Here is a 461,373-nt window from a genome sequence, read left to right on the forward strand (position 1 = left end):
TGCAAGGTTAAGGTGAAGAGCTGAAGCCGCAGCGAAAGCGAGTCTGAATAGGGCGAATGAGTACGTGGACGTAGACCCGAAACCGGGTGATCTACCCCTGTCCAGGGTGAAGGTGCGGTAACACGCACTGGAGGCCCGAACCCACGCATGTTGAAAAATGCGGGGATGAGGTGGGGGTAGCGGAGAAATTCCAATCGAACCCGGAGATAGCTGGTTCTCCCCGAAATAGCTTTAGGGCTAGCCTCGGAAAACAGAATCGTGGAGGTAGAGCACTGATTGGGTGCGGGGCCCGCAAGGGTTACCAAGCTCAGTCAAACTCCGAATGCCATAGATTTAGTTCCGGGAGTCAGACAGTGAGTGCTAAGATCCATTGTCGAAAGGGAAACAGCCCAGACCATCAGCTAAGGTCCCCAAGTGTGTGTTAAGTGGGAAAGGATGTGGAGTTGCACAGACAACCAGGATGTTGGCTTAGAAGCAGCCACCATTGAAAGAGTGCGTAATAGCTCACTGGTCGAGTGACTCTGCGCCGAAAATGTAACGGGGCTAAACACACCACCGAAGCTATGGCTTGATGCTTGCATCAGGGGTAGGGGAGCGTTGAATGCGGGTTGAAGGTGTACCGTAAGGAGCGCTGGACTGCATTCAAGTGAGAATGCCGGTATGAGTAACGAAAAGATCTGTGAGAATCAGATCCGCCGAAAGCCTAAGGGTTCCTGAGGAAGGTTCGTCCGCTCAGGGTAAGTCGGGACCTAAGGCGAGGCCGATAGGCGTAGTCGAAGGACAACAGGTCGAAATTCCTGTACCACCGTAATCCGTTATGAGCGATGGGGTGACGCAGTAGGGTAGTGACGCGGACTGATGGATGTCCGTCTAAGCAGTGAGGCTGATGTGTAGGCAAATCCGCACATCGTTAAGGCTGGGCTGTGATGGGGAGCGAAAATTGTAGTAGCGAAGGTCATGATCTCAGACTGCCAAGAAAAGCCTCTAGCCAGGAGAAGGTGCCCGTACCGCAAACCGACACAGGTAGGCGAGAAGAGAATTCTAAGGCGCGCGGAAGAACTCTCGTTAAGGAACTCGGCAAAATGACCCCGTAACTTCGGGAGAAGGGGTGCCTCGGTAGGGTGAATAGCCCGAGGGGGCCGCAGTGAAAAGGCCCAAGCGACTGTTTAGCAAAAACACAGGTCTGTGCGAAGCCGCAAGGCGAAGTATACGGGCTGACGCCTGCCCGGTGCTGGAAGGTTAAGGGGAGTGGTAAGCCTTCGGGCGAAGCTATGAACCGAAGCCCCAGTAAACGGCGGCCGTAACTATAACGGTCCTAAGGTAGCGAAATTCCTTGTCAGGTAAATTCTGACCCGCACGAATGGCGTAACGACTTGGGCGCTGTCTCAACGAGAGATCCGGTGAAATTTTAATACCTGTGAAGATGCAGGTTACCCGCGACAAGACGGAAAGACCCCATGGAGCTTTACTGCAGCTTGATATTGAATTTGGGTACGATCTGTACAGGATAGGTGGGAGCCGTAGAATCTTGAGCGCCAGCTTGAGAGGAGGCATCCTTGGGATACCACCCTGATCGTATCTAGGTTCTAACTTGGTACCGTGATCCGGTGCGAGGACAGTGTCAGGTGGGCAGTTTGACTGGGGCGGTCGCCTCCTAAAGAGTAACGGAGGCGCCCCAAGGTTCCCTCAGAATGGTTGGAAATCATTCGAAGAGTGCAAAGGCAGAAGGGAGCTTGACTGCGAGACCTACAAGTCGAGCAGGGACGAAAGTCGGGCTTAGTGATCCGGTGGTACCGCATGGAAGGGCCATCGCTCAACGGATAAAAGCTACCCTGGGGATAACAGGCTTATCTCCCCCAAGAGTCCACATCGACGGGGAGGTTTGGCACCTCGATGTCGGCTCATCGCATCCTGGGGCTGAAGTAGGTCCCAAGGGTTGGGCTGTTCGCCCATTAAAGCGGTACGCGAGCTGGGTTCAGAACGTCGTGAGACAGTTCGGTCCCTATCTGTCGTGGGCGTAGGAAATTTGAGAGGAGCTGTCCTTAGTACGAGAGGACCGGGATGGACGTACCGCTGGTGTACCAGTTGTTCCGCCAGGAGCACCGCTGGGTAGCTATGTACGGAAGGGATAAGCGCTGAAAGCATCTAAGCGTGAAGCCCCCCTCAAGATGAGATTTCCCAGTATGTAAGACCCCTTGAAGACGACGAGGTAGATAGGTTGGGGGTGGAAGTGCAGTAATGCATGGAGCTGACCAATACTAATCGGTCGAGGGCTTATCCTAAAAATAAAACGTAAATGAGTTTCGGATCCAGTTTTCAGGGTGTAACCTTGAATGTATGTAGAAATACATACAACAAGCGCATGGCTATTCATTCACACGATAAGTGATGAACTGAATAACCGTACGGTAGAATTTACGATGTAAATTCATGTTTGGTGGCGATAGCGGAGGGGTTCCACACGTACCCATCCCGAACACGACCGTTAAGCCCTCCAGCGCCGATGGTACTTGGACCGCAGGGTCCTGGGAGAGTAGGACGTCGCCAAGCAACCCCATAATGGGGATTTTTTTTCGCCTATCAGGCTATTGATTATACATACAAAATTGATTTTTTAGATGGGGCTATAGCTCAGCTGGGAGAGCGCCTGCCTTGCACGCAGGAGGTCAGGGGTTCGATCCCCCTTGGCTCCACCAATATTCCCTGATAGCTCAGTTGGTAGAGCACTCGACTGTTAATCGAGTTGTCACAGGTTCGAGTCCTGTTCGGGGAGCCATATGGAGAGGTGTCCGAGTTGGCCGAAGGAGCACGATTGGAAATCGTGTAGGCGCCAAAAGCGTCTCGAGGGTTCGAATCCCTCTCTCTCCGCCAGCTCTTAATAATAGATATATGGCCCGTTGGTCAAGGGGTTAAGACACCTCCCTTTCACGGAGGTAACAGGGGTTCGAATCCCCTACGGGTCATAGTAATTCGGAGGCTTAGCTCAGCTGGGAGAGCATCTGCCTTACAAGCAGAGGGTCGGGGGTTCGAGCCCCTCAGCCTCCACCATTTGAAAAATAAATATTTATTACTGTCGCGGGGTGGAGCAGTTCGGTAGCTCGTCGGGCTCATAACCCGAAGGTCGCAGGTTCAAATCCTGCCTCCGCAATTACTTTCAACTAAGAGAGTTGCCTCTGGAACCGTGGTGTAGAGGCCCAACATGCCTGCCTGTCACGCAGGAGATCGCGGGTTCGAATCCCGTCGGTTCCGCCATTTAACTTAATATGCCGGTGTAGCTCAACTGGTAGAGCAACTGACTTGTAATCAGTAGGTTGGGGGTTCAAGTCCTCTCGCCGGCACCATTTTGGAGGATTAGCGAAGTGGCCAAACGCATCAGACTGTAAATCTGCTCCCTTACGGGTTCGGTGGTTCGAATCCATCATCCTCCACCAGTTTTACGAGCCATTAGCTCAGTTGGTAGAGCACCTGACTTTTAATCAGGGTGTCGAAGGTTCGAGTCCTTCATGGCTCACCATTGTATTACATGCGCGTGTGGCGGAATTGGCAGACGCACTAGACTTAGGATCTAGCGTCTTTGACGTGGGGGTTCAAGTCCCTCCACGCGCATCTTGTTTTTTGCGGACGTGGCTCAGCGGTAGAGCATCGCCTTGCCAAGGCGAGGGTCGCGGGTTCGATTCCCGTCGTCCGCTCCATTTATTAGTCCCCTTAGCTCAGCTGGATAGAGCGTTTGACTACGAATCAAAAGGTCGGGAGTTCGAATCTCTCAGGGGACGCCATTAACTTCATAAGCCGGTGTGGCGGAATTGGCAGACGCGCGCGACTCAAAATCGTGAGGGAAACCGTGGAGGTTCGAGTCCTCTCACCGGCATCTATTTCGGATGTAGCTCAATGGTAAAACTCAGCCTTCTAAGCTGGTAGCGTGGGTCCGATTCCCATTACCCGCTTTATATATATGAAAAAGGAGAGATGGCTTATTTTTATGCCATCTCTCCTTTTTTACTTTTAAACTGTTTTTATCGACATCACAAGCAGTAGAAACTCCAAGCCAATCTCCTCCATATACTTAAGTTTCAGCTCGTAGTTCAATTCTTGAAGGCAATATCAGCATGCAGACAGAAAATTTCATCGGAAATTACCCCGCCTCCAGCACCCCGCAACCTAACTCTGGTATCGGCGAGAGAAGCAACCGCACCAGATCTAAAACTTCAATCTGCTTACCGTTCAATAGGCTTTGAGCGAAGCGCTGACCGGAGTCTTCTTCGTCTGAGAAGCAACTGGACATGGTGACCATGGATATCACGATGCCAGATATGACAGGTGCACACGAGGCTTTCTATGGATAGGGCGTACAACTAACGAGGAACGATAGTTAAATAACACACAATGTTGAGCAGGCGCTTCAAGTCTGCTCTCTTTTTATTAAACTAAAGGGCAGGATAGTTATAAATATGTTAAAATAAGGGAGAATAAAATCAGAGGTGAGCTAATGTTCAATCCGAAGATCTTCTTCTATTAGTTGTGTCTAAGGTCATGGCTTCAAATGCCAAAATCTAACCCGGCACAACGGGGATGAAGATGTTTACACGGGAAGAGATTCAATTCTGGGAAGATGAGAAACAGCAAAGTCTGGAGATCAATAATAAGCCCAAAGATTCAAGAAAAGAGAAGCTTAAGGATTTCCGTAAAGGAATCAAGAGTGTTCATTACAACAAAGAATGTAAGATAGCAAGAAAAGATGATTATCGTCTGTATAGAACAAAAATGAAACGACTGATGCGTAGTGAAGAATACGAGCTCCTACACAGTTACAAACGAACGAGTGGTTGGATTACTTGGTAAATGAGGTAGCCTTTGAATGAACTCATCCTATTGTTGAAGTGAGTAGCAGTAGGGCAGTTCATGAGGGGCTGCTTTTTTTCATTGAGCTAACGGGCAGTTTAGTTGAACAAGATAAGTGGAGGTTTTATGTCGCATTTGACGCAAACTGTGAAGGAGGAAGCTGGGAAAATGATAGCTAAGTGTAAAGTGTTGAGTTAACTATCCAGCTTGTTTGTTGATGTCTTTAATGTTTGTGCAGCCTCATCGAGATAGATATCTAAATAAGTACCATCAGTAAATTTAATAACCACAGCATTAGTAGTGATGGCGACATCTTCAATCGTCCTACCTTTAAGTTTTTCAGGTATAACTTTGAAATTAGTCGATTCCACATTCATCAAATCCTTTCATTGATTACACATCTTAGTAATCGGTAATAAGTATATAAAACCTATATTAGTCTAACACTTCTCATAATAAAAGTAAAAGATGAATGATAGAAATACTGAACAGTACGAAGATATTGTGTAATAAAAGAAAGCGTGCTTATTCAACTAACGAGGAACGTTAGTTAAATAAAGAACAGCGGTAGTCTAGGACTTTCTCCTTTTTCAGTCCAAGGATGCCGCTATTACTATATTCAATTCAGTCTAATACTATATTTTTATCAGACACCGGCTTTCAGAACGGCATCAGAGGTGGGGAACTCCAATAAGGTTTTCAACGACACCGCAGAATGAAGATCTCCGATAAACACCCTTGTATTCAGGAGACATCTGATCCAATGCGGCTTGGAACTGCAGTTTAATTTGAATATATAGACCGGTAAACGCGTCATGCTGTCGCGATAAGTTTCGGAGATTCAAGCAACTGAACGCCCCTTGTTTTATAATGATCAAAGTCTTCTTTGTAGAAATAGAATCATCTTCGGTTGATTACTCCTCGGGTAAGAGTTATGAACGGTTGACCTTGGCTTCAAAACGCTTTTCCAACTCGTCCCAGTTGGGTGTAGGGACCCGGGTCTGTTCCTTCCAAAGGTGAAACACGCAGCTCAAAGCTACGATTTCCCCTACGGATCCGTTAACCAGTCGGCTGATCGGCATCCTATGATAAATTTTCATAAAAAAGGCGCATTAACGCCGGTCGTTTGCGGATTAGTGAAGCTTGCGCGGCCGGCGTTAGCGGATATTGTAAGGCCTCTAACCACGCGAAAGCCTTCGTCCATAGCCGCGATCATCTGCCGCAACAACTTGTCGTCGCCGGCGTTTTTTTTCATTTGACGCTCGTGTATAACCGTTACAAAGTTTAGCGCAATTACAGGCACGATATAATTCTTCAACCGTGCATCTATATTTTCATGATAGATAGGTATCGTACTTATTTGGTTTACATATGCGGGTACGCCCCCTTCCATGCAGAGGGTCTTTCCCAAACAAACATGGACTAACGGCCACCATCATGAATGCAAATGTCTTGGCTTGTGAATCTGAACCTCCTTAATGGAGTACAGGGCACAGGCCGAGAGTTTTTTGTTAGGACATACTCTGAGTCCTTAATTTCCCGACCTCGAGGAACCATAGGCAACATCGTATTATCTCGCTGGTCGAATATTTAAAGCGGTGTTTGTGAATACCAGTCTATGTGAACACTATTTAACAAACTAACAAATTCGCCATTCAAATCTTCTCTTGAGTCAATTTTGGTATACTATGTGGTAGATAAAAGAATTAATTTGAAGTCTGGCTATAAGTGTGTTTCTACAACAACTTGAGGAATGAATTTGATTTTGGTGAAATGCGGAAGCTGTTAGGGCGTAAAGAGAGAAGAGGAGGAATGAAAATGTCGTATCTCGTTGATTTTAAAGATGTATCTACGGTTGGTTTAGAGTCATCACCTGTAGCAGAAGCGCTTGCTGGTTTACGTGCTAATGAGGCCCGTTATTTTATGAACAAATACAAGCATGAGTTTACGGTTGTACCAGCTAGCGAAAGCCAGGAGAGCCTTGAATATGTGAACCGAATTTTGAGAGAAGAACGTGATATTGCGTTTGCGGCTAAACCTTTAGAAACGTCGCGTTTTCAAGTGGAAAATATCCAATTTACCTACGTTTTTTATGAGGATGGTCTTGCAATCAATGTCATGTATACGGTGGATGACCCTAAAAAGCGGGCTGTTGGTTTTAAGCTTTCTGAGGGGATGGAGGTACCAAAGGAGCTAGAAGGGAAGTTTAAGTTTGCTAGGCAGAAGTCTAAACTAGCTGGAACAATTCGGGGTTCGTTTTTTGTAATTAAAGGACAATATTAAAGTAAGCAAAAAGCGCAAATGGAGGAAACCAGCCCCTTATTCTCTTTGCAAAAAAGTGAAATTAAAGCAAGGGCTATCCCGCAAAAGGATGGCCCTTTTTTGAAAGAATGATGAAAAGCTACCGCTTATCGTATGATTATCAAACAGGAAGATCGTGGGTAGTCTCTGATAAGGAGACTATTTTTTTGAGAACTTGCCCCTTCAGCCAACGCGGTGAACCATACCATAAGTGAAGATGAAAAATTTCCTTGTGGGAAGTGACCTAACAATACGATTAGCCAGAATAGTTTGCTGCAAATGAAGGTAACAACATTTAGTGTGGTATGCACTCGTGTTGATCTTGTTTTAATATCCAAACTTCTATTTCATACATGTTGTTGTTAGTCCATGTCTTGCTTCGCTTTTCTCAAGTGCTTTATTAAGCGGCCCATGAACTATTCTCGATCTCGTCTCCAATCAGTTGTTGAAGTAGTGAGACTGTTCGAGGTCGTGGATCAGTGCAGGTTGCACAGGCCGCCATCCCAGAAGTTCCTGAGTTGCAACGCTTGATCTCGGGATATCGAGCGCTGCAAGTGTGCTGAGGAGGCCGAAGTGGGTGTCCGCTTCTTCACGTGAAATGCTGACTACAGGCACGTTCAGGTGTTTACCGATAACACTTGCGATGTCGCGAAATGGCACGCCTTCATCTGCGACCCCATTTAGTCGTGAACCGGCGGGTGCCTTTTCTAACGCAAGGCGGTATAGATGTGCGGCGTCAAGGCGGTGCACAGCCGGCCAGCGGTTGCTCCCCTCTTCCACATAGGCTGAGAAGCCCTTCGTTTTGGCAATGTTGATCAGTCTCGGCACAAATCCTGTGTCACCCTCACCGTGTACCGAAGGACAAAGCTCTACGATCGATGTCCGCACTCCGCGCTCAGCCAGCAATAACATTACGTTTTCTGCTGCCACTCCATTAGCGTGCGTGGTGATCACGAACGGCTTCCCGGACCCTTCCAGCGCCGCCCCCATCGCTTCGACGGCGTGCAGATCTGCTGTGAGTGCCCTGGCGAAGTTCGAGAAGTCGTGATTGAATGCCAGATGAATAATGCCATCCGCAGCAGCCGCGCCACTACGAAGGCTGTCGAGATCGTCAATGTCACCGCGGTGCACTTCGGCCCCGGCCTCTTTTAGTTTCGCAGCGCTATTGTCTGAGCGCACAAGACCGACGACCTGATGACCCGCATCAATGAGTTCACGGACGACAGCGGAACCGATGTAACCTGTTGCTCCTGTTACGAAAACACGCATCATGAAATCCCCCTTAGGCTACTAACCATTGTTGTATAAATTATAATTACCACGCGATGGGTCCATCCTCATCTGAGAACGTTCCTGTTGGACCGTCCGCACCAATCATCGCAAGCCGGACCGCTTCACGCGCCCCTTGTTCAACACTACGAGTGCCAGCAAAATTATTGAGCGCAGTCGATGTAAAACCTGGACAGGCCGCATTGACCTTGATGTTTGTCGATTCAAGCGCAAAGGCAAAGGCAAGTGTCACCGCATGAACAGCCGATTTTGATGCCGAATAGGCCCCAAACATCGCACGATGTGAGTTTTCCGGAATGAAATTCCAGCTAAGGGAGCCGCCGGTGCTGCCCATGTTGACGATGCGTGCTGCCGGAGCCTCACGTAAAAGTGGCAACATGGCCTGGGTGACTGCAATGACACCAAAAACATTAGTTTCATAAACCGAACGAATGTCTTCGAGCGAAGCTACGGTCAAAAGACCGCTCGTCGCGCCACTGCTCGGAAACGGATCGTCCGGTTTACCTGCGTGTGATATGCCCGCATTGTTCACAAGTACATCGAGACGACCAAATTCGTTCCGAATACGCTCTGCTGCAGCAACAATGGAGTCCTGATCGGTAACGTCGAGCTGGAGAGCGTGCGCATCCGAACTGATGCTTTTGGAGGCAGTTTCTCCATTCTCGAGGCTGCGTGATCCAACGAGCACGGTGAAGCCGTGTTCCGCTAGATTCTTCCCAATCTGTAAATCTATTCCTTTATTGGCACCGGTGATCAAGGCTACGGGTTTGTCCTGCATGGTCGTAATCTCCTTTTTGGTATAGGGTACCATCTATATATTTCCCGTTCGATGTGGGATAATGATATTAAATCACACAAAACGAAACTTTAAAGTTCCGGAACTAATGAGTTTCTTAATATATATTTTAAAAGGAGCTAAGTTTATGAGTAAAATAAAAAAGGAAATGTCTGAGAGGGGCGAATTATCTGAGGTTGTGGCAGAAAAGCCTGCGCAAACATTGGGACGCAAGAGAGATCACACGCGGGATGATAAAATCCTCGAGGCGGCAATCGCCATCCTCGCCGATACGAGTTTCGATGGTATGACAATGGACATGGTCGCGGCTCGAGCAAAGGCTGGGAAGGCGACGGTTTACCGCCGCTGGTCTTCCAAGGCGGAGTTAGTCCGAGACGCCTTGGCATGGATGAATCGAAATCATCTTGAGCTCGAAAGCTTGCCTGATACAGGAACCTTGCGCGAAGATCTCCTCGTGCTTTTGAAGCCGCAATCGACCGCGGAAGAAGAACGCAAATTTCGAGTCCTAGCGGGCCTAGGCTCCTTTTTGCAGCATCCGGAATTTGCCGAAGCAGGAACAGCCGGAATTTTCGAGCCATGGGTTGTTGTAAACCGCGAGCTTATGAACCGAGCCGTCGTCCGCGGTGAAATTCCTGCTCACGCGGACATTGAGATGGCTTGCCAGGTCATTACTTCAATGGCTTCTTTTCGTGGACTCATCCAGCGCAAACCGTTCGACAAGTCTTTCTTCACAGCGCTAATCGATGGTATTCTACTGCCTGCACTCAAAAACCCGCGAACAGCTCCAAATATCATGGACCGATGATGACCAGGCGCTTACCAGAAGAATCTACAAGGTGGATCAATGATGTGAGCAGGATTGGTTTCAGGATTAGTGAGCCTAGGAGAAAAATATTACGGAGTCGAACGCTTTGTTGTATTATCACAGAAATGATTCAATTAACGGGAACGATACTTGAATTTAGAACAGGGAGCACACTGCCACTGTGAGGTACAAAAAAAGAACTAAATGTGATTTTGGTTGACGCAGAGAAGGACGATTTAAATTATGTAATTATACTGAAAGAGTGGTGTGGTTTGTGGTATAACATCACCCTACTTAACACCCAATATTCTAAAAATGGATTTTAGTCTAGAGAATAACCGGCTATTCGTCCATGCCTAAAATAAACAACTCGCGTACACTGAACCATATTTATAGGGAGGTGTCGTTGTTGAGTTGTCCGGATAAAAAAAAACGTGCAAAAAGAAAACCACAAATGTTTGCCATCCAAAAGAAAAGAAAAAAGAAACTGTTGAGTTTTCTGGATAAAAAAAAATCGTGCAAAAAGAAAACCGCAATTGTTTGCCATCCAAAAGGGAAAAAAAAGAAACGACGTCTTCTAGTTATTAAAAAAATAGTGCGGGTACCGTGTCCCCCACCTAAAGGTCAGCAATTACTTCAAGGACTTGCGGGAGCAATTGCAGAAGCTGGACCTCAAGGACTTGTAGGAGCACTTGGCCCCCAAGGATTGGCAGGGCTTGTAGGAGCGATAGGCGCACTTGGTCCCGAAGGACTTGCAGGAGCACTTGGCCCCCAAGGATTGGCAGGGCTCGCAGGAGCGATAGGCGCACTTGGTCCCGAAGGACTTGCAGGAGCACTTGGCCCCCAAGGATTGGCAGGGCTTGCAGGAGCGATAGGCGCACTTGGCCCCGAGGGACTTGCAGGAGCACTTGGCCCCCAAGGATTGGCAGGGATTGCAGGAGCACTTGGGGCGCTTGGTCCCCAAGGACTTGCAGGAGCACTTGGTCCCCAAGGACTTGCAGGGATTGCAGGAGCGATAGGCGCACTTGGCCCCGAAGGACTTGCAGGAGCACTTGGCCCACAGGGACTTGCAGGGATTGCAGGAGCAATTGGTGCAGCTGGATTGGCAGGACCAACAGGAGCAACAGGACCAGCAGGACCAGCAGGAGCAGTAGGACCAGCAGGACCAGCAGGACCAGCAGGAGCAGTAGGACCAGCGGGACCAGTAGGAGCAGCAGGAGCAACAGGTCCAGCGGGACCCGCAGGGCCGGCAGGTGGAGTATTAGGATTTGCAGATTTCTTTGCCTTGATGCCTCCTGATAATGCAGCAACTGTTGCTCCCGATACAGACGTAAGTTTTCCGCAAGATGGTCCAATCAGTGGGACTGCAATTACCCGTATAAATGCGAGCTCTTTTAACTTGGCTACAATTGGCACTTATCAGGTTTTGTTTCAGGTAGGTGTAAACGAACCGGGTCAACTCATTTTAACACTCAACGGCGCTGATCTGGCTTATACGGTGGTCGGGCGTGCAACAGGTACTTCTCAAATAGTAGGAATGGCTCTTGTGCAAACAACGGTCATTAATTCAGTACTCACGGTGCGAAATCCTGCTGGCAATGCCGCGGCACTCACGATCACTCCATTAGCTGGAGGAACAAGACCAGTTTCCGCGCACCTTGTTATTACGCAGGTTGCATAGAGGGAAAGAAATGCAGTATTTTTCGATAATAATGCCAATATCAACGATAGTTCAATAAACACGAGGAGACGGCAGACGATAAAGTGGCTGTCGTTTTCTCAACTAACGAGCAGATTAGCTTAATAAATACATTGATGCCGCAAACGAAAAAGAGGAGTAGATATCCTTAGGGCATCTACTCCATACTTTTAATTGTTGGTTCTTTTGGCGTAATCAAAACCTACGGGTGATCTTTTAAAAGATGGTTAGATATCGAGTTTACGGGTACCGATCCATTTCACCATGTCAGGATCGCGATGTGAAAAGAACAGGCTCTGTTTCGTATCTAACGTAGTAATCGACTCCATATCCTCCTGGCTTAACTTAAAGTCAAAGATATTGAAGTTTTCGATAATTCTTTCTTTACGAACAGACTTTGGAATCACAACAACTTCTCTTTGTGTCAACCAGCGTAAAACCACCTGAGCAACGGATTTATTATACTTTTCAGCTATGGATACCAATACTTCATTCTGGAACAAGTTATTTTTCCCTTCAGCAAAAGGCGCCCAGGATTCGATCTGAACATTATTCTCTTTCATGAATTTTGCATTTTCAATTTGCTGGTTGAATGGGTGCGTTTCAACCTGATTCACGGCAGGAATTACTTCATTATGAATAATCAAATCGATCAGGCGATCCTCATGGAAGTTACTAACGCCGATTGCACGGACCTTTCCTTCACGGTACAATTCCTCCATAGCGCGCCAAGAACCAAACACATCTCCATATGGCTGGTGAATTAAATACAAATCCAAATAATTCAATTGCAATCTATCCAGTGATTTTTCAAATGCCTTTTTTGTACGCTCATAACCCGTATCCTGAACCCAAAGTTTCGTAGTGATCAATAACTCCTCTCTTGTCACGCCACTACGTTTGATCGCTCTGCCAACTGCTTCTTCATTTAAATAAGAGGCAGCGGTATCTATCAGCCGATAGCCTGCCATAATAGCGTCATAAACGCTTTGTCACATTCATTTGCATCTTGGATCTGATAAACACCAAAACCGAGTACAGGCATCTCAACCCCATTGTTCAAAGTTACTTTTTGCATATAAAATCCTCCAGTATTTTTAATTATTATGTGTAAATCAACTACAATTCATATTCATAACAGACACCCACTTCACATCTTTATTATGCACCAGATGACAAAGCGATCGTTATCCCGTTCGTGCCAAATGTTTGCCTAATCCTCTCACTACCACCTATTTAACAGATAATTATGGACTATAATCGAACTTTAAAGAATGACGGCACGGGGAGGATCAAATGTCTGAAAATAATCACTAAGCAGCAAATACCCCATACCCTATCCCAGAAATTCTTTACATACGCAGACTCCAAATTCTACCTTAGGAGCGAATCTATTAAATAAATACCTTCGCATCTGGAAAACCAACGTAACGATTCCCCACTACAGCAACTCAAAATAAATTTCTCAGTTTCACGGTGTCCGTTTGTATAATCTGATCAAACCCCGATATATCTAAAAATGCCTCCCTTGCTCTCTATCTAAATTTCCTGTCTCTCCATCCTCTGTAATCTTAATTCAGATAAATCTGTCGTAGCTTGGTTGATTGCCGATCTAACGGTATCCCCCTATTAGGTTGAAATCCTATATAAATCGGTTGAAAATGTTGATTTTACCAATGGACAAGGATTTGTACAATAGAGTTGTAGCGCTTACATTTCCAAGGAGGTTACAGCGAAATGAAGAGACTTCAGGTGATTGGCAAGCAAATCAGGACCCCGAGATCCAAAAGGAGGCCGTGTTGATGAAATTTAAGGGAATATTGGCGGCATTTTTGTTTTTAACCACAGCGTCTGTGTTGTTTGGGACGCATACGGCAGAGGCCCATGAACTATCCAATGACAAGCTGACGATTCAGACAGGGGAGCATGGCGAAATTTCATCCATACGTATCAAGGGAGATGCTTTCCCGACAGAGTATGTCATGAACGCAATGGTAACACCTGAACAGAACACCGCAGATCATCAGTGGCTAGGGGAGTTGATGTTCACGTACCGATTGGATGGAGGCAGCTGGACGAAGGCATGGACGAACAAGTCCGCAGACGCACGTAAGATCACAACCAGTGGTAACCGTGTCACTGTCACGTACGAGAATTCTACTAATGCAGAAGGCATACGCAATTTTAAAGTCATCGAAACGTATTCGGCAGAGTCGAATGGTTCGGTGTTGTGGAATATACAGGTGCAGAATACAAGTGGAAAAAAACTGGAGATTGGCGATTTCGGTTTGCCTCTTCCTTTTAATGAGCAGTGGACTAACGGTGATGCGATCTACGAAACTAGAGTGGTGACGCATTCCTTTGTCGGCAATGACAGCTCCTATATTACAGCTGGGCGTCCCAGCGGCATTGGTTCTTCCCTGCTGCTGATTCCTGATTCCTCAACGGGTGCGGGCTTTGAGTATCAGGATCACTGGCGGGATGAGGAGCATCCGGGCAGCAAATGGGCCTGGAATCCGGCCAACGAAGGTAAATGGCTGGAAGGACTCAATGTATTTTATATTCATTCCAATGTCATCAAGTCCACCAATCGGGGGTATTTGCCCAATACAAGCCTGATCCTGAATCCCGGTCAAAGCAAAAACTATGGCTTCAAGTTTCTGGCGGTGAAGGACGAGCATGATGTAAAAGATACGTTGTACCAAGAAAACTTGGTGGATACAACAGTCGTACCCGGCATGATCGTGCCTACGAATCAAAAGGCGAAGGTGGACCTGCGCTCCAAGCAGGCGATCAGCAAAGTAACCTATCCAGACGGAACCGTTATTCCGCAGACAGATAGCAAGCCCGGAGGACATCACATTTATGAACTGAAATTTACTAAGCTGGGTCCAAACTTCATAACGGTAGAATACGGCAACGGTAATAAAACGGTGTTACAATTCTATGCCATCGAGCCGATTGATCTCGCGCTGCAACGGCATGCTACATTTATGGTCGACAAAACCCAATGGAATGTACCGGGTGATCTGCGCGACAAGGTATTTGACGATTGGATGATGCATACCAAATCCAAACGCAACATTTTCAACGGCTACTGGGGCTGGGGAGATGATTGGGGTCTGACCCACGGACAGTTCCTGGCTGAGAAAAACACACTGTCTCCAGTCGCCAAAGAGGTGCGGGCAGTAGACGATTATTTGGAGACAGCGATCTGGACGAATCTGATGAACGGACATCATGAGGATTATTTAATTCATGATTTCTTGATGCCAGAGCCTAACGATACACCGACCTATCGAGGGTATGCGTATCCGCACGTATACAACACGTATTTCAGCATGTACAAGATTGCCAAGGAATACCCGGATCTTGTCACTTACAAGCATCCAAAGGAAACCTATTTGCTGCGGGCTTATAACATTTTCAAAGCATTGTATGAAGGGCCAGTCGCGTACAACTGGGAAACAGGTTTGATGGGCGAACTGACCACACCGGATATTATTCAGGCACTTCATGATGAAGGCTATGATGATGAAGCGAATGATCTCAAGGAAAAAATGGATCGCAAATATAACAATTTTAAAAATACAAAGTATCCTTACGGTTCTGAATATAGCTATGACAATACAGGGGAAGAGGCTGTATATACGTTAGCCAAACAGAATATAGATACAGAGGGAGAGCAAAGCAAAGCCCTGGAAATGATGAGTAAAATTAATGCCAAAACCCGTGCGGCACGCGGTCACATGCCCGTATGGTACTACTACACCGATCCGGTGACGATTACCGGGGAGAACTGGTTTAACTTCCAGTACACGACTTCGCTTGCTGGATATGCGATGGATGACTGGATTCGCCATCATGAGGACAATCACCGTGAGGAACAACAACGGTTGTCCTATGCAGCTAAAATTGCCAATGTCGGAGCGATTAACTCCGGGCAAATCAGCTCGGACCCTGAAAACATCGGGGCGGTCGCATGGACGTATCAAGCGGAAAAAGGCAATAACGGCACGAACGGCACTGGCGGCGGTAAAAATGTTCCGCTTTTTAACGGCTGGCGCGGCATGAGCGGCGAGGCTGATCTCGGATTGTTTGGTGCGCTCAAAACGTTAAGTGCTGATATCGCAATTGATCCTATTTTCGGATTGACGGGCTACGGTGCAGAGGTGAGCAAAAGCGGCAACGTGTATACGATCAAGCCGCTGGACGGCCTGTTCAAGCGCATCAATCTGATCACGGAAAAGCTGTATATTGAGCTGGAAAAGGACCAATATACAGAAGCCAAGCTGGCAACATCAAAGGATTACGTATGGCTTCAACTGAAAAATCAAACGCCGGGCCAAGCCCATTCCACGTACGTTACATTTGACGGTTTGAAGAAAGGAACGTATTTGGTTAAAGTAGGCGGTCAATCACAAGGGAAGTTTAATGCGTATGCGCCTTCCAACAAGCTTAAATTGGAGATTGGTACAGCATCCTCCTACACGGTAGAGCTGACATCGACCACACCTGATCCGAACAAAGCACCTGTCGTGGATGCCGGCAAAGATTCGAAGGTAAAGCTGCCGGATCAGATCATTCTGAAAGGCACGGCTACGGATGATGGGCTTCCGCAAGGAAAGGTGACAAACGAGTGGAGTCTGGTTGAAGGACCACAGGACGCGAAGGTCACATTCAGTAACAAAACATCACTGCGCACAAAGGTGGACGTTTCCGAGCCGGGAACGTATGTGTTCAAGCTGACAGCCAGCGATTCTCAGTTGTCAGCGGAGGCTAAAGTAACGGTGGTAGCTGAACCGGCGGCTCCGTTACTTGAACAGCTCGCAGTTTACAAGTTTGATGAAACAAGCGGTTCTGTAGTTGCGGATTCATCAGACAGCGGCAATGATGCTGCCGTGAAGGGAACGGCTGCCTGGGCTACGGGTAAAACAGGCAATGCTGTCAGCCTGAACGGCAAGGACAGCTATGTGCAGCTTCCGGCGGGTATTGTCAGTCGGGCACAGCAATTGACCGTATCCGGCTGGGTCAAAGCGAACAGCCTGAGCGATTATGTGCGGATTTTTGACTTCGGCTCCGGGACGAATGAATATATGTTCTTGACGCCTAAAGCAGGAAATACCATGCTGTTTGCCATTACCAACCAAGGCAACGGGCAGGGACAGGAGCAGACGATTGAAGGCCCTGTACTGCCGACAGGCGTATGGAAGCATGTTGCGGTCACGCTTTCGGGCTCCACAGGTATCTTGTACGTGGATGGAAAAGAAGTGGGACGCAATACCAACTTGACCTTAAATCCTATCAGTCTGGGTCAGACCAAAAATAATTTTATCGGCAAATCTCAGTACCCTGATCCATATTTCAATGGTCTGGTGGATGAATTCCGTATCTACAGCCGTGCTTTGAATGCAACCGAGGTGGCAGGTCTGGCCTCCGGTACAGCACAGAATCTGGCGGCAACTGAGAAAATCACCGCGTTAAAAGAAGTAAATGTAACGACTCATGTCGGTGAAAAACCCGAACTGCCAAGCGTCGTGGAAGCTACGTATGGAGAAGGCTCCACTAAATGGGTGGCTGTGGAATGGGAGGATATAGCCCCTGCACAATATGCTGCTCCAGGTTCGTTTGAATTGAAGGGCAAAGTAGAGGGAACAGAATTGAAGGCAATTGCGAAGGTAACCGTGATTGAGGCAGGGGTTGCGGCTCCAGCGGTAACTCCGGTTAGCCCGAAGACTTTAGTAACCCCACCAACTACGACATCCTCGGTAACATCTGCCTTACCGCTTCGGCCTGTTAGCTCCGCTAAACCAGCGGGGGTATCCTGAATGGGAGGCAACAACGCATAGTTAAGAATAACCTTTCCCATCGTCACTTTCCTCCTGAAAAGGGGAGAGTGGCGGTGGGTATCCTTGCATTTGGAGTGCAAAGCTGCGAACAAAAATGTGAATGGGGGAAAAGTATGAGCAAGATTACATTTCTGGGTGCAGGTAGTACGGTATTTGCTAAAAATGTGCTTGGCGATTGTATGTTGACGCCTGCATTGCAGGGCTTTGAACTGGCGTTGTTTGATATTGATCCCATAAGGCTGAAAGATTCGGAAAATATTTTATCCAATTTGAAAAAAACAACAGGGAGCACCTGTGTGATTCGCTCCTACACTGATCGCAAGGAAGCACTACGTGGGGCGACCTATGTGGTAAACGCCATCCAGGTAGGCGGCTATGATCCGTGTACGATTACGGATTTTGAAATTCCCAAAAAATACGGCCTGCGCCAAACAATTGCCGATACGGTCGGTATTGGCGGTATTTTCCGCAATTTACGTACAATTCCGGTGATGCTCGATTTTGCGGCAGATGTGCGCGAGGTGTGCCCGGATGCATGGTTTCTCAACTACACGAATCCGATGGCTGTGCTGACGAATGTGATGAATGTTCATGGAGGTGTCCGTACGGTAGGGCTGTGTCATAGCGTGCAGGCGTGTATACCGGAGCTGTTTAAAAGCCTCGGGCTGGAGCAGAAAGGTGTAAAGGCAAAAATCGCAGGCATCAATCATATGGCGTGGCTGCTCGAAGTGAGCAAGGATGGTGTAGATTTGTATCCCGAGATTAAAAAACGAGCCGCCGCTAAGCAACAGGAAAAGCATCATGATATGGTGCGCTTTGAAATGATGCTAAAATTCGGCTATTACATTACGGAATCGTCCGAGCATAATGCGGAATATCATCCGTATTTTATCAAACGGGCATACCCTGAGCTGATCGAGCGCTTCAATATTCCTTTGGATGAATACCCGCGCCGCTGTGTGAGCCAGATTGCACGATGGGAAACGATGCGTGAAGAGCTTTTGGGTAATCAGGATCTGCGTCATGAACGGTCAAACGAGTATGCCTCTTATATATTTGAGGCGATCGAAACGAATCAGCCTTTTGCCATTGGCGGCAATGTGATGAACACAGGCTTAATTACCAATCTGCCGAAGGAAGCCTGTGTGGAGGTACCTTGTCTGGTGAATCGTAACGGGGTTACGCCAACCTTTGTCGGGGATTTGCCACCCCAATGCGCTGCGCTGAACCGGACGAATATTAATACCCAGCTGTTAACGATTGAAGCTGCAATCACCGGGAAAAAGGAGCACATTTATCACGCTGCTATGTTGGACCCGCACACGTCCGCAGAGCTGTCCATGGATGATATTGTTTCTCTGTGTGATGACCTGATTGCAGCCCACGGGACATGGCTCCCAGCCTATGTGTAAGGGAGGTAGCTGAATGGGAGGCCGGGGTCGTCAAAAGTTCGCCGGGATTCCTACAATCCGTGGGAAATTCATTGTACTGACGCTGGTACTTACCGTCATTCCGATGGTGGTACTGACCTTTACCTTTTACCGGATCGCGGCCCATTCCCTTGGTGAGAAGTCGGAAGCACTGGCTATGCAGTCCCGGCAAATGAGTGAAAATTACGTCAATGCGACGCTCTCCGATTTGAATGATCTGACCAATTCCATTCTCAGCAATCCTGATGTGCAGTCTACGCTGGAGACCAAGCCGGAAGATGATTATGAATATTTACGGAACGATGAAACACTCAGTATGGTTGTCCGTACGCAAACCCAGACCAAGCCGTATATCACGTCCTCTCTCATATATGCCGCCAATGGCGGGCTCAAGCATTCTCTCTATCAAGGGAATGTTTCGGTCCGTTTTGGCGGCCTTCCTACATTAGAGGAAGCACGTGTGTACTATCGCCGCCTGCTGGCCGAGCGGCCCATGATGTGGATGACTCATTCGCCGTTTGAATCAGGACGCGGGATGGCGGAGGATCGCATCTATGTGGGAAAACTGCTCCGAAAAACGACTGGAGATTATGCACCCCTCGGATTTTTGCTGCTGGAAATCGACAAGGCCAGTCTGTTTCGGGGGCTTGCTTTTCATGAAACAGATGGCAATACCCAGATGTGGGTGCTGGATCAGGAGGGCGAGCCTGTATACCGATTGCCGGAGCAGGGTGTTGCGGATCAAGCGCTATTGCGGCAGATTGCCAAATCCGCTGTGGATAGGCCCGTGCTCACGAAGGACTGGAGAACATGGAACGGCCGCCAGACGATGATCTCTTACGGCCCGTTAAATGAAGGACAATGGACGCTGCTGCAAAAAGTCGATCAGTCCGTGCTGTTCGAGGATGCGCGGAAAATCGGCGCCTGGACCATCTGGACTTTTTTGATTGCACTGATGCTGGGCTGGATGCTGTCTTATCGGCTGAGTGACACGATTCGTCGCCCCCTGCTTCAATTGAGCCGATTAATGGCGGTCGATGGGAGTGTGAGCGCTACAGGCTCAGCCCAAGCTTTCGAAGCTCCTACTTCCGTTGTTTTTAATCCTAAGGATGAGGTAGGGCAGATCGGGGAGCGTTTTCTTCATATGATGCAAAAAAATCATGAACTGTACGGTCAGGTCTACGAAGCGTTGCTGTCGCGTAAGCAGGCTGAGTTCCGCGCGCTTCAGGCGCAGATTAATCCGCATTTTTTGTACAACACGCTAGAATCACTGAAGGGAATGGCCTTGGCGAATGGGCAACGGGATATGGCAGAGGTAATCGGTGCCTTTGGTAAATGTTTTCGCATTTCGCTAAGTTATGGCCGAGAACAAATCAGTTTGGGACAGGAAGTCGAGCATGTAAGCGCCTATGTGAAGGTGCAGCAGTTCAGGTTTAGGAATTCGTTCGAGTGGATTTGTGAGGTCGAGGAGGATATTTGCGGATTTTATGTACCCAAACTAATCCTCCAGCCGCTCGTCGAAAATGCTATTTACCACGGCTTAAAAGGGCGCACCGACCGTGGCTATATCATGTTATCCGGTACAAGGGAAGGGGATATGTTGCGTTTGACGGTCAGTGATGATGGGGGCGGTATTGGAGCCGAGCGTCTGAACGATATCCGGAAGTCGCTGGATGCGGAACGGGGGAATGCTATTGGCTTTGGGTTGCGCAATGTACATGAACGTCTTCGGCATTATGGTCCGCAATATGGACTGTCCGTGACAAGCGAGCCGGGTCAGTACACCTCGGTTACTTTACTTGCACCCATTCGAACCGAATAAGAAAGGGGAGGATGGCATGTACCGGCTGCTGATTGTGGACGACGAATATCATATTCGGGAAGGACTGAAGCTGATGGTGGCGGAAAGTGGCCTGTCAGTGGAAGTCAGTGATGTGGCGGAGGACGGCACAACGGCATTACGTTTGTATACGGAGCAGCGACCGGACATGATTTTACTGGATATTAATTTACCGGATATGAGTGGACTGGACGTAGCAAAAACCATTCGGGAAAAGGATCAGCGGACCCCGTTATTATTTCTAACAGGGTACGAATCTATGACGTATATTCGTCAGGCAGTTTCGCTTCAAGCGGTCGATTATTTGCTCAAGCCGGTGACCAGCGGAGATTTTGAAGCGGCATTGAGCCGGGCTGAGGATCGCATTGCACAATGGCGAAGAAGCGAGGAGGAAGCCATTCACCGCCATCGTTCATTGGAGCCATTGTACAGGGAGCATCTACTGCTGGATTTGCTCCAGCAGCGGCGTCCTGCAGCCGAGGTCATTCGAGAGATGGACGGGCTGGGATTTTTCGGCGAGACGAGTGGGCCGCCTTATACCGTGCTGTGCTGCGAGCTGGAGGAGTCGTCGCAGCAAGAGGCAACCGCCACTAGCAAGCCACACGGTTCCATGCATAAAAGCAGCCATATATTCGCCGGACTGACGGGGGAGGCTGCGGCAGCAGCCGGGGCGAAGGCGCATGGTGCGGCGGTTTCCCGCGATCGGCGTGTTGTGCTACTGGCGACGGCATCTTGCAGGGCGGCGGAGCGGACGGCACAGCAGATTCGGCAGGCCGTGCAGGAACGATTGAGCCAGGGCGTGTCCATCGGGATTAGCCGTCCCGTTCAACGGATGGAGCAACTTCCCGAAGCGTATGAGGAAGCTGTGCAAGCGGCGGAGCATCGGGGGTGGGTGGGCTATAGCCAGATCATCCCCTATGAGAGCATTCAGACGGCCGAGCCGAACAGCAGTCAATTACTGGAGAAGGAACTACTGATGATTACGGAAATTCGAGCCGGCAATGATGCTGCCGTACATGCGATTTTACAGGAATGGTCAGGACAATTGGCGGGCTTGCCTGTCAAGCAGGTGAAAATGATCGTCACTCAGCTCGTCCTGTTCGTCATGCGGATCGTCCAGAGTGATGCATCTGTAGGACAAACGTCCATGCAGGAGCAGGACCCGTTGTTGGAGCTGTCCCGATTACGGCATGGGCCCGAGATGATTGATTATGTATCGCGTTATTTTGTTCGGGTGGGTCGTCATGTCCGAGAATCACGCGAGAAGGGCATTCCACGCAAATTCCAACGGGCCAAGGAATGGATTCGCGAGCATCTTCAGGAGGATGGCGGGCTGAACCGTCTGGCAGAGTACATGAATATGAGCCCCAAGTATTTGAGTGCCCGTTTCAAGCAAGTTACAGGTGAAAGCTTCGCCGACTACCAGACGCGTGTTCGCTTTGAGCGAGCCCGAGAACTGCTGCTGGACCCGAATCGCAAGGTGGCGGAGGTAGCGGAGGTTGTGGGATTCACAGATACCAACTATTTTAGCATTGCCTTTAAAAAGCATACCGGACTGACCCCGACGGAGTTTCGTAAAACATTTTTGTAAACGCGCTGTTAAAAAAATCATACCAAAACAAAGAGAGTCTGGAGTCGTTGGGTGGTCGGCTCTGGGCTCTCGGCGCATAATAGGCTTGTAAGGAGAAACCAGTTCAGGAAGGGGCCGGTTGATTTGCTGAAACGAAGGTTACGGACATGGATGGCTCTCGTGATGACGGCGATGTTGACAGGGCTGACGGCTTGCAGTGGTAACACTGGCGAACCGGCTAATCCCAATGCGGTCGAACTCAAGTTCATGTACTGGGGAAGCAATGACGAGAAGCAGGCGATGGAAAAAATGATTCAAAGCTTTAATGCATCCCACCCGAATATCCGGGTGAAGGGCGAGCATGTCCCTGGTGACTACACGACGAAAATTAACACGTTAATGGCTGCCAATCAGCTTCCTGATATCGCCTACCTGGGCGATTCCCTCACGATGAAATGGGCAAGTGAAGGCAGACTCCTGGATTTATCCTCCTATTATGACGAATATCCCGAATTAAAAAACAAGCTCAAATCCTCCTATCTCTACAGCGAACCTGGCAAGTCTATTGGAAATTACACCGCATTGGAAGTGATGCAGTTATTTTACAACAAGGAGTTGTTTACAGAAGCAGGGGTACCCGTCCCTCCGGCTGATCCTCAAAAAGCGTGGACATGGGATGAATTTCTGGAAATTGCCAAAAAGCTGACTAAGGATCAGAACGGCAAGCATCCGGGAGACAGTGGATTTGATCCGAAAAATATTGTGCAATACGGCTTTGCCTTCGGCAATGACCGCAGCTCCTGGGGGCCGCTTTTAGCGAGCAACGGTGGAGGTTTGACTGACAAAACAGGCAAGAAGTACACCCTGAACAGTCCTGAGTCGGTGGAGGTTTTTCAGAAGTTGCAGGATCTGGTTTTCAAGGAGCATGTTTCTCCTGATTTGATCCAGCAGCAGGACATGCCGTCCAATACGATTCGGCTTCAGACAAGAAAGGTCGCCATGGTGGTGGACGGGACATGGTCCCTGCTCGATTTTTCGAACAACAAGCAGCTGCAATGGAGTATCGGCGTTCTGCCGAAGCTAAAAGAGCCCAAAACGATGATTGTTGCGGGAGCCACGGTCATTTTCCAGAGCACCAAGCACCCGAAGGAAGCGCTCGAATTTTATTTGTACCATAACAATCCCGAAAAGGTGGATTTGTTCAAGTCCGGTCTGTGGATGCCTATCGAGGAAAAATATTATACCGATGAGCAGGCCATCCAGTCATGGACAAATAATGCCGCACATCCACCGGAATTTCAAAAGGCTGGCATTGAGTATGCCAGAGATTATGCGATCAAGCCGTCCACTTCGACCCTTCGCAACTGGCCTGATATCGGTTCCAAGCTGACCCCAGGGCTGGATCTGATTTGGACGAACAAGAAGACGCCGCAGCAGGCGCTGGATGAACTGGAGCCTATCATTCAGCCATTGCTTCAAGGGGTATACCCGGATGAATAATGCGGCGGGACAGCTGCGAAAGGAGAACAGCCCATGAAGCGACCAAAATCAGGAATGATGCGCATGGAGCGAAACTGGGGTCTGCTATTCGCGCTTCCTGCCATCCTCGGATTAATGATATTTACAATTGGACCGATCGCGGCCTCGTTCGTATTCAGCTTAACCGATTGGACGATTGGCGGACAGATGACCTTTATCGGATTGGACAATTATCGAACCATTTTGACCGAGGATGCTACCTTTTCCCAATCCATGTTCGTGACCACATATTATGCACTGGGCAGCGTACCTCTAGGCTTGGCGGCAGCTTTTATCATTGCGCTGTTATTAAATCAAAAGGTGAAGGGTTTGTCGGTGTTCCGTACGATTTATTATTTACCTACCATTGTGCCGAGTATTGCCAACACGATGCTGTGGCTGTGGATGTTCAACCCGGATTTTGGTCTGTTAAATTCGCTGCTGGAGGGCGTTGGACTGCCAGGGAGCAAATGGATTTATGACGAGAGCACTGCAATACCCTCGCTGATTATGATGAGCACCTGGGGGATCGGGAACACGGTCATTATCTTTTTGGCGGGACTTCAGTCGGTTCCCACCCATCTGTATGAAGCAGCTGAGGTAGACGGCGGCAATAGGTGGCATAAATTTTTTCACATTACCATTCCTTCGATGACACCGACCATCTTTTTCAATCTGGTCATGTCTTTAATCAGCACCTTTCAGGTATTCAATCAGGCGTATGTTATGACTAACGGGGGACCTAACAATTCAACCCTGTTCTATGTGTTCTACTTGTGGCGTACGGCCTTTACGGAGACTAAAATCGGCTACGCCTCAGCGCTGGCCTGGATCTTATTTTTCGTCATCATGGTGCTAACCGTCCTGATTTTCTCCACATCCAAAAAGTGGGTCCACTATGAAGGAGGGGAACGTTCATGAATCAGGTCACTTCTTCTGTCAATCCTTCAGAAACACCACAACATCCGTTGCCACAGCCTGAACGCTCCCGAAGTCCTGCTACCGCCACCCGTTCCAAACCATTCCCAATCAGCCGTGTTGTACTGTATATCGTTTTAATTATAGGCAGTGTTTTAATGCTGTTGCCATTCGTATGGCTCATTCGCAGCTCTCTGATGGGAACATCCCAAATTTTCGTGTTCCCACCAGAGTGGATACCCTCTCCTTTTCAATGGAGCAATTACCCGGAAGCGCTGACTTCGGTACCGTTCGGCAGGTATTTTATGAATACGTTCATGATTGAGGTGTGTGTGCTGGCAGGAGTGATGTTGACCTCGATTATATCGGCGTTTACCTTTGCTCGCCTGCGCTGGCCTGGACGTAATCTGATTTTTTCCCTGCTGATCGGGTCGATGATGCTGCCTTACGCGGTGACGCTAATACCCACTTTCGTCATGTGGCGTGAGCTGGGCGGGCTGAATACATTTCTGCCGCTGATTGTTCCAGCATGGTTCGGTGGAGGGGCGTTTAACATCTTCTTGATGCGACAATTCATGCTGACGATTCCACGCGATTTGGACGAAGCGGCTTATATGGACGGAGGTACGCCTCTGACTGTACTATGGCGCGTCATTATTCCTTTATCTTCACCTGCATTGATCGTGATCGGAATATTTACATTTATTGATGTGTGGAACGATTTTTTGGGCCCGATTATTTACTTAAGTGACGAAAAGCATTTTACGCTAGCGCTGGGGCTAGCGACCTTTCGGGGATTGAACAATACCAACTGGCCTTACCTGATGGCGGCTTCCAGCACGATTTTGGCACCGATCGTCCTGATATTTTTTATCGGACAACGCTATTTTATCGAAGGCATCACATTGACAGGGATTAAAGGCTAAAGGAAGCTGGGACGCGCTGATGTGCTTGAAAAAGAGACGGAGAATTGGGCGCAGGACTTACGGGAATGCGGCAGCGAGAAGAGCATAGATGTGTTCAAAGCAAGTGGAGAGTGTGTTCCAAGGCATATGCCCTGAAAAGAGATGTGGAATAAGGAGGCGTACGAGTGAAAGAGGAAGAGAGTCAAAAGACAAAACCGTTACAGGGTGTTCCTGGCAGACTGGCCCGGTTACGCTCGGAATTCCCGGATCTAGGGATAGATGCACTGCTTATTACACATGGGCCTAATCGAAGATATATGACCGGATTTACAGGCTCCGCTGGAATTGCGCTTGTTACGCTGAAAGAGGCTTTTTTAGTGACGGATTTCCGCTATATGATGCAGGCAACAGATCAGGCAGTGGAATATTCAGTGATTCGGCATGAGGCGCAAATCTTTCAAACCGTGGCCGATCTCACAAGTAAATTGGGTGTCTACAGACTGGGTTTGGAGAGCCGACATGTCTCACTTCAACAGTCGGGACAGCTTCAAGCGGCGCTGGGCTCGTTGGAGTACGTGCAAACGGAGGATGTCATTGAACGGCTGCGCGATGTGAAAGACGAAGAAGAGATTCGCACCATTAGCGAAGCTGCGCGTATTACCGATGCTGCCTTCACGGAGGTGCTGAATTGTATTAAGCCTGGAGTTACAGAGCGGCGGATTGCGGCGGAACTGGAATATCAGCTTCGGCTCGCAGGCGCGGAATCAGGCGGTTTTGCGTTCATTGTCGCTTCAGGTGAGCGTTCGGCGCTGCCGCACGGACTGGCTAGTGACAAGGAAATTGGTCAGAACGAGTTCGTCACAATGGATTTTGGCGCAAATGTGCGTGGTTATCTATCCGATATCACGCGTACCGTATTCGTAGGCCAGCCCTCAGAACAACATGAGAAATTGTATTCCATTGTGCTGGAGGCAAATATGAAGACGATTGCAGGGCTTCGCCCCGGCATAAGCGGTCGGGAGGGAGACAGTCTGGGGCGGGATGTGATTGCCTCTTACGGCTATGGGGAGCAGTTCGGTCACGGGCTGGGCCACGGTTTTGGTCTGGAAATTCACGAGCAGGTACGGCTGTCCCGCGAAAGTAAGTCGGTGCTCGTACCGGGTCATGTCATTACCGTGGAACCAGGCATCTATATTCCAGGCTTCGGCGGGGTTCGCATTGAGGACGATGTGCTGATCACAGATGACGGTGTCAAGGTACTGACCTCTTCGCCTAAGGAACTGCTTTTATTATAAAACGCAGTGGCGTTATAGGTAACTATCCATAGTTTGCAAGTCATTCAAAAATGAGATGGAGGGGATCAAATGAACACGCATAAAAGACACACCAAAATATGGCTGACTGCGCTGGCGGCTTCTCTCATTGTGGCTTTGACACCAGCTATTCCGGGTCAACAGGCTTATGCCGAGGCGGAGTCGGATGTAAAAGTCATCGACATCTTTAGTCGGACGGTGAACGATTATGGCATAGATCTGGTTGATTGGCAAGGATATCTGGCGAACCCGTATGTGAAGCTAAAAGTGAAGCCGCCAGCGGATGCCGCTTTTCCGTTAACGGTTACGTTAAATGCGCAGGGCACGTCCCGGCTGATGATGGATTTGCCAAGTACGTTGTCGGCGCAAGGTGCAAGCAAAACGCTGACTTTTGCCAATGCACAGGAGGAAAAAGATTTTCGGCTAGCCATCCATCCTGACCGGATTGGAGGAAACGGTGAAATAGAGAACTATACGCTGTCTATGTCCGTTGCTGGAAATGATGGTCACACGACTACTCAGTCCATTCCGATTCGCGTGCTGGATCAGGACGATAATAAAGAGCCCACCGTTCCCCTCCATTTTGACTATAGATTCGATACGATCAGGCCTTATTTCAATGATGCAGCTACCAAAAAAGCCGCAGAGCTGGCGGTAAAGGACTGGTTCTATTTCTTTGATCTGGCTCCTTTCGATGAGGTTCCTGCCAACGCGGAGGTAAACCATCTGCCAGGAGACGACTGGCAAAATGAAATACAGGTGACAAATGATAAGCCCTACAAAGGCATGTGGGTGTTTATGAGAGGGCTGAACGGGCCTTATTCTACGGGCTTTCCGGCCACGAACGGCAATTATCATACACGTAACGGTGTGACCGTCCCGGGGAATCTGAACCGTTCCTATAGTCTGATTCTGGATTTCTATGATGATGCGATTCCATTCACATCCGTGGACGATGAAGAATGGTATCAATCCGATCTGTCCAAAGTGACGGATGTGCATGGGCTGATCATGCATGAATTCGGTCATGCGATTGTATTCAGCGACACATTTCCGGGTGTCAAAGCGCTGAAGGAAGCGGCGGGCAATGACCCGGATATTATGGCTTATCAGCACAGACCAGCCGCGCTGGATAACAGCTATCATCTCTCTGGAGAGCTTGCAGAAGTCGACAGATTGAGCGGTCAAAATGGAGGCTGGCGCCATCTGTTTCCGACCCGCCGTTGGATGAACACGAAGCTTTCGCTACTGGTAGCAGAAAAAGCAGGCTGGCCGCTGCGTAAGGACCTGACTCCTTTCCTCGCGCCAGAAATCATGACGAAGGAACTGCCAGCACCCGTCAAAGGCAAAGCGTACACGGCCAAGCTGGAGGCCAAAGGAGGCGTACCGTTTTACGATTGGACGGTGACAGGCGGTCAACTGCCCGCAGGCTTCACACTGGACCGCTTTACAGGAACGATTAGCGGAACAGCAGACAGCGGAGCAGGCAACAAGACGTATACGTTCACCGTACAGCTGCGGGATTATGATGAGCTGAGTAAGCCTGTGACACAAAGCTTTACGCTTAAGCTGTAAAAAATACCTCTCAAACAGATTAAAACGGTCGAAGGGAGGGGAAGCGAATGAAACATGATGCCGCGGATCTGGTCATTGTAGGCGGTGGAATCATCGGTACAGCCATTGCTTATTATGCGGCTAAGTCCGGTATGAAGGTCGTGCTGGCTGAGCGAGGGGAGATTGCTGGAGGCACTTCGTCCCGTTGTGATGGAAATATATTGGCAATCGACAAAGAGCCCGGGTTTGACAGTCGAATGTCGTTGGTATCGCAGGAGCTGGTGGCAGAGCTGGCTAGGGAACTGGAGGATGAGTTCGAGTATCGTGCGCCTGGCAGTATTCTGGTCTGTGAAAACGATCAGGAGATGCAAGCGGCTGAGCAATGGGTAACCCGTCAGCAGCAGGAAGGACTTCCGTTTCGCATGCTGGATCAGCGGGATTTGCGAGAGGAATGGCCACATTTAGCCAAAGATTTGCCGGGCGGACTGGAGTGTGCGACAGATTCCACCGTAAATCCGGTGTTGATGACGTATGCACTAGCCGGGGCCGCGCGTCTTATGGGAGCGAGGCTAATGCCCCGCACACCGATACAATCTGTCCTTCAGGACGAAGGGGGAAACGTCCGCGGGGTAGAGACGCCCAATGGCGCTATCCATGCAGGTGCAGTGGTATTGGCGGCAGGTGTGTGGACACACAGCATCGGTCATTCACTCGGTTTGGACCTTCCGATCATGCCGCGCAAAGGACATATACTGGTGTCTGCCCGAATGCCTTCCATTGGGAACCGCAAGGTAATGGAGTTCGGCTATCTGATGAGCAAGTTTGGCGGTCAGCGGAGTGTGGATGAGCTTTATGAAAAATACGGTGTAGCGCTAGTATTCGAGCCAACTGCATCCCAAAATATTCTGATCGGCAGCAGCCGTCAGTTTGTCGGTATGGACACAAGTGTCGATCAGCAAGTGATTCGCTTAATCGCCCGCAGAGCCATTCGCTTTTTCCCTGCTTTAGCCAATATACCGCTGATGCGGGCGTATACCGGCTTGCGTCCATGGACACCTGATCATTTGCCAATTGTATCGGCAGTGGACGAAGTACCGGGGCTGTATATCGCTTCTGGTCATGAGGGGGATGGCATTAGTCTTGCGGCAGTAACGGGTAAGCTGGTGACCGAAATGGTACGGGGTGAATCCACTTGCATTCCGGTGGAGCCGTTGCGATATGACCGATTTGGCGAGGCTTTTACCAGCCACGAGGTTCACGGGGAGGTAACCGGATGAGTGTAACGGGCAGAATTACTACCATTGATACCCATACCGGAGGCAATCCGACGCGGACGGTCATTCACGGCGCGCCTAAGCTGGTAGGTCATACGATGCTGGAAAAAATGACTTATATGGCAGCACATCATGATGATTTTCGCCGTCTGCTGATGTTTGAGCCGCGAGGGCATGAGGTGATGTCTGGCTGCATTTTAACAGAACCTTGTCATCCAGGTGCAGATATGGGTGTGGTCTTTATAGAGACTGGCGGCTATTTACCGATGTGCGGTCACGATACGATTGGAGTATGTACAGCGCTGATGGAAGGCGGGCTGATTGCTGCGGATAAAAAATCGATATTGCTGGACACTCCGGCAGGCCCGGTTCAAGTGCGGCTGGAGGTGGATGCGGGCAAGGTGCGACAAGTAACGTTCACAAACATCCCTTCTTTTGTGTATCGCCGTGAGGTGAAGGTCCAGGTAGAGGGTATCGGGCAAGTCACGCTGGATATTGCGTATGGAGGCAACTTTTACGGCATTGTAGAGGCGGCTTCCATCGGTCTTGCACTGGAGCAGAGCAATGGGGCCGAAATTGTACGAACAGCGGTACAGATTCGGGAGGCAGTAAATGCTGTTGTTGAGGTAGTACATCCTGAAAATCCGGTTATTCAAGGATTGACGCATATTGAATTTTACGGGGAGCCTGTGGCTCCACAGGCCGATTGCCGCAACGTCGTCGTCATCCCACCGGGAGGGATCGATCGTTCCCCTTGTGGTACAGGAACCTCGGCCAAGGTAGCGGTGCTGCACGCCAAGGGAAAACTGGGCTTAAATGAGCCGTTTGTACATGAAAGCATCACAGGCTCCATGTTTCGGGCTGAAATCGTGGGCGAGACGCAGATAGGTCCTTATTCGGCAGTCATTCCACAAATTACAGGCTCGGCTTGGGTGACGGGACATCATCAATTTGTGTTGGACCCCGAGGACCCGCTTAAAGAAGGTTTTTTGCTGATGTGAGCATTTTGCATTATTCCCGAATGCTGAATTTGAAAATAAAGATGGGAAAGGGTGGGTAAGCATATGGCACGTTTTGAAGGTGTATATGTGGCCTTGGTTACACCGTTCACGGCAGAGCTGGAGATAGACCATAAGCGTCTGACCGAGCTATGCGAGCATCTGATTGCAAACGGCATTAGCGGACTGGTTCCTACGGGATCGCTGGGAGAATATGCGGCTTTGTCCCCGGAGGAACGGTCGCAGGTTGTGCATACCGTAATTGACGCTGCGGCAGGGCGTGTCCCGGTTGTTGTCGGCTCGGCGGCTCCGTCCACCAAACAGGCGGTGCATTGGATTCAGCATGCGAAGGATGCCGGGGCAGCGGGTGTCATGGCACTGCCGCCCATTAATTACAATCCCCTGCCTCACGAGGTAACGGCCCATTATGAAGCATTATCGGAGGTGGGCCTGCCGATCATTGCGTATAACAACCCCCATGATTACAAGGTTGACTTGACTCCAGATATTCTTGCGGACTTGTCGCGTATTGAAAATATCGTAGCAGTCAAGGAATTTTCCGGTGATGTACGGCGTATTCACGCTATTTTGGCCCAGACAGAGCTGGAGGTCATGGTCGGAGTAGATAATCTGGCGATGGAGGGAGCATTATTCGGCGCGACAGGCTGGATTTCGGGGGTACCGAATGCGCTGCCGAAGGAAGGGGTAGAACTGTTCCGACTTGCGCAGGCGGGAAATATGGCGGAAGCGTCCGCGTTGTATCGCAGGCTGCTGCCGCTGTTCCACTATGATGCAAGCCCGCAATTGGTACAGTCCATCAAATATATGATGGAGCTGGCTGGATTTCCGGTCGGTCCGACACGTCCGCCCAGACTTGCGCTGCCGCAGTCGGATTATGACCGCATTCGCGAAGCATTTGAGGTGGCGGTTCGTCCAAGCGAAGTATCATCCTGAATGGAGGTGAAGACGATGGAGAGCCGAAATTGGATCGGCGGTGAGTGGCTGAGCCCTTCCGGCGAGGAAATGGTGGTTCACAATCCTTCGGCCTTGAAGGAGGAGGTGGGAGTCGTCCATTTTTCAGAGACGGACGATATTACACAGGCCGGGGATGCGGCACGGCTGGCTCAGACGGGCTGGGCCGCGCTAAGTCCCGCAGCGCGGGGAGCTTATTTGTTCAAAGCGGCCGGGTTACTAGAGGCAGCATTACCTGAATTGGCTGAGCTGGCCAGCCGTGAGATGGGCAAGCCGATTACCGAGATGCGCGGAGAGGTCATGCGAGGTGTCCATCTGCTCCGTTACTATGCGGCAGAGGGCGTACGTTCCATCGGTACAGTCATTCCTTCGAATGAGCCGGGAGTGCTCCAATACACGAAGCGTATTCCGCTGGGGGTAACGGCTGTCATTACGCCGTGGAATTTTCCGGTAGCTATTCCGCTATGGAAAATCGCCCCTGCACTCTTGTGCGGAAACACGGTCATCTGGAAGCCTGCCGAACATGCTTCATTAACTGCAGTACGGGTCGCCGAGCTATTCGAGGCGGTGCAGCTTCCGCCCGGTGTACTGAACTTAGTCATTGGGCAAGGTAACCGCATTGGCGATGCCTTACTGGAGCATCCGGTACTGGATGCGGTCAGCTTCACGGGTTCTACTGCTACAGGTTTGGGCATTGCGGGACGGTGCGCACGCCGTAATATCAAGTACCAGACCGAAATGGGCGGTAAAAATGCCGCCATTGTGCTGAAGGACGCGGATGTAGCACAGGCGGTGGCGATGATTGCCAGCGGAGCTTTCCGTTCAGCCGGGCAAAAATGCACGGCCACCAGCCGGGTAATTGTGGAACAGTCTGTCTATGAGACGTTCACAGAAGCCTTACGCCAAGCGGTGGAAAAAATCCAGATCGCCCCTGCACTGGACCCCAGTGCGTATCTTGGACCTCTGGCATCCGCAGGTCAGTATGAGAAGGTCATGTCCTATATATCACTCGCCCGCCGGGAAGCCGACATTTTGGCTGAAGGCGGAGCCACCGCCGGGACGGAGAACGGGTATTATGTGCGTCCACTGGTCGCGACTGGACTGAATTCGTCCCATCCTTTGATTCAGGAGGAGATTTTTGGGCCTGTGATGGGGGTCGTGCAGGCGGACGACTTCGAGGATGCGATTCGACTGTGCAATGATTCTATTTATGGATTAAGCGCCTCTCTATTCACCCGCGATTTACGGCTGGCTCACCGGTTTCTGGATGAGGCGAACGCCGGTATGGTCCGGGTTAATCAGGAGACGGCTGGTGTTGAATACCAGGCTCCGTTCGGCGGTCTGAAGCAATCCAGCTCACATACCCGGGAACAGGGCCAGGCGGCGCTGGATTTTTATTCAGCGATTAAAACCTGTGCGATCAGCTATGAGTAAACGGGCGACGGGACGAAGTGAGACGATTGGGAGTGCATCAGGTCATTTGCTCGTATGTCGCTGCGAAGAAGTGAGTATCGCACAGATGGAGCAGGCCTGCCGCATGGGCGCGGACACCGTGCGTCAGCTTAAAATGGCTACACGGGTGACGATGGGGGCATGTCAGGGTAGGGTATGCCGACAATTGGTGGAGTCATGGTTTTACAATCAGGTTCCTGCCGCCCGCCGGGAGGCGGAACTGTTATCCCAAAGGCCTCCCGTGCGTCCTGTAACGTTCGGGCAGCTGGCAGAGGGAGGTTCTTTATGAGCCGCATGCGTATTGTAAATCATCCTATTTTGGGACCAAAGACGGAACGGCGGCAGGTATCTTTCATTTTTGACGGTCGTCCCATGCAGGGATTGGCTGGAGAGCCATTGGCAGCAGCACTACTGGCCAGCGGTGTCCGTTTGCTGAGAAGGCATGAGGAATCCGGTACGGCCAGAGGTGTATACTGCGCCATTGGGCATTGTAACGAATGCCGCCTGATGGTTCATCCGTTCGGTACCGTCCGTTCCTGCCTGACCAAGCTGGAGGAAGGTATGGTGGTGGAAACCGGACGGCAGCTTTCGAATGAAATCACAGGGAGAATTGTGACATGAATGAAATGGCGCATCTCATCGTCATTGGGGCGGGTCCCGCCGGATTGTCCGCAGCGGTATCGGCTGCTGAGCAAGGATTGCCAGTCACGGTACTGGATGAATTTACAGAGCCGGGTGGACGTATGCCCGGGCAATATCATGAGGAAGGCAGTCAAGGCTGGTGGGTTGGAAAACACGTTTCGGATGAGTTGATTACCCGTTGCGTGGAGCTTGGGGTGGATATTCGCTGCAGCGTTTCCGTACATGGTATGGAATATACAACAACGTGGGAAATTTCCACTTCCTGTGGTTTGTTCACTGCGGATTACGTATTGCTGGCGACTGGAGCTGCCGAAATTCCCGTTCCGCTGGATGGCTGGACGCTACCGGGCGTAATGTCTATCGGGGCCGCGCAGGTGATGACCAACGTTCATTACGTTAAGCCGGGAGAACGCGGCATCATAGTAGGCATGAACGTATTGTCGATGGCGATTGCCCGCGAGCTGTCCGTCGCCGGAGTGAAGGTGGCGGCGATTACACTTCCGTGCGCTAATCCGCTGGCTGGTGCGGCGGCAGATCCGACAGCCTCCGCGAAGCTGCTGCTTCAGCTGTCGGGGCTGGCCCCTGCCGCCTGGATGCGTGCAGGCGGCAGGCTGGCAGCTGCGATGCGGATGGAGAAACTCATCGCGTGCTGCTATCCCCACAGAGGCTTCCGTCTGTGGGATATCCCGATCCGTTTGCGGACGGCGGTGCTGTCCGTCAACGGACAGGACCGGGTCGAATCCGTGACCCTGGTACACGTTAAACCGGACGGCTCGCCTATTCCCGGCAGCGAGCGCGTCGAACCCGCCGACTTCGTGGCGCTGAGCGGCGGCTTGTACCCGCTCGCCGAGCTGGCGGCGGTAGCCGGATGCAAATTCGTGTACAGCCCTGAGCTAGGCGGGCATGTTCCACTGCATGGTGAGCGAATGGAAACCTCGCTCAAAGGGCTGTACGTTGCCGGCAATATTACCGGCATCGAAAGCGGGCTGGTCGCGATGGCCCAAGGTCGATTAGCCGCCGCTTCCATGCTCCATGCCGCTGGACTCGGCGGAGCAGGCGGGGAACAGCGGGTACAGGAGGCGATCCGTGAGGTCCATTTTGCACGGAAGCATGCGCTGATTCAGTTTCATCCCGGCATTACAGAGGCGAGAACGCAGCTGTACCAGCAGTGGGGGCAAACCTCTGGCAGTGGCGCGTAACGGCTCGTTGTGTCTGATATGCGTTTTTATCCTAAATTCGCCTTAAAGGAGGAACGGAAAGTGACTCTTAAAGCAAAAGCCCATATGAAAGCAAGGCCGTTCGCACTGAACGAGGTGGTATTGGCTGAAGGTCCCTTCAAACAGGCGATGGAGCTGAACCGATCTTATCTGTTGGAGCTTCAACCAGACCGCCTGCTGGCGCGTTTTCGGGAATATGCCGGACTTACGCCCAAAGCGCCTCAATATGAAGGCTGGGAAGCGATGACTATTTCCGGTCATACACTGGGACATTATTTGTCCGCTTGCTCCATGATGTATGCTTCAACAGGCGATGAGCGTTTTAAAGAAATCGCACATTATATTACGGATGAACTGGACGTTTGTCAGGCGGCGCATGGTGACGGATATGTGGCAGGAATTCCAGGGGGAAAGGAACTTTTTGAAGAGGTGTCTGCTGGAAATATTCGTTCGAAGGGCTTTGACCTGAACGGTGCCTGGGCCCCCTTGTATACACTACACAAGTTATTCGCTGGCCTGCGGGATGCGTACCATTTGACAGGCTGTAATAAGGCATTAGATGTGGAGCGTAAGCTGGCGGACTGGCTCGAAGGAATTATGAAGCCGATGAGCGATGAGCAGATGCAGCAGATGATGTTTTGCGAATATGGAGGCATGAATGAGGTATTGGCCGATTTGTATGCGGATACCTGGGAAGAGCGCTACTTGTGGCTGGCTGAGTGCTTCTGGCACAAGCTGGTGCTGGACCCGCTTAGCTCGCAGGAAGACTGTTTGCAGGGCATTCATGCCAATACACAAATTCCGAAGCTGATCGGGCTTGCCAAGGAATATGAGCTGACCAATGATACGAAACGCCGGGCAACGGTGGAGTTTTTTTGGGAGCGGGTGGTGGATCATCATTCGTATGTCATTGGCGGGAATAGCTTTGGAGAATATTTTGGAGCGCCAGATGGCTTGAATGATCGTATCGGGCCTCATACGACGGAGACGTGCAACACCTATAACATGCTCAAGCTGACCAATCATCTATTTCAATGGAATGTTTCCGCCAAGGAAGCGGACTTTTATGAGCGAGGTCTATTCAATCATATTTTGGCTTCGCAGGACCCGGTTCACGGGGGAGTAACGTATTTTCTGTCGCTGGCGATGGGCGGGCACAAGCATTTTGAAAGCAAATTTGATGATTTTACGTGTTGTGTCGGCACAGGGATGGAAAACCATGCGAGCTACGGCAGCGGCATTTATTTTCACGATCACGATAAGTTGTATGTCAATCAGTTCATTGCTTCCACGCTGGAATGGAAGGACACAGGCGTTACGCTAAAACAAAATACTTCCTATCCAGAGACAGATCATACGACGCTGGAGATTCAATGCGATCAACCAGCTCCATTTACGCTACTCATCCGCTATCCATATTGGGCTGAACAAGGAATTACCATTCGTGTAAATGGCAAGGAACAATCGGTTGTATCGGAACCGGGCAGCTTTGTCTCCATCGCCAGAACGTGGATTGACGGTGATGTCGTAGAGGTGACGATTCCGATGTCGCTGAGGCTGGAGCAGATGCCAGATAATCCGGATCGGGCGGCTATCATGTATGGACCGCTGGTGCTGGCAGGCGACTTGGGACCTTTAGAAGATCCTAAAGCCAAGGAGTTTCTGTACACACCGGTATTCATCCCCCAAACGGAAAAGCTGGTTGCCTGGATTCAGCCCGTGGAGGGCAAGACCAATACGTTTCGTACCTTGAATGCAGGGCATCCCCGGGATGTGGAATTGTCTCCTCTGTATAAAATGTATGACCGTACGTATTCCGTATACTGGGACATTTTTACCAAGGAAGCGTGGCAGGAGGCGGAACAGGAATACACAGCGGCACGCGAAAAGCTGGCGATTCTGGAGCAGTGCACGATTGATTTTGCCCAACCCGGAGAAATGCAGCCGGAGCGAGATCATAACTTCCAGGGAGATGCTTCGACTCGCACCGGATATGTGAATAACCGACCTTACCGGAATGCGGGAATTGATGGCTGGTTTTCTTTTGATTTAAATACAGATCCATCTGCTCCGATGCTGTTGGTCATTATCTACACAGCTACGCTGGAAATGCCCAACTGCGGTTTTGATATTTTGATTAACGGTCATCTGCTTGAGCATTTTAGTGAAGGTTTTGATGAGGCTGATAAGTTTTACAACGTTAATGCCGCTATTCCGGCTGCATATCTGGAGGGGAAGGATCAAGCGACAGTGACCTTCAAGGCCAAGCCGGGACAGCGTATTCGCAGATTGTTTGGGCTGAGGATGGTCAACAAGGACGTGTATGAGCAACTCTATCAAGCTGGAAGTTCAGGTATACATGAATGATCTTTGAAATGTTTCGTGAGAGAAAAGTAACGTTTGATTTTTAGTCCGGTATGATTTATGATGTAAGAAATATTGGATGATGCTGGAATAATCTATATGGTGGTATGATCTGATATATCCATAGTTTTATTGCGCGTGAAGCACACGGGCTGTTTCTTCCTTCATAGGGGAGAGGCAGCCCTTTTTTGTTGATATTTTGCGGAAATATAACTTTTTTAAAGAGTCAGTTCTATGATTTAGGGGGAGGGATTGCTCAATAGAGTCTATTTTTTGGAATACTTTATATTAGAAGCTTTTCTTATAGATTTTGTAATAGGGAAACTCTATAATATATAAGTTGTATCCAGTATTTTCCGGAAGTGGGGATGCGATAAGTTTATGAGATTAGAGATGATATACATAGTTTAAAGTTTAAGCTGACAAAGGGGATAGAGAGATGAGTATGAAAAAATGGATGTTGAGTTTGACCGCAGTCACGTTGCTATGGGGGGCGATAAGTACGATTCCAACGACGGAGGCAGCAAGCAGCACCAAACCCATTGAAGTCTTGTTAAACGCGAAAAAAATACAGTTTCCAGATGCCAAACCTTTTCAGGATAGTAACGATTATGTGATGGTTCCGATTCGTTTTGTATCCGAGGCCTTGGGGGCTAAGGTGGGCTGGGAGAAAACAGGCGGTCAATTGGCTGTGTCGATTAAAAATGATGCACATGCCGTTAACATGACAGTGGGTCAAAACACCGCTACCGTGGATGGGCAGACCAAAACGTATGAGACAAAGATTATTTTGAAGCAAAACCGTACTTTTGTGCCGCTGCGGTTGGTAAGTGAGGGCCTGGGGCAAACGGTAGAGTGGGATAAGGTCAGCCGCTGGGTCTGGATTGGGAAGAAGGAAATTGCTGCGCTGGAGACTAAGGGCCTGCAACCAGTTAGTATTAATCCGTACAAGAAAGCAATTAACACTGTACCGAACCTCATAAACGATGTTGCAGGTAAGCCATACGACAAAGTAGTGATCTTCAAGCAATCTGACCTGCCTGTTAAGCTGCTTCGGGATATTTATTCAGTTGAACCTTACACATCTCCGAAGGGGGTTCCTTACCTGCGTATGAGGGTGAAAACGAAGTCTACTACAGCAGGGAGCCTATTTTATTTGACGAAGAACAAAGATGCACGTGTGCGCTTTCCGATGGATGACTTGATGCAAGATAACGGAGATGGTACAAAGATGGTCTATTACCCAATTTATTCGTCTGGTGATGAACTCTTTCAAGGCATTAAAAATTACAAATCCTTCAAACTGCAAGACATCGAGTATATTGCATTTGGGTTATCTTCAAGAGAATATATCCCAATGATGGTCAACCCGTGGAAAGGTAATTAACCACATGAAGAAGACACAGCGCATACTGATCGTATTGCTGGTGGGGGTACTGCTATTCTTGCAGCTCCCGCCTTTTTCATATCCCACGGACAAGGCTGCAGCTGATACAGAAATTACACCACTGTCCTATTTTGCAGATAAGAATGATCGCTACTTTGTTGGTATGATGTACTATGACATGTGGAAAAATACCGCTGGCCAGTGGGTCACAGACGGCAAAGAGCCTGACAAAAACATGCAGGGTGAAGCCAAATTTACTTACAAGTTTAATTTTCCGGGCCGTAAAATCAAGAATGTTGCAGCTAGCTTGTATACAAAAGCAGATAATTTGAGCCACCCGGAATATTTTCAGCAATCCCGTTCCGATAGCTACGATGAGTACGCCTACGCGATTAGTAGAGGCACGGATTATAAGAAGGATGTTCGTCCCTTCCAGAAACAGGGGCTTGGTTCGGATACCACCGTAATTCCGATTACTGTAAATATAAGGCTGAATGCGATGGTTCAAGCTAAAAATATAAAAGAGGAGAGTTGTCCCACCTGCGCAAAGGAAGTAGAAGCCTGGCGCATCTACCAACCCATTCTATTCAAGATCGAACTGGAGAGTGGTCTGATCGTCAAGCATTTTACCACTGATGGAAAAGCGCTTAACAACGTATTTACACCAATAGAAGATGAACTAAAAGCTGATCAACCGTATGATTTTACCCCGCCAACCAACCCGAAATATGAGTATGTGGGTTATAAGAAAAGCACGACAGGTAAACCGCCAAGCGGAGATATTTTGCCGGGAATTGTACCCGGATTTACCTATGACGGTTCTTTTGAGCAGTTTACCGCTTATTTGTATTACAAAGAAGCTCAGGGCTGTCCTAAGCCTGGAGAAAGCCAAGAGGGAGCACCCTCAGATTGCCAAGATAATGAACAGCCAACAAAAGGTGTTGTCTGCTCCCGCCCCGTTCCAGGTCTGCGCTTGGAAACTGCCGAATTGGACCCGACAGTATCTGCCGTTATTAAAGCCGATCAGCGAGGCGCGTCACGTTTTGATGTAGCCAAGGGTATTCCAACTTCTGAAAGCCTGTACGGAAACGTGCTGGCCCGGAATTACCTGTTTCAAAACACCTACCAACAGCTCAAAGGCGAGTGCACCTACAACGTCAAGCTGAAGCGCACGTATGATCTGGAATGGGAAGATATCAACGATACCCGGCACATGAAGGTTGTGGAGTATTACAAATACGAAATTGTGAAACCGTACTCCTACTGGGTGATCGACAACCTTGAGGTGTACGGTATCAAGAACGCGCAGCTACGCAACTATGCACTGCCGGGAGGTAGTATTACGATTCCACCACGGAATTACACGCCGCCGTCTGTAGAATCAGCGACCAACGGAAAATACTATCCGGCTCCTTCTCCGGGCATCGTCGATGGGGGTTCACTTTATATTTATGGCGGCAAGAGTATGCCGAAGGTGCCCAATGAACAAAGATCACTGGAGCCTGTGGCCCAGAAGGCTACACCAGACGTGGAAGTGGAAAACGATACTGTGAAATTCAACGGTCAAACGATCATGGACCACCAGCGTGTCAAGGAAAAGGGGCCGACTCCTGGCAAAATCCCTGAACCCGTAAAAATCGGGTCGGATATCCTGTACAGCCCGGGCCATATGATTGAAAAGCACAAGATCAATAAACCCAATACGCCCAGCAGCGGTGACATCACTTACGCTATTCTCAAGGGAAATATCAATGGAGGTGCGGATAAAACGTTCCCGATACAGGGAATCAATACAGTGACTGTCCACACTCCCGTAGTGAATCTGTCTAGTGTGTCGGACGATGCTGCTCATAATCAGAAAACCCAACCTACGAAGGGACGATCCGCGCTTATTTTGGAGCGCCCTTTCCGGGTGACGATCTCGACAGCAGGTCCGCATTTGGACATTCCTGGCTATAGTGATCGGGAGTATGCCAAATATGTACGAACCAAGCAGGTGCGATTTCCGTTCGATGTGTACGACAAAGGAAAGACACTATTTTATCCACGAGGTACCTGGATCGACATTCCGGTGCTGCAGCTCGACACAGACTTTTATTTGCCCGTATGGGTGGATGAAGGCAACTATACAGTAGAGTTCCGTACCATTGCCGAAAATGCACCGGACGGGTTCACCGAACAGCACCATGCCAACACGGATATCGCCCACCATGTTGCCAATGATGTGGTAAATATAGAGGTCATCGGACGGATGTACGATTTTCATATCACGGATATTGCCGATTACCATTGGGAGCGGGTATTTCGGCAGCGAAAAGGAAGTCCAACGCATAGCGGCCTGTCCTATTGGACGGGGCTTGGCAATATTGATGGGTTGACTAGAGGGAACCCGGAGCCATTCACCTTGCCCGTTCGCCCCGGCAGTCACCCATATGAAGGTTATGCAAATGTGGCGGTCAAGACAGGTTATCATTTCAAGTTTGACCTCAAGACCAAAGGCAATATGTTTAGCGCCAAGGACGGTATTCGCATCACGCCATCGTTCTATTGGGTGAGCAAAGATGGGCTACAGCGGGAAGAGGTAGATCTGTATACACATTCCGGCAGTCGAAAATTTATCCGTTTGGGATCGGCGGAGGATCGGGAAAAGCGCTATGTTATTTTGAATGAACGGCTACGCAATGTGCCGATGGAGGAAATGCAGGACGCGGCAGCCTACCAATACAAGCATGAGCTGAGTGAAGCACAGCAAAGCCAGTTGACACTGGAACGTTATGTTTCCCTGTATGCCCACCGTATTGCACGCAGCAAGACCTGGGTTGGACGCTACGACTGGCTGGTGCTGCCTGCGGCTGTGCGTACTTTAATCGGTCCAAAGACAGAACTGCCGGATGGGGTTAACGTAGATCGCGCTAATGCGTCGATTCAGCGCTGGTATGGTGAATATAGCCTGCCTGCTGATGTGTACGCAGTCACCAAAGGCACGGATTTGCGCGAGGTCAGTCGCCGTCAGGAGCTAAACGAGCATACAGATATATTCAAGAAAACGGGCTTTATCGTCGTCCGCTTTAATGTGGAGTCACTGCGTCAGGGGGACGCTGAGCATCCGCATTTACAGTATATAAATGGCCCGCTACTGAACCAGTGGCAACTGGAGGGTTACCGCCGAGAGATAAAAGACCCGTACGGGCATACCTTTCATTTACAGGACGGGGATGTCGTGTTTTATCATACAGATCAGTCCAGCCGAGACGATTTGAGTTCATTTGTCCCTCACTAATTGGGATATATACAGATTAAGGATAGCCTAAACCTTTCCTTAACGATATTGTACAAACTTACAAGCTACTGTAATAGTATTCATATATTTTTCTATTTTTTAAGCTTGCTGGTGCGGGTGCAGTGGGAGCCAATAATTGAGACCACTCTGATACTTGTAGAACCAGTAGAACCAGTAGAACCAGTAGAACCAGTAGAACCAGTAAAGTAAACCCAGGAAGGAAAGGCTTAGTGTAAAGTAGACAAAGCGAGCAAGCCTGGATAATCATTCAGGCTTGCTCGCTTCTTGCATTGATGTTATTGGGCTGGCACGGGAATCTTCATTTCGAGTTCCTTAATGTATGTTTTATTGCCGTTTTTAAATTTCCCGTCAGCTCCCTTGCCTTGACCGACAATACTCCAATTTGAGGGATCGACTGTAAATGTATACGGTTTGATCGTCACATATTGGGGTTTGCTGCCTACAGTACTGTACAGCTCATCCATATGATACTTCGTTTTAGGCTTGCTATTTGAGAAGCCGACTCTCCGTTGCTGAAGCGTTTTCCCCTGATCATCTACAATGTCATAATACATCATGGATGGAGCGTATTTTCCTGTCTGCTTGGCAGACGCAGGCACTTGACCTTCGCTATCCAGCACCAGCCGGGTTGTACGGGAGGTAATATCGAGCTGTTTGACTGTGTAACTGAATTTCCCACTCTTTTGGGTTTTATTCGGCTTGATACTCACCATATTACCGTCCTTTTTAACAGGGACTTTAAACTCAAAAGGCTTGCTGATTCCGGTAACCCCTACCTGGATCGTCATTTCAAACTCGTCTGGAAGTGCACCCAACTGATTGTATTCAGCTTCTACGGCATTCTTTTGAGATACTTTGTCTCCAAACATGGAATGGATGCTTTTCAATTTGTTCCCGTCTACCAGAACCTCGGGGGTCTTGATATAGCCCTTCTTCTGATCTTTCTCAGGAACCATGCGCTTTTTGAATTTTTCATTGGTTTCTTTGAGGTTTATTGGCATATATGGGCTCATGACTCCCTCAGGCAAATTTTTGCCTTCCCGTTCGATGGAGAAGGACAAGCGTGTGCCATCATAGAACACATCGCCAAGCTTCAGCGTAACCCCGTCCTGCGTCAGGCTCAGATTGGAAGAAGCGGCTTGCGCAGATTTTGCATCAGTAGCTGCTGCTGCAATGGGGGAGATGAATATTGGCATCGCTGCCCCTGATCCCAATATCGCGAAAGCCGACGTTGTAAGTAATACCCGTTTTAGAAATGTGGATTTTGAGTTTGTCTGTTGCACTTTAGAATATCTCCTCTCCGGAAGCCGTGATATCCAATCTATACATTGAATATCACGGCGACTTTGCCTTGTCTGATTCGTCTATATAACACTCATGGTGTTGTACAGGAGAGCCTCACTGCGTAGAGCTCTCCCGTGACTGAATTCTTTTCATGTGGAGCATCACTGTACATGAATCACTGAAGGTCTGTCTGTTCCCGCTGATCAGCACTTCGGCATGATTCTCAGGAACCTTTGTTGACTTTTTTGACAGGGACTTTGAATTCAAAAGGTTTGCTGATTCCGGTAACGCCTACCTGGACGGTCATTTCAAAGCTGTCTGGAAGTGAATCCAGCTTACTGTATATAGCTTCTATCGTATTTTTTTTGGATATTTTATCCCCAAACATGCCAAAACTTTTCAGTTTGTTCCCTTCTATCAGAACCCCAGGTATTTTGATATAGCCCTTTTTCAGGAACCATGCGCTTTTTGAGACTTTTATTAGTTATTTTGGCGTCCATTGGAATATACGGACTTAAGACCTCCTTAGGCAAATTTTTGCCTTCCCGTTCGATGGAGAAGGACAGGCTTTTGCCATCATAGGACACATCGCCGAGTTTCAGTGTAACCCCGTTTTGCGTCAGACTCATCTTGGAAGAAGCGGCTTGTACGGGTTTCGTATTACTAGCGGCTACTGCAATGGAGGACATAAATTTTGGTAATGCTGCTCCCGTTCCCAATATTGCGAAAGCCGATGCTGTAAGTAATACTTGTTTTAGAAATGTAAATTTTAAGTTTGTCTGTTGCATTGGATAATATGCTCCTTCCACGGAAGTTTGTGTTATGCGAAATTTCTGTATTTTTGAATCATTTCTAATTAGTTATTCAGGGGAATCTTCATTTCGAGTTCCTTGATGTACGTTTTATCTCCTCTTTTATGCTTGCCGTCAGATCCCATGCCTTCACCGACAATACTCCAATCAGCCGGCTTGACGGTCAAGGTGAAAGGCTTAATCGTCACGTATTTTGTATTTGGCTTAAGTGCATTATACAGCTCATCCACATGGTATTTTGTTCTAGGCTTACTGTAGAAATAACCGAATTGGCGTTGCTCAATAACGTTGCCCTGATCATCCACAATATCGTAATACATCATCGTTGGCGCATACTCTCCCGTTTGCTCCGGGGAAGCAGGCACTTCACCTGTACTGTCCAGCACTAGACGAGTCGTTGTTGAGGTGGAGTTCAGTTCCTTCACGGTATAACTGAAGCTGCCACTGGTCTTTGTCTCATTCGGCTGAACGGCAATCATGGTGTTGTCCACTTTTACCGGAACCTTAAATTCATACGACCCGTCAACACCTGTAACTGAAGTTCTGACCGTCAAATCAAACTCATCTGGCAGGGAGTCCAACTGCATGTATTCCCCTATAACTGAATTATTTTTGCGTGGATCATCCCCAAACATGAATCGCTGAGAGTCCACTTTTTTGTCATTTATCAGTACTTCTGGACGTTTAAGGTAGCCCTTAAGCTGATCCTTCTCAGGCACTTTATGTGCCTTTACCCATTCGTCATCGCTATTTTCAGTTTTGGCATCCATAGGTATATAAGGATTCATAGAGGTTTCCGGCATATTCTCGCCTTGACGCTCAATGGAGAAAGACAGGCGTGTACCGTCATACAGAACATCGCTTAATGTCAGCGTAATTCCGTCATGAGTCACACTTTCATTAGGATGACTGAGAATGCCCTTATCTACAGCAGTCTGAATTTCATCCGAGCTCAATCCATAAAAAATACTGCCAATTCCGGGAATTTGCTTGAGTGTGGCCGCCATCGTGGGTGATACAAATCCGGCGCCTACCACTCCTGTCCCTAATATGCCAACTACGGATGCCGCCAGAACAGCCCGTTTTGCAAATTTCGATTTCGTCGTCTTTCTTTGCATGGCTCTTTTTTCAATCTCCTTCATAATTTGATCACTCATACTGCCTCTGGGCATGACTGATTCATTGATCCAATTCTCCAACTGGTCCATTTCGCGCTCATAAGGTGGTGTTGGATGTTTGTCCATTAACAAGTCCTCCTTTGCTTCTCTGGTCCAGCAGCTTGCGCCGAAGCCGCTCGTATTTTTTACGGATGGTTGCTGACTTTAAACCCATAATGTTGCTAATCTCCTCAAAGCTGTATTGCTCAACAGCCTTCAGTAGCAGAATATGACGCTCTTCTGGTGTAAGATAAGTCAACAGTTCTTCAATAACACTTTTATGAAGGGATACCTGAGCGATTGACTTTTGTTCCTTGACCTGCTGAACCAGTTTGAGCCAGCGGCTGTGTTTCCTTTTGATGTTCATTAAGTGATGATAGGCCATCTTGTATAGCCATGCCGAGAAGCTGGTCTGTCTGCTGTATTGATGAAGATGCTCATAGGCTCTGATGAATATGTCCTGAACCGCGTCCTCTGTGGCTTCATGATTCTTCAAAATATAGAAGCAGTAGGTGTACATCTGCCGCTCGAATTGTCGAATAATGATTTCGTAAGCCTGCTGTTCACCAGCCTTGACGCGTTCTACGGCCAGCTCGATCTGGCTGTGTTTATCCTGTTGATCCCCGGGGATGGTTGCCTGCAAGAGCTCACCTCCTTGTATTTATGTCTATATAACAATCGCAACGGGCCGTTTTGTGACATCATTTTTGTGAAACCTTGATAGGTATGTATGTTTTGATCACAGCTCGTCCATTTTATCATCTTATGATATTCGGATATGTTCACTTCAACTAACATAGTCGGTTCAAAAATGGACCGTTAGTAGCGGGCTAATGGGGACATTTCAATTGAAACGGACAACAACACGGATTTGTGTAGAGAAATCCTCGGATATTTAAACGCGTTTGGGGGAACGGCAAAACTATAATAGTAAGGAAATTTAATTTATGTAAGCGCAATCATTTCAGGTATTAGCTTGTCATCACAATACAATTGAGGAGGACGACCTGAATGGCTCGAGGGAAAGGCGCATGGCGAAAGGGAAGCTTGACCGCCGCGTTGGCAGCGATGCTGGCGATGACGGGGACGACTGGAGGAGTGGCTGCGGAAGACTTATCCGAACCCACACTGCAGGCGGAATCAGCAATTGCAGTAGAACAGAACCGTAGCGGCAGCATTCAGCTGGAAAAGCTGGATCGCGGACTGGTAGCTGCGGTGACGCAGGAGGGGGTATTTTTAAGCTGGCGGTTATTGGCTCAAGAAGTGAACGGTTACGGTCCAACGGGACTGACAGGAGCGGACTTTAACGTATACCGTGACGGTAAGAAGATCGCGACGGTGACCGACAGCACCAACTATGTGGATAAGGAAGGAACCGGAAATGCGGTGTACAGAGTAGCTTCAGTCGTAATAGGCAAAGAAAAGGATCGTAGCACCAAAGTGAAGCCATGGCAACAGGGTTACTATGAACTTCCTCTCCAAAAGCCTGCCGATGGTGTAACACCCGCAGGTGAATCCTATACTTATTCGGCCAACGATATGAGTGTGGGGGATGTGGACGGAGACGGGCAATATGAATTTTTTGTAAAATGGGACCCGTCGAACTCCAAGGATGTATCTCAGAAGGGGTATACGGGTAATACGTATGTCGATGCATATACGGCCGAAGGTAAGCTATTGTATCGGATTGATCTGGGCGTGAATATTCGATCAGGTGCACATTATACACAAATGATGGTGTACGATTTTGACGGCGATGGTAAAGCCGAGCTGATGTTCAAAACGGCTCCAGGGACCAAAACGATTTCTTTTGATAAGAAGGGCAAGCCGAAAAAAGAAAAGTATATTACTCTGCCACGTGAGGATCGCAAAGCAGGGATTACACATGAGGACGATTACCGTTTGAGTCGCTCGGATTATTATGAGCATGTGGTGAACATGTTCATGAACTGGACGAAGCATGAAGAAGTGGTCAAGGGACAATGGCCTGCTACGCTGGAGGAATGCTTTGGCATCGCTCCGAAGTACAGTTATCCGTTATCCCGAAAGGATGCGGAAAGCCTGACAGACTACTTTATGGATGTATATGCACCATCACGGAGCGACAAAAACAAGCTGAGAGAGTTCGAGGGCTTTATTGTCGATGGACCGGAGTATTTAACGATTTTCAAGGGGAAAACGGGTGCTGAGCTGGATACCATCCGCTATGAGCCGGAGCGTCATGACGATGGCCTCATGTGGGGCGACTACGCTATGACCCGAATTGAACCCGCCAACCGTGTAGACCGCTTCCTGGCAGGTGTGGCTTACCTGGACGGACGCAAGCCGTACGCCGTATTTGCACGCGGCTATTATACGCGTTCCACCTTGGCCACCTACACATGGGATGGCCGCCATCTCCAAAAACATTGGATGGTGGACAGTGGCTGGACACCAATGACCAATCCATTTAACGATGGTCCGCATGGGCGTGATGGAACGGACCCGAAATTTGGCACCTTGACCACACAGGGAGCGCATTCTTTGAGCGTGGTGGATGTGGACGGTGACGGCAAGGACGAAATCGTATACGGTTCCGCCACGATTGACCATGATGGCAGCCTGTTGTACAGCTCATTTGATGTCATGCCTCCTGAAAGCGCAACTCCGGGTCAAACCGCCAGATTGGGACATGGCGATGCGCTGCATGTAACCGATATTGACCCGGATCGCCCCGGCAAAGAAATCTTTATGGTACATGAAGGTGGCACTTACGCTCCATATGGCTATTCTTTGCGGGATGCCAAAACAGGTGAAATCATTTACGGCGCATATTCCGGCAAGGATACAGGTCGGGGAATGGTCGGTGACATCGACCCGGATCAGCGAGGTCTGGAGACGTGGGCCATAGGCCTGTGGACCGCAGCGGGTAAACAGCTGGATACGAAGATACCCGGTACCAATATGAGTATCAAATGGGCAGCTGATATGACCACACAAATCGTAAACGGCGCAATTGATGTAACCCCAACCATTGAGGATTGGAAACGAGGTACATTGTTGACCGCCACTGGAACCAAAACGAACAACTATACGAAAGGAACGCCATCGCTGGTAGCCGACATTTTCGGTGATTGGCGCGAGGAAATGCTCGTCCGTACAGCGGATAGCTCAGCAATCCGTATCTATCTGAGCACAGAACCTACGACGCATAAATTGTACACGTTGATGCATGATTCGCAGTATCGCACGGATGTGGCACGTCAAAATACCGGGTATAACCAGCCGTCCTACACGAGCTTTTATTTTGCATCCGATATGGATTGGGCGAATGTGCCGATTCCCAAGCTCTACACGCCAAAAGCCTTAATGGAGGAAGAGAGCAGTGACGAAGCGGATGAAGTAGAGGCAGCAGAGGTGGATGAGGCAAAGGCAGCAGAGGTAGATGAAAAAGAAGTCGATGGAACGAAAGTCGATGGGACGGAAATAGATGTGAAGGAATGATAAGCGGAGACTATTTCCCAAAATATATAATGAAATTTCTTGTCTCAAAAGGAGAGCCGTATTTACGGACTCTCTTTTTTTACGTCTTGATGTTATTGAGAATATGAAATGTAACCGCACACATGTAAAGTGTACGATATATTACTTGACGTAAAATTTGACACATATGTGAATTGAGGATAAATGTCAGGGATTTCATGGAGAAGCGAATTGACTGTATTTGTCCCTGTCTCTAAGATGTAATTATATTCCAGACAAAAACAGAGAATTGTGTAAGGGAATATAACGTAGAGAGGAGGGAATGAATGGACTCTTTAGCTGATCTCTCGGAAACCCCCTTAGCATTGGACACCCTTAGACGACATCCCTGTTATAACGAAGAGGCACATCGCTATTTTGCGCGCATTCATCTTCCAGTAGCCCCGGCATGCAATATTCAGTGCCATTATTGCAACCGCAAATTCGATTGCGTCAATGAAAGCCGTCCCGGCGTTGTTAGTGAACTGCTCACGCCGGAGCAGGCGGCGAACAAGACCTATGGCGTAGCGGCACAGCTGATGCAACTGTCCGTTGTCGGCATTGCGGGACCTGGAGATCCGCTGGCCAATGCGGAGGCAACCTTCGATACCTTCCGCCGGGTCCGTGAGACAGTTAAGGATGTCATATTCTGTCTCAGCACGAATGGCCTTACCTTGATCAGGCATATCGACAGGATTGTAGAGTTGGGTATTTCGCATGTCACGATCACGATCAATGCTGTAGATCCAGTGGTGGGGAGCCGCATTTATGGATGGGTCTACGATGAAGGAAAACGCTATGCAGGAGAGGAGGCCGCGCGGCTGTTGATTGACCGCCAGCTGGCAGGCTTGAAGATGCTGGCTTCGAGAGGCGTATTGTGCAAGGTAAACTCGGTGCTGATTCCCGAAGTCAATGATGCCCATCTGCCAGAGGTAGCCAGGGTGGTCAAGGAGCACGGCGCGGTACTGCACAACATTATGCCGCTCATCATCGCACCCGGCAGTCGGTATGAGCATGAAGGGATGCGGGCCCCCCGTCCCCGTCTGGTCCGGCAGCTGCAGGAGCAATGTGCTGAGGCGGGAGCTGTCATTATGCGCCATTGCCGTCAGTGCAGGGCGGATGCGATTGGACTGCTGGGCGAGGATCGCAATCAGGATTTTACATGGGAGAACATTGGGGCTGCTCCTCCCATGGATGAAGAGGCAAGGGCACAATTTCAGAAAGAACTGGATGAGAAGGTGAGAGTGAGAATGGAACGCAAGGAGGGACAATCGCACCACAAAAAAACGTCAACCGGGGTTGGATGTAGCTGCCCGTTATCGGAGGATAAGCCTGAAGCAAGCTTTACCTCAAAGCCAGTCCTAATCGCTGTGGCCAGTCGTGGCGGAGGGAAGGTGAATCAGCATTTCGGTCGTGCCAAGGAATTCATGATCTATGAAAGCGACGGGACTATCGTAAATTTCATAGGCATTCGTAAGGTGCAATCCTACTGCCATGGGAAAGCCGATTGCAATGGAGACAAGGTCGAGACGATGAAGGAGATCCTTTCCATGGTGCATGACTGTGCATTGCTGCTGTCGTCCGGCATAGGCGAAGCCCCCAAAGAGGCATTGCAGGATGCTGGCGTGCTGCCTATTGTATGCGGCGGGGATATTGAGGAATCCGTTCTGGAATATGTAAAATTTCTGCGTTATATGTATCCTGTGCAGAGCAATAAGGGAAGTAAGCGCAATAAGGGAGTTAAGGGCAATCATTCGGATTTACCCATTGAACATTTTGGAGGCTGAGAAAATATGAGACAAATTGCGTTTTACGGTAAAGGCGGTATCGGCAAATCGACAACCTCGCAGAATACACTGGCTCAGCTCGCGACCAAATTCAAACAAAAAATTATGATCGTAGGCTGTGATCCCAAGGCAGACTCCACCCGTCTTATTCTGAATACGAAGGCCCAACAGACAGTGCTACATCTGGCTGCTGAAAGGGGCACGGTAGAGGATTTGGAGCTGGAGGATGTTGTCCAAAAGGGCTTCGGTGACATTCTGAACGTGGAATGCGGCGGGCCAGAGCCTGGTGTCGGCTGTGCAGGACGCGGCATCATCACAGCCATTAATTTTCTGGAGGAAGAGGGGGCCTACGAAGGGCTGGATTTTGTTTCCTACGATGTACTGGGGGACGTTGTATGCGGGGGCTTCGCCATGCCGATCCGGGAGAAGAAGGCTCAGGAAATCTACATTGTATGCTCAGGCGAGATGATGGCTATGTACGCTGCCAACAATATTGCGCGCGGGATATTGAAGTATGCCAACAGCGGCGGGGTGCGTTTGGGCGGCTTAATCTGCAACAGCCGGAATACGGACCTGGAAGCGGAATTGATTACAGAGCTTGCAAGAAGACTGAACACGCAGATGATCCACTTTTTGCCGCGTGACAATGTCGTGCAGCACGCTGAGCTGCGCCGTATGACCGTTACCCAATATAACCCGGAACATAAGCAGGCTGCGGAGTATGAAGAGCTGGCAGGTAAGATTTTGAATAACGATATGCTAACGGTTCCGACTCCCATTTCCATGGAAGATCTGGAGGATCTGTTGATGGAATTCGGCATTATTGAGGATGAAGAAACCGCAATTAACAAAGCTGAGGCGTCCGGGCAGTAGGCTCCAGCTAGAAGGCTTAATGACGGAACCAACGTGTGATGATGGGGGGAGCTGAACGCGTAGCTCGCAGGAGGGAGGAATAGGCCAAATGAGCAGTATTGTGGATAAGGGAAAGCAGATCGTAGAGGAGATACTGGAGGTATATCCCAAGAAGGCCAAGAAGGACCGGACCAAGCATTTTGAGATCGCGGATGAGGAGCTTGTGAACTGCGGAACCTGTTCCATTAAGTCCAACATGAAATCACGGCCCGGCGTTATGACAGCAAGGGGCTGTGCTTATGCAGGCTCCAAGGGTGTGGTATGGGGCCCGATTAAAGACATGGTGCACATTAGCCATGGTCCCATCGGCTGCGGGCAATACAGTTGGGGTACCCGACGCAATTATGCGAATGGGGTATTGGGCATCGATAATTTTACCGCCATGCAGATTACAAGCAATTTTCAGGAAAAGGATATCGTGTTCGGCGGAGATAAGAAGTTGGAGGTGATCTGCCGGGAAATTAAGGAGATGTTCCCGCTGGCTAAGGGCATCTCCGTACAATCTGAATGTCCGGTCGGACTGATTGGTGATGATATCGGGGCCGTGGCTAAGAAGATGACAGAGGAGCTGGGCATTCCGGTCATTCCTGTACGCTGTGAAGGCTTTCGTGGGGTGAGTCAGTCTCTGGGCCATCACATTGCCAATGATGCTATCCGCGATTTTCTGATGGGGCGCCGCGAGCTGAAGGAGTCTGGGCCTTATGATGTCTCCATTATCGGGGACTACAATATCGGCGGTGATGCCTGGGCCTCACGCATTTTGCTGGAGGAAATGGGACTGCGGGTCATAGCGCAGTGGTCGGGTGATGGTACGATCAATGAGCTGGGGATTGCCCATAAATCCAAGCTCAATCTGATCCATTGTCATCGTTCCATGAATTATATGTGCACAACGATGGAGCAGGAATACGGAATTCCCTGGATGGAATATAACTTCTTTGGCCCGACGAAGACGATGGAGAGCCTCAGAGCGATTGCTGCCCGCTTTGACGAGACGATTCAGGAAAAATGTGAGCAGGTCATCGCCCAATATATGCCGCAGATGGAGGCGGTCATCCGTAAATACCGCCCACGTCTGGAAGGCAAAAAGGTGATGCTTCTGATTGGCGGACTGCGGGCAAGGCATACCATTGGTGCCTATGAGGATCTGGGTATGGAAATTGTGGCTACAGGCTATGAATTTGCCCATAAGGATGATTACGAAAAGACGTTTCCCGATGTAAAGGAAGGCACTGTTTTGTACGATGATCCAACGGCATATGAACTGGAAGAATTGGCCCAGCGGCTGAATATTGACTTAATGGGCGCCGGAGTCAAGGAGAAATACGTGTATCACAAAATGGGCATTCCCTTCCGTCAAATGCACTCTTGGGATTACAGCGGGCCTTATCATGGTTTTGACGGCTTTAAGATTTTTGCGCGTGATATGGATATGACCATAAACAGTCCAGTATGGAGCCTGCTGCCGTCCCGGCAGACTGCGGAGGTGCCGGTATGAGCGAGCGTCTGAACATTGTCGATCACAATCAGCTGTTTCGGCAGGATAAATATGTGCGCCAGCGTGAGGAGAAACGGGCCTTCGAGGCCCCTTGCTCGCCAGAGGAGGTTACCGCCACCCTAGAGTACACCAAGACCAAGGAATACAAGGATAAGAATTTCGCTCGTACATCTGTAGTCGTGAACCCGGCCAAGGCTTGTCAGCCGCTGGGAGCGGTTATGGCTGCGCTGGGCTTCGAAAAAACGCTCCCGTTCATTCATGGCTCACAGGGCTGTACGGCTTATTTCCGCAGCCATCTTGCCCGCCACTTCAAAGAGCCAGTTCCTGCCGTCTCCACCTCGATGACCGAGGATGCCGCCGTATTCGGCGGCATGCGCAACCTCATTGACGGTATAGAGAACTGCATTGCCTTGTATCAGCCGGAGATGATTGCGGTATGCACGACCTGTATGGCAGAGGTGATCGGGGATGATCTGTCTGCCTTCCTGGCCAATGCCCGTCAGGAGGGAGCCCTTCCCGAGGATGTGCCGGTTCCTTTTGCCAATACCCCCAGCTTCTCCGGTTCACATATTACAGGCTATGACGCCATGCTGCGCTCTGTGCTGGAGACGCTGTATAACAAGTCAGGCCGGACGCCGCAGTCTGGTCATGAATTGAAGCTGAATGTACTGCTCGGGTTTGACGGGTATACAGGCAATTTTGCGGAAATGCGGCGCATGCTGGGGATGTTCGGCGCTACGTATACCATTCTGGGTGACCACAGTAGTAATTTTGATTCAGGGGCTACTGGAGAGTACAGCTACTATTACGGGGGAACGCCGCTTGAGGATGTGCCCAAGGCCGCAGATGCTGCAGGCACGTTGGCGATCCAGCAGTACTCTCTTCGTAAAACATTAGGTTATATGAAGCAAACCTGGGGGCAGCAGGTGTCCTCCATCTCCACACCGCTGGGCATCCGGGCTACAGATCGGTTGCTTGAGGAGATTAGCCGCCTGTCTGGAAGAGAAATTCCCGAGGCATTGAAGCAGGAGCGCGCCCGAATTGTGGATGCCATGATGGATTCGCATGCTTATCTGCACGGCAAACGGGTGGCTATGGCGGGAGACCCGGATATGCTCATCGGCCTGATTGGCTTTTGTCTGGAGCTGGGCATGGAGCCGGTGCATATTGTTTGCTCCAATGGGGACCGGAAATTTGAGAAGGAAGCAGAGCTTCTGCTAAAGTCCAGCCCTTACGGTGCAGAAGCCACGGTTCATTCCGGTCAGGATTTGTGGCATATGCGTTCGCTGCTGTTCCAGGACCCAGTAGACCTGGCTATTGGCAGCTCCCATCTGAAGTTCGCGGCCAAAGAGGCGAAAATTCCTTTGCTCCGTGTGGGCTTTCCGATCTTCGACAGGCATCATCTGCATCGTTATCCGATTATCGGCTACCAGGGTGCGCTCAATCTGCTTACCCAATTCGTGAATACCGTACTGGATGTCATGGAGGAGCAGGCTCCGGATCATAGCTTTGATCTGGTGCGCTAATTGCTGTATCGCGTAGATGGAAGTTGACAGCTTGGCTTGTGATTTCAATGGATTCTATCTGAAATAAGGGGGTTGTGCGGATGGAGCCGGCTGTGTCTAACGGAAGGCTGGAGGTATCCTGCGGCAACAAAATTCCCAAAAGCACGCCCTGTCCCCGGCCTGTGCCGGGGGAGGCTTCGGGTGGCTGCTCCTTTGACGGGGCCCAGATTACACTGATCCCCATTGCAGATGCGGCTCATCTAGTGCACGGGCCGATTGCGTGTCTCGGCAATAGCTGGGAGAGCAGAGGCAGCCTGTCCAGCGGCCCGGAGCTGTCGGCGTATGGCTTCACTACTGATCTTGGAGAACAGGACATCATTTTTGGTAGTGAACAAAAGCTGCATGAATCGATCCGCTACATTGTCAGCCGCTTTGCTCCTCCCGCTGTATTTGTCTATACCACATGCGTCACAGCCCTCACCGGTGAAGATATCGAGGGAGTTTGCAAGGCTGAATCGGAGCAGCTGGGAACGCCGATCATTCCGGTGAACAGCCCGGGATTTGTGGGCAGCAAGAATCTCGGGACCCGGCTGGCCGGAGACGTGCTGTTCCAGCATATTATCGGCAGCACCGAGCCGGAACAGACAACCTCCCATGATATTAATCTTATTGGGGAATACAATATTGCCGGCGAGATGTGGCATATCGAGCGGCTGATGCAGCAGGCGGGAATGAGTATCCTGTCCCGAATTACCGGAGACGGTCGGTTCCGTGAGGTGGGATGGGCGCATCGTGCCAAGGCCAATATGGTCGTATGCAGCCGGGCTTTGCTGGGTCTGGCAGTCCAAATGGAGCGTAAATACGGCATTCCTTATTTTGAAGGTTCATTTTATGGAGCAAAGGAGACGAGTTATTCCTTGCGACAGATGGCTTACCTGACCGGAGATCGTGATGTGGAGCGACGGGTGGATAAGCTGGCTGCACGGGAGGAAATGAGGCTATCGCTGGAGCTGGAGCCCTACCGCAAGCAGCTGAAAGGAAAGCGGGCAGTGCTCTATACCGGGGGTGTAAAGAGCTGGTCTGTCATTACGGCTTTGCAGGAGCTGGGCATTAAGGTGGTTGGTGTAGGCACGAACAAAAGCACTGCCGAGGATGTATCCCGGATTGCTGACCGTATCGGAGATGATGCGGAATACATCCCGGAAGGCGGCGCCCGGCAGATTCTCAAGACCGTACGGAGCCGCAAGGCAGACATGGTCATTGCCGGGGGCCGGAACATGTATATGGCGCTTAAGGAACAAATTCCTTTTGTGGACATCAATCAAGAACGGCACAAAGCCTATGCGGGCTATGACGGGCTGTTATCTCTGGCGAAACAGCTTGTGCATACGCTACAGCATCCGGTATGGGAACTGACCGCCAAATTGGCTCCATGGGAGGAGGAGACGGAATTTGCCGATTAAATCCGCCACGAAGCCTGTCAGTGTCAACCCGCTCAAGGTAGGACAGCCTTTGGGCGGCGTGCTGGCTCTGCAGGGGATGTATCGCTCAATGCCTTTGCTGCACGGCGCTCAGGGCTGCTCGGCCTTCTCCAAGGCGCTGCTGACTCGCCATTTTCGAGAGCCGATTGCCGTTCAGACCTCTGCGCTGCAAGAGATGGACGTTATATTTGATGGAGACCGGAATCTGGAGGAGGCGCTGGATCATATCTGGTCCAAACACCATCCAGATGCCATCGGCGTTATCAGCACGGCCCTCACTGAGGTGGCAGGCGTTGATTTTCAGTCTAGAGTAAAGGCGTTCAAGCGAGAACGGGCCTTGAAGGACAGTCTGCTGTTTTCTGTATCGCTGCCTGATTTTCACGGCTCTCTGGAGACGGGCTACAGCAGTACAGTAGAGTCGCTAATGGATGCCGTACTCGGGTTAGCCGGAGGCAAGTCCCCCAAAAAACAGCGCCGGACGCAGGTCAATCTGCTGCCGGCTTCTTATCTGACTGCCGGAGATGTCATGGAAATCAAGGATATTATTGCTTCCTTCGGCCTAGAGGTTATTACACTCCCCGATATCTCCACTTCCTTGTCCGGTCACCTGCTGACAGGTTTTTCCCCTTTGACGAGAGGGGGGACTCCGCTGGATTCAGCCTGCCAGATGCTGGAGTCTTCCTGCACCATTGCCATTGGCGCGAGCATGGAGCGTCCGGCGCGCAGGCTGACTCATGCCGCAGGCATTCCCTACCACTTGTTCACGGGTCTGTCTGGCTTGGCCGCGAGCGATGCATTCATACATTTTCTGCAGAAAATCAGCCGCGAGCCAGCCCCTGTTCGCTTCCGCTGGCAGCGTGAAAATCTGTTGGACAGCATGCTGGATGCCCATTTCTATTATTCCGGCGCTTCCGCTGTAGTGGCGCTAGAACCGGATCATATGCTGTCGACCGCAGCCTGGCTGGAGGAGATGGGAGTGGAACTGAAACGGCTAATTACACCCTGCAGCACGCCTGCGCTGCAAAAGACAGAACGGGAAGTCTGGATCGGTGATCTGGATGATGCAGAGGAGAGCGCGCAGGGCGTTGATTTGTGGATCAGCAATTCGCATGGAAGAAAGGGAGCGGCACGGGCTGGCGCCTCATTCGTGCCGGCAGGCTTGCCGGTGTATGACGAGCTGGGCGCCCACACATCCGTAAGCGTCGGATACCGTGGAACCATGGAGTGGGTGAACAAAGTAGGCAATGTATTGCTTGCCGAGAGGGGGAGGGGAGGATGAAGGTTGCATTTGCGACAGAAGACGGTGTGCTTGTGAATGCTCATTTTGGGCAGAGTCCTATGTTCACTGTATTCGAAATCCGGCACTCAGGCGTCCAGTTCCTGGAGCATCGGCGGATAGCCCAGGGAAGCGATGAGAACGAAGCGGGTAAGATCGCCAGCCGAATTGGCCTGATTGAGGATTGTGCCTTGATCTTTCTGGTACAAATCGGCGCTTCGGCCGCCGCACAGGTTACCAAACGGACCATTATGCCTGTGAAGGTGGCCTTCGGCAGCACCATTGAGGAGCAGGTCCAGCGTCTCCAGAATATGCTGGCTCGCAATCCGCCCATGTGGCTTGCCAAAATCCTGCATGCTGAGGAGGGCAGCGGCAAAGCCGGACCATGAGTCTTCAGTAAGGAAGAATAACCGAAGAACAACCAGATATGGTGTCAAGATCCTGCGGACCGAATATCTTAAAGGCGGGAGCCGCACATGGAGGGGTGGACGAATGGTACAGCTGCTGGAAGACAGTAGATACGGACGCCAGTTGAAGCTGCTGGGAGTGGAAGGTCAGAACAAGCTAAAGCAAGCTACTGTTATGGTCGCAGGCATCGGAGGATTGGGAGGAACAGCGGCCATGTACCTAGCCGCTGCCGGAGTGGGGAAGCTGATATTGGCCCATGAGGGCTTAATCCATCTACCTGATATGAACCGGCAGGTGCTGATGGACAGCGGACGAATCGGGGAGGAACGGATGGAGACGGCATTGCAGCATTTGCATCGTATTAACCCAGAGACCCAACTTGAGGGCCACGCCCACAGAATCACGGAAGAATCCTCTGGACCATGGGTAGAAGCGGCGGATATCGTGATTGATGCACGGTATGACTTTCCGGAAAGATATGCGCTGAACAGACTATGTGTTCGACATGGCAGACCGATGATAGAAGCGGCCATGTACGCCTATGAAGTATCATTGATGACCATTGATTCCGGTAGGACGGCATGCCTGGAATGTCTCTACCCGGAAGGCGGACAGCCTTGGGAGCCTCTGGGATTCCCGGTTCTGGGAGCCACCTCGGGTTTGATTGGCTGTATGGCTGCATTGGAAGCGGTCAAATGGATTACAGATGCGGGCAATTTGTTCACTGACCGTATGTACCGTATGAATGTGCTGGATATGAGTAGCTGCACTATAGCAGTCAAACGCAACCCGTGTTGCCCTTGCTGCGGAACGGGAGGGGATATAGATGAGTCAGTTGCATATTTGTGATACGACACTTCGTGACGGAGAACAGGCTCCGGGCGTTGCCTTTTCGGCCGAGGAGAAAACTGAAATTGCCATCATGCTGGACTCGGCGGGGGTGGAGCAGGCTGAGATCGGAATTCCGGCAATGGGAAAGGCGGAGTGCAGGTCTATTGCCAGGATTGCTGCTCTCGGACTTCAGATGAAGCTAATGACCTGGAATCGCGCGGTGTTCACGGATATTGATGCAGCTGAATCGACAGGCGTCGGCTGGGCCCATATTTCGGTTCCCGTGTCGACGGTGCAGATGAAGTCCAAGCTGGGTATGAATCCTGAGCAGGTGACAGAGCTGATCCGCAAGTCTGTCGATTACGGTCAGTGTAAAGGATTGACTGTTTCCGTAGGCTTTGAGGATGCTTCAAGGGCAGATGACCTGTTCCTTGAGCAGTTGGCGAATCAGCTCTACAGGGATGGCATCCGGCGCTTCAGATATGCCGATACGCTGTCTGTTCACCATCCCGCTGCGATAGCTGCCCGTATAGACAGGCTTATATCGCGCGTGCCGCAGGATGTGGAGCTTGAGATTCACTGTCATAATGATTATGGCCTAGCGCTTGCCAATACCCTGGCAGCTTTGCAGGCGGGAGCTGTCTGGGCCAGTACCACAGTGTCGGGCCTTGGGGAAAGGGCAGGTAATACGGCGCTGGAGGAGGTGGTGATGTCGTGGAGGGACCTATATCAAGGAACCTGCAGCGTCCGTCCCGAACTGCTGAACCCGCTGGCTGCACTGGTGTCTAAAGCCTCCAACCGAATCGTTCCCGAAGGCAAGCCAATTGTGGGAGACTTGGTATTCGCCCATGAATCCGGCATACATATCAACGGTCTGCTAAAGGAGCGCGCCGCCTATCAGGCCCTTGATCCAACCGAGCTGGGCACTGACCATTCGTTCGTACTCGGCAAGCATTCGGGCAGAAGTGCAGTTCAATATATGCTGGAGCAGGAAGGAATCGAGGCGGGCTCCGGTGAAATCAAGTTTGTGCTAGAGCGACTTCGCCTAGTCGGTGAAGATCCCAAGCGTGTCATCCATAGCGCGGATTTAAGGCGCTGGCTGCAGTATTATCCGGCAGAGCTGCCGAAATAACCGAAAAGGCGTTCCCGTCCGGTAAGTGTGACCGTGACTGGAACGCTTTCTTGTATATCTTTTAATTTCACAACCCGAGTCTCCAAATTTGCTGGTTAAACGAAGCCGTTCAGAAGGGTATAATAAAATATAGTGCTGTATAAAGTGCGTATATATGGTTTTACAGCAGACAGGTTCGAATCTTATAACCATTACACGCTGATCTGGAAGGACGGCTATGGGCAATTGGAGGAATGCTTGTGGGAATGATGTTTTCTTTTCTAAAAAAATATCGAGTTCCAGCCATCGCAGCGCTCGTGATGATGTTGCTGGAATTGACGGTAGAGCTATCGCAGCCATATTTGATCTCTAAAATCATTGACGAGGGCATCCGACAGCAGGATTTGTCCGTCGTCTGGTTATGGGGCAGTGTACTGGTGGGGAGTGCCGTTATCGCTTTTATGGCGGGGATATCCAGCTCTTTTTTTGCTTCACATGCAAGTCAGGGCTTCGGCTATGATTTGCGGGAAAAGTTGTACCGTAAAGTGCAATCTTTTTCGTATCCTGTGTTTAAACGTTTTGCTACTTCGTCGCTGATTACGCGCCTGACCGGGGATGTCACGCAAGTACAGGATACGGTGTTTATGAGCCTGCGGTTTATGACACGGGTTCCGCTTGTAGTCATCGGCAGTATTGTGATGGCACTGGTTGTACATTTCAGGCTTGGGCTGCTATTGGCCGTTATGGCCCCGGTGCTGTTCGTGTTTGTGCTGGTGATGATGCGGCGAACGGTCACTTTATTTAAGGGTGTCCAGCGTCGCCTGGATGACGTTAACGGAGTGATTCAGGAGAATCTGACAGGCATCCGACTCATCCGGGTTTTTGTGCGGATGCGGCATGAAATCGAACGTTTTGCCCATTACGGAGGCGAATTGATGAAAGGGACGGTGTCCGCTTTGCGCTGGACAGAAACGACGATGCCGTTCATTTTGTTTACGATGAATGCAGGGATTATTGCAGTACTTTGGTTCGGACGCGGCCAAATTTCCACTGGGGATGCCAGTGTAGGACAGGTGGTTGCAGTCGTCAATTATTCACTGCGGACGATTGGAGCCTTGTCTGCCTTATCAGGTATCGTTGTTGTATTTTCCCGGGCAACTGCATCTACCGGGCGGATTCGAGAGGTATTGGAAACATCTAATGAAGATAGGCAAGAGCTGGAGCTTGTTTCAACGCATCATACACGGATTGAGGGACAGGTGGAAATGGACCGGGTGAGCTTTCATTATCCGGGCAGTGATTTAGCTGTACTAAAGGATATATCTTTTAAGGCGCGATCAGGCGAGCGGATAGCTATTATGGGGGCCACTGGCTCGGGCAAATCCTCACTTGTTCAGTTGATTACACGTCTGTATGAAGAAGATGAAGGTCATGTGCGCTTTGACGGAAAGGACGCTCGTGAACTGGACGCGTCCATATTACGAGAGGCGATTGGCTATGTCCCTCAGGAGGTACTGCTATTCACCGGCTCGATTCGGGATAATATTGCTTGGGGGCTGGAGAATGCCAGCCTGGAGCAAATTAAGGAAGCCGCACGCATGGCGCAAATTCATAATATGATTGAACGCTTGCCGCAAGGCTATGACACGATGCTCGGGCAACGTGGCGTCAATCTGTCTGGGGGACAGAAACAGCGGCTTTCGATTGCCCGCGCACTGGTGCGCCAGCCGGCAGTGCTGATTTTGGACGACAGCACAAGTGCGCTGGATGTAGGGACAGAAGCAGCACTACTGAATGCACTCGATGGTCTGTCCTGCACGACATTTCTCATTACGCAGAAGATCAGCTCGACCGCATCGGCAAATCAGATTTTACTGCTGGATGAGGGTCGCCTGATGGCAAGTGGAAGCCATGAGCATCTCATGGATAGTTCGGATCTGTATCGGCGTATCTATGAATCACAATATGGAAAGGAGGAGTCGCATGTTTAAGGAACTCATTGAACCGTTCCGTCAGCCTACACCGCCGTCCGGTGTGCTGCGAAATCCGGCGGGAGCTGAAGGACGCCGCAAGGCCAAAGCGAAGAATTGGTCTGGCACATTAGGACGGATATGGGCTTATCTGGCCCGCCGTAAGGCCAAACTGATGCTGGTACTGTTCATGGTACTACTCAGCTCCGGGCTGGCTCTGCTGGGTCCATATCTGGTCGGCGTAGCGGTAGATGATTTTCTCGAAGGTCCGGGTGGACGCACGTGGATTTATTTTCTCATCGGATTAGGAGCTGTATATCTGCTCAACTCGCTGACCTCCTGGCTGCAAAATATCTGGATGATCGAGATTGCCCAAGAGACGGTGTACCGCATGCGTTTCGATCTGTTTTCACATTTGCATCGACTACCGATTCCTTTCTACGGCAAACGTCAGCAGGGAGAGATTATGAGCCGTCTGACCAATGATATTGAAAATGTCAGTTCTACGCTGAACAGTTCCGCCATTCAGATTTTTTCAAGCATATTGACGCTAATCGGTACACTCACGGTGATGCTGTGGTTAAGCCCGCTGATGACCCTGCTGACCTTTATCGTGGTGCCGCTAATGGCTGCCGGGATGCGCTGGATTACACGTCGCACCGGGCCCTTATATAAGGAACGCCAGAAGAATTTGGGCGAACTGAACGGATACATCGAAGAAACACTGTCTGGGCAGCAAATTATTAAAGCATTTTCGCAGGAAAAGAGAGTCGTCCGTGGTTTTGGCGAGCGTAATGACCGTATTCGGCTATCGGGTTTCTGGGCACAAACGATTTCAGGCTTTATACCGAAGCTGATGAACGGACTGAATAATCTCAGCTTTGCTATTGTAGCGGGGATCGGTGGGATTTTGGCCATTCGCGGCTCCATCACTATAGGTACAATTATTGTATTCGTAGAATATGCCCGCCAGTTCACCAGACCGCTGAATGATTTGGCTAACCAGTGGAACACCCTGCTGTCCGCCATTGCCGGAGCTGAGCGTGTATTTGAAATATTGGATGAAGATGAAGAGTCCAAGGATGAACGCAGCGCAGTGGAGGTAGCGCATGTGGAGGGGGCGGTGCGGTTTACGGATGTTTCCTTCGGTTATGATGAGGGAAGCGCTACGCTGGAAGGTATCTCTTTTGAAGTCAAACCTGGTGAAATGATCGCACTAGTCGGCCCGACCGGGGCAGGAAAAACGACACTGATCCAGCTCCTTTCCAGATTTTATAGCCCCGACAAGGGAACGATTACGGTGGACGGACGCGATATCACCACCATACAGCGTGAAAGCTTGCGCTCTCGCATGGCATTTGTGCTACAGGACTCCTTCCTGTTTCAGGGGACGATTCGTGAAAATATCCGCTTCGGCAGACTGGACGCCACCGATGAGGAGGTTGAACAAGCATCGAAACTGGCCAACGCCCATTCCTTTATCATGCGGATGAAGGACGGATACGACAAGGTGCTGGAAGCGAACGGCAGTGGCATCAGTCAAGGGCAAAAACAACTGTTGGCTATTGCCCGTGCTATTTTGGCCAACCCTTCCATCCTTGTACTTGACGAGGCAACCAGCAGCATCGACACCATTACCGAGATGAAGATACAAGAAGGACTGGAGCGGCTCATGCAGGGTCGAACAAGTTTCGTCATCGCGCATCGGCTGAATACCATTCGTCAGGCTGACCGGATTCTGGTCTTGAAGGATGGCCGTCTGGAGGAGCAGGGTTCTCATGATGAACTGCTGGCTCACAAAGGCTTTTACAGTGATTTATATTATGGTCAGTTGAGAAAGCAAAGCTCTTAAGCGGCTCGCGATTAACAGCTTTGCAGGTATACTTAAAAAGGGCTACCCCGGGGTGGTCCTTTTTAAGTATACCTTTTTACAGGTACCTACTATTAAAGTTTTATTACATCATCAAATATACCCATACCCCGTATATGTATGTTAGTATGGGTATGCAAGAATAAAATTCCACTTCAAAGGAGAGATCATCATGAAAATCGCAATCATGCTTTTCGATGGAATTACGGCATTAGATGCAATGGGTCCATACGATGTATTTGCTGCTACACTGAAATGTGAAGTGAAGTTTGTCGCTAAGAAAAAAGGGTTAATCAAGCTGGACTCAAATATGGGTTATTTGCATGCCGATTACAGCTTTTCTGAAGTTAGTTCAGCTGATATTCTTGTTGTTCCTGGATGCAGTCCGCCAAATTATAAAACCCCAATGAATGACGAAGAAACGTTAAATTGGATTCGCCAAATACATGAAACTACAAAATGGACCACGTCGGTTTGTAACGGCTCTTTGATTTTGAGCGCAGCAGGCTTGTTAAATGGAACCGTAGCCACCAGTCATTGGGGTTCCTTAGACCTGCTCCAATCTCTTGGAGCCATTCCAACAGATGAGAGAGTGGTTCGTCAGGGCAAAATGGTTACAGCAGCCGGTGTCTCCTCTGGTATTGATATGGCACTCCAGTTAATAGCTTGGGAATTGGGAGAAGACATGAGTAAAGGAGTCCAGCTGATTTTGGAATACGATCCTCAGCCTCCGTTTGACACGGGTTCACCCAAGAAAGCTCCTGCTAAATTGGTAGAACAAATAAGAGGCATGTTACAGGAGTTTGCAAAACAGGAGCCCAATAGCTAGGCTCAATAGGTCTGTATTTTTTTTACAATAGCCCTATTTCAACTAGTATAGTTTACACATAGTAAAGGGTTACATAGTGTAAATGGTTGAAGGGGGTTACAAACATGAGCAGCTTACCTAAGTCTGCTACATTTCCACTTTTCATTCTGATGTGAATTTGTTTATTGCATCATTACGGTTGGTGCAATTATAGGCATCGTTGTGCAGATATGGCTGCTCGATTATCTCATCAAGAGACTTGGAGAGATGAGGCTAATACGTCTCTCTTTGATCATGACAGCCATCGCTTTATTGTTAATGTTAAGGATGTATGCAACGTGGCTGGTGTAAGCCGGGTCACATTCTATAAGCACTTTCAGTCCATGAACGAACTGATCTTTGAGGTTCAGATGGAAATCCTGGGGAGCATGACCGAATTTGTTAGAAGGGCGCCTTCAGCCGAAATGAGCGGGAAGAAGATGCTTACTTCGATGCTTGATGCATGGATTGATTACGCTTGGCAACATCCGGAATACATCAAGTTTATTCTTTTATTCGATCTGCATTACGAAGCTTATGATTCAAATCAAGAACTCAAAGAACAGTACAAAAATTTTGTTAGCAGGGGAAAGGAACGACATTTCCTGATGGATGCTCTGGAAGCTGGATTCCAAGATGGATCATTGAAGTCTGATACGGAACCCTTAAAGACCGCTCATTTTATCTTCACGTCTATGATGGGTATACTCCAGAAAATGAGTCTGACGTCCAAGGACGATTGGAATAACGAACTTGCGGATATACAAATTGCTAACCGATTTGTGGGAATGTTGATTCAGTATTTAAGTCCAGAAAGTGATAAATCCCCAACCTTTTAGGCAGGAGTCGCCTGCCGTATTCCAAAGGATTTCAGATCGTCCGATGGAGTGAAATAGAAGTACATGGCTCAGTCTGTTAAACTGTGAAAATAGAGCGGTTGCAGATACGTTGTCGTGTTAGCCTTATCTATTTTGTGGAGGTGCGGGGATGAACGGAAGTCTGTTTGAGCCACGGCTACGTGACGGGGATTATATTCCCCGTTTTTTTGCTTACTATTACAAGCAATGGCATGACTATACCATGTCTTACCACGATCATCATTCTACCGAAATTATGTACATGATTTCCGGCTTTTGCAGGGTAGATGTACAAACGGGAGAGAATGTGGAAGAAAGCATCACGCTGCGTAAAGGCGAGTTTATTATGCTGGACGCAGGTGTACCGCATCGGCTGGTGGTGGAAGGAGAACAACCGTGCCGGATGCTAAATGTAGAGTTTGGTTTTAAGGAGGGAGTGAGAGTAGGGCCGTCCATCCGACAAATGGCAGCAGAGGAGCAGGAGGTCACGACTCTCATGTCACGTCCGTTCCCGTATTTGGTACTATCGGACCCGGAAGAGTTATATTATGCGCTGAAAAGTCTCGTGCTGGAGCTGGACCAACGAAAAGAACAGCCGGGTGCAATGGCCGAGATGCTTTTTATGCAATTGCTAGTACGAATTGCACGTCTACGGGAAGAGGCAGAGCGCAGCAACACGCAGCAAACGGATATGTACATCAAACGATGCATTGAATTTCTCCATCTGAACTATGACCGAGATATTGTGGTTAAGGACATGGCAGCAGCCGTGAATCTGCATCCAGGTTATTTGCACCGCATTTTCAAAAAACATACTGGACAAACGCTTACCGCGTATTTAACGATGCTGCGAATGGACAAGGCCCGTATGCTACTTCAGCAAACGGACATTCCCATTCAAGAAATTGCCGATTATGTAGGCGTGGCCAGCAGGCAATATTTTCATATGTTGTTCAAAAAGCACACAGGCCAAACCCCTGTAGAATACCGCTCAGCTGTGGAGCGCAATGTGAGGAACTATGCGGAGGAGGTTGGGAACTGATAATAAGAAGCCTCTGAACCATTGCCGATTTAGGTCGGTATGACTCAGAGGGCGTGGTTAAAGTTGGGTCATTTCCCAAGCCACATATTTTCCATCTGTTCAAGTGATCTCCCCTTGGTTTCGGGAACCTTGCGCCATATAAAGACTACGACGAACAACGAGATGGCTCCGAATAACCAGAAGGTATTGGACGGGCCGGCTGAACTCAGCAGAGGAGGGAAGGCCTGCGATACTAGATAATCGCCGGCCCACAATGCCATCGAAGCGATGGCTACCGCTTTGCCGCGAATGCGGTTCGGAAAGATCTCCGAGATCATAACCCATACGATCGGTCCAAGCGATATAGCATAGGAGGCCACGTAGATCAATATTAGGATGAGTACGAGCGGTCCGGTGGTCAAACCCATTTTGAATGCGGCTCCAATAATGACCAAACAGCAGGTCATCAACGAGGTGCCGATGATCAGCAGGACTTTTCGTCCCGCTTTGTCGATCAGCCATACGGATACGATGGTGAACAACACATTGATCAACCCGATCCAAATGGTCTGGGTCAAAGAAGCGTCCGTACCGAGTCCCATTCCTTTAAAGATAACCGGCGCGTAATACAAAATGGCATTGATACCGGTAATATGCTGCATAATGGCGAGCATGACACCGATAAAGAGAGCGACCCGAATACCGGGAGCAAACAATTGCTTCAATGAGTTGTTCTCATTTTTGAATGATTCCTTGATATCAAGCACTTCCTGCTTAGCGGCTTCTTCACCGTGAATTTTCAGCAAAATCGGCAGCGCTTCATAAGGCCGATTCTGTTTAATAAGCCATCGCGGGCTTTCGGGTATGAAGAGCATCAAGAGCATAAAGATCAGTCCGGGAACGGCTCCCACTCCGAACATCCAGCGCCAGGCTGTTGAGACACCCCAGGCTTCATCCCCCATGCTGACGATCCACGAATTCTGAAAATAAACCAGGAAAATCCCTGTTACGATCGCCAACTGATTTAAAGCAACCAAACGACCTCGGTATTTTGCGGGAGCAATTTCCGCGTTGTACACCGGACAAACGGTGGAAGTGATTCCTATGCCAATGCCGCCGATCATGCGAAAGATAACATACCCGGTGAACGTGTCTTGAAGCGCAGAGCAGATCGAGCCGACGACGAATAAAAATCCGGCGGCCAGTAATACCTTTTTTCTGCCGATCTTTTCACTCATGTAGCCGGAGAGAGCCGCTCCGGTGACACTCCCGACAATCAGACTTGACACCGCCCAACCAACCTGAAATTCGCTCAGCGAAAAACGTTGCTGTAGGAATTCGACTGCTCCCGAAACAACCGCGATATCAAAACCGAACAGGATACCTCCGAGCGCAGCTACGATGGATACCAACGTCACAAAAAGCATATTAGGTTTTTCTGATTGAAGCGCTTTCCGTTGAGCGCTTTCATTATTGATGATTACTGCCATATGATCATCTCCCCTCCAGATCTCTGGAACCTCATTCCGTTCTTCGAGGAGAAGTATAACATGCGCTTATAAAAGAAAGGCCGGTTATCGTCTTCAATAAACGGACCTTTTCATGCACGATTTTGGCTTCGGTTCCCGAATCGGAGATAGAGGGGCTGAACCTAGCATTACCTTGTCATTCGAGCTTAAAAAAATCCATGCTGATAGTCGGCATGGATGAATCTCACTATTTTTGGCCTTTAAACTCAGTGGGAGGAACGCCCGTTATCTTTTTAAAGACGCGGCTAAAATAGTTCGGGTCCTTATAACCCACTTCAAAGCTGATTTCCTTAAGAGTAAGGTTGCCAGCCTTAATCAGAGAGATGGCTTTATCAATCCGCAGCCGGGTTACAAAGTCGATAAATGTTTCTCCGTATTCCTGTTTGAAAATTTTGCTGAAGTAGTGAGGATTCAAATGGACAAAATCAGCCACTTCTTCCAGCGAAAGATCATCGTTGAACCGTTCCTCGATATACATTTTCGCCCTACCCAGCATAGTCAGTGTTTGAACCTCTCGCTGTTCGCGTATCCGTTGCAGTGCTGACATGACGTACGTCTGCTGAAGCATTCCATTCTCCGCTTTGATGGCAAGCAAAGAAGCGTTTCCAGCCTCTGATGACTTTAGTTCGTCAAAGTGGCAGTAACCTCCATCCCGTTTACGTAGGGTGGAGGCAAAAACAGCTTCAAAATAGGATTTGCGAAGTCCTTCCTCGCCGTTATGCAGCGATCCGATTCCAATGGCTGTCTTTATACCAAGTTGCTGCTGGGCAAGCTCGGAAAGCTGCTGAACAAGGTGTTTAACCAACTGGCGCCAGTCGTTTTCGCTAGTGGCAGGCGGCTTGCGTAAAAAAGTGGCTACATGATGGTCGATCAAAGAGCTTACAATGGCATTCGGGCCATGCGTTTTTACATAGCTTCGGAAATGATCGTAAATTTTCTTTTTATCCTGCTCGTCCGTATATCCGTCAAAGGCGGCAATGATGGCGCTTCCCTGATCAAGAGGAAAGTCCAGCCATTCTGATAGCTGGGAAGCGCTCGAATCCACGGTCTGGTCGACCATAAGCATTAAAGCTAGCTCATTTTCTGCGAGCGGCATTAACTGTGAGATTTTATGCCTAAGCTCCAATTCTTCCGTACGTGCCCGCTTCTCGCACTCAATTTCTTCAATCAGTCGTTTCAATGTGCCGATGATGAGTTCTCGCTTCGCCGGCTTCAGAATATATTCTTTTACGCCCAAAGAGAGCGCCTCCCGGGCATAGGCAAAATAATCGTAGGCAGTGACGAGCACGAATCGGGTATCGGGAAGCCGCTCCTTTAATTCACGAAGCGCCGCAAGCCCGTCAATTCCGGGCATATTGATATCCAGAATGGCAATATGGGGACGGTGCTCTTCCGCGCATTCAATCGCCATGCGGCCGTTGCCGGCATGAATAAACCGGAATATCCCCGGCATCGCCCGTTCCACTGTCAATTCCAGTCCTTCCCTCTCCAAAGCCTCGTCATCCGCGATCAACAACCGATACATCAGTCCGCTCACTCTCCTTCTTGACTGGAATTCGTATGGTTATGGTAGTACCTCGTCCGAGATTGCTATTGATTTCAACCATTTCTTCTTCCTTTCCGTAGAACAACTGCAGCCGCCTAAACACATTTTGCATTCCAAGTCCTGTTGAACTGCCGCTTTCGGCTTCGCCTTTAAGACGGAGTACGGACAGTCGGGTTTCCTCCGTCATACCCTTTCCGTTGTCCGAGATTTCAATTTGTACATCCTCGTTCGCTCGCGACAATGTCAACGTGATAATGGCTCCGTCTTCCATATCTGCCACACCATGAAGAAAAGCGTTTTCAATAAATGGCTGGATCGTCAAGGCCGGAATTTGCTGCTGAAGTACGGAAGCGTCAAAGTGAAGAATAAAGAGAATTCTGTCCCGAAAGCGTGCCTGCTGGATGGTTACGTATTCGCGAATATGATCTAGTTCCTCTTGGAGTGTTACGGGTTTGTCCAGCTTTTGCAGGCTGTACCGTAGCAGATTGGACAGCGAAACGATCAGGTCGCTGGTTTTCTCCGCCCCTTCCAGGATCGCCAGCTTGGAGAGCACATTTAAGGTATTGAATAAAAAGTGCGGATTAATTTGATTTTGCAGAGCCAGAAGCTCCAGTTCCTTCACAAGCCGCCGCATTTCCAGACTCTGTTTATCCTTCTCAATGAGGATACTCAAATCGGCGGACATTTGCGAAATGGCGTCCGACAGTACGCCTAGCTCGTCATCCCGTCGCGGTTGGGGCTTGATGTTCAGATCACCTGTGGCGATTCGCTTCGCCAGTCCGACAAGTCTGCCGACAGGGCCAGTAATGCTGCGCGAGATCCAGATTGCAAGCAAAACCCCCATCAGCGCGTTCATGCCGAACAACGCGACTCCCCATCCGTTCATTCGCTCATTCTTGTTCCGGATGTTCTCAATGATTGGTCGGTAATAAGCTAGTTCAGCATCGATCAGTTGCTGACCCTCCTCATGAATATAGCTGACGGTTTTCTCAGCTTCAATATAATGTTCAAAAGCCGATTGAGGATCTTGTGCCTTTGCATCCAGAACTGCGGCTTGTTTCTGTTCAAGAAATGTGGCCAACAGATTCATGTAGTCCTCTTCGGCGAAAGAAGGGTCGGTCGAGTCGGAGACTTCCTGAATTCTGGCTTTCAACTGCATTAATTGGTGTTCTGTCGGACCCTGCACAACCTTATCGCCTCTTGGATTAAGTAGATAGGCATATAGGAGCTTTAAGTTGCTCTCCGCCGATTCGGAGGTTTGCTCAATGAGGAGAATTCGGCCAAGCATTTCATCGTAGCTCTGTTGTACGACCTTTCCGCTTTGGAATACAAAATAAGCGATGATATTGGCGAACACAACTAGAAGAGGGATGAACAGAAGCAGCTTCGTTCTGATCGTCATCGTCTGTCATCTCCGGACATGTTGTCGGGAGTGTCCGCATGCACTTCATATACCCTGGTGTATGTTAATTGCTGGGGATCATTCCCCTTTAGATAATCATTCAGCAATTTTATGGCCTTAGCCCCCATTTCTTCTGGCTGTTGAACAATGGTCAGTTCGATTTTGCGATCTTTGATCGCTTCCAACGTCTCGGCCATATCGTCAAAAGCGAAAATTTGCAAGTTCTGCGCTCCGCGCCGTTCCGAGGCTTCCAGAATGCCAAGGCCGTCCAGCGCACTGAATCCGACCATGTAGCGGATCTGCGGATACCGGGTGAGCATGTTCTGAGCTTGCTGTGCTGCCTGAAGCCGTGAAATATTTGAGGAGCGAATCTCCACAATGCGGAGCTTGGGATAGCGACCGATCACGGAACGAAATCCAGCAAGCCTGAGTCTCTGATTCTCAACACGCTCGCTACTGATCATAACTCCGATGTCGCCACGCTCTCCAGAGGCTTTCGCTAACAGCGCGCCCATCCGTTTTCCTGCTCCTTCGTTATCCGTTCCCACGTAAGCTAGTCTACGGGAGCCTGGTTCATCCGTATCGATCGTGATGACGGGGATGCCAAGTCCGGCTGCTTTGTCGATTAGTCGGCGATACTCTGGATCATTTATCCCTTGAACCAGAATTGCATCCGCCTTACTGGCGATCGCTTTATCCAGCAGTTTGACCTGCTCGGACGGATTAATGCGGTCCGGCCCGATATAATCGAGCCGCATACCGTACTGTTTCGCTTCCTTTCGGGCTCCTTGTTCGATTGACCGCCAGTAATAATTATCCAACTCCTGTGATATCAGTACGACTTTTGTATCGGAAACCCCGTCTTTTGGAGAAACCGTCTTCAATAACTCTGCAAATTGGTGAATTTGAAAAGAAGACAGAGTGAACTGAAAGAGCAGCCAGGCAAATAGCAGGAAGACGGGGATAAGGATAAATGTCCATTTACGGTTTGACATGTCTTGCTCCTTTGTCAATATTTAGAGACTTAATTCATTATACAGCAACAAAAGAAGCGTAGGCAGCTATCGTCAACGGCAAGCAGTATTTATTGATGCGAAAGTTAGGATTTTTGACACCTAAATACGAAACTGGTCATGATTTTGATAACGCTTTCCACGGGCCTATTGCTACAATGACGCTATATACCCATTCTAATTACCGGAGGTTGAATGCCGTGTCATTTAAAGTAGCGTTTATTGGAGCAGGAAGCATCGGTTTTACCCGTGGAATTTTACGAGATCTGTTATCGGTGCCGGAATTTAATGATATTGAAGTGGCTTTTACGGACATCAGTCAGCACAATTTGGATATGGTCACTGAGCTGTGCCAGCGGGATATTCGGGAGAACGGTTTATCGATACAAATACAGTCCTCTACGGACCGAAAGATAGCTTTAAAGGATGCCAAATACGTCATTTGTACGATCCGGGTTGGCGGTCTTGAAGCCTTTGCGACCGATGTGGATATTCCGCTGAAATATGGCGTGGATCAATGCGTGGGCGATACCCTGTGTGCAGGAGGCATCATGTATGGTCAGCGCGGCATTGCTGAAATGCTGGAAATTTGCAAGGATATCCGCGAGCTAAGTGCACCGGATGTATTGCTGCTGAACTACTCGAACCCCATGGCGATGATGACGTGGGCCTGCAATAAATACAGCGGTGTGCGTACAATCGGTCTATGTCACGGCGTCCAGCATGGGCATCATCAAATTGCCGAGGTGTATGGTCTGGAGAAGCAGGATGTGGACATTGTGTGTGCCGGAATCAATCACCAGACGTGGTACATTCAGGCGTCACATGAAGGCAAGGATCTGACAGCCGGACTGCTGGAGGCTTTTGAAAAACATCCCGAATATAGCCGCACCGAAAAGGTACGCATCGACATGCTTCGTCGTTTTGGCTATTACAGCACAGAGTCGAATGGTCATCTAAGTGAATATGTACCTTGGTACCGGAAGCGTCCGAATGAAATTCTGGACTGGATTGATCTAGGCAGCTGGATCAACGGAGAAACAGGCGGTTATCTGCGTGTATGTACAGAAGGACGTAATTGGTTTGAAACAGATTTCCCTAACTGGATGAAAGAAGATCCATTGGAGTACAAGGCGGAAAATCGCGGCGAAGAGCATGGTTCATACATTATCGAAGGTTTGGAAACCGGACGTGTATACCGGGGGCATTTTAATGTCGTAAATAACGGTGTGATTTCCAATTTGCCAGACGACGCGATTATTGAAGCACCTGGATATGTGGATCGGAATGGTATCTCCATGCCACATGTAGGAGACCTTCCGCTCGGTCTTGCTGCCGTCTGTAATGTAAGTATTTCCGTCCAGCGTTTGGCTGTTGAAGCGGCTGTACACGGAGATGATAAGCTGCTGCGACAAGCATTTATGATGGATCCGCTAGTAGGCGCGGTGTGTAATCCGAAAGAAATTTGGCAGATGGTTGATGAAATGCTGGTGGCGCAGGAAGCATGGCTGCCGCAATATGGAGCAGCGATTGCCGAGGCGCGTCAACGTCTGGCTGCAGGCGATCTGATTCCAACCCGACCCTATGAGGGAGCAGCACGACTTAAGGTGAAGACGGTTGAAGAAATGCAGCTGGATCGGGATGCCGCCAATAAAAATGCAGGGCAATCCGACAAAGGCAAGGATCGCGAAAAAGTGTAGAACAACAAGAGCAAAGATTGTCTTCACAACAATTAAAGGGTGTTTTCATGGTCATGAGGGCCTGAAAACACCCTTTTGCTGTCGATAGATATAACGATTTGGCATAGTTGGCGTTCTGGAGTTTATCATTGTCGATTTAGGCTGACGGAAATTAAAGAATACGGTCTTACTTTTTATGAATTTGCTCTTTTGCCGTCGATCCTAAATCTCCCGAAAGCTTGTCATAGCAGGGAAGTTCAACAAATGAAGGAACCGGTTTCAGAAAAAGAGGGGCCGCGATGAACCACTAGGGTGGCAATTCATATGCCTAATTAATAATGTAGTCCTTAATTTATTCAATTTACAGCAGATTTCCAGTTCACTATAATCTAACATAGGAGGTGACAAAAAGGGGAAAATGTGAGCGCATGGACAAATAGAAAGCGCTTACCTTTCGCAACTATGAACGCCGCTTTTTTTTGGAGAGAGTAGGCGTAACTCGCATTTAATCATGTAACAATCAGGTGCCGACATAGGAAGATTCAACAAAATCCACGGAAAGATAGGTGAAGCAATTGAAAACAAAGCAAGTGCTTCGTAAAAGCATGAAGTATGCTTTTGCGCTATCACTCGTCGCAAGCAGCTTTCTACCAGGTGCAGGATTTACGGATAAAATACATGCAGAATCCCATGTGGACAATCCTTACCAAGGGGCGACAAAATATATTAGCCCTGATTATGCGGCTAGTGTCGACACATCGATTGCCAAAATTACGGATGCCAATCTGAAAGCAAAAATGCAAACGGTCAAAACATTCCCGACAGCCGTATGGCTTGATCGTATCGCTGCTATTAACGGCGGTGGAGGCAAGCTTGGCCTGGAAGCGCATTTGGACCAAGTATTAGCGCAAAAGAAAGGCAGCACACCGATTACGGCGGAATTTATTGTGTATGATCTGCCCGGACGGGATTGTCACGCCTTGGCTTCCAATGGTGAATTGCCGCTGACCCAGGCAGGTCTGGAAACCTATAAAAAGGATTATATTGACAAAATAGCTGCTATTTTTGCAAATCCCAAATATAAGGATATTCGTATCGTAGCGATCATTGAACCAGACAGTTTGCCAAATCTGGTAACTAATCTGGATGATCCGAAATGTGCACAAGCCAAGTCTACAGGAATCTATGAAGCTGGCGTGAAGTACACAATGAATAAGCTGAACGAGATTCCGAATGTGTACAAATACGTAGATATCGGTCACTCTGGTTGGTTAGGTTGGGATAACAACCGTTCAGCAACGGTATCCCTGTTTACAACTATTTTCAAAGACACTAGCAAAGGTCTGGCCAGTGTAGATGGCTTTATCACGAATACAGCCAACACTTCACCGCTGACAGAACCTAATTTGCCTGATCCAAATCTGAATATCGGCGGACAACAAATCAAATCGTCCAAGTACTATGAATGGAATCCTAATTTCGATGAATCGGATTTCGCAGAGTCATTGCATAGAGATTTTGTCAGCGCAGGCTGGCCGAGCTCACTCGGTATGTTAATTGATACAGGCCGTAACGGATGGGGCGGACCTAACCGTCCGACTTCCGCAGTCGGCAATGATATTAACTCCTATGTAAACTCAGGCCGTGTTGACAAACGCTCGCACCGTGGTAACTGGTGTAATAACAGCGGAGCAGGTATGGGAACGCCGCCACAAACGGCTCCAGCTGGTCATATCGATGCCTATGTCTGGGCGAAACCTCCGGGTGATTCCGATGGTTCCAGCTCACTCATTCCGAACGATGAGGGTAAAGGCTTTGACCGTATGTGTGATCCTACCTATACAACCAAGGATGGCACATTAACAGATGCTCTACCGAATGCACCTATTTCAGGAGCATGGTTCCATGATCAGTTTGTGATGCTGGTACAAAATGCGTACCCTGCTATCGTGCCTTCCACTGGTGGTGTGGACCCAGCGCCTACAGCTCCAGCTGTACCGTCTGGCTTAAAGGCCGTAGCTGGTAATGCTCAAGTAACGCTGACTTGGAATGCGTCTACTGGTGCCGATAGCTACACGGTCAAACGTGCCACTAGCGAAGCAGGTCCTTTTACAGCCGTTGCGCCTCTTGTAACGGAAAGAGAGTACACGGATAAGGGACTGACGAACGGAACAACTTACTTCTATGTTGTAAGTGCTACGAATGCGAAAGGAACAAGTAAGGATTCCGCAACGGTAAGCGCTGAACCTAAAGGTACACCGACTGATCCGACGGACCCTACAGAACCAGCGGGAGATCTGGTTGTAATGTATCGGGCTGGGGACACTGATCCAGCGAATAACGCAGTCAAGCCTTTCTTTAACTTGAAAAATAAAGGAACAACACCTGTGAAGCTGAGTGAGCTGAAAATTCGTTACTATTTCACGAAAGATGGCAGCCAGGAGCTGCAATCTGCAGTAGACTATGCGCAAGTAGGTAATGATAACGTGCTGCGTACCTTTACTGACAACTATATTGAAATTGGTTTCAGTCCTGCTGCCGGTACGCTTGCTGCCGGAGCGCAAACAGGTGATATTCAGATCCGCATCAACAAAAGCGACTGGTCTAATCTGGACGAATCCAATGACTACTCCTTCGATCCAACCAAAACCTCTTATGCAGAATGGAACAAAGCAACGTTGTTCCACAATGATAAGCTGGTGTGGGGAATCGAGCCTTAGGATTTGGTCAGAACATGTGCCCTTGAATGATTGAAAAGTATTAAAAGAAGGTTACGGCATAACTGTCGTAGCCTTTTTTACGTCTTCGAATAAAGAATTTGATGACCAAGGGAATAAGCATTGAAATTGTGTATAATGAAAAAAAGAATGCTGTTCTACTGTGGAGGGTCATCATGAGCAAAAAGTTAATCTTAGATGTAGATACTGGCATTGACGACGCGCTTGCTATTGCGTACGCGGTCCATTCGCCGGAATTGGAGCTACTCGGTATTACAACCACCTTTGGTAATATCTCGGTGGAGGAGGCAACACGTAACTCACTGATTCTGCTGGAAAAACTGGGGGAAGAGGCTCCGGTCGTGTCTGGCGCTCACAAGCCGTATACTCGTGAGCTGTTCAAACCTTATTCCCGGCATATTCACGGCGAAGACGGTATTGGCAATCAGTTGAAAGGAGCACCCTCCCGTCAGGCTGCGTCTGGGGATGCCGCTGATTTTATAATCGGACAGGCTCGCCGCTATGAAGGCAAACTTACCCTGGTAGCTGTGGGACCGCTGACCAATCTTGCGATTGCATTGGATCGCTGTCCCGAATTGCCCCAATTGCTTGACCGCCTGATCATCATGGGCGGTGCGGTCACAGTGAAAGGGAATGTAACTCCGACGGCTGAAGCGAATATTTACGCCGATCCAGAAGCCGCAGCCTATGTGCTGGGAGCGGGTTTTCCGCTTACGCTCGTCGGGCTGGACGTCACGATGCAAACCCTGCTTCCACAGCAGGATGTGGACAAATGGCGTGAGCAAGGGACCGAGCTGGGCGCGTTTATGGCAGATATGACGGACTTTTATATGGAAGCTTATCGCAATTTCAGACCTGGTATTGCAGGCTGTGCTTTGCATGATCCTTTAGCCGTAGGGTTGGCTATTGATTCTAGTTTTGTGGAGACACGTCCAATGCACATTGCCGTTGAGGTGGGCGATTCCGCCGAGGTTGGTCGCACCCGTGAGGTGCAAAATGAGAACGAAGCTCAAGCACTGACTACGGTTGACGTGGCACTTAAAGTCGATGCGGAGCGATTTTTGCGTCATTTTCTTAGCCGGGTGGTATAAATTAGCCGGGTGGTATAAAAAAATAATTCAAAGATTGCCGATGAATCTGCATCGGCAATCTTTTGTGCATACATGTTTTAAGGGCTTTCATCTAGAGGTGGACTCACCGCTATAAAAATCCCACATCATGTTATAATGTGTACAATTGGATAAAACTGCCAGACTACAAAGGAGGAGATTGATTGTGTTTTCTGCTGCTCGACGACTACCTTTGCTGGAACATATGTATAATCATGCCCCGACAGGAATCGTGATTTTGTCGAGGGAAGGGAAGTGCCTGTACGTCAATCCCGCCTTTTGCAAAATGGTCGGATATGAGCAGGAGGAATTACTCGATATCCGATATTACCATCTCTTGTATAAAGAGGCTCAGGATCAGCGAGGGTTGAGGGAGGCTTATGCAGGTTGGCTACAGGCTACGGATCAAGTCTATAAGACAGAGCTGCGTTTGAAACATAAAAGGGGAACATCCGTCTGGCTAGCGCTGGAATTAACCATATTTGATGATGAGGCTACCGAACAATCTTATTTGATTGCGTATGCAATGAACATCACGGAGAAAAAGGACATGGAGCAGGTGCTTTCGGACAATGAGGATCTGTACATGCTGATTACGGAAAATACGCCGGATGTCATCTCTTACAGCACCGCAGACGGCATACTTCAATATATTTCTCCATCGGTGGAAAAACTCCTAGGCTATACAAAGCAGGAAATGCTCGGCAAAAAGCGGCTCCAATTCTACCATATTGAAGATGCCGATTATATGCGTGTACATGGACTTTTCAAGGAAACAGGCATCATGAAGCGGCGTGTTCGTCATAAGGACGGGCACTATTTGTGGCTGGAAGTATCGTACCGCATTATTCGGGATGAACAGGGCAAAATCAAGCGGGTTCTGTCCATTGGTCGGAATATCACTGAGCGCCAGAAGAGCGAGGAGAATTTGGCAAAAGCTCAGCGGTTGGCGATGTTCGGCTCCTGGGACTGGGATCTGGTCAACAATGTTATGCATTTTTCTAAGGAATTTCGCAGCATTTTTGGCTATCTCGTCAAGCCGGTTGAAACAAGTATTGACGCCTTCATGAAGGTGGTTCATCCCGAAGATACAGAACGGATGAAACAGATTATCAACAACGTTATTTTAAAGGGAATTCACGAAGAAACATTTTACCGGATTGTATTGCCCAATGGGGAACAGAAGGTACTGCGTTCGATTTGGGAAGCTGAGATGGACGAGCAGGCAGGGAAGCCTGTTCAAATAGTCGGGATGATACAGGATGTTACAGAGCACCGGGAAATGGAGCAGCGCCTGCGTGAAAGTGAAAACCGCTATAAGTCACTATTTCAACATAATCCACTCGGGATATGCGCCATGAATATGGAAGGTCATATCTTGAGCGTGAATCCGAGCTTGGAAGAGCTTACGGGTTATACGAAGGATGAGTTGCTTGGGGCTGACATACTTATCATGGCTTCCTCTGAGGAACAGGACAAAATCAAGCGTCATATGGAGCTGGCCAAGCAGGGTGAGACGCAAACCTATGAATCGGAATTTATACATAAGGAGGGGGAGCGTCTATTCATCAAGATGACGAATATCCCGATTTTCGTGCAAGAGGAAATTGTAGGCTGCTACGGGATTATAGAAAATGTGACCCCTCTTAAAAACTACATTGCTCAAATTGAAAAGCTCAGCAACGAGCATTCGCTTATTTTGAATGCCGTATCCGAAGGAATTGTGGGTTTAAGTAACGAAGGACATGTCCGCTTTATGAACCCGGCAGCTATCGAGATGTTCGGCGTAGGATCGGCTAATCCGCTGAACGGCGCATGCATAGATATCATTCGCCATGCAGACCAGATTGGCAGCCATTTTCCGGACGAACAGTCCTCTATTCTTCAAGCGATTCGAAGCGGAGCTTCTTATCAGGCAGAGGAAGCAGTATTTTGGAAAAAAGGCGGGTCCAGCTTTCTGGCCTCCTATCGAATCAGTCCTTTGATGGATAATGGCGAGCGAAAAGGGGCTGTGATGGTTTTTGTAGACAGGACGAATGAAAAGGAGATCATTCGGGCCAAGGAGTCTGCCGAACGCGCCGATCGGGCCAAGTCAGAGTTTCTCTCTGTGATGAGTCATGAGCTCCGTACACCGATGAACGGCATTATAGGCATGGCAGGGTTACTGGCAGATACTGAATTGGATGAGGAGCAGCGTAGCTATATAGACATTATTACCAGCAGCAGCGGTGCTTTAATGCAGATATTGAACGAGATACTGGATTTGAGCAAAATCGAAGCTGGCAAAATGTCTTTGTTGCACGAGCCCTTTGTGCTAGATGATGTGGTCGGCAGTGTGGCTGACCTATTCATGACGCAGGCTATGGAAAAAGGCATTGAGCTGGAATGGCATGTGGATCAGGAAATGCCGGGAATGCTGGTCGGTGATCATGTGCGTATTCGACAGGTGCTGGTGAATTTGGTGAGCAATGCGATCAAATTTACGGAGCGAGGGCGTGTAAATATCTTTGTGGAGAGAAAGGCTTACAGCCGTCGTAAAAATAGATGCCTGATTGAGTTCAGTGTAACGGATACTGGAATCGGTATTCCAGCAGACCGCCAGCATCTATTGTTTCAGCCTTTTTCCCAGCTTCATCCGGCACTGAACCGAAAATATGGAGGGACAGGACTGGGATTGTCCATCTGTAAAAACTTGGTTAAGCTGATGGGTGGTTCCATTGGTGTGGATAGCGATGAGGCCAGAGGAGCGACGTTCCGGTTCCAGCTGGATCTTAAGCTGCCGGAAGGTTCAACGCTTGCGAATATAAGCCGTGATGAACCTTATGAGTCAAGGGAAGGCTAAAAAGCGATAACCGTGATGCATGATGCATCACGGTTATTTTTGTAAGGAATACCCAAAGAAAAGATTGACAAACTGTTCTAACTGTACTATTAATGATAGTACAGTTAGAACAGTTCAGTATATACAAGTGAATCAGAATAAGTCTTGAAAGGAGGAAGTCCATGTTCGAGCTGGATATCCGCAGCCGCAAGCCGATCTACGAACAGCTTATGGACAGGGTAAAGGAAATGATCGTGTACGGATCACTTCAGCCGGATGAGCAATTGCCTTCCGTACGGACATTGTCCGCTCAGCTAACGGTGAATCCGAATACGATTCAGAAGGCGTATCGAGAGTTGGAACGAGAAGGATACATTTATTCCGTTCAAGGTAAAGGCAGCTTTGTCACGCCTACCCAGCAGCAGCCGCAACAAATCAAGCGAGATGAGATTCGGGCGGCGTTGTTAAAACAGATGATTGTAGCCGTCCATTTCGGTTTTACACAGCAGGAAGTGGACGACATATACGTGGAAGCTATGCAAACAAAGGAAAGGGGGATGTCCCTTGATTGAATTAAGGGAAGTCACAAAGACATTTACAGAAGAAAAAGCTGTTGATCAGCTAGCCCTTACGGTAAAGAAGGGCTCCATTTTTGGACTGCTGGGCTCGAACGGAGCTGGGAAAACGACCTTGCTCAAAATTATTGCTGGGATTTACCGACCCGATGCTGGTAAGGTGTTAATCGGTGGACAGCCGGTATATGAGCAGCCTGAAGTCAAGCAGCACATTCTGTTTTTGCCGGATGCCCCCTATTTCTTCCCACAAGCGACAATTCGTCAGATGGCCCGGTTTTACCGCTCTATTTATCCAAGTTGGAGTGAAGAACGCTACACACAGCTTACAGGTATTTTTAAGCTGGACCCGAAGCGCAAACTTCACCGATTTTCCAAAGGGATGAAGCGTCAAGCCGCTTTTTTGCTTGCCTTGAGCTGTATGCCTGAACTGCTGGTTTTGGATGAACCCATTGATGGTCTGGACCCCGTGATGCGTAGAATGATCAAAAATCTCTTGTTCCAAGAAACCGCTGCACGTGAGATGACCGTCGTAATTTCATCTCATAATTTGCGTGAGATTGAAGACATGTGTGATCATGTGGGCATTATGCACCAAGGACGGATGCTGTTGGAAAAAGAGGTCGACGACCTCAAATCTGATACGCATAAGGTGCAGGTTGCTTTTCGGGACAGCATGCATGAGGAAGCTGTCTGTGGCCAACTTTCGGTCGTACATAAGGAGCGGAGGGGCAGTGTTCTGCTGCTTATTATCCGGGGTGAGCGAGAGCGGATTGCAGAGACAATTGAAGCGTATGAGCCGCATGTATTCGATTTGTTGCCGCTGACGCTTGAGGAAATTTTCATTTATGAAATGGAGGACGCAGGTTATGACATCCAACCGATTCTTCTGTAGCGGCGGCGTAATTCGCCAATGCTTGAGACAGCATGGCTGGATCGGTCTATTGTACTTGGCGGGATTGCTGTTTACAGTACCGCTGCCATTGTTTATGAGCATTGGTGATGAACAACCGCGAGTGGTTTTAAAAAGCTTGTTCGATAGCACAAACTCGGGTAATGAATTGCAAAAATTAATTTTAATGACCGTACCGGTGCTGGCAGGCGTGATGCTGCTTCGTTTTGTTCAGCGACAGGGGCCATCCGATTTGTATCATAGCCTACCTTTGCGTAGAGAGCATCTATTAACGGCACATTTCATTAGCGGTCTTATTCTTTTACTTGTACCTGTGTGGCTGACGGCGGGAGTAACTGCTTGGGTTAACACGTCAGTCGAACTGCCTTATATTTTCCATATCCATGATATTGGATCGTGGGCTCTGGTCGTATCCGTCCTTACGATTTTCCTGTTTACCTTTACCGTGTTTGTAGGGACTTGTGTGGGACAATCGTTGCTACAGACCGTAGTAGTGTATGTTTTGCTGCTATTGCCTCAGTTTCTATTCATGATGATGGGGCGTTTTCTGGAACGTAATTTATACGGTTATGTGCGGGTGCGAGAAACCGTTGTCCAATATATTAACGGTTCGGAGTTTCGTAGCAATAATAATGTTTGGGAAAACTTATCGCCGTTTGTACGCATTATGGAGAACTTGCCGCAGCGCGCCTTTTCCTACATAGAGCTACTTGCCTATTTAGGTATCTCTCTGCTGTTTGTCGCCTTGAGTTATGGTTTGTATCGTATACGCTTGGTCGAAAAGGCGACTCAGGCCATAGCATTTCCTTTCTTACAGCCTTTGTTCAAGGCAGGGGTTATACTATGCGCCATGCTAGTACTAGGTGATTATTTTTATAATGCAGGTACAAGAGGAGTAAATTGGTCGATTTTTGGGTATACACTTGGAGCTATTTTAGGCTACATCGTTGTAGAGATGGTCATCCGCAAGACGTGGCAAATTGTGCGTGTTCGTGCTTTGGTGGAAATGGTTGTTTACGGTGTGATCATGGGGCTGGTACTATATATCCCGATTTCAGGTTGGTTGGGTTATGAGGGACGGATTCCAACAGCTCACTCCGTAGAAAAGGTTTATGTGGGGCAAGAGGAGCCTCTAGGGGGAGATGCACAAACAGAAGCTTATTACTCCCAAGACAGGGCTTATATCGCCTCTGTGCTAAATTTACATCGTGAACTTGTACGTGCACATGCAGCTGGCGAGAAAACGTTGTCCAAAAACCTGGCCGTCGAATCGGCAGTCATAGTCTACCGTTTGGATGATGGTTCCACCATGACTCGCCGCTATACATTCCCGGAGAAGCCCTTCCGGACAGAACTGACTAAAGTGATGGAAGCAGAGCCTTACAAAATGGTGAGGTACAAGTTGGATAAGCTGCAAGGAAAAGCAGAGACGATTAATATCCAATCCGTAGATGATAATGAAAGACGAGTGGTTTTAACCAATCCCAAAGAAGCACGTGAATTTGAAGATATACTCAGAGAAGAAGTATTAAATATGAGTTATAGCGAAATGCAATCACATCGATATCCCCTAGGGAGTGTTTCTATTACAAACAAAGAGTCATCCTTTACCAATAACGAACCGAGCTGGACTCGTGAATTTTCATTTGATTGGCCGGCTTCATATCACAAGCTTACAGGTTGGCTAGAGCAAAAGGGGTATGCGGATAAGGTGATCATTGATGCCAAGGATATTTTTTCGATACGGGCTGTTCCTATTATTACTGAAGAGCTTGAACCTTATCAACCCAATCAGTATATTGAAGACTATAAACTATTTAGAAGTATTCAACAGAAACACAAAGCAACAACTATTACAGATCCGAAGCTTTGGAGTACTGTACTGGAAAAGCGCAGACCTTATAACCTTACTCCAAATATAGAGAAAGGCACTTATATGTTTCAAGTTAAGATTAAGCCTTTATACAGTTCAGATGCCCACACAGGCTATTACTTATTAACTCCGAAAGATATGACACCGGAGCTTGCAAAGGCTTTACCAGCAATTCCTTAAGCTCTTACGAAGGACAGTATCTGGTTTGGATAGCATATGGACGGAGGTAGATGAACATGGGATGGTTCGGACACGACATATAACAACCTTATCGACGGGTAAGAGCTCCTCCACATTAGGGCTGACATAATAAAGGCACAGAGAGATACAACGTAGAACATACAGAGAGAAGAGTTCAATTATGTCCAGTCCAATAGTGGAGGAGCAAAATAATATGAAATATACAGAAGATCGTGAATTTCTACAGTTGTTGGAGCATCATAGGCAGCCATTTTCCGGATGGGATTTTTCATTCATTTTGGATACAGGACGAGTGGCGAGCGAGCCTTTGGACTGGTCTTATGCCAGCAAGGCTTTGGCATTGATCCATTCCTCCAAAGCGATGCTGGATATGGGAACAGGTGGGGGAGAGCTATTGTCGCGGTTACGTCCTTTTCCAGAGATCGTTTGTGCGACAGAGGCATATGCACCGAACGTTCCTATCGCCAAGGCAAGATTGGAATCGCTGGGTGTGCGCGTGATGGCTATACATGATGACGATTCCCTTCCGTTTGGCGATGCCGGGTTCGATCTTGTGCTGAACAAGCATGAGTCATTTTCGCCAGCGGAAGTGCGCCGTATTATGCGTCCAGGAGGTACGTTTTTGACTCAACAGGTGGGAGGCCTGGATTGTGCAGGCCTTAACGCCCGCTTGGGAGCACCTGATTACGAGTATGCGGACTGGACCCTTTCTCAAGCACTTGCAGGTTTGAAAAGCAATGGCTTCGAAATTGTAGAGCAGCAGGAGCAGTTTCCAATACAGCGGTTTTACGATATTGGAGCACTTGTCTACTATTTAAAAGCCATTGAATGGCAGATTGCAGACTTTCAGCCAGAGAAATATATAGAACAGCTGTACGGTCTGTATTTGGATATCCAACGTGATGGGTACTGGGGCGTGAAGCAGCACCGTTTTTTGATCCATGCCAGAGCGATATAAAGAAGATTCGATACCAAAAAGGTCCTTCCCGTGGGGGAGGCCTTTTTTGCCATAAGCATTAGGGTAAGAACAATATCAGAAGCCACATGGCGGTTGGCAGTGAAATACCAACGGCTATCGCTATATAGGGCAAGGGAGTTCGGAAGTAGTTTTTACAGTCCGCCTCCTTGTCCTTTTTCTCGTGATAGAACGCTACCTGGGTTGCAAAGCTGTGAAGTAGCTTGAGTGCTTCATCGCTTGGAATGTGCTGTAAGGAATGCCATAGATCATCATGTGCTTTTCGGAGCAAGGTTACATCAGATGTATGATTCGGGTGATCGGTTAAAGACATTTTTATCCTCCTCTCGTATACTAATCTTTACCATAATTGTACAATGAAGAAGCAATGGCTTACAGTCTCATTTCATTCATTAGATATAGGGGGATGTACATGTCTGATCCAAAGGGAGTTATAACCAAGCCGGAAAAGGACGAGTCTGTGCGGATAGCATGGTTCTGGCCATGGCTGGGCGGTACGTTTATGTTTGGATTGTTTTCAGTCATGTTTAATGTAGTTTGGAGTATGGTTGTGGCACCCCAAGTGCAGCTTCTGCTGAGGCATGAAGGTGTGACAGATACAACTGTGTTTGTAATACTGCTTCTATATGCATGGATTATCGGTCTCATTTTTGCAGCTTATGGTGCCTTGAGTGCGCGTATGTCTAGCATGGGCAAGCTTTCGCTGATGCTGACCGGGCTATTATCATTATTATGCGGGCTGTGGTTGTGGATTGTAGGAATACAAGGGTCTGGTGGCCAACCTGCTGAAGTGGGAGGGGCGTGGGAGCTCTTTTCACTCTATCACACATGGGCGGAGCCTGTGTTGGAGGTATTGGGGCCATATACACAGCATGGTGAAGTTTGGTTTCTACTGGCAGCACTGTTGCCGATAGCTGGCATGGTAGTAGGAGTTGGGGTGAATCGTTATCCAGCGCTAACCGACAAGAATGGTAAGGTGGATCATAGATGGCAATGGATTGTTGCCGCGATATCTGCTGCGCTCGTCATTGTGCTAACGATTACACTGATGCTTCCTCAACGCCCGTACATTGCAGAGAGGGATTTTCCGGTAGTTGACGGGGCAACGGCGGCCATTCCGTTTGCGCAGGATATGCTGCATGAACTGACTGGAATGAGCAAGGCGCGAGCGGCGCACGAGCTGAGATTCAACACGACCCATCAGGCATATGTCAATTTGATCGAAAAGAAGGCGGATCTGATCCTGGTGGCCGGTCCTTCCGATGAGGAACTGCGTCTGGCAAAAAGCCGGGGAATTCAAATGAAGCTCACACCCATTGGGTGGGATGCATTTATTTTTCTCGTACATCAAGACAATCCGGTTAAGGGACTTTCTTCGGAGCAGGTTCGTCGCATATATGAAGGGGCTATCCACAATTGGAATGAAGTAGGGGGCAGGGATCAGCCGATCATTGCTTATCAGCGAGAAGAAAATTCAGGCAGTCAGACATACATGCAAAAGAAAGTGATGGCAGGCCATGAGATGGCTGACCCGCCACGTGAACTACAAATTGGCATTATGGGTGGTATGATTAATGCGGTCGCAGATTTTAACAAGGATCACAACGCGCTCGGCTATTCATTTTATTATTTTGCAAATGTGATGCATAATCGTCAAGAGGTCAAATTTTTGTCTATTGATGGAGTGAAGCCGAACAAAGAGCACATTCGCTCGAAACAATATCCATTCACAGCTCAACTGTTCGTGGTCACACGGGAAGGCGAGAAACCAAGCCCTTCGATGCAACGATTACTCGAATGGCTGCAAAGTGAAGAAGGAACTCGGGCCATCGAAAAAGGCGGCTTTGTTCCTGTAAACTCGTAATCCTGTAACACTGGTTTGCATTCAGTCCATTCCTTATATTCACCTTAAGAGTGAAACGAAGACAGCAGGGTAATTTATAGAATATACATGGCTGTGAATACAATACCCGCACAGCCATGTATATCACCAACATAAGGGGATGAACGAAAATGAAGAAAAAAACATCGGTCTGGGTGCTTTTGCTCGCCGTAGCCATAGTGACAGCGGGGTGTGAAACAGGCTCACAAACAAGTTCGCAAACAGGACAAACGGGTCAAAATGAGCAAAAGGGTGTCACCTCGGCACAAGCGAATGGTTCAGGAACCACTGTAGATACACCGAAAACAGGAGGACAAGCAACCACAGACACTACGATAGCGAAGGTCCGCATGGACAATATTACCGCGCTGCGTTTGATTGACGGCCAATCCGGCTGGATCGGCGGAAATGGCTGGATTGCCCGAACGGACGCGGTTGCATCCGGTTCAGTCGGATCGACGTGGAATGTGCAATATCAGGGTCAAGGTACGGTTCAGCAGATTTTTGCCTTGAACGGGCAGCAGGCTTGGGCTGTTATGGCAGATAGCGGATCGCTGCTGGCCACTCGCGATGGCGGCAAACGCTGGGAGGTTGTCGGGACTGTGCCTGAGCAAGGGCAAGCGGGCTTTTTACACTTTGTATCATCCAAGGAAGGGTTCAGTGGCAACCAATATACGAAGGATGGTGGGCAAAGCTGGTCTTCGCTCCCCGTGCCTGGTCACACGGTAGGACAGCCATATTACCATGATCAGCAAAACGGCTGGGCAGTTACGCAGGACACAGACCGTTCGTTTCAGATTTTACACACGGTTAACGGGGGCCAAAAGTGGACTACTGTCATGTCACGGACAACGGAGGCGCCTCTAAATGGAGCCATTATTCGTTCGGTAGAACGTGGCAACGCATGGATCGAGCTGGTTGGCGATACGGGGATGAATCAGACGTCGTATTCGCTTTGGCATACTGCCGATAGTGGACAAAGCTGGCGTGCTGTGCTGGCGAATGCCACTGCTGGCGGCGGTCCGGCACCAGGTATTAGCCAGCAAGACAACCAGGTTCCCAAAAATGAAGGGGCTGCACCAGGTATGCTCTATGCGGTTAATAGCAGTACCGCATGGATGGGTGGTTACTGCGCACCGTGTGACAAGCCCAATACCATCGGCTGGACGACTGACGGCGGCAAGACGTGGAACAATGGCAAGCAAGGCTTTGACGGTTATGGTGGTCAGCAAATCGGGATGGCAAATGCCAAGGAAGGCTGGGCTATTTTCTCGGATTCAGAGCAGGCCCCAGTCATGTATACCACCTCGGATGGTGGACAGCATTGGACGCAGAGCCATGTATTTGACAAGCCTGTGGCATCAGGCTCCTAAGGAGAGAATGCATATGAGCCAACATAAGAAAAGTGTGATTACCTGGACTGACGGTCGTGAAGTGCCGCTAATCGGGCAGGGCACGTGGCATATGGGTGAAAAAGCATCACTCCGCCAGGAAGAAGTGCGCGCGCTTCAACTTGGCTTGGAGCTGGGCATGACGCTGGTGGACACGGCTGAAATGTATGCGGAGGGCGGCGCAGAAGAGATCGTCGGAGAGGCCATTCGGGGTCGCCGGGATGATGTCTATCTTGTTAGCAAGGCTTATCCTCATCATGCGGACCGCCAAGGACTGGCTCAAGCGTGCGAAGCAAGCCTAACCCGAATGGGAACGGAGTACATGGACATGTATCTGTTGCATTGGCGCGGGAATATTCCGCTGGAAGAGACGATACAAGGCATGGAAAAACTGCGTGAGCAGGGCAAAATTCGTAGCTGGGGAGTGTCCAATCTGGACAAGTCCGACATGGAGGAGCTATGGAGCCTAAGTGGAGGCGAAGCCTGCGCTGTCAACCAAGTGCTGTATCACGCAGCTTCGCGGGGCATCGAATATGATCTGCTACCTTGGAGTCGTACGCATGGGGTGCCTGTGATGGCCTATTGCCCGATTGCCCAAGGTGGCCGCCTGCGACGGGGGCTGTTGGAGCATCCTGTTATGGTAGACATTGCTGCCAGCCACGGGGTAACTCCATCCCAAATTGCGCTCGCTTGGGTCATACGGGACGGTGATGTCTGGGCAATTCCGAAGGCGGTGCAGGAATCGCATGTACGAGAAAATGCAGCGGCAGCAAGTATTCGGCTCACTCCTGAACAACTTCAACAAATAGACGAAGTTTTTCCTCCGCCAACGCGGAAGCAGCCACTGGATATGGTTTGAGGAAGGAGGAGCCCATGACAGAGCGAGAGACAGAACTGCATGAGGTAGATGATCATCTGGATTATGGATTATCCGTTGTATTCATCGGCTTTAATCCCAGCTTGAAATCAGGTGAGGTAGGACATCATTATGCGAATCCGCGCAACCGATTTTGGCGCATACTGGAGGGAGCAGGCTTGACACCTCGCTTGTACGATCCATCGGAAGATCGGGAGCTGCTGAAGCTGGGCTTCGGCTTTACGAACATTGTTTCCCGTCCCACGAGGGGAGTAGAGGATATTTCACGCGAGGAATACGCCGAAGGACGTCTGAAGCTATACGAGAAGCTAAAGGAATACCGCCCGAAGGTTGCTTGCTTTGTCGGCAAAGGCGTGTACACCGAATACAGTAAAAAATCCAAAGTAAATTGGGGATTTCAGCCTGAACCGCTCATTCCCGAGATGCATGAATTTGTGGCACCTTCGTCTAGCGGACTGGTGCGCATGTCGTTGGAAGAAATCACAGATATTTATCGCCATCTCCAAACGTTCCTTTCGTCAGAGATCGTCTGAAATGCAGTAAGTACGGTGGATACAGCTAGCACAAAAAGAACCACACGCTTCAGTCCCTGCTGGGAAGAGCGTGTGGTTCTTTGAGCTTATTGTAAGGCTTTTGCCTGCCATGCCTGTTCTACGGGAACATAAGGATATCCCAGATCACGTGCGACCGCTTCATAGGTAATATGTCCGTTCAGGACATTGGTGCCGCTAAGCAGTGGCTTGCTTCTGCGAAGCGCCTCCTGCACACCCAAATCTGCGAGCTGGAGAGCAAAGGGGAGCGTTGCGTTCGTCAGAGCGAGCGTCGAGGTTTGCGGTACCGCGCCCGGCATGTTTGCTACCGCATAGTGAATGACGCCATGCTTCACATAGGTAGGCTGATCGTGTGTCGTGATGTGGTCAATCGTCTCGACTATGCCGCCCTGGTCGATGGCCACATCCACAATCACAGAGCCGGGCTGCATCGTCTGTACCATGGCTTCCGTTACGAGCCGCGGAGCTTTGGCACCAGTGATCAGGACAGCACCGATCAGCAAATCACTTTGCGCCACGGCTTCAGCAATGTTGGACGGGGTGGACACCAGCGTATGGAGCTGATTGCCAAAAATATCGTCCAGTTGGCGCAGTCTTTGCAGGCTCAGGTCGATCAGTGTCACATCTGCCCCAAGACCGATGGCGACCTTGGCAGCATTGGTGCCGACCACCCCTCCGCCAATAATGGTCACTTTACCGCGTTTCACCCCCGGCACACCTGCCAGCAGAATGCCTTTGCCACCCTTTGGTTTTTCCAGCAGTTGTGCTCCAATTTGTACAGCCATTCGACCGGCAACCTCACTCATCGGAGTAAGCAGCGGGAGGCTACCTTCAACATCTAGCGTCTCATAGGAAATGGCGGTTACGCCGTTGTCTGTTAAAGCGCGGGCCAGTGCTGGCTCGGCAGCCAAATGTAGATAGGTGAATAAAATCAATCCTGGTCGAAAATATACGTATTCAGAGGAGAGCGGCTCTTTTACCTTGATAATCAGATCCGCCTGGGACCACACGTCCGCAGCTTGCTGCACAAGAGTCGCACCCGCAGTGGCATAATCTCCATCCGTAAAGCCGCTTTCAACACCTGCACGGCTTTCCACAAATACGTGATGTCCGTGTTGAATCATTTGAGCTGCACCTGCTGGCGTTAGAGCGACACGATTTTCATTGTTTTTAATCTCTTTCGGAACCCCAATTTTCATTTCATTCACCTCTCCTAAAAATAATTGTTAAGAAAATTACACTATCATTTTTGCGCAGCCCTGCCGATTAGTTACATGGACTCAAGCCGATAAATGCAATTCATGTTAGATTAGGTACAGTTTACAAGGGGTGAAGCTCCTTGACATCATACATTTTGTCGGATTATCTGACTTAAAGGCTCGACTTTTTGATGAATATATGTCATATAAAATGACATAAAGACATATACATAAGGAGAATGCCGATGAACGGTAAAAAAACATTTACCATTGCGGATGTGCTGGAACGTCCCGTTTTCCGGCGGGCGAAGCTGGCGGCGGGGGAACAGGGCGTACATCGCCTTGTGGGTTGGGTCCATGTGCTAGAAATCACAAATGTTTCTCCGTTTGTGAGCCGTCATGACTTGATTTTGACGACCGGCCTGTGGCTCACCCGAAAGGGGGAAGAGCGTGCCGAGTATATGGAGCAACTGATCCGCTCGGAAGCCGCAGGATTGTGTGTGGAGCTGGGCACGAGCATTCATGAAATCCCCTCTGAAATTCTGGAGTTGGCGGAACGACATCACTTCCCGGTCATCGTATTTGAGCAGCCAGTACGTTTTGTTGAAATTACACAAGATATTCATTCCCTACTTATTAACCGACATCATGAACTTCTAAAAGATCTGGAGCGATTTTCACGTCAGCTTCAGCAGGAAACCCTGCGCAGCACTGATATGAACGCCCTCTTGCGTGTGCTTCATGACTATGCAGCCCGGCAGGTCATCTACATGTCTTCCATTGAAACCAATCGATTCGTACCTTCCGTCCAGCCGGATCTAGCGGACCGTATTGCAGATTTTTATGCCAATGAAGTGGAATCTAGTATGACCGCCGATCGGGAGGGGCATCTGCTGTTTCACCTGAATGAATCCACTGCCGTCTTGTTCCAGCCCGTTGTATGCTTCGGTCAGGTGTTTTCCGCAGTAGGTTTGGTACTGCATAGTGAAATGCCGACGGAAGAAATGTCGCTGCTACTCGATTACACTGCCAAGGCAGCCGCTACATTGGTGCTGAGAACACAGTTTCTTGAAGACCGATTGCTGCGTAATCAAAATGAATTGATTCAGGATGTGCTGAGCGGACAGCTTCCCAGTGAAGAACAGGCTCAGACCCGGATGGGCCTGCGATTGTTATCGAAGGGGCAGTATTTATTTTGGGCAGGGGTCATTGAGGTAGAACATCAGGACAAGGATGCCAGTCAGGTACGCAAGGAATCCATCAATCAGGATGTGCTAGTGCTGCTTCGTTCATTGTTGAAAAAAGAAACGTTGCACAACCTGCTGATGATGAAGGGAAGTCAATGCTACATCCTTTGTGCCAAGGAGGAATTAACACTGCGTTCCGCAGCGCAAATGAAAAAAGTGCTTGCCCATACTGTTCAATATATTCAGAATTATGCCGCAGGACAGCTTGATAAGGTGCGCATTCATGCAGGCTTTGGTAAGGTAAGGCATCGCATGACGGGGACGGATCGCAGTTTTGAAGAGGCATATGAGGTCATTGAAGTGGCACGAAGCGTCCCAGTCATGAAGGATCGGTTATTTTACGACAGCATCGGAATCTATCAGTTGTTGAAGGCGGTGCCCCGCATTCCATTTCTACAAGAGTTCGTAGAGGACCATTTAGGCGAGCTGATTGCGCATGATCGTGAGCACCATATGCAGCTTTTGGATACACTGGATGCCTATTTTCAATCCCATGGCTCCAAGCGTGATACCGCCGGAATTTTGTACATTCACAGACAGACCCTTTATAATCGGCTGGATAAAATTAATGAAATCATAGAGGGAAATCTGTCAGACCCTGACAAACGTCGTTGCCTGGAAATGGCACTACTGGCTTACCGGATGCTTCAGGCTGAAAATTGATTCTAAATAACTAGTTCTATTTTCCATTCTACTCATTTACAATGCGTGTTAACACTGAGATAATAGAAGAGATTACGGAAATATCTTGAAAGGGGATTAATATGAATATAAAAAAATGGATCGCCGTCCCTCTTATTCTGTTAATGGTAGCTTTGACAGGTTGCCAGGCAGTAGGTGGATTTGATGTAAGTAAAAATTTATTGGGAACACTTGATGTGAAATCCCAGCAGACAACGGAGAAAATCTCTCTTAAATTGACTCCAAAAGAAGGAATCACGCAAGGAGATAAGGAAATCGTAGATTTGATTAATTCGATTTCCGTCACTGTGGATGAAGCCAAAGTACAATCGGAGGAACTTGCTTCTGCCAAAGGTACATTGCACATCGATAAGTATAATTTGCCGTTTGAACTTGCTTTAGACCGCCAAGGTTTGGCTATTCAACTGGAAGGTGCCAAAAAACCTTATTACATATCTTTGAACTCGCAAGAGAGTTTGAGCGGTCTGCCTGCTGGATTTGATCCATATGTATATTCCAAAGACGTGAGAGAACTGACGAAAACAGCCGCTGCACTTATGCTCAAGCATGCGCCTAACCCTTCTACCATTTCTGCAACGTCTGTAACCGAGGAAGTATACGGTGAAAAGGACAAAGTGAAACTGACCCATCTGCATGCTGAACTTCGTGGTGATGAGCTGGTAACATTGGTAAAACCGTTCTTGGCGAATCTGGCGAAGGACGAAGCAGGCTTGAAAGAGCTGATCGGGCAAGCCATTGATATGACTAAAACGATTGCTTCCGGCATGAATATTGAAGGTAGTGATAAAGTAACAGCGGAACTGAGTGCTAACAAAGAAAAAATGGTCAATGAGGCTTATACCGAAGTTAAAAAGTATTTGGATCTGGCCGTTGATCAGTATGATGTAGGCGTTAGCACCATGTATGCACAGTCCCCTGAAATCAAAACGGTTCTGAGTGCTAACACGGTTCTGAAAAGCGACATGTATTTTGATGAAAAAGGAAATGTTCGCAAAGCAGCGACAGACTTGACAGTTGCTCTGCCAGATGTGGACGGTCTTCCGGTGAAGTCCTTCACAATTCTGACCGAAACTCAATCCTGGAACGTCAATGGTAGTGTGACGGCTGATAAAGTGGATATTTCTAACGGTGTTATTGACTTGAATAAACAAGCTGAATTAACTCCGGGAGCAACGCTGCGCAATTTTGAAGCGAATTCTCCGATCTACAACATTTTAAAAAATGATTTGGAAATTACAAAAGTAGAAACAACTTTCGATCCTAAAGACGATTACTACGTCTTGGAGAATCGTGGTGGTACTGCCTTTATTCCATTGCGTGAACTGACGAGCGAACTGAACTCCGAGTTAAAATGGGATGCAGCTGCCAAACAGACTACTGTAATTGATGATATTACAGGTAAGACGATTAAGCTGAAAAGTGGCTCCAAACAGGCTGTATTGGAAGGAAGCACATTGACGCTGCCACAAGCTCCATATACGGATGAATATGGTACATTGTATGTTCCTTTCAAATCAGTTGCCGAGGCGCTTGGCGCCACAGTAACTCGTAATAATGATGGGGAATATGTACTGAAACGCGACTAAAAAGAAATTCAAGGAACCGGCCCAATTAGGGGCTGGTTCTTTTTTTGTTATATTGGTAAAATGCTCAGTAAAGCGATTAAAATAAGCGCTTACAAATTTTAAAAGTGCCATACTTTTATACAGGGAAAATTGAGATAATGATAGTATCATTCCAGCATAGGAAAACACATGCAATTAGGGGGATATACGATGAAAGATATGGAACTATTGAATTCCAGAGAGGGACAAATGGTGCTTGCCCGAATGTACGGTCAACAGCAAATCTCTGAGCAAACGACTCGATATGAATCACTTATACAGGCGTATCGGGAGCATTTTGGTGTAGGGGATATTGAACTGTTTAGTGCTCCGGGACGCTGCGAAATTGGTGGAAATCATACAGACCACAACCACGGGAAGGTGCTGGCAGGCAGTATTACACTCGATACCATCGCTGCAGCTTCTAAAGTGGAGGAGTCTATAATTACATTCTTTTCTGAAGGCTACAAGACGAAGTACGTCATCGATTTAACCGACTTGTCGCCAAAGCCGGAGGATGACAGTACGATGCTGCTGATCCGTGGCATTGCCGCTGGTCTACTTGAATTCGGATACCGTATCGGGGGATTCCAAGCTTATATATCAAGCAATGTGTTCTCTGCTTCAGGTTTAAGCTCTTCCGCTTCTTTTGAAATGTTGATATGTACGATATTAAATCATTTTTATAACGAGGGAGCGTTAGATGCTGTTGCCAAATCCAAAATTGGTCAGTATGCGGAAAATGGCTATTGGAACAAGCCGTCGGGGCTGCTCGATCAGATGGCTTGTGCATATGGCGGCTTGATTTCCATTGACTTCGAAAATCCCAAGGAACCGATCATAAATCCTGTTCATTGGAATTTTGAACAAAACGGATATTCCCTCGTTATTGTAAATACAGGTGGAAATCATGCTGATTTAACGGACGATTATGCGGCGGTGCCCAACGAAATGTTTGCAGTGGCTCAGTCTTTAGACGCTTCGGTTTGCCGTGACTTATTGCCGGAGGATCTATATGCCAACCTTAAAATGGTCAGGGAAAAAGCAGGAGACCGTGCAGTACTGCGGGCATTGCATTTTTTTGAAGAAAATAGACGCGTGGATGAACAGGTGAAATCACTGGAGGAGGGGCGCTTTACTGATTTCCTGAGGCTCGTTACCGAATCTGGTAATTCCTCATGGAAATGGCTCCAAAACGTATATAGAAGTGGGATTGCGCGGGAACAAGACGTATCGGTTGCACTGGCTTTAACAGAAATGTATTTAAAGTCAATAGATAACAGCGCATGCAGAGTACATGGTGGTGGCTTTGCTGGTGTCATCTTGACGATTCTTCCAAATGATCATGTGGATGATTATAAGGAGTGGATCAGCGGCATGCTAGAAACTCCGGTACTTGTTGTCAACGTCCGTGAGGACGGTGCTGTTAATGTTAGTGATTTGATACATGTTGAACGGACACATTGCGAGTCTACAAACTAGTCAGTCAGTAGAAGACTTTAACCCATGGGTTAAAGTCTTCGTCCTTTTTATCGCCGATACAGCTTAGGTTTGCGTTATAATAAAGAGATGATAGTTTTAATGAAGGAGGGCCTGTCATGGCTGTATACCCGTCCTGGTCCTATTCGCAATCGAGGGCTCAAACGTTCGATGAATGCTTACGCAAATACTATTATCATTATTACGGCTCGCATAATGGCTGGAATTCGGCACAGGGCACTGAAGAGCAAGTTACGTTGTATCGGCTCAAGCAACTGAGCAACTTATATATTTTATTCGGGAATATCACGCATCAAATGTGTGAATCAGTCATACGTGGATGGATGGAAAAAGGGGCTATCCCGCGCACAGCATACCTCGAGACAGCTATGAAGAACATGTTGAATAACAGCTACAAGGAATCGCTACACCGTGAGCTATGGCTACAAGATCCGAAAAATCGCGTCATGCTGGCGGAGGTTTATTACGACGACGAGGTGCTTCCGGAACGGATCACCCTTATTAAGGAGCGGCAGCATGCGGTGATACACAATTTATACCGTACTGCGGTTTGGCGTGAACTGCAACAGGGAAAGGCCCGAATTGTTGAAGTGGAGAAGTGGGATACGATGCTCCTTCATGAGACGAAAGTGTATGTCAAAATGGATTTGCTCTACCGTAGAGACAATGGAGACTTGGTCATCGTGGATTGGAAAACAGGCAAGGAAGGCGATTTTTCCGACCAACTTTTTTTGTATGCTTCCTATGTGCAGGAGCACTATCAGCTTCCATTGGAGAAGATCGAGGTACGTGTGGAGTATCTGATGACAGGAGAGCATGAGGTGTATCGTCCCGCGCAAGAGGATATCGACAAAGTGGTTGGTAATGTCGGACGATACATCGAGGAAATGAAGTCCTGTCTCGATGACGATTACTATAATCGCCCCAAGCCTGAATCTTTCTTCACTCCGATGCCTTCACGCAGAGCGTGCGGAGGCTGTAATTTTCGTGAGGTGTGTAAGTACCGAGCGGTGTGAGGGGAATAGAGTAAAAGAAAGACACTCCTTTTAATTAAAATGGGTGTCTTTCTTTTACTCTATTGAGTTAATGTCCAATTTATATTAAAAATCCTGCATATATTACAAATAGAATTAGTAGTCTTTTAAGACTGGAATTTAACTGTAATATTTGAATATAGGAGGTTTCATTTAAATGGCCATTCTGTCAACTGGACCTATTAATAATAGTGCTGTCAGTGGTATAAGACCCACTCAAGAGGTGACGATCAAAATCGAAAACCAGGATTCTGTCAATTTTTCGACTCTAATGATAGAAGGCTATATATTAAACGGATCGAGAACGTCATATGTACTTGAGTCTTTCTCAGTCGCTCCGAATCAAGTCATTACTAAAAATTATTTTGCAAATTTTGATGCATATTCATTCGTTTTTACAACGGGAGGTGTTGCCGCAAGTCAGACTGAAATTTCCGTTTGGGGAAAAAATGCAGCTGGAGAGTTGGTTACGGCTCATCGGCTTGTATCGTCTGAGCTGTTAGGGGCTGGGGCAGAGTCCGGCCCCCTATCAATCAATCGCATTTTTGTAGCCAATTTTGATAGTAATGATGTTTCTGTGATTGATGGATCGACCAATGAGGTGATCGTGTCCATTCCTGTTGGCATTAATCCCGCGGGAGTAGGAGTTAATCCATTAACCAACCGAATCTATGTAGGAAATTTGAACAGTGATGACGTTTCCGTAATTGACGGATTAACTGATACGGTGATTGCTACCGTTCCTACTGGAGATGGAGCAAGCTCAATTGGGGTCAATACTGCAACCAATGCTATATATGTAGCAAATTTTAATGATAGCACAGTTTCCGTAATTAACGGTTTGACCAATACAGTGATTGCTACCATTATTCCTGTCGGAGGTCTGTCTCTTCCAACGGGGATAGGTGTCAATTCATTAACCAATCGCATCTATGTAGCAAATTTTAATTTTGATGTCGTTACGGTCATCGATGGAGCAACAAATACTGTGATTACCCAGATTCCAGTTGGGGTGAATCCATTTAGAATAGGTGTCAATTTACAAACTAATCGTATTTATGTGTCAAATTTCACGGGTAACAGCGTTTCTGTAATTGATGGAGTAACGAATACGGTGATTGCTACCGTACCAGTTGGGACGACTCCAGGTGAAGTGGGAATTAATCTCTCTACAAATGCTATATATGTAGCAAATCGCGATACGGATAATGTTTCCATAATTAGTGGGTTGACGAATACAGTGCTTGCTACGATCCCGGTCGGGAATAATCCGAATGGAGTAGGTGTCAATCCAATAACTAATCGTATCTATGTAACAAATCAGGATGATAACAACGTTTCCGTAATTGATGGAGTCACCCAAACTACGATTACTACCATTCCGGTGGGAGCTCGTCCATTCGCAGTAGGAGTAAATCCTTGAATTGGAAAGGGGTCTTGGGAAGAACTCAACCTAGGAGCCGAAGAAGGAGTATTAGTGATAGCCCGTGTGACGACGGGCTTTTTACTTGCGACTACAGATAGCAAGGTGAACAGAAATGTATATCATAATGCAAATCTGTAATTCTTCTATATTTTGAAACCGCTTTATAATTTAGAAGATGCGAGGTATGATAAGGGTATTATTGGAAAATGCGAAGGAGGAAGTTAGGAAGATGACGAGTACAGAACATGCACGTATTCTTTTTCAGGGAGATTCTATAACAGACGGAGGAAGGGGACGAAATGAGGATGCGAACCATTGGCTGGGTCAGAGCTATGTGTATCTGATCGCAGGTGCATTGGGGAGCCGTTTGACTACCACGCAGCCAGAATTTGTGAACCGGGGAATTTCGGGGGATCGAGTTTCGGATTTGTATGCACGCTGGAATGAGGACATGTTTAGCCTGAAGCCGGACCTGCTCAGTATTCTAATCGGAGTGAACGATGCCTGGCGGATCGTCGAGCAGGAGCCGTCCGGGGTGACGGACCGATTTGAACGAGCCTATCGCCACCTTCTGGAAGAAACGCGTGAAGTGATGCCTGATCTGGGACTCGTGCTGTGCGAGCCGTTTATTTTGAAAACGGGAGCTACCGAGGCGCGATGGGACATTTGGCAAGAAAAAATAACGGGATACCAGCGTATTGTACGTCGGCTTGCGGACGAATTTGGGGCCGTATTTGTGCCGCTCCAGAGCATGTTGAACGAAGCCGCTACCAAGGCGGACGCCTCCTATTGGCTGCATGACGGGGTTCATCCGACAGCGGTTGGGCACCAGTTGATAGCTGATCAATGGATAGATATCGTGCAAAAGAGTCCGCTGGCGATTCGCTAACAGGGTCATACATAGTCTACTCCTTGTCATTTTTGGGTAATACACGATTATGGACATCATTACTTATGTTATGGTTCCATCCAAAAATAAATGTCAAAGGGGGTGCTTCTTGCTTCGTCATGAACGGAGCAAGAGAGGGCTATGGAAATGATAAATATCATTCTGGTTATTTTACTTATCGCATTAACTGCATTTTTTGTGGCCTCGGAGTATTCCATTATTCGTGTGCGGGTATCTCGCATCAATCAATTGGCCTCTGAAGGCAACAAAAATGCGAAAGCCGTTAAAAACATTTTGTCTCGGCTGGACGAGTATTTATCTGCTTGTCAGCTCGGAACCACATTAACCTCAATGGCGCTAGGCTGGCTAGGGGAATCTACTGTTGAACATCTGCTACACCCCCTGTTTGTATTGGCTCATATTCCGGCAGGCTTGACGGGAGTGCTCTCCTTTTTGCTGGCTTTTTTGATCTTGACCTATTTCGAGGTGGTCATTGGGGAGCTGGTACCGAAAACATTCGCCATACAGATTGCTGAACCCATGGCATTGTTTTTTGCCCGTCCGATCACGATATTTTATAAAATGACCTATCCCCTGAATTGGGTGCTCAGTCGTTCATCGCGTGTCATTACGGGTCTCTTCGGGCTCAAAAAGGTATCTGAAGAAGATGCAGCACTCAGTGAAGCTGAGCTTCGTTTGGCGTTATCTGAAGGGTTTCGTAGTGGTGAAATTACACCGACAGAATATCGATATCTGAACAATGTATTTGATTTTGACGACCGTGCAGCGCAGGAAATTATGGTACCGCGCATCCACATCCGTTCTATCTCCCATCAGGCAACAGTGGCCGAGTTTATGGAGCTGATCGAGGACAAAGTTTATAATTTTCTACCTGTAGCTGAACATGGAGACCGGGATCGTATTATCGGAATGATTCGCGTCAAGGAAGCCCTGCATGATTTGGCACGTGGGCACAGCACAGGGAATACGACGCTGGCTTCTTATATTCACCCGGTGCTTCAGGTTATCGAGACGGTTCAAGCTCGGGATCTGCTGATTCAGATGCAAAAACGACGCATTCCAGTAGCGGTGCTGGTGGACGAATATGGTGGAACATCTGGACTTGTCACACTGGAGGATATTATGGAAGAAATTGTTGGAGATATTCCTTCCTATACCGACACCGAAACCCCCGCAGCGTTAACTCCACTCATTACAAAAACAGATGATCATCGTTACATACTCAAATCACAGGCGCTCATTCATGAGGTCAATCGGCGCTTGGAGACGGATATTGAGGCCGGGGACGTATATACGATTGGCGGATGGATGCTTTCAGAGCGTTTTGATATCCAGCAAGGAGAAAAGCTGACCATTGGTGTATGGGAGTTTACCGTACTGAAAAAAAACAGTCACCAAATAGACACAATTGAAGCGATTAAGAAAGCAGTCGTTGAACAGAAAAATGACAATGATTTTTAATAATGGAAATTGACTTTGTCGGTAACAGCTCGCTTAAGATGTGACGAATGGCCTGTAAAGCTTGTGACAGCGCGATTCGTCCATTTTAAGATGCAAGCTGCTACCTGGTAACATATTGTTTTTTTGTAATTAGGATAGGGGACTTAAGGCTCTGTATCTTTATGCTCATAAATATATCTGTCTGTGAAAAATTCTACTAGAAATGTAGCAATTTTATGGTAAAATGGAATCAAATTTGAGTTTTTTGGGGTGGGCTACAGTACATGAAGATGTCACTAGGTACGAAAATGGTTACTGCATTTGTCTCAATTTCTGCAATAACCTATGGAACAAGCGCTTTTTTTATTTTTGTACTCAAGGACTGGCTTGCTCAAGGTACACAAGAATGGGTGTACACTTCGATCATTCTGTTATTGGGTGTTCTGTGGAGTGGCATTTTGGGCTGGTTGATCTCAAAATTACTCACACGGCCAATTGTTAGGTTGGCAAAGGCGGCAGAGGAAGCTTCGGCGGGGAATCTGTCTGTTGTAATTCCTGAACGTCGTTCGGAGGATGAAATCAAAGTTCTGTATGATGCATTTCGGCATATGATGCTGAACATTAAAGATATGTTCAATGAGATCTCGTACAGCACCAGAACAACTTCGCAAAGTGCGGAAAATCTGAGCTTGGCTATTGTGCAGGCTACCACACAAATTGAGTCCATGTCTTCGGTGGTAGAAGATATTTTGAATGGTGTGGAGCAGCAAAAGCAAGCATCTGCCCAATCTATTAAAACAGCAGACCGAATGCTGGGCGATTTTAAAATGATGCGTAGCAAATCGGGGCATATGCTGGAACTGTCAGGCCATATGGAGCATTCAGTAGATTCGACGCAGACTGTATTTTCATCCCTGATGGATGGAATGGGAGAACTGACAGCATCACATGGTCGTTCGCAGCAGGTAATTGCACGACTGGAAAAAGAAGCTTCCCAAATTGAAGCGATTACAAGCACCGTGAAGGATATTGCCGAACAGACCCATCTGCTGGCGTTGAATGCTTCCATAGAAGCGGCGCGTGCGGGAGAAGAAGGGAACGGGTTTGCGGTAGTGGCTCACCAAATTCGCGCACTTGCCGCCCAAAGTACGGAGTCTGTGCAGCAAATAAATGCCATCGTTAGCCGTGTCCAGTCACAAATCGTAGAGACAGTGCAGTTGATGCATCAGCAAACGTCATTGGTCAGTGCTGAGGCAGAACGGACAAGCTCTGTGGATCAGACGTTGAACCGTCTGAACGCTATTGTACGTGAATTTGTCGAGAGCATCCGATTAATGGAAGAAGCCGTGACGGAGCAGACGAATCGGGTAGATCAAACCTTTGAGCAGATCCATCGTATTCAGCAAATGTCAGGGGCCTTCTCTGAAGGAGCTCATAAAATTTATAAGGCTGCTCATGAGGAGACAGCAATTATGCAGGAAATTTCGTCTTCTTCCGAGGATTTGAAAGTGCTTACGAATAAACTCATGATGAAAACACGTGGAATGCAACTATAACAGAAACCATCATGTGAGGCATGATATATACAAACAAAATATAGCCGCTATACACCGGAAAACGCAGCAAAATGGTTCCCCGGTGTGTAGTGGCTATTTTTTAATTTCAAAAAACTCACATTGTTTTCTGGGGTGGTAAGCCAGATCACTGACGCTGGATTGCACGACAATGGTTTGATCGTCGAAACGGATGATGATTCCGCCAGAGCCAATCAATTGGTCATCCTGAAATACCCGGACACGCAGATGACGTTCCAGTGCCTCGCTGAAATCCTGATCTGTAATTAATCGGCGATTAATGGCCATGAGGGTTCTCCTTTGAATATAATATCTTTTATCATAAAGGTAAGGTATGGAACAAGCAAGAAACACGGCTAGAACATAATCGGCTATTGGGTATAGAATAGAATGCAACGAAGAGAGAAAGAGATCAAAGGGGGCTAGCTATGGATAGGTCGTGGTCAGGGCCTTGGTTCGATGCCAACGCGCCAGAAAGGTTCGAGGCTTTTACTTCGTCACATGGGTTGGCTATATTGGGACTTATTGTATGCGCTTTGATACTGTGGCTGACTCGGGGGTGGATTCGGTCGAACAAGCCTATAAGCGAGGGAATTCGCTGGTTGTTAATTACAGTCCTCATTCTGTCAGAGGTGACTCTGAATATTTGGTATGTGATGCAGCATATTTGGGATGTCCAGACCTCACTGCCATTAGAACTGTGCAGTGTGACACTGCTGCTGTCTATCCTGATGCTCATTTTTCGAAGCCGCTGGTTATATCCGATCATCCTTTTGGCCGGAATTGGAGGGGCGCTTCAAGCCGTACTCACGCCTAATTTGGCATACGCATTTCCGCATTATCGTTTTATCCATTTTTTCATAGCTCATAGTGCTATTATTCTGGCAGCCTTGTATATGACCTGGATAGAAGGACTCCGACCGACGTGGAAGAGTGTGGGAGGAGTGATGCTTTTTCTGAATGGCTTGGCGCTGATGGTGTGGATCGTAGACGATGCTCTCGGAGCTAACTACATGTTTCTGGCCGGAAAGCCGTCAACACCGTCGATATTAGATTTTTTAGGGCCATATCCTCTGTATATTGTGGCTGAAGAAGTCATTGCACTGCTGTTCTTTTCTCTTCTGATGCTGTTGTTCGAGGTGCTTCCGGGAGGCAGGCTGTATATCCGCTCGCGTAAAGGAACTGTGCATAGTGCTGACAGGTCGTCATAGTGAGGTTGTAGAGGCGTTGTAAAGCCATATAAAAGCAGCCTATTCCACAAGTATATGACTAGGGATAAGGCTGCTTAGAAGCCTAAACAGTTGTACGAATGGGTATAACGTTCCCCATTCTAATACTTAACGCAGTAGTGATTCTGCTCCGTCTACATAAATTTCCGTACCCGATACATGAGATGACTCGTCTGAGGCGAGAAACAGGACCAGATTGGCAACCTGCTCTGGCTCACCAGGGGCATCCTCTAGCGGATGCTCTCCGCCCTTCGGAAATTCGACTGGAATTTGTACCTTCTTCAAGTCTTCCGAAGGGTACGTGTTATCGTCAATTTGCGTGTCGATAGCTCCCGGGCATATCGCGTTGACCCGAATTTTGTAACGTGCCAGCTCCAGCGCTGCCATTTTCATAAAAGCAACCTGAGCTGCCTTGGTGGAGGCGTAGGCTGAGAATCCAATACCCGAAAAGGTTCGATTACCGTTGATGGAGTGCCACCGCGTTCTTTCAGGTAAGGGACGGCATATTTAACGGTAGCAAAGGTGCCGCGAAGATTAATGTTCATCGTGCGGTCCCATTCCTCCAGTTCCAGTGTCTCGATAGGGGCCATGGTGCCGTTAATGCCTGCGTTGGCGAACACAATATCCAGCTTTCCGTACGTTTCCACGACTTTAGCGAACCCCTGCTGAATCATATCCGGCTTGGATATATCACATTCCAGTACAAGCGCCTCGCCGCCAGCCTGCTCGATGGTTGCTTTGGTCTCCTCTGCATGCTTGGGTGTCCGATCCAGCATGACCACCTTGGCGCCTTGTTCTGCAAAACGGATCGCGGTCGCCTTGCCAATTCCTGAACCTCCACCACTGACCACTGCTATCTTTCCTTGCAATCTCTGCTCTGCCATTGACTATTCCTCCCATTCCGTTCATAAACTAAACCTGACTCGTTATTCCATACCTCTGGACGTTGAGGGTGAAACAGTCACAGCTGGATTTTATCCCATTTGCGAAATATGGTAACATAGGCGAACCAGCAGGAACTTGTAGCAAAAATATATAGCAGGAACAAGTATGGAGAAGACCGAGTGACGGAGGTGGATCGAATTGAGCTATAACGCAAATAACCGACCCGAATCGACAGACGCTATAGCACTGACCGGAAAAATGAAACCGTGGGCACTAAGCGGCCCCAGTATTCAAATCGATCCGTTGTTTCCCTATTACGCCAACCGTTCGCGGGACAGTATAGCAGATGAGATCGCCCTTGCGGGCTACCAGACCGTTCATTATTTTGTCGTGCGTGAAAATGAAGTGGATGGAGCGCTTGTTGCTGCTTTTCAACGCAGAGGCATAGCGGTGTGGGCAATGGTGCTAGGCAACGGCTCTTTTGGCGTGTCCCAGCTACCGCCGGAGTGGAAAGAATGGCGCATGGAGCTGCTGCGCGAACCGAACGACGGATTTCAGCGGCTTTCGCATTTTGCTCAGGAGTATGTGGAATGGAAAAAGAAAGCCGCTGCCCGGCTCGTCACCGACATTCCGTTCGACGGGTTCGAGGTGGCGGAGCCTTATTTCCCCGAATGGAACGGGCTGCGCAGTGGAGTGTACGGGGATGTTGGGCCGCATGCACAGCGTGCCTTTCGCGAGCGTAGCGGTGAGGACATTCCTGATTTCCGCGACAGGCATGCGCGGAATTATTACCGGAAGGTTCCGAAGCTGTACGCACAGTGGGTTGATCTGCGTGTGGACGCCGTGAACGGCCTGATCAGCGAGCTGGTGAACGGCGCGGGCGGTGTACGTGATGTCCGGCCGGACATCTGCGTGGCGACATGGTCGCTTGCTGTGAGCGGACGCGGCGATGTCCCAGGCCAGCTACGGGAATGGCAGGGTCTGGACGCGGTAGCTATGATCGGGTGCGTCGCCCCGGATATGCACGTACTCCAGACCCATTGGCCGGACTGGATGCGCCGCCGTCTGCCGCCACAGTATATTCGCGGCTACGCCCGCATCGCGCAGTCGATTCGCGCCGCTTATCCGGGCCTGCCCCTCGGGGTGCAGGCGGATATCGGTTCGCTCGCGCGGATGGTTCGAGATCGCGAGTGGACGCGGCGGTTCGGGGCTACCGCCCTCGAGGGCGACTACGACGCCTGGACCGCCTATGAATACCATGTGGGTGGTTACATGTACGATGAGCCGCCCAAACCGCTTAGGGCGGAACGTTCAGCCGAAGATGAGGTAGTTATTTCTTTCAGCAAGCGGATTGCCACACCGTCTGTAGATGAGCTGCGTATTTGGAGCCGGGAGGACAGAGCAGGTACAACACGCGAGCTGAGCAGCCACCTAAGAAACGATTCACTAACGTTGCTGGAGCTTGTGGATGCCGTAGCAGACGGAAACCGTCTATTGCTGCGTGTACGCAATTTACCAGTGGGGGCGTTCAGCTTGCGCCTTGATGGTGTGCAGGATACACCGGAGCTATGGCTGCTCAAGGGAAGGAAGGCGCATCGCAATCTGCCAGAGGATGAAGTGAGGGTTCCTTAAAATTTGGGTAATAACAAAATAACAGCTGTATAAATGCTCATTTGCTGTAGTATTTTTAAATTGTATACTTTGAGGCAACATCTTTCAAAACATAAACTTTAGTGGAGTGAAAAAAGTATGTGGGATTGGGATTACCTGATTCGGGTCATGTTTGCAGGATTATGCGGCGCGTTAATCGGCTATGAGCGCAAAAGTCGGATGAAGGAGGCGGGCATTCGCACGCATTTCATTGTCGGTATTGGCGCAGCGCTCATGATGGTGGTATCCAAATATGGTTTTCAGGATCAAGCCGTCTGGTCTAACCTGTCGCTGGACCCCTCCAGAATAGCAGCACAGGTTATAAGTGGAGTGGGCTTTATCGGTGCAGGGATGATTTTCACACAAAAAAATAGAATTAAAGGACTGACCACTGCCGCAGGCATCTGGACTACCGCCGGAATCGGTATTGCCGTAGGTGCAGGGATGTATGGGCTTGGTGCAGGTGTAACGTTGTTTATTTTAGCGGCTCAGTCCTTGCTCCATAGTCGTTTTTATCAGATGGCTACCCCGTCAACGCAACAAGTAGTTGTTCAGGTCAACAATGAGCCGGGCGTACTGAATCGGATCAAAGAACTGCTGAAGCACAAGAAGCTGACGATTCACAGCTTTCACGTCGAGCGCATCAATAACGGTGAGCAGTTGGTTATTCATATGCTTTTAAAGCTGTCCCGGTCAGAGGGAGTGGAGGAACTGCTGTCACTGCTTCAAGAGATGGAAGGTATTCGTTCAGTCGAGACCAAGTCCAATTAGACGAATTTACTGCTCACACAGTAGCTTTTTTGTCGAACGCTGGCGGCTTTTATAACGGAAAAAAACTTTAAAAATAATGATTGAAAACGCTTCCTTTTGTGTATATACTCTTACTACATCACAGAGGCAGCAGCTTAGGAAGCATCAAGGGATAAGCAAAAACGACCTCATGCGTATGCACAAGGTCGTTGCTGGTGTCCCGTTTTGAAAGACTGATTTGAATGTCTTACTTTACTTTGACTGGAGCTGGATATTTTTTACCCAGCGTATCCACAGTGACTTTTTTCATCGTAGCCGGTTGGATCGGTTTGTCATTGCTATCCCGTTTGGAATTGACGATAGTATCGACCACATCCAACCCGGACGTTACTTTACCGAAAGCGGCATATTGACCGTCGAGGTAGTCTGCATCGGCAACCATGATGAAAAATTGCGATCCGGCCGAATCCAGATCCGCTGAGCGGGCCATGGATAATACGCCACGTGTATGTTTGAGTGTATTGTTAACACCATTGCTCTTGAATTCGCCTTTGATACTGTAGCCGGGGCCACCTGTACCGTTACCTTGCGGATCACCACCCTGAATCATAAAGCCTGGGATAACACGGTGGAAAATGGTACCGTTATAGGCTCCCTTTTGCACCAAAGAAATGAAATTGTTAACCGTGTTCGGTGCTACTTCCGGATACAGCTCAAGCTTAATTTTCTTGCCATCATTCATGACAATCGTGACAATCGGATGGGAAACAGCCTTGTTCTTCTCTTTAGTCGCAGCAGGAGTTGTAGTGCTTGTCCGGCTGGCAGCTTCCACATCGGCCGCTTTTGTACCGCATCCAGCAACCAGCACGAGCATGATGGCCAGTAGGCACAGCGTGTACCATGGGCGTATCGTTTTTCGGTTCATTGATATTCCTCCTGAAAGATTGGATGGTGTAACATCCTAATTTTAAAGTTTGGGGGCAGCGCAGAACACTTTTCCATTTTCTATCATACCTTTTTTGCTGGGGATAAGGAAATACGGGTTTGAAAGCCGTATTCTTGACCCATACTGCTGCTATTCCCAAGGAAAGGGGCAGGATCATGATGGAGGTAGACAAAAAGCTGGCGAAAGGTCTCATATGGGGTATGGCGTTCAGTCTGCCGGTTTGGGTAGGGGTGCTGTACTCAGTACAACATATTCGTGACTGGCTATAACATAAAGCGTAAAGATAGGCCAAAACCGTTGTGGTTTTGGCTTATTTATATTTGTGCCAGTCCAAATTGCTGTTATTCAGTAGATGCTCGAAGTTGTTATCCAGCTTCTTCTGTTCAGCTTTTTTTGCTTCGACGGCACGCTGCCGTTCGTCTTCTTTACGCTTGTCCTGTTCTGCTTGGGCTTCATTGGCTTGAGCCTTAAGTTTATTCAGCACATCCTGACTCAACAGATCCTTTAACGTAGCAGGTTTGTCCTGAGCCGCAGGAGCAGGGGAAGACGAATTTCTCTTCTTAGCCATGTCATCAACTCCATTCCATTCGATTATATCAGCTTCTTCACGGTTGTTCCACGATTGAAGGATGAGGGGACGGTAGACTTTTCTAATTTAGAGGGTAATAATGGAATGAGCAGAAGGGACGTGTGGCATCATGCATCTATATTGGAAGCGAAATCTGGTCATTTTGTGGATTGGAGTATTGTTTTGCAGCATGGCCTATTCCGTGTCTATTCCGTTTTTACCTATATTTCTGAATACGGAAATGGGTGTAAATGATCATCTGGAACTGTGGTCGGGGATTGCCTTTGGAGTCACTTTTTTAGCCAGCGCGCTGATTGCCCCATTTTGGGGTTCGCTTGCGGATAAGTATGGACGTAAGCCGATGCTAATTCGTTCAGGCTTTAGCCTGGCGGTGTTGTACCTGATATGTGCTTTGGTGACAGATCCATATGTGTTCGTAGGAGTACGGTTGTTTCAAGGCCTACTATCCGGGTTTATTCCTGCTGCGATTGCGCTGGTCGGAACAGGTTCGCCTGAGGAGAAAACCGGCTATGCACTCGGTATTATGGCGACCGCTGGGGCAACAGGCAGCATTATAGGTCCGTTAATTGGCGGTGTGGTGAGCCATTATTATGGCAATCGGAATGCCTTTTTTTTCTCTGCGGCTCTTGTACTGGTATCTGCGTTAATTGCGACCTTTGGCGCTAGAGAGGACAGCTTCAAGGGAACCAGTACCCGCTCGCATGTTCGTGATGATATCAAGGAGGCTATTGCTAATCGGCCTTTGTGCTTTTTGCTTATTCTGGCGGGATTAAGTACTTTTTCCGTCATGATCTTGGAACCGTTAATTACGGTGTATGTGCTTGAAATGGGAGTTGACCGTAGTCAGGCGTCTTTAAGTTCCGGGATTGTATTCTCAGCCGTAGGCATCGCGGCGGTGCTGATGGCTCCCCGATGGGGACGGATTGGAGGACGGACCGGATTTGCACACGTGCTGCTGATTGGGCTGATCGGTTCGGGAATCGGGAATATCTTACAATTTTTTATAACCAACTTTGTTGGTTTTGGTGCGCTTCGGTTTGGATATGGATTGTTTTATGCGTCCGTCATGCCTGCTATCAACGCGATGACTGTGGAGGTCACCAAGCCGGAGTTTCGCGGACGAGCCTTTAGCTTGAGCCAATCAGCCACTCAACTCGCGACAATGGCAGGGCCGTTGATTGGCGGCATGCTTGGCAGCTGGATGCCGATCCGCTGGATCTTTGTGTTAAACGGTGGCATACTGCTGCTTGCAGCGTTGTTGCTGGGGGTGAAGGGGAAAAACGTGTTCCCGGTTTCAGCCAAGAAGAGCGTCACGGATCAGGATATTCATTCTGCCGGATAAGCGAATCACACAGGATTGTCGAAGAGGACAACCTTAGAGCTTATAGAGCAGGTCTTTTTTTGTGTTATTAGATAATTATCCCAAACCTTTACTTTTAGTATACTTATTCATAACCCTCTACACTGATAATATGACAAGGAGGGATATATTATGATAAGAGACGACATTTTGTGTCAACAGCTTGAGAAAGCTCGTCAAAAGCTGTATATTTTGCAAGCAAAACATGGTTTTAATCATGCCAGTGTGCTCAGACAGTCTGTAATTATGGATAACCTCATCAATCAATATAACCACCTTTTTTATATAAAAGAAAAAAAGCCAACTGCATAAATGGAACCGATGGGCGAGAAACTTTTGGTCAGGTCACTCGCCCTTATATTGTAGCGCTGATACTTATAACAACGATGCTTGTCTTAACTTTTATAACTAGTGTGCAATCTTTCATTTTAGGTACGGTTTGTTTGATGTGCACTCAGTAAAACACCGATAATAACGACCAAACCGCCAATGATTTGGCGCCATGTAATCGTTTCTTGCAAAAGCAACACAGAAAATAAGACTCCAAATATCGGAACCAAATTCATCAGAGAAACGGAACTACTCGGTGACAGCTTGATTAATCCGTAATTGTAGAGCAAAAATGCGATAACGGAGCAGAATACACCCAGATATACTAACAACATAAACGATCCGGTTGTCGGAACCTGCCAACGATCCTTTTCTAATAGAGCCAACGGTATGAAAAAGATACTCCCTGCAACGGTTTGATAAAAAGATAACGTCACAGGCGGATATTTGTCCACAACCTTGCGCGTCATGAAAGTGTAAAACGCCCACGCAAAACCCGTCCCGATTAATATTAAATTTCCGATTAGTTGATTCTTACTATCCGAACTTTCGCCAACTGAAGTCAAGAAATATACCCCGATCATGGCCAGTGCTATGCCGCAAATTTTATATTTGGATATTTTCACTTTATACAAAATAAGTTCAAGCAGCGACGTAATTGCGGGATAAGATGCAACAATTAATGCTGCATTGGAAGCGGTAGTCAGGCTAACCCCTATATTCTCCATTGAAAAGTAGAGAGTGATCCCCAAAACACCACTAAACGAAATCGTAGCCAAATCTTTTGGCTTTACTTTGATATGTTCTTTTTTAATCAGCAAAACGATACCTAGCACAACGGAAGCTATAATAAATCTGGAAAGACCCAAGGTAAGAGGGGGGAACGTCGTGTAGGCTGCTTTGGTGGCAATAAACGATGTACTCCAGATCAATAGGGCCAGAATCGTAGAACCGTAGTAAATCCGGTTGCTTTCGCTGTGATGAGCTATGACTTTGTTCAAGTTAAATCCTCCCTGAAGTAATTCCCTGTGAAATATAATAGTTGCTACTATAGTGACTACTATAAAAACGTTACTAAAAAGATAGTGTGTATATCAGTTTTTGTCAAGGGGAAGTGATATAGTAAGGATGAACACGAATTGAGGAGAAGACGTCATGAAACCAAAACCAAATATATTAGAAATTCTACGAGATTTGAATTTTAGTGAATATGAAGCCAAGGCTTATGTGACCTTATTGGAAAGCTCTCCACTTTCGGGATACGCCGTTTCATTGAATTCCGGGGTACCGAGGTCCAAAATTTACGAGGTTTTGTCTGGAATGGTTAACCGTGGGGATATCATGGTCAGTCAAGAAAATACGCCTCTGTATGTGCCGCTTCCGCCGCATGAATTGATTGCCCAGAGAAAACGCAAAGCAGAGCAGATTTTCAATGTGGCGCAAGAGAGTTTGGAGCAGTACACAGCATCATTTCAAAACAGAGAGAATATTTGGAATATCTCGGGGTATGAAGCCATTATCAATCGTATAAATGAAGGGGTAAAGGGAGCAAAACACCGAATTTTATTGGAAATTTGGAAAGAGGATGCCGAGGTGTTCCGAGATGCCTTAGAGCAAGTCGCTCAACAAGGAATTGAAGTGATCATTGTAGCGTATGGGGAGCTTAACTTTGATTTCGCTACTGTTTACCGCCATGATATGAGTGAGGAGATTACGTCTGAAATTGGTGGTCGGTGGATTGTACTTAGCGTAGACGACCGGGAGGTCGTAGCTGGCATACTTTCACTTGGTGATGACAGCCGCGCTGCATGGACGTTGCATCCGGGGCTGGTGATGCCGATTACTGAAGTGATTATTCATGATATTTATATCATGGAAATCCTATATGAGTTCCGCGAACAATTAGAGGAGAAATTCGGCCCTAATCTAATTCATCTTCGCAATAAATTTGCTATGGGCCCGAATGGCAAAGGATATTATGTTCCTTTGACTGAAAAAAGCATTAAACGTGTATAGAGATTGTCCGAGGTTCGATGTGCAAAAATAAACAGGCCCATGGAGTGTTATTCCATGAGCCTAATTTTATTGATGTTGTGTTCTATTATTTTACGGTTATAATCACACGTTGATAATGCTTTAAAGGATGTTTACCATTGTCCTGTACCTCTGCAATGATATGAATCGTATTTCCAGACTTAGCATCTGCTGGAAGTGTGAAACTTGCTGTATTTGTGTCACTTCCTTGCAAGTCAATTGTGTTTACTTTCTCGCCTTTAGCTACTTCTCGGTGAAGCCCAAGCTGCATTTCCCCCAGCAATTCAGGTTTAACTTGTGCGGGTTTTACTTTGGAATCTTCATACGTGTCGGCTTCAAAATATCTCCACCATTTGTAAGTCAATTGATCACCGTCTGGATCTGCACCTTCTGCATGCAGGGTTATTTTCTCCCCTGGACTAGCCGTTAGGTCTATTCCTTCTTTAATGGTCAATGTTGGATTATGGTTGGCATCTTTGTAGTCGGATGCAATAGCCCAATCTGCACGAGCAGCAAAGTCATTTTGAATATCATCAAACCAACGCATCAAAGAATATTCTGCTTCGAATTTTTTCGTATGCACATCATAATCTAACACAGTATTTCTAAACAATTTATCGTTAACGACACCGAAACGACCTCCCCAGCCACCATAGGTTGGGTTTTCCATACTCCGCAATCCGTTATCAATTAAATAGAAGAAGGATGGAGAATCACCTTCAGAAATAAAGTCATACTTGTCGTATTGTGGATTTTTCTTTAAGTAGGCTTCACTGCCTCTTTGTTCTTCATCCAACTCGCCTTTGATGATATTGCCATCGCCCATCAAGGCATACATATTGAGCAACTTGCCATGACCCTCTTTAATATTTTTGAAATTCCATTCCCCGTGCAACTTGCTGTTTACTTCTTCTGTGTGCATTTTCCAAGCATAAGCGAAATGCCAGAAGTTAGATTGATCATTAATAATTCTGATGTCAGGCCAATTTTTAGCGATGTAATTATTGTAGCTATCGTCCTGGTCCAGAATGATGTACAGTACGAGTTTATCACTTACTTTTTTTCGAATCGTTTCCCATTGATCTGTATTTTTATATTCGTCTTCAATGGACTTTAGAGCTCTGGCTGTGGTATTGGTTCCACCCCAAGTTTGAACGTATAAATCTCTTTTGTCATCGTCCAGGAAAAGCGTTTTAAGGAAATTAGAGCCTTCCGTTTCTTTGTCCATTTCACCTTTATTTGAAATGTTACCTATTTTGGTAACGCTCTTGATATATTCAGGCTTTGGATATCCCTCGGCATGTTTAATTAAGTTGGGATAAATCTCTCCGTAGGCATCAATCATGTCCGTTACCCATTGGGTTCCGGTCCATCTAAATGGCTTGATGCCAGCTTTTTCATCACCTGCATAATGATACACAGAGCTAGTCAGTACAATCCCGGACAAATCCATTTCATTGGAGTAAAGAAGGAAGCGAATGACAGAGTTCATATCATCTACTTCTCCATCAGTAGTGATCACCGTTCTGGCTTTGGTAGTTTTATTTTCTACTTTATTTTCCGTTTGTTTTTCTGTTGGAGCAGCGCTTTCATCTTTCACAATGGCGGGCGCCTTACCACTGCAACCACTGATGATCAGAATACATATCATGGCTAATAGAAGAATGCTTAACCCTTTTCTTTCTCTCATTTCTGTTCCCCTCTCTGAACGTTCCTATGATGTTTTTTTAGGATTATAACCATGTAGGTATTCTTTTTATTCAAGAATTAGGCATAAAAAAAACCTAAACATATATATGTCTCAACAAAAGTCGAGCATATATACATTTAGGTTTTGCCTGCATGATCAGTCACAATCCTAATCCAATTCTACATCATTATCCGAGGAAATGAAAGCGGTTTATGAATGCCGGCATAAAATTAGTTTTACGCTTTGAATAAACCGGATTCTTTGACTTCAGACAGGAAGTTGTGGAACTCAGGAATGTTCAGCTGTTGCTGAGCATCGGACAAAGCGACTGCTGGGTTCGGGTGAACTTCCACCATGATACCGTCAGCACCAGCAGCCAGGGCTGCTTTGGCACAAGGGGCCAGGATGTCCTTACGTCCTGTAGAGTGAGTCACATCCACCAATACAGGCAGATGGCTTTCCTTTTTCAAAATCGGAACAGCGGAAATATCCAGCGTGTTACGCGTCCATTTTTCGTACGTACGAATACCGCGTTCAATCAGCATGACTTGCGTGTTACCACGGGAAACGATGTATTCAGCAGCATGAAGGAACTCTTCCATTGTGGCAGCCAGTCCGCGCTTGAGCAGAACCGGAGTTCTGGTTTCACCCGCAGCTTTGAGCAATTCAAAGTTGTGCATGTTGCGCGCACCAATTTGGATAATATCGATGTATTGGATCGCTTCCTCCAAATGTCTTGGATCGACAATTTCACTGATTGTAGCCAGCCCGAACTCGTCGCCTACACGTTTAAGAATTTGCAATCCTTCTACGCCCAGTCCTTGGAAATCATACGGGGACGTACGTGGTTTGAACGCACCACCACGTAGAATCGGCACACCGGCTTCCTTGAGAGCCGCACCTACTTCGCGAGTTTGCTGGTAGCTTTCCACCGAGCAGGGACCTGCGACCATAATGGAGGCTTTGCCGCCCACCAGCGTATCTTTAACCTTGATAACTGTGCTATCCGGTTGATTTTTGCGGCTGACGATCAGATGTTTTTTGTGTTCTTCTTTTTGATAGTTCAAAGAAGCCTTGAAAATATTTTTGAACAGCTGGCGAATCGTAGCATCGTCAAATGGTCCACGGTTAGCCGCGATCAGCTTGTCCAGCATTTGTTGCTCGCGTACCGGATCAAAGTCAGGTACCCCTTGAGCTTCCTTCAATTTTCCAAGTTGTCCCGCCAGTTCAGCGCGTTGGGACAGCAACTCCAGCAATTGCAAATTTGTAGCATCGAGCTGTTCACGCAGCAGCTCCAAAGAATTTTCATTTGTAGACATACAGTACACCCTTCCCGAATTTAAATTTGTTTTTTCTGTTAGCCCATGGACTTTTTTTTGCAGAAAATAACACAAAAAGGCACTCGTCGCAAGGGACGAATGCCGTGGTACCACCCTAATTACAGAAGTATACATACGAATCATCAACGTCGTTCAGTCGACGGCAGTAACTTCTGAGCTTGATGCCCGTAACGGGGGCTTCCGGAAACCTCTACTGCGGACAAAGGAATGAATCCTTCTGTCGGTTCAAGGCTCGACTCGGGAGTGAATTTCAACGCGGGATTGCGGTACGCTCTCAGCAATTCGTACCTTTCTGTGGGAATCCGTTAGACGTTTACTTGTCTCCGTCACTGTCTTTGTTCATGGTATTCAAAAGATTTGACCTTATTTTAAACAAAGTAGGTGCAGAAGGCAAGCCCTGATTATCAGGTTCAGTTTTCGCACCGTTTTGAATCGGTTATAATGTGAACAGCAACGGGCCCCCCTTGCAATCTAAAAGACGTGATGTCCGAGGAGGAATTATGAGCAAAATCAGAGTATCGGCGGTTCAATATCATCTGCATACGATTGACTCATTCGAGCAATTTGCCCTGCAATCGGAACATTATATCAAAACAGCGGAGGAATTTGGTGCGGAATTTGTTCTGTTTCCCGAGTTTTTTACGACCCAGCTTATGTCGATTGGTGATAGTGAAGGCAAAGCTCTGACGATCAACTACCTGCCGGATTTTACGGACCGGTACCTTGAATTATTCACTTCGTTCGCACGTCGAACCGGGATGCATATTATCGGTGGCACTCATGTAGTTAGGAGAAACGAACGTTTATATAATACGGCACATTTGTTTTACCCGGACGGGCGTGTGGCCACTCAGGACAAAATTCACATTACACCGACAGAGGTGCATGAATGGAATATGGCTCCCGGTGAGGGGCTGAATGTGTTTGAGACGTCCAAGGGCACCATAGCGATGCTGACCTGCTATGATATTGAATTTCCCGAAATCGTTCGCATGGCGAAGGCCAAGGGAGCAGATATTATTTTCTGTCCTTCCTGTACGGACGATCGTCACGGATTTTACCGGGTACGATATACAAGCCACGCCAGAGCGGTTGAAAATCAGGTGTATGTCATTTTAACGGGAACTGTCGGCGCTTTGCCTACGGTTGATTTTATGCGTGCCAATTATGGACAAGCCGCAGTCATTACACCCAATGACATTCCTTTTCCGCCACGCGGCATTATGGTGGAGGGTGAACTGAACAACGATATGATTGTGACAGCAGATCTCGATTTGCAGCTGTTGTACGATGTGCGTGAGCGGGGCTCGGTTACAACCTGGCGTGACCGTAGAACAGATTTATACACAGACTGGAGCTAATGAAAGGAAATAAGCCATGTATCGCAAAGAATGGTTCATCTTTGACGGCGATCGGCCGCTACGGGCGGTGATTCGTAATTATTCTACAGCTGATTATGAGGGATTGCTGCGTATTCAGCAGGAGAGCTTCCCCCCACCTTATCCGCAGGAGCTGTTATGGAGCCGGGAGCAGATTGCCAGCCAGACAGAGCATTTTGCAGATGGAGCGCTGTGTGTGGAAATTGAGGGGGAACTGGCGGGTTCGGTAACCAGCCTACTGATGCATTATAACCCCGAACATCCCCAGCATACATGGGAGGAAGTAGCAGATGACGGTTATATTCGTACGCACTGTGAGGACGGCAAGGCGCTGTATGTGATTGATTTGGCGGTACGTCCTGCTTACCGCAGATTGGGTCTGGGCAAATGGCTGATTTTTTCCTTATATCATCTTGTGATTGAACGGAGACTGGATCGTTTGCTGGGCGCGGGGCGTATGCCTAGTTATCAGCATCATGCCGACCAATTGAGCGCAGAAGCGTATGTGGATGCCGTAGTGTCTGGTGAGCTGAAGGACCCGGTATTAACTTTTCTGCTTCGTTGCGGACGGGTGCCTGTTTGTATCCTGCCGAATTATTTGGATGATGAACAATCGCGTAATTATGCTGCCCTCATGGAATGGCGAAATCCGTTTCATACCCATCACTAATTGTAGAGGAGCGTGTCCTATCCTATGGAATATCATCGCATTACTCATATTGAAGACCCCTTGTTTGCGAGCATGCATCAGCTAATGCAGGAAGTATTTCCACCAGAGGAAGTGCTGGAGTACAGTCTGTGGAAGGAACCGCTGGAAGACCCGGGTATTCGTGTCTTTGTTGCGGTACAGGATGATAAGGTAGTTGGTGCAACAGAGTATCGTTATTATGAGGACTTTAATGTAGCTATGACAGATTTTACGATCATCGGACAACCGGGACTGGGCATTGGCCGTTTTCTTTGGACACGACGCCAGAATGACTTGCACGCGCTTGCTCAGGCCAGCGGACAGCAGTTACAGGGGATGTTTGCTGAAATCTATGACCCTTACCGTGGCAACGAGCATCCCTTTGGTGGTGTCAAGCCAATGGACCCGTACGTGCGACGTGAGGTGCTATCTCATCTGGGCTATAAGCGTTTGGATCTGGACTACGTACATCCGTCCTGGAATAACGATGGTGTAGCAGTAGAAGGGCTGAATTTAGGCTTTATGCCTGAGGATGATAGCGTGGAAGAAGTGAGCGCCAAATTGGTGGCAGCTTTTATACGTCGGTACTATACAGTATTGCCGAACAAGCCTGCTGTCTGGAACGAAATGGTAGATGGATTGGAAGCTAAATCGACAGTAGCATTGCTGCCATTGTAAACATATGAAGTACAAAAAGGGTGCACTCAAGCCATGTATCATCTGCGTGGCTTAGGTTGCACCCTTTTTGCATTCCCCTATCTGTCCTTTCATTTTCCTCGAACCCTGGGAACAGGTTTGGGTGATGCGACTCCTCGTGGGTTGTCTTCGCCCGCCAGACTTTGCGAGATATCGTCCGTAATTGTCTTGTCCGCGGTCCTACGTTCATCTGCTTCCACAGGATTCAAGGTTTTGTAGCGCTTATACTCCATATCGGCCTGAGACATCGGATCTTTATACATAGGAGATCAGTCAACTCCTTTCGGTTATACACTTCATTACCCGCATAGCAGAATGGGTAACCGTTTTCTTTCACCCGATAAAATGAAGTGGTTAATCCAGTATATCGTCGCTGTCCAGTTGCTCTTCTTCATCCCCATCGGTACCATTCAACAAATCGGTACCATGCAGGAATTCGGCAGGAGCAGAAGGATCAACAGGACTGTTCGGTGTCAGTTCATCGGCATCTGGGACGTCTTCCAGAGGAGTATCCGGACCCTCGGTTAGATTCTCCCAGTTGGTTTCTGCATTTTGCAGAGAAGGCTCAAAATCATTGTCATGTAGCTCATTAACTCGATCATCACGATTGGCCATGTTGCTCAGCTCCTTTGCTTTTTGGTGCTTATTCCGACCTTACCCAAACAGTAGAACGGCTAAACCTTGAGTTAGTGTGTCTGTAGGAAGTTAAAATCATGCGAATAGGGATATGCCCATTCTCAATTAGCGTTTTTTTGGTAACTGCTGTGATATGATAAAGAGTATAGGGAGGGATATGAATTGGAATGGTACATGTTTGGTCCGATGATTAGTCGTATCCGAGTAGGTCAAAAGGCATCTACCCCGGGATTTTCCCGTACCCTCATTCGGCGCCCGGAAGGCTTATACTGGACAGATGGCGGACAGGCCGGAAAAATAGTAGAAATACGCGATTATTTATTTTCCGATATTTGGACGATCTATGAGGATGAAGATTGTGAACCATGGTTGGGGCTTAGAGAGCAGAAGGAGCGGCGCGAACAGGAAATGATCATTAATCAATATGAAGATTTTACAAAAAATGAGTAAAAAGAACATGATACCCTTCTTATGAAGAAGGTATGCACATCATCGTATAGAATAATATAATTTCAGGACGTAAAAAATGTTAAAACGTATACAAACTTGTAAATCCTACTATGTAACTTTGAGGTGCTTAACATGAGGCATGTGCCCAAAGCTGTCGCCGCCCTGCTAGCGGTCATTGTGTTGTTGTTGTCGCTGGGCTACTCCGCCTATGCGGCTAAAATGACCCCGGAAAGGGATTATAAGATACCCTCCTGGGATATGAGATGGGGAGCGGTAAACGAGGATGGCTCTTTAGATGAGGTAAAGGATCCCAGCAAAGCCTGGATGCATATTGAAGATGATACACAACTGCTTAGGCAGCCCGGTAATATAGGATCTGCTTGGATTCGTATGAAGTTACCTTCGCTAAATGATGAAACGCCAGCGGTGCTTTTTGAAAATATTTATGGCAGGCATATTACGCTGTATAAAGATGGGACCAATTTTTACGAATCCTACCGTGGGTACAATTATGAGAATAATCGTATTCTGATTCCGCTGAAGCCGGAAGACAGCGGTAAAACATTATACATATGGACGGAAAGCAGTAAGAATAGACTGGGCATTATCGGCAATGTGATGACCGGTGATTATCGTGATTTGTTGGGGACCTTGGTCAGAATGGATGTTTTAGATATTGTACTGGGCAGTACGTTTATCTTTATCGCCCTGGTACTACTGATCTGCTCATTTTTCCTGTTCCGTCCGAGTATGGCCATGTGGCTGTCCCTAAGTGCGATAGTATTGTCTATTGGTCTGATGATCGTAACGTATTCACCATTCTTGTATACATTCTATCGCGGCTATGGCAAGCTGTACTTACAACTTTTTGATGTGGCACTATTTATTCTGCTGCCTTCATTAGCCTTCTTTTTTGAACAAAATATCAATTCAATTATACTGATTCGCAAATTCAGAAAGTTGTTAACCGCATACTCTTTGTTCTGCTTTACCATGATGATTGTGAATTTAGGAGCACAGGAGCGATTGAACGATATATATTATTTTTTTAGTGTAGTCATCTTGGGTATATTACTCGTCGCCTTATTGATACTGCTGGTATTTGCTTCGGTTCGCATGGCACTTAAGGGTGATCACGAAGCGATCATTTTATCGACAGGCTTTGCATTTTTTGCAGTCATCTCTATCGGGGAACTGAGCTGGTTCTTCATTCTGGACGGACACTACAATATGTTTTTGTGGAAATGGGGCGTGTTCGGTTTTGTACTGGCGTTGATCGCGATTTTGGGCAGAAGGCTGGCAGAAAAGCACAAGCAGGTGGTTCGGTATTCCAGAGAACTGGAGATGTTCAATAATGAGCTTCAACGCTCGGAGAAAATGGAGATTATTAGCGATCTGGCTGCATCTGTAGCTCATGAGGTACGTAATCCCCTTCAAGTTACACGTGGATTTCTTCAGTTGATGAGCAAGCAGGAGGATGGTAAGAACAAAGACTATCTACATATCGCTCTGGAGGAGCTGGATCGAGCTTCCGCGATTATTACTGATTTTCTGACCTTTGCCAAGCCAGAATTTGACCAAACCAAAACGTTGACCATATTGGACGAATTCAAGCATATTGAAGGAATCATCAGTCCAATGGCTAATTTGCAAGGTGGAAAAATTTCGCTGGATATTCCCCAGGAAATCAAAGTACGCGGGAATTCCTCCAAGTTCAAGCAGGCGTTCATCAATATCATCAAAAACAGTATTGAAGCGCTGCGAGACCAGGGGCTTATTCATATATGGGCTTATGTGGATAACGGAGAAGCTGTCATTCATATTCGGGATAATGGTGAAGGGATGGATGCTCAGACTTTATCCAGACTAGGTGAGCCTTATTTTTCGAATAAGACAAAAGGCACGGGTTTAGGAATGATGGTGACTTTTCGGATTATTGAAACGATGAATGGAAAAATAACTTTTACAAGTGCAAAAGGGGTGGGAACAGAAGCGACCATCCGCTTCCCCGTAGCCGGATAATATCCGGCTTTTTTGCGTTCGGAGAAAACGGAGGGAAGCTTGCTGAGCCCACCCCTATGAGGTTAAGGAATCTAGATTAAATAAGCATTAACAATCATTCTACCACATTGAGCGAGGTTTCTGGGATGCAGCGAGCACGCCGGAGGGGTCTGGAGGAATTACCAGAAAAAACTGATCAGGCGTTTCTTCTAATGTTTTGATTTGGATATGATCGGGGATCACGACTCCTAACACATCACGAATTGCAGATTTGGGATCAGTCATCAGTTTCTCTCTGAAACTGGCATCCTCCCAAGCTTTTTGAATGACTTGTGTTTGAAGAACTTCAGTAGCCATCAAAAATCACCCTCTCATTCAATTGGTTATATTTACCTAGTCAGTATACCACGAAGGGCTCAGAAAAATCTAGCATTATTTCATATTTTTGGAGAGCCAGTAGTCAAGTCCGCCTCTTCTCAAATGCGAGCGTCCGCCTTCAATTTCTGCCGCCACTTCGCCCAGCTCAGCTGCGATAGAATGTGCAAAGCTATGTAGGCCGTGGATAGAAGGCTCCAGGGTCTCTAACTGTTGGACTGCTTGATCGGCAATGTTCACATAGCTGGCAAGCGCACCGCGTACATAAATCGCTTCCTGAATCTGTTTGGGTCCCAATCCTTCACAGTAAGCCGTCTTTTGCTCGGCACTGATATGGGACAAAAGACAGTTATAGCTATGTTCGACCAAATCTTCTGACCAATCCGCCCAATCATCCGACATTTGAAGCACGAGTAGCGCCAAGTCCGTCATATTTGTAATGTTTTGAATCAGATCAGCACGGCCTGCGAGCAGCAAAGCACCCGTTCCGGCCATTTTTAATGGACTTGCTTTCAGCGCGACCTTATTTTTTTCTCCTTGAAAATAGTCCTCTGTTCCTTCGGATATCACACTAACGGCCCATTCATCAACATACGTTCGGGCATATGACCAAAAAGGAGAGGTTGCCGGAAAAAGGTCCCGATATACGCTTAGACACTCGGTATAGAATAGTTGACTTAAAGCGAGTTGCGTTTTACGGTTGTCTGCTGCTGTGTCCATCACATCGTCTTGAATTAAATAGTGAGCCATGACGAACACGTTGCCAAGTGACAGCCTGCGGCATGTTTCGGGGGGCAGTCCTGTGAGTTCTTGCAGCCAAAATGGAAGCAAATAGCATATGTAATTACGCGTGCTGTCTTCCCGCAACGGATTAAAACGCGCCAGATAGTCCAAACCCTCTTGCTGAAAGGGAGCTGGAAACGTGGACGTCCGTTCCTCCGCTTGACGAAATACTTTTTCCAATTCGTCTTTGTATGCAAAATACCATTCCATCGCCATCACCTGCATCTCTTATGAATATTTTTATAGCGACTTCTAGTTGTTACCCGCCATTATACAACAGATTGCAATTTTCAAGATTTTGTTATTTTTACATTGAGAATGTTGTAAAAAGGATATCGACAAAAATCCCGGTTGGGAAGATCCCGCCGGGATTTTGTTTTTTTTAAATTAGATGATCTCTAAATAGTCAATATAAGCATCCCATGTCCCATTATCGGCTGTTACAACAAGCTCAATCTCTTGATTTCCGGTTCCATGGCTGACATTGTTTAAAGTATAGACCGCAGGACTGCTCCCGCCGTAGTAGAAGGTACCCTTCGTTTGTCCACCAATTTTCAAGTCAACTTTGGCCATGTTGGAATTATTTGAAGCACCACGGAGTGAAAAACTATGGGTGCCGCTGGTAAAATTCTGTGTGAATTTCACTGAATCATTGTTGGAGTATAAAGCCACTCCGTTGAACGGCGAGCTGATATTTGAAGTATACTGACCGCCTTTGGTCATATTCTCTGCTTCCACTTTTGTGCCTTTGTTTGGCGGCGTTTCGCCGTTTCCGCCATCAGGCGCTACCGCCCGGCCATTGCTTGGTGAGATCATACCAGAGCAAAGGTTACGATTTTTGAGGTTCTGTGCAATTTGTGGAATAGCTTGGAGTGTAGTCTGGTACTGATCATGCATCAGGATCACATCGCCGTTTTTAAGTTTGCCCGCAGCAGCTACGATCTGTGCGGTGGAGGCGCCGTTCCAGTCTTGGGAGTCAACGTTCCACAATACTTCGGTAAGACCGTTTTGGGTCTCAATGGATTTGAGGGTTGCGTTGGTCTCGCCATACGGAGGACGGAACAACTTTGGTGCCGTGCCAGTAATGGACTGTATCGTTTGCTGCGTGCGTGTAATTTCCGATGACATCTGCGATGTGCTCAGTTGTGTCATATGCGGATGTGACCATGAATGATTACCGATCCACATGCCTGCTGCTTGCTGGTCACGTACAAGCGAAGGATTATTCTGCGCGTTTTGTCCAAGATTAAAGAGCGTCGCGCGTAAACCGTTTTGCTTCAGAGCACTAAGAAGCGCTTTGGTGTTAGAGGGATTGGGACCATCGTCGAAGGTTAACGCTACATAACCGCTCGAGCAATCAGCCGCAAGCGCCTGGTTGCTCGAGATCACCAGCGAGCCTGTGAATAAAGACAAGGTGATTGACATAATCGCCGTCCATTTTCCTGCTTTAGCTATAAACATGGGTCTACCTCCTAGCTATTTTAATATAGTATGGATGTTCCGATACTCCGAACCGATTCAACTCTTTACTAGATTTGAAATTTTAGTTGATCTCCAAATAATCAACATAAGCATTCCATGTTCCGTCATCGGCTATTACAACGAGCTCGATCTCTTGGTTTCTGGTGCCATTATTGCCGCCAATCGTAATTGTATTACTAGTTACATTGGCACTCCGACTGCTTTGGTATCCCTCTACAGTAAGTGAATCTTCATACATCTTGTCCATGTATTCCCACTTTTTGAAGTGCTCGCTGACCGATATGGTTTTGCTCGTGCGTTTGGATGTCCACAAAAATAACCTTATTTTTTTGTTTCATTGGACTTTTCTCCTGTAGCCTCACTATGATGCAGTGCATTCTGTAGTAGCTTGATGCAACATGTCTTTCCAAAAATCGAATTGTAAACGTTTACAATTCGATTTTATCATATTTTCTTTAATATATAACTTGAAATTTTTCAAGTTATATTGTAGAAAGTATAGTTATTCATTCTTGCTCACTCTACAGGATAGGGTTCCCAAGGAGCGCGTGTAGATCGAAGGTTGGGTGTAATTGTGATAGCAATGTTCATAATTTCTTTTTTCCCGTCTTATGGTTACTTAACAGGCGAAAATATGAATAAAAATAGCGGGAAAAGAAAATATTATTTTAAAAAGGATGAAAGAAGGGTCTGCAACATGAAAAAACAATGGAAACTGACCGCTGCTATCCTGTATGGAGGAGTGATGATGTATGGCACTGCGGGTGCAGCTGGAGCTTCCGGGACGGAACCGGGTAATTCGTTGCAAGCAATCACCTCCAACGCCTCTATCCAAGGGGCAGCCCGCCAATGGAATGCTGAACCACAGGACGAACACGGGCATGTTCACAGACATAGGCACGGCAAAAGGCCTGGCGGCTTGAATCACCATCTCAACGAGAAAGTAGCCAAGCTGCTGGGCATCACTCCTGTCCAGTTAGAGAAAGAGCTGGGACAAGGGAAGTCGTTGGCCGAGGTTGCTAAAAGCAAAGGCATCCAAGAAGATCAGCTTATTGATAAGTTGAAGAATGAAATGACCGTGGACTTGAAACGGCTTGTGAACCGTAAAGGCCCGATTACATTCGATCGTAAGTCCGGCGCTTCGAATGAAGCTCAATTGAAGCGTTAGCCGGGGATACCGTGGTATATCTGCTCTTGAATAAGTCGAGGAGTAGATCGTTTGACAATAAAAAAAGGATGGGGGAAACCCATCCTTAAATTTCCACTTCCTTATCTTGTGCTATGTCATATTTAGTTACTTTACTGGTGTATTTATCTACATAATAGAATCCATAAGTTGCAATGTGATCAGGGAAATCTTCGTAAACTCTTATACAATATTTAGTTCCTTCCAAACCTTCAACCATTAAGTTTAAATTATATTTAACAGCATCCTTTTTTATTTTATCAGAAAGAATATGGAGTGCTTGATTTTCTGTAATCATCTTTTGCTGTTTACCTAAATACAGTTTATTATCAATGAGGCTGATTTGTCTGCTTTCTGCAATCCCAATATCTTTAACAGAGATATACGTGTTTCCGTTGTAAATCAAGCCATCGGCAGTGTTCTTTTTTGTCCCCTCTAAAAATACATCAAACTTTTTCACAACAGCATTTACGCTTGTTCCAGATGCAGCCATTGCGGTTGCACCAGTAATCATCATACCAATGGTTAAGCCCACTAATAGCCCCTTTAATTTGTCATTCATTTTGATTACCCCTCTTATGTATGCTAATTCCCTCACTATAGTATCCTAAATATCACCATACATAAAGTGATTGTTGTGGGAGAGCAGAAGAGTCAATTATCTTTAAAGAGCTTAAAAAAATCAATGGTTTCTTTTAAATCTTCATCATCAGTATAAATGTTCATCACCTTGCCTATTTCAATTGCAAAGTCCACATACTGATTTGGTTTAGCCGTAATGATATTCTTGTGTATCTCCAGACCCGTTGGATGATTCACAGGATTTTTATAGGAGACACCTGCTATCTCCAGTAGTTCAGTGGCAGAACAAATGGTCGCTATCACTTTATGATCATTATTTAGTGTACTGATTAGAGCTAGAAGTTGCTTGTTCGTCTTTAATAGAGTGTTATCTCCACCAGGTATAATTAGGAGTTGAATATCCTCAGCAGACACTTCATCAAGGGCTACCGAAGGCGTAACTTTAAAATCCTCATAGGAAATTACAGGGTCTTTGGTTACTCCAATCGTAACAATGTCCCCTTTGGTTTTCATAAAATAGGTTGCTAGCATAATCTCAAAACTCACATAACCATCATAAATTAAAACGTGTGATTTCATTTATACACCTACTTCAACATTAGTTTTTAGCTTTGAGTCAATATACCACTTTGATAGGTTTAATTCCATAATTTACAGCAAATATAGGCTTAGAAGTTTAAATAACCAGTCGCACGAAATCAACCAGCGACTGGTTATTTAGCTTTGCTAGAATATGAGTTGAGCGATACCTATAATAGCTTTTTAAGCTGGGAAATACGGCCTTGGGATACGCCGAGCCGTTCAGCGTATTCGCCTTGCTTGGCGTTTGGATGCTCGTGCATGAGTCTTCTTAGCTTCTCAACCAAATGTTGTGAAGACAACCGATGTACACTTTTTTCTTTGCACGCAGGTTCCTTAATAACAGGTACAGGTATTTGACTCACACCTATGTTTCCCTTCAGATCGTTTATGCATTTTTTACATAAAAATGAACCCCTGAAATAGCTTAAATCCCGAACCGAATAGCATAAATGACAGCAGACTCCTATATACTTTCGCATGCTCAATAATCCTGTTTCAACATCCAAATAAAATTCTAAAGACTCACCAGCTTGAATCCCCATAGAGGTTCGCATCTCCTTAGGAATAACAATCCGGCCTAACGTATCCAAGGGACGTGTCATACCTGTATTTTTCAAGTGATCTTCTCCTTCCATTGTCCAACATCCAATGATCTCCTAAAAAAAATATAAAAATCAATAAAGTAAAAGCATTTATGTTTGTTCCAAAAGATGGTATTATCGTGAAAGAAAATCAATAATTATACCATTAGTTTCCAAACTACATTGTTTATTGAAATTGAAATTGAAATTCTATGAAAATGCTGAAAGGGTGGTTTATCCATGGAAATCACACCTACGATACAGGCAGAAATTCAAACTTATCTGAAACGAAAAGGCTTAACGATGACCAAGTTTGGTCACACGATTGATTTGAATGTAGGTACAGTTAGTAGCATTGTGACTGGTAACCGATCTATTTCTGTTCATCAACTGGATAGTATTACTGCGGGAATGAATTTACCACCGGATTATTTTTACGAACGTTATATTGAAGAATGCATTGAAGAATCTCCGCTAAACTGGAAAAAAATAAGCCCTTTCTTATACCGATGCATTGAACTAGGACGACTCGACTGCTTGCAGCGAGTTGTAATTTTGCTATTGGATAACCCTAATTATCCGCCATCGCTCTTTGAAGTTGCCGAAAATGTATACAAAGACGGTTACAACGAAGCAGCGGCATACCTTTACAAAAAGGTGGCTGAAAGTGAGAAGCAGCAGCATTCAGAGCGATTGGCGGTCTGCCAGTATCGTTTGTTCCAAATCAATATTGGACAAGATAGAGCTGTAAATCTTCAAGCTGCCATTGAATTTGCTCCTTTTGTGGATCGTTTAGACGAGATAGAGCAATTAGATGCATTAAAAGATTTGGCTAACGTCTACAGGTCATTAAGCATGTGGGACAAGGTGTATGAATTTGCCCATCAGATGGGTCAATTAGGACAGATCCAATATAATTTGGTTCATAACTCCAAGCGAAAAGGAACAGATTCGAAAAAAAAGCCAATTAGACCGTTTTTCACCTACATAGCCTATTCTGATCTAATGTGTGCTAGTGCTTGCGATGCAAGAGGGGATCATGAACAAGCATTAGAACACATTCATTGTTATGCGGATCTAAGTTGGGTGAAGGAACAAGATTCTGAGTCTCTCTATTGGAAGAAGCAATATCTGCAATGGGCGAAAATTAATACGTACGTCAATAGACTTATGTCCGGGGACATCAGTGTTCTGCCAGATTACGTAGAACATATGGCTGCCGAAAAGGAGATTTTTGCCGAGCTACTGAACGTCCTTGAAGTAGCTAATCGATATAATGTAGATGTAGATCATATCCTTCGACGCTTTGAGTCCCAAATTGCAGCGTATCAGGAACCATCATCTTCTGATACGTATACTCAACAAGTTTTATCGGAAGAATACGTACGCTTCTGGTACAAAATGGCCAAGTACAGCCTAAATAAAGGCAGATATCCATATGGTTTCAATTGTTTAATAAACGCTTTTGAAAAAGCTGTTACAATTAACCACGTACTACTTATTGCCAACTGTTTTGGATTATTTTATCATTTCAAATTACATGCGGCTCCTAAAACACAGGCTCGGTTTCAATCCATTTATGAGGAGGTGTGGGAGAAAAATGATCAAAAGGATGGCTTTCTGCTTAGCGGTAACTAGCTTTTTACTGGTATTCACAGTACCATATCAAACTGCAAACCTAAGCCATGGCACAATCCAAACACAAGGACACGTTGGTGGAATGTGATCCAAGTAATCATCATCTTCAAATTCATTACTATTGACCAGCTTATAGCTGGTCTATTTTTGTATTATTTTGTAATTTTTAGGTTCAAAAAAGATCATGACGTATTTGTACATCCCTCCTTAAAATAAGATTCAATAGGAGGTATGCAGGATGAACAGGGATAAAACGGAAACGTTAATTCAACAAATGGAACACGCCAGACAACACTTGCATGATCTTTACGCAGAGTATGGCTTCGGACATGCTTGTGTACTTGAACAGTCTATGCTTTTGGATGAACTGATTAATCAGTACAACCGTATGTATCAGACCAGAAAGCAGCCTCACCATGTTTTGGATCAGATCATTAACAACGACGATGTTATGTTCAGTCCATCCTCCCCTTTCTCTTTATGCAAAACTGTGACTTCTCCCACGTAATGTTTATTATTATTCTATATAATGACTTATTTTAAAATAAAATACATATTCATGTCATAAAATGTTAATCATTTTTTTGGGGACAGCATACTAAGGCAACAAAAAAGCAGAGCTCCATAAGAGAGCCCTGCCAAAGTCCATTGGATTTATAACCCCATGCTGAAACACAGACGCACAAGTTTAGCCAAGCTCCTGCGTGCTTTTGGAAGCGCGCTTAGAGGAAAGGAACTGGAAACGAAACGAATGCCAGTTCAACCGCTGTCTGCCTTTGGAGCCAACAATCCAGTTGCCGCCGGGCAGATGGGCAAAGAGCCAGCTGATGCCCAGAGAAACACTTGCCACGACGACAAACGTAATGAGCGTAGCTGTAAAATGATGATCACCCAGTGCAAGCGGGCGGGTGTAGTAGGATATGAAGGACAGCACGAGCGCATGGGCCAGATATCCTCCGAAGGAATAGCGTCCGATCCAGTTCAGCATACGGCGAAACGGCTCGGATCGCGTATCTTTTTGCAAATGAAGCAGCAGTCCATACAACAAAAGCAACTGCGAGACAATCAGCACGAAGGTGCTTGGTTTCAAATAAGTAGAAATATTGAGATTGATCGTATCACCCGACTGGATCAGCATTGTGTGACCCATAAGCATGAATAGACCAATAAAGACAAATACATTCCACGGTAACGTCTGTTGGGCCAATCCCCGCCAGGTGTCCGTCATATAGGCGCACACTGCGCCCAGCATAAAATAGAAAAAATACATAACAAAGTTATAAGTGCGGTAATCTAACAGAGTCTGCCAAAAGGACGGCAACCCAGTGCTCCATGCAGACATGTCATAGTAGGACCATTGTAACAACAAAGCGTAAGCCGCAGCGGCAATCAGCATAACAGCCAAAACAAGCTGTTTGCGTCTTTTCGTGCTGTAACGGCGTAGAAACGCTTGAACCTGCCCGGCTGCTTTTGAAAATAAAGGAAACAAAATATAAAACTGAAAGATCATCACTACAAACCATAGATGATATCCGCTGACGGGGATGATCATTTCCTCGAACATACCTTTGTAAAAATAAATATTTCCCCACTGCGCCGTTGACCAGTTTTGAGTACATACCCAATAAATAACCGTCCAGCAGAGGAAAGGAACATAAATATCTCGAAACCGCCTGCCAATATAGCGAGGGTAGCCAATCGGTTTGTTACCATTATAAAAAAGCAGCGCCGCAGACAGGAAAACGAACGTCGGTGTGCCAAAACGTGTCAAATGATACAGCATCGCGAGCATCACAGAATCTGGCTGTTGGATGTCGCTGCGATAAATATATTCGCCAATGCAATGCTGAAGCACGACAGCGAGGTAGGCAAGGCCCCGTAGTTCTGTCCACTCCGCGATACGCGGCTTGCTCATCCATATCACTCCTTTTCCTCAAGATACGCACATGTTTTTCCTAGCACAATTGTAGGTATTGTAACGTAGAAACATTAGTGCAGGATTAACGCCACCTGAAAGTAAGAAGAGTGAAGTAGTTCCAATTTAATATGATTGCGTTTACAATCTAAGTAAAACCAGAATAAATTAAAGTGAATTTATAATTTAAGGATACACACAGGAAGAGGAGAGGAAGGATGAAAAAAACGCTGCTGGTATATATGTTGTTGATTGCGGCCTTTGCTCTCTATGTGTTCAGGTATGAACAAACGGGCCCGTTGAATGGCACTTGGGAGGATAAGGGGCTACGAGGCAGCATTGGAGAAACCTATATGATGATTACGTTCCAGTCTGGTTTGGAGTATTGGAAAAGCGGGCTTAAGGGCTTCGAGGATGCCGGGGATGCGCTGGGGGTGACTGTGGAGTATCGGGGAGCTACCCGTTATGATGCGCAGGAGCAGACAACCGTTATTGAGCAAGCAATTGCTCGTAAACCCGCAGGGATTGCGATTTCCGCGATTGATCCTCACTCTTTGATTCCGGTGATTAATAAGGCGCTGGATGCGGGCATTCCTGTGGTATTGTTTGATGCCGAAGCGCCGGGGAGCCGGGCGTATTCCTTTTTGGGCACGGATAATTATAAGGCTGGCGTGACCGCTGCGGATAAAATGGCAGAGCTGTTGGGACGAGAAGGTCAGGTCGCTGTTCTGACGCTGCCTGGACAGCAAAATCATGAGGAACGCTCGCGTGGCTTTCGCGATACCATTAGGCGGCAGTATCCTGCGATGAAGGTGGTGGAAGTCGCAGATGGCCGCGCAGATGCGATGGTCTCCCGGGATGAGTCGCAAAGGCTGATGAAAGCTTATCCGAAACTGGCGGGCATTTTTGTGACCGATGCAACGGGAGGGGCAGGTGTGGGTGAAGCGGTACTGAGCCAAAAAAACAGCCATCCGCTGAAAATCATTTCTTTTGATACGAATAAAGCGACATTGGATATGATTCGTGGTGGGACGATTTCGGCAACGATTGCCCAGGGAACATGGAATATGGGGTATTGGTCGCTTCAATATTTGTTCCATCTGCATCATCATTTGACGATTCCTGCACCTTCTTCCACTGGAGACAACACTCCGTTGCCCGTGCGGGTAGATACTGGGATTTCCGTGGTCACCCGGGCGAATGTAGATGATTATTATGCGAAATAAATTTTGGGAGCGTATCCAATTAGGGGTGCGCCAAATGATGCCGCGGTTACGCTTGCGCAATATGCCTTTACGTTATCAGCTCATGCTGCTGTTCCTGCTGTTTGGCATTGTGCCTTCGCTGGGATTAGGTCTGCTGGTCAATTGGACGGTGGAACGGATTATTGAACGGCAGGTGGAAAACCATACAATGCAGTTGATTGGCAAGGTGAACGAAGCGCTGGACACCAAAATGGAAAATTTGCAAAACATGACGTATCTGATCGCTTTTAACCCCGATATCGGGGAGTTCTGGAAAGGGAAGACGCTGGCTGACGGCCACGCGGGTCATACGAATGTAATAACACCGGAAAAACAGGGGGAGCAGACTCAGAACTCGGCGCAAAATCAGGCTCTCAGCTCCAAGCAGGCATTAAGTTCTGTACAGGAGCAGGATACGCTGTATAAAATGAAGCAATTTTTGCAGGGCTATACTACGTTATATCCTGAAATTGCAGGGATTCTGATCGTGAACGAAAAAGGCGACTACATCAGCAACGAAATGTATGCTCGAAGCACGCGTAGCCTGACGGAAGAAGATTGGTACCAACAGGCGGCGCAGCATGCAGGCATATTCACTGTGCTAGGACAGCCGAGCCACCGTAATGTGACCACTCATGTCCGGTACAAGGATAGTGAAATTGTCTCCGTCGTTCGTTCGGTTACGGATTCGGAAACCGGACACGTGCTAGGCGTGATTATGATTGACCTCAAGCTGCGGGCTGTGTCGCAGGCCGCCAGGGATGTAACCTTGGGCAAAAGCGGGTATTTAATGGTGACAGATGCTGAGGGGCGCAGCGTGTACAGGCCGGATATGCCTTTGATTGAGCGTATTCCGCCGCAATGGTTCGGGGCAGGTGACAGCGGGATGTTTACCCGTGAAGCTGGGGGCAGGGAATTGCTGTTCATGTTCAGGGCTTCCGAATTCACGGGCTGGAGAACAGTGGGGGTATTCCCGGCACGCGAATCTACACTGGAAGTGCGGCAAATTCAGTTCTATGTCGTCTGTTTTGTTTTCATTGTATGTCTATTTGGCTTAACGGCATCCTTGCGATTGTCGAGTTCCATTGCGCAGCCAATTTTTCGGCTGATGTCCTATATGCGGACGGCAGAGACAGGGGATCTTACAGTTCGCCAATGGAGTGACCGTGGGGATGAAGTCGGAATGCTGGGGCGGAGCTTTAACCGGATGCTGGAGCAAATTCGCCGTCTCATGTCACTTAGCGAACTGAGAGAACGGCAAAAACGGGATGCCGAGCTGCGCAGCCTTCAGGAGCATATTAAGCCCCATTTTCTATACAATACGCTAGATACGATTCATTGGATGGCCCGAAAAAATGGAGCAGACGACGTGTCCGATATGGTGGGAGCGCTATCGAGATTGTTCCGTCTCGGGCTGAGCAAGGGGGATGACTTTATTCCACTGCGCTCCGAGATTGAGCATATATCTAGCTATATGCAAATCCAGCAAACCCGCTATCGTGACCGACTTCGCTGGGAATTGAATCTACCTGACGAGCTAAAGGATCTGTTCGTGTTGAAGTTAATGCTTCAGCCTGTAGTGGAAAACGCGATTTATCACGGCATCAAGGCCAGACGTGGTCCAGGCACGATTTGGATAGAAGCTAAAGCTGAGGACGACAAGCTGCTGCTGACGGTACGTGACGATGGCGCAGGGATGACGGCGGACCGTCTGCGTGAATTGCGTGAATGGCTAGAAATACCCCTGGAGGCGATGGAAGTAAAGCAGAAGCAAAAGGGAGTTAGTACCCATGGCAGAAGCTATGGCATGCTGAATGTACAAGCGCGTATCCGGTTGTCTTTTGGCGAGGAATATGGAATTGTACTGAAGAGCAAAGAAGGGACAGGTACCTGCGTGACGATTACTCATCCGTTGCTGCTGGATATGGCGCAACTGAAGAAGCCTTATGAAAAAGGAGAGGGTCAGGATGACGAAATCAAAGGCCACACACAACTCGACAACGGCGAGTCTGATTGACCAGGCCATACCAGAAGTGACCATAGGAACGGCAAAACGTTACCAAGTATTGATCGCAGATGATGAGCCGATCATTCGTGAGGGGATACGAGATTGCATAGATTGGGCGGCACTGGGCATGGAGGTGGCAGCAGAGGCGGAGGACGGAGAAGAAGCGCTGGAGCTGGTGGGTCAGCTTCATATCGACATCGTGCTGGTCGATATGAATATGCCGTTCATGGACGGGATTGAACTGATTCGGCGTCTGCGGGAAGATCGTCCGGAATGCCGCTGTCTGATCATTTCCGGGCATGATGAATTTGCTTATGCGCAGGAGGCTGTCCGACTTGGCGTAGAGGATTATATTTTGAAGCCGGTAAATGCGGATCAGCTTCATGCTGCGTTGTTGCGGCTTCGTCAGCGAATGGACGAAGAGCACAAGCGTGCCGCCTATGTAGAACAAGCCGCCGGACAGATTGAACGGAATATTCCGCTGCTGCGCCAGCGTTTTTGCCTGGAATGGATGGAAGGGCAACACACGGGAAAAGACATCATGGAACAGTTGGCGTTTTTACGGCTTCCATCGCTACCGCCTGCTCAGATCGGTGTGGTACGGTGGCCTGCGGCAGAGGCACGGCAGACGATTATGCGTGAGAATGACCGTCAGTTGTTTCTTTTTGCCGCTGAAAATATTATTGGCGAACTGCTGGAGGACTGCCCGCATGTGTTGTTCCGCGATGCGAACGGACTGATCGGCATATGCCTATGGCAGGAGGCACCCGAGACGATAGGCGCTTCCATGGAGCAGGCGATTGGACGCTACCTGAATATAGCGGTTCATACGCATGTGGAGTCCAACGCGGGTGGGCTGGAAGGCGCAATTGACGCGTACCGGGTGAGTCGGGATCGAGTGTATGGCGAATCGCAGATGTCTCCCATCGTACGCCGGGCTCGGCAGCTTATTCAGGAAGGTTACGCCGATCGGGAATTAACGCTGGAAGCCCTTGCTTCGCGGCTACAAGTATCCGCCGTATATCTCAGCCGTGTGCTCAAAAAGGAGCTCAACGACAGTTTCGTGACCCTCGTCACGCGTGCCCGTATCCGTAAAGCAGTGCAGCTGCTGGATTCCACGACGTTGTCTATCTATGATATAGCAGAACGTACGGGATACGACAGTCAGCACTATTTTAGCACCGCTTTTAAAAAGACTATGGGTGTGTCCCCTGTGCAGTACCGTAAAGGCGGTGGAATTCAAGAAAGCACGGTAGAGTAGGAAGGATTGGAATGGGAGATGAGTCCCACACTATTTCATCATGAACTGTAAGAAAAAGTGTGTGTGTAATCACACCTACGCATTCAGGGGTTTGTTACGCTGGGGATAACGAACAAATATCTATCAATATTTGGAGGAAAACGATATGTTTTGTTATCAGTGTGAACAAACGCCGAGTGGCGGGTGTAAAGTAGTTGGGGTATGCGGGAAAGATGAGACGATAGCGAGCTTGCAGGATACGATGATTTTTGCATTAAAAGGGATTGCTGCCTATGCGACACATGCTCGCCAGTTGGGCTATACCGATCCTGAGGTAGATCGCATCACGCATGAAGCGTTATATATGACCTTAACCAATTCTAACTTTAATGTACAAGAGCATTTGGAAATGGCGATGAAGGTCGGAAATGCGGCTGTACGGATTATGGATGTGCTGGATCGTGCGCATACGGATCGTTTTGGCATTCCGCAGCCGATTACGGTCAGTCAGAATAAAATCGAAGGCCAATGTATCGTCGTGACTGGACATAATCTGTATGCGCTGGAGGAATTACTGCGCCAGACGGAGGGTAAGGGCATCAACATCTATACCCACTCAGAAATGCTGCCTGCTCACGGTTATCCAGCATTGAAGAAATACGCACATCTCAAGGGGAATATCGGTAAGGCCTGGTACGATCAACGCAGACTGTTCGAAGAGTTCCCGGGCGCCATTCTGGCTACGACGAACTGTGTTATGCCGATTAAAGGCACGTATGCAGACCGCTTCTTCTCTTATGAAGTAGCCGGGCTGGAGGGAGTAGCCAAGATCATGGACGACGACTTTTCACCATTGATCGAGCGTGCGTTAGCCCTGCCAGCCGCAGATGTAGATTCGGAGCAGGTGCTTACAACGGGATATCATCATGAGACGGTTATCGGGCTGGCTCCTGAGATTATTCAGGCCGTTAAAGACGGACATATCCGTCGTTTCTTTGTCATTGCAGGCTGCGACGCACCGGGCAAAGGCGGCAACTATTACCGCGAGCTAGCTACATCCTTGCCGAATGATACGGTCATTCTGACCACGTCCTGTGGTAAATTCCGCTTTAATGACGTGGATTATGGCACCGTTGGAGATACCGGCATTCCGCGTTATATTGATTTGGGGCAATGCAACAATTCGGGTTCTACTGTGAAAATCGCTCTGGCATTAGCGGATGCTTTCGGTTGTACGGTGAACGAGCTACCTGTCAGCATTGTACTGTCCTGGTTTGAGCAAAAAGCGGTCGCCATCCTGCTAGGCTTGTTCAGCCTTGGCATCCAGGATATTCGCATTGGACCGAAACCGCCTGAGTTTATTTCTTCTGGCGTACTGGATGTACTGGTGGAGATGTTTGGCTTGAAGCTAATTACTACCGCAGAGGAAGATATGAAAGCGATGTTGGCGTTGTCGTAAGAGGTTGGTGGGGAACTGCAAAGCGCAGTTCCTTTTTTGTTTCATCGTTCATCGATTCTAATAAAGATGTCCGTAAGAATCTTTAATGCCAGCTCAGTATCTTTGGATTCACGAGTTCTTAGGAGAGTCAAAATGGTTTTTATACTCGAATCTTCTTCGGTAAGCTCATCATTGTCCTTCACATATGTAAGCAACTGATAGACGCCCACGTTCAATGCCTTCGCTATTTTCTCCAGATTTTTCAAAGATATATTTCTCTCCGCACGCTCAATGAAACCAATATAACTCGAATTGAATCCTGCTTTTTCGGCTAAAGCTTCTTGGGAAAGCCCTTTAGACTTTCGAATATCTCGAATACGCGTACCGACTAATTCTAAAAGTTCTGACATGATTACACCTCTCTATAGTAAGAATTTCACAAAATTCGATTCCAATCGCTCCGAAATGTAATATATAGACGAACGAGATCATCTCGATCTATATATTATTAATTGGAAGTCGCTTATTGGATTTTGCAAAATCCTCTAGTTAGAAGTGTAGAGAAAGAGTTACATCTAATTAATAAGTGTTAGTAAGTAAATTGAATTAAAAACTACTATATAGTAATATTTATTATGAAGCTTGTCCGGTAGCTAGAAAATTATACATCTTGATGGTTACATAATTGTGCTATGTTGCTCACATTGTTTCAGGATTTTGCAAAACCCTTATTTATGAAATTTTAATTCAGGAGTTGATTCCCCATGAAACATTACTCCTTAAGTCCCCAACTACATAGTGATTCTGATTTCAAATTGCCTAAGTACAGCGACACCTACATATTCAATTGCATGATGGATTTTCAAAAGCTTGCCGAATACCAGATCAAGCTTGCACAGATGATGCGCGACCATCATCAGTTTCAAAACTGCCTCATTCTTTGTGATCGAGCGATGTTTTCTATGGCTAAGGCCATGTATGTTCATCGAAACCAAATCATTCCATCGTACATTCGATCCATGACTGACCTATTCCCTTTAATTCACACAGATGCTGAGCCCAATTTAGATATGGTGCTGTTTATCGGTACGGTACATTATCTGGTTTCGGGAGAGGATGAAGCATCCGAGGAAACGATGAGACAGGAGGAAGTAGACAAGTTGCTTTATAAAACGGACTCTATTCTAGAGTCTCTGTCACAGCGGATCGTAGCTGATCCGTCTAAGCGGTATCCGTCTATTTATAAAGAAAATTCGTTCAATGATTCGGTAGATCTTTTATCAATAATACCCGGTTCTTTTTGAGATAATGATATAATGAAGAAAAGGAAGATGTTGGATGAAGGTTACGCTTCCACATATCAGAAAGGGTGTTATTTCATATGCCTACATACAACAAACTGGTGCGGGATCGGATTCCGCAACTCATTATGTCTCAGGGCATGGAATGTCGGACACGCATTTTGGACCCAGAGGAATATAAGCAGGAGCTGCGAGCGAAGCTTCGTGAAGAAGCCGGGGAATATTTTGAAGCGGAAAAAGATCAGGATGCGCTGGAAGAGCTGGCAGATATGCTGGAAGTCATCCGAGCACTAGCAGAAGTACATGGGGCGAATGCAGCAGAGCTGGACAAGCTCCGGGCAGACAAAGCCGAGGCACGGGGCGGATTCCAGGAGCGGGTGTTCTTAATTGATGTGGATGAAGCTTAACGTCAAGTGGTACACATGGAATAAACCTATTTTCTTATATATTATGTATAGTTAACGTTTGATGATTCTTACGTACATGTCATTGATGGGATGCCCATGTGAATCAATTATTCAAAAAAGTTTCTGTTGTGAAGACAGGGATTTTTTGTTTTTAACTATAGTTAGCAGTTGTGATATTCTTCCATTTGATGATACAATATAAACATGATTCAAAAGAACTATTTCAAATACGATGGATTCGTTTAATTTATTATTTTCCTTGTTTTCATGAAGTTCGTAAATAAGACGTTAACTGAAATCCCCGATAAACATAATTCTATATTTAGGAGTTGATAAATTTTGTTGAGGAAAATAGAAATTAAAGAGTTATTCGGTAGGTTCAATTACGAAATCTTACTTAAAAAAGATGGAGTAACCATTATAACAGGCCCGAATGGCTACGGGAAATCCACTATTCTCAAGTGTTTTGAAGTAATTAGTGAGGGAAACAACCTGTCTTTCCTGTCATTTTTTATTAAACTTGATTTTTCTGAGATTAAATTCTTATTTAATAATGCAAGCAGTGCATTTTTGATTTCAAAAAAAGAAGGCGGATTAAGTATCAATGGATTGAAAATGCCAGAAGAGTTAATAGCTGAATTAAGTTTAGAGAGTAGAACCCCCTCTTACATAATTAAAGTTAATAATGACACTTGGATAGATAGAAGGACAGGAGAGGTTTTCGATCCTGTTGATTTTAATATTAAAAGAGCCTTTAATAACTTTGAAAGACACAATTTTGAAAGACACAATAATTTAATTGATATAGATCATAATTTTTCCGAAAACTTAGCTATTCTGCTTAGTCAAGCTAAAGATAGCATAGGACCTATATACTATATAAAAGAACAAAGACTAATAATGGAGAAAAGAAATAAAAGAGCTGAACAAGAAATAATAAATGTAATTGAAGAATTACCCAATAAGTTTAAAGATTTAATAAGAGATATTTCAAATAATTATTCAGCCACGGCGAATAAATTAGATGGATCATATCCATACAGGCTATTTAAAACAGAAAAAGGTATCTCTGAAGAAGAGTATGAAATTAAAATGGAAGTAATGAATGAAAAATTTGAGAAACTAAGAAAATACGACATTTCTGAAATGCAACATTTTGTAAACGTAGTATTTAAAATAGAACATGCCAAAGCATTAGAGATCTATTTTGATGACTTCAATGAGAAATATAAGGTTTACGAGGATTTTATAAATAAATTAGATTTATTTACTGATATAGTAAACAGTAGGTTGTCTTTTAAAGAAATAAAAATTTCAAGAGAAAACGGTATCATTGTAGTGGATAAGGAGTATAAAGACAAAAAACTTACCCTAAATCAACTATCATCTGGAGAGAAACAAGAGATAGTTCTATTTTATGAGTTAATATTTGAAACAACAAATGATGTTTTACTTCTAATAGATGAACCAGAAATATCACTTCACATTACTTGGCAAAAAATGTTTATGAATGATTTACTGAGAATAGTTAAATATAAAGGATTTAATGTTATTGTCGCGACACATTCGCCGCAGATTATTAATAATCATTGGGATAAACAGATTGATTTGGGGGAATTATTCGGTGAGCAACTCAGTCAGAGATAACATGTCCAAAGAGGATATTGTTTCAGAAATCAAGTTATCAATTGGGGCAGATATAAAAAAAGAGTATACTTATTTACTAGTAGAAGGCTCTGATGATATTAAATTCTGGAGAGGTATTACAAGCGAAAAGGTATTAATATTTGAATCTTTTTCAGGTAAAAATGGTATTAAGGAAATTGTAGAAGAGTTTTTTGATACTAATCCTCAAGTAATTGGAATTAGGGATAAAGATTATGAATCTAAAGTGATTCATAACAGAATTTATTATTATGATTATTGCTGTATGGAAATGATGTTTATTTGCAGTACTGACGCTTTTAATAGTATTTATACCGAGTATTATGATGGAGAAATTCCAGTTAATGAATTGAAGGAAAAAATATTGCATCAATTAAAAATTTTAAGTCACATTAGGAAGTTAAATGAGACAAAAGACTGGGGAATAAAAATTAATGGGATTTCTATAAACAGTGCATTTAATAGAGAAACCAAAGAATTAGTGATCGATACTATAATAACTAAGCTTAATGAAATGAATCGGAATTTTTTCATTCATAAACCAGAGGAAAGACAGTGTTTAGATGATTTGCTCATGAACGAATCCACCACTAATGAGCTTTTAAATATAACACAAGGCCATGATTTTCTAAAGTTATTTTCAACATATTGTATGAAAGACCAGGGAAATTCAATTAGTGATATTAATATTTCTGCGAGTTTAAGATGTTCATATAGAAAGTCTGATTTCGAGAAATCATTATTATATTTTAAGTTAGTAGAGCATGAAGAGAGATATAAACTGAAGATTGTTTCATAAAGTTAGAGTACGTTTCAGCTCGCTAGCTTAAGTCTCTGTAAAACCTATTGTTTTTGTCTTCGTGTTAGTTTTCGTTGTGAATTAATTCAATAGATGATAGATTAGTCGCGGGTGAATGGAGATGAAAATTATCATTCATAATCGCGACTTTTTTTGTTAAACAAATTAAGGGATTATTTGTTTAACAAATAAAAAGAATTATGGATAAAATTACAGACACTAAGTAAAGAATATGTATCTTTTAAAGACTTATTTATAACCCATGGGGAGTAATTCAGGAGGCCAGAGACATCAGTTAACAATATACTTCGCTGTAGAGCTGACGCTCTTTGGTCCAGACGAAGTTGAGAGGCATGGAAGTAGAATCAGCCGGACAACCCTGCGAGCCTAACCTCAGTTGCGGCTGCCCCATTGGGGCTTAAGGTTCTCGGGTCGTTGAATACAGAAACGTTATACGACAGAATCAAAAGAAAAAAGAGCCAATAGGCTCTCAATCTAAAGATAAATTTAATTCGTTATGTAGATGAAGAGCATCTTTAAAACCTTGCAAATAGATTTCACGCTCTAAAATAGCTTGAACAGGAAGGTCTGCGTCATCAAAAAGGAATAGAGTCTTTGTATATCCTCTGATAGTAGTTCATGTAACTGCTTGAAGTAAAGATTCCGTTCGGATGAGAATTGGTTGTAGCTGGAGTTGTTTTTGATAAAGAAAATATACTTTCATATAATTAAAGAAAATTCACTTCATGTGTGAAAGGAATACCAGATGATTAGTTACAAACCTATTCAAAAATTATTGATCGACAGGGAAATTAAGAAGCAGTACTTACTTAAAATGACAGGGATTTCGTCTGCTACAATGGCGAAGCTCAATACGAATGAATATGTGTCATTAGAAGTAATTGATAAATTATGTACGGCTTTAGGTTGTCAACCAGGAGATTTATTGGAACACATAGCAGAGCAATGACAGATCAAGATCAAGGAAGAATTTTGGTTGATCGAAGAAGTGATTCCGTCGTATAACCTAAATATTCAAGCTGTGGCTCCGTTGGAGCCTGGGTCTGTGTGAACTCTTTAGATAGCCGATTTAATGATTCAACAAATTGAGACTTTGCCAATCGTAAAAAAGGCTAAAGTCTTTTTGCGTTTTCAAGGTATATGAGCGATCTTCGACGATCTTTATTCCAAGTCCAATTACTTTCTCCACACAAAGGTTAAAATTTTATAAAAAAAGTTCAAAACCAGCAAAGACCTTTCCTGGCCTGGAATGATACCATGTGTTTGCACATAAAAAAAGGAGAGGTACTCATTGCCTCACTTATGTAAGCGCTATCTAATTTCAATTCTAATCAGCACTTACCTTCAAATTGACCCGCATCACATGAGGAAAGGGGAACTTCATATGAAAAAAGGAGCTGTTGTCGTATGGCTTCTGGTTTTGGCCCTGATGCTTTCGGCCTGTAATTTGGCGGAGAGTGGAACGGGCAGCAAGGAAAAAGGCTATGTGGGCATTTCCATGCCGACCAAATCGTCCGAGCGTTGGGTAGGGGACGGGGAGAATATGGTCCGGTTGTTTCAGGAGCAAGGCTATAAAACGGATTTACAGTACGCCGAGGACGTAATAGAAAACCAAATCTCCCAAATCGAAAATATGATCACCAAGGGCGTCAATGTTATGGTGATCGCTTCGGTCGACGGAAACACGCTGACGGATGTGATTCAGAAGGCACACGACCGAGGCATTCAGGTCATTTCTTACGACCGTCTGATTCGCAACACACCGTATCTGACGTATTATGCGACCTTCGATAACTTCAAGGTGGGCGTGCTACAGGCAGCATATATTGAGAAAAAGTTGGGACTCAAGGAAGGCAAAGGCCCGTTCAATATCGAACTGTTCGGTGGTTCACCGGACGATAATAACGCTTATTTCTTCTTTAATGGTGCGATGTCTGTACTTAAACCGTACGTGGATTCCGGCAAACTGGTCGTGCGCAGCAAGCAGATGACGATGGCGCAGATCGCTACACTGCGATGGGATGGAGCATTAGCGCAGTCGCGGATGGATAATCTGCTGAGTGCCTACTATTCAGGGGCCAATCTGGACGCGGTACTATCCCCGTATGACGGCATTAGCATCGGTATCATTTCATCCCTGAAAGGGGTCGGATATGGATCAGCGAACAAGCCGCTGCCGATCATTACGGGGCAGGATGCGGAGCTGGCTTCGATCAAGTCCATTGTGGCCGGGGAGCAGACGCAAACTATATTTAAGGATACCCGCAAGCTGGCTGAGCAAACGGTCGTGATGGCCAACAGCATTTTACAGGGCAAACAAGCGGAAGTGAATGACACCGAATCCTATAACAACGGTAAAAAAGTCATTCCTGCTTACTTGCTTGATCCGATCTCGGTAGATCGAACGAATGTGGAGAAGGATATTGTCGGCAGTCACTATTACACCAAAGAGCAAATCGGACTGAAATAAGTGTAAGAATCCAACCGAAAGGAGCGTATCCCATGACTGGAATCATTTTGGAAATGAAGGGAATTACCAAAACCTTTCCCGGCGTGAAGGCATTGGAAAATGTAAATCTAAAGGTCAAGGAAGGCGAAATCCATTCCTTGTGCGGTGAGAATGGTGCGGGCAAGTCGACGCTGATGAAGGTACTAAGCGGTGTATATCCGCATGGAACCTATGAAGGGGATATTGTTTTCCAGGGCAAAACGTGTGAGTTCAAGGATATCAAGCAGAGCGAGGAACTAGGCATTGTCATTATCCATCAGGAGCTGGCGCTGATCCCGTATCTCTCGATTGCGGAAAATATTTATCTGGGCAACGAACGTGCCAGCGGCGGCGTGATTGATTGGAAAGAGACTTTTGTGGGTACACGCGATCTGCTGTCCAAGGTCGGTTTGAGTGAGAATCCTAATACATTAGTTACGAACATCGGGGTCGGGAAGCAACAACTGGTCGAAATTGCGAAAGCGCTCTCCAAAAAGGTAAAGCTGCTTATTCTCGATGAACCGACAGCGGCGTTGAATGAGGATGATAGTGAAAATCTGCTTAATTTGATGCTGGAATTTAAAAGACAGGGCATTTCCTGCATTCTCATCTCCCATAAGCTGAATGAGGTCGCGAAGGTGTCAGATTCGATCACGATTTTGCGTGACGGGAAGACGATTGAGACACTGGATATGAAAAAGGATGAGGTTACGGAGGATCGGATCATTAGCGGGATGGTTGGACGTGATCTGACCAGCCGTTATCCAGAGCGTCATGCCAAGATTGGCAAAGTCGTTCTGGAAGTGAAGGATTGGACGGTGTATCACGAGCATCATGCAGACCGTAAGGTGCTGGATCAGGTGAATTTGAACATCCGTCGCGGTGAAATTGTCGGGATTGCCGGACTGATGGGAGCGGGACGGACCGAGCTGGCGATGAGCATTTTTGGCAAGTCGTATGGACGTAACATCTCTGGTCAGCTGATTAAAGACGGCAAGCCGATCCAGAACAACACGGTTACGGACGCGATCAACAACGGCTTTGCCTATGTAACAGAGGATCGCAAGGAGTATGGCCTCATCCTAATGGATGATATCAAGCGTAATATTTCGCTGACTGGCCTGAACAAGCTGACGAAGGGCGCTGTCGTCAATGAGCAGGAGGAAGTCGTCATTGCAGAGGAAATGAAAAAAAGCATGAACATCAAAGCGCCGAGCATTTTACAGAAAACAGGTAATCTGAGTGGCGGCAATCAGCAGAAGGTGGTGCTGAGCAAATGGATTTTCGCCGGACCGGATATTCTGATTCTGGATGAGCCGACACGCGGCATTGATGTGGGCGCCAAATATGAAATTTACACGATTATTCATCGACTTGCCGCTGAAGGCAAGGGAGTGCTGGTCATTTCGTCCGAGCTGCCAGAGGTACTAGGCTTGTGTGACCGGATTTATGTCATGAATGCTGGGCGGATCACTGGAGAGGTTAGCCGTGAGGACGCGTCGCAGGAAACGTTGATGAGATATATGACCAAGTCAGGAGGCGTGAAGCATGGAAACCATAACTAAACTATTTAAAAATAACATCCGCCAATATGGCATGATGATTGCGCTGGTCGTCATTATGATTTTGTTCGAGGTACTGACGGGCGGTCTGCTGTTGAAGCCGATTAATATTACCAATCTGATTCTGCAAAACAGCTATATTCTCGTGCTGGCCATCGGGATGGTGCTGGTCATCATCACTGGACATATTGATTTGTCCGTCGGCTCCATAGCCGCTTTTGTCGGTGCGGTTGCCGCCATCATGATGGTCGACTGGCAGCTTCCAGCATGGATCGCTGTCATTGCATCTTTGCTGGTCGGGGCGTTAATCGGCGCTTGGCAAGGATTCTGGGTCGCTTATGTACGGATTCCGGCGTTTATCGTAACTTTGGCAGGAATGCTGCTCTTCCGCGGATTGACCATGATCGTGCTGGAAGGCCAATCGATCTCTCCTTTTCCAGGGGGCTTCCAGAAAATCAGTTCAGGCTTCCTGCCGGATTTTTCATCTACCGGTTATAACCTGGTATCCATCATTGTCGGCATTGCGCTCACGGTATGGTTTATCGTGAACGAAATTCGCGAACGTCGTTCTCAGCTTAAATATGGATTTGAGGTTCCGTCACAGACATTATTTGTACTCAAGCTGATTGTGGTAGCTGCGGTCATCAATCTGTTCACCTTTATGCTTGCGAGCTATGCGGGGATTCCTAACATTCTCGTGCTGCTGTTCATACTGATCGTTGTGTACTCCTTCGTCATGAACCGCACGATTATGGGTCGTCATGTGTATGCGTTGGGTGGAAATGAAAAGGCAGCGGGTCTGTCCGGTGTCAAAACGAAAAAAGTAACGTTCTGGGTATTCGTCAATATGGGTGTGCTGGCGGCCATTTCCGGTCTGATCTTTGCTGCACGTCTGAACGCGGCTACGCCGAGAGCGGGTACGAACTTCGAGCTAGATGCCATCGCAGCCTGCTTTATCGGTGGAGCTTCGGCGTCCGGCGGGATCGGAACCGTTTTTGGAGCCATTATCGGTGGTTTGGTCATGGGCGTACTGAATAACGGTATGTCTCTGATCGGTCTGGGTATTGACTGGCAGCAAGGAATCAAGGGCTTGGTGCTGCTGCTGGCGGTTGCCTTCGATATTTACAACAAAAACAAAAGATCTGCTTAAGCTCAGATTCGGTATCGTAAAACAAGAAAACCTCCAGTTCCACTAGAAATGTGGATGCTGGAGGTTTTCTTGCTTGTTGGGTCTTGTGGCTATCAGCCAACGAAACTAAGTGGTGACCATTTGGCCGCCGTTTATATGCAGCGTTTGGCCTGTAATGTAGGAACCGTCATCTGAAGCCAGCAGCACATAGGCAGGAGCCAATTCATAAGGCTGCCCGGCACGTTTCATTGGTGTATTGCTGCCGAAGGTGCGAATGACTTCAGGCGACTGTGTGGCCGGATTCAGCGGAGTCCAGATCGGACCGGGAGCAATCGCATTCACGCGAATACCCTGATCGACCAGATTATTAGCCAAAGCGCGGGTGAAGCTGACGATAGCTCCTTTGGTAGCTGAATAATCAATCATATTCTTTTGACCCACATAGGCTGTCACCGATGCCGTATTGACGATGCTGGCCCCAGCCCGCATATACGGCAATGCTTCTGTAGTCATATGGAAGAAGGAAATAATATTCGTATCAAACGTATCACGAAGCTGCTGCTCACTGATATCCAGATACGATTCGCGCACAAACTGAATACCTAGGTTGTTAATCAGGATGTCAATCCGACCAAAGGTTTCCATCGTTTGTTGAACAACCAGACAGCAGTTGCCTTTTAGCCTTAGATCCCCCGGAATTAACAAACAACGTCGGCCAAGCCTGTGAATGACATCACGGGTTTCCATAGCATCTCGATGCTCATCGAGATAGGCAATGACCACATCGGCCCCTTCCTTGGCAAATGCCACTGCAACCGCGCGACCAATACCACTGTCCCCACCGCTAATAATAGCCACCCGATCCTGAAGCTTTCCAGTGCCGATATACTTTGGATTATCATAAATAGGGCGTGGAACCATTAGGTATTCCAACCCCGGCTGTCTATATTGATGCTGGGGAGGAAAAGTAATCGGAACTTCTTTACATTGGGTTTCTGTACCGTAATTAGGATATTGCCAATTCATCGATAATCCCTTCTTTATACGTTTTGAAATCCAATATATTCAAAATAGGCGCAAACGGTGACTCAGGACGATTGCCTTACTCCGAAACCGTCGCTCCATCTGCCGGAATATGGACGCGCCCCTTTAAACCTTCACGGTTGATATGTTCCATAAGCTCTGAGCGAGTTAGTAGACAATGATTGATTGCTTCCATGTGGACAGCCACGATTTGTGTATAAGGGGCATGTTGTGCTACCGCCGTTACATCTTGGGCAGTCATAATAATGGGATCACCTACCGTAAACCGTGCTCCTCCAGCGTTCACAATTGTCCAGTCAGGACGGTATTTATCCAGTGTTTCCGCGACTTCACTGCACCAGATCGTATCCCCGGCCAAATAGACGACAGGTTCACCTGGTGCCTGAAAAACAAAGCCGGATACGGGTCCCATCTGCTCCCCGATTTCTCCGGTGCCGTGATGCCCGGTTGTACGGATAATCTCAATTTCTCCCACAGAACCAGCCAACGGAATCGGGGTAACCTGTGTAAAACCATCAGCAGTGATTTGTTCTTCATTTCCGGGCTGGCAGAAGACAGGAATTTGTTTGTCCAACCAGCGTACTGCTGCCGGGTCCCAATGATCGGGATGTAAATGTGTGACGATGACAACGTCAGGCTGTCCGAGTGCCTGCCATTGTGGCGGCAAGGGAACCAGCGGATTACGGCGGGCATTTTCCGTATTGGGGACCGGCGGATTTGCGCCAGCATCGCTCAACATCGGATCGATCAGAAATTTTATTCCAGCGTATTCCAGCCATAAGGTTGCGTTACGGATTAGTGTGATTTTCATATATGAAAGCTCCTTTGTGATGAATGTTATTTTTGACCAAGTGTATTTTCGGTAGTTCATTGTTTCTGTTACAATCATATCTGACGCAAGGAGCTACAGGCTACGGTTTGCTGAAAGGAAAATCAGCATTATCGTTTCATCATGAAAGGAAAAATAACTATGGAACTATTCGCACCTGATGACACCGATTTGCGCATTCTTCATCATTTAATTGAAGACAGCTCTTTATCGCACAAGGAGATCGGCCAGCTTGTTCATTTGACAGGCCAAGCCGTAGGGGCGCGTGTTCGAAGAATGCAGGATGCGGGCATTATCGAAGGCTATACGCTGCGCTGGAACCCTGAAAAAATTGGACAGACGATTCATGCCTTTATTACGGTTTTTTTGAATTCAGGAACGACTCACAGTGCTTTCCAGGCTTTTGCACGGGAGCATCCCTATATTGTTGAAATCCACCGGGTGAGTGGGGAGGGCTGTTATTGGATGCGGGTGCGCATGTCCTCACAGACAGAGTTAAATACCATGCTGGATGAGCTTACGAAGTTTGGTAATTACAAATTGAGTTTTTCAATTGGTGAGATTTAACGATAAAAGCTTTCGGCGTTGGTGCCGAAAGCTTTTCTATTTGGGCGAGGGCTATCGAGGTCAACTTATAGTGTGTGTTCAAAAAAACGGCTTTTCAGGACCGAGAAGGTTGGATGAAGCTAGGGACAGAGTAGCGGAGCGTAGACAGATCTACGTGAGCAACGGAAGGCCCGGCTGAATTCAAGATTCGACGTCGAATCCGCTTCTTGAATAGCTTCGTTATGGAAAGACGACTTTTTGAACAACCTCTTATAGGCTCATTTTAAAAATATGCTGCAAGCCGTGTTGACCCATTTTAGTGTCACCTTCATCTATAAAGCCGCATTTGCGATACAGACTTTGGGCAGACAGATTACGGGCATTGACGCCCAGTACAATCTCGCGAATATGTGGGAAGTGTCTGGCGATGAACTGTGGTAGTAGAAGCAGCCCTTTTTTGGCGAATCCTTGTCCCTGATCTGCGTAATGAATAGAGAACGCGCGTAGCAGCAGTGCCTCAGAAGTATTCGTATAGTCCGCTAATTCATCCCCATTGTATAAAATGAAAAATCCAACGGGTCTTCTAGTAGCCGTAATCACGACAGGATGGCGGTGCGGATCTTCCTTGGCCAGTATGAGCATTTCATCCGGCATTCCAGTAAACTGCTTCTGCTCCTCAGGTAAGTAGAAGGTATGTAAAATGGCATCATGCCCACAATGGTAAGGGACAAGCTCTACATTATTCATCATTACACTCCGATCTGTATGGATTTTTAACTTTCTTTATCATCTAGTTTGCTAAAAAAAGAAACCTGAACTCGCCTTGCTTACGTATTACCCATACATAAACTAGCATAGTCAAAAGGAGACGTCTACGCTTATGAAGCAGCTTACAGAATATCGGGAAAGCCAGGACGTATTGCGTCATGAGTTGAAGAATATTGAAAAATGGGAGAAGGAACAGAAGGACATTTTTTTCTGGGAAAAAATCGGCAGATGGCCTTTTATGTTGCTGGATCGGCTGACGCCCAAAATCATTAAAGACAAGCTGGAGCAACTCCTTAACGAGTTGGGTAGCTTCATTCAGAACGGCGGCAAATATTTGGTGAAGGAAGAAACGGTTCTGAACAGGCTGAAAAAGACGGCCCATGAACATGTCATTCAGCAAAATGGTGCAGATTCCGCTTCGGATACGCAGGACCTGCCTCGTGCCGGGGAAAACGTTGATTCAGAACATAGTGTCGAACCTATGTGGGAGTTGAAGCAGGCGGCTGAGCTCCCGCTAACCATCATGGATCGGACTGCCGACGATATGACATCGGCTCGCATTACCTTTGCCACCGCTCAGGGAGCAACAACGGGGATTGGTGGTGTGTTTACGATTGCGGCGGATATTCCTCTTTTGCTCGGCTTGTCGCTCAAAGTGCTTCAGGAAATAGCCTTGTGCTATGGCTTTAATCCCCATGATAAGCAGGAACGCATTTTTATTATTAAATGTATGCAATTTGCTTCATCCGATATTGTGGGGAAGAAGGCCGTATTAGAGGAGCTGGCTTTGTTCGATGATCCTTCACGTCAGGCACAGGTTTTTTCCCAGATGCAGGGATGGAGAGAGGTCATTAACACCTATCGTGATCAGTTTGGATGGAAAAAGCTGCTTCAAATGGTCCCGATTGCGGGCATTTTGTTCGGGTCTATCGCGAATCGAAGTGCTATTAGTGATGTAGCTGAAGCAGGGAAAATACTGTATCGGAAGCGTCGGATTGTGATGCGTTTGGCAGAAGTAGAGAGTGAGGAATCACGTTAGTTGGCTATAAAGGTGTGCAGCGGCCAGGATGGCCGCCACACGTTAGCCTGTTACACTTCGGCTCCATTTTCTTCCGCCCAGCGGTTCAGGGTTTTATCTGTAGGAAGCAGGAAGGTTAAGATGCCGAGCAGTGGCAAAAAGCCGCATAGGAACATGATGTGGGTGATGCCTACTTTGTCGATCCAGTTGCCGAGTACGAGTGCGCCCACACCACCAAGGCCAAAAGCCAGGCCCGTAATGAGACCAGACACGGTCCCGATTTTACCAGGCACAAGCATTTGTGCATATACGACTGTGACCGAAAAGCTAGACAGCATAATAAATCCGATAATTGCCAGCAGGATCGCCGTCCAGAATTGGTTAGCATAAGGTAGTGCCAGCGCGAGTGGTGCAGCTAATACCATGGACAGAAATATCATATTGCGTTTACCAAAACGGTCCGCCAGCGGACCGCCAAAGAAGGTGCCCAGCGCTCCAGCTCCGAGGAACAGGAAAATGTAAAGCTGTGCATCAGCCAATGGCATTTTAAATACTTCCATCAGGTAAAACGAATAGTAGCTTCCGACCGAGGTCGAGTACCACGAACGGACGAATACCAGTAGAATGAGGACAATCATGGCAAACATAACGCGGTTACGCACTTCGGGCTTCATGCGGCGTGCCACCGCTTTTTTGCGTGCAATGCCTTCTGTACGTAGGACGTTACCGTACCAGCGTGCGATGAACGATTGCACCACAATTCCCGCTGCCGCAATACCTGTGAACCAGATCGCACCAAATTGTCCCAACGGGATAAAAATCCAGCTCGTGAGCATCGGCGCCAGCGATTGGCCCGCATTACCGCCAACTTGAAAAATGGATTGTGCCAATCCCCGACGCGGCCCGGCCGCCATATGGGATACGCGCGAGCCTTCAGGGTGAAAGGCAGCCGAGCCCAGACCCACAAAGATGACTGCGATCAGCACCGCTTTATAATCGGCAGCATAGGCGAGCAACAGCATGCCAGTCAGCGTAAAGCCCATGCCGATGGGAAGGATAGCGGGCGTAGGCCGTTTGTCTGAAAACAAGCCAATCACAGGCTGCATGATCGAAGCTGTAAAATTGATCGCGAATGAAATCCAGCCGATCTGCGTGTAGTTCAGGCTCATAGATTCCTTTAAGATCGGAAAGATCGCTGGAATGACCGATTGAATCGAGTCATTGAACAGATGGACGAAACTGATCGCAATCAGAATCGCAAAAACGGTGCCTTTCACTTGCGGCCCTGGGAGGGGGAGCGATTGGCCCGTTTCATTTTTTGTAGCGGATTTACTAGTCATGGCAACCTCCGAATATGTATGTATATTTTAAGATATAGGAAGCGATCCGTTTGCAGCAAATGGCTGAAAGTGGGATGAAGGCCACCTTTACTCATTACTGCTTGCCCATCCTGCTGGATACTCTTCATTGCTCCATTTAGTTAGAATTTCTAAAATGGCATATCGAAATTCAAACATTTACCATCCTCAAAACCGATATATATGTGAGTATTTTGTATCAATCCCAAAAAGGCTTTCAAATCAGTAATATAGAGATCGAAGCGATCTAGTTCGTTTATATATTGTATTTTTGAGCGTTGGGAATGGAATTATGCAAGTTACTGATATGGAAATAGAGATAGAAAAGGGGAATCACGATGAGAAAAGCAGGGATGATTTTGCTGGCAGTATCCGTGGTATGTGGAGCGGTGGTGGGAACTACGTTAAACACTGGAGAAACAGCAGTAGCGGCAAATGTAACGACGAACAACACTTGGAAAAATGCTAAAATTATAGACGTGATCGACCGGAATAACTACATACTGGATGATGGTTCTTTATGGAGAAAGAGTATAGATGGCCCGGCTATTGAGAAATTGAATTTGAAGGGCATTACAGGCAGCAAAGACAAGAGTCAAGGTTATTATGGCTGGACTGAGGACGGGAAGGTAGCCATCTGGGATGATAACTCCGACCCAAAAGTGACGGCCCAATCTTCAGGAGTAAAGGAGATTACCGGAGAGGGTCTGGCTATTAAAACCGATGGGACGATCTCCTGGGGAAGAGAACAGGTCGAGGGAATATCGGATGCTATAGACGGTGATAAGGTAAGTACCTACTTTACGGTTCTTACTCGATCCGGTGATGTATGGTATTCCACAGGGTACGCAGAATCTAAGCCCCGCAAGATAGGTCATGTAGATGGTGCGCTTGATATCAAAATGAGTACGGCGTATGCTGCAATACTTAAGGAAGATGGTCATGTCACGATGCTGGATATGCTGACCAATGAACCGCCACGTGAAGTGGGAAGTGATATTACTTCGATATTGTGGAAAAAAGGTACACATGTCTTGATTACTGTACATCGCGACGGGACGGTATGGAGCTATGATCGGCTGAAAAAATATCCTGCGGTGCAACTTAGCGGGTTATCTAATGTTGCAAGGTTGGTTGATTCGCCTGACGAACTTTTTGCACAATTAAAGGATGGCTCTTGGGTCGGCTATAAGGACGGAACCACGACTGCGCTAAGTTTGCCTACATTAACGGGTATGTCCTTGTTGACGACCTCCAAAGAGGCTGCCATCGGCGATACGATTCAATTAAATGTACAAGAGACGTATTCGAACGGTTATCGACTAACACGTCATCCCGAAGCTAGTGAGATTGAAGTGGAGAAACCGCAGGTTGCTGAGCTACAGCAGAATGGTTCCGGTACACTCAAAGTAAGGGGCATTGGCAGCACAGCCGTATCTCTGCGGAACGAAGGTATACCCTCTTCTTTTACACTAAAGGTATCGTCTGACCAAACCTTGACTGGGGCGGCTATACTAAACGGCAGTGTGTATTTGCCTGTGCAGTCTGTGTTCAAGACGCTGGGTGGATCTGTTACCGTGGCAAACCAGGCATTTACGATCAAGCTGGGTAAAAACAATATCGTACTCCAAAAAGGGAGTTCCACCGCGATAGTGAATGGTAAACCTGTTGCACTGAAGGGCAAGGTTCAAACGGTTAACGGACAGGTTGTATTCCCGGGAACATTACTGACCGATCTGAAGTTGGGCGGATTCAAATGGAATCGTGACCGTCAGCAAGGCGAATTATCTGTGGGCGCTACCAAGCTGGTCATTGAGACGCCGGAAACGGCTAAAATTATCAAAGCCATTGATCTGGGTAGTCTGTCCAAATTAATTGGCAAAACCTATTGGGTCAATAACTTCTATAACGCTGGAGAGCGATTTGGCAAGGTAACAGTTAAAGACATCGAAGTCAGCACAGACCCGAACGGTGTTAAATCCTACGAAGTTATTTTCCAGGGGGCTAATGGCGAAACTTATGACACATTTTCCATTATCGGAGCTTCACGCATTCCACAAATGCTGTCTGATTCCGATCAATTTCTAACTTACGATCCGTACAAGAAATACCAATGGTCGCAAGCCATCTGGAACAAGATTAAAAATAACGAGGTAAGCTTGGGCATGAATACGACGCAGGTGCAGTTCGCATGGGGAAGCCCAACAGTCAGAGAAAAGGGGGCTGCTTCAAACGGAACTCAAGTCGAAGCCTGGGTATACGGCAATCGTAGTCTTTATTTCAAGGCAGTAGCCTTCGTAAATGGCAAAGTCATAGAAGTATGGCTGTAGGGTAGCTGATTTTCTATAACGGTTTGAAAGAGGTATCTCCAGATTCGTATATACGAATCTTGAGATGCCTTTTTTTCATTTAACAAAACTAAGCTCTTAATTTAACAAACTTAAGATATGATTCTTTATGTCATATATCTTGTTATATAGATAATAGCTCCGTAGAGAAAGTATGAAGAGCACAAGAGAAGAGAGGATCTGATTTGAGAATGAAATCGCTAAGGAAACCATTATCAGTTGCATTACTATCTTTACCCTTACTTCTAGGTTCCCTGGGTGGAAGTTATGCGAGTGCAGCAACCCTACCAACAGCGGTAACTCCAACAGAACCGTCGTGGGGATATTTCGTAGATCATTATAAAAATAATAGTTCTGCAAATAAGACGGAAAGCTCTAATCCGACCCTCGGGTTGCTCTCCGAATTTAATAAGCTTTGGACTCCCGGCGCTACCTGGGATACAGGTACCAAGCTAAACAGCAGCGTGCTGGACGCCAATATTCAAAAAGTGATTGATATCGCTGCCCGTCGCACTTCCAGTGAGGCCAATGCGGCTTATTTGGATGATCGCAGAAACCAGAGCTACAGTGTGATCGACGGGCTGGGTTCGCTCACTGATGTATATCGTAAGAATGCAGGTGCCACGACAACAATCAACGACATTCCGGCAGATGCCCTGACTAAGAAATACGAAGATGAGGGAACGAATGCTGGGAGTACAAGCTCCAATCTCGGCAACATCGTAAATCTGGTAAATACCTTGCGTGGAGAATACTCTACGACGAACCCGGCTAAGTCTTATTTTAGCTATCCTCGCCCGTTTCGCTGGAGCGATAACTCTGTAGTTGTTCCGAGCCTTATTCCCGCTCTCAAAGCTGATGCTACTAGCGATGGCGGCTTTCCTAGCGGTCATACCAATGCTGCGTATCTCAGTTCTATTGCTATGGCCTACGCCGTGCCGGAGCGTTATCAAGAACTGCTGACGCGAGCTTCGGAGCTGGGCAATAACCGTGTTGTTGCCGGTATGCATTCCCCGCTTGATGTTATGGGAGGGCGTGTCATGGCAACAGCGATGGCTGCTGCTATCCTGTCTGATCCAGCCAATAGCAGTTTGAAGAAAGCGGCTTATCAGGATGCTCGTAAACAACTGCTGTCTCAAAAAGGTACAGCTCCAGATCGGTTCAGCAATTATGCCACAAACAAAAAAAATTATAATCAACGATTAACATACGGATTCAGTCAGGTTAATCCAACCGCGACGCCTATGATAGTGCCTAAGGGAGCTGAGGTACTATTGGAGACACGCTTGCCTTACCTGGATAGCACACAACGTCGTTGGGTTTTGGCTACCACGGGAATTCCTTCCGGATATCCTGTACTTGATAATGCTGAGGGATGGGGACGATTGAACTTGTTTTCCGCTGCGGATGGCTACGGTGCTTTCGCCAATAATGTGACGGTGAATATGGACGCTTCCAAAGGTGGTTTCAATGCATTGGATCGCTGGCGCAATAATATATCTGGTGTTGGAAAGCTGACTAAAAAGGGAACAGGTACGTTGAAACTAATGGGCAACAATACGTATTCCGGCGGTACACAGATCGACCAAGGTACTTTGGAGGGAACTTCGGACACGGCTTTCGGAAGTGGCGGAATTACGAATTACGGGGGAACTCTTCTTAAAAATGCTTCTGGGAAGCTGATTATTGGCGGAAATTACAGACAATCTGCCAAGGGAACACTTGAGCTTAACCTACGCACTAAAAATGATGTGCTCAAAATAAAGGGAACAGCCATACTCAACGGAAAATTACGCCTGAACTTTTCTAACAAATATGTGCCGGCTAATGGTGCTACGATCTTAACTTATGCTAAACGAAATGGAGCATTTTCTTCCATTGAAACGGTAGGTTTACCAAGCAATTATAAAGTGAAGGTTATCTATACAGCTGACAGTGCTCAGTTGAAATTCACTAAGTAAAACGTAAGTAACTCTCTATACAACAATTGAAGTGCACCTTTAAAATACATGGGAATAAACCAGAAGGTTATTCCATTGTGTATTCTAGGGTGCACTTTATTGTTTCATCAGGCACCAGTTGCTAGTATGCATTTATAATTAAGGATATAAAAAGGTCAAAATTTGACCTTAATGTAGTAAAATAATCCCGCTGTTTGAAAGCGCAGTCATGATATTCTTAAGAAGCATATTTGATCAAAAGTTTTAAATGATTCAGACTAACTAAGAGGAACAGAGGAAAGGAAGAGACTGATGAGTCTTGAAAAAGAATACGTTAAAATAGCCCAAGATGTCATTAAAGGGCTTGGCGGAGAAGACAATATTATTTCCATGGCACATTGTGCCACACGGCTGAGGCTGATTGTAAAAGATAGAGAAATTATTGATGATGAATTTATTGAAAATATTGATAAGGCCAAGGGCGTTTTCTTTACCTCTGGGCAATATCAAATTATTTTTGGAACCGGTACTGTAAATAAAGTATACGATGCCATGGTTGGCCAAAGCATATCTGCTACATCAAAGGCTGATTTGAAAGAGATGGCCTCCACTCAAGGTGATAATCGCTTCAAAAGAATGATCCGTGTTTTCGGGGATGTATTTGTTCCGATTATGCCTGCATTGGTAGCTACAGGATTATTCATGGGAGTTAGAGGCTTAGTAACTCAGCCTGCACTGCTCCAGTTATTTGGACTTACACCTGATCATATTTCTGCGAATTTCATATTGTTTACGCAAATATTGACCGATACGGCTTTTGCATTTTTACCCGTGTTGGTATGTTGGTCGGCCTTCCGGGTGTTTGGTGGATCACCACTATTGGGGATATTGATTGGATTAATGTTAGTAAGTCCTTCGTTGCCTACATCTTGGGATGTCGCTCAAAAAGTTCAGGAACCACTAGTGTTTTTCGGATTCATTAAAATTGCAGGCTATCAGGGCTCGGTTCTGCCTGCTTTCATAATAGGTGTCGTGGGGGCGATGCTGGAGAAGAAAATCAGAAAATCAGTCCCGGATGCATTGGACTTAATTCTGACACCGTTTCTGACATTATTAATAACACTGGTATTAGGATTGTTCGTGATTGGTCCCATTTTTCACGAGGTGGAAACTTTAATATTAATGGGTGTTACCGCCATTTTAAAATTACCATACGGCATCGGCGGATTTATTTACGGTGGCATCAATCAGATTATTGTAGTTACCGGACTGCACCATGCCTTAAACCTGATTGAAATACAGATGTTAGTAGGCAATGGTTGGAATATGGTGAACCCGATCAGTTCAGCGTCGATTTGCGCACAAGCGGGTGCTGCATTGGCTGTTGGTCTAAAATCTAAAAATGTAAAAACCAAATCCATTGCGTATCCTTCTACCTTGTCTGCGTTATTGGGTATTACAGAACCCGCTATCTTTGGGGTGAACATTCGATATGGCAAACCGTTCTTGATGGGCTTGATTGGCGGAGCGGTTGGCGGTTTCTTCGCACGTATATTTAATGTTCAAGCAACGGGCATGTCAATCACAGCCCTACCGGGAATGTTATTGTACCTGAACAATCAGATATTCATATATATCTTAGTTTGTGTAATCGGCTTTGCTGTGGCATTTGCACTAACGTGGATCTTTGGGTTTAAAGAAAAAACAGATCACAAATAAAATGATGTGGGGAGAATCATGGACAACAACACACTGCTTAAGAAATTGGACAGCCTTTCAATAGAAGAGAAAATAGGCCAGCTCATCCAACTGACCGGTGATTTTTTTGAAGGGGATATAGACACTGTTGTGACGGGTCCTTTAAAAAAATTAGGGTTAAACGCCGGCTACAATATATATAACACAGGCTCCATATTGAACATCACTAATCCAGAAAAAATTATCCAACTGCAAACGGATTATTTGGAAAAATCGATTCATAAAATTCCGCTGCTGTTCATGGCAGATATTATCTATGGGTATCGAACCATCTTCCCGATTCCGATTGCACAAGCATGTAGTTGGAATTATGAGAGTATAGAACATGCAGGTTCGATTGCTGCCCAGGAATGTTATGACGAAGGTGTTCACGTGACCTTTTCCCCCATGGTAGATATCGTTAGAGATCCTCGTTGGGGGCGGGTGATGGAATCGCCTGGAGAGGATACTTTGCTAGCGAAGAAATATGCTGAAAGCATGGTTCAGGGGATCCAAGGGAGAAACTCGGAGGATATCATACCAGCCAATAAAATTGCCGCTTGCGTCAAACATTTTGCCGCTTATGGGGCACCTGTCGCTGGACGTGAGTATAACGCCGTGGATATGTCGGAGCACACGCTGCGAGAATATTATTTGCCAGGGTATCAAGCTGCAATCGAGGCGGGGGCAAAGCTTGTTATGACGGCCTTTAATACCTTGAATGGCGTTCCTGCAACAGGAAACGAGTGGCTTAACCGCGACGTGCTAAGACGAGAGATGAATTTTAATGGTGTGTTGATCTCGGATTACGCCGCTATAGAAGAACTGATCATGCACGGTTATGCCGAAGATGAGGCTTCCGCTGCAAGGCTGGCATTGTTGGCTAGTGTTGATGTGGATATGAAGACAGCAGTATACGCCAATCAATTGGAGAAAGTAGTATCTGATAACGAGCATATGTTGGAGCTTTTGAATGAAGCGGTATACCGTATTTTAAAGCTGAAAAATGATTTGGGGCTGTTTGAGGACCCGTTCCGCGGATTACAGGAAACCGTTCAGCGGTCGAGAAACAGCATTCTGTCAGATGAACATAAAAAAGCCGCGCTGTCCTTGGCTGAAGAATCCGTAGTCTTGCTGAAAAATGAAAATCAACTGCTGCCATTGTCTAAACATACCAAAGTAGCTTTAATCGGTCCTTACGCAGATGAAAACTCCACCCTGGGTATGTGGGCCATTAAGGGGGATGAGGCGGATACCGTCAATTTGAAAATGGGATTATTAAAGCATGTTGATCCCGACAATCTCTCGGTTTGCAAAGGGGCGCACATGCTTCCTGCTAATGCAAGAGAAGCCCTTGGCAAATATGCGGACAAGCTGGCTGCTGAAACAGTCGATGAGGAGGCCCTGCTGCGCGAAGCAATCCGAAATGCTAACGAAGCGGATGTCATTGTCCTCGCCTTGGGAGAAAGTATTTATCAGAGCGGAGAAGGGGGATCGCGAACGAACCCGACGCTTCCTAAGCCGCAAATGAAACTACTCCATGAATTAAGTTTACAGGGCAAAAAGATGGTTCTGATCGTTTATAGCGGAAGACCTTTGATTCTTACCGAAGTAGCCGGAAAAGTGGACGCTATTGTTCAAGCCTGGTATCCAGGAACGATGGGCGGAGAAGCACTGGCTAATATACTGTATGGGGAAGTCAATCCATCGGGGAAATTAGCCATGACCTTTCCACGGAGCGTGGGACAAATTCCGATATCCTACAATGAGTTGAATACAGGCAGACCGAATTTAAAGGAAAATGGCTCTTATCGGTTTGCATCCCGATATATAGATGAAGTGAATGAACCCTTGTATCCATTTGGCTATGGTAAATCTTATACCTCATTTGAATACAGCCTATTAACAATTAGCCAAAAAGAAATGAAGAAAAATGAGTCAGTTGATATCCGTATTTCTGTTACCAACACTGGAATTTATGATGGAAAGGAAACGATCCAATTATACATTCGCGATAAATTTGCAAGTATTGCAAGGCCAGTGAAAGAATTAAAAGACTTTAAAAAAGTTTTTTTGCAAAGTGGCGAGACCCAAAATGTTGAATTTTCAATTCATGAAGAGATGCTTAAATTTTATGATCGTGAAATGCAATACAAAAGTGAACCCGGTGAATTTGATGTTTATATCGGGTCAAGCTCGCAGGAAATTTTGCTGAGTTTTAGTTTTGTTTTTTTACCGGAGGATGAGCATGAATAAAAGCGACGCGTATAACCTGAAATATCATATTACCCCTCCTTACGGTTTGCTCAATGATCCTAATGGACTTGCTTATTTCAATCATCAATATCATGTGTTTTATCAGTGGAATCCAAAAGGAACTGAGCATAAAAATAAATGCTGGGGCCATGTTGTTTCCAGCGATCTGGTGCACTGGCAAAGGAAAAGTGTCGCGCTGGAGCCTTCGGAATGGTATGACAAGGATGGCATTTATTCGGGCGGGGGCATTGTTCATAATGAAAAGCTGTATCTGTTTTACACAGGAAATGTAATCCGAGATGATGGAGTAAAAGAAAGCTATCAATGCGCCGCGATTTCGGAGGATGGAGAGTATTTTCAAAAAATCGGTCCTTTGTTTGAGCATCCACAAGGTTATACCAGGCATGTTCGAGATCCGAAAGTATGGAGAGACCAACACGGGAACTGGTGGTTGATTGTTGGTGCTCAGAGAGAAGATTTGACTGGAGATACACTTATCTACAAATCTAAAAATTTGTCCGATTGGGAATGCCAAGGATCATTTGTTGATCATGACCACCGATTTGGATATATGTGGGAATGTCCGGACGTACTTCATTTTGCCGAAAATGATGTTTTTGTTTTCTCTCCTCAGGGTTTACCGGAGAGAGGCGAATATTATAAAAATCCTAATCAATCGGGATATATGGTTGGCAAATTATCGAATACAGGCAAATTCAACGGGGACCTTTCCGATTTTAAAGAGCTTGATCGAGGATTTGATTTTTACGCTCCACAATCATTCAAAGTTAATGACAGAACCATTATGTTCGGATGGATGAGCGCCATGAATGAGGAAGCGGAGAGGGCTGTCCCGACCATTCAGGAGGGCTGGATTCATGCATTAACACTTCCTAGAGAAGTTGTGCTGATGAACGGTGTGTTGTACCAGAAACCATTGCCGGAATTACAATTGTTAAGACTGGATGGCATGCATTACAAAGGGGAAATTCAAAGTAGTAGTGAGTGGGTGCTGCCTTCTACACAAGCGGAGCTAATTGTTGATTTTTCCTTACTGACAGAAAATTTTAAAATGATCATAAGGGATGCTGTGCAAATTGACTATGATCAGGAACAAAACAGTCTGACCGTTTGGAGAACAAACTGGTTGACTGGCGAGAGAGAGTACAGAAGAGCAACATTAAATAATAAGCTTGCAGAAATGCAAATATTCATTGAAAGCTCAAGCCTGGAGATCTTTGTGAATGAGGGTGAAGAAGTGTTTTCCCTGCGTTATTTCATAGAAGATGCAGACCAAAGCAATGTATTACTTGAGGCAGGAGACAATGTAGGAGAAGTTAGAATGTATCAGTTGCAGGAATGTGTAGGGTAACATTTTTTTGCTTGCCGGGTTGCAAGCAGGTTAAGGAAGGCTGTTCATTATCCCGTTTGCGGGAAGAACTGCCTTCTTTTTTATTTTTGGTCCGTTGAATAGATTCTGCTTGTCCGGGCATTTTACTATCGGTATAGTATGAGTATTAGTATAAGAGTTTATGCCTTAATATAGAATACAGATGAATTACTCATGGCTGGCTGATGAGGTGTGGTGATGAAAAAAATATATGAACATATCGAAATAGACAGAAAAAAAATGATTAACCTTTTTATGTTCCAATCCAGAGATACAGAAAGAGTCATTCCTATGCATTTTCACAGCAATATGGAGTTGATCTACTGTACAAGTGGAAGTCTAAAGGTGTGGCATGAAGGAAAAATAACTATTTTGATGGAAAAGGATGCGCTATTCATTAACAGCAATGTTCCGCATTCCACGCAGAGCATTACGGAGAACCAGGTCATAGTGCTGCAATTTCCAGACACTTTCTTTGCCAATGAACAAGTAATCATCCATTTAAACACGCAAGAGAAACAAGTTGAAGAACCTATAATCTCTAAATTAAGAGGATTGTTTATGGATATATATGATCTACATATTTCCAAAAGCAAATACGACTACATTTTAGAGCAAAGCCGAATTATTGAACTGAAATATTTGCTTGTCAATCATTTTAGTCAGACGACAGACATTCCACCGGAAGTATTCAGTGAAAAGCAACAAAAGATAAAGACAATCATGGACTTTATTAAAGAGCGTTATACTGAAAATATTAGCTTGGCCAAAACGGCCCGTATCTGCGGTTATTCGGAGGCTTATTTGTCGCGAATGTTTCATAAATATACAGGCCAGACGTTTACCGAATACAAGCAAATTCTTTGTTTGGAGAAGGCGATCGATTTACTGGATTCAACTAATAAGTCACTTACAGAAATTTCTTACGAGGTCGGGTTTCCAAACGAGAAATCTTTCAGAAAAGCTTTTAGAGAAGTTATGGGTAAAACACCGTATGAATATAAAAAATCAAGATTTGATCTGGATGTGTAATGCCACAAGCGTGCACAGTCTCCTTTCAGTAAAACGAAGGGGTTGTCCCTGAGTCATTTGATGACTTTAGGACAACCCCTTGATATTTACGCTATGTCAGAAGAGTTATTAGCTTAACGGTTATCGATCTTTTCTGGGTACATATCATGATTCATCATGCGGTGCTCCGCTATCTGTTCATACTTTGTTCCTGGCTTGCCGTAGTTGGTGTACGGGTCGATAGAGATGCCGCCGCGTGGCGTGAATTTGCCCCATACTTCAATGTAGCGAGGGTCCATCAGCTTAATTAAGTCATTCATGATGATGTTGACGCAGTCTTCATGGAAATCGCCGTGGTTACGGAAGCTGAACAGGTACAGCTTAAGGGATTTGCTTTCTACCATTTTAATATCGGGAATGTAGCTGATGTAGATGGTTGCAAAATCAGGTTGTCCTGTAATCGGACACAGGCTGGTGAACTCCGGGCAATTGAACTTTACAAAATAATCCCGATAGGGATGTTTATTATCAAAGCTTTCGAGAATGGCGGGATCATAGGCAAAAGTGTATTGTGTGCCTTGATTGCCAAGCAGGGTAACATCGGTCATTTCTTCGGGTGTTCTTCCGGTCATATGGATAAGGCTCCTTAAAGTAAGTTGGTTTGGTAAAAGAGAGAGGGAGTTATGGTGGTGGGAGGTCGCTCCGCGAATGATTTGAGTCTCCGCTTCGCTGCCGACCGCCGTCATCACCATAAAGTCCTACTCGTTTACGTGTAGGTTGGGATAGAAGTGAGTAATGCTCTCCTTTGTGTATCACATACAGCGCATACGGAATATATTACATATAAGTGTTATACGCCGCGTTTGTTGCCCCATACGAGGGTGTGGAGCTGCGGGAGTACTCTTACATGGTTTAGTAGGGAATCGTCCATGACACGGTCGATAAGCCATTCATAACGATGGAGTAGAGACTCCGCTATCTGTCCGGTATTCTCCGTGTTTACATCTGGATTACCCGTCTGAAGGAACAGCGGTACGTGTGGATAGCGCTCGTGAACAGTGCGGGCATAGGCAAGATCGGTGTCATCGAAGATGACGACCTTCAAGCTGCAAGCTCCGGTATAGAGCCGCGCAGATTCATTAGCGGGTTCCTTCAAGTCTGTTGCGATTGCGACGTGGGACGTCGCTCGGGACTCATAAGCCATTTTCCGGTTCGACAGACGGGCGATAATATCATCCAGCACGTCCCAGTTGGTCGTCATACCAGAGCTGGGCGGTTTCGGGGATAGGGTTACCTCATCGATATCGTACAGCCATTCCTGCCAACGGGAGCCTTGTGTTTCGACAGCGGTGGCAATGCCTTGACTGCGCAGCAGGGTGATTAGCTCCCCAAGCTGCGGTAGCAGGGCAGGATTGCCTCCAGAAAGAGTCACATGCGAAAACCGTTCGCCACCGATGGCCTTCAGCTCCTGCCAAATGTCTGTGGCACTCAGACGACGGATCTGATCCTTGGCGCTGCCGTCCCAGGTAAAGGCGGAGTCGCACCATGAGCAATGGTAATCGCAGCCTGCGGTGCGTACAAACATCGTTTTACGACCAATGACCATACCTTCGCCCTGAACAGTGGGACCAAACACCTCCAGTACGGGAATAGGGGCTATTTGGGTGCCTTGGGAGGCTGTCATGGGTTGGTGAGAAGTCACGGTATTACTCATCGAGCATCCACTCCCGTCGGAACTCGGCGTAGCTGGTAGGTGTCTCGAACAACCGTACAAACTCGGTACGTCCACCTTCGACACGGTTGCAGTATGCCTCCGAGGTCAAGGCTGACTCCATTTGTTCAAAGATCCAGACGACCATATTTTCCGCCGTTGTATTCATTGGAGGAAGCGTCTCATTCAAGTAACGGTGGTCCAGAAAAGGCTCAATCCGCTCTTTCCAGATCGTTTTGATGTCACCAAAATCCAGCGTTAGACCCGTTTCGCCCGGTATGCCGCTTATGCCAAATACGACGATATAGGTATGTCCATGCAGATTTTTGCATTTGCCTTCGTAGCAGTGTAAATGATGTGCTGCATCGAATGTAAATTGTTTGCTGACGAGTACACGTTTGCGGTGATAACGCAGCTGAGAGCGCTCAATGTCTGTCCCGAACTGCTGGAGCTTATCGACAATACGAAAGGTACCGGGTTCACGCATGACCTTCAACTCCTTGGGAGGAAGCTCCGCGCACCGCGAGATATTGCTCCAGTCCAGCACGGCGAAGTTTGCAAGCAGGGCATTCGCCACAGCCATCGCCAATGACGCCGTTATAGCACGTTAGTGTACGTGTTCTTACAAATTCAAAAGCTTTCAGCTCATCGGCCATGTGCCAAGTTTCGGCCTTGTTCAACCACATGAGCGGGGTATGAATCACAAAGGGATAGTCCATCGAAAGGTTTAGTGTGACGTTCAGCGATTTGATAAAGGAATCCCGGCAATCGGGATAGCCGCTGAAATCCGTCTCACATACGCCTGTAATAATGTGGCGCGCTCCTTTTTGCTTGGCGAGAACTCCCGCGAAGCTCAGAAACAGTAGGTTGCGACCGTCTACAAAGGTGCTAGGCAGTTCGCCTTCCTGTTGAGTAATGTCAATGTCGGTGCGTGTGAGGGCATTAGGGGCTAGTTGATTAAGCAGGCTCATATCCAGTACCGTTTGCGGAACACCCAGTTCGCGGGCGATTCCAGCGGCTACTTCGATTTCCTGCTTGTGGCGTTGACCGTAATCGAATGTCACGGTTTCTACTTCAGCAAAATGTTTTTTTGCCCAAAATAAACAGGTTGTGCTGTCTTGGCCGCCGCTGAATACGACGACTGCTTTTTCGTTTGCAAACATAAAAAAACCTCTCGATCTTCTTGGAATGGTGCAAGACACAAGTCTTGGCACTTGGAAGAAGGAGAGTTCTTGAACCGACTTCAACAAAAAACAGGCCTTGCCCCGCGAAATCATTTTTCTTGCGGAGGACAAAGCATCGTTAGTTTTTTATAGAGGGAGTTCGCGAACCTCTCCCATGCATGACGCATGGATTTTCTTCATTAGTATCTGCCACGAGGACAGACGGCTTTAGCATTGTCATTATAGCATGGCAGGGCTATTTGATAAACACTCCACCAAATGGAATGACTTCCCTTAAAAATCGCTTGATCACGCCATCGTCGTTCATATCCTGTTGGAGCCGCCGATGATGCTCCCCGGCATGGAATAGTACGGTACCCTGTCCGGTCATTTTAAAATGATAGTTCATATGCTGGCTGGCCAGATGGTTGCCGTACACGGTCAACTCTAGATGGGCGTTTTCGGGATAGGCAATGACGCTGCTCGCATCCACATAGATCGGTTCTGTCGGATGAAGCTGTTCCTGACATACCAATCCCTGCGTCAAAAGACCGATTTGACCCACACCATCAAATTTCATTTTTATAACATCACGGCTAAATAACATGTTTTTCATGCTTAGCAGCTTAGTACGCATTTGGATACCGGAGCTGTACCAGAACAGGTTGCGAAAATCGTATAACAGATCATCGCTTCCTTCAAGCTTAATCATTTTTAGACTAAAGCCAGGTGGAAGTGCGGCAATTAGGCGACAAGCTCCTGTGAAATCGGCCTGAATCAGTTTGTGTTTGCGATACATGCCCTTAATATTCATCAGTTTATCACTGCGGCCTGAGCTGGGTCCGCGGTATGCGATGATTTGCTGCGGATGCAGAACGTGCAGCTTTTCTCCTTCCGCCAGATCGAGCGTTACGACCGAACCGACGCTTTCATCATGGTGTTGTCCTGCTTGTATGTCCATTCAGACCTTTCATCCTTTCAGACAGTTAGTATCTTCCCGAACGTCGACGCATCCCGTAACGCAACAGTCGGATACCGATAAAATAACCGGCCAGCAGAGTTATAGCTGTGATGATGAGCATTTTATTTCGATGTGAAGCCTGATCGCGCTGGGTTTGAAGATTTTTTAATTCTGTGACTGTGTCAGTCAGCTTGCGGTTTTGCTCCAGCAATTGGGCGTTTTGCTCTTGATAGGCTTCTAAGCTGTTACGGGCCTTTTCCAGATCCTCCTGTGTTTGTCGATAGCTTTCCTTGAGCTGATATACATCACCAGGTAACCGCGAAAATTGCTCGAAGCCCTGATATACATCATCCCAATAAGCAGCATGTACTTCGGGTACACGAGTTATCCCAAAAATAAACAAAAGTGCTATAGCAGCGCAGACAATGCGGCGATACAAAGCAAAGCGACAAGTTGGTCGTGCCAAGAGATGTTCCCCCTTTTGATAAACCAAGATGTTAGATGATATAGATCATTACCCATATGACATGGTTACGTATAATATAACGATACGGATGCAGATTTTTGAAGAAACGGACGATAAATACGGAGAAAATGATCTCAAAAAAAGTCGATATATGAGTTTAAGTGTACCTTAAAACGGGTATATCAAGGAAGCGGCAACATTCCGGCATTTTTTCTAGCATACGAGTAAAGAACGATCCGCACCTGATCAGGTCTTAAATATGAATATATGAACTGAAATATATTAAAAATTAATATAGAAGGAGATTTTGCAAGATGAATGAGAAAGAACAAAACTATAAAACTTTAAAAATCACTGTAAATGGAAAGCCGTTATCAAAGGATCTCGTCGTAGATAGTACTACTTTTGCCCCTATATCTGATATTTGCACAAAAACGAATGTTTCTTTAACAGAAACTACAATCTCATAAGTTTAAGTATAGAAGTAGACTATAAAATAGCCCGGCATACGCCGGGCTATTTTTGCGCGTTCATGTAATTCAAATGGTTTAAAATGTTATTTACCAAACTAGGTCCCCCTTCATAAAGATTCCCATGTATAATTTTCACAATCAAACATACGTTCCCTGACAATATAGTGTCAGATAACACTGTTAATTTAGAGTTACATGTTCTTTTAGGGGGAATTTACCAGTGGTGAAGTCAATGCTCAATGTAACGTACACATGGGACAAAGAGTCTATATCTGCGAATGGGTCCAAACAAGTAAATCTACTGATAGAATGGGGCTATGGAGCTAAACGTAAAAGAAAAGGAAATCTAATACCGAAAGCAGCGGGATGTGACCTTCAACTCCAGTTCATTCCAGAAAACGGGGTAAGTCTATTAAAAGCTGAAGGGGTAAGGCTCGGTTTTAAACGCTCGGAAAACGGAGATAGCATGTTTGTTCACTGTGGTGATGTACGGCGGGGAAAATATAGACAGGCTATTTTGACGTTTTCTATACCGGCTCACTCGTCCGGAAGACATACGATTGGAATGATGGAGTGGAGCTGGCGCAAGCCATCGCAGGAAAAGCGAACGATGATCCGGACAGACCAGCTCTACATCCATTTTACGCATCATCTTGGTCTGCTGAGCATTCCATCCAACCCGAAGGTGGAAAAATACATAAAGCTGAATGAGACGTCCCCTATTGTAAAAAAGGCATTGCGTATGTACGAGAAAGGGGAATATGAGCAAGGGGCGTTCATCCTTACCAGACAAGCAGATGAATTACTTATACGTGCAGCAAGAAGCGATGATATGGACTACCTGCAGGAAGCCGAGTTGCTTCTGGCTATACGTAATAAATGGAGTGGTACTTTTGTATCATTTACAGCGTATAGTTCTAAAGTCTTTTTCAATAAGGCAATATCGCTAGAAGATGTTCATTTTACTGAAAATGATACTTTGAGATAGGCAATTATGCTAGTTTATTTGTGTAATATAGTGAGTCTAATTTACTATCTTTTTGTAAAGGAGAGACTTCCTTGACTGATCGGTTGATACGTTTAATGCGGATTATTACTATTGTTCAGGCAAATCCAGGGATATTGGCAAGAGAGCTTGCCGAACGTTGTGAAACATCAGAACGTACCATATACCGAGATATGGAGGCGCTAAGTGCTATGCATATACCGATTGCGAATATGGGGCATGGCAAGGGGTACATTTTTATTAGCAATTTCGCTTTGTATCCTCTGAATTGGACGGAAGAAGAGGCAGAGGCTTTTACTAAGCTGGGAGAGATTATGGAAACGGTAAAGCCTCTTTTACCGCCAGCTTTTGAAAGTGCTTATGAGAAAGTGATGGCCTCTAGTCAGAAAAAAAAGATGGACCAGACGAGCTTCGCGCAGGAAATGAAAAATATTGTCCGGCTCGGCTCGACACTTGATCGGGAAAACCAGCCCTATCTGCTCAGGCTGATTGTTTTAGCGAGTCTTACGCAGCAGACTATTGAAGCGGAATACAGCTCACCTCAAAATGAAGATGTATCACTAGTTCAGGTGGATCCTTATTGTTTGGTCCCGCAGGATCGGCGATTCTATATGCTTGGTTTTTGTCACAAGCAATCCGCTATGAGAACCTTTCGGATCAGTCGATTTCGGAACATGAGAATTTTGCCGTATACGTTTCAAAAAAATACAACTGAGATGGAAATGTTTTTTAAAGGGACCTGGTCAGTGACCAAAGGAAATCAGAATATCCGGTTTGTGGTACGTTTTTCTGCTGAGTCTGTATATCGGGTCAAAGAAGAAGAGCTGTTCATCAAGCCTTTTCTTAAGGATTTGCCGGATGGAAGTTTGTTGTTTGAGGTGACGGTCAATCATGACCGTGAATTTTTGGATTGGCTCACTTCCTATGGAGCTGAGGCCGAGATCCTGGAGCCTTTACGGTACCGCAAACGAATGCAAGAAATGCTGCGGACCTGGGGGGCATTCTATTTCGATAAAAAGGCAGGAAATCAAGAATAACAGGGGGAGATCCCCCGGAACGGGCCGGGGAGCTATCCGCTTAACGGTCCTTAAACAGGTTGGCGAGATTGCCAAAAGGACTGTACTGCTCCTGTTCTTCTTCTGGTGAGGAGTAGACGAGCTTCGATCCACGGCTTTCCTCATCGTCAGCAGCATTATGAACTAATGTAATACGATCAAAATGGTACATGAAAACCTGAGCGGTGTTCACGGCATCATCCAGTGCCCGGTGTTGTTGACCGTCAAAGTCAATGTTGCACAATTCCAGCGCCTGAGACAAGCTCAACTGACGGTACTTTCCATTGGAACCAAACAGACGGGAAATCTGCTTCTGTATATCATTTGTATTATGAATCCATCCGAGATCTATATGATGGGTACGACAATGGGATACCAGCTTCTGACGGTCATCCGGGCCCCATGCGCATAAATAATAAGGGGAATCCGTACCGAGCCAGGCTATGAATTCCTTCACAGCTTCAGGAAATAGTGGAGCGGCATCAATATCTCGTTGAGTAATACCTGTGAACTGAACGGTATCTGTAGAGAGTACAGGCCGATTCGAGGGTCTTACAAAACTGTGAAACGTATCCGCAACGTATAGGCCATCGTCTCCCTGAACAACTTTGACGGCACCGATATCAATGATTTCGGAGGAATATCTGGCGTTACGACTAACGGTAAATTCAAGATCGTAAATAATGTATTGCATTTCTGGACTCCTTTCACACATATAACTGATCCCGATGGGTATCGGCACGAATGTTCTCTGCCCGAATGACTCTTCTCCATCATACCTCTCGGTTCACAACTTGTCAGCGGTTAAAAGGTTTGCTTTTAAAAAAATATGCGATGTCCAAATAAGCTTGGACTATCGCATATCTAAAAACGCCTGACATACAGCAGCATCCGAAACCACTAGGATTCCGGACGCTGCTTTTGCTTAGCTATTGAATTAGGCCGGGAGGTCTAACTTTTGTCCCGGATAAATGCGGTGAGGATTCTTCAACTTATTCAACTGCTGAAGCTGTTGCCAGGTGGTACCATGTTTGCGGGAAATGTCATACAGCGTATCCCCGGATTTCACAACATATATATGGTTATTTGTAACTTGTGCAGAATTTGATGTCTGCTGTGGCTTGGCTGTTTGAGACTTTGCCGGCGCCGGTTTTGCGGGTGCTGGTTTCGCAGCCGATGTAGGAACGGGTTGCGGCTTTTCCTGCACAGGTGCAGGTGTTGCGGTTGAGGCAGACGGCCCAGTTTGTGTGGCAGGGACAGAAGTTTTACCGTCAGCCTTGGCTTCTTGAATGCGACCGTCCGCTTGTACTTGCAGGCTAGCGGAGCCGACCTTTTGCATATAGCGAATTAACGCCTCATCAAGCGAGCCGAACATACCTGCTTGTGGATATTTAGCGAACATCGTATATTGGTCACCACCTACGGCAGTAAAATCATTGGTGGCCAGTGTGTATGTTGCCTCAGGATCAAGTGATTTTCCGCCGATCAGGATGGAATGAACACGGCTGCCTTTGGCTGCTGATGTGTCTATTTTGAACGTGATACCTGATACCTGTGGGAAACCTCCGCTTGGCTCTGGATAGGAGGCTGTACCATTTTCCAGTGCGGCCTGAATGTCAGAGCCCTTCACTTTCAGGGTAACGATCTGGTTGCCGAAGGGCAGTACAGTGATGATGTCTCCCTTGGTTACCGTCCCCGTCTTGATGGAAGCCCGGATGCCGCCACCATTCGTTAAAGCCACGTCTGCTCCCGAAACGTCACGCATAGCATCGGTGAGCAAGTCACCGAGATTGGTTTCACTTGCACGTACCTTTTCGCGTGCTCCTTCCAAATCCACACTCGTTTGCGTTACAACCTCTTTAAGAATAGGTTCCTGGTCCTTTTGAATGGAGGCGATCAATGCAGCAATCTCAGCGTTGGGCTGAACATCGACTGCTTGAGTCGAATCAATCAGCTTCGCTTGCTTTTGCGTAACCTTACCGCCGTCGACCCATAAGTCCACAACACCCAAATACTTGGTGTATTCACCTGCGCTAGCGATCAATGTACCATTGTCACTGATCAAGCCCTTTTCCAGTACGGTATGGCTGTGTCCATCGATGAAAATATCAATGCCAGGCACTTCCTTAACAACCTTGAGGCTGGTGTCCTTGCTAGACGCATCCTGCCCCAGGTGACCAAGAACAACAACGACATCTACTTTGCTGCGGATTTCATCAACAGCCGCTTTAGCCTCAGCCGCAGGATCGGTGAATTGAATACCCTCAACATTTTTGGGATTCGTCTTATATGCCGTTTCTGGCGTAGTCAGACCGATAATACCGATTTTAACGCCGTCCACTTCTTTAATAACATAGGGTTTGAACAAACGTGTTCCGTCTGTTTGTTTAATATTGGCGCTGAGCACAGGGAACTGAATATCCTTACCTAGCTCCACAAGATGCTTCCAACCATAATTAAACTCGTGGTTACCCGGAACCATAGCATCATAGCGCAGCTTGTTAATCACTTTCACAATGCTCTCGCCGTTAACCAAAGTAGCGAAGGTCGTTCCATGAACGGTATCCCCGTCATCTAGCAGCAGTGTATTGGGATTGGAAGCCCGGTACTGATCAATGATACCCGCCAGCTTGGCGAATCCCATTTCCTTGTCGTTCGCGACCACGTGGGCATGGGTATCGTTCGTATGTAGGATGGTGATGTGTTTACCGCTGACTGGAGCCGTTGCCGTTCCCGCTGTTCCCACATTGGTTGCTGGGTCTGCTGCTGCTGTACCGAGACACCCAAGTAAAAGCGCGGCAGTCGTCAGGATCGACGAGAGTTTTTTCCATGAGTTCATGTTGTTCCTTCAACCTCCCATAAAATGAATGAATTAGAGAAACCGCTTACGACCACATTTTATCAGATGATTGTAAAAATAACTTCTATTTTATATCAAAGCATTAAAATTTTTTGATATATCGGTTGTTAAATCCATCGTCTAGTTACCTATATTATAGAGGAAGTAATCAACAGCAGCTCATAGAATAGGAACTAACGTTCTGATTTATGGTTAAAAAAAAGGGCAGTCTCTTTGGGCAGCCCGATCCGGGGTAAATAGTGATCCAACGTTTCGTCAGCTAGTGGCGGTTTTCCTTCACTCAGCAAAAGCACGGCAAACCGATTGGCCTGCTGTTCAAATTTTCCTGGGGAAAAGTAGGAGTGCTCCTCCATAAAAAAGCGGCTAATGCCTTTATGCAGTCGATCATGTCCCAATTCATGCGCACAGACGAACCGTTCCCATTCGGGTGTGAGGCCATTGTGGATAACGATAAATCTTCTACGCAACTTGTGGTAATACAGCCCTTTGGTTGTGGGGCCTAGATCGCAGTATCGAATATGGATACCCAGGGCTTTCGCAATATCGAAGGGGCAGTTGGTACGGTATTTTCGGACAAGTTTGTGAATGAGTTCGTTCATACGCTCACCTACTATCCCTGATCTTTGCCCGTTCGGGGCTCTTTGGGCTTTTTATGTTTGTTCATCTGCTTGGCTTCCCAGAACAGACCTGTCAGCACGTCTTTGATCCGTTGACGATCTTTTTCATCCAGCGGAATGCCATCGAACATTAATTCGTCGTCTTCCTCCAGCATTTTTTTAAAATCCCGGCGATCTTTGGAGGTTGCCCATTCTGGCACAGTAGAACGATAAAGTTCATGTGGACTTTGCTCCATTGAATCATCGTCTCCCCAATATCCGGCGGCCTTCATCATTTCGGTATAGGATACGCTAAGCGCGTCCGCTATTTTGCGGAGAGTGGAGGGTTTGGGGATTCCGCGCAGACCATTTTCAATGCGGGAAATTTGTGAATTGCTAATACCTGCAGCATCTGCCAACTGGTTGATGCTCCATTGTTTGTGCTCACGCTGCTGCTTTAAGTAAGTTCCGAATGCTGGCTGTTCCACAATGGGGGCTCCTTTCTGCAAGAGAATCATAGATATTAGTTTTATTATACCATTAGGTAAATAGTAAAAGCACGTAATATGCCAAAAGGCATAGGAAAATGAAGTGAATATCCTGTTTTTGGAGCTATACTGCTTTTTTTGACGATGGATACCTATCCTAAATAATGTTATGTTATACTCAAGATACGAACAAAAGGGGAACAAATTGTAAACACGAGCGTTTTTCTATTTCAGGATTTTGCAAAATTCGATTCCAGTCGCTTCGAAGTGCAAAATCCTCATTTAAAAATACATCATTGTCAAAAGGCATAAGATAAGGAGTGTTGCTTTACATGAGAAATAACTTACCCGAATTGGACCGTCGCAAAACGCAGAATGCATTGGAGGGTGTGTTTGAGAAATACCGAATTTATAAAACGATTACTTTTATGGATCGGGAGAGCTTTATTACTGCTGGCTATACGGATCGCCCGAACGGACCAACGAATGTGACAAGCGATCCAACGGCTCGGACAGCCGTATATAATGTAGATGCTCCTGCCGCCCGCTTGGCCTACTGCGAAATGGTGGATGCGGTAGTGAGTCGCTTGAATGAACGCGAACAGCTGCTCATCCGTGAACGTTATTTAAAGGATGACGATGTGTTTGATTACAAGGTTTACAATTATGTGTTAGACCCGCCAGTCAGCAAGGATACGTATACGAAGCTTCGTACGCGTGCTTTTTACAAAATGGCGCTTGCACTGGCGGACCAAGGCGTTTTGAATCTGGCAGGCTTGCAGAAGGGTGCGGATCGAAAACTGGGTTAATGTAATAATTATCCACTTGTTCTCATTTCTATTTTAAAATCGTTCCCTAAAAGGCTTTGATTTCCTGTAATAACAGGGATCAAGGCCTTTTTTCATGATGGGAACACATGTTCTCAAAAAACCTCCCAACTTCATCCCTAGTCTCTGCTTTTATCGTCCATTTCCCCGGCAACGCATTCGTTATTAGGGTGTAAGATTATATCATCGGGAATCAAGACAAGAGGACATACCGAAGACACACACAGTCAAACGTTAGCCGGCCATTAGGGCCGGTTTTTTCATGCGGTGATCGTCTCTGTCGGTTCCCGGGAATTCGTTAAATAGAAAGGAGGAGTCGTGTTGCCTAAGCAAGGGATGCTGCAATGCATGAGTACGAGGTTACGCCGGCTGAGAACACGGAAGTGGAAAAAAGCCTGGCTGAACAGCCACAACATGCGAACGCAGGGTACGCAAAGGTGGCATGCCGCAGGATGAGACAAGCCTTTAAGCAAAAGCTCATTGAAATTATTCCAGCGCTGCAAGGGCGTGTATACGATGTTCAGCCACCGTCGCAGACGGCAGAGGAGCCGTATGCTGTTATGGCGCTGGGCGAGGAAATCTGGAAGTCTTCCTGGGCCGGCTATCGGCAGGTTGTTCGCATCAAGCTGTACGCAGGACAAGCCGGACTGGCGCAGGCTGATGTATGGGCGAATGCCCTGATTGCCGGGCTGCACCGGGAACCAGTGACAGGTGCAGGTGAGGACACATCGGCTTTTACCGCGCACTATTTGGGCGTGCGAGATGCAGAAAAGCTGGACACTGTTACGGGGAAGGCCTATAGAACGCTGCGTTTTGGCGTGTATGTGCCTGAAACGGAAAGTGGTTCAGCCGCTCCAGCAAACAGTGCTACACAGCCGGAAGAGTGGCTGGCCGCGCTGGTCCGCTGGACGCAGAAGCAACTGGGCGAAACGTGGTCGGTATACGCCGACGCTTGGCCCGCACAGCCGGGACGGCACGCGGTACTGTGGCGGATGAGCGGCTGCGAAACTAGGATGGCGGGAGCCTCCATGTATGAGCTGCGCAAACGGTTCATCGGGCATATTACCGCCCCAGACACCACTGAAGAAAACCGCGCAGCTTCCGCACTGATCGAGGGCTTTGCCGCTCAAATCCAGCTTCCTCTGGATCAGGACAAAGGCCGTTATATGTCTACAGCTGAAGCTTCAGCCGATTTGCAGGCGGATGCCATTTTAGATGGTCAGCTTCGGCTGATGCTGGTACAGCGGCGTATGCGCCCAGCTGAGGAAGCAGCGTTGATTCGCAGAGTGGAAATTCATCCTATTTTGAAATGAGGTGGTCCGAGTGACCTTGGAAAACCATGAGAAGGCCCCGGTATATGCCGGGCAGGAAGCAAGTGGCCCCCGCTATACGCTGGAGGAGCTAAAGGAGCACGCAGAACAATTGTTTTCCGTGAAAGAAGAAGTGCTGGCAGGCGCATTTTTTGGCACACAGGACAAGCTGTTTACGGTAGCAGAAGCACACACTAAAATCGAACAATTTATGAAAGCGAAGGTGGACTAATTATGGCAGGCGGAACATGGGAAAACACGAATAAACCGGTATTACCGGGTTTGTATATGAATTTTCAGGCAGCAGCAGCTTCAGCAATTCAAGGTGGGTCGCGTGGTACGGTCGTTGTACCCGTTAAGGCGAATTGGGGCCCTGTACGTGAGTTTGTAGAGATCGGCAGTGAAACGGCAATCAGCCAAATCTTTTCCGGTGACAGTCTGGACGGTGCGACCGCGTATTCGACGCTGTATCTGGCTTTGCTGGGGGGTCCGAAAAAGCTTCTAGCCTACCGTTTGGCAGATGATACAGCTGCTGAAGCATCTGTGACGCTGAAAAGCGGCGGTGCGACCCCGGCGGATGTGCTGCGCCTGAAGGCTTTGTACACAGGTAGCCGCGGTAATGGTTTTGCTGTAACTGTACAGCCAACTTTGGGTGATGACCAAGCTCGTGAGGTGCGCCTCTATGAAGGAACCAAGCTACTCGGCACGTACAAAGGCAGTGACGGTACAGCAGCCTCTATTGCCAAGGCCATGAACGAGAACAGCGAAAACGTATGGGTGAAGGCTGAGGTTGTCGGCGACGGCGGCATTCCGGTGGATGTCAGCGGCGTACACCTCACTGGCGGCAACAGCGGCAATAGCAAGCTGGTTAATGCCGATTACATCGCGATGCAGGAGGCACTTGAAGGACAGGAATTTAATGTCTTGGCTCTGGATTATGCAGCTGATCTGGCATTGCTGCAAAGCTTCGCTGCCTGGATCAAGCGTGTCCGCAATGAAGGTAAAGGCGTTATCGCTGTATTCGGCGGTTCTGCGGCAGATGATGTGTCCAAAACAGCCGTCAGCTTGGCCTCTGCACGTTCCCTGGCACTGAACCATGAAGGCATCGTGAACGTCGGTACAGGCGTACGTCTGGCAGGTACGGACTACAGTTCTGCCCAAACGGCTGCTTATGTAGCCGGACTGATCGCAGGCCAACGTCTGAATCAATCGGCAACATATGCGGTTACGCCATTTGAGGATGTAACCCGCCGCTGGACACGTTCCGAGCAGGAGCAGGCTGTCCGTAATGGTGTCTTCCTGCTGTTCTTCGACGGCCGTCAGGTCAAAGCGCTGCGTGGGATTAACAGCTTGGTGAACCCGTCTGCCGGACAAAATAACGCATGGAAGAAAATCCGTTCCATCCGAGTTATGGACGCTATTAACGCTGACTTGCAGCGTGCAGCCGAAGAGACATACATTGGCAAAATCAACAACACGGTGGAAGGTCGTCTGGCGCTTATCGGTGCAATCAAAGAATACCTGGCACAGCTGTCGCTGAGCAACGTCATCGAAGCAGATGGCTACGATGTCATTCTCGACCCGGCTTACTACGGCGATGCGCCAGTCATCAAACCGGAGCCGGATCAAGTGTTCCTGCAATGGAACGTGAAGCTCACCGATGTGATGGAGCAGCTGTTCGGCACATTTTACGTACAATAAATAAGCATTTTACGTGTACAAGCATTTCGCAGGCAATCAGCAGAAATGGTGTAGCTTGTTAACAACGAGGATTTTGTGAAATCCCGAACTATATTATGGATCATTTTGAGGAGGAAAAAGAAATGTTGGATGCTTCAAGAGTCATTTTAGGTACGTATGGTCAGGCGCATGTGGACGGGGTGTGGCAGACGAATATCAACAAGCTGGAAGCCAGCGTGGAAATGGAAAAACGCGAGCTGAATCTCGTGGGCAATGAGTGGAAGGTGCACAAGCGCGGTATCAAAAAGGGAACGGGAACAATGAGTGGCTACAAGGTCACATCCGATATGATTCGTCGCGGTTTTAACCGTTTTGAGATTATTACAAAATTGGATGATCCAGAAGCCTTCGGACATGAAAGTATTCGTCTCATTCGTTGCACTGCTGACAAAATCCAACTGGCCAACTGGACAGCAGGAGAAGAAGTACAGGAAGAAACGACCTTCACCTTTGAAGGTTATGAGCTGCTTGATCCGATTGTAGCAAACTAAATTGGAAGACGGGGGATGGGATGCTGTCAAGCGTTCCGTTCCCCAAATACAAATGAACAATAAGGGAGAATGACTTATGAGCTTGAATGAGAATATGACAGAAGAACAAATTTTGGACAGCCTGTTTGAAGCTGCTGAAAAACTACCTGAGGAAACGGTCCGCATCAAGCGCCTCGACATGAAAATTGTGCTGCACGGCCTGACCTCCAGTAAGGTGGATAGCATTCGTGAACGCTGCACGATTCGCCGAACCGTGAAGGGTGCAGTGGATGAGAAGGTAGATACTGAAACGTTCAACGCCTTGTTGATTTCGGAAGCTACCGGCAAGCTGGAAGTGAAAGGCTTGTCCCTTAACGGTTGGGGCGATCCCCGGATTACAAGCCGCTTGAAGCTGTCCGGTGGTGAACAGTCCGTCCGCCGTATGCTGCTGGCAGGTGAACTGGATGCAGTGGGGGATAAGGTGCTGGAACTGTCTGGCTTTGGCGTTGAGATTGCTGACCTAAAAAACTAATCGGCTCCGGGGGAATGACGACGATGCTGTACCACTTGTGGGTCCGGCACCACCTCCGCCCCGGAGACTTTTGGCGGCTTCCTCGCGGTGAGCGCATGCTGCTGCTGGCGTTTGCCGAACAGGAAATGGATAGCATAGCAGCTTCAAAAGCATAAACAAGGAGGTGAACATGATAGATGGCAGAAGCATTAAATTACCGCATGAACCTTGTGATTGATCCTAAAAACGTCATTAAGGCGAACAGAGAATTGCGCGCAATGGAACGCTATTTTGAGCGGATTCAAGGACGTGTGTTGAAAATTGGACGTACCCGCATGGCCCCGGAAATTGTACTGAACGATATGGCCTCCAAAGGGCTTGATAATCTGTTGAATAAGATTAACCGGGTCAAATCCCAGATTATTAACGCTTCGGGTAATGTAAATGTGAAGGTAAACTCCCAATCTGGCTCAGGCTCCCCGAAGACTGATAACAATCCAAGTATCGTTTTGCTAAGCACTGCGGTGCAATTGAATACTGTAGCTGTAAATGCCAATACAGCAGCTATTGTTGATTTAGGTACTAAGTTGGGATCTGTGACACCAGCTGCAGAGAAAAAAGAAGAGCCTAAGGATGCATTAACTCAGGTAAAGGATTTTCTTGGTAATGTAAAAAAAGTTGGTGAAGGGGTAAAAAGCATATCTGAAGCTCCTGAAGCATTTAAAAAATTTAAAACTGATTTTGGTATTTTAAAGGGACCGCTCCAGGGAGCTAACCGAAGAGAGAAGTTTAAAGATTTTGCTAGTAAAGCATTTAATGTAGGGAAATCTGGGGGTGAGTTTTTAGAAAAATTTGGAGGGTCTTCAGATTTAATTGAAGGTGGACAGGGATTGTTTGATCAGGCTAAAAGCTTGGGGATGATAAATCCGAGTGAAGCCGCTGGTGTGGTGCCTAGCGCTGCAAGTTCGAGTGCTGCGGCAGATGCAGCCTCAAGTATTATCAGACCAAGTAGTGTTGCAGGTGCAGCTGAGGAAGCCGGATCAGGCTTATTCAAAAACCTTCTAAAAGGTGGAGCGAAAAAACTGTTGGGACCTTTAAGCTATGGAATGGATATTGTGAACATCGCGAAGGCTACCTCTGGTAAAGAACGTGCAGAAGCTATCGGTTCCACAGTTGGTGGGACTGCTGGTTCCGCATTAGGCGGAGCTATAGGTTCATTTTTGCTTCCGGGTATTGGTACTGTAGTTGGTTCTACACTTGGGGGTATGGCGGGAGACTTTGTCGGTGGGAAAATTGGTGGATTAGTCTCAGATTATGGTCCAGCCATGATGGACAAAGCGAAGTCCGCTGGTAAATTCCTTGGAGAAAAAGCTTCCCAGGTTACAGGCTGGCTTTCGGATAAGGCTGGAGACTTCGGTAAAGGCTTTTCTGATTTCTTTTCTTTTGGTAAAAAAGATGAACCTAAGAAAGAGCCAGCTAAGCCGCCTGAAGTACCTAAACCAGCAACCTCTAAACCAGCAATCCCACCTCATTCGAATTTAGGTAAGTCATTTGAGCCCTTAACGCCTATGGCTATAAATTATAGTGCTAGTGCAGTTGCAAACGTACCTCCGCAACCAGGTGCAAAAGGCGTCCCTAATCCTTACGGACCGATGGCTATAGCTAACCAGGGAGTCAATCCAAACCCACTACTGAATACTGCGGCTCATGCGAATAATGGAGCCAAAGCTAAAGGCAAAGGTAATGGTAATCCGACACCTCAAGTAGTACAGATCAGTCCTGAACAAATGGGAACACTGTCTGGCTTTTTGAAGGATTTTAAAACGGAAACCACCAACCAATTCAATCTTCCTGCGGGGGCTGTACAGGTCACTGTACATGAGAACAAGCTGGATGTGGATGGGCTTATTACGCAAATTGGCTACCGTCTCAAAGCTGAAATTTTGCGTGCAACGCAGAACACCAAGCCAGCGGGCGCTGGAGCTATGTAATGTAGTAGAGATGGTAGCAATGGGGAAGGAGGAAAGAGATGGAATTTAGTTTGACGGATGGTAAAGGAAAAAAGTTTCAGTTTCCAGTAAATCCTGAGGAAGTGACGATCTCACGGCAAAAAGGATTCGATACAACGACGATTTTATCCTATGGGGAGTTTGACTTCCCACAAGGGGAGAAGGTGAAGGAAATCTCCTTCTCTTCTTTTTTTCCGAAAGAATACAATCCAGCGTATTGCACATATGAAGATATCCCTGATCCGCAGGAGGCCATGAACACGTTGAATGGCTTTTTGTTATCCAAGAACCCGCTACGTTTTATTATTACGGAGACAGCCGTGAATGTGCCAGTAATTGTGGCATCTCATAATTCCACCTTTCGCGGCGGCGAGTATGGGGATGTGAATTTTGATCTGTCACTGCGGACCTGGAGTGATATGAAAGTTGCCAAAAAAGCTGGCGTCACGGGAAGTAAGGCGGCTGCGGTCAACAAAAAACCTCGCACAGATATGAAAGAAAAGAAAAAAACATATACGGTTAAGTCGGGGGATTCCTTGTCCAAAATTGCCAAGCTGGAGTTGGGGGACAGCTCGCAATGGAGTCGTATTTATCAGCTTAATAAAAAGGTCATTGGACAAAATCCGAATGCAATTAAACCGGGGCAAAAGCTGGTGCTGTCATGAGTTACAAAGTCATTTTACAGGATAAATATGATTTATCTCCTCTCGTGGAGAACATTAATTTGAGGGATTCGCTGGAGCAAATCGCCTATCAGGGCACGGTCAATCTGGTCGTTACTCCGGATATGCCCGCCATTTCCCCTGGGATGTCCATTCGGGTTAGCGGAATTCCTTATGGCAAAAAGGATTATGTCCCCTTGCTGTCTCCAGCAGTGATCTGGGAAGTAGAAACCTCTAACAACGGGCTCAAACGTATGACGTTGACGTTATATGACCGTACAGTGTATTTAGACAAGTCCGAGGATGAATATTTACTCCCTGCTAAGCAGACGGCTACTCAGCGTTTTCAGAAGTATGCTAGGGACTGGAAGCTGAAAATCGCTTCATTGCCAGATACGAAAAAAACGCTGGGACGCGCCGTATACCGCACACAATCCATCTATTCTATGATGCTGGGAGATCTGCGCGAAACGGCAAAGGCGGGGGGGAAGCTGTATCATCCACGGATGATTTCTTCCGGGCTGGAGCTGTACGAGCTGGGAACGAACAAAGATGTGTATGTTTTGGAGAGAGTGACTGATACGACACAGTCCCGTACGCTGGAAGGTGCGGCCACAAGAGTGAAGGTACTGGCTACGGCTGCTAGTGAATCAGGCAATGAGGTACCATCCAAGGTGATGGCGCTTGAGGAGAAGGACATTGCCAAATATGGGACACTTCAGGTGATCGTGCAGGATGACGAAGTCAAGTCTGGTTCAGCAGCACGTGAGTTGGCCAAAAGTAAGCTGAGAGGCATACAGCAAACGATATCGGTAAATGCACCGGATATGAACACGATTCGAGCAGGAGACGCGGTAATGTTAGGTTCCATAAAGCTGTTGGTCATTTCAGTGAGCAGGGAATTGGGCAACCCTGGCAGTATGTCGCTGGAACTGGGGACGTATGACGATGTAAAAAGGAGGTTTTACCTTGAATAAGGACCCCTACGGGCATTTGGCTACTGCGCTGCAATCTTCATTTCATAAGCATACCAAGCAAGCGCTGAGTGGAGTAGGCGCGGTACTAGGCACGATCACCTCCACGGGACTCAAGCTGGACGATTTTAAACATGAGCTTCAGAATTATCTGGTCGCGGAGCTGCCGGGACTGCTATCTATACCACGTCATATGTATAAAGGCACCTCAACCGCAGTGGAATCGGAAAATTGGGAAGGCAAAGAGCTGAAAACTTCCTTTTATATCGGGGAAGACGAGCTGGAGGATGTGAATCTCAGCTTGAACGAAGGACTCAAGCCCGGAGATCGTGTACTTGCGGTTCGGGTGAATAGCGGTAACGATGTAGTTGTTGTGTGCAAGGTGGTGAGTGGACGTGGCTAATTTATTTCCCGAAACAGATGATATGATCTGGACAGACATGGATATGACCGACCCGGATGTACTGGAGGATAACCGCGCAGTATTTGGGCGAAGCTGGCGGTTTGATTTTGAAGCTGGAGAGTTTGTTATGAGCCCTAGCCGTAAAATCGTGACTACAGGTGAGAAAGAAGCCTGGGTACAGTGGTGTGAAAAAGCGATTCGCACTCCTCGCTACCGGCATGTGATCTATTCACCTGACTATGGAAGTGAGCTTGAAGAGCTGATTGGCAGCAGCTATGGGCACGGTGTGCAGGAAAGTGAAATTAAACGCATGGTCACAGAGGCGTTATTAGCAGATGCACGTACGGCTAGTGTGGACCAGTTCACGTTTCGCTGGGAAGGTGAGGCGTGCCATTTTAGCTGCCAGATTACGAACGTGCGAGATGAAACGGAAATTGTGGAAAGTGTGGTGATCTAATGGCAGACTTGCCGGAATATTTGGTAGACCAGACGGAAGAGGAAATTTTAAATCGGATGCTGGAAAAAGTGCCTTCGGACATGGATAAGTCCGAGGGCTCTTTTATTTGGGATGCACAGGCGCCGGTAGCGTTTATGCTATCCGAAGCGGCAATCTGGGCGCAGGAGCTACTACGACGTGGCTTTGCCAGCACAGCAGCCAGCGACAACCCGGATTTTCGCTCGCCGGAGCTGGATTTGCGGACAGCAGAGCATGGGGTGACACGGCGAGAAGCGGTTGCTGCCTCAGGTATGGTCACGTTCACGGGCACAGCGGGAACGATCGTCCCGGCGGGAACCTTGGTGGCGACCCCGGCAGATGATGTATCCGGGGAGGCTTCTATTGAATATGCGACCACGGCATCGGTTACGCTGGATGAACAAGGTGCCGGGGAAGCGACTATTCGGGCGGTCAATCCCGGGCGCAGCGGTAATGTGCCTGCGGGTGTCATCCAAGTGATGGCAACCCCGGTTAGCGGGGTCGCCTCTGTGATCAATACCGAGGAAACCAAAAGCGGCACAGACGTTGAGAACGACCAGCTGTTGCTGGAGCGTTTTTATGCCAAGGTGCGGAACCAAGGCACAAGCGGCAACAAGGCGCAGTATACCCAGTGGGCGAATGAGATCGCTGGAGTGGGTGGCGTGGAAGTTGTTCCGCTCTGGAAAGGGCCGGGAACAGTAGGGTTATATGTACTGGATACGGACAAACGAGCAGCCAGCCCGGATATCGTGGCTGCGGTGCAAAAGTATATTGATCCGACGCAGGATGGGCAAGGAGAAGGGCTGGCACCAGCGGGTCCTGTGGTGACGATCATGCCAGCGGCAGAAGTGGAGATTAACATCTCAGTCAAGGTACAGCGTACCAAAGAGAAGCCGTCCACATTGGATGAAATCAAAAAGCTGATCGAAAGCGGTGTGCGGACGTATTTGAAGCAGCTTGCTTTTTACAAGGAAGACCCGTTGGTACGGTACACCCGGATTTCTGCTGTGCTGCTGGACATTCCGATCATTATTGATTTCTCTGAACTGAAAATCAATGGACAGAGCAATCAGAATATTGAGATTGGATCAGGTCAGGTGGCAGTGCTGGGGACGGTGAGCGTCAGTGAGTAACAATGGAACGAACAGCTTTGAAGATTTATTGAATAACCCAGACCAGGGAAAACGTGCAAACCGTAGTGACACTTTTGTTAATCGGGTAACGATAGCGGGAGATACATTGGGCCAAATGAGCAGCGAGCGGGGACGCGAGCTGCTTTCCTATTTGCCTGCCTATTATGAAACCTCACGTGTGATGCGTTCCGATATGGATGCTAAAGGAAGCGAATTGGACGCCTTGTATCTTGCAATGGATGCAACAGTGGGACAGTTTTTCGTACGTACCGCCACTTGGGGGTTGGAACGCTGGGAAATGGAGCTGGGTATCGAAACCGACCTAGCGAAGCCATTGGACCAACGGCGTGCGGTGGTGGAATCGAAGCTGCGAGGGGCAGGAACCTTTTCCGGCCGGCTTGTCAAAAATGTAGCGGAGGCGTATGACGGAGGCACTGTAGATGTCACTTTTCAACCCGCCGAATGGGGATTTACGGTCAAATTTATCGATACCATTGGGATTCCGCCCAACGTGGAAGACCTTAAAGCAGCCATCGAGGAGATCAAGCCCGCTCACATGGCGGTGGAGTACAAATTACGCTACTTGACCATTGCCGAGGTCGAGTCTATGACCTTCTATGAAAACGAACATACAACACAGGATAGATATTTAGGAGGTGGCGCATAACATGGCAAGCGAAAAAACACCAAACCTTGGCTTAAATCAAATTGACCGCACATCGCCCAAAACCACGTATTTTGATCTGGAGAAGTATTTGGACCAAAACTGGCGCGCTGTAGACGATTTCGCAGGTGATGTGAATGATGGTGTGAATGCGATCAAGAAACGTCTGGATACGACGGAGCGTAAGGCGGTGACTCTCGAACCCGGGGTGCAAATTGTTCATGCGGAAAAGGCATCGCCGTTTTCGCTGACGGGGATGAGCGGGCGTACGTTGGTGAATTTGTTGGGAAGATGGGGGAATTTGAGTAGCTTAAGGGGGATAACGCCGTATCAATCCGTTATAGCGCTAGATACTTTGAATAAGGGAATAATGCCTAATTCGTTAAAAGTAACGATTAAATCGGGATATACAGTTGGAGTGGGGTTTTATAGTAATTTTAAATTTTTAGCTGGGAAATACTATGTTGCAATTGTAAGAGCTAAAGTAGGTAACGCTATAGATGCAGGAATCTCGGCTCCGAATGCTCTGGTAGAATCGAAAGTTGTAGTTACGGATAAGACTAACTTTGCTACGGCTTGGTTTAGGCTGGCACCTACCAGCGATATTATTACTAACATAGATTTGGTAACACAGGGTACTGTAGGACAGTATTCTTATTTTGAGGCTGCGCGTATCTATGAGATTTCTGCAGCAGAATATGCAGCATTAGCAACGATGACCGACGATCAAATTGACAACAAATATCCTTATGTAGATAGTGTAATGCCTGTGCGTAATCCATATGCAATTCGGCATGGGGCGAATTTGGCCCCACACTCTTTTTATTCTTGGGACGCTACGGTCGGAACACCTCTTATTAAAGATAATCGAAATGTTGTTGTTTCTTCTTCGAATATAATGATATCTTCCATCTACCCATTAGTTCCGGGTCAGGCTTACACGGTTTCCGCTCAGTCGAGTGGAGCAACGGGTAGAATACATGTAAATATGCAAAACGAGACTGCGGTTATCGGTAATGTAACAGGTAGTGGAATTATATCTTATACATTCACAGTTCCGGCAGGTACTAAAGGTGTAGTGATCCGCTTGTTGGGCACATCCACTGCCGAAGTAACGATTTCAGACTTTATGTTCAACATCGGCAGTATTGCCAAACCATTCAAGCAGCATGAAGACTCCATGCTGGCACTGCAAACAGACCTGTACGCCGATCCAGTTACAGGGGCTAATGCTGATACAGTGTTTGAACGTGATGGGCAATATTATAAAAGCAAACGTTGGCACAGTATGACGCTTGACGGCTCGCTACCCTGGGGTTACTTCGATTCAGCCGCAGGCTACAAAGTTGTGCGGATACCTGCCACTAATGGAATGGTTGACAGTGAGAGGATAACAAAGTTTGACGGTAAGTTGGTTCAGCATGTTTTCCCGTTAAGCGGGCCGGATCAATCCCACCTTAGCCCAGAATCTGGTGTTGTGGGTCTGTCCATTTCTAGCGCAGACAGTGGATGGGGAGATAACTACACACCTACAACAGACGAAATAAAGGCGTATTTTATGGGCTGGAAGATGTATTTGGCTGGTCAAGGAGACGTTAGTAAGCCGTTTAACAATGAGGCAGTAGGGAAGGCGTGGTGTCCGCTTGATTCTATCTACGATTCGAACGGGGCCGCAGCAACGCTGTACGTAACTACTTTGCCGACAACAGCGATAACATCCTTGTCGTACGTAAGATATGGAAATTGGTCGGCATACCAACTCGTATACAAACTCGCAACGCCTACAGCAGAGCCTATCATATCCGAAGGGCAACTAACGTTCGTTGCGGGAGACAATCAGGTTGAAGTAGGTACGGGAATTGTGTTGCGCGAGCCTGCCGACGTATTTATGGAGACAGGAACTATGTTCGGCAACAGGATGAACATAAATAACGCCAGCTTTAGCGCGCGCTTGCTCAGGAACAGGTCTATACAACCGTTGACGGTATACAAAGATGGGGTCTTAGACACAAGATGGACTAAGGGCGTCGGATGGATCACGAGTGCAGGTACGTTATCGCAACTTTTGAATGCATCGGATAGCGACAGAGTATCGGCCTACAGTGTCACGTACTTTATGGTTGGTCTCTCACCCGTTGTGCCGTTCACAGGAATCTACGCAGCCAACGAAAAGACACTGCTGTTGGATTTGATAGACTGCGTGCAACAAGCAAATTTGCGCCTGTCTGTGGTGGAGAACAAAAAGGCGGACAAGGATAGCCCTTCCTGGATTACACCCACGTTGCTTAATGGCGTTACAGCAGAAACATCCTCAGTGGATATGTGGCCTCAGTACCTTAAAATGTCAGATAATCTTATTAAGATGCACGGGTCAATAAAGGTACCGACTTCTAATGCAACCGTTACATGTTTTAGGTTGCCGGAAGGATACAGGCCAAAAATACTAACGGTATTAACCTGCGCAGCATCTGATGCGGTGTCCGCTGACAAAACTGCCGTAATTGCAATATCCTCTGACGGACGTGTTGAAGTAGTAGGCAGAGGGGGCTATGGTTGGATACGTTTAGATGCCGTTCAATTTATAGCAGAAGTTTAAGGAGGATAATATATGAAAGCAGTACCTAAAGTAAATACAGATGGCCTCTATCTGGAGGACAAGCTAGTGGACGATGCCTTTTCGGGTATCGTCCCTTTTTATGCTCCATCTTCACTCATACTATCTGACACAGACCAGCAACAAGACATCTATGTGCGTACTACCAATAAATCGAGTGCCATTGATGAAGAGAATACAGAAACCAGCCCTGCTGGCTATACGGTTGGTATTCCAGTTCCACCGGGCTTATATCATCCTCTGTTTGATATTCAAGGCTGGTTGGCCTATGAAGCAGAATATAACGAAACTCTGATTGAGGCACAAAAGAAGTACGAGAAAATTAGTAAGGAATCGCAAGCTTCATTTCAGAAGTTGCATGTTGAATGGCAAAACAAGCTGGGAAACGAACGTGGAGACGAACCTATATATTCTGCTCCGGCTTTTTCGACTCCAGAACGAAGAGACCCAACGACGTTCTGGAGTGAAGGATTGAGTGAGGAAGCAATTAAGGAACTGACACAAAAAGCAGAGCAACAGCCAAGTGAGACAGATCAATTGAAGCAGCGTATTGCAGATCTCGAAGTAACGCTGACCCAGCTCATGCTTGGTAACACAGGAAAATAACCATGTACTGACTCCTGTTTAGCCGCAAAATTCTTATTTAAAAAGAGGTGAAGTCATAACTATGACTGCTTTAACAGAGACTCAATTACGTATTTGTGCTTATGCTTGTATTACCCGCTATGATCGGGGAGAAGGTAATATAGCAGCTATCATTGGAAGCTACGCTTTAGATGAAAAACAACGTAAACAAGTGAAGGAAATGATTTTATCCCATCGTTCTGATCTGGTATTGGATAACGTAGAGGAATCGTCATCTATGGAGGTTTCCAGTGCACAGCGAGAACCGGTTAAATGGTATAGCTCTATTTTTCGTAAAAAAACGGTATAGAGCAGAGAGCAAAAATGTCTGTGCTCAAAGGAGGAGCGAGCATGTATGAAAGAATGGATCTGATTATAATGGGTTTCTCCAAGCTGAAAATGAACAGACAAAGCAATCCTTTTATAACGATTCAATTTGATCAGGGGGTAGAACTGGGGATGGTGAGTATGGATGGATATTGACGAAAAAAAAGAATCTGTTATCCAAGATGTAACGGATGATTTTAGTAAACGAATGTTCAGTTCGCGGGGACCGGAGCTATTTTCCTATCTTCCTGCCTATTACGAAGCATCCCGTGTTATGCACGTCGATATGGATGCAAAGGGTAGCGAACTAGATGCTCTATACCTTGCGCTAGATGATACGTTAGCCCAGTTTTTTGTTCGCACCGCCACTTGGGGGCTTGAACGCTGGGAAATGGAGTTGAGTATCCCGATCTATTTGGAAAAGCCACTGGAACAGAGGCGATCCGTTGTGGAGTCAAAACTTCGTGGGAGTGGCAAATTTTCAGGGGATTTAATACGGAAAATCATGAGCTCATTTGGTGTCGATGGGGAAGTAGATTTTTATCCGGCTGAGTACAAGTTTGGTATAAGCTTTGAAAATAGAATCCCTGAAAATATGATTGATTTCAAAAAGATCATCGAGGATATTAAGCCTGCTCATCTTGCTTTTTATATGAATAACAAAACTAGGCTTGAATTTCTTCATGAGAATGAAATGGTTTCTCGTATTCGATTACGTTCAAGAGTTCGCTTTTTTGGTGGGAAGCCATGGTATTTAGATGGTGTCGAATTACTGAACGGAATAGCTTCTTTGTCCGGGTGGACAGAGGAACCTATGCGCTATTTAAACCGTACAAAAATGGTCATCAAGCATCGAATGGATCATCATCAGGAAGGCAGAATGATAATTCGAGACCATTATTGGAAGTTAGATGGATGTATGAAGCTGGACGGTAGTCAGATGTTAAGCTCAACCGAGAAAGTCATTTCAATCTAAACCAATATAACTTTTATTTTTAAGATAGAAAGGATGGTAAGTATGGTAGAACAAGTTTTGACAGTTACGACTGCATATGCAAGGGAACAAATGGCTCGTGCCCGTGCCGAGGGAGGAACGCTGACAAAAGTAGTAAAAATGGCGTTTGGTAGCGGCGGTGTGGATCAAGCAGGGAAGCCACTGCCTTTGGATGGAACAGAACAGGTGTTGAAAAAGGAACTGGTTCAAAAGGATATTACGAGCTTTGAATTTATTGCTCCTGCAACAATTCGTTATACTTGCTCACTGGCAGAAAATGAATTGGTGGGTGAGACGATTAATGAGCTGGCTTTGGTAGATTCAGCGGAGAAGCTGACGGCCATCCGTACAATGAGCAACAAGATCAAAGATAGTGATATGGAGTTTGTTTTTGAAATTGAAGACATCTATTAAGGAGGATGAAGAAGTATGAGCATACAACAGCCACGCAGATTTGTTACTACCGACCAAGGACATGCGGACGTCCTGAATGGACCGATTGATACCCTTTATGCTAACGATCAGGAATTGGCCGCACAGGTTGAAAATATCAAAAAGGACCCGGCTGGAAACGGGGTTGCTTCTAAGGAAGCGTTAGACAATCATGCCAGCAATACAGATTTCCACGTTACGGCAGCTAAGCAAGCGGCATGGAGTGCAGCAGAGGGGAATGCCAAGAAGTATACAGATCAGTACGCTGCTTCTAAGCAACATAGTCATCTAGCATCGGATTTGCCTTCAGCATCAACACAGGCGAGGGGGATTGTGCAGCTTAATACATCTACTGGAAGCACATCCATAGATCAGGCAGCTACTCCGAGCGCGGTAAAGGCAGCTAATGATCGAGCGAATGAAGCTTACAGTCGGGCAGACCAGGCTTTTACACAAGCCAGTGATCTTAAATCAAAGGTCGCTAACGCTATCACTGGCAAAGGCGGCAGCGCCAACTCTGGTATGACCGGAGATCAGTTAGCGGAAGCAATAAGTGGATTATCTACCAAAAAATCTGCAAGCGGGAATTTTAATGGTCAGGTATCCGCAACATCTACGAATCCCTTGTTATCGTTAGCAGTCTCAGGATTGTCGTTTACACCTAGCATCGTATTGGTTAACATATCAATTTCCAGTAGTACTAGTGATTATAACGGTTATATTAGCAATCTTGCAGGTATTCGCACTTATAGAGGTGCAGATGCTTCTGTTTCTTATTCAGGAGTACCGGGTGGGTTTAATCTTAATATCAGTGCAACCGTTTATATATCTAACAATGTTAAAATACAAGCTTATCAATGGTATGCTTTCGAATAAGGACAGAGCTAAGTAACAACTAAATGATGCCACACAGAGCGTGTTTTTATATGCCCTTGGATCAGTCCAAGGGCATTCATTTTACACCTTGGTTCAGAAGGGGGAACAAACATGCATGAAAAGATCGATCAGATTTGGCTGGGGTTTTCCACGGGGACCTTGATCGGTTATTTTTTTGGGGGGTGGACCACAATGTTGACGTTGCTGTGGTGGATGGTCGTGATCGACTTTTTCACCGGATGGGCAGCGGCCTGGATTAATGGGGAGCTAAAAAGCCGCCAGGGGTATTACGGTATTTTCCGCAAGGTTACCGTGTTTTTGCTCATTACGGTAGCTCATCTAATCGACGGTATTCTCGGGGATGCACATTACTTCCGGGATGCCGTCGTTTTCTTTTATTTAGCGAACGAGCTGTTGTCCATTATTGAAAATGTGGGCAGAATGGGAGTGCCGATGCCGGATATTTTGCGGAATGCGGTAGCTATTTTTGAGTCCAAGTCGAGTGGAGAAAAAATAAAGCCAACCGACCCTTCCGACAAAGAAAATAAAGCTTCATAAAGTGCCACCGATGGCCACTACAAAATAGGCAGATTACCTTTTTGCCCTTTTTTCGGTGTAAAAGTGGAAAAGCCCAGACCGTATGGATGGTCCAAGCATATGGATAACAGAGACAGAGTGAGCTACAACATTATGAATGATAAGGAGGGAACGCCTTATGCAGAATCGCAGCCCTAACGCTGCCGAAGGCATTGACGTGTCCCGATATCAGGGAACAATTGATTGGAAGCGTGTACGAGCCGATGGTATATCGTTTGCCTTTATTAAAGCGAGTCAAGGACAGCGTTACGTCGATCCGACATTTATCACGAATGCAAAAGGGATCAAGACAGCCGGGATTCTCCTGGGAGCTTACCATTTTGTAGATGCAACTAGTGTAAATGCAGCAAAAGCGGAAGCCAGGCATTTCGCCGAGGTGCTGGATCAGGTGGGTGGTGCGAAAGCGCTGGACTTGCCAGCGGTAATGGATTACGAAAATAATCCGGGAGGGCTTAGCTCGGCCGTGATTCATGAGGTTGCGTTGGCATTTTTAACAGAATTTGAACGGGTAAGCGGCCGTAAGCCGATGGTATATACAGGGAATGCTTTTGCTGCCCATTTCAAAGCGCCATTGGGTAGTTATAAGCTGTGGATTGCACGTTATAGTACACGGGTGCCCGGCGACACCACAGCATGGAAGCGCTGGGACTTTTGGCAATACAGCGATAGTGGACGGGTTGATGGAATTCAAGGGCCGGTTGACCTGAATGTATACGCCGGAACAGAGGCCGAGCTACGCCAAGCATTTGCAGGAGAAAAGGGGGATGAGCCAATGACAGCAGAGGAAAAAGCGGCATTTAAGGCCCTGCAGCAGCAGGTCGCCGCCCTTGAAAACAGCAAAGATGTGCTCAAACAAACATTGAATGAACAAAGCGCTTATATTAAAAAAGTGGACCAGCGGGTAGCTGAACTGGAGGCGCGTCAGGCTATGCCTGTACCGGCCTGGGCGAAGGAAGCGATGGCTGCCGCTGTTGCAGTTAATCCGGCAAGCCCGATTGTGGATGCGAAACTGCCAAGCAGTTACGATTTTTATCGCTTACTGGTCGTACTGAACCGTCTGGATGTGTTTAAAAAAAATAAATGACCTTTTGCAAATCATATGCCCGGAAAGGATTATTTTCATGTGAACCAAGCCATACACCTGAAACGTAAATTGACAGGCGGTTCAAAGGCAACCGCCTGCACTTATTGTAAAGTAATGTTCTTCATGATTTCTACATAAGCTGAACTCGAACGCTTTAAAAGTGTGAATCATTGGGTGAAAATGCAGCATGTCTACCAGCCCGATCGAGCTGTAAAGGCCCCTGTCTGTTTGTTTATTTCAGAACATACCTGGGAATTAGGATATAAAGGATGGGAATTGTATTGTAAGGGGGAAATGTTCACGCATAAAGTGCCTGGCGACCATTTCTCTATTGTAAAAGGAGCCCAAGCCGTGACTGTAGGTTTGGTGCTGAATACATTTTTGAGGTAAGATCATGCTCCTGATTGGAGGTTGAAGACTCCAAGCAGGAGTATTTATTTGATATGATTGTGTAAATTGGTTTGTAATATTAATTGACATGATGTATAAAAACATATGGTAATGTATGAAAAACCCCCTTGTCTGCTTCCAGATTTTATAGTAAAGTATCCAATAATCAACTTTGTTTGAGCATAATATTCACTGTTTGTGAGTATATATCACACTTTCACCACGACCTGACATACTCCTCTTTCTATTTATTACATCACATCTATTCATTACCCTATATCCTCTCTTACACCACTAGATTATGAACACTTCTGTCCTACTACACCTATTTGATGAACTCGGAATTTGGGACCACAGCTTGAGGACAAGCTTGTCATGTCAATCTAAAGGAATTGGCATTCATCCGGTATCAACGAATTAACAATATATAAGGTGTGAAAGGGGTTTGCTGCATGAGCAAAAAGTATGCGAAACACAAAATCTGGACCGTTCTGCTGGTGCTTGCGCTAGGAGCTGTTTTGGCGCTTTCCGGTTGTGGGGGATCAGGTGAAGGAGCAAAGCCAGAGGCAGGGAAAACACCAAGCGGAGCAGGAGAGGGCGTGCAGGACACGCTCATTTATGGACGCGGCGGAGATTCCGTGGCGCTAGATCCTGCCATTGTGACTGAAAGCGAGTCGCTAAAAATCGGATTGCAAGTGTTCGACACACTGCTGGAATATAAGGAAAATACAACGGAGATCCAACCGGGGCTTGCAGAGAGCTGGGAAGTATCACCGGATGGACTGGTCTATACGTTCAAGCTGCGTCAGGGTGTGAAATTCCATGACGGAAGTGACTTTAACGCAGAAGCGGTTGTGTTTAACTTTGACCGCTGGGCTGATCCGAAAAGTCCATACAAATTTGAAGGTGACTCGTTTGACTATTATGATTCTATGTTCGGTCCTGAAGGAAGTAGGGTGATTAAGGAGGTTAAAGCGGTAGATGCGAACAGTGTCCAATTTACACTAAACAAGCCGCAGGCGCCGTTTTTACAAAATATCGCTATGCCATCCTTTAGTATTTCAAGTCCCAAGGCTATTCAGGAGAAAAAGGCTGCTTTCAAGAGTAATCCGGTCGGCACGGGGCCTTTTGTATTTAAGGAATGGAAACGGAACGATACCATCACGCTGGAGAAAAATCCAAACTATTGGAAAGAGGGGCAGCCGAAGCTGGCTAAGATCATTGTTCGTTCCATACCCGACAATACCGCACGATTTAATGCTCTGCAAAACGGGGAAATTGATCTGATGGAGGATTTGAACCCGGATGATGCAAAGCAGTTAGACGGCAATAGCGAATTGGTGAAAATTGAACGTCCCTCCTTTAATGTGGCGTACATTGGCTTTAATTTAAAGAAAAAAACATTCAATAATCCCAAGGTGCGGCAGGCACTGAATCACGCAGTGAACAAGCAGGCTATTATTGATGCATTGTTTGCAGGGCAGGCTAAGCCTGCGGTCAATCCGATGCCACCTACGTTATGGGGGTACAACGATAGTATTCAGGACTACGCCTATGATCTGGATAAGGCTAAATCTTTGCTGGCGGAAGCGGGCTTTCCTAACGGGCTTCCCGAGCCTTTAACCTTCTATGCAATGCCCGTATCTCGTCCTTATATGCCTGACGGCAAAAAGGTGGCAGAGGCCATTCAAGCCGATTTTGAAAAAATAGGCGTCAAAGTAAACATCCAATCCCCGGAATGGGCTACGTATCTGGATGATGTTAAGGCGGGGAAAAAGGATGATCTGTATATGCTGGGATGGAACGGGGATAATGGTGACCCGGATAATTTCCTTTATACATTGCTGGACAAGGATACGATCCCAGGCAATAACCGTAGTTTTTATGTGAATGAGGAACTCCACAAAATATTGGTGAAGGCGCAGGTTGAGGTCGATCAGGACAAGCGTGCGGAACTGTATAAACAAGCACAAGTGATTATTAAACAGGATGCCCCGTGGATTCCATTGGTTCACAGCACACCGCTGATGGCAGGTAAAGCGAACCTCAAGGGTTTTGTACCTTCTCCGGCAGGTATGGAAGCGTACGGAAATATTTATTTTGAATAGCCCAAACGCAAGTAGGCGGTGAATAGGATATGAACTCATATATTGTGAAAAGACTGGCTATATTGATTCCTGTATTACTGGGCATGACGCTCATCGTATTTTCGATTATTCATGCCATTCCGGGAGATCCAGCGGAAACCATACTAGGAGACAAGGCTACAGAACAGTCCAAGCAGGCGCTACGCGAGCAATTGGGGCTGAATAAGCCGTGGTTACAGCAATATGGGACCTATTTAGGTGAGTTGGCACAAGGGGACTTGGGCGATTCCATTCGCACCAAGCAGCCGATTGCCCGGGAAATGGTCCCTTATCTGGCGGCTACGCTGGAGTTGACAGTAGCAAGCATGTTTTTTGCCGTTGTAGTCGGAATGAATGCCGGCATCGTGAGTGCCTGGAAGCGAAATTCCTGGTTTGACTATGTGAGCATGGTCATTGCACTGGTCGGAGTATCGATGCCGATTTTTTGGCTGGGCTTGATGGAGCAGTGGATCTTTGCGAATAAACTGCATTGGCTTCCTTCCATCGGACGCATGAATTCCCGTGATCCGGTGGAAGCTGTGACACATTTAGCCGTGATTGATGCGTTCATAGGTGGGCGTATGGATCAGGTGTGGACCGTCATCAAGCATTTGATCCTGCCCAGTATCGCACTTGGAACGATTCCAATGGCGGTCATTGCGCGCATTACCCGTTCCAGCATGCTGGAGGTTATGGATGCGGACTATATCCGTACGGCTCGGGCGAAGGGGCTGGCATCTTTTCAAGTCGTGTACAAACATGCGCTTAAAAATGCTGCGATCCCCGTACTTACTGTCATCGGTCTTCAGACTGGATCACTACTGGGAGGCGCGGTACTGACAGAAACCATTTTTGCCTGGCCTGGCATCGGACGGTACATTTTTGAAGCGATCAGCTCGCGTGACTATCCGGTTATCCAAAGCGGAATTCTGATCATAGCGTTCCTGTTCGTCATCATTAATCTGATTGTCGATTTGCTGTACGCGGTGCTCGACCGGCGTATCCGTTATCAGTAATCAAGTCGTCAATTGTTCAAGGGGGAGCTTGTCCGATGTCACAATTTTCAATGGAACCCAACAACATACCGACGACACGCAGCACATTGGCGCATTTGCCTGTCGTGACTGGCCCTTGGAGAGACGCATGGAGGGCTTTCCGTCACAATAAAATGGCGTTCGTCGGCCTGAGCATTATTATCTTCTTTGTCATCATTGCTTTGATCGCGCCGTGGATTGCTCCTTTTGACTATAAAGAGCAAAACTTGGTGAGCCGTTTGCAGCCTCCTTCTGCGGAGCATTGGTTCGGTACGGATGATCTCGGTCGAGATTTACTGACTCGCACGCTGTATGGAGCCAGAATCTCGTTGTGGGTCGGTTTCTTGTCTGTTATTGGTTCAATGATTGTAGGAACAGCCTTAGGTTTAATCGCAGGATTTTACGGAAAATGGGCAGATATGGCCATTTCGCGGCTATTCGACATTTTACTGGCATTTCCGGGGATTTTGCTGGCCATTGCTATTGTGGCCATTTTAGGGCCTTCATTGGAAAATGCGTTGTACGCCATTGCCATTGTCAATGTGCCAACGTATGGACGGTTAGTTCGCTCTAAGGTGCTGAGTGTCAAAACGGAGGAGTATATCACTTCTGCTAGAGCGCTTGGAGCCAATAATACACGAATCATCCTCCGCTATATTTTGCCTAACAGCCTGACACCAATCATCGTACAGGGAACGTTGGGGATCGGAACGGCCATCATTGAAGCGGCAGCGCTTGGATTTCTGGGCTTGGGTGCACAACCTCCTGAGCCAGAGTGGGGTAAAATGTTGTCCGATTCGCGGCAATATATCCAGAACGCGCCGTGGACAGTTATTTTTCCGGGGGTATCTATCATGCTGACCGTATTGGGATTTAACCTGATGGGAGACGGCCTGCGGGATGTATTGGACCCGAGGGCAAAGCGTTAGAGCAAAAGTGGTGAGGTATATAAAGTTGAGTAAGAGGTGTTCTCTGGCCTGAAGCAAATGGCTGGGAGAACACCTTTTTTATATGACTTTTTTTGTATTGGAGTAGAAAGCACCATCCGACTGCGTAGTGGCGCTAAAAGTAACTTTTACAGCTGAAAGTCATGTGAGCTTTCCTGAGGCGCGAAAAAAATGTATAATCACTCCAATTGAGTACGTAGGGAGTGGGCTTTATGACATGGCAGGACAAGAGAGAGCATCGGCAATTTGCGGAACAGACACGAAGCGACGCTTCACGGGCCGCATATGAACGGGACTACTCCCGTTTGATCCATTCACCGACTTTCCGGCGGTTGCAGGGTAAATCACAGGTGTTTGGCGCAGGCACGGGCGATTATTACCGCACACGACTGACGCATTCTTTGGAGGTAGCGCAAATTGCGCGTGAAGCATCACGAAGCTTGCTGCGCCGCCATCCCGAAGTAGAGCTGGAACAGGCAGATAACGCAGGACTGATCATTGACCCTGAGGTGGTAGAATGTGCTTCCATTGCACATGACTTTGGGCATCCACCGTTCGGACACAAGGGAGAAGAGGTGCTGGACGGGATTTTGGATCAACTGATTGAAACAAAGGTAGAAAAGATATCCTCCGCCGGAGGCTTCACACCGGAGTCCAAGCGTGGACAGGAGGCCTATGCGCGTGAGCGACAAATTTATGAGCATTTTGAAGGGAACGCGCACAATTTCCGACTGATTATGTTTTTGGAGAAGCGTGAGAACGTGGATGGTTTGAATTTGTCGGACGCTGTGTTACTGGGGATCAACAAATACCCATACCCGGGGATTCTGAACAAAAAAGGGTTGTACCTGCATGAGTGGGAATACATACGTTCTATCCGCGAGGATTGGGGTATCCCTGATGGTAAAAAGACGCTAGAAGCCCAGCTTATGGACCTGTGCGACGATATCGCTTATTCTGCGCATGATCTGGAGGATGGGATTAAAGCTGGGAAAATCGAGGTGCACGAGCATTTCTTGTATGATCCGTATTTAATTCGTCTGATTACGGAGAAAATCACCACGTTGGAGGATAGCTTCTGGCAAGGCTGGCAACTGGCTCAGATTGAGCAGAAGGTAGCGGCTGTGCTGAGCGAATTTTTGAAGGTGTGGAATGGCAAGATGCCGATGTGTGAACACGATTATTCCCGTACCCGCCGTGAAGTGAAGGCATACTGGGTCAGCCTGTTTGTCAGCAGCTTGGGTGTAATTGATGATGGAAATTGGAAAAAGGTGACCTTCGTACGGGATGGAAGCGAAGATTTGGATATGCTGCGCACTGTAAGTGTGTTGAAAAGCTTTGCTTGGGTTACGATGATCCGCGATCTGCGCGTACAGCGACTGCAAAAACGGAGTGAGTGGATGCTCAGACGGCTGTGGCTGGCTTTTCTGGACCCAGAAACGTCCAAATCTATTATTCCAAGCGACTGGCTCCAGCGCTATGAGCGCGACCAAGCCAAGGCGAAACCGATCTGGACATGGGAGCATATGGTCATAGACTATATTGCAGGCATGACCGATGCTTTTGCTGAAAAAATCTATAATGAGTTATACGGCCTGAAGGTGGGTTCCATTTATGATCTGGACTGACCTTTAATTTACCCCTATATAGTAGAAGGAACTGGTTTGTAATGGATAGCAGGAGGGAGGAATGTGCCTATGCAATCTCGGCCTTTATCTATAAAAAGGTTGAATCTCGGTGTGCTCGATATGGTACCGTTGCTGCCCGGTAACCGCCCGGAGCAGGCGGTTCGACGAGCTGGTGAACTAGCGAGACAGGCAGAAGCATGGGGATATACACGCTACTGGACCTCGGAGCACCATGATATGGAGGGGCTGGCTTCCTCCAGCCCGGAAGTGCTACTGTCTCATATCGGGGCGGTGACGAAGACAATCAAACTGGGTGCGGGTGCTATTTTGCTTCCGCATTATAGTCCAGTCAAGGTCGCGGAATGGTTTCATCTGCTGGCCGCTCTATATCCTGGCAGAGTGGAATTGGGCCTGGGGAGAGCACCTGGTGGGGGACCTCATGCTTCGATGGCACTGAGCGGTAATTTTCTTCAACATGTGGCGGAGCTGCCACAGACGATGGAAGCTCTATTGGCTTTGCTGGAAGGTACTTACGAATATGAACAGGTGCCTGTGTTTGCCCGGCCGATGCCTGAACAGCCGCCAGCAGTGTGGATGCTAGGTACAAACCGAAAAAGTGCCGAATATGCCGCCCAGTATTCAACAGGCTATGTATTCGGTCAGTTTATGAGTGAACAGCAAACGGAAGAAATGCTAAGCATTTACCGCTCCAGCTTTCAGCCATCCAACCGGATGGACAAGCCACGTACCATGGTGGCTGTAGGAGCAGTATGTGCCTTGACGAATGAACTGGCGCAGCAATGGGCTGCTCAGATTTCATTGGGCGACCCGGCAATGCGAGCCAGCTGGCTAGTGGGAACGCCGTCGGATATTGCCGAACGGTTACGCGGCTTGCAGATTAAATATGATAATGATGAGTTTCTGTTGGTCACACCGATTCCCGATTATGAGCAGCGGCTTCACTCCTACCGTCTAATAGCGGAGGCTGTAAATTCTAGCCTTGATTCCAAATGAAAAGAGATATGACATGAATAAACAGAAAACGAATATCGAAGAAATGAAACCAAGCTACATATATACCTATGCGTGTCATGAAACAGAGCGTGAGTTGTGTCTTATGGAATTGAAATGCTTGTTCGGTCAGCCGCCCGTACAGGATTCCATCCTGTTGTCCCATCGGCGGCTGGAGCCGGGTACCAGCCCGTTTATTCATCTTCGGCTGGATGTAATGACAGATGCGGGAACACTGGAAGAGCTATGCGAAGCAGCCTCTATGTTACAACTTGAGGAAGGAAAGACTTTCAAGGTGTTGTGCCTTAAAGAAGGTGACCATGAGGCCGACTACGACGAGCGGCGCGGGATCGAACGGCGAATGGGTGCACGCATTCATGGCCAGGCGCAAATGAAGACACCGGATATCACCCTTGGTGTTATTCGGATAGGAGAACGGTGGCTACTGGGCACGTGTCAGTATAGCGACAGATCGTGGCAGGAGCGTCGTCAGAAGCCGCAAAATTATTCTACTGGACTACCCGTTCTGGTAGCTAGGGCACTTGTGAATTTGGCAGCAACTGATCTAACAGCCGCAAAGGGAGAGTCAGGCTCATTGAAACTGCTAGACCCGTGTTGTGGTATGGGCAATGTAATGATTGAGGCATTGAACATGGGGAAGGATATTCGCGGTTGTGACATCAACCCGTTGGCGGTGCGTGGGGCACGAGTGAATTTGCGTCATTTTGGATATGAAGAAGATCTAGTGAAGCTCGGGGATATGAATATGCTCGAAGGCACATACGATGCGGCCATATTGGATATGCCCTATAACCTGTGCTCCGTGCTCCCGGCTGATGAACAAAAGAAGATGCTGCGCAGTCTGAGACGCTTGGCCGCGCGGGCAGTGGTCGTGAGCACGGAGCCGATGGAAACATTGTTATCCGAGTCAGGCTGGACCCTTACGGAGCAATGCCGCATACATAAGACAGGTATGAGTCGGGAAATCTGGATCTGTAAGTAGTGTATTAATACTGAGTTTTGTAGTTAACCAAATTCAGCGGTAACTCCTGATCAGCGGCATAGGCATTCAAATTAGTAAGAAAAATATCCACCGCCCGTTCGGCATATCGGTCCGTATCGCCTGCACTATGCGGTGTGATCAAGACATGGTCCAGACTCCATAGCGGATGTGAAGCAGGTAGCGGTTCTTCCTCGAATACATCCAGTCCGGCAAAGGCAATATGCTTTTGTTCCAAAGAGCGTACAAGCGCATCCGTATGAACGGTGCCACCGCGACCTACATTAATGAAGAAGGCACCCTTACGCATAGCTGCAAATGCTTTTTCGTCAAAGAAGTGATGGGTTTCCTCGGTGAATGGCAATATATTTACCACGATATCCGCTGCTCCCAATGCTTCGTGTAGTTGTTCGTTAGTATACATGTGCTCTACATGGGGAGCTTCCTTGCCAGAACGGCGGACTCCGATCACCCGCATGCCAAAGGCTTCTGCAATCCGCGCTGTTTCCCGGCCAATTTCGCCAACGCCTGTAATCAGCAGCGTTTTACCACGTAATTCCGTCAGTTGGCCTTTCGGTGGCTGCCATGTTTTCTGACGTTGCAAGAGAGCTGCTTGCTGTAAATAACGTGTATGCGATAGCAGCATTCCAAAGATCTGCTCTGTAATTGGAATTGCATGCACCCCACTCGTATTCGTGAGTAAAATGTTACGCTTTTCCAATTCGGTAAGCGGGAGTTTATCAATCCCAGCCGACCAGGTTTGTATCCACTTCAGCTTGCTGTCTGGATGTAAGGCCTCCTCGGCAATATGCTTGGACCAGCCTAGAATAACCTCGGCCTCACGGATTTGTTTAGACTCCAATTCCTGAGCTTTGCCAATAATCAACTCGTAGCCCGGAACCGTTGCACGAACTTGTTTTTTTTGCTCTTCCGTAAGTTGATGTAAGCTTAAAATGTTTCCCATAGTTCATAGCCTCCTCGATTTTTGATTCCTTGGAGTTTCCAATATATTCTGGCGAACCATCCTTTCAAGAATAACAGATTGCCGAAAAAATTGCATAAGGAGGGTAAAAACGAGCTCGCAGTGTCACTATATATAACAACAAATGGCTTTACCCTGATCAGGGACAATCCAAACAGCTACTTTTTGAGATATCCACAAATATCAATTAGGAAAGGAGGTATAGGTTGATGAAAAATGAATCGCAAAGACTTTTTACAGCTATTGCTCTCCCGAATGAGCATAAGAAGAAGTTACATTATTGGGTGGAGCAGGATTTAAAAGACCTGACTTTTCGCAAATGGAGTGATTTCAGAGATTACCACGTGACACTTCAGTTTTTGGGTGATGTGGAGACCTCGGTTATACCGAAACTTGAGCAGGTTTTAGTTCAAGCTGCAGCTGAGCATGACCCGTTCACACTCGGCATTGGAGAAGCAGGTTTTTTTGGCCGTAAAGAATTTCCGCGTGTACTGTGGAGGGGAGTGACCGGGCAGCGTGATTCACTGGATCAACTGTACCAGTCCATACTCCAGGCTACCGAACCGCTGGGTTTTAAACCCGAGGAGCGACCTTATCGACCTCATATCACCCTAGCACGTTCGTACACAGGAGAACAGCCTATTCCACCGTCTATTTGGCAGCCAAATGACCGATGCAGCGAGCCATGGGAAGTGGGAGAATTTGTTTTATATGCAACCCGAATGGGTCAAAAACCAATGTACCAAATAATTCAAACATTCCCATTAATGAGGTGAAAGCCTTGATCTATCAGCGAATTTAGTGATATAGTGTTTCAGCGTTATTCAAAAAGCGCATTTTAGGTTACATATCTGAGGAATGTGCTTATAGTTAACGGGAGGAACATTATGGAAATTGTTAAAGAACATCGTTGGTTTGCACCTCTATTGAGTGTGCTGCTTGTTTGTATATTGGGGATAGGCCTCTACGCTGAGGTTCAGCAAACACAGAAAAATCATAAAAATACACCTATGCAATCTCTGAGCTGGTCAGGGAACTCTTCGTCTCCTACATATGGCGACAGGATGGGGACCCATAACGGGTCAAACAGGACAAGCCCCATCTTTGTCGCTACTCATGGGCAGTCAAGCTGGAAAGAAATCATGCCGACTCCGTTACCCGCTTCCCAGATGAAGCAGGCGGAACAAGCTCGGAATAACGTTGCTACAGGCAAGAAAAATCCTGAGGTCCAGCATAGCAAGTCCGCAATCCTAACCCCTCCTACAACCATCTACTTTACGAAGACAAAAATGCTCACGCAGGATGACAAGGCGTTGTCTACCTGGAGCTATCCTGTCTCCGCTAAAGAACTGCTCCTGCTGCAAAAAATAGTGATGGCAGAAGCAGAAGGCGAACCGTACGAAGGCAAAGTGGCAGTTGCCAACGTTGTCTTAAACCGGCTGCGGTCAGCCCCATTTCCCGATACGATTCAGGCAGTGATTTATCAAAAAGCGCAATTTAGTCCGGTCGCGAACGGGCGTCTTCGTCGTGTTCAGCCCAACCAGGACAGCATCCGTGCGGTTACTGCTGCTTTGAACGGCCATAAAGCCGTGCCTGATAACACCTGTTTTTTCCTGTCGCTTACGTTGGCCCAGGACCTTACGGTTCATCATTCGCGTACGAAGGTGAAAACTATCGGTCATCATACTTTCTACAAATAACAGCCCTTTCTAAACAATAGGGTTCAGCTTTGTGAACGAATTTTAGGGTACAGGTGAAGCCAGTATGCAAAAGAGGTATAATAGGTAAAGGAAAGTAACCAAAATAATGAAAGTGACAAAGGAGGCGTAGATGATATGAAAATCACATATTATGGACATTCAGTTGTACTGGTAGAGGCAGAGGGGAAACGGATTATTATTGATCCTTTTTTGACGGGAAATCCTAAAGCAACCGTACAGGCGGAGGATATTCAGGTGGATGCCGTGTTGTTGACACACGGTCATGCCGATCATTTTGGAGATGCTGTTGAAATTGCCAAGCGCAATGATTGTCCAGTAATCGCGGTCGCGGAACTGGCCGAATATTGTTCATCCTTGGGGGCCAAAGCTCATGGTATGAATCTGGGTGGAGGTCACCACTTTGACGGTTTCCATGTGAAATTCACGCTTGCATTCCACAGCTCATCTTTGACGGTGGACGGGCAAACCATTTACATGGGAGAGCCGGCAGGGATCTTATTGACCATGGGAGGCCAAACCTTTTTCCATGCAGGGGATACTGGCCTGTTTGGCGATATGCGTCTCATTGGCGAAACTAACTCCATCGATGCTGCGGTATTGCCTATCGGAGATGGTTATACGATGGGACCGGAGGATGCACTGCTGGCAGCAAAGTGGCTGCGTGCAAGCCGCGTAATACCGGTGCATTACAATACGTTCCCGGGTATTGAGCAGGACGGAGACGGCTTCTGTGATCGTCTGCACAAAGAAGGTATTGAAGGGAAAGCATTGAAGCCCGGCGAAAGTCTCGAATTTTAATACGGATATCTAATTTACGGGAATATACTTGATGGTCTATAAACTCATCAAATCTCCTTTGTCAGCCTTTTCTGTTCCTTAGAGGAATAGGAAAGGCTGTTTTTTAAAAGTGAATATTTATACATAAAAATGAGATATTTTTGCATTGATACGTTGAAGCTGTAATGTAAAAGATTTATTATCACAATCATAAAAACTTTGAATTGCTAACATGATAGGTCAATGATAAAATGATAGAACTAATTAGATTCATCAGTGGAATCGACGTATTTTTCAAGTCAAGCCATTGCATAATTATTGAAAAACATACGCATTCGGCGGACCGTACCGCCTTGAATACGTCACATGTTTTGTCCCCCATTCCTCGTAGTTGTTCTTTGAGTTACCTCTTGTCGCCACTGTCTTCTATTCGGCCGCCTGTATTTCAGGCCAGCATGACTTTATAACAGAAAGGTTGCGTTCCATGAGACAGACAGGTTTACCACCCAAACAGGGACTATATGATCCCCAATTCGAAAAAGACGCCTGCGGCATGGGCTTTGTTGCCCACATCAAGGGAAAACCATCGCACGATATTGTAAGTCAGGCTTTGACCATGCTCGTGAATATGGAGCATCGGGGCGGTCAGGGAAGTGAACCAAACTCCGGTGACGGAGCAGGGATTATGATTCAGGTCCCTCATCTGTTTTTTCAAGAGGAAGCGGAGCGATTGGGCTTTAAATTGCCAAAGGCCGGACATTATGGCGTGGGTATGCTTTTTGTATCCAATGATCCAAAAGTTCGTGAAGTGCATGAGCAGAAGCTAAGAGATATCATCGTGGACGAAGGTCAAAATTGTTTGGGTTTTCGCGATGTTCCAACTTATGACGAAATGCTGGGTAAATCGGCAAAAGCAGCTAAACCAGGCGTGCGTCAGGTATTCATCGGTCGCAGTAGCGATTTGAAGGAAGAGCTGGACTTCGAACGGAAACTGTATGTCATTCGCAAACGTGCAGAGCTTGCTATTCGCTATAACCAAGAGGATGAGAACGGTGAGTCGTTCTATATTCCAAGTTTGTCATGTCGCAAGGTTGTATACAAAGGAATGCTCACAACCGAGCAGGTAGGCAAATTTTATCTGGATTTGCAGGATGAGCGGGTGACATCGGCGATCGCGCTGGTCCATTCCCGTTTTAGCACGAATACGTTCCCGAGCTGGGACCGTGCGCATCCTTATCGTTTTATGATTCACAACGGCGAAATTAATACTATGCGCGGCAACGTGAACTGGATGCATGCTCGCCAGGCGCAGTTTGAAAGCGAAGCGTTTGGCGGAGATATCAAGAAGGTAAAACCAGTCATTAACCCAGATGGCTCAGATACAGCCATGTTTGATAATACGCTGGAGTTTCTGTATCTGAGCGGACGATCCCTTCCTCATGTAGCCATGATGATGGTGCCGGAGCCTTGGAATAAGCATGAAACCATGGACCCGAAGAAGCGGGCATTTTATGAATATCACAGCACCATGATGGAGCCGTGGGACGGACCTGCTGCGATGGCGTTTACAGATGGTATCCAAATCGGGGCGATTCTCGACCGTAACGGTCTGCGTCCTGCACGTTACTATGTGACCAAGGACGATCTGATCGCACTGTCTTCAGAGGCGGGCGTATTGGATATTGCTCCTGAAAATGTGCTCTATAAGGATCGTCTCCGTCCGGGTCGTATGCTGCTGGTTGATACTCAAGAAGGCCGTATCGTTTCTGACGAAGAGTTAAAGGAACGTATTGCTTCCGAGGAACCTTATCAGCAATGGCTGGATGAGCACTTGGTTGATCTGGATGAGCTGCCGGAAGCACTGGAACAGCCGGAGCCTAAACATGAAAATGTAAATCAGCTTCAGCTCGCTTTTGGATATACGTTTGAAGAACTGCGCAAAATTCTAGAGCCGATGGCACTTACAGGTGCAGAACCGATTGGCTCAATGGGGTACGATGCACCATTGGCGGTGCTGTCTGACCGTCCGCAACGTTTGTACAATTACTTTAAACAAATGTTTGCCCAAGTCACGAACCCACCGATTGACGCCATTCGTGAGGAGATTGTAACGTCAACCGCAACTACGATTGGGCCAGAGCGCAATTTACTGCATCCAGAACCGGAAAGCTGTCGTCAGATTCGTTTGGATTCGCCGGTGCTGTCGAATGAGGAGTTTGCTAAAATTCGCCACGTACACCGTCCTGGCTTCAAATCGATGACAATTCCGATCTTCTTTGAAGCGAAGGAAGGCGCTGAGGGCTTACGCAAGGCGCTGGAAGGATTGTTTGAGGCGGCTGACCGTGTCATTGACAAAGGTCATAACATCCTGATTTTGTCCGACCGTGGAGTGGATGCGGAAAATGCGGCCATTCCGGCGTTGCTAGCTGTTTCCAGCCTGCATCACCATCTGATTAAGCAGGGTACACGCACACGTGTGAGCATTTTGCTGGAGTCCGGGGAGCCAAGGGATATTCACCATTATGCGGTGCTGCTTGGCTACGGTGTGAGCGCGGTTAATCCGTATCTGGCTTTTGAAACGCTGGATGTCATGATTCAGCAGGGCTTGTTGCGCGGCATCTCGCACGAAAAGGCAGTTAAAAATTATATTAAAGCGGCAACGAAGGGTGTCGTTAAAATATTGTCCAAAATGGGTATTTCCACGATTCAGTCGTACCGTGGAGCACAAATTTTTGAGGCTGTAGGTCTGAAGCAGGATTTTGTTGACCGTTATTTCACCTGGACACCTTCCCGCATTGGCGGTATTGGTCTGGAGGAAGTGACTACGGAAGCGCTGGTTCATCATAACCGTGCTTTCACTGACAAGGACGGCAACGACAAAGTGCTGGATTCGGGCGGCGACTATCAATGGCGTAACGATGGGGAAGAGCATTTGTTTAACCCGCAAACGGTGCATTTGCTCCAGCAGTCGGTACGCTCGGGAGACTACGAGCTTTACAAGAAGTACGCCAAGCTGGTACAGGGTGAATCTGAACAGTATTTGACGATTCGCTCCATGCTTCAATTGAAGCCTGCTGGTGAGCCTGTGCCGCTGGATGAAGTGGAATCCGCTGCATCCATTATGCGTCGCTTCAAGACAGGAGCCATGTCCTTTGGTTCGATCAGTCAGGAAGCGCATGAAGATATGGCGATTGCGATGAATCGGATCGGGGGCAAGAGCAATACGGGTGAAGGTGGGGAGAACCCTGCACGTTTCATACCGGATGCCAATGGCGATTCTCGTCGCAGTTCGATTAAGCAGGTAGCGTCGGGCCGATTCGGTGTAACATCGAATTACTTGGTGAATGCCGACGAAATTCAGATCAAAATGGCGCAAGGCGCTAAGCCGGGCGAAGGTGGACAACTGCCAGGACGTAAGGTATACCCTTGGGTCGCTGAGGTACGTGGTTCTACGCCTGGAGTAGGTTTGATTTCACCACCGCCGCATCACGATATTTATTCTATCGAGGATTTGGCAGAGCTCATCTATGATCTCAAAAACGCTAATCCGCGTGCTGACATTAACGTGAAACTGGTGTCAGAAGTAGGCGTAGGCACGATTGCTACAGGGGTAGCAAAAGGCCGTGCTGACATTATTCTGGTCAGCGGTTACGACGGTGGTACAGGCGCTTCCCCGCAAGGCTCCATCCGCCATGCGGGTATGCCCTGGGAGCTGGGCCTGGCGGAGACGCATCAGACGCTGATGCTAAACAACCTGCGCGACCGCGTAGTATTGGAGACAGACGGCAAGATGCTGTCTGGCCGCGATTTGGTAGTAGCTGCCCTGTTGGGCGCGGAAGAATACGGCTTCTCTACAGCGCCGCTCGTAGCGTTGGGCTGTATTATGATGCGGGTATGCCAAATGGATACATGTCCGGTTGGTGTGGCTACGCAGAATCCGGAGCTACGCAAAAATTATATGGGCGATCCTGCCCATGTGGTGAATTTTATGCGTTTCATCGCAGAAGATGTCCGTGAAATTATGGCGGAATTGGGCTTCCGTACGATTCAGGAAATGATTGGACGTACGGATTGTCTGGATACCGTGAACGCCGATTCGCACTGGAAGAAGAAGGGCGTAGACCTGAGCTTGCTGTTGCATGTTCCTGAGTTGGAAGAAGGTAGTGTACGTTACCGCGTACAACGCCAAAATCACGGTCTGGAAGAAACACTCGACATGCAACAGCTCGTACCGATGGCTGCGGAAGCGCTGGAGAACGGAACGCCTGTTGAGGGTACCTTACCTATTACAAACGTGAATCGGGCGGTAGGAACGATTCTGGGCAGCGAGGTCACCCGTAAGTATGGAGCGGCGGGTCTGCCTGAGGATACGATTCGCTTTAACTTTATTGGATCGGCAGGTCAGAGCTTCGGGGCATTTATTCCGAAAGGCATCACGCTGAGCGTGGAAGGCGATAGCAATGACTATGTCGGTAAAGGGCTATCTGGCGGTAAGGTTATTGTGAAAAAGTCTCACAAAGCGACCTTTAAGGCAGAAGAAAACATTATTATCGGAAATACAGCCTTGTATGGAGCGACCAGCGGTGAAGCTTACATTAGCGGAATCGCAGGCGAGCGCTTTGCCGTTCGGAACTCCGGCGCACGTATTGTAGTTGAGGGCGTTGGTGATCATGGTTGCGAATATATGACGGGCGGACGTGTAGCTGTATTGGGTGGAACCGGACGGAATTTTGGAGCCGGAATGTCCGGTGGTATTGCCTATGTCTATGACCCTGAGGGGACGTTCCTGAGCCGTTGTAATCTGGAAATGGTGTTGCTGGAAGGTGTGGAAGATCCTGCAGAAGCAGCGGATTTGCGCGGCTTGATTCAACGTCATGTCACTTACACGGGTAGTGAAGCGGGACAACGTATTTTGGATGATTGGCAGACTGCGATTCAGCAGTTTGTACGAGTGATTCCAAAGGATTACAAGCGTATGGTTGAACAGATCCAAAAAGAAGAGGCAACTGGTTTGAGCGGAGATGAAGCTCTGTTGGCAGCATTTGAAGCCAATATGCGTGAATTGGCGCGTGCCGGGGGTTAAAATGTAGACTACCAAATTTACTAAAAAAGGACTCGCTGAATACCGCTGTTATAATCACGGTGGTACCAGCAAGTCTTTTTTAGGTTACTAAAATGTGATTTATTTCCTTGACAAACGTCATAAATTCTGACATTACCCCCAAAATGTTTTCCTGAAACGGTAAATATGTTATAAAAAGTACCAAATTTTTTGGAATGTAACCGTTTACGTAAGAGTTTATGTCTTGTTATTTATTTTTGGATTGGTTATGATTTTTTTAGAGTACACAAACAAACCTAATATGCCCATCGTCCCTTCAAAACACAGAATAGGGTGACAGGATGAAGTTGAAGAAGTCAGCAGAAGACAAAATGATTTTTTTATACCGTTATGTATCACTATCTTTAACGTCACTTGTTTTTCTGTTCGAATCATCGAGATTAATCGTGTGGCAGAAGCTATTACTGATTGGCTTTCTATTTTTATCCGTTACAGCATTTACTTGGATTTACCGCAAGTACAGACTTCATGATATGGTATTGAAATGCAGCATTGCGCTTGAAACCGCAGGGATCATCTTGTTGTTATTACCGACCGGAGGAATGGATAGCCCGTTCAAATGGTATGTGATTACCCCCATGTTGGTGGCTTGTGCTCATCTATCTATGAGGTACAGTTGGACGCTCCTCCTTTCTTATATCGGCTTGGTGCTTACAATTTGTTATATCTTTTTTACACCAGGTCAATATTTTTTGTGGGATCTTATATTGCAGAACATCAATTTGTTTCTGGTACTGATCGTAACTATGATGGCAATGCAGGTTATCGGCGTCATGAAGGACGAACTGAGGGTGGCTAAAGAGCAAGCCAATGAGACGATGGATCATATCAAGTCGATTTACCACATCATGGAGACGACCAGCCACAATGAGGCCTTAAATCTCGGTCAGGTCATCTCGGACTATACGGTCAAGCTAACAAAGCAGAGCCGTGCATTTTTCTGGCTGGATAGTCAGGAGGAGGATGCACCGGAAAGTAGCCAGACAGGCTGGACGGTAGAGGAGGAGGAACAGCTATTCGAGGAGCTGGGGAATTATCGGGAGGAATTCAGGGAAGAGCGTGAACCATTTTTCAGACATCTGCCAGAATGGGGCGATTTCCTCATGATTACAGTACCGATGACGACCCGTTTTGTAGCGACGATTGGCCTCAAGCTGGGCCCGGATCAAAGTCTGACAGGAAGACGCTGGCTCGTGCAACAACTGATATTCTTGGCTGAGCTGAGCGCTGTGTTCTTGGAGCGCTATGAGCTGGAGCGTATTGAAAATCAGCTGATTGTGACGAATGAGCAGAACCGGATTGCAAATGAAATGCATGACAATGTTTCTCAAAGTCTTTTTGGTATTGTGTACGCGACGCATTCTCTCCGGCAAACTTGGTGTCATCAGCCAAAGGAGCAGGTGGAGGAGCAAATTGATCTAATTCAGCAATCTGCCAACCAAGCGGTTAGAGAGCTGAAAGGGGCGATTCATAGTTTAAGTTCGAAAAAAAGCGGAGGCTCAACTTGGTTAGGGACGGTGAAAAGTCATCTGCATACACTCTCCAAGCTGAACCATGTACAAATTGATTTTGACATTCATGGTGATCATTATTCACTTCCGTATTTGTACCAAAAGGCTTTGTTCCGCATCATTTCCGAAGCGGCGGGGAACGCAATCCGTCATGGATTGGCCAAGCGAATTGATGTGAAGTTAAAATTGACGCCCCAAGTGATTAGACTGTCTATTCATGACGACGGAGTAGGGTTTGAGACGGCGAGAATGGTAGCAGGAGGTGAGGCGGTCAGTGCAGGCGGGGGCCTGGGCATGATGAATATGGAATATTTAGCTCAATCGATGGGAGGCGAATTTGATATTTCAAGTCGAATCGGAGAGGGAACACAGATCCGATTGTCCATTCCGGTAAATGCTTATGAATGAGGATTTTGCAAAATCCTCGAATAAAATGTGTGAACATTCTGCAATACAAAATCTGCGGTAACAATCGGATACATAGGGATTATGCAAATCCTGAACTGTAGACAGGAGGCCGAATCATGAAAATTGTCATTGTCGATGATCATCCTTTAGTACGGAAAGGACTCGCTGCGGTTATATCCATGCAGCCCAATGTTCAGTTTGCGGGAGAGGCCCAGAATCAACAGGAAGCACTTGTGGTGATCGAGGAAACAGATCCGGATCTGGTGCTGCTGGATTTGAAACTAGCTGATGAATCGGGGCTGGATATTATCAAGATAGCGCGCGGACGCGGTTTCAGAAGCAAATTTATTTTGCTGACTTCTTCCGCAACACGTGAAGATTTTCTAAAAGCAGAGGAAGCTTCCGTGGACGGTTATGTGCTTAAGGAAGCATTGCCTGAGGAACTAATTTACGCGATTCATCTTGTCAACAAAGGACGCAAATATTATGATCCGGCTATTCTCGAAAACAAGCTGCGTGAAGATGCGGGCAATCTGACCGACGACCTGACGCCCAAGGAAAAGGAAGTGCTGGTCGAGCTGGGACAAGGAGCTTGCAATCGTGAAATTGCATCCCGGTTATTTATCAGTGAGTTCACAGTCAAAAAGCATGTCAGTCAGATCTTGGCCAAGCTGCGGCTAGCGGATCGTACGCAGGCAGCATTGTATGCCAATGCCATCGGTCTGGCGAAGTACGAGCCAACAATGATGCGCTGACTCTATAAGCTGCGCTGCACTTTCATATGCGAGTAGAAAGAAAAGCCTCAAAATCACCAAGCTTTGTGATTTTGAGGCTTTTTTCGATTTCTTTTTCCATAATCGACAAAGCATGGTACAAAAGTATACCATGCCGTATCCGAAAGTATACATTCCCCTCCCCCCGTAGTGAGGGAGAAAGTGCCATTCGGTTCCATGTCGTTCACACAACGGATTGTTACAATTAGATCATACTTAAAATAAGAAGAGAAAATGTATAGGAGGGAGGATTTTTGTGGAGAAAACCATTTTGGATTATCTAGTCCTGATCAAAAGAAGATTGTGGCTGATCGCAATTTTTGTCATTCTCTCATGTGTAACAACATACTTTGTGAGCGACAATGTTGTGAAGCCAGTCTATTCCGCTTCAAGCCAACTGCTGGTTAATCATATTTCCGCCAAGCAGGGGAGTAACAATCTGAACGACGTCAACACAAGTCTTAATTTGGTGGAAAGCTACAAGCAAATTCTCACTTCACCTAAAATTATGGACGCTGTTGTAGCGGCTCATCCCGAGTTCGGTTTGACGCAGCAGAAGTTGGCAGAGAAGCTGCAGATTAAATCCTCGGATAAAAGTCAGGTTATCGGTTTGACGTTTGAGGCAGGGAGCTATCCACAGGCCGCAGCGGTTGTAAACGCGGTAACCCAGAAATTCGTACAGACAGTTCCGGGATTGATGGAATTGAATAATGTGAAAATTTTAAATGAAGCGGACCCTCAGGCCAATCCTGACCCGATTAATGGGAACCCGCTCATGAATATTGCGATTAGTTTTCTCGTATCGCTGATGATTGCATTGGGCACGATTGTGTTCCTGGAAAGCATTAACGGTACGTTGCGCTCGGAGAAAGAAGCGGACGCGGACATCGGTATTCCGGTAATTGCATCGATTCCAGTCATTCGCAAGAAGGACGTCGATGGAGCAGCCGGAAATTCCAAAGAACGGGTAGGGGAGCGTAAATATGCTGCGATTGAATGACATGTTGATTACAGAAAGTAATCCATCATCGTATATCTCGGAATCATTTCGATCCCTCCGTACATACATCCGGCAACAGGTGATTGGGCAAAAGGACCGTGGCACGGTTCTATTGTTGACCTCGCCGGAAAGCGGAGCGGGTAAAACAACACTGCTCGCCAACATCGGAGTTTCCTTTGCGCAAGAAGGCAAGAAGGTAGCTCTGGTGGATTGCAATCTGCATAAACCAGCGCTGCACGAGATATTCGGAATGGAGAATACCGGAGGTCTATCGGCTTATTTGCGCGGCGGGGCTTCTTCCAAGTCTATCGTTAGGCATGGTGGGCTGGAGCTATCGGTTGTTCCCGGTGGAGACACCCTGTACAACGCAGCAGATCTGCTCGGTAGCGAACGTATGGCTGAGCTGCTGGAAGAGCTCAAACGTGAATATGACATCATCCTGCTCGATTCGGCTCCGGCGCTGAATTATACGGATGCTCGCCTGATTGCAGGCTTGACGGATGGTGTGATTCTCGTTGCTAGACATGGTCGTACCAAACGGGAAGATCTACGCAAAACAAAGCAACTCATGGAGCAGGCCAGTGCGACGCTGGTTGGAATTGTGATGAATCAGGTGAAGTAAGCAACACCAAAATTCGATGAAGCAAGGAGAATGAGTGCGATGACGAAAAGAGTGAAAAAGGCCATTATTCCAGCAGCAGGGTTAGGTACGCGCTTCCTCCCTGCCACAAAAGCGATGCCTAAGGAAATGCTTCCAATTATCAATAAGCCTACGATTCAATATATCGTGGAAGAAGCGATTGCTTCTGGTATTGAGGACATTATTATCGTTACGGGTAAAGGCAAACGTGCCATTGAGGACCACTTTGACAACGCATTTGAGCTGGAATCTAAACTGCTCGAGGACGGTAAGCTGAAGCTTCTGGAGGAAGTGCAGCGTTCTTCGGGAGTGGAAATTCACTACATTCGCCAAAAAGAACCCAAAGGTCTTGGACATGCGGTATGGTGCGCAAGACGCTTTATCGGGGACGAGCCGTTTGGTGTGCTGCTGGGCGATGATATCGTAACAGGTCAGAAGCCTTGCCTGCGCCAGCTGATGGATCAGTATGAGGAAACTCAAAATTCGGTTATCGGTGTGCAGCGGGTACCGCAGGAATTTACGAACCGGTACGGCATCATTGAACCGGATCAGCAGGACGGACGCTTGTACCGAGTGAATAATTTTATAGAAAAACCGGCTCCAGGCACAGCGCCATCCGATTTGGCTATTATGGGTCGCTACGTGTTCTCACCGAAAATTTTCAAGTATCTTGATCTTCAAGAAAAAGGAGCTGGCGGCGAAATTCAGTTGACGGATGCGATCCAAAAGCTGAATCAGAGTGAGCGTGTGTACGCCTATGATTTTGAAGGCACACGTTATGACGTAGGTGAACGTCTTGGATATATTCTAACCACACTTGAATTTGCACTTGCCAGCGATGATTTGAAGTATCCGGTTATGGAGGCCATGAATGAATGGTTGAAAAAGACCGAGAAAGCAACCACGGCAGGTTGAGAGGGGGTACGTCAGCATGAGCATGGAAAATTTACCGGAGGACGGCGAGGCTGTCATGTCAGGTAAAGCGTTTTACATGCCATACGGAAATACACAAATTCAGGATAAAACGTCCTACCTGGTCACAAAACGCCTCCTTGATATGCTGCTGTCGTTCGTGGGCTTGATCGTCTTGCTTCCGCTTTTTGTAGTGGTAGGCGTTTTGATTAAGCTCGAAGACCCAAAGGGAAGCGTGTTTTTCAAGCAAACTCGGGTGGGCAAGAATGAGAAGTTATTCGATATGTATAAATTCCGTTCAATGGTGTCCAATGCTGAGGAACTGAAAAAGGACTTGATGGAGCTGAATGAAGTGAGCGGCGCCATGTTCAAAATTAAAAACGATCCTCGGATCACGAAAATTGGCAGTTTTCTGCGCAAGACGAGTATTGATGAGATTCCGCAGCTGTGGAACGTGTTGGTCGGCGACATGACTTTAGTCGGTCCGCGTCCGCCGTTGCCCAGCGAGGTCGAGCAATATTCCGATTATGATAAGCAACGCCTGATTGTAACACCGGGATGTACGGGTTACTGGCAGGTGAGCGCACGTAACAGTGTAGGCTTCGAAGAAATGGTGCAAATGGATTTGAAGTATATTCATGTTCGCAATACGTGGCTCGATTTGAAAATCATCATGAAAACAGGCGTTAAAATGCTGTTCTCCAAGGATGCTTACTGATGGATGCATTCAAGCGATGTCCCGCAGTGTCCGTCGTTATTTGCACCTATAACCGGGCGGACCTGCTGGAGAAAACGTTAATGTCCCTGCTGGAGCTGGAAGACCTAGCACTGGCTGAGATCATTGTGGTCGATAACCGATCCACCGATCATACAGCAGCGACGATCAAAAGGTTCACCGTCGCCCATGGTCAGAATATCCATCTCCGATATCATTATGAGCGCGAACAAGGACTGTCTGCTGCTCGTAATGCAGGCATTACGTTATCAAGAGCGGAAGTCATTGCTTTTCTCGATGATGATGCAATTCCGTGTGTTACATGGTTGCAAACGATTATGTCAGCATTCGGGAACAATCCTGAGCTGACGGCTATGGGTGGGAAAATTAACCCTATGTTTGAGACGGAACGACCGGGTTGGCTGACAGGCCCGCTTGAACTGCCTTACACGATTATTGATCTGGGCAAAGCCGTTCGTGAATATCCGTCGGGACTGAATCCATTTGGAGCGAATATGGCGATGCGCAAAACGGCTTTTGCCGCCGTTATGTTCCCGCTTCATCTAGGCAGAAAGGGAGATATCCTTCTATCAGGTGAAGAATCGTGGGTATTCGAGCAAATCCGTAAAAATGGTGGAACGATTATGTATCATCCACACATGTCTGTGGAACATTTTGTGCCGGCTTCACGGTTAACGAAAGAATGGATCATGAACCGCTACTATTGTCAGGGCATGTCTAACGCTGCTCAGGCCGTAGGTCTGCGCGGCAACGCGATGCTGATGGCGAAGACAGCAGCCAAAGTGTTATACATCACTGTGGATTCCCTGCTGGCGCGTAGTGAGGGCAGGAAGCTGTTGAACCGATGCAGGCTTGAAAGTATCCGTGGGACGCTGGATACACTGCGCAACCGGAAAAGCGAGTCAGCTGCGGGGTGAAAGATGGAACATGAGTAACTATCCTTGGACTACTAGAATAAACACCATACAGCATGTTTTTATTTTTCTACTGGGCGCTCTTGCTGTAGGAATTGCGGCTACCTATCAGCCGGTGGTCAGTATTGCGGCGGTATGTTTACTGCTCTTGCTGGCTGTTTCCATACATCATCCAGAGCGCATCAGCTACGCTGTTTTGCTAAGTACAGCAGTCTCAGTCGATTCTCTGTATCAGGGTGGCGTGTTCGGTATTGAGATTTTGTCATTGTACAAATTGGGCATTTTGGCTCTGCTGGTGCCGTGTATGCTCGTGTATGGCATACGTCTCAAGTTCAGCTATCCGGTCTGGGCATTGGTGATCATGCTGGGGATCACATTTGGATTTTCAGCATGGCTGCCTTTGTTAACGACCTCGATTGCCGTCAAGGCGTTCGTCGGTTTATCACTCCCTTTCTTTTTTTTACTGATCCAGTGGAAAAAGGATGTGGCAGAAAAGCATATCCGATTGATCAGTTTGTTGCCCATTATTAGTGTGGTCATTGGACTGGGTTTGCAGGTTCTAGGGCTGCATTCGTTTACGGATGTAGAATTTACGGGCGCAGTCAGAGTACAAGGAGCGAATATACCGCCGCATCTGGCAATGCTCTCCTTTCTCGGAATTGCTGTCTCTCTAATTGAGGTCAAGCGTAAACCCAAGCAAGCCGCTTTTTATTACACTGTGTTGGCACTGAACTTTCTGATTCTGATCGCCACCGGTACACGTGGACCGATTCTGGCATTGTTATTAATGTTTGCTGTGTATCTGTTTGATATTGCCCGTCAGTACCTCAAGGGGAAAGTCAATTATTTGCTACCGCTGGCCGGATCGTTTTTGGTTGCTCTGGGGGCGGTGGCCCTGCAATGGAACAATTTAAAAAAACGCTCCTTCGAACGGGAGACCGATACAGGCATTGACCTGTCGGGACGCTCGGAGGCATGGGAATATTTTTTGAACAGAGTACATGATTACCCTTGGTCAGGGAGAGGTCTTGGCGCGGTAACGGTCGCGAACGACGGGACATTATTCAATGGCTTTGTTGTACCGCATAACGAGTATATACGCTTTTATTTTGACACGGGATATATCGGTTGCGGGCTATTAATGCTTTCATTGCTGATCGTGTTCGCTCTCATTTACCGGTCGCTTGCCAAGTCTATCAAACCTTATTTTGCAAGCTTAATTGCAGGCTTTCTGATCTACTCGTTTTCAGATAATACGTTGTCGACGGTTCAGATGATTATTCCATTTTGCTGGTATTTGAACGCGTTATACCAGACATCTACTCAAACCGATTTTCGCAAAGAGAAGTGATACGATGAGCAGAGTGAACATGTTCGATGTCAACTTTGATAATTACGATTTTAATGATCTACTCGAATTTATAGATACTTCTATTGAACATCAGCGTCATTCCTACATTTTGACCTGTAATGTCGATCATGTGATCAAGCTTCGCAAGGATGATGAATTCCGCAAGGTGTATTCGGATGCCGGAGCTGTAGTGGCCGATGGGATGCCTATCATATGGGCGTCCAAGTTACTGAAAAAACCCCTCAAACAAAAGGTGTCCGGGTCAGATTTGTTCACTCGGCTGGGAGAGGCTTTTGAGGATCGAGGCTATCGTTTATTTTTTCTGGGTGCAGCTGACGGTATTCCTGAGAAGGCTATGCTCAATCTCCAGGAATCTTATCCGAACATGAATGTGGTGGGCTGTTACTCTCCTTCTTATGGCTTTGAGAAAAACGAGGAGGAGAATAGGCACATTATCCAACTGCTTCAAGAGGCTCGCCCGGACATCGTTTTTGTAGGTGTAGGCGCACCTAAACAGGAAAAATGGATCTACAGATATTATGAGACTTACCGTGCTCCGATTTCGATTGGGGTGGGAGCGACCTTTGATTTCCTGTCGGGAAATGTGAAAAGAGCACCGGAGCTGATGCAGAAGACGGGATTTGAATGGTTCTGGAGGTTGTCTCAGGAGCCTAAACGATTGTGGAAAAGATATTTGATTGAGGATTCCCAATTTCTCGTTCTGCTGTTTAAGGAGATGTTCAAGCGGAAGCGGATGAAGGGAGGTCAGGGGTGAGAAACATGAGTCGGTTGGCAGATCAGCAGATTTCCGTTTGGCTAGGAAATCGGCGTGGAATCAGCATGATCGGCATGGGATTGCTGGCTTGTATACTGCCACTCGCCATCGGATTTGTCAGCGCCAAGATGAATCCCACCATGAGCCAGCAGGGAGCCATATTGCTGGCGCTCGTTTTTCCGGCCTTCCTGCTGGCGATCCTGCAATCGCGGCTACTGATTCCTTACACACTGGCAGTTTGGGCAGTAGGCCCGGAAATCCGCCGCATTGCGGATTGGATGGAGGGAACATATCACTCGGTTTCCTTGTTGAGCGTGGCACCGCTGCTGGTAAGCAGTATGTTGATTATTCCTGTGTTGCGAGGCATTCATCAGGCGGAAAAACCCTTGACCCGAATTGCTGTATTTTTCGGCATAGAATTGGCCTACGGAAGTGTGGTCGGGTTATTCAAAAATGGTATTGTTTTTGCTTATGATTTAGCCAATTATGTGGTTCCTTTGATCCTGTTGCCTTATCTTGCGATTAAGCCCATGAAGGCGAAGGAGCTTGACCGACTGCTGTATTCATATGCCAACATTGCTGTTCTTGTGGCAATTTACGGCATTATCCAGTACTTGACGGTGCCTCCGTGGGATGCATTTTGGATGAATCATGTAGAAATGAATTCCATTGGTGTTCCAGAACCACTTCAAATCAGAGTATTTTCTTCCATGAACTCGCCCGGTCCCTGCGCTATTTTCCTGGCGATGGCACTTGTACCCATGCTAATGGAAAAACGTTGGCGTGGCACTTTGGGATGGATCGGAATCCTGCTGACGGTCGTTTGTCTCTTAATCACGCTGGTACGTTCAGCCTGGCTAATTGCCTTCGTCATGTTACTGGCTTACATTCTCAGTTCATCTTCCAAGGGAAAGTGGAAAACCTTGTTTCAACTAGCTATAGTTGGCCTTCTTCTCTACATCATTGTTCCAAAACTTCCAGGGGCAGAAGGTTTGGTGGCTCGCATGCAGACGCTGACGGATATTCAGCAGGATCATTCGTACAATGAACGTTTGGATTTACTGCATACGATGCTTCCGGCGATTGCTGGCAATCCGGTCGGGCAGGGGATCGGGAGTGTAGGAATCGGAACCAAGCTTGATAACGGCGGCGATCTCGGCGAACTTGGGATTATGGATAATGGATATATCGCCATTTTCCTCACCTTCGGTATTTTCGGGGCATTCTTTTTCTTCGGTGGTCTGTTCGTTATCATCAAGCGCCTTCTCGCCCGTATTGCCGAACGAGATGCCAGTCAGCCTTATATCAGACTGGCGTTGGCTACGTGGGCCGGAGCTGTAGCCAGTCTCATATCAGATAATGGTTTCCCCGGTATGCGCGGCTATCTGATCTGGATGATGATCGGAATAGGACTATGGGCAAAAGATGTCATCGCGGAAAGAAGGTAAAGGCTGTGCAAAACTTACAAGCATTATCCGCACCTGTCCGGACACTATGGTCCACAGTGATTCGGTTTGCCAAAAGCAAGGATAACAGCTCTGCAGCAGTAAAAACGATGATATTCAGTATGCTGATTCTCGTCGTGAATATGCTGACTGGTGTGCTAACGGCACGATTCCTGGGTCCTACTGGACGCGGGGAACAGACAGCGATGGTGAACTGGTCCCAATTTCTCGCCTTCTGCATGAGCTTCGGTGTCCCGTCTGCATTGATTTACAATGCAAAAAGGAAACCGGAGGAAACGGGCAAGCTGTATGGTCTGGCCTTGCTGCTGGCTACCATGTTCGGGGGCTTGGCGACACTCGTCGGAGTTTTTCTAATTCCTTATTGGCTGCGCTCTTTTTCTTCATCGGTCATACTTTTCGCGCAGTGCTCCATGATGATGTGTCCGCTCATAGCGATTTCACAGATCAATAATGCATTGCTTCAAGTTCGCTCGGAATATAAGCAGTACAATTTATTCCGGTATCTGGTACCGCTGAGTACACTGCTGGGTCTGGCGATTCTGATCCTAACCGGAAATATGAATCCGTACACCTCGGCATTGGCCTATCTACTGCCAGGCTTGCCGATTTATATCGGTGTCACGATACGAATGATTCGGCTGTACAAACCAAAGGTAAAGAACAGCTGGACGCAATTTAAAAATCTCTTTACCTACGGTATGGGTTCATACGGAAATGATCTCATGGGGCAGGTTTCCACTTATATTGATCAGATTTTGATTGCGGGTCTGCTCAGACCCGCTGATCTCGGTTTATATGCAGTAGCGGTCAGCTTGGCCAGGATGGTGAATGTATTTTCTACCTCGATCATTGTCGTGCTGTTTCCCAAAGCCTCCGGTCTGAATAAGGAAGAGGCGGTGGCCATAACATTTCGGGCATTTCGAGTGACATCAACGGCAACCTTTCTGGCTGCGGTGATGCTGATGCTGATTGCTCCGTTCGTATTTACATTGTTATATGGTCAAGAGTTTAAACAAGCACTCACGGTATTCCGGTTCTTGGTGCTTGAGGTTGCTATCAGTGGAGGGACCATGGTGCTGGCACAACAATTTATGGCGTTGGGTAAGCCCAAACTGGTTACCATTCTACAGGGTGTCGGATTGGCGCTCGTCATTCCATTGCTGTCCATACTCGTGCCGAGATATGGATTGACGGGTGCAGGGATAGCAATGCTGTCTTCGGGGATTCTACGGTTCATTTTCATTTTATGTAATGTTAAATTCGTTCTAAAAATGAAAATTCCAAGACTGCTTATTTCCAAACAAGATTTTCAATGGCTCCGATCAACGATGTCGCACTACATCCGGAAAAAGCCAGTTAACGGTTAGATAAAGAAGGAGGCACCCGCTAATGAACCACATGTCTAGCGTTCCCGCGGACAACCGGATATCCGTAGTTATTATCGCTCAGGATGATGGCACTCGAATCACAGCCGCCATTAAATCCTGCAAGCCCTTTGCGGACGATATCGTCGTCATTGACGGAGGGAGCAAGGACAATACGATTCAGGTAGCTGAATCCTTGGGCTGTCGGGTGTTTTCTAACCCGTGGCCCGGTTATGCCAAGCAGCGCATGTTTGGTGTTGAAAAAGCGGAATTTGATTGGATATTCCTGATTGATACGGACGAAGTAGTGGATGCAGAGTTGCTTGGAGACTTGTTGAAAGTAAAGGAAACGCTCCACGATCCGGCCAAAGCATATTCCGTATTCCGGATTGGAGATTTTCTCGGCAAATGGATGAACAAAGGCGAATACCTGGTTCGTTTGTACAATCGGCGTATTTATGGCATTACGAATAGTCTTGTTCATGAAATGCCGGATGTAGCCTCTTCCCAGATTGTCAATCTGGAGGGCGTGTTATGGCACTACGGCTTCCGCAGCATCAGTGATCATATGACCCGTTTTAACAAATATACAGATCTGGAAGCAGAGACGGCATTTAACAAAGGAAGATCCTTTCGGATTACCAGACTGTTGTGGCGGCCTCCTGCCCGCTTTGTGCAGAAGTATTTTGTCCAAGGCTTATACCGCAAGGGATTGGCGGGTTTTGCCGTAGCAGTATTCTGGGTGATGTATGAGTTTCTCGTCTGCTTCAAGCATTATGAGCTAACCAAGCGGAGAAAAAAGATAGAAATCGTGGATGACGGACATACCGAGCAGAAAGGAGAAACCAGCTATGTCGTACAATAACGGATTTCGTATTGCGGCAACGGGGCTGAGCTGGCCGTCCTTGCAGCCAGGAGGCCTCAACACATATTTTAAATCGATCTGTGAGCAGCTTACGTTAGAGCGCAATACGTTGGATGCTCTAATCTGTAGTGACGAGCAGCCGCAAGCGCCCGAACGTATTCGGATTCATACGATTGGCAGCAAGCAGCAATCCATCTGGAAGCGCCGGGAGCTAATGCAAAAATATGCAGCAGAGCTGTTCGACAAGCAACCGATGGATATATTGTATTCCCATTTTGCTCCCTATAGTGTCGGGCCAGCGCTGGAGGCGAAAAAAAGAGGAATCCCGGTAGTTACCACCTTTCACGGACCGTGGACGGAGGAAATGAAGATTGAAGGACAGGGCATCAAGCATTTTCTAAAAACGACGTTGGCTAAATCCATTGAAATGAAGGCCTACGGTCTGTCGGATAAATTTATAGTGCTAAGCGAGACTTTTCGGGATATTTTGCATGAGCACTATAAGGTTCCACTCAGCAAAATTCATATTATTCCTGGTGCTGCGAATGTAGAAAGGTTCCACCCGGCAGAGGATCAAGAAGCGGTGCGGAAGCGCCTGAATTTGCCGCAAAATGCGACGATTGTGCTAACCGTTCGTCGTCTTGTTAATCGAATGGGACTACTACAGCTACTGGAAGCATGGCGACGAGTAACCGAGCGTCATCCTGATCATGTGTTGCTGATTGGAGGGAAGGGCCCCTTGATGGAGGAATTGGCTTCCAAGGTGGCGGAATACAATCTTCATAACCATGTAAGGCTGCTCGGTTATGTGTCGGATGAGGAGCTTCCACTGTACCACCAAGCATCGAATTTGTTCGTTGTACCCACACAGGCACTGGAAGGTTTCGGGCTGATCACAGTGGAGGCGATGGCCTCGGGACTGCCAGTGCTGGCGACTCCTGTGGGTGGCAACAAGGAGATTTTAAGAGGATTCCGTCCCGAGCTTTTGTTCAAGGGAACGGATAGTGAAGCCATTGCTGAAGGGTTGCTGCGTGTGCTGGATCATCGTGAACTTCTACCGAATGCAAGGGAATGCCGGGACCATGTCCTGAGCAGATATACATGGGGACATGTAGCGGAACAGGTGGAAGAGGTGTTCCGACAGGTCCTTGATAGAAAGGCGGCGGTGAAATGATGAGAGTAGCTTATATTGACCATACGGCAAGATGGAGCGGCGGCGAAGTCGCTTTGTACAACATACTGACGAATATCGGGGAACATATCGACCCGCTCGTTATTTTGGCAGAGGAGGGCGATTTAGCAGATCGGCTTCGGCAGCGTGATATTGATGTGCGCATCGTTCCATTGGACGATTCAATTCGCAATCGGGGGCGGAATGCCGTGAATCTAGGTGCGCCTGCAGCAGCTTTTCGTTTGCTGGCTTACGGTAGAAAACTTGCGCCCTTGCTGCGTGAGGAAAAGGTCGTGTGCGTTCACACGAACTCGCTCAAGTCTGCACTGTATGGTACAGTAGCCGCCAAATCGGCGAAGCTGCCCTTGATCTGGCATATCCGTGACCACATCGGTCCGCCGTATCTGAAGCCGATTGTGGCCAAAGGGATTCGGCTGATGTCCCGCTTTTTGCCCAATGGAGTGATTGCTAATTCCAAGTCCACGCTGAGTGCGTTGGAGTTACCCCCGGACAAAAAGACGCTTGTCGTTTATTCCGCTTTTGCCAAAGCAATTACAGCACGTGACACGGCTGCCCATGTACGTGGTGATGACTCGTTTAACGTCGTATTGGTCGGCAGATTGGCGGAATGGAAGGGACAGCATATTTTACTGGAAGCAGCACGCTCCTTTTTACCAGATCAGCGCGTGAAATTCTGGCTGGCTGGAGATGCATTGTTCGGAGAAGAGGAATACAAGCAACGATTAGAGTCCACGATGCGCGAATACGGGTTGGCTAACGTCAATCTGCTGGGACACGTCGATGACATTCAAGGCCTGATGCAGCGTTGTGATTTGCTGATTCATACCTCTATTACACCAGAACCATTCGGTCAGGTCATTATTGAAGGCATGGCTGCGGGTCTCCCCGTGATTGCTTCCAATGAGGGGGGACCCAAGGAAACGGTGGTACCCCATGAAACCGGGCTGCTTATTGAACCGGGTGATCCGGCTAAGCTGGAAGAAGCCATCCGCTGGATGTTGGAGCATCCACAAGAACGTCAGCAGATGGGTGAGAGAGGGATGGAACGGGTCAAGAAGCATTTTGTCATCGAGAACACAGTTAAGGATATAGTTCATTACTATAAGGGTTTGTTGGCAGGAGTCTGACCGACATTCGCGTTAAAGGATGATTCAGATGAAAATAGCGATAGCACACGATTACTTAATCCAAATGGGCGGAGCGGAAAGGGTAGTAGAGGTATTCCACGATATGTATCCGGATGCTCCTATCTTCACAACGGTGTTCAGCGACGACCGCCTGTCGCGTAACTTGAAGGATGCGGATATTAGAGCCACTTGGCTACAAAAAGTCCCAGGAGTGAAGGACAACTTCAAAGGAGTGCTGCCGCTGTATCCCATTGCTATCCGTGATTTTGATTTTAGGGATTTCGACATTGTTTTAAGCTCCAGCAGTGCATTTATGAAAAGCATCCAGGTACCCAAACATACGTTTCACATTTGTTATTGTCACACACCGATGCGGTTTGCCTGGGATTACGATACATATATGGCCCGGCAGTCCAAATCCAACCTGCTCAAAAACATGCTCAAGCTGTACATGAACCGGTTGAAAACATGGGATGCCAAAACTTCTCGCAACGTAGACCAGTTTGTCGCCAACTCTTCGGTTGTTAAACGAAGAATTTTGCACTATTACCAAAGGGATTCGGATGTGATTTTCCCACCTATTAATACATCCCGTTTTAAACGCGCTACAAACATCGGTGACTATTACCTGATCGTATCCCGATTGGTGTCCTACAAGCGCATCGATCTCGCGATCGAAGCATTCAAACGTAACGGTCTCAAGCTGCGCATTGTGGGTGAAGGACCGGACCGTAAACGACTCGAAGGTATGGCTGCCCCGAACATTGAGTTCCTCGGCAGGCTTGAGGATGAAGAGGTTAACAAGCTGATGGCAGAATGCCGAGCGCTCGTTTTTCCGGGTGAAGAGGACTTCGGTATTACGCCTTTGGAGGCAAATGCGGCCGGACGGCCTGTCATCGCTTTTCAGGGTGGGGGAGCGCTGGATACGATTGTTCCTCATGTGAACGGCGTATTTTTCCGCAAGCATCAAGTAGAGGATGTGCTGGAGGCCGTCGAAAAGGTTGAGCAACATGCATGGAATGTGGACGATATCATTACCCATGCCCGCAAATTTGATGAAGAAAACTTCAAGGATCAATTAAAAAAGTATGTAGAACAAGCCTATGTGAACTTTCTAAAAGGAGGATGAACGGAATGAAGCTGGCTGTAATCGGTACTGGATACGTTGGGCTCGTCTCGGGTGTATGTTTTGCGCAAAAAGGTAATGAGGTGATTTGTGTCGATCTGGAGCAGCACAAAATCGACATGTTGAACCGGGCAGAATCTCCGATTTATGAACCGGGTATTGAGGAATTGATCGCGTTGAATCTGGAAGCGGGCCGGTTGGAGTTCACCTCGGATTTGGCCGATGCAGTACGCCGCTCGGATATCGTAATTTTGGCGGTAGGTACGCCTTCTCTGGCTAACGGCGAGGCGAATTTGTCATACATTGAACAGGCGGCCGCTGATGTTGGGAAAGCCATGAACGGGTATAAGATTATTATGACCAAGAGTACTGTACCTGTCGGAACGAACGAAAAGATTAAGGACGTGTTGGCTCGTCACACGAGTTTGTCTTTCGATATCGTCTCAGCGCCGGAGTTCCTGAGAGAAGGCTCAGCCATCAATGATACGCTTTATCCGGATCGCATCATTATTGGTTTGGACAATACAGGATTGCGTGAAACTATGGTCACTCTGCATCAGGTGTTCACGGATAAAATCTATGTAACGGATATCCGTAGTGCTGAAATGATCAAATACGCGTCCAATGCGTTTCTGGCAACTAAAATTTCGTTCATTAACGAGATCGCTAATATTTGCGAAAAGGTTGGCGCCGATGTAACCTGTGTGGCTGACGGTATGGGTATGGACAAACGGATTGGCTCCTCTTTCCTACAAGCAGGGATCGGGTATGGTGGCTCTTGCTTTCCAAAAGACACAAATGCGCTTATCCAAATTGCAGGTAATGTAGACTATGAATTTAAGTTATTGAAATCGGTGGTCGAGGTGAATACCGATCAGCGCTTTATGATTGTATCCAAGCTGCGCGAATCGCTGGGTCAACTGAACGGTGTGTCCATTGGCATTTGGGGCCTCGCCTTCAAGCCAAATACAGATGACATCCGCGAAGCTCCAGCACTAGAAATCGTAGAAACGCTCATTCAGGCAGGCGCTATTGTCAAACTGTATGATCCCATTGCGATGGATAAATTCAAGGAGCGCGTGGATCACCCGAATATTATGTGGTGCTCATCCCCACAGCAAGCCGCTGAAGGTAGCGACGCTGTGTGCCTGTTGACCGATTGGGAAGAGTTCAAAAAAGTCGATCTCGTACAACTGGCCTCCATTTTGCGCAAGCCGGTTCTCATTGACGGTCGTAACGTATTCGGTGAGGAACAGATCCAAGGCTCCGGGCTGGAATACTATTCCGTGGGTCGTCCGCGGATGAGTGGGTGGAATCGGGATAAAGTGGAAGTTTAAAAGTGACAGATTAAAAAGTGACTGTGGCGGTGTTGGAGGCGCTGCGCGTGCAGATTGTTCTTCCGATTGCTGTTACCCCCGGATTTTCTGGATTATATAAAACATTCAAAGGTTAAAATCCAGGGATAAAGGCAAACGCTGACGCTTCTTCAGAACAATTCTGCCCGCTCCGCTGCTTTTAGCCGTGGAGTCACAATTTTTAAACTCCCACCTTATGGGGGGAGTAGAAGGGCAGATCAGAAGGAGCGGCGCGGTTGATGCCGCTCCTTCCGATCAAAGCTCCATGCGGCTGTACCGCGGCGCCGCTCCTGTGAAGCAAGGCAGGTAAACGCCAAGCGTGAGATTTTACAGGCTGACCGGACTTAATAATGTCCGGTCGTGCCTTTTGCAATAAACGGTATGATCGGCATGATGCATTTTTGAGTAGCGCAGGGATGGATTTGAATCTGGAGAAGCGGAGCGTTCGCCTTTGACGTGGTATTCTTACATTTAAATGTCTTATACAATCCAAAGAATCCCACGGCAACAGCGATCATAAGATTAAATTCATACCGTAGCGGGTAGTCAACAACTCATCATCAGAACGATCATCCAACCAATATAGAGAGGAAGTGGAGAGTTATGAAGCTCGTACTTTTGTCTGGTGGTTCCGGTAAAAGATTATGGCCTTTGTCCAACGATTCCCGTTCCAAACAATTTTTGAAGGTACTGGAGAGCCCGGAGGGGATTTCGGAATCCATGGTACAGCGGGTATGGAGACAATTGGGAGACAATGGATTATCAGAATCCTCGTTTATTGCGACAGGGAGAGCACAGGTCGAAATGATCCAGAGTCAGGTCGGGCCGAATACGCGCATCATTGTTGAGCCGGAACGCAGAGACACCTTTCCTGCGATTGCGCTGACAGCGACTTATCTATATTCCATTGCTGGTGTTTCCCCTGATGAAATTATAGCTATTTTGCCTGTAGATCCTTATGTTGAGGATGCTTTCTTCGCTTCCGTAGCCCAGCTGGAACATACACTCCAGGAGAGTGAAGGCAAGCTTGCTTTAATCGGGGTTGTCCCTTCCTATCCTTCAGAGAAATATGGTTACATTATTCCGAAAAACGATGCCACCCAAGGTAGCACTGGCTACCGCGAAGTGAGCCATTTTCAAGAGAAACCCGACCGGGAGCAGGCGGAGCGTCTGATTGAACGCAATGCTCTATGGAACTGCGGGGTTTTTGCATTCAAATTAAGTTATTTGCTGGATATCTTGGCATCCAAGGGGTTGCCGCTTAATTATGAAGAAATGCAAAAGCAATACGCATCTCTGGAAAAAATCAGCTTTGACTATGAAGTAGTCGAGAAGGAAAAGGATATCGTAGTTCTTCCGTATGATGGTTTTTGGAAGGATTTGGGTACCTGGAATACACTCACAGAAGAAATGTCTAATCAACAAGTGGGCAGAGGTGTAGTAACGGAGGATTGCGTCAATACGAGTCTTATTAACGAGTTAGACATTCCTGTGGCGATCATTGGAACGAATGATCTGATTGTAGCCGCTAGCCCGGATGGTATTCTTGTGACCAATAAGGCTGAAAGTCCTCGCATTAAGGAAGTGCTCAAGGCTCATGATCAGCGTCCAATGTATGAAGAACGTCGTTGGGGGCAGTATCGGGTTGTGGATTATGTTAAGTATGACGAGGGTAACGAGGTATTGACCAAACGAATCCGCGTACGGAAAGGCAAAAATATCAGCTATCAGCTTCATTTCAAACGGAGTGAAATTTGGACCATTATTAGCGGTGAAGCGGAAATTATTTTGAATGAGAAGCTGCACAAAGTAAAAGCTGGTGATGTAGTTCGCATTCCTGAAGGAACGAAGCATAGCATTTTGGCTGTGACCGATGTGGATTTTATTGAGGTGCAGACTGGTTCTGAATTGGTTGAAGAGGATATTGTCCGCTTTTGTATGGATTGGAATGAAATTTCCCGTCACCAATTTATCTCATAATTGTTTTCGTAAAAACGAAAAAAAGACGAATCTATGAAAATTCATAGCTCAAACTGTCGAAATTGGGCGAAAACCTGTAAATTCATGAACATGACCTATTAAATTTTGGTAAAAGAAAGTCGATACTTAGGGTAAGAAGGAATCCAAACTCCTTCCAACGATAAACGCAGCCCTGTCGAAAGGCAGGTACGCAAAGCTAAAGGGCCTTCCGTAGGGATGGCAGCCTGGCTACCGAAAGGAAGAGCAAAAAGTGAGATTCAATTTTATTCCTCTGTATCGACTGATACGTCATGCACTCCCCGTAGTTATGCTTTTTTCTTTGTTGCCCGTCGGTTTTGGTGAATCTCTGTCTGTGGCGAATGCCGCTGCATTACAACCTGTTAATTCGGACGCTTCTACTCAGGCCCGTGAACTATACAGCTATTTACTCAGCATCTCGGGGAAAAAAATAATCACCGGTCAGCATGATTATTTGGAGAGTCCGGATGAATTAAGTAACAAGGTCCAAAAAATCAGTCAGGCGTATGTGGGTGTGCACGGCTATGAGATGGGAGCCATCTCAGGTCAATCTGCCGCTTCGGAAGCAGCACAACGTAAAAATGTTGTCGATAGCGCGATCCGCTGGAGCAGATCCGGAGGCATTGTGACGATGACTTTTCATGAAGCGCTGCCGGGTAGACCACTGACTTGGGCCAATGTGCAGGCGAAAGTAAGTCAGACGGAGTTCAATAAATACGTGACGCCAGGCACTGCGCAGTATAACCTCCTCATTGCCGATCTGGATAAGGTCGCTGTATCGCTAAAGCAGCTTCGTGATGCGGGTGTTCCGGTTTTATGGAGACCTTATCACGAAATGAATGGTGACTGGTTCTGGTGGGGAAACAAAAATAATTTCAATCAGCTATGGAATATCATGTATGACCGTTTTGTAAACACACATCAACTAGACAATCTGCTGTGGGTATGGAGCCCGAATGCTCCTAATTCGTATACCTTCCCGTATACCCCTAAATATCCGGGGGATGACAAAGTAGACATTTTGGCTGTAGACATTTACAACAATGATTTTGAACAAAGTCATTATGAAGGTCTGCTCGGGTTGGCAGGGGATAAGCCGATTGCCATTGGGGAACACGGTGAGATGCCCAGCTCCGAGGTATTACAGGCTCAGCCCAAATGGGTGTATTCCATGACTTGGGGAAAGATGCTGACCGAGAATAACACAACGGATCAAATTCAGGATTATATGAATGATTCGAGGAGCTTGACGCGAGATGATGTGAAAAATGGATTGGCAGCAGTTCAACAACCCGGGACAGATGTACCAACCCTACCGGACGAGGGGCAAAGCGAGCCTATCCCGGCTCCTCCTTCTGTTCCGGATATGGTTTATGCGAACGGGCTGCGGGGTGAATATTTTAACAACATGAATCTGGATGGTAGTGCTGCTTTGACCCGTACAGATAGCAAGCTGGACTATAACTGGCGTGCTGCCACAGCTGATGCAAGGGTGAACGCTGATCGGTTCTCCGTTCGCTGGACAGGTAAAATGAAGCCACAATATAGTGAGACCTATACGTTTACAACGATATCTGATGATGGAATCCGGGTATGGGTAGACGGCAAGCTGATTATTGATAGCTGGTTTAAGCAAAGCTGGACAGAGCGCAAGGGCAGTATCACCTTGCAAGCAGGTAAAATGGTAGATTTAAAAGTTGAATACTATGATGAATATGGTGACGCAATGGCACGTCTGATGTGGGAAAGTCAGCATGAAGCGAAAGCGGTGATTCCCGGTAACGCTTTGTTTCTTCCTTAATAGATTCTCTTTCCCGGTCAAAAATTTTGAGGAGAGAGGGTGGATCATATGATGAAAAAATGGTTGACCCACAGGTATACGCCAGTATTATCCGGGCTGCTGGGGGTCGTAGCTATAGCGCTGATCGCTTGGTTGATTTACACGCCTTCAAGGAGCGTAGAACTGCCGACGGATAAAGTAGCGGCAGCCAGTCCAGTATGGAAGCTGGGACAGAGGGATGATTCTTCAGCGGAATTTAGAGGAGTGATTGGTAGAGACAATATCAACATTCCTACAGCCTCTGCTTCTACCGAATCGTCGGCTAAAGGAATATCGTCTGCAACGTCCATAGCAGAGAATACAGCGGCCCCGGTATTGCTCAGCAGTGGAGATATTCCTCCCGGCTTGAATGCGTCCACGAATCCTGAACTGTCGCTCCAGTATAAGCTGGATCAAGTTCCTCCCAATGGAGTGATATTCCGTGTACGGATTTTGGATGCGGGCAAAGCTGTTCCGCAAATGGCTGTATTTTCAAATTATCAGCTGTCCGGTATCATTCAAATCGCTGGGGTTTCCGGTACGGGCAGTGCATATAATTACAAAAGCAACTACGAGTTATATATCCCCAAAGAGCAATTGCAAAGCGGTGTTAACGTACTCAAGCTAAAGACAGCGCGCTGCCTATACTGCTCCTCTGCAGAAGATAAAAATGTGTGGTGGACCTGGGATGACTTGAGCTTGGAGACGTTAGCTTCACCTGCGACCGAACCGGTACACGGTAAATATATACTGACCGGAACAAATGTGAACAATAAAGAATTTTATTATGATCAGGGTGCAGTTAAGCATTTACCATACGTTCTCAAATGGCTGGGCATTGCTTATAGTGGCAACGTCATGAGGGTCACCTGTGCCAGTAATGTGGGCAAGGCATGTACAGACGTGGATGATTACTATCAAACGTTAAAGCAGTATAATATGCAATCGTCTGCTTTGTATTTATATACAGGTGATATTAAGCTGCAAAAAGATGGTTCTCTGCCAGAGACGGCCAAGCAAAAGTTGCGCGATTATGTAAAAAAATACGGTTCTTATCTTCAATATTATGAAGTAGATAACGAACCTGGATTATTTAATCGCTCCAAGGCGGTAAACCTGGCTGTGGCCAAGTGGTTGAATACAGAAGGCAAGCAATTGGCACCGCATCTCAAAACCGTAGCACCGGGCTGGGCCTACTGGCCAACGTACTCTACCAAGGCGTGCAAAAATCAAACCAGTGGTACGCAAAAATGCGGTGACCCAGATGGATGGGAACGGGATCCAGAGCAGCGTAAACAGCTGGAGGAAGTCACCGACCTGACCAATGGACACGCCTATGGTGAATCGTATAATGAAGAGGGCGGGGGTAGCTTCGTCCAAAATTTGAAAACCTTCGGCGGTTCGAGCAATGGACTGGCGAAGAAGATGCTGAACACAGAGTTCGGTACCAATGATACGCATCGAGACAATCCAGATTACGGGGCTAGTCAGCCACAAGCAGCTGCATTCGACCGGATTATGCGTTCGCAAATTGGGTTTGCCGATATGTTTATCCAGCACGCTGCTTTTTATAAAGATTATACGCTGTTTAAAACAGGCTTCGATCTGCAAAGTCATAACCCGGCCAACACAGAAATTTATCCGTTCGGGCAAGGACAGGACACCCGCGTTAAGATCATGAGACGCTTGAGCTTAGCCTATGCCACCCATGGAAAACCTCTGACTTATACAGTGCTGAATCCAGAGGATACCAAGGATAAGATGGTGTATGTTCGTGCGGTGGATACGTCCAAGCTTAAACCGCTGGCAGGTAGCGGCGCTACCTCAGACAAATTGCTGGTGAATCTAGTGAATTTCGAAGCTACCCCGCAGACCGTTCGTGTACGGGTAACGATGCCGAAAGCCGGTTTGTACACAGGTGAACGTTTTGGAGCGGGTTCTACTTACAGTCAGGCACAGCGTTCCATATCAGGGCTCAAGGCTTCTCCTGCCCTTGATTTTGAAGAAAAGCTGGGTCCTGGCGAAGCGGTACAATATATTTTGGAATTAAAAAATACAGATCAGACCGCAGCCTCAGCCCCAACAGGGGTGAAGGCTGCCTCTGTTCAGGATGGGGCGGTAAAGATTAATTGGCTTCAGGCAGAAGGCGTATCTTCCTATGATGTGCTGCGTGCTGACGGGACCGACGGGGCCTATCAGGTGATTGCCTCGCAAGTAGCGGGAAACACGTATACAGACCGCACAGTAAAAGCTGGAGGCCACTATGTCTACAAAGTCCGGGCGACCGGAGGCACTCAGGTTTCCCAGGCAGCCGAGGTCGCTTAATAACAGATCGGAATGTATATAGGACCTGAGTTAACGAATACCTAACATCATTTCGAAATAAAACAAAAAAGAACCTATCAGGAGAAAATAGGACCTGACAGGTTCTTTTTTGTTGGAAAATCGTTCTGATTTGCCAATACTTTACGTATAATGAAGAAAAAAATAAGAAAATCCTTTTATATTCTCGTCATAAGACGACAACATTGCAGGTATGTATTCATATATAATAGTTTTGTTCATGACTATACATACATGGTTTTGTGGGAAATCTCTTTCCGATGACCAAGAATAATAAAGCGAGGTTAATGCTGAATGAACAAGGAGACAGAATTAGGGGTGAACAACCCTCTTTTTCAAAACAACGTACGGAAAGTAGACAAAGCCGCTATCGACTTGGACATCCGGGACATTTTGCTCCAATGTGGGTTCACGATGCCAGAATGGCTAGAAAGCGACGCTGATGGAACCACATACCGGAAGGACAAGCGCGTGTAAATTCCAACGGTTGGTCTTACTTGAGCGAGACGTGAAGCAATCGGCCGCTTTCTTTATTCCATCATTCGTTCCATTCGGACAAATGCAATAAAACGTTTGGCTTCTTCCTCAGACAAGGTGCGTCCGTCAATGGTCAGGTTGAAACGTTGCAGAATATCCTCGTCGGACAGTTCAAGCTGGTCCACAAATTCCCTCACATCTGAATCCAATATTGCCGCCGGATGGCTCGTACGTCCCACCAAGTAGTCAATCGTTACCCCGAAAATATCAGCGAGCTTGGTCAGGATCTCAAAATCTGGCTTGCGCCTATTTTTTTCATAGTGAGAAAGAGCTGCCCGCGTAATTCCGAGGGATTGCGCTAGTTCCTCTTGTTTTAATCCCTTATGTTCTCGTAATTCAGCGATGCGGGTGCCATAATTCATCTGTTTTTCCTCCTGAAGGCAAGGTTAAGAAAGGTAAAAAAGCAATTTTACGCTTGACAAGATACGTTTTGTATCATAAATTAGTTATGTAAGTTACATAACGTATCTTTATTTCATAGTTTTCACTTATATCTTCGTTTATATACCCTAAGAGGCCACCGATTATTGAGCATTTTGTGCTTATTCGCTGGCTAGACCTTCTATGCGCTATTATACAACATTTTACTATAGATTAGAGGGTCATGCATCGTTCTTTTCCCCGTTATGCAGAGGATCAGTACAAGCGTTATTGCATCGAAAACAAGTCAATCAGGGAGGACTGGTCTTGTGCAGTTGAAAGAGTACATCCGTTTGATCCGTAAAAGAATGTGGTTGATTGGTAGCATCGTACTGCTGGTATGTACTGTAGTGGGCATAAAAAATGTATATTTTACCCCGCAGATTTATGAAGCTACCGCAAAGCTCATTATCAACCAGACGCCACGACCGGATCGTGCAGGTGTCGTTGATTACAGTGTAGTTCAAACGAATATAGCCTTAACGAACTCATATAAGCAAATTATGATCTCCTCGGCGATTATGGATCAGGTGGTCGCCAGCTTCCCCGACCTTAAGGTCACTCCGTCAGCTTTGGCGCAAAAATTAAGAGTGAACACCGCAGGTGATTCACAGGTCATGGATGTAACAATCCGCGATTTATCGTATACAAAGGCTGTCAAAACCGTCAATGCGGTAGCCAAAGTATTCAAACGGCAAATTCCCTCTATCATGAAAATGGACAATGTCACCATCCTAAGCGAAGCCAGTCTGAATGATCCAGCAGTTCCCGTGAACAGTAATCCCGCTATACAGATATTTATTGCTTTTGTCACCTCTTTATTGTTGGGAATCGGCTTGGCATTTTTGCTGGAGGTACTGGATGATACATTTAAGAATGAAGAGGATATTGAAAAAGAACTCGGTCTGCCTACCTTATCCCTGATTACGAAAATGAAAAAAGAAGATAAACGCTCTGACAGCTCCACTACAACTCCTAAACAGGTAGGTGAAGGGCAATATGCCGCGATTAATCAATAATCAGCTCGTTACATCCCTACATGCTCAGTCTTCCGTTTCGGAGGAGTACCGCATGCTTCGCACTAACATCCAGTTTTCTTCTATAGACGAGCCGATTGAGGTTATGATGGTGGCGTCCGCTCAGGCGGGTGAAGGCAGAACGGTCACGATTAGCAATTTGGCTGTAACCTATGCGCAAGAGGGGAAAAAGGTGCTGATTATGGATATGGATCTGCGTCGTTCCTCTTTGCACCATATGTTTGGTTTGCGTAACCATACAGGGCTGACACGGGTGCTTGCCAATCAACAGGCATGGCAGGATGTGGTTCAGGAAACCGGGATTGACCATCTGCATGCAATTACAGCCGGACCGAACCCGCCCAATCCGTCCGAGATGCTCAGTTCCCGTAGAATGAATGCTCTGCTGGTTGAGCTAAAAGAACATTATGACGTGATCTTAATGGATACGCCGCCGTTGCTGTCCTTTCCGGATGGCTTAATTATAAGCGCTATGTGTGACGGAGTCATTCTGGTGGTGCAGGCAGGGAAGGTCAAAAAGGATGTCGTCAAGAAAGCAAAAGCGAATTTGGAAAGAGTAAAGGCGCGCATTCTGGGTGTCGTACTTAATAATGTGAAGCGTTCGAATACCCGCGCCGAGCGGGGTATGGAGGAACGCAATCTGACATGAATGAAAAGGAGGAAAATGAGAGTATATAAAATTCTTTTAACAATGTATAAATAATAATTATCAATAAGGAGCGAGGTGATGAGACGTGTCTTCTTCCCGCTCGAACGAGGCCGAAGTGCTGGGCGCGTCAGTGGATGTATATTCGGTCGCTCATGGGCTTGAACGGCGGCAAGGATGGAACGTATACCCGTTCGTGAAGCGAAGCATGGATATTATATTGTCTTTCATTGGAATCATCGTGCTATGCCCGGTATTTCTGCTTGTCATTCTGCTGATTAAGCTGGAGGACCCAAAAGGCAGTGCGTTATTTTATCAAGTACGTATTGGGAAAAATGAGCGTCCGTTTCGCATGATCAAATTTCGTTCCATGGTGTCTGATGCCGAGGCGAGATTGTCTGCATTGCTGGTGGAAAATGAAATTGAGGGTGCGATGTTCAAAATGCGGGACGATCCCCGAATTACCCGTGTGGGTCGCTTTCTTCGCAGAACGAGCATCGACGAGCTGCCACAACTGTTCAATGTACTGCGTGGGCAGATGAGTCTGGTAGGACCCAGACCCCCGTTGCCAAGAGAAGTCCATAATTACACAGTGAGGGATAAGCTGCGTCTGACGGTTACACCAGGCTGCACCGGTCTATGGCAGATCAGCGGTCGTAATCATCTAAGCTTTAACCAGATGGTAGAACTGGATTTGGAGTACATATCCAGACGCAGTTTCCGCACAGATATGATCATTATGCTGAAAACATTTCGTGTGCTGCTAGGCTCCAAGGATGCGTATTAAAGTCTTTCATTTTCACGAAGAAAGTAGGGGATAAGTATGGATCTTCATTCCAACATATATGTAGCAGGGCATAACGGGCTGGTGGGTTCCGCTATTGTCCGAGCGCTTCAGAATACGGGTTACCGTCATATTATTACTCGCACAAGCCGTGAGCTGGATCTACGCAATAAAGAGGCAGTAGATCATTTTTTTGAAACAGAGCCTGTGGATTATGTATTTCTGGCAGCGGCCAAGGTTGGTGGGATTTTGGCGAATAACGAATATCCGGCTGATTTTATCCGTGACAATCTGCTTATACAAACGAATGTGATTGATGCGGCGTACCGGGCGAATGTAGGCAAGCTGTTATTCCTCGGCTCTACCTGTATCTATCCTAAATTTGCTCCGCAGCCGTTGCGAGAAGAATATCTGCTTACGGGTGAACTGGAGCCTACTAATGAGGCCTATGCGATTGCTAAAATTGCCGGGATTAAAATGTGTCAGTCTTACAACCGTCAGTATGGAACTCGGTTTATTTCTGTGATGCCGACGAATTTATACGGTCCGGGCGACAATTTTGATCTCCAGACCTCTCATGTGCTACCTGCGCTCATCCGCAAGTTTCATGAAGCCAAGCTGAATCAATCTCCGACTGTAGAAGTATGGGGATCTGGTACGCCGCGCCGAGAATTTCTTCATTCTGATGATCTGGCTGAAGCCTGTCTGTTCCTGATGAACAATTATGAGGGAAATGAAATTGTAAATATCGGCGTAGGTGAGGATATCTCCATTCGTGAGCTGGCTGAACGAGTGAAGAATGTAGTTGGCTATGAGGGAGAAATTACCTTTAACACCTCCGCTCCTGATGGAACGCCGCGTAAGTTGGTAGATGTATCCCGAATTTCCGGGCTGGGCTGGTCGGCGCGTATTTCACTAGAAGAGGGATTAAGGTCTGTGTATCAGGCATTTCAAGGCCTGAATCTGGTTGAACAATAAAAAAAACGGTGGGGGAATTGGAATGAAAAAAGCGCTGATCACAGGGATTACCGGACAAGACGGGTCCTATCTGGCTGAGTTGCTGCTGTCCAAGGATTATGAGGTGTACGGGGTGCGCAGACGAACCAGCACACCGAACTTTGAAAATGTAGCGCATATCCAGAATGACATCCAATGGCTTTCCGGTGATATGACCGATCTGGCTTCATTGATCGAAGCCGTCCGTCAGTCCGACCCAGATGAGGTCTACAACTTGGCTGCTCAATCCTTTGTAGCGGCCTCGTGGCCGCAGCCGTTGGCTACAGGGCAGATTACAGCGCTATCTGTCACCAATATGCTGGAGGCGGTTCGAATTGCCAAACCGGAAGCGCGCTTTTATCAGGCGTCAAGCAGCGAGATGTTCGGTAAGGTGCTGGAGACACCCCAGACAGAAACGACTCCGTTTTACCCACGTAGTCCCTACGGTGTAGCCAAAGTGTACGGCCATTGGATTACAGTGAACTATCGCGAAAGCTTTGATATGTTTGCTTGCTCTGGCATTCTGTTCAATCACGAATCGCCACGCCGAGGACTGGAATTTGTAACGCGTAAAGTGTCGGATGCGGTAGCTCGTATCAAGCTAGGGTTGCAGCAGGAGCTGCGCATGGGAAATTTGGATTCACTGCGAGACTGGGGTTTTGCAGGCGATTATGTAAAGGCGATGTGGCTGATGCTTCAGCAGGAACAACCGGATGATTACGTCATTTCCACAGGAGAAATGCATTCTGTACGTGAACTGCTGCAAATTGCCTTTTCCCATGTAGGTTTAAATTATGAGGATTACGTCGTGATCGATCCTCAATTTGTCCGTCCGGCAGAGGTAGATTTATTGCTCGGCGATTGTGCCAAGGCGAAAGAAAAGCTGGGTTGGCGATTGGAAGTAGGCTTCGAGCAGCTCATTCATATGATGGTGGATACAGACTTGGAGCGGGTAAAAAGGCAGGCTGCAGTTGAAGCTTCTGTCGTCGTGTAAGAGATGGAGAGGCCACCCGCCTGGGCGGGGGGGCTCTTCGCTGTACATGATTGCAGCTGTATTGACAGAACAGCAGGTTATAAGGCTGTGCGCAAGGTCATTTTTTAAGATGGAGTAAAACCTATGACATTAGTCAAAAAACGCGCCAAACCGCGCAGAAGTTTGCTGGTGAATACATCCTGGCTGTTCGGTGACAAAATGATTCGCATGGTGTTTGGCCTGGCAGTCAGCATCATCATGGCGAGAGTGTTGGGACCAGAGGAGCTGGGAAAGTGGAATTATGCGGAATCCTTTTTCGGGATGTTTCTGATTTTCACGACCCTTGGCTTTGATTCTATATTAGTACGCGATCTTGTCAAAGACCCCAAGGATGAGCATGAGCTATTGGGGACGGCGGTTCTGCTGAAATTGGTAGGTACTCTGATAGCCATTGTACTGTCCTATTCCTTCATTTCACTGCTCAGACCGGAAGATAGTTCAGTGCGGTTGATCAATCTGATCCTGGCTACGGCCTCGATATTTCAATTGTTTGATATCATCGACTACTGGTTTCGTGCGCAGATGCTGTCCAAATACACGGTCGTTGCCAAGAATACCGCTTTTGTTCTCGGCTCCACCATCAAAATCATTCTTTTGTTGTCCGGTGTCCCGATATGGTTGGTAGCGTTGTGTGCTCATGGAGAGTTTCTGTTGGGAAGCCTGCTGCTGCTGTATTTCTTCCATAAGGAAGGACGACGTGTGAACCGATGGACGTTCCGCTTAACCACAGCTCGGCGAATCATGAATCACAGTTGGCCGCTTATATTGTCATCCTCCGCTGTATATGTACAGGCACGGATCGATCAAGTCATTATCGGTGAACTGCTGGGGAATGCTGCGGTCGGGCAATACTCCGTTGCACTCCGACTCATCGAAGTGCTGGGCTTCATTCCGGTCGTTCTGACGACGGCTTATGCTCCGGTGGTGACGCGTTCAAAGCAGAAAGGAAGCGACGAATACAGACAGACATTGTCCAAGGTGTATCGGCTGATGTTTATATGCTTTCTTGTGACCTCGGTACCTTTATTTTTTCTGTCCCAATGGGTAGTGGTTGTGCTGTATGGGAGGGAATTTACCGAAGCAGGTTCGCTGCTGTCTCTGTTTGCGATTCGTCTGTTTTTCACCAACTTCAGTGTTGCTAAAAGCTTGTTTATTACCAATGAAAATTTGTTTAGATACACGCTGCTGACCTCGGTGGTAGGGGCGGTTACGAATATCGCTTTCAATTACGCGCTAATCCCTTTGCTTGGTGTCCGAGGGTCGTTAGTGGCGACGATCTTGTCCTTTACGATATCTGTATTTCTATTAGATTTGCTGTTTAAGGAAGTTAAATCTAATTTGGGTTGGATGATGAAGTCCATCCTGACCTTTTGGCGTGTTCAAATTACAGTACCGAAAGTTGGAGAGAACAATCATGATACCCATTAAACCGTTTGTTCGGCATGAGGAACAGTGCCCGCATTGTGGAGGTAAGGTACGTGGTGGAGAGGTGCTGTGGCAGGGAATCCATGTATGTGTCAGTACTGCGTGTGAGGGGTGCGGACGCGAATATCTCGAGGACATGAGGGTCGGTCATGCCACGTATTCACCTTATCGTGTAGAAATGCCTGACTATATTCTGACCGGTGATGCGAAGTCGAGAAAATGGCTCGGAGAGCCTTTGCGACAATCGTTGATGAATCCTTCCTATGACTTAGCAGTCGGCATGACCGTGCATAAAATGAAAGCTTCTACACGTGTAATTATCGTCAACACTATGGATTATTTGTATGGCCATGCGTTGCTCAAGCTGCTCAATGTGCAACGCGAATACGAGCAATCCCCGGACCTGGGAATTATCGTCATTGTGCAAAAGTCGCTGGAGTGGATGGTGCCAGCATATGTGTCTGAAATTTGGACGGTTGATGTGCCATTCAGCAGGGCACGTAACTTTTATCCTGTACTACATCATCGGATGATTGAGGAACTGATGCGTTTTGATGAGGTGTATGTCAGCCCGGCATATTCACATCCCAATCAGTTTGATATTGAGCAGTTTACAGGTGTCTCCCGCTATGACGAGGGGCGTGAGTCGGAGCCGCGCATTACCTTCGTATGGAGGGAAGATCGCTTGTGGAGCGGCAGCCATCATATCGCAAGAGCGGTACAGAAATTTCCGCAGCTCAAACGTGGGCTAAAACCGCTAATTTATCATCAGCGCAGTAAAATCATACGGCTGTTCCGCAGGCTAAAAGAAAGCTTCCCAGATCATCGTTTTACAGTCGCTGGACTTGGGCGTACCGGGAGCTTCCCGGCATGGATTTCTGATGAGCGTGTCACACGCTTCGACCGAGAAAGTGAGCTGCGGGTCTGCGAGGTATACGCAGCCAGCCAATTAGTAATCGGTATCCACGGCTCTAATATGCTGCTGCCGTCTGCGCATGCCAGCATGACCATTGATTTGATGCCCAAGGACCGATGGGGGAATTACGCTCAGGATATTTTATTTCACGAAACGGATCATCGGCTTACAGCCTACAAATACCGCTTTGTGCCGATGGAATCGAGTGTGACTCTAGTGGCAGATATGGCAGCTGCCCAGCTCAAAGGAGCAGATCATTTTAATATGCAGATGACGGAGGAAAGGCAGCGTGAACATTCAAGTTGGAGGGGAAAGGCCGCTTCGGGGCGGGTTTGATCTTCCGATCGCTGTTGACGAGGGATTCCCTGGATTGAATAGGCCCTGTAAGAAGGCGGAATCCCTCGTCAAAGGCGACCGCTTCGCTTCTTCAGATTCAAACCCTTACCATCCGCTACCTACCGCCGCCAAAAAGAATTTCCCCCAGCCTATTGGGTGGGGGAGGTAAGAGCCGTCTAGCGATAGCTTAGCCCTATCGCCGCGAACTTCTCGCCGGGCATGCATGCCGGCGAAATTAATGCTCTGTACCGTTCTCTGTCAGGGTGACAGCGTTTGGTGGATAGCAATCTTTTAGCAGGCGACAATCTAGTCATCGTTAAGGTCTTGTGTCAGCCCAGTGGTAGTAGCTCTATGCTGTTCAATCGTTTATCGCTATGGTGACCGGTATACAAGGTAGCGCGCAGTCAACGCCTGCGTGCATTCGCTCGCGTATATCCGCGCAGCGGGGGGCACTTCATGCCCAGCATTCCCTTTTTTGAAATGGGGTGACTTTATGGACCCGGCGGCCAGTAGCGGAGCGGTCCATTTGAATCTGAAGAAGCGTTAGCGTTCGCCTTTGCAGTGGGATTCTTACCTCGGAATGTTTTATATATCCAGGAATCCTACTGCAACAGCGATCGGAAGATCAAATGGAACGCGCAGCGTTCTCTGAACCCTCCGTGCTCCATAACTCACCCAATATGAAATGGCAGGAGCCCTGATGATGATTCAAAAAATATTGTATCTCCGCAATTTTGCCAGCAAAGTGAACGGGGACTCATACAATTTACAGGAAGTCGGTTTGGGCAAAGCACTCGTTCGAAAAGGCTATGATTGCGATATTGTTTACTACAACGATCGTAAAGAAACCCATCTGGAACAGGTCTACCGTCACGAAGGATGCACCTTGCGTATTATCTGGCTCCACGGGTTTAAGTTCTTAAGCAACAGCATCTACAGAGATGTTCTCAAAGATTCTTTTCTGGATGCTTATGGTCTGGTCATTACTACAGAATACAACCAGATCATGACCTATCTGCTTTCCCGCAAATGTCCTGATAAGCTGGCGTTGTATCACGGCCCATACCGAGATAACACGCACGCGCTGATCCGCAAACTGTACGATATTATGCTGCTGCCGAAGGTAGCAAAATCTCTACGCCGTACCTATGTCAAATCCGATCTCGCCAAGCGCTATTTGGAGAATAAAGGTTTTGACAACGTGGTTACGATTGGAGTCGGACTGGATCGCAATAAAGTAGAGAGAGCATTCGATAGTGACACCAGTAACAACAGTGAAGACATAAGCGGAGACCGTGAGGAAAACCGTGAGGTCGCGAATGAGCTGCGTCGAATCGGTGATCGTCCGGTGCTACTGTATGTTGGTGTACTGGAGGAACGGAGAAATATACATTTTATGCTGACTACGTTCAAAAGGGTACTCCAAAAGCATCCTAGCTGCCTTTTGTTAATGGTCGGGGATGGACGGAAGACGGACACAGACCGCTATTGGACATATGCTCATGAACTGGGAATAACGGACAGTATTATACATTTTTCAAGAGTGGAGCAACGTCATCTGTGGCAGGTTTACGGAGCGGCGGATGTGATGCTGTTTCCGACCCAATACGATATTTTTGGCATGGTGCTGCTGGAAAGCATGCTGTTTCGCGTCCCGATTATCTCTTCGGTAAACGGGGGCTCGGTTACCTTGATTGAGGACGGGGTAAGCGGAGTGATGCTGAGAAGCTTTTCAGAAGAGGAATGGTCTGGTCGAATAGGCGATTTGCTGGATAATGCTGAGCTGAGACGAAGTATGGCGGAGAAGGCCTTCCTTACGGTCGAGCGTATGTCGTGGGATCGCATTGCGGATGAGATAGTAAGCCATCAAGGGATCAAGCCCAGAAGTTCTAACCACGCTATGCAATCAACGCAGGAAAGAGGGGCAGCCACGTGAGCCAACAGGTCAGCAGACAGATGAACCCTCCTGTAAGCAAGGTGCTGATCATCCATAACTTTTATCAGCAAGCCGGGGGGGAAGACAAGGTTGTCGAGCAAGAATCAGCTATGCTGCGTTCCAGAGGAATAGAGACAGAGCATTACTATGTGCACAACGACAGCATTCAAAGCAGAGGGCTAGCGAACATGGCAAAGCTGGCGGTAGAGGCGGCATGGTCCCTGCCGGAATTCAAAAGAATCAAGAAGCTGCTTTTACAGGTGAAGCCAGATGTGGTACATGTGCATAATTTTTTCCCGGTTATATCCCCTTCGGTCTATCATGCTTGTGAACGGCTGGGGATTCCGGTTGTCCAGACACTTCATAATTACAGGCTGATTTGTCCGGCGGCAACCTTTATGCGAGGGAATAAGGTTTGTGAAAAATGCCTGCACGGCACGCTGCTGCATTCCATCCGTCATGGATGCTATCGAGGTTCACAGCTTCAGACGATTCCGGTAGCGGCGATGATTAAGTTCAACGATCTGATCGGCACATGGCAGCACAAGGTAAGTCGCTATATTGCGCTGACAGAGTTTGCACGGGACAAATTTGCCGAAAGCGGTATTCCGCTGGATCGTATCGCGGTAAAGCCGAATTTTGTCCATCATAAAACAGTGAAAACCCAGTATGACCCGAATGATCGTTATTTATTGTTCGTGGGACGGATTTCAGCTGAAAAAGGGGTTCGCAATCTGTTGCAAGCTTGGTCACAGTTGGAAGATCGGGGGGGATTGAGACTGGTCATCATTGGGGATGGTCCGGAAAAGGCTGAATTGACCGCTGCTTATCCGCAGGAAGACGTTCGGTTTCTCGGTAAGCAGGATGGAGACACGGTACTGGATTGCATGAGCCGGGCCATGTATGTCATGGTGCCTTCCATTTGGTATGAAGGATTTCCCATGACCATTGTAGAGTCTTTTTCTGTTGGAACTCCGGTATTATGCAGCCGGCTCGGTGCACTGGAGGAAGTCGTGGAGGACGGGGTGACGGGTTTCCATTTTCAACATGATGATTTGGAAAATATAAAGACTGTGATTCGCTGTGCAGTAGCCTATGAAAACTATGCAGCTATGAGACAGAAGGTGTCGGAAAACTACGCTGCACGCTATACGGAAGAAGTGAATGTGAAGCAGCTGATGGCGATATATAGCGAGGCGATGGAGGAGCGTGATTATGAAGCAGCTGCCCCAATATAGAGTCGGAAGGATTGCGGATGCAGATATTGCAGCACTTACGTTTCAGGAGACGGTACACATGCTGGAACAATGGGCAGTCGGACGAAAGGACGGCTATGTTTGTATTTGCAACACGCATTCCATTGTCACAGCCGGGAATCATTCCGAGTTCCACGAAGCGCTCACTCAAGCCGATTTGTGTACTCCGGACGGTATGCCGTTGGTATGGGCGCTCAAGCTGTACGGATTTGAGCGTCAGGATCGGGTAGATGGTCCCAGTCTGATGCTCAAGTTGTGCGAACGTGCGCCACAGACGAAGGTAAGTATATATTTTTACGGCAGTACGCCGGATACGCTGGATAGCTTAAAAGAAAGAGTAGAACAGGATTACCCCGGAATCCGCATCGCGGGCAGCTTTTCGCCGCCATTTCGTGAGCTTCACCCAGATGAGGAGGAGCGGATCATTGATGAAATCAATGCGTCTGGCGCGCATATCATATTCGTCAGCTTAGGCTGCCCGAAGCAGGAAATATGGATGCATCGAAACAAAGACCGCATTCATGGCGTGATGATTGGAGTAGGGGCGGCCTTTGACTATATCACTGGAAAGGTTCGTAGACCGCCACTAGCGATACAAAAGCTGGGGCTGGAGTGGCTGTACCGTCTGATCTGTGAACCGAAGCGATTATGGAAGAGGTATGCCTATAACAATCCGATGTATGTATACCGTTTTCTAAAATCTTATCGACAAAACAAACGGCTTACGCTTTATCATAATCGGCTTGCAGGAAGAGATATAGAGAAGTGAAGTCGGTAAAAGCAGGATGCAATGAGACAGCATGTAAAAGGGGGAGTTGCTTTGAAGCTATGTGTAATTGGTGCAGGGTATGTCGGGCTGGTGTCGGGGGTCTGTTTTGCCGCACTCGGGAATACCGTCGTCTGTGTAGATCAAAATGAGGACAAAATTCATCAGCTGCGTGCAGGTGGGGTGCCGATTTATGAACCGGGACTAAAGGCTCTAATTAAAGATAATGTAGAACAAGGCCGACTAAGCTTTACAACAGATACGGCTGCTTCGGTGGAGGCAGCCGAAATTGTTATTTTGGCGGTCGGCACGCCTTCACTGCCAGGCGGAGAAGCGAACCTGTCCTATATTGAAGAAGCCGCCTGCGAGGTGGCAGACGCCATGAATGGCTACAAAGTAATTGTCACCAAAAGCACGGTGCCTGTCGGAACGAACGAACGTATTCAAAATTGGATTGCGAGCCGCACAAACTATTCGTTTGGTGTGGCTTCGGTTCCTGAATTTTTACGCGAAGGCTCAGCAGTCATAGACACCCTACAGCCAGATCGAATCATCATCGGAGCTTCCGATCCGCATGTGTCCGCTGTGCTGACTACACTGCACGAGCCGTTGACGACAAATATCGTAACCACGGATATCCGTTCGGCGGAGATGATCAAGTACGCGTCGAATGCTTTTTTGGCGACCAAAATTTCGTTTATTAATGAGATTGCAAATATTTGCGAAAAGGTGGGCGCAGACGTTACACGCGTGGCACACGGTATGGGACTGGATCAGCGGATCGGTTCCTCCTTTTTGTCTGCTGGTATCGGCTATGGGGGTTCCTGTTTTCCCAAGGATACACAAGCTCTGATCCAAATTGCAGGTAACGTGGACTATGAATTCAAGCTGCTGAAATCTGTGGTGGAAGTGAATCAGGGGCAACGTTTTAACGTGATTCGTAAACTGAAAGAGGCGCTGGGTGATCTGGAGGGAGCTACGATTGGTATATGGGGACTGGCCTTTAAACCGAATACAGATGACGTAAGAGATGCCCCGGCGCTGGATATCATGCAGTCGCTGCTGGAGGCAGGGGCGCAAATTCGTGCGTATGACCCGATCGCTACGGCTAACTTCCGCAGACTGCTGGACAGCTCGGAAGTAACGTGGGCAGATAGCGCACGAGAAGCGGCAGAGGGATGTGACGCACTGTGTCTATTGACGGAATGGGAAGAGTTTGGTGATATCGGGTTGGGTGAGCTGAATGAGCTTATGAAGTATCCAATTATGATTGACGGACGCAATGTGTACAGCGAAGAGCAAATCAGACAATCCGCCTTTGCATACTATTCTGTCGGCAGGCCACAGATGAACAATCTGGATGTAGATCGTCATCCGTCTGTAGTGAATCCGTAAAGGGGAGGCTGCGTATGAAACGATGGCTGAAGATGACATTGGGGGCTGCGGCATTATTGGTCGTAGGAGCTGCTGCCTACACCGCTTATGTGTATCATTCCTTTAAAACGGCGGCGAATGCGATGTATCATCCGCGCAGCATCGTGCAGCCTGGGGCGGTTTCTACCCTTGCAACGGGCGGAGCAGGGCGATCTGTAGGTACAGACACTGGATCAAGTACACCCAATCCGGCAGCCATCTCCCAGTTCAAGCCGTTCACCGTGCTGGTGCTGGGCGTAGATCGGCGGCCTCACGATCCAGGACGATCGGATACGATGATCGTCTTGTCTGTTAACCCTGCCGAAGGCTCTATGTTGATGTTCAACATTCCGCGTGATACGCGAACAGAGCTGATCGGCAGGGGGCGTGAGGACAAAATCAATCACGCTTTTGCTTTTGGGGGCGTGGATATGTCGATTCGTACGGTTGAGCATTTTTTGAACCATCCGATAGATTACTATGTGCAGATGAACATGGAAGGGTTTGCGAAAATGGTGGACCTTATGGGGGGAGTGGAGGTTCATAATCCACTTGATTTTCAATATGAGGGCCATCATTTTGCGCAGGGTAATTTGAACTTGAACGGGGCTGAGGCGTTGGCCTACGCTCGTATGCGATTCGATGATCCACGTGGAGATCTCGGAAGAAATGCCCGCCAGCGGGAGCTCCTCAAGCAAATTCTGGCCCAGTCTATCAGCAAGGAAGGGCTGTTGAGGGTAAAGCCGATATTGGAAGCAGCGGGGGAGCAGATTCGCACAGACATTACCTTTGACGATATGACCACTTTCCTGACCCGGATCGGTCCGTCCCTCAAGCAGACGGATACCGTTGAACTGAAGGGACATGGGCGTAAAATTAACGGTGTATATTATTACATTGTGGATGAGCAGGAACGCCAGCGTCTCCATGGAGTGCTGGAGAAGCACATGCTTACCACGGCCATATCGCCTTAGGTAAGCCTTATGTAGACGGGTGCCCTATTTGGGAGGTCACCCGTTATTTTCTTCTAAAGACTTCTAAACAAGGCTTGTCCCACATACATCTGTAGAGAATTCGGTATAGTCGAACAGAGGGAGGGGCAGTGTGTGCTGTTTAGAAGGAGAGCGGCTTCGGCGTTCGTCCGTAAGCTATTATATTTTGCCATCATATGTGGATTGTTATGGCTGCTGTGGCTGGGTCTGCGTGGGGTGATGTCTACAGGCGAGGGCGATCAAGCGGTCGAAGCACTGAACGAGTTCTACACTATGGAGCAATCGGGAAATTTCGGAGGATCATGGGAGTTTTTTCATTCGCAAATGAAAAAGAAATTCGAGAAATCTACGTATGTACAGCAGCGTGCGCACGTTTTTATGCAGGATATGGGGACGGATACGTTTACGTTTGAACTGGGGGAGCCGCAGGCTGAATATGACATTCGTACCGATCCGAATGGAGAAGAATTAGGGAAGGTTTACCGTATTACGGTCACTCAGCATTACAAGACCCGATTCGGTAATTTTGATATCGTACAGCCTTGTTATGTGACACAGGAAGATGAGAAATGGCGGGTGCTTTGGATATACAAGGACAAGGAATAGAGGTTGCGTGGTGTTTCTAAAAGGTTAAATATGGTACAATACTTCCAAAACCGGAAATGTACAGTAAAATGGATCACAGCTTCACTCCGGATGGAAGGAGTTTCATAGCATGCAGCAAGCGACAGGACAGGTTCCCGTCATACGTATGGAGGGTGTGAGTAAAATCATTTCCTCAAAAGCGATCGTGGATGATCTGACGCTGGAGGTTCCGGCGGGACAGGTATTTGGTTTCCTCGGACCCAATGGTGCGGGAAAAACGACTACCATCCGTATGATGGTTGGCCTGATTTCGATCAGCAAGGGCGATATTCATATTTGTGGAGACAGCATTAATACCGATTTTGAGAAGGCCGTTTCCCATGTCGGCGCGATTGTTGAGAACCCGGAGATGTACAAGTTTTTGACAGGCTATCAAAATTTGCAGCATTTTGCGCGAATGTCTCCTGGGGTGACCCAAGAGCGCGTGGATGAAGCGATTCGTTTGGTGGGACTCGGAAACCGAATTCATGATAAAGTAAAAACCTACTCGCTCGGGATGCGGCAGCGACTTGGGGTAGCTCAGGCTATTTTGCATCGACCGAAGCTGCTCGTGCTGGACGAGCCGACCAACGGCTTGGACCCGCAGGGTATTCGAGAACTGCGGGATTATTTGCGTCAATTGACCCGTACGGAAGGAATTACCGTGTTCGTATCAAGCCATTTGTTGTCTGAGATGGAGCTGATGTGCGACCGTGTAGCCATTATTCAGAGCGGACGGCTGGTTGATATCAAGCAGCTGAAGAATACAGGGGAGGAAGTGCAGACGGCAGAAATTGCTTTTGAGGTAAATGATGCCGAGCAAGCTTATGCGCTTGCTGGAGCAGGGCGCGTCGAAGGCAATCAACTGCTGCTTCACTTGGAGCGGGAACAGATCGCAGAGATGAACAGCCTGCTGGCTGCAAACGGAGTTAAAGTATATGCGATTCGCCCGATTGCCCGTACGCTGGAAGATCAATTTTTGGAAGTGACGGGAGGCGGGTTCATTGGCTGATTTTTTCAAGTTGGTACATAACGAAAATCTGAAAATTTACCTGCGTGTGCGCACATGGATTATGCTGGGTCTGCTGGCGGTCATCACTGCTGCGATTCCGATGCTGATTTCCCTGGTATCTGATCAGGTCAGTGTGTGGGATGGGATTGCGTTGACGACGTTGTTTACATTTTTCCTCAATACGACGTTTACGGTCATTGTAGCCGCTGATTCGGTGGCTGGTGAATTTACTTGGGGAACGATTAAGCTGCTGCTCATCCGACCTTGGACTCGAAGCAAAATATTGTTGTCCAAGTATATATCCGTGATTTTGTTCAGTTTGCTCGGAACGATCATTTTGATCTTGATGGTTACGCTGTCCTCATGGCTGATGTTATCCAAGGATGCACCAGCGGGTTCTGTTCCGCTGTTCAGTGATCCGATATCTTATGTAACGCTGAACTTCTTGTATAGCTATATCGCCTTATTCGTGACGATGGCCTTTGCATTTATGCTATCCGCAGTTTTCCGTTCCAGTGCCTTGGCGATTGGGCTGTCGCTGTTCATGATGTTCACCAAAACAGTCTATAACTCTATTGGCTTGTTCAGCACAGATCGTTTTGAATGGACCAAATACGTACTATTTACGCATATGGATCTGAAAAAATATCTAGATATGCCACCGGGTACGGTAAGTTCCAGTCTAACCTTTTCGCTCACCGTGCTGGCCGCCTATTATGTGATTTTTATCGCCATTGCCTGGGTGGTTTTCGTAAAACGGGATGTTTCGACCTAAATGGAAGTGCCATAGAGTAACACAAAAGGACGTTCAAATGCCTAGCATTTGGACGTCCTTTTGTTATTTCAGGATGTTGCAAAATCCTCATTTAAGACTATTTTATCCTGTATCTATGTCATTTTTTACTACACATTCTGCGTGAAGGGGTATATTGTAAACTATTTTCAGCAACAATCAATCAATAGGGTCATTTTGCGTTTAAAGAGGTAGAGAGAAACAGAACAGAGGGGGGCCGCATGATATGCTGCAAAATAATCGTTTTTTTCGTCTGACTACTGGTATTGTCATGCTATTACTCATCATTTACTTGGGCACCAAAGTAAGCTTTATATTCAGTCCTCTCGTATCTTTGGTCAGCTTGCTGGTTGTACCGTTGATGCTATCTTTTTTCCTCTATTATTTATTGAGGCCGATTGTAGATGTAATGGAACGTAGAAAAATCAAACGATCTATCTCCATCTTGCTGATTTATTTGGTCATTGGAGTGTTATTGTTTGTTTTCTCATGGGGTGTGTGGCCTACGCTACGTGATCAGGTAACCAATTTATTTGAAAATGCGCCGAAGCTCATTAAAAGTCTGGTTGATCAATTGAGCCAATGGCGGCATAATCAATCCTTGAGACAAGTGCTGCCTCCGGGTGAAGACCCGCTGTCACAACTGTCAGATACGTTGAACGAAGCTTTTTCGACACTGTCTGATTATTCGGTAAAGCTGGTATCGTTCGTGTCCTACTTTTTTATCGTATTGGCTACTTTTCCTATATTGCTCTATTACATGCTGAAGGAAGGGAACAAGTTTGGCCCTAAAATGCTAAACTTCTTTCCTAAAAAATATCACAAAGATGCGTTGGAGGTCATGGAAGATATCGATAGCGCGCTCAGCAGCTTTATCGTCAGTCGGGTGCTGATCAATATCGCGTTGGGTGTGATGATGTTCCTTGGATTTTTAATTATTGGTTTGCCTTATGCCTTGCTGCTCGCCGTTATTTCGATTTTTCTTAATTTTATTCCCTATGTGGGGGCAGTGGCTGCTTCTATACCTGTAGTTATTATTGGATTTCTCGAATCACCTTCGATGGCGCTCTGGTCGCTGGTCGTGGTGATTGCTGCACAGCAAATTCAGGATAATTGGCTGTCACCTATAGTTTTTGGCAAGCAGCTGGATATTCATCCATTGACTGTCGTTATTTTACTGTTGGTTGGTGGCGACCTGCTCGGGATTCTGGGTATCATTTTGGTGATTCCATTGTATATGTGCGGAAAAATTGTCATACGTAAGGTGTACCAATTATTTTTGGAACGCAGAGTGGAGGATATTATGGAATGAATGGAGTATATACTGATTTTACCCTGCTTCGGATTGCAGATCGGCTTGGCTGTCCTCCCTGTTTTTGCTGAAACTAGATTGGGTTTCGTCGTTTGACTCATCCGTAGAAATTGACAACTCTACATCCTTTGTTCGGTTCATTTGACTTGTGCCGTCCAGTACACCGCCTTCAGATATGACCAATGCAGCGGTCGCCGTATTTCCGTACAGTTCACCTGTCGGCGTAATGGTCAGTCGTCCTTCTGTAGTAATGCTGCCGAACACCTTACCGGCAAGAATGACGTCTTGTGCGATGATGTCCGAACGTACTACAGCAGATTCTCCAATGACGACAGTACGAGTGCTGCGGATATCGCCCTGAAAATGACCATCAATCCGAATATTGGCCTCTGCCTCAACTGTACCTTCAAAGCTGGTGCCATTAGCGAGCAGTGTATCCATAGCTGGGGCGGAGAGCTTTTTTTTGGATTCCTTGAACATGATGATTTTCCCCCAATCTTTTATTGTAAGGATTTTGAAAAGTCCTCATTGTACATACAGTAATGGATCGACAGGTTGGTTATGCTTGACGATCTGAAAATGAAGATGAGGTCCCGTGCTTCTCCCGGTACTTCCTAACAGACCGATGGTCTGTCCTTTGTGGACACGATCTCCCGGAGCCACCTGCATGCCGCTCAGGTGCATATACCAGCTCTGGAGTCCGTCAGGATGCTGGATGATGATGCACTTGCCGCGGGCTCCGCTAGAAGCAGCCTCCAAGACGGTGCCTGCTCCTGCTGCATAGACAGGATCACCGGTTTGTCCGGCAATGTCCACGCCTGAATGAAAGGCAGATCTACCCGTAAAAGGGTCGCTGCGATAGCCGAAACTGGAGGTCATTCGCCGTGAACCTGCAGGCCAAACGGAGGGATTCCCTTGTTCGGCAAGAGCCAGCCTACGGGTCTGGAGTAGCTGTGCGGCTTGTTTGCGCTCCAAATTCTGCTGTACGGCATTTGCTTGCTGAATAGAGCGGGGAACCGTACGTTCCACCGTGTCCAACAGAGATTCGATCTCCTGAAAATCATCCATTGCCTGGCGAGTTAGGAGGGCAGTATTTTCATGCACTGCGATCAGTTCACCTCCAATATGGCCGGAAGCATCCCAGGAGAGCGGCGTCATGGTCTTTTTATGGTTACTTGTGGCAGATGAGTTTCCATGTTTACGAATGAATTGCTGCATTTGTTGTTCCAGCTCTGTTACGCGCTGAAGGCGTTCACGAATATTGGTGGCTTGATTCGTCAGCTCCATGACTTCCTGCCGTAGTCGCCCAATGGCTGCATCCTTGTCCGCTACCGTGACCTCCATCTGCAAACTCTGGACAGCAAGATTCGTTTCCATTTGGGAGATAATATGGGAAGAACGGATTTGCAGCCCGATCACGAGTGTAGAGATAGAGGCGATCACAAGAGTCGGGACGAGAATGACAGCGGCAGTAGAGCATTGTAGCTGCTTGGGCGGTTGCTGTGCATCCCGAATAACAAGCAGGGTCATCCGGCGATTTAGGCTTCCTTTTTTCATAATCGCTCCTTTCCGGACATCGCTCCTATAGTGCTTGGTTACTATCTATTCAGCTTAAGAGGCAAACATGTCAAAAAAATTGGAGCTTAGTATAAAACGTAGATGAGGATTTTGCAAAATCCTAAGATATATAAGGAGGCTTAGACATGCTGTGGTTGCTGTTGGTTTTAATTGTTTTTATTTTTCAGACCGGGACGATCCTGCTCTTTGAATTTCGCAAGCCGTCCAAAGCGGTAGCCTGGCTCTTTATTTTGTTTTGCTTCCCGCTCATTGGCTTTGTCGTGTACTACTTTGTTGCACAGGATTATCAGAAGCGCAAAATGGTTCGAAAAGGGGGATCGCAGCTGTTTCGTGAATTTCGCGAGCGTCTGTGGGCGCAATCCAAAGTGATTGAACATGTGGAGCAAATGCATAATCCTCATTTCAAGCATCAGGAGCGTCTGTTTAACCAGTTAATTCGTATGTCGGAAAACCCGTTGACTGGATGTAATCGCACACGTGTGCTGACGAACGGTGAAGAAACCTTCGAGGCTATGCTGACAGCGATGGAAAATGCGCAACATCATATCCATGTGGAGTTTTACATATTTCGGGCTGACGAAATTGGAAGAAAGTTTCAAGAGATCATGATCCGCAAGGCACGTGAGGGAGTAAAGGTACGATTCGTTGTGGATGGTGTAGGAAGCTACAATTTGCCCTATTCCTTTATTCGTACCTGTAGTGAGGCGGGAGTAGAATTTCATTATTTTCTACCTCCGTTTTTCGCCACGCTGGACCGCCGGATTAACTATCGCAATCACAGGAAAATCGTGGTGGTGGACGGCATGATCGGATTTGTAGGAGGGATTAATGTAGGCGACGATTATCTCGGAAAATACCCCAAAGTGGGATTTTGGAGGGATACACACTTGCAGATTGAAGGAGATAGCGTCTATTTTCTGCAAAATGCATTTCTTAGCGACTGGAAGCTGGCCTCGGGGGAGAGATTGATGGATGTGAATTTATTTCCTCCACATACCTGCACCGGGGATGAGGAAGTACAGATTTTGAGCAGCGGTCCCGATCAGGTTTGGGATACGATTCAGGAAATGTGTTTTGGAGCGCTCACGGTTGCCAAAAAGCGGATTTGGATTACGACGCCGTATTTTATTCCCGATCTGGGGATTTATGAGGCGCTCAAGCTGGCAGCAGTCAGTGGCGTAGATGTGAAGATTATTATTCCCTACCAATCCGATTCGAAGCTGGTTCATCTGGCGTCTTTATCCTATGTGCAAGAATTGCTGGAGGCAGGGGTGGAGTTCTACCAATATCGAAAAGGATTTATTCACGCCAAAGTGGTGATTGTTGATGATTTACTCGGTTCGGTCGGGACCGCCAATATGGACATGCGCAGCTTTTTCTATAATTTTGAGTTGACCGCTATAGTTTTTGCTAATTCAGCGCTGGAACGGCTTTCGGCAGATTTTGTAGAGGACATTTCCAACTCCTCACGCATAGATTTGAACGTGTTCCGCAGACGGCCTCGATCTCAGAAAATAGCTGAAATTCTAACTCGCATGCTCTCTCCACTCCTTTAAAGGCGGTTTTCGCCGTTTTTATCGATATAATCCCTCTTTATTGTGATTTATGTGCTCTTTGCTAACTTTTTTGCGCAAAATCGCAGTTTTATGGTATACTATTCATATAACACAAGCGCGGTAAAGGAGAGGGGACTGCGGATAGCAGCCCCTTTTTCGGTCCAATATACCATACTGTAACGGGGGGATTTATATATGAGTGTAGTGAGCAAGGAAGTCCAAAATCTGTCTGAGATCACAGATGTGACCGGAGAGTTGACCAAGATCAGCAAAATTCCAGCTAATCCGAAGAACAAAGTAAAACGCCTGTTTCAGCGTGCAGCCATGATTGTGGTTGGTGCAGCTCTGATGGCAGTGGGATTGGAAATATTTCTGGTTCCTAACGGCGTTATTGACGGAGGCGTTACAGGTATTTCCATCATGGCCTCCAAGATTACTGGCTATCCGCTCGGTATTTTCCTGACCCTGTTGAACCTTCCATTTTTAGTTATCGGCTACAAACAAATCGGTAAAACCTTCGCTTTATCCACATTATTCGGTATCGTCGTTATGTCCATCGGAACCGCGTTACTTCACAATGTAAGTGCATTGACTCCTGGCGAACCGCTGCTCGGCGCTATTTTTGGGGGCGTCATTCTCGGTGTTGGGGTGGGTCTTGTGATTCGGTCCGGCGGCTCGCTGGATGGGACAGAGATCGTAGCTATTCTCGTCAGTGAAAAAACTCCTTTTTCGGTCGGTGAGATCGTACTGTTCGTTAATATCTTCATTCTGGGAAGTGCAGGTTTTGTGTTCGGTTGGCCAAATGCCCTGTATTCCATGATTGCTTATTATATCGCCATGAAAATGATTGATATTACGATTGAAGGTCTGGATCAGTCCAAATCGGTCTGGATTATTAGTGAAAAATACCGTGATATCGGGGATGCCCTGACAGACCGTCTTGGACGGGGCGTCACTTATCTGGAAGGTGAAGGCGGCTTTACGGGCGAAAGCAAGAAAGTGATTTTCGTCGTCATTACCCGACTGGAGGAAGCGAAGCTGAAGAGCATCGTTGAAGATTGGGACCCGCACGCTTTCGTGGCGATCGGTAACATTCACGATGTGAAGGGCGGACGTTTTAAGAAAAAAGGAATACACTAGCGCAAGGGGACAATTTCTCAGCCTAATGGCTGCGGGGTTCGTCCCCTTTTTTGTTCTTCCAAGCATGGATCAGGTTCGGTGTGCCTTGGTGCGCATATGCTTGAGGACGTCTTCTACGGGCTGGGGAGGAACCTTGTCGATCAAGTCGCCTACCTGGTTTAGTCGTTCCTCAATATTCAACAAATGGTAGTCAAGTGGTGATACATCTTGCCGTACCTCTTCCCATGTTAGCGGAGTGGAGACCGTAGCGCCGGGGCGTGCCCGCGGGGTATAAGGAGCGGCCAGAGTTTTCCCCTGATAATGCTGCAAGTAATCAAAATAGATGGCTGTTCCACGATCCTTCTTTAACCGTTCGAGTGTGAACAGATGCGGGTGCTTTTCTGTCACAAACTGTCCGACTAATAGCCCGATGCTGCGAAGTTCGTCGAAGGTTATGCCTGTACGGATCGGAACGATAATTTGTACACCTGTGGCCCCGGATGTTTTGGGGACGGAATCCAAACCAAGCGAAGCCAGTACTTCACCGACAATAGAGGCGGCCTCCATAATACGTGGCTCCACCTCTCTGGATGGATCAAGGTCTATCATCCATTCACAGGGCAGCTTGCTTCCCGTTTCATGCAGAGAGGGGTGGAATTCCAACGCAGCTTGATTACCAAGCCAGAGAAGCTGTGGCAATTTGCCGAGCACGATATATTCAATACCATCATGCAGAGCGGTTTCAATATAGTCTGGCCGAGGACGTGGGGCATTTTTCTGATAAAAAAAATCACCATGAATCCCATGTGGCCAGCGGATGACGGTCAGCAGACGATGATGACAATATTTGAGCAGGAAGGGAGCCAATACCGCGAGCTTGCGAAGATATAGCGCCTTAGTCACGCCTGCTTCAGGCCACAGCAGTTTATCTGGGTTTGTGATAGGAATTTCCTGACCTTCAATGGTAATTGTACCTTTAACAGCTTGTCCCATAGTGCTATCCTCCTTTGGCTAATATGCAGCAAAATCTTTATTTACAGGCTGATTGTTGAGCTTATAGATCTACATATGGTTTAACATGAACGTGAAGTGCTGAATTTATCCATCAAAGGGATTGACAAGATACAATATGTATCATAAATTTATAATAAAAAATACGATATGTATCTATTAAAGTGTCTTGAGCAGAGGTAGAGGAGGAGTTTGCTTGATTGAAAAGCAAGGCGGAGGGCTGGTATTCCTGTTAAGTGTCCCTCGGAGTGGAAGCTCGCTGCTTACCGCCATTTTGCAAAACCATTCCCGCCTATTTGCCACGCAGGAAATGTGGTTTCTGCTCAGTTTATATGATCTTCCTCAGTCACATGCACGGCCATATGGAGGAACAGGGATAATTCGGCAATTTTTCGAAGGTATGGTCCCCCCCGACGTATTGGAGCAGGCCTCCCGTTCGTATGCACTTGAAATATATAATGGTCTGCTTCAAGGAACAACAGCAGATATGCTTATCGACAAATCCCCGCGTTACTATACGGTGCTGGAATTTATAGACCGTTTATTCCCAGATGCCCGCAGGCTGTGGCTTATCCGGAATCCTTTGGCCATTGTGGCCTCATTCAAAAAGGTTAATCAGCTACGGAATGGACGTTTTCAACTGCTGGAAGAACTGGGGAGCCCGCATTTTAATATGAAAATGACGGATATTACGGTTGGTTTATTCCGTTATGCTCATTATTTTGCTACACCTCATCCACTTGCATACCCGCTTAGGTATGAACAGCTCGTATCCAATCCAACGATGGAGATCGAGAAGCTGTGCGGTTTTCTGGGGATCAAGTATGAGCCGGGGATGGAAAAGTACGGAGACTTTGTGGATACGCCCAAATCCAGTCTTTTTTATAGTATGGGAGCGGGCGATCCCTTCGTAGGAGAGCATGAGCAGGCGCATCAGGATTCGGTACATAGCTGGCAACATTTGTTGAGTAAAACGGAAATTGAGCTGTATTGCAGAAGCATTGGGTCCCGCATGTTTAGGCAGCTTGGTTACGCGGAAGCGCTGGAGCAGGCTGAACAGATGACTGGAGTCCGCTTTGAAGATGAGCCGGATATAGAGCTGCTGAGTCGACGTACACAACAATTCCTCCAGCAAAGCGGCTTTGAATGGAAGGCGGCTTATCGGATGCTGGAAGAACAGGATGCAGATAACAGAGAACTCGTGATAAATGCAACCCGTCATGCAGCATCTCAAGATCCGGCAAGGATGCATGTGGACCAGATCGTGAACGATCGGCGGATTCAATCACTGGAAAACAGGTTGGCACATAGCTATGAGGAGCGGAACCGTCTTATCGCTCAGCTCCAAAGCTATCAACGCCCACATCAAGGTCTCCGATATCGCAGCCTCTTTGCCCGTAAGCTCGGGCGCTTGGCGTCTGTAGTGTTATCAAGTATAGGAAAAGAAAAAGGGGGAAGAACGTGAGTGCGATTGCCGGAATCTATAGCTTTGGGCATGAGTCCGTATGCACCGAAGAAGGCGGGAAAATGATGCAAGCTCTGCGAAAATATCCCGCTGACCGCGTATGCGCTTGGTGTGAAGGCTCTATTTTTTTGGGCTGTCATGCCCAGCATGTGACCCCGGAATCTGTTCATGAGCGTCTTCCCTTCTATGATGAGCTAAGAGATTTGGCAATCACGGCGGATGCAATTATTGACAATCGTTCCGAGCTGTTTGAACGGCTGGGAGTTGAGCAGGAACGGCGGCAAGATATGACGGACAGCGAGCTGATTTTGCTGGCATATGACAAATGGAGAGTGGATGCAGCCGCTTATCTGATAGGTGATTTTGCCTTTGTCATTTGGGATGCCAAGGAACATCGATTATATGGTGCTCGAGATATGACAGGCAATCGTACGTTGTACATCTACCAGCATGACCGAGGATTCGCGTTTAGCACGGTAGTCGCTCCGCTTTTGGCCCTGTCCTCTCTGCGAAAAGAATTGTATGAGCCATGGCTGGCCGAATTTTTGTCCATCCGCGCCATGCAGGAATCCGTCGATATCGGAACGACCGCATACAAGCATATCAACCAGCTTCCTCCTGCACATTGGTTCACTATGGAGGAGGGAAAGCGTACCCTTCATAAATATGCATGTCTGGATGAGGTAGAGCCACTGCGGCTCAAAACAGGGGGCGAGTACATAGAAGCTTTCCGCGAGGTGTTCACACAAGCGGTCACTGCCCGACTACGGACGCATCGCGCTGTAGGGGCTGCCTTAAGCGGAGGGCTGGATTCTGGAGCGGTTGCCAGCTTTGCCGCGCCATCGCTGCACTTGCAACAAAAGCCGCTGCATGCCTACAGCTATGTGCCTGTTCAAGATTTTACAGACTGGACACCGCCTACATTGCTGGCGAACGAACGAAGCTATATTCAGTCTACGGCTCGCTATGTGGGCAACATTCACGAGAATTATATGGATTTTGAGGGGAAAAGTCCGTTTTCAGAAATTGATATTTGGCTGGAACTCATGGAAGCACCCTACAAATATTTTGAAAACTCCTTCTGGATCAGAGGTTTTTACGAAAAAGCACAGGAGCACAATGTCGGTGTACTGTTGACCGGGGCACGAGGCAACTTTACCGTATCGTGGGGCCCTGCACTAGACTATTATGCCCGGCAGTTTCGTCGTTTGCACTGGTTGCAATCCTTTCAGGGATTGTGGCGGTACAGCAAGCTTACGGGCAGGCGCATGTCACATCTACTCCCCGTAATGTTGAAAAAAGCGACTTCACTTGAATCTCATTCATGGTTGCGGCGTAGCAATCGAAGTCCTGTTCCTTCCCTGATTCACCCGGAGTTTGCCAAACGGATGCATGTAGAAGATATTCCTGTATTGAGCGGAACAGGTTGGATAAAAAATGCCGATCAGACGAGAAAAGAGAAGTTCTCAAATTTGGCGATTGCCAACAAAAATGGTGTGGTTGCGACCAAACTTTCACTACGTTATGGCCTATGGGAACGTGATCCGACCGGGGACAGCCGGGTAATTCGTTTTTGCTTATCGGTGCCTTTTGAACAGTATGTGCAAAACGGTCGGGACCGTGCCCTCATTCGTAAAGCCATGCGTGATCATCTACCTGATGATGTTCGGTTGAACCAGCGGGTACGCGGCGTGCAGCCTGCCGATTGGCTACATCGTATGCTTCCTTGCTGGGATACGTTTATGGGGGAGCTTCAACTGATGTGTCATGATTTACGAGCGGCTGAATATCTCAATATTGAGTTAATAAAGACGGCTATGGCGAAACTTCGCCATCCCCGCCCTGAACAGGCGTCTGATCCAAATATACGACTACTAATGCATAGCCTGATCGTGTACCGTTTTCTCTGTGGATTGAACTGATTCAGATTGATCCGGGCGGACAGTTCGTCATTCGTTGGAGGGGAGGTGATGAAATGAGTAAAAAAGAATGGCAGGAACCGACGATAGAGGTGTTGGATATTAGCCAGACCATGGCGGGGAAAGGCTGGAGACAGATTGATTGGGTGTCCGACCACGATGCCGATATTTATAATCCAAGCTAATAGATGGTTATACATGTTATACATGCAGCCAATGTTGGACTGGAAGCCAGACAACTGGGCCGATAACGATTGAATGAACGAAAATAGCATGATCCATTGGACTCGTATTCAATACACAGCCGTCTTTATTTCTTTCGGGTTAGAGGTGTTGCCCAAGAAATAAAGACGGGATTTTTAAAGACAGAGGAGTGAGTCCTACGTGCATGACAGGGGTGCAAATGTCAGTTGGACGAAATATACAGCCTTTGGACTCAGGATTGCGAGTGAGCTGGATCTGCCTGAGCTGATGCTGGCAGCACCAGGAGTGGTAGAGGATGTAGTCATTCGACAGGCTGATTTGACTGCATGGAGTGGTCAGCTGGAGCAGGCCAATTTTGTGATGCTGGATGAGCGATTTATGTTCCGAATACCGGGCACGGCCATTTATGCCGTCAGGGAAGGCAAGGAGATCGAGGTAAGTATATTCTCCGGGGCTGATCCTGACACCGTGCGGCTGTTTGTGCTGGGTACATGCATGGGTGTTCTGCTGATGCAAAGACGAATATTACCTATTCACGGAAGTGCGGTCGTCATTGGGGGGAGGGCCTACGCATTTGTGGGTGAATCGGGTACGGGGAAATCGACACTGGCGGCTACTTTTAGGCAGGCAGGTTATCAGATGGTTAGTGATGACGTGATTGCTGTAAAAGCTACGGGTTCCTCTGCCATTGTGTATCCAGCTTATCCGCAGCAAAAGCTGGGGCTTGAAAGCTTGCTCCAACTGGAGGCTTTACGGGAGAACAAGCATGCACGCACAATAAATCACATACGGTCCCTAACGGATGGCAATTCTGTAATGCCACATTACAGAGATCTGCGTATGCTTGCAGGTGAGCTGAATAAATATGCCGTACCCGCCGTAGATGATTTTTATAACGATCCGCTGCCCTTAGGGGGCGTATTCGAGCTGGTGGCAGATTCTCCAACCCGTGCGTTGATGCGCGAAGGGGAGTTAGTGGCAGTTACGGAACAGCCCTTGAACGTTCTGGAGTGCTTGCATACATTACTACAACATACATATCGTAGGGTGATTATTCCGCGAATGGGTTTGAGTGAATGGTCGTTTGATACAGCGGCTAGGATGGCTCGGAAAGTGGAGGGCTGGCGCTTGCTGAGGGATAGTTCCGTCTTTACTGCGTCCGAGGTTGTACAACGGGTACTTGAACTCATTCGTAAGGAGGAAAAGAGTTATGGCAGCCACTAATCCAGCTAAGGATCATTATCGCGTCATTTACAATGAAGAGGTCTACGTCAGTGATATGGACGGGGAAAAAGTGATGATGAGTATTAACACTGGTAAATATTACAACTTAGGCTTCACAGGAGGACGAATCTGGGAACTGGCAGAATCCGGTCCTTCACTTGGCGATATCGTAACAATCCTGACGAACGAATATGAGGTGGACGAGGAACAGTGCAGACAGCAGGTACATACCTTTGTGGCTGAGTTGGAGCGGGAAGGACTGTTAAAGCTTCTACGGGAGTCGGTATAATATGCGGATACAACGGCTTCTTCTCCTGTCTCCAGAGGTCAGGAGATTGTTGCCGGAAGCTTGGCTGGAGCTGGGATGGGCGAGGCTACGCCAGCGTCGTTCTTTTGGGGACTACTCAAGGATTTGGGGCATATGTATGGAAGAAACTCCATGGCAGTGTGATGTCGGGCAGGAGAAGTCCATTCAGCAGATTTCACACGCTGTGGAGCTGGCAAGCCGTTATACTCCTTGGCGCAGTAGTTGTCTTGTACAAGCCGCTGCGGCAATGACATTGCTGGGACGTAGAAAACTGGACTGCACGCTGTATCTGGGCACAGCCAAAAATGCCGCTGGCCGCTTGGCCGCACATGCATGGGTACGGAGCGGACCGATTTATGTCACGGGGAAACGGGAGATGGAAGCATTTACGGTGGTGGGGATATTCGGGAGACGTGCTGTGACGGATACAAATACAAAGATGGCAGATAAAGGTAGTTCTTTACTTTAACGCGATGAGACAAAAGAAGTCCAAAGAATCGAAGGAGAAGAATGCATGCCCACCAAGTCTGTTTTGGAACTTGCGAATTGGAATGAGGATCAGGAATTAACGTTGTTACTCTCTCTATTGGGGAAAGACTTTTCTCATTGGCAGGATAAGACTGCTGCTACCCAGCTGCGTGAGATGGATTGGGTCCGCTTTTTACGTCTGACCGAGCACCATCGAGTGGTACCTACGGTGTATCTCCAACTGAAAACATTGAATCATCCGTTCATTCCCGCAGAATTGTTGCGAAACCTTCAAGCGCAATATCATCGAAACACGCTTCGCATGCTCCATCTTCAAGCAGAAGCCGGACGTCTGACCAGGCTGCTCATAACTCATGGAATCCGTGTGCTTATGCTGAAGGGTCCTGCTCTGGCGCAGCAATTGTACGGGGATGTTTCTCTGCGTACCTCCAAGGACATCGATTTACTCATTGCCCCTGACGATATGGATGAGGCTGAGCATTGGATGAAGGAAGCCGGATATGCGCCCAAGAGCGGAGAAGTGCGTGTCCTTGGCAGTTGGAAATGGAAGGACCATCATGCATCCTACCTCCATCCGCAAAAACGGGTAGAGATAGAGTTGCATTGGCGTCTTCACCCGGATGGGGGTGGGGAACCCTCTTTTGACGAGCTGTGGAGCTGTCGGCAAATGGGTAAAGCTACAGGAGCCAGTCGGATGGTACCGTTGGCACCTGCCGACAACAGGAATGCGATGACGTCATGTATGTATACGCTTGGCAGCGAGCATCAATTTCTGTACTTGAGTGCGCATGGTGCGCGTCACGGCTGGTTCAGGCTGCGCTGGCTGGTTGACATCGACAGGCTTGCGGTATGTGCTGTCGATTGGGAGGCGCTACTGCCGATGATGCGCCGCTACGGGGGCCTGCCTGCTGGCGGGCAGGCCTGGGCGCTCGCCGCTGCGCTGTTGGGTACGCCGATACCAGAGCCGATGCGTCCGGTATCGGCTACCCGGCAGGCGCACAGGCTCGCGCTGAGCGCGCTGGCCTTCATACAGGCCAGCGTTCCCGCACCATACCCGATTGCCCACGGGTCGGGTACAGGTAGGCTTGCTCCATCAGAGCTGCTGCACAGCAGAGCTTTGGCGGAGCAAGCGGAGGCCGCCCCTCCGGATGGCGGTCCTTCATTGTGCGGTAGCTCTGGCGAAGCAGCCATGCGTACCACCCGTGGCGTTACTAGCATCACGGAAGATGCCAATAACGACGATCATAGCCCGATGAGCACCGCTAGCAGTTGTGCCCCCATTACTCCAGCTGTCGCCTCCAGCCAAGTCATGACCAGAAATAAGGCGGCTGCCCATCAGCCGGTCAGCCGCACTTACTTGCTTTCCTTAAAAGAGCCAAGACACAGACTAAGGTACCTCATCAGCCGTTTGTTTCCTTCTACGGGGGATTCGGCCGTTTTTCCACTGCCTCGCCAGCTGCATTTTTTGTATATCCCTTTACGTCCATTTCTTTGGCTGAAGCGGCGATTTTCAAAGCACTGACTCGATAGAGGATTTTGTAAAAATCCAATAAGCGGCTTTCAATGAACAATATATAGATCGAAATGGTCTAGTTCGTCTATATATTGCACTTTATGAGCGACTGGAATCGAATTTTGCAAAATCCTCGATAAGGAGTGTGCATTATGGTTCACCTGCGATTATATATGACAAAGCTGTATAGCGTGAACGGAGGTGCGTTATTTCTCAATATTGGATGTATGATCATTGTTAGCCTACTGGAGGGTTTTGGCATTTATATGCTTGTTCCTATGCTGGCGGCCATCGGCGTATTTGTCGGTCATTCAGGGATGCCATTTCTGTCTGATGGATTGGATCATTTTTTGCCGTTCGTTCCTAAAAGCTGGCTGTTGCCGGGGATGTTGATGGTTTTTGTAGTGCTGCTCACAGGGCAGGCTTTGCTTCAGCGTTACCAGTCCATCCTGAATTCGCGGATTCAGCAGCGTTTTATGCGTTCTCTTCGAATAGACGTGTACACTTCCTTTATGAAGGCGCAGTGGGCCTTTTATTTGCGTCAGCGTAAATCTGATTTTAGCCATGTGATGACGACCGAGCTGGCGCGTGTCAGTCAGGGAACGAATTTGCTTCTTCAACTGACTACAGCCGTCATGTTTACGCTGATCCAGATTGCGCTGGCTTTTTGGTTATCCCCCTCTTTAACCGGACTGGTATTTCTGAGTGGATTGGGGCTGTTTGTCGTGTTCCGCCGCTCCATTCGAAATGCCAAACAATTAGGTGATCGTACGACTGAGCTGTCGCAGGTTTATTTTGCTGGAATTACGGATCACATGAACGGCATGAAAGATATTAAAAGCAATCTGTTGGAAGCGGCGAATATCCATTGGTTTCGCTCCCTGACACAACGAATGGAGGATAATACGACCCAATTTGTCCGGCAAAATGCGTCCACACAGTTTTTTCATCGTACAGCGGCAGCTGTTTTTGTCGCTTGTGTCATATTTATATCGTTGCAGTGGCTGCATGTTACATCTGAAAAACTGATTGTGTTGATTCTTATATTTTCCCGCTTATGGCCCCGATTTGCTCTTATTCAAGCGAGTCTGGAATACATCATGTCTATGATCTCCGCTTTTGAAAGTGTCACCAAGGTGCAACAGGAGTGCGAAGCTTTCTCCGATCCATCGGTATTCAATCTATCATCTGCAGCTGTACGGCAACCCCTGTCCCTTCGTCATGGAATTGAATGCAGCCATCTGGGTTATCGCTACGATGGTGCAGCAGAGCCTGCGCTGCATCGTATCAATTTGTTCATACCCGCCCGGGGAATGACAGCCATTGTAGGGAAATCGGGAGCAGGTAAAAGTACAATGGTCGATGTCCTGATGGGTTTTTTACGTCCAACTGGGGGGCAGATTACAATAGACGGGCTTGTTCTGGACGACGAATTGTTGCCCCAGTGGCGGCAGTCGTTTGGCTACGTGTCACAAGACCCATTTTTATTTCATGCGACTGTCCGCGAAAATTTGATGCTGGCAGATAAGGATGCTAGTGAGCAGCAACTATGGGAGGCGTTACATTTTGCAGCCGCAGACAGCTTTGTATCCAGACTGCCCGAAGGGCTGGACACGGTCATTGGAGATCGCGGGATTCGTCTGTCTGGAGGAGAACGTCAACGGCTAGTATTAGCACGGGCTGTCTTGCATCATCCTCCGGTACTTATACTAGATGAAGCGACAAGTGCGCTGGATGGTGAGCATGAAGCCGCAATTCAGGCAGCACTGGAACGGATGAAAGGTCAAATGACGTTGATCGTCATCGCTCACCGCCTGTCAACCATCAGACATGCGGATCAAATTGTCGTACTGGATCAAGGCGAGGTCATACAGCAGGGGAACTACCGCCAACTGGAACAAGAGGAGCGGGGGGCGTTCAGTCAGCTACTATCGTATCAAAGCAGTCTCACCGCCACCCCTTAGCCAGACTTTTCTGTAACTCAGCTTAAGTTTCTTTACGTTTGGCAGTGCTTCTTTTCTTTTTGACTGGAGTCGGAGAGATGTTCTCGCCTGCAACAGCCTGCTGTGCTGTTGGGGCTGCTGGTTTACGCGCAGGGCGTTTTTTCGCAGAAGGGCCGGGATCGGTAACGACAGGTTGCACTGCCTCGATGCTGGCCTGAAGGGCGGCCATTAAATCTACTACGTTGGTCTGAGGCTGTGTTGGGGCGATTCGCACCTCTTCACCAGCCACTTTATGCTGAATGAGATCCAGCAGACGCTCGCGGTACTGATCCGTATACTTCGCTGCATCAAAAGGTGTAGATAGCTGCTCGATCAGCATTTTTGCCATGGTCAGCTCCTTCTCTTTAACCTCCTCCTGCCCCGGTAAGTTAGGAACTTGAGCAATGGGGCGAATTTCATCGGGGTAAAACATCGTCTCCACAGCCAAACATTCATCCAACACCCGAATAGCCGCCAGGCTGCTTTTAGAGCGGATGGAGATTTGGGCAATCCCGATTTTCCCGGTATCCTTCATAGCATTCATGAGCAACTTATACGCATTGGAGCCAGCTTGATCCGGGGACAGATAATATGTTTTCTGAAAGTAAATCGGATCAATTTCCTGCAAATCCACAAAATCCAAAATGACAATATTTTTATCCGCTTGTCCGCTAACTTGCTCCAGTTCCTCCTTGTCGAACATGACAAATTTTCCTTTTTCATATTCGTAGCCTTTTCCAATTTCCTCCCACTCAACCTCCTTGTCACAAACTGGACACTTTCGTACATAGCTAAGTGGGCTTCCACACTCCTTGTGAATATAACGCATGGAAATGTCCTTATCCTCCGTAGCTGAAAACATTTTAACGGGCACATGAACCAGCCCGAAGCTGATCGCGCCTTTCCAGACCGTATGCATACCGCCAGTCCCCCTTTTCTTAAATCCGCATTTTGCATCCTTCGTTTCCGGTCAACCCGTGATATGAGCAATATGATTTTTCACTTAGTATGCTTCGTACAAGTGATTGTATGAGGTGCAAATGAAGCCTGCAAATTACTTCCGTTTGCGCATGATTACAGCAATTTTGGTGCATAGTAAGGCATATCCTATTCAAAAGGAGGTACACAATTTATGTCCGAAAAATCCTATCCTCGGCAAATCAGGCATCGTGTGGGCCAAAGCCATATCGCCTTTCGGGGACCCGCCGGAGGCGAACAGGATGCATTGCCGCCCGAGTTTGCCCTTTCCCATGGAATCCAGCCGCCTTTTCCCGTAGCTGTGGCTCATGTGGATTTGGAGGCTGTAGTTTCAACCTCTCCTTCTCACAGCTTTCCATCATTAGACGTTGAACGGATTATAGATGAAGACTAGTGACCTATATTTCTGAAAGAATGCACACAACAACAATCAGGAGGGGAAGAATAGCATGAACGTGGACCGAGCAAAAGCCATTTATGATTCATCCGAAAATATTGCCGTACAATTGGATGGTAAACCGATCTGGATTGAGCATGTAGACGAAGCGAACGGTATGGCAACGGTACAGATAGGTAGCAGACCCGGCAATACCCAAACCGTCCGTGTGGATCGTCTGGAGGAGCGGTAGGAGGGGGCACCAAACAGATTTTTTCCCATAGTATGGAGTGTATGGTCGCTCAAGGTTTAGCGGAATTCTTTTCGAAGGCATCCTCTTTAGAAAGATCTTGCACAGCTGTAGGCTTTCATCGCAGAATGCTACTTGAAAGGTCCCACTCCAACAAAAAAAGGCTCGCAATTGCTCAATGAGCAATTAGCGAACCTTATTTGTAATAATAAATGCAGTCGTAGGGACGAGTTAAATGCCAGACAAGTTAATTTGAAGGTGCAGCTGGTTCCTTTCTATGAACTTTAAACTGCTATGGCCCTCAAATGTGGTGAAACTATCAGTTTAGCCTCTGTTGCTAATTGAACGTCTTCCACCGTCAAACCCGGAGCAATTTCTTTCAGCATCAGCCCTTTACCCGGAATAACATCGATGACAGCCTTTTCGGTTACTATGGTCTTTACAACATTTACAGCAGTCAAGGGCAGCTTGCATTGTTCCAGTATTTTCGGCGCCCCATTTTTGTTCACATGCTCCATGGCTACAATCACTCTCTTGGCTCCAACTACCAAATCCATGGCTCCTCCCATACCTGGCACCTTTTTCCCAGGGATCATCCAGCTTGCAAGGTTGCCTTTCTCGTCGACCTCCAGGGCGCCCAGCACGGTGATATCCACATGCCCTCCGCGGATGATGGAAAATGAAAGTGTACTGTCAAAAAAGCATGCTCCTTCCATGGTTGTAACGTAGTTTCCGCCTGAATCGATACAATCGAGCCTTTCTTTTCCCTGAGCCGCTTTGGGGCCTACACCGAGGATTCCGTTCTCAGCCTGCAGCATAATATGAATGTCATCGGGGATATAGTCCACTACCATTGTAGGCAATCCGACACCAAGGTTGACAACTTCACCACTTTTGAATTCCTGGGCTATTCTTCGAGCAATGAATTCTCTGTTATTCATGCGTTTTCACCCACCTTTACAATTGCGTCGACAAATATTCCGGGAACGTTGACATGATTGGGGTCAATTTCACCCGTCTTTACGTATTCGTCTACCTGAGCAACTACATACTCTGCCGCTGTAGCCATAACCATATTGAAGTTACGTGAAGAGCCGTTGATGACAAGATTACCTGCTTCATCAGCCTTATGGGCTCTGATTAGCGCCACATCCGCTTTGAGCGGGAGTTCGAGCAAATATTCCCTTTCATCAATTTCTATTTTCTTTTTTCCTTCCTCTACAACGGTGCCTACACCTACAGGTGTTAAAACCCCGCCCAAACCGGCTCCTCCTGCGCGTATTTTTTCAGCGAGCGTGCCTTGCGGGAAGAGTTGGACCTCAGCTTCTTTCGTCATCAGGAGCCTTCCCGTTTCCGGATTGGAGCCGATATAGGATGCAAAAATTCGCTTTACTCTGCCACTTTTTACAAGCTTATAGATAGATAATTCCGGTGTGCCTGTGTCATTGGAAACAATCGTAAGATTGCTGGCGGGATTGGTGTCGACAAGCGCACGAACCAGCTCCTCCGGAAAGCCTCCTGCCAGAAAACCTCCGACCATCACCGTGTCTCCGTCTTTGACCTTCTTAACTGCTTCTTCAGCGGAGATTACTTTGTTATTCATGGTTCCTTCTCCTTATATATATTTTTTAGGAAAGCAAACTTTATTGAAGATAATCGTAGAGGACTCTTCCATATGGAAGCGTTAAATCAGCAATAAAATGTTTCCCGCCAATATAAGATTTAACCGGCAAATCTGCCACAGGAGCGTTGACATGGGGGATCAGGCTTAACCTGGCAGGCCCTGACCAGGCTCCTTTTACAGTAATGTTCTCAAGATTATACGCTACTAACTGAGCGATTTTGGGGGTACCGTCAACATCAGGAATTAACTTTAAATTAACTTGCGTTTTTGCGATAGCTTTTGCCGTTTCCTTTTCATCAAGAATGTTATATTTGAAAGGCATAGTTCCCGTGGCCACCAGGACGTTGTTATAATGCAATGTACCCGTCAGCGTCTCCGTCTCCTCAACGATCAAGCGAGGCTTTGCCCATTTTTTTGGAAATCCCCAGACTTCACGTCCCCCCAGAATAGCAGGCGCGTTATCCAAATACATTTGGGCAACAAAATTGCAGGGTTCTCCATGAAAAGTACACGGAATGACAATACCACTTTCCTCATAGCATCCTAAACCGGAAGAATCGGGCATCTTGATCCATTCATAGGAGACCGTATTGCTTCCATCCGGCTCAAGAGGTTCTGGGACCGCCTGTCTTATCGCAGCGGGATCAGTCTCGTAGGTAATGATAAAAAATTCCCGGTTGATGAAGCGGTATGGTGGGCGCCCGTAGCTGCCGCTAGCCGCAGGCATAGATTGGAGTGAAAGTACATCTTTTTGATTCATAGCGATCTCCCTTCCTTTTAAGAGATAGTTCTAAAAGTCATCCTGAACACGCACTTTAAATGAGCGCATTTTCAACTAGCATCGCTATTCCCATTCCTGTTCCGATGCATAACGAGGCGATACCGTAGCGTGAAGATCTTCGCACCATTTCGTGAACCAACGTAGTCAATATCCTAGCACCGCTGGCACCGACAGGATGCCCGATCGCGATTGCGCCGCCATTGACATTCACTTTGTCCAGACTGACCCCTAGCTCTTTCACTACCGCTAATGCTTGTGAGGCAAATGCTTCATTAATTTCAAAAAGATCAATGGCATCGATGGATATACCTTGCTGCTTAAGAAGTGTCGAAATGGCTTTCACTGGCCCCATTCCCATATATGCAGGGTCAACGCCAACAAGTGAATAACCTTTGATATATGCCAATGGCTTTAATGCATGTTCCTTGCATTTGTCTTCCGATACTACAAGCACGGCGGCCGCGCCATCATTGATTCCTGAAGCATTTCCGGCGGTAACCGTCCCGTTCTCCTTAAACGCAGGTTTTAATTGAGAAAGTTTTTCTTGCGTTGTATTTCCTCTTATGTGTTCGTCCTCTGTGAAAGAAATAGTTTCTTTTTTGGTTTTGATCATGACCGGAACAATTTGCTCTTCAAAAAGCTTCTTGTTTTTTGCTTCTATGGCTTTTAGCTGGCTTTGATAGGCAAATTCGTCCTGTTCAAGTCTTGAAATTCCATATTTCTCGGCAACATTTTCTGCGGTAATTCCCATATGGTAATGGTTGATCGGGCACGTAAGGCCGTCGGCCACTAGGGAGTCTACCAACTCACCGTTGCCAAGTTTGTAGCCGTTTCTTGCATTCCTTAGCAGGTAAGGGGCATTCGACATGCTCTCCATGCCTCCGGCCAAGACGATGTTGCCTTGTTCAGCCAATATTGAATTGTAGGCTAAAGCAACGGCATGAAGTCCTGAACCGCAAACCGTATTTATCGTTGTTTCGGGTACATCAATAGGGATACCGGCTTTTAATGCCGCCTGTCTGGCAGGATTTTGTCCATTGCCCGCCTGAAGAACATTTCCCAAATAAATCTGATCGATCAAAGAAGGCTCTAATTTACTTTGCTGAAGGCATGCTGTCATCACAGTTGCTCCCAGTTCGGAAGCGCTTAGAGGCGCAAGGGTTTTGTTAAAAGAGCCGACCGCTGTTCTCAACGGGCTTACTAAAGCTACCTTTTTCATTAAAAACTCACATTCCTTTCGCTGTGTTCAAGACACAATACATCCATGATTGCACTTCAATTCGTAATTTCCGCTCTTAACCTACGAGACGCAGCGACTGCAAGATACATTTGCATGCGGGCATATCATGGTGCCTAAGACAGTGAGTGTGACGGTTCGATCGCCTTCTCTCATTGGAAATTAAAACCATTTTCATCATAGTTCTAATGCAGATTTTGCTCAATGTCCAAATATTTACACATATCTATGTACAGATGTTTATAGAGCCATATAGGCCACAATAATTAGGCTATTCTAATGTTTTCTGTTAATTTCTTAATTTTTCTGAAAATCATGATCATAAATTGAATTTTATGTTAAAAATGAAAATTTCAATCCATACGTGAAAAAGTTTTCTTCGCAAATATTATCTAACTCATCGCTGGGAAATAAAAAAAGCCTCCAGAATTTTCTGAAGACGGCTTTGCCTTTCAATATTCATGATCTTCGTCCTATTGTGCCAGCTTGCTTCTCGTTAAAGGTGTCACTCGAAAGGGCGGTTTTTCACATGAACTAAAAAAGAAGCCGACTTGCTTGAAAGCAATCGGCTTGGAACATTAAACTTCAACAACTCACGAAAAATGTACATCTTCCGTCGCGAGTAAACGCACAAAACGATTGCCAAGCATCCCATTATGATGAGCTACAATTTGTTCACTGCTCAGCACCTTGCTATCAAATGTACTATGTGCATCCAATACGAGTACGTTGTTCTGGTATCCCAGACTATAGGCGCTTCGGCAAGTCGTGTCGAGGCAAAACTCGGTCTGCATCCCCGCAATTACGAGTTGATCGGCCCCCAGTTCCTTCAGTACATGGCCCAATTCGGTTTGGTAGAAGCTGTCCCAGGATGATTTACGGACAATTCGTTCATGAGGAAGAGGACGCACTACGTCGGCGATAGCCCAGCCTACACTGTTTTCTCGGAAATCCTCATCCGCTTCATCGGTATGCTGTACAAAAATCACCGGTGTACCTGTAGCTCTGGCTTTGTCCAAAAGCTGCTGCAAATGCGCTACAACTTCCTGTTCACGATACAGCTTCTCATCATACATGAACATAGCCTGCTGAACATCAATCATGAGTAAAACGGTTTGCCCCATCGTTTCAATCCCTCCCTGTGTGTATCACTAACTTACAATAGCATGTCTTCATGCCTTGCGGCGACATAAGGTGAACTATATAATAAAGAACAAGTTGGAACGGTCCGATTCGGACGAAAGGTGATTAAAATATATGACAATTTCGCAGGAGCAGTTTACGTTCCGTTCTGTCTCAGAGGCACAGACCGGGTCATTGGCAGGTTTTTTGGCAGCCAAAGCGGTTCCCGGAACGGTGATTGTGCTGGATGGAGATCTGGGAGCGGGCAAAACTGCTTTTTCCAAGGCTTTTGCCGGCCATTTAGGTGTGCCGGGCATCGTAAATAGTCCAACCTTTACCCTCATTAAGGAGTACGAGGGCCGATTGCCTTTGTATCATATGGATGTGTACCGGATTTCCCAGGACGAGGCGGAGGATCTCGGGCTGGACGAATATTTTTACGGGACAGGAGTATGTCTGGTGGAATGGGGTAGTATTATACCGGATATATTGCCGGAGCAGCGGCTTCACATGTATATAGAAACAACGGATGTGGGGGAGCGCTTGATTCACCTGACCGGGTACGGCGAGCCTTATGAACAATGGTGCCGCAGTTTGCGGGAGAATGGAGTTTGAACCATGCAAAGAGAGCATACAGATGTGAATGTAAAGCCGCGTGAGCGGTTTTTGACGTTAGATACAGCGACGACCGTGATGGCGGCCGCTCTGATGAACGGAAGAAAATTGCTGGGAGAAAGCAACGTCTATGGCGAACGTAATCACTCCGTGCATGTGATTACCGAGCTGGAACGACTGCTGAATGAAGAAGGGCTGACACGAGATGATGTGGATGGTATTGCAGTTGGTGTTGGACCGGGGTCTTATACCGGTATCCGGATTGCGGTGACCGCAGCCAAAACACTCGCTTGGGCCTGGGGTATCCCGGTGACGTCCATATCCACTTTGCATGCTTTGGCGTGGGGTGGTTGGAATCGCGGCATCGAGATGAAGGGACAAGAAGATAAAAATGAGTCTGTGAATAACGGTTCGTCCGGAGTGCAGGCAGCAGACTGGATTGTGCCTGTGCTGGATGCGCGCCGTGGTCAGGTTTACACGGGGCTGTTCGCCGTGAATACAGTTGACGACGTCGAGAGTCCGCAACGGCTGGAGCCAGATGCAATTCGCTTAATGACTGCTTGGACCGATGACCTGCTGCAACGGCTGGAGGCTTTGCCCTCTGAAGAGCGTCCTCCAGTCATTTGGCTAGTCGGTGAGACGGCGGTTCACGCCGAAACAGCCGAGCGCCTGCGTGCTTGGAGCGAGCTACGTATCGTACCTTATGAGCTGGAGGGAAGATGGGTTGGCCGCCTTGGGGCGGATAAGCTGCTTCGTCAGGAACATGACGAGCTACATACGCTGGTTCCTAATTATACCCAGCTGGCGGAGGCGGAAGCCAATCTGCTTCGTCAGCGCTGAAGAGAGCGGTGAACAACATGGCAAAGAACATACAGCGGGAAGAGAAACTTGAGTTTCGCTTGATGCAACTGGATGATATTCCCGATGTGCTGGAGATTGAGCATGAAGCGTTCACGCTGCCGTGGACGGAGGAAGCATTCCGCAATGAGCTGACGATGAATCATTTCGCTAAATATATGATTATGGAACTAGACGGACGAGCCATTGGTTACGCAGGCATGTGGACGATTATGGATGAGGCCCATATTACGAATATTGCGATTCGTGAGGCTTATCGCGGACGCAAGCTTGGGGACAAGCTGTTGGATGAGTTGATGCAGACGGCATCTTATTTAGGGATGGAACGTATGACGCTGGAGGTGCGGGTAACGAACCGGATCGCTCAGGGCTTGTATGAGAAAAAAGGCTTTAAGCCCGCAGGTGTGCGCAAAGGCTATTATTCGGATAATAACGAGGATGCCGTGATCATGTGGGCGGATCTTCCCGCGCATGGGGCATCCGGTGAACAGGAAGGAAGCGTGCAGAAGCAATGACGCAAGAGGAAAAAGCAGGTACAGGCTCCGCCTCCGGCGAGCCTTGCTATATACTGGCAGTGGAAACGAGTTGTGATGAGACGGCTGTTTCCGTCGTGAAAAATGGTACAGAGGTGCTCTCAAATTTGATTTCCAGTCAGATTGAAACACACAAAGCCTTTGGTGGTGTTGTGCCAGAGGTGGCTTCACGCAAACATGTGGAGAGCATCACCTACATGCTGGACGAGGCCATGCAAACATCGGGAATTACCCCTCGTGAGATTTCGGCGGTTGCCGTGACACAAGGACCAGGACTGGTTGGCGCATTGTTGGTTGGAATTGTCGCTGCCAAGAGTGCTGCCTTGGCGTTCGGCAAGCCATTAATCGGGACGCATCATATCGCGGGACATATTTATGCCAATCAGCTGGAGCATGATATCGTATATCCGTGTATTGCTCTCGTTGTGTCAGGAGGACATACAGAGCTGGTGCTGATGGAGTCCGAAGGTCATTTTCAACTCATTGGTCGTACAAGAGATGATGCGGTTGGGGAAGCCTACGACAAAGTAGCGAGAGCGATTGGGTTTCCGTATCCGGGTGGCCCGCATGTGGATCGTGTGGCTCATGAATCGGAGGAAGTGGTTACTTTACCGCGTGCATGGTTGGAGCCGGATTCTTATGATTTTAGCTTTAGCGGTTTGAAATCTGCGGTGCTGAATGTAATTAACCAGACGAAAATGCGCGGAGAAACCGTTCATGTGGGAGCGATCGCAAGAGGCTTTCAAGAGTCGGTCGTCGAGGTGCTGGTGGAAAAGGCGATTCGTGCCATGTGTGAATACGGTGCGAAGCAGCTTCTGCTTTGTGGCGGTGTGGCTGCTAATCGCGGACTGCGTACAGCATTGCGGGAGCGCTGTGAGGGCGAAGGAATCGAGCTGCTTGTACCATCGATGAAATATTGCACAGATAATGCAGCGATGATCGGCGCTGCGGCCTACGCCAAATGGAAGCGCGGGGAATTTACCTCATTGGATATGAAGGCTGATCCAGGACTGTCTCTGGAAGAATGGTCTGTCCAAACTTAATTGAAGAAGAATGAGCAAGACACGGCACAGTTGAGTCGTGTCTTTTTTGTTCCGCTCCATAACTATCAAAAAAATATAAATTCAAGAGGATAAAATACAGGAGTTTGAGCAAATGAATGGCAGCATCTCATTCACTCGCATGATTCGTCACAATTGTTCACGATTTTTCATGATCCATCAAAAAAATCCGGAATTTTGATATTGCCCGAATAATAATGTGATTTGTCAAGTTGTGAACAAAATTATCCACATATACCGCTTCGAATGTGGATAACCGATCCCGAAGCAAGCAGGCTAAGACTTTTTGGAGATAGCAAGTTGGGGGATATGTAACACCTTTAGTTCTTGTGAAATCTGTGGATAATGTGGATAAAAGAGTGGATAAATTTGGTTTTCATTTGAAAATGGCTTTTTATCAATAAAAAAATGGCCCGAATGGCCATTTTTCAATCTTATTCATACACATAAGCTGTGGATAATCTTGTGTACAAAAATATAGAAGAGGAAAATGTGAAATTTTTAAGGCTAAGATTTTATGCAGTAGTTTTTATTCTTCTAACAGCTCTTCCCAAGAGGTATAGGTTTCAGTCAATTCCTGTTTATGGGTGTCGAGTTGTGCCTGAATATTCTGAAGCGCTGTGTAATCCTGATAAATCTCAGGCAGGGTCATTTGTTCCTCCAGCCCTAAAATTTGTTCTTCCAGCGTTTTGATCTGGTTTTCCAATGCCTCCAGCTTGCGTTGACGGCTACGTTCCTCGCTTTTGGCTTGTTTGTCTGCCGCATAGGTGGCGGCGCGTGATTTGGATGTGGTCTCGTCTGTCACGGATGCAGAGGTAGCCGATGTTTTGCCGCGTGTGGCCTGATTTGCCTCCAGAGCTTCCTGCGCAATTTCCTCTAACTCCTGCTTTTTGGCTACATAGTCATCATAATTCCCCAGGAAATGTTCTATCCCCCCAGGATGAAGCTCGATGACACGTTCCGCCATTTTGTTCAGGAAATAACGGTCATGGGAAATGAACAACAGCGTACCGTCATAGTCCATCAAAGCTGCTTCCAGCACTTCCTTGCTAAACAGATCCAGATGGTTGGTAGGCTCATCTAGAATTAACACGTTGGCTTCGCGCAGCATGAGCTTGGCCAGAGATACACGGGCTTTTTCCCCTCCGCTTAATGCAGCTACCTTTTTTAGTACATCGTCACCGCTAAACAGGAAATTACCCAGCACTGTACGAATACGTGCTTCTTCCATATGAGGGTACTCGCTCCACAACTCCTCCAGTACGGTATTGGCGGGGTTCAGGTTCGTCTGCTCCTGGTCATACAGGCCGATTTTTATTTTCGTGCCCCAGTGGATGGAGCCAGCAGCAGGTTTAAGTGATCCGGTCAGACATTTGAGCAACGTCGATTTTCCGATCCCGTTCGGACCAATCAGTGCCACGGTATCTCCACGTTTTAAGTCGAACGATGCATGCTGGAATAAAGGCTTTTTACCTTCATACCCCACAGAGAGGTCACGTACCTCCAGTACTTCCTTACCTGACATATGGGCTGTTTCAAAGGAAAAATGAGCCTTTTTCAAGTCTCCCATGGGCCGATCCATACGCTCCATTTTATCTAGCTGCTTGCGCCGACTTTGAGCGCGTTTGGTCGTGGAAGCCCGCACGATATTACGTTGTACGAATGCTTCTAAACGGGCAATTTCTCCTTGCTGCTTTTCGTAATGCTTCAGATTCGTTTCGTACTCGGCAGCCTTCAGCTCCATGTAGCGGCTGTAGTTGCCTGTATATCGAGTAGAACGATGGCGTTCAATTTCAATAATCGTCGTTACCAGTCGGTCCAAGAAATAACGGTCATGTGATACAACCAGCAGAGAACCGGAGTAGCCGCGCAAATAATCCTCCAACCAGGTCAGTGTTTGAATATCCAGATAGTTGGTAGGCTCATCGAGCATAAGGACATCTGGTGCGAGCAGTAGGATGCGCGCTAGCGCAAGCCGAGTTTTCTGTCCTCCGCTCAGAGTAGCTACGGGCGTCTCAGGTGCAAATGAACCAAAGCCCATACCGTGCAGCACGCTGCGAATACGGGTCTCCATTTCATAACCACCGTGATCCTTGAACCAGTCTGAACGACGTGCATAGCGTTCCAGCAGATCTGCGTAGCGTTTTTCGTTTTGAGCATTGGCTAGGTCAGCGATGTCCTGTTCCATTTGCCGCAGTTCCCGTTCCGCTTCAATCAGGGGAGTGAACACCAGCATCATTTCCCCCCAGATAGAACGGTCAGAATTCAAGCCGCTGTTTTGCGCCAAATAACCGATGCTGGTCTCCTTCGCCTTGAAAATTTGTCCACTGTCATAGGATATTTCACCAGCAATAATTTTGAGCAGGGTCGATTTGCCTGCACCGTTCACACCTACGAGTCCAATACGTTCACGTTCCAATATTTGAAGGTTAATCCCGTCCAGAACGGGCTCAATTCCATAAGATTTAGTAATTCCGGTTACTTGCAATAGCATAGCGTATCGTTCCTCCATTACATTTTGCACAGTTCTACCTGCTTTCTTTACAGGTACCTTCCTTCCAGTTTACATGAAATTACCCACTATTGCACTGCTTTCACCCTGTAAACCCTTGAGCCGCGTGTAGTCAATTTGTATAAACAATGATAAACTTAAACGAGAAGTGAAAAAGAATGAAAAAAACTTGCAACGTACAGCACTTACTGACAAATGGGACAATAGTAACGTTTTAAAGATTATCGACGATTGTGCGGGAGGGCGGATGTGATGGATGTCTGTAATGTGAAGAACGCGCTGCGTTTGCAGCAACGGGAAGCGCGTGACTCCATGGACCCGCTGACAAGGCAGAAGGCATCGGCTGTGGCCTGTCGGCATGCAATCGAGGCATGGGAGCAGCTTAGAATAGACAGAAACGGAGATAAGCTAACCTTATTTAGTTATCTCTCTTTTGGCAGCGAGATTTCGACGACTCCCCTCATTGAGCATTGCTGGTCACAGGGAGATCGTGTCCTAGCCCCAAGAGTGGATCCGGTAACTCGGACGATGGAGGTGAGGGAGATGGATCAGTACGGAGATATTGTACCCGGCATCTGGAACATCCCTGAGCCTGCTTTGACATGCAAGGAATGGTCGCCTGAAATGTGGACGGGAATTGACTGGGTTGTTGTGCCCGGCTTGGCCTTTGATCGTCGTGGGGGCAGGATCGGCTACGGCGGAGGCTATTATGACCGCTTTACCGTACAGGTAGAGGCAGAGAAGCATAACAACAGCCATGTAGGCCCGCTGTATGTCTCGCTGCTGTTGCCGGGACAATTGCTGACACAGGTGCCCATGGAGCCAAGGGATTTGCGAGTGGACGTGCTGTTTACTCTGGATGGACGCTTAGATTGTGATTATTGACAAATGATGAATGAAGTAAAGTTGGGTATGTGAAAGGAGCTGTGAGGGAGTCGTGGATTCCTTTACTCATTTTAACGAACAGGGACGGGCTCGGATGGTAGATATTTCGGGTAAAACGTCTACGATTCGTACAGCAGTTGCCGTGACTCAGATTACGATGAATCCGGCTACATTGACGGCTGTAAAAGAAGGAAGAATCGGCAAGGGTGATGTTCTTGCTGTGGCCCAGGTCGCAGGGATTCAAGGCGCGAAAAAAACGTCAGACTGGATACCGATGTGTCATCCACTGGCCCTGACAGGCGTGAACATTACTTTTTCCGATAATGGACATGATGTACTTCATATTGAAGTTGAAGTGAAGACCGAGGGTAAGACAGGTGTAGAAATGGAAGCTTTGACAGCGGCTTCAGCCGCAGCGTTAACCGTGTATGATATGTGCAAGGCGCTGCAAAAAGATATGATCATCGGCCCTACCATGCTGCAATCCAAAACAGGGGGCAAGCATGGGGATTTTCAAAGGGAGGACCACCGGGAACCTTGACATAGACAACATTGTCGCCGAGAGGGTACTGTGATGTGATGGAGGATGCAGCGTGGCTGTTTCTGATTTTCAGAAGAGAAAGTATTCTTTCATGATAGGAGAAGGGTGATCTTATGGTGTGGAAAACGGCGATCCTAACAGCCAGTGATAAAGGGGCAAGGGGAGAGCGTGAGGATACAAGCGCACAGGTCATCCGGGAACTCATCGAAGAAGAACTGGGCGGAGAGATTGTGGAATACCGGATCGTTCCCGATGAACCGGATGAAATTATTGCGGCTTTAATCGAAATGACCGATTATTTTCATGCAGACCTGGTACTAACTACGGGTGGAACCGAGCTGGCGATCCGTGATGTGACACCGGAGGCGACTAGGCGGGTTGTGGAACGGGAAGTGCCAGGCATGGCGGAAGCCATGAGAATGATCGTGATGCAGAAAAATCCAGCGGCTATGCTATTCCGTGGAATCGTAGGAATACGCGGACGTACACTGATCGTCAATTTGCCAGGAACGCCCAAAGGTGTGCATGAAAATTTGGCAGCGATAATGGACCAACTTCCAGAAGCGCTGCTTATGGTGACAGGCCAGTTCCGGTAGAAGGCAGCACATCGTGTGTGGTATGATACCTATAAGAATTTATAAGGCCGTATACGGACAAAGATTCTTATTTTGTCCGTCAACATAAGGAGGATTACTACACATGCCCAATATTGGAGCACCGGGTTATATTTTGTTGATCATTCTGGCGCTGCTGTTATTTGGTCCGAACAAGCTGCCTGAGTTGGGTCGAGCTGTAGGGCGTACATTCCGTGAGTTTAAAAACGGGGCACGCGATATTTTATCAGAAGATGAACGGACTGAGCGTAAAGACAGCAAAGATAGTGTGGTCAAAGCATCACAAACGACGTCTTCAGAAGTTCAACCTCAGCCTGAGGATAAACGCTTGTCATAGATTTAGTGATCGATTCTTGATCTTGTACAATAAACAAAAGCCTCTTCTTCAGTGAAGGGCTTTATTTTTTAGGAGGCGCTGCTGCGTTCCGTTCAGAAAGGAGGAGTGGACTTGACCCCATCAGAGCATGAAATGCCGCTAATGGAACATCTGGGAGAGCTTCGCCGCAGAATTATCTATGTGCTAATTGTATTTGTATTGGCACTGGCTGGTGGTCTGTTCGCGGCGGGTTCTGTCTATGACTGGCTTATTCGCTCCGGTTCGGCGCAAGCTTTTCAGTTAAACGCGTTTTCCTTTTGGGACGGGATCGGTATCTACATGAAGATCGCCATGATCATCGGGATTGCAGTGGCGCTACCGTTTGCCTGCTACCAACTGTGGAAGTTTGTCAGCCCGGGCTTAAGACCGCAAGAACGGAGTGCGACTTTGCGCTATGTGCCTTATGTGCTGCTTTTGTTCATCATTGGGACAGCTTTTGCTTATTTCATTATTTTCCCGATGGCAATTCAGTTTACATCGTCGGTCACCAAAAGTATGGGATTACAGGAAACGTACGGGATCGCACAATATTTCACCTTTATGTTTAATATTGTACTACCTGTAGCGCTGCTGTTTGAGCTCCCCCTGCTTATCATGTTTCTGACGGGGATTCATGTTTTAACACCAATGCGGCTTCGCAAGTGGCGGAAGATTTCTTATTTTCTGCTTGTGTTCGTTGCGGTTGTCATTACCCCGCCGGACTTTATTTCCGATTTTTTGGTGGCGATTCCGTTGCTGGTGCTATATGAAGTGAGTGTGTATTTGTCTTCGGTCGTGTACCGCAGGCAGCTGCGTGCACAGGAGGAACGTGAGGCCCAATTGCGTGTAGCTTCAGAATAATAAGGCAGGACCTGAATGGCTCAGTAAACAATTTATTCGGGTCCGCGCTACATGTCACTTGCAGATGATGAATGGCATTTGTATATCATGACTATTTATAGAGCATAACAGCAGCAGCTTAGCTGCCTTAAAAATAACCATTAGCCTTGAGTTAACGGTTATTTTTCAGATAGATGGATATAATCGGGAAGGGCTGTCTATAAAAATTCCCATAAAAAATACATTAGGGACTTGAAATTCAATCCCAAGTTGAGTATCATAAAGTTGGTTGTTAGCACTGACGACTGTCGAGTGCTAATACATACAACATAACAACCAAATTACAGGATAAAACACTTAATAAGGAGGCTATTTTTTCATGATCAAACCTTTGGGTGAACGCGTATTGGTGGAAGCAATTGAGCAAGAGACAACGACTTCCTTCGGGATCGTACTTCCTGACTCTGCCAAGGAAAAGCCGCAAGAAGGCAAAATTATCGCGGTTGGCGCAGGCGCATTGAAAGACGGTGCCCGTATTCCTCTGGAAGTAAAAGAAGGCGACCGTGTCATTTTCTCTAAATACGCTGGAACGGAAATCAAATATGAAGGTAAAGAATATTTGATTATGAAAGAAAGCGATATCCACGCGATCATCGGTTAACCGGAACCCGGACAAGACCTGAATATAGGAATTGAAACAAATCATTCATAATCCATAGGGAGGTTTATCACAAATGGCTAAAGATATTAAATTCAGTGAAGACGCTCGTCGCTCTATGTTGCGCGGGGTTGACGCATTGGCTAATGCTGTTAAAGTAACACTCGGACCGAAAGGCCGTAACGTTGTACTGGAGAAAAAATTCGGTAGCCCGCTCATCACCAATGACGGTGTAACGATTGCAAAAGAAATCGAGCTGGAAGACGCGTTCGAAAACATGGGCGCTCAACTGGTTAAAGAAGTAGCAACCAAAACGAACGATGTAGCTGGTGATGGTACGACTACTGCTACTGTCTTGGCTCAAGCCCTCATCACAGAAGGCCTGAAAAACGTAACTGCTGGCGCAAGCCCAATCGGTATCCGTAAAGGGATCGACAAAGCGGTTAAAGCAGCTGTTGCTGAACTGCAAGCCATCTCCAAACCAATCGAAAGCAAACAATCCATTGCTCAAGTAGCCGGTATTTCCGCTGCTGATGACGAAGTAGGCGAACTGATCGCTGAAGCTATGGAAAAAGTGGGCAAAGACGGTGTAATCACTGTTGAAGAATCCCGCGGTTTTGCAACAGAGCTGGAAGTGGTTGAAGGTATGCAATTTGACCGTGGCTACATTTCCCCGTACATGATTACAGATACGGACAAAATGGAAGCTGTACTGGACAATCCGTATATCCTGATCACAGACAAAAAAATCACAAACACTCAAGAAATCCTGCCATTGCTTGAAAAAATCGTACAACAAGGCAAGCCACTCGTTCTGATCGCTGAAGACATCGAAGGCGAAGCACTGGCTATGCTCGTTGTTAACAAACTGCGTGGTACATTCAACGCTGTAGCTGTTAAAGCTCCAGGCTTTGGTGACCGTCGTAAAGCAATGCTGCAAGATATCGCTGCCCTGACAGGCGGTCAAGTGATTACAGAAGAACTGGGTCTGGACCTGAAAACAGCTTCCGTAGACCAACTGGGTACAGCACGTCAAGTGCGTATCACTAAAGAAAATACGATTGTGGTTGACGGTGCTGGAAACAAAGCCGACATCGACGCTCGTGTTAGCCAAATCCGTACGCAACTGGAAGAAACCACTTCCGAGTTCGACAAAGAGAAACTGCAAGAGCGTCTGGCTAAATTGTCCGGCGGCGTAGCAGTCATCAAAGTCGGTGCGGCAACTGAAACAGAATTGAAAGAACGCAAACTGCGCATCGAAGATGCCCTGAACGCAACCCGTGCTGCGGTTGAAGAAGGTATCGTATCCGGTGGTGGTGTAGCGCTCCTGAACGTATACAAAGCAGTTGCAGCTGTTGAACTGCAAGGCGACGAGCAAACAGGCGTGAACATCGTGCTGCGCGCTCTGGAAGCTCCAATCCGCACCATTGCTGCTAACGCAGGTGAAGAAGGCTCTGTAATCGTTGAGCGTCTGAAACGCGAAGAAGTTGGCGTAGGCTTTAATGCAGCTACCGGCGACTGGGTAAACATGATCGAAGCTGGTATCGTGGACCCTGCGAAAGTAACTCGTTATGCATTGCAAAACGCTGCTTCCGTAGCAGCAATGTTCCTGACTACCGAAGCGGTTATCGCTGACAAGCCAGAACCAGAAAAGGCTGCAATGCCTGACATGGGCGGCATGGGTGGTATGGGCGGAATGATGTAACAAAGGGTATCAAAACCCTGTAATACCGATATTTAAAAGGCTCCCGAGAGGGAGCCTTTCTTCATTAAATCACGAAAAAATCACATTTCTTGCAAAGGGAGATGATCTTTCGTGAAATTGAAGTTCAATATATCTGCAAAGTGAATTCTTATTTTCTCATTAGCATCCTTTTTCATATGTTGAATACATAGCCGAAACAGCAGATACCATGGAAGGTGAGAAACTTTCAAAGCTGTTAAATGTTATGATAGCTGCTAATCAATATAATTTGGATGTTGATGATGTACTTTTAAGGTTTAAAAAAGAGATTGATGCCTTTACTCAACTCCCGACATCTACTGATATGTACAGCCAACAAGTAGTACCCGACTACATTGCATGGTTTGGTTACGAAATGGCCTACTATTATTTAAACAGAGAAAGGTACAGCGATGGTTTTAAACAATTGTTATTTGCAATGGTAAAGTCACATATAATTAATAATGAGACTTACTTTATAAATTGTATTGGCCTGTTTATGCGTTTCCAAGTCTATGCGACTCCTGAAATCAAAACAGAGTTCTCCAATCTAATTGAAAAGGTGTAGGACTGTTAATTGTTGCGAGTAGCTTTTTAGTTTTCATGACTGTACCTGGTATCCAAATCCTTGTGCAAGTTGGAGGTTCCTAAACGTCAGTACAGCAATCCCCGCTAACCTTAATTGGTCGGCGGGGATTTTTAGTTGAAGAACTGCTTACAGACGGATATTTCTAGGTGGAACTGGTATAAGGCCACTTTTTAAATGTTCATTGAAAATAAAAGTTTTGCCAACTACAATAAAAGAAACAACGGTAGGCGAGGACGGGGAAAATAAAGTCCTAGACTGTCGCTGTTTCATTGAACTAACGTGTCCCGTTAGCTCAATGGTTTATCTTTCCCTTGAGGGATGTTAGAAGCTCAAGTTCTCTTTTCGTTGCAGGATGAACAACTATGCTATCTGTAAGGTTTAGGGTAGATTCTTTTACCTTTCTCCCCCATTTCCTTGAAAAGGAGCGCCAATCACATACCATCTCGACGACATACTTCCTCGGCATGGGTAATACCTCTTTGGTGTCGGGATTAACAACCCAATATTCCCAATGATGCTTGTTTTTACGTTGGTGACGAAGCCATGCGTATTTCCAATTCAACTCATCTTCTAAATTCAAAGGTTTTCCAGAGTAAAATTTTTTTGCGTAAGGAAAGAATTCAGCCGGTGAAAATTTCGACCAATCATGAACAATCCCCTGAATATACAAGCCTTCCTTCCAACATTCAATTAGAACATTCAATTTGTGATTAAGGATGTATAAGAAATATTTCAAATAAGCTTTCATCATTGGATTCATATCTCCTTTCCATAATAACCTTCATTTTGCTTGAAAGGTCCCCCATGATTATTAGTGCTAATTGGCTTTCTACTTCTCCAAAAAGATAAAAAATCCCACCTCCAAGAACGAAGTCTTGGGGACGAGATCTCGTCGTGGTACCACCCCAGTTCGCTAATCTGTCTTCAGATTAGCCTCATCGAGTACGGCATGCCAACACATACTTATACTCTAGCTCTGTAACAGGAGCTCCTGTCACACCATCCCCCGAACTAGTTCAAGTTTCGATGTGATGCTCAGAGACTTGATTCAATAAGATCTCCTTTACTCCTTTTCAGCTACCAGAGTTCTCTGTTAAAGTAAACCTTATTTACTCTTCTCGTCATTGCATTTGTGTAATTTTACCAAATACCTATTGAGTTTGTAAATACAAGAATGTTGGAACTATCCTGCCCGTTAGCTTAACGTCGCCGTTCAGTCTACAACTTTTCAGCAGGCCGCCGTAATATGTTAGATCTGGAGATTAAGACAGGGAGGCGTACAGAGGACATAAAGGCGGGTTTGCTAGCCTTGGAGCAGGATAACTCTTGTGGGAAAACAAAACGGACACGCGACACATTGTAATCCTGGAGGACTGGGATAGAGATCCAAAGGTTACTACGCCGCCAACGCCCCCAGGAAGCGCTAATAGGTACTATACGGAATATTAAAACCCTGGATTGCTCCGGGGTTCATTCATTTTGTGAAACTAATTTTATCTTTGTTTTTATTCAGATAGTATTGAACTGCCCTGTTTTCGTCCGGGAACCCTTCTGTGAATTTTTCTAGATGGACGGAGAAAACTTTTCCGTTTTTGATCTCTACCGTTAACTCAGGATCGGTTTAATCAGTACCATAAGAATAATAAATTGATTCGGATGCGTTCATTTGAGTCAATGGATTGCCTAGCTTTTCCACAACTTTTTTTACTGTATCACCCACCACGACCTTGCGTTTGATACCTTTTCCCTTTTGGTAAACACTTACATATTCAAGAATTCCCTTATGGAAATGAAGGTACTGATTGTTATCAAAAAAAGCAACATTTCCACTGTATGCGATCTGATAATATTCCGTTTCTATTTTCATGTTTTTGAACTTTGGTTGTAGATCGGAAAAGGCGGAGCCTAGCGTCCAATCACCTATAGTAGTGTAATTTTCGTAAGGTTTTTGAGCATATACGCCAGGAAGAACGAATGAACAAAAAATGATTACTGTAAAAATTGCAATACATATTTTTTAAACGATATTGACATTCGATTATTCACCTCAGTTTTATTTTAAGATAGTCTATCAGTCCTAGGAATATTTTTCTATATATTCACAAAATAGACCAAATGAATTACGCTTATAACAACACATACGGAAGCACCGTTGTGCAATCCAAACCCATAGGGGCACTTTACTGACTCAAGTTGGTGGGGTGTCTTTTATTTATGAAGTCTTAAATTTATTTTCCAGAAAATTCTTGACAAATTCATCTGTGGTAAATTATAGTAAGCCTATATCTGAGAAAAGGGGACTTATTATGAAGAAAATGTTTATTTCATTATTTTTAGGAGTGCTTATAACAACTGGTTTATCTGTATCAAGCTTCTCTTCTTTTACATCAGTTGCTGATGCAAAAGCGCTTAGGTATACAGTTACTCTTCATCCGAATGAGACTTATCAATTAGGATATGGTCCAGGTTATTGGTACTACACGGGGAGTGGAAAATCAAAGGATTTTACAGTATCCTCAAGAGGGCTTATTGAAATATTTCCAAACCCAGAAAATATTTCGTATTTTGGAGCATATGCTGGTGAGATATCGGTTGTTGATAGATTTGGTGATGAAGTGGAAACAGTAACGCTTAAAATTAAATACTAATATTGTATCTAATAACTCTTATTTTCGTTTATAAACAATTTAACACGTAAGAAAACAAACAACGCTCTTCAATCTGAAAACATCGGTGACACCCTACTGGCTAAGCTAGTGGGGTGTTTTATATTCATTTTTCATTGGATATCAAAATAAACAGTTGAAAAGCCGATATCATAATTACTAACTAATGAATATTTAGGAGGATTATAGATGGTCTTTTGGATTCTTTCAGCTTTGGTCGTGGGACTCATTCTTTCAGCGATCATAGGTGCGGATATTACAGCCAGAAAAAATCGTAAACAACCGAAAATAGAACGGATAGGTGAAGTGGTTGATAAACGAGTTAATTGGACCGAAGGATCGTCTTCAAAAACATTCTACATAACCTGCGAGTTCGAAAACAATGAGCGCAAAGAAATTACAGTTAGAGACGATAAATACGGACTTTTTGTTGTAGGAGATAAAATCAAAGTAACAAGTCAAGGTACTTGGGACTGGGTAGAACGTGTAGTAACGTAAGGTCATCAGGATATTTACAGAATCACCCAACCCTTTTATACTGATAACAACACATACGGAAGCACGGTTGTGTAATCCGAAAGCATCGGTGGTACCCTGCTGGCATACGCTGGTGGGGTGTTTTTATGTTTTGGAATATAGTAAAATTCATTAATAGAATCTTAAGGAGTGAATAAAATATGCTCGAAGCTTTTCAAATCTTTCTTACCATGATCGGTTTAATATTGGTTGTTTTTGTGCCTATTATAATATCTTCAAACCGAGAACATGCGAGAAATTTAAAACAACCCAAAATTGAACGAATCGCAAAAGTAATTGATAAAAGAGTAGACTGGGTGGAAAATTCTTCAACGAAAAAATATTTTATAACATGCCAATTTGAAGGATCGGATCGGAAAGAAGTCAGAGTACAGGAAAATGAATATGGCATTTTAATCGTTGGAGATGAGGTTAAAGTAATAACCCAAGGTACTTCAGAAAAAGTCGAGCGTATTACAACATGAGGTGATCTGCATTAACCATACATATAAAGTGTTAAAGTCGGATATCGAACTATTTGCTGCTGCATTAAACCAGGTAAGAGTAATGTGGTACAGTCGCTGGGTGAGGATTTGATAGATATAGTAGACTACGGTGGCGCAGTGGAGAAGATTACACCAGAGTCAATTAGGATTAACGGATCTTATTTCTTTCGTAATCAGTTTGAATTTAGAGTAGATGTGAAAAAGGACTCCACTGGTATGTAACCAGTATGGAGTCCTCTTTATTGTTTATTTAGTTGAATACTCGCTACTTCAAACGTAAGGATTTTATTGAATATAACATAGTCTTTACGGTTGTTGAATGGACCTTTGTTGTTATTGTGTTTATCGATGGCAAAGAATGAAGGGCCTCTACCAGCATCTTTAGCGTCATACCAAGCAATGAATGCACTGAGTTCTTTTTTACTTAGATCGAATTCTTTATCAAATCCATTGTCCATTGTTACAGTCAGAATAGCACGGTCACCAGTAGGTTGTGATGGTTCGGATGGTTCAGTTGGCTCCGTAGGTTCAGAAGGATTAGGCTCAGGACTTGGTGTTGGAGTCGGCGTCGGTGTTGGTTCAGGTGTCGGTTTAGGATCTGGTGTTGGAGAAGGTTCCGGTGTCGGTACTGCATCTTTACTGTAGAAAAAGTCAAGTTCGCTTATATTTAAATCTTCAGCACTAAGTGAATAAAGAGTGATGAATCTAACACGATCTACTTTTTTTCCTTTGGAAGCTTTGTCAGTTCTCCATTACCTACGTTGGTTTCTAAAGCGTCTAACCAACCGGTGTCTTGGTCGTAAAAGATGATCCTTAAATTTTTAGAATCACTTTTAAGCTTATATGAATCAATTGTTCTATTTGTACCTAAATCAATCATAATCATATTACCTTTAGGAAGTAAATAGCTTGTTTCTTCATTGTTATCTGTAATAAGCGTTGTGTTTTTTTTGCTTGCATGCGGTCTACCTATAAAATAACTGTCAGATATCATTGCAACAACATTCTTTCCGTTGGCATACCCACCAGTGTACGCGCTCACTGATGATAATGGGAGGAAAATAGTAATAAGTAAAGTGAAGCATAAAATTAAATTGAGCTTTCTTTTCATGTATAAATCCCCTTTTTGTTTATTTGCTCAGTAATCATACAAAAACGAAAAAGGGATGTCTAAACATTAATGTATATATATTCAAATATAAGTATGATAATGTATTTAAATTTTCGAAGAGCACAGGACTCAACTTTATGGGCTATGTGCTCCGAAGGTGGAGAGGGTGCAGACATTAAATACATAAGTCCAAAGGATAACCGTGGAGCTGGATCGTGGGTAGGTCACAAGTTGGATGAATATGCAGACGGAACAAAAGTTGAATTTATCGTTAAATAGTAAATCCCCGCTAACCTTTAATTGGTCGGCAGTATTTTGTTAGACACTGAGTATGGCAACATTGAATACTTAAAGCGCCTTGGATTTATCTCCAAGGCGCTCCCCTGCTTGTAGTAACAGTTAGTTAATGTCTCCTGTGTACTGACCAGTAGTACCCCAAGCTTCGCCTTCAACGTTGTTACCGTCCGCTCTGAATTGAATTACATATTTCCCTGAAGGCATTCCATTAGGGAATGAATTAACGCTAGTCCACGTTAATGAGTCTCGTTTGCCAACAGTTTTAAAGATGTATTCTTTCCCGTTACCCTGCAAGCTCCAAGTGAGATTTGATGTTCCTGTATTCTGAACTCTAATCCTTACATGTCCATAACCTTTCTCAACGGTTAAGTCCATCGTTGGACTTGTCCCACCAAGAACCTCATGTACCTCTTGGCCAGTTCTTTGGATAACTATACCTCCATGATCCTTCGAGAATGTAATCCCCGTAACTGGTGCGGCAGAAGCAGCTACAGGAGCTACTGCCATTAGAGCCAAAGCACTTGTAAGGATAATTGCTGTGTTTTTAAACTTCATCAAAAACCGTCCTCTCGAATGGTATAATTTGTACTACTGACCAATCATACCACAGAAAAAGGAATAAAATGTACATTATTATTAACAAAATGGTAAAAAATCATTAATATTCGAAAATACATATTTCATTTGAATATTGCACGACAAATATTTCAAAACTTATTGACAGATGGTTAATTATGGACAACAATAGAATGCAATAATAAAAAGTTTTGGAATTTCTGTGTGGAAGGTGGATATGACATGAAGCATACACCTACGATTAGAGCAGAATTAGACAGATTCCTACAACAAGAAGGATTGAGTTTAACACAATTTGGTCATATTGCGGATATGAATAGGGGAGCAGTAAGTGCTATCGTGACAGGAAACAAGCCTTTGTCTGTTAACCAACTGGATCGAATTACTGAGGCTATGGGTTTACCGGAAGGTCACTTTTATGACTTATTCATAGAAAACTACATCATCGACCATCCTCCGAATATGAGGCGAATCGAGCCATTTTTATATCGCTGTGCGGAGTTGGACAAGCTGGATGCGATCCGTCGAGTGGTGGGAGCCATCATGGACAATCTACTTTATTCGCCCAAACTATTTGACATTGCAGAAGAATTGTTGTCGCAGGAACGACATGCGGCTGCATTGCTGCTCTATGAGGGGGTAGCTGAAGCGGAGAAATATCAACATTCAGAACGATTGGCAGTCTGTCAATATCGTATATTTACGATTCAAGTTGGAGACGATCAAAGCCGCAATCACAAGGCAGCTATACTATTTGAGCCTTATGTCGAGCGCCTAGATGATTTAGAACAACTTGATGCGTTAAAGGATTTGGCTAATGTGTACAGGTCTTTGCGTAAATGGGACAAGGTTGATGAAATAGCGAGGGTGATGAGAGCTAAGGCTGAAATCCAATACAATTGGAAACATCAACAGAAGAACCAAGAACGCAATGAGGCTGCTAAGAAACTAAGTCGTCCGATGTTTGTGTACATCACGTATGCCGACTTACTATGTGCGAGTGTCTGTGATGCCCGAGGCGATTACCAACAAGCTCTACAATATACATACGCCTATGCGGACTTGGATTGGGTCAGAGAGACTGATGATGATACCCTCTATTGGGTAGAAATGTATCAAGATTGGGCACGATGCAATATTTATGTAAATAAGCTCCTGTCTGGAGATGTCAGCGTGCTCTCAGATTATGTTGAATACATAGCCGAAACAGCAGATACCATGGAAGGTGAGAAACTTTCAAAGCTGTTAAACGTTATGATAGCTGCTAATCAATATAATTTGGATGTTGATGATGTACTTTTAAGGTTTAAAAAAGAGATTGATGCCTTTACTCAACTCCCGACATCTACTGATATGTACAGCCAACAAGTAGTACCCGACTACATTGCATGGTTTGGTTACGAAATGGCCTACTATTATTTAAACAGAGAAAGGTACAGTGATGGTTTTAAACAATTGTTATTTGCAATGGTAAAGTCACATATAATTAATAATGAGACTTACTTTATAAATTGTATTGGCCTGTTTATGCGTTTCCAAGTCTATGCGACTCCTGAAATCAAAACAGAGTTCTCCAATCTAATTGAAAAGGTGTGGATAGGTAATGTTGAGAAAAATGGGACTGTTAATTGTTGTGAGTAGCTTTTTGGTTTTTATAACCGTACCTGGTATCCAGATTCTTGTACAGGTTGGAGGTTCTTAATCGTCATTAAAAAGCTCTGCTAACCTTATGGTCGGCAGAGCTTTCTTCAGTGTAGGAATTACCACACGATTTACCCGAATATCTATTTCTGAAGTGATCAGCATGAAGCATACATATAAAGTGTTAAAATCGGATTTAGAACTATTTGCTGCTGCATTAAGCCAGGCAAGAGTATATATGGTTCAGCCGTTGAACGAGGGTTTGATAGATATTGTGGATTACAGTGGAGAATATTACACCGGAGTCGGTTAAGATTAACGGAACCTTTTTCATGAGGAATCAGTTTGAATTTAGAGTAGATGTAAAGGGCTCAACTGGGTAACTGGTATGAATCCACTTTTTAAATGTTCGTTGATAACTACAACAAAAGAAACAATGGTAGCCTAGGACGGGAAAATAAACCCTAGACTATCGCTATTTCATTGAACTAACGTTTCCCGTTAGTTCAATCAATTCTGTTGCCATCGTATATGCTGGTGGCGAACCAGGTCTTCTACATTACTATATCGTCTTTCGTAAGTTTTTGGTACAGGGCTATCTTCTCGTTGGCAAGGGAAATCATGCACTCAAGTTCCTGCCGCTTGGATTCCAGTTCCACCAGATGCTTTTCAAGAATTTCTATCCGTATGTGTAAGGCAGGAGTAAAATTAGCAACTTCTTCCCCTTTTTGAATTTTATCCAGTACACATCCGTCACGAGTAAATTCCGTAATCTCCTCAAGCGACAATCCCAATTTTTTTAATCTAATTAAACATTGTATATATGAAACCTCACTTTCGGTATAAATGCGTGTCCTTCCATTTCTTCGATTTGGTTCCTGTAGCACTCCAATTTTTTCATAATAGCGAATCGTATAAGGAGTTAGCCCCGTTCTTTCTGATACTTGACTTATAGTGAGCATTGTTTTTTTATGTCACTCCTTTTTTCTAAACCAAAATTTAAAACTATTATACATCTTTAAGTCAACTCGAAGTCGATATTTGCACCTCTAACTTCATTTCAAAAATTTGTGCTTGATTTCTAGTTGACTCTAACTTGTAAGCTAAAGTTGCTAATTGATATACATGAAACATAAAAAGATAAAAGGAAATGGTATCAAACTTATTTTGATGGAGGCATAAACAATGAACAACAAATATTTCACGATTCAACAAGCAGCGGAAGGTATCTGGGGTGCTATTTCGGTACCTGGTAGTGGTTCGCTGGGGAATGCGGCAATTATTGACATTGGGGATTTGACCGTTGTTGTGGACACAACCAACCTACCGCATTCTGGTGCTTTGTTACGTCAAACCGCAGAACAATTAACGAATAAACCAATTAAATATGTGATCAATACTCATTTCCATGGAGATCATGTCAACGGCAATCAGGAATTCATGGAAAGTGATTTTATATCTACCGTTTGGACAAGAGATTTGCTATCTGAAATGGGTAAAGTGAATATTGATCTAATGCAACAAAACATTCAGAAGTTAATAAATAGCCTACATCAAGTACGTTCACAAGAAAAAAATCCGCACATGTTAACCGAAATCGGCTATGATCTTTCCGTGCAGAGAGCCCTGTATGATGCTATCCCTTCCCTTCGTAGGGTGATACCCACGATAACTTTTGACGATAAACTAGTTATAAAAGGAGCAAAACGTACTGTCGAAGTTTTATCCTACGGAGGCGGCCATTCTTTAAGCGATGCCGTTATTTACGTGCCTGAAGAACGAACCTTGATTGCTGGTGATTTAATAACCAACAAGACGATTCCGGTCATGCCATACGGTAATCCATACGCTTGGATACGCATCCTTAGACGCATTCAAAGAGATCTGAAGGTAGATACTGTCATTCCCGGGCATGGAGATGTGTCCACTCCAGATAAAATCCTAGATGTCATTCGCTTTTTAGAAAAAACGATCGCTTATGTGTCTGAAGCTGCGACGAGCGGAAAACCAGAGTCTTACTGGTTAAATGAAGGTGTATTAAATGGCTATGAAGATTGGCATCTAGCTCAGTATTTCAGATGGAATTTTCGCTGGCTCTTCAATACAATGCTTGTTCAAAATAATAGATGAGACACAACTAGCACTCCCTTTAACTCCACCAGATTCACAAGGCCAGTTCTGAATGTCAACCCGGCAGCACGTTTGGGTATTTTCAAACGTAATTGGCAGTCTGCTTGTTAGGTTAACCTGCCACGTTAGCTTAACATCGCCGTTTAGTCTACAACTTTTCAGCAGGTTGCCGTAATATGTTAGATCTGGAGATAAAGACGCGGAGGTGTACAGAAAGCATAAAAGTTAGTTGCTTACTTTTGAGCAAAATAACTATATTATGGGGCCGGATAAGTCTACACTACAAGATATCGTCATTCTGGAGAGTTGGGAGCGGGATAGAGCATACCTATGCCGCCAAGAGAAGGTGAAATATTTTAGAAAATTAAATTCTCAGAAATATCATTGCTACTTTGTATACCCCATTATACAATTGTAAGGAAGTTGTTGATTAGAATGAATTATGTGGGGGGCAAAAAACCTTATGCATCAAGGGCTTCTATGATTAGACGCCCTGTTTAACCACATAGCGTAAAACAAAAGGCTGATTATGGACACTCTCATAATCAGCCTTTTATAATGATCCAAAATGCAGTGATATATATAGATTTACGCATGATCTATAAGACCTTTTCGTTTATTACGCCTTGAATGAAAGCGTTGACATTATTTTCAACTCGCTATATACTTAGCTTAATTAAATGAATAGCACTAGGATTGTTACTGTTACGCAGGCAAAACCTAAGGAACAAAATGTTAAGATCTAAGGATCTTATGTATTTTGTTATACTTAGGTTTTTTTGTTTATAGAGAAAGGAAGGTTAAATACAAGTGGTTTCGGCACTTTGCTGAAGCCATTTTCTTCTATTTATGAGTTCACATCTGAGAGGAGCGACAAACTTGGAATACAAATATGAGCTGGTCCAGGCAGACAATCATTTTCCGTTAAAAATTATAATTCATTCCTCCAATGAACCAGCGTACATACCTAGGCATTGGCACGACAGCATCGAAATATCCTATGTGCTTTCAGGAAAAATCGATAATATCTATATTGATAGCGCGAGTTATAGCTCCAAAGAAGGAGATATTGTGCTCATTAATTCGAATGCTATTCATTCCTTCTCTGTGGCTAAGGGAAAAGGGAGAGAGGCTATAACCGTTCTGATTCCTTCTGGATTTATTCGAGAAAATGTTAACGGCAGTGACCCGATTTCATTTGACTGCATATCCATTTTTGAAACTAACGAGCAGAGATTACTGCATTTTGCGGAGCTGCGTGATTTGTTAAACACCTTATTTGTGGCTTATCTCAACCGGCATAATGACCCTTTAGCACATATCCATCTAACGTCATTATCTTATAAACTGGTGTATCTGTTATTAATGCATTTTAAAATGGATCATGAATCTATCCGTGGCTTTAACTCCGATAAATATTTGGAGCGGCTGACGTTGATAACCGATTATATCAAAAAGAATTACGATCAAAGTTTATCCTTGGATTCGATAGCTCAGGTTTTTGGGTTGTCTCCCGAATATTTGTCCCGTTTTTTTGTGAAGCATGTAGGGATGACCCTATTTCAATATATCAATGCCATCCGTCTGGAGAGATCTTTTCGAGTTCTCATGAATACGGATCATTCCATCATACAAATTGCGCTGGAGCATGGATTTCCGAATGAGAAGTCTTTTGCCAGGGTATTTAAAAAGGTTTATCAGGCAACACCGCATCAATATCGAAAAGAGAACAAGAGGTATTCTGGAGCAAGGAGTCAGTAATTGACCTAAATTAGGCTAATAAAAGACCGGATACAAATAAAAAAATCATTAAAATAAATAATGTAAGCGTTTTATTAATGGACCGGGAGGTAAGACATCATGTTTAAACGGTTTCAAAAGGCTGCTAAAACAACTATGTTATTCACTTTAGCTATCGGTACGACCCTTGCTTTCAATTCCGCTGCATGGGCCAAGGATGTAAAGATACACCCCACCTCGTACCGGACGGTTGCGGAGGTTAAGGATTGGGGGGCAGCCATTACGAAGATCATTGTTAACCTGGGTAAGCCAGTACCTAAAGATGCGATAACAAAGGATACATTTAAGGTGCATGTGGGAAGAAGCGACAGCCGATTGGTAAATCCCTTTATTGAGAGTGGCAACCGGAAAGTCACCAAGGCCTATGTATCGGACAAAAGTGGCAACCCTGTAAATAAAACCGGAAGCTACGTTGTATTAGAAATGGAAGTCGGCCCGGCCTTAACACTAAGCTCAGCTATTCATTATGATGCGGCAGGTTCCGGGTTTAACGCATGGAATGATAACAAATACACAATCACGCAGCAAAAAGCTATTAAAACCACATCAGGAACGATTTCCGGCTTGAAAATTGATACTTCCGCAGGTCAGATACGGAAGCTAGTTGATCAATTTGCAACCGGCAAAGCTACTTTTGACGGGATTACTTTAACCTATGCGGACTATGCACCGTCAAAAGACAAGGTGAAAAATCCCTTGGTGATCTGGCTGCATGGTATGGGTGAGGGAGGTACAGATCCGACGATTCCGATTTCCGGAAATAATGCAGCGAATTTTGCATCTAAAGATATTCAATCCTATTTTGAAGGGGCTTATGTGCTGGCACCTCAGACTCCAACCTACTGGATGGATGGTTTTACAGGCTTCGGAGACGGCACCTCCAAATACGAGCAAGCATTGATGTCCTTAATTAAGGAGTACGTGGCCAAGAACAAAGACATTGATACAGATCGAATCTACATTGGCGGAGACTCCAACGGCGGTTACATGACTATGCTGATGATCCGTGATTATAAAGACTATTTTGCAGCCGCTGTGGTGGCCTGTGAAGCCTTGAAGGACAGCCTTATAACCGATGAACAGATTAACGAAATGAAGAACCTGCCGATCTGGTTTGTGGCTGCCAAAACCGACATCGTAGTACCGCCGAACGATTATACGGTTCCGACCTACAACCGTTTAGTGAATGCTGGAGCAAAGGATGTTCATATGTCGTTATTTGATAACGTAGTAGATACCTCTGGTTTGTACAAAAAGAGCGACCAAACACCGTATGAATACAATGGCCACTGGTCTTGGATTTACGTCTATAACAACGAAGTATCGAAGGTGATTGACGGAAAGAAAATAACGATGATGCAATGGCTAGCCTCCAAAACGTTGGACTGAAAGGTATACAAAAAAGGATCGTTAACATTTCTGCAACGATCCCTATTGGCATGTCTTAAAATAAATAAAAAGCCCGTTAATAGACGATGATTCAACATCTATTTTAAGGGGACACTTCGTTAGTCCCATTAGCTGCTTTGCTAAACTAATCTCCTTATTGGCTGATGCTTATAGCTTATATTGAACGGAATGAACGACCTTTTTCAATTATGCCTGCTCCTGTTATCTGCCACGTTTATTTAAGAGGGGGAGCTGCCATTGGATCAAGACCACTTGCCGCCCAAGCCAGGGCTTGATTCTGATCTAGTTGGTTCAACCGTTCCATATCGTTATCAGAAATTTCAAAGTCAAATAAATTTAAATTTTCACGAATACGTTCGGGTTTACTGCTTTTTGTTAATACAGCGTAGCCGTGCTGTAACCCCCATCTTAATAGTACTCTGGCTTCCGACACCTCAAGTTTCGTAGCAACTTCTTTAATGATCTGTTGGCCTTCTTTTTTGATTTCAGCGAGCACTTCTCCTCCCTGGCCTTCTTCAACCCGCCAGGTTGAAAGAGGAGCCAGCGAGCTATAGGCAATCGGTGCGATCGCATTTTCCTTCATGTATCTGGTGAGCTCGACTTGGGCAGAGATAGGATGAAATTCAATTTGATTTGCTTCAGGCTTGGCCAGACCTGCATCCAAAATTTCTTTAATTGTCGCAATATTGTAATTTGATACTCCAATATGCTTAGCCAGTCCTAATTTTTTCAGTTCAACAAAAGCATTCCACTGTTCCAGTCTAAGTTCGGAGAGTGGGGCATGTATAAGGTAAAGATCTACATAGTCAAGCTGGAGCTGTTTAAGCTGATTCTTTAACGTCTCAATGGTCTGACTGTAGTTTTTAACGGTCTGACTGTAGTTTTTAACGGGTGCAGGGAAAAGTTTAGTCGTGACAAAAAGCTCATCCCTTGAAACTCCAGCCGCTTTAATACCTCGGCCAGTGCCTTCTTCATTATTGTAAGCCTCAGAAGAATCAATGTGTCTGAATCCAGCTTTAAGCGCTTCTGTAACACTGTATTCCGCTTGATCATCCGATAATTGGAAGGTACCAAACCCTACGAGAGGCATACCTATTTCATTGCGAGTCGATTCTGTTAGTTTCATTTTATGAGTCTCCTTTAATTTATTATGATGATTCCTATAGTTGTTATTACGCTCTTTAGAAAAAAGCTCAATTATGCGTTACTTTTTGCATATATGCACCTCCTTATGTGAATCCATTTAAACTCATGTTAAAAGCATACTACCTTCGAGCAACACGAAGTCAACTGTATTAGAAAACTTCTATATATTTTATTTTATGAAGTTTAAGTATGCTTTAAGGAAAATTTCTATAAACTTGAAAGTATCGATTAAACACTTACTTAAGTTGATTCTAAAAATCAAAAGCTTTGATATGTATTACCTTACAACCTTCGTGTGACACGAAGTCAACAAAAAATATTATTTTTTAGGGGTTTTTATTTTCTGAAACTCAGTGTATGATTTAATTAAGAGTCTCGTGTAACACGAAGGTAGGTTTTATAACCTCTTCTGAGGATCGATAAGGGAGGATTTTATGTATACTGTAAAAGTGGTTGCCGAAATGCTTGATTTGACCGAACACACGGTTCGTTTCTATACAGATAAAGGCCTCGTTCCTGATTTACAACGTGATAAAAATAATAATCGGGTGTTTGATGAGCAGGCGATAAATTGGCTTAGAGGTGCGAAGTACTTAAAAAAATGCGGAATGTCAATGGAGGATATAAAAAAATATGTTGATTTAAGCTTAAAGGGTGAGTCTACTATTGAAGATCGTTATGAAATCATCCGGAAGCAAAAAGAAGTAGTTTTAGCACAATTGGAAGAAGCAAAAATAATGGCCGAATACATTACTAACAAAGAAAAACATTACTGTGATATTGTCAAACAGGTCATTCCGGATAATACTAACCCGTCAAAATGGCAAAGTGATATGGAATGCGATTTAACATCTGCAACTCAAAATGGAACTTGCCCAACAGCAGTAATTCAAGTTGAGAGGGCTGTTGAAGTTATTTAACAAACCCTAACAAGTTAAAAGAAATTACTACAATAGCAGCAGTCATAGACTTTATTTTGCTCAACCTATGCTGCCGCTGTTTTAATTTTAACACTGCATTTAAAGCTTATTTCAGTGAATCTCCTGTGGGTCTTGGAACAGCGGCGAACTACGACTTGATAAATAAGTCTTAGACCGCCGCTGCTGTTATTGATACGTTAGCACAATTAAGCAATGAGAAAGAAGACTGATCGGTAATTAGAACACAAGGCTATTAAGAAAAAAGGTGAAACGTAGTTCACCTTTTTGCCGCTTAAGTTTACAGTCCATTGTTGGAGATCAGACTTTTATACCAGAAGAAGCTTTCCTTCCTTTTTCGCTCTAAAGTGCCACGGTATACCCCATGATTTCAAATCCATCCAACAAAGCCTCATGCATTTATTCAATATGATAACGCAAGTATTCAATGCGATACTGATCGCTGATTGTACATTTTCCTCAACTTTATCGTAAGCACTCGGTCCATTCTCTATACATCCGTAAAGAACAGATTAAATTGATTATTTTTTATGAGCAGCCAATTGTATTACTGGTTGCTGCTGCATTTTTTTCCAGTCAAAGATCTCCGTCATTGTTCAATCGGCTTTAAGCTTGGCTTTCACACTGTCGATAACAGTACGCCAGATAGCAGGGTCTGTAGTAATATTCTCTTTAAAATTGCCAAACACAATTTTTTGCTGTTCTGCAAAATCTGATGCATCACTTGCAGGTAGTTGCTTGCGTACTTCTGTGGCAAGCTCTTGTACTTCTGGTGAGCGAGGTCCCCAAACGTCCTGCATTCCACCTGATTCGGTAATAAAGATGAAGATTGGAATGGCTCGGGAGGTCCCATTAGTCAAGTATTGATCCATTTCATCCGGTTTAAGAACCGTAGTTCAATATTGCTATGTTCTGCAATTTTTTGTACGATTGGCACGTTTAAGGCGGCATCTCCGCACCAGTCAGCAGTTAGTACAACTCCTCTCAAATTCCGCTTAGCAACTTCATTCCATATAATAAGATCTTCTGGCGTAAACACTAGCTCTTCATATACCCGGTTTACTACCTCACGATTTACTTTCATAGCCTCCACATATTCCTTATAGGTCATGCCTTACTCCTTGAAGGCTGAACTAACATACAACTAACGTTTCCCGTTAGCTTAATGAGGTCATCAATCTAATATAATTTTTCTTCCTAAAAGGTATACCTATATAAATAAAATGGGTATTTAAACCACGATTCAAGTGAATATGGCTAATCTAAGCAAATGAAAATAGCAATATGATGTAATAGGCTTCTTGAATTATCAGTTCCTTATTGGGTTTTCGCAAAATCCTCATGTATAAAACTCCGTCAACAAATAATTGACGGAGTTTTATTGCTCTCTTTTACTTATTCACTTCAATGAGCCCATCCGGTTTTTCCCGATTAGAGAGCAATTCGGATACCGTGACGAAGGTAAACCCTTTCTTCTTGAGCTCCGGTAAAATGATTTTCAGGGCTTCGACGGTTTGTGTACTTTGATGTACATAATCGTGCATCAGGACAATGTCGCCGTTACGGGCGTTGCGAAGGACCTTATTAGCGATACGATGTACACCAGGTTTTCGCCAATCTAAGGTATCCTGATGCCAGGACCATAAAATAATTTTCAACCCCTTTTCCTTAGAAAGCTTGACGAGCGAATCGGTGTAGGAGCCGCCGGGGGGTCTAAAAAGATGGGTTCCTGCACCAGTTGCTTGAACGATGCTCGCTTGGCCTTGATCCAATTCTGACAGAGCTTTGTTACGGGAAATATACTGAAAAGATGAATGATAAAAGGTATGATTGCCCACTTCATGCCCTTCTGCTCGTTCTCGTTTCACAATATCAGGAAGCTTTTCTACACGGCTGCCGACGACAAAAAAGGTTGCTTTAGCATTGTACTCTTTAAGTAAATCCAAAATGGCAGGCGTATTGCTTTCGTCCGGTCCGTCATCGAATGTGAGAGCGATAAGCTTACGATGGGTAGGAACTTCCCACACAATGTCGCCCCGTTCTTCGTAATAGGCCCTTCCCTTTGTAGGAGTGGGGGAGGCGTATGATGAGGCTTGTGCATTGGTAGATGGAGTGGGACAAGAGCTGATACACAGTAAAGAAACAGCAATTCCAGCGCACAGCAAACGGTTATATTTCATAAGGCTTCTTCTCCGTTCTAACGTATTCTCACATTAGCTTGCCAAGAAGAAGCGTATACCATTCCTCGTTTCTGAAATTCATCCATTCCAATCACTTAAAATTAGATCTAATTGCTTCTTCAGCAATGCGCAGCTTACGGAGTTAGGCAAATAATAGTGGTAGCTTGCTTGTTGATAACATCCTGTACCCATGTTAAGTTGTACATATCCATCCTTGGTTTCACTGTGCAGTTGAGGTAGGTCATTGTCCAGTTCGTGAGAGTCTTAATCTGACGAAAAATGAAGAGGTCGACGGGACAAGCCGCAAAAGCTGATCTGAGGTCAAGGAGCTGCGACTCGTTCCTGAACTTCGAACAGGAGATGAGACGGGATGCAAACAAATGAAAACGAGCTGCGAGCTATTAGTCTGACGTTAGAAGCGGGCGAACACATCCGATCATGTATGGGGTGTACGTATGATTTGCAACAGAGCTCCCAGAAGATATCGCATCATGGAACGCTGGCAGTGACGTCCCAACGAATCATCTTTTATTCCTGCACTATGGATACTCCTTGGGTCAAGTTCATCAATTATCACCATATTTCACTGGCTAAGCTGGATAAGGATTTGTCAGATTCTAGGGGGAACATCACGCTGATCAATCAGGGTGTGAACGAGGTGTTCACCCACCTGCCGAATGGAGATTGTATAGAAAGGTTTGTAGCTGTACTAGAGCAAGAAGCAGGTATCTCTTGTGAGAACTAATAATTATGGAAAACAAATAACTAAAACCTCCAACTTCGTAATGTGCCAAGAGTAGGCTCCTTACAGAATTTGGAGGTTTTTTGTCTTTTAATTAGAGAGGTATATGGAACGAGCGTCAGCTCAACAGAGTTATAACCAATAAATTATATAACACCAACGGCAGAATGATATTGTTGTAGGCATAGGAGCGATCAGGGGTGGTGGTGCCTGAGAAGGGTGAGTGATATTGCTGAGGGACTCTTAAATACAAATGATCCGCATCGATGTGTACAATCGTCCCTTCATATACTTGATGATCCATCGTTTGTACCCTAACCGTGTGATTCATGTAGGGGCTTAATTGATAATGCAAATGATCGCGGATATTTTTGAGTTCCGCCTGTAATTCCGGTCTAGCTTGATATAAAGTTTGTGGACTGACAGTGTTGTATGGCATTCGCCTCTAACCTCCATACCATGTAATGATGCATTATATGCAGGAGTCTACGTCCTTGTGCTTATACCTATAGAGAGTTGCTTTTACAAAAAGAAAAAACATTAACATTTTACTCCAGCCCACTTGACGTTCCCTTTACATCAAAACGATACACTTACTGAGGTTGGTTTGAAAAGAAAGGGGCGTTCCGTTTTGGGTGAGCTTAACAAATCTATGGGACTGGGGACGAGGAGTCAGCAACAGACTTCGTCTAAAGCCCGCATACGCACGGGTTCGCTAAAAATTCAAAGACTGCGCGAAAACGCGCTGGCGTATACCTTTTTGGCTCCATCGCTTATTTTGTTTGCTGTATTTATGTTTTACCCGATGATCAAGTCCGTATATCTCAGCTTGCATTCTACAGATCCCGCAGGAAACGTTGCAGCTTATGTAGGGTTAGATAATTTTACTACACTTTTCAGCTCGGGACTGTTTCTACAAGGAATTAAGGTCACACTCCTGTTTGCACTGTTAACAGTACCAGTAGGTATTTTATTGGCGCTGGTACTCGCTGCACTTACACACAGTAAATTGCGGGGAATGCGTATCTTCCAGTTTGCCTTTTCGCTGCCGATGGTGTTGTCGGTCGGTTCATCTGCGGTCATTTGGAAATTTCTTTTTCATCCGACACTGGGGATGTTCAACTATGTGCTTTCCCTGCTACATATTAATCCGGTTCCGTGGCTGACCAGCCCGGATTGGGCGCTGTTCTCAGTAGCCATGATGACCATCTGGATGAATCTTGGCTTCAATTACATTATCTTATCGAGCGGACTTCAAGGGATTCCAGATGACATGTATGAAAGTGCCAAAATGGACGGTGCTGGCCCGCTCGTCACGTTCTGGCGTATCTCCCTGCCACTGTTATCACCGACGATCTTTTTTGTAACAGTAGTCTCCATCATTGGAGCCTTCCAGTCTTTTGCTCAAATTAACATTTTGACCAAAGGCGGTCCGGTGAACAGTACGAATGTATTCGTGTATTCCATCTATCAGGAAGCTTTCGTTAATTTCCGGTTTGGAACGGGGAGCGCGCAGGCCATTGTCTTGTTTGCCGTCATTCTGCTGCTCACGATGATTCAGTTCAAATGGGTGGAAAGAAAGGTGCATTACCAATGAAACGACACCTGAATTCAACATTGCTGTATGTACTGCTTACGATTGCAGCTGCTCTCATTTTGTATCCGGTTATATATACGTTTTTTATGGCAGTCATGTCGCCGGAGGAAGCAAGCGCTTATCCACCAAGCTTTCTTCCGCATTCCTTTCATATGGCGAATTTCACTGAAGTGTTTGAAATTGTTCCGATTGCAGCCTTTATTGGAAATACATTTCTCATTTCGGGTCTAACGATGATTGGGCAGTTGATTACAGCGAGCTTGGCGGCCTACGCCTTTGCCAAAATGGAATTCAAGGGAAAAAACTTCATTTTCAGCATGTTTGTAGCGACGATGATGATCCCTTGGGAAGTGACCATTATTCCAAACTACCTGACGGTACGAAGCTGGAACTGGCTTGATACATATCAAGGATTGACGGTTCCTTTTCTGGCGACGGCATTCGGAACATTCCTGTTAAGGCAATTTTTTCTCCAGCTTCCCAAGGAACTGTTTGAGGCGGCTCGTATGGATGGGTGCGGACATATCCGTTACTTTGTGTTCCATGTGCTTCCATTATCGCGCCCTGCGCTTGGAACATTGGCTGTGTATTCGTTCCTGAATATGTACAATTCGTACCTCTGGCCTTTACTGATCACCAATAGTGAAAATATGCGTACGGTACAGATCGGAATATCCATGCTCGAATTTCAGGAATCGACTTCATGGAATCTGGTGTTCGCGGGTACGGCACTTGTCATTTTACCGTCTCTGCTCTTGCTGATCTTTGGACTAAAGCAGTTGGTACGTGGAATGGCAGCGGGTGCGCTTAAAGGCTGATCACATATTTCAAATGAAAAGCAACACCTGCGCAAGCAGCCTATATACAGAGCTTCAACACACAAGAATATCGCAAGAGAATGCCAATTCAAGATCATTTAATCAAAGGGAGAGAAGAGAGATTATGAGATTTTTTCGTCTGAAAAGTGCGTTGACCCTGCTTATTCTGACTGCCATGGTGGTTGCAGCAGGTTGTAGCAATAATACTGCTGCAGAGAAGCCGAGTAATAGTAGTGATGGGGCAGCAGCGACTTCTCCAGTGAAGCTGACTTGGTGGCATTCGATGTCCGGTAACGGTGAAAAAGCAATCAAGCAGATCGCTGCTGATTTTAACGCCAGTCATAAGGACATTCAGGTAGAGCCAGTATATCAAGGCAAATATGATGATAGCTTGAACAAGCTGAAAGCGTCGCTTGGTTCCAACAGCGGACCGGACATCATTCAAGTATACGAAATCGGTAGTAAATTCATGATCGACTCCAAAATGATCACACCTGTACAACAATTTATTGATGCAGACAAGTTCGATCTGTCGCAGTTAGAGCCAAATATTACACGTTACTACACGATTGATGGTAAATTGAACGCCATGCCGTTCAATACGTCAAACCCGATACTATACTATAACAAGGATGCATTCAAAGCCGCAGGACTTGACCCAGCTAATCCTCCGAAAACGTATGATGAGTTCGAAAAGGCTGCAAAAGCCTTGAGCAAGGATGGTAAATCCGGTGCTTCCATAGCCATCTATGGCTGGTTTATGGAGCAACTGTTTGCCAATCAGAACGCGGATTATGTGAATAATGGCAATGGTCGTGACCAAGCGGCAACAGAATCCATGCTGAATTCGGATGCCGGTGTAAAAACGCTGACGTGGTGGAAGAAAATGGTCGATGAAAAGGTTGTATCCAATCTGGGACGTAACTCGGACGATACGGCAAAGGCTTTTTCCGCAGGACAAATTGCGATGACGCTGGATTCCACCGCTTCGCTGCGTAATATTGTGGAGCAGGTTGGCGATAAATTTGAAGTAGGCACCGGATTCCTGCCAAGAGCCAATGAAGCTAAAGAAGGCGGCGTGGTTGTAGGCGGCGCGAGTTTGTACATTATGAACAACAAGCCTGAAGCCCAACAGAAGGCAGCGTGGGAGTTCATTAAATTCGTCGCTTCCCCAGCTGTACAGGCACAATGGAGTGTAAATACCGGGTACTTCCCGATCACGAAAGCAGCCTATGACGAGAAGGTACTCAAAGACAATATGGTAAAATATCCGCAATTCCAGACGGCGGTTGACCAATTGCACGCATCGGCACAATCCACCGCTACACAGGGCGCAGTGATGGGCGTATTCCCAGAAGCGCGCCAAATCGTCGAAGGTGCAATCGAGGCCGTTCTGAGTGGCCAGCAACAGCCAAAACAGGCATTGGATCAAGCTGCACAAGAAATAACAGGCAAAATTGCGCAATACAATCAAACGGTGAAAAAATAGTCGGCCTTCCCTTAAAATCGGTTGATAATCTGTAGAATGGCCCCCTTATCATCCGATTTTATGACATAGCGGATCGAATGAGTGACCCCCTCACTTATTCGATCCGTTTTTGCATTTTTATTTTTTTAGAATAATCGTTTAGACGAAATGTCTAAAATGAATTATTTTCATTTTTCCTATTGCTGGGTAACTAAAGATGGGCTTATAATAAATACATAATTTTTGTACTGGACGGTCAGTTCAAAAAAAGGAGGAAGCATGAAACAGCAAACGAAGGAAATTATTTTTAACGGCGCACTTAAAGCTTTTTCCGAACGAGGATTTAACGAAACAAACATGGAAGAAATTGCTAAGGTTTGTGGCATAGCCAAAGGAACCCTGTACTACAATTTTAAAAACAAGCAAGAATTGTACATTTACATTTTGAAGATGGGGATGGAGCGATTTGTGCAGGATATCCATGAAGCGATGGCTCAGGTTCCTATGGATCAGGTAGAATTGAGGGTTCGCAAGCTGATCCAAGTACATATTGAGTTCATTGGGAGAGAGCCGGATTTTTGCCGTTTACTGGTTAGCAAGGGATGGGTCTCACAGGAACAGCATTTTAATATTAGGCAGGTGCTGGCAGACTATTTTGATTTTATGGAGGCGGAGATCGATTCCGGTAAGTTATATGGGAAAATTTCAAGTAAGCTGGATGCCAAAACAACAGCCAATTGCTTATTTGGGATTTACATTTTCGCTCCGATGCGGTCCATGGTTTGGGGCGAAACGATGAATCTGCAAGAGGTTCGAGAAAGTATTGAAGTATTTGTGTGTAATGCATTGGGCATGCAACATTAATAGACAGATGGAGTGATGAAAACATGAAAGCTAAAAAATATACGATTTACGTCGTACTTATTATTTTAATCGCGGTAGGAATTTATGCCTTGACTGCTTTCCCACGGGGTGGGAGCAGCTTGTCTGCGGATCAGTCTTCTTCCATACCTACGGCTTATGTGGAGTCGGATACCCTCAATGCCAGCTTTAAAATGGCAGGACGGATTGACCAGATGCTCGTCAAGGAAGGCGATCAGGTTAAAAAGGGGCAGGTATTAGCCCATCTGGAAAGTCGCGAGTTGGAAGATAAGGTGAAGCAGGCACAGGCGGCGTTGCTGGCAGCTAAGAGTAATGTATCCAAAGCAAAAGCCAGTGTGTTGCAGGCTCAAGCAGGCGTAGGCCAGGCACAGGCTACTGTAAGCGCCGCTCAGGCCAAGAAGAGCCAAGGTACCACATCGGTCAGTGTGACCGCTGAGGCATCCTCCAGCCAGATCGAACAGGCCAAAGCGGCTGCAAACGCCGCCAAGGCAAAACTGGATGCGCTCAAGAGCGGGGCAAGACCGCAGGAGCTTGAGCAATTGCAAGTATCTGTGAAGATAGCCAAGGAAACGCTGGACCTGACCGTTAAAAATCTGGAGCGTGCCAAAAAGCTTCAAGAAGCCGGAGCAGCAACCCAGGCATCTTTGGATCAAGCGACATTGGAACATCAACAGGCAGTGGCCAAGTATAATGCAGAGTCGCAAAAATTGGATATGGCACGGGAGGGAAGCCGCAAGGAGGAAATTACGGCGGCTGAAGCTCAATACCGTCAAGCCTTGGCTGCGGTGAAGGAAGCACAGGCAGGAGCGGGCAAAGTTGCTGTGCAACAGGAAGATGTCAAAGCTGCTCAGGCTTCAGTAGAACAAGCGCAATCTGCTGTGAAGGCGGCGCAATCTACAGTTGAGCAGGCTCAATCTGCGGTTGCAGGTGCCAATGCTCAGGTAGCCCAAGCGGAAGCCGCGCTTCAAGAGGCTCAGACCTATTTGAGCTACACGACGCTATATGCGTCTGAAGATGGAATCGTAAAATCCAAGTCGCTTAGTTTAGGTGAAATGGCTAGCGCAGGATTCCCGGTTTATACCATTGAAACTTCGACACAACGTTGGGCTAAATTCTATGTACCTGAAACGTCTCTGAACGGTCTTCAAGCAGGGGATACCGTCCAAATTAAATTACTGTCTGGCGGTAAAGAACTGAAGGGTAAAGTCATTCTGTTAGAATCGGCTGCGGACTTTGCCATTCAAAAACCAAGCCAAAGCTCCGGTGACAAGGATGTCCGTTCCTTCGGTGTTAAAGTAGCATTGCCGGACCTTGCTGCTTCGGTTCCAACAGGCTCCACGGTCCTGTTTACAGGCAAAGGGGCGCAGTAATATGCAGGATTCACAGGAAAGACTTCGTATCCGCGATGTGTTTCGCGAGGAATGGCTGAGCATCTTCCGGGACCGCCGCTTTATGGCTATTCTGCTGATTACGCCGATTGTGTATACGATACTATTCGGCTTCCTATATTCACATCAGCGGATTATCGAGATGCCTGTCACAGTGTACGATGGAGATAATTCACAGCTCAGTCGCCAGATCATTCAGGCGTTCGATTCGACCGACTCATTTGCCGTTACACGGCAAGCGACCAATCAGGAAGATGCTGTCCGTCAGGTAGAGACCGGGGAAGCTAAGGTCGGAATCGTCATTCCCGACAACTTTACGACTCGGCTTAAGCATGGGGAGAATCCACCCGTGCTCACGCTAATTGACGGCAGTAATATGATGTATTCCAATAGTGCCAGTCGGATTGCGAATCAGGTCATTAGCAGCGTGAGCGCTGGAGTATCGGTCAATTCTATGAAACAAAAGGGAATGAACGCCGATCAGGCCGCGTCGACGCTGACTACCATCCCGTTCCGATCCAGAGTGCTATTTAACCCGGTATATGATTATAAGCTTTTCATGCCACTAGGGGTTATCTCTGCGGCTCTCCAGCAGTGTTTGCTGCTTGGTATCGCGTTGTCCTGCACGCGTGATAAGGAAGCAGGGACTTGGGGAAGATTTGGTGCATGGAGAAATACCCCTTGGCGTTTGGCTATTGCCAAACTGGCACCGTATTATGCAGCGGGAGCTTTCAATGTGCTGACTGTATTCAGTATCAGTGCTTTATGCTTTGATATTCCGTTTAGGGGACAGGTACTGCCGTTAATTTTGGTGTCGCTGGTCTTTAACTTTGCCTTGTGCGGATTAGGCTTCCTGTTCAGTCTCTTTTCCAAGACCAGAGTGGATGCGACCCAAACGCTGATGCTGATTGCTGTTCCTTCCTTTATGCTGTCAGGCTATACGTGGCCATTGGAAGCAATGCCCGGCTTCTTGCGGGGGCTTGCAGAAATATTGCCACTGACGTATTACCTGGATGCTGTACGGAACATCACGCTCAAAGGACTGGATATCACCTACATCTTCAAAGATATGATTGCTCTAGGCGTCATTGGTTGTGTGAGTCTGCTGGTGTCCTTTGTGATCTATCCGTTATTCTTTAGACAGCACCAGACGGCAGGGCAGCATGCCGATGTGCCCGCTCAAGAAGGATTCACGCTAAAAGGCTGAGAGCAACTTTAAATATGGATATCATAAAAAGGCAGATCAGGGTTTACCCCTGATCTGCCTTTTGCTTATTCGTATGGTTTAAAAGCGGAAAAAATATTATTGCGGCGATTTAAGATCCTCGATAGAATCAATCGGTACATAGGATGGAACGACAAGCCCGGACATAACGCCAGTCATGTTGGTTCCGATGTCATCCACCTTATCCTTGTATTGAGCCCAATAATCAGCATGCGTCAATGGAAGCCAAGCGGCAGCAGTAGCATCTACACTTCCGCCGGCCACGCCAGTCCACATCGGGCCGATTTCCACTTGCAGGGCTGTTACTTTATAGCCCAATTTTTGTTCCAATACATATTTCAATACGTTCGTACTGGCAATTTCAGAATCCCAAGCAGCGTAGCTCAGCTTCAAAGGATCACCGTTGACGGGCTGTAGGCCCTTGATCCATGCCTGTACCTTGTCAGGATGTTTATCAGCCCAGTTCTTGGCAGCCTGCTGTGGGGCAATACCGTCCTGAATCGCGATCATCACTTCACCCATATCTTCAGCAGTCCACTTAAAGCGGCTTAGAAATTCATAAGCCACAGGAGCATCCTGCTTCAAACCTTTGCGGGCGATTGTATGAATTTCTTCCTTATCACCGTACGCTTTTTTAGGATCTTTCAAGTATTTCAAATCATATTTGTTAAACATCCAGTGAGGAGTCCAACCTGTTACGACGATAGGCTGCTTGGCTTTGATAGCTTTATCCAGTGTAGCGGTCATAGCAGCTCCAGAGCTTTCAAGCAGCTTCCAGTCGGATAAGCCATAGTCATTAATAGCTTTAGCGGTCAGCTTCATTAGTCCGGCGCCAGGGTCGGTACCGACAATGCGGTAACCGACCTCTTTGCCAAAGTCCTCGGTTGTGGCGGAAGCCGGAGCCGCTTCGGCTCCGTTATCCTGCAAATCAGTAATCGATTTAACATCCATGTAAGCTGGAACGACCAATCCGGTTTTAACACCGCTCATATTAGCCCCAAGATCGTCGAGCTTATCCTTGTATTTAGCCCAGTAATCCGCATGTGTTAACGGCAGCCATGCAGCCGGTGAAGCATCTACATCACCACTAGCGACACCCGTCCACATAGGACCTGCTTCAACTTGAAGTGCGGTTACTTTGTAACCCAGTTTGTTCTCCAAAATATAACTTAGCAAATTCGTACTGGCAATTTCGGAATCCCAAGCGACATAACTCAGCTTGAACGTGTCGCCATTGACAGGTTGCAGTCCTTTAGTCCATTCCTGAACCTTGTCGGCATGTTTCTCCGCCCAATCCTGGGCAGCTTGTTCAGGACTGGTTCCGGCTTGAATGGCAACCATCATTTCACCCATATCTTCCGGTGTCCATTTGAAACGTTTTAGAAACTCATAAGCGATAGGAGCATCCTGTTGCAAGCCTTTACGGGCAATCGTATGAATCCCCTCGGCTTCACCATAAGACTTCTTAGGGTCTTCCAAATATTTGAGATCATACTTGTTGAACATCCAGTGAGGAGTCCAACCTGTAATAATGATCGGTTTTTTCGCTTTAATGGCTTTGTCCAGTGTGGCCGTCATAGCTGCACCGGAACCTTCAACCAGTCTCCAATCAGACAAATTGTAGTCTTGAATTGCTTTGGCAGTCGATTTCATAATGCCTGCCCCGGCATCAATACCGATAATTTTGTAACCGACTTCTTCGCCAACCGGGTTGGCAGCAGCGTTACCTTTGCCAGATGCGGAATGATCCGTACCAACAAAATATTGGGATGCACCAGCGATCAAAATGACAGCTGTAACTGCAGAAGTAATCCATACTTTTTGCTTGCTGGATACGCGGCTTTTGCCTTTTTGCGTAGGTTTAAACAGGTTTTGCGTAAAACGGTCAAGCACAATAGCCAGAACGACAACAGCTAAGCCGGCTTCAAAACCTTTACCGATTTGCAGCTGTGTCACAGCACGGTATACAACAGCACCGATGCCTTCTGCACCGATCATGGAAGCAATAACAACCATGGACAGTGACAGCATAATCGTCTGGTTAATACCAGCCATTAAGGTAGGCAATGCCAGTGGAAGCTGAACTTTGAACAGCTTTTGCGCAGAGGTTGAACCGAAAGCATCTGAGGCTTCGATCAGCTCACCTGATACTTGCATAATCCCCAAGTTAGTCATGCGAATGGTTGGGGGGATAGCAAAGATAACAGATGCGATAACACCAGGTACAACACCCAGGCTGAAAAAGGTAACCGCTGGGAGCAAGTACACGAACGCAGGCATCGTCTGCATAAAATCAAGTAAAGGCGTGATAATGCGGGATGCGGATTTACTGTATGCACACCAGATCCCGATGGGAATCCCGATAACAATGGATACGAGCGCAGACGTGATGACCAGTCCGAGCGTATTCATTGTTTCACTCCAATAGCCGAGATTATCAATCAGCAGGAAGCCGATGACAGTAAACAGCGTAAGCTGAACCCGCCCGATCATAAAGGCGATAATCCCGATGATCACGATGAACACCAGAGGGTGCGGAAGCATGAACAGGCCTGAGAAAAAGCCTACTACAGCTTCTATAATAGAAGAAATAACATTAAACAATCCAGCCAGATGAATACCCATCCAGTCGACAATGGATTGAATCCACTCAGCGATTGGCAGTTTCGGTATCATGGGCATTCACCTCCTTTGTAGTGGTAACATCTCCACCAAGTGCGCCGAGCAATGCTCCACGGACGATAACGCCCAGCAGCTTTTGCTTGTCATCGACCACAGCCAGCGGCACCTTGGACGAGCTTGTAATTTCAAACAAATCATTAATGACAGTCTCGGCAGCAACCTGCGGTCCGTCAGTAATCAAAATATCTTCAATTTTCAAATTATTGCGCAGTGCATGAACAGCATCCTCGGCGTTAATAACACCCAGTAGCTTTTTAGTACGGTCAATGACGAACAAATTGGATATCCCACGCTCCCGCATCAATTCCAGAGCCACACGTGGACCACGATCCATGGTGATGGTTTCTGGACGAAGCATGACATGAGCAGCCGTCAATACCTTAGACAGATCCACATCCTCGACGAAGCGGGCTACATAAGAGTTAGCCGGTTGGATCATAATTTCTTCCGGTGTACCGATTTGTACGACCGCACCGTCTCGCATCAAGGCAATCCGGTCACCAATCCGCAACGCTTCATCCAGATCATGGGTGATAAATACAATTGTTTTCTTCATTTTATCTTGAAGTTCCAACAGCTCATCCTGCATGTCACGGCGAATGAGAGGATCCAATGCACTGAACGCTTCATCCATCAGGAGCACTTCAGGGTCATTAGCCAGCGCCCGTGCCAGGCCGACACGCTGCTGCATACCGCCACTCAATTCATCGGGCATTTTATCGCCCCAGTTTTTAAGACCAACCAGTTCCAGCGCTTGTTGCGCCTTTTCCTGACGCTGTACTTTTTCTACCTTTTGAATTTCAAGACCATATTCTACATTTTCTAATACAGTCCGATGTGGGAACAGGGCGAATTTTTGAAAAACCATGCTGATGGTTTTACGACGAACTTCGCGAAGTTGTTCTTTGTTCATCTTACGGAGATCTTTGCCGTGGACCAGAATTTCACCGGAGGTAGGCTCAATCAAGCGATTTAGCATTCGCACCAAAGTGGACTTGCCACTGCCCGATAGCCCCATAATTACGAAAATTTCACCTTGCTTAATTTCCATGTTGGCCTTATTGACACCAACAGTAATCTGTTTTTCTTTGGCCAACTTTTCCTTGCCCCAGCCTTGCTCCAGGAGCGGAACACCTTGCTCTGCGTGAGGACCAAAGAGTTTGCTGACATTTTTGACTTCCAAAATCGTCATACATACACCTCTTCTTTCTATACTTTGCTTGGTATTAACCCCTTGTTGCATTAAGGATTGAGTATAAAAATCATAATTCTGAACATCCTGAACGGTTAATGACAAAATTAATTGTAACAGAAGCATTGCTTACATTTCAAACAAAAAAACTGTTCATAAAGTACGTACAGAAAAAACTGTACAAAGTTTCCTCTGATATGCTCCTTCGTTCTTTAGAATGCTCAAACATTCGGAACTTTACAACCGATAGTGCTTTTTTTAAAATAGACAATGAAATATAACCATAAGAAAAAGATTTATGTATATCCATAATTTTAAAAGTTTACTATCATTAGCGATTTTGCGAATTATGATTTTGAACGATCCATGCTGTTGTAATATAGACAGAAGCTTTGTTTTTGAAACATTTCATTTATTATTGAAAGATTTCATACATTGCGTCAAAGCTAATCTTTTACGGGTAAATCGTTCATACTAGGTTGTGCAAAATGCTCTAAAATTAGGAGGTTGCAAGCATGAGCTTGTACCAGTTAGGTGATGAGCAGCAGGCTTCGCTGCAAAAAATTCGCAAACGTGTTATAGAAGCTATAGGTAAAAACATGGACCTGTATGGGATCACTTTGTCTGCGGGGCATTTATACGGTTTGCTTTTCTTTGCGGATAAACCGATGACGCTGGACGAGATGGGCCGTGAAATGGAAATGAGCAAAACGAGCATGAGTACAGGAGTTCGAACATTATTGGATCTGAAAATGGTAAATAAGGTATGGAGCAAGGGCTCACGCAAAGACTTGTATGAAGTCGAATATGACTGGCATCAAACCTTCACTGATTTCTTCGCTATTAAATGGAGAAAAGCGGTAGAAACAAATTTACTGGTGTTGCGCAAAGCCATTGATGAGCTGGACAGATTGATGAATCAGGGTGAAGAGTACGAGGAATTTAAGGCGATTCTTCAGCAAGATCGTATGAAAATGAAGCAGGCCGTCGCTTATTACAAGTGGCTAGACCGACTAATTGACTCTATGGAAAGCGAAGAAATTTACAAGCTGATTCCCAAAGAAGAAGTTCGGGATTAATCGCTATTTCCCTATCTTGTTTATAAAAATGCCGGAGCGCAAAAGTGCTTCCGGTATTTTTTGGTTTGGCCGTGTGCAAAGGGTATAATAGAGATATGTAAAGATTGATATTATACCGTTGTGTTGAAGATACGAAATAAAGGAGGCTTCATGATGGAGAGTATTACAGTACATACTCGTTTAGGTCAATTACGTGGGGAAACGGGGAATGGATATCATGTATGGAAAGGTATCCCATATGCACAGCCTCCTGTTGGAAAACTACGTTTTCACGCGCCCCAGCCTTTGGAGTCTTGGGAGGGTGTACGGGCTGCGACGAGTTTTGGGCCAATCTGTCCGCAACCTATGCCATCCGCTGAAAGTATGACTGGAAATCTGGTGGAACCGCCTGAGCAGTCAGAGGATTGCTTATACCTGAACATTTGGACACCTGCTTCGAAGGCTCCTGAGAAGGGACGTCCGGTGATGGTGTGGATTCATGGCGGTGCCTTTGTCACGGGGTCCGGGATTATACCTTTATATGACGGGGAACGCATGGCGAAGAATGGCGATGTTGTGGTTGTTACGATCAATTATCGATTGGGGCCGTTAGGATTTTTGCATCTGACCCCAAAGGGAGATGGCCTGACCTCTAATGCGGGACTGCTGGATCAGATCGCTGCGCTGGAATGGGTTAGGGATCACATCTCTGCCTTTGGCGGTAACCCGGACGAAGTAACGGTGTTCGGTGAATCGGCAGGCGCGATGAGTATTGCCGCTTTATTGGCGATGCCAGACGCTGAGGGACTGTTCCAGCGTGCGATTTTGCAGAGCGGTGCGTCGCAGGTATTGCCAACCTCACAGGCCGAACAAGTGACGGCTGTGTATCTGCAGCAGCTGGGTGTGGACACTCAAAATCCAGAACGATTGTTTACGCTGCCGACAGATGCGCTGATGCTAGCTATGGCGAAGACGCATGAAGTCATCGGACCAGGGATGGCGATGATCTATCAACCCGTCGTGGACGGTGTGACCTTGCCAGATGAGCCGCTGTCTGCAATCGCGCAAGGTTCAGCAAAGCAGGTATCCGTTTTGATTGGAACGAACTTGCATGAGGGGGCCTATTTCATCCGAAAAGAATCCCATCTAATGAACAAGTCAACAGCGAATCAGGCATTGGAAATGATGACAGGTATGTCAGACATCGGCGACCTGATAGAACCATTTCCTGTTACGATTGAGGGACAGGCACAAATGTTGACTGATCTATTTTTTTGGCGTCCTGCATTGGCTCTTGCTGTTGCGCAGTCGGCGCATGCGCCTGTATGGATGTATCGTTTTGATTGGACATTGCCGGGGCATCCTACCTTTGGACAAGCGGTTCACGGTGCCGAAATTGCGTTTGTTTTCGATAATCTGGAGCTGCTAGGTAAGCTTGGATTAGAGATTCAACCGTCGATGCAGAAGCTCGCTCAAGCTATGCAGCAGGCATGGGTTGCTTTTGCACGTGATGGGAAGCCTGTGCTGTCCGAGGAGGCTTGGCCGATGTACGACAGGGAAGAGCGGACTACAGCTATTTTCCATCAGGATATTAAAATGGAGCACGACCCCGAAGGAGATAGACGCCGTCAGTTAACCGGTCAGATGACCCTATAAGTAAACAAGAGAGATCACCCCAAGTACTCACATGGAAAAAGCCTTCGCCCGTAATTAGTATACGGACGAAGGCTTTTGTTAGTCATTAGATATACTGCTGCTCATTCTTACTTGCATGAAATTGCAACGATACGATGTGTAACTTAAATCTTAAATCGCTTAACCAGCTGTTGCAAATCCTGGGCCATGTTGGACAACTCCTGAGACGAAGATGCGATTTCCTCCATGGCCGCCATTTGCTCCTGAGCGGCAGCAGAGGTTGTCTGCGAACTGTCCGCCGAATTGCGAGACAGACTTGCCAAATGGGTGACAGTAGCCGAAACTTCCTCTGTACTGGCTGAGATTTGTTCAGCCGCAGCGGACACACTTTGGATTTGTTCCACAATATGAGATGTAGAGCGTTCAATATTCGTAAATGCACCTTCTGCATCTTGGCTAATACGTAATCCTTCACCTACCTGGTTACGAACATTACCGTTCATGGTAGCGGTGGAGCGTTGAATCAAATCGAGCATCTGAGTAATGATCTGACTGATGGAATCTGCACTTTCCTTGGATTGCTCAGACAGCTTGCGTACCTCTATAGCGACTACGGCAAATCCACGCCCGGCCTCGCCAGCTCTGGAAGCTTCAATAGACGCGTTCAGAGACAACAAATTGGTTTGCTTGGCAATGGCGGCAATAGCTGTATTCATCTGCTTCGCATCGTCTGAGAGCTGGGATAGCTCATCCATCAGGCTAGCCGTTTGGCTTACAGCTTCCAGAATACGGTCCATTTGTGTCCGCACATGGCTGATCATTTGACTGCCTTGAGCTACATCATGCTCGGTTTGTCCTGCTGAATCCACGATGGAGCTTGCTGATTCGGCAATGGTGCTGACACCCTTGGCCATTTCTTCAACGGCATTAGCGGTTTGCTCGGATGCCTCGGCGCTGGTGGCTGCATTTTCTGCGGATTCCATAACCGTTTCCGCTACGTGTTGTACGGACTCCGTCGTTTGCTCTGTGCTTTCCTTGATCATCAGAGAAGAGGAAGCAAGTCGGGAGGACGTTTGATTGACCTCGGAAACCATCGTATGCAAGGAATGAGTCATCTGGTCAAAATTCTGTGCCAGTTCGCCGAACTCATCCTTGCTGGATAGGTTAACACGTTCGGTCAGATTTCCGTCACGGACGATGCGTGTTCCTGCTTGCAGCTTGCGCAGCGGAATTAAGAACGAGCGGACCATAAGCACAATGATGATCGCAGCGGCAAGTATGGAAATGACAATCACAATTAGGCTTTGCTTCAGAATCGGTTGGGCTGCATCACTGTAATCCTCCAGATCCGACAGTGCGACAATGCTCCAACCGGTGAGAGGGTCCTTAAGTGTAAAGGCCAGCATATCTCGATTCATAAATTGAATTTGCGACATGGAAGGAGTATCATTTTCGACGGTTGTCGCCACTTCGGGAAGTCCCTCTATGGCGTCAGCCGGTTTTTTGCCTGTCTTGTTAAAGGCTGTTCCAGTCCCAGATACAACTTTATGTTCAGAATCAACAATAATGAGTCCTCCGCGTTCACCAATCTTAACAGACTGCAGACTTTCACCCATCTTGTCCAGATTCAAAGCCAATGCAACAGCTCCTTCACCGTCCTCCAGCGTTCCCGATATATTAACGACTAAATTCCCTGTCGTGACGCTGGCAACTGGAACACCGACGAATACTTTGCCCTTTTCCAGCATCGCATTTTTGTACCATTTTCTCTCTCGGGGGTCATAATCGGCCTCCTGTTTTTTCGGTGAACGTATGTATTGCCCTTTCGCATTACCGAGAAGCGCGGCATCTAGCTCGGGATGAGCCTTGACGATGACATCCAACTTTTTCTGAAGGGCCTCTTGGTTGGTACCAATGGAATCAGAATTGATTTCAGTGGTAAGCACGTCCAGGTCTTTCATAATAGGCGCTACATACTGATTGACATTGCTCCGGATCAAATACAGATTCGTGTATACGGAACCGCCCATTTGCTGACTGAGTTGTGTTGTAGCCCCCTGATAGGAAAAGTACCCGATAAGTACGCTCGGAATCAATAACACAGCTAAAAAAGATATTATTAATCTTGTCCTCATTAAATAAAACTGCTTGAGAAACCTGTTCCACCACGGAACTGTTTGTTTTGTTTTAGTCATAGCTCTTGCTCCTCTGTGTCTGATGATCACTACATTCTTTTATTCGACAGAAACCGACTAATTTTATAGATGTAATCTTTGAGAAACGAAGAATAATTACATGTTTTAGACACTTTTTCTGAAAGATAGGTCTAAAGTGCTATATTTTATATGAATACGAATACATAAAAAAGCCAAATCGGAGATGCAAAAGCATCTTCACGATTTGGCTTGGGTGAGTCATGAAAGGGACGTTGAACTGTTAATTTTTTTGCTGACGTGAAATCATAAAGAGCGTAATCCAGATGAGCATAAAACCAGTCAATTGCGCTACAGTGACAATTTGCTGAAATGCGATCCAGTTAATCACGACACCAACCATGGGAAAGCTCAGTTCTGCCATCGTAGCATAAGACGCTTTGGTCGTACTTAAGCCTTTGTAATACAGCAGCAAGCTGAGAAGACCCGGAAGCAATGCCTGCAATAGCAGATTGATAATCACAGCTGCGCCCGCCCATGTACCGGCAGGCATATTCCATGGCGCATGCTCTACAGAGGTGAGGACAATCAGCAGAGGGAGCGCCACCATGAAGCGGAGGGAGGTTACTGTTTCATATTTCATTGAACGAAGCAAGTAACTTCCCATGACTGTCGAACCGCCCCACAGAACTGCTGCACCGAGTGCAAGCAGACTACCAACCTGAACAAAATCACGAACATGTCCGAAAGGGAGCGACCAACCGAAGGTCAGAAGATACGTCCCGAACAGAGCAACGACAATTAATAATCCAAAATGACGCGGCAACATTTCCTTCAAAATAATACGGGCTAGAACAATAGCGACCAAGGGTTGAAGCTTCTGGAGTAAGAGTACAGCATTCAAATCACCATTGCTGAGTGCCATAGTGAAAATCACGCTGGCCAGAGCCGAGCCGCCCCACGAGACGAATAAAATAGCGAAAACTTGACGAAGCCGTACCGCTTTGAGTTCCTCACGATGCTTCCATAGCATCGGTGTCAGAGCGAGGAAGAGCAGCACATGCTCCATAAGTACAATTTGTGTTGAAGTAAATGACTTTAGCAAAATAATACGAAAAAGCGGGTCTGCGCCCCACAAGGCTGCTCCAATTGCGACCAGCCAAAAACCGCTTTTCATGTGGGAGCTACGATCAAAACCTTTGGATGTTAGTACAGTAGAAGATTGACTCATACTCAATTAGCTCCTTGCGAATACAGGACCGGTGGCACAAAAACCCCCGTCCATGGCGAAAGGCCATGCAAGACGGGGGTTGATCAAATAAACTTGCCGCTTTATGCAAGTTAAATGAAGTTGCTGCAAAACTAATAACGCAGTATTCATCCACTTCGCGGCATGTTGATATTTCGATCTTCTTCCATCCGGACTTTACCGTCGGCTTTGGCATCTCACCAAATCAGTCCGTATCCTGTTGCCAGATACAGAGTCGCGGGCTTAGCTCCATGAGCCATACCGCCGGTTGGGAATCTCACCCTACCCCGAAGATCCTTATTCCGTTTTTAATTTCTCCTATAGGATATACCTGTTTTAGAATGAAGTCCAGTGAAAAATGTGTGTATATCTAACAATGATTTTCATCTGTTTTTTGAAAGCGCTCTACGAAATTACATATTACGAGGTAATATCCTTATACTCAATACGTCGAATCGCCGCATAAGCCACAAGCATTCCTAGTAGAGAGAAGCCAATTTGCACGGGGGCTATGGAGCTAAGTGTAGCGCCGTTATTATTGGAGAAAAGCAATGCTACAATCAGGATTGAGGTCACAATGGTGGTGGGTACAGAGTATCTTCGCATCCCCATATACAGCGGAACCAATCCCATAAAGCTGGCAGCAACGGCATTGATCAGCGTCCGTGCTGATTGTTGGCCCAGTATGGATAGAGTAAGGTTATCCGGTACAATCAAGACAAACTGGTTGAGTAGATGAATAGCAGCCGTAATGATTATTTCCGAAATAATAATAGACAAGAACGTAAACAGCAGCACAACCAAGAGCTTGGCGATCATCAGCTTTTGACGGTGAATCGGATACATAAACAAGATCGTAATCGATTTGGATTTAAATTCTCCGACGATAAAGCGGCATAGCAAAACGGAGGAAAATACAATAAATGTTGCTCTCACAAAATTGTCTATTAGATCCAGGAGTTGAGTGTACTGTGTGAATTCGGGTATTCCTTCACTTTGACTGTCCAGCGCGATAATACAGAGCAGCCCAAGAATGCATGCATTGGCGATCAGTGCTGAACGGATATAACCCGCCAGATGAAATTTTTTCAGCTCCAACTGCATCAATTTAAGCATGGAGATCACCTCCGTTTAACAGGCGCAAAAAGTAGTCTTCCAGTGTGCTGCTTTTCTGATGAATGGAATCCACTTCTATATCATTTAAAATGAGCGTCTTCGTAATTTGTTTCTGCGGTACATTTGAATCGTAAATACGTATACTCTGTTCATTGAGTACTCTTATATTATTCAGATTCAGATGATGGGAGAGGACGTAGGTCGCTTTTTTACAATCGTTGGTCGTAAATTCGATATATTCCGTATTGGTTTCCCGCACCTGTTCCATCGACACTTCCTCAATCAGCCGTCCGTGATTAATCACGCCTACTGTATCCGCAATCTGCTCTATTTCCGCTAAAATATGACTGGACACGAGCAGAGTCATCCCATATTCCTTGCATAGCATGTGGAATAGTTGGCGGATTTCCTTGATTCCCACGGGGTCCAGACCATTAATGGGTTCATCCAAAATGAGTAGTTCTGGCTTAGTTGCAATAGCGCGGGCAATCCCGAGACGTTGTTTCATTCCCAGCGAAAAATCCTTTACCGGCTTGTCATCCGCATTTATTAAATTCACTAATTCCAGGGCATCCCGAACAGCCTGCTTATTATAGTAGCCCATGTATTCACAATGAAGTTCGAGATTTTGCTGTGCCGTCAGCCTGTCATAAAAAATCGGGTATTCAATAATCGAACCCATCCGTCCGAGCAGATGATACGATTTTGGCGTTAATTTCTCACCGAATAATTCAATTTCACCCGATGTTGGCTTGATTAAATTCGTAATCATTTTCATCATCGTTGTCTTGCCTGCCCCGTTAGGGCCGAGAAAGCCATAGGTTTCTCCCTTGCGCACATTCATACTGACTCCCGCTACAATTTCATTGCCCTTCAGGGCCTTGGTCAACTGATGTGTACGTATTACGTAAGTCATAGGTGTTCTCCCTTCGTATACTGCTGATAATTCAAGGATAAAGGGCGAAATGTTCATTTTTCTTTCGTGATTCTTACAAATTTATTAAGTTGAGCACAAATCGAATTATGCAAAATGCTGAGTTCGATTAATAGTTGATTTTCTTCAATGTAAAAGAGAAGACTGTCCGCTCATAAGGTCTACTAGTCAATTGAATTTCTCCGTTCATCGTTTCAACCAGACGTTTGGCAATCGTAAGGCCCAGTCCGCTGCCTTGTACCGCCTTATTACGGGAGTCCTCCAGTGTGTACATGCGTTCAAAAACTTTATCTTGCTCAGATTCCTGTATGCCTTTGCCACGATCCCATACCTCTATACGCACTGTATCCTGCTGTTCCAATAGAGCCAGACCCAGCGTCCGTCCATCTGCCCCATAACGAATGGCATTCGAGATCAGATTGTTCAGCACCCGCCCAATCGCTCCTTCGTTCCCCAAGGCATGAATGGAGTGCTCCGGGATTTCAATATGCACAGTAAACCCCTGTGCGGTCAGCAGGTCATAAAACTCCAAAATGCTGCGTCTGCACAGTTCTCCCACTTCCAGTCGAGTCAACGGAATATCCGTATCATTAGCCTCCAGCTTCGCCAAATTAAAAAAGCTTCCGATCAACTCAATCGCTTCGCTTGTCTTTTGATGAATTTTGGATAGCAGCTTTATACGTTCTTCCGGCAAAATAGTCGGATCGCCATCCAGCATCTCGGCATATCCAAGCACAACCGTAAGCGGGGTCTTGAGATCGTGTGAAATGTTCGAAATCATTTTGCGCATAGCAATTTGGCTACGGTTGTAATCTGCTGACACTCTGAGATTCAAGTCCAGCAGTCGGTTAATTTCCGTCATGAGTCGTTGCAGTTCAACGTCACCTGTGACATATAGCAGCTTTTCCGCATGATTCACCGTCACAATCCGCTCTAGTAGGGTTCGGATATCCTTTATTTTGCGCTTATAGGCCATACGCTCCCGCCAAAGCCATACTATAACGACTGACATGATGAGGCCGACAATCCATTCAGAAATGTTTTCGATGTTCATATCAACCATTCTCCCATTTGTAGCCAATGCCCCATAGCGTTTTAATGTGGACAGGATGAGAGGGATCTTCTTCGATTTTCTCACGTAGGCGGCGAATATGGACGTTAATCACGTTCTCGTCGCCCATATAATCGTCTTTCCAAATAAATCCGTATAATTGTGCTTTTGTAAATACCCGGTTCGGATTGGCTACAAATAGCTTCAAAATATCGGACTCTTTGGCTGTTAGCTGAATTTCATTTTCATTGCGTATGACTGTAAAATGATCAAAATCAATGCGCAGACTGCCGTAGGTCAAAACTTGTGCTTGCGGCTGTTCCTCCTGCTGTTGCTGACGGGCATATGTAGTAGATCTGCGGATCGCGGACTGAATACGAGCTGTCATTTCCAGCATTGAAAAAGGTTTGGCAACATAATCGTCTGCCCCAAAGCCCAGTCCAAGCGCTTTATCCACGTCGCTGTCCTTGGCTGACATAATCAGAATAGGTACGGCGCTGTGGGTACGGATCCGGCGGATCACCTCCATACCGTCCACCTTCGGCATCATCAAGTCCACCAGTACCAGATCATAGGTATGACGTTCAAAGGCAAGAAGACCCTCTTCCCCGTCATAGGCAGTGGTTAGACTGTATCCTTCCTTAGTGAGTGCTTTGAGTAGCATTTCGGCAATGGATAGATCGTCTTCAATAAGTAAAATATGCTGTGACATAGGTGTGGAACACCCCTAATTTTTAGATTAAGCTCGCGTGACGAACTGTACCTGAATTATATAGAGCAGTGGAGGGGATTTCCATAAAAAATATCCAAAGAAAAAATGAAAACTCCCTGGATCGTCCCAGGGAGTTACGTAATCAGCAGTGTCTGGTAATATATCTTTCCTCTATTATACTGAAAGAGTTTATAATCCGGTGTTTGGAATACGATGTTATGATATACGTGACATGCTTTATACTAGAAATCAGGTATGTCTAATCACGAGCTACGGCACAGGACCGTCAATAAAGGAGAGCAAAGATGTTTGTCATACGGGGAACACAAAAACTGCTGAAGGAATGGGAGACTGAACCACTTCAAGTTGATATTTATCCGCCTTTGAATAGTTGGCATGCCAGCTTGTTTTTACTTAATCGAAGAAAAAATATAGTATTTATGCATGATATATCCCGCTTAAGCATCACGCTTTTTGGGATTAAAAAATCGCAGTACAAAAGCTTGCCAGCTCTTTTTATGCAAGCCTTGAAGGAATTTATGATCAGCGAAGGCTTTGATGAACAGATCGTAAAGGCCTACATACAGGAAGGCGAGCAGATGCTGGCTACTACGACGAATAGTCATAGTGTAATGAGAACCTTAGATGAGATTATTTTTATCATGAAGGAACTGGATATGGAGCATGGGTGCGAGCTGGAAAAAAACCAGTGGAATAACCGGATTGTTTTCAAAACTGTAGAATACAAGTACCCTGTTGATGTTTTTAAAGAAATGCTAGAAAAGCATTATAAACTAGAGAGTATTTGAGAAATTTATGATTTTACCGAAATTAGTTCCATTTATTCCCTCTGTCCTATATAATCTAATATAGTTCTAAAAGACTATATAAAGAGAGGTAAGGGGTAAATGAAGATTAAATTAAGAAATAAAACTGGAATGATTAAGGAACGCAAAGTAGGTTTTTCATGGACTACGCTCTTTTTCGGTTTCTTCCCTGCGTTGTTTAGAGGGGATTGGAAGTGGGCAGTTATTATTTTTCTGGTATCGATCCTTACGAGTGGGGCGTCCAACTTTGTATTTTGCTTCATTTATAACCGCTTACATATTAATGATCTGCTGTCCCAAGGCTATGGTCCTGCTACTAAGAAATCCCAAGCTATCCTGATTTCTAAGGGATTTATTGCTGAAAATTACGCTGCTAACTTTGCAGGTTAAATTGAGAGCTGTTTGTTAAACGAGACGTATCAAAAGAGCATCCACCAAAGTCCATGCGGGCGGGGAATGCTCTTTTTTTTATAACTCACATGATAGCAACGCTTGCGATGAAATGAATCATAGCGCAATAAGCGGCACACTTTGGTAAAATAAAACGATACAGGGTTTGACACCATCGGTCAGACTTATAAAACGGGGGGTACATAACGAAAGATGAAGAGGATTATTGATATAGCCAAAGAAGCAGGCATTGAAGAAGAACATCTGGAGACGTATGGAAAATATAAAGCGAAGCTGAATCCGTCCCTGTGGGAGCAGTTAAAGGATCGCCCGAATGGAAAGCTGGTGCTGGTTACGGCAATGAATCCCACGCCGGCGGGAGAAGGAAAAACGCTGACAACCATCGGGCTGTCACAGGCGCTGAATGCGCTGGGGCATAAAACCGTTGCTGCGTTGCGTGAGCCGTCCCTTGGCCCTTGCTTCGGTATGAAAGGAGGAGCAACCGGGGGAGGACAAGCCCAGATTGTTCCGGCAGAAGACATTAACCTGCATTTTACAGGTGATATTCACGCGATTTCGGCAGCGCATAATTTGCTGGCAGCGATGATCGATAACCATTTATTTCATGGAAATGCTTTGCGATTGAAACCGGAGCGGATCGTGTGGAAACGCGCTGTTGATATGAACGACCGGAGTTTACGAAATATTGTGACTGGATTGGGGTCAGGTAATGGAGCAGTGAGAGAAAGTGGCTTTCTGATTACCTCGGCTTCAGAAGTGATGGCAGTATTATGTTTAAGTGAAGATATGGACGATCTTAAAGTGCGATTGGGTCGGATGGTGATTGGTTATAACGAAGATGGCGAAACGGTAACAGCTGAGGAACTCCAGGCGGTGGAAGGTATGGCTGTGCTGCTGCGGGAAGCATTGAAACCCAATCTGGTGCAAACGTTGGAGGGAACTCCAGTTATTGTGCATGGTGGACCTTTTGCGAATATTGCGCATGGATGCAGTAGTTTGATCGGTACGAAGCTGGCCCTGAAGCTGGGAGAGGTGGTCGTCACGGAGGCTGGATTCGGGGCCGAGCTGGGCGCGGAAAAGTTTTTTGACATCAAGTGCCGTCAATCCGGTTTGCAGCCAGATGCGGCTCTGTTGGTCGTAACAGCCAAAGCGCTGAAATATAACGGCGGTGTAGCTAAAAATGAGCTGGATGCAGAAAATCTGGAGCAATTGCAACTTGGATTAGTCAACATGAACCGGCATGTTCGGAATTTGCAAAAATTTGGCGTACCAGTACTGGTAGCGCTCAACCATTTTGTAACAGATAGCGAAGCCGAGTTGGAACTGATTTTCTCGGAATGCCGCAAGCTGGGTGTACCCGTAGAGCTGTCACAGGTGTGGGCACAGGGAAGCCAAGGTGGAGAAAAGCTGGCCCAAAGCCTGCTCAACCTGCTCCAGGAGGACAAAGCCCATTTTGCACCATTGTATGAGCATACACTTGATTTGCAAGCGAAAATTAGTGTCATTGCGAAGGAGCTTTATGGTGCGGCAGAGGTAGCTTACACTCCTGCGGCCAAACGGGCGTTGGCCGGTATGGAGCAGCTTGGTTTTGGACAACTGCCTGTATGCATGGCCAAAACACCGTATTCTTTCTCAGATCAACCTTCTCTGCTAGGTGCACCGGAGGGCTTTACCATTCACGTGTCCAGCGTTTCTTTGTCCGCAGGGGCAGGCTTTGTGGTCGTGGAAACAGGCAATACTATGACGATGCCAGGATTACCCAAATCCCCAGCAGCTGAGCATATGTCGCTGGAGGCAGATGGAAGCATTCATGGTCTAATGTAGTATCTTTAGAAAAATGGCAGCTTATCAGGTTGAAGTGACGAGCAGTTTGGGCAGTGCAGTAAGCAGTTTTTGCCGGGTCATGGCATCGCTCCAGTTCCAGCGGTCAGCTTCTACGAAATATACCCGACCTTGACGTACAGCAGGAAGGCTGCGCCAGAGAGGGCTGCTGATCATGCGTTCCAGCGTACGTTTGGATTCTGGAGCTGTTGGGACAAGCATAAAAATGCGGTCCCCGGCGTAATCAGGCAATTCGTTCAGATCTATTTCCGCGAAGCCATGTCCCTCGTCGAGCACCTTTTGGATCGGCTCAACGGGCTGAAAGCCCTGTGGGTGGTAGAGGGCCGACGAGAATCCGGACATACCCATAACAAAGAGCCGATCACCATGATCGAAGATGAAGACGGAGGCTGTTTCTCCGGCTGTGATTTGCGTACCGAGCTGCTGCCACATTGCCAGATTACGGGCTGTGAAGGTAGACAACCAGCGTTCGGCCTCCCGCTCCCTACCGAGCCAGGTGCCAAGTGTACGCATTCGTTCCTCCAGCGTGGCGAAGGAGTTGAAGGTGACGGTGGGAGCGATACTGGCAATGCGCTCATATTCCTGTTCATCCGAATTAGCGATGATAATTAGATCAGGATCGAGAGCACTGGTCAAGCGGGTATCCAGTGGAAGGCCCACATCGGCGACATTCACAAGACGATGTTTATAGACGCTGTATTCACTGAGTCGCAGACTTCCACCGATGGCTTTGGCCCCTAATGCCAATAGATCGCCCATCGTTTCTCCATGATAGATGATGCGGCTTGCTCGGCGCGGAATGTGAATATGGTGACCCGTCCAATCCTTGACGCGCACAGAACCGGAGACAGAAAGTGCGTACTTGCCCGGGGGAATCCCGGTCATTTGCCTAAACCGTCGATTAAAATAATATTCGTCAGAGAAACCAACCTGACGGGCAATTTCACGTAAAGGCCGTTTGCATTCCAGCAGCAGCCGCTTGGCATGGTTCAAGCGCAGCTCAGTGAGGTAATGCAGCGGCTTTTTGCCTGTCATTTTACGAAACAATTGGGAGTATTGCCATATGGAAACGTTCGCTTGTTCAGCGAGCTGCTTGACGGTAATGGGCTTTTCATAGTGGTTTTCCATATATGAAAGGGTACCTTCCACCGATGCTGGCAATGCCGGATTAGAGGTATTATTTTGATCAATATGGGTGTGGTCTTCCTGCCACAGCAAGAGCAACTCTTGAAACATGATTTGCTGCCGTAATACAGATGTTTGGTTATGCGGCTGTACCATTTGTTGGGTACTATGAAATAGCTCTTCAGTCAACTGAATAAGTTTGGAGGAAGAAGAGGAGACGATGCATTCGCGCGGTCTCGGCAGGACAGGTCCATGATATAGGGATGGCATACGTACTGCGTGTTCACCCAAGGCCATGTCCGCTTGTGGTTCTGACGGCAAAGCGATGACCTCAAACGTGATTTTGTAGTATTCGGGCACAGTTCCATTCAGGGGAGCGATTTGATAGGATTCACCTGGAGCTAGCCAATATCCATGACCTGTATGGAATAGATACTGCTCTGAGCCAATGTCCACCATACCTGTCCCACCGATGAACATAAGCAGACAGTGATATGAATTGGGACGTGATAATAATTCATCGGTAGGCTCACCAATCAACGCAATTTCTTTAAAATGAAAAAGCAGTGAACTGAACGGGGGAGGATATACGGACGACGGAGACTGGTTCACGGTATTGCTCCTTTTATTGAGAATGGTTATCATGTATTTATAAGTATACCTCCTTTAGGTTCAACAAAAAAGAAGCTATCAACAAGTGTCGATAAGCTTCTCCAATTTTATTTGATGAGCTTGGGCAATTCCTCCAGCAGCCATTCTCGAGTGGAAGCATCACTTTCAGTTTTGCCAATATCCTGAGTATACACACGCCCCTGTTGGACAGCAGGGAGCTGGAGCCACAGCTTGCTTTTCATTAACAGTTCGGTGGATTGTTGGGCTTCTGAACTTGGTGTTCTTAGTATGAAAATCCGGTCTCCAGCGTATTGTCCGATCACTTCCTGAGATATTTGCACAAATCCTTTGTCTTCATCCAGGGCTTTCTGGATAGGAGGGGTAGGTTTGAAACCATTCTTTTCATACAGTATTTGTGACAGTCCTGTCCGTCCCATTGCGAATAAACGGTCACCTGGATAGTAGGTAAAGACTGAAGCTGTTTCCCCCGCCTTAACACCTTCTGCGTGAAGTTTAGTCCACATCTCCGCTTCCTTTATTTTATATTGTGCAAGCCAATCTTCAGCAGCCTTTTTCTTGTTCACAATGTCTCCGAGATGCAGCAAACGTTCGTTTAACGGGGCAAAGGTATCGAACATAATTGTAGGTGCAATTTTTGTTAACTCTGCGTATTGCTTTTCATCTGTATCGGCGCTAAAGATCAGGTCAGGCTGTAGTTCCAAGGCTTTTTCCAAATTAATCGGGAACCCCAGATCGGCCACGTTCTGAACCTGCTTCTCATAAACCTTGCCTTCAATCATAGAAGTCGATGTACCTATAGCTTGTACGTCTAAAACCAATAGATCCCCATAGTTTTCTCCGAAGTAAGCAATGCGTCCAGGAGTCGTGGGAATGTTCACTGTATGTCCCTTATAGTCTGTGTAGTCACGAGTTGTGGCAGCTTCCGATGTTTTTGTTGATGCTGTTGTGTTGCTGCTTGCAGTCTGATTGTCAGATGCGCCGCATCCCAGCAGCAATGCCCCCATAAGAAAGAAAAGGCAGATCAGAGCAGTGTATTGTCGAGTAGAATTTTTGTTGATTGTCGAGTTCTTGTTGACCATAGCAACCTCCGTATAATAGAATGATTCAGAATTTTGTAAATGAGAATTATTATCACAAAAGCAATGATAAGCGCTGAACCCTCAATACTCAATGGACAAACTTGGTCAATAAATCCGATTTTGTACAAAATAAGTCTCATGTGTTCTCAGCTCATTTCAGGCTTCAAATTTTATTGATTTGTCATTATCTGTTGTACAGGTGATCATGTGGCTCATTGGAGCTATATTTTTGTGTTACGTGGGGTACGACAGCATTAAAAATGCAGATCATGATATTGCGCTAGAAGGAGAGAAAAAGACGAAATCATTAGGATACGTTCAAGCTTGTCATGCCAGTCTGCATAAATCGAACAAGTTCTTCATAGACATGTACTAATTCATTTAAAACATGTGCTGAAGGGGTTGATGACATGCGCCGGATTTCATGGATGCTTGCCATGGTCATGTGTGTAACGCTGCTGCTGGCCGGGTGCGGCAAGAAGAGCGCGGACGATGTGGTTAAAGATTTGAGTGACGTGGTGAGCGACCTGAACAGCTACCACGGTACAGCTTTGATGACGCTGCATACCGGCGACACGCCGCAGGAATACAAGGTGGATATTTCCTACCGCAAGCCGTCCTATTACCGAATTGCCATGACGAACGAGAAAAAGGATGTTACGCAAATTGTGCTTCGTAATGATGAGGGTGTATTTGTACTGACACCCAGCCTGAACAAAAGCTTCCGTTTCAAAAGCGACTGGCCAAACAATCAGGGTCAAGTATATTTATATGAAACGTTGGTTCGCAGCATTATCGGCGATGCCTCCCGTCAGTTGGCTACCGACGATAAATCCTATGTGTTTGATGTGGCAGCGAATTACAACAGCCATGCGCTGGTGAGACAAAAGATATGGCTGTCCAAAAATGACTATGCACCGACTCAGGTACAGGTGTCTGATGCGAATGCCAAGGTAGTTGTTGATCTGAAATTCGATCAATTTGCTTTTGATACGAAGTTTGACAAGGACTCTTTTGATATGGAGCGGAACATGGCTTCAGGTAAGACGAGTACGGGTAGCGAAGGGGCGCCATCTTCCGGAGCAGTGGAGCCCAGCGGTCAGCTTGATCCTTCCGGTGCGATAGATGGGACGACTGGCGTGACGTCTGGCGAACCCGGACAAGAGCAGGGAACAGCAGGGGATGCAGTCCAGCAGCCGTCAGGGGAAGCGAAGGTGGACGGTACTGCCACAAATGATACGTCCAAACCGGACGCAGCAGCCAACGCAGATGCGCAGCAACAAACCCCGGGCACATCGGATGCCGCAAACGGAACGTCAGCGGGAACAGATGCGGCAGAAGCTGTGATGGGTGAGTTCGGCTTAATCGAACCATCCTACACGCCAGCCGGAGTACAGATCAAGGATACGCCGGAGCTGGAGGATAATGGTACACATGCCGTGATGCTGCGGTATAGTGGAACGTATAATTATACCATTGTGGAGGCGCGCCCAAAAGATCGGGCAGTCGCACTAGCCGCAGGCGAACTGGTTGATATTGGAGGAAGCTTTGCCGTTCTGACCGGAAGCGAACAGCAGACGATGACCTGGATGAATGACGGAATCGAGTTCAGAATCACCAGTGCTGACCTGCCTGTAAGCGAAATGATACAAATTGCCGCTTCTATACAGGATCAATCGGGTAAATAAAACTTTATAGACGGATGCAGACGGTCTAGAGTGTAAAAATGCTCTGCTGCCGCCCGTATCCGTCTTTTGTTCATTCGCGGTCTAGGATGTGCACCGCTTGTATGTCGTGTTCATTGTAGAGGATGCTGGCAAACTTCTCCTGCCATTTGACAGCCACGTTTTTGAACATTACCATTAACCTTTGGAAGCAAGAACTTTGCCACACTCCGAATGGTAAAAGGTTATGTTACAGGCTAACAATTGAAGAAGGTGACTGGATTTGCAAGCACAATACAGATCGACCCGGGCCGAAATCAACCTGGATCACCTTGGCGCCAACTATGAGGCTTTTCGCAAGGCATTGCCAGCGGATAAGCTGATACTGGTCTGTGTCAAGGCTAATGCCTACGGACACGGCGCCGTGGAAATTTCAAAGGAATTGGAACGCCTTGGTGCGGATTATTTGAGCGTCGCTTTTCTGGATGAAGCGTTGGAGCTTCGTCATGCAGGGGTTCAGCTACCAATTCTAGTACTTGGTTACACCTCACCGGAAGCTGTGCAAACGGCTTGGGATCATGATATCTCATTGACAGTGTTCAGTGAGGAAGTGCTGGAGGGTATCCGCAGACTGGACCGCCAAGGAAACGAACGCAAGTTGAAGGTGCACATCAAAATAGACAGCGGCATGGGAAGACTGGGTTTGCTGCCTGGAGAAGAGGCTATGGCTTTTGTCCGGCAGGCTCACGAATTAGAGCAAGTGCTGCTGGAAGGCATGTACACCCATTTTGCCCGCGCGGATGAAGAAGACAAAAGCTATACACTGCTACAATATGATCGGTTTCGGGGCGTGGCGGAAGCGCTAAGGGAACAAGGTATCACCATTCCCATTATACATACGGCCAACAGCGCCGCTACCATTGATACCCCTTCTCTTTCCCCCAATATGGTGCGGATTGGTATCAGTATATACGGTCTGTACCCGTCTGATGAGGTTAACCGGCAAGCCATTGAACTGCTGCCTGTATTGTCATTGAAGACGGCGGTGGTTTATACCAAGACGCTTCCTCCCGGCTGGGGAGTTAGCTATGGCACCCGGTATGTGACTTCCAGTGAAGAACGGATCGGTACACTGCCAATCGGCTATGCGGATGGATACTCCCGCATGCTGAGTGGGAAGATCGAAGTATTGATACGCGGTCGCCGCGTCCCGGTACTCGGCACGATTTGCATGGACCAGTGTATGGTATCCTTACAATCTTTCGCAGAAGATGCGGAAGAAATCCAAACCGGCGAAGAGGTTGTTCTCATCGGTCAGCAGTCCGGCGAAACTATCGCGGCGGATGAGCTGGCATCCAAGCTTGGTACGATCCACTATGAGGTGATCTGCATGATCGCAGACAGGGTACCGCGTGTATACACACGAGGTCATGTTCCTGTTGTTCGAGTGAACTCGCTTCTTCCAACCCGCTGGAATTAATTTCATAACGCAAATTACCGAATAAAAGCAGGAGTTTTCGCAGAACGTCCCGAAATATGATACAAAGGAAAGAAAAGAGCGCTATAACTGTCAAAAGACGCATCAGGCTCCGCTGACACTTGTATTTCGGGGATCAAACGCCTGTACGAAAACGAACTGCGTAGTTTATAATGGAATGCAGCATAGATGATATACGAATATCATATACATTCTCTTGTATTCCGTTTGAATAAATTACCGGGAATAACGTTATAATGGTACAATGGCGACAAGGTTTTGGGGGTGGAAGAGAAGTTGGCCAATTTGCAGAACACCAAAAGAATAATGATCAGTTTGCCAGATCATCTCTTGCAGGAAGTGGACGGGATCGTAGCTATGGAAAATTCCAACCGCAGTGAATTTATTAGGCAGGCCATGAAGCTGTATGTAGGCGAACGTAAAAAACGTTACATTCGTGAAGCTATGCAGCGTGGATACATGGAAATGGCTAAAATTAACTTAACCATGGCATCCGAAGCCTTTCACGCGGAGGAAGATGCAAACAGCACCTTGGGCCGTACAGTTAGCGGGGTGTAATCCATATTGATCGTAAAGCGCGGCGACGTTTTTTTTGCAGACCTTTCACCCGTAGTCGGTTCCGAGCAAGGTGGCGTCAGACCTGTGCTGATCATTCAAAATGATATCGGCAACCGGTTTAGTCCTACTGTGATCGTAGCAGCCATCACCGCCCAGATTCAGAAGGCAAAGCTGCCTACACACGTGGAAATCGACGCGGCGACGCATGGCTTTGATCGTGATTCTGTTGTTCTTCTGGAGCAAATTCGGACGATCGACAAGCAAAGGCTTACCGACAAAATCACCCATTTAGATGAAGAAACCATGCGCAAAGTGAGCGATTCGCTACAAATCAGTCTCGGTTTGATTGATTTTTAGCGTGATGGAACGACGAGTGAAACGGGAAAAGGGCAGCGCTTGGGCGCTGTCCTTTTGTGTGTCCGATGAAAAATGCAGGTAGGGCTTGCTTTAACGTCACCTGCTGGCGCTTTGAATCATTTTTTGTGATAATGAAAGACATGGTGTAAGACAAGAGCTGTGAGGAAGAAGGGATAGGTTTGTCTAACGAGGAAACGAAGACGGAAATCCGGCAGGAGCCGAACGAAGCAGAACGCCAAGAGCGGATTGTCAAACAAGTGGCGAGAGAGCTGTCGCTGGCACTCAAGCAAATCCGGACAACGATCAGTTTGTTGGATGAAGGGAATACAATTCCTTTTATCGCGCGTTATCGTAAGGAAATGACAGGAGAGCTGGATGAAAATCAGCTGCGTGAAATTGAAGATCGTGTGGTGTATTTGCGTAATCTGGAGGATCGTAAGGTAGAGGTCATCCGCATTATTGATGAGCAGGGCAAGCTGACGGAAGACCTGCAGGCTGCTATCACCTCTGCGGTTAAACTTCAGGAAGTGGAGGATCTGTACCGTCCGTATCGGCAAAAGCGCAAAACCCGCGCCAGTGTAGCAAAGGAACGGGGACTGGAGCCGCTCTCTATCTGGATCTGGAGCCAGCCGAAGCAGGGCGATGCTCTGAAAGAAGCCGAGTCTTATGTAAATGCGGAACTGGGAGTGGACAGCGCCGAGGCGGCCATCCAAGGAGCCTTGGATATTTTAGCTGAAAATATAGCGGATGATGCGGCTATTCGCCAATGGGTACGCCGATATACGCTGGACCATGGTATGTTGACCTCCGAAGCGAAGGACGCGGAGCAAGAATCCGTGTATGAGAACTACTACAGCTATCGTGAGCTCGCTAAGAAAATGCCACCTCACCGTATTCTGGCGATTAATCGCGGAGAGCGGGAAGGCATTCTTAAGGTTGGTCTGGAGGTAGTGCCAGATTCCATCTACAATTACGTGGCAGGTCAAGTGATTAAAGGATCGTCTGTCGTGCAAGATCTGCTCCGCAGTGTCATCGAGGATGCGTACAAAAGACTTATCGCGCCGTCTATCGAGCGTGAAGTGCGCGCTGAAATGACGGAGAAGGGCGAGCAGCAGGCCATCTCCATCTTTGCAGGCAACTTGCGCAGTCTGTTGCTACAGGCTCCGATCAAGGGCCGACGTGTGCTCGGTGTCGATCCGGCCTATCGGACAGGCTGTAAGCTGGCGGTTGTCGATGACACCGGCAAGCTGCTGGAAGTGGCAGTGACGTATCCGACACCGCCGAACAACAAGAAGCGCGAGGCTGCTGAAAAGTTCAAGCAGCTGATTGCCAAATACAGGATTGAATTGATTGTCATTGGTAACGGAACCGCTTCGCGCGAGACAGAGCAATTCGTAGCGGAAGTCATCGCGGACATTGGTGACAGCAGTCTAGCATATCTGATCGTCAATGAGGCGGGCGCGAGCGTATACTCTGCCTCCAAGCTGGCACAGGAGGAATTTCCCGATTTGGACGTGGCCGAGCGCAGTGCGGCTTCCATCGCACGTCGTGTTCAGGACCCGCTGGCTGAGTTGGTCAAGATTGAGCCGAAGGCTATTGGTGTAGGCCAATACCAGCATGATGTGTCGCAGAAACATCTGGATGAAAGCTTAAAGGACGTTGTCGAATCAGCCGTTAACCATGTCGGTGTGGATGTGAACACGGCTTCCTCTGCGCTGTTATCCTATGTAGCAGGGATCAACGCGACGATTGCCAAAAACATCGTTAAGTACCGTGAGGAAAACGGAAAATTCAGCAACCGTCGTCAGTTGCAGAAGGTGCCGCGTCTTGGTGCAAAAACCTACGAGCAATCTGTAGGCTTTATCCGTATACCGGGTGGAGAAAATCCGCTGGACCGCACACCGATTCACCCTGAATCTTATGCTGTCGTAGACCGCCTGTTGGCGGAATTGAACATTAGCGCTCACGATCTGGGTACTAAGACTGCAATGGAAGCACTGAGCGTGTCCAACATTGACGAATTGGCTGCGAAGCTGGAAGTCGGCGTGCCGACACTGAAGGATATTCTGGACAGCCTCCAGCGTCCGGGCCGTGACCCGCGTGACGAGCTGCCGTTGCCTGTATTCCGCAAGGATGTGCTGAAGATCGAGGATCTGGCACCGGGTATGGAGCTTCAGGGAACCGTCCGCAATGTCATTGATTTCGGCGCGTTTGTCGATATCGGTATTAAAAGTGACGGGTTGGTTCATATTTCACAGCTGCGCAGTGGCTTCGTAAAGCATCCGATGGATGTCGTATCTGTCGGTGATAACGTAACGGTGTGGGTGTTGAATGTTGATTTGAAAAAAGGCAGGGTTGGTCTGACGATGAAACCTCCTGCAGAGGCGCAATCGCAGGCATAATACTTTAAATAAAGCTGTACAACCTTCTTGTGCAGGTATAATAAAAGCCGGAATCTCCGAACTGCATCGGAGCTTCCGGCTTTCATTTTTGGATGCCTTTAGCTTTCACCCGTTGTTGGCATCGAACTCCACGCCAGGTGCTTTATGATAAAAAAACCAACAATCGTTCAACAGTTTAATTTGGCGCCGGTCCTTTTTGTAAAAGGCCCGCATGAGCTGGTTGCTGAGCCATTGAGGCAAGCCGATCTCCTCCTCTGCGTTACATCTGTATGTTTAGCATATGGGGTGGGTACCTAAAGTGTGCTTATGAATTGGGGGTTAGACTTCGGTCGTTATTTTATAATATGCTTGTCAGTAAGGAGCAAAGGAGGGGAGACCGTTAGAATGGAGTCCAAGTCCCTGAGCGATTCAATGAACCATTCAATGAACCGTTCTATGAGTAATGAAGAGCTTCAAGAATGGGTAGAGCGCATTTCGCTGGAGAGCTTCGGCGTGCCGTTTCGACATCAAGCCACCTTTAATGCGCGCCTGTCTTCCACAGGTGGTAGGTATTTTATGAAAAGTCATCATATTGAAATTAATCCACATCAACTCGCAGCTTACGGACGTTCTGAGGTGGAGAAAATTATTAAGCATGAGCTGTGCCATTATCATTTGCATTTGCGCGGGATGGGCTATCAGCATCGAGATGCTGACTTCAAAGCATGGCTGGCCCGTGTAGGAGGAAGCAGGCATTGTCAGACTCTGCCGGGAAGAACGGAACGTAAGCCTCAGCCTTATCGTTACAAGCTAGTATGCGTTTCCTGTAAACAGGAGTATATGCGCAAGCGTAAGATGAATCCTCAGCGGTATCGCTGTGGGAAATGTGGAGGGAAGCTTCGCCTGTTGGCACTTGACGGCACCCCCTGAATCATGGTAAATTAACCATACTGTAAGATAATTTACAGTAATGTTCCCTGATAGCTCAGTTGGTAGAGCACTCGACTGTTAATCGAGTTGTCACAGGTTCGAGTCCTGTTCGGGGAGCCATGGAGAGGTACCCAAGTGGCTATAAGGGGACCCTCTGCTAAGGGGTTAGGCTGCGAAAGCGGTGCGAGGGTTCGAATCCCTCTCTCTCCGTTGGTATTTTAAGTAGAAAAAGGACGCTCGTATGCATTGTAATGATGCTTGCGAGCGTCCTTTTCGTCTATATCTGCTTTGAGAATAACGGTGGACTGAAATCGTTTAAATGAAGAGGGGACGTGCTGCGTACAGCATGAAGCGGCGTTAGCCTGTCTTGTACGCAGCCAATGACTTCTATTTCACGGTGTCAGCCTCGACTGTCTTGAGTATGTTCAACAGAGCATGAGCGACGCCATCTTCCGCATTAGTCAGAGTCACTTGGGAGCAGACGGCCTTGATGTCGTCTTTTGCATTGCCCATGGCAATGCCTGTTCCTGCCATCGTCAGCATGGAGATATCATTGTAGCTGTCCCCAATCGCTACGGCTTCCTGCATGGGAATGCTCAAATGATTCGCCAGATAACGCAATGCATTACCTTTAGACGCATCCCTATGCTCGACTTCAAAGTTACGGTCTGAAGAGATGACCATGTTCAGGCCCTGAGAATCTCGGTAACGCTCACGGCCCCGCTCTAATTTGGCTTGATCAAAGGAGAAACAGAGCACGTTATAAATCTCTACATCCAGTGGAATGTCCTCATATGAAGCGATCCGGGTATGTCCAGTCTGTTCATATTGTTTTTCAGCTGCATGTAATAAAGTATCCAGCGAAATATCCGGGTTGGCACTCAGCAAGCGGTCCATTTCAACAGCAAGTAGCTGATGTCCGTTTTGTGGAGAATAAATAGCGCGGTCTGTCATGACCTCATAGTAAAAGTCGTTGTCATGCAGCCAACTCAGCACTTCAAACGTTTCACTGCGGCCCATAGGAGTAGAGGTTAACTGACGACGATGCACATCGTGTACGGTTGCACCGTTTGCTCCAATGACTGGAGTTATAAGCTCTGCTTCCTCTAGCTTCGTCCAGGCGTCATAAGCGGCTCTACCAGTGGCAATTGTCACCTGAACGCCTTGCTGCTGTGCTTGGCGTATAGCCTCCGCGTTCACTTTGCTTATTTTTCCTTCCTCGTTCAGCAGTGTTCCATCCATATCAATCGCAAACAGTTTCATTTCTCTCCAACTCCTGTCTTTCGATATCTCTGTGATAAATCTTGAGTTCTAGCTAAGCAGTTTCATATTTTATGAGGGTACAACAACTTCAACATCATAATGTTGCAAAATTTCCAGCATCGCTGGTTCTGGCAATCTGTCGGTGATCACGATATTAACTTCAGACAGATCGGCAAAACGATATGGAAAATTGATTCCGAATTTCGAATGGTCCGCAAGGATGATCACCTGATCTGCCTGCTTCATCATCTGATGCTTCAGCATACCGTCTTCTTCATGAATCAGGCTTAGTCCGTGGGCAGATATACCACCAATCCCGATAAAGGCTTTGTCTACAAAATAGTGAGACAAAGTGGCGATCACGGAGGAACCATATACATATCGGTGTTCTTTTTGCAGGCGGCCTCCCAACAGATGTATGGAGACACCGTCTTTTCCAGATAGCACGTCAGCCTGATTGATTGAATTGGTGATGACCGAACATTCCTGCACATTCAGTCTTTCTGCACACGCCTGTACGGTGGTAGAGGAATCCAATATAATACGATCCTTATCTCGTACCATGCTGGCAGCCAGCTGTCCGATCACTTGTTTCTCCTCGGATACAGTAAGTAGTCTTTCGTTATAATTTCCAATTGGATCGTGATGCAGTGTAGGGATAAGAGCGCCGCCGCGGGTGCGAATAATTTTTTGATGTTCTTCAAGTTTTACGAGGTCTCGACGCGCCGTATCTCGTGAAACATTAAAAAATTCACAAATATCATCCACCGAAATACGTTTATGAAGCTGTAAGTAATCAACGATTTTTAACATTCGTTCTTCCTGATACATAGAAAGCTCCTCTGATATATAATTATTTCGGTATCTTGTAAGTGATTATAAGTAAATACAAGTGATATTGCAATCATTTATCGCTGTTTTCAGGATTTTAATGATTTGGGATAAGTGATTGTAAGTTAATATGCATTTTGTACTTATAAAAACTGCTTTTTTAAAAATTTTAGAAATAAGTATTGCCATTCGTTATTCTATTTGATATACTCTTTCTTGTCGCCAAGTTGGCGCATAATAATAAGGCCCGTTGGTCAAGGGGTTAAGACACCTCCCTTTCACGGAGGTAACAGGGGTTCGAATCCCCTACGGGTCATTGTTGTCTTTATAGACTACATGTTGCATGCTTAAGGGAAATTCCTGAGGTCTGGTCTAATGGCGGACAGCTTGGATGAACAGCATGAGCCATTAGCTCAGTTGGTAGAGCACCTGACTTTTAATCAGGGTGTCGAAGGTTCGAGTCCTTCATGGCTCACCATTTATATTTTGTTATGCGGTCGTGGTGGAATGGCAGACACGCTATCTTGAGGGGGTAGTGAGCGTACGCTCGTGGAGGTTCGAGTCCTCTCGACCGCATCAATGGAATAAACGGAAAAGTCTCTCGCGGTAGAGGCTTTTTTTATTTGTGTAGTGATGTAATAAAGTAATGATTATGATGAAATAATGATTCCATAGTATAATATAATGCCATAATGTTATAGAATGATAAGTATAAACTTATGAAGTGACGGTGAAAAATATGGACACTCAACTGTTAGGAAATATATCAGAAAATATTTTGGGCTTGTTTCCGATTGTGAAGAAGAAATTTTTCACCTACGGTCCGCTCGATTTACCATTACACTTGTCGCCTAATAACTTTCAGGTATTACTGCTTCTGCGTGAGGTGCGCTTGTCTACGGTATCTGATTTATCCAAACAGCTCAATGTCTCACGTCCGAACATGACTCCTCTTCTGGACAAACTGGTGGAGCATGGGTTGGCTGACCGCCAGTCGTGTGATTCGGATCGCAGAGTCGTGAATGTGGCGATTACACAGGAAGGCGATGCTTTTTGTGAACAGGTATTTCATACCTTCTCCAATAAAATTCAAGAAAGACTGGTGTATCTGCCAGAAGAAGATTTATTGCATCTGAGTGAAACTTTGAATGAATTGAAGCATATCTTACTTAAAATCGACAACGCTGCTACGTGATTGGCGTAAGTGAACTGGCTTAAAGACCGCCCTTTCTTCGGAAAACAGGCGGTTTTTGTTGCGTGTTGTGGTATAATGGAAACCAACATACATAATTCGGTAATTTTAGCATACGTGATCTTTGAAATGGGAACAGAGAACATGATATCGTTATTTGAGAGCCTGCTAGGGAGGAAGGAACTTCTATGCAATCTATTTACCATCGCATTGAGGAACTCATCAAGGAACGGGGAATGACGAAAAAGGCGTTCTGCCAGCAGTTAGGCATTAGTACAGGGAACTTCGGGGATTGGAAAAGAGGAAAAACGACGCCGGGCACGAATAAACTCATTGAAATCGCTTCTTTTTTTGATGCCAGTCTGGATTGGATTATGCTGGGTCGAGATGTACAGGGTGAGGTGCTGAAGGAGTCGCAAGACCCTTATTTTTTTGACGCTTCAGGGCAACTGAATTGCCAGGAGGAACCGCTAAGTGAGGCGGAAAGAAATTTTATACTTGAGTATATTGAATTTACCCGCTTTCGTAAAGAGAAAAACCAGCGCAATTCTACTATGGGGTAATGGTTGCTTAGGATTTGATGAGGATTACTAATGAGTAAGGCTGAAAAATGAAAATTATTTCAGAAAAAGTTACTGTGTCGGAGGGGAAACATTTTGGGAGATCAAACTATTTATCAGCGGATTGAAGCTTTGATTAAGGATCGCGGAATGACCAAGAAGGCATTTTGCGAAAAACTTAAAATCAGTTCAGGGAATCTCGGTGATTGGAGAAGAGGTAAAACAACGCCGGGTACCACCCATTTGATTCAGATTTCGGACTTTTTTAATGTATCGCTTGATTGGTTAATGAAAGGGATTAAGCCAGGGGAAGGCGTACTTCAGGAGCAGAAGGCTGCTTATTTTTTTGGAGTGATGGGGCCACTGAATTGCCAGGCAGAAGATCTTGAGACGGAAGAACAGAATTTTATTTTAGAATATGTTGAATTTGCGAAATACCGTAAGCAAAAAAGTGAGAAGGATAAAACAAAGCCGGAATAATTTTTTGGCTAAAGATCGTCTGGGTTGAAAACCCGTAAACGAACTGGAGGGGTTCGCTTTACGGGTTTATTTGGTTTCTTGGTGATATGGAATGACCTATATGTAACTGGAATGCTTGTTGGGTTTAGAGTGGCGGTGCCTCCTTATAATCGTTATCGTCGATGTTCAGAATTGCAGAAACTTGTTTTCTGTACCTTTGTGCTTTGCGGGTGCCGTGAATCAGATTGGACAAGCGTGAGGGCGGAATATTGTGTGTCTCACAAAATGTTTTCTGATCCAGTCGAAGTTCGACAAGCCGTTGTTTGATGGCCCACCCGAAGGAGGTGACAGGCATTTTGTTGTTCAAGAGAAATCGCCCCTTACGGATTCTTGCGGAATAATTGGTGTGTTATAATAATCATCAGTAAACATGTTAGAATTAACCATCTGACACTATGATACACTTTTATACGTGTTTTTACAATCGTAAATGCGTCTTTTTGTTGAATTAATTACTTAATTAAGTGCTAGGTGGTTCTGATAATCTGTCTAGAGTCTGCTAATGGTGTGAATTGCGATTATATGTGGATAAAAAACACTCTGCCACCTGAGGAAAGGGACAGAGTGTTTTTCGTGTTGTGACCACATTGGCGAAACGACGCATCAGGGGGATGCTGGAAGGCGTTTGAATAGACCTGGGGAGGAAGACAGTCTAGGTTCATCCAAGCTCATATAAAGAGGTAGAGTGATGTAGGAGCTGGACCAATGTCTGTGAAGAAAGCGACGCTGAGATGCAGTTGGCTCAGGTTGGTTAAGCTTCTTCCAGGCAGAGAGCAGCTCGCTTGTCATACGTTCCATAAGAGGGTTCTTTTCCTCATAAGGAGGATTGAGTAGTTTGAAGGCATCTTCCACACAGAAGGACACCGCTGCGCTAAGATAGCCGTGAACGGTCTGTTCTACATCGTTTCCGAGGAGGAAGTTAATCCAGGTGTGAACGGTAGCGAGTGTGCCAATCGCATTGTATTGAATGAGTATGGATTCCAACTGGTCAAATTCAAGCCAAGGATAAAGAGCCTTAGCGAGCTTGAGTAGACGCTGACCGGATAGACGAAACTCCTTCACATGCTGCAAGGAGGGACGTTGGGTATGCAGCATCTTATCGATGAGAGCGATCCGCCAACTGTCATTCTGCTGGATGGCGACATACAGACTTTTGATAGCCATGCCGTCAACGGTTGTACATTGAGGATACAAATCATCCAGCATGTAATGTTCCAGGTCTTGTAGACTGTTCAAATGTCCGCTGCGGAATAGTTTCTCCAGTTCGTTAAAACGGGTGAAGCCACCAACAGGTAGGGAAGGGTCCAACAATAATGCATAGTTCAGCAAGCGGTTGCCTTTATGCAGGGCGGTTCGCCTCCTCGAAGTGAATCCTTATGTTATGTTATTTTACTCTTTACTTGGGGGGACGAAAGATATTCGAAATATATGTAATATATATTTACATTTAAGTAGCTTTTGTGTCAAATTAAATATTCTTATCGCTCATATATGTTAGTTAAAATAACATATAAAATAATTATTATATTTTTGTTTACAAATAGTTGATGAGAGAGTATAATAAATCTGTTGCCTCATTACATTATGATTTGCGGTCGTGGTGGAATGGCAGACACGCTATCTTGAGGGGGTAGTGGGCGTACGCCCGTGGAGGTTCGAGTCCTCTCGACCGCATTATATGCAAGACCTAGTTAAAAAAGCATCCTGACACGATTTACGTGAAGGGATGCTTTTTTTGTTAAGCATTTTTCGTTATATTCTTTAGCCACGGAAGCCACGGTTGCAACAGGTCGTTTATTAACTGTGATAATGAAGAATGTCAGTTTTGCTGCAAAAGCTTCTCTATATCTCCCGCCAGCTTATCTGGAGTGGTTTGCGGTGCATAGCGCTTAAATACGTTACCTTCTCTTGTAATTAAGAATTTAGTAAAATTCCATTTGATCGCTTTGGACCCTAACACCCCCGGAGCTGTTTGGGTCAGGTAGCGAAATAAGGGGTGTGCTTGATCGCCATTGACATCTGTTTTGGCGAACATCGGAAAGGTAACCCCATAATTGATCTGGCAAAACTCGGAAATCTCCTCGCTGGAACCTGGCTCTTGTTTGGCAAACTGATTGCTGGGAAATCCCAAAATCTCGAGCCCCTGTTCATGGTACTGGTCATATAGCTCTTGTAGCGCTTTGTATTGGGGGGTTAACCCACATTTGCTGGCAGTGTTCACGATAAGCAGAACGTTCCCTTCATATGTGGATAACGGAATTTGTTTCCCTTGCAGGGTTTGCGCATCATATTCATAAACGGTCATAGTATCTCTCCTTATTCAATATTCAACAATTAAATTGTAAGCAATTAAAAACAAGGTTGCAAGTCTGGAAAAGCTGTATCAAGCCTTTAGCCGCTGTAAAATCGTATTTTGTTTAAAACAGTAAATCGCACCGCAAATGAAGCGAATTAAGGTGTTTCTTCTTATAAAAGAGGGTTCAATCGGTGTTTAGCTGGTACATATAGCGTATTTTCTTCTCTTTTTACAAAAAATGGCCAAAAACGCTTTACCCTACGCCAATATTGACATGCTTGTCATTTTCAAAAAGGGATGAAAAACAGAGATTGAAGGAGCTGTGAGAAGCATAGTTTCATTGTAAGCGTTATTATTAATCTTCTATGCTCTAAAGGCCGATTTATAACCCCGCAGTTGAGCTTTACAGTCTTCCATGCGCGGGTGTATGATTCAAGACGTAATTTCAAATTAACTTGAATGAAGCAACAACGAAATGTCTATAGCGCTGAATTTTGCAGTTGCAAAAGCGGGGGAACCAATCGAGACTGTACGGCTTGCCGGGTGTCTCATGGGGTGAATTTTCCGGTCAAGTGCCAGAAATAGGGCGACTCTCACGTCCGAATCCGACAGCTAACCTCGTAAGCGTACAGGGAGAGGCAACAAACCGCCGTGTGCAGCCATGGTTTATTTTATCATGGATATGTCAGAAGCCGGAGGAAAGCCTTTTTCCTTCGGCTTCTTTTTGTTGTCTTTTTATACCGGGAGAGGAGCTACTGATGGAAGGTCGGTTAATTATTGTCACTGCACCGAATGAAGCGGGCAGAAGTTTTGTGAAATTGCTTATTTTCAAAAAATTGGCGTTTGCAGTTCTGACGAATAGCGCCCAGGAGGAACGACAGCTCAAAAAAATGGGTGTGGAGCACATTGTCCGCATCAATACCATGCAAGCGGGAAAATGGAATTTTCCAAAAAAAGAAATTGGTAGTGTGTATTTGTTCGAGAACAGCTTGAATCTGACTTGCCGTTTCCTACAAATATGTCGACCACTAACATCGGAATCGATCTATGTTATTACACACGGCTGTAATCCACAAGGAATTTATCGGGGATTGGGAGCGGACCATGTGATCTACACATTGAACGGAGAGGTGGGTTTTCTGCTGAACGGATAAGCACTTATAACATAGTTGTTTTATGATTTTATGATGAAATAAGAATGGCGATCTGAAGACCGATACGGAGGGTATAAACATGATGGATATATACATGCTGCTCGTCATGGCTGTGAGTTATGGAGTGATACTGCTGTTTGTACGCTGGTGTGATGCGCAGACCTCTAAAGGAGGACGAAGAGGATGATCGTTATACTCGGGCTTACGGCTATTGTGTTTATGTATTTAATCTACGCACTCCTGAACCCTGAAAAGTTCTAGTCACTGGTAGGGATAGAGCGGGCGGGAACAACAGATCTGAACATTAAAGCATCATAGGTAGCAGGTTTTCGCAAACGTGTGCACACAATTGGTGCTCTGGAAGCAGGTCTGTTGTTCCAAACGCAGGAGCATTTTGAAGGAGGAATAAAGGATGGAGCTGCTTCAAATTGGAATTGTGATCGTTATATTGCTGCTCTTGGTAAAGCCAATGGGTACCTATATGTATCATGTATTCTCGAATGAACCCAATCGGACGGATCGGATTTTTGGCAGAACAGAAAAGCTGATTTATAAGGTAGTAGGCTTGAAGAAAGTGGAGAGCATGCGTTGGACTACGTATGTTATGAGTTTCATTGCTACGAACGCCGTGCTTGTGGCGATCAGCTACTTGCTGTTGCGTTTACAGGGAATGCTTCCCGGTAATCCGGCTGGAAACAGTAATATGGAAGCATCACTAGCTTTTAATACGGTAATCAGCTTTATGACGAATACGAATCTCCAACATTATAGCGGAGAAAGCGGGCTTACGTATCTGACACAGATGGCGTTCGTCACGATGATGATGTTCACTTCGGCTGCTTCCGGTTTTGCGGTTGCTGCGGCTTTTATGAGGGGATTGACGCGGCGCGGTGAAGGGATGGGCAATTTCTTTCAAGATTTTATTAAAGCCATTATAAGAATTTTCCTGCCGCTGGCCTTTGTGCTTACGCTGGTGCTGGTTGGATTGAAGGTACCACAGACGCTACAGCCTACGGCGGATCTTACGACGCTGAGCGGAACACAACAGCAAATTTCTATGGGACCCATTGCTTCTCTGGAGTCCATCAAGCATTTGGGGACAAACGGGGGCGGATATGCGGGAGCTAACTCTGCGCATCCTTTTGAAAATCCAAGTCCTTGGACGAACGTGCTGGAAATTTTGGCAATGTGGGTAATGCCGGCTTCGTTGCCGTATACCTTTGGATTGTTTGCCCGTAATCGTAAGCAGGGCTGGATTATTTTTAGCTCCATGATGGTATTGTTTCTAATTTTTCTATCCATTACGTACGTGTCTGAAAAGACAGGTAATCCGTTAATCCAGACACTGGGTGTGGATGCTTCTCAGGGAAGCATGGAAGGGAAAGAGGTTCGTTTCGGCATTGGACAATCGGCTTTATTCACTGCGGTCACGACAGCGGCAACGACAGGTTCGGTCAATAATATGCATGATACACTAACCCCACTGGGTGGTATGGCTGCTTTGGGAGAAATGATGCTAAACGTCATTTTTGGCGGCAAGGGTGTCGGGCTGATGAATATGCTGATGTATGCGATTCTGGGTGTGTTTATATGCGGACTGATGGTCGGGAGAACTCCGGAATTTATGGGAAGGAAAATTGAAGGCAAGGAAATGAAGCTGATCGCGATTGCCATTTTGGTACATCCGTTTCTTATTCTCGCCCCAACTGCGCTTGCGTTTATGAGTCATTGGGGATATGATGCGGTCACTAACCCTGGCTATCACGGGTTGACTCAGGTGCTCTATGAATATGCGTCATCTGCTGCAAATAACGGTTCGGGATTTGAAGGTCTCTCGGATAACAACACATTCTGGAACGTGACAACGGGGATGGTTATGTTCTTCGGACGATATGTATCTATGATTGCATTGTTAGCTGTGGCGGCTTCGTTGAATGCCAAAGCACCGACTCCGGTGACGACGGGGACACTGCGCACGGACAACAAGTTATTTGGAGCCATTCTGATCGGGGTCGTGCTGCTTATTGGTGCGTTGACCTTTTTACCCGTTATCGTATTGGGACCTGTTGCTGAATTTTTGACCATGTGAAGAAGAAAATGAGAATGGATGAACGGGGTGTTTGATCATGAAGGAACAACGCAAACACATGCTGGACAGAAGCATCTTGAAGCATGCGATCAAGGATAGCTTTATAAAATTAAATCCGATGATTATGATGAAAAATCCTGTCATGTTCGTCGTGGAGATCGGTACATTGGTCGTGCTGCTCATGTTACTGTTTCCTGGTTATTTTGGAACTGGCAAGGAAATGGGCTTTAACCTGGCCGTGTTTGTTATTCTGTTGTTTACGTTGCTTTTTGCTAATTTTGCCGAAGCGCTCGCGGAGGGGCGGGGTAAGGCACAAGCTGCCTCTTTAAAAAAATCCAAGCAGGATACGCAAGCTAACAAACTCATCGGAAATGACATTCAGGTGGTTAGCTCAACCGAATTGCGTAAGGGGGACGTGGTTATTGTCTCCCAGGGCGAAATGATCCCAAGCGATGGTGAGGTCATTGAAGGTCTGGCTTCGGTGGATGAATCTGCAATTACGGGCGAATCGGCTCCGGTCATCAAGGAATCGGGTGGTGACTTTTGCTCGGTAACCGGCGGGACGCGAGTGGTCAGTGACCGGATTAAGGTGCGGATTACGACAGAGCCGGGCGAGACATTTATTGATAAAATGATTTCGCTCGTGGAAGGCGCACAGCGGCAAAAAACGCCGAATGAGATTGCACTGAACACTTTGCTGATTAGCTTAACGATTATTTTTCTAATTGTAGTGGTTACGCTAGCGCCGATTGCCCGTCATTTTAACATTGATTTGCCTGTTCCTGTGCTGATTTCGTTGCTAGTCTGTCTGATTCCAACCACGATTGGAGGACTGCTGTCAGCCATCGGGATTGCCGGTATGGACCGGGTCACCCAGTTTAATGTGCTGGCCATGTCAGGCAAGGCGGTAGAAGCTTCTGGGGATATCAACACGATGATTTTGGATAAAACAGGTACAATCACCTTCGGGAACCGAATGGCGAGTGAATTCGTGCCTGTAGAGGGCGTGGAGAAGGCAAAGTTAGTGAAGTGGGCAGCGATTAGCTCTATGAAGGATGAGACGCCGGAGGGTCGCTCGGTTCTCGAATTGATGCGCAAACAGGAGCATACGTTGGATGCATCCTTGGCAGCAGGTGGAACCTTTATCGAATTCAAGGCGGAGACCCGGATGAGTGGTCTGGATCTGGCCGATGGACGAAAGGTACGCAAAGGCGCGGTGGATTCTGTTCGGCAATGGATCGTATCGCAAAACGGCAGTGTTCCAGCCGATCTGGAGGAAAAAGCGAATCAGGTAGCCTCTGAAGGAGGTACACCGCTGGCAGTCGCGCTAGATGATCAGATATACGGTATTATTTATTTAAAGGATACAGTGAAGCCAGGCATGAAGGAACGGTTTGATCAGCTCCGGGAAATGGGTATCCGTACGATCATGTGTACCGGAGATAATCCGTTGACAGCAGCTACAATTGCACGAGAAGCGGGAGTGGACGACTTTGTAGCTGAGAGCAAGCCGGAGGACAAAATCGCGGTTATCCGACGTGAGCAGGAACAGGGTAAGCTGGTTGCTATGACCGGAGACGGTACCAATGATGCACCTGCGCTGGCGCAAGCGGATGTCGGTCTTGCCATGAATAGCGGCACAGTCGCGGCCAAAGAAGCAGCTAATATGGTGGACCTGGATTCCGATCCGTCCAAAATTATTGAGGTGGTCGCGATCGGCAAGCAGCTGCTTATGACGCGCGGAGCATTGACAACGTTCAGCATTGCGAACGATGTTGCCAAATATTTTGCCATCATCCCGGCGATGTTCATGCTGGCCATTCCACAAATGGGCGCTTTGAACGTCATGGGGCTTGGCTCCCCGCTGTCCGCTATTTTGTCGGCGCTGATCTTTAACGCGGTTATTATTCCGCTTCTGATTCCGCTGGCCATGAAGGGCGTGAAGTATAAGCCGATGAGCTCGGATCGCCTGCTGGGACGGAATTTGCTGATTTACGGTCTGGGCGGTATGGTCGTACCGTTTGTCGGCATTAAGGCCATTGATTTGCTGGTGCATTTGTGGATTTAGCGCAGAAAGGGTGAACGACATGAGTGGTTTTTATCGGATGATGTCTGGACGCAGATTTGCTGCGCACGAAAAAGCCGAATCTGGTGGGCAAGGTCATAACAAACGTACAGGGACCGGGACAGTGTCGGAAGGACAACCGGAGAGACAAGAGATGCGAGGAAGTACAGTTATTGGAGTGGCTTTGCGAACATCGGTGCTGATGATTCTCTTGTGTGGTTTGGTATATCCGCTAGTCAGTACAGGAGTAGCGCAGGTTCTGTTTCCGCAGCAAGCAAACGGCAGTATGCTCCGTGACGCAGAGGGGCGGGTGGTCGGCTCCGAATTGATTGGACAGTCCTTTGCCGATTCGGCGTTTTTCCAAGGTCGGGTATCGAGCGTTGATTACAATGGGGCTGGTTCAGGCTCGAGTAACTACGCGCCGTCGAATCCAGCCTTGATACAGCGAGTCAAGGACTCTATTGCGGATTGGCAGAAGCATAACCCGGATGTACCCGTCAGTCAGGTTCCGGTGGACCTGATTACGAACTCCGGCTCCGGTCTGGACCCGCACATCTCGCCACAGGCGGCACGGGTGCAAATTCCGCGCATTAGCGGCTTGACGGGTATCCCGCAGGATCAACTGAGAGCACTGGTGCAGGAGCAGACAGAAGGCCGCAGCGCCGGGGTATTCGGCGAGCCGCGTGTGAACGTGCTCAAGCTGAATCTCGCGCTTGAGGCGCAAATGCAAGTAGAGCCTGCCAAGCGTTGAGTATTCTTTATGTATACAGGACAAATAAAATAGGATGAACAAAAAAAGGTATCTCGTTGCCATTGGGGCTAGTGAGATACCTTTTTAATATATTCATATTTGGCTACCGATTATCCTGAAATCGTTTGAATGATGAGCACTACATTCAAGATGATAATGACAGCGGTCACGATCCAGGTTAATACTTTTTGCCACATTTTATTTGCGAATTCACCCATAATCTTTTTGTCGCTGGTAAAGAGAAGTAATGGAATGATGGCAAAGGGAAGCTGGATGGACAGGATGACCTGGCTCAGCACAAGTAGTTCCTCCGCACCTTTTTCACCTGCGATAGCAGTGACGATAACCGCTGGAATGATCGCGATGAGGCGGGTCACCAGACGACGCAACCAAGGGGAAAGACGAAGATTCAAAAAGCCCTCCATCACGATTTGTCCAGCTAAAGTGCCTGTAACGGTTGAATTTTGACCTGAGGCGAGTAACGCCACCCCAAATAGTATGCTCGCCAGTGTGGTTCCCAGTAGTGGCGAAAGTAGGTAATAGGCATCACTAATTTCGGCTACATCGGTTCTTCCTGCCGTATGGAATACAGCAGCTGCCACGATCAAGATGGCGGCATTAATAAATAAAGCGAACATCAGCGCTATACTGGAATCCCAAGTTGCAAATGTAATAGCTTCCCGTTTACCTGCTGAAGTCTGCTCAAATTTGCGAGTTTGTACAATAGAAGAATGCAGATACAGGTTATGCGGCATAACAGTAGCGCCCATAATACCGATGGCAATATACAGCATGCTTGGATTCGTCAAAATTTGCGAGTCTGGTACAAAGCCGCCCAATACGCCGCCCCATTCCGGTTGTGCCAAAATGAGATTAATCCCAAAACAGCCGGCAATCGTCGCCATCAGCACAATGACAAGTGTTTCCAATGCCCGAAAACCTTTGTTTTGCAGCAGTAAAATAAGCATGACGTCAAATGCGGTAATGATGACTCCGTATAGTAACGGTAGACCAAACAGCAACTTCAGCGCAATGGCTGAACCGATGACCTCGGCCAAATCCATGGCTGCAATGGCAATTTCGCACAAGAGCCATAAGCCGATCGCGACAGGACGACTGTAGGCATCACGGCACATTTGAGCCAAATCTTTACCTGTGGCAATGCCAAGCTTGCCAGATAAGGCTTGTAGCAGGATGGCCATCAAGTTGGAGATTAGAATGACACTAAGCAGCGTGTAGCCGAATTTCGATCCGCCAGCGATGTCTGTGGCCCAGTTGCCGGGGTCCATATAGCCGACTGCGACCATATAGCCGGGTCCAGCAAAGGCAAGAAACTTCCGAAACCAGGTTCCGTCTTTCGGGACGCTCAAGGAACGATTCACTTCCGACAGTGAAGCGATTTCCGCGAAGTTACCCTTTGTATTTTTCATACGCTTCACCTTCTTTATTGATGTTGAAATATATTATTAGTGACATAACGATTGTGTTATCCCTATTGTACACTTACAATAGTTTTTGTCTAGTGCAACTTTTGTGTGGTCAAGCAAGTTAATCGTATTTTTGAAGCAATATGGGCATCGTATAAAGCTGAACACTAGAAAAAACCAAGCTATATCGCTCTGAGGGGAGCAGCTTGGTCGTTTTGGATTTTTTAAATTGTTGTCCATCTTCCGGGTGAACGCTGCTCCATATTTTATCAATTTCCTTGTAGTTATTCGGACTGAAATGATAAATAGTCCGGTGCAATCCTTTTTCTTCGGACTTTACGCGTTTCAGAAAAGGCTTCATTCTCCAAGTTCGGAATCGGAAGCATTTTGGTCATTTCTACGCCTGTAAGCTTTTCCAACGCTTTGGCATAGGCCATCACATGGACTCCACCCCGCACCAACAAGTAGCCTACGATCTCGCGTACGACAGGGTTGTCAGTCATGGAAGTCTGAGCAGATACAATAAAATGATGCGAGTAAGCCTTCAAGACACATGTTGACGGCCCATCAAGCTAGGGGCTTATAACATATAGTGTAAACAAGGTGAGGTGGAACTAAACGGTAAATGTACTGGTTAACAACCTTATTTCAAATGATTCATTTTATGTAGTTCGTTTAAAGTACATACGAGAAGGAAATCATGTATTAACATGACGATAGATTCCTGCGGAAAACATATGATATAGAGAAGGAGAGATGAAATCATGGAAGCATTATACACAGCATCAGCAACGGTACATGGTGGAAGAGACGGTTCAGTCGCTTCATCCGATGGAGTTTTGAAGCATAAGCTCAGCACGCCGAAGGAACTGGGTGGCGCAGGCGGAGAAGCTACGAATCCGGAGCAATTGTTTGCGGCAGGCTATGGTGCCTGCTATGAGAGCGCATTGGCTAATGTGGCCCGGAAGGCTAAGGTGAAGGTAGACAATGTTGAGGTCACCAGCCACGTATCTATCGGCAAGGACCCAAGCGATGGCGGCTTCCAGCTGGCGGTACGTCTGGATGTGAAAATACCCGGTATTGAACGCGCCCAGGCCGAAGATCTGGCACGCCAAGCGCATGATTTTTGTCCGTATTCCAAAGCAACACGCGGTAACATTGATGTCGAGCTTAATGTCATTTGACTGCATTTCTATAACTTTTACACTCTGGCCGCCGATTTATCGGTGGCTTTTGCACATAGATCTTGATTCGCTGAGATTTGCGACCATTTGACATCATCGCCAAAATTCATTAAGATGGCTTAGGTGATTCTGGTCATCAGGTACGAAACAAATTTGAAAAATACGGGTGATATGATGTCTTACAGACCGAATATTGTTAATTTCACGCTGGCTGGCAGCAACGAAAAAGAAGGGCTTTATGAGTTTAAAATGAGTTTGGCCGATGGAACGGAGTGCCGCGTTTTTTCTCAACGTAATCCGGAGTGGACCTTGACGAATATTAGTCGACTGCTAACGACGCCTTGCCCGGTATGCCATAAGGATTTTATCTGCAAGTGTATGGATAAGTTCCATGAGGAGTTTTTAGAGCAAATTAATACGAAACAGCTGTTTGAGAAAGCATTGAGCTAGTTTTTCGAACAGGTAAAGACTATACATTTCTAAACAAGCGTCGGATACTTCGGCGTTTTTTTTGTTTATATTCATATGGTTGCTTTGCTGGTATTCATGCCGTTGATTTCCTTGGAGGTGAAATGCATTTATGAACCAGTCTGATCATGCTCATTCAGATCATTCCATTGTGTTGGTGGATGGGGTATGTCACTTTTGTCAGGGAGCGGCCCGCTTTATTATCAAGCGTGATCCTAAGGGAACATTTCATTTTGGTTCCTTGCAATCCGAGGCAGGACAAGAACTTTTACATGCAGGAGGACTATCTACAGATCAGCTGGATACGTTCGTGCTGATTGAAGACGGTACGTATTATACGAGGTCCACCGCGGCTTTGCGAATTGCCAAACGTCTTCGTTTTCCATATCCGCTGGCCTATGTGTTCATCCTGGTTCCCCGTTTTGTGCGCAACGCAGTCTATAACTGGGTGGCACGTAACCGATATCGTTGGTTTGGCAAGGATGAAGAGGATCAATGTCAGATCCCCCCACCAGAAATCAGACAACGATTTTTTTAGTTGCTTTTTTAAGTTTCTTTTTTGGAGCGATGTCTACGAATCAGTAAGATCACAGCGATCACGATCAGTATCAGGCTCATAACAGCTACATACACGATATGTCGTACATTGGGTACGTTAACAGACAATTTTAGCTCGTTAGATTCCAATGGTGCAATGTCCCAATACAGTGTTTTTCCGTCTTCCGACACACGGTCCGCATTATGGGTAGCAGGTTGGATGGGTAAGGATAGGCTGAAGTTAAGATCCAGCTGCCGTTCCAGTAATTTGCGCGCAAACACATTCATTTGCTCAAATTTGTCACTCAGTCCTTGAGCTTCTTCAGGAAGCATTCGTGGTAGATCGAGCTTCATGGTAAGATCAATATTCGTTGTGAAAAAATGTTGACTCACAGCGCGCTTTATTTCTAATCCCTCAGGTAGATGTAATCCCTGACTGGGATTTTTTTTGTTTGTGCTCCAATCTCCTTGATAATGTCCCTTGATTTGATATCCCTTTCTTCCCTGTTCAGCTAGCGGCTGTACATCTACATTGTTGCTTTGAATACGCTTGACTAATCGATCCAGCAGCCCGGGATTGTCCAACATCATCAGTGTCTGGTTGTTTACACTGAACGTTGCATCCATATCTACACTTTGATCGAGATGAACATCTACATGGATGTCACCTCGAGCACAGGAAGTTAGGACAAGCAGACAGCACACCAGCATGAAAATGAGCAGTATTTTTCGTATCCGAACTTGCCGACAATTGTTCCGATAAGGGCTGTATCCTGTTGGCTCCATGACCTGCACCTCTTTATATGTATTCTTTGGTTTAACGACTGGATATCTTCTATATATTACACATTGGGAGAACGAAAATCGAACGGTATAACGAAATACATAAGAATTATATTTTATAAAATGTTTCCCTAGGTAAAAACTTTAGTGTATACTCTAAAATATAGTGTTGATAAAAAATAATTGAATCAAGGAAATAGTTTGTCTCAAAACGAAATTCAAAGGAGGATTTTAAAACATGAACAAGCAGTTTAAGAAGGCTTTGCCGCGATGGGTAACGACGGTTGGAGTGTTGTCTCTGGCTCTGGTTCTAGCGACTGCATGTACCGATGCTAAGAAGAAGGAGCAGGGAACTGCGAGAGAGGCGGGACAAAAAATAAAGGCTACGGCTACCATCGGTATGATCTCTGACATTGTCGGCAAGGTCGGCGGTAATCATGTGGAGGTCACAGGAATTATGAAGTCAGGCGTTGACCCGCATTTGTACAAGGCTTCTCAGGGAGATATGCGCAAGCTGGATCAGGCCGACGTTATTTTTTATAACGGGTTGCATCTGGAAGGTAAAATGCAGGACATTCTGGAGAAAATCAGCAAGCAAAAACCCGTCATACCCGTGTCCAAAAACATCGCACAGGATCAGTTGCGTGCAGGTAGCCCGGAAATGGGATCTGAGCATGATCCACATATCTGGTTTAACGTACAGAATTGGATGTCTGCGGTAGAAACCGTCAGAGATGAATTATCGGCGCTAGACGCTGTTCATGCGGAGGAATATAAGGCCAACGCAGAAGCCTATCTTACTGAGCTGCGAGAGCTGGATGATTACACGAGAGAGCAGATTGCCAGTATACCGGAAGCCCAGCGCGTGCTTGTCACAGCACATGATGCTTTCGGCTATTTCGGAGATGCCTACCACATTCAAGTGAGAGGACTTCAAGGTATGAGCACAGAATCAGAAGCGGGTTCTCAAGATGTGACCAAGCTGCGAGATTATTTGGTGGAGCATAAAATCAAGGCTATATTCGTAGAATCTAGTGTTCCGAGAAAGGCCATAGATGCGGTTATTCAAGGGGCCGCTCAGCAAGGCCATACAATTAGGGTTGGTGGCGAGCTGTATTCGGATGCCATGGGTGAAGAGGGCACAGAAGATGGAACATATATTGGGATGGTCAAGCATAACGTCAATACGATTGTTAAAGCTCTTAAATAAGGAGGCAAAGATACATGGGGCATTCACCACTTGTCGTTCGTGATTTATCGGTAGCTTATCAAAAAAAGCCCGTTTTGTTCGATGTTTCCTTTGAGGTGCCGGAAGGCAAGCTGATTGGTATTATCGGCCCGAATGGGGCTGGGAAATCTACGTTGATCAAGGCAGCGCTTGGACTGATTCCAAAGCTTAGGGGCGAGGTGCTGGTCTACGGCAAGCCCTATAAGCAACAGCTGCTCAAGGTTGGCTATGTACCGCAGCGGGAGTCGGTGGATTGGGATTTTCCGACGAATGCGCTGGATGTGGTTATGATGGGACGGTATGGCAGATTGGGCTGGTTTAAGCGTCCAGGTGCAGCAGATCGTCAGGCTGCGATGGAGAGTTTGGACAAGGTTGGAATGAGCAAATATGCAGACAGGCAGATTAGTCAATTGTCTGGCGGTCAGCAACAACGTGTTTTTTTAGCCAGAGCACTGGCGCAAGACGCTCAGCTTTATTTTATGGATGAACCGTTTGTCGGTGTGGACGCTGCAACAGAAAAAGCCATTATTTCGCTGCTCAACGATCTGAAACAGCAGGGTAAAACCGTACTTGTCGTTCATCATGATTTATCTACAGTCACGGATTATTTTGATCAGGTTATGCTGTTGAACGGGCATCTTATGGCGTTTGGAGAGACGATAGATATTTTTACTGAGGAAAATCTGCAGCGTACGTATGGTGGGCGTCTGAGTATACTCAAAACAAGCCCGGATTCCGGCACGATACTCGGAGTGAGGTGAGCAGTATGACAAGCTTGGCAACGCTTTTGACCGACCCGAATATGCAGTGGATTTTGCTGGGCTGTATTTTGCTCGGTTTAAGCAGCGGAGTGATTGGCAGTTTTATGTATTTGCGCAAGCAGTCGCTCATGGGAGATGCTTTGGCACATGCGGCTTTGCCGGGGGTATGTGTGGCTTTTATGATCACAGGTACAAAATCCGTGTTTGGATTTATGATTGGGGCCGCCATTGCAGGGATTGTTGCGACCTTTGCCATCAGTGCATTAACCCGGTATTCACGAATTAAAAGCGATTCCGCGATTGCAGCGGTGCTGTCGGTATTTTTTGGCTTCGGCATTATGTTGTTGACCGAAATTCAGCATAGTGGCGCTGGAAACCAAAGCGGATTGGATAAATTTCTATTTGGTCAAGCTGCGGCAATGGTATTGTCTGATGTCTATACGATGGCGGTAATTTCGGTGGTACTCATCGGAATATGTATATTATTTTTCAAGGAATTTAAGTTGCTCAGCTTTGATCCCGGCTTTGCCCGCGGACTTGGTTATCCGGCAGGGTTGCTGGATAAGTTGTTGATGCTATTGATTGTCATTGCGGTGGTTGCTGGCATTCAGGCCGTGGGAGTCATTATGATGGCTGCCCTGCTGATTACCCCGGCCGTGTCGGCAAGATACTGGACAGAGAAGCTGGGGGTCATGGTGTGCCTATCAGGCTTGTTTGGTGCTATAGCAGGCCTTGGTGGGACGCTCATTAGCTCTCTGGGGCAAAATCTGCCTACAGGACCGTTATGCGTTTTGTGTGCGACTGTGGTGTTTGGAGTGAGCTTGATTTTTGCGCCGCAGCGCGGGATGATCTCCAAGGCTATCGTTCGGTTGAACGCCAGAAAAAATCTGGAGCAGACAGTCGGAACACAGCCAAGGGAGGAGCGTGCCCTATGAGTTCATTTTATGTAATTTTGACGGGAATGTTAGTGGCAGGGGGATGTAGTATCGTTGGGTGCTTTCTCGTGCTTCGAAAAATGGCTATGATCGGTGATGCAATCAGTCATGCGGTATTGCCGGGGATTGTCATTGCCTTTCTCATCAGCGGATCGAGGGATTCGGTGTGGATGATGTTTGGTGCAGCTGTGCTGGGTCTTCTAACGGTGTACCTAATTCAGCTATTCCAACAAAGCGGTCTGCAAAGTGATGCTGCCATTGGCGTGGTGTTTACGACATTGTTTGCTATCGGTGTTTTGCTGATCAGTGTGTTTGCTTCCAATGCCCATCTGGATATGGATCACGTTTTGTATGGGGAAATTGCTTATGTGCCATGGAATACGTTCGAGATTGCCGGCTTCGATGTCGGTCCGAGGGCTGTGTGGATTACGGGCGCGATGTTTTTGATCAATTTGCTCGTGATAGGGGGCTTTTTCAAGCAATTTAAAATCACTTCCTTCGACCCCGCCCTGGCAGCTTCATTAGGCATTCCAGTTGTTTTTTTTCATTATCTGCTGATGAGCCTTGTCTCGTTAACGACGGTGGCGTCATTTGAGAGCGTGGGTGCAATTCTGGTGGTTGGCATGCTCGTTGTACCGCCTCTTACCGCTTATTTGCTGACGGAGAAGTTGTCCCGTATGATTGTATACAGCGTCGGATTTGGAGCCATCAGTTCGGTCGTAGGCTTTTACACAGCAAGTGTATTGGATGCTTCTATTGCGGCATGTATGCTATGTGTATCGGGTGTGTTGCTGCTTTTGGCTTTTCTCTTTTCCCCGTCTCACGGTGTGATATGGCAAAAGTTATTTCAACAACGGGGGATCGTTGGCGAAGATAGCAAGTGATTGTAGGAAGTGATCCCATATGAGTTACCCAAAATAGCGTGTATTCAGGCATAAGAGACCTGAATGCACGTTTTTTTGCGCTTATACTGCCCTGCGCGGCTTTTTTTGGAGCAAGCTTGATTGATCATCTTGAATTGATTGGGACACGGGAGTACATTCATTACAACCATATAAGAATGAACGGAATGAGCGGTTACGCTGGGGGAGGAACGAAAGTGGAGAGCTTCAAACGTAAATCACCAGAGGAAATACTGGATTCGATTAACAAACTGCATCGAGGCAGACTCAAAATATACATGGGTGCGGTCAGTGGCTCGGGCAAGACGTATCATATGTTGCAGGAGGGACAATCGTTGCAGCATGAAGGTATTGATGTTGTAATTTGCGCGGTCTCAACCATGCAGCGGCCTGTGACTGTGGAACAGGTCGGCACGCTGGAGCGCGTGCCTAGTATTCATTGGATAAAAGATGGTGAGGAGCAAAAGGATCTGAATGTGGAAGCTTTGGTGGCACGAAATCCCGAGGTGGTACTGGTGGACCATTTGGCACATCATAACCGGAAAGACGCCCCATTTCCAACACGGCTGGAGGATATTCGGTATTTGCTGGAGCAGGGAATTAGCGTCATTACGACGGTCAATGTATATGAACTCGAAGGAATTACGGAGTGGGTATATCAGCTAACAGGCTTTGAAGCGGAATATACGGTTCCAGTTGATACACTGGAACTGGCGGATGAAATTCGTCTGATTGATGCCACCCCGGAGATGATTTTGGAACGGCTGGCGAAAGGCTACATGCATACGTCCAATCCTGAGATGTTTCATCGGGGAAATCTGGGTAAATTGCGTGAGCTAGCCCTGCGATTGGTAGCAGAGGATGTGAACGATTCGCTGGAACGGCACCGAGAGGAGTTAGGCTTGCACGGGGCGTCAGGAGCGGCAGAGCGTATTTTGGTACCTGTTCAATATCATTGGAATGGGTCTATTTATGTACGTAGGGGAGAACAGGTCGCCAAGCGGTTGGGTGGAGATATGCTAGTGGTCTCCTTTGTCAGCTCGAAGCGCAGGCTGTCCAAGGAATCAGCAGCCTTCAAGCGTTCGATTGAGCAGTTGGCTGACAAGATCGGATCGACATTTGAAGAAATTCCGCTTTTTTCTCGCAGAAGGTTGCCTCGTCAACTGATTCATTATGCGGTGACGCACAATGTTACCCGAATTGTTATGGGGCATTCTCGGCAGACTCCGTGGCAGGAGTTGATGAAAGGATCGCTGGTGAACGGGATTTTAAAACGAATGAAAAATATGGATCTGCTGCTGATTGCGGACCGGGCCGAGCAGGAGGGTGAGCGGATCTTGCCAACAATGAGACAGGAGGAGGGAGATAATGATCCGTATCATCGTTTGAGCGTTGAAGAAGCACAGGCTGAGGCAGCCAAAATCCTGCGGGGCAAGCTCAAGGTATATATTGGCGCTGCTCCGGGGGTCGGCAAAACATACACGATGCTGAGAGAGGGAAATGATCTGCTGGAGAGCGGGATCGATGTAGTTATCGGACTGCTGGAAACGCATGGAAGAGCAGAAACACTGGCACAAGTAGGCTCTCTGGAGATGATTCCCCGTCAGTCCATTGAGCGTCATGGCGCACATTTGGAAGAAATGAACACCGAAGCCATTCTCAGGCGTAATCCCGAGGTGGTGCTTATTGATGAGCTTGCACATACCAACGTGCCAGGAAGTGTGAGATCTAAGCGCTATGAGGATGTGCTTACCATTTTGGAACAAGGTATTTCTGTGATATCCACAATGAATGTACAGCATCTGGAGAGCCTGAATGATGCGGTAGAACAGATTACTGGCATACGAGTGAGAGAGACTGTTCCCGACCATATGATGCGTCTGGCCGATGAGGTACAGCTTGTTGATGTGGCTCCTAAATCATTGCAGCAACGTATGCGTGAGGGCAAAATATACGATCATGCGAAGGTGGAACAGGCACTTAGTCACTTTTTTAAACTGGGCAATCTGATTGCGTTACGTGAACTTGCTTTGCGGGAATTGGCAGATGATGTAGATGAGCGGCTGGAATCCTGGGATCGACATGAATCACTTCGGGGACCGTGGCGCAGGGAGGAAGTGATCTTCGTAGGTGTGACGCTAAGCGAAAATGCTGAAAGGTTGATTCGCCGTGGTTTTCGCATCGCCTTTCGTCTGAAGGCTGTGTGGATTGTGACTTATGCTCATGTCGGTGAGCGTATACCTGAGAGACTGAGCCCTCGTCTGGAACAACTAAAGTTGCTGACCCACCGACTGGGGGGGACCTTTGAGATACGGCTTGTTTCCAGCCGACGCGAAATTGCCGAAATTTTGATTGCTCCGGTGGAAGGATATTCAGGTACACAGCTCATCGTGGGGCAGTCTTCCCGAAGTAGCCGTTGGGGTAAGGCTGCGGTTGTGCCGAGGATTCTCCGTCAAGCACGTCATATGGATGTTCTAATTGTGGCGGATTATGATCCGGATATTAAGCTGGAGGTAGATCATTAATTAGCCCAGTAAATTCATAAATAGTCATATGCTGGTTACCGATGGTTCGCTGCTTCCATAGTATATTCTATCTCAAAGAAATGGAGGCGAATTTGAATGTATAAACATCGTAAGCATGATTGTCATTTTCCAAAGCCAAAAAAACGTGTCTTTAAGAAGATCATTAAGGTGACTGTCATTAAGTTTAAACCTAAATTTAAACGTGATCACTGGAAACATGAAGATTTTGATAAGAAATGTCATTGCCGGAAACGTCGCCATCATCGCCATCATGACTGTCATCGTCGTCACCACAAATTCTACTAAGATGAAGATAGTAGGAGGCGGGGCTAGACTGCCCGCCTTCTCCTAGTACGAGGATTTTGGAAGATACTTGCACAAAAAATACTTGCTCTAATATAAGCGCTATGCTATTCTACCAGTAAATAGATTGCACGTGACGGAAGCACCGTTCACCAACCGTATGTACTTACGGACGGATGAACGGTGCTTTTTTGCGTTGTTGTGTTAGGGAAAGGGATGAGCGTTATGGTTCCAGTGAAAGTGGTATTGGCTGTAGAAGGCCGGGATTATATTGAGCCGCTGCTGAATTATGTTCACGGAAGCGAGTACGCCAGAAGGCTGAGAATAACGGCTTTTTCGCAACCGGAGGCATTTCATCAATACATGATGGAAACCAGCGGAATGAAAAGACCGGACGTGGTGGTTGGTGAAGCGGCTTTTTTGAATCTATGGACAGATAGGGAGGCAGCTGATATTCCTTGTTTGGTATTGCATGAGGGAGAACAAATGAGCGAATATGGACAGCCTTTATTAAAATATCAGCCCTTATCTGAGCTGGTCGGTTTTATTTTGGAAACGGCGAGACAGAAGTCGAACGGTCGGAAATGTGTAAACAGCCGGGAAGGTGGACTGATTATCGGCATGGTAGCAGCTTCCGGCGGACTGGGCAAGACAACGGCCGCACTCAATATGTCCAAACAGCTGGGGAGTGAGGGATATTCGGTATTCTATCTGAATCTGGAGACGGTGGATTCAAGCTCGTTGTTCACTGGTTCAGACAGTGCTAGCGGAGCAGAAGGAGAAGGGCTGTCCAGGCTGCTCTATGATCTCAAGGCGGAGGGGAATGAGGGCATTCCATTATCCGTGGCAGCCTATTGTGTTCGCCGCCCTGAAATTCAGGCGGATACTTTTCAGCCTGTCTATAATCGTAAGGAACTGACGGACATGACTTGTGATGAAGCGAAGGAACTGATTCGAACGGTTGCCGAAAGCGGACAGTATGATGTAGTGATCGTAGATGGCGATTCTGAAAAAGGTGACCGGGCTCAAGCTGTGCTTGAAGCTAGCCATAAGCTGATCTGGCTGCTGGCAGACGATTTAATGAGCATGCACAAGTGCGGATTATGGCTGGATGTTTTAGAAACCACGCAGCCTGAAGGGCTTGAAGATATGATATGCAAAACCAGCTTTGTGGTGAACCGCTATATGGGGACTATGATCAACTCGTTACCTCGTGACTTCATGGAGCTGAACGGAGCGTTACCCTATATACCTTCATGGAAGCAGATGCAGCACCGTGAGCTACTGCTTAGTTCACCTATTTATCAGCGGGAAATTCGTCATCTGTGCCACGAGCTGCTGAATGTGGACAGTGTAACACATCCGCCGGCCGTTTGGTCTTAAAAGGGGCTGATGAACATGAATGAGGAACGGTTTAAGGCATTGCAAGCAGATATCCGAAACGGGCTGGACGTAACGTCTTCGGTAAAGGATGCCGATCTGGTTCGGCATATTGAAAATCGAATTTTACACGATGTAGAGCTGGCGGGCTTAACTTCCCGTGAGAAGCACGCACTTGTCCGCAAGATTTTTAACTCTTTCCGTGGGCTAGATGTACTCCAGCCATTGATTGACGACCCGACCGTTACGGAAATTATGATCAACAGTCACCGGGAAATCTTTGTGGAGCGGGCTGGTGAGGTGATGCAGGTACCCGATCAATTTGAGTCCCGCGAGCGACTGGAGGATTTAATCCAGACGATTGTAGCCGGGGTGAACCGAATTGTGAATGAGGCTTCTCCCATTGTGGATGCCCGGTTAAAGGATGGGTCACGAGTAAATATTGTGCTGCCTCCAGTTGCTCTCAAGGGTCCGACGATGACAATACGGAAGTTTCCCGAGCGTCCTATGACGATGGATGACTTGATACGAATGGGTGCGTTGGATGCAGAAGCCGCTGCTATGCTCAACGACTTGGTACGTAGCAAGTACAACATTTTTATAAGCGGAGGAACAGGTTCTGGTAAAACAACTTTTCTGAATGCATTATCCCAGTTTATACCGTCGTCTGAACGGATTATTACCATTGAAGACTCAGCAGAGCTGCAAATTGTGACGGTCCCTAATCTAGTTTCCATGGAAACCCGGAATGCGAACACCGAGGGAAAGGGAGAAATCACAATTCGTGATCTGATTCGTTCCTCCCTGCGTATGCGGCCCAACCGCATTGTGGTGGGTGAGGTCCGGGGAAGTGAGGCATTGGATATGCTGCAAGCGATGAATACAGGACACGATGGATCGTTGTCAACTGGCCACGCAAATAATATCCGCGATATGGTCAGCCGGCTGGAAACGATGGTGCTCGGAGGGGCAGAGCTTCCGCTTGGAGTAGTACGGCAGCAGATCAGCTCGGCCATTGATATTTTCGTTCATCTGTCACGGATGCGCGACAAATCCAGACGAGTGCTGGAAATTAGCGAAGTGATTGGTTTTGAAAATGGTGAGGTTACGCTTAATCCCCTTTATCGTTTTCAGGAACGAGGAGAAAGTAAGGGGCGAATCGTAGGAGGTCTGGAACGTTGTGGCGAGGGTCTGCAACATACTTTGAAGCTGCAAATGGCCGGGATCAATCCGGAAAGCTGGCACAGGGGAGGAGTATCAGCGTGAAGTTAGGAAAAACGACTGCCAAGCAAGTATCACGTGAGGTCCCTTCTCTGCCAGATTATACGGTGTATACATTATCGTCAGTACAAAAAAGTCTATGCATATTGTTTAGTGGCGTGCTGTTTGCGATGATCGGCTATCTATTTTATCACCAATGGATATTATCATTTCTGTGCGCTGCCGGGGCTGTGGTGACGCCTCGTTATTTTAGGCAATTTTTGCTGCACCGACGCAGGTCTGCTCTAAGCATCCAATTCAAGCAGGCTTTATATTCGCTCTCGTCTTCTCTTTCAGCGGGGAGGTCGGTGGAGAATGGTTTTCGTGAGGCTGTAGAGGATTTGAGATTGCTTAGTCCAGATGGAGATCACGACCTGATTTTTGAATTTAATATCATTACCGCCTGTCTTGAAATCGGACAGCCTGTAGAGGCTGCTTTGCAGGATTTAGCCCGTCGGGCGCAGATGGAGGATATTACGAATTTTGCGGACGTATTTGCGGCTTGCAAACGAACCGGAGGTGATCTGGTGGAAGTCGTACGACGAGCTTCAAATGTCATTGGTGAGAAGCTGGAAATTCAGCAGGAGATCGGTGTAATGATTGCGCAGAAACGTTTTGAATCGAGGGTTATGTTTGCGGCGCCTTTTTTGTTTGTATTGTTTATGACGATGACGGCGGGTGATTACATGATGCCCTTATACAGCAGTACAGGTATGATTTTATCAACCTTTTGTTTATTGGTGCTTGGTGGGTGTCTTGTGTGGATCAACCACATTATGAAGATTGAAGTGTAAGGAGAGATGGGTGTGGTGATGTTGGTTTGTCTGGTCATGCTGGTTCTGCAAGTGGGAGGTTGGGTGGTGCTGAACCAGATGCATAGTGCTAAGTATGCGCATTTTCGCCATATGAAGCTGGAGGGACTGCGGCTGCAAAGACTTTCAGTCCCATTTGTACACATGATTCATGCTTCACGTGCTACTCACCGGCTACCTTTGCTGATGTTCAAGCTCCAGCGTTCGGTGCAGAAGCTGTATGGTATGCGCAACAGCGGAGAAAAAACGATGCTTTTTCTGGCAGAAATGTTGGGTTACGGATATATGATGGCTGCTGGTGGAGCTTTAATATCGCTTATGCTGGGCGGGGATGCGACTGGGCTGGTGCTCGGATTGGGACTTGGTATTCTGGTACCCATCGCGCTGATCAAGGATTTGCATGGGAAAGTACAGAAGCGGGATCAGCAAATTTTAATGGAACTGCCTGAACTGTTGAGTAAAATGATGCTTTTAGTAGGTGCAGGTGAGACGGTACAACGGGCATTGCTACATTGCGTGGAACGTAAAGGGGCGGATACGGAACATCCGTTGTATCGAGAACTGAGGCAGACGGTGTCGGAATGGGAAAGTGGTTTTTCCTTTCAACAGGCATTTGAGCACCTGAGCAAACGTTGTGGTATTCAGGAAATGACGATATTCACGACGACAGTTTTGTTGAATATGAGGCGCGGCGGGAGCGATTTCGTGATGGCTTTACGTGAGTTATCCCAGACGTTATGGGGCAAGCGGACTTCAATTAGCCGCACAAGGGGGGAGCAGGCTTCATCTAAGCTAGTATTCCCGATGGCGCTGATTTTGCTAACGGTAATTGTGCTGGTGGGCGCTCCGGCTTTAATGATGATGAATATGTAGGAGGAATACAACGATGATGACATTAGTAACAGGCAGTATTCGTAAATTGTACAAGGATGAGGATGGTCTGGGTACGTTAGAAATGATCCTGATCATTGCCATTCTGATTGCGGTGGCAATTATTTTCAAGGATCAGATCAAGAAAATTGTAGAAGGGCTTTTGAAAAAGGCGGATAAAAAAAGTAACGATTTTATGGATTCATAATGCTGCGCAAATTGGCACAAAAAGAGGACGGGAGCTTCTCCTTGGAAGCTTCCCTCGTCTTTCCCATTCTACTGCTGGTCATTTTTGTGATGTTATTTTTTTGCCTGTACATATATCAAAAATCTATATTGGTGCAGGTCGCTGCTACTGCTTCGGAAAGGGCCGCTTACAGTTGGGATAACAGCTTCAAGGACCCGCGTACGGGAGCATTTATGCAAGGGCAACGGGATTCTCTCTATTGGCGCTTGAAGGATGATGTTATGCTGGGAGCCCTGTTTGGCTGGACCGGAGCCAACAATCAGGAAAGTGTACAGGTGCCGGGCGGCAATGGGGGAGGCTCGTTACCTGCTCAAAAGCTGTCCAATGCAGAAAATAATATGCCTGCGGGCATGCAGGGGCAGATGACATATGAGAACAGTATGATTCACCGTAAGGTGACCACAAAGTTAAATAAGATAGTGAAGGTACCTTTGTTGAATCAGTTTTTAGATCAGACAGATTTGCAAGGGGAAATGAGTTCTGGCGTGGTCGAACCTGTAGAATGGATTCGTACGGTGGAGTTGGTCCGTTATTATGGTGCGAAGTTTATGGGCAGAGGATCAGGTGAAAAGGTAGATTCGGCAGTTGTAGGGAAAGTATTGATGCAATATGGTCAAAATGGTCAGTGAGAAGTAAGTAACGGGAATGTAACTGGAAAGGAGGAAGCGGGTGTTTGGTAAGGGACACAATATAAAGGACGGGGAATCAGGTGCTGTCACGGTCTTTTTAATTCTGATTTTGGCGGTCATGTTTGGTTTTATTGCTGTATTTATTGATTACGCGAGAATTGCTGCACTGCATGTGCAGACCGAACGGCTGACCCATGCGGCGGTTCGTTCAGTGATGTCTGCTTATGATCCGACATTACAACAGGAGTACGGTTTGTTTGCTTATGGCGAAGGCGGCGGAGAACAAATTATGGTCAAAGTGCTCAATGACAGCGCGCGGCGTACGGCACGCGCAGAAACGCTACCGCTTATGAATATGAAGCTGGATTCTAGTTCCCTGCAAATGGAAAGGGAGCTTGGTAAATATGCCATATTTAACGAGCAGATCCGTGAAGAGATGAAGTATAAAGCACCTGTCGATTTTACGTTTGAAGTGCTCGAAAAGCTAAAGCCGCTCTCTCAAAATATGAAAGAGGCTTCTCATACGGTAGATTTGCTGAAACGGCTGCAAAAGCTGTACGACAGACGAGAGGCCAAACTAGATGACATGCTGGAGAAGCAGCGTAAGGCAGGAGCTTATATGGAAGAGGTTCGTAAGCGGATTATTAAACAGAGGGGCACCTATATGCCCAATCAGTATATATGGGACCCGCTTGAGGTTGTAGCCGATATTGCCGCTCAATATAAGCATTACGTACATGTATATGAAGACAATAAGAAGAGTGTGGACGACGTAAAAATCATGCAGATGGAAAAATATGCACGTAGAGCGAGGGCAGCGCTTGATCGCCTGCGTCAGATTATGGCTCAGGCTGGAGAAGAACATGATAAGCTGCTTCTGGAAGCCAAGGAACCGTTAAATGAGGCCCGGCAGATCAATGAAGAGATGCGCAAAGTCATTGCCCAGTATAAGCAGAGGGCGGCCAATGCAGGCTACGATGAGGTTTCAGCAGCACCTACTCCAAGCGGAGCAGGCTCCAGCGCAGATCCGTCGGTAGGAAGCGCACGGCAAAAGGTAGAGGATTTGTTGATTCCAGACAAGGAATTTGAGCAATGGGAAGCAGAAATTGAAAAGCAACGGACTTCTATAAATACTGCTAACAATAGAATAACGAGTATGATGCGTACATTATCTTTTTATACAGATCCATTTTTGAATGCAGACATGCTCAAGCAAGAAGTCGCTTCAACGCTCAAAGAGATAGATAAATACTTGAGTGCGTATGCTTGGACGGGACCTGCGAATGTACTCGACGGTGAAGCCAAAATGATGGATACGCGACGTGGACCGGACAAAGAACGCAAGAAAATGGAAAAAGAGGCGAAAAACAAGCTCAAACAAGCCTATCGGATCATTGAGGTTCTTTCCAAAGGTAAACAAAGTGCAGAACAATTCCGAAATCTGGAGCGGTATTACAATGAAAGTATTTCGTTTAACCAGTCTACATCCAGTCCATCTGTATCCGCTGATTTGTCCTATGACACCTATGATGCAGCGGGAGCTTCCATGGATAGTATGGATGGTCTATACGGGTCGGCATCCAATTTACTGACTCAACTGGGAGATGAGTTTTACCAGAATGAATACGCGCTTTCTTACTTCCATCATGTGGATTTTAGCCGTTTTGGCAGTTTGGCCGGATCGGGTGGAAATGTGGGAAATGCTGCACAGATTTTGGGAGATCAGCTGGAGGTGAATAATCAGGAAGTTGAGTACATCCTGTATGGGTTCCATAATCCGACGGGTAATCTGGCATCCGCCTATGGAGAAATTTTTGCTATGAGACTTGCCATTCGAACAATGGAGGGATTGGTTAAAAACAGCTCAAAAGGTAATCCGCTGGTCGTTTTGGCGGCAGCTTTGTTATATGGAGTAGAAAAAGCGATAGAAGATATGATTATGCTGGCACAAAAGGGGGATGTGCCATTGTCTGATTTTCTGAAATTTCGAATGACATACAAGGATCATTTGCGATTGTTCCTGATGCTCCATAGCAATAATGAACGAAAAATGTCCCGTATGCTTGCTCTGATCCACCTGAATACAGATGTCAATCCTGCTGAGCGGCAAACGTATGCAACGGGTGAGGTCAAGAATGGGATGAGGCTGTGGTTTCTACCTGGGGTAATGAAGATGCTTGGAACCGCCTCAAAAGAAGGCGAGAGTATTAAGGGAAGTGTGTACTATGTCACGAAAACAGCGCATTTTTCCTATTAATCAGTATTTACGGCAGGTTTGTGGGCAGGAGCGGCGTGAACAAGGAAGTATTGTTTTAGAAGCGTCACTCGTGTTGCCAATGTTTCTGTTTTTTATTATTTTTCTCATTTATATGGTTCAGATGACGCTGGTATCCACAGCCTTGCAGACCACCGCTTCAGAAGCGGTTAAGCAGGTTTCGACTAAAATCTACCCAGTTTCTCTAGCCGTGGAGGCGGCGTCCGCGAAAATAGATGCAGTCCGTGAACCGCTGGATGGATTGCCCAAGTTATCTGTGAGTGAATATGCAAGCCAATTCGCTGCCCAGTTGCCGCCTCCAATTGGTGATTGGGTAGAAAGCGCTGTTCAGGGCGGTCAAAAGCCGATGGAGGAGCTGCGGAGGCGATTTACGGAAGCTGCACTTGACCCTGTTCTGAAGCCGATGCTAAAGCCTTTTATGGAGGAAAGCATTCTCGAGTATGACCGTATTCATATAACGAGCGTACATGTACCTGCTCTTACAGGAACTAAGGACCCTTATTTTAGAGTAGAGCTGTCGTATGAACTGCCGATGAAGGTCCCCTTTCTGTATCGCAGCATTGTGCTTCAGGCGGCGGCAGAGGAACGTCTTTGGATTGGCGACACAGGGGAAGGAGCAGGTACAGGAAATGCGACAGGAGATAAGGATGCGCAGCATTCCATACAGTTGCTCGTCAAGCCTGAACCTGCTGTGAAAGGTGTGTACAATTTGATCAAGGCCAAGGTTGAGCCTGGGACGACTGCTAACCTTTCTGTACTTTATAAGTCGGGTGAGAGCACAGCTCAGCACTTGGGCTGGACCTCTGCCAATGCGGACGGGATTATTGAATGGAACTGGTTTGTGGGAACGAATACAACACCCGGTCAATGGAACTTTGTGATTGAAACGGAGGACGGTCAACGTATAGAAGTTCCGTTTACCGTGGAAAAGTCAGCTGATGGATAGGTAGGATCGACTCGACATAGACGGACAGGAATAACTACGATGGAAAGTGATTTGGTAGTCTGCTAGTTCTATTTTATAAAGGGGGAAGATCGCATTGACGTGGATGTATATTGTATGCGGAGTTCTGCTCGCGATTGCGTTAGTTACGGATTTACGTAGCATGAAAATCCCTAATAAGCTTACATTGCCCGGCATAGTGGTAGGCTTGGTGTTCAATACTCTGTTTGGAGGGTGGCACGGTTTTTTATTTGCTGTTGCTGGACTAGGTACCGGATTTGGGTTCATGCTGATTTTGTACTGGATGGGAGCTGTTGGTGCAGGAGATGTAAAGCTGTTCGGCTTGATTGGAGCATGGACAGGTGCTGCTTTTGCATGGCAGGCAGCTTTATATTCGATTTTTTTTGCAGGTATTATTGGCATAGGGATTTTGCTATGGAAGAGGGAAACGATCATCAGACTGCGGCGCGTGGCTTTTAATTTAGGAGGATTTTTTCTATTTCGCAGCGGCAAAGCGCTGACCAGTGGAAATGAAGCGCACCTCAGGTTTCCTTTTATGACGGCAGTCATTCCGGGAGCGATCAGTGCTTATCTTTACTTCTTGCCATGACATGTCCGCTGGGGGAGATCATGCTACCTCACGGAGATAGGAAATTGTTAAGGAGGTCATGAATTGTTGGGTTTAAGTAGGGATTTTGCCCGGAACGGCGGGACATTTATGATTCTAAACAAGGAAGACGGGCTCAAGACCGATGATTTAAATTCCGTACAGACCGGAATGATGACTGGTAATCGGATTCCCGGTCTGCTGGAACTTAGAATAAAGGAAGTCGATTTTCAGATTGAGTTACATTACGACATTTCGGGGCAACGCATGCTTTCCCAGTTATGGAAAGGTGGGGGCGTGTCGACTTCTGAATTCTACCGGATTCTTTATGAAGTGGCAGATGTCCTCCATCGCAGCCCGCAATATATGTTAGATATCCGCCAGTTTATTTTGCACGAGGATTATATTTTTCTAAGTGGTTCAGGTACAAGGGAAACCGCCAGTTTAACCTATGCTCCTTTACGCAGTGTACAGCATGCAGAGCAAACAGGCAGTCAATTTAAGCAGATGGTTATTCGTTTAATGACTCGTGTGGCCCACTTTCAGGGAGAATATATACAACGCATACTCGATCTGTGTGATAGAAATGAGTTTGAATTGGGATTGCTAAAGGAACTGTTATTACAAGGAATGAAGGCCGGTACAGAGAGTGCTAGCGTGCAGGGAGAAAGTATGGAGGGGCAAGCTTTTTCATCAGCCGACCCTATCATATCTGCTCATACCTCTCATGTCTCTCATACCTCACAGGGGAACTATACTGATCGTGGCGGAACATACGGGCAAGAGCATCGGGAGACTCTGCAGGAGATTCAGGAGCTTAAACGGATCAATCGGCTCAAACCGTCCATGAAACCAGAGGAGAATTCTGAGCTTGTAACAGAAAACGAAGTAGAAGATGTGGAGCCTGGATTGCAAAAATATAAAACGTACATTGCTCTTGGATGTCTGCTCGCTTCGGCCATCGTGTGGCGTTATATTTATCTGGATCATCCAGAGACGGTACCTTTGATCATTTCCGTGGTGCTGACCTTGGTACTTGCCGCCGTTGCTTATATAAGCTGGACGGGGAAATGGGAGCGCAATAGAACTTCATCTCATATGTACAGCGATTCAGTACCTGTATTGGATTCGGAATGGTTAGGAACTACTTCTTCCCCAGCGCAGCGGAAAAATGATCGTTATCAGGTAGATAAACTGACCGGATTTGTAGCGGGACAGCATCATCAAGACAAGCGATCTTCCGATTTGAGTGATCAAGGGCAGGAGAGCTGGAGATGGACTTTTCCAAACTCAGAATCTAAAAGCGTGGGAGACCGAGTTACGGAAGACAGGGAGAAAACTTCAGCAAATTATGACTTACACGAGCCATCGTGGAAAGGTGCGGAGCGGGGAAATGAATTGGAAGCAAGTGATACCAGTGAGGCTTATTATAAGTCTCTCTCCGGGGTAACGGAGCTGCTAAATGCTGCATCTAAGCAGGAAACGATGCTGCTTCGTCCAGATCAAGAGATACAGATTTCACCTGTTCAGCAATCTCCGATTGCTTGCCTGGATCGCAAGCCACCAGGTAGTGGAGGGACCGAGCGCATCCGGTTGCAGCCAGACCAATTCGTTGCAGGCAGCTTTATCATCGGGAGAGATCCGCAATTGGTCCAGTTTGTGGAGCATACGGATGGAGCTTCCCGTTCTCATATTGAGCTTTGCATAGTTACAGGAGAACATAGCCACATTGTTAAGGATTTATCCTCGACGAACGGAACTGTTTTAAATGGAGAGCCTATGGTGCCTTATAAGGAGTACACAATGAAGGATGGAGACACTTTTAAAATCGCCGGGGTATCTTATACTTATCGGTTGGACTCTTTTAAATCCTCCAATGCATCATAAATAAAGGTTATATGGATATATGTCAAGAAGAGGCCTGTTATGTTCAGGGCTTCTTTCTTTGTAATAGGGGCTATTCATAGGAATAAAATGAGCATCTTAAAAACTTGCAGTCTGCTTGAGAGATTGTGTCGGACTAAAAAAAGAACCCTAAGCTGGCAGTGACACTACCTACCAGCCTGGAGTTCCTCTTTTTAGATTCAATGCTGTTTTTGGGAAGAATGGAGTTCCTCAAGAGCGTCCTTAAGTGAAGGATAGTTAAACTTAAATCCGTGCTCCAGCGCTTTGCGCGGTAGTACCTTTTGACCATCCAATACAAGCGTACTCATCTCACCAACTAGCTTTGAAACGAGAATGCTGGGGACGGGAAACCAGTGCGGACGGTGATATACCGTAGCTACTGTCCTCCCAAACTGGTCGTTCGTCAAGGGATGTGGTGATGAAGCATTCACTGCCCCGACGATTTCCGTCGTATGGATGCAGTACGTGATCAGACGAACGATATCTTCAATATGAATCCAGCTCATCCATTGATGGCCACTGCCTATTTTGCCGCCGAATCCGAAGCTATAAGGCATCTTCATGAGGGGGAATGCCCCTTTTTTTCTGTCCAGCACAAGGCTAATGCGTAACTTAATTAAACGGGCATCAGAAGGATAGGCATTGGCGGCTTCTTCCCATTGCTCTACCACCTGAGACAGAAAATCTCCCGAACGACGTGGGCTCGTTTCATCGAATGTTTCGGTCAGGGAAGTACCATAGGCGGCAACAGCCGAAGCCTGAATGATAACTTTCGGCTTTTTTTGTAGAGCATTCAATGCTTGAGCCAACCGTGCAACAGATAGCAGTCGAGATTGAAGAATTCTTTGTTTGGACTTATCCGTCCAGCGCTGATTCAGCGTTTCGCCTGCTAAATTAACGACCGCATCGGTGCCTTCCAGTACTTCAGGCTTTTGTTTTAATTCGTTCCAACTCATATATTGCAAACGGGGGCTCGCTTCGTGTCCTACCAGTGGCTTGCGGGTAACGACTTTCACGGTGTATCCGTCGTCTAGCAAGCTTTTGACCAGTGCACTCCCCACCAATCCAGTTCCTCCACATACGATGATGTTCATGGAGCCAGCTCTCCTTCCGATTCACAAAAAAAATACATCTGTTATAGAATATAACCCTTTTTGAGAAAAAAACTTCATATGAATGTACCTTTATACGGTTAAGGATGTCAAACCATGATTTTATTTACCCTCGTTTGACTAACATATATTCGGATGTGTACTTTATCTACGTGTTCCCTTAATAGAGTCATTTAAGAAACCTGCCATAAAAGCTATGTTGTTTGATTTCAATAATCACGTTAAAATGATTAAATTAAAATAAGACAAGCATAACAGGATAAGGGGATGAATCAGAATCATGCTGAAAATTGGTTCTCATGTGTCCTTCTCGGACAAGGGTCTGCTCAGCGCTACAAAAGAAGCGTCTTCTTACGGGTCCAGCTCCTTTATGATATACACGGGGGCACCGCAAAACACGCGCCGTAAGCCGATGGAGTCCATGTATTTGGAGGAAGGCAAGCAGTTAATGGCTGAGAAGGGAATGGAAGATATCGTGGTGCATGCCCCGTATATCATCAACCTTGGCTCTTACAAAGAAAATACCTATGAGCTTGCGGTCAGCTTTCTTCAGGAGGAAATTCGACGCACACACGCGATTGGTGTGAAAAATATCGTGCTACATCCAGGCGCTTTTACCGATAAGGATGCAGAATACGGAATTGGGCGTATTGCTGATGGTTTGAACGAGGTACTAAACGGCGTGAAGGAGACAGATGTTAACATTGCGCTTGAAACGATGGCAGGCAAAGGAACGGAAATGGGTCGTAGCTTTGAGGAGATTGCCTCCATTATAGATAAAGTAGAGCATAACGAGCGTCTTACAGTTTGTATGGATACCTGTCACATTCACGATGCGGGTTATGATATCGTAAATGATCTGGACGGTGTATTAGAGCAATTCGACCGTATTGTCGGCTTGAATCGCATCGCAGTTGTTCACATTAATGACAGTAAAAATCCAGTTGGCGCTCATAAAGACCGACATACTCCGATCGGATCAGGCTGGATTGGCTATCAGACGATTCATAATGTGGTGCATCATGAAGCACTTCAAGGACGTCCGTTTATTTTGGAGACGCCATGGATTGGGAAGGAAGCCAAAACTCAGCGTCCGATGTATGAGGTTGAAATTGCCCTGCTTCGCGGAAATGTAAAGGAGCGCTTTGGGGATGAGTTTTTGGGTCAGGTAGAGCAATTGCATTCGTTTTTCAAAAAACAGGATGTGGATGTCCGTAAATTTGTGCTGGACACCTGGGCTCTGCTGAAAAATGATGCCAAAGCAAGAAAAGCCGATCCACGTGAGCCGTTGGAGCGTCTGTATGACATGATAACGGAAGCAGCACTATTTCCAGATTTGAGCGAAGAACACATTAATCAACGGTTGATTGCCTGGTTTGCCGGCAGTCATTTGCCAGTGACGGTATAAGCTAAGGGGGATTAATAGCCACATGGAAATTCACGTAAAACATCAGCCAAATAGCACTCTATCAGCCCATGAAAACCGCGCGCGTATGCTTGTATCTTGTCCAGACGGACCAGGTATTGTAGCGGCCGTGTCCCGTTTTTTGTATGAGCATGGGGCCAATATCGTTCAATCTGACCAATATACAATGGACCCGTCCGGCGGTATGTTTTTTATGCGGATTGAATTTGATCTGCCGAATTTGAGTGCAACCCAGCCACAGTTGGAGCAGGATTTTGCCGCTGTTGCTGAGCAATTCCGTATGGAGTGGACGATTTCTGCAGTCAGCCGCAAGAAAAAACTGGCTATTTTCGTTTCCAAAGAAGATCACTGTCTGGTAGAACTGCTGTGGCAATGGCAGGCAGGAGATCTGGACGCGGATATTTCATTGGTGGTTAGTAATCATCCGGATATGAAGGAGTATGTGGAATCGTTTGGCATCCCGTATCACCATATTCCGGTAACAGCCGATACCAAGCCAGAGGCGGAGCGCCGTCAACTAGAAGTCATTGGCGAAGACATTGACGTTATCATTTTGGCCCGTTACATGCAGATTATTTCTCCCAAGTTTATTGAGCATTATCGCAACCGAATTATCAATATTCATCATTCCTTTCTGCCTGCATTCGTGGGTGGGAAGCCATATGCCCAAGCCTATAATCGCGGTGTGAAAATTATTGGTGCTACTGCGCATTATGTAACTGAAGAATTGGACGGCGGACCGATCATTGAGCAGGACGTGCAGCGTGTAAGCCACGGAGATGATGTAAATGAGCTAAAACGGATCGGTCGCACCATAGAGCGGGTCGTTTTGGCAAGAGCCGTGAAGTGGCATGCAGAGGATCGTATTCTGGTTCATGAGAACAAAACGGTCGTTTTTAACTAATCCTAAAATTTTAGAAAAAATTTTGTGAGTATATATTTTTTGTTGAACAAAGCCCGTCGCAAAACGGGCTTTGTTTTTTTATATAAGGATTTTGCAAAATTCGATTCCAGTCGCTCCAAAGTGCAAGATATAGAGGAACTAAACCATTTCGATCTATATCTTGTTCATTGGAAGTCGCTTATGGGATTTTTGCAAAATCCTCATGTGAGTTATTTGCCTTATAAACGGTCAGTACATAATATTTTTTGTGATTTTATAATTTTTTAAATGAGGTTAATACATTACGGGTATATTTATATGAGGACTCGGTACAACATTCCACAATCATCTTTATAAACGATCTGGCAAACTTTCACGGCAAATGGTACAATACTTAAGAATGTATAAGTCATATTGAAACATTCAAGCAGATTCACTCACTTCAATAGACATCGTTTCTATATCGGACGGTGGTGTTGGAGAGTATGACCGAATGCAATTGACATACTTTATACAATATGAGGAGGCAAACCATGACTGACCAGAATCAAGCGATTCAAAAGGATGAAAACTCCACGATCGACAATTTGTCCATCACAACTATTCGTACGTTGGCAATTGACGCCATCGAGAAAGCAAACTCGGGACATCCTGGTATGCCGATGGGCTCCGCGCCAATGGGATACCAACTTTTTGCTAAAACGATGAATCATAATCCGGATCAACCTACGTGGGTTAACCGTGACCGTTTTGTATTGTCCGCAGGACACGGTTCCATGTTGCTATACAGCCTTCTACACCTGAGCGGCTATGATCTTCCTATGGAAGAACTGAAACAATTCCGTCAATGGGGCAGCCTTACACCGGGCCACCCTGAGTTTGGGCACACTGCTGGTGTAGATGCTACAACTGGACCTCTGGGACAAGGTCTCGCAATGTCCGTAGGTATGGCAATGGCTGAAGCTCAACTGGGTGCAACATATAATAAAGACGAATTTAAAGTTGTAGATCACTTCACGTATGCAATCTGCGGCGATGGCGATCTGATGGAAGGTATTTCCCACGAGGCTGCTTCGCTGGCTGGTCGCTTACAACTGGGCAAGCTGATTGTATTGTTTGATTCCAATGATATTACACTGGACGGCAAGCTTAACCTGTCCTCTTCCGAAAGTGTTGCCAAACGCTTTGAAGCTTACAACTGGCAAGTACTGCGCGTAGAAGATGGTAACGACCTTCCAGCCATCCAAAAAGCCATTGAAGAAGCGCAAGGCGACTCGACACGCCCTACGCTGATTGAAGTGAAAACAGTCATCGGCTACGGAAGCCCGAACAAACAAGGTAAAGGCGGACACGGTGGTACTCATGGTTCCCCGCTGGGATCAGAAGAAGCCAAGCTGACTAAAGAATTCTACAAATGGGTATACGAAGAGGACTTCCACGTACCACAAGAGGTTCGGGAGCATTTTGCTAAAGTAAAAGAGCGCGGTATCGCGGCGAACAAAGCATGGGATGAACAGTTCGCGAAATACAAAGCAGCTTACCCTGATTTGGCAGCTCAGTTCGAAACAGCTGTAAACGGCGATCTTCCAGAAGGATGGGATCGTGATCTTCCGAAATACACGACTGGAGACAAAGCCGTTTCGACTCGTGTAGCTTCTGGTAATGCTCTGAACGGATTGGCTCCAAACGTACCTTTCCTGACAGGCGGATCTGCCGATCTGGAGAGCTCCACGATGACACATTTGAACAACCTGACGAACTTTACGCCAGAAGACTACGCCGGCCGTAACATCTATTTCGGTATCCGCGAATTTGGTATGGCTGCTGCGATGAACGGTATGGCGTTGCACCAAGGTGTAAAAGTATTCGGCGGTACATTCTTCGTATTTACAGACTATCTGCGTCCAGCCGTTCGTCTGGCAGCTCTGATGGGATTGCCTGTAACCTACGTTCTGACTCACGACAGTATTGCTGTAGGTGAAGATGGTCCGACTCATGAGCCGATCGAACAATTGGCTTCCCTGCGTATTATCCCGAACTTGACAGTAATTCGTCCAGCGGACGGTAATGAAACTTCTGCTGCTTGGGCTTATACGCTGGAAAACAAGAAAAACCCAGTTGCTCTAGTATTGACTCGTCAAAACCTGCCAATCCTGGCTGCTAGTGCTGAGCATGCACGCGAAGGTATCAAACGCGGTGCTTATGTGGTTGCAGATGCAACAGACGGCAAACCGGTTGCTCAAATTCTGGCTACAGGCTCCGAAGTACAATTGGCTGTTAAAGCTCAGGAAGCACTGGCAGAACAAGGTATTCAAGTACGTGTTATCAGCTTCCCAAGCTGGGATCTGTTCGAAAAACAAGACAAAGCATACAAAGATTCCGTTCTGCTGCCAGAAGTGAAAGCTCGTTTGGCTGTAGAAATGGCGTATCCACTGGGCTGGGAAAAATATGTTGGCGACCAAGGCGACATTCTCGGTATCAGCACGTTCGGTGCATCCGCACCTGGCGACCGCGTAATTAAGGAATACGGCTTTACGGTAGAGAATGTTGTTAGCCGTGTGAAAGCTTTGTTGAAATAAAACACTGGAGCATCGAAAACAGACAGTCGTAACCTGAGAAAGGCTTACGGCTGTTTGTTTCATACAGTTGATGCTTTGCAAAAAAATCACTATTGAATTCCAGTGTATAGCATACGGTGATACAGTGTGTATTTTCATACTGAAGCTGGAATCAAATCTATGTTATGATGCACCAATATTCATTCAACCATTGAGAGCAGATGAGGGGATAACGAATGACACAGTTTGATGGAGTAAGCGTAGTTAAAAAAGCAAACGTTTATTACGATGGTCAGGTTACAAGCCGTACAGTCATCCTGGGTGACGGCAGTAAGGTTACACTGGGTATTATGCTGCCAGGAACGTATGAGTTCGGCACGGATTCCCGTGAGATCATGGAGATTTTGGCAGGGGATTTGAGAGTGTTGCTTCCAGGTACTGAAGAATGGCTGGAAATACAAGGGGCGGCAACCTTTCACGTACCTGCAAAGTCATCATTTAAGCTGGAAGTACGAAGTGTAACTGATTATTGCTGTTCTTATCCCGAATAATAAGCCAAAACGGGTAAGCACACTCAGCCTTCAAGCCAAGTGTGCTTACCCTAAAGCTATGCCATATGTACACAAGCACAGCCGTATGGTTACAAAGAAAGGTACAGCTTATTCGAGAGGTTGACCACCAATGGTGCGGCCAATCCATGCTTCGTATGTCTTCACGACAGCGGATAGATCTTCATCGCCGTAGCCTTGTGTTTGCCCGGCTTGAAACAGGCTTTTGGCAATGGATAACATAGGTGCAGGTATGGACAGGCTGTCTGTTAGTGAGGAAGCAAGCTTCAAGTCCTTAAGCATCAAGGCGAGTGAGAACTGGTTGCTAAAATCATGTTCAATGATTTTGCGCCCTTTCAGGTCAGCGGCCTTGCTGCCTGCCGATCCGAGTTGTACTAATTCAAGGAAGCTGTCTGCCGGGATGCCGGATTTAGCTGCGATAGCAAAGCCTTCAGCCAGAGCGAGGTTATGAATACCAACCATCGTATTATGAGCGAGCTTGGCTACGGCTCCGCTGCCATTAGGTCCCATATGAAGTACCTTTTTGCCCAACGTATCAAAAACATCTGATTGTGCCGCAATGGCTTCTGCATTACCGCCAACCATGAACACGAGTGTGCCGTCTACAGCGGCAGGCTTACTGCCTGTTACGGGAGCATCAATGAAGGAGCAGCCCAGCTTGTCCGCTTCGGCGGCCAGTTGTTTGACCAGTTCAGGTGAAATCGTACTGTTGTCCATCACGGTCATGCCAGCCGTAAGTCCGGCAAACACTCCCTCTTCGCCGTAATAGATGTCGCGAATAGAGTGATCATCGCTGACCATGGTAATGATCAAGTGCTGACCTTCAGCTGCTTCACGAGGAGTTGAAGCTTTACGTGCGCCTTGCTCTACCAGTGGTTCGCAGCGCGAAGCGGTACGATTATAAACTGTGACTCCGAATCCCTGCTTTAGCAGATTGGATGCCATCGGGGCGCCCATGGTGCCCAGTCCGATAAATCCGATGTTTTTCATTGCTAATCACCTTTCTTGTTGGAAGTTGCCGTCCGATGCAGATTGCGAGTTCGGCTTGAAATGAATATAAAACAGGTTGATCTCAGTTAATTGTAGCATGGGCATGCTACCCTATCTACAGGAGGGGCTGTCAAGCACAGGATACACAGGTAACGCAAGCTTGTCAGGCCCCGCAAATTAAAGTATCCTATTCCTAAGTCCTTATGTTCGTATTCATGGTCTTAGTAATACCAAACAGGAGGTTCCAAACATGTCTAAAAAAGTTATTTTTGATTACACTAAAGCACTCTCCTTTGTAGGTCAGCACGAAATTGATTATTTTGCAGAGCCTATCAAGTTGGCTCATGAGCAACTGCACAACCAAACCGGTGTAGGTTCCGATTTCTTGGGTTGGATTGACCTGCCTACTAATTATGATAAAGAAGAGTTTGCGCGCATCCAAAAGGCTGCTGCTAAAATTCAAAGCGATTCCGAAGTACTGATCGTAATCGGTATCGGCGGTTCTTACCTTGGAGCACGTGCTGCGATCGAAATGCTGTCGCATTCTTTCTATAATGCGCTGCCTAAAGATCAACGCAAGGGTCCAGCTATCTATTTTGCTGGTAATAACATCAGCTCTACATATGTGAATCATCTGTTGGAACTGATTGAAGGTAAAGACTTCTCTGTGAACGTCATTTCCAAATCAGGTACGACAACAGAGCCGGCGATCGCATTCCGCGTATTCCGTGCAGCTCTGGAGAAAAAATACGGTAAAGAAGAAGCACGCAAGCGTATTTATGCAACGACGGATAAAGAACGTGGCGCTTTGAAAAAACTGGCTAACGAAGAAGGCTACGAATCCTTCATTATTCCTGATGATGTGGGTGGTCGTTACTCCGTGCTGACAGCAGTAGGCTTGTTGCCGATTGCTACTGCAGGCATTAACATCGAGGAAATGATGCAGGGGGCGGCAGACGCTTCCAAAGAGTACAGCAACCCGAATGTAGCTGAGAACGAAGCTTATCAATATGCAGCCGTTCGTAACGCTTTGTACCGCAAAGGTAAAGCAATTGAAATTCTCGTAAACTATGAGCCGTCTCTTCATTTTGTATCCGAGTGGTGGAAACAGTTGTACGGAGAAAGCGAAGGCAAGGATTACAAAGGCATTTATCCTGCTTCTGTTGATTTCTCGACAGACCTGCATTCCATGGGACAATTCATTCAGGAAGGCAGCCGCAACATTTTCGAAACGGTAATCCAAGTAGAAAATGTACCAAGTCACATCACCATCGAAGCAGATGAGGATGATCTGGACGGACTGAATTTCCTGGCAGGCAAAACTGTGGATTTTGTAAACAAAAAAGCATTCCAAGGTACATTGCTGGCTCACACAGACGGACAAGTACCGAACTTGATTGTAAATATTCCTGACTTAAGCCCTTACTCTTTCGGCTATCTTGCTTATTTCTTCGAAAAAGCTTGCGGCATCAGCGGCTACCTGTTGGGTGTAAATCCGTTCGATCAACCGGGCGTAGAAGCTTACAAGAAGAACATGTTTGCGCTGCTCGGCAAACCAGGCTTCGAAAAAGAAAAAGCTGAGCTTGAAGCGAGATTGTCTGAATAAGAGTGCTGTAATCTCTGATGCGAAACAGGATTTCGGTCAGAAGTGTTATAGTGTATAGCATCAATTAAAGTACAGGAAAGCAGTTCACCAGCTGCCAGAAGCGGGGGACTGCTTTCTTGTAAAATGAAGTAAGGAAGGTTATACGTGTATGTTGGAACAATACCGAACCGTACGCGGTGCCGGCAACAAGGAAATTGTGATCCGAAAATCCCGTTTTATCGGCCATATTCAGCCTGTTCAAACTGAGGAAGAAGCAGTTGCTTTCATAGAGCGCATCAAAAAAGAGCATTGGAACGCTACCCATAATTGTTCTGCTTACATGATTGGGGAAAGAGACGAAATCCAAAAGCAATCGGATGACGGAGAACCGAGTGGTACGGCTGGAAAGCCTATTTTGGAGGTGATCCGCAACCAGAAGCTAAAAAATGTCGCTATTGTTGTTACCCGTTACTTTGGTGGGATTTTGTTGGGAGCAGGCGGTCTGATTCGCGCGTATTCAGATGGTGCTGTTGCAGCAATCGAGGCAGGAGATGCAATTACACGTGTGCTGCATCGTGAAGTTTTTGTAGAATTGGATTATACCTGGTTGGGCAAAGTGGAAAATGAATTACGCAATCGCAGCATCCGCACTGGAGAAACAATGTTTACGGATAAAGTTACCTTAACCTGTCTGCCGCTGGCTGGTGATGCGGAATCCTTCAGCAACTGGATAACAGACTTGACGCAGGGGCAATCGCTTGTGTCGGAGGGAGAGCAGCTTTACTTTATTGAAGGGGAATAAATAATATGGCTAGAAGAGCAGTAGAACAGGAGTTGTCAAGAGGGCGGATTCTGGAAGCGGCCAGGCACTTGTTTATTACCAAGGGCTACCGTGCGATTTCAATGCGCAGCATTGGCCAGCATCTGGGTTACAGTCATGGTTCGTTATATTATCATTTTAAAGAGAAGGCTGAACTGTTCTATGCCATTGTAATTGAAGATTTTAATACATTGCGTGGGATTCTACTGCAAGCAGCAACAGGTACGCCTGATGATGGCTTGAGCAGGCTGGAGTACTTGATGCTGGAATTTATCCGTTTTGGTTTGGAAAATCCATATCAGTACGAAATTATGTTCATGATGCACGATGAAGAACTATTTGCATACTGTCGCACAGAGCAAAACCGTTGTGTGGAACTATTTGCGTCCATGATCCGTCAAGAATTGAGTGGTCAGGGGCATTCGGAGGAAGATTGCTCTAGGGTACCGAAAAGTCTGTTTTTATCCATGCATGGCTTTGTATCATTTTATATTCAGGACGGTTTAACATTTGAAGAAATTAGGCCCGCTGCTTTAGCACATGTAAAGCTGCTGTGCAGACACCTATGAGCGTACCTGCATTCACACACTTCAGCCATGAACATGTAGGGCGCTTTTCTGGGTGTATACACTTCATGACGGTGACTTATCATTACGTTACTTTGCGAAAGCGACTAAGAATTTAACAGACGATGATGCATCCAGTAGGAAAACATCATGGTCTGTTTTTTTACCCGGTCCGTCAGCCTTTCATGATCTTTACATGGTATTGGCGTCTGCGTGGTCCGTCGAATTCACAAAAATAAAGTCCCTGCCATCGTCCGAGCAACAGCTTTCCATCATGGATGATGATCGTTTGTGAGGGGCCTGTCGTAATGGATTTTAGGTGGGAAGCTGTATTTCCCTCCATATGGCGATATTGGGGATGCTCCCACGGATAAACTTCATCTAGTCTTAATATCACATCATGTTTGACGTCTGGGTCTGCATTTTCATTAATGGCGATGCCGGCTGTCGTGTGTGGACAATAAACAAGTGCGGTTCCTTGTTGGACCCCGCTTTTTTCGATCAATGAAGCAACCTCTCGTGTAATATCGCGCATTTCATCTCGCCGTGTAGTGGATAATTCTAAAGTATGCAACAATAACTCCATCTCCTTTCTTCCTAATACTTTACCCTTTTAATTCCTAATATAATATATAGTTGACGAAAATTACTTTCCTTTGATAAAGTATCACATAAGAAAAAACATAGTATATACATTGGAATAATTAAATGATTTCAAATGAGGTACGTGCTTTGCGGGAAGCAAGGCTGCTGCTGTTCCTGAACAGGTCCAGAAGCGGAAAGGAAGTGTACGGATATGCATGTGGAAGTAAGAGGGTTAAACAAGCATTTCGGTAATTTTCATGCAGTAAAGGACGTATCTTTTGATATTCAGGCGGGCCATCTTATTGGCTTACTCGGTCCAAGTGGTGGGGGGAAAACCTCCATTCTTCGCATTTTGGCGGGTCTGGAGCAACCGGATGCGGGAGAAATTCATTTTCATGGAAAAAGGGTAAACGAGCTATCCCCGCAGGAACGTGGAATCGGATTTGTATTTCAAAACTATGCTTTGTTCAAGCACATGAGCGTCTACGACAATATTGCCTTTGGTCTGAAAGTGAAAAAAAGCTCCAAAACCCGCATCAAGGAACGGGTCACAGAGTTGGTCGAACTAACGGGGCTCAAAGGATTTGAGCATCGTTATCCGCATCAGTTGTCAGGTGGACAGCGACAGCGGGTTGCCTTTGCGCGTGCTTTGGCACCAGAGCCTCAATTGCTGCTGTTGGATGAGCCTTTTGCAGCTATTGATGCCAAGATTCGTCAGGAGCTGCGCACCTGGCTGCGAGAGTTGATTGAGCGGGTGGGTATTACTTCAATTTTTGTCACCCATGATCAGGATGAGGCGATTGAAGTAGCGGATGAAATTATGGTGATTAATCAGGGACGACTGGAGCAGAAGGGAACACCTTGGGATATTTATAAAAAACCGGGTACTCCGTTCGTGGCTTCCTTTATTGGGGAATCTACGGTGATTGAACAGGCAGGCAGTCTCCGAGGCTTCGAAGAAGCTGCTGGAGTGGGAACACGTGCCTTGATCCGTCCAGAGTATATTGATGTCGGGCCAAGCGAGGAATTTACGCTTCTGTCGGCGACTGAGGAAGGCACAGTGAAGCATTTGCATTTTCGTGGAAGTGAGTGGATGGTTGAAGTACAGGTCGGGGATCATCGTCTCATGACATACCGCTCGCTGGAGAAGTCTACGCTGGAACCTGGTCAGCAGGTGCGAGTGTTGGTGCATCGAGCCTATCTCTATAATGACCAGTCCAGCTGGATGGTGGAAAACCGCCTGAAGGAAGATCCAATGCCTATCATCATTTGAAAATAAATACGATCACGCATGAGGGGATGTCTGGCCGGATTTCACGGCTTTGGGCATGCTCCTTTTGGCGTTAGACGCTGGAAGGATTTACGCAGATGATTTACGTAGAATCGGTCTGTTCGTTATAATAGTAGTAAAAAGACCCAGGTAGATAGGAGTTAAACCATGAATCGGCTTATTTTTCTTGGCACGGGGGATGCAATGGGGGTTCCGCGTGTATATTGTGATTGTCTCGTATGCACAGAAGCTCGCACGACAGGGGCGAATGTAAGATTGAGATCGTCTGTGCTGATCGAAAGCGAGACGGAGGACTTTATGATTGATTGTGGCCCGGACTGGCGCAGACAGCTAGAATTACGCGGTTTGCGTTTTATCCCTACGATCCTTGTGACACATGCACATTTTGACCATATTGGAGGATTACCAGAATGGGCAGATGCCTGTCGCTGGACTGGGAACAGAGGTCGCTTGTACGCGCCACAGGAAGTGATCGACACGATCTTGCGTCAATTTTCCTGGCTCTCTGGAAACTTGGATCTTATTCCAGTAGACCAGGGAGCCCAACTTGGCGGATGGAATATCCGGGGATGGCGTGTGAATCACGGGAAGAACGGATATGCCTACGCTTATCGTCTGGAAAAGGACGGTTTCTCGTGGGCTTACTGTTCGGATTCGATTGGATTGAATGAGGTGGAAATTCTGCCCTTGCACAATCTGAATTTGCTCGTCCTGGGAACGAGTTTTTATCATGAGGAGGCCGAGTATGCCACCCGTTCCGTATATGACATGCTGGAGGCTCAGGAGCTTATAGGAAGGCTTAAACCCGAAAGCACAGTGTTTACACATATGTCCCATGATGTGGATGTCACACGCAACTATGGGCTTCTGGAAGGGATTAGCTTGGCACACACCGGCATGAGTTTGCCGTTAGAATAAAGGTGACCTTTACCTTTACATCGTTTGACTGATACGTAGAAGTGTGGAGATTCCTTCTTTGATTTGTAGCTCGTTGGCGTATGAATAGGACAGCCGTACATGCGTTTTACCCTCTGCGCCGATGGGATCAAATACATTGCCGGGGACAAAGGATACAGACTCTTGTAAACTTTTGGCAAGTAATTCATTAGGTTTCAACGTAGAAGGCAGCTGGAGCCACAGGTTGAGTCCCCCTGCCGGGCTGGTCCATGTCCAACCGGAGTCGCGGAGACTGTCTTCCATCGTTTCCTTACGAATCTGGAGCGCGATACATAGCTTTTTAATATGCTGCTGCATACGTGGAGATTGAAAGTATTCTAAAAACAGCTTTTGATTCAGCAGTGGCGATCCATTGTCCACTAACGCTTTGACGTTCAGCAGGCTGTTCATGAGCTGTGGTCGGCAGGTCACGGCTGCGATTCGTAGACCAGGTGCGACATATTTACTGTAACTTCGAATGTAGACGACGCTTCCCGAAACATCATAGGCGAAAATCGGAGAAGGCGGCTTTTGCCCAAAACTAATGTCATAGGTGCTGTCATCCTCAACAATGAGACAGCCATAGCGCTCGGCTAGTTCTGGCAGTCGTTTGCGCTGCTCATCGGGTACTGTAAAGCCCGTCGGGTTGTGGAATGTTGGATTCATATAAAAGAGGCGTGGTTTTTCCGTTTTCATGCACCATTCAATCTGGTCCATATCATAACCTTCCGGTCGAATATCTGTCATCGTCAGCCGCGCACCTTGTCTACGGAATATTTCCATGGCAGGGCCATAGGCAGGGCGTTCGATCAATACACGGTCTCCTGTATGGAGCAGAGATCGGGCAATTAAATCAATGGCTTGCTGTGCTCCCGAGGTAATCATCACTTCATCCGGTGATAAAGCAAAATGCTTATCCACGCTAAAATGCTGCGCCATGGCCTCCCGAAGCTCGGTATCACCCTGTACAGCGGAATAGGTGGCTGCTACTTTCGGATGCTTTTCAAAAACCTGCATCATCAGCTCTCCCCAAAATCGGTTGGGCAGGAGAGAGGGGTCAATCAGCGCTTTGGAAAACTGGAAATGCGTATTTACGGATTGAACGCGGCTAAGTCCATCCATTCCTCTCCAGGCTGAAACTGACGGATCATCTGCCGCATGGGCAGATTCGGAGTGAATCGTGAGGTGAAAGGACGAATGTCCCGAGTAGCCAGCATATTTTGCATGCCCAGTCGCTTGGGAAGCATGAACGTAATATCCTGATTTGTCCTTTACATAGACCAGTCCCCGTTGCTTCAACTCCTGATATGCCCGGAAAACAGTTAGCCGATGTACACCCAGCTCCTGAGCCAAGCTTCGTACGGACGGCAGCTTCATGTCTGTTTGCCAATCCCCGCGATCGATCCGCACAGTTACATAATGGATAACCTGCTCATACAGCTTTAAGGCATGATCGGCTGCAAAGAGTAGTTCGCTGTTGTTCTTACCCATGCTATCCACGCTCCTTTCTGTGTATTGTACTATATAGCACTTCAAAAACGTATACAACTGTTCTGTAGTTATACATCTGTTCTGTTCGTCTCCCTGTATGCTTAAAAGCAACTGAAGGGAGAGGGACGTATCATGATAGGTATCGCGTTTACAGTAATGTGTCTTATTTTTGGCACAACGTTTTTGGCCATAAAAGTGGGAGTGGAAGCCGGACTTCCGCCATTCCTATCGGCAGGTGTACGTTTTTTCGCGGCAGGGGCGATATTGTTCATTGCTATGAAGCTGACCGGAAAAGTACGATGGTCGTTATTATGGCGTAAGGAAATGTTGCTGATTGGAGCAGGAACGACCTTCGGTACATTTTCAGCCTTGTATTGGGCAGAGCAATATGTCAGCTCCGGGATCGGAGCTATTTTGTCAGCTACCGGGCCGATGATGATCGTCATTTTGCAATCTGTACTGCTACGGCAAAAAACGTCACGGATTACGGTCGTTGGCTGCATGATCAGCTTTCTTGGTGTGGTGCTGGTTGTGCTGCCCGGATTGGCGGTTCAGATCAGTGGTCTGTGGCTGGCGGGATGCCTTGTCATTTTGCTGGGGGAGCTGTGTTATTCCGGGGGAGCTCTGTATTCCAAGCGAGTGATGGATGTATTTCGTGAAACGAACCCGATTGCCCTGAATGCGGCGCAAATGATCCATGGGGGATGGATGCTGCTGTTACTGTCTGCGATCACGGAACCGTGGAGTTCTGAGGGGTGGCAGTATCTTCCTGCCATGGGGTCTTTACTTTATCTGATCCTGTTTGGTTCGATGATTGCACATACACTGTTCTACTGGCTCATGGAGCGTACAAATCCCCTGTTTCCGACGACGTGGCTGTATATATCACCGCCGATTGCGGTGGGCTTGGGAGCGTTGTTGTATGGAGAGCATGTAAGCTGGTGGATGCTGGCTGGGGTGCTGCTCATTGTGACCGGATTAATCCTTATGAACAATGGAATTATCCGTCTGGTGAACAGGCGTAAGGTACGTTCTGCTGCCTGATATTTTAAAGGGGGCAGGTTATTATATGATCTGACAGAAAAGGCCTCCAAACTGCCGTATGTTACTGAACATGCGACGTTTGGAGGCTTTGTTGTTGTACTACTTCATTTAAGTATTATAGGAACAGTTACTTTTTACTTTATTCAACGTTGAGTACGAATTTGTCGATGGCGTGCTTAACACCGTCTTCGTTATTGCTGCGAGTGATGTAATCAGCCAGCTTTTTCAAATCAGGAATGGCATTCTCCATCGCTATGCCGAGACCAGCGCATTCAAGCATCTCATGGTCGTTCCAAGAGTCACCGATAGCAATCGTTTCCGACAGTTCACAGCCAAAATGGTTTGCAAGGAAGGTAAGCGCATGGCCCTTAGTGCCTTCATGATGCATAATTTCCAGAAAATGAGGCTTGGATTTTGTAATGTGAACTTCATTGCCAAGCAGTTCGCGAAGTTCAGGAATTAATTCATCCAACACTTCAGGCTCGTCGATAATCAGCAATTTAGGAGCCGGCTGCTCTATAACTTTACTGAATACAGGCTCTACGAAATATTCCGTGTTGTTCAGCTCCGTGTAATCTTTGATTTTCTGATTATCTTCACGTGTGTACAATTTGTCATCTATATACGTTTGCAGATGCAGATTGCGTTCCACGCAGAACTCATACAGGCGACGTGCAGCCACGAGTGGAACATAACGCTCATACAGCACGTTTTCGTCCAGCAGGTTTTTAACCAAAGCTCCTTGGTACGTAATGATCGGCACGTTCAAACCCGTCTGGCGAGCAATTTTGTGTGCAGAGGCATAAGCTCGTCCAGTAGCGAGGGTAACCACCACACCTTTTGCTACAGCAGCTTCTAATGCCTGTTGTGTCGCTGGTGTGACTTCTTTCTGGTCGTTAATGAGTGTATCATCAATATCAATGGCAATTAATTTATACATATCGGTATTCTCTCCTTTATCTCTATCATGGGGCAATGCTAAAATTGTATCTTATAATATTCAAAATGACAATATCGCAATGAAAAGGGGACGGCTCCTATAAGAGCCTGTCCCCTTATAACCACTGAAGTATTGGCTTGAAACGATGGGAAAAAGTAACGGTTAGTCTTCCAAAAATACAAGTCCAACAAAATCGTCCAGCTCAATATTACCAAAATAGTGCTTCAAATCGAGAGAGGATAAGGCTTGACGCACCTCACCTTCATCATAACGCTTGCCGCGCAGGATATTTTCAATATCAGCAACGTCACCCACACCAAAGAAATCCCCATAGATTTTAATATCACGGATGTAGCCTTCCTTAAGATCCATGCGGATATCAATAATACCGACTGGAAATTTACGTGTGTGCTTGATATTGCTCTCGGGGGATAGACCGTAGTTCCAATCCCACGATTGGTAGCGTTCTTTGGATATTTCATGGATTTTGGCCCAATCGGTATCGTTGAGCTTATATTGAGGTACTTGATCCAATTCTGATCCGAATATGAAACGCAGCAGTTCCTCGCGAAATTGCTCTATGGTCATCTCACGGTCCATCAGTTCGCTGATGTTAGCCACGCGACTGCGGACGGATTTAGTGCTTTTGGATTTGAATTTTTCGGGATTGGCATGCAGCGATGCAGCCACATTATCCAAGTTCAGGTTGAACATCAATGTACCGTGGCTAAACATACGTCCGCGTGTGGCAAATTGGGCGTTTCCTGAAATTTTACGTTCTCCGACCTGTAGATCGTTGCGGCCTGTCATTTCAGCTTCTACTCCCATTTGGCGCAGGGCATCAATCACAGGTTGCGTAAATTTGAGGAAATTATGAAAGGACTCCCCGTTATCCTTGGTAATAAAGCTGAAATTTAAATTACCGAGATCATGATATACAGCCCCACCGCCGGACAGGCGACGAACGACTTGAATATTGTTGTCCCTAACAAACTCGGCGTTGATTTCTTCAATAGTGTTTTGATGCTTGCCTATAATAATAGAAGGCTGATTAATGTAAAACAGCAAATAGCTATCGTCCAGCGGTAGATGCTTGAGCGCGTATTCCTCAATAGCAAGATTAATGGCTGGATCGTGTATCCCCTGGTTGTCGATGAACAGCATGTCCATTCCTCCGTATATAAACTGTGTAATTTATGTGTGCCTCCTTCTATTGTAACCCAAGTGAGCCATGTACAAAAGCTCATTTGCATTGACGGGACGCAAAAAGCAGCCTCATAATGGAGCTAAATGATTGGAAACGGGCGGAAAGGATGAGAGGCAATGATAGAGGTTTACGGTCATGGCGGAGACAGGGAGACAGCTGCCGCGACTTTTGGCGGAGCTGCTGCGGATTTTGTAGATTTTAGTGCAAATATTAATCCGCTTGGTCCACCGCCAGAGGTGCTTGAGGCGCTGCAACACTCATTTGACACTGTGATTCGCTATCCAGACCCTGGGCATCGGAATTTTAAAAATATGCTCGCACGGCGACTGCATGTTCCACCGGAGTCGCTAAGTATCGGAAACGGAGCGGCTGAAAGCATGGCGCTCCTACTATTGGGACTAGCTCCTAAGCGTGTGGGTACAGTGGAGCCGTGTTTTTCGGAATATGCCGAGCTGGCTGGCAAATTCGGAGCCGAGGTCAACCGGGTGTATGGGAAGGCCTCGCTTCAATGGAAGGCGGACGTGGAGGACATCCTTCAGCTCATGGAGCAGGTAGATGTTTTGTTCCTCGGACAGCCGAATAATCCAAATGGCGTGCAATATAGTGAGCAGGAGCTGTGCGAGCTGGCAGAGGCGGCTGGCACAACGGGTACCGTGCTGGTGGTGGATGAAGCATTCATTGATTTTATTCCGCTGGAACGGCGAATCTCACTGCTGCCTGTGCTGGATCGCTATCCTCATGTGATTTTAATCCGGTCAATGACCAAATTTTATGCCATTCCTGGCCTACGATTGGGCTATGCGATTGCTCATCCGGACTATATCCGGCGAATGACGGCCAAACAGGTGACCTGGAGTGTGAATGGATTGGCATTGCTGGCTGGGGAGGCGTGTTTGAGAAGTGGGCAAGCATATGAGCGCCAAACACAGGAGCTGATTGCTGAGGAGCGCAACCGCCTATTGACCGCCTTGGCGGAATGGGGCTGCGGTGTCGTTCCCGGTGAAGCCAATTACGTGCTGGCAAGGGCGCCGGGTACGTGGAGCGCATCGGCTATTCAGCAGGCGCTTGGACAACGCGGAATTCTTATACGTAGCTGTGCTATGTATCCGGGACTGACAACGAGCCATTTTCGGATTGCGGTCAAGGATGCAGAAGCCAACGACAGGCTGTTGTCTGTATTGGGTGAAGTGCTGGAGGAGGAGCAGCGGCGTGACAGTTAGCTTGATTATCCTGGCAGCCTACCTTTTGGACAGGCTGATCGGTGATCCGAGGTGGTTGCCGCATCCAGTCATCGGTATGGGACATGCCATTTCGGCATTGGAAAAATTGATTCGCCGCCAGGTCCGAAGTGACCGGGGGCTGAAACGTGCGGGCATACTGCTTCCACTCATTGTGGCGGGAGGCTCCTTTGCGCTCGCCTGGGCGCTGTTGTACTTGCTTGCCTGGATTCGTCCGTGGTTGTCTGTCGGCGTAGAAATGGTGCTGATTGCGACCACGATTGCTTCCAAAGGACTAAAGGATGCAGGAATGGCAGTATACCGAGCGTTGCAGGCGGATGACCTGGCTGCGGCACGGCGGGAGCTAGGCATGATTGTCGGGCGGGATACGCAACAGCTTGATGAACCTGAGATTGTACGCGGTACGGTTGAAACGGTCGCTGAAAATATCGTGGACGCGATTATTTCCCCGCTTTTTTATGCCCTGATCGGGGGAGCACCCTTGGCGCTGGCTTATCGTGCTGTGAATACGCTCGATTCCATGGTTGGCTACAAAAATGAAAAGTATCTGCATTTAGGCTGGGCTTCAGCGCGTCTAGATGATGTGGCTAACTACATTCCAGCACGCCTGACAGCGGCAATGCTTGTCGTAGCGGCGTGGATGTACAAGCGAGATGCTGCAAGAAGCTGGCGCACAGTCAAGCGAGACGCTCGTCTGCACCCAAGCCCGAACAGTGGCTTCCCGGAATCAGCTGTTGCTGGTGCACTGGGGATTCGTCTTGGAGGCTATAATGTGTATCATGGCGTGCGCTCCTTTCGTGCATACATGGGCGATTGGATACGACCGCTAGAATCGAAAGATATACGGCATACAATTCAGCTGATGTTCGCCGTGTCCAGTATGTTTGTAGGATTGTGTTTGTTAGGAGCTGCAGGTTGTTTTGCCTTGGGATGGGTGCGGTGAGGGTGAGGAGTGACACACTGAATAATGATCGAGCAGGAAGTGACATGATCTTAAAACAAGATATAGCAGTAAAAAGGACAGTAGAATACGCACAAAATCCGAACTCACAGGAGGATAAGGTGCCGGATTATGCTAAAGAAGATCTGCATTGGGACATGGAACTCGTGTTAGTTCGTCACGGCACAACCTTATGGAATAAGGAACGTCGATATCTGGGACACTCCGACTTAGGTTTGCTACCGGGAGCAGAACAGGAATTAAAGCCTTTGCAAGAAGAATTGCAGGGGCAGTTCTTTGCTCGAATCTATTGCAGCGATTTAATGCGATGTCGCCAGACCTTGCAGATCATTGTGCCGGAATCAGAATTGACGTCTGGAGGTTCCCTATCTATTATGTCTCCTACGATGGAACCACGTCTGCGAGAGCTTCATTTTGGCGAGTGGGATGGAAAAACGTATGACATGCTCAAGGATGTGTCGTTGTATCGCGCTTGGATTGATGAGCCACAACGGATAACCCCTCCTGGAGGAGAGTCTTGGACAGATTTTGTGAATCGTTTGCGGAAATTTCTTGACTCTCTGTATGAATGGCGTGTTGCTATGGAAGTTCAACCCATGGATTTGGCTGCTGGGCCGCCCTCTGTTTTGGTCGTTACGCATGGTGGCGTAATTCGTCAGTTAGCTTGCATGCTGATACCGGGTCATGATTTTTGGAGTCTGAATCCGAAGCCGGGAGAAGCATTTAGGATTCAATTGAGGCTGGCAGGACCGCACAATTACATAGCGGAAATGCTCTCTCATTAGGTTAGACACCAGCGGATAAAGAGGCTGTTTGGGTTGTAAGCCGCCTCATTTTAACCTATAATCATCAAGTAAAAGAACGGCTTGACTACCACTACATCAAATATCCAGCAGACGAGGTCGGCGCAGTGTGATGAAACTATGGTTTCCCTTGCCTGCGCTGTTAAAAGGGAAGTCGGTGTAAGTCCGGCGCGGTCCCGCCACTGTAAATGGAAACATGCCCGTTAGTCCTGCTTTATGTGCTACTAAGCATATGAAGGGATTTCAGGACATGCATCTTACCATAAGTCAGGATACCTGCCCGTCCGCCTGTCACCATAATCCTTCGAGGAAAGGATGACGTGTTCGCAGTGACTGTCCGTGCGGAAAGAAGCTGCCGCCTGCGCACGATCTGCGCTAACGTGACCCCTGTGTCCTGATATAAGGATGCGGGGTTTTTTAGATAGGAAAAGAAGGCTGGATTTAGAAGATATCTGATGATGATCAAGTAACGCTCTTAACGATTTTTTTATGAAGGGGTGCAAATCATGGCAGGAAAAAAAATAAAGGTTTGGACAACAGGTCTATTGGTTCTGATTTTGGCAGTTGTGCTGAGTGCATGTGGCGCTAATGGAAAAAATGCTGAAAATAAAGAGAATCAGACTTCTTCACAGCAGCCAGGAAAGACCGTAACCGCACAAGAGCCTCCGGGCAAAACAGTTTACCCACTCACAGTTAAGGATGCAACAGGACAGGAATTTACATTCAAAAAAGCGCCGGATAAAATCGTTTCCGTCTCCCCGGCAGAAACCGAGGCGCTGTTCGCCATCGGGCTGGATAAGGAAATAGTTGGCGTCTCCGACTACTCTGATTACCCGGAAGCAGCTACGAAAAAGCCTAAAGTAGGCGGTATTATGAAACCGAACGAAGAGGCGATCATTGCTGCTAACCCGGGAGTCGTTTTTGCAGGGATATCACTTAGTGAACAGGCTACGACCAAGCTGCGCGACATGGGAATTATGATTTTTAAAACGGAACCGAAGACAGTTGAAGATGTCATAGCTAACATCGAATTGTATGGGAAAATCACCGATCATCAGAAAGAAGCGAGAGCGGTGACTGACAAGATGAGAGCAGATGTAGCGGAAGTGAAAGAAGGAGTTAAAAATATCGGTAAAGGGCAGAAGCTGCGGGTATACGTCGAGTTTTCACCAGGCTGGACAGTTGGTAAAGGCGAGTTTATGGACGAGCTGATTACGTTGGCGGGCGGCGAAAATGTAGGTGCCACGCAAAAGGGGTGGTACCAAATTAGTGAAGAAAATATTATTGCTGCGAACCCTGACGTGATTTTGTACAGCAAAAGTGTCAAGGACGACAAAACTGGCCAGACGCTCGGCGAAATCATTAAAGCTCGCAGTGGATGGGATCAAATATCGGCTGTTCGCCACAACCGGGTGTTTGCCGTGGATGATAATTTGATCAGTCGTCCGGGTCCACGCGTAACGGAAGGTCTCAAGGAAGTGGCCAAGGGCGTGTATCCTGAAATTTTCAAATGAACCGTAAACTGATCGGCTTTGGAGGGACAGGTCTTGTCCTGCTGTTGCTGACGCTGCTGCTCTGTCTTGGCATCGGCTCGGCCAAGCTTCCGGTCAGCCAGATCACGGGCATTCTGGTTAACCACCTTCCGTGGTTAGGCGATACGTTTACACCGGATTGGAATACATCCTCAGAGCAGATTATTTTGAAGGTCAGATTGCCACGAGTGTTACTGGGAATGTTGGTAGGAGCAGCGCTGGCGCTAGCGGGAGCCGGATTTCAGGGTGTGCTGCGTAATCCTTTGGCTGATCCGTATACACTGGGGGTATCCTCGGGGGCTTCGGTAGGAGCGGCAGTACTGATCTATTGGGGCCTTCAATTTTCATTTGTTGGCATATGGACGCTGCCGCTAGTGGCATTTACGACCGGAATGCTGACGCTGTGGATGGTGCTAACGTTGGCACGGGAAGGTGGAAAAATTCCGACACAAAGTCTCATTTTGTCGGGTGTGGTGATGCAATCCTTTCTAGGAGCAGTTGTTTCCTTTCTGACAGCCATGTCGAAGGAGACGGTCAATGAAATATTGTACTGGACGATGGGAAGTCTTAGTCTGCGCGGTTGGTCATATACAGGAATCCTTTTACCTTATGTGGTCATAGGACTGGTATTTCTATGGAACCGGGCACGTGTGCTGAATATTTTGGCTTTGGGTGAACGTCAGGCGGCTCACATGGGAGTTCATGTAGATGCGACGAAGCTATCTGTTTTGATCATTTCCACGCTGCTGACAGCTGCCGCTGTCTCGGTATGTGGAGTGATTGGCTTTGTGGGACTTGTTGTACCGCATATCATTCGTCTGATGACAGGCCCTGATTACCGGATGATTGTTCCATTATCTGCGCTCGGTGGAGCTATTTTTATGGCTTGGGCAGATACGGCGGCTCGCACGTTGTTAGCCCCCACGGAAATTCCCCTGGGAGTGATGACGGCCTTTGTTGGGGCACCATTCTTCGCATATCTCCTGTACCGGAACAAGAAGCTGCGCAGGGGGGAACTGCTGTGACAGAACAAAGTGAATCACAGAAGGTGCGTGATCGGGCATTAGAGGTAGCGGGTCTGACACGTGCCTATGGAGAGTTCCATGCGTTAAAGAATATAAGCTGGAGCGTCGACGAAGGAACTTGGTGGGGGATTATTGGTCCGAACGGCAGTGGAAAATCGACCTTGCTGCATCTGCTTTCGGGTGTAGATCAGCCAACTTCAGGAAACGTTCATATCTATGGCAAAAAGGTCGGTAGCTACAGCAGAAAAGAGCTTTCCCGACTCATAGCCGTACTCCAACAGGAAGGGCTTCCTCCAGTGGGATACACCGTCAGGGAAGTCGTAGAAATGGGACGTTTTCCTCATCAGGACTGGCTAGGTAGGGAAAAGGGTGTTGATGTGGAGGCGATCACGGATCGCGTGCTGGAGCGATTGGGTCTTACCACGTTGGCGGACAGAGCATTGGACCGCTTGAGTGGGGGACAGCGACAGCGTGTAGCTTTGGCAAAAGTAATGGTGCAGGAGCCACGAATATTGCTGCTGGACGAGCCTACGACCTATCTGGACTTGCGCTATCAGCTTGAATTTATGGAACTGCTGGCAGATTGGCGCCAAGAAACGGGTGTGACGATCATTGCGGTCTTGCATGATCTTAACTTGACAGCCCAATTTTGCGAAGATTTGCTTGTACTCAAGGATGGAATGGTTGAAGGATTGGGAGCTTCATCGAAGTTATTAACCGAGGATCGGATTCGACGAGTATACGGTGTTGAGCCTGTGATGCTTCCGCATCCTGATAGCGGTGTGCCGCAGCTCTTGCTGCGCAGAAGTGCTTCGGATACAGCAGATTAAATAAACGATGAAACACACTTAAAAAGAGCAGGGAGTGGAAGGTATGAACAACAAGCTGCGTCAGCTGATCGATAGCATTGCCCAGCCGGATGGGGTGGCGGCCTCGGCAGCTTTAGCCCATTTGGACCAATTAACAAAGCCACCGGGAAGTCTTGGGAAGTTGGAAAGTGTGGCCATCAAGCTAGCAGGAATTACAGGAGTGGACAAGCCTGAATTTGATCGTAAAACGGTTATGGTCATGGCTGCGGATCACGGGGTGTGTGAAGAGGGAGTCAGTGCCTTTCCGGCTGAGGTTACACAGCAAATGCTGTATAACATGCTGTCAGGTGGCGCGGCAATTAATGTGCTGGCACGCCATGCTGGCGCAGATGTCAAGGTGGTAGATGTTGGCGTGAATGCGGATGTCGCTCACGCGAATCTGGTGGACCGTAAGGTACGCATGGGTACTTCAAATATAGCTAAAGGGCCAGCAATGCTGCGTACGGAAGCGGAACAGGCGGTTTTGGCCGGAGCTGAAGCCGTAGCAGAAGCGGTCAAAGGTGGCACACGGCTATTCGTTACCGGAGAACTGGGCATCGGGAATACGACAGCCAGCGCTGCGGTCGTATGTGCTCTTACCGGGCTAGAGCCGGAAGTTATCGTAGGCCGGGGAACGGGTGTAGATATGGCTGGGCTTACCCGTAAAATATCGGTTGTCTGCCGCGCATTGGAGGTGAACCAGCCAGATGCAAATGATGCGCTCGACGTGCTCACTAAGGTCGGCGGTCTGGAGATTGCCGCCTTGGCAGGAGTCATCCTCGGCGCAGCCGCACATCGCTGTCCAGTCGTGTTGGACGGCTTTATTTCAGGCGCAGCCGCCCTCGCAGCGCGTGCACTTGCGCCTGCTAGCGCTGCGTACATGCTCGCTTCGCACGCCTCGGACGAGCGCGGGCACGCGGCGGTGCTTCGCCAGCTCAAGCTGGAGCCCATGCTTTATTTGGACATGCGGCTCGGGGAGGGCACAGGCGGTGCGCTTAGCTTGCACCTGATTGATGCGGCGTGCCGCATCATGCGCGAAATGGCGACCTTTGCCGATGCAGGCGTATCGGACGGTCAGGGAGCCGCGCAGCGATGAAAGCGCTCGTGACCGGCGGGGCACGCAGCGGAAAAAGCGACTTTGCCGAGCGATTATGCATGTCGCGCGCTTCGCGCGCCTGCTACATTGCAACGGCGCAAGCCTATGACATGGAGATGAAGGAGCGCATCGCCCTTCATCGGGTCCAGCGCGAGTCTGCCGGATACGACTGGCAGACGCTGGAGGAAGCGCAGGCGCTGCCGGAGCTGCTGCAGCGGCTTGGTGGCGATCAAGCGTCGCAGCCCGCGCCTATGTTGCTAGTCGACTGCCTGACCCTGTGGCTGTCGAATGTGCTGCTGGCCGCAGGCGAGGACGGCGAAGCTGCGTCCAGAGCTGCCATGGACGCACTGGCGGCAGCTGTGGAGCAGTATCCAGGGCAGCTTGTCATCGTAACCAACGAGGTTGGTGACGGTATTGTGCCCGAATATCCGCTGGGTCGGCTGTATCGGGATTTGAGTGGGGTTATGAATCAGCGGATTGCCCGTCTTTGTGATGAAGTATTTTTGGTGACGGCGGGCATTCCCGTAGAACTCAAACAGTTGGAATATAAGCTATGAGCCGCGAACGTCAGGCTGTTGCTGCGGCTTTTCAATTTTTAACGCGTCTTCCGGTGAAGGCGGAAATAGATTTTTCCCCGGATTTGCTTAAATGCAGTGCAAGTTATTATCCGCTGGTGGGAGTGGTTATTGGCATCATTGTCTGGGGCTTTGCGGCGCTTACTTCTATGGTATTGCCGCCGTTGCCGTGTGCGATTCTTACGCTTGTTGTCTGGGTTTGGTTGACGGGCGGATTGCATTTGGACGGGTGGATGGATGCGGCCGATGCCTTGTTCAGCTACCGATCTCGTGAGCGGATGCTGGAGATTATGAAAGATAGCCGTGTAGGGGCTATGGGCGTTATTGCTTGTGTGCTGCTACTCATGCTCAAGGCTTCTTTGCTGTATACGGTGCTGGTTGAACGGAATGTGTCTGGCTTGCTGCTGCTTCCGATGGTTTGGAGCCGCTGGTTTATGGTACATGCAATGAAGCGCTGGCCTAAAGCTCGTAATGATGATGGGCTGGCTGCGCGTTTTGCTGATATGAGTGGTGGCCGCGTAGGGTTGGCCGTATTCTGGGCAGTATTAGTGACCCTGAGTGCTGCCGTAGGACAATATCTTCTGGCAGGTTTGGCTACAGCAACAAGGGGGACTGGGAATCTGTCGTTGGCAGGATCCTACTTACAGACGTTCCTTTCATATTCTGAGAGCCTTCCAATCTCGCTAGGTTTTGTGTTGCTTCCGGTCTTGGCTTACGGTGTTGGAACCTTCACGGCAAACCGTATTAACCGCCGCTTGGGTGGACTTACAGGAGATATATACGGAACTTTAAACGAATTGCTGGAGACTGTTTTATTGTTGTTTATTGTCATTTTGTACGGGTTGTGACCAGATTTGAAATGAATTCGTTAAAGGGGAAGAGGCAATTGTCAACTTTCGAACCGTCCTGCACGAACCCGTCAGCCGTATTAATGCTTCAAGGAACAGCGTCGGATGTGGGCAAAAGCGTCGTGACGACTGCGCTTTGCCGTATTTTTACGCAGGACGGATATCGTCCCGCACCGTTTAAGTCGCAAAATATGGCGTTAAACTCTTATGTTACCGAGGACGGCAAGGAAATTGGACGAGCTCAGGGGGTGCAGGCTGAGGCCTGCGGTATTGAGGCCACGACTGACATGAATCCGATTCTGATTAAGCCGGTCAAAGATATGCACTCACAAATTGTTGTACACGGTGTACCTTATGCCTATATGAGCGCCTCCGATTACCGGAAGGATTTTTTGCCAAAAGCCAAACAGACCGTCATGGATGCTCTGAATCGGTTGCGTGATACCTATGATATTGTCCTTATGGAAGGGGCAGGCAGCCCGGCAGAGATTAATTTGAAGGACCGCGATATCGTAAATATGAATCTGGCAGGTTGGGCGGATGCTCCAGTGTTGCTTATTTCAGATATCGACCGGGGCGGTGTTTTTGCCTCTCTCGTAGGAACTATCGAATTACTGGAACCCCATGAAGTACAGCGTATCCGCGGATTTATCATTAATAAATTCAGAGGTGATCTGTCTCTGCTTCAACCAGGATTAGACTGGCTGGAAGAACGGACAGGCATTCCTGTACTCGGTGTATTGCCCTATCTGCCAGACATACGCATTGAAGCAGAGGATTCGGTAGTATTGGATAAGAAGCCCAAGCAATCTGCAAAGGATAAAGAACTGGATATTGCGGTGATACGATATCCGCGGATTTCCAATTTTACAGATACGGATGCTCTGGCCGCAGAGCCGGATGTGAGTGTTCGTTATGTCACAGAAGCCGGACAGTTGGGCGTACCGGACGCCATTATCTTACCAGGGACCAAAGACACCATTGGAGACCTGCTGGAATTGCGTGAGAGAGGTCTGGAGAAAGACATTCGGCAGGCTATGAATACCGGATGCACACAGCTAGTTGGCATTTGTGGAGGTTATCAGATGCTGGGTACCGCACTTTTTGATCCCGAAGCCGTCGAATCTGGGTTGCCGCAGCAGGCAGAAGGGTTAGGTTGGCTTGCTCTATCCACGACCTTTTTAAAGGAAAAGCAAACCGTACGCGTACAGGGAACCCTGTCTAATCATTGCCCGCTTTTGCTTAGCACTGCGACTGATTCAGGTTCTGCCTCCAAGCCAAGCATTGAAGGTTATGAAATACATATGGGCGTTACGGAGTATGTTACGGAACCATACGCACCTACAGATAGAACTTTAAACCTAAGCGAAATGAAAAGGTTATTCTATATCCGGCGTGGCGAAGGAACAGCTTTTGAGGAAGGCTGGGGTACAACAGATGGTAAAGTATGGGGAACCTATTTACATGGTGTGTTTGATAATGACCTTTTTCGCCGGTGCTGGCTGGATGGATTGCGACAAACCAAGGGCTTGGCACCTTTAGAAAGCACTTTTACTGTACGTGAAGCCAAGGAACGAGAGTTTGACCGTGTCGCAGAAGTGGTACGGGCTCATTTAGATATGGAGCAAATTTATCGTATTATGGGAATGAATTCATAAACTTCATGGATGATTATTAAAATCGCTTTTAAAAAATAAAGAGGTATCTCTACAGCCATTATTAAGACTGTGAGATACCTCTTTTTATTCAGGATTTTGCAAAATTCGATTCCAGTCGCTCTGAAGTGCAAGATATAGACGAACTAAACCATTTCGATCTACATCTTGTCCATTGGAAGTCGCTTATGGGATTTTTGCAAAATCCTCTATTGTATCGGCTTACGTAATTTTAAATTTTTGGACAGCCTTTTGCAGTTCGGTTGCTTGTTTGCTTAATTGGCGAACAACCTCGCTGTGGCTTTCCATTTCATTCAGTTGCTCATCGGCATTTAAACCGATTTCTTGAATCATATGCTGTGCATTGGCTGCGATGAGAGCTGTCTCTTCCACGGAAGCAGATACTTCCTCCGAGCTGGCGGATACCTGCTCCGTTGCTGCAGAGACCGTTTGAATCGTAGCATTGATCTTTTGCATAAGCTCACTTAGCTGGTTAAAGGCTGAACTCGCTTGTTGAACCATTTCCGTTCCCGAATGAATTTCACGGCTCACCTGGGTCACAGAGTCCACAGATTGTTGCGATACTTCTTGAATGGTAACCAAATAGTCGGAAATTTCTTGTGTGGCTTCTTTAGATTGCTCGGCAAGCTTACGTACTTCTCCGGCTACTACGGCAAAGCCCCGTCCATGTTCGCCCGCTCGGGCAGCTTCAATGGAGGCATTCAGGGACAACATTTGAATTTGCTTCGTAATATCGAAAATAGCCGAAACGATACTGCCAATGGCTTCTGAGCGCTCATTCATACTATGGATGTATCGAAGCGATTCATCGGCAGCATGTCCTACCTGTGACATTTGAGCTACAGCTTTTTGAGCGAGCGTATTACCGTTAACCGTTTCTTTCGTTGCTTCACTGATTTGATCGGATACATCATTGGCAGAGGAGGCGATGTGCTGAACACCTTGAGCGATTTCCTCCATAGCCTGTGCATTTTCAGCAGCAGCTGTAGCTATGCTGGTACTGCCCTTTGCTACTTCCTCTGCGGCAACTGTAGAGTCCTGCACTTTTACACTCATAGCCTCAGTCCGACGAAGTAGCTCGTCCGATCCTGCAACAACCGCACCGGATGTAGAAAGCACATGGCCGATCATTTCTTTCAAGTTATGAGACATGGATTGGAAGCTGCGGGCAAGTTGGGCAATTTCATTGACTCCATGAACCTTCGCTTCTTGTGAAAGATCACCTTGAGCAATTTTTTCGCTATGACGAACCAATTCAGCAATGGGTTCTACAACTTTACGTATCACGAGGGTAGAAATAATGCCGCCCAGCAGGAGCGTTGCCACTGTAATACCTATGCAAATCCATAGAATTTGTTGGGATTTTTCCTGTACAAATCCGACGTCTTCGTTCACACCCAGAACTAGATTACTACCTGATATAGCAAAGAAGGCGGTTTTGTGTACTCCGTATGAATCGCTGTAAATTTCACTGATATTCATCTCGCCTTGTTTTGCTTTTTTAATATCCTCAACAGGAATGAGTGCATCCTTGACCTTGTATACTGATTTTACATTCCGTGCGACGACTTCGGCTTTATCATCCTTCACTACCGCGATATATGCCGATTCTAATTTGAGGGTATCGACCTTGTCCTGAAGATAGGATTCCATCTGTATAGCGGAGCCGGAATCAGAACCGCTTCCTTGCCCAGCCTGAACAGCTAAGGAAATATTGAGATCCTGATACACATTTTTAGCTCCAGTTTCTAGCAATTGGTCTACCTGAGGCATGACACTGTTATTAATGATACTCATGGATATTGCATAGAAACTGATGCTGAACAAAAGGGACGCAAAGAGCTGAATCAGCAAAAACATAATTCGTAATTTCGCGCCAATGGAACGATTAAAACTCTTCATGAAAAATCTCCTCTCACATGATGGTAATAAAATCAGACGAATTCCCTGCTTGAAGTAGGCCGCTTGTCCAATAGATACTTGACACGCCATGATCTACTTGTGTTCCTTTCCTTGCTTGAAGAAAAGACTGAAAATGTTCGGATTCTATGTATATTTCAGCTGAATTCAAGGGACAAGAATGTGAAAGGGAAGTAATCCATGATTTACTAAAAAGTAGGTTAGACCTATTTTACATAATTAACAGACGGTTGAATAGTCATATTTGCCCAAAAACAAACAAAAAATATATAACTATGGTCTTAGGTGTTTAGATGTAAGTTTGATGTAAATTATCAGGTGCATAAAAACGAATAGATTACTCCTTCTTTAAAACTATTGTAAAAAAGAAGTAATATAAGTAGCATAAGGAATACCGCTTTTATTACAATATTCTTCTAAGCTTGGTTTGGTAAGTTCGAAAGTGGTCTTCAATATACATATAAAAGGGGAAAAGGTTGTTATGAATCGGGATTTACCTTCCAAAGAAGTGATTTCGCAGGTCAGAGGAGAAGATACACAGGAGCAGACTTCCGGAAGTTACAGAGCTGCCACAGGGAGAAATCCGATAAGTCGTCTATTAGATTATGTATCAGGCGTATTCACTCCGATCTTGCCGGCAATGATTGGAGCGGGAATGATCAAGGTATTAATATCTATTTTCATGTCCTTAGGTTTATTGTTGTCTGATCCGCAGGTATATACTATTTTAATGGCTATCAGCGATGGGATATTTTATTTTTTACCTATTTTTGTTGCGGCAAGTGCGGCAAGAAGGCTGCGCAGCAATGTGTTTGTTGCGGCAGCCATCGCAGCATCCGTATTCCATCCCCAATTAACAAGTTTACTCCAGTCTGGTGAGGAGGTGCGTTTTGCCGGTCTACCAGTTATAGACCCACAAGCTGCTTCATCTATAGTACTCATACTTGTTGTCGTCTGGATAGCATCGTATGTCGAAAAATGGTTAGACAGGTATATCCCTTATTCACTTAAATTAATGGTTGTCCCGACTTTGACACTGATGATCACTATACCTTTAATGGTGTTCGCTTTCGGGCCACTGTGGAGTTATCTCGGCCAACATGTATCCGATGGACTAGGCTGGTTGTTTGACAATGCAGAAGTATTTACAGGGTTGTTGCTCGGAGGCACGATGTCTTTGCTTATTATTGCAGGTATGCAATATATAATGCTACCGATTATGATCAGCTCGCTTACAACATTGGGTTATGATCACCTTTTTCCCGTGGTCGTTGCAGCGGCTTTCGCTCAGGCTGGCGCAACATTTGGCGTATGTGTTAAATCCAAAAATGCCAAAGTCAAAACGCTGGCTGCGTCCACAGGTTTGTTGGCCATGCTGGGAATCATTGAACCGGCTATGTATGGTGTCAATATCCGTTTCAAAAAACCGTTAATAGCAGTTATGATCGGTGGAGCCGTTGGTGGGGCTTGTATGTGTCTGTTTGAAACCGAGCTTACTGCTATTGGTGCCTCAGCTGGGTTGCTCAGCTTACCTTTATTTTCTGAACCCACGCTTGTGTACGGTATTGTGGGTATGCTGATTTCGTTTGTTACGGCTGGCGTAATTACGTATTTTATGGGCTTTGTGGATGAAAAAGATGAGCATTCGCAAGTAGTGTCCACATCTGACATGAATGATTCTCCTTCTCCGAACTCGGTTGTGGAAAAGAGCCCTGGCAGCTAAGGCGTGCCAACGCCCAAAAGCCTCATGAAAGTGTTTACAAAAAAACTTGTCACCTCAGTCTTTATATGATATTATGGTGTCAGTTATTCAAAACTGCACAATCGTGGATTGTTACTGAGCGTATCGGGCAAAACCATAAGCAGGCACTATGTGTCAGTTTTGGTATTGCCTTTTTTTACTACTCCAAGCGGCTTAAGGTGATGGAATGAAGATAGCAAAGGTGCTGAATAATAACGTCGTAACGGTCATTGATGAACAGCAGAAAGAATTAGTCATTATGGGAAGAGGAATTGCTTTTAAAAAAAACACAGGCGATGAGATTGAAGAAGAGAAAATCGAGAAAATTTTCAAACTTGAAAGTACCGAGGTTTCCCGCAAACTCATGACCCTGATGTCTGATATCCCCATTGAATATGTTGAAATTTCTGATGAAATCATCCAATATGCCAAAACGATACTTGGTGTAGAGTTGCATGACAGCATCTATATTTCGCTGACGGATCATATCCATTTTGCCATAGAGCGTTATCGCTTGGGTATGGATATCAAAAATGCACTTTACTGGGAAATCAAGCGAATGTACCGTAAGGAATTCACGATTGGGACCAAAGCATTGCACATGATTCAGGACAAGCTGGGAGTTACACTTCCAGATGATGAAGGAGCATTTATCGCCTTACATTTGGTGAATGCACAGCTTAATAGCGAAATGCGCGAAACGATAACCCTGACTAACATTGTCAAGGATATCATAAATATTGTAAGTCGCTTTTTTGTAATGGATCTGGATGAAGAGTCGTTAAGCTATTACCGCTTTATTACACATCTCAAATTTTTTGCTCAACGGGTAATGAATGGGACCCCTGTACAAAATACAGATAATTCCCTTCATGATATGGTTAAGGTTCAGTATAAGAATGCTTACGCCTGCGCGGAAAAAATAAGAGATTATACCACTAAAATCTATGGTCGAAGCTTGTCCCAGGATGAGATGTTGTATCTCACCATTCATATCGAGCGTATCATTAAAAATCAATGATTTCATGTATGATCAGGGATTTAGGATTGCTACTTCTAAACCAGAAGGCAAAACCTGAATGCTGAAAGAAGATTGGCTTTTTATAAAGCTGTCTGCTTTCTGTATTCAGGTTTTTTTATTGCCCATTTGCGCATTTTATTTTATACCTTAAAAGAAAAGAGGAATACCTCATGGATCGAAATCAATTATCCAAAGAGATACTTACACTAGTTGGTGGTGAAGAAAACGTAGAGCAGGTCATTCACTGCATGACCCGCTTGCGATTCAACCTTCATGATGATAAGAAAGCTCAGAAAGAGCAGTTGCAAAAAACGGATGGCGTCATGGGAGTCATGGAGAGTGGCGGCCAGTTTCAGGTTATTATCGGTAATGATGTAGCTAACGTGTACAAATCGTTGGTGAGCAATATGTCCAAGGCTCCGCAAAGTGACTCAGGAGCAAGCACTGCATCGAAGAAAAAACAAAACCCGATCAGCAAACTGTTCGACTTTATTGCGGGAATGTTTACACCGATTTTGCCAGCGATCACCGGTGCAGGTATGATCAAAGGGATCATTGCTCTTTTAGTGGCCATGAACTGGATGTCCGATAAGAGCCAAACCTATACGATTTTAGCCGCAATAGGTGACGGTGCGTTCTACTTCTTGCCTATTATTCTGGCCGTGAGTGCTGCTAGAAAACTGGGCAGTAATATGTTTATTGGTGCGGCGATTGGGGCTTCCATTTTACACCCGACGATTACAGCTTTACTGGCATCTAACGTGAAGGTTAGCTTTATTGGTCTTCCGGTGACAGCGGCCACGTATTCTTCGACCGTTATTCCAATCGTTATTGCGGTCTGGCTGGCATCTTATGTTGAAAAATTCATTGATAAGTATACACATGCATCACTGAAATTGCTCGTTGTTCCGACGTTGACTCTATTGATTATTGTACCTTTGACTTTGGTTGCTGTAGGGCCGCTCGGCTCCATTATTGGTAATGGCCTGTCAGGTGGTATCTCTTGGTTGTTTGAAAATACAGGTGCACTTGCAGGTCTGCTGCTAGGCGGTACCTTCTCCCTGATCATTATGACAGGTATGCACTACGCGTTGGTTCCTATTATGATTGGATCGATTGCAACGTTGGGCTTTGACTACATGATTCCAATTATGGGAGCAGCCAACTTGGCACAGGCTGGTGCTGCACTGGGTGTATTCTTAAAATCAAAAAATGCCAAAGTCAAAACAGTGGCTTTCTCTACGAGCTTGACAGCTATTATGGGTGTAACTGAGCCTGCAATGTATGGTGTGAATATGCGGTTTAAAAAACCATTTACTGCTGCGTTGATCGGCGGAGCTGTCGGCGGGGGCTTTATGAGCTTGTTTGGCACAAAAGCGTATGTTATGGGTGGACTTGTTGGTGTGCCTGGACTGGCGATGTTTATTGGACCGACTTTCTTGTACGCAATCCTTGGTCTGATTATTGCATTTGTAGTTGCTGCGATTGTTACCTATTTGATCGGCTTTACAGATGAAAAGAATGAAGAAGCACCACAAGCAACAACAGACGCTGCCGGAGACATCTCTACTGATGAAATAGCACAATCTGCTGTGTCCTCACTGCCGAAAGGTGAGAAAATCCCGGTATACAGCCCGATTATGGGTGAAGTTAAGCCGCTCAGTGAAGTCAATGACCCTGCATTTTCTCAAGAAATCATGGGTAGAGGTTGGGCTATTGAACCATCCGAAGGCCGGGTTGTTTCCCCAGTGGATGGCACAGTGTTCTCCATTTCCAAAAGTGGGCATGCTGTTGGATTGGTGAGTGATTCAGGACTTGAAATGCTCATTCATGTTGGGATGGATACGGTTAAACTAAAAGGACTTCATTTTACGCCTCATCTTAAAGCAGGAGATCGCGTGAAGGTAGGAGACCTCGTGCTGGAGTTTGATCTGGTGGAAATCCGCAAGGCTGGTTACGAAACGATAACGCCTGTTATTGTTACGAATGTAGCTCAGTTTAGCGAGTTGAAGTCCGCTGATAATCAGCATAAAGTGGTTAAGGAACAGGAACTGTTATACACAGTGATCGTCTAACGGCTGATAAAAATTTTACGCCTAAGTTGAATACATGTCGTTGTGTTCAGGACAAAAAACAGCAAGCCTTCGAAAGATGAAGGCTTGCTGTTTGGCATTTTCAATAAAACCCAAAGTGGAAGTTGCTTAACTATTTTATTGTAATAAAACCTACAAAAATAGTTGGTTTTGTGATATAGTAATCTTCGGATTGAAGGATCACCTTATAAAACATATTAAGTATAAGTTTGGAGGAAATAATACATGGATACCTTCTTTATTATTTTAAATGTAATCGTGCTGCTTTTGCTGCTAGGCGTATTGGTCTGGATGCAGAAAAAGCACATCTCCTTTACAAAAAGGGTATTTGCCGGACTTGGCTTCGGACTAATCTACGGGGCTATTCTACAATATGCTTATGGTGCAGGCTCAGAGGTCATTACAAAATCGGTTGATTGGTTCAACCTCGCAGGTAACGGTTATGTCCGTTTGCTGCAAATGGTCGTTATTCCGCTTATCATGGTGTCGATTATTTCGGCTATTATGAATTTGAAGGGAAGACAGAACCTTGGCAAAATCAGCGTGTCCATTATTGCAGTACTACTGATTACAACGGCAATTGCTGCTTCAGTTAGTATTGTAACCAGCCTGTCGTTTGACCTAAAGGCAATTGAGATTCAAGGTGGGGAAAAGGAACAAGCACAGGGCTTGAAGATGGAAGAGCGCCTTGGAACAGTTCAGGACATGACCATTCCACAGCAGGTGCTGGAATTTATTCCTTCAAATCCTTTTGAGGATATGACGGGAGCACGTCGTACGTCGACGCTGGCGGTGGTTATTTTCTCGGCCTTTATCGGGGTGGCTGTACTCGGATTGGATCGTAAAAAACCGGAACAGGCGCAAACCTTCCGTAAAGTGATTGATGCAGTGTACGCTGTAGTGATGCGAATTGTAACGCTGGTGCTGAGATTGACTCCTTACGGCATTTTAGCACTGATCACTAAAGTAGTAGCTACGACCAATCCAGATGAAATTTTGAAGCTAATCAAGTTTGTGCTCGCTTCTTATGTGGCTCTGTTGGTCATGTTTATCATTCATCTTATTTTGCTGGCCTTGTTCGGCTATAATCCGGTGACGTATGTGAAAAAGGTATTGCCTACACTGGTTTTTGCTTTTACTTCTCGTTCCAGTGCGGCGACCATTCCGTTAAATGTTGAAACACAAACGAAAAAGCTTGGTGTGTCCGACGGCATCGCGAATCTGTCTGCGACCTTGGGAGCGACTATTGGGCAAAACGGCTGTGCTGGTATTTATCCGGCAATGCTGGCGGTTATGATTGCTCCAACCGTGGGTATTGATCCAACGAGCTGGGATTTTATCCTCACGCTGATTCTGGTCGTTACGGTCAGCTCGTTCGGCGTGGCGGGTGTAGGCGGTGGTGCCACTTTCGCTTCCCTGATCGTGCTTTCTACCATGAATCTTCCAGTGGCATTGGCAGGATTGCTCATCTCAGTCGAACCGTTGATTGATATGGGACGCACAGCGTTAAATGTCAATGATTCTATTACTGCAGGTCTCATTTCAGGCAAGGTGCTCAAGGAGAACGATCAAGACGTATTCAATAATCATGGTATGGATTTGGATGCAACGGCACACTCTTAAGTAATGATAAATGAAGGGTGTACGATCAGTCTCATATCACATCTGTAGCCTATATAACACACGTACTGTATGTACGCTGTACAAAGAGCCGGCCATAAGGTCGGCTCTTTGTATTGAGTTTAGGGCAGTGTAAATTATGGCTGTTCACAAATCCTAATCTATGATACATTAAAATAATGTTTTTCCGGCTTGCTTCGGATGAACCGCGGTTCGCAACCATCCCGCGCTATCAAAACTAGGAGGATTTCATGTTTAATCTGTTATGGGGGGCAGCTTTTGTCCTCGTCAATTTTATGTTCTTTTTGTTATGTTTTCGGTTGTTCGGTAAAAAAGGGCTGTACGCCTGGATTGGTGTTGCTACTGTACTGGCCAACATTCAGGTAACCAAAACGATTGATCTGGTCGGCATTACCACGACATTGGGAAATACGATGTATGTTTCTATGTATATGGCCAGCGACTTACTGAATGAAAAATATGGGCCTAAAGAAGCGCGTAAAGCTGTGTGGTTCGGCTTTTTCACTCTGATTATGACGACGATAACGATGCAAATGGTGCTGCAGTTTCAGCCTACTGCAACGGATTTTGCCCAGACACCGATGCAACAGCTGTTCGGATTGTTGCCAAGGCTTGCGCTTGCCAGTTTGACAGCCTACGCGGTCAGTCAATTGCTGGACGTGCGTCTGTACGCCTGGATTCGCAAGTTCTTCCCGGAACGTCATCAGCTCTGGATTCGCGGCAATGGCAGCACGATGATCAGCTCGTTTATAGATACGCTCATTTTCTGTACTATTGCCTTTTACGGTTATGCGTGGGGGATATGGCTCGAGATATTATTCACCACCTACATTTTAAAATTTGTACTGACCGCGGCGGGTACACCCATTTTGTACATCGCACGCAATTTCCGCTTTATAGAAGAGGAGGGGCAAACCCTCAAGCCATGATGGCTTGGGGTTGCCCCTCCTTTTTTTCATCCTTTTTTACATACCAATATAATGAATAGCGATGGGTTTATCCGAGCACTGTCAGTTCTTTTGGAAAAGAGGTAAGCACTTCAACACCATCAGAGGTGACCAGAACGTCATCTTCAATCCGCACACCGCCGAGGCCTGGCACATAGATGCCGGGTTCGATTGTGAACACGAAGCCTTCATGAAGCAGATCACTATTGCCTCCGTGTACAGATGGATATTCGTGAACACTCATGCCAAGGCCGTGTCCAACTCGATGGTTAAAGGCAGGACCATATCCAGCGGCTTCAACAACAGCCCGTGCTGCCTGATCTACGGATGCGCAGGAAACTCCCGGGCGAATGGCAGCAATTCCCGCTTCGTTCGAGCGAAGAACCGTATTATAAATCGTTTCCAGCTCAGCAGATAGCTTTCCAAAAGCAAAAGTACGTGTAATATCCGAAGCATAGCCATCGGAGTATACGCCCATATCAAACATGAGCAGATCGCCATGCTGTAGCTTGCGGGTGCCTGGAACACCATGAGGCAAGGCTGTTTTGGGTCCAGACAGCACTGTTGTGTCAAAGGACGGGCCATCTGCGCCGATCTTCTTCATCTGGTATTCGATTTCTGCCACCAGCTCGACTTCCGTCACTCCTTCGCGCACATGGGTGAGGCCGTGGCGAAGAGCATCTTCCACCAAACGAGCTGCATGTTTCAGACGTTGTACTTCCACAGGAGTTTTTCTCACACGCATTTCTTGAAGCACAGGACCCAGATCCACATATTGAGCCGCGCCAATAGCAGTATGTAACTGTTCATAACGGAGGACGGAGACGTGCTCCTTTTCCAGCGCGAATGTTTTCACTCCGGTGCCTGTACGTTGACGCAACAGATCATATGGATTGTCCGTATCGGTGTGGGTGGATATACGAGTCACAGAAGAAGCAGCTTGGGCGGCTTCTGCATCCAGAGCGGGTACGATCAGTTCTGGTTCTTGGTCTCGAAGCAGCACGAGACCAAGAAAACGCTCATGCGGATCACTGGCAAAGCCCGTCAGGTAGTAAATATGTTTGGGATCGGTCACAAGCAGGCCATCCCAAGATTGTGATTTTAGTTCATCATATAATCTTGTAATTTTATCATTCATAGTGTCTCATTCCTTTCTGTCCATGTATTCATTATAGCTCTTATTACATCATAATTTATAGCTTTGAATGGCTTACTCTCTTGCCTGACTTAATGTTTGCAGACGTGCTTGTACGTTCTGATCATAGTAGCCGCCATGGTAGCAGATTACCTTTTCAACATCCAATACCGTCAGCTTTTCGAGGCTCTTCAGAGCCAATGGCATATCCGGCGTAGCCGACTCAGCGGGACCGACCAGTTCACCTTCGACTACCAGCAGTTCATCTGCTGCCAACAGCAGCTTTTGTGCGGGCACATACAAGCTAATATGACCGGGCGTGTGACCGGGTGTATGAATAATCTGTATGCCCCCACCATAAGGCAGATGCTCACCGTCCTCAAGAATATGAGCAAAGCGCAAATCTGGCAGGCGGCGAATCATATCCTCTGCTTGCTGCTTGAGCACAGTATCCATTTGTTTAATCCGTTCCGACGTCAGCTTCACAAACGGTCGCTCTCCTGTCATGTAAGGAACGTCAGCCTTATGGGCTAACAGGGCAGTATTCGGCAGCAGATCCAGCAGTGCATGAACATTTCCGATATGGTCAATATCCTGATGTGTTAAAATAATTCTTTTCACGCGGCTGATATCCTCACCCACATCTGAGATAGCCTTGCGTAATGGCTCCAATTGGCCGAGCATTCCCGTGTCAATCAGTGTAAGTCCATCCTCGTCCTTGAGCAGTACAGGATAAATAGTCGTTTTTCCAAAAAAAGATTCCATAGGTATTTCCAAAATCAAGAGTTGAGTTCCAATATTCATATTAAGCTGCTTCAGAATCCTTGACTCCGAAACATACCTCCCGTCTCATCGTGTTAAATCGCTTTCCCCGTTTTTATTTTTCCTTATCTTCAAGCTCTATTATAAAACCCTTTGGGACTAATCCGCAAAACAACTCGATATGGCTGATCGGGCGCTTGTCTTGTACAATAAATAAATCACACCATAGGAGGCGGATACGAATTATGAATAAGGACCAATCTTTTTCCATTGAATTTGCGTGCAAAGAGGATCTTCCCGATATTGTGGATATTTATAATTCTACGATTGCAGGACGAATGGTCACGGCAGATTTGGAACCAGTGACAGTGGAGAGCCGCATTCCATGGTTTGAGGCTCATCAGGAAAACCACCGGCCTTTATGGGTATTAAAACAAAAGGGAACAATTGTCGGTTGGGCCAGCCTTCAGTCCTTTTATGGGCGTCCAGCTTATAACGGTACAGCAGAAATTAGCATTTACGTCCATGAGGATTCTCGTGGAACCGGAACAGGAAGTCGACTGGTACAGCATTTGCTAAATGAATGTCCGAGACTGGGGATTACAACGTTGTTGGGATTTGTTTTTGGTCATAATGAGCCAAGTATTGGGCTGCTGCGGAAGTTTGGTTTTGAGCAATGGGGGTACTATCCGCGTGTAGCTGTGCTGGACAGCATAGAGCGAGATTTGGCGATATTGGGCAAGCGAGTGGATGAATAATAGCTTATGACAGTTAAATATTTTTTGTAATGTGTACAGAAAAAGGCTGTTTCCAAAATCGTCTCATACACTGCGGATGATTTTGGGAGCAGCCTCTTTTATTTTGCTATTTTCATCGCTTTTAACGCTGAGGTCTAAAACGTATGTTGTGAAAAATTTGATTAAGCACCTCAGACAGCACCAAACCGACAGCAATAGCTCCTGCGATCATCAGCGTGCTCATGGCCAGCTCCAGTGCCTGAGGATAATGTTGTTGTACGAACTGGCGCATGGCATTATAGGCCATTCCCCCTGGAACGAGCGGAATCATGCCTGCCACACTGAAAATAATCACAGGCATTTTGTACAGCCGCGCAAAGCCTTGACTGACGATGCCGATGAGGATCGTTGCCAAAAGGCTGGCGCTCACAGGTCCCATGCTGTCCGTGGTTGAATAATAGACCAGCCAACCTAGCATACCAACAAAACCACATTGCAGCAGCGAGCGCCGGGGGGCGTGGAAAAGTATGCCGAAACCAGCGGTGGCAATAAAGCTTGTGAATAATTGTGCAAGCATAGACTTGAATCTCCTCCGAATCACATATAAGAAATGATAACCGCAACGCCAGCTCCAATGCCGAAAGACGTCAGGCAAGCATCGGCTCCCTTGGAAAGACCCGAAACAAGGTGCCCGGACATTAAATCACGAATGGCATTTGTAATTAACAAGCCTGGAACCAGTGGCATGACGGAGCCAATTATAATTTTATCCATCATCTGTCCCCAGCCTACTATCGTTAACAGAGCCGCCAGCAAGCCGATTAGAAAAGATGCAGAAAACTCTGAGAAAAACTTGACCTTAACGAGCCTGTGAAAATACTGTACGGCTGCAAATCCGATACCGCCGCATAACACAGCTGCGGGGAAGTCTCGCCAGACACCACCAAACATAATCATAAAGCAACCGCTGGCCAACGCAGCAGCCATCAGCTGTACACGGTTGGAATAGCGGAGGGGGCCACGCTCAATCTCCGCAAGCTCCTTTACGGCAGCGCGGGGAGACAAATCACCTGTGCTGATTTTACGTGAAATGGAATTGACCTCTGTCACCTTGTGCAAATCGGTGGTCCGCTCTACGATGCGGATGAGCTTGGCAGGCTCCGAATCATTAATGGCAAAAAAAATCCCAGTTGGTGTTACATAGCTATGGGACTGGGATATGCCATAGGCTGAAGCAATGCGGGACATCGTGTCTTCAACACGATAGGTTTCGGCTCCATTTTGCATCATCAGTTTGCCCGCCAACAGACAAACTTCAATGATTTCAGGAGTAGGATAGGAATGATTATTCATACTCGCTCTCTTTCATTCGTACCGGGCCGTTCGACCCTATTATTTTCATTTATTGTAGCACAAAAAGCCGCCTTTTCAGAGGCGGTTATGTTAGGGGGAATCGAAGTTTTCGTCAAGATTCTATCATATCGGGAATAACGGTATAGTAGGACTCTTCCAGATATGTTGCGGCCTCAGATAGGCCCATCAACTTAAGCTGTCCAGCTACAAAAGCACGAAGGGCAGAATGGGTGAACAGATGCCGTGTCTGGGCATCCCGAATAAAGGCCAGTCTGGCTTCACGCGAACCGTTATAGAACAATTCACGTACAGCTTCGCCTTGTTGTTCCCAAAGGAAAGGCTCCGTTACGGTCAAGAGGGTACTTTCCATAGAAGAGATATGCTTCGCGGAAGAAGATACCTGAATGCCCAAGCCGTTCAGCGTAGGAGCTGCTTCATTGTGCTTCCGTTCTGCTCGCAAGCTGTCGATATAGGCAGCCATATCCTGAATCGGTTCGATACCAAATCGTTCCCGAAAGCATTCGCGTACAAACGCGGTGCGTTCATCTACAAGCTGAGGCAGTCGCTGACCTGCATGTCCAGAATAGTCGTCTCCGCTGGCGTAGTATCGTTTTAATGAACTGTTCTCTGTATAAACAACGCTTAAAAAATCCTGCAAATGACGGGCAACCACCCATACACCCGTCCAATCGACGGGAGATACGCATACGATAGGGGCCTGTGATAGGTCCTTTTCAAGACCAAAATCCGTTAAAAAGCCATAATGTATTCCGTCCACTCCTGCGTGGGCAAAAGGAATAACATCTGGTGGTGTAGCCATATATCGTGGCGCGCGGCCCTGCTCCATAATCAATCCCAAATCAAAACTCAGAGAATGCCGGTTCGCTTCGAGCTCCTTTTCAAATTCTATAAGTGCCTCAATCAAAGGTGTAGCTGATCCATAGGCTAGGTTAGAACCGGAATCCATCGTGTATGCCTCCCTTATCCAATACATCCATTAAAGCGTTCATCCCTAAAAGGTACGTGATTTTACACGAAATGTAAACCTGTATGACGAATATTTTCAAAAATGTGACCTTTTACCCGTGTGTTGTCAAATAAAACGCTTTCGGGCAAAGCAGGACAAGATACCTATGTTAGCTCGGTAGAGAAGTAAAGTGGGTTTGCGAAAATGCGGTCTTTTCAGTGTATGTTAGCAACCGTGAAGTGTGATTGCAGGATGCGCGGTGTGAAGGACAAGGTGCAACGTAACAGGCCAACGGGTATAATATCAGGACAAGGTGAAAAGGAGCGTCATCCGAAGATTTAACAGAAAGAAGTGGGCATATGAACTTGCAAAAGAAGGCTGTTTTTTTTGATGTAGATGATACGATGTACGATCATTTGCACCCTACACGCGATGCATTGCGTACAGTATTAGGATTGAGTGAGCGTTTTCCTTATGAGAAAGCCTACCATCGTATTCGCTATTACAGCGATGTACTGTCGGCTAAAGGAGGACTATTGGAGGGGAAGGCAGGGCCGGATGAACTGGATGAGATGAGGGAAGGCCGTTTCATTCTGGCTTTACAAGAATTCGGGATAGAAATTACCCGTGAGCAGGCAGTACATGTTCAACAAGAATACTTGGATCGTCAGTACCGAATTGAGCCTTTTGAGGGGGCTACCTCGTTAATAAATGATTTGAGCTCGGCTGGCTTTTTGGTTGGATTAATTACAAACGGTCTTGAAGAACACCAGATGAGCAAGATCAAGGCGATGGCGTTGGAAAATCATGTTGCAGCAGAGCATATCTTTGTATCTGGGACCGTTGGCTATGCCAAGCCTGATCCGCGCATCTTCGAAGTAGTGAATGAGCGGACAGGAACGTTAGCAGAGCATTGCTGCTACATTGGGGATTCCTGGCGTAATGACGTGGCGGGAGCTATAGCTGCAAATTGGCAGGTGATCTGGTTCAATCACAGGAATGCTCCCCCGGAAACTGATGTGCTGGGGGACTATAAAACAGCAGCAAGCTATGCAGAGTTAAGAAGGTTGCTGCTGCCGGACGCTCGTTAGACACGGTACATACCGTATTTTTTAAAAGAATCAACCTATTTTGAAGCCATTCCAAAAGATAACCCGTAATACTATTTATCTGTTATAGAACTAACTTCATTGGTAAAGGTTTAGAACAGAGAAGGAGGGGATCGCGCATGGTAGAACAATGGAGGCAGGCAGAAGACATCATAAGTCAAGTGACCGTATACAGTACGGAGGATAATGATCCGGTTACCATTAAAACAGCCACTCAAGACGTCCGCTGTATTGGCATCGGGACTGATGCGGCCGTATTTACGATCGATACGTTGCCAGGCTACGCGTTCAAGGTGTACTCAGACATGGCGATCGAGAAAAAAGATGCGGAGGCCGACGTATATGAGCGTTTGCGAGGGTCTGACTTTTTTCCTCATTATTACGGAAAAGGCGACAAGTATATTGTCATAAGTTATGAATCCGGTATTACGCTGCTGGATTGTTTGCTGCAAGGAATTCCTGTGCCAGAGCAGGTCATTCTGGATGTGGAAAAGGCGAGGGAATTTGTCCGGTCCAAGGGGCTGAATCCCCGTGATATTCACCTCAAGAATGTACTTATGCAAGACGGGCGTGCCAAGGTATTGGACGTGTCGGAATACGTGAAGGAAGGCGATGACAAGCGCTGGGAGCATTTGGTGTGGGCATATCATACGTTTTATTCCGGTATCTCGGAGGTTAAGGTTCCCTCATGGATTTTGGATACGATTAAAAAATGGTACTACAAGCTGGATAACTCCAACTTTAATTTGGAGGAGTTTGCTCAGCGTGCCAGTCAATTGTTCTCTAAATGGAGGTCATAACCGCTGTAAAGATAACGGATATGCAGCTTGATCTCTCGATAGCAAAAAGGATTGCACCCGCATTTAGGGGAGCAATCCTTTTCTTTTATCTGAAATCCCGAGGCACTCTTCTGGCTGTACCGCTCGCAATCGCGGCTTGGATCACCTTTTCACGTACCCGTTGAACCGCACTCTCGTTAAATACACCTGGGATAATATACAACTTGTTTAGTTCTTCAGGACGGATCGTGCCTGCGATGGCCTCTGCGGCCGCCAGCTTCATCTCTTCGTTGATTTCACGGGCACGGCAGTCGAGCGCTGCTCGAAAGATGCCAGGGAAACAAAGTACATTGTTAATTTGGTTGGGATAGTCCGAACGTCCGGTGGCGATGACACCTGCAATGTCCTCGACGTCCTCTGGCGCAATTTCAGGAACCGGGTTAGCCATAGTGAACAGCACCGGGGCTTCTTTCATACGTTTCACGTCTTCTCGTTGCAGTATTCCACCTGCCGACAGACCGATAAACACGTCAGCGTCCTTCAGAACCTCGGACAGCGTGCCCGACAGCCGTTCAGGGTTGGTATGCTGTGCATACCAGTTCCACATCGGATGCTCGTATGTTTCATCAGCTGTAAGAGCCCCATGGCGGTCTACGCCAATGATGTTGACAGCCCCTGCAGATAGCAAAATTTTGGTGCAAGCCACACCCGCAGCCCCGATACCACAGACGACAATTTTGACGTCAGACAGGGCTTTGCCGACAACTTTGAGCGCATTGATCAGCCCTGCGTATAAAACGACAGCTGTGCCGTGCTGATCGTCATGAAAAACAGGTATGTCCAGCTCTTTACGTAACCGCTGCTCAATCTCAAAGCATCGTGGCGATGAAATATCCTCCAGATTAATACCACCAAAAGCTGGGGCCATTTGCTTAATGGCCTTAATGATCTCTTCGGTGTCCTGCGTATCCAGACAGATTGGAAAGGCATCGACGGAGCCGAGCTGCTTGAACAGCATGGCTTTGCCTTCCATAACCGGCATGGCTGCATAGGGACCGATGTTACCTAGCCCGAGGACAGCGCTTCCGTCAGAGACGACAGCGACCGTGTTGCGCTTGATCGTCAAACGGAAAGCTTTGTCCGGTTCCTCGTGAATCGCCATACATACGCGTGCCACATCGGGGGTATATACCCGGGATAAATCATCGCGGTTTTGAATTGGGACTTTGGGCTGCATTTCAATTTTGCCCCCGAGGTGTAACAGGAAGGTGCGATCAGAGATGGATAATACCTTAACACCTTGTGTTTTTTTAATTCGGGCAATCATACGGTCGATTTCTGCTGGATCGGCAATGGTCACCGTAATATCCCTCACGGTGACCTTCTCAGAGGTGCTAATGACGTCAATGGCAATCACATCTCCGCCATGTTCGTTTACCAGCGTAATCAATTGACCAAATTGGATGTGCCCGGTGGAAATCTCCAATCGTAAAATGATGTTTTTACCGCCAATACCGCCTTGCATACAAATTCCTCCTTTGTCTTCCATAACAAAATCATACGTAGAATCAATTGATTGCGCTTACAATAAGAAAAAAATGTTAAATCTATGCTGTTATTTTAAATTAGTGGTTTCTTCCCCTATCATAGTGAACAATCTCTCGCTTGTACAGATCAAGTTGAGTAATAGCTATTATTTTGTATTTAAAAAAGGACGAAAGCCCGGCTAAATTCCAGTCCAAGCGATCCTCCTTTTTTCAATGAAATAATCTATTTTATTTTTACGCATTCGATCTGTTACGTCATATTTTTACCGTAGTAAATTTCGTCCATTTCGATTTTGAGACGTGTTGATATATTTTGTTGCTCTTTTTCACTCAGGCTTTCCTTGGTGTAGCCGAACAGGTAATTGTCCAGATCGAATTGTTTTAGCTTACATTTGGTATGGAAAATATTTTCCTGATACACATTCACGTCGATCATGTCATACTGACTGCGCACTTCGTCCGGAATATAGTTTTGAATGGAGGCGATATCATGGTCGATGAAAAGCTTATGTCCATTCGTATCACGTGTGAAGCCGCGCACCCGATAATCAATCGTCATAATATCGGTGTCGAAAGAATGAGTCAAATAGTGGAGTGCCTTGAGCGGGGAGATTTCCCCACAGGTAGAGACATCAATATCTGCTCGAAACGTACTGATCCCCTCGTCTGGATGATATTCCGGGTAGGTGTGAACCGTAATGTGGCTTTTATCCAGCTGTATCACGACAGATTCAGGTAGGGGGCCGGGTGACTCGGCATAAGATTCAGTCGGTACCTCCACAATGGGTCCTTCTGATATAAGTACGGTCACGCTGGCTCCTTGAGGTACATAATCCTGCTGGGCTACGTTGAGCACGTGGGCGCCGATAATGTCAGATACATTTTTTAAAATAGCTGTCAGTCGATCTGAGTTGTATTGTTCATCAATATATTCAATATACGCCTCGCGTTCTTCTTTGGTTTTGGTGTAACAAATATCGTACATGTTGAAGCTCAATGATTTGGTCAGGTTGTTAAATCCGTGCAGGGTAATCCGCTGTTCCGGTGTTATGGTCATAGGCTATTTCCCCTTATAGTCGCAGTATTCGTACATAATATTCCCAACACGCCTTTTCATATACCGATTCATAAAATCAGTTCTGTAGCTGTTAGATTAAAGGCTTGAACAAGTATGTCTTACCCGTTTGGCATAATTAAAAACAGGTAGGGGAGTGGCTTTGTTTTTACATGTATGGAAATTTTAATGTATATATATTTTATTTCTTACTCAGCAATTTTTAAGTAACAGGACTTATAATGTGGACTATGCATACGAAGAAGGAACTGAATGGACAGAGGAGTCGTAGTAAGACATAAGAACCGGGTTAGTCATTCATTAATTCATTAATTTAATGTGTTTCACCTTCACAATGCCGAAAGCTTAACCGAATATGATTATAGACCCAAAAAAATAGTGATTTTGTATATTGCGAAAATCGAAAAAAGCAACTTCAGCTAATAATATGCGTATAATGAAATAAACGTAAGAAGCTGAGAATTATGAAGTTAAAATGAATTTTGATAGCAAATTTCATTTTATAAACCGATCGCATGTTACTATAAGGATTTTACAAAATTCGATTCCAGTCGCTCCGAAGTGCAAGTTATAGACGAACTAAACCATTTCGATCTATATCTTGTTCGTTGGAATTTGCTTATTGGATTTTTGCAAAATCCTCTACTGTAAGAAAAACGGTGGAAGGAGTATCAAGATGCTGGCTTTGTCCGATCCGGCCTGGACTCTGCTCCAAGGCCCCTACGGTTCCTCTCAATACGTCCCAGAAATGTTGAAACAGCTCCAAGCCGGATATGACGGCGAAATGGCTGACACCTTGTATTGGGAGGAATTGTATCACCAAAATACATTGTATACTTGTACATTTGCGGCTGTTCCTTACCTTGTAGACATTGCGTTAAAAAGTTCTGATATAGGGATTCGTGCAGATATCTATAACATTTGTGGAATATTCGAAGCGAAGAATAACAATCCCTTACATACCAAAGTTCCATTGGAATTTACAAGGGATCAGGTGAAAGTGGATTCTAGTGTGGCTGAATATATTTATGCGCAATATCAGTGTGCCATTGTCCGACTTGCAGAATTGACTGAAGAAATGGTGCTCTATGCGAAAGAACACGAAGGAGATGTAGGTAAACGCTATGTTCTGGCTGCGGGTGCCGCTTTTCAGGGATATCGCTGCATAGCTTATATGCTACAAAGCTTCGATACAGGTGACGAATATACGCTGGATTGTCCGCATTGCGGTACCCCGCTCTATATTTGGCCTGATGAACAGAATGACACCCTGGTTGTCTATGATGAGGATCCTGTAAATTCAGACAATCTGGTTCCCCATCCGATCCGCCCCCGTTCATTGGACCATAAAGGTGCTAATATACAGTGGTTACACGAATATGCCCAAAAAATTGAAGAGAACAAGCTTCTTGCTCAATTACCCTATTTAATCGGTTGGCTAGATTGTCCAGTGTGTAATACGCCCATATATATATGGGATGAGTTGATGAAAATGGCTGATGGTGTTCGGAGGTATACCGCTTAATTAATCAAAAAAAGGGTGCTGTTTTCTACAGCCCCCTCATTTCCTCTTCTATTTTTCCATCTAATCTCCGTATGCTTTGCTCAATTCTACTCCTGAAACGGATTCAAAAAGGTTTTAGGAATATCGGATTCAAAACGCAGCAATACTCCGGTGACGGGATGAATAAATGACAATACCCTCGCATGTAGGCCAAGGCGCCCAATCGACTTGGATTTGGAACCGTATTTTTTATCTCCAACAATTGGATGACCGATATCCTCCATATGTACGCGGATTTGATTTTTGCGTCCGGTATCCAAACGTACTTCCAGCAAAGAAAAATGACGATTGGCTTGAAGCAGCTTGTAATGAGTGACTGCGTGCTGTCCGTCATTTGGATAAGGACTGGAATACATTTTTAGCGTCTTGCTTTCTTTCAGCCATGAGGTGATTGTACCCTCAGCTTTTTTAACCTGTCCTTCTACAAGAGCAATGTATGTTCGTTCATACACAACTTCCTTCCACGCTTTTTGCATTTCCTGCTGTATGGCTTCGCTTTTTGCAAACATCATCACTCCTGATGTATCACGATCCAAACGATGCAGTACAAAAATACGATTGTACGGATGTTCGCGCCTCACATGGGCCGTAAGCTGGCGATAGGCTGTTACTTCCTGCTCCTGCGCTGAAGCCACGGACAGCAACCCGGCATCCTTATGGATAACGATAATGGCTTCATCCTCATGCAAGATACGTAGCCCAGTCAGTGGTACGACGGGAGTTACTTTTTCCTTGGAAAGCGCGACAGTCTGACCTTGCTCCAGTGGAAAATTGTGCACGGTACGCGGAATGCCGTTGACGGACACCTGCCCACGAGCCAGTGCTGATTTAATGGAGTTACGACCCATGCCAGTCACATGCTCTACTAAAAAGCTTAACAGCTCGGCAGGCTCCTGGACGATGTATGTTTTGGCAGGGGCTTTATCAAAAGCATTCGTTCTCCGTTGAGCTTCCGGTCTATGGGAGCCAGATCTTCCGGCAGGTTTATGACTGCGTTTGGAATGGCTTGCGTTTGACGTAGATTTTGTATGATTTTTCCGTTGGGGTTTCCGATTGTTCATGGGTTCTTTCTCCTTCTTGGAACCGTGTCTCTTCATAATTATGGACAAATTTGCGGCACCGTGTTCACTATATCATGAGAAAACAGCGAACGCCATAAGGGACTAAACCAGATTGGCAGTCTTCTAGCGGTTGAACATTACCCTGAACCCCGGTAAACTAAAGGTAACGAAAGAAAAGCCGATATGCGTCAAGGACGCTAGAAATATGAGGAGTTTTGAAACTATGAGTGTACAAGCACCAACATTGGAACGGGCGCAGGACTTGCTGCAAAAATTTTATGGCTATCCCGATTTCCGGGAGGGACAAAAGAAAATTGTGGCCAGTATGCTGGAGGGCAACGATACGTTGGGCATCATGCCGACAGGGGGCGGAAAATCGATATGCTACCAGATCCCCGCGTTGTTGCATGAGGGGCTGACCATTGTCGTGTCACCGCTCATCTCGCTGATGAAGGACCAGGTGGATGCGCTGACCACCATGGGGATTGCTGCTGCCTACATCAATAGTACGTTGAGTGGTCGAGAAGTGAATGATCGCATACGAGCCGCACGGAATGGTGACTTGAAGTTACTATATGTCGCACCGGAACGACTGGAACTGGACTGGTTTCGCGATGAAATGGCTCAGTTGCCGATTTCCTGCGTTGCGGTAGATGAGGCTCACTGCGTATCCCAATGGGGCCATGATTTCCGTACCAGCTACCTGGCGGTGGCTCCATTCGTGGACGGGCTGTATGAACGCCCAATCGTCGCTGCGTTTACGGCAACGGCGACACCGCAAGTCATGGATGACATCGTGCGCCTGCTTCGTCTGCGCTCACCGGAGACGTTCGTTACAGGCCTTGGACGGCCCAATTTGGCGTTCAGTGTGCTGCGTGGGGAAGACAAACGCAGCTTTTTGCTGAATTATACCCGTGAGCATGAGGGTGAATCGGGCATTATTTATGCGGCGACACGTAAGGACGTGGACGATTTGTACCAACGGCTACGTGACGCAGGCATGGCGGCCGGACGCTATCATGCCGGGATGACAGATCAGGAACGTGCAGATAGCCAGGAAGGGTTTCTGTACGACGATATCCGTGTCATTGTAGCAACCAATGCCTTTGGCATGGGGATAGATAAATCGAACGTACGCTATGTCATTCACTACAACATGCCTAAAAATATGGAGGCTTACGTACAAGAGGCGGGACGCGCAGGACGTGATGGCGACCCGAGTCAATGTATTTTGCTGTTCGGACCGCAAGATATTGTGACGCAGAAGTTCCTGATTGAGCAAAATCCACAGGATGAAGACCGCAAGCGCAACGACTATCGCAAGCTCCAGCAGATGGTTGATTATTGCTACACGACTCGTTGTCTACGTACGGCACAGCTTGAGTATTTTGGAGAAGCGGAGGAGCATGAAGCTTGCGGCATATGCAGTTCATGTACAGATGAACGGGAATTGGTTGATATGACCATAGATGCGCAAAAGATTTTTTCGTGCATTCATCGCATGCGGGAACGTTATGGGGTCTCGATGGTCGCTTCGGTGTTGAAAGGATCGCGTAACAAAAAAGTGCTGCAATATGGTTTTGACAGCCTGCCAACCTATGGCGTGATGGGCAACCGGACGGAAAAAGAAATTGCCGAAATTATCAATGTTCTTGTTTCGGAAGGCTATCTGATGTTGTCCGAGGGACAATATCCGGTCGTACGCTTGCAGCAGCTTGCGGCTGAGGTGCTGAAAGGCCAGCGAGAAGTCATGCAGCGTGTGGTGCGACATGCCACGGCTTTTGCAGGTGGAGCAGGTTCACGCGGACGACAGGGACGCGATGCATACCCGGCTGCAGTCAACGAAACCGTGTTCGAGCAATTGCGCCTGATTCGCCGCGATCTGGCCGCTCAGGAGCATGTACCGTCTTATATCATTTTCAATGATGCAACGCTGCGTGAGATGAGCGTAGCAAGCCCGCAATCCGAGGCAGACATGTTGCGGATCAAGGGTGTCGGCGAAGTGAAGTTCCGCAAGTACGGCAAGCCGTTTCTTGATTTTTTTCAAAATCAGGGGAGTATCGGGGGAACGGTAAGCGAGGACGAGATTTATGCAGACGATGTGTACGAGGATTTTGAATAGCTATACTAAGGTAAGGGGATATAACAGTTCATGCAAACTATAGAAGGTTGTGACCTATGAAAGTCATTTTATCAACGTTAAATGCAAAATATATTCATACCTCGCTGGCCATTCGATGCCTCAAAGCCTACAGTGAAAAGGACTTTGATATCGAGCTGGCGGAGTACACGATTAAGGACCCGGTGATGAACATCGTATCCGATTTGTTTCAACGAGGGGCAGATGTCATCGGCTTTTCTTGTTATATTTGGAACATTGAAGAGACGATCAAAGTCATTGATGTATTGAAAAAGATTATGCCCGAGGTCAAAATTGTTCTGGGTGGTCCAGAGGTATCCTACGATACGGATCACTGGATGAAGCGCTTGGCGAATGTGGATTTTATCGTGGTTGGTGAAGGAGAGGAAACCTTCCATCAACTGCTGCAGGAGCTGGAAGGGGATGGCAAGTTCCATTTTGTGTATGGACTGGCTTACCGTAAGGGAGAAGAGGTTATTCAGATGCCCGGTCGCCCGAAAGCGGACTTGAACGAGCTACCGTCGCCCTATCGTTTTGCAGAGGATATACCGGAACTTGGGAAACGGGTTGTTTATTTTGAAACGAGCCGAGGATGTCCGTTCAGTTGCCAGTTTTGTCTGTCGAGCATCGAAGTTGGGGTGCGCTATTACGATATCGAGCGTACAAAGTCGGATATTCTGTATCTGATCGACAATGGAGCCAACCTAATTAAGTTCGTGGATCGGACGTTTAACATTAAACGCGATTATGCGCTGGAAATGTTCAAATTTTTGATTGAAAATCACCGTGGCTGTGTCTTCCAGTTTGAGATTACGGCAGATATTATGCGTCCTGAAGTATTGGATTATTTAGCGGAAAACGCGCCGCCGGGCGTATTTCGTTTTGAAATCGGTGTACAATCAACGAATGATCCTACCAATGAGCTGGTTAAGCGTCGCCAGAACTTTACCAAACTTTCCCGTACTGTTACCAAGGTCAAACAAAGTGGTAAAATCGACCAGCATTTGGATTTGATCGCTGGATTGCCCTTGGAGGACTACAACACATTCCGTAAAACGTTTAATGACGTTTTTGCGCTCGGCCCGGAAGAGCTTCAACTTGGCTTCCTCAAAATGCTGCGTGGCACCGGACTGCGTATCGACGCAGACAAGTATAACTATACGTATATGGATGTTGCGCCGTATGAAATGTTGAGCAATGACGTCCTTTCCTTTGCCGATATCGTCCGGCTCAAGCGCTTGGAAGATGTATTGGAAAAATACTGGAACTCTCATCGTATGGATCATACAGTTAACTATCTGATCGAGCGCGAATTCTCGTCCGCCTTTGATTTCTTTCAGGAATTCGGAGACTACTGGGAAGGACAGGGCTGGCAAAAAATCGGGCATCAGCTCGAAGACTTGTTCACGCGTCTCCAGTCCTTTCTAGAATCGCGTGGAACAAAGCGAATGGATATGGTGCTTGGACTGATGAAGCTTGATTATTTCCTTAACCATAAATACAAGCCGCGTAAAATTTGGTGGGATCATACCTTGGAGAAGAATGATTGGTCTAGCTATATGAAAATGGTTCTCCAGCATCCGGATGCGCTGTTGTCACCTGCGGTTACAGATTTTGTGGCAGATGCGAGCAAGGAGAGTACAGGTGGGATGGATGTAGGCAGTCAACAGCCGCAGCCATACCGCGAGATTATTCCAGCCTTTGCTTCCTTGAAGCTGAGTGAAAAGGAACTGCAAAAGCACGCTGTGCTGGATGTACTGCCGTTCAGTCTGGATCATATCCTGAGCGGAGGAAGCCCATTGACAGCCGAAGGCCGCACCCTGCTGCTTGTAGTCTATCAGCAAAATGGACAGCAAAAACCGCTCTACTACACCATGCCGATCGGCAAAAATATCGCCGCCATTTAAATAAAAACGCCAGAGGGCATCGACTTTGATATACCAAGAGTCGGTGTCTTTTTTGTTTTATAAATAAATAGGCGCTCATTCCAAATTTTACATTCGCATAATCTATTGCTTTACGATGCTTTACAAAACAAATATATGATTACTTTATCATATATGAATATCAAATTTATTGGAGTGTGACCTTGTGAAAAAGCGTTCGATGAAAAAGAGTATCCTTGCTTTAGGTGCCATTACCGTTTTGAGTGCGCCATTGTTATCTGCTAATATCCCTAACGCTTTTGCAGCCTCATCTAATACCAAGTCTACTACCGCACAGGTATCCAAAGGACTGAAAACTTCGTCAGCGAAAGTCGATGCTCCTAAGAATGTCATTCTCTTTATCGGCGATGGTATGGGAGAAGCAAGTCGCAACGCGATTCGCTTGGCGACGGTAGGGAAATCGGGATTACTTGAAATGGACAACATGCCTGTAACTGGCCTGGTTAGCACAAGTTCAGGGGACAACCTGGTTACGGATTCTGCCGCCGCTGCAACTGCCATTGCAACAGGTGTGAAAACGTATAACGGCGCAATCGGAATGGATTTGAATAAAAAACCAGTGACAACGATTATGGAGCTGGCCAAAAAAGCAGGCATGTCTACAGGTGTCGTGACGACAAGCCAAGTGACAGACGCAACGGGGGCCGCCTTTGGTGCGCATGTCGAAAAACGCTCCGCTCAAAGCGAGATTGCCAAGCAGTATCTGGAGAAAAGCAAGCTGGATGTTATTCTGGGCGGTGGTGAGGATTTCTGGTACCCTGCCGGAACAGTAGGCAAACATCCAGATGCTCCGGCAGAAGATCCTGAGGAAGCTAGTAAGGGAACTCAAGGGAATTTGGTAGAACAAGCGAAGAAGCTGGGTTATAGCTATGTGACGGATCAGGCAGGAATGAAAGCAGCCAAAGGTTCTAAGTTGCTAGGGCTGTTCGCCAATGAAGAGATGTTTCAAGCTCACAACAAGCTGGGTAACTCTTACAACCCAACGGTTTCTCTACCGGATATGACGGCTAAAGCGATTGATGTTCTTTCCAAAAACCAAAAAGGTTTTTTCCTGATGGTAGAAGAAGAAGGAACGGATGAGATGGCGCATGACAATGAAGGGGAGTTAACGATTAAGGCTGGGCAACAACTTGATAAGGCCGTTAAAGTAGCTAAAGAGTATGCCAAAGCGCATCCAGATACATTAGTGTTGGTGACGGCAGATCATGAAACGGGTGGTTTGGCGATTGAAGGTGAAGATGCGGAGGATGAATCCGGTGAAGGCATTTCCAAAGAGGATGGTCCTTTTACTGTAAAAGGCTCCGATGAGAAGTTTTATATCGACTGGACCACGGGTGGACATACATCTGTTGATGTGGCGTTAACCGCGATGGGACCTGGGTCTTCTCAGTTTAGCGGGAATTATCCGAATACTGCCATTCATGACAAGTTAGTAAAGTTGCTTCAATTAAAGAAGTAACATGGTGTGAAAGGAAAGCCGCCCCTTAAAAAGATGTGCCATATTGGCAATATGGTTTTTCCTGTGATAAACTAAAGCTAATAAGTATATACTGAAAAAGAGTAAGGATGCTGCAAACATCCTCACTCTTTTACAACAGCCGCTTATAAGGGCGGTGGCTGTAGGGTTGGATTAGTAAAATAGACCGCTAACCTTTTCCAGAGGGCGGTCTATTTCTTTTTCATGTAGGTAATGAACATGCCGAATATACTTAACCTTTACTCCTCCGTTGTTTTCTTCCCCCACACAAATTTCATTATAAAAAATATAATTGTCGGCATGATGAGAAGCAATGCCATCTGCAAGCCATAACGATGGATTAGTTCTCCTACTGCTTGTACATGATCGCCAAAGATACGTCCGAGTAGAAAGAAGATCAGCGTCCAGATCAAACCTGTTGAATAAGAGAAGAGGGCATAGCGTTTGAAACTCATTTTATTGATTCCGACAATATAAGGAATAATGTGACGGACGATCGGCAGCAAATAACTGATGCAAATAGTGAAGTTTCCATACTTATGTATCAATTTTTCCGAAAACGTAATGTACCTGTCCATTTTTTTCTTCCGACGCAAACGTTCTAGAATCGGTGTGCCCACGGTTCTCCCCAATACATAACCTAAGGACAAGCCTGATATAACCCCAAGATATACAATTAAAAAAGCGGGTAACGGGTGAAGTATGCCCATGCCTGTTACAGCCCCGCCAGTCATCACAATGACTTCATCCGGGATGGGCAGACCCACAATCCCCAGCCATAGAGAAAAGAATAATGCTGCATAGCCGTATTGTTCGATGATGGAAATTAAATATTCCACGTCCATACCCATACTCCTTTCTTAGGTTTTCTTTCGGCATACATACACGAATGCGGGTGGAACATTCATTGGCACAAACTTGATTTCCTCAATATCAAACCATTCACCTAACTGCTGCTTCATCTGTTTAGAGTATTGAAAGGCCACAAACATTCCTCCATCCCTGAGTGATAGATGAATTTGTTCTACAATTTGATTCCGCATCGCTTGTGGAAAATTGAAAAATGGCAGCCCGCTGATTATGCAGTCAAGCTGTTCTATTTGGGCATTTTTCATAGCAAGCTGAAGCTCACGCGAGTCGGAATAGCACAGATAATTCGGGAATCTTCTTTTTAAACTCTGCTGCATGGTTTGGTCTTTCTCAAAGAGTAAAACCTTGGGTTGAAATTCAGCAGCAGACGGGATGTATTGGGTAATTGCCCCTGTTCCAGCACCAAGCTCGGCAACAGCATGAACTTCACTCCATGGAATGGATTCTATCATATTTTTAGCTAAAAATCTGGAACTTGGTGTTACACTACCCACGTATGCAGGCGAGTACAAAAATTTGACTAGGAACATAAGTCTCTCGTGAACCAAATGGCTAATACGGATCATACATCATTTCCCTACTTTCAATTTTTAAAATACGTTCATTTATTCTTTGCTAAGAGTAACAAATTATCCCTTTACTTACTCCTGTCTCAAGTAGGGTTGATCCCCCCGTCTTGCGGAGGGGATTTTCCTTGACTATGGTCTAGGAAATAATAAAAGGGTTGCGGTATTAATGAGTTTGTATTTATTCAGTTATCATTCAGTATACCCTCAGGTTGCATTCAGATTTGTTACCGATGAAAGGTAGGTGGGCAGCTAAAAACATTATGTACACTGAGAGGGGATCTACTTTGTCACTATCCATTAACAGGCATCTCATCACGACTTCCTATGATCAATCGAATACGGTGAAGTCAAATGAGAATGGACTAAATACCGCGGGTCATACCACACACAAGAAATCTAACGATTCACTCGAATTGAGTAAGGAATTCATGGAATACACGGGAGGAATGCAGGTCCGCTTCCTACGGAAAACTACAGTAATGATTACAAGTACGACGACCAGGATACTATTACACTAACTACAGACCAACAGAAAACGCTGTTGTCTGATCTGCAAAGTTACCTGATGTCTTCCAGTGCTTCCTCTGATACAGATGATCACACCAATAGCACGAAGAATCCGTTGGCTTCGGTTAGAGACTTATTAGCTGATGTGGATATTTCGACGGCAACAGATGAGGAAGTATCGGAGCTATTCGATAAGATAGCAGAAACGATCCAAAATAATCGTCCTGCACCGCCGCCTCAAGGTGGCCCGTCCCATCCTGAAATGGATAGCAGTGGTCTGCCTCCTATAATGCAGGCGATGGGTGGAATTATGCCTCCATTCGCATGGAATTTCCAAGAGACTTCCAATCAAGAGGATAACAGCACTACATCTGAAAAAGAACTTACAATAGATGGAAAAATGTCCTTACTGAGTGATTTGCAGAGCGTTCTGAGTTCCAGTCTTATATCCGGGTCAACAGCTTCGGACAAAGATCAGGAAACGGATCTGCTTTCTGCATTAAAAGACGCGTGGGGAAATACAGATGAATCGAATGCCACAGATTAGAACCGGTTAGCCCACACGTGTTAAACTCATACTTTTATAAAGGGGAAATCTCGTATGAACATTTCATCCACATCCAGCAGTTCAATATCTATTGCAAGCACATCATCATCCAGTACCAACGTTACAGTTAGTCTTGAAAAGCAAAAAGCTCAATTTGAAGCGGAGTACAACAAGGTACAGCAAAGTAAGGATAGTAAAGATACAAAAGAAACAAAAATGAAGCAGCTTCAGCAGCAAATTAAACAGATTGAAGCTCAAATTGCACAGCAAAGTTCGCAATCCAGCGGCACGTCAACTCCAAAAATGGAAAAGCCCGCTCCAAGTAACACGGAAACAAATCGTATCAACAGCGCTAACAGCAGCGATATTACGGGAGTTGGGAAATCACTGGATATTTCAATTTAATCATCCCCTCTCTTCTCCTGTATGGCAGACGATGTATAAACGATAGCAGGTTCTCCGTTTCATAGGGGCCTGCTTTTTTCGTTTACTAAATATTTTGCATGAATCCAGGGAGCGACTCTAATCAGCGATATTTAGATTAGAATAATTCTGTCCATCTAAATTGAATCATGTGACTAAACATAGAAAAGTATATACAATATATAACAGTAGGAAGATGAAAGTATTTTAACCCTATTATTTTCTATATTTAAATCAGTAAGTGCTAGTAATCATTTCAAATTGGAGGATTTATGCCATGACGCTGGAACCTCAGATGAATCGAAGTAGTAGAGATGAAGCGCGTTTAGTCAGAAATAAGTTGATTGAGTTTAATGCGAAACACGTCCCAGCAGATATTCGAACCCGATACGAAGAGATTAATCTTACGCTCAAAGATGAAGACGGTCAGGTCATGGGCGGTCTCCTAAGTGTACTATGTTGGAACTGGGTGGAGGTTGATATTTTGTGGGTAGATCAGCGTTACAGAGGAAAGGGCTACGGTTCACAACTGCTTGGTGAAATCGAACAGATTGCTAGAGATAAAGGGTGTAATTTTATACAACTTAATACCTTTACTTTTCAAGCGCCCAAATTCTATGAAAAGCATGGGTATGAAGTCGTTGGTGTCATTGACGATGCTCCGAGAGGCTTTAAACACTATTATTATAAGAAAAGTATCTACTGAGGACTCTATATATGCGTGTACAGATCAAGGAAATAAATAAAGATCAGCATATCATCATTCGTAGTATTGGCGAGGAAAAAGTATACGGCTACTGGACATATTTTTGGCATGAACTGACTTCCGGATATGCCTATGTTGTCCCGTATGAACAAAGCTTGAATAAGATGATTCCCGGTTGTGTCATTTCGGTCGAGACTTCTCAATCCAGTATAGAAGGGTTCAGAAGGCTGAAGTCTACTGAAGAGACAGGGATTTTTCGACCTCAACCCAAGCTAGGCGACTACTGGATTCAAGGAACGATACATCAAGTGATGCAGGGCGAAGCAGGCGGGATAGAATGTCTGGAGATTGTAATAGGAGACACTACGTTTATTTTGGATTCTGAAGAAATGAATGGTGATGTCAACGTTAAAGCGGGTGACGGTGTAGCCTTTGAAATCATAGGCCTACAGTTGTTTGACGAGGGACTGTGATCGCTTCAGGTTACCCTGCTAATCTAGTCTATGGTTTGAGTTATTGCGCTCTACAAAATAACGCGTTAAAGTATGAGAAATGCCATATTTAACCACAGTTTGTCGGTGTGAAAGTAAAGCTAGATTATAGTGAATCGTGAATAAAGAAAGGTATGATCGGATTGACAACAGAAGTGACACACAAAATATATACCATGTGTATGATTCAAGACGGAAGCAAGGTATTGCTTATGAATAGACCCAATCGAAAGGGGTTTCCGGGTTATATTGCTCCAGGAGGAAAAGTAGAGTTTCCAGAAAGCATTGTGAATGGGGCCATTCGTGAAGTAAAGGAAGAAACGGGCTTAACCGTGACGGAAATTGTATTTAAAGGAATCGACGAATATTGTGATCCAAGTCAAAGGCTGAGGTATATGGTCTTTAACTATTTGGCTACAGCCACTGAAGGTGAACTATTAAAAAATCCCCCCGAGGGGGAACTGCTGTGGGTCGATATGAAGGAGGCGTTAAATCTGCCGATGCAGGATTGGTTTAAGCGGAGATTTCCATTGTTTTTCGAGCCGGGAACGTTTGAGGTTAGTTTCGTTTGGCTGGCAGATACGGATGAAACCCTGGAAGCAACGATTAAGAGCTATGGTGTGTAGAGATGACGACGACCATTTATTTTTCGTCTAATCGGCTAGGTGAGGTAACAAATGACCAAATGCAAAGGATGCTGAATCGTTTTGATTTGGGACGTTTGCTGTCTTACGAAAAAACGGCAGAAGGTGTCCTAGGGCAAACCCTCTATGTTTCCTCAACGGCTGGGCAGTTTGTGCTGAAGGGGAACCCGCTTTTTCTAGGGCAATGGATAGAAGAAAAGTTTATGGTGGAGCAAATACAGACATGGACTTCAATTCCCGTGCCAACACCGTATCTTGTGGATTATACGGAGGACATTTTTGGCTGGAGCTATGCAGTTATGCCCCGTCTATACGGTCAGCATATACATACACCTGAGTTGCAAGCAAAGCTGACCTCGCTGGATAAACAGCAAATGGCTGAAATGCTTGCTAATGTTCTGTTGGAGCTTCATAGCTGGAAGGTTAAGAACAGTGGAGAGCTGGATACAACAACTCTAGCCATTCGTCCTTTTGATGTTTCTTATCGAGTATGGTTGTATGGGCGAATTCGATATTGGCTAGAGGATGCCAAAAAATACTCGAACATTTCTGTACAGGATATGGAATGGGTAGAGGAAATCTTGGAAGGCTCCCGTCAAGCATTCGATCAGCTGGAAGCTGCCACCTTTGTGATGGGGGATTTTAAACCGCAAAATTTTCTTGTACAGAATAGGGATAAGGGTTGGAGAGTCAGTGGTCTTTTTGATTTTACGACAGCCTATTTTGGGGATGGGATTGCCGACCTTCCGAAAATAAGCACCATGTATCTGGAGAATGGCGAAGAAGAGTTGGCAAAAGGGTTTCTTACTGCTTACGCACAAGGGATGGAAGCCAAAGAAGGATTTACTGAGCGTTTCCGGGTGCATATGCTGCATCAGCAGGTTCTAAACTGGGGATGTGCCAAAGCGATGAAGCTAGTCACTTGGGATGATAAGCTCTCTTTTGCAGATTGGGCGCAAAAATTCATGGATATTGAATATAAGCAATAGCAGATGAATTGAACGTTTAAAGAGGAGGCCGTGAGTGGATGCAGACCGTCAGATTGGTAAAGCCGGATCAGGACTGGAAGGAGGCTTATCTTTCATTTTATGAGGAATGGAAAAAGAGTCAGGAGCATATGGTACCTTGGGTGATCTCTGTAGAGCCGTACGATTTTGAAGGTATGCTGACGGTTTTAAGTAATCAGGAAAATGGAATGAACCTGTCTGAAGGCTGGGTCAAAAGCTCAACATACTGGCTTGTGAATGCGAATGAACAGGTTGTGGGAGCAGTGAATATCAGGCATGACCTTAACGAACACCTAATGAATGCCGGAGGTCATATCGGTTACGGTATCCGTCCTTCTGCACGAGGGAACAGGTACGCTGTTACAATGCTGGCCTTGGCGTTAGAAAAAGCAAAAGAGCTGGGGATTTCCCGAGCCCTGGTCGTATGCGACTCCGATAATATTGCCTCCAAAAAAACAATCATACAAAACGGCGGAACGCCGGACAAGGAATACATAGAGGAAGACGGAAACCGTGTAAACCGGTTTTGGATCGAACTGTGAGTGAGAAAGAGGGGAACGCGAGAAGCTCATGAAATTATGGCCTGAATATGCACAAAACATCATTGTTGGTGTTATTTTTGAAGGGAAATGGAATTGGTATGTGACGGAAAGAGAGTATTGGTTTTTGAATACCGAGATGGAGGAACGGTTTGGCATCTCTATTTTGGATGAAACCACAGTGGGAGCATTTTTGGATCACATCTGTGAATATAAGGTGGCTACAGGGGAACTAACTTCAATGCTTCAGTTGCTGGATGAGGCTGTTCAGCATCGGGATGAAGTGTTGGAGTTCTGTCCTGCTCTGTATGTTAACTTTGATGAGAAAGTTCTCTATTCGCTATTTCCTGAGCCAGCTTCGTTTGAACACTATGTCCCAGCGGGGTGGAAAGGGGAATATCAAAACTTTTTGAACGAGGTACCTTCACCTGAACAGTATTGGATGATCGATGGAAGTAATTTTTTTGAGAAATTCACTTGATAGGACGAAGGAGGAAATGAAAATATGGATTCTTCCATGCATGAGTTTAAAATGATATCCAAGCACAGAATGTACGATCAATATTTGGTAAAGTTGCGGGCATGCATTGTGCTTTTGGATGAACAGGTGCTATGGCGCGTGGGTGAGGCCGAAACGAACAGTATTGGTGGGATCATCAACCATATCATGGTGCATGTGCGCAGAAACGCAGCCAAGCTCATGGATCCGACAATTACATACAAGCAAGGAATGGAGGATAGCTTTATACCTTCCATGCAAAACAAGGAACAACTGATGGATGAGGTAGAAGAAGCTTTTTCATCCTTCTGTGCAGCAATCCTCGCAAAATTTACGAGAATAACGGAAGTAGCAGTTATATAAACCTATAAAATATAGTTCTAAGGTCACGAAAACCTCTGTAATGGTCGTGTTTTTATTTCTTAATTGATATTGATAATTATTATCACTTATAATAGGAGCAGACATATTACGCTATGATAGGGAGAGTTGCAGAGTGACAGTATCCTTGGAATTATATGATGTAACGATCATCGGCGGTGGTCCTGCCGGTATGTATACCGCATTTTACAGTGGAATGAGAGATATGAAGACCAAGCTGATCGAAGCCAAGCATGAGCTGGGCGGACGGATGCGTATATACCCAGAGAAGATGATATGGGATGTCGGGGGGGTTACCCCGGTTTTATGTGAAAAGCTGATTGATCAGCTGGAGCAACAGGCGCGGACGTTCGAGCCTACCATTGTGTTGGGACAGCAGATCACTGGTTTGGATCGGCAAGAGGATGGCACGTTCCTGCTAACTTCTGCCACAGGGGAACAGCATTGGACACGCACGATCGTTCTGGCAGTAGGCTATGGTATTCTCAAAATGGCTAAGCTGGAGATTGAGGGGGCGGACCGCTATGAGGTTACGAACCTGCATTATACGGTACAAGAGCTGGAGCCATTCCGGGGCAAGCACGTCCTGATTTCCGGTGGGGGCGACTCGGCGGTGGATTGGGCGAATGAGCTGGAGTCTATTGCGGCGAGTGTGACCGTCGTACATCGTCGGGATCACTTTGGCGGACATGAGAAAAATGTAGCTCGTATGAAATCATCTTCGGTCCGTGTTCTCACACCATACGCGGTGAGCCAGCTACATAGCAACAATGGAGAGACGATTGAACAGGTGACGATCAGTCATGTAGATACGGACGAAATACAGGTGTTGAATGTCGATGCAGTCATCGTAAATCATGGACTAAAATCCGATTTCGGCCCGCTTCGGGATTGGGGGCTGGATATGGGTGAGTGGCATGCCCGAGTGAGCGAAAAGCTGGAAACGAATCTGTCGGGGATTTTCGCGGCAGGCGATTTTGTTGAGTACGGAAGTAAGCTGTATCTGATTGCTGGTGCGTTCACAGATGCCGCCCTTGCACTGAACAGCGCGAAGCTGTACATTGATCCAGCAGCTGACAAAGCGGCATATGTATCTTCTCATAACAGCCGTTTTAAGGAGAAGAACCGCGAGCTTGGTGTCGTGGAGTAGAGTAAGATACGGAATTAAGTTAAATAGGATCGGGTTTAGATAGACAAACGAAAAAGAACTTCCGCGACTACGATTGATGTGGTTTTGGAGGTTCTTTTTTGTCAGGTTACTGACTTCTCGTTCTAAAAGGTTGGATACCATACATCCTATAGAATAAAATGAAGAATGATTCGTAGTAAGCAAATGGACAAGCATTAAAAAATTAAACGAACCTACCATAGAAAGTATGGACGGGATTGAAAGGTGACATATGAAGAGACGAACGGAGCAACAGGAAGCGATTTTGGCAGATATTATTCAAAAGGCGGAGCCCTTTGTACAGCAGCAGTTGGAGCATGATCATAGTGGTCACGATTGGTGGCATATAGACCGGGTGAGAAAGCTGTCCCTTAAAATTGCTGCCAAAGAGGGCGCAGATTCGTTTATTTGTGAGCTGGCAGCACTGCTACATGATGTAGCGGATGAAAAATTAAATGATTCCAAACAAGCGGGGCTAGATAAAGTAGAGCAGTGGCTGCGTCTGCATATCAGCGATCCGAATGTAATCACGCACGTGATGACTATTATAGCTACGATGTCCTACAATGGTGGACAAAACCCGCCTATGGAGACGCTGGAAGGTCAAGTTGTGCAGGATGCGGATCGGTTGGATGCTCTTGGAGCGATTGGGATTGCAAGAACCTTTATGTATGCAGGCTCAAAAGGCAGTATGATGCATCACCCGGATAAAGACTTTTCACAGCATGAGTATCGTGCCGCAGGTAAAAGTGCCATATACCATTTTTACGAAAAGCTACTCAAGCTCAAAGATTTAATGAATACCACTTATGCCCGAGAGCTGGCGGAGGTTCGGCATCAATGGATGGAGATGTACTTGGAGCAATTTTATAGAGAATGGAATGTGGATAATAAATAGAGTGTTTCAATAAGGCTGTTTCCTCTAACCGAGTATATCGGAGGGGAAACAGCCTTTTTTTTATAAATGTCATATTGATATTATCGAAAATGTGTGTTATTTTATTGTTAATAACAAAATGATAATAACAAAATATTATAAACTATAAAGAAAGCAGGGAAGCGGCTATGTTTGGATTTAATTTTGTTAAATTTCAGCCCAGTGAATATGTGATGAAGGTGAAAAACGGGAAGGTGGTTCGGGAGGGTGTTGGATTATCTTTTTATTATTACGCCCCGACCACCTCGGTCGTCGTCGTGCCCGTCTCTTCCATTGATGTACCGTTCATGTTTGAGGATATGACGAATGATTTTCAGGCGGTGACGGTGCAGGGGCAACTGACTTATCGAATTGTAGATTATCGGAGAACGACGCAGATTTTAAACTATACGTATGACTTGAAGGAACGACGCTACATTTCGGATGATCCGGGTAAGCTGGCCCAACGGGTGATTAACATCGCCAAAGTGCTTACCAAAAAGTATTTGGAGCGTGTCCCGCTCAAAGAAGCTGTTCAGTCCAGTGAACGTCTGGCCCAAAACATGACGAAGGATATTGCTCAGCATACGGAAATGGAAAAGCTCGGCATTGAGGTTATGGGGTTGTCGATTTTGGCGATTCTACCCAATAAGGAGACGATGAGAGCGCTGGAGGCTCAAGCGAGGGAAGAGATTCTTCGCAACGCGGATCACGCTTTGTATGAGCGTCGTAATGCATCTATTGAGCAAGAGCGGCGTGTGAAGGAAAACGAGCTGAACACCGAGATTGCAGTGGAGACGAAAAAGAAACAAATCCGCGAAACTCAACTCGATGCCGAGCGTTCTGTGAAGCAAAAGCAAAGCGAGATGAAAGAGGAGCAGCTACGATTTGACACGGCCTTGGAGGAGAAAAAGCGTGAGCTGATTGAGCTGACCGTAACGAATAAAAAGGCAGAAGCCGATGCCAAGGCCTACGAGCTGACAGCAGTCATGAAATCGCTGCAGGATGTTGAGCCGAACGTACTTCAAGCTATGGCCAACATGGATATGAGCCCGGATAAGCTAATTGCGATAGCATTCCAGGAGCTTGCAGAAAATGCAGGGAAAATCGGTCAGCTGAATATTACACCGGATCTGCTGCAAGGTCTCATGTCAGATACGGGAGCAAACGGATCAGCAGGATCGAGAGGGTCTGGAGGAAGAACACGATGAGCAGCCGAATGACAGAGCAAAAGATCATTTTAGTGAAGCGTAAAACGCGACTGGAGGAACTGATTGTCCGATACAATACGGTGCAGCAGGCTCGCTTCTTTATGGAACGGCTGGGTGCGGATTTCAGTGATTATGTGCTGGAGGACGAGAATTACCGCAGGGCGGTGGCAACGGCTACGTCGGAGTTAACGGCCTTGGGTCGTGTTCAGATTGTGGAGCGGGAGCATGTGCCGAACTTTATTTTTGGTGAGCAGGATACAGTGGTGGTGCTGGGTCAGGATGGGCTGGTAGCCAACACGTTAAAATATTTGACTGAGCAGCCGCTTATCGGTGTGAATCCAGATCCATTGCGCTGGGACGGGGTATTGCTGCCGTTTACTGTATCCGACCTGCGCTGGGTGGTGCCGGATGTATTCGTGCACAGACGGCCAATTAAGGAAGTTACGCTGGCTAAGGCCCAATTAAATGATGGCCAATCCTTGTATGCTGTAAATGATTTGTTCATTGGGCGCAAAACTCATGTCTCCGCGAGATATGAGCTAAGACTGGAGGATCAGGTAGAGCAGCAATCCTCTAGCGGCATTATCGTTTCAACCGGATTGGGAGCGACAGGCTGGCTGACCAGCGTGCTTGCTGGAGCGGCCGGGATTGTCGGCAGTGCTACACGGCATCCAATCTCGCTGACTCCAGGCCAGCTGATGCCAGGTGCAGCCTTCAGTCAGGAAGGGGCAGTAGACGGAACGAGTCAGGATCATCGTGCAACCTGGAGTTTGCCATCACTTTATTTTACAGTGAGAGAACCCTTCCCCAGTCGAACGACTGCTGCGGATCTTGTGTTTGGTCAGGTAGTAGCCGAAAAGCCGTTACGGATTGCATCGCAGATGCCGGAAAATGGAGTTATTTTCAGCGATGGAGTGGAAAGCGACTTTCTGGAGTTTAATGCTGGCATTGAGGCGACCATTGAACCAGCGGAGAAAAAAGGGCATCTGGTCGTGTAGAGGTTTGTACAGGACGGCAATGGGTAATTATGAGTAAGGTACAACCATCAGATGAAATTAAAAAAGGAGGAATCAACATGAGCGACCACACTCAAGACGAAGCGAAAATCCGCAACAAGAAGGACGAGGACGGAGATTCCTTGATGGAGAAAACGAAGCTGGAAAATGGCGTGGATATCGAGCCTGAGGCTGATGAATGGATTGCGAAGCCCTCACCAGTGTCATACGATGATACGAACTCCTCTTCGAAGAAATAAGGCTCTTGCGTCCAAATAGAGCAGTGATGCAAAGACAGATGACCCCTAATTGGGTCATCTGTCTTTTTTACATAGGTTAGTTGAATCTGGAATATACCTTCCATACGAGCTCACGGCGGCTGCTTACATCTGTTTTCAAGAAAATCGCTTTCAGATGATCCTGCACCGTGTAGGCAGTAATATGAAGTGCGCCGGCTAGCTCCTTGGTCGAAAAGCCTTGAACAATGAGCTGGACAATCTGTCTCTCTCGTTCGGACCATGAGTACACCTCAGCCATAAGCGGCAGCATGTCAGTTGCTTTAGCAGCCTCAAACCATACGGCTAGCTGCTTCTGTCCGCCTTGCAGAAGGGTGGCTCTGATGGTTACCCATGGGGTTCCTGTGTCTGCGGAAGGGATACATAGTCGGGCTGGTGCAGTGGCAGTGGATAGCGCTCGCAAGCAAACCGCCCGGACAGGAGCCGGAAGGCTGTCTTCATGGATTCCCTCCTGCTGCCGAAGAAGCTGTAGCCACTGCTCTGCTACTGTATTGGACGAGATCGGTTCTAGCTTATCGGAAAGCATGAGAACCCCTGGCTCAAGTTCAATTTCCGTGATCGTGGCAGGGGCTGGAGATAAACCGACACTGGCCTGACGCAGATGGTAGGCTATGGACGGCGCTAACGCTTCAAGTAGTTGTTGCTCTTCCTCGCTGAATACAGGCTTTCCATGATGACGGAACAACGTAAGAAATCCCCAACAGCTCCCTTTGTACATAAACGGAACACGCAGCTCGTCCCCGAATCCAGCGGGTTGCAAAACATCTCTATATCGTGTGCTCCGGTCCGGTTGGCCTTGTGTAGACCCATGAAGCGTCGCTACAGACTGTCCTTCTCGCACCAACTGATCATATTTCATCATATCGTCGTGCAGATATTCGTATTCTAGCAGTTTGTTATGAATGTCCTCCACACCCGACTCTGTAAATGCCCCCGTGGAAAGCAGCGTACGCGGATCTACTGAGGTACAGCACGCCGCATCGAAAGCAACCTGAGTACGCAAGCGGTCGATTAGGGTGTGCTTGTACGTTAGGGATGAGGGGGCTTTTTTTCCCAGATCCATGATCTGCTGTCGAGCGTCCTTGAGCTGTGCAAATTGCCAGTATTGTGCGTTCATCATTTACTCCTATCGTGAAAGCTGGAGATTCTCAAGCGCGCTTATTTAAATCCCACATTTATGGGATGGTGGATATTCGTATTATCTTTATAATTGAGAATGATTCTTAATAAAATCTACAATAAACGAATGGTCTGAGAAGATCAAGGCTAGATGTTTGGAGGAAAGCACATATGAGACATACCCCTATTGGAAATACGGACTCAAACCAACCTATGAGCTGGAATCATCCGAATGTGCATAAGTACGCGGATACGATTGCTTTAAAAATACCTGGATATGCTCATTTGTATGAGATGACAGACTGTTTGATAACCGCACAGCTTGAGGCACAAGCTCATATTCGAAATATAGATCCAAATGTGCTAATTGTCGGAGCTGGAGGCGGCCAGGAATTGATTACGCTCGGAGAGCGCCATGAAGCATGGTCCTTTACGGCAGTTGATCCCTCCGAGCATATGCTGGATTTGGCACGTAAGCGTGTGACACATGCGGGCATCAGTTCAAAAATATCGTTTGTTGCAGGTACGTTGGAAGAGTCATCCAGAGAACCGATCTATGACGCTGCTACCTGCCTGCTGGTGCTTCATTTTCTTCAGAGCTTGGAAAGTAAACAGGCATTGCTACGCCAGATATCCGCTCGACTCAAGCCGGGTGCACCTTTTTGTCTAGCTTCTATTAATGGGAATCCGCAGGAGCCTTCTTTTTTCCTCCAAATGCAGGCGTGGAAAGGTCATATGCTGAGTCAGGGCATTTCACTGGAGGATTGGGAACGATTCGCTGCTTCCATCGGTCGTGAGTCAAACCCGGTGTCCAATGCGGCAATACAGGAACTGTTGATAGATGCAGGCTTTACCCACATCACCCGGTATTATGGCGCTTTTTTAGTAAATGCATGGTTTGCGGTTAAAGAGGGAGAGACGACTTATGACAAAGGATAACATCATCATCATTGGCGGGTATGGCCATGTTGGAAAAATTATATGCACGGAGTTAAGTGAAATGTTTCCCGGCAAGGTATTTGCCGCAGGTCGTAGTCTGGAGCGTGCCACTGAATTTAGTAGACAATCGAATGGTAAGATACGGCCCTTGCAGCTTAATATTCATGAGCCGATGGACCCGTCAATATTAGAGCAAGCCAAATTGGTGATCATGTGTCTGGATCAGGACAATACGGCCTTGGTACGTGCCTGTCTTCAACATGGGGTGCATTACATGGATATTACCGCGAATGCGGACTTTTTGAGTCAGGTGGAGCAGTGTCATCAGGAGGCCCGAGCTTATCAGGCCACAGCCCTATTAAGTGTAGGATTAGCTCCGGGACTGACCAATCTGTTGGCACTGCAAGCGACACAGCTCATGGATCAGACGGATGAGTTGAATATATCTTTGATGCTGGGCTTGGGAGATCGACACGGTCAGGCTGCCATTGAGTGGACAGTAGATCAGATTCATGCCGATTTGGAGGTTATAGAACAGGGACGCCCTGTGACTCGAAAAAGCTTTACCGACGGCATAGTGGCAGACTTTGGTGCAGGAGTGGGTCGTCATCGGGCGTATCGATTTCCTTTTTCGGATCAGCAGACACTTCCTCGTACGCTCAAAGTTCCTACGGTCAGCACACGCCTTTGCTTCGATTCGCGCTTGACCACCCGGCTTCTGGCAGGGCTTCGAACGATAGGAGTGTCAGGTCTACTCCGACAGAAAACCGTGCGTGATGCAGTGGTTCGCAGCTTTGGCAAGGTACATATAGGAGGGGATGCTGTAGCGGTCAAGGTAGATGCTCGAGGAACTCTCAATGGCAAGGAGACGAAGGTCGAATGCCGGCTAAGGGGGCACCATCAGTCTGATTTAACCGCTAAGGCAACCGTCTTTGCAGCGCTCGCCCTGTACCGTTCAGAACTTCCATATGGTGTATTTCACATGGAGCAGGTTTTTTCGTGGAATCGCATGCAGGCTTGGATGGGGCAGCAAGTAGCCGTAGATATTCAGGTGAACGGACAGCAAGTATAAAAGTCATATATTATAATAAAGGACTCTCATATAATCCAAGCTTATTTAGCAATGTATTGCGGATAGGTCTTGGATTTCTTTTCCTATTGAATTACACTAGAAAGAAGTACATATTTTTGGAAAAGACCTAAGGGGAAGATATGAAATGTGGAACCCCTATGAAAACAGCAGACAGCATACGCACGATTTTACAATAAAATATCGATTTTACACGCCGGAAGAAGGAGGCAGGAAACAGTTGCCTATTCAGGGTTATCGCTGTGATTTTGCCTATGAGAGCGATGAAATCACGACGACGGGAATTTATGCCATACATCCTGAGTTTGAAGATGAAGATGGTCAATTGATCATGGATACCGAGCATCCGGTTCACCGGGAAGGACAGGCGAGAATGTGGGTTTTGTTTGGAGAAATGAGGGAAAAGATACACCGACACCGGATACAGGTAGGAACGAGGGGATATTTTATGGAAGGCCCGCGCCGTGTTGGTGAAGTTGAAGTTACAAGCCTGGTAGGCCTCTTGACCAATCCGGTCAACTAGCTAGCTGCTAAGGAGTCGATAAGAGATGGATATCGCTTATATCATAGATTTATTACGTAAACACGATGTGACCTTAGCTCCAGGCTTATCCATACAAGAGGTTACCGACGTCGAAGGCAGGTATGATATTCACTTCCCGCCCGATTTGAGGGAGCTTCTAATGAGTGTTCTTCCCATCGGTAAAGGCTTTATCCCTTGGAGAGATACGTCACCACAGCGGATGGGTGTAATTCGGCAAAGGTTGAATTGGCCGCTGGAAGGTATGATTTTTGATGTAGAGCAGCATATATTCTGGCCTCCCGAATGGGGCGAAAAACCGACAGATTCGGCAGAAGCCGTTGCTATATGTAAACGTGAGTTTTTACGTGTGCCCAAGCTAATCCCGATCAACGGACATCGATATATCCCAGAGCAGCCATCTGAAGAAGGAAATCCGGTATTTTCCGTGTATCAAACGGATATTATCGTGTATGGGGAATGTTTGCAGGAGTATTTCAAGCTGGAATTTGGAGAGAAGCCTTATGAACAAATTGATTTTAATGCCGTAAAAAAGGTGCGTTTTTGGAGCAACTTTTTTGAGTGAGTGTCAGGAAGATGAATAAGTCGAAACGAAGGAAGGGGAGCATGATGTGAAGGTGGAGCAGGATTTGGAAGAAATCAAAGAAAGGTTGACCCAGATCGAGACCAAACTGGAACAAAAGTCGACCTCCAAGAGAATCTTGAAGTACATGATCATCATTTTCTTGTCTATTTTTTTTCTTTTATTTCTAATAGGAATTATTCAATTTGTTTCAACCTAATCGGTGCAAGAGGATGAAGGAAGGGAGCTATTTATGTCCATAGAAGCGATTGTTTTTGATCTGGATAATACTCTTATTCATCGCAAACAGGCGTTTGCAGCATATACAGAGCGCTTTATAGAACGATTTATTGTGGCAGAAGAAGCTGCGATCCGCGCGGCTGTCGTTGAACAGATACGTTTGGCGGATCAGGACGGATATCGGGATAAGAGGGAACTGTATACCGAGCTGCATGCAGACTTGGAACTGAAAAATCCCGATACGTCAGTACAAGAGATGTTGGGCTTTTGGTATGGTGAATTTCATAAGTTTACGGTGTTGATGGACGGGGCCAAGGAAGTGCTGTCCGAACTGCGGTCGCGTGGCTTGAAGCTTGGTATTATTACCAACGGCTCACTCCGTACGCAGCAAGCGAAAATCGACCGAGTTATGCTGAGGGATTATGTCGATTCTATTATCGTATCGGGCGGCGTCAACATCCAGAAGCCTAATCCTCGAATTTTCGAGTTGGCTCTGAATGAGCTGGGCATTGTCGATCCCGGCCATGCCTGCTATGTAGGCGATCACCCGACAAATGATATTCGTGGTGCACAAAGTGCAGGATTGCATACCATCTGGCTGGAAGGCTTTATGACGTGGCAGGAAACGGGCATTGTACCGGACTATCAGATTGGGAGTTTGCGTGAAATCACAGGTTGGCTGGATCGTCGCAGTTATTCAACGAATAAGGAGGAGGGTGCATCATGAGTATGGAGCAGCAATCGAATCCCATTCTCTTATCGTTCCCTGACCAATTCCAGACGGAACGATTGACCATACGCGCTCCGCAATGGGGGGATGGGGCGGCAGTCAATGAGGCGATACGAGAGAGTGCGAATGAACTGCGGCCTTGGCTTCCGTTTGCAAGAAATCTTCCTACGGCAGAGGAATCTGAAATCCGTTCGCGCCAAGCCAGACTTAAATTTCTGGATCGGTCTGATATGATGTTGTACATATTTGATACGGTTTCGGGAGAATTTGTAGCCAGCAGCGGTCTGCATCGTATTGATTGGGATGCACGAAGATTTGAAATTGGGTATTGGCTCAGAACATCATGGACCGGAAAAGGCATTATCACAGAGGCCGTGCACGGTATTACGAATTTTGCCATACAGCATTTGAATGCCAATCGGGTGGAGATTCGTTGTGATTCCAGAAACACACGCAGCGCCAAGGTAGCGGAACGTGCAGGTTTTACACTGGAGGGGATTTTAAGAAACGTCGAGTATGATGAAGAGGGAAGCATGGCACACCAAATGGTTTTTGCCAAGGTGCGTGGTATTGAATTCTAGTATCCTCACATGAACAGTTTGGAAGTTGCTGATGGTTTGTACGATATTACGGAGGCTCATTATGATTAATTATATTATGAAAAATACAGACAAGTTAGTGTGCATACAATATGTCATCAGCAAAAGGTTCAGCAATCTTGCAAGCGCTATCCAAAAGAGGATGCTTTACGAATTTCCAGCAGCTTGGCGAAGATGTCCCAGCATTAGGACAGGTGATTTAGCATGAGGAGCGTTCGTAAGAGCATCATCAGGAAGGCCAATCGGGAAATAAAGGCGAAATTCCGCTGGAAGGCCCGCGCTGCGTACCTAATTGCTGTGCTGGTCACGATTTTGTTGGGTTTGGGAAGCCGGGTTTTCTCCTCCCAGTTGCCTGAATTCGTTGCTAATCACTTTGGGGATGCTTTGTGGGCGTGCATGATTTATTTTGGGCTGAGAATGTTGTGGGTGAATCGTCAATTGTCTGTAGCCCTGTGGGGCAGCTTGCTGTTTTGCTTCGCCATTGAGTTCAGCCAGATGTACCAGGCTCCCTGGATTAACCACATTCGGGCAACGACGCTGGGCGGCTTGGTGCTTGGGAAAGGGTTTCTGACCGCGGATCTGATCAGGTATACAGTTGGCATTGTGGTATCCTGGGCGCTGGATCAAGGCTGTCAAAAGCTGGCGGGGAGCAATACACGTAGAGACAATGACAAACCACTCAAATAACCTGAAAAGCGAGGGTTGCGCTTGAAACAAAAGGGAAAGCGTCACAGGTTGTTCGGTAAGATGATTGGATTATGCGCAGGATTCAGCTTGTTGTTTGCGACCATACTTATCCCAGGGCAGGCACTGGCCGAAAGACAGCTTGCGGCGCCTCTTCGATTCGACTTTGGCCCAGGGAACGTAGCTGACGGCTGCACCCAAGTCACTGCCAAGGATGTTTACACGCCTGAGCGAGGCTATGGATTTACCGATCTTTCCAAGGTGGATGAAGAGGATCGTGGTGGAAGTGATGCTATACGCTCAGATTTTGTTCGTGTTCAAGGATCATCATTTGTCGTCAATTTACCACCTGCGGATTACACGCTTTCCCTTATTGCCGGAGATACTGCCGGAAACACAGACATTACGGTTAAAGCCGAGTCCATTGTCAAGGTAGAACCTACTACCAAAACAGCAGGACAATTTGTCGAGGCTGGATTTGAACTTGCACTCATCGATGGTCAGCTCGAATTGTATTTCTCAGGTAATGAAGCGAAGATTAACGCTTTGGTTATTACTCCAAAGGATGCTCGAACGGCTGGAGAACACCCTTCGGTATACCTTGCGGGAGATTCTACGGTTCAAACCTATAAATCCGCGATGAAGCCTCAGGCGGGCTGGGGGCAAATGATTGCTCCGTTCTTCACAGATGAGCCTATTTTTGTGAACCGTTCTATTGGTGGACGAAGCACGAAAACCTTTCTGGTACAAGGGCGGTTAGATGATATTTTACGCAATATCCGTCCAGGAGATTACCTGCTCATACAGTTTGGGCATAATGATGCCGCGATCAACAACCAAGAGCGTTATGTTTCACCCGCGGATTACAAAGTTTACTTAAAAACCTACATCCAAGGAGCCATGCAACGCGGTGCAACACCTGTGCTAATTACTCCTGTTGGCCGCCGAGATTATGATGCGGCAAGTGCCTCGTTTCGGATTAGTTTCCCGGAATATGTGCAGGCCATGAAGGAAACAGCATCGGAGACAAATGTTGCACTGGTCGATCTTAGCCGCTTGAGTGTAGCGTACTACGATACACTTGGCCTCGAAGGAACACTCCCGTTATTTTTACATGTGGAGCCAGGGGTGTATCCTGCATTTCCTGATGGAGTGAAGGATGATACACATTTTCAGGAATACGGTGCGGAGCAAATAGCTCGGCTGGTAGCTCAGGGAATACGTGAGCTGAATATTCCTTTATCCTCTTATGTACAGGCGGAAGATTCGCAATAAAACATTATTTCCATAGTCATGGTATACTTAGAAAATAAGCGGGCCCTACCCAAAGATAGCATTGCTTAGGCTTGGGTAGGGCTCTAATGTTCTGGATCTTAAGGAGGAAGCGAGAATGACAGTCGCTCAACTTCATAATCTTATTAACGGTCAACTCCTGTACAATCAGCATCGGAGTTTATTTTATATGCGCGAGGGTTCTGTTCTGTTAGGACCTTCAACAGAAATGACGTACTGGCTGACGCAGAGAAGCTCGGAGCTGATCCTCATGCTTCAAAGCTTGAAGCGCCAGCATACGTATAACGCTTTTGTGACGGATGTAGCGGCTAAAATACTGTCCCAGTTTGTAAATACCAATCAGTATCTACATTTTCACACAGATCATGCGAGGGAGCTTACGGAGCTGTATGATCGACTCTTCACTCGGATTGAAAAGTTGTTCCAGAAGAAATCTATAGATAGAGCAATCCTGGACTTGCTGCTTCAGCAGCATTATGGACATTTGAGAGATTTTTTAACTCGTACCAATGGACGTGAAATGTTTGCTAAGTATGCAGAGTGTGAGTATACCTTTTGGATACCTTGTGAGGAATATACGCCGGAGTTGCAAGCCAATCTACTAGGATTGGACATTGCTCGTTTGCAAGAGCCTGTTCTAGATGTTGGTTGCGGATCTGAGGCACGGTTAATTACTTATTTACGTGCCTGTGGAATTGAGGCTTACGGAACAGATCGGCTGGCTGAAACAGAAGGTTGTGTCACTCGAGGAGATTGGTTAGAGACCACCTTTGGAGAAAGTGCATGGGGGACGATCATTTCACATATGGCATTCTCCAATCATTTTATACATCATCATCTGAAGGCAGATGGTAATATTCATGAGTACGCTCGCAAATATATGGAATTGCTTAGAGCCATTCGGCCAGGAGGGAGTTTTATTTACAGTCCGTGCCTTCCGTTTATGGAAGAGCTTTTGGATGCCCGAATGGGTTATCAAGTAGAGTATATCCAGTCATCTGAAGGTTACAGGGCCACGAAAATAACGCGTGTACATTCATAAGCGCGAGTAGTAGTCCATTCATTTGTCAGATTCATTCTTGGAATGGTAGTATAAGGATAGATATTACTCTATTTGGGATTCTGTTAATGATAAAGATTCTCATGAAGCTAATTAGATACCATTAGAGGATGATCATTAGCAGTATGGCTGCACTGAATAATATTGATTAGCTTACGGATAACGGAATTTTCAGGAAAGATTAAATCATATTTTCCTAAAAGCCGATATATGGGAATGAGGCGAGAACATACTGTTATTATACCCGCCCGAAAATGGAAGTATATAATTTGGGTTAGGAGAGTAGAAGAAGTGTCAGATCTGTATACGAAAAAAGAAGTAGAAGATTATGTAACGAACGTGGTTTTCGAACGACCTTTAGGTGTAAGCATTTCAGCCATTTTATTGATCTTTAATGGGGCACTTCTGTTGGTGACCCAGCTATTGACGCTTAATGCATTAAATGAGGCTTCTACGTTAGTAGGCATTTGTAGGGGCATGTTTCAAGGATTTATCGCGTTACTCGGTTTGGCAGGGACGACTGCCGGTGTCGGTATGTTATTTGGTAAGAAGTGGGCTTGGTGGCTGGCAGTATTTTATTTTACATATGAGACCATGCGTTATACGTGTGCAATTCTGTTTATTCCGGATATCCCTCCAACGTTGGGCGGTGTACAGCTAAACCCTGCTCTATACTACGTAAAATATGGTATGCGTATTATTTGGAATTTGTTGTTTACGTTGTTCATGTGTCGTAGTAAAGTCACAGGTTTTTTTCAAACAAGTGGAATCAGCAAGTGGAGAGCATGTATTGTATTATTCTTCATAAATGGAGTGATGGTTGGGATTGGCTGGTGGCTGATAAGATAGGTTCTTCGATGTGAAGGAGGAGATGGATAATGTCAATGGAAACGTTTCCGATTTTAGAAACCGATAGGCTTCGTTTAAGACAGCTTACAGTAGGGGATGCGGAGGATGTGTTCGGCTATTTCTCCAAGGATGAGGTCACACAATATTATGACTTGGAAAGCTTTACAGAGGTAGAGCAAGCCGAAAAATTTATTCGTTCGATGCTAACCAGATATGAGAAGCAAGAGGGCTTTCGTTGGGGGATTACGATAAAAGAAGCTCCTGAGCGGATCGTGGGTACAATTGGATTCCATAACTGGCACAAGGAGCACTCCCGTATTGAAATTGGGTATGAGCTGGCACCGGAATATTGGCGGCAAGGTCTGATGACAGAAGCGATGAAGGTGGTCGTGAATTATGGCTTTCAATTGCCGCAGGTTCACCGTATAGAAGCCTTCATTGATCCAGATAACGAAGGCTCCAGACGGCTACTGCTCAAAAGTGGCTTTACTAAAGAAGGTCACCTGAGAGACTATTTTTATGAAAAAGGTCAGTTTGTCGACGCTGTTATTTTTGGCTACCTTCGGAAGGAGTTTTCCGTGGATCGGTAAGTTTACAAATATCCCTTGTCTCCGTATGGCTGGAGTCGATCAAGCCAGGTCTGCTCCAGCTTTGTCAGTGCATCTTTGACATCAAAGAACGCTGAGTCCTTTTTCTTCAAAACGTCCAGCACTTCAAATTCAAACGAATCTTCGCCATACTCATTCCATTCCTGTTGCAGTTGTTTATTCTTAAATCCACCCATGTTCAGCTCAAAACGCCGTCCATTCAGCGACTTTAAATTCGGCGTGGAAGAGACGAAAATTTTTCCATTACGTGTATTGCGAATGCAATAGATTCCTGCCTCTGTCTTCATCTCCATGTACTGCTGCACCAATTCTTTTCTTCGATTCATTGTCGAATCCTCCTATTGTATAAACGTTGAGCTTCAAGATTCCTTCAACCAATATTCACTGCCATCCGGCTTGCGATCCAATAGACTATATTCAATCATATATCTTCGCACCGTGACATAATCGTCATACACTTCCTGTAAAATCGCATTGATATCCTTCTCATGATATATTTGTCCCTTCACAAAACGGCCCGCAATTTCACGTAGCACAATCAGCTTGTGCTTTTCTTGCATTTTAAAGGTTTTCAGGCATCCGTCTGTCCCATTCGGAAAATACTTCGTGAGTACCTTTTGCCTTTCGTCTTCCGTAATGTTGTAGCGTTCGTCCACCATCCGTGCTCCTATGGGTACTTCTACAATGGCAGGAGCGTGGCGGTCTTTCTCCTTTAGCAGCTCCATTAATGTGAGAAATACCTTGGCTTGCCGTTCTTTTTCTTTGAGACCAAAGCGATGATTGCGTATGGTGGATGCGCTACCGATTCCGGTTTCCTTTTGAATGTCCGCATCGCCCATGCCTTGATAAAATAATTGGAGCAGTCGATTCTGATGATCCGTCAGTCCAGTCAGCTTTTTGTCCAGACCGATCAAATAGTCAAACACCGATCCGTACGTCCGCTCAATATGAAGTCGCATGTACCTCTCCGCGTCATAAAATACCCCTTGATCCTGATATATGATGCCTTGCTCAAATCGATGTCCGTCCAGCAGGCAAATTACCTGCTCTTCTTGGCGAATATATCCTCGCTTTAGTTCTTCGATTCCAGCATTCCAGAACAGTTCGGAATGATCCATTTTAGCAAACACCTCAATTAAATGATGATTATTTTATAGACAATATAACATTTTGTTTATTTTAAATCAATGAATGGATATTTATTTAGGGTCTCGACAATGTTCGCTATATACAAAAGAGACATCGGATTGTTATCATATGTAAATTATTGAATTGCATTAAGACTGGATAGTTGCTATATATTGTAATAAGGTGGGTTGGTAAACTATGAACAAAATGCGATTAGAAGAAGTCATAGAAAGTGGAGATTTAAAGGAAGCGGTAAGGATTATAGAGGAGATAGGTGAAAAGCTGGATTATACATTCACTCCAATATTATTGAGATATTTAGCAACGACGGATAGTGTATTGCTAAGAAATGTAATCGCCATTACGTTAGCTGATCTAGGAGACCGTGAAGCGGTGTTGCCTCTTATCGACTTGTTAAGAAATCCAAAGACCAAGGGGAATAGAGGAACACTGTTATATGCTTTAGAATTTTTTGACGTATCTACTCATGTTGTGGCGCTGGTAGATTTACTGGATGATACCTTTGAAGCGAGTAGACAATCCTATCAACTGATAAGTACCGTACAAGATAAAATTACTAAGGCGCAAAAGGACATATGTAGACAAAAGATAAGAAGAAAGCTAGCCGATTATAAAAACAAATATAAGCGTGACTTTTTGCTGGAATCTTTAGAGCTTTTTACATGATTCTTTTATTAGAGAGGTTTGGTTGGAGTGGTAAAAAAAACTGTTTTATTCGTGATCATCATTGTAATTGCATACATAGTTGTATCCATTACAACAGGAAGTCCGATAAAAAGAGTCCAATTTCGGAGTAACGCCACTGACTACCTACATAAAACGTACACTATGAACTGGAAAATTGATTCAATAGATTATGATTTTAAGAATGATAAATTTATAGCTAATGTGATCTCTGACTCAGGGATTTCTTTTTTGGTGGATGAAGACTATTATGGGCAAATGATGGATAACTATGCCTGTTCTATTTGGATGGATGAGATAAACACTGCCGTGACCAAAAAAGCAAAGGAAGTTACAGGATCAGATGCAGAAGTGATAGTAGATATATATAGTCTTGGAAGTCATACTATAATATACCGCGATGAAATTCCAAGCTATTCTACTGTTAGCCGAGCCTTCTCATCAAACGCTACAATTCTTATTAAAGGTAACTTTTCGGCCACTCACTATCTGCAAGAGATGTTGGAAATAAAGCAGTGGATTGTTGAAAAGAAGTATGATGCTTCGTTAACATTTAAGTCTGAGAAGGGGGAAATTTATTTTGCAATACCTGCAGAAGATCTAAAAAAAATAAAAAGTGTAGAGGATCTCAATCCTTATCGGCTTCAAATTAATTGATTATTCTACTCAAGAAGCTAAAAGTGATGCCTTAAAATGCTACATTCCTTAAAATTATTGTGAGGAGGTATGATATAAAATGAGGCCGAGATTTGCTGTCATTGACGATGAAAGTGGGCTCACTGTTGGTTATTGTAGAGATGTGGTTGGCTTAACGGGTGATATCATTGTCGAAACATATAAAAAGGTCATTTTTGAGCAATTTGTATTTAACGAAGAATTCATAGAAAACATAACGAAGTTAAAACAATCTATATACAACTTGTACATTGCTATTTTAAATGATGAAGAAACAGTGATTGGAAGCTATTATTATCACCTACCTGAATCTTACATAATCAATAAACTAAACTACAATAAAGGAAACTTCAATCTGGAGTTAACAGGTATACTTGAAACGAAGCCCTCCCCTGTGGAATTAAGATTATGGGAGTTTTTTAAGGGTGATAAGTCGCTTGAAAATAATATATGGCAAGGCTTTTCTAAAGAAGAACGGTCCGGGTGGCTAAACGTGACTAGAATACATTCTGCATCTAATCATTTTGCCAGACTGGATAAACGAGGAGAAGTCTACACCTTGGACGGCGAATACATATCTGATTTTACAACATTTTTCATAGCACTTGGTGAAGCGATTAATGGGCCCGGAGGGTACTATGGATTTAGCTTGGACAGTATATCGGACTGTCTCTGTGGAGGTTTTGGGACAGTAGGACCGTTCACGATCCATTGGGAAAACGCACATTATTTGTTGGAAAGATTCGAGGAAGAATGGGATCAAGAAGAGAGATGTTATGGATTTTCACCACAGCAATATTTTACGGATCTTTTAACGATCTTAGTATTAGGTGGTGTTACCGTGAATTTTTCTTCGAATTAAGATAGCTAAGCAAGAAGGGATTTTTGAAATGGAATATAAATTAATGCAACCACCTTTTGACATGAAAGAATACTCTGAAATGAGTGAAAACGAAGCTAAAGAACATTTTAATTGGTTTAAACAACAAATACCTTCGCGTTTAGAGCAACTTGGCGCATTTTCACAGATACATCTGGATTACAGTGATCGTTCGCTCATAGATATTTGGGAATGGTATTTAAGAAATGTACAGATTCAAAACAAAAGTACGTCAGAATTAGAAGAGGAGTATTCAGAGACTGAAGAATGATTGAAGAGCTATATATGTGAGAATAAACTCGACACAAAATCCCAAGCTTTTACACTGGATATTGCCATTTATCTAGGTGAGGTTGTAAAAAGTAATCACAGTGGGTTGGATTGGGGAGTTGTTTTTAAACCCAAGTCGTATGTTAGCCTTAATCGCCCTGTTATCACTGGTTTGACTAAGCAAAAAGATATGGATGTGATCATGATTTTATCGAATAAAATGTTTGCAGTATTAAAGGGACAACGTAACCCTAATGCTTTATTTGACATTTATCATACATGGAAAGAGTTTATTTGAAATCGCCGATAGGAATGGTTTAACGATGAGCGAATCTAATTGAGTGGAAGATCGGTAAAAAATTTGAATATTGTATAAAAAACAGAGGGCCGTAAGCATGTTAACGGCTCTCTTCGTCGTCTTCTGGCAAGTATTCGATCAGTTCACCAGGGAGTACGCCAAGGGTTCTACAAAGTGTGTTCAAGGTTGGAAAGTCAATTCGGGCGTTTGCGTTGGAGGCCAAAGCTTTAACCGTATTCCTATTAATTCCCGTAATAGAAACAATATCTTTCTGTTCGAGTCCACGGTCCTTCATAATTTTATCAAGAGAAAATCTAATCACAACAATTCCTCCAAAAAGTAATCAGGTAAACTAGTTGACATGTATGAAACATAAGTGTATATTTGTAATCAAGTAATCTAGTTAACAAGATTATAAGTAAACTAAGTTGATGCCTTTATAGTATCAAAATGCTTTAAATTTAGCAACAGTCACTATTTTGATAATCCTAAAACAATTAATGCGTGAGGAGGCTTAAAAATCGTATAGAAGTTTCCTTATAAAATTCATATAACAACGTTATATAATAATTTTAAGCGGTTTTTAAAATGGATAAATTGTAATACAGGTTAATATTTCATCGAACTAAGCTGTGATAAATGAACAAAGGAATGGAGCGAGGATGTATGACAGAATGGGTAATGGGATTGGAACGAGTATCCATGGTTCAGGGGCCATATGATTTACCTCATATGTATGAGATATGCGAGGGGATTCTGTATGACCATCAATATTTCTTTTACCTCGAAAATGGCATACTGTGTTTGCGCCATGTGAAGAAGGTGGAGCAATCATATCATACGCATCTTTATCTGGATGGAGAGAGCGGAGGCTTGCAACTGGCAGAGGGTGTACAAGGGGAAGTTATGCAAGTTGTCACGGATATCATCGAACGCTTACGCGCTAAGGATGGACTGACATTTTTATTCGATGAACTGCTGTGGCTACATGGTAGGGGACCCATTGAATTAAACCTTTTCAATAAGAAGGATGAAGTGACCCCAAGTGGCAGACAACTTGCTACGAAATAAATGATTTTTATGCTCTATATCATGGAACTTGTAGAAAAAATTATGATTTCAGTGAATGTACCAGTTGTTGACTGATAAAAATGAGCGGATACCGAATCAATATGGTCAATTCCACCACAACAGCATCACCAGAGGGAGTAAATCCAAAATCACCTCCCAATAATATGTTTTGCTGCTGCTTTGATGAAGGAAATTCCGGTTCATCCAAGCCATATTGTTCTTTGATTCTCTCTTTCGTTTCTTGATCTATGATAAGGTTCTCCTGTGCAAAGGTATAGCAGACAGGAACGCTTAATTGTATTAAAAGAAGTAATGCAACGGGTATAAGCACTTTTTTGCTTTGCATGGTTAGCTCCTAAGATCTCTGTTTTTGACCTCTTAACTTTTGTATCTACCATAATGAAAACAACTTAAAAATGCAACGGAAGAATGAGAAAATAATCCCTTTACAGGATTTTATGACCAGAATATAATGGTAAATAACAGCATCGATCTACATACACTGAGTTATCGGGGTATAGCGCAGTCAGGTAGCGCGCACCCTTGGGGTGGGTGAGGTCGTGGGTTCGAATCCCGCTACTCCGATTTCAATCAAAATGTCCTGCTGATGCAGCTAATGCGTCTGCCGGGCGTTTTTTTTTTGAATATTACATACCCTATCGGTCTATGTATCTACTGGGTTGTGACGAGCTAGTCGTATGCAACCAACGTATGTACTTGTGGAGTATTTGAGGGGGGATATGATGAAGCCACCTCTGCATTGGATTCGGAGGCGGAAGTGGCAACTCAACAATCGCTGGCGGAATGGTCTGCTGTTTGACTTTTTTAATTTGCCTATAAAGATTCCTGAAGGGTCTTGGAAGAAGTGCTGTAATCAGCATAACGGGGAAGCACAATAGTGTAGTATATTCCTACAATAACGGTACAGACCCCAACTAATAAAAACAAGAGCTCAATTGAAATAAATGAAGGAAAGCTTATAGCAATGAAACCTAATGTAAGAGATTGGGACAGCATCATTAACGGATTAATCAAACCTTGCACACGTCCCATCATTTGAGGATCTACAATACGAGGAAGCCATCCTCCTATGCCAATGTTAATGAACGGAAGTATCAGTGCAATGACAAAATTGATAATCAGAAAAGCGTAGATGTGGTCAACAAATCCTAGTATGCACATACCTATTCCGGCTACCAGAACTCCCGCTGCAATCATTTGGTGTAGCTTTAGCTTGGCGGAGATGAGAGAAGCGATTAGGGTACCAAGCAACACACCAGCTCCAAAAATAATACCTGTCCAAACCATATACTGCTCATAGTTGCCTGGAGCTAGCTTATATTTAAGAATAAACATCGGTAAAACGCTAAAACCACCATTTAAAATACCGAACATAAAAAAGCCTGAAACCAACCAAAGCAATAGTCTGTTGCGTAATATGTAAAGAAACCCTTGTTTAAAATCGATCATGACAAGTTTGAATTTTAATTGTTTGAATTGATGTGCCCCGTTCGGAAGGCGTACTTCCTTTGGAATTTTGCAGGAACGAATAAGCAGTGCAGACACAATAAAAGAAATAGCATCAATTAGGATGGCTCCAGTAATTCCAAAGTGCCAGTAGACGACGGCCCCTAGAGTTCCTCCAAATAACATGAAAAGACTCCCCATCATTTGATTGAGGCCTGCGGCAATGGTGTAATCATCTTCGCTTAATATCCCCTGTATAATGGCACTTTCGGCTGGGAAGAAAAATTTGGAGGCAGCACTACGAATGAAGAGGAGGGCAAATATCAAAGGAATCGAATCGACCCAAATAAAAATAAGCAAACATAAGGATAAAAAAGCGCTGATCCAGTCACAATTAACAGCAATTTTTTGTCTGTCCATCCGATCTGCCAGCACTCCAACCACGAGAAATACTACCAGCATCGGGAGCGAATACATTAACTCGGCAAGCGTTGCATAGTATGGCTGATTTGTAAACCGTTTCAACAAATAAAACATGAATGCAGTAACCCCGATAATTCCTCCCATTTGTGAGGCGAAGGTTGCCAGGAAAAACCTGACATAATTCTTGTTTCTGAGTACTTGTTTTAATCCAGTCACAGTTCCATCCCTTTCGCTTTCAAAGCGGTTTTTAGATGCCTAATTAAAATAATAGTGAAAAGTAGGAATATTGTACAGAAAAGTGACTTTAATGTCACTTTAAGTTTGAATTTGCATCGTATCAGACCCTCTGCCTTTTAAATTCTGCTGTTAACGATAATCATAGTGGGGTGGACTGGGAAGTTGTTTTTAAAATAGTTTGGCGTAGTATAAGGTGCAACATAAACTTAAATAACCAGCCGTCGGTTGAGATCCGACGGCTGGTTATTTAAGTTGCCAGGTGTTTGATTCCTGACTCACAAATGGATGTTAGTCTCCAATCTTAATGAAGCTAAGTCCTCGCCATTTGTAGTGATTACTTTTTTATACCTATCAAAGCTTTTCTTCTTTTTGTAGAATGGCTTCTTTTGATTGTCCGATATGTTGTTTGAAATAATCCATACGGTAATCGTCTATAATGGGGGGTAAGAATTACAGAATGACCCGATTCATCTCATTTACGCATGGATATGTTGAGAAAAAGGAAATGCTCATAGCTAGAAAACTTTATACAATGGAAGAGGACTAAGAACTGTGAAATTCGACTTTTGATGAAGGATTTCATATAATGTGAGCATATTGTGAACAACTTAAATTGAAGACTTAATAAAAAAATGAAAATGATTTCCGTCCAGCTATGAATTTCAAAATTTGACGGAGGGAACGAGATGACAATGGAAGAGAGCAACAGACAGGTACCCTGGCAGGCGTATTACGGACCTAATCTAGGTTATGTGCAGGACCAGTATGAAAAGTATGTAGCGGACCCCGGAACGGTTGACCCGGCTTACCGCGAGCTGTTTGATCAATGGGGTGAGCCGCCACAATCCGAATATTCGGCTGCTTCCATGATAGACAACAAATTGCAAGGCCCCCCCACAAGTGCTTTGGGGCACCTTGATTCAAACACATTGCAGAAAGCGGTTACAGCGGGGAAAATGGTGTGGAATATCCGTGAATATGGACATTTAGCCGCCCAGATTGATCCGCTGGGACTGGATGCAGAGCAGGATACACGCTTGCTTAATCCAGCATCTTACGGTTTAACTGAACAAGACTTGAAGGCTTTTCCAGCCTCTTTAATATGGGATAACGCTCCTGCGGGAACACTTAACGGATGGGAAGCCATTCAACGGTTACGTGTGGCATACACAGGACCGATTGCCTATGAATTTAGTCATATTCACAACGAGGAGGAACGCCGCTGGCTGAACAGCTATGCAGAATCTGGCTGGTCCTCCAAGCCACTTACAACACAGGAACGCAAGTCGTTGCTAGGCAGATTGGTAGAAGTAGAACAGTTCGAAGAGTTTTTGCATAAAACATTCGTCGGACAGAAACGTTTTTCCATCGAGGGTAATGATGTGCTTGTCCCTGTTCTCGACGAGATTATTCGTCTAACGACAAATGCAGGAGCAAGTCATGTCCTGATGGGTATGGCGCATCGCGGTCGTTTGAATGTACTGGCTCATGTGCTGGGCAAGCCTTACAGTAAAATTTTCTCTGAATTTCATCATTCGCCGAATAAGGATTTGATCCCGTCGGAAGGTTCCACAGGAATTAACTACGGCTGGACTGGCGATGTAAAATATCATCTGGGTGCTGATCGTTTTGTAAAAGATGGGGGAGCGGTGCAGGCCCGTCTGACATTGGCGAATAACCCAAGTCACCTGGAATATGTAAATCCGGTAGTACAAGGATTTTCACGAGCTGCACAGGAAGACCGCAGTGAGGCTGGTTATCCGAAGCTGGATGTGAGCAAGGCAGCTACAATTATTATGCATGGTGATGCGGCTTTCCCAGGTGAAGGTATCGTGGCAGAATCACTTAATTTCACGAATTTGCGTGGCTTCCGTAATGGCGGCACGGTCCATATTATTGTGAATAATCGTTTGGGTTTTACGACAGAGAGTGTCGATTCACGTTCGACCCGTTATGCCAGTGATTTGGCTAAAGGCTATGAAATTCCAATTGTGCATGTGAACGCGGATAATCCTGAAGCCTGCATTGCAGCGGCACGTATGGCTGGTGAATATCGCAATCGTTTCAAGAAGGATTTTTTGATTGATCTGATTGGTTACCGTCGTTATGGTCACAATGAATCCGATGACCCGGAAACAACACAACCGCTGGTATACCGTAAGGTGAAGAATCATCCGACGGTGAGCAAATTATATGCTCAAAAGCTGATGAAGCAGGGTATAGTGGATGAAGCGTTTAGTGCCGGCCTCATTGAAAAGGTCCAAAACAGACTGAAGGAAGCGCATGAGCATGTGAAGAATCAACCGGAACAAGAGCCGGAAATGACTCCTGTGAAGGCGAAAAAGAATCAGAATTCTATGGTACGTACTGCAGTGGAATTGAAAAAGCTGCGCCAAATCAATGAAAACTTACTCAAATGGCCACAGGCTTTTCATGTATATCCGAAGCTGGATCGAATTTTACAGCGTAGAAAAACCGCTCTGAACGAAGGGGAAAAGGTAGATTGGAGCTTGGCGGAGACGCTGGCTTTGGCCACCATTCTCGCAGACGGCAAGCCTATTCGTATGACAGGTCAGGATGCGGAGCGAGCTACATTTGCTCACCGTAACCTTGTGCTGCATGAGCCTGAAACAGGCCGTACACATTGTCCGTTGCATACATTGCCGGAAGCACGTGCTTCATTCAGTATTCATAACAGTCCATTGTCTGAGGCATCTGTCCTCGGCTTTGAATATGGCTATAACGTGTATTCTCCTGAAACGTTAGTGATTTGGGAAGCACAATTCGGCGATTTTGCTAACTGTGCACAGGTTATTTTTGACCAATTCATCTCCGCAGGCCGTGCCAAATGGAGACAGAAATCGAGTCTAGTGATGATGTTACCGCATGGTAGCGAAGGACAAGGACCAGAGCATACAAGCGCACGTCTGGAGCGTTTTCTCCAGTTGTCCGCACAAAATAACTGGACTGTCGCTAATTTGAGCAGTGCCTCACAGTATTTCCATCTGCTACGCCGTCAGGCTGCATTAAGCGAAAGTGAGGAAGCCCGCCCGCTTGTGATGATGTCGCCGAAGAGCCTGATTCGTAATAATCGTGTCGCTTCGCCTGCTTCTGAATTCAGCGAAGGAGCGTTCCGTCCTGTGTTGGAACAGCCTGGTCTGGGTGCACGTCCGGATCGTGTAGAGCGCATTGTACTGTGCAGTGGCAAGATTGCCATTGATCTCGAAGAAGCATTGGAAAAGGATAAGAATGAGGCAGAAGAGCGTCTGCATATTATTCGTGTGGAGCAGCTATACCCTTTCCCGGAAGAGGAAATTCGGAATATTTTCGGCCGCTTCCCGCATGTTAAGGAGTTTGTATGGGCTCAGGAAGAACCTAAAAATATGGGGGCTTGGAGTTACATTGAACCTCGTCTACGGAATGTAGTGCCACAGGGAGCGGAAATTCGTTACGCAGGCAGACCAGATCGTTCAAGCCCAGCGAGCGGTTATCAGCAAGTACACAGTCTAGAGCAACAGCGAATTATTCAATCGGCGTTGAAGCAGGATTCCAAAAACAATATTACACTTGGGAGGTAGCGGCTGTGAGCGATATTATAGTGCCAGCAATGGGAGAATCCATCACGGAAGGAACAATCTCCAAATGGCTTGTGAAGGAAGGGGATTCCGTAGGACAGGGAGATGTTCTACTGGAGCTGGAAACCGATAAGGTCAATCTGGAAATTAGTGCGGAAGAAGCAGGTGTGGTCCAGAAAATCCTTCGTCAGGAGGGTGATACTGTAGTCATCGGTGAAGCTGTTGGCTTGATCGGAAGCGGCAGTGGTGGTGCGGAATCAACCGGTGCTGGAGAAGTTGCAGCGACTCAAGCGCCTGAAGCACCGTCCGTAGCGACTTCACCGTCTTCCGTAGAAGGCGGCGGTAAAGCTGAAGAAAAGTCTGCACCGCCTATTTCATCGAATAGCGACGGGAATGGCCAGACGGCATCACCATCCGCCCGGAAGTTGGCGCGTGAGCGCGGGATTGATCTTGAGCAGGTACAGGGAAAGGACCCGCTGGGACGTGTTTTCCAGGAGGACGTAAAAACGCATAACAGCGCTGAAGTGTCACGTGCAGCATCTGTACCTGCGTCTCCCGCTACTAGCAAGCCTGCGCCTCCGTCTCCAGCACAAACGGAGTACAGCAAGCCTGTGGAACGCCAGCGGATGTCTCGGCGCAGAGCGACGATCGCTAAGCGTCTTGTTGAAGCACAGCAAACAGCTGCCATGCTCACCACTTTTAATGAAGTGGATATGACCGCCATTCTCGATGTGCGTAAACGCCGTAAAGATAAGTTTAAGGAAAAACATGATGTAGGTTTGGGCTTTATGTCCTTCTTTACAAAGGCAGTGGTTGGCGCACTCAAGCGCTTCCCTACCGTGAATGCAGAAATTAACGGCGATGATATCGTACTGAAAAAATACTATGATATCGGGATCGCTGTATCTGCCAAGGAAGGTTTGGTCGTGCCAGTTGTGCGGGATGCCGATCGTCTTGGCTTTGCTGAGATCGAGAAAAGTATTGCAGATTTGGCTGGCAAAGCACGCTCCAATTCGCTTTCTCTGGCCGACTTGCAAGGAGGAACGTTTACTATCACCAATGGAGGTATTTTCGGCTCCCTGCTGTCTACGCCAATTCTCAATACGCCGCAAGTGGGTATTTTGGGAATGCATAAGATCCAACTTCGCCCGATTGCCATCGACGAGGAACGCATGGAAAATCGTCCGATGATGTATATCGCGTTGTCCTACGATCACCGGATTATTGATGGTAGCGAGGCGGTTCGTTTCCTGGTAACGGTCAAAGAATTGCTGGAAGATCCGGAATCATTGTTACTGGAAGGATAAAATAAATCGGGCAAGGTATCTCCCCTTTACGTGTATGACAAAAGCAGACTCTTGCGAGTCTGCTTTTTTTCCTGCATAGTTATAACATAAGACAACTGACATTACAGGCAGTAGATGTAGAGAAGGGCGGGAACTGTTTTGGACAAAGACTTGCGCTATCCGATAGGATCATTCGTTGTTCCAGATACCATTACAGAAGAACAGCTTATCGCATGGATTCACGACATTGCTGAATTGCCTGCACAGCTGCGTCAGGCGGTCGAAGGACTGAATGAGCAGCAGCTCAATACGCCTTATCGCGAAGGGGGCTGGACGATTCGGCAGGTAGTTCATCATGTGGCAGACAGCCATATGAACAGCTATATCCGTTTTAAGCTGGCACTGACGGAGGATACGCCGACGATCAAGCCATATGATGAGGGGCGTTGGGCCGAAATACCAGACGCCAGGGAGCTTCCACTGGAACCTTCGTTGCAATTGCTGGAAGGACTGCATGAACGGTGGGTGACCGTGTTACGATCGTTGGGAGAGGATCAGCTACACCGAACATTTATTCATCCTGAATCGGGCCAGACGATCCGCCTGGAACGAAACATCGGCATCTATGCCTGGCATGGCAAGCATCACACAGCTCATATTACTTCCCTGAGAGAACGGAATGCATGGTGATTTTTAAAACTATATCCAAATGAATATAAGGGAATAAAAAAGAAACCTTCAATCCCACTTTAATCGTGGTTTTAAAGGTTTCTTTTCTTATTTCCTCACAAGGTTGATGACTTGGGCGAGATTGAATGTCCAGGTGCCTCGGAGTCTCCAGACAATGCGGAAACAGAGATCACCCCTGTGTTAACATGACGGTCGAGCCAGTCCACGATGTCACTCATCACCTCGTCGCGGTTTGTTTCATGAAGCATCTCATGGCGACCGTCAGGATAGAGGCGGTATTCGATGTCCTGAAGCTCTAAGCTTCGATACATTTCCACTAGTGACAACACACCTTTACCGAACAAACCCACTGGATCACGATCCCCGGCAAAAATATAAACTGGCAGTTTGGGATTGATGTGTTTCAGCGAGGAAGGCCAGTGGATTTCTTGCAATAGCCTGAAAAAATCCAGAAAAAAGCCTGTCGTGCATATAGCTCCACATAATGGGTCATGCACGAATTGATCTACTTCCTCAGCATCACGGGACAGCCAGTCGAACGCCGTACGCACCGGACGAAAGGCACGGTTAAAGCCGCCAAAGACCATAGCGTTGAGCAGCATGCTGCGATGATCCATTCCTTGCAACTTGGCTTGCAGTAGAGCAACTTGCTCTCCGAGTTTTAGGAGACCACGTCGTCCGTTGGTCCCCGATAAAATAAACCCGTGATACGTTTGCCGATCATCATACATAATTTTCTGGGTTAAAAAGGAGCCCATGCTGTGACCCAGCAAAAAACGAGACTGATCAGGGAATTCCTTAGCCGCAATTTCGCCTAGCTCCAGCATGCCGTTTGCCATTCGATTAAACGCATTAGCTCCCGGCATACCCAGCTTATCAGGATCACCAGCTGTGCGTCCGTGACCGATATGATCGTTGGCATACACGCCATAACCGCAAGCTGTAAGCTTTTCGGCCAGTCGGATGTAGCGATAGGACGTCTCGCACATACCATGCGAAATTTGAACAATCCCCTTAATGGGCAAATTCTGATCAGGCAGCCAGCGGTAGGCAAAAAGCTCTGTTCCGTCAGTTTCAGCGATGGTGAAGGTGTATTCCCGCATAATTAGACATCACATCCTTTAAGCATTAAGGAAGATAAGATCTAAGTACGGTCATTCCGTCATTCAGCGTGTAATCGCTCAGGTTAGCGGGCAACAGGAAGCAATCTCCAGCTTTACAGGAAAGAGACTCGGTATTATTGTTCCATGTCATGGTCCCACTGCCTTCACAAATCACGAGAATGGTGAAGCTGTCTTCCGTTGTAGAAAGTGCCCAACTTCCATCTACGATACCCTTTTCCACAACAAAATACTCACAGGCTGCCAACTGGAGCCATTTACCAGGCTGTAAGCCGTCCGTTTTCATCGTTGTTGCGCCTGCACCTTCGTAGGAGGTTACATTGAGGGAATCCTCGATATGCAACTCACGAGGCTTGCCGTCCAGTCCGGGGCGATTGTAGTCATATAAGCGATAGGTAGTATCCGAATTTTGCTGGATTTCAGCAACGACAACGCCTGCACACAGTGCATGTACGGTTCCGGCGGGGATGAAGAACGTATCGCCTGCTTCGACTGGAACCTGGCGCAAACTGCCGAGGATATCCCCACTTTCAAGAGCTGTGTGCAGACTCTCGCGGGTTACACCTTCGGTCAGACCATAAATAATCTTGGCATCTGGCTTGGCATCAAGCACGTACCACATTTCAGTTTTTCCTAATTCTCCGGCTGGAAGTCCTGCGTAATCATCTGTCGGGTGTACCTGAACGGATAAGTCATCATTACAATCCAGTAGTTTGATCAAAAGTGGGAATCGTCCGCCTTTTTCCGATACACCCTTGGCCCCGAGCCAATCCTGCCCGTAGGTCTCGCGGATTTCATCCAGTCCTTTGCCTGCCAGCTCACCATTGATAACCGTTGTTGTTCCGTTTGGATGATCGGCAATCATCCATCCTTCCCCGATATGTCCTTCTGGTGGGGTTAGACCAAATTGCTCTAAGGCCCGTCCTCCCCAAACTCTCTCTTTGAACTCAGGT

At 46.6% G+C, this 461,373-nt stretch carries 407 protein-coding genes, 21 tRNA genes, 2 rRNA genes, 14 pseudogenes, 5 riboswitches and 2 other annotated features (2 of these 451 only partly in view); of the genes and pseudogenes, 331 read left to right on the forward strand and 113 right to left on the reverse strand.

Annotated features, from left to right (window positions below; genetic code table 11):
* From MHI21_RS05185 to MHI21_RS05265, 17 genes are all read left to right on the forward strand, one after another.
* Positions 1-2,282: ribosomal RNA gene (locus tag MHI21_RS05185) — 23S ribosomal RNA — on the forward strand (it extends 664 nt beyond the left edge of the window).
* A 151-nt stretch (positions 2,283-2,433) separates the two neighbouring features.
* Positions 2,434-2,550, forward strand: a 5S ribosomal RNA gene (gene rrf, locus MHI21_RS05190).
* Positions 2,551-2,620: 70 nt separating this feature from the next.
* Positions 2,621-2,696, forward strand: a tRNA-Ala gene (locus MHI21_RS05195).
* Positions 2,697-2,700: 4 nt separating this feature from the next.
* Positions 2,701-2,776, forward strand: a tRNA-Asn gene (locus MHI21_RS05200).
* A 3-nt stretch (positions 2,777-2,779) separates the two neighbouring features.
* Positions 2,780-2,871, forward strand: a tRNA-Ser gene (locus MHI21_RS05205).
* A gap of 20 nt (positions 2,872-2,891) precedes the next feature.
* Positions 2,892-2,963, forward strand: a tRNA-Glu gene (locus MHI21_RS05210).
* A gap of 9 nt (positions 2,964-2,972) precedes the next feature.
* A tRNA-Val gene (locus MHI21_RS05215) sits at positions 2,973-3,048 on the forward strand.
* Positions 3,049-3,074: 26 nt separating this feature from the next.
* Positions 3,075-3,148, forward strand: a tRNA-Met gene (locus MHI21_RS05220).
* Positions 3,149-3,175: 27 nt separating this feature from the next.
* Positions 3,176-3,252, forward strand: a tRNA-Asp gene (locus tag MHI21_RS05225).
* A gap of 13 nt (positions 3,253-3,265) precedes the next feature.
* Positions 3,266-3,341: transfer RNA gene (locus MHI21_RS05230), tRNA-Thr, on the forward strand.
* Positions 3,342-3,345: 4 nt separating this feature from the next.
* Positions 3,346-3,431: transfer RNA gene (locus MHI21_RS05235), tRNA-Tyr, on the forward strand.
* 7 nt (positions 3,432-3,438) lie between these two features.
* Positions 3,439-3,514, forward strand: a tRNA-Lys gene (locus tag MHI21_RS05240).
* An 11-nt stretch (positions 3,515-3,525) separates the two neighbouring features.
* Positions 3,526-3,606: transfer RNA gene (locus tag MHI21_RS05245), tRNA-Leu, on the forward strand.
* An 11-nt stretch (positions 3,607-3,617) separates the two neighbouring features.
* A tRNA-Gly gene (locus MHI21_RS05250) sits at positions 3,618-3,692 on the forward strand.
* 7 nt (positions 3,693-3,699) lie between these two features.
* Positions 3,700-3,776 (forward strand) — tRNA-Arg (locus tag MHI21_RS05255).
* A gap of 12 nt (positions 3,777-3,788) precedes the next feature.
* Positions 3,789-3,868, forward strand: a tRNA-Leu gene (locus MHI21_RS05260).
* A gap of 707 nt (positions 3,869-4,575) precedes the next feature.
* The gene (locus MHI21_RS05265; RefSeq protein WP_342419580.1) at positions 4,576-4,839 is read left to right on the forward strand and encodes a hypothetical protein; all 264 of its coding nucleotides are present in this window, start codon (positions 4,576-4,578) and stop codon (positions 4,837-4,839) included.
* 194 nt (positions 4,840-5,033) lie between these two features.
* Here MHI21_RS05265 and MHI21_RS05270 read toward each other — a convergent pair whose 3' ends face one another.
* The 3 genes and pseudogenes from MHI21_RS05270 to MHI21_RS05280 all read right to left on the reverse strand — a co-directional run bounded on the left by MHI21_RS05270 (position 5,034) and on the right by MHI21_RS05280 (position 6,232).
* Positions 5,034-5,210: a hypothetical protein gene (locus tag MHI21_RS05270; RefSeq protein WP_196765492.1), complete on the reverse strand. Its 177-nt coding sequence runs from the start codon at positions 5,208-5,210 to the stop codon at positions 5,034-5,036.
* Between the two features lie 290 nt (positions 5,211-5,500).
* Positions 5,501-5,733, reverse strand: a pseudogene (locus MHI21_RS05275) (IS110 family transposase); the annotation flags it as partial.
* A gap of 202 nt (positions 5,734-5,935) precedes the next feature.
* Entirely contained in the window at positions 5,936-6,232 is a 297-nt protein-coding gene (locus MHI21_RS05280; RefSeq protein WP_165176675.1) for a hypothetical protein, read from the reverse strand.
* Positions 6,233-6,657: 425 nt separating this feature from the next.
* Here MHI21_RS05280 and MHI21_RS05285 point away from each other — a divergent pair, with 425 nt between their 5' ends.
* Positions 6,658-7,122 carry a phage tail protein gene (locus tag MHI21_RS05285; RefSeq protein WP_342419581.1) on the forward strand — a complete coding sequence of 155 codons (465 nt, stop codon included), beginning with the start codon at positions 6,658-6,660 and terminating at the stop codon, positions 7,120-7,122.
* A 456-nt stretch (positions 7,123-7,578) separates the two neighbouring features.
* On the opposite strand, the gene MHI21_RS05290 is transcribed toward MHI21_RS05285, so the two are convergent.
* Entirely contained in the window at positions 7,579-8,409 is an 831-nt protein-coding gene (locus MHI21_RS05290; protein ID WP_342420178.1) for an SDR family oxidoreductase, read from the reverse strand.
* Positions 8,410-8,455: 46 nt separating this feature from the next.
* Positions 8,456-9,208, reverse strand: coding sequence for an SDR family NAD(P)-dependent oxidoreductase (locus tag MHI21_RS05295; protein WP_342419582.1), 753 nt, complete (start codon positions 9,206-9,208; stop codon positions 8,456-8,458).
* Between the two features lie 166 nt (positions 9,209-9,374).
* On the opposite strand from MHI21_RS05295, the gene MHI21_RS05300 reads away from it, so the two are divergent.
* Together MHI21_RS05300 and MHI21_RS05305 are read left to right on the forward strand one after the other, a co-directional pair.
* The gene (locus MHI21_RS05300) at positions 9,375-10,031 is read left to right on the forward strand and encodes a TetR/AcrR family transcriptional regulator (protein ID WP_342419583.1); all 657 of its coding nucleotides are present in this window, start codon (positions 9,375-9,377) and stop codon (positions 10,029-10,031) included.
* Positions 10,032-10,431: 400 nt separating this feature from the next.
* Entirely contained in the window at positions 10,432-11,712 is a 1,281-nt protein-coding gene (locus MHI21_RS05305; protein WP_342420179.1) for a collagen-like protein, read from the forward strand.
* Positions 11,713-11,957: 245 nt separating this feature from the next.
* On the opposite strand, the pseudogene MHI21_RS05310 reads toward MHI21_RS05305, so the two are convergent.
* Positions 11,958-12,808, reverse strand: a pseudogene (locus MHI21_RS05310) (aldo/keto reductase).
* Between the two features lie 724 nt (positions 12,809-13,532).
* Here MHI21_RS05310 and MHI21_RS05315 point away from each other — a divergent pair.
* The 19 genes from MHI21_RS05315 (at position 13,533) to MHI21_RS05405 (ending at position 42,213) form a co-directional block, all read left to right on the forward strand.
* Positions 13,533-17,558 (forward strand): DUF5695 domain-containing protein, encoded by a 4,026-nt coding sequence (locus tag MHI21_RS05315; RefSeq protein ID WP_342419584.1) that lies wholly within the window; start codon positions 13,533-13,535, stop codon positions 17,556-17,558.
* A 134-nt stretch (positions 17,559-17,692) separates the two neighbouring features.
* Positions 17,693-18,991 carry an alpha-glucosidase/alpha-galactosidase gene (locus tag MHI21_RS05320; RefSeq protein WP_342419585.1) on the forward strand — a complete coding sequence of 433 codons (1,299 nt, stop codon included), beginning with the start codon at positions 17,693-17,695 and terminating at the stop codon, positions 18,989-18,991.
* Positions 18,992-19,004: 13 nt separating this feature from the next.
* On the forward strand, positions 19,005-20,831 hold the full coding sequence (locus MHI21_RS05325) for a sensor histidine kinase (protein ID WP_342419586.1): 1,827 nt from the start codon (positions 19,005-19,007) through the stop codon (positions 20,829-20,831).
* 16 nt (positions 20,832-20,847) lie between these two features.
* Entirely contained in the window at positions 20,848-22,440 is a 1,593-nt protein-coding gene (locus MHI21_RS05330) for a response regulator (RefSeq protein ID WP_341162145.1), read from the forward strand.
* Positions 22,441-22,563: 123 nt separating this feature from the next.
* Positions 22,564-23,919, forward strand: coding sequence for a sugar ABC transporter substrate-binding protein (locus tag MHI21_RS05335; RefSeq protein ID WP_342419587.1), 1,356 nt, complete (start codon positions 22,564-22,566; stop codon positions 23,917-23,919).
* Positions 23,920-23,952: 33 nt separating this feature from the next.
* The gene (locus MHI21_RS05340; RefSeq protein WP_250267564.1) at positions 23,953-24,858 is read left to right on the forward strand and encodes a sugar ABC transporter permease; all 906 of its coding nucleotides are present in this window, start codon (positions 23,953-23,955) and stop codon (positions 24,856-24,858) included.
* Entirely contained in the window at positions 24,855-25,781 is a 927-nt protein-coding gene (locus MHI21_RS05345; protein WP_342419588.1) for a carbohydrate ABC transporter permease, read from the forward strand. The genes MHI21_RS05340 and MHI21_RS05345 overlap by 4 nt, the downstream gene beginning before the upstream one ends.
* Before the next feature lie 164 nt (positions 25,782-25,945).
* Positions 25,946-27,055, forward strand: a complete 1,110-nt coding sequence (locus tag MHI21_RS05350) for a Xaa-Pro peptidase family protein (RefSeq protein WP_342419589.1) — start codon at positions 25,946-25,948, stop codon at positions 27,053-27,055.
* Positions 27,056-27,124: 69 nt separating this feature from the next.
* Complete coding sequence (locus MHI21_RS05355) at positions 27,125-28,648, forward strand: Ig domain-containing protein (RefSeq protein ID WP_342419590.1); 1,524 nt, start codon at positions 27,125-27,127, stop codon at positions 28,646-28,648.
* Positions 28,649-28,695: 47 nt separating this feature from the next.
* Complete coding sequence (locus tag MHI21_RS05360) at positions 28,696-29,904, forward strand: FAD-dependent oxidoreductase (protein ID WP_342419591.1); 1,209 nt, start codon at positions 28,696-28,698, stop codon at positions 29,902-29,904.
* Entirely contained in the window at positions 29,901-30,902 is a 1,002-nt protein-coding gene (locus tag MHI21_RS05365) for a proline racemase family protein (protein WP_342419592.1), read from the forward strand. Before MHI21_RS05360 ends, MHI21_RS05365 begins: the two co-directional genes overlap by 4 nt.
* A gap of 63 nt (positions 30,903-30,965) precedes the next feature.
* A complete protein-coding gene (locus tag MHI21_RS05370) occupies positions 30,966-31,853 on the forward strand; it encodes a dihydrodipicolinate synthase family protein (protein WP_342419593.1) in 888 nt (295 codons plus the stop codon).
* 15 nt (positions 31,854-31,868) lie between these two features.
* The gene (locus tag MHI21_RS05375; RefSeq protein ID WP_342419594.1) at positions 31,869-33,305 is read left to right on the forward strand and encodes an aldehyde dehydrogenase family protein; all 1,437 of its coding nucleotides are present in this window, start codon (positions 31,869-31,871) and stop codon (positions 33,303-33,305) included.
* Entirely contained in the window at positions 33,298-33,612 is a 315-nt protein-coding gene (locus MHI21_RS05380) for a (2Fe-2S)-binding protein (RefSeq protein ID WP_342419595.1), read from the forward strand. Before MHI21_RS05375 ends, MHI21_RS05380 begins: the two co-directional genes overlap by 8 nt.
* Positions 33,609-33,944: a (2Fe-2S)-binding protein gene (locus MHI21_RS05385; RefSeq protein ID WP_342419596.1), complete on the forward strand. Its 336-nt coding sequence runs from the start codon at positions 33,609-33,611 to the stop codon at positions 33,942-33,944. The genes MHI21_RS05380 and MHI21_RS05385 overlap by 4 nt, the downstream gene beginning before the upstream one ends.
* Entirely contained in the window at positions 33,941-35,164 is a 1,224-nt protein-coding gene (locus MHI21_RS05390; RefSeq protein ID WP_342419597.1) for an FAD-dependent oxidoreductase, read from the forward strand. Before MHI21_RS05385 ends, MHI21_RS05390 begins: the two co-directional genes overlap by 4 nt.
* Positions 35,165-35,248: 84 nt before the next feature.
* The gene (locus tag MHI21_RS05395) at positions 35,249-37,549 is read left to right on the forward strand and encodes a beta-L-arabinofuranosidase domain-containing protein (RefSeq protein WP_342420180.1); all 2,301 of its coding nucleotides are present in this window, start codon (positions 35,249-35,251) and stop codon (positions 37,547-37,549) included.
* Between the two features lie 436 nt (positions 37,550-37,985).
* Positions 37,986-38,933, forward strand: coding sequence for a stalk domain-containing protein (locus tag MHI21_RS05400; protein ID WP_342419598.1), 948 nt, complete (start codon positions 37,986-37,988; stop codon positions 38,931-38,933).
* A gap of 4 nt (positions 38,934-38,937) precedes the next feature.
* Complete coding sequence (locus MHI21_RS05405; RefSeq protein WP_342419599.1) at positions 38,938-42,213, forward strand: DUF5704 domain-containing protein; 3,276 nt, start codon at positions 38,938-38,940, stop codon at positions 42,211-42,213.
* A gap of 296 nt (positions 42,214-42,509) precedes the next feature.
* On the opposite strand, the gene MHI21_RS05410 is transcribed toward MHI21_RS05405, so the two are convergent.
* The 4 genes from MHI21_RS05410 to MHI21_RS05425 all read right to left on the reverse strand — a co-directional run bounded on the left by MHI21_RS05410 (position 42,510) and on the right by MHI21_RS05425 (position 46,130).
* Complete coding sequence (locus MHI21_RS05410) at positions 42,510-43,517, reverse strand: DUF5643 domain-containing protein (RefSeq protein ID WP_342419600.1); 1,008 nt, start codon at positions 43,515-43,517, stop codon at positions 42,510-42,512.
* A gap of 375 nt (positions 43,518-43,892) precedes the next feature.
* Entirely contained in the window at positions 43,893-44,306 is a 414-nt protein-coding gene (locus tag MHI21_RS05415; protein ID WP_341162132.1) for a hypothetical protein, read from the reverse strand.
* Between the two features lie 68 nt (positions 44,307-44,374).
* Positions 44,375-45,574, reverse strand: a complete 1,200-nt coding sequence (locus tag MHI21_RS05420) for a DUF4179 domain-containing protein (protein WP_342419601.1) — start codon at positions 45,572-45,574, stop codon at positions 44,375-44,377.
* Positions 45,546-46,130 (reverse strand): sigma-70 family RNA polymerase sigma factor, encoded by a 585-nt coding sequence (locus MHI21_RS05425; RefSeq protein ID WP_342419602.1) that lies wholly within the window; start codon positions 46,128-46,130, stop codon positions 45,546-45,548. The genes MHI21_RS05420 and MHI21_RS05425 overlap by 29 nt, the downstream gene beginning before the upstream one ends.
* 368 nt (positions 46,131-46,498) lie before the next feature.
* Between MHI21_RS05425 and MHI21_RS05430 the strand changes: the two genes are divergently transcribed.
* The 15 genes from MHI21_RS05430 (at position 46,499) to MHI21_RS05500 (ending at position 66,383) form a co-directional block, all read left to right on the forward strand.
* Entirely contained in the window at positions 46,499-48,970 is a 2,472-nt protein-coding gene (locus tag MHI21_RS05430) for a rhamnogalacturonan lyase (protein WP_342419603.1), read from the forward strand.
* A gap of 305 nt (positions 48,971-49,275) precedes the next feature.
* The gene (gene nifB / locus MHI21_RS05435; protein ID WP_342419604.1) at positions 49,276-50,775 is read left to right on the forward strand and encodes a nitrogenase cofactor biosynthesis protein NifB; all 1,500 of its coding nucleotides are present in this window, start codon (positions 49,276-49,278) and stop codon (positions 50,773-50,775) included.
* Positions 50,776-50,781: 6 nt separating this feature from the next.
* Positions 50,782-51,648, forward strand: a complete 867-nt coding sequence (nifH, locus tag MHI21_RS05440) for a nitrogenase iron protein (RefSeq protein WP_023987270.1) — start codon at positions 50,782-50,784, stop codon at positions 51,646-51,648.
* Positions 51,649-51,736: 88 nt separating this feature from the next.
* The gene (nifD, locus tag MHI21_RS05445; protein ID WP_165176636.1) at positions 51,737-53,185 is read left to right on the forward strand and encodes a nitrogenase molybdenum-iron protein alpha chain; all 1,449 of its coding nucleotides are present in this window, start codon (positions 51,737-51,739) and stop codon (positions 53,183-53,185) included.
* On the forward strand, positions 53,182-54,711 hold the full coding sequence (gene nifK, locus MHI21_RS05450) for a nitrogenase molybdenum-iron protein subunit beta (RefSeq protein ID WP_341162128.1): 1,530 nt from the start codon (positions 53,182-53,184) through the stop codon (positions 54,709-54,711). The genes nifD and nifK overlap by 4 nt, the downstream gene beginning before the upstream one ends.
* A gap of 80 nt (positions 54,712-54,791) precedes the next feature.
* Positions 54,792-56,153 carry a nitrogenase iron-molybdenum cofactor biosynthesis protein NifE gene (gene nifE / locus MHI21_RS05455; RefSeq protein ID WP_165176633.1) on the forward strand — a complete coding sequence of 454 codons (1,362 nt, stop codon included), beginning with the start codon at positions 54,792-54,794 and terminating at the stop codon, positions 56,151-56,153.
* Positions 56,143-57,450, forward strand: a complete 1,308-nt coding sequence (nifN, locus tag MHI21_RS05460; protein WP_341162127.1) for a nitrogenase iron-molybdenum cofactor biosynthesis protein NifN — start codon at positions 56,143-56,145, stop codon at positions 57,448-57,450. Before nifE ends, nifN begins: the two co-directional genes overlap by 11 nt.
* Entirely contained in the window at positions 57,447-57,836 is a 390-nt protein-coding gene (locus tag MHI21_RS05465; protein WP_341162126.1) for a NifB/NifX family molybdenum-iron cluster-binding protein, read from the forward strand. Before nifN ends, MHI21_RS05465 begins: the two co-directional genes overlap by 4 nt.
* 103 nt (positions 57,837-57,939) lie before the next feature.
* A complete protein-coding gene (locus MHI21_RS05470; protein ID WP_342419605.1) occupies positions 57,940-58,704 on the forward strand; it encodes a HesA/MoeB/ThiF family protein in 765 nt (254 codons plus the stop codon).
* Positions 58,682-59,818 carry a homocysteine methyltransferase gene (locus tag MHI21_RS05475; protein ID WP_341162124.1) on the forward strand — a complete coding sequence of 379 codons (1,137 nt, stop codon included), beginning with the start codon at positions 58,682-58,684 and terminating at the stop codon, positions 59,816-59,818. The genes MHI21_RS05470 and MHI21_RS05475 overlap by 23 nt, the downstream gene beginning before the upstream one ends.
* Positions 59,819-60,063: 245 nt before the next feature.
* The gene (locus MHI21_RS05480) at positions 60,064-61,788 is read left to right on the forward strand and encodes an ABC transporter ATP-binding protein (RefSeq protein WP_342420181.1); all 1,725 of its coding nucleotides are present in this window, start codon (positions 60,064-60,066) and stop codon (positions 61,786-61,788) included.
* Complete coding sequence (locus MHI21_RS05485) at positions 61,781-63,619, forward strand: ABC transporter ATP-binding protein (RefSeq protein ID WP_342419606.1); 1,839 nt, start codon at positions 61,781-61,783, stop codon at positions 63,617-63,619. Before MHI21_RS05480 ends, MHI21_RS05485 begins: the two co-directional genes overlap by 8 nt.
* Before the next feature lie 190 nt (positions 63,620-63,809).
* On the forward strand, positions 63,810-64,466 hold the full coding sequence (locus MHI21_RS05490; RefSeq protein ID WP_342419607.1) for a DJ-1/PfpI family protein: 657 nt from the start codon (positions 63,810-63,812) through the stop codon (positions 64,464-64,466).
* 317 nt (positions 64,467-64,783) lie between these two features.
* Entirely contained in the window at positions 64,784-65,323 is a 540-nt protein-coding gene (locus MHI21_RS05495; protein WP_342419608.1) for a TetR/AcrR family transcriptional regulator, read from the forward strand.
* A 148-nt stretch (positions 65,324-65,471) separates the two neighbouring features.
* Positions 65,472-66,383: an AraC family transcriptional regulator gene (locus tag MHI21_RS05500; protein ID WP_342419609.1), complete on the forward strand. Its 912-nt coding sequence runs from the start codon at positions 65,472-65,474 to the stop codon at positions 66,381-66,383.
* A 68-nt stretch (positions 66,384-66,451) separates the two neighbouring features.
* Here the strand turns inward: MHI21_RS05500 and MHI21_RS05505 are convergent, their stop codons facing one another.
* The 4 genes from MHI21_RS05505 to MHI21_RS05520 all read right to left on the reverse strand — a co-directional run bounded on the left by MHI21_RS05505 (position 66,452) and on the right by MHI21_RS05520 (position 71,834).
* Positions 66,452-67,852, reverse strand: a complete 1,401-nt coding sequence (locus tag MHI21_RS05505; protein WP_341162120.1) for a sugar porter family MFS transporter — start codon at positions 67,850-67,852, stop codon at positions 66,452-66,454.
* A 226-nt stretch (positions 67,853-68,078) separates the two neighbouring features.
* A complete protein-coding gene (locus tag MHI21_RS05510) occupies positions 68,079-69,416 on the reverse strand; it encodes an AraC family transcriptional regulator (protein WP_342419610.1) in 1,338 nt (445 codons plus the stop codon).
* A complete protein-coding gene (locus MHI21_RS05515; protein ID WP_342419611.1) occupies positions 69,391-70,839 on the reverse strand; it encodes a histidine kinase in 1,449 nt (482 codons plus the stop codon). The genes MHI21_RS05510 and MHI21_RS05515 overlap by 26 nt, the downstream gene beginning before the upstream one ends.
* Positions 70,836-71,834 (reverse strand): sugar-binding protein, encoded by a 999-nt coding sequence (locus MHI21_RS05520; RefSeq protein ID WP_342419612.1) that lies wholly within the window; start codon positions 71,832-71,834, stop codon positions 70,836-70,838. Before MHI21_RS05520 ends, MHI21_RS05515 begins: the two co-directional genes overlap by 4 nt.
* Before the next feature lie 218 nt (positions 71,835-72,052).
* Here MHI21_RS05520 and MHI21_RS05525 point away from each other — a divergent pair, with 218 nt between their 5' ends.
* The 8 genes from MHI21_RS05525 (at position 72,053) to MHI21_RS05560 (ending at position 84,716) form a co-directional block, all read left to right on the forward strand.
* Positions 72,053-73,552 carry an alpha-glucosidase/alpha-galactosidase gene (locus MHI21_RS05525; RefSeq protein ID WP_342419613.1) on the forward strand — a complete coding sequence of 500 codons (1,500 nt, stop codon included), beginning with the start codon at positions 72,053-72,055 and terminating at the stop codon, positions 73,550-73,552.
* Between the two features lie 545 nt (positions 73,553-74,097).
* Complete coding sequence (locus MHI21_RS05530; RefSeq protein WP_342419614.1) at positions 74,098-76,251, forward strand: glycoside hydrolase family 6 protein; 2,154 nt, start codon at positions 74,098-74,100, stop codon at positions 76,249-76,251.
* A gap of 173 nt (positions 76,252-76,424) precedes the next feature.
* Positions 76,425-77,360 (forward strand): nucleoside hydrolase, encoded by a 936-nt coding sequence (locus MHI21_RS05535; RefSeq protein WP_341162114.1) that lies wholly within the window; start codon positions 76,425-76,427, stop codon positions 77,358-77,360.
* Positions 77,361-77,544: 184 nt separating this feature from the next.
* Positions 77,545-80,220 carry a PAS domain S-box protein gene (locus MHI21_RS05540; RefSeq protein WP_341162113.1) on the forward strand — a complete coding sequence of 892 codons (2,676 nt, stop codon included), beginning with the start codon at positions 77,545-77,547 and terminating at the stop codon, positions 80,218-80,220.
* Positions 80,221-80,381: 161 nt separating this feature from the next.
* The gene (locus MHI21_RS05545) at positions 80,382-80,771 is read left to right on the forward strand and encodes a GntR family transcriptional regulator (RefSeq protein ID WP_254326610.1); all 390 of its coding nucleotides are present in this window, start codon (positions 80,382-80,384) and stop codon (positions 80,769-80,771) included.
* Entirely contained in the window at positions 80,764-81,666 is a 903-nt protein-coding gene (locus MHI21_RS05550; protein WP_254326609.1) for an ABC transporter ATP-binding protein, read from the forward strand. Before MHI21_RS05545 ends, MHI21_RS05550 begins: the two co-directional genes overlap by 8 nt.
* Entirely contained in the window at positions 81,641-83,737 is a 2,097-nt protein-coding gene (locus tag MHI21_RS05555; RefSeq protein WP_341162110.1) for a multidrug ABC transporter permease, read from the forward strand. The genes MHI21_RS05550 and MHI21_RS05555 overlap by 26 nt, the downstream gene beginning before the upstream one ends.
* A 214-nt stretch (positions 83,738-83,951) precedes the next feature.
* Positions 83,952-84,716, forward strand: a complete 765-nt coding sequence (locus tag MHI21_RS05560) for a methyltransferase domain-containing protein (RefSeq protein ID WP_342419615.1) — start codon at positions 83,952-83,954, stop codon at positions 84,714-84,716.
* 58 nt (positions 84,717-84,774) lie between these two features.
* Here the strand turns inward: MHI21_RS05560 and MHI21_RS05565 are convergent, their stop codons facing one another.
* A complete protein-coding gene (locus tag MHI21_RS05565; protein ID WP_165176592.1) occupies positions 84,775-85,047 on the reverse strand; it encodes a hypothetical protein in 273 nt (90 codons plus the stop codon).
* Positions 85,048-85,146: 99 nt separating this feature from the next.
* Here MHI21_RS05565 and MHI21_RS05570 point away from each other — a divergent pair, with 99 nt between their 5' ends.
* The 4 genes from MHI21_RS05570 to MHI21_RS05585 all read left to right on the forward strand — a co-directional run bounded on the left by MHI21_RS05570 (position 85,147) and on the right by MHI21_RS05585 (position 89,417).
* The gene (locus MHI21_RS05570) at positions 85,147-86,598 is read left to right on the forward strand and encodes a substrate-binding domain-containing protein (protein ID WP_342419616.1); all 1,452 of its coding nucleotides are present in this window, start codon (positions 85,147-85,149) and stop codon (positions 86,596-86,598) included.
* Positions 86,599-86,747: 149 nt separating this feature from the next.
* On the forward strand, positions 86,748-87,989 hold the full coding sequence (locus tag MHI21_RS05575) for a hypothetical protein (protein ID WP_342419617.1): 1,242 nt from the start codon (positions 86,748-86,750) through the stop codon (positions 87,987-87,989).
* A gap of 13 nt (positions 87,990-88,002) precedes the next feature.
* Positions 88,003-88,866: an aldo/keto reductase gene (locus MHI21_RS05580; RefSeq protein WP_342419618.1), complete on the forward strand. Its 864-nt coding sequence runs from the start codon at positions 88,003-88,005 to the stop codon at positions 88,864-88,866.
* Between the two features lie 14 nt (positions 88,867-88,880).
* Positions 88,881-89,417 (forward strand): mismatch-specific DNA-glycosylase, encoded by a 537-nt coding sequence (locus MHI21_RS05585; RefSeq protein ID WP_254326603.1) that lies wholly within the window; start codon positions 88,881-88,883, stop codon positions 89,415-89,417.
* A gap of 86 nt (positions 89,418-89,503) precedes the next feature.
* Here the strand turns inward: MHI21_RS05585 and ald are convergent, their stop codons facing one another.
* Positions 89,504-90,634, reverse strand: a complete 1,131-nt coding sequence (gene ald, locus MHI21_RS05590) for an alanine dehydrogenase (RefSeq protein ID WP_341162105.1) — start codon at positions 90,632-90,634, stop codon at positions 89,504-89,506.
* Positions 90,635-90,879: 245 nt separating this feature from the next.
* Between ald and MHI21_RS05595 the strand changes: the two genes are divergently transcribed.
* The 8 genes from MHI21_RS05595 (at position 90,880) to MHI21_RS05630 (ending at position 102,053) form a co-directional block, all read left to right on the forward strand.
* A complete protein-coding gene (locus MHI21_RS05595; RefSeq protein WP_341162104.1) occupies positions 90,880-92,544 on the forward strand; it encodes a PucR family transcriptional regulator ligand-binding domain-containing protein in 1,665 nt (554 codons plus the stop codon).
* A 101-nt stretch (positions 92,545-92,645) separates the two neighbouring features.
* Entirely contained in the window at positions 92,646-94,169 is a 1,524-nt protein-coding gene (locus MHI21_RS05600) for a copper amine oxidase N-terminal domain-containing protein (RefSeq protein ID WP_250259205.1), read from the forward strand.
* A gap of 189 nt (positions 94,170-94,358) precedes the next feature.
* Positions 94,359-95,669: a galactokinase family protein gene (locus MHI21_RS05605; protein WP_341162102.1), complete on the forward strand. Its 1,311-nt coding sequence runs from the start codon at positions 94,359-94,361 to the stop codon at positions 95,667-95,669.
* A gap of 116 nt (positions 95,670-95,785) precedes the next feature.
* Positions 95,786-96,703, forward strand: a complete 918-nt coding sequence (locus MHI21_RS05610) for a PD-(D/E)XK nuclease family protein (RefSeq protein ID WP_342419619.1) — start codon at positions 95,786-95,788, stop codon at positions 96,701-96,703.
* Positions 96,704-96,878: 175 nt separating this feature from the next.
* Positions 96,879-98,144, forward strand: a complete 1,266-nt coding sequence (locus MHI21_RS05615; RefSeq protein WP_342419620.1) for a YVTN family beta-propeller repeat-containing protein — start codon at positions 96,879-96,881, stop codon at positions 98,142-98,144.
* A gap of 232 nt (positions 98,145-98,376) precedes the next feature.
* Positions 98,377-99,036, forward strand: coding sequence for an SGNH/GDSL hydrolase family protein (locus MHI21_RS05620; RefSeq protein ID WP_342419621.1), 660 nt, complete (start codon positions 98,377-98,379; stop codon positions 99,034-99,036).
* A gap of 141 nt (positions 99,037-99,177) precedes the next feature.
* Positions 99,178-100,518, forward strand: coding sequence for a hemolysin family protein (locus MHI21_RS05625; RefSeq protein ID WP_342419622.1), 1,341 nt, complete (start codon positions 99,178-99,180; stop codon positions 100,516-100,518).
* Positions 100,519-100,781: 263 nt separating this feature from the next.
* Positions 100,782-102,053, forward strand: a complete 1,272-nt coding sequence (locus tag MHI21_RS05630; RefSeq protein WP_061831071.1) for a methyl-accepting chemotaxis protein — start codon at positions 100,782-100,784, stop codon at positions 102,051-102,053.
* A 93-nt stretch (positions 102,054-102,146) separates the two neighbouring features.
* Here the strand turns inward: MHI21_RS05630 and MHI21_RS05635 are convergent, their stop codons facing one another.
* Positions 102,147-102,359 carry a hypothetical protein gene (locus MHI21_RS05635; protein ID WP_025723740.1) on the reverse strand — a complete coding sequence of 71 codons (213 nt, stop codon included), beginning with the start codon at positions 102,357-102,359 and terminating at the stop codon, positions 102,147-102,149.
* Positions 102,360-102,499: 140 nt separating this feature from the next.
* Here MHI21_RS05635 and MHI21_RS05640 point away from each other — a divergent pair, with 140 nt between their 5' ends.
* A complete protein-coding gene (locus MHI21_RS05640) occupies positions 102,500-103,282 on the forward strand; it encodes a TIGR02206 family membrane protein (protein WP_341162098.1) in 783 nt (260 codons plus the stop codon).
* Positions 103,283-103,408: 126 nt separating this feature from the next.
* Here the strand turns inward: MHI21_RS05640 and MHI21_RS05645 are convergent.
* Positions 103,409-104,184: pseudogene (locus tag MHI21_RS05645) on the reverse strand (SDR family NAD(P)-dependent oxidoreductase).
* A gap of 259 nt (positions 104,185-104,443) precedes the next feature.
* Between MHI21_RS05645 and MHI21_RS05650 the strand changes: the two are divergent.
* Entirely contained in the window at positions 104,444-105,817 is a 1,374-nt protein-coding gene (locus MHI21_RS05650; protein WP_342420182.1) for an N-acyl-D-glucosamine 2-epimerase, read from the forward strand.
* Positions 105,818-105,934: 117 nt separating this feature from the next.
* Positions 105,935-106,606, forward strand: coding sequence for an MgtC/SapB family protein (locus MHI21_RS05655; protein WP_254350912.1), 672 nt, complete (start codon positions 105,935-105,937; stop codon positions 106,604-106,606).
* 226 nt (positions 106,607-106,832) lie between these two features.
* On the opposite strand, the gene MHI21_RS05660 is transcribed toward MHI21_RS05655, so the two are convergent.
* Positions 106,833-107,510 carry a peptidylprolyl isomerase gene (locus MHI21_RS05660; RefSeq protein ID WP_342419623.1) on the reverse strand — a complete coding sequence of 226 codons (678 nt, stop codon included), beginning with the start codon at positions 107,508-107,510 and terminating at the stop codon, positions 106,833-106,835.
* A 331-nt stretch (positions 107,511-107,841) separates the two neighbouring features.
* Positions 107,842-108,099: a YqkE family protein gene (locus tag MHI21_RS05665; RefSeq protein WP_023987317.1), complete on the reverse strand. Its 258-nt coding sequence runs from the start codon at positions 108,097-108,099 to the stop codon at positions 107,842-107,844.
* 130 nt (positions 108,100-108,229) lie between these two features.
* On the opposite strand from MHI21_RS05665, the gene MHI21_RS05670 reads away from it, so the two are divergent.
* Both MHI21_RS05670 and MHI21_RS05675 read left to right on the forward strand, forming a co-directional pair.
* Positions 108,230-109,462: an MFS transporter gene (locus tag MHI21_RS05670; RefSeq protein ID WP_342419624.1), complete on the forward strand. Its 1,233-nt coding sequence runs from the start codon at positions 108,230-108,232 to the stop codon at positions 109,460-109,462.
* Positions 109,463-109,612: 150 nt separating this feature from the next.
* A complete protein-coding gene (locus MHI21_RS05675; protein ID WP_061831220.1) occupies positions 109,613-109,792 on the forward strand; it encodes an aspartyl-phosphate phosphatase Spo0E family protein in 180 nt (59 codons plus the stop codon).
* A 116-nt stretch (positions 109,793-109,908) separates the two neighbouring features.
* On the opposite strand, the gene MHI21_RS05680 is transcribed toward MHI21_RS05675, so the two are convergent.
* Complete coding sequence (locus MHI21_RS05680) at positions 109,909-110,811, reverse strand: EamA family transporter (RefSeq protein WP_342419625.1); 903 nt, start codon at positions 110,809-110,811, stop codon at positions 109,909-109,911.
* A 154-nt stretch (positions 110,812-110,965) separates the two neighbouring features.
* On the opposite strand from MHI21_RS05680, the gene MHI21_RS05685 reads away from it, so the two are divergent.
* On the forward strand, positions 110,966-111,826 hold the full coding sequence (locus tag MHI21_RS05685; protein ID WP_134903740.1) for a TrmB family transcriptional regulator: 861 nt from the start codon (positions 110,966-110,968) through the stop codon (positions 111,824-111,826).
* 85 nt (positions 111,827-111,911) lie between these two features.
* On the opposite strand, the gene MHI21_RS05690 is transcribed toward MHI21_RS05685, so the two are convergent.
* Together MHI21_RS05690 and MHI21_RS05695 are read right to left on the reverse strand one after the other, a co-directional pair.
* Entirely contained in the window at positions 111,912-113,534 is a 1,623-nt protein-coding gene (locus MHI21_RS05690) for a nucleoside hydrolase-like domain-containing protein (protein ID WP_342419626.1), read from the reverse strand.
* 236 nt (positions 113,535-113,770) lie between these two features.
* On the reverse strand, positions 113,771-114,853 hold the full coding sequence (locus tag MHI21_RS05695) for a bifunctional 3-deoxy-7-phosphoheptulonate synthase/chorismate mutase (RefSeq protein ID WP_013309063.1): 1,083 nt from the start codon (positions 114,851-114,853) through the stop codon (positions 113,771-113,773).
* 88 nt (positions 114,854-114,941) lie between these two features.
* Positions 114,942-115,213 (reverse strand) — a binding site (T-box leader).
* Positions 115,214-115,374: 161 nt separating this feature from the next.
* Here MHI21_RS05695 and MHI21_RS05700 point away from each other — a divergent pair.
* The 3 genes from MHI21_RS05700 to MHI21_RS05710 are packed head-to-tail and all read left to right on the forward strand — an operon-like array spanning position 115,375 to position 117,619.
* Positions 115,375-116,235 (forward strand): carbon-nitrogen hydrolase family protein, encoded by an 861-nt coding sequence (locus MHI21_RS05700; RefSeq protein ID WP_342419627.1) that lies wholly within the window; start codon positions 115,375-115,377, stop codon positions 116,233-116,235.
* A gap of 16 nt (positions 116,236-116,251) precedes the next feature.
* A complete protein-coding gene (locus tag MHI21_RS05705) occupies positions 116,252-116,923 on the forward strand; it encodes a GNAT family N-acetyltransferase (protein ID WP_023987324.1) in 672 nt (223 codons plus the stop codon).
* A gap of 24 nt (positions 116,924-116,947) precedes the next feature.
* Positions 116,948-117,619, forward strand: coding sequence for a hypothetical protein (locus tag MHI21_RS05710; RefSeq protein ID WP_028543187.1), 672 nt, complete (start codon positions 116,948-116,950; stop codon positions 117,617-117,619).
* Between the two features lie 372 nt (positions 117,620-117,991).
* On the opposite strand, the gene MHI21_RS05715 is transcribed toward MHI21_RS05710, so the two are convergent.
* Positions 117,992-118,252 carry a hypothetical protein gene (locus tag MHI21_RS05715; protein WP_311081764.1) on the reverse strand — a complete coding sequence of 87 codons (261 nt, stop codon included), beginning with the start codon at positions 118,250-118,252 and terminating at the stop codon, positions 117,992-117,994.
* A gap of 183 nt (positions 118,253-118,435) precedes the next feature.
* On the opposite strand from MHI21_RS05715, the gene MHI21_RS05720 reads away from it, so the two are divergent.
* Positions 118,436-118,723, forward strand: coding sequence for a hypothetical protein (locus tag MHI21_RS05720; RefSeq protein ID WP_023987328.1), 288 nt, complete (start codon positions 118,436-118,438; stop codon positions 118,721-118,723).
* Positions 118,724-118,855: 132 nt separating this feature from the next.
* Positions 118,856-120,745, forward strand: coding sequence for a HAMP domain-containing sensor histidine kinase (locus tag MHI21_RS05725; RefSeq protein WP_342419628.1), 1,890 nt, complete (start codon positions 118,856-118,858; stop codon positions 120,743-120,745).
* Between the two features lie 99 nt (positions 120,746-120,844).
* Here MHI21_RS05725 and MHI21_RS05730 read toward each other — a convergent pair whose 3' ends face one another.
* The 4 genes and pseudogenes from MHI21_RS05730 to MHI21_RS05745 form a co-directional block, all read right to left on the reverse strand.
* Positions 120,845-121,081, reverse strand: a complete 237-nt coding sequence (locus tag MHI21_RS05730; protein WP_013309068.1) for an NHLP leader peptide family RiPP precursor — start codon at positions 121,079-121,081, stop codon at positions 120,845-120,847.
* Between the two features lie 75 nt (positions 121,082-121,156).
* On the reverse strand, positions 121,157-122,092 hold the full coding sequence (locus MHI21_RS05735) for a hypothetical protein (protein WP_029516118.1): 936 nt from the start codon (positions 122,090-122,092) through the stop codon (positions 121,157-121,159).
* 177 nt (positions 122,093-122,269) lie between these two features.
* A complete protein-coding gene (locus MHI21_RS05740) occupies positions 122,270-123,343 on the reverse strand; it encodes a polysaccharide deacetylase family protein (protein ID WP_039269442.1) in 1,074 nt (357 codons plus the stop codon).
* 82 nt (positions 123,344-123,425) lie between these two features.
* Positions 123,426-123,668 (reverse strand): annotated as a pseudogene (locus MHI21_RS05745) (hypothetical protein); the annotation flags it as partial.
* A gap of 393 nt (positions 123,669-124,061) precedes the next feature.
* Here MHI21_RS05745 and MHI21_RS05750 point away from each other — a divergent pair.
* Positions 124,062-124,532, forward strand: coding sequence for a hypothetical protein (locus MHI21_RS05750; RefSeq protein WP_029516120.1), 471 nt, complete (start codon positions 124,062-124,064; stop codon positions 124,530-124,532).
* Between the two features lie 85 nt (positions 124,533-124,617).
* Here the strand turns inward: MHI21_RS05750 and MHI21_RS05755 are convergent, their stop codons facing one another.
* The 3 genes from MHI21_RS05755 to MHI21_RS05765 all read right to left on the reverse strand — a co-directional run bounded on the left by MHI21_RS05755 (position 124,618) and on the right by MHI21_RS05765 (position 126,331).
* Positions 124,618-125,112 carry a hypothetical protein gene (locus tag MHI21_RS05755; protein ID WP_029516121.1) on the reverse strand — a complete coding sequence of 165 codons (495 nt, stop codon included), beginning with the start codon at positions 125,110-125,112 and terminating at the stop codon, positions 124,618-124,620.
* A 92-nt stretch (positions 125,113-125,204) separates the two neighbouring features.
* The gene (locus MHI21_RS05760; RefSeq protein WP_069010368.1) at positions 125,205-125,711 is read right to left on the reverse strand and encodes a DJ-1/PfpI family protein; all 507 of its coding nucleotides are present in this window, start codon (positions 125,709-125,711) and stop codon (positions 125,205-125,207) included.
* Positions 125,712-125,881: 170 nt separating this feature from the next.
* Entirely contained in the window at positions 125,882-126,331 is a 450-nt protein-coding gene (locus MHI21_RS05765; protein WP_341038934.1) for an AbrB/MazE/SpoVT family DNA-binding domain-containing protein, read from the reverse strand.
* A gap of 204 nt (positions 126,332-126,535) precedes the next feature.
* On the opposite strand from MHI21_RS05765, the gene MHI21_RS05770 reads away from it, so the two are divergent.
* Together MHI21_RS05770 and MHI21_RS05775 are read left to right on the forward strand one after the other, a co-directional pair.
* Entirely contained in the window at positions 126,536-127,933 is a 1,398-nt protein-coding gene (locus tag MHI21_RS05770) for a helix-turn-helix transcriptional regulator (protein WP_069010370.1), read from the forward strand.
* A gap of 238 nt (positions 127,934-128,171) precedes the next feature.
* A pseudogene (locus tag MHI21_RS05775) lies at positions 128,172-128,354 on the forward strand (aspartyl-phosphate phosphatase Spo0E family protein); the annotation flags it as partial.
* A 267-nt stretch (positions 128,355-128,621) separates the two neighbouring features.
* Here MHI21_RS05775 and MHI21_RS05780 read toward each other — a convergent pair.
* On the reverse strand, positions 128,622-129,848 hold the full coding sequence (locus MHI21_RS05780) for an acyltransferase (protein WP_165144524.1): 1,227 nt from the start codon (positions 129,846-129,848) through the stop codon (positions 128,622-128,624).
* Positions 129,849-130,066: 218 nt separating this feature from the next.
* Between MHI21_RS05780 and MHI21_RS05785 the strand changes: the two genes are divergently transcribed.
* The 4 genes from MHI21_RS05785 (at position 130,067) to hcp (ending at position 135,799) form a co-directional block, all read left to right on the forward strand.
* Complete coding sequence (locus tag MHI21_RS05785; RefSeq protein ID WP_342419629.1) at positions 130,067-131,074, forward strand: substrate-binding domain-containing protein; 1,008 nt, start codon at positions 130,067-130,069, stop codon at positions 131,072-131,074.
* A 34-nt stretch (positions 131,075-131,108) separates the two neighbouring features.
* Positions 131,109-133,109, forward strand: a complete 2,001-nt coding sequence (locus tag MHI21_RS05790; RefSeq protein WP_342419630.1) for a sensor histidine kinase — start codon at positions 131,109-131,111, stop codon at positions 133,107-133,109.
* Entirely contained in the window at positions 133,060-134,361 is a 1,302-nt protein-coding gene (locus tag MHI21_RS05795; RefSeq protein WP_342419631.1) for a response regulator, read from the forward strand. Before MHI21_RS05790 ends, MHI21_RS05795 begins: the two co-directional genes overlap by 50 nt.
* A gap of 145 nt (positions 134,362-134,506) precedes the next feature.
* A complete protein-coding gene (hcp, locus tag MHI21_RS05800; RefSeq protein WP_028543172.1) occupies positions 134,507-135,799 on the forward strand; it encodes a hydroxylamine reductase in 1,293 nt (430 codons plus the stop codon).
* Positions 135,800-135,840: 41 nt separating this feature from the next.
* Here hcp and MHI21_RS05805 read toward each other — a convergent pair whose 3' ends face one another.
* Positions 135,841-136,188, reverse strand: a complete 348-nt coding sequence (locus tag MHI21_RS05805; protein WP_023987345.1) for a helix-turn-helix transcriptional regulator — start codon at positions 136,186-136,188, stop codon at positions 135,841-135,843.
* Positions 136,189-136,542: 354 nt separating this feature from the next.
* Between MHI21_RS05805 and MHI21_RS05810 the strand changes: the two genes are divergently transcribed.
* The 8 genes from MHI21_RS05810 (at position 136,543) to mmsB (ending at position 145,171) form a co-directional block, all read left to right on the forward strand.
* On the forward strand, positions 136,543-137,082 hold the full coding sequence (locus tag MHI21_RS05810) for a hypothetical protein (RefSeq protein WP_342419632.1): 540 nt from the start codon (positions 136,543-136,545) through the stop codon (positions 137,080-137,082).
* A 77-nt stretch (positions 137,083-137,159) separates the two neighbouring features.
* Positions 137,160-137,486 carry a nucleoside triphosphate pyrophosphohydrolase gene (locus tag MHI21_RS05815; protein ID WP_342419633.1) on the forward strand — a complete coding sequence of 109 codons (327 nt, stop codon included), beginning with the start codon at positions 137,160-137,162 and terminating at the stop codon, positions 137,484-137,486.
* A gap of 339 nt (positions 137,487-137,825) precedes the next feature.
* Positions 137,826-139,133, forward strand: coding sequence for an AAA family ATPase (locus MHI21_RS05820; protein WP_342419634.1), 1,308 nt, complete (start codon positions 137,826-137,828; stop codon positions 139,131-139,133).
* Positions 139,111-139,950: a hypothetical protein gene (locus MHI21_RS05825; RefSeq protein ID WP_342419635.1), complete on the forward strand. Its 840-nt coding sequence runs from the start codon at positions 139,111-139,113 to the stop codon at positions 139,948-139,950. Before MHI21_RS05820 ends, MHI21_RS05825 begins: the two co-directional genes overlap by 23 nt.
* 766 nt (positions 139,951-140,716) lie before the next feature.
* Positions 140,717-140,920 carry a helix-turn-helix transcriptional regulator gene (locus tag MHI21_RS05830; protein ID WP_342419636.1) on the forward strand — a complete coding sequence of 68 codons (204 nt, stop codon included), beginning with the start codon at positions 140,717-140,719 and terminating at the stop codon, positions 140,918-140,920.
* A gap of 435 nt (positions 140,921-141,355) precedes the next feature.
* Positions 141,356-142,441 carry a multiple monosaccharide ABC transporter substrate-binding protein gene (gene chvE, locus MHI21_RS05835; protein WP_342419637.1) on the forward strand — a complete coding sequence of 362 codons (1,086 nt, stop codon included), beginning with the start codon at positions 141,356-141,358 and terminating at the stop codon, positions 142,439-142,441.
* Between the two features lie 32 nt (positions 142,442-142,473).
* Entirely contained in the window at positions 142,474-144,024 is a 1,551-nt protein-coding gene (mmsA, locus tag MHI21_RS05840) for a multiple monosaccharide ABC transporter ATP-binding protein (protein WP_342419638.1), read from the forward strand.
* Positions 144,008-145,171 carry a multiple monosaccharide ABC transporter permease gene (gene mmsB, locus MHI21_RS05845; protein ID WP_068938496.1) on the forward strand — a complete coding sequence of 388 codons (1,164 nt, stop codon included), beginning with the start codon at positions 144,008-144,010 and terminating at the stop codon, positions 145,169-145,171. The genes mmsA and mmsB overlap by 17 nt, the downstream gene beginning before the upstream one ends.
* A 105-nt stretch (positions 145,172-145,276) precedes the next feature.
* On the opposite strand, the gene MHI21_RS05850 is transcribed toward mmsB, so the two are convergent.
* Positions 145,277-146,176: an SDR family oxidoreductase gene (locus tag MHI21_RS05850; RefSeq protein WP_342419639.1), complete on the reverse strand. Its 900-nt coding sequence runs from the start codon at positions 146,174-146,176 to the stop codon at positions 145,277-145,279.
* 76 nt (positions 146,177-146,252) lie between these two features.
* Entirely contained in the window at positions 146,253-147,005 is a 753-nt protein-coding gene (locus tag MHI21_RS05855; protein ID WP_342419640.1) for an MBL fold metallo-hydrolase, read from the reverse strand.
* A 159-nt stretch (positions 147,006-147,164) separates the two neighbouring features.
* Between MHI21_RS05855 and MHI21_RS05860 the strand changes: the two genes are divergently transcribed.
* The gene (locus tag MHI21_RS05860; protein WP_165144551.1) at positions 147,165-147,590 is read left to right on the forward strand and encodes an Lrp/AsnC family transcriptional regulator; all 426 of its coding nucleotides are present in this window, start codon (positions 147,165-147,167) and stop codon (positions 147,588-147,590) included.
* Positions 147,591-147,839: 249 nt separating this feature from the next.
* On the opposite strand, the gene MHI21_RS05865 is transcribed toward MHI21_RS05860, so the two are convergent.
* The gene (locus MHI21_RS05865) at positions 147,840-148,316 is read right to left on the reverse strand and encodes a GNAT family N-acetyltransferase (protein ID WP_340887069.1); all 477 of its coding nucleotides are present in this window, start codon (positions 148,314-148,316) and stop codon (positions 147,840-147,842) included.
* 133 nt (positions 148,317-148,449) lie between these two features.
* Here MHI21_RS05865 and MHI21_RS05870 point away from each other — a divergent pair, with 133 nt between their 5' ends.
* Entirely contained in the window at positions 148,450-149,376 is a 927-nt protein-coding gene (locus tag MHI21_RS05870; RefSeq protein ID WP_342419641.1) for an EcsC family protein, read from the forward strand.
* A 50-nt stretch (positions 149,377-149,426) separates the two neighbouring features.
* Here MHI21_RS05870 and MHI21_RS05875 read toward each other — a convergent pair whose 3' ends face one another.
* Positions 149,427-150,695: an MFS transporter gene (locus tag MHI21_RS05875; protein WP_029516140.1), complete on the reverse strand. Its 1,269-nt coding sequence runs from the start codon at positions 150,693-150,695 to the stop codon at positions 149,427-149,429.
* A gap of 356 nt (positions 150,696-151,051) precedes the next feature.
* Between MHI21_RS05875 and MHI21_RS05880 the strand changes: the two genes are divergently transcribed.
* From MHI21_RS05880 to MHI21_RS05905, 6 genes are all read left to right on the forward strand, one after another.
* Positions 151,052-153,043 (forward strand): copper amine oxidase N-terminal domain-containing protein, encoded by a 1,992-nt coding sequence (locus tag MHI21_RS05880; protein WP_341038948.1) that lies wholly within the window; start codon positions 151,052-151,054, stop codon positions 153,041-153,043.
* A 209-nt stretch (positions 153,044-153,252) separates the two neighbouring features.
* Positions 153,253-155,022, forward strand: a complete 1,770-nt coding sequence (locus MHI21_RS05885; protein ID WP_342419642.1) for a phosphatase PAP2 family protein — start codon at positions 153,253-153,255, stop codon at positions 155,020-155,022.
* Between the two features lie 291 nt (positions 155,023-155,313).
* The gene (locus MHI21_RS05890) at positions 155,314-156,720 is read left to right on the forward strand and encodes a sucrose-specific PTS transporter subunit IIBC (RefSeq protein WP_322251256.1); all 1,407 of its coding nucleotides are present in this window, start codon (positions 155,314-155,316) and stop codon (positions 156,718-156,720) included.
* A gap of 18 nt (positions 156,721-156,738) precedes the next feature.
* Positions 156,739-158,994, forward strand: coding sequence for a beta-glucosidase BglX (bglX, locus tag MHI21_RS05895; RefSeq protein ID WP_340931545.1), 2,256 nt, complete (start codon positions 156,739-156,741; stop codon positions 158,992-158,994).
* Positions 158,987-160,366, forward strand: a complete 1,380-nt coding sequence (locus MHI21_RS05900; protein WP_340931546.1) for a glycoside hydrolase family 32 protein — start codon at positions 158,987-158,989, stop codon at positions 160,364-160,366. Before bglX ends, MHI21_RS05900 begins: the two co-directional genes overlap by 8 nt.
* A 216-nt stretch (positions 160,367-160,582) precedes the next feature.
* Positions 160,583-161,416 (forward strand): AraC family transcriptional regulator, encoded by an 834-nt coding sequence (locus MHI21_RS05905; RefSeq protein ID WP_342419643.1) that lies wholly within the window; start codon positions 160,583-160,585, stop codon positions 161,414-161,416.
* A 113-nt stretch (positions 161,417-161,529) separates the two neighbouring features.
* Here MHI21_RS05905 and queF read toward each other — a convergent pair whose 3' ends face one another.
* The 6 genes from queF to MHI21_RS05935 all read right to left on the reverse strand — a co-directional run bounded on the left by queF (position 161,530) and on the right by MHI21_RS05935 (position 165,696).
* Positions 161,530-162,027 carry a preQ(1) synthase gene (gene queF / locus MHI21_RS05910; RefSeq protein WP_013309106.1) on the reverse strand — a complete coding sequence of 166 codons (498 nt, stop codon included), beginning with the start codon at positions 162,025-162,027 and terminating at the stop codon, positions 161,530-161,532.
* 218 nt (positions 162,028-162,245) lie between these two features.
* Positions 162,246-163,109 carry a 7-carboxy-7-deazaguanine synthase QueE gene (queE, locus tag MHI21_RS05915; protein WP_342419644.1) on the reverse strand — a complete coding sequence of 288 codons (864 nt, stop codon included), beginning with the start codon at positions 163,107-163,109 and terminating at the stop codon, positions 162,246-162,248.
* Complete coding sequence (queD, locus tag MHI21_RS05920) at positions 163,102-163,593, reverse strand: 6-carboxytetrahydropterin synthase QueD (RefSeq protein ID WP_342419645.1); 492 nt, start codon at positions 163,591-163,593, stop codon at positions 163,102-163,104. Before queD ends, queE begins: the two co-directional genes overlap by 8 nt.
* Positions 163,586-164,269: a 7-cyano-7-deazaguanine synthase QueC gene (queC, locus tag MHI21_RS05925; protein WP_025720578.1), complete on the reverse strand. Its 684-nt coding sequence runs from the start codon at positions 164,267-164,269 to the stop codon at positions 163,586-163,588. Before queC ends, queD begins: the two co-directional genes overlap by 8 nt.
* 133 nt (positions 164,270-164,402) lie before the next feature.
* Positions 164,403-164,446: riboswitch (PreQ1 riboswitch) on the reverse strand.
* 79 nt (positions 164,447-164,525) lie between these two features.
* A complete protein-coding gene (locus tag MHI21_RS05930) occupies positions 164,526-165,230 on the reverse strand; it encodes an AIM24 family protein (RefSeq protein WP_069011542.1) in 705 nt (234 codons plus the stop codon).
* A gap of 25 nt (positions 165,231-165,255) precedes the next feature.
* Entirely contained in the window at positions 165,256-165,696 is a 441-nt protein-coding gene (locus MHI21_RS05935) for a hypothetical protein (RefSeq protein ID WP_342419646.1), read from the reverse strand.
* Between the two features lie 314 nt (positions 165,697-166,010).
* On the opposite strand from MHI21_RS05935, the gene MHI21_RS05940 reads away from it, so the two are divergent.
* The 3 genes from MHI21_RS05940 to MHI21_RS05950 all read left to right on the forward strand — a co-directional run bounded on the left by MHI21_RS05940 (position 166,011) and on the right by MHI21_RS05950 (position 168,212).
* Positions 166,011-166,166 carry a hypothetical protein gene (locus tag MHI21_RS05940; RefSeq protein ID WP_165144572.1) on the forward strand — a complete coding sequence of 52 codons (156 nt, stop codon included), beginning with the start codon at positions 166,011-166,013 and terminating at the stop codon, positions 166,164-166,166.
* 223 nt (positions 166,167-166,389) lie between these two features.
* Positions 166,390-167,157: a hypothetical protein gene (locus MHI21_RS05945; RefSeq protein ID WP_029516151.1), complete on the forward strand. Its 768-nt coding sequence runs from the start codon at positions 166,390-166,392 to the stop codon at positions 167,155-167,157.
* 71 nt (positions 167,158-167,228) lie between these two features.
* Entirely contained in the window at positions 167,229-168,212 is a 984-nt protein-coding gene (locus tag MHI21_RS05950; protein WP_342419647.1) for a WYL domain-containing protein, read from the forward strand.
* Positions 168,213-168,252: 40 nt separating this feature from the next.
* On the opposite strand, the gene MHI21_RS05955 is transcribed toward MHI21_RS05950, so the two are convergent.
* The 4 genes from MHI21_RS05955 to MHI21_RS05970 form a co-directional block, all read right to left on the reverse strand.
* Positions 168,253-168,924, reverse strand: a complete 672-nt coding sequence (locus tag MHI21_RS05955; RefSeq protein WP_342419648.1) for a 3'-5' exonuclease — start codon at positions 168,922-168,924, stop codon at positions 168,253-168,255.
* 243 nt (positions 168,925-169,167) lie between these two features.
* Positions 169,168-171,069 (reverse strand): 5'-nucleotidase C-terminal domain-containing protein, encoded by a 1,902-nt coding sequence (locus tag MHI21_RS05960; protein WP_342419649.1) that lies wholly within the window; start codon positions 171,067-171,069, stop codon positions 169,168-169,170.
* A 194-nt stretch (positions 171,070-171,263) separates the two neighbouring features.
* Positions 171,264-171,689, reverse strand: coding sequence for an ImmA/IrrE family metallo-endopeptidase (locus tag MHI21_RS05965; RefSeq protein ID WP_342419650.1), 426 nt, complete (start codon positions 171,687-171,689; stop codon positions 171,264-171,266).
* An 11-nt stretch (positions 171,690-171,700) separates the two neighbouring features.
* Positions 171,701-172,174, reverse strand: a complete 474-nt coding sequence (locus tag MHI21_RS05970; protein WP_165176506.1) for a helix-turn-helix domain-containing protein — start codon at positions 172,172-172,174, stop codon at positions 171,701-171,703.
* Positions 172,175-172,506: 332 nt separating this feature from the next.
* On the opposite strand from MHI21_RS05970, the gene MHI21_RS05975 reads away from it, so the two are divergent.
* The 28 genes from MHI21_RS05975 to MHI21_RS06110 all read left to right on the forward strand — a co-directional run bounded on the left by MHI21_RS05975 (position 172,507) and on the right by MHI21_RS06110 (position 199,039).
* Positions 172,507-172,983 (forward strand): ArpU family phage packaging/lysis transcriptional regulator, encoded by a 477-nt coding sequence (locus tag MHI21_RS05975; protein WP_013309118.1) that lies wholly within the window; start codon positions 172,507-172,509, stop codon positions 172,981-172,983.
* Positions 172,984-173,345: 362 nt separating this feature from the next.
* On the forward strand, positions 173,346-174,314 hold the full coding sequence (locus tag MHI21_RS05980; RefSeq protein ID WP_165176504.1) for a hypothetical protein: 969 nt from the start codon (positions 173,346-173,348) through the stop codon (positions 174,312-174,314).
* 10 nt (positions 174,315-174,324) lie between these two features.
* On the forward strand, positions 174,325-174,543 hold the full coding sequence (locus tag MHI21_RS05985) for a hypothetical protein (protein ID WP_013309120.1): 219 nt from the start codon (positions 174,325-174,327) through the stop codon (positions 174,541-174,543).
* 2 nt (positions 174,544-174,545) lie between these two features.
* Positions 174,546-176,012: a phage tail sheath family protein gene (locus MHI21_RS05990; RefSeq protein ID WP_328801946.1), complete on the forward strand. Its 1,467-nt coding sequence runs from the start codon at positions 174,546-174,548 to the stop codon at positions 176,010-176,012.
* Between the two features lie 122 nt (positions 176,013-176,134).
* Entirely contained in the window at positions 176,135-176,542 is a 408-nt protein-coding gene (locus MHI21_RS05995; RefSeq protein ID WP_013309122.1) for a phage tail tube protein, read from the forward strand.
* 76 nt (positions 176,543-176,618) lie between these two features.
* Positions 176,619-177,053 (forward strand): hypothetical protein, encoded by a 435-nt coding sequence (locus tag MHI21_RS06000; protein WP_007429164.1) that lies wholly within the window; start codon positions 176,619-176,621, stop codon positions 177,051-177,053.
* Positions 177,054-177,229: 176 nt separating this feature from the next.
* Positions 177,230-179,023, forward strand: coding sequence for a hypothetical protein (locus MHI21_RS06005; RefSeq protein WP_341162072.1), 1,794 nt, complete (start codon positions 177,230-177,232; stop codon positions 179,021-179,023).
* 38 nt (positions 179,024-179,061) lie between these two features.
* The gene (locus MHI21_RS06010) at positions 179,062-179,706 is read left to right on the forward strand and encodes a LysM peptidoglycan-binding domain-containing protein (protein WP_028543147.1); all 645 of its coding nucleotides are present in this window, start codon (positions 179,062-179,064) and stop codon (positions 179,704-179,706) included.
* Positions 179,703-180,680 (forward strand): phage portal protein, encoded by a 978-nt coding sequence (locus MHI21_RS06015; protein ID WP_342419651.1) that lies wholly within the window; start codon positions 179,703-179,705, stop codon positions 180,678-180,680. The genes MHI21_RS06010 and MHI21_RS06015 overlap by 4 nt, the downstream gene beginning before the upstream one ends.
* Positions 180,673-181,080, forward strand: a complete 408-nt coding sequence (locus tag MHI21_RS06020) for a hypothetical protein (RefSeq protein ID WP_342419652.1) — start codon at positions 180,673-180,675, stop codon at positions 181,078-181,080. The genes MHI21_RS06015 and MHI21_RS06020 overlap by 8 nt, the downstream gene beginning before the upstream one ends.
* Positions 181,073-181,537, forward strand: a complete 465-nt coding sequence (locus MHI21_RS06025) for a DUF2634 domain-containing protein (protein ID WP_254326557.1) — start codon at positions 181,073-181,075, stop codon at positions 181,535-181,537. Before MHI21_RS06020 ends, MHI21_RS06025 begins: the two co-directional genes overlap by 8 nt.
* Entirely contained in the window at positions 181,537-182,688 is a 1,152-nt protein-coding gene (locus tag MHI21_RS06030; protein WP_342419653.1) for a baseplate J/gp47 family protein, read from the forward strand. Before MHI21_RS06025 ends, MHI21_RS06030 begins: the two co-directional genes overlap by 1 nt.
* A complete protein-coding gene (locus tag MHI21_RS06035; RefSeq protein ID WP_342419654.1) occupies positions 182,681-183,355 on the forward strand; it encodes a YmfQ family protein in 675 nt (224 codons plus the stop codon). Before MHI21_RS06030 ends, MHI21_RS06035 begins: the two co-directional genes overlap by 8 nt.
* Before the next feature lies 1 nt (position 183,356).
* Entirely contained in the window at positions 183,357-185,948 is a 2,592-nt protein-coding gene (locus MHI21_RS06040) for a hypothetical protein (protein ID WP_342419655.1), read from the forward strand.
* A gap of 12 nt (positions 185,949-185,960) precedes the next feature.
* Entirely contained in the window at positions 185,961-186,572 is a 612-nt protein-coding gene (locus MHI21_RS06045) for a hypothetical protein (protein WP_341162068.1), read from the forward strand.
* Positions 186,573-186,633: 61 nt separating this feature from the next.
* Positions 186,634-186,900 (forward strand): hypothetical protein, encoded by a 267-nt coding sequence (locus tag MHI21_RS06050; protein ID WP_341162067.1) that lies wholly within the window; start codon positions 186,634-186,636, stop codon positions 186,898-186,900.
* Between the two features lie 41 nt (positions 186,901-186,941).
* A complete protein-coding gene (locus tag MHI21_RS06055) occupies positions 186,942-187,073 on the forward strand; it encodes a hypothetical protein (protein WP_341162066.1) in 132 nt (43 codons plus the stop codon).
* On the forward strand, positions 187,063-187,893 hold the full coding sequence (locus MHI21_RS06060) for a putative phage tail protein (RefSeq protein WP_341162065.1): 831 nt from the start codon (positions 187,063-187,065) through the stop codon (positions 187,891-187,893). The genes MHI21_RS06055 and MHI21_RS06060 overlap by 11 nt, the downstream gene beginning before the upstream one ends.
* Positions 187,894-187,935: 42 nt before the next feature.
* Entirely contained in the window at positions 187,936-188,325 is a 390-nt protein-coding gene (locus MHI21_RS06065) for a phage tail protein (RefSeq protein WP_235307581.1), read from the forward strand.
* Positions 188,326-188,340: 15 nt separating this feature from the next.
* The gene (locus MHI21_RS06070) at positions 188,341-189,219 is read left to right on the forward strand and encodes a phage tail protein (RefSeq protein ID WP_342419656.1); all 879 of its coding nucleotides are present in this window, start codon (positions 188,341-188,343) and stop codon (positions 189,217-189,219) included.
* A 111-nt stretch (positions 189,220-189,330) separates the two neighbouring features.
* Positions 189,331-189,777, forward strand: coding sequence for a phage holin family protein (locus tag MHI21_RS06075; protein ID WP_040101929.1), 447 nt, complete (start codon positions 189,331-189,333; stop codon positions 189,775-189,777).
* A gap of 157 nt (positions 189,778-189,934) precedes the next feature.
* Positions 189,935-190,900 carry a glycoside hydrolase family 25 protein gene (locus tag MHI21_RS06080; protein WP_342419657.1) on the forward strand — a complete coding sequence of 322 codons (966 nt, stop codon included), beginning with the start codon at positions 189,935-189,937 and terminating at the stop codon, positions 190,898-190,900.
* Between the two features lie 842 nt (positions 190,901-191,742).
* Positions 191,743-193,398: an ABC transporter substrate-binding protein gene (locus MHI21_RS06085; protein WP_322173317.1), complete on the forward strand. Its 1,656-nt coding sequence runs from the start codon at positions 191,743-191,745 to the stop codon at positions 193,396-193,398.
* 29 nt (positions 193,399-193,427) lie between these two features.
* A complete protein-coding gene (locus MHI21_RS06090) occupies positions 193,428-194,432 on the forward strand; it encodes an ABC transporter permease (RefSeq protein WP_069291317.1) in 1,005 nt (334 codons plus the stop codon).
* A 35-nt stretch (positions 194,433-194,467) separates the two neighbouring features.
* Positions 194,468-195,379, forward strand: a complete 912-nt coding sequence (nikC, locus tag MHI21_RS06095) for a nickel transporter permease (RefSeq protein WP_025720529.1) — start codon at positions 194,468-194,470, stop codon at positions 195,377-195,379.
* A 230-nt stretch (positions 195,380-195,609) separates the two neighbouring features.
* Complete coding sequence (dgt, locus tag MHI21_RS06100) at positions 195,610-197,025, forward strand: dGTP triphosphohydrolase (protein WP_061830290.1); 1,416 nt, start codon at positions 195,610-195,612, stop codon at positions 197,023-197,025.
* A gap of 69 nt (positions 197,026-197,094) precedes the next feature.
* Complete coding sequence (locus MHI21_RS06105) at positions 197,095-198,039, forward strand: MsnO8 family LLM class oxidoreductase (protein WP_341163704.1); 945 nt, start codon at positions 197,095-197,097, stop codon at positions 198,037-198,039.
* Between the two features lie 13 nt (positions 198,040-198,052).
* Entirely contained in the window at positions 198,053-199,039 is a 987-nt protein-coding gene (locus MHI21_RS06110) for a methyltransferase domain-containing protein (protein WP_342419658.1), read from the forward strand.
* Positions 199,040-199,043: 4 nt separating this feature from the next.
* Here the strand turns inward: MHI21_RS06110 and MHI21_RS06115 are convergent, their stop codons facing one another.
* Positions 199,044-200,000: a D-2-hydroxyacid dehydrogenase gene (locus MHI21_RS06115; RefSeq protein WP_342419659.1), complete on the reverse strand. Its 957-nt coding sequence runs from the start codon at positions 199,998-200,000 to the stop codon at positions 199,044-199,046.
* 227 nt (positions 200,001-200,227) lie between these two features.
* Between MHI21_RS06115 and thpR the strand changes: the two genes are divergently transcribed.
* The 24 genes from thpR to MHI21_RS06235 all read left to right on the forward strand — a co-directional run bounded on the left by thpR (position 200,228) and on the right by MHI21_RS06235 (position 231,790).
* Complete coding sequence (gene thpR / locus MHI21_RS06120; RefSeq protein WP_342419660.1) at positions 200,228-200,794, forward strand: RNA 2',3'-cyclic phosphodiesterase; 567 nt, start codon at positions 200,228-200,230, stop codon at positions 200,792-200,794.
* A gap of 111 nt (positions 200,795-200,905) precedes the next feature.
* Positions 200,906-201,718, forward strand: a complete 813-nt coding sequence (locus MHI21_RS06125; RefSeq protein WP_342419661.1) for a cell wall hydrolase — start codon at positions 200,906-200,908, stop codon at positions 201,716-201,718.
* Between the two features lie 135 nt (positions 201,719-201,853).
* A complete protein-coding gene (locus MHI21_RS06130; protein ID WP_029516186.1) occupies positions 201,854-202,537 on the forward strand; it encodes a metal-dependent hydrolase in 684 nt (227 codons plus the stop codon).
* A 463-nt stretch (positions 202,538-203,000) separates the two neighbouring features.
* Positions 203,001-207,599: a glutamate synthase large subunit gene (gene gltB, locus MHI21_RS06135; RefSeq protein WP_341162057.1), complete on the forward strand. Its 4,599-nt coding sequence runs from the start codon at positions 203,001-203,003 to the stop codon at positions 207,597-207,599.
* 320 nt (positions 207,600-207,919) lie between these two features.
* On the forward strand, positions 207,920-209,557 hold the full coding sequence (locus MHI21_RS06140; RefSeq protein WP_341162056.1) for an ATP-binding protein: 1,638 nt from the start codon (positions 207,920-207,922) through the stop codon (positions 209,555-209,557).
* A gap of 116 nt (positions 209,558-209,673) precedes the next feature.
* Complete coding sequence (locus tag MHI21_RS06145) at positions 209,674-210,312, forward strand: response regulator transcription factor (RefSeq protein WP_069291324.1); 639 nt, start codon at positions 209,674-209,676, stop codon at positions 210,310-210,312.
* A 274-nt stretch (positions 210,313-210,586) separates the two neighbouring features.
* Complete coding sequence (locus MHI21_RS06150) at positions 210,587-211,330, forward strand: Wzz/FepE/Etk N-terminal domain-containing protein (RefSeq protein ID WP_023987416.1); 744 nt, start codon at positions 210,587-210,589, stop codon at positions 211,328-211,330.
* Positions 211,314-211,952, forward strand: coding sequence for a CpsD/CapB family tyrosine-protein kinase (locus MHI21_RS06155; RefSeq protein ID WP_013309150.1), 639 nt, complete (start codon positions 211,314-211,316; stop codon positions 211,950-211,952). The genes MHI21_RS06150 and MHI21_RS06155 overlap by 17 nt, the downstream gene beginning before the upstream one ends.
* 39 nt (positions 211,953-211,991) lie before the next feature.
* A complete protein-coding gene (galU, locus tag MHI21_RS06160; protein ID WP_013309151.1) occupies positions 211,992-212,885 on the forward strand; it encodes a UTP--glucose-1-phosphate uridylyltransferase GalU in 894 nt (297 codons plus the stop codon).
* Positions 212,886-212,901: 16 nt separating this feature from the next.
* Positions 212,902-213,600: a sugar transferase gene (locus tag MHI21_RS06165; RefSeq protein WP_013309152.1), complete on the forward strand. Its 699-nt coding sequence runs from the start codon at positions 212,902-212,904 to the stop codon at positions 213,598-213,600.
* Complete coding sequence (locus MHI21_RS06170) at positions 213,600-214,535, forward strand: glycosyltransferase (RefSeq protein ID WP_341162055.1); 936 nt, start codon at positions 213,600-213,602, stop codon at positions 214,533-214,535. The genes MHI21_RS06165 and MHI21_RS06170 overlap by 1 nt, the downstream gene beginning before the upstream one ends.
* A gap of 10 nt (positions 214,536-214,545) precedes the next feature.
* Positions 214,546-215,883, forward strand: a complete 1,338-nt coding sequence (locus MHI21_RS06175) for an O-antigen ligase family protein (protein ID WP_071639860.1) — start codon at positions 214,546-214,548, stop codon at positions 215,881-215,883.
* A gap of 4 nt (positions 215,884-215,887) precedes the next feature.
* Complete coding sequence (locus MHI21_RS06180) at positions 215,888-216,658, forward strand: WecB/TagA/CpsF family glycosyltransferase (RefSeq protein WP_028543109.1); 771 nt, start codon at positions 215,888-215,890, stop codon at positions 216,656-216,658.
* Positions 216,659-216,663: 5 nt separating this feature from the next.
* Positions 216,664-218,106, forward strand: a complete 1,443-nt coding sequence (locus tag MHI21_RS06185) for an O-antigen ligase family protein (protein WP_341162054.1) — start codon at positions 216,664-216,666, stop codon at positions 218,104-218,106.
* 5 nt (positions 218,107-218,111) lie between these two features.
* Positions 218,112-219,491 (forward strand): oligosaccharide flippase family protein, encoded by a 1,380-nt coding sequence (locus MHI21_RS06190; RefSeq protein ID WP_069291326.1) that lies wholly within the window; start codon positions 218,112-218,114, stop codon positions 219,489-219,491.
* A gap of 22 nt (positions 219,492-219,513) precedes the next feature.
* On the forward strand, positions 219,514-220,353 hold the full coding sequence (locus tag MHI21_RS06195; RefSeq protein ID WP_023987421.1) for a glycosyltransferase family 2 protein: 840 nt from the start codon (positions 219,514-219,516) through the stop codon (positions 220,351-220,353).
* Positions 220,340-221,527, forward strand: a complete 1,188-nt coding sequence (locus MHI21_RS06200; protein ID WP_342419662.1) for a glycosyltransferase family 4 protein — start codon at positions 220,340-220,342, stop codon at positions 221,525-221,527. The genes MHI21_RS06195 and MHI21_RS06200 overlap by 14 nt, the downstream gene beginning before the upstream one ends.
* Complete coding sequence (locus MHI21_RS06205) at positions 221,524-222,672, forward strand: glycosyltransferase family 4 protein (protein ID WP_023987423.1); 1,149 nt, start codon at positions 221,524-221,526, stop codon at positions 222,670-222,672. Before MHI21_RS06200 ends, MHI21_RS06205 begins: the two co-directional genes overlap by 4 nt.
* Positions 222,673-222,700: 28 nt before the next feature.
* Positions 222,701-223,801, forward strand: a complete 1,101-nt coding sequence (locus MHI21_RS06210; protein ID WP_103048925.1) for a glycosyltransferase — start codon at positions 222,701-222,703, stop codon at positions 223,799-223,801.
* A gap of 5 nt (positions 223,802-223,806) precedes the next feature.
* Positions 223,807-225,135, forward strand: a complete 1,329-nt coding sequence (locus MHI21_RS06215; RefSeq protein ID WP_254326543.1) for a UDP-glucose/GDP-mannose dehydrogenase family protein — start codon at positions 223,807-223,809, stop codon at positions 225,133-225,135.
* Positions 225,136-225,756: 621 nt separating this feature from the next.
* A complete protein-coding gene (locus MHI21_RS06220) occupies positions 225,757-227,133 on the forward strand; it encodes a sugar phosphate nucleotidyltransferase (RefSeq protein WP_013309163.1) in 1,377 nt (458 codons plus the stop codon).
* A 155-nt stretch (positions 227,134-227,288) separates the two neighbouring features.
* A riboswitch (cyclic di-GMP riboswitch) is annotated at positions 227,289-227,369 on the forward strand.
* Positions 227,370-227,383: 14 nt separating this feature from the next.
* Positions 227,384-228,952, forward strand: a complete 1,569-nt coding sequence (locus tag MHI21_RS06225; protein WP_341162050.1) for a glycosyl hydrolase — start codon at positions 227,384-227,386, stop codon at positions 228,950-228,952.
* A gap of 48 nt (positions 228,953-229,000) precedes the next feature.
* Complete coding sequence (locus tag MHI21_RS06230; protein ID WP_342419663.1) at positions 229,001-231,295, forward strand: hypothetical protein; 2,295 nt, start codon at positions 229,001-229,003, stop codon at positions 231,293-231,295.
* 312 nt (positions 231,296-231,607) lie between these two features.
* Complete coding sequence (locus MHI21_RS06235) at positions 231,608-231,790, forward strand: hypothetical protein (RefSeq protein ID WP_341162048.1); 183 nt, start codon at positions 231,608-231,610, stop codon at positions 231,788-231,790.
* A gap of 53 nt (positions 231,791-231,843) precedes the next feature.
* On the opposite strand, the gene MHI21_RS06240 is transcribed toward MHI21_RS06235, so the two are convergent.
* A complete protein-coding gene (locus tag MHI21_RS06240; protein WP_025720479.1) occupies positions 231,844-232,212 on the reverse strand; it encodes a helix-turn-helix transcriptional regulator in 369 nt (122 codons plus the stop codon).
* A gap of 327 nt (positions 232,213-232,539) precedes the next feature.
* Between MHI21_RS06240 and MHI21_RS06245 the strand changes: the two genes are divergently transcribed.
* The 16 genes from MHI21_RS06245 to MHI21_RS06320 all read left to right on the forward strand — a co-directional run bounded on the left by MHI21_RS06245 (position 232,540) and on the right by MHI21_RS06320 (position 249,547).
* On the forward strand, positions 232,540-233,289 hold the full coding sequence (locus MHI21_RS06245; RefSeq protein ID WP_039269541.1) for a Wzz/FepE/Etk N-terminal domain-containing protein: 750 nt from the start codon (positions 232,540-232,542) through the stop codon (positions 233,287-233,289).
* The gene (locus tag MHI21_RS06250) at positions 233,270-233,956 is read left to right on the forward strand and encodes a CpsD/CapB family tyrosine-protein kinase (RefSeq protein WP_061830270.1); all 687 of its coding nucleotides are present in this window, start codon (positions 233,270-233,272) and stop codon (positions 233,954-233,956) included. Before MHI21_RS06245 ends, MHI21_RS06250 begins: the two co-directional genes overlap by 20 nt.
* An 85-nt stretch (positions 233,957-234,041) precedes the next feature.
* Positions 234,042-234,740 carry a sugar transferase gene (locus MHI21_RS06255; protein ID WP_039269544.1) on the forward strand — a complete coding sequence of 233 codons (699 nt, stop codon included), beginning with the start codon at positions 234,042-234,044 and terminating at the stop codon, positions 234,738-234,740.
* A gap of 36 nt (positions 234,741-234,776) precedes the next feature.
* Complete coding sequence (locus MHI21_RS06260) at positions 234,777-235,715, forward strand: GDP-L-fucose synthase (protein WP_342419664.1); 939 nt, start codon at positions 234,777-234,779, stop codon at positions 235,713-235,715.
* A gap of 22 nt (positions 235,716-235,737) precedes the next feature.
* Entirely contained in the window at positions 235,738-236,727 is a 990-nt protein-coding gene (gene gmd / locus MHI21_RS06265; RefSeq protein ID WP_342419665.1) for a GDP-mannose 4,6-dehydratase, read from the forward strand.
* A gap of 123 nt (positions 236,728-236,850) precedes the next feature.
* Positions 236,851-238,194 carry a flippase gene (locus MHI21_RS06270; RefSeq protein ID WP_165176451.1) on the forward strand — a complete coding sequence of 448 codons (1,344 nt, stop codon included), beginning with the start codon at positions 236,851-236,853 and terminating at the stop codon, positions 238,192-238,194.
* Entirely contained in the window at positions 238,181-239,443 is a 1,263-nt protein-coding gene (locus tag MHI21_RS06275; RefSeq protein ID WP_061830266.1) for a hypothetical protein, read from the forward strand. The genes MHI21_RS06270 and MHI21_RS06275 overlap by 14 nt, the downstream gene beginning before the upstream one ends.
* Positions 239,444-240,146: 703 nt before the next feature.
* On the forward strand, positions 240,147-241,379 hold the full coding sequence (locus tag MHI21_RS06280) for a glycosyltransferase family 4 protein (RefSeq protein WP_342420183.1): 1,233 nt from the start codon (positions 240,147-240,149) through the stop codon (positions 241,377-241,379).
* A complete protein-coding gene (locus MHI21_RS06285) occupies positions 241,376-242,617 on the forward strand; it encodes a glycosyltransferase family 4 protein (RefSeq protein WP_341162044.1) in 1,242 nt (413 codons plus the stop codon). Before MHI21_RS06280 ends, MHI21_RS06285 begins: the two co-directional genes overlap by 4 nt.
* Positions 242,595-243,404: a WecB/TagA/CpsF family glycosyltransferase gene (locus tag MHI21_RS06290; RefSeq protein ID WP_341162043.1), complete on the forward strand. Its 810-nt coding sequence runs from the start codon at positions 242,595-242,597 to the stop codon at positions 243,402-243,404. The genes MHI21_RS06285 and MHI21_RS06290 overlap by 23 nt, the downstream gene beginning before the upstream one ends.
* A 51-nt stretch (positions 243,405-243,455) precedes the next feature.
* On the forward strand, positions 243,456-244,796 hold the full coding sequence (locus MHI21_RS06295; protein WP_341163702.1) for a UDP-glucose/GDP-mannose dehydrogenase family protein: 1,341 nt from the start codon (positions 243,456-243,458) through the stop codon (positions 244,794-244,796).
* A 14-nt stretch (positions 244,797-244,810) separates the two neighbouring features.
* A complete protein-coding gene (locus MHI21_RS06300) occupies positions 244,811-245,788 on the forward strand; it encodes an LCP family protein (protein ID WP_342419666.1) in 978 nt (325 codons plus the stop codon).
* Positions 245,789-245,920: 132 nt separating this feature from the next.
* The gene (locus MHI21_RS06305; protein ID WP_061830260.1) at positions 245,921-246,412 is read left to right on the forward strand and encodes a hypothetical protein; all 492 of its coding nucleotides are present in this window, start codon (positions 245,921-245,923) and stop codon (positions 246,410-246,412) included.
* A gap of 109 nt (positions 246,413-246,521) precedes the next feature.
* Positions 246,522-247,442 (forward strand): ABC transporter ATP-binding protein, encoded by a 921-nt coding sequence (locus MHI21_RS06310; protein WP_061830259.1) that lies wholly within the window; start codon positions 246,522-246,524, stop codon positions 247,440-247,442.
* Entirely contained in the window at positions 247,435-248,217 is a 783-nt protein-coding gene (locus MHI21_RS06315) for an ABC transporter permease subunit (protein ID WP_165176441.1), read from the forward strand. Before MHI21_RS06310 ends, MHI21_RS06315 begins: the two co-directional genes overlap by 8 nt.
* A 244-nt stretch (positions 248,218-248,461) precedes the next feature.
* Positions 248,462-249,547 carry an AI-2E family transporter gene (locus MHI21_RS06320; RefSeq protein ID WP_341162041.1) on the forward strand — a complete coding sequence of 362 codons (1,086 nt, stop codon included), beginning with the start codon at positions 248,462-248,464 and terminating at the stop codon, positions 249,545-249,547.
* Between the two features lie 18 nt (positions 249,548-249,565).
* On the opposite strand, the gene MHI21_RS06325 is transcribed toward MHI21_RS06320, so the two are convergent.
* Entirely contained in the window at positions 249,566-250,027 is a 462-nt protein-coding gene (locus MHI21_RS06325; RefSeq protein WP_342419667.1) for a polymer-forming cytoskeletal protein, read from the reverse strand.
* A 45-nt stretch (positions 250,028-250,072) separates the two neighbouring features.
* Positions 250,073-251,104 carry a M23 family metallopeptidase gene (locus MHI21_RS06330; protein ID WP_342419668.1) on the reverse strand — a complete coding sequence of 344 codons (1,032 nt, stop codon included), beginning with the start codon at positions 251,102-251,104 and terminating at the stop codon, positions 250,073-250,075.
* A gap of 146 nt (positions 251,105-251,250) precedes the next feature.
* Between MHI21_RS06330 and cls the strand changes: the two genes are divergently transcribed.
* Both cls and MHI21_RS06340 read left to right on the forward strand, forming a co-directional pair.
* Complete coding sequence (gene cls, locus MHI21_RS06335) at positions 251,251-252,681, forward strand: cardiolipin synthase (protein ID WP_165176435.1); 1,431 nt, start codon at positions 251,251-251,253, stop codon at positions 252,679-252,681.
* Positions 252,682-252,876: 195 nt separating this feature from the next.
* Entirely contained in the window at positions 252,877-253,821 is a 945-nt protein-coding gene (locus MHI21_RS06340; protein WP_165176433.1) for a YitT family protein, read from the forward strand.
* 69 nt (positions 253,822-253,890) lie between these two features.
* Here MHI21_RS06340 and ligD read toward each other — a convergent pair whose 3' ends face one another.
* Positions 253,891-254,793: a non-homologous end-joining DNA ligase gene (ligD, locus tag MHI21_RS06345; RefSeq protein ID WP_342419669.1), complete on the reverse strand. Its 903-nt coding sequence runs from the start codon at positions 254,791-254,793 to the stop codon at positions 253,891-253,893.
* Positions 254,794-255,007: 214 nt separating this feature from the next.
* On the opposite strand from ligD, the gene MHI21_RS06350 reads away from it, so the two are divergent.
* From MHI21_RS06350 to MHI21_RS06385, 8 genes are all read left to right on the forward strand, one after another.
* Positions 255,008-256,276 carry a sulfotransferase gene (locus tag MHI21_RS06350; RefSeq protein WP_341162037.1) on the forward strand — a complete coding sequence of 423 codons (1,269 nt, stop codon included), beginning with the start codon at positions 255,008-255,010 and terminating at the stop codon, positions 256,274-256,276.
* Entirely contained in the window at positions 256,273-258,198 is a 1,926-nt protein-coding gene (locus MHI21_RS06355) for an asparagine synthase-related protein (RefSeq protein WP_341162036.1), read from the forward strand. Before MHI21_RS06350 ends, MHI21_RS06355 begins: the two co-directional genes overlap by 4 nt.
* Positions 258,199-258,251: 53 nt before the next feature.
* A complete protein-coding gene (locus MHI21_RS06360; protein ID WP_134902123.1) occupies positions 258,252-258,380 on the forward strand; it encodes a paeninodin family lasso peptide in 129 nt (42 codons plus the stop codon).
* A 199-nt stretch (positions 258,381-258,579) separates the two neighbouring features.
* The gene (locus MHI21_RS06365) at positions 258,580-259,623 is read left to right on the forward strand and encodes a serine kinase (RefSeq protein WP_342419670.1); all 1,044 of its coding nucleotides are present in this window, start codon (positions 258,580-258,582) and stop codon (positions 259,621-259,623) included.
* Complete coding sequence (locus MHI21_RS06370) at positions 259,610-259,912, forward strand: lasso peptide biosynthesis PqqD family chaperone (RefSeq protein ID WP_342419671.1); 303 nt, start codon at positions 259,610-259,612, stop codon at positions 259,910-259,912. The genes MHI21_RS06365 and MHI21_RS06370 overlap by 14 nt, the downstream gene beginning before the upstream one ends.
* Before the next feature lies 1 nt (position 259,913).
* Positions 259,914-260,399 carry a lasso peptide biosynthesis B2 protein gene (locus MHI21_RS06375; RefSeq protein WP_254350979.1) on the forward strand — a complete coding sequence of 162 codons (486 nt, stop codon included), beginning with the start codon at positions 259,914-259,916 and terminating at the stop codon, positions 260,397-260,399.
* Positions 260,400-260,444: 45 nt separating this feature from the next.
* Positions 260,445-261,941, forward strand: a complete 1,497-nt coding sequence (locus MHI21_RS06380; RefSeq protein WP_342419672.1) for a nucleotidyltransferase family protein — start codon at positions 260,445-260,447, stop codon at positions 261,939-261,941.
* A gap of 143 nt (positions 261,942-262,084) precedes the next feature.
* Positions 262,085-263,896, forward strand: coding sequence for an ABC transporter ATP-binding protein (locus MHI21_RS06385; protein WP_342419673.1), 1,812 nt, complete (start codon positions 262,085-262,087; stop codon positions 263,894-263,896).
* Positions 263,897-263,918: 22 nt separating this feature from the next.
* On the opposite strand, the gene MHI21_RS06390 is transcribed toward MHI21_RS06385, so the two are convergent.
* The gene (locus tag MHI21_RS06390) at positions 263,919-264,833 is read right to left on the reverse strand and encodes a Ku protein (RefSeq protein WP_342419674.1); all 915 of its coding nucleotides are present in this window, start codon (positions 264,831-264,833) and stop codon (positions 263,919-263,921) included.
* 213 nt (positions 264,834-265,046) lie between these two features.
* Between MHI21_RS06390 and MHI21_RS06395 the strand changes: the two genes are divergently transcribed.
* Both MHI21_RS06395 and MHI21_RS06400 read left to right on the forward strand, forming a co-directional pair.
* The gene (locus MHI21_RS06395) at positions 265,047-265,286 is read left to right on the forward strand and encodes a hypothetical protein (protein ID WP_341162031.1); all 240 of its coding nucleotides are present in this window, start codon (positions 265,047-265,049) and stop codon (positions 265,284-265,286) included.
* 55 nt (positions 265,287-265,341) lie between these two features.
* Positions 265,342-265,521: an H-type small acid-soluble spore protein gene (locus MHI21_RS06400; RefSeq protein ID WP_342419675.1), complete on the forward strand. Its 180-nt coding sequence runs from the start codon at positions 265,342-265,344 to the stop codon at positions 265,519-265,521.
* A gap of 281 nt (positions 265,522-265,802) precedes the next feature.
* Here the strand turns inward: MHI21_RS06400 and MHI21_RS06405 are convergent, their stop codons facing one another.
* The 5 genes from MHI21_RS06405 to MHI21_RS06425 all read right to left on the reverse strand — a co-directional run bounded on the left by MHI21_RS06405 (position 265,803) and on the right by MHI21_RS06425 (position 270,284).
* Positions 265,803-266,459: a 3-oxoacid CoA-transferase subunit B gene (locus tag MHI21_RS06405; protein WP_342419676.1), complete on the reverse strand. Its 657-nt coding sequence runs from the start codon at positions 266,457-266,459 to the stop codon at positions 265,803-265,805.
* Entirely contained in the window at positions 266,456-267,121 is a 666-nt protein-coding gene (locus MHI21_RS06410) for a CoA transferase subunit A (RefSeq protein WP_160789051.1), read from the reverse strand. Before MHI21_RS06410 ends, MHI21_RS06405 begins: the two co-directional genes overlap by 4 nt.
* Positions 267,122-267,161: 40 nt before the next feature.
* On the reverse strand, positions 267,162-267,902 hold the full coding sequence (locus MHI21_RS06415) for an acetoacetate decarboxylase (protein ID WP_341162028.1): 741 nt from the start codon (positions 267,900-267,902) through the stop codon (positions 267,162-267,164).
* 55 nt (positions 267,903-267,957) lie between these two features.
* A complete protein-coding gene (locus MHI21_RS06420) occupies positions 267,958-269,142 on the reverse strand; it encodes an acetyl-CoA C-acetyltransferase (RefSeq protein WP_342419677.1) in 1,185 nt (394 codons plus the stop codon).
* Between the two features lie 611 nt (positions 269,143-269,753).
* Positions 269,754-270,284: a cysteine hydrolase family protein gene (locus MHI21_RS06425; RefSeq protein WP_322159480.1), complete on the reverse strand. Its 531-nt coding sequence runs from the start codon at positions 270,282-270,284 to the stop codon at positions 269,754-269,756.
* A gap of 133 nt (positions 270,285-270,417) precedes the next feature.
* Here MHI21_RS06425 and tsaE point away from each other — a divergent pair, with 133 nt between their 5' ends.
* The 4 genes from tsaE to tsaD are packed head-to-tail and all read left to right on the forward strand — an operon-like array spanning position 270,418 to position 273,331.
* Positions 270,418-270,897: a tRNA (adenosine(37)-N6)-threonylcarbamoyltransferase complex ATPase subunit type 1 TsaE gene (gene tsaE, locus MHI21_RS06430; protein ID WP_023987468.1), complete on the forward strand. Its 480-nt coding sequence runs from the start codon at positions 270,418-270,420 to the stop codon at positions 270,895-270,897.
* A 3-nt stretch (positions 270,898-270,900) separates the two neighbouring features.
* Positions 270,901-271,737 carry a tRNA (adenosine(37)-N6)-threonylcarbamoyltransferase complex dimerization subunit type 1 TsaB gene (gene tsaB / locus MHI21_RS06435; RefSeq protein ID WP_342419678.1) on the forward strand — a complete coding sequence of 279 codons (837 nt, stop codon included), beginning with the start codon at positions 270,901-270,903 and terminating at the stop codon, positions 271,735-271,737.
* Between the two features lie 17 nt (positions 271,738-271,754).
* The gene (rimI, locus tag MHI21_RS06440; RefSeq protein WP_039269584.1) at positions 271,755-272,270 is read left to right on the forward strand and encodes a ribosomal protein S18-alanine N-acetyltransferase; all 516 of its coding nucleotides are present in this window, start codon (positions 271,755-271,757) and stop codon (positions 272,268-272,270) included.
* The gene (gene tsaD / locus MHI21_RS06445; RefSeq protein ID WP_342419679.1) at positions 272,267-273,331 is read left to right on the forward strand and encodes a tRNA (adenosine(37)-N6)-threonylcarbamoyltransferase complex transferase subunit TsaD; all 1,065 of its coding nucleotides are present in this window, start codon (positions 272,267-272,269) and stop codon (positions 273,329-273,331) included. The genes rimI and tsaD overlap by 4 nt, the downstream gene beginning before the upstream one ends.
* Before the next feature lie 547 nt (positions 273,332-273,878).
* Here tsaD and MHI21_RS06450 read toward each other — a convergent pair.
* The gene (locus tag MHI21_RS06450) at positions 273,879-275,843 is read right to left on the reverse strand and encodes an ATP-binding cassette domain-containing protein (RefSeq protein ID WP_039270134.1); all 1,965 of its coding nucleotides are present in this window, start codon (positions 275,841-275,843) and stop codon (positions 273,879-273,881) included.
* 270 nt (positions 275,844-276,113) lie between these two features.
* On the opposite strand from MHI21_RS06450, the gene MHI21_RS06455 reads away from it, so the two are divergent.
* The 8 genes and pseudogenes from MHI21_RS06455 to MHI21_RS06490 all read left to right on the forward strand — a co-directional run.
* A complete protein-coding gene (locus tag MHI21_RS06455) occupies positions 276,114-276,746 on the forward strand; it encodes a 5-formyltetrahydrofolate cyclo-ligase (RefSeq protein WP_342420184.1) in 633 nt (210 codons plus the stop codon).
* 52 nt (positions 276,747-276,798) lie between these two features.
* A complete protein-coding gene (gene moaC, locus MHI21_RS06460) occupies positions 276,799-277,287 on the forward strand; it encodes a cyclic pyranopterin monophosphate synthase MoaC (protein ID WP_013309211.1) in 489 nt (162 codons plus the stop codon).
* A 113-nt stretch (positions 277,288-277,400) separates the two neighbouring features.
* Positions 277,401-277,883: a MogA/MoaB family molybdenum cofactor biosynthesis protein gene (locus MHI21_RS06465; protein ID WP_013309212.1), complete on the forward strand. Its 483-nt coding sequence runs from the start codon at positions 277,401-277,403 to the stop codon at positions 277,881-277,883.
* 103 nt (positions 277,884-277,986) lie between these two features.
* Positions 277,987-278,238, forward strand: coding sequence for a twin-arginine translocase TatA/TatE family subunit (locus MHI21_RS06470; protein WP_013309213.1), 252 nt, complete (start codon positions 277,987-277,989; stop codon positions 278,236-278,238).
* A gap of 111 nt (positions 278,239-278,349) precedes the next feature.
* The gene (tatC, locus tag MHI21_RS06475; RefSeq protein WP_103048885.1) at positions 278,350-279,117 is read left to right on the forward strand and encodes a twin-arginine translocase subunit TatC; all 768 of its coding nucleotides are present in this window, start codon (positions 278,350-278,352) and stop codon (positions 279,115-279,117) included.
* Positions 279,118-279,475: 358 nt separating this feature from the next.
* Positions 279,476-279,757, forward strand: coding sequence for a co-chaperone GroES (gene groES / locus MHI21_RS06480; protein WP_007429271.1), 282 nt, complete (start codon positions 279,476-279,478; stop codon positions 279,755-279,757).
* Positions 279,758-279,830: 73 nt separating this feature from the next.
* Positions 279,831-281,459 (forward strand): chaperonin GroEL, encoded by a 1,629-nt coding sequence (groL, locus tag MHI21_RS06485; protein WP_013369880.1) that lies wholly within the window; start codon positions 279,831-279,833, stop codon positions 281,457-281,459.
* Between the two features lie 175 nt (positions 281,460-281,634).
* Positions 281,635-282,045, forward strand: a pseudogene (locus tag MHI21_RS06490) (transcriptional regulator); the annotation flags it as partial.
* Positions 282,046-282,358: 313 nt separating this feature from the next.
* Here the strand turns inward: MHI21_RS06490 and MHI21_RS06495 are convergent.
* A complete protein-coding gene (locus MHI21_RS06495) occupies positions 282,359-282,817 on the reverse strand; it encodes a DUF5662 family protein (RefSeq protein WP_342419680.1) in 459 nt (152 codons plus the stop codon).
* A 123-nt stretch (positions 282,818-282,940) separates the two neighbouring features.
* Positions 282,941-283,200: a binding site (T-box leader), on the reverse strand.
* Between the two features lie 1,172 nt (positions 283,201-284,372).
* Here MHI21_RS06495 and MHI21_RS06500 point away from each other — a divergent pair.
* The 4 genes and pseudogenes from MHI21_RS06500 to MHI21_RS06515 all read left to right on the forward strand — a co-directional run bounded on the left by MHI21_RS06500 (position 284,373) and on the right by MHI21_RS06515 (position 285,976).
* The gene (locus tag MHI21_RS06500; RefSeq protein ID WP_328802049.1) at positions 284,373-284,714 is read left to right on the forward strand and encodes a hypothetical protein; all 342 of its coding nucleotides are present in this window, start codon (positions 284,373-284,375) and stop codon (positions 284,712-284,714) included.
* A gap of 207 nt (positions 284,715-284,921) precedes the next feature.
* On the forward strand, positions 284,922-285,230 hold the full coding sequence (locus MHI21_RS06505) for a DUF2500 family protein (protein ID WP_250272682.1): 309 nt from the start codon (positions 284,922-284,924) through the stop codon (positions 285,228-285,230).
* 179 nt (positions 285,231-285,409) lie between these two features.
* On the forward strand, positions 285,410-285,733 hold the full coding sequence (locus tag MHI21_RS06510; RefSeq protein WP_342419681.1) for a DUF2500 domain-containing protein: 324 nt from the start codon (positions 285,410-285,412) through the stop codon (positions 285,731-285,733).
* A gap of 10 nt (positions 285,734-285,743) precedes the next feature.
* Positions 285,744-285,976 (forward strand): annotated as a pseudogene (locus tag MHI21_RS06515) (hypothetical protein).
* Positions 285,977-285,993: 17 nt separating this feature from the next.
* Here the strand turns inward: MHI21_RS06515 and MHI21_RS06520 are convergent.
* Positions 285,994-286,377 (reverse strand): annotated as a pseudogene (locus tag MHI21_RS06520) (hypothetical protein); the annotation flags it as partial.
* 92 nt (positions 286,378-286,469) lie between these two features.
* On the reverse strand, positions 286,470-286,865 hold the full coding sequence (locus MHI21_RS06525) for a hypothetical protein (RefSeq protein WP_342419682.1): 396 nt from the start codon (positions 286,863-286,865) through the stop codon (positions 286,470-286,472).
* Between the two features lie 141 nt (positions 286,866-287,006).
* Between MHI21_RS06525 and MHI21_RS06530 the strand changes: the two are divergent.
* A pseudogene (locus tag MHI21_RS06530) lies at positions 287,007-287,144 on the forward strand (nuclease); the annotation flags it as partial.
* Between the two features lie 120 nt (positions 287,145-287,264).
* Here MHI21_RS06530 and MHI21_RS06535 read toward each other — a convergent pair.
* Positions 287,265-287,717 (reverse strand): hypothetical protein, encoded by a 453-nt coding sequence (locus MHI21_RS06535; RefSeq protein ID WP_322174025.1) that lies wholly within the window; start codon positions 287,715-287,717, stop codon positions 287,265-287,267.
* Positions 287,718-287,960: 243 nt separating this feature from the next.
* On the opposite strand from MHI21_RS06535, the gene MHI21_RS06540 reads away from it, so the two are divergent.
* Positions 287,961-289,379, forward strand: coding sequence for a transcriptional regulator (locus MHI21_RS06540; RefSeq protein ID WP_322174006.1), 1,419 nt, complete (start codon positions 287,961-287,963; stop codon positions 289,377-289,379).
* Between the two features lie 163 nt (positions 289,380-289,542).
* Positions 289,543-289,762: pseudogene (locus MHI21_RS06545) on the forward strand (hypothetical protein).
* Positions 289,763-289,933: 171 nt separating this feature from the next.
* Here the strand turns inward: MHI21_RS06545 and MHI21_RS06550 are convergent.
* Positions 289,934-290,341 (reverse strand): MerR family transcriptional regulator, encoded by a 408-nt coding sequence (locus MHI21_RS06550; RefSeq protein ID WP_023987566.1) that lies wholly within the window; start codon positions 290,339-290,341, stop codon positions 289,934-289,936.
* Between the two features lie 223 nt (positions 290,342-290,564).
* Between MHI21_RS06550 and MHI21_RS06555 the strand changes: the two genes are divergently transcribed.
* The 3 genes from MHI21_RS06555 to MHI21_RS06565 all read left to right on the forward strand — a co-directional run bounded on the left by MHI21_RS06555 (position 290,565) and on the right by MHI21_RS06565 (position 294,698).
* The gene (locus MHI21_RS06555; RefSeq protein ID WP_076294990.1) at positions 290,565-291,509 is read left to right on the forward strand and encodes an MBL fold metallo-hydrolase; all 945 of its coding nucleotides are present in this window, start codon (positions 290,565-290,567) and stop codon (positions 291,507-291,509) included.
* An 879-nt stretch (positions 291,510-292,388) separates the two neighbouring features.
* Positions 292,389-293,270, forward strand: coding sequence for an AraC family transcriptional regulator (locus MHI21_RS06560; protein ID WP_342419683.1), 882 nt, complete (start codon positions 292,389-292,391; stop codon positions 293,268-293,270).
* 99 nt (positions 293,271-293,369) lie between these two features.
* The gene (locus MHI21_RS06565) at positions 293,370-294,698 is read left to right on the forward strand and encodes a prolyl oligopeptidase family serine peptidase (RefSeq protein ID WP_342419684.1); all 1,329 of its coding nucleotides are present in this window, start codon (positions 293,370-293,372) and stop codon (positions 294,696-294,698) included.
* A 235-nt stretch (positions 294,699-294,933) separates the two neighbouring features.
* On the opposite strand, the gene MHI21_RS06570 is transcribed toward MHI21_RS06565, so the two are convergent.
* Positions 294,934-295,845, reverse strand: coding sequence for an aldo/keto reductase (locus MHI21_RS06570; protein WP_341162020.1), 912 nt, complete (start codon positions 295,843-295,845; stop codon positions 294,934-294,936).
* Positions 295,846-296,299: 454 nt separating this feature from the next.
* Here MHI21_RS06570 and MHI21_RS06575 point away from each other — a divergent pair, with 454 nt between their 5' ends.
* A complete protein-coding gene (locus MHI21_RS06575; RefSeq protein WP_250243764.1) occupies positions 296,300-296,785 on the forward strand; it encodes a MerR family transcriptional regulator in 486 nt (161 codons plus the stop codon).
* Between the two features lie 298 nt (positions 296,786-297,083).
* Here MHI21_RS06575 and MHI21_RS06580 read toward each other — a convergent pair.
* The 3 genes and pseudogenes from MHI21_RS06580 to MHI21_RS06590 all read right to left on the reverse strand — a co-directional run.
* Positions 297,084-297,297: pseudogene (locus MHI21_RS06580) on the reverse strand (family 1 glycosylhydrolase); the annotation flags it as partial.
* A gap of 102 nt (positions 297,298-297,399) precedes the next feature.
* Positions 297,400-297,914: pseudogene (locus tag MHI21_RS06585) on the reverse strand (thioredoxin family protein).
* Positions 297,915-298,194: 280 nt separating this feature from the next.
* Entirely contained in the window at positions 298,195-298,983 is a 789-nt protein-coding gene (locus MHI21_RS06590; RefSeq protein ID WP_341162019.1) for a polysaccharide deacetylase family protein, read from the reverse strand.
* A 370-nt stretch (positions 298,984-299,353) separates the two neighbouring features.
* Here MHI21_RS06590 and MHI21_RS06595 point away from each other — a divergent pair, with 370 nt between their 5' ends.
* On the forward strand, positions 299,354-299,728 hold the full coding sequence (locus MHI21_RS06595; RefSeq protein ID WP_341162018.1) for a PH domain-containing protein: 375 nt from the start codon (positions 299,354-299,356) through the stop codon (positions 299,726-299,728).
* A gap of 115 nt (positions 299,729-299,843) precedes the next feature.
* Here the strand turns inward: MHI21_RS06595 and MHI21_RS06600 are convergent, their stop codons facing one another.
* Positions 299,844-300,164, reverse strand: a complete 321-nt coding sequence (locus tag MHI21_RS06600) for a hypothetical protein (protein WP_341162017.1) — start codon at positions 300,162-300,164, stop codon at positions 299,844-299,846.
* Positions 300,165-300,356: 192 nt separating this feature from the next.
* Between MHI21_RS06600 and MHI21_RS06605 the strand changes: the two genes are divergently transcribed.
* The 6 genes from MHI21_RS06605 to MHI21_RS06630 all read left to right on the forward strand — a co-directional run bounded on the left by MHI21_RS06605 (position 300,357) and on the right by MHI21_RS06630 (position 307,085).
* Positions 300,357-301,322, forward strand: a complete 966-nt coding sequence (locus MHI21_RS06605; RefSeq protein ID WP_043882098.1) for a sugar ABC transporter permease — start codon at positions 300,357-300,359, stop codon at positions 301,320-301,322.
* The gene (locus MHI21_RS06610; RefSeq protein ID WP_209949644.1) at positions 301,319-302,140 is read left to right on the forward strand and encodes a carbohydrate ABC transporter permease; all 822 of its coding nucleotides are present in this window, start codon (positions 301,319-301,321) and stop codon (positions 302,138-302,140) included. Before MHI21_RS06605 ends, MHI21_RS06610 begins: the two co-directional genes overlap by 4 nt.
* Before the next feature lie 124 nt (positions 302,141-302,264).
* Positions 302,265-303,629 (forward strand): ABC transporter substrate-binding protein, encoded by a 1,365-nt coding sequence (locus MHI21_RS06615; RefSeq protein WP_342419685.1) that lies wholly within the window; start codon positions 302,265-302,267, stop codon positions 303,627-303,629.
* A gap of 258 nt (positions 303,630-303,887) precedes the next feature.
* A complete protein-coding gene (locus tag MHI21_RS06620) occupies positions 303,888-304,472 on the forward strand; it encodes a TetR/AcrR family transcriptional regulator (RefSeq protein WP_025721531.1) in 585 nt (194 codons plus the stop codon).
* Between the two features lie 23 nt (positions 304,473-304,495).
* On the forward strand, positions 304,496-305,860 hold the full coding sequence (locus MHI21_RS06625) for an efflux RND transporter periplasmic adaptor subunit (RefSeq protein WP_209949640.1): 1,365 nt from the start codon (positions 304,496-304,498) through the stop codon (positions 305,858-305,860).
* A 1-nt stretch (position 305,861) separates the two neighbouring features.
* On the forward strand, positions 305,862-307,085 hold the full coding sequence (locus tag MHI21_RS06630) for an ABC transporter permease (RefSeq protein ID WP_209949638.1): 1,224 nt from the start codon (positions 305,862-305,864) through the stop codon (positions 307,083-307,085).
* Positions 307,086-307,181: 96 nt separating this feature from the next.
* Here MHI21_RS06630 and MHI21_RS06635 read toward each other — a convergent pair whose 3' ends face one another.
* Both MHI21_RS06635 and MHI21_RS06640 read right to left on the reverse strand, forming a co-directional pair.
* Positions 307,182-309,779 (reverse strand): glycine betaine ABC transporter substrate-binding protein, encoded by a 2,598-nt coding sequence (locus tag MHI21_RS06635; RefSeq protein WP_342419686.1) that lies wholly within the window; start codon positions 309,777-309,779, stop codon positions 307,182-307,184.
* Positions 309,754-310,977: a glycine betaine/L-proline ABC transporter ATP-binding protein gene (locus tag MHI21_RS06640; protein ID WP_025722068.1), complete on the reverse strand. Its 1,224-nt coding sequence runs from the start codon at positions 310,975-310,977 to the stop codon at positions 309,754-309,756. The genes MHI21_RS06635 and MHI21_RS06640 overlap by 26 nt, the downstream gene beginning before the upstream one ends.
* Before the next feature lie 515 nt (positions 310,978-311,492).
* Between MHI21_RS06640 and MHI21_RS06645 the strand changes: the two genes are divergently transcribed.
* Both MHI21_RS06645 and MHI21_RS06650 read left to right on the forward strand, forming a co-directional pair.
* Entirely contained in the window at positions 311,493-312,056 is a 564-nt protein-coding gene (locus MHI21_RS06645) for a transcriptional regulator (protein WP_028543060.1), read from the forward strand.
* Positions 312,057-312,209: 153 nt separating this feature from the next.
* On the forward strand, positions 312,210-313,691 hold the full coding sequence (locus MHI21_RS06650; protein ID WP_342420185.1) for a carboxylesterase/lipase family protein: 1,482 nt from the start codon (positions 312,210-312,212) through the stop codon (positions 313,689-313,691).
* A 143-nt stretch (positions 313,692-313,834) separates the two neighbouring features.
* On the opposite strand, the gene MHI21_RS06655 is transcribed toward MHI21_RS06650, so the two are convergent.
* The 6 genes from MHI21_RS06655 to MHI21_RS06680 all read right to left on the reverse strand — a co-directional run bounded on the left by MHI21_RS06655 (position 313,835) and on the right by MHI21_RS06680 (position 320,885).
* Positions 313,835-315,865 carry a methyl-accepting chemotaxis protein gene (locus tag MHI21_RS06655; RefSeq protein WP_254351550.1) on the reverse strand — a complete coding sequence of 677 codons (2,031 nt, stop codon included), beginning with the start codon at positions 315,863-315,865 and terminating at the stop codon, positions 313,835-313,837.
* 241 nt (positions 315,866-316,106) lie between these two features.
* Positions 316,107-317,054: a DMT family transporter gene (locus MHI21_RS06660; RefSeq protein ID WP_076292438.1), complete on the reverse strand. Its 948-nt coding sequence runs from the start codon at positions 317,052-317,054 to the stop codon at positions 316,107-316,109.
* Between the two features lie 172 nt (positions 317,055-317,226).
* Positions 317,227-317,371: riboswitch (FMN riboswitch) on the reverse strand.
* 121 nt (positions 317,372-317,492) lie between these two features.
* A complete protein-coding gene (locus MHI21_RS06665; RefSeq protein ID WP_061829586.1) occupies positions 317,493-318,188 on the reverse strand; it encodes a hypothetical protein in 696 nt (231 codons plus the stop codon).
* Positions 318,181-319,104 carry an ABC transporter ATP-binding protein gene (locus MHI21_RS06670; protein WP_209949631.1) on the reverse strand — a complete coding sequence of 308 codons (924 nt, stop codon included), beginning with the start codon at positions 319,102-319,104 and terminating at the stop codon, positions 318,181-318,183. Before MHI21_RS06670 ends, MHI21_RS06665 begins: the two co-directional genes overlap by 8 nt.
* A gap of 127 nt (positions 319,105-319,231) precedes the next feature.
* The gene (locus MHI21_RS06675; RefSeq protein WP_209949630.1) at positions 319,232-320,176 is read right to left on the reverse strand and encodes a sensor histidine kinase; all 945 of its coding nucleotides are present in this window, start codon (positions 320,174-320,176) and stop codon (positions 319,232-319,234) included.
* A 1-nt stretch (position 320,177) separates the two neighbouring features.
* The gene (locus MHI21_RS06680) at positions 320,178-320,885 is read right to left on the reverse strand and encodes a response regulator transcription factor (protein ID WP_023987588.1); all 708 of its coding nucleotides are present in this window, start codon (positions 320,883-320,885) and stop codon (positions 320,178-320,180) included.
* Positions 320,886-321,190: 305 nt separating this feature from the next.
* Here MHI21_RS06680 and MHI21_RS06685 point away from each other — a divergent pair, with 305 nt between their 5' ends.
* From MHI21_RS06685 to MHI21_RS06695, 3 genes are all read left to right on the forward strand, one after another.
* Positions 321,191-321,694: a hypothetical protein gene (locus MHI21_RS06685; protein WP_209949628.1), complete on the forward strand. Its 504-nt coding sequence runs from the start codon at positions 321,191-321,193 to the stop codon at positions 321,692-321,694.
* 99 nt (positions 321,695-321,793) lie between these two features.
* Entirely contained in the window at positions 321,794-322,102 is a 309-nt protein-coding gene (locus MHI21_RS06690) for a hypothetical protein (protein WP_013309242.1), read from the forward strand.
* A 213-nt stretch (positions 322,103-322,315) separates the two neighbouring features.
* Positions 322,316-323,947, forward strand: coding sequence for a formate--tetrahydrofolate ligase (locus tag MHI21_RS06695; protein WP_209949626.1), 1,632 nt, complete (start codon positions 322,316-322,318; stop codon positions 323,945-323,947).
* Between the two features lie 24 nt (positions 323,948-323,971).
* On the opposite strand, the gene MHI21_RS06700 is transcribed toward MHI21_RS06695, so the two are convergent.
* Positions 323,972-325,702, reverse strand: a complete 1,731-nt coding sequence (locus MHI21_RS06700; RefSeq protein WP_342419687.1) for an AraC family transcriptional regulator — start codon at positions 325,700-325,702, stop codon at positions 323,972-323,974.
* Between the two features lie 107 nt (positions 325,703-325,809).
* Entirely contained in the window at positions 325,810-326,802 is a 993-nt protein-coding gene (locus MHI21_RS06705) for an ABC transporter substrate-binding protein (protein WP_342419688.1), read from the reverse strand.
* A 178-nt stretch (positions 326,803-326,980) separates the two neighbouring features.
* Between MHI21_RS06705 and MHI21_RS06710 the strand changes: the two are divergent.
* The 6 genes and pseudogenes from MHI21_RS06710 to MHI21_RS06735 all read left to right on the forward strand — a co-directional run.
* Positions 326,981-327,112, forward strand: a pseudogene (locus tag MHI21_RS06710) (lysine transporter LysE); the annotation flags it as partial.
* Positions 327,113-327,212: 100 nt separating this feature from the next.
* Positions 327,213-328,490 (forward strand): DUF4367 domain-containing protein, encoded by a 1,278-nt coding sequence (locus MHI21_RS06715; RefSeq protein ID WP_341162011.1) that lies wholly within the window; start codon positions 327,213-327,215, stop codon positions 328,488-328,490.
* Between the two features lie 259 nt (positions 328,491-328,749).
* Positions 328,750-329,946, forward strand: a complete 1,197-nt coding sequence (gene alr, locus MHI21_RS06720; protein WP_165176342.1) for an alanine racemase — start codon at positions 328,750-328,752, stop codon at positions 329,944-329,946.
* Positions 329,947-330,240: 294 nt separating this feature from the next.
* Positions 330,241-330,522: a ribbon-helix-helix protein, CopG family gene (locus MHI21_RS06725; protein WP_007429334.1), complete on the forward strand. Its 282-nt coding sequence runs from the start codon at positions 330,241-330,243 to the stop codon at positions 330,520-330,522.
* Between the two features lie 6 nt (positions 330,523-330,528).
* A complete protein-coding gene (locus MHI21_RS06730) occupies positions 330,529-330,879 on the forward strand; it encodes a type II toxin-antitoxin system PemK/MazF family toxin (RefSeq protein WP_007429335.1) in 351 nt (116 codons plus the stop codon).
* Between the two features lie 179 nt (positions 330,880-331,058).
* The gene (locus tag MHI21_RS06735) at positions 331,059-333,281 is read left to right on the forward strand and encodes a Tex family protein (protein WP_341162010.1); all 2,223 of its coding nucleotides are present in this window, start codon (positions 331,059-331,061) and stop codon (positions 333,279-333,281) included.
* Positions 333,282-333,386: 105 nt separating this feature from the next.
* Here the strand turns inward: MHI21_RS06735 and cmpA are convergent, their stop codons facing one another.
* Positions 333,387-333,521, reverse strand: a complete 135-nt coding sequence (gene cmpA, locus MHI21_RS06740) for a cortex morphogenetic protein CmpA (protein ID WP_007429337.1) — start codon at positions 333,519-333,521, stop codon at positions 333,387-333,389.
* 144 nt (positions 333,522-333,665) lie between these two features.
* On the opposite strand from cmpA, the gene MHI21_RS06745 reads away from it, so the two are divergent.
* The 3 genes from MHI21_RS06745 to MHI21_RS06755 all read left to right on the forward strand — a co-directional run bounded on the left by MHI21_RS06745 (position 333,666) and on the right by MHI21_RS06755 (position 334,400).
* Positions 333,666-334,190, forward strand: coding sequence for a SprT family protein (locus MHI21_RS06745; RefSeq protein WP_341162009.1), 525 nt, complete (start codon positions 333,666-333,668; stop codon positions 334,188-334,190).
* A gap of 44 nt (positions 334,191-334,234) precedes the next feature.
* Positions 334,235-334,310: transfer RNA gene (locus tag MHI21_RS06750), tRNA-Asn, on the forward strand.
* A gap of 1 nt (position 334,311) precedes the next feature.
* Positions 334,312-334,400 (forward strand) — tRNA-Ser (locus MHI21_RS06755).
* A gap of 177 nt (positions 334,401-334,577) precedes the next feature.
* Here MHI21_RS06755 and MHI21_RS06760 read toward each other — a convergent pair.
* Positions 334,578-335,453, reverse strand: a complete 876-nt coding sequence (locus MHI21_RS06760; RefSeq protein WP_341162008.1) for a Cof-type HAD-IIB family hydrolase — start codon at positions 335,451-335,453, stop codon at positions 334,578-334,580.
* A 69-nt stretch (positions 335,454-335,522) separates the two neighbouring features.
* Positions 335,523-336,284, reverse strand: a complete 762-nt coding sequence (locus tag MHI21_RS06765) for a DeoR/GlpR family DNA-binding transcription regulator (protein WP_341162007.1) — start codon at positions 336,282-336,284, stop codon at positions 335,523-335,525.
* Positions 336,285-336,528: 244 nt separating this feature from the next.
* Between MHI21_RS06765 and MHI21_RS06770 the strand changes: the two genes are divergently transcribed.
* The 6 genes from MHI21_RS06770 (at position 336,529) to MHI21_RS06795 (ending at position 338,516) form a co-directional block, all read left to right on the forward strand.
* A tRNA-Glu gene (locus MHI21_RS06770) sits at positions 336,529-336,600 on the forward strand.
* A gap of 86 nt (positions 336,601-336,686) precedes the next feature.
* Positions 336,687-336,762, forward strand: a tRNA-Lys gene (locus MHI21_RS06775).
* A gap of 15 nt (positions 336,763-336,777) precedes the next feature.
* A tRNA-Leu gene (locus MHI21_RS06780) sits at positions 336,778-336,860 on the forward strand.
* A gap of 163 nt (positions 336,861-337,023) precedes the next feature.
* Positions 337,024-337,479 (forward strand): MarR family transcriptional regulator, encoded by a 456-nt coding sequence (locus tag MHI21_RS06785; protein WP_053324898.1) that lies wholly within the window; start codon positions 337,024-337,026, stop codon positions 337,477-337,479.
* Between the two features lie 185 nt (positions 337,480-337,664).
* On the forward strand, positions 337,665-338,039 hold the full coding sequence (locus tag MHI21_RS06790) for a helix-turn-helix transcriptional regulator (RefSeq protein WP_023987599.1): 375 nt from the start codon (positions 337,665-337,667) through the stop codon (positions 338,037-338,039).
* A 93-nt stretch (positions 338,040-338,132) separates the two neighbouring features.
* On the forward strand, positions 338,133-338,516 hold the full coding sequence (locus MHI21_RS06795) for a helix-turn-helix transcriptional regulator (protein ID WP_013309253.1): 384 nt from the start codon (positions 338,133-338,135) through the stop codon (positions 338,514-338,516).
* A 124-nt stretch (positions 338,517-338,640) separates the two neighbouring features.
* Here the strand turns inward: MHI21_RS06795 and MHI21_RS06800 are convergent, their stop codons facing one another.
* Entirely contained in the window at positions 338,641-338,862 is a 222-nt protein-coding gene (locus tag MHI21_RS06800; RefSeq protein WP_023987600.1) for a Rha family transcriptional regulator, read from the reverse strand.
* A 296-nt stretch (positions 338,863-339,158) separates the two neighbouring features.
* A complete protein-coding gene (locus tag MHI21_RS06805) occupies positions 339,159-339,884 on the reverse strand; it encodes an urease accessory UreF family protein (RefSeq protein ID WP_341162006.1) in 726 nt (241 codons plus the stop codon).
* A 262-nt stretch (positions 339,885-340,146) separates the two neighbouring features.
* On the opposite strand from MHI21_RS06805, the gene MHI21_RS06810 reads away from it, so the two are divergent.
* Positions 340,147-340,229 (forward strand) — tRNA-Leu (locus MHI21_RS06810).
* Positions 340,230-340,374: 145 nt separating this feature from the next.
* On the opposite strand, the gene MHI21_RS06815 is transcribed toward MHI21_RS06810, so the two are convergent.
* Positions 340,375-340,860, reverse strand: coding sequence for a glutathione peroxidase (locus tag MHI21_RS06815; protein WP_103048853.1), 486 nt, complete (start codon positions 340,858-340,860; stop codon positions 340,375-340,377).
* A 466-nt stretch (positions 340,861-341,326) separates the two neighbouring features.
* Positions 341,327-341,494, forward strand: a riboswitch (cyclic di-AMP (ydaO/yuaA leader).
* A 115-nt stretch (positions 341,495-341,609) separates the two neighbouring features.
* Between MHI21_RS06815 and MHI21_RS06820 the strand changes: the two genes are divergently transcribed.
* The 4 genes from MHI21_RS06820 to kdpC all read left to right on the forward strand — a co-directional run bounded on the left by MHI21_RS06820 (position 341,610) and on the right by kdpC (position 346,910).
* The gene (locus MHI21_RS06820; protein ID WP_023987603.1) at positions 341,610-342,005 is read left to right on the forward strand and encodes a hypothetical protein; all 396 of its coding nucleotides are present in this window, start codon (positions 341,610-341,612) and stop codon (positions 342,003-342,005) included.
* Between the two features lie 412 nt (positions 342,006-342,417).
* Positions 342,418-344,094 (forward strand): potassium-transporting ATPase subunit KdpA, encoded by a 1,677-nt coding sequence (gene kdpA, locus MHI21_RS06825; RefSeq protein WP_250258949.1) that lies wholly within the window; start codon positions 342,418-342,420, stop codon positions 344,092-344,094.
* 37 nt (positions 344,095-344,131) lie between these two features.
* Positions 344,132-346,162, forward strand: coding sequence for a potassium-transporting ATPase subunit KdpB (gene kdpB, locus MHI21_RS06830; RefSeq protein WP_341162005.1), 2,031 nt, complete (start codon positions 344,132-344,134; stop codon positions 346,160-346,162).
* 19 nt (positions 346,163-346,181) lie between these two features.
* Positions 346,182-346,910 carry a potassium-transporting ATPase subunit KdpC gene (gene kdpC / locus MHI21_RS06835; RefSeq protein WP_341162004.1) on the forward strand — a complete coding sequence of 243 codons (729 nt, stop codon included), beginning with the start codon at positions 346,182-346,184 and terminating at the stop codon, positions 346,908-346,910.
* A gap of 110 nt (positions 346,911-347,020) precedes the next feature.
* Here kdpC and MHI21_RS06840 read toward each other — a convergent pair whose 3' ends face one another.
* Positions 347,021-348,340 carry an Nramp family divalent metal transporter gene (locus MHI21_RS06840; RefSeq protein WP_061829572.1) on the reverse strand — a complete coding sequence of 440 codons (1,320 nt, stop codon included), beginning with the start codon at positions 348,338-348,340 and terminating at the stop codon, positions 347,021-347,023.
* A 229-nt stretch (positions 348,341-348,569) separates the two neighbouring features.
* A pseudogene (locus tag MHI21_RS06845) lies at positions 348,570-348,840 on the reverse strand (manganese catalase family protein); the annotation flags it as partial.
* A 261-nt stretch (positions 348,841-349,101) separates the two neighbouring features.
* Between MHI21_RS06845 and MHI21_RS06850 the strand changes: the two are divergent.
* The 3 genes from MHI21_RS06850 (at position 349,102) to MHI21_RS06860 (ending at position 350,527) form a co-directional block, all read left to right on the forward strand.
* Positions 349,102-349,521 carry an organic hydroperoxide resistance protein gene (locus MHI21_RS06850; protein WP_013309264.1) on the forward strand — a complete coding sequence of 140 codons (420 nt, stop codon included), beginning with the start codon at positions 349,102-349,104 and terminating at the stop codon, positions 349,519-349,521.
* 123 nt (positions 349,522-349,644) lie between these two features.
* Positions 349,645-349,971, forward strand: coding sequence for a hypothetical protein (locus MHI21_RS06855; protein ID WP_025722703.1), 327 nt, complete (start codon positions 349,645-349,647; stop codon positions 349,969-349,971).
* Between the two features lie 130 nt (positions 349,972-350,101).
* Entirely contained in the window at positions 350,102-350,527 is a 426-nt protein-coding gene (locus MHI21_RS06860) for a thiol-disulfide oxidoreductase DCC family protein (RefSeq protein WP_342419689.1), read from the forward strand.
* 8 nt (positions 350,528-350,535) lie between these two features.
* Here the strand turns inward: MHI21_RS06860 and MHI21_RS06865 are convergent, their stop codons facing one another.
* The gene (locus MHI21_RS06865; protein ID WP_342419690.1) at positions 350,536-351,312 is read right to left on the reverse strand and encodes a DUF3153 domain-containing protein; all 777 of its coding nucleotides are present in this window, start codon (positions 351,310-351,312) and stop codon (positions 350,536-350,538) included.
* A 235-nt stretch (positions 351,313-351,547) separates the two neighbouring features.
* Here MHI21_RS06865 and MHI21_RS06870 point away from each other — a divergent pair, with 235 nt between their 5' ends.
* The 15 genes from MHI21_RS06870 to MHI21_RS06940 all read left to right on the forward strand — a co-directional run bounded on the left by MHI21_RS06870 (position 351,548) and on the right by MHI21_RS06940 (position 368,873).
* Complete coding sequence (locus tag MHI21_RS06870; protein ID WP_103047580.1) at positions 351,548-352,519, forward strand: zinc ABC transporter substrate-binding protein; 972 nt, start codon at positions 351,548-351,550, stop codon at positions 352,517-352,519.
* Between the two features lie 14 nt (positions 352,520-352,533).
* Entirely contained in the window at positions 352,534-353,298 is a 765-nt protein-coding gene (locus tag MHI21_RS06875; protein ID WP_165176308.1) for a metal ABC transporter ATP-binding protein, read from the forward strand.
* Between the two features lie 5 nt (positions 353,299-353,303).
* Entirely contained in the window at positions 353,304-354,233 is a 930-nt protein-coding gene (locus tag MHI21_RS06880; protein ID WP_341162002.1) for an iron chelate uptake ABC transporter family permease subunit, read from the forward strand.
* Entirely contained in the window at positions 354,230-355,117 is an 888-nt protein-coding gene (locus tag MHI21_RS06885; RefSeq protein WP_061829564.1) for a metal ABC transporter permease, read from the forward strand. Before MHI21_RS06880 ends, MHI21_RS06885 begins: the two co-directional genes overlap by 4 nt.
* Positions 355,118-355,332: 215 nt before the next feature.
* The gene (locus tag MHI21_RS06890; protein WP_342420186.1) at positions 355,333-357,660 is read left to right on the forward strand and encodes a histidine kinase; all 2,328 of its coding nucleotides are present in this window, start codon (positions 355,333-355,335) and stop codon (positions 357,658-357,660) included.
* 528 nt (positions 357,661-358,188) lie between these two features.
* On the forward strand, positions 358,189-359,346 hold the full coding sequence (locus MHI21_RS06895) for a ParA family protein (RefSeq protein ID WP_342419691.1): 1,158 nt from the start codon (positions 358,189-358,191) through the stop codon (positions 359,344-359,346).
* Positions 359,347-359,361: 15 nt separating this feature from the next.
* On the forward strand, positions 359,362-360,609 hold the full coding sequence (locus MHI21_RS06900; RefSeq protein WP_342419692.1) for a CpaF family protein: 1,248 nt from the start codon (positions 359,362-359,364) through the stop codon (positions 360,607-360,609).
* Positions 360,606-361,397 carry a type II secretion system F family protein gene (locus MHI21_RS06905; RefSeq protein WP_342419693.1) on the forward strand — a complete coding sequence of 264 codons (792 nt, stop codon included), beginning with the start codon at positions 360,606-360,608 and terminating at the stop codon, positions 361,395-361,397. The genes MHI21_RS06900 and MHI21_RS06905 overlap by 4 nt, the downstream gene beginning before the upstream one ends.
* 6 nt (positions 361,398-361,403) lie before the next feature.
* Positions 361,404-362,288 (forward strand): type II secretion system F family protein, encoded by an 885-nt coding sequence (locus MHI21_RS06910; protein WP_342419694.1) that lies wholly within the window; start codon positions 361,404-361,406, stop codon positions 362,286-362,288.
* Between the two features lie 13 nt (positions 362,289-362,301).
* Positions 362,302-362,493 carry a Flp1 family type IVb pilin gene (locus MHI21_RS06915; protein ID WP_013309278.1) on the forward strand — a complete coding sequence of 64 codons (192 nt, stop codon included), beginning with the start codon at positions 362,302-362,304 and terminating at the stop codon, positions 362,491-362,493.
* A complete protein-coding gene (locus tag MHI21_RS06920; RefSeq protein WP_190298841.1) occupies positions 362,493-363,161 on the forward strand; it encodes a TadE family protein in 669 nt (222 codons plus the stop codon). Before MHI21_RS06915 ends, MHI21_RS06920 begins: the two co-directional genes overlap by 1 nt.
* Positions 363,162-363,201: 40 nt before the next feature.
* Positions 363,202-365,418, forward strand: coding sequence for a hypothetical protein (locus tag MHI21_RS06925; protein ID WP_342419695.1), 2,217 nt, complete (start codon positions 363,202-363,204; stop codon positions 365,416-365,418).
* On the forward strand, positions 365,387-366,382 hold the full coding sequence (locus MHI21_RS06930; RefSeq protein WP_342419696.1) for a TadE family protein: 996 nt from the start codon (positions 365,387-365,389) through the stop codon (positions 366,380-366,382). The genes MHI21_RS06925 and MHI21_RS06930 overlap by 32 nt, the downstream gene beginning before the upstream one ends.
* 94 nt (positions 366,383-366,476) lie before the next feature.
* Positions 366,477-366,989, forward strand: coding sequence for an A24 family peptidase (locus MHI21_RS06935; protein ID WP_341161996.1), 513 nt, complete (start codon positions 366,477-366,479; stop codon positions 366,987-366,989).
* Positions 366,990-367,052: 63 nt separating this feature from the next.
* Positions 367,053-368,873, forward strand: coding sequence for a DUF6382 domain-containing protein (locus MHI21_RS06940; protein WP_342419697.1), 1,821 nt, complete (start codon positions 367,053-367,055; stop codon positions 368,871-368,873).
* Between the two features lie 197 nt (positions 368,874-369,070).
* On the opposite strand, the gene MHI21_RS06945 is transcribed toward MHI21_RS06940, so the two are convergent.
* Positions 369,071-369,985 (reverse strand): TIGR01777 family oxidoreductase, encoded by a 915-nt coding sequence (locus tag MHI21_RS06945; RefSeq protein WP_165176284.1) that lies wholly within the window; start codon positions 369,983-369,985, stop codon positions 369,071-369,073.
* Positions 369,986-370,283: 298 nt separating this feature from the next.
* Between MHI21_RS06945 and MHI21_RS06950 the strand changes: the two genes are divergently transcribed.
* From MHI21_RS06950 to MHI21_RS06965, 4 genes are all read left to right on the forward strand, one after another.
* Entirely contained in the window at positions 370,284-371,411 is a 1,128-nt protein-coding gene (locus tag MHI21_RS06950; protein ID WP_025722686.1) for a deoxyribonuclease IV, read from the forward strand.
* Positions 371,412-371,433: 22 nt separating this feature from the next.
* A complete protein-coding gene (purU, locus tag MHI21_RS06955) occupies positions 371,434-372,333 on the forward strand; it encodes a formyltetrahydrofolate deformylase (RefSeq protein ID WP_023987631.1) in 900 nt (299 codons plus the stop codon).
* 512 nt (positions 372,334-372,845) lie between these two features.
* Entirely contained in the window at positions 372,846-374,891 is a 2,046-nt protein-coding gene (tkt, locus tag MHI21_RS06960; RefSeq protein WP_342419698.1) for a transketolase, read from the forward strand.
* A 215-nt stretch (positions 374,892-375,106) separates the two neighbouring features.
* Positions 375,107-375,421, forward strand: coding sequence for a pyrimidine/purine nucleoside phosphorylase (locus tag MHI21_RS06965; RefSeq protein ID WP_023987633.1), 315 nt, complete (start codon positions 375,107-375,109; stop codon positions 375,419-375,421).
* 108 nt (positions 375,422-375,529) lie between these two features.
* Here MHI21_RS06965 and MHI21_RS06970 read toward each other — a convergent pair whose 3' ends face one another.
* On the reverse strand, positions 375,530-376,429 hold the full coding sequence (locus tag MHI21_RS06970; RefSeq protein WP_341161991.1) for an NAD(P)-dependent oxidoreductase: 900 nt from the start codon (positions 376,427-376,429) through the stop codon (positions 375,530-375,532).
* Positions 376,430-376,679: 250 nt separating this feature from the next.
* Here MHI21_RS06970 and MHI21_RS06975 point away from each other — a divergent pair, with 250 nt between their 5' ends.
* The 3 genes from MHI21_RS06975 to MHI21_RS06985 all read left to right on the forward strand — a co-directional run bounded on the left by MHI21_RS06975 (position 376,680) and on the right by MHI21_RS06985 (position 379,403).
* The gene (locus MHI21_RS06975) at positions 376,680-378,035 is read left to right on the forward strand and encodes a glucose-6-phosphate isomerase (RefSeq protein WP_013369975.1); all 1,356 of its coding nucleotides are present in this window, start codon (positions 376,680-376,682) and stop codon (positions 378,033-378,035) included.
* 148 nt (positions 378,036-378,183) lie between these two features.
* Positions 378,184-378,816 carry a YigZ family protein gene (locus tag MHI21_RS06980; RefSeq protein ID WP_029516377.1) on the forward strand — a complete coding sequence of 211 codons (633 nt, stop codon included), beginning with the start codon at positions 378,184-378,186 and terminating at the stop codon, positions 378,814-378,816.
* 5 nt (positions 378,817-378,821) lie between these two features.
* Positions 378,822-379,403 (forward strand): TetR/AcrR family transcriptional regulator, encoded by a 582-nt coding sequence (locus tag MHI21_RS06985; RefSeq protein ID WP_029516378.1) that lies wholly within the window; start codon positions 378,822-378,824, stop codon positions 379,401-379,403.
* A gap of 172 nt (positions 379,404-379,575) precedes the next feature.
* On the opposite strand, the gene MHI21_RS06990 is transcribed toward MHI21_RS06985, so the two are convergent.
* Positions 379,576-379,977: a secondary thiamine-phosphate synthase enzyme YjbQ gene (locus MHI21_RS06990; protein ID WP_061829625.1), complete on the reverse strand. Its 402-nt coding sequence runs from the start codon at positions 379,975-379,977 to the stop codon at positions 379,576-379,578.
* Positions 379,978-380,196: 219 nt separating this feature from the next.
* Here MHI21_RS06990 and cysA point away from each other — a divergent pair, with 219 nt between their 5' ends.
* Positions 380,197-381,258 carry a sulfate ABC transporter ATP-binding protein gene (cysA, locus tag MHI21_RS06995; RefSeq protein WP_061829549.1) on the forward strand — a complete coding sequence of 354 codons (1,062 nt, stop codon included), beginning with the start codon at positions 380,197-380,199 and terminating at the stop codon, positions 381,256-381,258.
* Between the two features lie 165 nt (positions 381,259-381,423).
* Positions 381,424-382,194 (forward strand): MBL fold metallo-hydrolase, encoded by a 771-nt coding sequence (locus tag MHI21_RS07000; protein ID WP_165176278.1) that lies wholly within the window; start codon positions 381,424-381,426, stop codon positions 382,192-382,194.
* A gap of 15 nt (positions 382,195-382,209) precedes the next feature.
* Here MHI21_RS07000 and MHI21_RS07005 read toward each other — a convergent pair whose 3' ends face one another.
* Positions 382,210-383,703, reverse strand: coding sequence for a PLP-dependent aminotransferase family protein (locus MHI21_RS07005; protein ID WP_342419699.1), 1,494 nt, complete (start codon positions 383,701-383,703; stop codon positions 382,210-382,212).
* A 132-nt stretch (positions 383,704-383,835) separates the two neighbouring features.
* Here MHI21_RS07005 and MHI21_RS07010 point away from each other — a divergent pair, with 132 nt between their 5' ends.
* On the forward strand, positions 383,836-384,747 hold the full coding sequence (locus tag MHI21_RS07010; RefSeq protein WP_013309297.1) for an EamA family transporter: 912 nt from the start codon (positions 383,836-383,838) through the stop codon (positions 384,745-384,747).
* Between the two features lie 139 nt (positions 384,748-384,886).
* Here MHI21_RS07010 and MHI21_RS07015 read toward each other — a convergent pair whose 3' ends face one another.
* Positions 384,887-385,687: a Cof-type HAD-IIB family hydrolase gene (locus tag MHI21_RS07015; protein WP_023987642.1), complete on the reverse strand. Its 801-nt coding sequence runs from the start codon at positions 385,685-385,687 to the stop codon at positions 384,887-384,889.
* A gap of 162 nt (positions 385,688-385,849) precedes the next feature.
* Positions 385,850-386,851, reverse strand: a complete 1,002-nt coding sequence (locus MHI21_RS07020) for a lipoate--protein ligase (RefSeq protein ID WP_342419700.1) — start codon at positions 386,849-386,851, stop codon at positions 385,850-385,852.
* A 159-nt stretch (positions 386,852-387,010) separates the two neighbouring features.
* On the opposite strand from MHI21_RS07020, the gene cobD reads away from it, so the two are divergent.
* From cobD to MHI21_RS07070, 10 genes are all read left to right on the forward strand, one after another.
* A complete protein-coding gene (cobD, locus tag MHI21_RS07025) occupies positions 387,011-388,114 on the forward strand; it encodes a threonine-phosphate decarboxylase CobD (RefSeq protein WP_342419701.1) in 1,104 nt (367 codons plus the stop codon).
* Positions 388,104-389,075: an adenosylcobinamide-phosphate synthase CbiB gene (cbiB, locus tag MHI21_RS07030; protein ID WP_342419702.1), complete on the forward strand. Its 972-nt coding sequence runs from the start codon at positions 388,104-388,106 to the stop codon at positions 389,073-389,075. The genes cobD and cbiB overlap by 11 nt, the downstream gene beginning before the upstream one ends.
* Positions 389,076-389,119: 44 nt before the next feature.
* Positions 389,120-389,878, forward strand: a complete 759-nt coding sequence (locus tag MHI21_RS07035; protein ID WP_342419703.1) for a histidine phosphatase family protein — start codon at positions 389,120-389,122, stop codon at positions 389,876-389,878.
* 122 nt (positions 389,879-390,000) lie between these two features.
* Positions 390,001-390,195: riboswitch (cobalamin riboswitch) on the forward strand.
* Positions 390,196-390,402: 207 nt separating this feature from the next.
* Positions 390,403-391,410 carry a cobalamin-binding protein gene (locus tag MHI21_RS07040; RefSeq protein WP_341161987.1) on the forward strand — a complete coding sequence of 336 codons (1,008 nt, stop codon included), beginning with the start codon at positions 390,403-390,405 and terminating at the stop codon, positions 391,408-391,410.
* On the forward strand, positions 391,407-392,453 hold the full coding sequence (locus tag MHI21_RS07045; RefSeq protein WP_341161986.1) for an iron ABC transporter permease: 1,047 nt from the start codon (positions 391,407-391,409) through the stop codon (positions 392,451-392,453). The genes MHI21_RS07040 and MHI21_RS07045 overlap by 4 nt, the downstream gene beginning before the upstream one ends.
* Positions 392,450-393,283, forward strand: coding sequence for an ABC transporter ATP-binding protein (locus tag MHI21_RS07050; protein ID WP_053324912.1), 834 nt, complete (start codon positions 392,450-392,452; stop codon positions 393,281-393,283). Before MHI21_RS07045 ends, MHI21_RS07050 begins: the two co-directional genes overlap by 4 nt.
* A 43-nt stretch (positions 393,284-393,326) precedes the next feature.
* On the forward strand, positions 393,327-394,397 hold the full coding sequence (gene cobT / locus MHI21_RS07055) for a nicotinate-nucleotide--dimethylbenzimidazole phosphoribosyltransferase (protein WP_341161985.1): 1,071 nt from the start codon (positions 393,327-393,329) through the stop codon (positions 394,395-394,397).
* The gene (gene cobU, locus MHI21_RS07060; RefSeq protein ID WP_342419704.1) at positions 394,394-394,954 is read left to right on the forward strand and encodes a bifunctional adenosylcobinamide kinase/adenosylcobinamide-phosphate guanylyltransferase; all 561 of its coding nucleotides are present in this window, start codon (positions 394,394-394,396) and stop codon (positions 394,952-394,954) included. Before cobT ends, cobU begins: the two co-directional genes overlap by 4 nt.
* A complete protein-coding gene (gene cobS / locus MHI21_RS07065) occupies positions 394,951-395,820 on the forward strand; it encodes an adenosylcobinamide-GDP ribazoletransferase (protein ID WP_341161983.1) in 870 nt (289 codons plus the stop codon). Before cobU ends, cobS begins: the two co-directional genes overlap by 4 nt.
* Before the next feature lie 38 nt (positions 395,821-395,858).
* Positions 395,859-397,478, forward strand: a complete 1,620-nt coding sequence (locus tag MHI21_RS07070; RefSeq protein WP_341161982.1) for a cobyric acid synthase — start codon at positions 395,859-395,861, stop codon at positions 397,476-397,478.
* Positions 397,479-397,697: 219 nt separating this feature from the next.
* On the opposite strand, the gene MHI21_RS07075 is transcribed toward MHI21_RS07070, so the two are convergent.
* Positions 397,698-399,398: a methyl-accepting chemotaxis protein gene (locus MHI21_RS07075; RefSeq protein WP_341161981.1), complete on the reverse strand. Its 1,701-nt coding sequence runs from the start codon at positions 399,396-399,398 to the stop codon at positions 397,698-397,700.
* A 499-nt stretch (positions 399,399-399,897) separates the two neighbouring features.
* Between MHI21_RS07075 and MHI21_RS07080 the strand changes: the two genes are divergently transcribed.
* The 5 genes from MHI21_RS07080 to MHI21_RS07100 all read left to right on the forward strand — a co-directional run bounded on the left by MHI21_RS07080 (position 399,898) and on the right by MHI21_RS07100 (position 406,841).
* Positions 399,898-401,139 carry a PTS transporter subunit EIIC gene (locus tag MHI21_RS07080; protein ID WP_341161980.1) on the forward strand — a complete coding sequence of 414 codons (1,242 nt, stop codon included), beginning with the start codon at positions 399,898-399,900 and terminating at the stop codon, positions 401,137-401,139.
* 205 nt (positions 401,140-401,344) lie between these two features.
* The gene (locus MHI21_RS07085; RefSeq protein ID WP_023987656.1) at positions 401,345-402,178 is read left to right on the forward strand and encodes a PRD domain-containing protein; all 834 of its coding nucleotides are present in this window, start codon (positions 401,345-401,347) and stop codon (positions 402,176-402,178) included.
* A gap of 170 nt (positions 402,179-402,348) precedes the next feature.
* Positions 402,349-404,253: a beta-glucoside-specific PTS transporter subunit IIABC gene (locus tag MHI21_RS07090; protein WP_341161979.1), complete on the forward strand. Its 1,905-nt coding sequence runs from the start codon at positions 402,349-402,351 to the stop codon at positions 404,251-404,253.
* Between the two features lie 243 nt (positions 404,254-404,496).
* A complete protein-coding gene (locus MHI21_RS07095; protein WP_061829066.1) occupies positions 404,497-405,894 on the forward strand; it encodes an L-cystine transporter in 1,398 nt (465 codons plus the stop codon).
* A 248-nt stretch (positions 405,895-406,142) separates the two neighbouring features.
* Positions 406,143-406,841 (forward strand): queuosine precursor transporter, encoded by a 699-nt coding sequence (locus tag MHI21_RS07100; protein WP_069291426.1) that lies wholly within the window; start codon positions 406,143-406,145, stop codon positions 406,839-406,841.
* A 67-nt stretch (positions 406,842-406,908) separates the two neighbouring features.
* Here MHI21_RS07100 and MHI21_RS07105 read toward each other — a convergent pair whose 3' ends face one another.
* Both MHI21_RS07105 and MHI21_RS07110 read right to left on the reverse strand, forming a co-directional pair.
* Positions 406,909-407,997: a Xaa-Pro peptidase family protein gene (locus MHI21_RS07105; protein ID WP_342419705.1), complete on the reverse strand. Its 1,089-nt coding sequence runs from the start codon at positions 407,995-407,997 to the stop codon at positions 406,909-406,911.
* A 72-nt stretch (positions 407,998-408,069) separates the two neighbouring features.
* Positions 408,070-408,798 (reverse strand): MBL fold metallo-hydrolase, encoded by a 729-nt coding sequence (locus tag MHI21_RS07110; protein WP_342419706.1) that lies wholly within the window; start codon positions 408,796-408,798, stop codon positions 408,070-408,072.
* Between the two features lie 203 nt (positions 408,799-409,001).
* Between MHI21_RS07110 and MHI21_RS07115 the strand changes: the two genes are divergently transcribed.
* Positions 409,002-409,514: an N-acetyltransferase family protein gene (locus MHI21_RS07115; protein WP_342419707.1), complete on the forward strand. Its 513-nt coding sequence runs from the start codon at positions 409,002-409,004 to the stop codon at positions 409,512-409,514.
* Positions 409,515-409,635: 121 nt separating this feature from the next.
* Here MHI21_RS07115 and MHI21_RS07120 read toward each other — a convergent pair whose 3' ends face one another.
* The 3 genes from MHI21_RS07120 to MHI21_RS07130 form a co-directional block, all read right to left on the reverse strand.
* Complete coding sequence (locus MHI21_RS07120; RefSeq protein WP_103047615.1) at positions 409,636-410,070, reverse strand: threonine/serine exporter family protein; 435 nt, start codon at positions 410,068-410,070, stop codon at positions 409,636-409,638.
* 20 nt (positions 410,071-410,090) lie between these two features.
* Entirely contained in the window at positions 410,091-410,846 is a 756-nt protein-coding gene (locus MHI21_RS07125) for a threonine/serine exporter family protein (RefSeq protein ID WP_061829072.1), read from the reverse strand.
* A gap of 112 nt (positions 410,847-410,958) precedes the next feature.
* The gene (locus tag MHI21_RS07130) at positions 410,959-411,813 is read right to left on the reverse strand and encodes a hypothetical protein (RefSeq protein WP_342419708.1); all 855 of its coding nucleotides are present in this window, start codon (positions 411,811-411,813) and stop codon (positions 410,959-410,961) included.
* Positions 411,814-412,172: 359 nt separating this feature from the next.
* Here MHI21_RS07130 and MHI21_RS07135 point away from each other — a divergent pair, with 359 nt between their 5' ends.
* Positions 412,173-412,904 (forward strand): HAD family hydrolase, encoded by a 732-nt coding sequence (locus MHI21_RS07135; RefSeq protein WP_342419709.1) that lies wholly within the window; start codon positions 412,173-412,175, stop codon positions 412,902-412,904.
* A gap of 137 nt (positions 412,905-413,041) precedes the next feature.
* Positions 413,042-413,722 carry a hypothetical protein gene (locus MHI21_RS07140; protein WP_061829075.1) on the forward strand — a complete coding sequence of 227 codons (681 nt, stop codon included), beginning with the start codon at positions 413,042-413,044 and terminating at the stop codon, positions 413,720-413,722.
* An 85-nt stretch (positions 413,723-413,807) separates the two neighbouring features.
* Here the strand turns inward: MHI21_RS07140 and MHI21_RS07145 are convergent, their stop codons facing one another.
* The gene (locus MHI21_RS07145) at positions 413,808-415,226 is read right to left on the reverse strand and encodes an NAD-dependent malic enzyme (protein ID WP_341161973.1); all 1,419 of its coding nucleotides are present in this window, start codon (positions 415,224-415,226) and stop codon (positions 413,808-413,810) included.
* Positions 415,227-415,498: 272 nt separating this feature from the next.
* Positions 415,499-416,305 carry an adenosylmethionine decarboxylase gene (gene speD / locus MHI21_RS07150; protein WP_013309324.1) on the reverse strand — a complete coding sequence of 269 codons (807 nt, stop codon included), beginning with the start codon at positions 416,303-416,305 and terminating at the stop codon, positions 415,499-415,501.
* A 694-nt stretch (positions 416,306-416,999) separates the two neighbouring features.
* Here speD and MHI21_RS07155 point away from each other — a divergent pair.
* Positions 417,000-417,848 (forward strand): hypothetical protein, encoded by an 849-nt coding sequence (locus MHI21_RS07155; protein WP_342419710.1) that lies wholly within the window; start codon positions 417,000-417,002, stop codon positions 417,846-417,848.
* Positions 417,849-417,934: 86 nt separating this feature from the next.
* On the opposite strand, the gene MHI21_RS07160 is transcribed toward MHI21_RS07155, so the two are convergent.
* Positions 417,935-418,948: an RluA family pseudouridine synthase gene (locus MHI21_RS07160; RefSeq protein WP_342419711.1), complete on the reverse strand. Its 1,014-nt coding sequence runs from the start codon at positions 418,946-418,948 to the stop codon at positions 417,935-417,937.
* Positions 418,949-419,171: 223 nt separating this feature from the next.
* Between MHI21_RS07160 and recQ the strand changes: the two genes are divergently transcribed.
* From recQ to MHI21_RS07175, 3 genes are all read left to right on the forward strand, one after another.
* A complete protein-coding gene (gene recQ / locus MHI21_RS07165; RefSeq protein WP_165176242.1) occupies positions 419,172-421,070 on the forward strand; it encodes a DNA helicase RecQ in 1,899 nt (632 codons plus the stop codon).
* 56 nt (positions 421,071-421,126) lie between these two features.
* Positions 421,127-422,995, forward strand: coding sequence for a radical SAM protein (locus MHI21_RS07170; RefSeq protein WP_341161970.1), 1,869 nt, complete (start codon positions 421,127-421,129; stop codon positions 422,993-422,995).
* A 184-nt stretch (positions 422,996-423,179) separates the two neighbouring features.
* Positions 423,180-424,493, forward strand: coding sequence for an alkaline phosphatase (locus tag MHI21_RS07175; RefSeq protein ID WP_061829081.1), 1,314 nt, complete (start codon positions 423,180-423,182; stop codon positions 424,491-424,493).
* A 257-nt stretch (positions 424,494-424,750) separates the two neighbouring features.
* On the opposite strand, the gene MHI21_RS07180 is transcribed toward MHI21_RS07175, so the two are convergent.
* On the reverse strand, positions 424,751-425,356 hold the full coding sequence (locus tag MHI21_RS07180; protein WP_342419712.1) for a DedA family protein: 606 nt from the start codon (positions 425,354-425,356) through the stop codon (positions 424,751-424,753).
* Positions 425,357-425,371: 15 nt separating this feature from the next.
* Positions 425,372-425,947: a phospholipid methyltransferase gene (locus MHI21_RS07185; protein ID WP_061829083.1), complete on the reverse strand. Its 576-nt coding sequence runs from the start codon at positions 425,945-425,947 to the stop codon at positions 425,372-425,374.
* Positions 425,948-426,491: 544 nt separating this feature from the next.
* Between MHI21_RS07185 and MHI21_RS07190 the strand changes: the two genes are divergently transcribed.
* The 14 genes from MHI21_RS07190 to MHI21_RS07255 all read left to right on the forward strand — a co-directional run bounded on the left by MHI21_RS07190 (position 426,492) and on the right by MHI21_RS07255 (position 436,244).
* Entirely contained in the window at positions 426,492-427,004 is a 513-nt protein-coding gene (locus MHI21_RS07190; protein WP_342419713.1) for a hypothetical protein, read from the forward strand.
* Positions 427,005-427,058: 54 nt separating this feature from the next.
* Positions 427,059-427,409 (forward strand): FlxA-like family protein, encoded by a 351-nt coding sequence (locus MHI21_RS07195; RefSeq protein ID WP_342419714.1) that lies wholly within the window; start codon positions 427,059-427,061, stop codon positions 427,407-427,409.
* Between the two features lie 295 nt (positions 427,410-427,704).
* Positions 427,705-428,133 carry a GNAT family N-acetyltransferase gene (locus tag MHI21_RS07200; RefSeq protein ID WP_254326467.1) on the forward strand — a complete coding sequence of 143 codons (429 nt, stop codon included), beginning with the start codon at positions 427,705-427,707 and terminating at the stop codon, positions 428,131-428,133.
* 11 nt (positions 428,134-428,144) lie between these two features.
* A complete protein-coding gene (locus MHI21_RS07205) occupies positions 428,145-428,606 on the forward strand; it encodes a hypothetical protein (RefSeq protein WP_342419715.1) in 462 nt (153 codons plus the stop codon).
* Between the two features lie 152 nt (positions 428,607-428,758).
* A complete protein-coding gene (locus tag MHI21_RS07210) occupies positions 428,759-429,250 on the forward strand; it encodes an 8-oxo-dGTP diphosphatase (protein ID WP_342419716.1) in 492 nt (163 codons plus the stop codon).
* Between the two features lie 2 nt (positions 429,251-429,252).
* The gene (locus tag MHI21_RS07215; RefSeq protein WP_342419717.1) at positions 429,253-430,257 is read left to right on the forward strand and encodes an aminoglycoside phosphotransferase family protein; all 1,005 of its coding nucleotides are present in this window, start codon (positions 429,253-429,255) and stop codon (positions 430,255-430,257) included.
* 38 nt (positions 430,258-430,295) lie between these two features.
* Positions 430,296-430,817, forward strand: a complete 522-nt coding sequence (locus tag MHI21_RS07220; RefSeq protein WP_342419718.1) for a GNAT family N-acetyltransferase — start codon at positions 430,296-430,298, stop codon at positions 430,815-430,817.
* A 28-nt stretch (positions 430,818-430,845) separates the two neighbouring features.
* Complete coding sequence (locus MHI21_RS07225; RefSeq protein WP_342419719.1) at positions 430,846-431,295, forward strand: hypothetical protein; 450 nt, start codon at positions 430,846-430,848, stop codon at positions 431,293-431,295.
* 24 nt (positions 431,296-431,319) lie between these two features.
* Positions 431,320-431,676 carry a hypothetical protein gene (locus MHI21_RS07230; protein ID WP_245249059.1) on the forward strand — a complete coding sequence of 119 codons (357 nt, stop codon included), beginning with the start codon at positions 431,320-431,322 and terminating at the stop codon, positions 431,674-431,676.
* 133 nt (positions 431,677-431,809) lie between these two features.
* A complete protein-coding gene (locus MHI21_RS07235; RefSeq protein WP_209949610.1) occupies positions 431,810-432,844 on the forward strand; it encodes an NAD(P)/FAD-dependent oxidoreductase in 1,035 nt (344 codons plus the stop codon).
* Between the two features lie 250 nt (positions 432,845-433,094).
* Positions 433,095-433,760 carry an HD domain-containing protein gene (locus MHI21_RS07240; RefSeq protein WP_235307847.1) on the forward strand — a complete coding sequence of 222 codons (666 nt, stop codon included), beginning with the start codon at positions 433,095-433,097 and terminating at the stop codon, positions 433,758-433,760.
* A 167-nt stretch (positions 433,761-433,927) separates the two neighbouring features.
* Positions 433,928-434,989, forward strand: a complete 1,062-nt coding sequence (locus MHI21_RS07245) for an SPFH domain-containing protein (protein WP_103047637.1) — start codon at positions 433,928-433,930, stop codon at positions 434,987-434,989.
* Positions 434,986-435,987: a sugar kinase gene (locus tag MHI21_RS07250; RefSeq protein ID WP_209949605.1), complete on the forward strand. Its 1,002-nt coding sequence runs from the start codon at positions 434,986-434,988 to the stop codon at positions 435,985-435,987. Before MHI21_RS07245 ends, MHI21_RS07250 begins: the two co-directional genes overlap by 4 nt.
* A 77-nt stretch (positions 435,988-436,064) precedes the next feature.
* A complete protein-coding gene (locus MHI21_RS07255) occupies positions 436,065-436,244 on the forward strand; it encodes a hypothetical protein (RefSeq protein WP_013309345.1) in 180 nt (59 codons plus the stop codon).
* A 76-nt stretch (positions 436,245-436,320) separates the two neighbouring features.
* Here MHI21_RS07255 and MHI21_RS07260 read toward each other — a convergent pair whose 3' ends face one another.
* Positions 436,321-437,397 (reverse strand): LuxR C-terminal-related transcriptional regulator, encoded by a 1,077-nt coding sequence (locus tag MHI21_RS07260; protein ID WP_342420187.1) that lies wholly within the window; start codon positions 437,395-437,397, stop codon positions 436,321-436,323.
* A gap of 173 nt (positions 437,398-437,570) precedes the next feature.
* Here MHI21_RS07260 and MHI21_RS07265 point away from each other — a divergent pair, with 173 nt between their 5' ends.
* The 11 genes from MHI21_RS07265 to MHI21_RS07315 all read left to right on the forward strand — a co-directional run bounded on the left by MHI21_RS07265 (position 437,571) and on the right by MHI21_RS07315 (position 446,576).
* On the forward strand, positions 437,571-438,338 hold the full coding sequence (locus MHI21_RS07265; RefSeq protein ID WP_342419720.1) for a class I SAM-dependent methyltransferase: 768 nt from the start codon (positions 437,571-437,573) through the stop codon (positions 438,336-438,338).
* Positions 438,325-439,410: a saccharopine dehydrogenase NADP-binding domain-containing protein gene (locus MHI21_RS07270; RefSeq protein ID WP_342419721.1), complete on the forward strand. Its 1,086-nt coding sequence runs from the start codon at positions 438,325-438,327 to the stop codon at positions 439,408-439,410. The genes MHI21_RS07265 and MHI21_RS07270 overlap by 14 nt, the downstream gene beginning before the upstream one ends.
* 145 nt (positions 439,411-439,555) lie before the next feature.
* Positions 439,556-439,951: a hypothetical protein gene (locus MHI21_RS07275; RefSeq protein WP_342419722.1), complete on the forward strand. Its 396-nt coding sequence runs from the start codon at positions 439,556-439,558 to the stop codon at positions 439,949-439,951.
* A gap of 25 nt (positions 439,952-439,976) precedes the next feature.
* Entirely contained in the window at positions 439,977-440,534 is a 558-nt protein-coding gene (locus tag MHI21_RS07280; protein WP_342419723.1) for an SMI1/KNR4 family protein, read from the forward strand.
* 250 nt (positions 440,535-440,784) lie between these two features.
* On the forward strand, positions 440,785-441,498 hold the full coding sequence (locus tag MHI21_RS07285) for an HAD family hydrolase (RefSeq protein WP_342419724.1): 714 nt from the start codon (positions 440,785-440,787) through the stop codon (positions 441,496-441,498).
* The gene (locus tag MHI21_RS07290; protein ID WP_342419725.1) at positions 441,495-442,082 is read left to right on the forward strand and encodes a GNAT family N-acetyltransferase; all 588 of its coding nucleotides are present in this window, start codon (positions 441,495-441,497) and stop codon (positions 442,080-442,082) included. Before MHI21_RS07285 ends, MHI21_RS07290 begins: the two co-directional genes overlap by 4 nt.
* Before the next feature lie 222 nt (positions 442,083-442,304).
* Complete coding sequence (locus MHI21_RS07295) at positions 442,305-442,787, forward strand: DUF2809 domain-containing protein (RefSeq protein WP_165176205.1); 483 nt, start codon at positions 442,305-442,307, stop codon at positions 442,785-442,787.
* Between the two features lie 60 nt (positions 442,788-442,847).
* Positions 442,848-444,059, forward strand: a complete 1,212-nt coding sequence (locus MHI21_RS07300; RefSeq protein WP_342420188.1) for an SGNH/GDSL hydrolase family protein — start codon at positions 442,848-442,850, stop codon at positions 444,057-444,059.
* A 115-nt stretch (positions 444,060-444,174) separates the two neighbouring features.
* Positions 444,175-445,119, forward strand: a complete 945-nt coding sequence (locus MHI21_RS07305; protein ID WP_250261989.1) for a class I SAM-dependent methyltransferase — start codon at positions 444,175-444,177, stop codon at positions 445,117-445,119.
* Positions 445,120-445,428: 309 nt separating this feature from the next.
* Positions 445,429-445,986 carry a hypothetical protein gene (locus MHI21_RS07310; protein ID WP_341058147.1) on the forward strand — a complete coding sequence of 186 codons (558 nt, stop codon included), beginning with the start codon at positions 445,429-445,431 and terminating at the stop codon, positions 445,984-445,986.
* A 29-nt stretch (positions 445,987-446,015) separates the two neighbouring features.
* Positions 446,016-446,576 carry a GNAT family N-acetyltransferase gene (locus MHI21_RS07315; RefSeq protein ID WP_342419726.1) on the forward strand — a complete coding sequence of 187 codons (561 nt, stop codon included), beginning with the start codon at positions 446,016-446,018 and terminating at the stop codon, positions 446,574-446,576.
* A gap of 2 nt (positions 446,577-446,578) precedes the next feature.
* Here MHI21_RS07315 and MHI21_RS07320 read toward each other — a convergent pair whose 3' ends face one another.
* Both MHI21_RS07320 and MHI21_RS07325 read right to left on the reverse strand, forming a co-directional pair.
* Complete coding sequence (locus MHI21_RS07320; RefSeq protein ID WP_069291460.1) at positions 446,579-446,920, reverse strand: GIY-YIG nuclease family protein; 342 nt, start codon at positions 446,918-446,920, stop codon at positions 446,579-446,581.
* 33 nt (positions 446,921-446,953) lie between these two features.
* A complete protein-coding gene (locus tag MHI21_RS07325; RefSeq protein WP_342419727.1) occupies positions 446,954-447,712 on the reverse strand; it encodes a DUF2087 domain-containing protein in 759 nt (252 codons plus the stop codon).
* Positions 447,713-447,920: 208 nt separating this feature from the next.
* Between MHI21_RS07325 and MHI21_RS07330 the strand changes: the two genes are divergently transcribed.
* The 5 genes from MHI21_RS07330 to MHI21_RS07350 all read left to right on the forward strand — a co-directional run bounded on the left by MHI21_RS07330 (position 447,921) and on the right by MHI21_RS07350 (position 450,550).
* Positions 447,921-448,409, forward strand: coding sequence for a HEAT repeat domain-containing protein (locus tag MHI21_RS07330; protein ID WP_342419728.1), 489 nt, complete (start codon positions 447,921-447,923; stop codon positions 448,407-448,409).
* 27 nt (positions 448,410-448,436) lie between these two features.
* Positions 448,437-449,084 carry a hypothetical protein gene (locus tag MHI21_RS07335; RefSeq protein WP_342419729.1) on the forward strand — a complete coding sequence of 216 codons (648 nt, stop codon included), beginning with the start codon at positions 448,437-448,439 and terminating at the stop codon, positions 449,082-449,084.
* Between the two features lie 79 nt (positions 449,085-449,163).
* A complete protein-coding gene (locus tag MHI21_RS07340; RefSeq protein ID WP_341161948.1) occupies positions 449,164-449,964 on the forward strand; it encodes a barstar family protein in 801 nt (266 codons plus the stop codon).
* 28 nt (positions 449,965-449,992) lie between these two features.
* A complete protein-coding gene (locus MHI21_RS07345) occupies positions 449,993-450,253 on the forward strand; it encodes a hypothetical protein (RefSeq protein WP_341161947.1) in 261 nt (86 codons plus the stop codon).
* A complete protein-coding gene (locus MHI21_RS07350; protein WP_023987740.1) occupies positions 450,254-450,550 on the forward strand; it encodes a hypothetical protein in 297 nt (98 codons plus the stop codon).
* Positions 450,551-450,650: 100 nt separating this feature from the next.
* Here MHI21_RS07350 and MHI21_RS07355 read toward each other — a convergent pair whose 3' ends face one another.
* Positions 450,651-450,872 carry a helix-turn-helix transcriptional regulator gene (locus tag MHI21_RS07355; RefSeq protein WP_010349271.1) on the reverse strand — a complete coding sequence of 74 codons (222 nt, stop codon included), beginning with the start codon at positions 450,870-450,872 and terminating at the stop codon, positions 450,651-450,653.
* Between the two features lie 344 nt (positions 450,873-451,216).
* Between MHI21_RS07355 and MHI21_RS07360 the strand changes: the two genes are divergently transcribed.
* The gene (locus tag MHI21_RS07360; protein ID WP_342419730.1) at positions 451,217-451,621 is read left to right on the forward strand and encodes a hypothetical protein; all 405 of its coding nucleotides are present in this window, start codon (positions 451,217-451,219) and stop codon (positions 451,619-451,621) included.
* 40 nt (positions 451,622-451,661) lie between these two features.
* Here MHI21_RS07360 and MHI21_RS07365 read toward each other — a convergent pair whose 3' ends face one another.
* Positions 451,662-451,967: a hypothetical protein gene (locus MHI21_RS07365; RefSeq protein WP_342419731.1), complete on the reverse strand. Its 306-nt coding sequence runs from the start codon at positions 451,965-451,967 to the stop codon at positions 451,662-451,664.
* Between the two features lie 165 nt (positions 451,968-452,132).
* Here MHI21_RS07365 and MHI21_RS07370 point away from each other — a divergent pair.
* Positions 452,133-452,206, forward strand: a tRNA-Pro gene (locus tag MHI21_RS07370).
* A gap of 249 nt (positions 452,207-452,455) precedes the next feature.
* Here MHI21_RS07370 and MHI21_RS07375 read toward each other — a convergent pair.
* Positions 452,456-453,727, reverse strand: a complete 1,272-nt coding sequence (locus MHI21_RS07375) for an MFS transporter (RefSeq protein ID WP_342419732.1) — start codon at positions 453,725-453,727, stop codon at positions 452,456-452,458.
* A gap of 707 nt (positions 453,728-454,434) precedes the next feature.
* On the opposite strand from MHI21_RS07375, the gene MHI21_RS07380 reads away from it, so the two are divergent.
* The 3 genes from MHI21_RS07380 to MHI21_RS07390 all read left to right on the forward strand — a co-directional run bounded on the left by MHI21_RS07380 (position 454,435) and on the right by MHI21_RS07390 (position 459,299).
* On the forward strand, positions 454,435-457,326 hold the full coding sequence (locus MHI21_RS07380) for a 2-oxoglutarate dehydrogenase E1 component (protein ID WP_342419733.1): 2,892 nt from the start codon (positions 454,435-454,437) through the stop codon (positions 457,324-457,326).
* 5 nt (positions 457,327-457,331) lie between these two features.
* Entirely contained in the window at positions 457,332-458,630 is a 1,299-nt protein-coding gene (gene odhB, locus MHI21_RS07385; protein ID WP_342419734.1) for a 2-oxoglutarate dehydrogenase complex dihydrolipoyllysine-residue succinyltransferase, read from the forward strand.
* Between the two features lie 138 nt (positions 458,631-458,768).
* Positions 458,769-459,299, forward strand: coding sequence for a YfiT family bacillithiol transferase (locus tag MHI21_RS07390; RefSeq protein WP_165176181.1), 531 nt, complete (start codon positions 458,769-458,771; stop codon positions 459,297-459,299).
* Between the two features lie 95 nt (positions 459,300-459,394).
* On the opposite strand, the gene MHI21_RS07395 is transcribed toward MHI21_RS07390, so the two are convergent.
* Both MHI21_RS07395 and MHI21_RS07400 read right to left on the reverse strand, forming a co-directional pair.
* Positions 459,395-460,402 (reverse strand): alpha/beta fold hydrolase, encoded by a 1,008-nt coding sequence (locus tag MHI21_RS07395; RefSeq protein WP_342419735.1) that lies wholly within the window; start codon positions 460,400-460,402, stop codon positions 459,395-459,397.
* A 25-nt stretch (positions 460,403-460,427) separates the two neighbouring features.
* Positions 460,428-461,373 carry the 3' portion of a type I phosphomannose isomerase catalytic subunit gene (locus tag MHI21_RS07400; RefSeq protein WP_342419736.1) on the reverse strand. The gene runs 29 nt beyond the window's last position, so 946 of the gene's 975 nt are visible here — the last part of the coding sequence; the start codon falls outside the window, past its right edge; the stop codon is at positions 460,428-460,430.

This window comes from Paenibacillus sp. FSL H8-0168 (genome assembly GCF_038592955.1).
Taxonomy (GTDB): domain Bacteria; phylum Bacillota; class Bacilli; order Paenibacillales; family Paenibacillaceae; genus Paenibacillus; species Paenibacillus polymyxa_B.

Coding starts and splice junctions, on each gene's coding strand:
- MHI21_RS05265 (WP_342419580.1), top strand. CDS start 4,576: ATGTTTACACGGGAAGAGATTCAATTCTGGGAAGATGAGAAACAGCAA.
- MHI21_RS05280 (WP_165176675.1), bottom strand. CDS start 6,232: ATGGAAGGGGGCGTACCCGCATATGTAAACCAAATAAGTACGATACCT.
- MHI21_RS05285 (WP_342419581.1), top strand. CDS start 6,658: ATGTCGTATCTCGTTGATTTTAAAGATGTATCTACGGTTGGTTTAGAG.
- MHI21_RS05290 (WP_342420178.1), bottom strand. CDS start 8,409: ATGCGTGTTTTCGTAACAGGAGCAACAGGTTACATCGGTTCCGCTGTC.
- MHI21_RS05295 (WP_342419582.1), bottom strand. CDS start 9,208: ATGCAGGACAAACCCGTAGCCTTGATCACCGGTGCCAATAAAGGAATA.
- MHI21_RS05300 (WP_342419583.1), top strand. CDS start 9,375: ATGTCTGAGAGGGGCGAATTATCTGAGGTTGTGGCAGAAAAGCCTGCG.
- MHI21_RS05315 (WP_342419584.1), top strand. CDS start 13,533: ATGAAATTTAAGGGAATATTGGCGGCATTTTTGTTTTTAACCACAGCG.
- MHI21_RS05320 (WP_342419585.1), top strand. CDS start 17,693: ATGAGCAAGATTACATTTCTGGGTGCAGGTAGTACGGTATTTGCTAAA.
- MHI21_RS05325 (WP_342419586.1), top strand. CDS start 19,005: ATGGGAGGCCGGGGTCGTCAAAAGTTCGCCGGGATTCCTACAATCCGT.
- MHI21_RS05330 (WP_341162145.1), top strand. CDS start 20,848: ATGTACCGGCTGCTGATTGTGGACGACGAATATCATATTCGGGAAGGA.
- MHI21_RS05340 (WP_250267564.1), top strand. CDS start 23,953: ATGAAGCGACCAAAATCAGGAATGATGCGCATGGAGCGAAACTGGGGT.
- MHI21_RS05345 (WP_342419588.1), top strand. CDS start 24,855: ATGAATCAGGTCACTTCTTCTGTCAATCCTTCAGAAACACCACAACAT.
- MHI21_RS05355 (WP_342419590.1), top strand. CDS start 27,125: ATGAACACGCATAAAAGACACACCAAAATATGGCTGACTGCGCTGGCG.
- MHI21_RS05360 (WP_342419591.1), top strand. CDS start 28,696: ATGAAACATGATGCCGCGGATCTGGTCATTGTAGGCGGTGGAATCATC.
- MHI21_RS05365 (WP_342419592.1), top strand. CDS start 29,901: ATGAGTGTAACGGGCAGAATTACTACCATTGATACCCATACCGGAGGC.
- MHI21_RS05370 (WP_342419593.1), top strand. CDS start 30,966: ATGGCACGTTTTGAAGGTGTATATGTGGCCTTGGTTACACCGTTCACG.
- MHI21_RS05375 (WP_342419594.1), top strand. CDS start 31,869: ATGGAGAGCCGAAATTGGATCGGCGGTGAGTGGCTGAGCCCTTCCGGC.
- MHI21_RS05380 (WP_342419595.1), top strand. CDS start 33,298: ATGAGTAAACGGGCGACGGGACGAAGTGAGACGATTGGGAGTGCATCA.
- MHI21_RS05385 (WP_342419596.1), top strand. CDS start 33,609: ATGAGCCGCATGCGTATTGTAAATCATCCTATTTTGGGACCAAAGACG.
- MHI21_RS05390 (WP_342419597.1), top strand. CDS start 33,941: ATGAATGAAATGGCGCATCTCATCGTCATTGGGGCGGGTCCCGCCGGA.
- MHI21_RS05395 (WP_342420180.1), top strand. CDS start 35,249: ATGAAAGCAAGGCCGTTCGCACTGAACGAGGTGGTATTGGCTGAAGGT.
- MHI21_RS05400 (WP_342419598.1), top strand. CDS start 37,986: ATGAGTATGAAAAAATGGATGTTGAGTTTGACCGCAGTCACGTTGCTA.
- MHI21_RS05405 (WP_342419599.1), top strand. CDS start 38,938: ATGAAGAAGACACAGCGCATACTGATCGTATTGCTGGTGGGGGTACTG.
- MHI21_RS05415 (WP_341162132.1), bottom strand. CDS start 44,306: ATGCAACAGACAAACTTAAAATTTACATTTCTAAAACAAGTATTACTT.
- MHI21_RS05420 (WP_342419601.1), bottom strand. CDS start 45,574: ATGGACAAACATCCAACACCACCTTATGAGCGCGAAATGGACCAGTTG.
- MHI21_RS05430 (WP_342419603.1), top strand. CDS start 46,499: ATGGCTCGAGGGAAAGGCGCATGGCGAAAGGGAAGCTTGACCGCCGCG.
- nifB (WP_342419604.1), top strand. CDS start 49,276: ATGGACTCTTTAGCTGATCTCTCGGAAACCCCCTTAGCATTGGACACC.
- nifH (WP_023987270.1), top strand. CDS start 50,782: ATGAGACAAATTGCGTTTTACGGTAAAGGCGGTATCGGCAAATCGACA.
- nifD (WP_165176636.1), top strand. CDS start 51,737: ATGAGCAGTATTGTGGATAAGGGAAAGCAGATCGTAGAGGAGATACTG.
- nifK (WP_341162128.1), top strand. CDS start 53,182: ATGAGCGAGCGTCTGAACATTGTCGATCACAATCAGCTGTTTCGGCAG.
- nifE (WP_165176633.1), top strand. CDS start 54,792: ATGGAGCCGGCTGTGTCTAACGGAAGGCTGGAGGTATCCTGCGGCAAC.
- MHI21_RS05465 (WP_341162126.1), top strand. CDS start 57,447: ATGAAGGTTGCATTTGCGACAGAAGACGGTGTGCTTGTGAATGCTCAT.
- MHI21_RS05470 (WP_342419605.1), top strand. CDS start 57,940: ATGGTACAGCTGCTGGAAGACAGTAGATACGGACGCCAGTTGAAGCTG.
- MHI21_RS05475 (WP_341162124.1), top strand. CDS start 58,682: ATGAGTCAGTTGCATATTTGTGATACGACACTTCGTGACGGAGAACAG.
- MHI21_RS05480 (WP_342420181.1), top strand. CDS start 60,064: ATGATGTTTTCTTTTCTAAAAAAATATCGAGTTCCAGCCATCGCAGCG.
- MHI21_RS05485 (WP_342419606.1), top strand. CDS start 61,781: ATGTTTAAGGAACTCATTGAACCGTTCCGTCAGCCTACACCGCCGTCC.
- MHI21_RS05490 (WP_342419607.1), top strand. CDS start 63,810: ATGAAAATCGCAATCATGCTTTTCGATGGAATTACGGCATTAGATGCA.
- MHI21_RS05500 (WP_342419609.1), top strand. CDS start 65,472: ATGAACGGAAGTCTGTTTGAGCCACGGCTACGTGACGGGGATTATATT.
- MHI21_RS05505 (WP_341162120.1), bottom strand. CDS start 67,852: ATGGCAGTAATCATCAATAATGAAAGCGCTCAACGGAAAGCGCTTCAA.
- MHI21_RS05510 (WP_342419610.1), bottom strand. CDS start 69,416: ATGTATCGGTTGTTGATCGCGGATGACGAGGCTTTGGAGAGGGAAGGA.
- MHI21_RS05515 (WP_342419611.1), bottom strand. CDS start 70,839: ATGACGATCAGAACGAAGCTGCTTCTGTTCATCCCTCTTCTAGTTGTG.
- MHI21_RS05520 (WP_342419612.1), bottom strand. CDS start 71,834: ATGTCAAACCGTAAATGGACATTTATCCTTATCCCCGTCTTCCTGCTA.
- MHI21_RS05535 (WP_341162114.1), top strand. CDS start 76,425: ATGAGCAAAAAGTTAATCTTAGATGTAGATACTGGCATTGACGACGCG.
- MHI21_RS05545 (WP_254326610.1), top strand. CDS start 80,382: ATGTTCGAGCTGGATATCCGCAGCCGCAAGCCGATCTACGAACAGCTT.
- MHI21_RS05555 (WP_341162110.1), top strand. CDS start 81,641: ATGACATCCAACCGATTCTTCTGTAGCGGCGGCGTAATTCGCCAATGC.
- MHI21_RS05560 (WP_342419615.1), top strand. CDS start 83,952: ATGAAATATACAGAAGATCGTGAATTTCTACAGTTGTTGGAGCATCAT.
- MHI21_RS05565 (WP_165176592.1), bottom strand. CDS start 85,047: ATGTCTTTAACCGATCACCCGAATCATACATCTGATGTAACCTTGCTC.
- MHI21_RS05570 (WP_342419616.1), top strand. CDS start 85,147: ATGTCTGATCCAAAGGGAGTTATAACCAAGCCGGAAAAGGACGAGTCT.
- MHI21_RS05575 (WP_342419617.1), top strand. CDS start 86,748: ATGAAGAAAAAAACATCGGTCTGGGTGCTTTTGCTCGCCGTAGCCATA.
- MHI21_RS05580 (WP_342419618.1), top strand. CDS start 88,003: ATGAGCCAACATAAGAAAAGTGTGATTACCTGGACTGACGGTCGTGAA.
- MHI21_RS05585 (WP_254326603.1), top strand. CDS start 88,881: ATGACAGAGCGAGAGACAGAACTGCATGAGGTAGATGATCATCTGGAT.
- ald (WP_341162105.1), bottom strand. CDS start 90,634: ATGAAAATTGGGGTTCCGAAAGAGATTAAAAACAATGAAAATCGTGTC.
- MHI21_RS05595 (WP_341162104.1), top strand. CDS start 90,880: ATGAACGGTAAAAAAACATTTACCATTGCGGATGTGCTGGAACGTCCC.
- MHI21_RS05600 (WP_250259205.1), top strand. CDS start 92,646: ATGAATATAAAAAAATGGATCGCCGTCCCTCTTATTCTGTTAATGGTA.
- MHI21_RS05605 (WP_341162102.1), top strand. CDS start 94,359: ATGAAAGATATGGAACTATTGAATTCCAGAGAGGGACAAATGGTGCTT.
- MHI21_RS05610 (WP_342419619.1), top strand. CDS start 95,786: ATGGCTGTATACCCGTCCTGGTCCTATTCGCAATCGAGGGCTCAAACG.
- MHI21_RS05615 (WP_342419620.1), top strand. CDS start 96,879: ATGGCCATTCTGTCAACTGGACCTATTAATAATAGTGCTGTCAGTGGT.
- MHI21_RS05620 (WP_342419621.1), top strand. CDS start 98,377: ATGACGAGTACAGAACATGCACGTATTCTTTTTCAGGGAGATTCTATA.
- MHI21_RS05625 (WP_342419622.1), top strand. CDS start 99,178: ATGGAAATGATAAATATCATTCTGGTTATTTTACTTATCGCATTAACT.
- MHI21_RS05630 (WP_061831071.1), top strand. CDS start 100,782: ATGAAGATGTCACTAGGTACGAAAATGGTTACTGCATTTGTCTCAATT.
- MHI21_RS05635 (WP_025723740.1), bottom strand. CDS start 102,359: ATGGCCATTAATCGCCGATTAATTACAGATCAGGATTTCAGCGAGGCA.
- MHI21_RS05640 (WP_341162098.1), top strand. CDS start 102,500: ATGGATAGGTCGTGGTCAGGGCCTTGGTTCGATGCCAACGCGCCAGAA.
- MHI21_RS05650 (WP_342420182.1), top strand. CDS start 104,444: ATGAAACCGTGGGCACTAAGCGGCCCCAGTATTCAAATCGATCCGTTG.
- MHI21_RS05655 (WP_254350912.1), top strand. CDS start 105,935: ATGTGGGATTGGGATTACCTGATTCGGGTCATGTTTGCAGGATTATGC.
- MHI21_RS05660 (WP_342419623.1), bottom strand. CDS start 107,510: ATGAACCGAAAAACGATACGCCCATGGTACACGCTGTGCCTACTGGCC.
- MHI21_RS05665 (WP_023987317.1), bottom strand. CDS start 108,099: ATGGCTAAGAAGAGAAATTCGTCTTCCCCTGCTCCTGCGGCTCAGGAC.
- MHI21_RS05670 (WP_342419624.1), top strand. CDS start 108,230: ATGCATCTATATTGGAAGCGAAATCTGGTCATTTTGTGGATTGGAGTA.
- MHI21_RS05675 (WP_061831220.1), top strand. CDS start 109,613: ATGATAAGAGACGACATTTTGTGTCAACAGCTTGAGAAAGCTCGTCAA.
- MHI21_RS05685 (WP_134903740.1), top strand. CDS start 110,966: ATGAAACCAAAACCAAATATATTAGAAATTCTACGAGATTTGAATTTT.
- MHI21_RS05690 (WP_342419626.1), bottom strand. CDS start 113,534: ATGAGAGAAAGAAAAGGGTTAAGCATTCTTCTATTAGCCATGATATGT.
- MHI21_RS05695 (WP_013309063.1), bottom strand. CDS start 114,853: ATGTCTACAAATGAAAATTCTTTGGAGCTGCTGCGTGAACAGCTCGAT.
- MHI21_RS05700 (WP_342419627.1), top strand. CDS start 115,375: ATGAGCAAAATCAGAGTATCGGCGGTTCAATATCATCTGCATACGATT.
- MHI21_RS05705 (WP_023987324.1), top strand. CDS start 116,252: ATGTATCGCAAAGAATGGTTCATCTTTGACGGCGATCGGCCGCTACGG.
- MHI21_RS05710 (WP_028543187.1), top strand. CDS start 116,948: ATGGAATATCATCGCATTACTCATATTGAAGACCCCTTGTTTGCGAGC.
- MHI21_RS05715 (WP_311081764.1), bottom strand. CDS start 118,252: ATGGCCAATCGTGATGATCGAGTTAATGAGCTACATGACAATGATTTT.
- MHI21_RS05725 (WP_342419628.1), top strand. CDS start 118,856: ATGAGGCATGTGCCCAAAGCTGTCGCCGCCCTGCTAGCGGTCATTGTG.
- MHI21_RS05730 (WP_013309068.1), bottom strand. CDS start 121,081: ATGGCTACTGAAGTTCTTCAAACACAAGTCATTCAAAAAGCTTGGGAG.
- MHI21_RS05735 (WP_029516118.1), bottom strand. CDS start 122,092: ATGGAATGGTATTTTGCATACAAAGACGAATTGGAAAAAGTATTTCGT.
- MHI21_RS05740 (WP_039269442.1), bottom strand. CDS start 123,343: ATGTTTATAGCTAAAGCAGGAAAATGGACGGCGATTATGTCAATCACC.
- MHI21_RS05750 (WP_029516120.1), top strand. CDS start 124,062: ATGAAAAAACAATGGAAACTGACCGCTGCTATCCTGTATGGAGGAGTG.
- MHI21_RS05755 (WP_029516121.1), bottom strand. CDS start 125,112: ATGAATGACAAATTAAAGGGGCTATTAGTGGGCTTAACCATTGGTATG.
- MHI21_RS05760 (WP_069010368.1), bottom strand. CDS start 125,711: ATGAAATCACACGTTTTAATTTATGATGGTTATGTGAGTTTTGAGATT.
- MHI21_RS05770 (WP_069010370.1), top strand. CDS start 126,536: ATGGAAATCACACCTACGATACAGGCAGAAATTCAAACTTATCTGAAA.
- MHI21_RS05780 (WP_165144524.1), bottom strand. CDS start 129,848: ATGAGCAAGCCGCGTATCGCGGAGTGGACAGAACTACGGGGCCTTGCC.
- MHI21_RS05785 (WP_342419629.1), top strand. CDS start 130,067: ATGAAAAAAACGCTGCTGGTATATATGTTGTTGATTGCGGCCTTTGCT.
- MHI21_RS05790 (WP_342419630.1), top strand. CDS start 131,109: ATGATGCCGCGGTTACGCTTGCGCAATATGCCTTTACGTTATCAGCTC.
- MHI21_RS05795 (WP_342419631.1), top strand. CDS start 133,060: ATGACGAAATCAAAGGCCACACACAACTCGACAACGGCGAGTCTGATT.
- hcp (WP_028543172.1), top strand. CDS start 134,507: ATGTTTTGTTATCAGTGTGAACAAACGCCGAGTGGCGGGTGTAAAGTA.
- MHI21_RS05805 (WP_023987345.1), bottom strand. CDS start 136,188: ATGTCAGAACTTTTAGAATTAGTCGGTACGCGTATTCGAGATATTCGA.
- MHI21_RS05810 (WP_342419632.1), top strand. CDS start 136,543: ATGAAACATTACTCCTTAAGTCCCCAACTACATAGTGATTCTGATTTC.
- MHI21_RS05815 (WP_342419633.1), top strand. CDS start 137,160: ATGCCTACATACAACAAACTGGTGCGGGATCGGATTCCGCAACTCATT.
- MHI21_RS05830 (WP_342419636.1), top strand. CDS start 140,717: ATGATTAGTTACAAACCTATTCAAAAATTATTGATCGACAGGGAAATT.
- chvE (WP_342419637.1), top strand. CDS start 141,356: ATGAAAAAAGGAGCTGTTGTCGTATGGCTTCTGGTTTTGGCCCTGATG.
- mmsA (WP_342419638.1), top strand. CDS start 142,474: ATGACTGGAATCATTTTGGAAATGAAGGGAATTACCAAAACCTTTCCC.
- mmsB (WP_068938496.1), top strand. CDS start 144,008: ATGGAAACCATAACTAAACTATTTAAAAATAACATCCGCCAATATGGC.
- MHI21_RS05850 (WP_342419639.1), bottom strand. CDS start 146,176: ATGAATTGGCAATATCCTAATTACGGTACAGAAACCCAATGTAAAGAA.
- MHI21_RS05855 (WP_342419640.1), bottom strand. CDS start 147,005: ATGAAAATCACACTAATCCGTAACGCAACCTTATGGCTGGAATACGCT.
- MHI21_RS05860 (WP_165144551.1), top strand. CDS start 147,165: ATGGAACTATTCGCACCTGATGACACCGATTTGCGCATTCTTCATCAT.
- MHI21_RS05865 (WP_340887069.1), bottom strand. CDS start 148,316: ATGAATAATGTAGAGCTTGTCCCTTACCATTGTGGGCATGATGCCATT.
- MHI21_RS05870 (WP_342419641.1), top strand. CDS start 148,450: ATGAAGCAGCTTACAGAATATCGGGAAAGCCAGGACGTATTGCGTCAT.
- MHI21_RS05875 (WP_029516140.1), bottom strand. CDS start 150,695: ATGACTAGTAAATCCGCTACAAAAAATGAAACGGGCCAATCGCTCCCC.
- MHI21_RS05880 (WP_341038948.1), top strand. CDS start 151,052: ATGAGAAAAGCAGGGATGATTTTGCTGGCAGTATCCGTGGTATGTGGA.
- MHI21_RS05885 (WP_342419642.1), top strand. CDS start 153,253: ATGAAATCGCTAAGGAAACCATTATCAGTTGCATTACTATCTTTACCC.
- MHI21_RS05890 (WP_322251256.1), top strand. CDS start 155,314: ATGAGTCTTGAAAAAGAATACGTTAAAATAGCCCAAGATGTCATTAAA.
- bglX (WP_340931545.1), top strand. CDS start 156,739: ATGGACAACAACACACTGCTTAAGAAATTGGACAGCCTTTCAATAGAA.
- MHI21_RS05900 (WP_340931546.1), top strand. CDS start 158,987: ATGAATAAAAGCGACGCGTATAACCTGAAATATCATATTACCCCTCCT.
- MHI21_RS05905 (WP_342419643.1), top strand. CDS start 160,583: ATGAAAAAAATATATGAACATATCGAAATAGACAGAAAAAAAATGATT.
- queF (WP_013309106.1), bottom strand. CDS start 162,027: ATGACCGGAAGAACACCCGAAGAAATGACCGATGTTACCCTGCTTGGC.
- queE (WP_342419644.1), bottom strand. CDS start 163,109: ATGAGTAATACCGTGACTTCTCACCAACCCATGACAGCCTCCCAAGGC.
- queD (WP_342419645.1), bottom strand. CDS start 163,593: ATGCGTGAACCCGGTACCTTTCGTATTGTCGATAAGCTCCAGCAGTTC.
- queC (WP_025720578.1), bottom strand. CDS start 164,269: ATGTTTGCAAACGAAAAAGCAGTCGTCGTATTCAGCGGCGGCCAAGAC.
- MHI21_RS05930 (WP_069011542.1), bottom strand. CDS start 165,230: ATGGACATACAAGCAGGACAACACCATGATGAAAGCGTCGGTTCGGTC.
- MHI21_RS05940 (WP_165144572.1), top strand. CDS start 166,011: ATGAATGAGAAAGAACAAAACTATAAAACTTTAAAAATCACTGTAAAT.
- MHI21_RS05955 (WP_342419648.1), bottom strand. CDS start 168,924: ATGCAATACATTATTTACGATCTTGAATTTACCGTTAGTCGTAACGCC.
- MHI21_RS05960 (WP_342419649.1), bottom strand. CDS start 171,069: ATGAACTCATGGAAAAAACTCTCGTCGATCCTGACGACTGCCGCGCTT.
- MHI21_RS05965 (WP_342419650.1), bottom strand. CDS start 171,689: ATGAACGAACTCATTCACAAACTTGTCCGAAAATACCGTACCAACTGC.
- MHI21_RS05975 (WP_013309118.1), top strand. CDS start 172,507: ATGAGAAATAACTTACCCGAATTGGACCGTCGCAAAACGCAGAATGCA.
- MHI21_RS05980 (WP_165176504.1), top strand. CDS start 173,346: ATGCATGAGTACGAGGTTACGCCGGCTGAGAACACGGAAGTGGAAAAA.
- MHI21_RS05990 (WP_328801946.1), top strand. CDS start 174,546: ATGGCAGGCGGAACATGGGAAAACACGAATAAACCGGTATTACCGGGT.
- MHI21_RS05995 (WP_013309122.1), top strand. CDS start 176,135: ATGTTGGATGCTTCAAGAGTCATTTTAGGTACGTATGGTCAGGCGCAT.
- MHI21_RS06000 (WP_007429164.1), top strand. CDS start 176,619: ATGAGCTTGAATGAGAATATGACAGAAGAACAAATTTTGGACAGCCTG.
- MHI21_RS06005 (WP_341162072.1), top strand. CDS start 177,230: ATGGCAGAAGCATTAAATTACCGCATGAACCTTGTGATTGATCCTAAA.
- MHI21_RS06010 (WP_028543147.1), top strand. CDS start 179,062: ATGGAATTTAGTTTGACGGATGGTAAAGGAAAAAAGTTTCAGTTTCCA.
- MHI21_RS06015 (WP_342419651.1), top strand. CDS start 179,703: ATGAGTTACAAAGTCATTTTACAGGATAAATATGATTTATCTCCTCTC.
- MHI21_RS06030 (WP_342419653.1), top strand. CDS start 181,537: ATGGCAGACTTGCCGGAATATTTGGTAGACCAGACGGAAGAGGAAATT.
- MHI21_RS06040 (WP_342419655.1), top strand. CDS start 183,357: ATGGCAAGCGAAAAAACACCAAACCTTGGCTTAAATCAAATTGACCGC.
- MHI21_RS06045 (WP_341162068.1), top strand. CDS start 185,961: ATGAAAGCAGTACCTAAAGTAAATACAGATGGCCTCTATCTGGAGGAC.
- MHI21_RS06050 (WP_341162067.1), top strand. CDS start 186,634: ATGACTGCTTTAACAGAGACTCAATTACGTATTTGTGCTTATGCTTGT.
- MHI21_RS06055 (WP_341162066.1), top strand. CDS start 186,942: ATGTATGAAAGAATGGATCTGATTATAATGGGTTTCTCCAAGCTGAAA.
- MHI21_RS06060 (WP_341162065.1), top strand. CDS start 187,063: ATGGATATTGACGAAAAAAAAGAATCTGTTATCCAAGATGTAACGGAT.
- MHI21_RS06065 (WP_235307581.1), top strand. CDS start 187,936: ATGGTAGAACAAGTTTTGACAGTTACGACTGCATATGCAAGGGAACAA.
- MHI21_RS06070 (WP_342419656.1), top strand. CDS start 188,341: ATGAGCATACAACAGCCACGCAGATTTGTTACTACCGACCAAGGACAT.
- MHI21_RS06075 (WP_040101929.1), top strand. CDS start 189,331: ATGCATGAAAAGATCGATCAGATTTGGCTGGGGTTTTCCACGGGGACC.
- MHI21_RS06080 (WP_342419657.1), top strand. CDS start 189,935: ATGCAGAATCGCAGCCCTAACGCTGCCGAAGGCATTGACGTGTCCCGA.
- MHI21_RS06085 (WP_322173317.1), top strand. CDS start 191,743: ATGAGCAAAAAGTATGCGAAACACAAAATCTGGACCGTTCTGCTGGTG.
- MHI21_RS06090 (WP_069291317.1), top strand. CDS start 193,428: ATGAACTCATATATTGTGAAAAGACTGGCTATATTGATTCCTGTATTA.
- nikC (WP_025720529.1), top strand. CDS start 194,468: ATGTCACAATTTTCAATGGAACCCAACAACATACCGACGACACGCAGC.
- dgt (WP_061830290.1), top strand. CDS start 195,610: ATGACATGGCAGGACAAGAGAGAGCATCGGCAATTTGCGGAACAGACA.
- MHI21_RS06105 (WP_341163704.1), top strand. CDS start 197,095: ATGCAATCTCGGCCTTTATCTATAAAAAGGTTGAATCTCGGTGTGCTC.
- MHI21_RS06110 (WP_342419658.1), top strand. CDS start 198,053: ATGAATAAACAGAAAACGAATATCGAAGAAATGAAACCAAGCTACATA.
- MHI21_RS06115 (WP_342419659.1), bottom strand. CDS start 200,000: ATGGGAAACATTTTAAGCTTACATCAACTTACGGAAGAGCAAAAAAAA.
- thpR (WP_342419660.1), top strand. CDS start 200,228: ATGAAAAATGAATCGCAAAGACTTTTTACAGCTATTGCTCTCCCGAAT.
- MHI21_RS06125 (WP_342419661.1), top strand. CDS start 200,906: ATGGAAATTGTTAAAGAACATCGTTGGTTTGCACCTCTATTGAGTGTG.
- MHI21_RS06130 (WP_029516186.1), top strand. CDS start 201,854: ATGAAAATCACATATTATGGACATTCAGTTGTACTGGTAGAGGCAGAG.
- gltB (WP_341162057.1), top strand. CDS start 203,001: ATGAGACAGACAGGTTTACCACCCAAACAGGGACTATATGATCCCCAA.
- MHI21_RS06140 (WP_341162056.1), top strand. CDS start 207,920: ATGAAGTTGAAGAAGTCAGCAGAAGACAAAATGATTTTTTTATACCGT.
- MHI21_RS06145 (WP_069291324.1), top strand. CDS start 209,674: ATGAAAATTGTCATTGTCGATGATCATCCTTTAGTACGGAAAGGACTC.
- MHI21_RS06155 (WP_013309150.1), top strand. CDS start 211,314: ATGCTGCGATTGAATGACATGTTGATTACAGAAAGTAATCCATCATCG.
- galU (WP_013309151.1), top strand. CDS start 211,992: ATGACGAAAAGAGTGAAAAAGGCCATTATTCCAGCAGCAGGGTTAGGT.
- MHI21_RS06165 (WP_013309152.1), top strand. CDS start 212,902: ATGAGCATGGAAAATTTACCGGAGGACGGCGAGGCTGTCATGTCAGGT.
- MHI21_RS06170 (WP_341162055.1), top strand. CDS start 213,600: ATGGATGCATTCAAGCGATGTCCCGCAGTGTCCGTCGTTATTTGCACC.
- MHI21_RS06175 (WP_071639860.1), top strand. CDS start 214,546: ATGAGTAACTATCCTTGGACTACTAGAATAAACACCATACAGCATGTT.
- MHI21_RS06180 (WP_028543109.1), top strand. CDS start 215,888: ATGAGCAGAGTGAACATGTTCGATGTCAACTTTGATAATTACGATTTT.
- MHI21_RS06185 (WP_341162054.1), top strand. CDS start 216,664: ATGAGTCGGTTGGCAGATCAGCAGATTTCCGTTTGGCTAGGAAATCGG.
- MHI21_RS06195 (WP_023987421.1), top strand. CDS start 219,514: ATGAACCACATGTCTAGCGTTCCCGCGGACAACCGGATATCCGTAGTT.
- MHI21_RS06200 (WP_342419662.1), top strand. CDS start 220,340: ATGTCGTACAATAACGGATTTCGTATTGCGGCAACGGGGCTGAGCTGG.
- MHI21_RS06205 (WP_023987423.1), top strand. CDS start 221,524: ATGATGAGAGTAGCTTATATTGACCATACGGCAAGATGGAGCGGCGGC.
- MHI21_RS06210 (WP_103048925.1), top strand. CDS start 222,701: ATGAAAATAGCGATAGCACACGATTACTTAATCCAAATGGGCGGAGCG.
- MHI21_RS06215 (WP_254326543.1), top strand. CDS start 223,807: ATGAAGCTGGCTGTAATCGGTACTGGATACGTTGGGCTCGTCTCGGGT.
- MHI21_RS06220 (WP_013309163.1), top strand. CDS start 225,757: ATGAAGCTCGTACTTTTGTCTGGTGGTTCCGGTAAAAGATTATGGCCT.
- MHI21_RS06230 (WP_342419663.1), top strand. CDS start 229,001: ATGATGAAAAAATGGTTGACCCACAGGTATACGCCAGTATTATCCGGG.
- MHI21_RS06235 (WP_341162048.1), top strand. CDS start 231,608: ATGAACAAGGAGACAGAATTAGGGGTGAACAACCCTCTTTTTCAAAAC.
- MHI21_RS06240 (WP_025720479.1), bottom strand. CDS start 232,212: ATGAATTATGGCACCCGCATCGCTGAATTACGAGAACATAAGGGATTA.
- MHI21_RS06250 (WP_061830270.1), top strand. CDS start 233,270: ATGCCGCGATTAATCAATAATCAGCTCGTTACATCCCTACATGCTCAG.
- MHI21_RS06260 (WP_342419664.1), top strand. CDS start 234,777: ATGGATCTTCATTCCAACATATATGTAGCAGGGCATAACGGGCTGGTG.
- gmd (WP_342419665.1), top strand. CDS start 235,738: ATGAAAAAAGCGCTGATCACAGGGATTACCGGACAAGACGGGTCCTAT.
- MHI21_RS06270 (WP_165176451.1), top strand. CDS start 236,851: ATGACATTAGTCAAAAAACGCGCCAAACCGCGCAGAAGTTTGCTGGTG.
- MHI21_RS06275 (WP_061830266.1), top strand. CDS start 238,181: ATGATACCCATTAAACCGTTTGTTCGGCATGAGGAACAGTGCCCGCAT.
- MHI21_RS06280 (WP_342420183.1), top strand. CDS start 240,147: ATGATTCAAAAAATATTGTATCTCCGCAATTTTGCCAGCAAAGTGAAC.
- MHI21_RS06290 (WP_341162043.1), top strand. CDS start 242,595: ATGAAGCAGCTGCCCCAATATAGAGTCGGAAGGATTGCGGATGCAGAT.
- MHI21_RS06300 (WP_342419666.1), top strand. CDS start 244,811: ATGAAACGATGGCTGAAGATGACATTGGGGGCTGCGGCATTATTGGTC.
- MHI21_RS06310 (WP_061830259.1), top strand. CDS start 246,522: ATGCAGCAAGCGACAGGACAGGTTCCCGTCATACGTATGGAGGGTGTG.
- MHI21_RS06320 (WP_341162041.1), top strand. CDS start 248,462: ATGCTGCAAAATAATCGTTTTTTTCGTCTGACTACTGGTATTGTCATG.
- MHI21_RS06325 (WP_342419667.1), bottom strand. CDS start 250,027: ATGTTCAAGGAATCCAAAAAAAAGCTCTCCGCCCCAGCTATGGATACA.
- MHI21_RS06330 (WP_342419668.1), bottom strand. CDS start 251,104: ATGAAAAAAGGAAGCCTAAATCGCCGGATGACCCTGCTTGTTATTCGG.
- cls (WP_165176435.1), top strand. CDS start 251,251: ATGCTGTGGTTGCTGTTGGTTTTAATTGTTTTTATTTTTCAGACCGGG.
- MHI21_RS06340 (WP_165176433.1), top strand. CDS start 252,877: ATGAGTGTAGTGAGCAAGGAAGTCCAAAATCTGTCTGAGATCACAGAT.
- ligD (WP_342419669.1), bottom strand. CDS start 254,793: ATGGGACAAGCTGTTAAAGGTACAATTACCATTGAAGGTCAGGAAATT.
- MHI21_RS06360 (WP_134902123.1), top strand. CDS start 258,252: ATGAGTAAAAAAGAATGGCAGGAACCGACGATAGAGGTGTTGGATATT.
- MHI21_RS06370 (WP_342419671.1), top strand. CDS start 259,610: ATGGCAGCCACTAATCCAGCTAAGGATCATTATCGCGTCATTTACAAT.
- MHI21_RS06375 (WP_254350979.1), top strand. CDS start 259,914: ATGCGGATACAACGGCTTCTTCTCCTGTCTCCAGAGGTCAGGAGATTG.
- MHI21_RS06380 (WP_342419672.1), top strand. CDS start 260,445: ATGCCCACCAAGTCTGTTTTGGAACTTGCGAATTGGAATGAGGATCAG.
- MHI21_RS06385 (WP_342419673.1), top strand. CDS start 262,085: ATGGTTCACCTGCGATTATATATGACAAAGCTGTATAGCGTGAACGGA.
- MHI21_RS06390 (WP_342419674.1), bottom strand. CDS start 264,833: ATGCATACGGTCTGGAAAGGCGCGATCAGCTTCGGGCTGGTTCATGTG.
- MHI21_RS06395 (WP_341162031.1), top strand. CDS start 265,047: ATGTCCGAAAAATCCTATCCTCGGCAAATCAGGCATCGTGTGGGCCAA.
- MHI21_RS06400 (WP_342419675.1), top strand. CDS start 265,342: ATGAACGTGGACCGAGCAAAAGCCATTTATGATTCATCCGAAAATATT.
- MHI21_RS06405 (WP_342419676.1), bottom strand. CDS start 266,459: ATGAATAACAGAGAATTCATTGCTCGAAGAATAGCCCAGGAATTCAAA.
- MHI21_RS06410 (WP_160789051.1), bottom strand. CDS start 267,121: ATGAATAACAAAGTAATCTCCGCTGAAGAAGCAGTTAAGAAGGTCAAA.
- MHI21_RS06415 (WP_341162028.1), bottom strand. CDS start 267,902: ATGAATCAAAAAGATGTACTTTCACTCCAATCTATGCCTGCGGCTAGC.
- MHI21_RS06420 (WP_342419677.1), bottom strand. CDS start 269,142: ATGAAAAAGGTAGCTTTAGTAAGCCCGTTGAGAACAGCGGTCGGCTCT.
- MHI21_RS06425 (WP_322159480.1), bottom strand. CDS start 270,284: ATGGGGCAAACCGTTTTACTCATGATTGATGTTCAGCAGGCTATGTTC.
- tsaE (WP_023987468.1), top strand. CDS start 270,418: ATGACAATTTCGCAGGAGCAGTTTACGTTCCGTTCTGTCTCAGAGGCA.
- tsaB (WP_342419678.1), top strand. CDS start 270,901: ATGCAAAGAGAGCATACAGATGTGAATGTAAAGCCGCGTGAGCGGTTT.
- rimI (WP_039269584.1), top strand. CDS start 271,755: ATGGCAAAGAACATACAGCGGGAAGAGAAACTTGAGTTTCGCTTGATG.
- tsaD (WP_342419679.1), top strand. CDS start 272,267: ATGACGCAAGAGGAAAAAGCAGGTACAGGCTCCGCCTCCGGCGAGCCT.
- MHI21_RS06450 (WP_039270134.1), bottom strand. CDS start 275,843: ATGCTATTGCAAGTAACCGGAATTACTAAATCTTATGGAATTGAGCCC.
- MHI21_RS06455 (WP_342420184.1), top strand. CDS start 276,114: ATGGATGTCTGTAATGTGAAGAACGCGCTGCGTTTGCAGCAACGGGAA.
- MHI21_RS06465 (WP_013309212.1), top strand. CDS start 277,401: ATGGTGTGGAAAACGGCGATCCTAACAGCCAGTGATAAAGGGGCAAGG.
- MHI21_RS06470 (WP_013309213.1), top strand. CDS start 277,987: ATGCCCAATATTGGAGCACCGGGTTATATTTTGTTGATCATTCTGGCG.
- groES (WP_007429271.1), top strand. CDS start 279,476: ATGATCAAACCTTTGGGTGAACGCGTATTGGTGGAAGCAATTGAGCAA.
- groL (WP_013369880.1), top strand. CDS start 279,831: ATGGCTAAAGATATTAAATTCAGTGAAGACGCTCGTCGCTCTATGTTG.
- MHI21_RS06495 (WP_342419680.1), bottom strand. CDS start 282,817: ATGATGAAAGCTTATTTGAAATATTTCTTATACATCCTTAATCACAAA.
- MHI21_RS06500 (WP_328802049.1), top strand. CDS start 284,373: ATGAAGAAAATGTTTATTTCATTATTTTTAGGAGTGCTTATAACAACT.
- MHI21_RS06505 (WP_250272682.1), top strand. CDS start 284,922: ATGGTCTTTTGGATTCTTTCAGCTTTGGTCGTGGGACTCATTCTTTCA.
- MHI21_RS06510 (WP_342419681.1), top strand. CDS start 285,410: ATGCTCGAAGCTTTTCAAATCTTTCTTACCATGATCGGTTTAATATTG.
- MHI21_RS06525 (WP_342419682.1), bottom strand. CDS start 286,865: ATGAAAAGAAAGCTCAATTTAATTTTATGCTTCACTTTACTTATTACT.
- MHI21_RS06535 (WP_322174025.1), bottom strand. CDS start 287,717: ATGAAGTTTAAAAACACAGCAATTATCCTTACAAGTGCTTTGGCTCTA.
- MHI21_RS06540 (WP_322174006.1), top strand. CDS start 287,961: ATGAAGCATACACCTACGATTAGAGCAGAATTAGACAGATTCCTACAA.
- MHI21_RS06550 (WP_023987566.1), bottom strand. CDS start 290,341: ATGCTCACTATAAGTCAAGTATCAGAAAGAACGGGGCTAACTCCTTAT.
- MHI21_RS06555 (WP_076294990.1), top strand. CDS start 290,565: ATGAACAACAAATATTTCACGATTCAACAAGCAGCGGAAGGTATCTGG.
- MHI21_RS06565 (WP_342419684.1), top strand. CDS start 293,370: ATGTTTAAACGGTTTCAAAAGGCTGCTAAAACAACTATGTTATTCACT.
- MHI21_RS06570 (WP_341162020.1), bottom strand. CDS start 295,845: ATGAAACTAACAGAATCGACTCGCAATGAAATAGGTATGCCTCTCGTA.
- MHI21_RS06575 (WP_250243764.1), top strand. CDS start 296,300: ATGTATACTGTAAAAGTGGTTGCCGAAATGCTTGATTTGACCGAACAC.
- MHI21_RS06590 (WP_341162019.1), bottom strand. CDS start 298,983: ATGAAATATAACCGTTTGCTGTGCGCTGGAATTGCTGTTTCTTTACTG.
- MHI21_RS06595 (WP_341162018.1), top strand. CDS start 299,354: ATGCAAACAAATGAAAACGAGCTGCGAGCTATTAGTCTGACGTTAGAA.
- MHI21_RS06600 (WP_341162017.1), bottom strand. CDS start 300,164: ATGCCATACAACACTGTCAGTCCACAAACTTTATATCAAGCTAGACCG.
- MHI21_RS06610 (WP_209949644.1), top strand. CDS start 301,319: ATGAAACGACACCTGAATTCAACATTGCTGTATGTACTGCTTACGATT.
- MHI21_RS06615 (WP_342419685.1), top strand. CDS start 302,265: ATGAGATTTTTTCGTCTGAAAAGTGCGTTGACCCTGCTTATTCTGACT.
- MHI21_RS06620 (WP_025721531.1), top strand. CDS start 303,888: ATGAAACAGCAAACGAAGGAAATTATTTTTAACGGCGCACTTAAAGCT.
- MHI21_RS06625 (WP_209949640.1), top strand. CDS start 304,496: ATGAAAGCTAAAAAATATACGATTTACGTCGTACTTATTATTTTAATC.
- MHI21_RS06630 (WP_209949638.1), top strand. CDS start 305,862: ATGCAGGATTCACAGGAAAGACTTCGTATCCGCGATGTGTTTCGCGAG.
- MHI21_RS06635 (WP_342419686.1), bottom strand. CDS start 309,779: ATGATACCGAAACTGCCAATCGCTGAGTGGATTCAATCCATTGTCGAC.
- MHI21_RS06640 (WP_025722068.1), bottom strand. CDS start 310,977: ATGACGATTTTGGAAGTCAAAAATGTCAGCAAACTCTTTGGTCCTCAC.
- MHI21_RS06645 (WP_028543060.1), top strand. CDS start 311,493: ATGAGCTTGTACCAGTTAGGTGATGAGCAGCAGGCTTCGCTGCAAAAA.
- MHI21_RS06650 (WP_342420185.1), top strand. CDS start 312,210: ATGGAGAGTATTACAGTACATACTCGTTTAGGTCAATTACGTGGGGAA.
- MHI21_RS06655 (WP_254351550.1), bottom strand. CDS start 315,865: ATGACTAAAACAAAACAAACAGTTCCGTGGTGGAACAGGTTTCTCAAG.
- MHI21_RS06660 (WP_076292438.1), bottom strand. CDS start 317,054: ATGAGTCAATCTTCTACTGTACTAACATCCAAAGGTTTTGATCGTAGC.
- MHI21_RS06665 (WP_061829586.1), bottom strand. CDS start 318,188: ATGCTTAAATTGATGCAGTTGGAGCTGAAAAAATTTCATCTGGCGGGT.
- MHI21_RS06670 (WP_209949631.1), bottom strand. CDS start 319,104: ATGACTTACGTAATACGTACACATCAGTTGACCAAGGCCCTGAAGGGC.
- MHI21_RS06675 (WP_209949630.1), bottom strand. CDS start 320,176: ATGAACATCGAAAACATTTCTGAATGGATTGTCGGCCTCATCATGTCA.
- MHI21_RS06680 (WP_023987588.1), bottom strand. CDS start 320,885: ATGTCACAGCATATTTTACTTATTGAAGACGATCTATCCATTGCCGAA.
- MHI21_RS06685 (WP_209949628.1), top strand. CDS start 321,191: ATGTTTGTCATACGGGGAACACAAAAACTGCTGAAGGAATGGGAGACT.
- MHI21_RS06690 (WP_013309242.1), top strand. CDS start 321,794: ATGAAGATTAAATTAAGAAATAAAACTGGAATGATTAAGGAACGCAAA.
- MHI21_RS06695 (WP_209949626.1), top strand. CDS start 322,316: ATGAAGAGGATTATTGATATAGCCAAAGAAGCAGGCATTGAAGAAGAA.
- MHI21_RS06705 (WP_342419688.1), bottom strand. CDS start 326,802: ATGGTCAACAAGAACTCGACAATCAACAAAAATTCTACTCGACAATAC.
- MHI21_RS06715 (WP_341162011.1), top strand. CDS start 327,213: ATGCGCCGGATTTCATGGATGCTTGCCATGGTCATGTGTGTAACGCTG.
- MHI21_RS06745 (WP_341162009.1), top strand. CDS start 333,666: ATGGAGTCCAAGTCCCTGAGCGATTCAATGAACCATTCAATGAACCGT.
- MHI21_RS06760 (WP_341162008.1), bottom strand. CDS start 335,453: ATGAAACTGTTTGCGATTGATATGGATGGAACACTGCTGAACGAGGAA.
- MHI21_RS06765 (WP_341162007.1), bottom strand. CDS start 336,284: ATGTATCAGGAAGAACGAATGTTAAAAATCGTTGATTACTTACAGCTT.
- MHI21_RS06785 (WP_053324898.1), top strand. CDS start 337,024: ATGGACACTCAACTGTTAGGAAATATATCAGAAAATATTTTGGGCTTG.
- MHI21_RS06790 (WP_023987599.1), top strand. CDS start 337,665: ATGCAATCTATTTACCATCGCATTGAGGAACTCATCAAGGAACGGGGA.
- MHI21_RS06815 (WP_103048853.1), bottom strand. CDS start 340,860: ATGACCGTTTATGAATATGATGCGCAAACCCTGCAAGGGAAACAAATT.
- MHI21_RS06820 (WP_023987603.1), top strand. CDS start 341,610: ATGGAAGGTCGGTTAATTATTGTCACTGCACCGAATGAAGCGGGCAGA.
- kdpA (WP_250258949.1), top strand. CDS start 342,418: ATGGAGCTGCTTCAAATTGGAATTGTGATCGTTATATTGCTGCTCTTG.
- kdpB (WP_341162005.1), top strand. CDS start 344,132: ATGAAGGAACAACGCAAACACATGCTGGACAGAAGCATCTTGAAGCAT.
- kdpC (WP_341162004.1), top strand. CDS start 346,182: ATGAGTGGTTTTTATCGGATGATGTCTGGACGCAGATTTGCTGCGCAC.
- MHI21_RS06840 (WP_061829572.1), bottom strand. CDS start 348,340: ATGAAAAATACAAAGGGTAACTTCGCGGAAATCGCTTCACTGTCGGAA.
- MHI21_RS06850 (WP_013309264.1), top strand. CDS start 349,102: ATGGAAGCATTATACACAGCATCAGCAACGGTACATGGTGGAAGAGAC.
- MHI21_RS06860 (WP_342419689.1), top strand. CDS start 350,102: ATGAACCAGTCTGATCATGCTCATTCAGATCATTCCATTGTGTTGGTG.
- MHI21_RS06865 (WP_342419690.1), bottom strand. CDS start 351,312: ATGGAGCCAACAGGATACAGCCCTTATCGGAACAATTGTCGGCAAGTT.
- MHI21_RS06870 (WP_103047580.1), top strand. CDS start 351,548: ATGAACAAGCAGTTTAAGAAGGCTTTGCCGCGATGGGTAACGACGGTT.
- MHI21_RS06875 (WP_165176308.1), top strand. CDS start 352,534: ATGGGGCATTCACCACTTGTCGTTCGTGATTTATCGGTAGCTTATCAA.
- MHI21_RS06880 (WP_341162002.1), top strand. CDS start 353,304: ATGACAAGCTTGGCAACGCTTTTGACCGACCCGAATATGCAGTGGATT.
- MHI21_RS06885 (WP_061829564.1), top strand. CDS start 354,230: ATGAGTTCATTTTATGTAATTTTGACGGGAATGTTAGTGGCAGGGGGA.
- MHI21_RS06895 (WP_342419691.1), top strand. CDS start 358,189: ATGGTTCCAGTGAAAGTGGTATTGGCTGTAGAAGGCCGGGATTATATT.
- MHI21_RS06900 (WP_342419692.1), top strand. CDS start 359,362: ATGAATGAGGAACGGTTTAAGGCATTGCAAGCAGATATCCGAAACGGG.
- MHI21_RS06910 (WP_342419694.1), top strand. CDS start 361,404: ATGGGTGTGGTGATGTTGGTTTGTCTGGTCATGCTGGTTCTGCAAGTG.
- MHI21_RS06915 (WP_013309278.1), top strand. CDS start 362,302: ATGATGACATTAGTAACAGGCAGTATTCGTAAATTGTACAAGGATGAG.
- MHI21_RS06920 (WP_190298841.1), top strand. CDS start 362,493: ATGCTGCGCAAATTGGCACAAAAAGAGGACGGGAGCTTCTCCTTGGAA.
- MHI21_RS06930 (WP_342419696.1), top strand. CDS start 365,387: ATGTCACGAAAACAGCGCATTTTTCCTATTAATCAGTATTTACGGCAG.
- MHI21_RS06945 (WP_165176284.1), bottom strand. CDS start 369,985: ATGAACATCATCGTATGTGGAGGAACTGGATTGGTGGGGAGTGCACTG.
- MHI21_RS06950 (WP_025722686.1), top strand. CDS start 370,284: ATGCTGAAAATTGGTTCTCATGTGTCCTTCTCGGACAAGGGTCTGCTC.
- purU (WP_023987631.1), top strand. CDS start 371,434: ATGGAAATTCACGTAAAACATCAGCCAAATAGCACTCTATCAGCCCAT.
- tkt (WP_342419698.1), top strand. CDS start 372,846: ATGACTGACCAGAATCAAGCGATTCAAAAGGATGAAAACTCCACGATC.
- MHI21_RS06965 (WP_023987633.1), top strand. CDS start 375,107: ATGACACAGTTTGATGGAGTAAGCGTAGTTAAAAAAGCAAACGTTTAT.
- MHI21_RS06970 (WP_341161991.1), bottom strand. CDS start 376,429: ATGAAAAACATCGGATTTATCGGACTGGGCACCATGGGCGCCCCGATG.
- MHI21_RS06975 (WP_013369975.1), top strand. CDS start 376,680: ATGTCTAAAAAAGTTATTTTTGATTACACTAAAGCACTCTCCTTTGTA.
- MHI21_RS06980 (WP_029516377.1), top strand. CDS start 378,184: ATGTTGGAACAATACCGAACCGTACGCGGTGCCGGCAACAAGGAAATT.
- MHI21_RS06985 (WP_029516378.1), top strand. CDS start 378,822: ATGGCTAGAAGAGCAGTAGAACAGGAGTTGTCAAGAGGGCGGATTCTG.
- cysA (WP_061829549.1), top strand. CDS start 380,197: ATGCATGTGGAAGTAAGAGGGTTAAACAAGCATTTCGGTAATTTTCAT.
- MHI21_RS07000 (WP_165176278.1), top strand. CDS start 381,424: ATGAATCGGCTTATTTTTCTTGGCACGGGGGATGCAATGGGGGTTCCG.
- MHI21_RS07005 (WP_342419699.1), bottom strand. CDS start 383,703: ATGGGTAAGAACAACAGCGAACTACTCTTTGCAGCCGATCATGCCTTA.
- MHI21_RS07010 (WP_013309297.1), top strand. CDS start 383,836: ATGATAGGTATCGCGTTTACAGTAATGTGTCTTATTTTTGGCACAACG.
- MHI21_RS07015 (WP_023987642.1), bottom strand. CDS start 385,687: ATGTATAAATTAATTGCCATTGATATTGATGATACACTCATTAACGAC.
- MHI21_RS07020 (WP_342419700.1), bottom strand. CDS start 386,851: ATGCTGTTCATCGACAACCAGGGGATACACGATCCAGCCATTAATCTT.
- cobD (WP_342419701.1), top strand. CDS start 387,011: ATGATAGAGGTTTACGGTCATGGCGGAGACAGGGAGACAGCTGCCGCG.
- MHI21_RS07035 (WP_342419703.1), top strand. CDS start 389,120: ATGATCTTAAAACAAGATATAGCAGTAAAAAGGACAGTAGAATACGCA.
- MHI21_RS07040 (WP_341161987.1), top strand. CDS start 390,403: ATGGCAGGAAAAAAAATAAAGGTTTGGACAACAGGTCTATTGGTTCTG.
- MHI21_RS07045 (WP_341161986.1), top strand. CDS start 391,407: ATGAACCGTAAACTGATCGGCTTTGGAGGGACAGGTCTTGTCCTGCTG.
- cobT (WP_341161985.1), top strand. CDS start 393,327: ATGAACAACAAGCTGCGTCAGCTGATCGATAGCATTGCCCAGCCGGAT.
- cobU (WP_342419704.1), top strand. CDS start 394,394: ATGAAAGCGCTCGTGACCGGCGGGGCACGCAGCGGAAAAAGCGACTTT.
- cobS (WP_341161983.1), top strand. CDS start 394,951: ATGAGCCGCGAACGTCAGGCTGTTGCTGCGGCTTTTCAATTTTTAACG.
- MHI21_RS07075 (WP_341161981.1), bottom strand. CDS start 399,398: ATGAAGAGTTTTAATCGTTCCATTGGCGCGAAATTACGAATTATGTTT.
- MHI21_RS07080 (WP_341161980.1), top strand. CDS start 399,898: ATGAATCGGGATTTACCTTCCAAAGAAGTGATTTCGCAGGTCAGAGGA.
- MHI21_RS07085 (WP_023987656.1), top strand. CDS start 401,345: ATGAAGATAGCAAAGGTGCTGAATAATAACGTCGTAACGGTCATTGAT.
- MHI21_RS07090 (WP_341161979.1), top strand. CDS start 402,349: ATGGATCGAAATCAATTATCCAAAGAGATACTTACACTAGTTGGTGGT.
- MHI21_RS07095 (WP_061829066.1), top strand. CDS start 404,497: ATGGATACCTTCTTTATTATTTTAAATGTAATCGTGCTGCTTTTGCTG.
- MHI21_RS07100 (WP_069291426.1), top strand. CDS start 406,143: ATGTTTAATCTGTTATGGGGGGCAGCTTTTGTCCTCGTCAATTTTATG.
- MHI21_RS07105 (WP_342419705.1), bottom strand. CDS start 407,997: ATGAATGATAAAATTACAAGATTATATGATGAACTAAAATCACAATCT.
- MHI21_RS07110 (WP_342419706.1), bottom strand. CDS start 408,798: ATGAATATTGGAACTCAACTCTTGATTTTGGAAATACCTATGGAATCT.
- MHI21_RS07115 (WP_342419707.1), top strand. CDS start 409,002: ATGAATAAGGACCAATCTTTTTCCATTGAATTTGCGTGCAAAGAGGAT.
- MHI21_RS07120 (WP_103047615.1), bottom strand. CDS start 410,070: ATGCTTGCACAATTATTCACAAGCTTTATTGCCACCGCTGGTTTCGGC.
- MHI21_RS07125 (WP_061829072.1), bottom strand. CDS start 410,846: ATGAATAATCATTCCTATCCTACTCCTGAAATCATTGAAGTTTGTCTG.
- MHI21_RS07130 (WP_342419708.1), bottom strand. CDS start 411,813: ATGGATTCCGGTTCTAACCTAGCCTATGGATCAGCTACACCTTTGATT.
- MHI21_RS07135 (WP_342419709.1), top strand. CDS start 412,173: ATGAACTTGCAAAAGAAGGCTGTTTTTTTTGATGTAGATGATACGATG.
- MHI21_RS07140 (WP_061829075.1), top strand. CDS start 413,042: ATGGTAGAACAATGGAGGCAGGCAGAAGACATCATAAGTCAAGTGACC.
- MHI21_RS07145 (WP_341161973.1), bottom strand. CDS start 415,226: ATGCAAGGCGGTATTGGCGGTAAAAACATCATTTTACGATTGGAGATT.
- speD (WP_013309324.1), bottom strand. CDS start 416,305: ATGACCATAACACCGGAACAGCGGATTACCCTGCACGGATTTAACAAC.
- MHI21_RS07155 (WP_342419710.1), top strand. CDS start 417,000: ATGCTGGCTTTGTCCGATCCGGCCTGGACTCTGCTCCAAGGCCCCTAC.
- MHI21_RS07160 (WP_342419711.1), bottom strand. CDS start 418,948: ATGAACAATCGGAAACCCCAACGGAAAAATCATACAAAATCTACGTCA.
- recQ (WP_165176242.1), top strand. CDS start 419,172: ATGAGTGTACAAGCACCAACATTGGAACGGGCGCAGGACTTGCTGCAA.
- MHI21_RS07170 (WP_341161970.1), top strand. CDS start 421,127: ATGAAAGTCATTTTATCAACGTTAAATGCAAAATATATTCATACCTCG.
- MHI21_RS07180 (WP_342419712.1), bottom strand. CDS start 425,356: ATGGACGTGGAATATTTAATTTCCATCATCGAACAATACGGCTATGCA.
- MHI21_RS07185 (WP_061829083.1), bottom strand. CDS start 425,947: ATGATCCGTATTAGCCATTTGGTTCACGAGAGACTTATGTTCCTAGTC.
- MHI21_RS07195 (WP_342419714.1), top strand. CDS start 427,059: ATGAACATTTCATCCACATCCAGCAGTTCAATATCTATTGCAAGCACA.
- MHI21_RS07200 (WP_254326467.1), top strand. CDS start 427,705: ATGACGCTGGAACCTCAGATGAATCGAAGTAGTAGAGATGAAGCGCGT.
- MHI21_RS07205 (WP_342419715.1), top strand. CDS start 428,145: ATGCGTGTACAGATCAAGGAAATAAATAAAGATCAGCATATCATCATT.
- MHI21_RS07210 (WP_342419716.1), top strand. CDS start 428,759: ATGATCGGATTGACAACAGAAGTGACACACAAAATATATACCATGTGT.
- MHI21_RS07215 (WP_342419717.1), top strand. CDS start 429,253: ATGACGACGACCATTTATTTTTCGTCTAATCGGCTAGGTGAGGTAACA.
- MHI21_RS07220 (WP_342419718.1), top strand. CDS start 430,296: ATGCAGACCGTCAGATTGGTAAAGCCGGATCAGGACTGGAAGGAGGCT.
- MHI21_RS07225 (WP_342419719.1), top strand. CDS start 430,846: ATGAAATTATGGCCTGAATATGCACAAAACATCATTGTTGGTGTTATT.
- MHI21_RS07230 (WP_245249059.1), top strand. CDS start 431,320: ATGGATTCTTCCATGCATGAGTTTAAAATGATATCCAAGCACAGAATG.
- MHI21_RS07240 (WP_235307847.1), top strand. CDS start 433,095: ATGAAGAGACGAACGGAGCAACAGGAAGCGATTTTGGCAGATATTATT.
- MHI21_RS07245 (WP_103047637.1), top strand. CDS start 433,928: ATGTTTGGATTTAATTTTGTTAAATTTCAGCCCAGTGAATATGTGATG.
- MHI21_RS07250 (WP_209949605.1), top strand. CDS start 434,986: ATGAGCAGCCGAATGACAGAGCAAAAGATCATTTTAGTGAAGCGTAAA.
- MHI21_RS07255 (WP_013309345.1), top strand. CDS start 436,065: ATGAGCGACCACACTCAAGACGAAGCGAAAATCCGCAACAAGAAGGAC.
- MHI21_RS07260 (WP_342420187.1), bottom strand. CDS start 437,397: ATGAACGCACAATACTGGCAATTTGCACAGCTCAAGGACGCTCGACAG.
- MHI21_RS07265 (WP_342419720.1), top strand. CDS start 437,571: ATGAGACATACCCCTATTGGAAATACGGACTCAAACCAACCTATGAGC.
- MHI21_RS07270 (WP_342419721.1), top strand. CDS start 438,325: ATGACAAAGGATAACATCATCATCATTGGCGGGTATGGCCATGTTGGA.
- MHI21_RS07275 (WP_342419722.1), top strand. CDS start 439,556: ATGTGGAACCCCTATGAAAACAGCAGACAGCATACGCACGATTTTACA.
- MHI21_RS07280 (WP_342419723.1), top strand. CDS start 439,977: ATGGATATCGCTTATATCATAGATTTATTACGTAAACACGATGTGACC.
- MHI21_RS07285 (WP_342419724.1), top strand. CDS start 440,785: ATGTCCATAGAAGCGATTGTTTTTGATCTGGATAATACTCTTATTCAT.
- MHI21_RS07290 (WP_342419725.1), top strand. CDS start 441,495: ATGAGTATGGAGCAGCAATCGAATCCCATTCTCTTATCGTTCCCTGAC.
- MHI21_RS07295 (WP_165176205.1), top strand. CDS start 442,305: ATGAGGAGCGTTCGTAAGAGCATCATCAGGAAGGCCAATCGGGAAATA.
- MHI21_RS07300 (WP_342420188.1), top strand. CDS start 442,848: ATGATTGGATTATGCGCAGGATTCAGCTTGTTGTTTGCGACCATACTT.
- MHI21_RS07305 (WP_250261989.1), top strand. CDS start 444,175: ATGACAGTCGCTCAACTTCATAATCTTATTAACGGTCAACTCCTGTAC.
- MHI21_RS07315 (WP_342419726.1), top strand. CDS start 446,016: ATGTCAATGGAAACGTTTCCGATTTTAGAAACCGATAGGCTTCGTTTA.
- MHI21_RS07320 (WP_069291460.1), bottom strand. CDS start 446,920: ATGAATCGAAGAAAAGAATTGGTGCAGCAGTACATGGAGATGAAGACA.
- MHI21_RS07325 (WP_342419727.1), bottom strand. CDS start 447,712: ATGGATCATTCCGAACTGTTCTGGAATGCTGGAATCGAAGAACTAAAG.
- MHI21_RS07330 (WP_342419728.1), top strand. CDS start 447,921: ATGAACAAAATGCGATTAGAAGAAGTCATAGAAAGTGGAGATTTAAAG.
- MHI21_RS07340 (WP_341161948.1), top strand. CDS start 449,164: ATGAGGCCGAGATTTGCTGTCATTGACGATGAAAGTGGGCTCACTGTT.
- MHI21_RS07345 (WP_341161947.1), top strand. CDS start 449,993: ATGGAATATAAATTAATGCAACCACCTTTTGACATGAAAGAATACTCT.
- MHI21_RS07360 (WP_342419730.1), top strand. CDS start 451,217: ATGACAGAATGGGTAATGGGATTGGAACGAGTATCCATGGTTCAGGGG.
- MHI21_RS07365 (WP_342419731.1), bottom strand. CDS start 451,967: ATGCAAAGCAAAAAAGTGCTTATACCCGTTGCATTACTTCTTTTAATA.
- MHI21_RS07380 (WP_342419733.1), top strand. CDS start 454,435: ATGACAATGGAAGAGAGCAACAGACAGGTACCCTGGCAGGCGTATTAC.
- MHI21_RS07395 (WP_342419735.1), bottom strand. CDS start 460,402: ATGCGGGAATACACCTTCACCATCGCTGAAACTGACGGAACAGAGCTT.